The sequence below is a fragment of the Citricoccus sp. GCM10030269 genome (genome assembly GCF_042665635.1).
Taxonomy (GTDB): domain Bacteria; phylum Actinomycetota; class Actinomycetes; order Actinomycetales; family Micrococcaceae; genus Citricoccus.
Window position 1 is genome coordinate 1 of the sequence record NZ_JBHTCV010000005.1, and the last position, 461,373, is coordinate 461,373.

Here is a 461,373-nt window from a genome sequence, read left to right on the forward strand (position 1 = left end):
AGGCCCACAGCGCCGATGGTACTGCATCCGGGAGGATGTGGGAGAGTAGGACGCCGCCGGACAATTATTGAGAGAGGGGCCCCGCGCCATAGTGCGGGGCCCCTTTTGTTTTAAGTGGTCATGCTGGAGACGGCTTTAATTAATCGGCGTCAGCTAGAATTCATGCGCTGACGAGAAGCGCCGTCGTCGCTGCGCGCTTCTGCCGTCATCACCCCATAGAGAGGATCCCGGATGTCCGAGAACGAGGAGCGCCCCCGCTCGAACGGCCGTTCACATCGGCCCCAGGGAGGCCGGCCCGATCGAAGGTCCTCGTCCCGAGGATCTGCGTCTGGAGGCGGACGGCCGTCGCGAACTGGTCGGCCCGGTTCGAGAGAAGGCTCTCGCCGTGCTGAGTCGGGCGTTCGAGGTGGCCGGGGCGACCGAGGGGATCGTGCTGCACCAGCCCGCAGCGCCAACGATCTCCGCAGTGCTAACCGTCCCGAACGTGCGAAATCCCCGGAGATCGACGACGACGTCACCGGTAAGGAACTCGACCGGGGTACCACGCGAGAGCTGGACTCCCTCGATGAGCGCAACCGCCCCTGGGTGGCCCGGCACCTGGTGATGGCCGGTCGCCTGCTGGACATCGACCCGGATCTGGCGTTCGAGCATGCCCTGGCGGCCAGCCGTCGGGGCGGTCGCCTCGGGTGCGTGCGCGAGGCCGTGGGGCTGACCGCCTATGGCGCCGGACAGTATTCCGAGGCCCTGCGGGAGTTTCGGACGTATCGGCGCATCACCGGAGACAACACGCACCTGCCGGAGATGGTGGACAGTGAGCGTGCTCTGGGGCGTCATCAGAAGGCACTGGAGCTGGCAGACGAGGTGGACCTGGGATCGCTCGAGAAGGCCATCCGCGTGGAACTCGTCATGGTGCTCTCCGGCATCTACCGCGATCTGGGTGACATCGATTCTGCTTTGACGGTTCTTCAGGTGCCCGAACTGGACCGGAACCGTGGCTTCTCCTTCAGCCCGCGGCTGTTCACGGCATATGCCGATGCTCTGCAGGAAGCGGGGCGCAGTGAAGAGGCCGCCGGCTGGCGGAAGCAGGCCGCCGTGGCCGAACGCGCCCTCGGCGTCGGTGATTTCGCCGAGCCGGAGATCGTGGACTTCGGCCTGGATGATGAGCCGGCCGAACGACGTCCCCGGGCTCGCGACGTAGTGCCCCCGGGTGCTGGCCGTGACGCTCGCCGGGCCAGGCCTGGCGACGAGGGCCGCACCGATACGGATTCGGAGAAGCGCTGATCCATGGTGGGCACTACGTTCTTCGGCGGTCATGATGCTCTTCTGTGTGACCTGGACGGAGTGGTCTACGCCGGTGCGGAAGCCATCGACGAGGCGGTGCCCAGTCTCGTAGAGCTCGGGCGGAGGGGCGTCCCCGTGGCTTATGTGACCAACAACGCCTCTCGGTCTCCGGAGGCTGTGGCCGATCACCTCAGTGGGTTCGGCCTTCCCGTCAGCGGCGAGCAGGTGTTCGGCGCGGCAGCTGCTGGGGTGGCGCTTCTCTCGGAGTCACTGGCGGAATCTCTCTCCGCCTCGGAATCCGCCGCCACACGTCCTGATTCACCGGCTTCGGTGCTCGTCGTCGGCTCCGCGTACCTTCGGGATCTGGTGACTCAGGCGGGCCACCAGGTCGTGGACACTGCAGCGGATCGACCGGATGCAGTGATCCAGGGCTTTGACCCCTCGGTCTCCTGGACCGATCTCGCCCAGGCCTCCTATGCCATCCGCGGCGGAGCCCAGTGGATCGCCACCAACGCCGACCTCACCATTCCCCGGGCTGAGGGGATCGCCCCCGGCAACGGTGCCCTGGTTGAAGCGGTCTCCCAGGCAACGGGCACCCGCCCGAGAGTTGCCGGCAAACCCGGACCGGTGCTGTTCGAGCTGGCCGTCCGCGCCTTCAACGCGGAGAGCCCGTTGGTCGTCGGAGACCGGTTGGACACCGACATCCTAGGCGGCAACCGCGCAGGCTTCGATACCGCACTGGTGCTGACCGGCGTGGACTCTGGCCAAACGGCGGCCACGGCTCCGGACGAACAACAACCGACCTGGATGATCCCGTCCCTGGCCTCTTTGCTCGCCGACCCACAGCCGGCCTGGTCGGCGTCGAACACCACCGTCGGAGCGCGGTCATGACCGAGTGGACGCCGCAGCCGACCGGTGACCCGGCCGCAGACGCCATCCTGGAGTCTCTTCAAGGGGCTGACGAGCTGAGCCCGGAGCGGGAGATCGAGGTCTACCGCACTGCCCTCGAAGCGCTCGCACGACTGTTGGACGAGCCACCACAGCAGCCTGGTCCGCCACAGCCTGGTCCGCCACAGCAGCCGGGCTCGTCGTGAGTACGGCGCCTCGGCCCTCCCCGCAGGGCCGTCTTCGTCTGGACATCGCTCTGACCCGTCATGGCTTGGCTCGCTCTCGGAGTGAAGCCGCTGATCTGATCGCCGCAGGTGAGGTCATGGTCAATGGTGTCCTGGCCACGAAGGCCTCCGCCAAATGCTCGACGGATGATCGTGTGGCGTTGACCTCCTCGCGGCCTCGCTATGTCTCCCGGGCCGGTCACAAGCTTGCCGGGGCGCTGGAGGTGTTCGCCGACGTCGAGCCCGCCGGACGGCGGTGCTTGGACGCCGGCGCCTCGACCGGTGGGTTCACGGAGGTCTTGCTCCGTGCCGGTGCGGCAGAGGTGGTGGCGGTCGACGTCGGGCACGGCCAATTGGCTGATGAACTCCGCCGGGACGCCCGGGTCGCGGTCCACGAGGGCCTCAACGTCCGGGACCTGACTCCGCAGATGATCGGGGGAGACGTGGAGCTGGTCGTCTCTGACCTGTCGTTCATCTCGCTCCGGCTGGTCTTGCAGCCTCTGGCGGCGGTCTGCCGGCCGGGTGCGGATCTGATCCTCATGGTCAAGCCGCAGTTCGAAGTGGGCCGTCCGGCGCTGCCCCGATCGGGGGTGGTCTCGGATCCCGACCAACGACGCCGGGCCGTCGCCGCGGTGGTGGACGCGGCATTCGACGCCGGCCTGGCACCGCGCGCGGTGGCTCGGTCGACGTTGCCGGGACAGGACGGCAACGTCGAGTTCTTCCTCTGGGGGTCCAGGCCCGACTCTGCTCATCACGCTCATCAGGACGGACCGGCCGATATCCACTGGCTGGACCGGCAGCAGGTGGACTGGTCATGACGTGAGTATCCTGGTGGCCATGCCCCGCAGAATCCTTGTCCTAGCCCACACCGGACGCGAGGACGCCATCCGGGCTGCGGTTCACACGTGCGCGAAGCTCCATGACGCGGGATTGATGCCCGTCCTGCTGCAGGGAGACGTGTCGGCCATTCAGGAAGCCGCTCGAGGCGGCGTCGTGCCGTCGCTGGAATCGGTGCCGGAGACGCTGGACGTGGACTGCGCCTTGGCGGACATCAGTCTCGGAGTCGTGCTCGGCGGCGACGGATCCGTACTGCGCGCCGCGGAACTCGTCCGGGAAGGTGAGGTCCCCTTACTGGCGGTCAACCTCGGGCACGTCGGCTTCCTGGCCGAGTCGGAGCGCACCGATCTCTCCCGCACCGTCCAAGCGGTGGTCGACCAGGACTACTCCGTCGAGGAACGGATGGCGATCGATGTCCAGGTCTTCTGCGGTGAGGAGCTGGTGGCCCACACCTGGGCCCTCAACGAGGCCAGCGTCGAGAAATCCAACCGGGAACGCATGCTCGAGGTGGTCACCGCCGTGGACGGGCGGCCGATCTCCACGTACGGCTGCGACGGCGTGGTGATGGCCTCGCCGACCGGTTCCACCGCCTATGCCTTCTCCGCCGGGGGCCCGGTCGTCTGGCCGGAGGTGCAGGCCATGCTGATGGTGCCGATCAGTGCTCATGCCCTCTTCGTTCGTCCCCTCGTCGTGTCGCCGGACTCGGTGCTCACCGTCGAGGTGTTGCCGCGGACCAATGAACCGGGAGTGCTGTGGTGTGACGGTCGGCGCACGGTCGAGCTTCCCCTCGGCTCGCGGGTCGAGGTGACCCGCTCGCCGCAACCGGTGCGGATCGCCCGGTTGTCTCGGACTCCGTTCAGCGAACGTCTCGTGCGGAAGTTCAATCTGCCGACCAAGGGCTGGCGCGGTCCCATCACGGACCAGGACCGGGCGGAGGCGGCCGATCGCGAGAATCGCTACGCCACCCGCCGTACCGATGCCGACCCGTCGTCATCCTCCGGGGTCGCGGTCGTCGAGCCGCACCACTTGGCTCCTCGTCCGCGTGTGGTGCCGCCCGCCACCGCCGCACTGCCCATCATGTCCGGTGAGTCCGGTGAGTCCGGTGAGTCCGGTGAGTCCGGTCAACCCGGAGAAGGAACCGACCGGACATGATCGAATACCTGTCGATCAACGGGCTGGGGGTCATCGGCGACGCCGACGTCGAGCTGGACCCGGGATTCACGGTCGTCACCGGCGAGACCGGAGCGGGCAAGACCATGGTGGTCACCGCCTTGAATCTGCTCTCCGGTGCCCGGGCGGATGCCGGCGCCGTGCGCCACGGCGCCTCCCGCGCCACGGTGGAAGCCGGGTTCCGGCTGTCACGGGACCATGCCGCCGTCGGGATCGCCGAAGAAGCCGGCGCCGTGCTGGATGAAGCCGAGCCGACCGCAGACGACCAGACACTGGTGGTCACGCGGTCGGTGGGCGCCGCAGGGTCCTCGGGGCGCTCTCGGGCCTCCGCGGGCGGCCGGGGAGTACCGGTGGCGCTGCTCGGTGAGCTCGGTGGGCAACTAGTCGCCATTCACGGCCAAACCGACCAATTGCGGCTGAAGTCACCGGCCGCGCAACGCCACGCCCTGGATTCCTTCGCCGGTCCCGAGCTCGCCACCGCGTTGGAGGCCTACCGGCAGGATTATCTGGCGTGGAAACAGGCTGCCGCCGAACTGGACGAAATCACAGCCCATGAGCAGGACCGCGCCCGGGAGGCGGAGAACCTGCAGCGATCGCTCGAAGAGATCGACGAGGCCGCCGTGGAGGCCGGAGAGGACGAAGCCGTCAAGGCCAGGATCCAACGCCTGGAGAACGTGGAGGAACTGCGCTCCGCGTCGCTGGGCGCCCATGCCCATCTGGCGGGCGCCGATGTCGCCGATGCCGTCGAGGCACCCTCGGCCATGGCCTTGCTCGAAGCCGCCCGGCAGTGCCTCGTGCAGTCGCCCGGCCATGATGAGGAGCTCGCCGAACTGAGCAAGAGACTCGACGAGGTCGGGATTGTCGTGGCCGATATCTCGGCCGACCTCGCCGGATACGCGGCCCGGCTGGATGACGACGCCTCGACCGACCTGGACGCAGCACAGTCCCGGCTCGCCGAGCTGACCCGATTGATGCGCCTCTACGGACCGGAACTGACCGATGTGCTGGCATGGGCCGAACACCACCGGCCCCGGCTCGAAGAACTCCAGGGAGACTCGGGACGGATCGAAGAGCTCAGCGCAGAGGTCGAACGGCTCCAGGAGGCGGTCCGCGCCGGCGCCTCGACACTGACCGCACTGCGTACGGCGGCGGCCGAAGACCTCTCCCGGAGCGTCAGCGAAGAACTGCGGGCACTGTCCATGCCGGACGCGACGTTCCATGCCACGGTGGTCCCCGGAGACGAGCCGGGTCCACACGGGGCCGATGATGTTCACCTGCTGCTGCAGCCTCATGCCGGAACGGATCCACGGCCGCTCGGCAAGGGCGCCTCCGGCGGTGAACTCTCACGCGTCATGCTCGCCCTCGAGGTGGTGCTGGCGGCCACGGACCCGGTCCCGACCTTTGTCTTCGACGAGGTCGACGCCGGTGTGGGCGGGGAGGCCGCCGTGCAGATCGGCCGGCGACTCGCCAGGCTGGCCCAGCACGTCCAGGTCATTGTGGTCACCCATCTGCCGCAAGTCGCCGCGTTCGCCGACCGGCACCTCAGGGTGACCAAGAACTCCAACAGCACCTCAGGCTTCACGACCTCGGACGTCGTGACGCTGGAGGGCGAGGACCGGATTGAGGAACTGGCCCGCATGCTGGCCGGACGGGCCGGATCTGGATCGGCTCGAGACCATGCCCGGGAACTGCTGGAGGCCTCGCTCGCCTGAGCGGCACCCGGCGACGTTCGACCGGGGTGCTACGATTGAACTCCGTGGTGCAAAGATCCTCTCGCTTCCTGAAAACGACCAATGCGACCCGCCAGATCTTCGTGACTGGCGGCGTGGCCTCTTCCCTCGGAAAGGGGCTGACGGCGTCCTCTCTGGGACACCTCCTTCGCGCTCGCGGCTTGTCCGTGACGATGCAGAAGCTGGATCCGTATCTGAACGTCGATCCCGGGACCATGAACCCGTTCCAGCACGGTGAGGTCTTCGTCACCGAGGACGGGGCCGAGACCGACCTGGATATCGGCCACTACGAGCGATTCCTGGACGAGAACCTCGACGGGTTGAACAACGTCACCACCGGCCAGGTGTACTCCACTGTCATCGAGAAGGAGCGCCGCGGCGACTATCTCGGAGACACGGTGCAGGTCATCCCGCACATCACGGACGAGATCAAACGCCGCATGCGCCTGCCCGCCACTTGGGGCAGCGCAGAAGACAAGAAGGAACCCCGCACCGCAGGGCGCACGGCGCCGGACGTGGTCATCACGGAGATCGGCGGCACCGTCGGGGATATCGAATCGCAGCCGTTCCTGGAGGCCGCCCGGCAGGTGCGGCAGGACATCGGCCGGGACAACGTGTTCTTCGTGCATGTCTCCCTGGTGCCGTACATCGGTCCCTCGCACGAGCTGAAGACCAAACCGACCCAGCACTCCGTGGCCACTCTGCGGTCGATCGGTATCCAGCCGGACGCCATCGTCATTCGTTCCGACCGTGAGGTTCCCGCAGAGGTGCGGGACAAGATCGGCCGGATGTGCGACGTGGACACGGATGCGGTCATCAACTGTGCGGACGCCCCGTCGATCTATGACATCCCCAAGATCATCCACGCCCAGGGCCTCGACGCCTACGTGGTCCAGGCCCTGGACCTGAAGTTCAAGGACGTCGACTGGTCCACCTGGGACAAGCTCATCGAGGTGGTGCACTACCCGAAGCATCAACTCGAGGTCGCCCTGGTCGGCAAGTACATCGACCTGCCGGACTCCTATTTGTCCGTGACGGAGGCGCTGCGAGCCGGCGGCTTCGGCAATGACGCCCGGGTATCGATCCGGTGGGTGCCCTCCGATGACTGTCAGACCGATGAGGGCGCGCGCGCGGCATTGACCGGCGTGGATGCCATCTGCGTCCCCGGGGGCTTCGGCGTCCGCGGACTCGACGGCAAGATCGGTGCCCTGAAGTACGCCCGGGAACACGGCATCCCCGCCCTCGGGCTCTGCCTGGGTCTGCAGACGATGGTGATGGAATACGCGCGGAACGTGATGGGCATGACGGACGCGTCCTCCACCGAATTCGAGCCGGATACGGATCACCCCGTCATCGCGACCATGGCGGAACAGAAGGACATCGTCGCCGGAGACGGTGACCTCGGTGGGACGATGCGCCTGGGGTCCTACCCGGCCACTCTCGTGGACGGTTCGGTCGTCGCCCGGGCCTACGGCTCCACGGAGGTCACCGAGCGCCACCGTCATCGCTACGAAGTCAACAACGAGTACCGTCAACAGCTGGAGGACGCCGGTCTGGTGATCTCCGGGACGTCTCCGAACGGCACTCTGGCCGAATTCGTCGAACTGCCCGCCGAGGTCCACCCGTATTACGTGTCCACCCAGGCACACCCGGAGTTCAAATCGCGGCCCACGAACCCGCATCCGCTGTTCGCCGGTCTCGTCGCCGCGGGCCTCGAATACCAGAGCTCCAAAGCTACGGCCTGATCGGACTGCTGTCCCGATGACTCCGTCCCCGGACGTTCCACCTCCCTATGTTCACCACGACGGCGGACCACTGGCCGACGTGGTGGCGCCCCGGGCCGTGGTGGAGACCGAGACGGCGTTCTCGGGCGCTGTCTGGGACGTCACCCGAGATGCCTTTCGAATGTCTGAGGCGGGCGGCCCCGACTCGGAGACCGGCGATCGGTCTGGAGATGACACGGACCTCCTGGTTCGGGAGTACATCCAGCATCCGGGGGCGGTGGCCGTCGTCGCGCTGGACGACGAGGACCGGATCCGGATGATCCGGCAGTACCGGCATCCGGTGCGGCAGGAGCTGTGGGAGATTCCCGCCGGACTGCTCGATGTTCCGGGCGAGTCCAGCCTTGCCGCCGCTCAACGAGAACTCGCCGAGGAAGCGGATCTGAGGGCGGCCCGTTGGGACGTCCTGGCCGAATTCTTCACCACTCCGGGCTCCTCATCCGAGGCGATCCGGGTGTACCTGGCCCGAGAGCTGACCGTGGTACCGGAGAACGACCGCCACGAACGCACGGGGGAGGAGGCCGGCATGCCGCTGGCCTCCGTACCCGTGGCCGAGGCGGTCGACGCAGTGCTCACGGGCCGGCTGCACAATCCGGCGACGGTGGTCGGGATCCTGGCCCTCCACGCGCATCGGACGAGTGGCTACACCCGACTGAGAGCCGCAGACGCGCCGTGAGCACGGCACAGTCGCCCGAGGGGGCAGGGCAGGCCGAGGGGGCAGGGCAGGCCGAGGGGCCGGCGCGGAGCCTGGCCCGGCCCACCGAGGCCTACCTCGACCACCTCGCGGTGGAGCGGGGCATGTCCGCCAACACTCTCGCCGCCTACCGCCGGGACCTCCACCGCTACTTGTGGTGGCTGCACTCCCAAGGAATCGGCGAACCGCGTGAGGTGACCCCTCGGCATGTCACCGGTTTCCTGCAGGCGCTGGGTACCGGGGCCGACGGCGGCCACCCCCTCTCGCCACGGTCCGCGGCGCGGACCATCGTGGCCGTGCGCGGCATGCACCGGTTCTGGACCCTGGAACAGCTCACCGAGACCGACCCGGCCCAGGACGTCGCCCCTCCGCGGCCGGCCCCAGAGCTGCCCAAGGCGATTCGCGTGGACCAGGTCTCGGCCTTGCTCGACGCCGTCCCCACGGACACACCCGCCGGTCTGCGCGATCGGGCCCTGCTGGAGTTCCTCTATGCCACCGGTGCCCGGATCTCCGAGGCGGTGGGTCTGGACGTCGATGATGTCATCGGTGCCGTTCAACCGGGCGGAGCCTCGGAGCAGGACGCCGGGCCCGCCGTCGTGCGTCTGTTCGGCAAGGGGTCCAAAGAGCGCATGGTGCCACTGGGCTCCTATGCTGCCGCCGCGATCGAGGCCTGGCTCGTGCGCGGCCGGCCGAGTGTGTCCACCCGCTCGAGCGCCGGCGGTCCCGCCCTGTTCCTCAACCAGCGCGGGGGCCGGCTCACGCGGCAGTCCGCCTGGACCATCCTGAAGAAGGCCGCCGAGCGGGCGGAGATCGACGCCGACATCTCACCGCACACCCTGCGTCACTCCTTCGCCACGCACTTGCTGGAGGGCGGCGCGGACGTGCGTGTGGTGCAGGAGCTGCTGGGTCACGCCTCAGTCACCACCACCCAAGTCTACACCCTGGTCACGGCGGACACCTTGCGTGAGGTCTACGCGGCTGCCCACCCCCGAGCGCGCTGAGGTTCCGCCGCCACGGAACACGGATACTCCGGAGAAGGGACACAACACATGGACATTCTGCCCGGCTTGCTCGGGATGGTCTTGGCTGTCGCCTGTCTGTGGTGGTCCTGGTTCTTCCCGGCCCACCTCGTGGGCGCCGATTGGTACGGAACCTTCATGTCGCGGGTCTTTTTGTACCTGATTCCCTCGATGGCCCTGTTGTGGCTCTTCGTGGCCGCCGACTCGTTCCTCGACGCACTTGGCACGCCGTGGCCGAATCCCGTGTTCGACACCGGAGCCGTGGTGCTGTTTCTCGTTTTGCTGCTGAGCTTCGTCGGTATTCTGGGCGTGCCGCTTCCGGCCCCGTGGGCGCCGCGATGGATGCGTGAACGGCGTGCCCGGAACAAGCGCACGCGACGCGAACTCCGGACCAAAGGAACCGCTCATGACGCTGACTGAGTGACTCTAGCCGCCCGAGCAACGCGTGATGCCGGCCGACCTCCATCACGATCTCACAACGGCACGCTCTACGGGTTTTGCCGCCGAGCGTCCTAGTGGTGCCATGGGTGAAGTCGTGCCGCCGATCGGGCGGCAGGAGAAGGGGAGACCATGATCATGCGCACCAGGGCCCACGGGTCCCATCGTCGACGACTGTCCGCTGCCGTCAGTATGGGGGCCGCAGCAACGTTGCTGTTGTCCGCTTGCGGCACCGGGGACGAACCGGCCGACACACCGAGTCCGAGCGCGAGCGCCAGTGAAAGCACTGTCAGCGAAACGGTCGAGGAGAAGGACCCGATGGCCAGCCAGTCGCCGTCGGCCACGTCCCCCTCGGCCACCTCGTCGTCGGCGAGTCCGTCCACCAGCTCGTCACCGACGGGCGGCGAGACCCAGGAGTACACCACCGAATCCGGCATCTTCACCTGGACGCTGCCCGCCGATTGGGAGGTGGAGGTCGACGAGGAGGCCTACGCCGAGGATCCCGACGGCGCCGCAGGCGGTATCCCGCGTGAGGGCGTGATCTTCCGGAACGCCGAGGGGACCGTCGAGTATCGCGCCTGGACGGGCATCGGCCCCACGGACGGAGACGGGGTCAAGCCCGACGTCGTGGAGATCGTCGAGGCGGAGGAGCTTCCGGACCTGCCCCGCGCAGAACGCGAGGGCGAGGACACCGACACCGGAACCGGGCCCGTCTGGTACCAGGCCGCTCTCCTGCGGCACAACGAGCATACGGCGGCCGGCTCCACGGAGGACGATCCGATAGAGGCCGGCGACCACGAGCTCGCCGTGAAGATCGTCAACGTGCCCGAGGGAAGCGACCCGGAGGATCCAGAGGACTACCGGGACGGCTGGCTGTACTACGTTGATCCACCCGCGGACGCATCAGAGAACGCCTGGGGCACCGCCAACTTCCTCTCCGGCAGCATCGATCAGGATGCCGCCGAGGAGATCACCGGGCTGGAGGGCGAGGAGGCCACCCGCGCCGCCGTCGACTCCGAGGAATACGCCGAGCTCAAGGCCGTGGCCCAGTCGATGACCGTCGAGGCTCCGTAGAACGACCCGGACAGGGGTCCGGGCGAGCGTCAGAGGTGGCGTTCGTCCGGACCGTTGTAGGCGGAGAGCGGGCGAATCAGGGAGTTGGCCGCGCGCTGTTCCATGATGTGCGCTGTCCAGCCGGTGATCCGGGCGGCGATGAACAACGGTGTGAACAATTCCGTGTCGAAGCCCATCAGGTGATACGTGGGGCCGGCGGGATAATCCAGGTTCGGCTTGATGGCCTTGGCCTCGTCCATGGCCTGTTCCAGCCCGTGGTAGAGACCCAGGATCTCCTGGCGGCCGAAGTGCTCGATCATGGCGTCGAGCGCCTTCTTCATCGTCGGCACCCGGGAATCTCCGTGCTTGTACACCCGGTGGCCGAAGCCCATGACCTTCTTCCGCTCGGCGAGGGCCCGTTCCATCCAGGCCTTGGCGCGGGCCTTGGCATCCTCCTCGGACTCGTCGGGCCGGATGCCGATCTCGTCGAAGGTGTGCATCACCGCTTCGTTCGCGCCGCCGTGGAGCGGCCCCTTGAGCGCGCCGATGGCGCCCGTGACGGCCGAGTGCAGGTCGGAGAGGGTCGAGGTGATGACACGGGCCGTGAAGGTGGAGGCGTTGAAGGAGTGCTCCGCGTACAACACCATGGAGATGCGGAACGCATCCACGACGGCCGCATCGGCCTCCTCGCCGAAGGTCATCCACAGAAAGTTCTGCGCATAGTCCAGGTCGTCACGGGGCGCCACCGGTTCCGTCGGCCCGCCGGCGGTCCGGCGCCGCTGCTCATACGCGACGACGGCGGGCAGCTGGGCGAACAGGGTCGTCGCCTTCTGAAGCTCCGCCGAGGGAGAGTTGTCCCCGGCCTGAGGATGCTGAGCACCGAGGAGGGAGACGGCCGTCCGCACGGAGTCCATGGGATGGCAATCCACGGGCAAAGCATCGAGGGTGGCCTTGACGTGCTGATCGAGGGCTCGGTGGGAGCGCTCCTGCTCGGTGAAATCGGCGAGCTGCGCGTCCGTGGGGATCTCTCCGTTCCACAGCAGATAGGCCACGGCCTCGAAGGGCAGCTTCGCCGCGAGTTCCTGCACGGGGTAACCGCGGTAGAGCAGCGAGTTGGTCTCGGGATTGACCTTGGAGATCGCCGTGTAGTCGGCGACCACGCCGTCCAGTCCCTTGTTGATCTCGGGCTGGTTCTGTGTATCCGTCATGTCGGGTCCTTCCGGGACGTGGTGCTGCAGGCTCGGGTGAGGGTCATCGTCCCGGGACCTGGAAATTGAACACCGAGGAGTCGAAAGCGGTGTAGCCGGCGTAATCCACCAGTTCATAGAGCCGCTCACGAGTCAGCATCTCACTCACCGAGGACTGCTGGGTACCCTCGGCACGGATGCCGGACAAGACGCGTTCCATCGCCCCAAGCGAGGAGCGCAGCAGCGTCACCGGGTAGATCACCAACGCGACTCCCGCCGAGGCCAGCTGGTCCCGGGTGAACAACTCGGACTTGCCGAATTCCGTCATGTTGGCCAGCACCGGCACCTCCACCGCCCGGCAGATCGCCTCGAACTCGGAGAGATCGCGCATGGCCTCGGGGAAGATGGCGTCTGCACCGGCGTCGACCAGCGCCTTCGCCCGGTCCACCGCCGCAGGCAGGCCCCCGGCGCCGTCCACGCCACGAATGTCGGTGCGAGCCATGATGAGGAACTGCGAGTCTCGCCGGGCGCTGGCGGCCGCGGTGATGCGCTGGGCGGCGGTGGCCGCGTCGACGACGGCCTTGTTGTCGAGGTGGCCGCAGCGTTTCGGATTCACCTGGTCCTCGATGTGGCACCCGGCCAGGCCGGCGTTCTCGAGTTCCTGAACCGTGCGGGCCACATTCATCGGTTCCCCAAAGCCGGTGTCCGCATCCACGATGGCCGGCAGGTCCGTGACGCGGGCGATCTGACCGGCACGCTGGGCCACCTCGCTCAGGGTGGTCAGCCCGATGTCCGGCAGGGCGAGTTCATTGGCGAGGACCGCCCCGGAGATGTACAACCCCTGGAACCCCTGTTCCTGCACGAGCTTCGCGGAGATCGGCGTGAAGGCGCCCGGGAACTGCACGGCGGCGCCGGGTTGCAACAGTTCTCGGAGGTCGGTTCGTTTCTCGGCGGCGGTGCGGTGGGCGTACAGCATCAGAACAGTCCTTTCGCGGCGGGAGTCTGGTCGGCGTTCAGTTCGACGCCCAGGTCGATGACCCCCGGCGCGGCAGTGATGTTGAGTTCATGCAGTTCACCCGGTCCGAGAGAGGCCGTGCGCTGGGCCGCGTCCAGGAAGCGGTCCATCTCCTCCGGTTCCACGAGCCCGTCGGCCAGGGTGCGGAACTTGGCGATGTACTGATCCCGCGCGAAGGGCCGTGCCCCCAGAGGATGGGCATCGGCCACCGCGATTTGGTCGGTGATCGTCTGCCCGTCGGCCGTGGTGATGACCACGCGCCCGCCGAAGGCCTTCTCGGCGATGTCGGGGGAGTGGTAGCGGCGGGTCCATTCGGGATCCTCTTCTGTGACGACCTTGTGCCACAGCCGCACGGTGTCCGGCCGCCGCGCACGGTCCGGAGCATAGGAATCCACGTGGTGCCAGGCGCCATCCTGTAGCGCGACCGTGAAAATGTAGGGGATCGAGTGATCAAGAGTCTCTCGGGAGGCTGTCGGATCGTACTTCTGGGGATCGTTCGCACCGGAGCCGATCACGTAGTGCGTGTGGTGGGAGGTCTGGATGACCACGGAGGTGACGGCCTCCGGGTTCGCGATCTCGGGATGCTCGTGGTGCAGCTTCCGGGCCAGGTCGATCCAGGCCTGAGCCTGATACTCGGCGGAGTGCTCCTTGGTGTACGTGTCCAGGATCGCGCGCTTGGGTTCTCCGCGTTCCGGCAGGGGCACGGAATACCGTGCTTGCGGACCGTCGAGCAGCCAGGCGATGACGCCGTCCTCACCCTCATAGATCGGCACGGGAGAGGTCTGACCCCGCATCGCTCGGTCGACCGCCTCGACGGCCATCTTCCCGGCGAAGGCCGGGGCGTGGGCCTTCCACGTGGAGATCTCGCCCTTGCGGGACTGCCGGGTGGCCGTCGTCGTATGCAGGCTCTGCCCCATGGCCTGGAAGACCGTCTCCGTGTCCAGGCCGAGCAGGGTGCCGATGCCTCCGGCAGCAGAGGGCCCCAGATGAGCCACGTGGTCGATCTTGTGCCGGTGCAGGCAGATGGCCTTGGCCAGGTCCACCTGGAGTTCGTATCCGGTGGCGATGCCCCGAATCAGATCCGCTCCGGTCGACCCGCGATGCTGGGCCACGGCCAGCACCGGAGGGATATTGTCGCCGGGGTGTGAATACTCGGCGGCCAGGAAGGTGTCGTGGAAGTCCAGTTCCCGGACGGCCACGCCATTGGCCCAAGCGGCCCATTCCACCGCCACGCGCTCGCCGATGCCCACCACACCGGCCCCGGAACCGCCCGACGACGGCCCGTGCGTCAGCGCTTGGGCGCGCGCCGCCACGATGGGCTGACGCCGCAGCGAGGCCACCGCCACCGAGGCGTTGTCGATGATCCGGTTGATGACCATCTCCTCGACCTGGGGCTCGACGGCGACCGGATCGGTGGCGACCTCGGCCATCTTCCAGGCCAGCTGTTCTTCCCGAGCGAGGTTCTCCTCGGAACGGTGAACGCGGACGTCATGGTGGATCATCAGGTTATCTCCCAGAGTGAATCGGTCTGAATGACGAGCACTACACCTTCATCCTGCACCTGAACGTCAAGGCTCGCCGCGCGGGGGTGATTATTTTTCGGGCGGACACCGATCCGGACTAGGGTGTATCCATGCCGCGGCAGCTTACGTTGTTCAGTGTGGGTGAGCTCAGGGCACGGCGGATGGACGGACCAACGGCAGGAGACGGCAGTAACGTGAATCAGGAAGAGCCCACGCCAGTCCTCATGATCTCAGGTGAACCCGTCATCGGACCCACGGGGCGGCCCAAGCACGAGTTTCCCGAGCCGGCGCCCCTCGACGCGCATGGCCCCGCCCGAGTGATCTCCATGGTCAATCAGAAGGGCGGCGTCGGAAAGACGACCTCGACCATCAACCTCGGCTCTGCGCTGGCCAGCTACGGGCGCAAAGTGCTGATGGTGGACTTCGACCCCCAGGGCGCCTTGTCGGCCGGCCTGGGCGTGAGCCCGCACGAGCTGGACACCACGGTCTACAACGTCATGATGGAGCGCAGCATCACGGCTCGCGACGCCATCGTGGAGACCCCCTTCGATGACATCGATCTGTTGCCCGCCAACATCGATCTGTCCGCGGCGGAAGTTCAGCTCGTCAACGAAGTAGCTCGTGAGCAGGTCCTGGAACGGTCCCTGCGTCAGGTCCGTGACGACTATGACGTCATCCTTGTCGACTGCCAGCCCTCTCTGGGACTGCTGACGGTCAACGCACTGACGGCCTCGCACGGCGTGATCATTCCGCTGACCGCCGAGTTCTTCGCACTGCGCGCGGTCGCCCTGCTGGTGGAGACCATCGAGAAGATCCAGGACCGGATCAACCCGGACCTGCAGATCGACGGGGTGCTCGCGACGATGTTCGACGCCCGCACACTGCACTCGAAGGAGGTCGTGAGTCGCTTGGTCGAGGCTTTCGGCGACCGGGTCTTCGAGACGGTCATCAAGCGCTCGATCAAGTTCGCCGACGCCACCGTGGCCGCCGAGCCGATCACCTCCTTCGCACAGAACCACGAGGGGTCCAAGGCGTACCGGACGCTGGCCCGTGAACTCATCTGGCGCGGCGGGGCGCCGTGACCCCAGGCTCCGGGACTCCTGCCCCGGACGCTCCGGACGCCCCTGAGGGCCTCTCCGGGGGCCTGGACGACGACGACGGCGTCCCTTCGGGGTTCTCCGTCACGCTGAAGAACTTCGCCGGCCCCTTCGACCTCCTCTTGTCGTTGATCGCCCGGCGCCGGATGGATGTCACCGAGGTCGCGCTGGCCGAGGTGACCGACGAGTTCATCGCCTACGTCACCACTCTGCGGCATGGCGATGACGATGGACGCCCGGAGATGGCGGCACTGGATGCCTCGAGCTCCTTTCTCGTGGTGGCAGCCACCTTGCTCGATCTGAAGACCGCCCGGTTGCTGCCCGCCGGGACCACGGACACGGAGGACGACGTGGCCCTGCTGGAGGCCCGGGACCTGTTGTTCGCCCGGCTGCTCCAGTACAAGGCGTTCCGTGACGTCTCGGTGCTGATGAGCGAGCGGATGCAGGCGGAGTCCCGCAGGTTTCCCCGCCAGACGACTCTGGATCCTCGTTTCGCCTCGGTCCTCCCGGAACTCATGTGGACGCTGAGCCTTGAACAGTTCGGGGCCTTGGCCGAGGACGTGCTGAGCCGGACCACCCAGAAACCGGACGAGGTAGGGCTGAGTCACCTGCACGCGCCGGCGGTCTCCGTTCGCGAGCAGAGCGGCCTGATCGCCGCACGGCTGAAAGAGGCGGGCCGGCTCACCTTCCGCGATCTGATTCGCGACGCCGGTTCGGCCCCGGTCGTGGTGGCTCGGTTCCTGGCGCTGCTGGAGATGTTCAGGGATCGTGCGGTGAGCTTTGATCAACAGGTTCCCCTGGGGGAGCTGGTGGTCCAGTGGGATCCGGGGGCCGAGGACCTGCAGAATCAGGAGCCAGAGCCGGTGCCAGAGACGGAGGATGAATGGTCATGACAGGTGCAGACTCGACAGACCCGGCAGACCCGACAAACCCGCCAGAGCCCTCTGACGCGGCCGCACCGCCCGAGCTGCGAGAACGCCTGGAGGCGGTGTTGATGGTCGTCGACGAGCCGGTGAGCACGGCCCAGCTGGCCGAGGCGACCGGTGAGGATGCCGGCCGGGTGGCGGATGTGCTTCCCACCCTCGTCAGCGACTATGATGGACTGTCCGGTTCCCCACGGCGTGGCTTCGAGCTGCGCGAACTGGCCGGTGGCTGGCGCATCTACTCTCGACCAGCACACGCCGAGGTGGTGGAACGGTTCATTCTCGAAGGTCAGACAGCACGGTTGACCCAGGCCGCGCTGGAGACGTTGGCCGTGGTCGCCTACTTGCAACCGGTGACGCGGTCACGCGTGGCGGGTATTCGCGGCGTGAACTCCGATTCGGTCATGCGCACCCTGCTCAGCAGGGGCCTGGTGTCGGAAGCGGGTACTGACCCGCAGACCGGCGCGGTGCTGTACGAGACCACGGACTACCTTTTGGAAACCTTGGGAGTCGGCAGCCTGGACGAGCTGCCGAAACTCTCCGAACACTTGCCCGGCCTGTCAGATCTGGCCGGAATGGACGAGACTGAACTCAACCACTGAGTTCGGCCACTGAGCTACACCGCCGACCACACTGACGACCACACACTGACGTCACAACACGAAGGACACCGCAGTCATGAACGACCGCAAGCCGAGAGGCTCCGGAAAGAAGAACGACTACCGAGGCGGGCCCGGACAGGGCCAGTCCCGCAACCCCTCCGCGGGGCGCCCCCGCAAGCAGCGGGGCACCCCCGCGCCGGGGCGCCAGGGCGGGCCGTTCCGGGACGACGCCCAGGACGGCTACGACCGGAACCTGGGCGCGGCGAGGAAACCCCATCGCCCCAACCGCGCGACTCGAGAGCAGAATTTCTCCGAGGTCCACAACCCGGACGGCGTGCGACTGCAGAAGCTGATGGCCTCCGCCGGTGTGGCCTCCCGCCGGGTCTGTGAGGACCTCATCTCCGAAGGCCGGGTCGAGGTGGACGGCAAAGTCGTCACCGAGACGGGCGTCCGTGTGGACCCCGACGTCTCGGTCATCCACGTCGACGGCATCCGGCTGCAGCTGGACACCACGCTGAAGTACTTCGCGTTCAACAAGCCACGTGGCGTCGTCTCCACCATGGACGACCCGGAGGGGCGTCCGTGCATCTCCGACTACCTCAAGAAGGGCAAGGCCGACACTCCTCGACTGTTCCACGTCGGTCGCCTCGACACGGAGACCGAGGGGTTGCTGCTGCTGACCAATGACGGCGAACTGGCCAACCGGCTGACCCACCCGCGGTACGAGATTCCCAAGACGTATCTCGTACAGGTCCCCGGCCCCATGGCCAAGGGCATCGGAGCGCAGCTCAAGGAGGGCATCCAGCTCGAGGACGGCTTCGCGCAGGTCGATTCCTTCAAGCTCGTGGACTCCACCCCGGGCCACGTGCTCGTGGAGGTCGTGCTGCACTCCGGCAAGAACCGGATCGTCCGTCGCATGTTCAAGGAGGTCGGCTACCCGGTCGAGCGATTGGTCCGGGTCAAGTTCGGCCCGATCGCCCTCGGGGACCAGAAGCAGGGATCAATCCGGCAGATGGGTCGACAGGAACAGGGCCACTTGATGGCCGAGGTGGGCCTGTGATGGCCCCGCGGGGCATTCCGGAACCGGTCTTGATCCGCGGTACCGGACTCCTGGGCGCCTCCATCGGCCTGGGGCTCAGGGCTGCCGGCGCCGAGGTGCTGCTGCATGACCCCTCACCCTCGGCGCAGGCCGTCGCCGTGGACATCGGCGCAGGTCATCCTTGGGAGGAGAACTGTCCGCAGCCGGGCACTGTGGTGGTGGCCTCGCCGCCGGACGTCACCGGACAGGTCGTCATCGACGCACTGCAGAGGTTCCCGGACGCCGTCGTGCTGGACATCGCCTCCGTCAAGGTGGCGATCGCTGCCGAAGTGCAGGCCGCCGTCGAGAACGGGGCTTTGAGCCCGGCCCAGTCCGCCCGGTATGTGGGCACGCACCCCATGGCCGGGCGTGAACGGTCCGGGCCGGTAGCCGCACGCGGTCAACTGTTCACGGCCGCCCCGTGGGTGGTGTGCGCGGCCGAGGGTGCGGAGGATCGTGCCGTGGTGGCCGCCGAGGAGATCGCCCGGACGCTGGGCGCCACGGTCCACCGCATGGACGCTGCTGACCATGACGCGTCGGTGGCGCTGATCTCGCATCTGCCGCAGATCGCCGCTTCACTCGTGTCATCGCGTCTGCAGGAGACCCCGGCATCCGCCTTGGCCCTGGCCGGCAACGGACTGCGGGACACCACGCGCATCGCCGCCTCGGACCCGCAACTGTGGGTGCAGATCCTGGCCGCCAACGCCGAGGAGATTCGGCGGATTCTGTACGGCGTCCGCGAAGATCTGGACCGACTGATCACCACGATGGAGGACCCGACGGCGCCCGGCGCCCGGTTGGACATCGCTCAGCTGATGGCGGAGGGCAACGCCGGGCACGCCCGGATTCCGGGTAAACACGGCGCGCCACCGCAGGCCTTCGCCGTGGTCACCGTCATCGTGGACGACACTCCTGGCCAGATCTCCGCCGTCCTGCACGATGTGGGTGAGGCCGGGGTCAACGTGGAAGACCTCCGCATGGACCACTCCGCCGGCCATGAGGTCGGCATGCTCGAGATCTCCGTGCTGCCCGGACGCCGGCAGGAATTGACCGATGCGCTGACCGCGCAGGGATGGAAGGTGGTCTGAATGACGGGCGCAGAGATGAACCCTTCGACCGGCGAGACACCGCGACTGGTGGTGGCCGTCGACGGGCCTTCGGGCTCCGGAAAGTCCTCCGTGTCCAAGGAGGTGGCCCGCCGGCTCGGCGCGGCGTTCCTGGACACCGGGGCCATGTACCGGGCCGTGGCCTGGCACTGCCAGCAGACCGGCGTGCTCGATGACGCCGATGCCGTGGTGGCCGCCACACAGGATCTGGACCTGGCCCTCTCGGTGGACCCCGACCTCGAGCGAGTGGTGGTGGGCACCGATGACATCACCGAGGCCATCCGTGACCCCGCCGTCTCGAGTGTGGTGTCCGTGGTCGCCACCAACAGGGCCGTCCGCGAACTGCTGGTGGCCCGGCAACGCGAAATGATCGACACTCACGGGCGCATCGTGGCCGAGGGCCGAGACATCACCACCGTGGTGGCCCCGGACGCCGACGCCCGCATCCTGCTCACCGCGTCCCCTGAGGCCCGGACGGCACGCCGTTCCGCCCAGCTGGGTGACACGGTGGGGGAGAAGGAACTGGCCGACCAGGTGGCCGGACGGGACGCCCGCGATTCGGCCGTGGTGGACTTCATGGTCCCCGCCGACGGCGTGGGCCTGGTGGACTCCACCGAGCTCGACTTCGGGGAGACCGTCGAGGCCGTGCTGGCCGAAGTGGCCCGGCAGCAAGCAACTCAGACCACAGACCCGGAAGGGGAACGCGCATGAGCACCGAGAACAGTGCCGGCCGCGACACCGGAGCACCAGCCGGTAAACCGAACGACGACGACGGCGCGGAGTACGTGCCCACCGGAGAGGACCGCATCGCTGAGCGGCTCGCCGCCCTGTCCGATGAGGACGCCCGACAGCGGGCCGAAGCACTCCGGGCCGGCCTGGAGGATTACGAACTCGACGACGAGGACGCGGCCCTCCTCAGCGACTGGGTGGAGGGCGAGACCGAACCGGGGAACGAGCCGGTCCCGCCGGTTCTGGCCGTCGTCGGGCGCCCGAATGTGGGCAAGTCCACGCTGGTCAACCGCATTATCGGCCGACGTGAGGCCGTGGTGGAGGACGTGCCCGGAGTGACGCGCGACCGCGTCAGCTACGAGTCCGAGTGGAACGGCACGATCTTCACGGTCGTGGACACCGGCGGCTGGGAGCATGACGCCAAGGGCATCCATCAACGAGTCGCCGCTCAGGCCGAACTGGCCGTGGATGTGGCTGACGTCGTGCTGTTCGTGGTGGACGCCACCGTGGGAGCGACCTCCACCGACGAGGCCGTGGTGAAAATGCTGCGCCGCAAGGGACGGCCGGTGATCCTGGTGGCGAACAAGGTCGACGACCTCACTCAGGAAGCCGACGCTGCCACGCTGTGGGGACTGGGACTGGGCGAGCCGTTCCCGGTCTCCGCCGTGCACGGTCGCGGCACCGGCGACCTGCTGGACGCGGTGGTCGAGCTGCTTCCGGCCGAATCGGCCTACGGTGGCATCATCCCTCGCGGGGGACCGCGCCGGGTGGCCCTGCTGGGGCGGCCGAATGTGGGCAAGTCCTCGCTGCTGAACAAGCTCGCCGGTTCTGACCGGGTCGTCGTGGACGAGACCGCCGGCACCACGCGAGATCCGGTGGACGAACTGGTGGAGCTGGGCGGACGGCTGTGGCGGTTCGTGGACACGGCGGGCATTCGCCGTCGCCAGCACATGGCCCACGGCTCCGACTACTACGCCTCGCTCCGGACGCGCTCCGCGCTGGACAAAGCCGAGGTGGCCGTCGTGCTGCTGGAGGCCTCCGAGGTGCTGTCCGAACAGGATGTGCGCATCCTTCAGCTGGTGCTCGACTCCGGGCGTGCTCTCGTGTTGGCGTTCAACAAGTGGGACCTGATGGATGAGGACCGGCGTGTCTACCTGGAACGGGAGATCGACCGGGATTTGGCCCACGTGGCCTGGGCTCCGCGGGTGAATCTCTCCGCGAAGACCGGCTGGCACAAGGACCGGCTCGTTCCCGCCCTGGACATCGCGCTGGACTCCTGGGACACCCGCATCCCGACGGGCAAGCTCAACGCCTTCCTCGGCGAACTCGTGGCGGCACACCCGCACCCCGTGCGCGGTGGCAAGCAGCCCCGCATTCTGTTCGCCACCCAGCCCTCCACGCAGCCTCCACGGATCGTGCTGTTCACCACCGGGTTCCTCGACCCGGGCTACCGTCGGTTCATCATCCGGCGCTTGCGGGAGACGTTCGGTTTCGAGGGGAGCCCCATCGAACTGGGCATGCGCGTGCGGGAGAAACGGTCGCGCAAACGCTGACGGCGGTCGGTCGGGGCGATCCGTTCTGCTCTGTGCACGGTGCCTGCGCACGGTGCCTGTGTGCCGTGCTTGGCCACCGTGCCGTGGACGGATCTCGCGGCCGGATGCTGTACAGTTGACTGGTGGATTGCGGCGGCGACGTCGCGGTCTGACGGGCTATGGCGCAGCTTGGTAGCGCGCCTGACTGGGGGTCAGGAGGTCGTGGGTTCGAATCCCGCTAGCCCGACCGTGTGTGCGGCGTAGGCACTATCCGCGATTCGCGGTGATCCTGACGGTTCGCACTGATTATTGGTGCGAGGCGTCAGGATCAGCGCGAACATGCTGGCGTGAGCCGCCCTGGCCTCGACTGATCACGTGCTCGGCGCCGAGCACCCCCGTGAGGAGTCCGGCGTCGACCTCTTGGCCCCGGCGAATGACACTGAGCCGGCCACTGGATTCGAGGATCACACATTCAACCTGGTCGAATCCGGCGGCGCCCGACTGCCGGATCGCCGCGCGCAAGTCGGCCTCGCTGGTATGAGTGCGTCGGCAGGCGACCGGCAACGGCCGTCCCTTGGCCAGCACCACCGTCGGAGGGACCCCGAACGTCCGACGGCCCTTGAAGGTGGACTCCACCGCTCCGAACGCGGCCTCCATGAGCACGAGAGTGACCAGCCCGATCAGTCCCGCGGCCAACGTCGGAGGATGGCCGATGATCACTCGACCGGCCACCGCCCCGAACATCGTCACCACCACCGCGTCGGCGCTGGTCACGCCGGTCAGGATCCGAGCCCCGAACAACCGCACCAGGGTCAGGAACACCAGATAGACCACGACGGCGGAACCACCACGATCGGGATCCGCCAGGGTTCGATCCCCAGGTGCTCTGCGAGGGCCTGAGCCCATCCCTCGGGCGGCGTCACGAGTGATCGGCGGGGTCGACGGGGTGGAGACAACACATGGTTTCAGCCTAGCTGCGGTCCCCGGCCCCGGTGCTGAGCCGGGACTCAGTCGTCGATCCGGGTCAGGCACTCACCCCGATGGGCGGCCTCGTGGCCGGTCGCGTCGCTGACCACTTCGTATTGTGGGTGGTCCTCGGACGCCTCCCGGATGTGGCCGTTGTAGTCGAAGTCCGCCGTATGTGCCCGGGTGATTCTGCCGGAGACCTCGCCGGCCTCGGACATCCACATCACTCGGTCTCCCACGGAGAATCGCTGTGTCATGTCCATCCTTTCGTGACGTGGTGAGGGCCCTGAGAGGGCACTGTTCTCCTGAGTCTGATGGTGTCTCACCGGAGGGCGAGAAGGGAACAGGCGCGCGTCGAACTTGCACTATCGGCGGAACAGGAGGACGGTGTACTGGTGAAATTTCCCTCATCGAATGAGCCCGCAGGTATGGGCGGCGCCGGCGATCCCGGCTTGACACACGTCGCCGAGACCACATCTCCCGACTCCTCCGAGCACGAACACAATCCCTCCGGCAGGACCTTCTTCGGCCAGCCGGGGCCGCTGGCGAACCTCTTCAGCGTGGAGATGTGGGAGAGGTTCTCGTTCTACGGGATGCAGGGCATCCTGCTCATCTACATGTACTTCCAGACCACCGACGGCGGACTGGGCATCGATGAGGGAGTGGCCACCGGCATCGTGGGCGCCTACGGCGGCATGGTGTACGTCTTCTGCATCCTCGGCGGCTGGGTGGCCGACCGGCTGTTGGGCTCCGAACGGACGATGTTCTACAGCGCGGTGCTCATCATGTGCGGGCACATCGCGCTGGCCCTGGTCCCGGCCATCCCCGGCCTGGTGCTGGGACTGGTGCTGGTGGCGGTCGGTTCCGGCGGGCTCAAGGCCAACGTGGCGAACCTCGTCGGCCACCTCTACTCCCGCGAGGATCCACGCCGTGACGCCGGCTTCTCGCTCTTCTACATGGGCGTGAACATCGGTGGGCTCTTCGGTCCGTTGCTGACCGGCTGGGTACAGCAGACGTGGGGCTTCCACCTGGGCTTCGGCCTGGCGGCGATCGGCATGGCCGTCGGTCTGACGCAGTACTGGGTGCGCCGCAAGGACCTGCCCGACGACGTCCATGCGGTCCCCGATCCGCTGCCCCGCAGCCAGTACCCCCGGTGGGTCCTCATGGCAGTCGCGGGCCTGGTCGTCATCGGCGTGCTGCTGGGCACCGGGGTCGTCAACGCGGCCAACCTGGCCGACGTCGTCGTGATTCTGGCCGCCGTGGCCGCCGTCGGGATCTTCGCCTTTCTGCTGGTCTCCTCGAAGGTTCAAGGGGTGGAGCGATCACGGGTGATCGCCTTCATCCCGCTGTTCATCGGTTCTTCGGCCTTCTTCGCCCTGTTCCAGCAGCAGTTCACGGTGATCACCCTCTACTCGGACACTCGACTGGACCGCAACCTCTTCGGCTGGGAGATGCCGATTCCGTGGGTGCAGTCCATCAATCCGGTGTTCATCATCCTCTTCGCCCCGGTCTTCGCCTGGTTGTGGACCCGGATGGGCAAGCGCCAGCCGAACACGCCGGTCAAGTTCGCCATCGGCATCGCCCTGATGGGCGCGGCGTTCCTGCTCTTCCTGCCGATGGTGAGCACCGCAGCCGTGCCGGTGCTATGGATCGCGCTGATCCTCTTCGCGGCCACGATGGGCGAACTGCTGGTCTCCCCGGTGGGGCTGTCCTTGTCCACCAAGCTCGCGCCGGTCAACTACCCGGTGCTGATGGTGGCCCTGTACAACCTGTCCGTGGCCCTGGGCACCGCCTTGGCGGGCTCCCTGGCGGGTTTCTACACCGCAGAGAACGAAGGCGCCTACTTCGGCGTGCTCGGCGCCGTGACGATCGCCATCGGTGTGGTCATGCTGATCGTCTCCAAGCCGGTGCACCGGGCGATGCGCGGCGTCGACTGAGGCCGTCCGGCCATCACCTCAACGGGCTGACCGGAAGGTCGCGGCGATCTTCGCTCCGTCGGGCAGATCTGCCGAACGAACGGCTTTGACGATCCCCCCGGTGCGGAGCACGCGAGCGGCCACCTCATCGGCGAGTCCATAGGTGTGGGCTCCCGGTTCGTCCGCGGGAGTCACATTGCCGTACTCGTCGATGGTGCCTTCGCGCTCGGCCGCCAAATCGAACAGCAACACGTCCACCTGACCGGCCGTCGCTGCTCTGGCGATCTCCCGAAGCTTGGCACTCGCCCGGCCATGGGCGCGGAGGGTTCCGAACTCTTCGCGCCAGGCCGCCAGCTGGGTCGCGTAATTCCGATCCAGTACCTCGCGGCCTCGTCGGGCGAGGTCGTCCAGGCTCAAGGAGGCGGGATTGGCCTCGATGCCCTCGTCCAGCAGCCGCCGGTAGGTATTGACCTCGCGGTAGGCCGGCTCCAGATCGGGACTCGCCGCCAACACCAGTGGATGCTGCGAGCCATTGATCTGGCGCAGGACGGCCTCTTGGACGGTCGAGCAGAAATCACGGCGCTGAATCTTCGGCCGCAGGGAACCGTCCGCCCGCTGACGGTCCATCCGTCCCTCATTGTCAGCGGTCTGCAACTCGAGTCCGAGGTCCTCCGGCAATCCTGTCAGTTCGACCTCGTGGCACGACGCGTCCGACTCCAACGCGAGCAGCCGTGCCGACCCGCGCGTCAGGGCCAGCACGAAGCCGCTGTGCGCGAACGTGGTGGCGCGGATCAAGGGCCCGGTGTCAAACCGGTCTCCCTCGCTCGAATGGGTCCGCAGATGGTTCATGAGTCGGAACGCCCGTAGCCGGTCCGGAGAGACGAACACCGCGATGGACCGGGCCTGGGTGGCCCAGAAATCGCGGTCGTCGACCAATTCGTCCACCGCGGCGACAATGCTGTCCCGGTCCTCGGCGGGGATCTCGGCCGACTCCAGACGACTCAGAGACTCGCCGACGGCGGTGCGCAGCGCCAACTGCGCGACCTCGGGATTCCTGCCGATGGGCGACCGGGAGTCATGGTGCCCGGACGACGCAACATAGGCGGTCACGCTCGCAGCGTGGCGGTGCTGCGTGAGCTCTGCGAAATCTTCAGTGGAAGGAATATCGATGCTCATGGAGACACGGTACCCACGAGATCCGGAAAGTACACCAGCCCCTGGACGGACCCCGGCTACTTCGAACCCAGGTACTCGATCTCCTCCAGAGCCGTGGCGAGGAGATCGCGGTCCGCGACATGCTTCCGGGCGACCGCGGCCAGGTGCTCGAAGTCTCCGGCGGCCAGTGCCTTCTCCAGCTGCTTCTGCTGACCGTGAGTCACTCCCCAGCCGCCGAGACGATCTCTCAGCCCGTCCTCGGTGACGGTGACCGAGAAGTCCAGGGTGTCCGTGGCGCTGCCGCCGGGACCAGTGACGGTGGCGGTCAGCCTGTGTTCCCCGAGCGCCAGGTCGCGTGCGACCAGAGAGGTGCCCTCCTCGACGGCTTCGCCGTCCAGTTCGAGAGTGAGTGCCTCGGCATCGGTGCGGGCCGCAGCCACCACGATGCTCTCTCCGCGCTCCACCTCGGCGTCGTCGGCCAGCCCGACGATCTCCACGGTCGGCTCCGCCGCGGGCTCATTCCCGACCGCGGTCCCCTGAGCTTCTTTCCAGCCGATGAAGGCCCCCGGCCGGTCGGTGACGATGCCGTCCACCCCGATCTCCTGCAGTCGGGCCCATTCGGCGGCGCTGTTGATGGTGTAGGGCAGCACGGCGATGCCGGCCTCGTGCAGGGTATCGACCGTCTCTGCGGTCAGACCGCTCGCTGAGGGGTTGTACATGGTGGCTCCCACAGACTCGGCCACCGCCACGGGATCGGCGTCGACTGCCCCGCGCAGCACGCCACGGGGAATCTCCGGGGCGTACTCCATGGCGTAGCGGACGGTGTTCAGGTCGAAGGACTCGACGGCGACCCGGTCCTCCATGCCGGCCTCCTGGATCATGTCGATCATCCGCTCGACCTCTTCGCGGGTCTCCGAGCCCTTGATCTCCAGCATCAGGGTTCCTGGATTGGTCTCCATGGCCTCGAGCATGCGTTCGAGGGTCAGGACCGGCTCGCCGGCATAGGCCTCGTCTTTCCACGCTCCGGCGTCTAGACCGGTGAGGTACTCGGTGAGGAGCAGGCCGACGGCGCCGGTGCCGTCGGTCGTGCGGTCCACCGTGCCGTCGTGCATGATGACCGGGACGTCATCCTGCGTGGTCTGGACATCGACCTCGAAATACTCGGCGCCGGTCTTCATGGCCGCGACCTCGGCCAGCAGCGTGTTCTCCGGAAGAATCGAGGAATACCCGCGGTGGGCGACGGTGACCGGCAGCTCTCCCTCCTCGAGGATGGGGCTGTCCGGCTCCATCTCGGTCACCGTGATGTTGTCGTAGCTGACCGTGGCGTTGTCCGCCGTCAGTCCGAGGACTCCCTCCTCGGACCGCTGGATCTGCCCCGTCAGGACTCGCTCACCGTTGAAGAACCAGGTGGCCGTGGTGCCCTGCACTTCGATGGCCACGTGGACGTCCTGTCCCACGCCGGCGTCGGTCGGAGCGGACGCGGTGTAGGGGACGTTCCAGGTGTCGCCGCTGGTCCGCTGGGCGAATTCGATGCCGTTCGGGGCTGAGGAATTGCTGCGCATCGCTGCCTGCCACCAGGGGCTGGAGCCATCCTCCGCGACGTCCAGGACCAGGCCGGTCCAACGAGCCGGATTCGCCACGGTCTCGAAGCGGACATCCGCTTCGAAACGGAAGTTGTCCCGGTGCTCGCCGAAGGTCAGGCGGTCGATGCCTCCGGCCGTGACGACGAGCCGGCCGTCTTCGACGCGCCAGTCGCCGTCGACGGCGTGGAACCCGTCGGGCAGGCTGCCGGAGTCGAAGTTCTCCGAGAGCACCACGTCACCGGGCTCGGCGTGGACGGGAGCGGCAATGGTGGTCAAGGCGAGCGTCGAGGCGGCCACCACGGCAAGGGCCGAGGCGGCTGCCGTGGACGTGCGGCGCACAGTGGTGGTCACTGAAGGGCTCCTGAGGGTGAGTCGTCACGGGCGGGCAGGGTGCCGGCGGGGCACTGCCGGGGACTGCTCACGAGTCTGCTCAGGCAAGGTGTCTTGGGGAACACGGTTCTGTGAATCCCTGGTGACCCGCCCATGACCAGTGCCAGACTGGGGGCATGAACGGCATCGCTGTGCTCCAAGACCTCGCCCATCGACCCCTCGATCAGCTGGATCTGCTCTGGGACCGTGTCGAGGTGTCGCAACTCAACAGGCATCCGGGCGGTCATCCCAATTCCATCGCCTGGCTCCTGTGGCACTCCGCCCGCGAGATCGATGCCCAGGTCGCCGATCTGGCCGGCCGAGAACAGATCTGGACGGCTCAAGGGTGGCAAGAGCGTTTCGACCTGGACGTCTCTGCCGGTGACCACGGTTTCGGGCACACCGAAGACCAGGCCCGCTCCGTCGTGGTGGAGGACAAGGACTTGCTGCGCGGTTACCTCGACGCGGTGACCGCGGAATCGACCGACTATCTAGGCACTCTGGACGAGTCGGACCTCGGAGAGGTCATCGACACCCAGTGGGACCCGCCCGTGACCCGCGGAGCCCGGCTGGTCAGCGTCTATGCCGATGCCCTGCAGCACATCGGCCAGGCGGCCTACATCACCGGGATGTCCGACGCCTAACCGTCATTCCCCGGCTCAAGCATGAAACCTGCGAAGAACCGGGCCAGATCGTCCTGGGCCTCCAAGGGCAGCACCTGGGATACGTATTGATCAGGCCGGACGACCACGAGTGCCCCGCGTTCACGGTCAATCCGCCGTAGATCGTAGATGTCGTGAGTGGCCTCGAGCCCGGGGACCAGGCCGAGCAGGCGACCGTTGGTCTTCTCGGCGCTGAACACCTTCTCGTAGTCGCGTAGGCCGAAAGCACCCTTGGCCGGGAACAGGAATGCCGGCAGGGCGTTCACGTCCACCGTGTGATGCTCCTGTTGCAGAATCACCCGCACGTCGAAGACGGCATCGTCCGCGGCCGAGTCGGCGGTGAACCGACGCACGGGCGAGTCCGGAGCCTCGTCCAGGAAGCGCACGAGGGCGGACAACGCCGACTCATGCCCGTCGCCGTCCGCGGAGAAACCACTCTTCCCGGCGAAGGCGTACAGACGCCAGCGCCCGTCGGCCTCGTGAACGTGGCCCAGCTGCTGCGGCTTCGCATCCGCCACCCGGATGACCGGCGCCGAATGAAATCGGGTGCCGACCCGGAAACCCGCTGCGAGGTGCTGGTGTTCGGTACCGCCGGTCAACAGAGACTTCTCGTACGTCGTGGACAGCCCAGCGGTGAACTCCCCACCGGCCACGAAGTGGGCTTCGACGTCGTCGGCCGCCACGCCACCGGCGTCCGGATCGTCCGGGTCGGAGACCTTGGAACCGATCATGCTCGACCAGCGCTTGTCGAACTCGATCAACTCCTGGGCCACCTTCTGCCGTTCGGCGGAGTAGCTGCTCAGGAGAGACGCGGGGGAGCGCCCGGTCAGGACAGCCGCGAGTTTCCACCCCAGGTTGAACGCGTCCTGCATGGAGACGTTCATGCCCTGGCCGGCCTTGGCCGAATGCGTGTGGCAGGCATCGCCGGTGATGAAGACCCTCGGATCCAGAAGGTCGGCCTGCTCCGCCGGAACGTCGTCGAATCCGTCGGCGAGCCGCTGGCCGACCTCGTACACGCTCCACCAGGCCACGTCACGGGCCTGGAGTGTGTAGGGGTGCAAGGCCTTCTGCGCGGCGGCGAGGATGTCCTCGTAGGTGGTGCTGTCCCGGAAGCTCCGTCCCTCCTCGGGCAGGTCTCCGAGATCGACGTAGTAGCGGACCAGATGCCCACCCTCGCGCGGAATCTGGATCATCGAGCCGGAGGCGGACTGCATCACGGCCTTCTTCCGGATGTCCGGGAAGTCGGTGACGGGCAGCACGTCCATCACGCCCCAGGCGTGGTTCTGGGCGTCGCCGTGCAGTGTGCGGCCGATCGAGGCACGGACCGTGGAGCGCGCACCATCGCACCCGACGACGTACCGTGCCCTGACCGTTCGGCTCACCCCCGTGCCGCGGCCGTGCTCATCGGTCTCTTCGAGATGCACGGTCACCGGGGCAAGTGGCTCATCGGGGACGTCGAGCCCGGTCGCGAGGAGTCCGTAGTCGACCTCGAATCGAGACGCAGACTTCTTGGCCTTGTCCAGGAGCATCTCCTGCATCCGGGCCTGATTGACAATGACGTGGGGATACTCACTGAGCCCGTCGGCGACGTCCTGGATCCGACCGGTGCGAGTGATCTCGTTGCGGTCCTGCGGGGACGGCGCCCAGAACGTGGTCTCGTTGACCCAGTAGGCCTCGTTGGTCAGCGTCGAGGCGAGACCGAAGGCGTCGAACATCTCCACCGTGCGGCAGGAGACGCCGTCGGCCTGACCGACGGGCAGAGGCCCCGGACGGCGCTCGACGGCCCGCGTGGTGATCTCGGGGAACTCGGCGAGCTGGGCGGCGAGAACCGTGCCGGCCGGCCCGGTGCCGACGATCAGGACGTCGACGTCCTCGGGCAGCGGGCCCTGGCCATCCTCACGACCGGGGGCGGCCGGCTGGATGGTGGGGTCTCCGTAGCGGTAGCCGTTCACGTGGTATTGCATGGCTCTCCCTGTGCGCATCGTCCGTATACTGCTTTCGTTCTGCCAAGACTAGCCGACAGTGTGGTCAGAAGCACAGGTGCAGAGGCTGAATGGCCGATTAAGACATATCGTTTGTGTACTGTTGAAGAAGCATCGGAATGCACGCTGAGTGAGAACGATGAGCGAGAACGGAAGGGAAGAGATGGGACCGGACACCTGGGTGGGGCACCTGTTGCGCAGAGGTCATCAGCGGCACAATCTCCTCTGGGCCGAGTCCGTCGGTGGAATCCTGACGTCCCCGCAGTTCTCCGTGCTGAGCACTCTGGCTGAGACGTCCACGGATCTGGACCAGCATGCCGTCGGTCTGGCGGCGGGTCTGGATCGGACCACCGTCGCCGGAGTCATTCGCCGGCTCGAGGATCAGGGCTGGCTTCGGCGCGAGCGAACCGTCCGTGATGCCCGACGTCGGACCATCTGCCTGTCGGTTCCGGGGCGGTTGGCTTGGGATGGGCTCCAGCCCGCGGTTGACACGGTGCAGCGGCGGTTCCTCGAGCCTCTGGATCCGGCCGAGCGCGACTGGTTCACCGACCGGCTGGCAGAGCTGGCTGAGTTGGCTGACCCGGTTGAGCTGGCTGATCCAGGAGGCGACCGTCGCCCCGGCCATCTCATCCGGCTCGCTCAACAACGGCATACGGCGCTGTGGGCGGAAGAAGTAGCGGTGGAGATGGCGGGGCAAAGTCGGGAAGGGGGAAAGACCGTGCTCACCGGTCCGCAATTCGCGGTGCTGCACGTGCTCCGTGAACAGGGCGCTCTCGGGCAGAGCTCCCTGGCCGACGAGGCCGCCGTGGATCGCTCCAGCGCTTCGGATCTGCTGAGGCGGTTGGAGGTACGCGGTTGGACCGTCCGGCGCCCCAGTCGAGACGATCGGCGCACGCGGGTCGTGGAGTTGACCGACGCCGGACGGGCCGTGGTGGAGCGGGCCCGGCCCGCTGTCGTGCGGGTCCAGGAACGGATCCTGGAACCCGTGAGTGCCGAGGATCGGAGCCGACTCACCGAGGCGCTCGCCGTCGTCGCCGGTCCGCCGTCCGCCGCATTGGCGCGTCACTGCGGCGGGCAGTAGTCTCATGGCGTATCCGGGCGGCGGACGTCTGGCCGGCCGGAACACCGTCGATGTGGAGGAACCGTGAGCAATATCCCCGAGGCGCTTCGCTACAGCACCGAACACGAATGGGTTTCTGCACCGGATGCCGAGGGCGTCGTGCGCGTCGGCATCACCGACTTCGCCCAGGACGCTCTGGGTGACGTCGTCTACGTCGACCTTCCGGAGGTCGGCGCCTCGGTCACCGCGGAGTCGACCGTGGGCGAACTGGAGTCCACCAAGTCGGTCAGTGATCTGTTCGCGCCGGTCACGGGCACGGTCATCGCCCAGAACGAGGCGCTGGAGGCCGATCCGGGAAAGGTCAACTCCGATCCCTACGGCGAAGGATGGCTCCTCGAGCTCTCGCTGCAGGACCCGGGCCAGATTGACTCACTGCTCGATGCTGAGGGCTACCGCCAGCAGGTAGGCTAGTCAGGTCACGGAATCACACGATCGTCGGGTCTTCCCGGCTTCGGACGGATAGACCTTCGGAGGAGCTATGTCACAGGACGGCACCCACCAACCGGACGGCCGGAACGCGGGTACCGAGCCGGAGGGACAGGCCACCAGTATTGGCCTGCCGGATCTCGGATCCACTCCGGACCGCTCCCTCGAGGCCGAGGACCGCGCAGCCATCAATGCCCTGCCGGTCGGTTCCGCGCTGCTCGTCGCCCACGCCGGGCCGAACCAGGGAGCCCGCTTCCTGCTCGACCAGGATGCGACCACCGCAGGACGTCACCCGGACGCCGACATCTTTCTCGATGACGTGACCGTCTCCCGCAAGCACGCAGAGTTCCGCCGCTCCGGTGACGGCTTCGTGGTCGTGGACTCGGGCTCGCTGAACGGAACCTATGTCAACCATGACCGGGTCGATTCGGTGGCTCTGCGTTCGGGGATGGAAGTGCAGATCGGCAAGTTTCGGCTGACGTACTACGCCGGCACGCAGCGTTCGGCGGGTTGAGTGATGCCGGATCAGCCGGCCCGCGCTCAGTGTGACGACCGCGACCGATAGAAGACCGAGGATTTCCGTGACTGCAGCCGCTTCCCGCCGCTCTCTTTCTTCCGCTCGTCCTGCTTCGTCCGCTTCGCACGCCGCGGCCGGCGGTTCCCGTGCCGTGATGAACATCGGCGAGGTCCTCGCGGAACTCAAAGACGACTTTCCGCAGGTCAGCGCCTCGAAGATTCGTTTTCTCGAAGAGAAGGGGCTGATCACGCCCCGTCGGACCAGCGCCGGTTACCGGAAGTACACCGACGCGGATGTCGACCGTCTCCGTTTCATCCTGGCCCTGCAGCGAGACCAGTACCTGCCGTTGAAGGTCATCAAGGACTACCTGGAGGCGGTCGATCGCGGAGAGCACCCCGAATCACTGCCGGGCGGTCTCACCCTGACGCCCCGGTCGGTGTCCGACCAGTTGGCCCAGGAGCTCGCCGGGCACACTCGCCCCCTCACTCGGGCCGAGCTGCAGGGCACCTCCGGCGCCAGCGCCGAACTGCTGGACTCGCTGGAGCAGTACGGGATGATCGCCGCGGACGATCAGGGCCGCTACGGCGAACACGCCCTCAAGGCGGCCAGGTCGGCGGTCGTGCTGGCTGCGCATGGACTGGAACCGCGTCACTTGCGACCGTTCCGTGCCGCGGCCGATCGGGAACTGGGATTGATCGAGCGGGTGACCGCTCCGATGGCCACCCGGAAGGACGCGGCCGCCAACGCTCGAGTCGCGGAGACCGCGCGGGAACTCAGCGAGGCGTGTCTGAGCCTGCACAGTGCTCTGGTGGCGGCGGCGGTCGCGGATCTGGATACGTGAGGACTGCCGCATGAATCTGCCGGACGTGGAAATGACCGTCTTGGGTGTACGCGTCGAACTTCCCGGAAATCAGCCTCTGGTTCTTCTCCAGGACCCCGGGACCGGCACGCTCGTGCCCATCTGGGTCGGTGCTCCCGAGGCCAGTGCCATCGCTCTCTGGCAACAGGGCATCACGCCGCCCCGGCCGATGACCCATGACCTGTTGGTCGAGGTGATCTCCGCGGCCGGGACGGCCCTGGAATCGGTGCGCATCAAAGCCGTCGAGGACTCCGTCTTCCATGCCGAGCTGGTCCTGGACACGGGAGCGCGAGTCGACGCCCGCGCGTCGGACGCCATCGCCTGCGCCCTGCGCGCTGACGTGCCGGTCCTGTGCGCGGCCGAGGTGCTGGAGGCTGCGGGGGTGGACCCGGATCAGGCGTTGGATGTCGATGACGAAGCCGAGGACCCCATCGACGAATCCGCCGCCGGTGTCACGGGAGCAGCAGAGCGGGATGCCGAGCTGAATCGCTTCCGGGAGTTCCTGGAGAACGTGGACCCCGAGGACTTCGCCGACGGCGGCCCCAGCCAGTCCTGAGCCTCGGTCCGGGACCGTGATGGGCGCGACACGCAAGGCACCGAAACGGCAGGGTCTTTGACCAGGGAGCCCTCCGGGCATACCGTCATGAGCAGAGGTTCCACCTTGCCCGTCGGTCCATTCGCACCGGTTGGCGGTCGGGTGCCGGGCGGACGTCCGGTGCTCTTCCCCGATCCGGACCGCAGGGCACCTTCCTTCCCCAGTGTGGATCCATGACCAGGAGGGTTCCAGTGAGTCCGAAGGGCGAGGCCGGGCAGACGACGGCCGGACAACACCAGACGTCCCCGCGCACCCCCGCGCAGGGCATGCTGTTCAGCGAAGACCTACCCGTACTCGACGAGGGTGCTGGCTACCGCGGCCCCACGGCCTGCAAGGCAGCCGGCATCACCTACCGTCAACTCGACTACTGGGCCCGTACCGGGCTGGTGGTCCCCACCGTCCGTGGAGCCAGCGGCTCCGGGACCCACCGACTGTATTCCTTCCGAGACATCCTGGTGCTCAAGGTCGTCAAGCGACTGCTGGACACCGGCGTCTCCCTTCAGCAGATCCGCTCGGCCGTGGAGCACCTGCGCGAACGCGGAGTGGACGACCTGGCGCAGATTACCTTGATGAGCGACGGCGCTTCCGTCTACGAGTGCACGTCCGCCGACGAGGTCATCGACCTCGTTCAGGGTGGACAGGGCGTCTTCGGCATCGCCGTGGGCCGCGTCTGGCGGGAAGTGGAGGGCTCCCTGGCCGAGCTGCCCTCCGAGCAGCTGCAGGGCGACCTCGACATTCCGGCCGAGTTCCCGGGGGATGAACTCTCTCAGCGGCGCGCACAGCGCAAATCCGCGTCCTGACCCGGGCCACGACCCCACCAGGTTGCCGCTGCGACGCCGTTCCGAGTGAATGGCTGACCCTCACACCACGTTTCGGGTGTCAGTGACGCCGCTGGCTGCGCCGGCCCTGCAGGGGGCGATGCAGCGCCGCCAGCAATTCGTCGAACAGTGCCGCCGACTGGGCGGCGGTCTCACCGGGCCAGGCGTGAACCGGCCAGGCGGCGCCCTGGATCTGCTGCCAATTGCTCTGTTCCGGAATCGCCACGGGCAACAGGCGGTCGCCGTACATGCGCTCCATCTCACCGAGCCGGAACTGGTGTTCCGTGCTGGCAGGCCGTACCCGGTTGGCCACCACGCCGGTGGAGCGCACGCCCTGGGCGTACTCCTGGCGGAACAGGTCGAGGGCACGCAGCGTCCGCTCGGTGCCCGCCACCGAGAACAGACTGGGTTCGGCCACGAGTAGCACGTCCGTGGAGGCCGCCCACGCCATGCGCGTGACGCCGTTGAGAGCAGGCGGGCAGTCCACCAGCACCAAGGCGTACTTGGTTACGGAGTCCAGCAACAGCGATAACCGGCGCAACTCGCGTTGGCGTGTGGTGGGGCGTTCGTAGAGGGCGGTCCGTGACGATCCCCGCACGACGTCCAGCACCTTGGTGCCCCCGGACGAGGCACTGCCGCCCGAGCCGTCGGAAGCGCTCGACAGGGGATCCGGCCACCCCGAGGCGACCACGTGGTCGGCCAGCTCTACGCGCTTGGGGCGGTCCAGCAGCGTGCCGATGTCATCGGCGTTCTCGTCCCGTTTCACGCCGAGTCCCGTGGTGGCGTCAGCGTGAGGATCCATGTCCACCACCAGGGTCGGAATGCCCTGCTCTCGAGCCGCCGAGGCCAGTCCGAGGCTGACCGACGTCTTGCCGACCCCGCCCTTGAGGCTGGAGATGGAGATGATTTGCACGGCGTGGAGATCCTGACTGTGGATGGACGGTGGGGAACGGACCAGGGTCCATCCTAGTGCCGTGACGAGTGTGACGTGTGGCATAGGGGCGTGTTGGCGGCTATGCCACACTGGCCCGTGATGTAGACCACATCAATGCCGCGTCCGTCAGCCAAGGAGACCTCATCGTGACCAGCGTGACCAGCGCGAACAACAGTTCGCCCGCCCAGATGTTCGCCAAGGTGTTGGTGGCCAACCGAGGGGAGATCGCCGTCCGCGCCTTCCGCGCCTGTTATGAACTGGGCGCGCGCACCGTGGCGGTCTATCCCTTCGAAGATCGGAACTCGATCCACCGGCAGAAGGCCGACGAGGCCTATCGCATCGGCGAGGAAGGTCATCCCATCCGTGCCTACCTGGATGTGGACGAGATGATCCGGGTCGCCCAGGAATCCGGTTGCGACGCCGTCTATCCCGGTTACGGGTTCCTGTCCGAGAACGCTGGGCTCGCGCGGGCATGCGAGGAGGCGGGACTGTCGTTCGTCGGCCCGCCGGCAGACGTCCTCGAGCTCACGGGCAACAAGGTCGAGGCCCTGCGAGCCGCCAAGGCCGCTGGCATACCCACGCTCGCCTCGTCGGAGCCGAGCTCTGACGTGGACTGGTTGGTGGAACAGGCCGAGGGCATCGGTTTCCCGGTCTTCGTCAAGGCCGTCGCCGGAGGCGGCGGACGCGGAATGCGGAAGGTGGAGACCGCCGAGGATCTTCGGGACGCCCTCTCCGCGGCGATGCGAGAGGCGGAGACGGCGTTCGGGGACGCGACCGTCTTCCTCGAACAGGCCGTCTTGAGACCCCGCCACATCGAGGTCCAGGTCCTCGCCGACGCCAGCGGGGAGACGGTGCACCTGTTCGAGCGCGATTGCTCGATGCAGCGACGACACCAGAAGGTCATCGAGATGGCCCCCGCTCCGCATCTTGACGACTCGATCCGGCAGGCCCTGTACGCCGATGCGGTGAAGTTCGCTCGGGCCATGGGCTACGTGAATGCCGGGACGGTCGAGTTCCTGGTGGACACGGCGGGGGAGCGGGCCGGTCAGCACGTCTTCATCGAGATGAACCCCCGCATCCAGGTGGAGCACACCGTCACGGAGGAGATCACCGACGTCGATCTGGTCGCCTCTCAGCTGCGCATCGCCGCCGGCCAGAGCCTGGATGAGCTCGGGATCCAGCAGGACGACCTGAGGATCCGCGGCACGGCCATGCAGTGCCGGATCACCACGGAGGACCCGTCCAATGGCTTCCGGCCGGACACCGGATCGATCACCGCCTACCGCTCCGCCGGTGGGTCCGGCGTCCGGCTGGACGGGGGCACCCTCTACACCGGGGCCGAGATCAGCCCCCACTTCGACTCTCTGCTGGTGAAGCTCACCTGCCGCGGCCGGGATTTCCCGACGGCGGTGCGCCGCGCCCGCCGGGCCCTGGCAGAGTTCCGCGTGCGCGGGGTGGCGACCAACATCCCCTTCCTGATGAACGTGCTGGACGATCCTGCCTTCGTGGCCGGAGAGGTGGCCACGGACTTCATCGATGCCCATCCTGAACTGGCGCAGGTCAATCGCAGTCGCGACCGGGGATCCAAGGCCCTGCAGTACTTGGCCGATGTCACCGTCAATCAGCCCTACGGGCCGAGGATCGACGGCATCGACCCCCGGTCCAAACTGCCGAGGTATCCCGGGGACAAATTCGAGGAGCCGGAGCGCAGTCCCTTTGACGGCCCCTCCGAGCATCAACCACCGGCGGGATGGCGGGACGTCTTGGTGGCGAAAGGGCCGGAGGGCTTCGCGGCGGACCTGCGAAGCCGGACGGAGTTGGCGGTCACGGACACCACGTTCCGGGACGCCCACCAGTCCCTGTTGGCCACTCGGGTGCGGACCAGGGACCTCCTGGCGGCGGCCCCCGCGGTGGCCCACACCCTGCCGGGGCTGTTCTCCGTGGAAGCGTGGGGCGGGGCGACCTACGACGTGGCGCTGCGCTTCCTCGGTGAGGATCCGTGGGACCGACTGCGCTATCTGCGCCAGCAGCTGCCGAACATCCCGCTGCAGATGCTGTTGCGGGGTCGCAACACCGTGGGATACACCCCGTACCCGGTGGAGGTGACCAACGCGTTCGTCGCCGAGGCCGCCGAGACCGGCGTCGATATCTTCCGCATCTTCGATGCCCTGAACGACGTCCGTCAGATCACCCCGGCCATCGAGGCGGTCCGTGCCACCGGAACCGCCGTCGCCGAGGCCGCACTCTGTTACACGGGCAATCTGCTGAATCCGGACGAGAGCCTCTACACGCTGGACTACTACCTGGGCCTGGCCCGCCGCATGGTGGACGCCGGCGCGCATATCCTCGCGATCAAGGACATGGCGGGTCTGCTTCGCCCGAACGCGGCTCGAGAACTCGTGGGCGCGCTGCGGGCCGAGTTCGAGGTGCCGGTGCACCTGCACACCCACGACACCGCCGGTGGTCAACTGGCCACGCTGCTGGCCGCCGCGGACGCCGGCGTCGACGCCGTGGACACCGCGGTGGCCTCCATGGCGGGCACCACCAGCCAGGTCCCGATGTCGGCACTGGTGGCCTCGCTCGAGCATTCCGAGCGGGACACGGGGTTGGGCCTGGACCGCGCTGCGGCGCTGGAACCGTACTGGGAGACCGTCCGGGAGATCTACCGGCCCTTCGAGTCCGGATTGTCCGCGCCCACCGGCCGTGTGTATCGCCACGAGATCCCCGGGGGCCAACTGTCCAATCTGCGCCAGCAGGCCATCGCGCTGGGCCTGGGGGAGCGGTTCGAGCAGATTGAGAAGATGTACGAGGCCGCCAACGAGATCCTCGGCAACATCGTCAAGGTGACGCCGAGCTCCAAGGTGGTCGGTGACCTGGCGCTGCACCTGGTGGGCATGAACGTCGATCCGGCGGAGTTCGCAGAGAACCCGCATGAGTTCGACGTGCCTGATTCCGTGATCGGTTTCCTCTCCGGTGAGCTCGGAGATCCGCCCGGGGGCTGGCCGGAGCCGTTCCGGACGCGTGCCTTGCAGAACCGTGGTCGACGTGGCTCCGACGGCGAGCTCGTCGAGCGCGCCGGCGTGTCCGAGCTCAGTGACGAGGACCGCGCGTCGTTGGCCCATCCGGGGGCCGAGCGTCGCGCGACGCTCAACCGTCTGTTGTTCCCGGGGCCGACCAGAGACTTCGAGGCCAACCGGGCCGAGTTCGGCGACACCTCGGTGCTGCACACGCGAGACTGGCTGTACGGGATGGCCCCCGGCCAGGAGCACGTGGTGTCCCTCGGCAAAGGGGTCCGCTTGCTGGCCACCCTGCAGGCGATCGGCGAACCCGATGCCAAGGGCCTGCGGCCGGTCATGGTCACACTGAACGGGCAGGCGCGCCAGATCACCGTCCGCGATCGGTCCGTGGAGTCGACGGCCCGGACGGCCGAGAAGGCCGACCCCTCGATCCAGGGGCATCTCGCCGCGCCCTTCGCCGGAGTGGTGACGATCAACGTGGCCGAGGGTGACGTCGTGGAGGCCGGGTCCACGCTCGCGACGATTGAGGCCATGAAGATGGAGGCGGCCTTGACCGCTCCGATCGGCGGCACCGTAGCCAGGGTGGTGCTGAGTGGCCCGACGCCGGTCGACGGCGGTGACCTGCTGCTCGTGGTGGAATGAGTCCTCGGCAGTAGCGAAGGGACGGTGCCGGGGCTCGCAGCCGTAGGCTGGGACCATGGGCACCGAATCCTACGACCTCGTCATCATCGGCTCCGGTTCCGGCAATTCGTTGGTCACGCCCTTTTGGGACGACCAGCGTGTGGCCATCGTGGATTCGGGGGTGTTCGGCGGCACCTGCCTGAATGTCGGGTGCATCCCGACGAAGATGTTCGCGTATCCGGCGTCCCTGGCCGCCGCTCCTGCTGAGGCCAGGCGTCTCGGCGTGGACCTGAGCATGCAGGGTGCCGACTGGCCGGAGATCCGCGACCGCATCTTCACGCGGATCGATGCCATCTCGGCGGGTGGCTTCCGTTACCGAGATCAGGAACTGGACCACACGACGGTGGTTCCGGAGGAAGTGCGGTTCACCGGTGCTCATCAGGTGACCACGGAGAGCGGCCGGGTGCTCGAGGCGGAGAACATCGTGGTCGCCGCCGGTTCCCGGGCCGTGCTGCCCGCGATCGCCGGCGTCGACCTGCCTCAGGTGCACACCTCGGACACCATCATGCGTCTGCCCGATCTGCCGGAAAGACTCGTGGTGCTCGGCGGCGGGTACATCGCGGCCGAGTTCGCCGCCATCTTCTCCGGGCTCGGCTCGTCGGTGGTGCAGGTCAACCGCTCGGAGCGGCTGTTGCGGTACCACGATGAGACCATCTCCGAGCGGTTCACCCAGCTGGCATCCCAGCAGTGGCAGGTGGAGACTGGCTGGGTGCCCTCCCGGATCGAGGAGGGACCGGGAGAGGGTGTCACCGTCCACCTGCAGGACGGCACGGGCGCACAGCAGAGCTTCGAGACCGATGCCGTGCTCATCGCCCATGGGAGGGTGCCGAACAGCGACCGGCTCAACCCGGCCGCCGCCGGACTGGACCTGCACGACGACGGCCGTCTCGCCGTCGACGGTTTCCAGCGCCTGCTCTCCGGGGGAGAGCCGGTTCCGGGGCTCTGGGCCCTGGGGGACATCTCCAGTCCCGCCCAGCTCAAGCACGTGGCCAACCACGATCAGCGGATCGTCTCGCACAACCTTGAGCATCCCGAGGATCTGCGGGCCAATACTCTCGGTCCGGTCCCCTCCGCCGTCTTCACTCGTCCCCAGATCGCCTCGGCCGGACTGACCGAGGCCGAGGCCGAGGAGAAATACGGCCGGGACCGGATCAGCGTGAAGGTGCAGGGATACGGCGACGTGGCCTACGGATGGGCCATGGAAGACAATGAGGGTCTGTGCAAGGTCATCGCCGATCGTGAGACCGGACTACTCGTGGGAGCACACCTCATCGGCCATGAGGCTCCGAATCTGATCCAGCCGCTCGTCCAGGCCATGAGTCTGGGCATCGACGCCCACACCATGGCCCGCGGCCAGTACTGGATTCACCCAGCACTGGCCGAGGTCGTGGAGAACGCGCTCCTCGGCCTCGACGTCCCGGACCTCGGCCTCCTCTAGACCGGCTTCGGAGCCGAATAGATCTCCTCGATCAGGGAGTCGTAGTCCTTCAGCACCACGGCCCGCTTGATCTTCAGGGACGGGGTCATCTGCCCCGCCTCGATGGAGAAGTCCACGGGACTGATGCGGAATGCGCGGATGGACTCGGCCTGGGACACCGACTGATTGGCACGGTCCACCACCGACTGGATGTGCTCGACGATGCTCGGGTGCACGGCGAGCTCGTCGGCGGGGGTGTCCGCCGCGATGCCGCGCTGACCGAGCCATCCGGGCAGGACGTCGGGGTCCAGGGTGACCAGAGCCGAGACGAAGGGTCGGTTGTCTCCCACGACGACGCACTGGGACACCAGGGCGTCGGAGCGAATCTGATCCTCGAGGAGCGCGGGAATCACGTTCTTCCCGGAGGCGGTGACGATGATCTCCTTCTTGCGACCGGTGATCGTGAGGAAACCGTCCTCGTCCAGCGAGCCGATGTCACCGGTGCGGAACCAGCCGTCCACGATGTCCTGCTCGGTGACATCGGGACGGTTGTGGTAGCCACGCATCAGACACACTCCGCGGGCATGGATCTCTCCGTCCTCCGCGATGCGAACGCCGTTGCCGGGCAGGGGCTTGCCCACTGTGCCGATGAGGACCTCTCCGGGCCGGTTCACCGTCACGGGCGCGGTGGTCTCCGTCAGTCCGTAGCCTTCCAGGATGTCCACACCGATGCCATGGAAGAAGTGGCCCAGCCGCTCACCCAGTGGGCCGCCGCCGGAGACCGCGTGACGCACTCGCCCGCCCATGGCCTTGCGGATCTTGCCGTACAGCAGCTTCTCGAAGAGCGTGTGTTTGGCCCGGAGCGCGAAGGGCACCTTGCCTGACTGATGTGCCCGGGAGTACTCGATGGCGGTCTGTGCGCCGGCGGCGAAGATCTTGCCCTTGCCGTCCGTCTCGGCCTTGAGCATGGCGGAGTTGTAGACCTTCTCGAAGACGCGCGGTACGGCCAGCAGGAAGGTGGGCTGGTAGGACTGCAGATCGGGGACCAGCTGCCCGATGTCCGAGGTGTGGCCCACCTTCGCGCCGGCGGCCACGGCCAGGACGGAGATGAATCGGGCGAACACGTGGGCCAGGGGGATGAACATCACGGTGCTGGCCCGGTGGTTCACGATGTCCGCCAATGGCGTGCCCAGGGCCTGCAGACTGAGCTCGGCGAAGTTGCCGTGGGTGAGCTCGCAGCCCTTCGGCCGGCCCGTGGTGCCGGACGTGTAGATGATGGTCGCCAGGTCCGGAAGGGTGGCGGCCGAGCGGCGCGACTCCATGGCGGCCTCGTCCGGGCCGTGTGCGCCGGCGTGGCGCAGTTCGTCCAGCCCGTCGTTCTCCATCAGCCAGCCACCGGCCAGCGGCTCGAGCTGTTCCTGCCGGACGGCGGTGTCCACCACGCTGCGGTGGCGTGCGGTCTCACAGACGACCGCTCGGACCTTGGCGTCGGAGAGGATCCACGCGACCTGGCTCGGGGACGACGTCTCATAGATGGGGACCGTCACGGCACCGGCGTACCAGATCGCGAAATCGACCAGGGTCCACTCGTAGCGGGTGGGGGACATGATCCCGACGCGGTCACCGGGTTGCAGTCCGGCGGCGGCCAGTCCACGGGCCAGTGTGCGCACGTCCTGCTGGAACTCGGCGGAGCTGACGTCGGTCCACTGACCGGGGGAGAGCTGGCGTGCGAACAGGGGCCGGGTCGGGTCGGCCAAGACCTGTTGCTCGAGCAGATCGGTGATGTTCATTTCCTGGGGGACCTGAACGGCGGGAGGGGTGATGTATTCGTTCAACATGCGCTCCTGGTGTTCGGCGGTGCCGACGGCGTGGCAGAGTGGTGCCACCGGTGCTCCCGGTGCCAGCCGTTCCGGGAAGGGCCCCGGGACTTCACCTTACCGGAGAAGACCGACGACGGAGTGGCATACGCCACATTGGTCGCCAGTCTACCCATGAGTAACTTGCAACGTCAGCCCAGGGGAATCAGCTCGTCGTGGAGGTCGTCGTGGAGGCGCGCATGGAAGTCACGGCACCTCGTGCCCGGCCCGTCGCCGCCTCGATCGGTCTGGACGTCGGCGGAGGCGCCGTCAAGGCGGGCACCGTCGTGCTCGGCCAGGACGGGACGTTGATCCGGCCCCCGTGGCCCCAGTCCGCTCCCGCCGGTGCCGGTATCGACGCCGGTGGTGAGGTCAGGACCAGACATCACGTCGAGTCCGACGGAGAGGCCCTGGCAGCGCTCTGCGCCCAGATGACCCACGAGCAGTACCTCGGCCTGCGTTCCGTCTGGCCCGAGTTGCCGGTCACCTGGGGTGTCTCGGCCGCCGCGTGGATCGAGCCGGCGACCGGACGGTCCGTCTTCAGTCCGCATTTGATGGGCTGGCGCGACCGACCCCTACCGAGCGACCTGTCATCGGCGCTCTCCAGCGTGGCCGGGCTTCCCTCCGCTGAAGTGGCCGTCTTCGACGCCGAGAATCGGACCGTGCCCACGCCGTGGGTGATCAACGACGCCGACGCAGCCGCCTGGGCCGAAGCGCGATGGCAGGGGACCGACGACCTGTTGACAGCACCCACGACGGCTTTCGGCGATGGACGGGGCGACCGGATGGTGTTGGTGGCGGTCGGCACGGGAATCGGCGGCGCCTTGGTGCGGGACGGCGTCGTGGACATCGGCGCGCATGGCATGGCCGGCGAGTTCGGGCACATGACCGTCGATCCCTCGGGTGTGCCGTGTCCCTGTGGGAACACCGGATGCTGGGAATTGCTGGTCTCCGCTGAGGCGTTGGCAGCTCGGGCCGGGCGCGCCTCGGCCCGGTCGGTGATGGACGAGGCGCTCGCCGGAGATCCCGTCTGCCGCCGTGCCGTGGCCGAGACCGGACGCTGGCTGGGTCGGGGCCTGGCGACTCTCACCGCGGTACTCGATCCGTCCCGCTTCGTCATCGGCGGAGGTGTGGCGGCCGCCGGCGAGCTGCTCCTGGAACCGGCGAGGGCAGAGCTCGTTCGGCATCTGCCGGGAGGACGACGTCGGCCGGTTCCCCCGGTGAGGACGGCCGCCCTGGGCAACCGCGCCGGATGGGTGGGCGCCGCCGGCACCGCAGTGGAACGCGCCGGATGGCCGGTGACCGGGGTGCTGGCGCCGACCGGCTAAACCTGTGCGCCGTCGTCGTTCCAGGGATTCCGGCGATCCTGATCGCGGGGCAGGGCCAGGAACAACCCCACCGCGCCGGCCACGAACGCGGCGATGAGGACGGTGATGAGAATGCCCGGGATGGAGGGCCAGAATATGGCGGCCAGTAACAGCGCCACCGGCCCGCCGACCAGGCCCGTGGCGCTGAGCACGATGGCCGGACGGCCGGCTCCGAGGGCAGGGGGCTCCGGCGGGACGAACTCCTCGTCGGGATCGTCATCGACGGTGTAGTCGCGTGGGCCCCACACGGGGGCCGCCTCGAAGTAGGCGCTGAGCTCTCGGTCCTGCGGCTCGGGCGTCTCTTCGGGCGGATCACCGAGCGGACCGAGGCCAGCCACGATCTCCTGCCACTGACGCTCGATGTCCGGCTCGCCATCTGAGTTCTCGGAGCCCTCTGAGTCCCCTGGGCGGTCCGGGTCGCGCGGCTCAGACATGGGAGCTGTCCTCTGCGTCAGCTGTCTCAGTCGTTTCAGCCATGAAGCGGACGGACTCCCGATGGATGAGCTCGGCGTCCCAGTCCAGCGTGGCCACGTGGTAGCTGTTGTACAAGGGGCGGACGGACAGCAGGCCCGGGCGCAGACCACGCCCGAGTGACGCCATGGAGGACCGGGGGACCACATGGTCGGTCGTCGAGTGGAACGCCAGGACGGGCGCATCGATCCGCGCGAGTCCGGCCCGCGCGGCGGACTGCACCGTGCCGACCTGTTGGACGCCGGCGACCGAGGTGCGCGGATAGGCCATCTCGTCCCCGCCCGGACGAACGATGTCATTGGCTATCGGAGCGACGGAACGCACGGCGTGCTTCAGCAACCACGCGAGGGGAGCCACCGGAGAGGCGAAACGCAAGGCGGGATTGACCAGAACCACGCCCGCCACCCGGCGGTGGGCAGCGGCATCGAGGGCCAGGGCACCACCCATGGACAGTCCGGCGACGAAGACCTGCTGATGACTCGCCAAGAGGCCGTCCACCGTCTCCCGCACCGCCGATCGCCAGTCCGCCGCGGTCACGGTCTCCAGGTCATGCCAACGGGTTCCATGGCCGGGCAGCAACGGAACCTCGACGTCGGCTCCGGCGGCAGCCAGGGCGGTCGCCCACTCGGCAAGGGAGAGAGGCCCGGAGGTGAATCCGTGAAGCAGCGCCACCGCCGGACGGTCGTACTGAGCCTCACCGCTGCCACGGACTAAGGGGCCGTCCGGAGCCCCGCTCAGGGACAGCGGCCGCTGCTGGGATTGCATGCCACCAGCCTAGCCGCCGGTAGCCGGCCGAACTCCTTAGACTGGAATCGGTCAACGCCACCGCTGGAGAGGATCATCTGCCGTGTTCTACTGGTTCGCCAAGACTTTTGTGGTGGCGCCCGTGACGAACCTTCTGTTCCGTCCCTGGGTCAAAGGACTGAACAATGTGCCGGACGAGGGGCCGGCCATTCTGGCCAGCAACCACCTGTCCGTCTCGGACTCGATCTTCATGCCCGCCCAATTGGACCGTCAGGTGCACTTTCTGGCCAAGAAGGAGTACTTCACCGGTAGGGGCGCGAAGGGCTGGCTGACTCGACGGTTCTTCGAGGCCACGAATCAGCTGCCCATGGATCGGGCCGGCGGCAAGGCATCCTTGGAATCGCTGCGCTCGGGGTTGGACGTTCTCCAGGACGGCAAACTGCTCGGCATCTATCCCGAGGGGACGCGCAGCCCCGACGGACGGCTGTACCGCGGAAAGCTGGGGGTCGCCAAGCTGGCGTTGAACGCGAGGGTGCCGGTGGTCCCGATCGCGATGATCGGCACGGACAAGGTCCAGCCCATTGGGCGCACGATTCCGAGCATTCGTCGCGTGGGCGTGATCTTCGGACAGCCGATGGACTTCTCCGAGTATTACGACCGCGCGGGGGACCGATTCGTCGAACGGCAGGTCACCGACCAGGTGATGGAAGCGATCCGGCGCCTCTCCGGCCAGGAGTATGTGGAGGTCTACGCCTCGACCGTCAAGGCGGAGAAACCCGTCACACGGGCACAGTCGGAGGAACGGTTCCGTACCCTGTAATCATGATTTCGGATCCCTCCACAGACCTTCCGGCCTTCGGCTCAGCCCAGTCCAATGGCGCCGCCGACTATCCCGGCCTGGACGAGTGGCGGTCGAAGCCGATGTCGCAGCAGCCGACTTGGGAAGACCGTGACGCCTTCGAAGAGGCCATGACGGAGTTGTCCGCGGCTCCGCCACTCGTCTTCGCGGGGGAAGTCGACGTGCTGCGCACCCAACTCGCGGCCGCGGCACAGGGCGAGGCGTTCCTGCTCCAGGGCGGGGACTGTGCCGAGACCTTCGCCGGTGCCACCGCCAACAAGATCAGTGCCCGGGTCAAGACCATCCTGCAGATGGCCGTGGTGCTCACGTACGGCGCCTCGCTGCCCGTGGTCAAGATGGGCCGCATGGCAGGCCAGTTCGCCAAGCCGAGATCCTCGGATGTCGAGACTCGGGACGGCGTCACCTTGCCATCCTTCCGAGGCGAGATCGTCAACGGCTTCGATTTCACCCCGGAGTCGCGGCGACATGACCCACGCCGGATGGTCCAGGCCTACAACACCTCGGCCTCCACCCTGAATCTGGTGCGGGCCTTCACCCAGGGCGGCTTCGCCGACCTGCGCTCCGTGCACGCGTGGAACCAGGGATTCATGCGCAACCCGGCCTACTCCCGCTACGAAGTGCTCGCGCGCGAGATCGACCGGGCCGTTCGTTTCATGGACGCCGCCGGAGTGGACTTCGGCGCCCTGCGTCGCACCGATTTCTTCACCGCACACGAAGCTCTGCTGCTGGACTACGAACGGGCGCTGACCCGCATCGATTCGCGGTCCGGGCTGCCGTACTCCACGTCCGGGCACTTTCTGTGGATCGGAGAGCGAACCCGCGACCTCGATGGCGCCCACGTCGAGTTCCTGTCCAAGGTCCGTAATCCCATCGGCGTGAAGTTGGGGCCCACGACCACGCCCGAGGATGCTCTCGCCCTCGTGGAAAAGCTCGATCCCGAGCGGGAGCCGGGCCGGCTGACCTTCATCACCCGCATGGGTGCCGGCACCATCCGCGAGAAACTTCCGCCCCTGGTGGAAGCCGTGCGCGACTCGGACGCCAACCCGTTGTGGGTGACCGACCCGATGCACGGCAACACGGTCACCGCGGCCAACGGCTACAAGACGCGTCGCTTCGATGACGTCATGGACGAGGTCCGAGGATTCTTCGAGGTGCACCGCAATGCCGGCACGTACCCCGGCGGACTGCACATCGAGATGACCGGGGATGATGTGGCCGAGTGCCTGGGCGGGGCGGACCCGATCGACGAATCGGCCTTCGCAGACCGCTACGAGTCCCTGGTCGATCCGCGACTGAACCACCAGCAGTCGTTGGAGATGGCCTTCCTGGTCACCGAGGCACTCGCACGCCCGGGAACCCTGTCGTGAAGTCAACCGGGCGGTCGGGCGTCGGCCGGGCGTCGGTCGGGGACCAGCCGGGAATGACCGAGGCGTCCTGGACCTGACGATCGCCCTCGGCGCTCCGTTCAGAGCACCAGGATGCGGACCGTGGATCCTTCGGCGGCTCGAGTGCCGGCGTCCGGCGTCTGATTCCGGACGCGGCCTTCTCGAGTGCCGAAGAAGTCCCCGAGGATGTCGGTCTGTTCGACCTCGAATCCCGCCTCGTCGAGTTGTTTCTGGGCCTCGTCCGGCGTCTGACCGGTGACGTCCGGCACCTCCACCATCCGAGGACCCAGGGACTGCACGGCGGTGATCACCGTTCCGGGGGCCACTTCGCCGTCGGCGGGCTTCTGGGAGACGATCCGGCCCGCTTGAACCGACGTCGAGTGATCGCTGCCGGACAGCTCGAGCTGCAGGCCCGCTGATTCGAGTGTGGCCGCGGCCTCCTGAGCGGTCTGTCCTCGGATGTCCGGGACGGCCACCGGTTGGGGACCCTCGGAGACGACCACGGAGACCGGCCGGTCGCGGCGCAGTCGCGTGCCGCTGCTCGGTTCCTGACTGATGACCCGGCCCTCGGCCACGGCATCGGAGTACTGGTGTTCCGTGGTCCCGAGCGTCAACTCCGTCCGGCGCAGTTCGCGCTCGGCCGCGTCCTCCTCCAGCCCCGTGACGTCTGGTACCTCGAACATCTCCGGGCCCAGGGACACCGTGACCTGCACGGTGTTGAATCGGCGAACTTCACTTCCGGCCGGGGGGTCCGTGGAGATGACGCTGTTCTCTGCCACCATGTCGTGATGGACTCTGGCGAGGGCGAATCCCACACCGGTCTGCTGCAGGGCATGGACGGCGGCCGCTCTGCTCTGGCCTTCCACATCCGGGACGGTGACCACGCCACCGGGGCCGGCGCCGAAGAACCAGCCGGCGAGCAGGAGGACTGCCGTCAGGATCAGCACGACGGCGGCCCACACCCACATGCGCTTTCGACTGCCGCTCCCGAGGTCTTCCGTGGGAGTCCGGGCCTGACGGGCCTGCCGTCGGCGTTCTCGTCGTTTCGAGAGGGGGCGCGAGGACGCGGGCTGTCCGGATGCCGATGCCGGCGGCGGTGGGGCGGCCAGCGGGGTGGGGGCGGCATCCGGCGTCATCGTGGGCAGCACGGAGGTGCTCTGGTATCCGGGTGCGGACAGCACCGTGGTGGCCCCGCCGTCCAGGACGTCCGTGGCGTCGGCTTGCTGGATGACGTCGGTTGCGTCGACGTCGGACGCTGACGCGGAGTATTCGAGGTCCTCATCCGGCGCAGTGCCCGCGAGGTGGGCCGTGGCCGATTCGACGGAGTCTGCCGTCCATGGCGCCTGGAAATCGAGGTCCTGCTCGTCCAGTGCGGAGCGGAGACGGCGGATCTCCTGCAGCAGAACACCGGCATCGTCGGGACGATCCTCCACCGCCGGCGCCGTACACCACAGAACGAGTTCATCGAGTTCGGCGGCCAATCCTGGAACAGCCGTTGACGGAGGCGGCACCTGTTGGTTGATGTGCTGGTAGGCCACCTGGATGGGGGAGGAGCCGGTGAAGGGCTGGTGGCCGGCGAGCATCTCGTAGACCATGATCCCAACGGCGTAGACGTCACTGCGCTCGTCCGCCGGGGACCCGGTGACCAGTTCTGGTGAGACATAGGCAACGGTGCCGACGAGGGAGGCACCGGTTCCCGTGAAATTCGTGGTCGCGCGGGCCAAACCGAAATCGGCCACCTTGATCCGGCCGTCCCGGGAGACCAAAACGTTCTCGGGTTTCATGTCCCGGTGCACCAGCCCGGCACGGTGCGCGGCGGCCAACCCGTCCACGATGGCCTCGAGATAGGCCAACGCGACACGTGGTGTCATCACGCGGCGGCGCTGAAGGACCGTGCGCAAGGTGTAGCCCGGCACGTACTCCATGACCAGGTACGCCAGTTTTCCGTCCGGATGGTCGTCCACCCCCTGGTCCAACACGTTCACCACGTGTGGGTGGGAGAGCTGGGCAGCGGTCTTGGCCTCCTGCTCGAACCGCTCCACAAGATGCGGGTTCTCGGCCAGATGCGGATACAGGACTTTGAGCGCGACCTCGCGGTCCAGACGCTGGTCGACGGCCAGGTACACCGTGGACATGCCCCCACGGGCCAAGCGGGCGCGGATCTCGTACCGTCCCTCGATCATGGTCCCGTTCATGGGATCGGCGCCGTGCTCCTTCACCATTACAGGGTAGACCGGGACCGGCGGGGCTCCGTGGACGCGACGATCAGCACCTGGTCCGAACCGCTTCCAGCGCGACTTAGAACCGCTTGAGGTACTTCTTCACCTTGGCCACGTAGTCCTTGGTGTCCGGCCGCATGCCCTCGCGCTGCACGCCGCCCAGGCCTTGGTAGTACGCCGCGATGCCGACGTCCCTGGACCCGGCCGTGCGCTGAAGCTGGCGGATGATCGCCACGCCGGCCGTGGCGTTGTCGTAGGGGTCCAGCAGATTGAGCTGGCGGCCCACGAGTTCACTGGCCCACTTGCCCGAGGACGGAATCACCTGCATGGCTCCAATGGCGTTGGCCGGGGAGACGGAGGTGTGGTCGAAGCTGGACTCGGTGAAGGCATGAGCGAGAGCCAGCGACGGGTCGACTCCCATCTTCCGCGCCGTGTCGGCGATGATGCTTTGCATCTGTGAGCGAGAAGGGACCTTGGCCGCCAGCAAGGCCCGCTTGTTCGCGTTGGCATCGCGAACGATGTGGTCCGGGTAGGTGTAGTGCAAGAACGTGTTCGGCACCAGATCATTCGCCGGCGACGATGTGCTCGCCGCACTGCCGGAGAGCTTGATCTTCTGACCTGGATAGATGGTCGAGGACGTGGACAGGCCGTTGGCCTTGAGCAGCGTGGACAGCCCCTTGCCGTGACGCTTGGCGATGCCCGAGAGGGTATCGCCGGCCTTGACCGTGTACGTGGGTGCGGTCGCACTGTTGGCCGGGCTGGCTGAGGAGGACGGCGACGACGGGGCGCCCGATGAGGAGCCGGCGAGCTTGATCTTCTGGCCGGGATAGATGACCGAGGACTTGGACAGTCCGTTGGCCTTCAGCACGGTGGAGAGGCTGGCCCCGTGGCGTTGGGCGATGCTGTAGAGCGTGTCGCCGGCCTTCACGGTGTGGACGGAGGTCGATGAGGAGCCTCCGGAGGAAGAAGACGAAGACGAGGAAGAGGACGACGGAGTGCCGGATGAGGAGCCGGAGAGCTTGATCTTCTGGCCGGGATAGATGACCGAGCTCTTGGACAGTCCGTTGGCCTTCAGCACGGTGGAGAGGCTGGCCCCGTGGCGTTGGGCGATGCTGTAGAGCGTGTCGCCGGCCTTCACGGTGTGGACGGAGTTGGACGAGGAACGCCCGGAGGAAGACGAGGAAGCCGAAGAAGACGAGGAGGCCGGTGCAGTTCCGGAGAGCTTGAGCTTCTGGTCCGGGTAGATCACCGAGGTCTTGGACAGTCCGTTGGCCTTGAGCAGGGCGGGGAGACTGACGCCGTGGCGTTGGGCGATGCTGTAGAGCGTGTCGCCGGCCTTCACGGTGTAGGTGCTCGGCTTCTTGGCCGTGGCCACTGCCGCAGAGGGTGTCATGAACGCCGCCGGAACGCTGGAGGCCAAGGACGCCGAGGAGAGCTTGACCTGAGCAGTCTCGATGTTCACGGGCGTGGCGGTACGCGGACTGAGTGCCTGGCGAGGCGCGTCAGCCACGGCCGGAGTGGCCATGGCAGCAGAACCGAAGGCCACCAGAGGCAGCGTCGACGTGGCCAAGGCGGATTTCAGCAGCCGCGGAGTGCCGGAGGAGCGTTCAGTCATGTGTATTCCTCTGAGGTGCAGCACCGAACGAAAACCGTCCACGTCCAGCCGTGTGAAGGAAGTGACGATCCAAGTCAGAAGGTGCCTGTAATGAAAATGTGACAGGTGTAAACGTACCTGACTGCAGTTACGGAAGAGAATTGTTGTGGTAACGATATGATAACGACTCCGTGTGGCGGGTGGACACGCTGAGGCGCCACCCGTGAGCGGGGCCCGGTGCGACGCTGACTGCTGCTCGTCACTCGGTGTGGTCGTTAGGCTGGACCGGTGAACAACACCGCAGACGCTTCCCGAAGCTCAGGGAACAGCTCAGAGAACAGTCCAGGGAACAGCTCAGAGAACAGCACCGACAGCAGTACCGAGAACGACTCGGCTGCCGCCGCATCGGAAGACCTGGCGCTGGAAGACCTCGTCGAGCAGTGGGACTACTTTCCGGACCTGGCCGAGAAGTGGGGTGTGCCGGTGACCCGTGTGCACAACATGGTCAGTGAGGGACGCCTCCTGGCGACCTCCATCGGGCCGCGGAACGCGCGCGCCGTCCCCGCGTTGTTCGTCACGGAGGAGGGACCTCTCGAACCGCTGCGAGGCACGGTTTCTGTGCTCAAGGACGCGGGATTCACGGATGAGCAGGCCATTCGGTGGCTCTACACGGAGGACGAGTCATTGCCAGGCCGACCCGTCGACGCGCTGCGCGAGGGCCGCAAAACCGAGATCCGGCGTCGGGCGCAGGTCTTGGGGTGGTGACGTTCGTTGGACCGCAGGGCGCAGTGGTTGCGGTCTCAGTGGATACGGCGCAGAAGTCGCCGAGCGAACTGTTCTAGTCCCGCACGCGCGTCATCCCGCATGGGGATGAGGGCCAGGGATCCCAGCGCGCTGTCACCGAGTTGAGCCACTTCCGCCTCGACGCGGGCGCGGGCGCCGCAGGACTCCAGGAGGGACTGCATTCTCTCGACCACGGTCGCCTCCAGATCTGGACGACCGAGGGCGGTCTCCAGCTCCTCCGCCTGGTCGGGAGGCAACAGGGCCAGGGCATGTGCCACCAGCTCGGTGCGCTTGCCCTCGCGGAGGTCGTCGCCCGCAGGTTTTCCCGTCACCGCCGGATCCCCGAACACCCCGAGTAGATCGTCCTGGAGTTGGAATGCCTCGCCGAGCGGGGAGGAGAACCGGCGGTAATTCTCGAGTACGGCGGGCTCGGCGCCGGCCAGGGTGCCGCCGAGCCCGAGCGGGTGAACGGCGGAATACCGTGCAGACTTGAATCTCAAGACGGTGCGGGCCCGTTGCAGGGTGGCCTCTGGGTCCCGACGGGGCACGTCGACCTCGTCCAGGATGTCCAGGTACTGACCGGCCATCACTTCGAATCGCATCTCGTTGAACAGCGCCCGAGCTCCGGCCGGATCCGCTGATGCGTCCGCTGCCGAGGCGAACACCTCCTCGCTGAGGGCCAGACACAGATCGCCCGTCAGGATGGCGGCCGACGCTCCGAAATGCTCGGGATCCTGGCGCCATCCGGCCTGGCGGTGTCGCCCTTCGAACGAGCGGTGGATGCTCGGTGAGCCTCGGCGGGTATCGGAACGATCGAGGATGTCATCGTGAATCAGTGCTGCCGCCTGGAACAGTTCGAGGGCCACCGAGGCATCGAGAATGCGACTGTCCTCCGGGTCGCCACCGACGCCCTGCCAGCCCCACCAGGCCAGAAGCGCGCGCATTCGCTTGCCGCCGAGCACGAGCTGGGAGATGGCCTCGATCAACGGAGTGGCCGACGTGGAGATGTCCGCCGCCCGACGGTGGTACGACTCCAGAAGTTCGTGCATCCTCGTCTCCATGTCTCGCACGAAGGCCGATTCCCTGGCGCGATGCTGGGCCAGGGGAGCGGGAGAGGACTCGGACACGGTGCTCCTTGCTGTGGAGGATCTGCTGCACGGCCGATGAGGATCGCGCGATCATGCATCGTTCGTCGCGCCATCGAGGTGACGGCCGCCCCAGCTTATCGTCCACACGGGGATCTAGGCTGGTGCTATGAACGGCCATCGACCTTCGATGTCAGACCGGCCCACCGGTGCTGATGAGTCGTGGGATGCCACCGTGCTCCACGTGGACATGGATGCCTTTTTTCTGTCGGTGGAGTTGCTGGACCATCCAGACCTGGCCGGCCGGCCAGCCCTGGTGGCGCAGCCGAGCGGCCGCTCCGTCGTGTTGTCGGCGTCGTATGAGGCGCGGGCCTTCGGCATACGGTCTGCCATGCCCCTGGCGAAGGCGCGGGGGCTCTGTCCGGGAGTGGCCGTGGTCCCGCCGCGGCACGCCCGATACTCCGAGGTGTCGGCAGAGATCATGCAGATCCTGGGCTCCTTCACTCCGGTCCTGGAACAGGTCAGCGTCGATGAAGCCTTCCTGGACGTCTCAGGTGCCCGACGTCGGCTCGGTTCTCCGGCCGAGATCGGCAGGTTGATCAGAGAGCAGGTCCGGCAACGGACGGGGGTTCCGTGCACCGTGGGTGCGGCGGCGACCAAATCGGTGGCCAAGATCGCCTCCACCCGGGCCAAGCCGGACGGGTTCTGCGTGGTCACCCCCGAACGGACCCGGGAGTTTCTCGATCCCTTGCCCGTTGCGGCCCTGTGGGGCGTGGGCCCGGTGTTGAATCAGCGATTGGTGGCGGCAGGGCTCTCAAGCGTCAGTGACCTGGCCGCTCAGTCGCCCCGACGGATGGAGCGTTGGCTGGGCGTGCACGGACCCGCCCTCGTGAATCTGGCTCGCGGCATCGATCCCCGCCCGGTGACGCCGGAGCATGAGACCAAGAGCATCGGCGTGGAACGGACGTTCGCGGACGACCTCCTCGATCCCGCAGAGCTGCATCGCAACCTCGTCTCGCTCTCGCACGAGGCAGCCATCCGACTCCGCCGCTCCGGATTCCGAGCCGGGGCTCTCAGTGTGAAGCTCAAGAGTCCCGACCTGTCCGTGCGGACGCGGACCAGCGCCCTGCCGCAGCCCGTGGATTCCGCCGCGGGGATCATTGCGGCGGCCCGGACGCTGTTGGCGGATCTCATGGACTCGGGTCGGCACCCGGTGCGCCTGCTCGGTATTCGCGCGGAGCACCTGTCCCGTCATGACGAACTCGTGCAGGAGTCCCTGCTCTGGGAGGGCGAGGTGTCACCAAAGGACTGGTCGGAGGCGGATCGGGTCGCCGACGACATCCGCGGCAAGTTCCCTCAAGCCGCGCTGCGTCCGGCCACCTTGCTCCGGCGGCCGGACACGGAATCGGGCCGGGATATTCGCTGATCGCGGAACTGTGCCGCTCAGTGCGACGAACCCGCGTGATCCGTATGGCGTAGCGACCTCAGCGCGCTCTATGCTAGTCCCACGGGAAAGCCCGGGCCGGAAGAGGAGGCAGCGATGCCGTTGTCTGAGCGGGAGCAAAAGCTCCTTGAGCAGCTGGAACAGCAGCTGAATGCAGAGGACCCGCACTTTGCCACGAGCATGAGTGAAACGGGCACCTCTCGATTTTCTACCACGCGGTTGGTGGTCGGCGCAGTGACGGCGGCCGTGGGGCTGGGCGCGTTGCTCTGGGGCGTCTCCCAACAACTGATCTGGCTGGGGATCATCGGGTTCGTGATCATGGCCGCTGGAGTCTATGTGGCCACGAGTCGGTCCAAGCAGCCGTCCCCCGAATCGACTGATTCCGCCGGCGCCCCCAAGAAAAGTTCGCCTTTCATGGAGAGCTTGGAGCAGCGCTGGGAAGAACGCCGCAAGCAGGAGCCGTAAAAGGTGTCCTAGTGTGACAGCGCCGTAGAGCCATGGATTGGACGTTGCTCTAGGTCACCATCACGATCACCCCGTCGCTCAGCGGCGGGGTTTTCTTGTGTCTCCACATTCCTCCCCACTTTCCTCCCCGCGCCCCTCCCACTTTCCTCCCCGCGCCCCTCCCCACTTTCCTCCCCGCGCCCCTCCACCGGCACTGCGTTGAGGGATTCCCCGCGTCCCCGTGGGCTCTGCACCCGTTCTCGAGGGCCGTCACGTGCTCGTTCGCGTCCTTGCCCGCGCTTCCCGTGCGGAAGTGGCCGCCGTTGGGTCCACTGCCGTTCATCGCTGTGTTCGCACCGAAAAAACCCGCGCCACACCGCGGCGAATGAGGCGTTGGTGCCTTGACGGTGGGGGGTAGTGGGGTAAAGTGGAGGACATCAGAGGATGGTGGTTCAGAAGGAGGCTCAAACGGACCTCTCGGACGGCAAAGGCGGTGGTCCATGTTCCTGGGGACCTATACGCCGCGCCTGGATGAGAAAGCCCGCTTGATCCTTCCGGCCAAGTTCCGTGAGGAGCTGTCCGATGGTCTGGTCCTCACCCGAGGGCAAGAGCGCTGCATCTACGTCTTCAGTGCTCGTGAGTTCGAGAGGGTTCACGAGCAGATGAGGTCAGCTCCGCTGTCCTCGCGTCAGGCCAGGGACTACATCCGTGTCTTCCTCTCGGGAGCCTCGGATGAGACCCCGGACAAGCAGGGACGGATCACCATTCCGGGCCCGTTGCGCAACTATGCGGGACTGGACCGGGAACTGGCCGTCATCGGGGCCGGAACCCGGGCGGAGATTTGGGACGCCGAGGCATGGTCCTCCTACTTGGAGGAAAAGGAGAGCACCTTCTCCGAAACCGACGAAGAAGTACTCCCCGGAATCTTCTAACGCAGCACCGAACACGGCCACCCGAGTGGCCGCAGTCATAACCGAACAGCGCGGATTCTTGCATGAGACCTCCAGCCGCCCCCAGGCCGGACCTGACCCGACTTCCCCCGGGCCAGGCACGGAACCGGAGCGCGGATGGGGATCTGATCCAAGGGTCCGCCTGTCACTTAAAGGACCGGGGCGCCTGCCCACGACGAACGGAAGGGATCAAGCATGGCAGCGGAGCAGACTCCGGCGCGCGACCGGCACGTGCCCGTCATGCGTGATCGTGTCCTGGACCTGCTTTCACCCGGAATCGAGTCGGCGCGGGCGGCCGGCCGTACACCGGTCGTTCTGGATGCCACCTTAGGGATGGGCGGCCATGCCGAGGCTGTCCTCCAGCGTCACTCTGACGCCGTCGTCGTGGGTATCGACCGGGACCAGGAGGCTCTGCGGCTGGCGAGTGACCGACTCGAATGGGCCGGAGACCGCTTGCGTACCTGGCACGGGACGTATGACGAGGTGAGCGAGGCATTGACCGAGGCCGGATTCCGCGAAGCCGACGCGATGCTGTTCGACCTGGGTGTCTCCTCATACCAACTGGACGAGCGAGAGCGTGGCTTCGCCTATGCCTACGACGCTCCACTGGACATGAGGATGGACACCACCGGGGGACTGACCGCGGCCGACGTCGTGAACACCTACTCGGAGGACCGGCTGCGGAGCATCATCCGCACCTGGGGCGAGGAGAAGTTCGCCCAGCGCATCGCCGCCGCCATCGTGAGCGCGCGTGCCGAGGCCGAGTTCGAGACGACGGGACAACTCGTCGAGGTCCTGCGCAGCGCGGTCCCTGTGGCTGCGGGCAAAAGTGGCGGTCACCCGGCCAAAAGAACCTTTCAGGCGCTGCGGATCGAGGTCAACGAGGAACTCGACGTCCTGGAGGACGCGCTGCCCGCGGCGCTGCGCAGCTTGGCCGTCGGCGGCCGGCTCGTGGTCATGAGCTATCACTCGCTCGAAGACAAGGTCACCAAGAAGGCCATCATGGCGGATGCCACCTCGACGGCACCCCCCGGATTTCCCGTCGAGCTGGAAGAACACGCTCCGGTGGTGAAAGTCCTCACGCGAGGTGTGGACAAACCCACGCAAAAAGAAATCGACCAAAACCCTCGCGCCTCCTCAGCAAAAGTGCGAGCAGTTGAGAAGATCAGACCATCAAGGAGCACAGCATGACCGCCACGCAGCAGCGAATCGCCATGCAGCAGCCCGTCCGGACCCGTGAGAGCACCGCTCCACAGCTGGACCAGGCTGCTCCTTGGCAACCCACGATCCAGCCCCCGGAGCTGCCGAACACGACTGCCCCGGGTGAACAGCCCCGCCGCCGCACGCCGCTGTCCGTGGTGCCGGCGCCAGTCCCGCGCACCGGCCGAGGGTTTGCCACGCTGTGCATCGCCATCGTGGCGGCAGCCCTGATGATGGTCCTGATCACCAACATCACCGTCTCCAACCGGCAGTACGATCTCGTCACGCTCAAGAACGAGTACACCGACGTGAGCCAGGCCAATGAACAGCTGCGCCAGCAGGTCGAACACTTGGAAGCTCCGCAGAACTTGGCAGCCGAGGCCGCCAAGCTCGGCATGGTCAACCCAGGGAGCATCGCCTCCGTCGATCTGGATACCGGGGCCGTGAGCGGCAAGGCGACACCGGCCGATGCCGCGGACAAGCCCAGCCGTCGCGTCGCCGTCCCCGCCGGCCCCGAAGCGGGGCAAGCCGCTCAGACCGATGCGGAGGCTCAGAGTGCAAAGCAGCCTGAGACGGCGGCCGCTCCCGACACCGCGGAGTCCGGCGAGCCCACAGGGTCCGGCGAGACCACAGAGTCCGGCGGCACTGGCCAAGAACAAGACGCCAGGGACGCACAGGAACTGAACGGCGGAACCATTCCGGCGCCGCAGTTCTCCGCACGCGGCAACTGACCGAAAGGACACCATAGATGCCCCTGTCAGATGGCTCAGGAGGAGTCCTGGAAGCAAGCGGACGGCGGTTGCGCTTCGGCATCCTCATTGCGTTGGCGCTGCTCGTCGTCCTGGGGCTCCGGTTGGTGTTCATTCAGGGCGTCGACGCGTCGGGTCATGCTCAGAAAGCCATGGACGAGCGTCTGAAATCGGTGACGGTCAAGCCCGAGCGCGGCTCCATCCTCGACTCTCAGGGCCGGGTCCTGGCGGCCTCCGTGGCTCGGTACGACCTGGTGGCGGACCAGCGTCTCGTCAAGGATTACCGGGTGTGGGACGACGAGTCGGCCAGCATGAAGGACGTCGAGTTGGACGATTCTCTCCAGAAGCTCTCCGCGCTGCTGGGGATGGACGTCGACGAGTTGCGGGAACGCATGGTGGGGGACCGGCCCTACAAGGTGGTGACCAAGGGTGTCACCCCGGAGATCAAGGAGAAGGCCATTGATCTGGGCATTCCCGGGTTGATCGCCGAACCCGTGTCCGAGCGGTCCTATCCGAACGGAGCCGTGGCGGGGTCCATTCTCGGCTTCGTCGGAGGCGATGGCAGCCCCCTCGAAGGCCTCGAGCTGAGCCAGGACGATCGTTTGGCCGGTGAGGCCGGCAAACGCACGTACGAGATTGCCGCAGACGGAATCCGGATTCCCAACGCGGAGTTCTCCGAGACTCCCGCCGTGGACGGCGACGACGTCCGCTTGACCATCGATCAAGATGTGCAGTGGTTCGCGCAGGAGGCCATCGCCGAGAAGACCGAGTCCTACAACGCCGACTGGGGCAATATCACGGTGATGAACGCCAAGACCGGAGAGATTCTGGCCATGGCGGACTCGACCACGGTGGACCCCTCAGATCCCTCGGCCACGGACAACCTGTTCTGGCGGCCCACCTCGTTGACGCAGTCGTACGAGCCGGGATCCACCGGGAAGATCGCCACCTTCGCCACGGCCCTCGAAGAAGGCGGGATCTCTCCGACGGACGGTTGGACCGTGCCCAATCACCAGGATTTCGACGGCCAGGTCGTCCATGATGCCGAACCCCACCAGACCTATGACATGACGACGGCGGGAATCTTCACTCGTTCCTACAACACCGGGACCGTCCAGGTGGCCGAGTCCGTGGATGATCAGACTCGCTACGACTACCTGAAGAAACTCGGCGTCGGCGACCCGGTGGACATCGGCCTGCCCGGAAGCAACAAGGGCATCCTCATCGACCCGGCGCAGTGGGGCTCCCGGCAGCGGCTGACCACCATGTTCGGCCAGGGCTACACCCAGACCACGCTGCACTTGGCGCAGATCCTGCAGACCGTGGCCAACGGTGGCGTCAAGAAGAGTCCCCAGCTGATCGACGCGTACATCAGCCAGGACGGAGCGGAGAGCGTGCAGCCCGAAGACGCCGGTATTCGCGTCTTCTCCGAAGAGACCTCCAGTGAAATGCTGAAGATGATGGAGGGGGTCGTCCAGATGGGTACCGCTGCTCCTGCGAAGATTCCCGGCTACCGCGTCGGTGGCAAGACCGGTACCGGCGAGGCGGCCGGGATCGGCGGATATGACGGTTACACGACCTCCTTCGGGGGAGTCGCACCGCTGGACGACCCGCAGTTCGTCGTTGCCGTCTCCGTTCATCGGCCCCAGGGCGACTGGCATAGCTGGCAGGTGGAAGACACGGCCGCGGAGGTGCTCTCCTACCTCCTCACGAAGTACAACGTGCCACCGAGCGACGAGAAGCCGCAGAACTATGACGTGTTCACCGAGGACCCCCAGAAGCGCCCGTGGTGAACGGAAACACGCCGCCCATGAGCCTGCCCCCGAGTCCGTCCTTGACCCCTGCCGAACAGGACGCCGCCTTCCGCCCGGACCAGACGGATCCTCTGGACTGGAATGACCTCGTCGAAGCGCTCAACCGTGACGGCCAGACGGCGGAGTTCCTGGCGGGTCTGCCCGGCACTCCGGGACCAACAGGCATCGCCATGGATTCCCGCGCTGTTCGGCCGGGGGACCTGTACGTCGGTGTACCCGGAGCCCACCGCCACGGCGCCGAGTTCACCGACTCCGTGGTGGCCGCCGGCGCCCGCGGGGTGCTCACCGATGCCCGTGGGGCCGAGCTCATCCAGGAGCACCGGCACGAGATCACGCCCGCCAGTGTTCCGGTGCTGGTCGTGGACGACGCGCGGGACGCCGTCGGGACCGCCGCCGCGGCGATCTATCGCAACGCCGGCGTGGGGCCTCGCCTGTACGGCGTCACGGGCACGAACGGCAAGACCACCACGAGCTATTTCATCACCTCGTTGCTGGAGGCGTGGGGGGAGTCCACCGGACTGATCGGCACCATCGAGATCCGGGCGGGCGGTCGTGCCGTGCCCAGCACGCTCACCACTCCTGAATCGACGCAACTCCACGCGTTGATGGCTCTGATGCGTCAGGAGGGGGTGGGCGCCGCCGCCATGGAGGTGTCGTCCCACGCCGTCAGTTACCGCAGGATCTCGGGACTGCACTTCGCCGTGGCCGGATTCACCAACCTGACGCAGGATCACCTCGACCTGCACGGGTCCATGGAGGACTATTTCGCCGCCAAGGCCGGACTGTTCGACGGTCGCCGCACCGGTCGCGCGGTGATCACGCTCGACGGCGGCCCGGACGGCCCCGACGCGGACGGCGCCACGTGGGGCACGCGGATGGCCGAGGCGGCCGGGTGCCCCGTGGTCACGCTGTCCCTGGGTCCGGCCGCCGATCATTCCGGTGCACCGATCACCGAGGCCGACTGGTCGGTGTCGGCGTTGACACCCTCCGGGCTGGGGCACCGCTTCACCATCAGCCATGCGGCCAGCGGCCGGGAGGTTCCGGCGTCGACCGGGTTGCCGGGACGGTTCAACGTGGCCAATGCGGCACTGGCGGCCGTCATGGTCTTCGAATCGCTGCCGGAGACCGAGTGGGACTCGATCGCAGAACTCATGGATGCGCCGGTGGGACAGGGGCCCTTCGCCACCGCTGTGCCGGGGCGGATGGAGGTCGTGGGTCAGTCCCCGGACGCGATCGTGGACTTCGCCCACAACCCGGACGGAATGGTCCGTGCGCTGGAGTCCGTTCGGGATGCTCGCCGTGCTTCCGGCAACGAGTCCGGCCGCACCATTCTGGTTTTCGGCGCCACGGGTGACCGGGACAAGTCCAAGCGTCCCGTGATGGGACGCATCGCGGCGCAGTGGGCGGACGTGGTGATCGTCACCGATGATGACGCGCACACCGAGGACCCCGCCGGTATCCGTGCCGAGGTGCTGGACGGTGTGAGAGAAGCCGCGCGTGGGGCGCTCGAGGCCGGGCGGTCTGTGGAGGTCCATGAGTCCGCGCCGCGCCAGGAGGCCATCGACTTGGCGGTGTCTTTGGCCACACCCGCGGACACGGTGCTGGTAGCCGGGCGCGGCCATGAAACCGTGCAGGACATGGCCGGAGTGGACGTCGCCCTGGATGATCGGGAGGAACTCAGGGCGGCTCTGGGCCGCCGCGGCCCTCAGCCCTCGGCCGATTCCGCGGCACGGGGACGTAAAGTTGACGGGTCATGATCGAACTCAGCGCATCCGCCATTGCCGAGGCCACCGGCGGCCGTTTGACCGCCACGGCGTCTCCCGGCGCCACGGTCGACGCCGCGACCACCGACTCGCGTGAGATCTCGCCCGGAGCACTGTTCATCGCCAAACCCGGTGAACACGCCGACGGCCACGACTTCATCCCCACGGCCCGAGCCGCTGGGGCCACGTTGATCCTGGCTCAACGGGAGACCACGGACGATGACGGACACCCCGATCCCGCCGTGCTGGTGGAGGATGTGGTGCTGGCCATGGGCCGACTCGCCAGCTACATCGTGGAGCGGATTCGCGAGCACTCGCCGACCACGGTGATCGGCATCACCGGTTCCGCGGGCAAGACGACCACCAAGGACCTGCTGGCGACCGTGCTGTCCACGCAGGGACCCACGGTGGCGCCGCAGAACTCCTACAACGGGGAGGTCGGTGTTCCGCTGACGGTCTTCACGGCCTCGCTGGAAACGCGCTACCTCGTCATCGAGATGGGGGCGGACCAAGTCGGCAACATCGAGTACCTCTCGTCCCTGGTGAAGCCGGACATCGGCGTCGTGCTGATGGTCGGCTCCGCCCACGCCGGAAAGTTCGGCGGAATCGAGAACATCGCCCGGACCAAGGGAGAACTCGTCGAAGCCCTCCCCGCCACCGGTTACGCCGTCCTCAACCGAGACGATCCGCGTGTGACCGCCATGGCCGAGCGGACTCCGGGGAAGGTCGCTTGGTTCTCCGTGGAGAACGGGTCGTTCCCGTGGGTGGACCAGGACCTCGACGATGGGAAGGCGGCGTTCTCGGCCCTGGCCGACTCCCTGACGACCAACGGTGACGAGCAGCCGGTCTTCGAGTTGCGGCTCGGGGCCGGTACCCGTGCCGAGGCGTTCCCGGTGGTCTCGGGCCTGACCGGCCGTCACCACGCCGCGAACATCGCCGCCGCAGCGGCCGCCGCGTTCGCCGCCGGGCTTCCCGCGGAGACGATCGCTACCGCGCTCCACGGCGCTGGACCCAGCAGCCGACGGCGGATGGAACGCACGGATCGGGAAGACGGCGTGACCATCATCAACGACGCGTACAACGCCAACCCGGAGTCCATGCGGGCCGCCCTGAAGACCCTGGCCACGATCGGTCGTTCCACTGGCCGGCGAACCTGGGCGGTCCTCGGTGAGATGCTCGAACTCGGTGACGCCAGGATCCCGGAGCACACGGCGATCGGCACCGCCGTGGTGCGGCTCAACATCGATCAGTTCGTCGTCGTCGGCCGCGGTGCTCGGCCGCTGTACACCTCGGCCGTCAACGAAGGCTCGTGGGGCGAGGAGATCGATTTCGCCGAGGACGTCGACGCCGCCGAGGAGTTGCTGAACCGCAGGCTAGCCCCGGGCGACATCGTGCTGCTGAAGTCCTCGAACGGGGCCGGACTGGGCGAACTGGGCGATCGGCTAGCCTATGGTCGAGCCGGTACGCCGACCACGGACGGTTCACGTGCCGGGGACCGGAAGGAGCCGAATCCATGATCGGTCTGTTGATCGGTGCCCTTCTGGGCCTCGTGCTGACGCTGTTCGGCACGCCGCTGTTCATCAAGTTCCTCGTGAGACAGGGCTACGGTCAGTTCATTCGCGACGACGGCCCGACGAGTCACAAGACCAAGCGCGGCACCCCGACGATGGGCGGGGCCGTCTTCGTGGTGGCCACAGTGGTCGCCTATTTCCTGACGCACTGGATCATGTCCGGGCTGCAGCTGGAGAACGCCGGGTTCACCGCCTCCGCCATGATCCTGCTGCTGTTGATGGTGGGAATGGGGTTCGTCGGCTTCCTCGATGACGTCACCAAGATCACGAATCAGCGATCCCTCGGACTGACGCCGTGGGCCAAGATCGTGCTGCAGGCCATTGTCGGGATCAGTTTTGCCGTCCTGGCGCTGAATTTCGCCGATGAACGAGGCCTGACCCCGGCCTCAACGGCGATCTCTTTCGTCCGCGATCTTCCCCTCGACCTCGCGTTCGCCGGGCCAGTGCTCGGGATGATCCTCTTCGTGATCTGGTCCAACCTGATCACGACGGCCACCACCAACGCCGTCAATCTGACCGACGGACTGGACGGACTGGCCACCGGTGCCACCGCGATGATCACCGGCGCCTACATGCTGATCACGATCTTCCAGGCCAATCAGTCCTGCGGCGTCACCGGAGTCCAGGCGGCCTGTTACGAGGTCCGGGACCCGATGGACCTGGCGGTGCTCGCCTCCATCCTGACCGGTGCACTGATCGGATTCCTGTGGTGGAACACCTCCCCGGCGAAGATCTTCATGGGGGATACCGGTTCGCTCGCCCTCGGGGGTGCCCTGGCAGGTTTCGCCATCATGTCTCGCACCGAGCTGCTGGTCGTGATCCTGGCCGGCCTGATGGTCATCATCACGCTTTCGGTGATCATCCAAGTGGGTTACTTCAAGTTCTCCGGCGGCCGGCGGGTCTTCCTCATGGCGCCGCTGCAGCATCATTTCGAGCTCAAGGGCTGGGCCGAGGTCACCGTGGTGGTGCGCTTCTGGCTGGTCGGTCTGCTCTGCGTGGCCGTCGGGGTCGCCCTGTTCTACGGTGAGTGGGTGCTCACACCATGACCTCCGGCTCATCGGCAGGCTCCCGTCCAGACGCGGCTGGCGGACCGGGGCGCCTGGACTCTCTGACGTCCTGGGACGCTGACTGGTCAGGCCTGCGAGTCGTGGTGGCGGGGCTGGGACTCTCCGGATTCTCCGCAGCGGACACCCTCGCTGAACTGGGTGCGCACGTGGTGGTCGTCGACTCTCAAGACTCGGCCGATGCCCGGGGCAAAGCCGACACCCTCAAGATCGTCGGGGTCCACGAGGTGCTGCTGGGCCCGGACGCACCCCTTCGGCTTCCCGACGTCGGCGGTGCGCCGGCCGACGTCGTGGTCACCTCCCCGGGATGGCGGCCCGATCAACCGCTGCTGGCCGCGGCCGCTGCGGCCGGAATCCCGATCTGGAGCGACATCGAACTCGCGTGGCGAGTGCGCCGGCGTGCTGGTCGGAGCACGGCCGACTGGCTGGTCGTCACCGGAACGAACGGGAAGACCACCACCGTCGGCATGGCGGAGTCGATGCTGTTGGCGGCCGGACAGCGGGCCATCGCCTGCGGCAATCTGGGCACGCCCATCCTCGACGTCATCCGGAACCCGGAGGACTGGGACACGATCGTCGTCGAGCTCTCCAGCTTCCAGCTGCACTGGACGCACCACATCGAGCCGGCCGCCTCGGTGGTGCTCAATGTCGCGGAGGATCACGTGGACTGGCACGGCTCCTTCGAGGCCTACTGCGCCGACAAGGCGAAGATCTATGAGCACACGCGGGTGGCCTGCATCTTCAGTGAGGAACAGCCGTTGACCATGCGCATGGTCGAAGGCGCCGACGTCCAGGAGGGCTGCCGCGCCGTGTCCTTCACCACGGACGCCCCCGGCCGCTCCATGGTCGGTGTGGTGGAGGGAATGCTGGTGGACCGGGCTTTCCTCGAGAACCGTGCGCATCAGGCCCTGGAACTCGGGCACCTGGAGGATCTGGGTCCCCTTGCGCCCCGGCATCAGGTCGCCAACGCCCTGGCCGCCGCTGCTCTCGTCCGTTCCATCGGGGTTTCCCCGGAGGCCGTGCGCGATGGCCTGCGGGCCTACCAGCCGGGGGAGCACCGCATCCAGCCGGTGGCCAAGGCGAACGACGTGCTGTGGATCAACGACTCCAAGGCGACCAATCCGCACGCCGCCGACGCGTCGCTGGCGGCGTTCACCGACGTGGTCTGGATCGCCGGCGGACTGTCCAAGGGGGTGGCCTACGACGACTTGGTGGCCCGCCATGCCGACCGCCTTCGCGCGGTGATCCTGCTCGGCGCCGATCCCAGCGAACTCGAAGGTGCGTTGAAACGACACGCACCGGATCTCCCGGTCCTGCAGACCGCTGTACGGGAGACTGGAAACGAACACTCGGACGGTCAGCAGGCCATGGTGACAGCGGTCCGTGAAGCGCATGCCGTGGCCCGCCCCGGAGACGTCGTGCTCATGGCGCCGGCAGCGGCGTCCATGGATCAGTTCACGTCGTACGCAGACCGAGGAAACGCCTTTATCGACGCCGTCGCCCGCCTCATGGAAGACCTGGGGCTGGGCAGCTAAGGAGCCCCCGCCCATGGTGACCACCCCACTCCGGCCCTCGCGCCGCACCCGGGGTCCCGCCAGGACCGGGCCGCGGACCTCAGGGGCCACTGGGACTGTGCCGAGCGGAGCAGTGCCGGCACGTCCGGCGCCGTGGTGGCGTCGTTTCTGGGCGGTCCTCGAGGGCAGCGCCTCGTCCCGGGCGTCCTATGTCCTGATCCTGGGATGCACCGTGGCCCTGACCGTCATCGGGCTGATCATGGTGTTGTCCTCCTCCTCGGTGGAGAACATCGGAGAGTTCTCCGGGTCCTATGACCTGTTCCTGCGTCAGGGCATCTTCGCCGTCGTCGGGCTCGCGACGATGCTGGCGCTGTCCCGGCTGAGCAGCGCGCAGTTACGAAAACTGGCCTGGCCGGCCATCCTGCTGGCCGTCTTTCTGCTGATGCTGGTGATCACGCCGTTGGGACACGAGGTCAACGGCAACCAGAACTGGCTGAAGATCGGCTCCTTCACGGCCCAGCCGTCCGAGGCGGCCAAGCTCGCCCTGGCTCTGTGGTCGGCGGCCGTCCTGGAACGCAAGGCCAAACTGGTCGGGCGGCTCCAGCACTCGATCGTGCCGGTCATCTTCCCGGTGGGACTCATGCTGCTGGGCCTGGTCATGTACGGCCGGGACCTGGGCACTGCCATGGTGCTGATGCTGATCATCGGAACCGTGCTTTACCTGGCCGGAACCCCCATGCGCTATTTCCTGGTGGCCGGCGGCCTCGGCCTCGCCGGGGCGGTGACCCTCGCGCTGACCTCCGCCAACCGTGCCGTGCGCATCCAGGCGTGGCTCGGCAATTGTGAGGTCGCCACTGACCCGTGCTATCAGCCGCAGCACGGCATGTACGCCTTGGCCTCCGGCGGATGGTGGGGCGCCGGTCTCGGCCAGTCCCGGCAGAAGTGGAGCTACATCCCCGAGGCGGAGAACGACTTCATCTTCACGATCCTCGGTGAGGAGCTCGGCCTGGTCGGCACGCTGCTGGTTCTGGCTCTCTTCGCCGGACTGGCCGTCGGCATGTTCCGAGTGGCTCGCCGCGCCGACTCCCTCTTCGCGCGCATCTGCACCAGCGGCATTCTGATCTGGATCATCGGCCAGGCATTCATCAACATCGCCATGGTCACGGGCCTGTTGCCGGTGATCGGCGTGCCTTTGCCCTTCATCTCCTACGGTGGTTCCGCGCTGACCTTCGTGCTGGCGGCGATCGGCGTGGTCCTCGCGTTCGCCCGCGAAGAGCGTCGGAGTGCGCTCGGCACAGACACAGCGGTGAACAAGAACACCAAGAACACCAAGAACACAGCAGTCGACAAGGCCACAGCATGACGGCGTCTTTGCGCGTCGTTCTGGCCGGCGGAGGCACGGCCGGGCACGTCAGTCCCATGGTGGCGATCGCCCGAGCCCTCCAGGACAGTGCCGCCGAGGCGGGCATTCAGATCCACTGCAGCATGGTGGGCACAGCATCCGGGCTAGAGACTCGGCTGGTCCCGGCGGCCGGCTACGAGCTCGACACCATCGATCGGGTCCCGCTGCCTCGGCGGCCCACGATGGATCTGGCGCGGCTGCCGGGACGGTTCCGGCGGGCCATCCGCCAGGCCGGGGCCATCCTCGACCGTCGCCGAGCCGACGTCGTGGTGGGGGTCGGGGGATACGTCTCCACGCCGGTGTACCTGGCCGCTGCCCGCCGCGGACTGCCGTTGGTCATCCATGAGGCAAATGTCCGGGCCGGACTGGCGAACAAGGTCGGCGCGCGGCGAGCCGCCGTCGTCGCCACCGCCTTCCCAGAAACCGTTCTGCCCCATGCCCGCTGTGTCGGCATGCCGATGCGCCGGGAGATCTCCCGTCTCGACCGGGACGCCAGCCGGTCCTCGGCACGGCGGTCGCTGGGACTGGATGAGTCCGCCACGACCGTGGTGGTCACCGGAGGCTCTTCCGGTGCCCTCAACTTGAACCGGACGGTCGCCGCGGCACTGCCCGATTTCGCGGCCGCCGGACTGCAGGTGCTGCACCTGACGGGCCGGGACAAGCAGGTTCTCGGGCCCGACGGGACCCCGGTCAGCTCGCCGGGATACCACCAGCTGGAGTATCTCGACGGGATGGAACAGGCTTACGCCGCCGCTGATCTGATCGTCGCACGCTCGGGATCCGGCACGGTGTGCGAGTTGGCGGCCGTCGGGCTGCCGGCCGTGTTTGTTCCGCTGCCCGTGGGCAACGGCGAGCAGTCACTCAACGCCCGTGGACTGGTCGACGCCGGGGGAGCGCTGATGGTGCGGGACGAGGCGTTCACGCCGGACTGGGTACGCCGCGAACTCATTCCGCTGGCCCTGGACGGCGACCGATTGCAGGCGATGTCCGTGGCCGCGGGGACCCTGGGAGTCCGCGATGCCGACCGCACCATGGCTCGGTTGGTCTTGCGCGCAGCCGGACTGGACCGGGAAGGAGACCACTCGTGAACGCCGGTACACCGTCGGACCCCCACGCCCGGACGACTCAGGAACCGGGCACTCAGACCCCCGCCGAGTTGGCTGCTTTGGGCCGGGTCCATTTCCTCGGCCTCGGTGGCGTGGGGGTCTCCGGAATCGCTCGCATCATGCAGCAGCGCGGGGTGCCGATTTCCGGGACCGACGCCAAAGACCTCCCGGTGATGCGAGAACTGGAGGCGGCCGGCGCGACGGTGTTCGTGGGCTACGACGCCGCGCACCTCGACGAGCTGGCCGTGGACACGGTCATCGCCTCCTCGATCGCCGGAGCGGGAAACCCAGAATACGACGCGGCGGTCGCCCGGGGACTGCCGGTGCTGCACCGCTCCCAGGGCCTGGCGGCCACCATGTCCGGACAGCGAGTCCTGGCGGTGGCCGGCACCCACGGCAAGACCACCACGTCCTCGATGGCGGCCCTGACCTTCACCCAGGCCGGCGCCGAGCCGTCTTTCGCCGTGGGCGCCGCCGTGGCCGGGCTGGGCACCAACGCCGTGGCCGGCGCCGGTGAGTGGTTCATCGCCGAAGCCGATGAATCCGACGGAACGCTGCTGAACTACCGGCCGCAGATCGCCATCCTCACCAACGTGGAGGCGGATCATCTCGACTTCTACGGCACCGAAGACGCTGTGGTGCAGGTCTTCCGGGACTTCATCCAGCTGCTGCCGGACGATGGCGTGCTGGTGGCCTGCGGTGAAGACGCCGGCGCGCGCGGCCTGGCGGACTGGGCCCGCGGAGCAGATCTCGACGGAGGCCCCGGACGAACAGGCCCTCGGGTGGCCACCTACGGTTCCGACCCGAACCGGTCCGATGACCTGGTGCTGGTGGCCAGCGAGTCGTCGGAGACGACTGGCGGCACTGGTCAGCTGGTGACCTATCGCTGGGCCGACGGCACGACGACGCAGTTGACGCTGTCTCTTCCCGGGCGACACAACGCGCTGAACGCCGCGGCGGTGCTGCTCGCTGCCCGGCATGCCGGGCTGCCGGTCGAGGCCGCGGCTCGTGGTCTCGAAGAATTCAAGGGGACCGCACGGCGATTCGAGTTCCGGGGTGAGGCTGCGGGCGTCCGCGTCTTCGACGACTACGCCCATCACCCGACCGAGGTGGCGGCGGCCATCGCGGCCGGCCGGTCCGTGGCGGAAGGCCATCGCGTGCACGTGCTGTTCCAGCCCCACCTGTTCTCGCGCACCCGAGACTTCGCCGACGGCTTCGCCGAAGCCCTCTCGGCCGCCGACGGGGTCAGAGTCCTGCCGATCTACCCGGCACGAGAAGAGCCGATCCCCGGCATCGACTCATCCGTGATCGCCGGCCACGTGCGCGCTGCGCTCCCCGGAGCGACGAGGGTGCCGACCGACACTCGGCAGGCCGTCGCCGAACTCGTGGCCCTGGCCGAACCCGGCGACATCGTCCTCACCATGGGGGCCGGAGACGTGACGGCTCAGGGCCCGGCCGTCCTTCAGGCGCTCACCGAGGCGCAGCGATCATGACGGATGTGGACGAGACGACGCGGACGTCGACTGACCGTGACAACGTGCTCGAGTTCCCGGAGACCGAGGGCGAGGTCCGGCATCGTCGACGTCGGCTCTGGTGGGTGAGCGGCGCGGGAGTCGTGGTGCTGTTGGGCATTCTCGGCGCCGTCCTGTACTTTTCGCCGCTGCTGGCCGTACAGACGGTGACGGTCACCGGAACGGACCTGGTCTCCCAACAGCGCGCCTTGGAACGGCTGCAACCCCTCGTCGGGATGCCCTTGCCTCAGGTCGGGGAAAGAGCCGTGGAAGACCTGCTGTCCGATGAGCCGGCGGTGCGAGAGGCGATCGTCCACGCTGAGCCGCCGTCTTCGCTGTCCGTGGAGATCGTCGAGTACGAACCCGTGGCGGCGGTGCCGGACGGCGATCGCCGAGTGCTGTACTCGGCAGACGGGAAGGCCCTGGCCGAGGTGCCGGCTGATCGCGCCGCGGAATACCAGCTCCCCAGTGTGGCCAGCGTCGAAGACGTCCGCGACCCGCAGGTCTTCGATGTCATCACCTCCGTCCTGGGGACTCTGCCGGAGTCGATCCGTACGCAGATGGAGTCGGCTTCGGCACAGACCGTGGACTCTGTCACCCTCAAACTCAAGGACGGCCGGACGGTGTTGTGGGGCAATGCCGATCAGGGGCCCCGCAAGGCCCAGGTGCTCGAAGCACTGTTGGGAATACCCGAAAACGACCAGGCGCCGGTTTCCGAGTTCGACGTCTCCACTCCGGACCGGCCGGTGACGCGGTGAGGTCAGCGACACGCGGGACTGGTCTTTGCGCGAATGCCGCCAGCACCATAACGTTTCACCCAGACACAGGTTGACATAACACTAACGTTCAACCTGAACGTTAAGCCAGCCGGACGGCACTGAAGCGCACGCTGGGCCTCAGTGATCCCGACCGGAGACAGACAGACACCGAGCAAGGGATATACACCGTGGCAGCACCGCAGAACTACCTGGCCGTCATCAAGGTCGTCGGCATCGGCGGCGCCGGCGTGAACGCCGTCAACCGCATGATCGACGTCGGGCTCCGCGGCGTGGAATTCATCGCCATCAACACCGACGCTCAGGCGCTGCTGATGAGTGACGCCGATGTGAAGCTCGACGTCGGCCGTGAACTCACGCGCGGACTCGGAGCCGGCGCCAACCCCGAGGTCGGCCGCCAGGCCGCCGAAGATCACGCCGAGGAGATCGAAGAGGTCCTGCGCGGCGCGGACATGGTGTTCGTGACCGCGGGCGAGGGCGGCGGCACCGGCACCGGCGGCGCGCCGGTGGTGGCCCGCATCGCTCGGTCTCTGGGAGCGCTGACCATCGGCGTCGTCACGCGGCCCTTCACCTTCGAGGGCCGGCGTCGGGCCAGCTCCGCCGAGAGCGGCATCGACGACCTGCGCGATGAGGTGGACACCCTGATCGTCATTCCCAATGACCGGTTGCTGTCCATCTCGGACCGGAACGTCTCCGTGCTGGATGCCTTCAAATCGGCTGATCAGGTGCTGCTCTCCGGTGTCCAGGGCATCACCGACCTCATCACCACTCCGGGCCTGATCAACCTGGACTTCGCCGACGTGAAGTCCGTCATGCAGGGGGCCGGATCCGCGCTCATGGGCATCGGCTCGGCGCAGGGCGAGGACCGCGCCGTCAAGGCCGCCGAGCTGGCGATCGCCTCCCCGCTGCTGGAGGCCTCCATTGACGGAGCCCACGGCGTACTGCTGTCCATCCAGGGCGGCTCCGACCTCGGTCTCTTCGAGATCAACGAGGCCGCGCGGCTGGTCCAGGAAGTCGCCCATCCCGAAGCCAACATCATCTTCGGCGCCGTCATCGACGACGCGCTGGGCGACGAGGCCCGCATCACGGTCATCGCGGCCGGCTTCGACCAGGTGGACGCCACCTCGGCGCCGACGGGCACCTACAACGCCGGCACGCGGCCGCAGAGCCAGTCACAGCAGGCCACTCTGCCCGGGTCGCAGGGCTCGGGGCAGCTGGCAGGCCAGGGAGCCAGCCAGTCAGCCGGCCAGGGAACCGCCCAGAACGGCACCCAGAACGGCACCCAGAACGGAGCGCAGCAGCCGGGCCACCAGCGTCCCGTGCCGGCGGCTCCGGGCCACGAGCCGGTCGCCCAGCCGGAGCCGTCCGGCTACCAGGCCGAGCCCGCCCAGGAGGACCTGCCGACCGTCGTCGAGCCGGACTCCTCCGGTCCGGGCCGGGACGGCCGAGACGATCTGGATGTCCCGGACTTCCTGAAGTAATCACGGCTGCAGTCAGCAGGTACCACGTGACGGACACGAACGGGCCGTTCCTGGTCCTCGATCGTCCCGCACCGGAGCTGTACCTCGGCTTCACCGGTGTCGACGCCGGCAATCTCGCCTACCATCTGGCGGATTCGGCGCCGAGCCGAGAGCGGGTCTCCCACTCCCGCGAGCAGTTGGAGCGCGCCATGGGGGTTCGGCCCGGGAGCACCGAGTACGTCACCCAGGTCCATTCCACTCGTGTCGTGGGGGCCGGAGGTGACGAGGTGCCCGCCGAGGCCGACGCCATCGTCAGCGCCTCGGGGAGCGAGCCTCTGGCGATCATGGTGGCCGACTGCCTGCCCGTGGTCTTCGTCTCCCGGGCCGTGGGTGGCCATGAGTTCTCGGGCCCCACGGCGGTGGCGCATGCCGGTCGCCGGGGGCTGCTGGACGGCGTCCTCCAGGCCACGGTCACTCGCATGCGCGAGGACGGCGCCGGTTCCGGCGCCGGAGACATTGCGGCCTGGATCGGCCCGGGAATCTGCGGGCGCTGCTACGAGGTCCCCGAACAGATGAGGGACGACGGAGCCGCTCGGGTGCCGGAGACCTTCTCGACGACTTCGTGGGGGACACCCGCTCTTGATCTGGCGGCCGGTGCGCAGGCGCTGCTGGAGACCATGGGGGTGACCGTGCGCCGGGTCCCGATCTGTACTTTCGAGGACCGACGGCTCTTCTCCCACCGGCGTGAGCCCGGCCGGGGCCGGGGTGTGGGACTGGTCTGGCGCACCGGATCTGGCACTGGACCCCTGCCAGCAACCACCAGCACGAGCAGCGCGAGCGAATGATGGACCGGACAGAGGAACGTACAGCACAACTGGCGGAACGCCTGCAGTCGGTCAGGTCTCGAATCCAGCAGGCGGTCTCGCAGGCCGGGCGGCCGGACAGCCCGCAACTCGTGGTGGTGTCCAAATTCCATCCCGCGGCCGACGTCCGACGACTCGCGTCTTTGGGTGTGCGCGACTTCGGCGAGAACCGTGACCCGGAGGCGCGGCACAAGGCCGCTGAACTCGAAGACCTGGACGTGGACTGGCACTTCGTCGGGCAGCTGCAGTCGAACAAGGCCAAGCACGTGGTCCGGTATGCCTCAGCCGTTCACTCGGTGGACCGGGTGTCCCTCGTGGAGGCGCTCTCGACGGCGAAGCAGCGTGAACAGGCCCGGCGTCTGGAGTCCGGGGAGCAGCCGCTGCGGCCGCCCCGGCCGCTGCGGTGCCTCATCCAGGTCGATCTCGACCCGCGGCCGGTCGAGGACAGACCGCCGGGGATCGGTGCCCGCGGAGGCGCGCCACCGGCTGCGGTGGAGGAGCTGGCCGAACGAATTGACCGGGCTGACGGGCTGCGGCTGCAGGGTGTCATGGCGGTGGCTCCCCTCGGGCTGGACCCGGCCGGGACCTTCCGCCGGCTCCGCGAGCTCTCCACCTCGATGACCTCCCTCTATCCCGAGGCCACGTGGATCTCCGCGGGCATGAGCCACGATCTTGAGCAGGCGGTTCTCGAGGGGGCGACACACCTACGAATCGGCACCGATGTCCTGGGGCCGCGCCCCGAGGTGGGTTAACCTCGAAAGTGTCTCCAGGACGGCAGACCAACGCAGGGCCAACAGCAGGCTGGGCGGTTACCACACGGTGAGGATTTTCGATGGCTGGTGCACTGAAGAAGACCATGATCTACCTCGGTCTCGCCGACGGCGACGAGCAGTTCGAGGAGGATCGGCGAGTGGTCGAGCAGCCTCGCGGGCACGAGCGCGCCGATCGTGCCGACGGCGCCGAGCGCGCCGACTACTCTGATGAATGGGTCGAGGACGCCCGCGAGGAGCGTGGCCGTTCGGCCGTTGCCTCACCGTCCCCGTCAGCGGAGCGCGAATACCGAGCTCCCGTCACCCCGATCAAGCGGGCCGCCCAGTCCCGGGAAGAAGCTTCTGCAGTGCGCCAGATCACCACCGTCCACCCGCGTTCCTACAACGACGCCAAGCTCATCGGCGAGTCCTTCCGGGGTGGTATTCCGGTGATCATGAACGTCACCGACATGGGCGAGGCCGATGCCAAGCGTCTGGTGGATTTCTCCGCTGGCCTCGTCTTCGGTCTGCATGGTTCGATTGAGCGGGTGACCAACAAGGTGTTCCTGCTCACCCCGGCCACGGTTCAGGTGCTGGGTGAGGACCTCTCGGACGCCGACGACCAGGCCCACTTCTTCAATCAGAACTGACACCGTGCCGGCAGAGATTCACCTGCTGGAGGGCATGACGGTGTGGAATAGGCTGCCGTGACCCTTCTCTTCTCCCTGATCTACCTCGTCTTGGCCCTGGTTCAGTTCCTGCTGCTGATCCGGATCGTCTTCGACGTGGTGCAGTCCATCGCCCGTTCATGGCGACCGCGCGGTCCGTTCCTCGTGATCGCCTCGACCGTGTACTCCGTCACCGATCCGCCGTTGCGGTGGCTCCGGTCGAAGATCCCGCCGGTCAACCTGGGCGGAATCGGCATCGATGTGGCCTTCCTTGTGCTGTTCGTGGTGGTGATACTGCTGAAATCCGTCGTCCAAGCCGTGGCGGCCGGAATCATGGGCTGATGGTAGCCTGACTGTGAGTGTGGCCCCGGTGCGCTGACCTGCGCGCCCGGCCCTCAGAAGACCGTTGCCCCTCGCGGGCAGACCAGATACGTATTGGGGTGACCACATGGCGCTGACGCCGGAAGATGTTGTCAACAAGCGGTTCCAGCCGACGAAGTTTCGGGAAGGCTACGACCAGGACGAAGTTGACGACTTCCTGGACGAGATCGTCGTCGAGCTGCGCCGCCTGAATCAGGAGAACGACGAGCTGCGGCGCAAGGTCGCCGAGCTGCAGTCCGGTGAGACCGGCACGTCCGTTCCGGCTCCCGTCTCGGCTGAGGCCGCCGAGGAGCAGCCCACCCACGTCTCCCAGCCTGTGGACGCGGACGCTGAGCAGGCGTCTGCTGCGTCCGAGGCACCCGTCAACGGAGCTACCGCGGCACCGGCCGGCGAGGCCGAGTCGACGACCGCAGAGGAGCCGGCCGCAGCGGAATCGGCCGCCCCGGCCACTCGAGCGGAGCCGACGGTCACGGAGCCTGCGCCCGCCACGGCGCCCACGGCCACGGCCCAGCCTGCTGCCGCTCAGCCCACCGCCGCGGCCGCTCAGCCCGCCGGCCAGGACGCCACCGCCACGTCTGCGGCCGGTGTGCTCGCGATGGCTCAGAAGCTCCACGACGACTACGTCGCCGAAGGACAGACCAAGCGCGAACAGATCATCGCCGAAGCGCAGAACGAGGCCAACGGACTCGTCAACGACGCTCAGGAGAAGTCCCGCAAGACCCTCGCCGACTTGGAAGAGAAGAAGTCGGTGCTGGAGCGTCAGGTGGAGCAGCTCAAGGGCTTCGAGCGTGACTACCGCGCCCGGTTGAAGGCCTACATCGAGGGTCAGCTGCGCGACCTGCAGAACCAGGGGCCGATCCAGGACGAGGCCGCGGCCACCAGCTGATCGCGGGAACGGCGGGCCACGCCCCGTCGTCGGCGCAGACTCGACTGCACAAGGACAGGGCCGGTCATGGTGACGCACCATGACCGGCCCTGATCCGTTTCCGGCCTGACTTCCCCCCCACCGCCGCTCCACACCGCCACTCCACACCGCCACGGCCCACGGCCGCCTCTGAAGGACACACCTGCGTGACCGAGATCGAACCCAGCCGCCCTGTAGGTCGCCACGACGCGAGCGCCACCGCGCCACCTCCCCTCCGGAGCCGCCGTCGGGCATGGATCTCCGTGCTGGTCTTCGCGGCCGGCTATGTTGCTGACCAGCTGACCAAGTGGTGGGTGGAGACGACCATGACGGAGGGGCAGGTCACGGATGTCCTGCCCCCGGTGCTGCGCTGGCACTTCATCCGCAATCCCGGCGCCGCCTTCTCCATCGGTGAGGAACACACCTGGGTCTTCACCATCATCCAGGCCGCCGTGGTCGCGTTCGTCGTCGTGCAGCTGTTCCGTGTGCGCTCCAGCCTCTGGGCGGTGGCTTTGGGCGGGCTGCTGGGCGGAGTCCTGGGCAATCTGACCGACCGGCTCATGCGCCCGCCCGGCTTCGGTGTGGGCCACGTTGTGGACTTCATCGCCCTGCCGAACTTCGCCATCTTCAACATCGCCGACTCCCTGATCGTGTGTTCCATGATCGGGATCGTCCTGTTGATGTTCACGGGTCTGCGTCTGGACGGCACTCGCGAGGGAGGCGAGTCCCGCCACACGGACAGCCCCGAGGGCGAGCATGGCTGATTCACCGCAGGCCGGGCGGTCCGTCGTCGTGATACAGGAGGGCGACGCCGGCCGGCGCGTCGATGCGATCGTGGCTGCGGCACTGCACGTGTCGCGGACCAAAGCCGCATCCTGGTGCGCCCGGGGGCTGGTGACCGAGCGGCCGGTGGGCGACCCGGGAGAGGGCCGGACCGTGTCCAAGTCGGCGAAGGCGTCGTCGGGGACGGAGCTGGTGGTCGAGGTGCCCGCCGAGCAAGACCCGTTGGAAGTGAAGGTGGAGACCGTGGAGAACCTGACCATCCTGGCCGACGACCCGGACTACGTCGTCGTCGACAAACCCCCGGGGGTCGCGGCGCATCCGTCTCCGGGCTGGGTGGGGCCGACTGTCGTCGGTGGACTGGCCGGCGCCGGTTACCGGATCTCCACCTCGGGAGCGCCCGAGCGCCAGGGCATCGTGCACCGGCTCGACGTGGGAACCTCCGGGATCATGGTGGTAGCCAAGTCCGAACGCGCCTACACCGCGTTGAAGGACGCCTTCCGTGACCGGACCCCGCACAAGACCTACCACGCGGTGGTGCAGGGACTTCCGGATCCGCTGAACGGCACCATCGACGCGCCCATTGCCCGCCATCCCGGACATGACTGGAAGTTCGCCGTGATCGACGGCGGCCGGGAATCGGTGACGCATTATCAGACCCTGGAGGCCTTCGGCCGGGCGACCCTGGTGGAGGTCCAGCTCGAAACGGGGCGGACCCACCAGATCCGCGTGCACTTTGCGGCGCTGCGCCATCCCTGCGCCGGAGATCTCACCTACGGGGCCGATCCCACGCTGGCCGTCCGGCTCGGGTTGACGCGGCAATGGCTGCACGCCCACCGCCTCGGGTTCGCCCATCCGGTCACGGGAGAGTGGGTGGAGTACGAGAGCCCGTACCCACAGGACCTCGTCTACGCGTTGGGCGTGTTGCGGGGCGAGTAACTAGGCTGGACGACCGGCAGAACGGGCAACAGGGGAGAGCAGCAGATGACGGTCACCACCGGATCAGCACGGGGCGCCACGAAGGACGGTGGCTTCGTCCACCTCCACACCCATACCGAGTACTCCATGCTGGACGGTGCGGCCAAACTCACCGAGCTCTTCGCCGAGACGGATCGACTGGGCATGGAGTCGATCGCGATCACCGACCACGGGTATCTCTTCGGCGCCTTCGACTTCTGGAAGAAGGCCACGGACGCCGGTATCAAGCCGATCATCGGCCTGGAGGCGTACCTCACTCCGGGTCATCAGCACCGTTCGGACAAGACCCGAGTGCGCTGGGGCGAGCAGCATCAGCGCGGCGACGACGTCTCCGGCGGTGGCGCGATCACGCACATGACCCTGTTGTCCAAGAACAACAAGGGCATGCACAACCTCTTCCGGGCCGGGTCCATCGCCTCCCTCGATTCGGTCTACGCCAAGTGGCCGCGCATCGACCGTGAGCTGCTGTCCACCTATTCCGAGGGGCTGATCGGCACCACCGGCTGCCCGTCCGGTGAGATTCAGACGCGGCTCCGTCTCGGGCAGTACAACGAGGCCCGGGAAGCGGCCGCCGAGTTCCGCGACATCTTCGGCAAGGGCAATTTCTATTGCGAACTGATGATGCACGGCTTGGACATCGAGAAGCGGGTCATCAATGATCTGCTCAAGTTGGCCAAGGAGCTGGATCTGCCCCTGGTGGCCTCGAACGACCTGCACTACACCCACGAGCACGATGCCAAGCCCCATGAGGCGCTGCTGGCCATCCAGTCCGGCTCCACGCTGCTCGAGCCGACCTATGACCAGGGCGGTTCCCGGTTCGCCCTGTCCGGCACCGAGTACTACGTGAAGTCTCCCCGGCAGATGCGGGACCTGTTCGCCGAGTTCCCCGAGGCCTGCGACAACACGCTGTTGATCGCCGAGCAGTGCGAGGTCTCCTTCGACACCTCCGCCAACTACATGCCGAAGTTTCCCTGTCCGCCGGGGGAGGACGAGACGAGTTGGCTGACCAAAGAGGTCATCACCGGGCTGAAGTACCGCTACCCCAACGGCGTACCGGATCACGTGCGCAAACAGGCCGACTACGAGCTGGACGTCATCATCTCGATGGGCTTCCCGGGCTACTTCCTGGTGGTGGCCGACTTCATCAACTGGGCCAAGGACCACGGCATCCGCGTGGGACCCGGTCGTGGTTCGGGCGCCGGTTCCATGGTGGCCTACGCGCTGAGAATCACCGAGCTCGACCCCCTGAAGCACGGACTGATCTTCGAGCGGTTCCTGAACCCGGACCGCGTGTCCATGCCGGACTTCGACGTCGACTTCGACGACCGTCGTCGTTCCGAGGTGATTGACTACGTGACCGAGAAGTACGGTGACGAGCGCGTGGCCATGATCGTCACGTACGGCACCATCAAGACCAAGCAGGCGCTCAAGGACTCCGCTCGCGTGATGGGCTTTCCGTTCTCGATGGGCGAGACCCTGACCAAGGCCCTGCCACCGTCGGTGATGGCCAAGGACATCCCGCTGAAGGACATCGAGGACAAGGACTCGAGCCGTTACTCCGAGGCGGGGGAGTTCCGGGAGCTGGTGGCCAGCGATCCGGACGCGGCCAAGGTCTTCGAGACAGCCAAGGGCGTCGAGGGTCTGAAGCGGCAATGGGGCGTGCACGCCGCGGGCGTGATCATGTCCTCCGAGCCGATCATCGACATCATTCCGCTCATGCGGCGCCTGCAGGACGGGCAGGTCATCACGCAGTTCGACTATCCCACGGCGGAGGGACTCGGACTGATCAAGATGGACTTCCTCGGCTTGAGGAACCTGACCATCATCTCGGACGCCATCGAGAACATCCAGGCCAACCAGGGCTTCACCCTGGACCTGGAGACCCTGGGCGTCGACGACCGTGAATCCTATGAACTCCTGGCCCGTGGCGACACCCTCGGTGTCTTCCAGCTCGACGGCGGACCCATGCGCTCCCTGCTGAAGATGATGAAGCCGGACAGCTTCGAGGACATCTCGGCGACCATCGCTCTCTACCGGCCCGGACCCATGGGTGCGAATTCGCACACCAACTATGCGCTGCGCAAGAACGGCCAGCAGGAGATCACGCCGATCCACCCTGAGCTCGAGGAGCCGCTGAAAGAGATCCTCGATACGACCTACGGATTGATCGTGTACCAGGAGCAGGTCATGGCCATCGCTCAGAAGGTGGCCGGATACTCGCTGGGTCAGGCGGACATCCTCCGCCGTGCCATGGGCAAGAAGAAGAAGGCCGAGCTGGACAAGCAGTACGTCGGTTTCCACCAGGGCATGATCGACCACGGCTATTCGGAGGGTGCCGTCAAGGCGCTGTGGGACATTCTGCTCCCGTTCTCCGACTACGCCTTCAACAAGGCCCACTCCGCCGCCTACGGGCTGGTGTCGTACTGGACCGCGTATCTCAAGGCCCACTATCCGGCGGAGTACATGGCTGCCCTGCTGACGTCGGTGGGGGATGACAAAGACAAGATGGCGATGTATCTCAACGAGTGCCGCCACATGGGCATCTCGGTGTTGCCGCCTGACGTCAATGAGTCCACCATCTACTTCACCCCGGTCGGCAAGGACATCCGCTTCGGCATGGGCGCCGTGCGCAACGTGGGCGCCAATGTGGTGGCCGGCATGGTCAAGGCACGGGAGGAGAAGGGGGCGTTCACCTCGTTCCAGGACTTCTTCAAGAAGTCTCCCGTGGTGGTCTGCAACAAGCGCACCGTCGAGTCGCTGATCAAGGCCGGTGCCTTTGACTCCATGGGTTATTCGCGTCGCGCCCTGTTGTCCATCCATGAGGAGGCCGTCGACGCCACGGTGGTGCAGAAGCGCCAAGAGGCCAACAACCAGTTCGACTTCTTCTCGCTCCTCGAGGACGAAGGGGGAGAGGCGGCCGACGCCGGCCTGGGCATCGAGGTGCCGGACATGCCTGAATGGGACAAGAATGACAAGCTGACCTTCGAGCGGGAGATGCTCGGGCTGTACGTCTCCGATCATCCCCTTCAGGGACTGGACGGAGTGCTGGCTCAGCACGCGGACACCTCCGTCACCCACATCCTGTCCGACGACGGCCCGGCGGACGGCGCCTCGGTCACCATTGCCGGGCTCATCACCTCGCTCCAGCGGCGCATCGCCAAGAGTTCGGGCAACGCTTACGCCCGGTGCGAGGTCGAAGATCTCGGCGGCTCGATGGAGGTCATGTTCTTCGGCAAGGCCTATGCGCCGATCGCGACCATGCTGGCCGAGGATCTGGTGGTGGCGATCAAGGGGCGGGTCCAGCGCCGCGACGACGGCTCGGTCACGCTGAGTGCCCAGGAACTGACCATCCCCGATCTCTCCGATGGGCACGCCGGACCGGTGTCCGTGACCATGCCGGCGTTCAAAGCCAACGAGACCGTGGTTTCCGCGCTCGGTGATGTGCTCAAGACCCACCCGGGCACCACGGAGGTCCGCCTCAAGCTCGCGGGCACCCGGACTATGGAGATCATGCAGCTCGGTCCGGACTATCGAATCAGCCCCAATCCCGCGCTCTTCGGCGACCTCAAGGTGCTCCTCGGACCGGCCTGCCTCGAATAACCCGCGGATGCACCCTTCGACCCCACCCTTAGTGGGGGTTGCAGCCCTGGACCACAACATCTGGTAATCACATGGTTGTGATCACGGTCGTTGACCCCTTATGCTGGTGTTGTTCACCGGCGAAGGAAGGGTAGGCATGCACTGTCCCTTTTGTCGTCATGAGGATTCCCGGGTGGTGGACTCCAGGTCCCTCGATGATGGTTCGGCCATTCGCCGCAGACGGCAATGCCAGTCCTGCGGCAAGCGGTTCACCACCATGGAGACCACAGCGTTGACCGTGGTCAAGCGTTCGGGGGTAGCCGAGCCGTTCGACCGTTCCAAGATCATCAACGGTGTGCGCAAGGCCTGCCAGGGGCGGCCGGTGACCAACGACGATCTGGCCATGCTGGCCCAAGAGGTCGAGGAGACGATCCGAGCCACGGGCAACGCCGAGGTGGATGCTCACGAGGTGGGTCTGGCCATCCTGGACCCGCTGCGCAGACTCGACCAGATCGCCTATCTCCGATTCGCGTCGGTCTACCAGGGGTTCGACTCGCTGGACGACTTCGCCCGGGCCATCGAGGACCTGCGGACGTCCAGCACCACCAGGTCGGACGCCGCCAGAGCCTTGCAACCCAGGCTCTTCACCCGCTGACGGCGGACAGCCCCTCAGGGGCATCGAGACTGCCGGTGGTGGCTCCGGAGGGGAAGCCGGAGCCACCACCGGCCACCATCCATCAGGCCGATGTGTCCGGTGCGTCCTCAGCTGCCAGAGCCTGACGCGCCAGTTCCTGATCCGCCGCCTTGCGAGCAGAGTCGAGCACGTTCTGCCGCGTCTGGGTGTGGGCCAGCGCATCCGTGGCCCACAACGCGGCTCCCACAATGCCGGCGTTATTCCTCAACGCGGCCGGGATGATCGGCGCGCGTAACCGGAGCAAGGGCAGATAGTCCTCGGGACGTTTGGAGATTCCGCCGCCGACGATGAACAGGTCCGGATGGAAGATGCTCTCCACGTAGGAGAAGTACCGCTGAAGCCGCTCGGCGTAGGCGGGCCAGTCCAGGCCGTCTCGTTCCCGAGCGGCGGCCGACGCGCGGCGTTCGGCCACCTCGCCGTCCAGTTCGATGGTGCCGAGCTCCAGGTTCGGAATGAGCTCCCCGTCCCGGAACAGTCCCGCGCCGATGCCCGTACCCAGCGTGATCACCAGAACCGTGCCCTGGACGCCCCGTCCGGCGCCGAACCGAACCTCGGCGAGCCCGGCGGCGTCGGCGTCGTTCACGGTGGTGACCGGACGCCCCAGATGTTCCGAGAACAGCGCGTCCACATCGGTCCCGATCCAGGCATCGTCGATGTTCGTGGCCGTCCGGCAGATGCCGTTCTGGACCACCGCGGGGAAGTCCACTCCCACCGGCAGGTTCGACGGCGGGGCATCCGGCCGACGGTCCAGCTCCGCGGTGATGCGGGCCAGGACGTCCGCCACCGTCTCGGGGACGGCCGGCTGCGGCGTGGGGATGCGATACCTCTCGCCGACCAGTTGGCCCGTTCCGGGGCCCTCGCCGAGCTGGACGATTCCGCCCTTCATGCCCGTGCCGCCGATGTCGATGCCGAGGGCGGTGTGTTGGCCAGTGGCCGGATCAGTGGTCCTGGTCGCCATGCTGTGCTCCATCTCTGTGCGGCCGGTGAGTGGCCTGTTCCGGTGAGGGCCCAACCTCAGGGCAGGGTGAGGATGTCTGCGCCGTCGTCGGTCACCACGAGGGTGTGCTCGAACTGGGCCGTGCGCTTGCGGTCCCGGGTGACCACGGTCCAGCCGTCCTCCCACTGGTCCCACTGAATGGTGCCGAGGGTGATCATCGGTTCAATGGTGAAGACCATGCCGGGGACCATGAGGGTGTTGTGCGCGGGAGCGGCATCGTAGTGGGGGATGACGAGCCCGGAGTGGAACTCGAGCCCGACCCCGTGACCGATGAAGTCGCGGACCACGCCATAGCCGAACCGCTTGGCATAGGACTCGATCGAGCGTCCGATGACGTTGATCTCGCGGCCGGGCTTCACCGCGCGGATACCGCGCATCATGGCCTCGTGGGTGCGCTCGACCAACAGCCGGGACTCCTCGTCCACCGTGCCCACGAGGAAGGTCATGTTGTGGTCACCGTGGTGGCCGTCCAGGTAGGCGGTGATGTCCAGGTTGATGATGTCCCCGTCCTCCAAGACCGTGTCGTCCGGGATGCCGTGGCAGATCACCTCGTTGATCGAGGTGCAGATCGACTTGGGGAACTCGCGGTAGCCCAGGCAGGAGGGGTAGGCGCCGTGACTGATGAGGAACTCGTGGGCCACCCGGTCCAATTGTGCGGTGGTCACGCCGGGCGCGATGTGCTGTGCCGTCTCCTGCATGGCTTGAGCCGCGATCCGGCCGGCGGCACGAATCTTCGCGATGCCCTCGGCGTCGTAGACATCCGAGGCCTGGCCTTCGTTGGCCGTCTTCTGGCCGACGTACTCGGGTCGTTCGATGCCAGCCGGGACGGGCAGTGAGGGACCCACGACGCCCGGCGTCAACCTGCCCACCGGGGCCACCGAGCCCGGCTCTCCGGGTCGCGGGCCGCCGGACACCGGCGCATTGTGGCTGTTGTCGGAAGCAGTGGTCTCCGGAGAAGAGGTGTGGCTCGGGGCGGTCGCGTGAGGGACTGAAGACATGGTCCGATCCTATCGCCGCGCATCGCCTCGGCGGGCCGCCCAGGTGCGGGCCCTCACGTTAGTCTGGAGAGATGAGCGAATACTGGTACAACGTGGTCAGCAAGCAGGTTGAGGAAGGCCCGCAGTCGGATTGGTCCAAACTGCTCGGACCGTATTCGTCCCGTGCCGAGGCCGAACAGGCGATGAGTCAGGTTCAGGCCAACAATGAGCGGTGGGACGAAGGCGACGACGAGGACTCGTCCTGGGACAACAACCCCGGTAACGACGCCCGCTAAGGTGCCGGCTAGGCGTCGAAGCCGTGCTCGGCGGCCGGAAAGCTGCCGTCGAGCACGTCCTGTCGGTAGGCCGAGACCGCCTCGCGCACCACGGTGTGCAGATCGGCGTACTGCTTGACGAAGCGCGCCATCTTTCCGCTGCGCAGCCCGAGCATGTCCTGCCAGACGAGCACCTGACCGGTCGTGCCGGCCCCGGCTCCGATGCCCACCGTCGGCACGTGCAGCGCCTCATCGACCTTCCGCGCGATCTCGGAGGGGACCATCTCCATCAGAACGGCGAAGGCACCGGCGTCCTGCAGCGTCGTGGCCTCGCGGATCATCTCGGCTGCGGCATCGTCGCCGCGCCCTTGGACCCGGTACCCGCCGAGCACATTCTCTGACTGCGGAGTGAAACCGATGTGCGCCATGACCGGAACGCCGGCGTCGGTCATCATCCGGATGTGGTCCGCATAGCGGACGCTGCCCTCCATTTTCACGGCGTGCACCCCGGCCTCCTTGACCAGGCGGATCGCGCTTTCGGTGGCCTGTTGGGGCGAGAGCTCGTAGGAGCCGAACGGCAGATCGCACAGGACCATGGCACGCCGGGTTCCCCGGACGACTGAGCCGGCGAAGACGATCATCTCGTCCATCGTGATCGGCAGGGTCGTGGCGTGGCCCATCATGGTGCTCGCCGCGGAGTCGCCGACGAGGATCGTCTCCAGTCCGGCGTCGTCGAAGATCTGTGCCATCTGGAAGTCATAAGCGGTCAGCATGGCGAAGCGGCGGCCCTCGTCCTTGGCCCGCTGCAGGTGGACGGTGCGATAGCGGGACGGCGTGGGGGCAGCGGACGGTGCGGTGTCATTCTCGGCCATGGCGGCAGTCTAGCGGCCGGTCATCCGGCCAGGATCGTCTGCGCCGGCACTAGAGCACCACTACAGTAGACCCATCGCCACGATCCGACAGGAGGCCGCCAGACACGATGGATCGCCAACAGGAGTTTGTGCTCAGGACCATTGAGGACCGGGACGTGCGTTTCGTCCGCCTGTGGTTCACCGACGTCACCGGCACGCTGAAATCAGTCGCGCTGGCCCCGGCGGAAGTCGAGGGGGCCTTCGCGGAGGGCCTCGGCTTCGACGGATCTTCGATCGACGGGTATACCCGCATCTTTGAGTCCGACATGCTGCTGCAGCCGGACCCGTCGACCTTCCAGATCCTGCCGTGGCGTGGTGAGAAGGAGCCGACCTCACGGATGTTCTGCGACGTGCTCACCCCCGACGGCGAGCCCTCCGCCGCGGACCCACGCCAGGTCCTGCGTCGGCAGCTGTCCAAGGCCGCGGAGATGGGCTTCACCTTCTACACCCACCCGGAGATCGAGTTCTACCTGCTCCAGTCCAAGGAGGTCGGGCCGGACGGTCAGCCCGTGCCCGTGGATCAGGCAGGCTATTTCGACCACGAGCCCGGGGGAGTCGCCACAGACTTCCGGCGGTACGCCGTGAACATGCTGGAGGCCATCGGCATCTCCGTGGAGTTCAGCCACCACGAGTCGGGTCCGGGTCAGAATGAGATCGACCTGCGGTATGCCGACGCCCTCCAGACGGCGGACAACATCATGACGTTCCGCACGGTCATCAAGGAGGTGGCCCAACTGCAGGGCCACCACGCCACGTTCATGCCCAAACCGTTCGGCGCCCATGCCGGCTCCGGAATGCACACCCACTTCTCGCTGTTCGAGGGCGACTCCAACGCCTTCTTCGAGCCCAGCGCCGAGTTTCACCTCTCGACCACGGGGCGCCGGTTCATCGCCGGGCTGCTGCATCACAGCGTGGAGATCACCGCGATCACCAACCAGTTCGTCAACTCCTACAAGCGGCTCTGGGGCGGGGGAGAGGCCCCGTCGTACGTGTCCTGGGGCCACAACAACCGGTCTGCTCTGGTTCGCGTTCCGCTGTACAAGCCGGACAAGGCCGGCTCGGCCCGAGTGGAGTACCGCGGCATCGACGCCTCGGCGAATCCGTACCTGACCTACGCGGTGCTGTTGGCCGCCGGGCTCAAGGGCATCGAGGAGGAGTACGAGCTGCCGGACGCCGCCGCCGAGGACATCAGTGCCCTGACCACCACGGAGCGCCGCGCGCTCGGGCACCACTCGCTTCCGGGAACCCTGCATGACGCGTTGCGCGTGATGGAGGAGTCCGAGTTCGTGGCCGAAGTGCTCGGCGAGCAGGTCTTCGAGAACTTCTTGCGGAACAAGCGGCAGGAATGGGACGAATACCGGGTCGAGGTCACGCCGTACGAGCTGCAGCGCAACCTCGGCATCCTCTGAGGGGTGCCCATGGGCACGTCGGCGGCGCAGGACGGCGGTCTGGGCCGGAAGCTCCTGGTCAGTACCGGATTCACCGAGTTGGACCGCGCCCGGGACCTGCTCGGGTCTCCGGAGCTGGCCGACATCGACCGCGAGGAGCTCCTCCGGGTGCTCGCTCAGGCCCCGGATCCCGACCAGGCCCTGATCCTGCTGATCCGCCTGTTGGAGCGCGCCCCTGAGGTGTCCCAGGTGTTCGGGCGGCCGGAGTTGTCTCTGGCCTTGGCGCGGTTGCTGGGTGCCTCTGAGTCCCTCGGGGAGTTCCTCATCCAGCATCCCTCCCAGGTGGATCTGATCACCGCTCCGGACCGCGCTGCGGACACGGCGCTGGTGCTGGGCCCGGAGGGGCTGGACACCGATCACACGTCGCTGCGGAGCCTGTTCCTGCACGCGGTGGGAGCCGACCCGGCCCAGGACGACCCGGTGGCCACTCTCCACGGACACGAGGCCGCGGTGGCGCTGCGCGTGGCGTATCGTCGGCAGCTTACGGCCGTCGCCCTGCGGGACCTGACCGCTGATGATCCCCGCGAGGTCGAACCGCAGGTGTCCGGATGGCTCGCGGACCTGGCCGGCGCCGCGATCGAGGCCGGTCTGGCCGCGTCCCGGGCGGACGCCGTCGGGCAATTCGGTGATGACGCCCACGGCGTCTCCCTGGCCGTGATCGGCATGGGCAAATGCGGCGCCCGCGAGCTGAACTACATCTCCGACGTCGACGTCATCTTCGCTCACCGCTCATCGCTGCAGGATGAGCACCGGGCGGCCACGATCGCGACCGCGCTGGCCGCCGGCCTCTCGAAGTACGTGACGGCGGCGGCACCGGAGAGGGGACTGTGGGAGATCGACGCCAACCTGCGTCCGGAGGGCAAGGACGGGGCCCTGTCCCGCACCGTGGAGTCCCACGCCGAGTACTACCGGCGCTGGGCCCACACCTGGGAGTTCCAGGCACTGCTCAAGGCCCGTCCCATTGCCGGGAACCCGGGCCTGGGTCAGGAGTATCTGGACGCCATCTGGCCACTGGTGTGGACGAGTTCCGAGCGCACCGGGTTCGTCGCCTCCGTGCAGGCCATGCGACGCCGGGTCCTGGACAACATCGCCCATCAGCACCGGGACCGAGAGATCAAGCTGGGGGCCGGCGGACTGCGGGACGTCGAGTTCACGGTGCAGCTGCTGCAGTTGGTGCACGGCAAGACCGAGGAGTCCGTGCGGGTCCGGAACACCTTGGAGGCCATTGAGGCCCTGGAGCGCAGTTGCTACATCGGACGCAGGGACGCCCAGTCCTTCGCGGCGGCCTACCGGTATCTGCGATTGCTCGAGCACCGGGTCCAGCTCGTCCACCTGCGCCGAACCCACCTGATGCCGGACAAGCCGCGCGCTCTGCGGGTGCTCGCCCGAGCGTCCAAGGGGCCGGGTGGGAAAGGTCCCAGCGACGCGAAGGGCCTGACCACTCAGTGGAAGACGACGCGCAAGGAGGTCCGCTCGCTGCATGAGAAGATCTTCTACCGGCCGCTGCTGTCGACCACGGCCGCGTTGTCCGCGGATGAGGCTCGTCTGGGCCCGGACGCGGTGCGGCAACGTCTGGCAGCACTGGGTTACCTGGACCCGGCGGGGGCCTTGCGCCACATCGAGGCGCTGACCGCGGGGGTGTCGCGCCGTGCGGCATTGCAGCGCCAGTTGCTTCCGGTCATGCTCGGCTGGCTGGCCAACGGACCGAACCCCGACGGCGGCCTGCTGGGATTCCGGCGGCTGTCCGAGTCCTTGGGGTCCTCACCCTGGTTCCTCGGCATGCTGCGTGATTCCTCGGCGGCCGCCGAGCGGTTGTGCCAGATCCTGTCCCTCTCCTCCTACATCAGTGACATGTTGGAGCATCTCCCCGAGGCCGCGGCCTGGCTGGGCCGGGACAGTGAACTGCAGCCGATGCCCTTCGAAGCGCAATGGCAAGAGATCCAGGCGAAAATGTCTCGCCATCCGGATGCGGGTGAGGCGATGCGTCAGATCCGGCTCATCCGGCAACGCGAGATCCTGCGCACCGCCATCGCAGATGCGGCAGGGTTGCAGGATCAGGACGCCGTGGGACGGGCCCTCTCCGACGCCGACGGGGCGGCCGTGCTCGGGGCACTCCACGTGGCCGAGAAATCCCTGTTCCACGGTCTGGAGCGGGAGCCGGGCCGGGAGGGCGGCGTGGACGAGACGGATGAGCCGGATGAGCCGGCCGAGCTCACCGATCTGCTGGTGGTCGCCATGGGTCGACAGGGAGGGCGAGAGATCGGCTACGGATCGGACCTGGACGTCTTGTTCGTCCACCAGCCGAGGCCGGGCGCGGATCCGGACGCGGCTCAGCGTCAGGCGGTCGAACTGTCCCGGCGGGTGAGCTCTCTGCTGAGCAGGCCGTGCACGCCGCCGGTCCTGGGCGAGCGGCCGCTGGTCGTGGACGCCGCCTTGCGACCTGAGGGGAAGAAGGGACCACTCGCTCGATCGTTGGACTCCTATCGGGAGTATTTCCGGCGGTGGGCGGAGATCTGGGAGGTTCAGGCGCTGCTGCGCGCTCGTCCCATCGCCGGTAGCGCCGAGTTGGCCGAGGCGTTCACCTCGTGGGCGGATTCGGTCCGGTACAGAGAGGATCCCGGTCCGGCAGCCCTGCGCGAGATCCGTCGGATCAAGGCCAGAGTGGAGTCGGAGCGGCTGCCGCGCGGGGCCGATCCCGCGCGGCACCTGAAGCTGGGCCGCGGCGGTCTGTCCGACGTCGAATGGCTCGTCCAGACGCTGCAGCTCCAACATGCCGCCACCGTTCCCGCCCTCCGGACCACGGCGACGATGGAGGCCCTGGACGCGCTGGAACGTGCAGGCCTGCTGCCGGAGGACGATGCGGAGGTGTTGCGCGTGGCCTGGCGACTGGCGTCACGGGTCCGAGCCGGCAACATCGTCTGGTCGGGCAAGCCTTCGGACACGCTGCCGGTGAAGCGGCAGGATCTGGAGGCCATCGCCCTGTGGTGCGGTTATGAGCTCGGTCAGGCCACCCAGTTGGAGGAGGACTATCTCCGGGCGACCCGGCATGCGCGGCAGGTGTTCGAGAAGCACTTTTACGGAGAATAACTCTGGCAGAGCCTCTAGCCCAGCGGCGCGAAGGCGCTGCGGGAGGCGGTGAAGCCAGTGCCGAGGCCCGTGCAGGTGACGCCCTCTTCGGACGACTGGCACGTGACGTCCTGGAACTGGACCTGCTCACCGTACTGCAGCACTGCGGGGTCCTGGCGGAAGAAGATCCCTTCGCGGCTGCAGCCGGTGTGAACGGTCCCATCAGCCTGCAGCGCCACCAGAGGGCCGTTGGCCTCGGGATCGTCACAGTCCGGGAGGTTCTCGACGAGGGAGTGCGCCTGGCAGCCGGCCGCGTACCCGAATCCGGCCGACCGCTCGGCATGAATGGCACAGTTCAGGTTGCCCGTCGGCGACGCGAACGCCACCGGCCCGCCAGCGCCTTTCTGAAACCGTTCAGGATCCACGGATTCGTAGGCGGTGTCACTCGCAGACGGCGCCGACGCCGACGGGTCGGCTGATTCCGAGGCGTCTGCAGAAACTGATGCCTCCATACCACCGGACTCGGCGGACGAGGCAGAGGAACCGGTGGCACCGGAAGAGCCCGAAGAACCGGGGAGGCCGGAGCATCCGGCGAGGCCCAGCAGCACGGCGACTGCGAGAGGGATGGTGATGGCGAGCGAGGCAAGAGGCTGACGAGACATACTCGGACTCTCCCAGGTGACCTGGGTCGATGCAAACGGGAGGCAATGCCGGGCCAACGCCGGATCGACCGCAGAATCGCTGCGTCAGCGGTTGATGACGTGCTCTCCGAGCAGCTCGAGTGTGCGGTGCCGGGCCGCCAGATCCGGCGCCGTGTTCGTGATGATCAACTCATCGGCGTTGACGCGCTCCCGGAACTCATCCAAGTACGCCCTCACAGTCTCGATGGTGCCGACCGCGGTGTACTTCATCATGGACAGCACCTGCTCGCCGGCCGGTGAGTGCATCAGTGAGGTGACATCGTCCTCGGAGAGGTCCCGTCCGCGACCGAGCATCTGCCGGATCCGATGACGTTGCGCCAGCTCCAGTTGGGCGTGGGCCTCGTCCTCGGTGTCGGCGGCGATGACGTTGGCGGCAGCGATGAAATACGGCTCGGCGAGGTCCTCGGAGGGTTCGAACTTCTCACGGTAGATCCGTGCCGCGTGCTCGAGCATCTGCGGGGCGAAGTGGGAGGCGAAGGAGTAGCTCAAGCCCAAGGCGGCGGCGAGCTGGGCTCCGTACTCGGACGAGCCCAGGATGAACAGTGGCACGTCGGTTCCGGTGCCGGGGTGGGCCTCCACTCCCGGGATGAGCGATTGGCCCTTCAGGTAGCCCTGGAGCTCCTTGATGTCTCGAGGGAACGTGTCAGCGGCGGAGGGCTCTCGGCGCAGGGCCATCATGGTGCGCTGATCCGTGCCCGGGGCTCGGCCCAGACCCAGATCGATGCGTCCAGGATGGATCTCGGCGAGCGTGCCGAACTGTTCGGCGATGATCAGCGGCGAGTGATTGGGCAGCATGACGCCGCCGGACCCCAGGCGGATACGGTCCGTGTGGGCCGCCACGTGGGCGATGAACACCGAGGTGGCCGAAGAGGCGATCGAGGGGAAGTTGTGGTGCTCGGCGAACCAGATGCGCCGGAAGCCTTGTTCCTCGGCCTTCTGCGCGAGCTCAACGCTGGCTGCAACGGCGTCCGGGATGGCCTGCCCGGGTTGGACGATGGCCAGATCAAGAATAGACAGCGGGTAGCTCACAAGGCGCCTTTCACAACGGGATTTTCCGTGGGGTACAGCCCTCGTCAGCCCCGGATTATTCCCTGCTCACAGCCCGACGGCGGCACCCCGGTGACCGTGAAAGGTCGGTGGGGTGCCGCCGTCGTGGGTGGTGCTGTGGCGCGGTGAGGAGGATTACACGCCGTAGTACAGCTCGAACTCGTAGGGGTTCGGGCGCAGAGACAGCGGGAAGATCTCGGTCTCGCGCTTGTAGTCGATCCAGGCCTCGATGACGTCCTCGGTGAAGACGTCTCCGGCGAGCAGGAACTCGTGGTCGTCCTCGAGCGCCCGCAGCGCCTCTTCCAGGGAGGCCGGGGCCTTCTGAATGCTGGCGGCCTCCTCGGCCGGCAGCTCGTACAGGTCCTTGTCGATCGGCTCGGCCGGCTCGATGCGGTTGCGGATGCCGTCGAGTCCGGCCATCAGCTGGGCGGCGAAGGCCAGGTACGGGTTGCCCGAGGGGTCCGGGGCACGGAACTCCAGGCGCTTGGCCTTGGGGTTCGAACCGGTGATCGGGATGCGGATGGCCGCCGAGCGGTTGCCCTGCGAGTACACCATGTTGACCGGTGCCTCATAGCCCTTCACGAGTCGGCGGTAGGAGTTCACCGTCGGGTTGGTGAAGGCCAGCACCGCCGAAGCGTGCTTCAGCAGGCCACCGATGTACCAGCGGGCGGTGTCCGAGAGGTTGGCGTAGCCCTTCTCGTCATAGAACAGCGGCTGTCCGCCGTTCCAAAGCGACTGGTGGCAGTGCATGCCGGAACCGTTGTCTCCGAAGACCGGCTTGGGCATGAAGGTCGCCGTCTTGCCGAAGGCGTCCGCGGTGTTCTTCACCACGTACTTGAACTTCAACAGGTCGTCGGCAGCGTGCGTCAGCGTGTTGAAGCGGTAGTTGATCTCGGCCTGGCCGGGAGCGCCGACCTCGTGGTGGGAGCGCTCCACCTCCAGTCCGACCTCGTCCAGGGCGACGCAGATGGCGTCACGCAGGTCAGCCTGCTTGTCGACGGGGGAGACGGGGAAGTAGCCGCCCTTGACACCGGTCTTGTGGGAGAGGTTCCCGCCCTCATCCTTGCGGCCGGAGTTCCACCAGGCCTCATCGGAGTCGACGGAGTAGAAGCTCCCGTTCGGCGAGGACTGGTAGCGCACATCCTCGAAGACGAAGAATTCGGCCTCGGGGGCGAAGTTGGCGGTGTCGGCAATGCCGGTCGACGCGAGGTACTGCTCCGCTCGCTGAGCCACGCCGCGCGGGTCGCGGTGGTAGGGCTCTCCGGTGCGCGGATTGACGATGGAGAAGTTCATCGCCAGGGTCTTCTCGACGCGGAACGGGTCCACGAATGCCGTGGCCACATCCGGGATCAGCTGCATGTCCGACTCGGCGATGCCCTGGAACCCACGGATGGAGGACCCGTCGAAGAGCTGTCCGTTGTCGAAGAAGTCCTTGTCCACCGCCTTGGCCGGCAAGTTGAAGTGCTGCTGGACGCCTGGCAGGTCGGTGAATCGAACGTCAACGAAGACGACGTCCTCGTCCTGAATGAACTGCAGGACTTCCTGGGCGGATTTGAACATCTGGTGTGCTCCTCAGGGATCGGTTAGTGGCTTCACTTTATCCGGGCGCCGTAAAACAATCGTGTCTAGTGTGTTTCCGGCGTGTAACGTGCCCCCTGTTGAGGCCCGATGCGGCGGGCGCCGATACAGTGGAGCGGTGTCACCTTCCGAACAGAACCGCTCACCCGCGGACAACGGCAGCTCCGGCCAGTGGCCCGGGGAACGACTCGGATTGGCCCGGCAGGGGCCGGCGTCGTTGGCGGGGTGGGGTCGACGCATCCTGGCGTTGGTCATCGACTGGTTTCTCGCCGTGATGATCTCCACGCTCTGGTTCCACGGGCACCCGATGGCGACCTTGGGGATCTTCGCCGCGATGCACGTGCTGTTCTTGAGCCTGCTGGGCACCACCCTCGGCAAACGACTGGCCGGGATTCAGGTCGTCCGAGTCGGTGGCGCCATGACGGGTCCGTGGAAGGCGATCGTGCGCACCGTCCTGTTGTGCGTGGTGGTTCCGCCCCTGCTGATCGACCGCGATGGCCGGGGACTGCACGACCGGCTGGCGGGCACGGTCGAGATCCGGATGTAGCCGAGCCTGACTGCTCTGACCTTCTGAGGCGGTCGACTACCGGCCGCGCATCGCCTTGCGGTCGGGCCGGGCGCGATACGGGTCGACGCCCTTGGGCACCGGCATCTTGGTGGACCCCAGGGCGCTCAGGCGCTTGTCCACGGCCTGGACTTCCTGCTTGGTGAGCCTCTTCTTCATCCGCTTGAGCGTTTTGGACAGGTCATGCAACTCGACCTGATCCTTGCCGTGGCCGGTGGCGATGACCTGGATGGGGACATTGGGCAAGAAGCGCTGCATGTTGCGGCGTTCCTTCTCCACCAGCGGACGGACTCGGTTGGTCGGACCCTCGGAAATGAGGACGACACCGGGTCGGCCGACGGCACGGAAGACGGCGTCCTGCGTCTTCGGGCTCACGGCGACCGGCTGCTCGGGCACGATCCACCCGCGGCGCAGGGTCGACAGGGCCGCACCGGCGGCACCGGGCCGTCCGTCGATCCGGGCGAACGCGGCTCGCTCGGCCATCCGGTTCATGATGACCACGGCCGCCAGCACGCCGAACGGCAGCGCGATGAGCAGCCACGTGATCCAGTTGTTCAGCAGGAGCCCGACGACGAGGCCGATGGCCAGGACACCGACGAACGCCAGCAGCATCCACCACACGACTTTCGGATCGTGGGCGCGGGTCATGGAGAAGACCTCGCGAAGCTGCTTGAAGACGCCGGGCTTCTTGTTGGCCTTCTTGCCGGCCTTGACTCCGGCCTTGTTCTCCTTGGCCCGCAGTTTCTCCTGCTGGCGGCGTTCGCGTTGGGCAGCCTTGACGGCTTTCAGGCTTTCGCGCGTGGACGGGGAGGAGGATGCTGCGGAATCAGTGCTCTTGGCCATAGTGGCCTCAGTCTACCGGGCCGCGAGCAGAGTGGATGCCTCCTGCCGGGTGGAGCCCGACTCCTCGATATGGGACAGGTTCTCCGGCATCGACCGGCCCAGCTTCCGCATGGCCGTGGCGTAGAGGCGACCGGCGCGGTAGGAGGACCGGACCAGCGGACCGGCCATGACCCCGGAGAATCCGATCTCCTCGGCGCGCTCGGACCAGTGGACGAATTCCTCCGGCTTCACCCACCGGTCGATCGGGTGGTGCAGTTTGGAGGGCCGGACGTACTGGGTCACGGTGATGATGTCGCAGCCGGCCTCGTGCAGATCCACCAGTGCCTGGTCGATCTCCTCCGGCTCCTCGCCCATGCCGAGGATGAGGTTGGACTTGGTGATCAGGCCGTCCGCCTTGGCCATGGTCAACACCCGCAGTGACTTCTCATAGGTGAAGGCCGGGCGAATGGAGCGGAAGATCCGCGGCACCGTCTCGAGATTGTGGGCGAAAACCTCAGGACGAGCGTCGAAGACGACCTGGACGAGTTTCGGATCCGCGCCGAAGTCCGGGGGCAGAATCTCCACACCAGTGTGCGGATTGAGTTCGTGCACCTTGCGGATCGTCTCCGCGTACAGCCAGGCCGCACCATCCTTCTGGTCATCGCGGGCCACCCCGGTGACCGTGGTGTAGCGCAGGTTCATCTCCCGGATGTTCTCGGCCACGCGACGGGGCTCGTCGAGATCCAGTGCCGTCGGACGGCCGGTGGCGATGTCACAGAAATCGCAACGGCGCGTGCAGACGTCCCCGCCGATGAGGAAGGTGGCCTCGCGATCCTCCCAGCATTCGAAGATGTTCGGACACCCCGCCTCTTCACACACGGTGTGCAGACCGGAGGATTTGACCTTGTTCTTGAGGTCGACGAACTCGGGCCCGATCTCCACCTTCGCCTTGATCCAATCGGGCTTGCGCTCCACGGGGACCTCGGCGTTGCGGGCCTCGATGCGCAGGAGTCGGCGGCCTTCGGGGGATGCGCTCACAGCGTGCTTCCTTCCAGATGGGGAGTCGTCGATGGGGTGTCCTCGGTCGGGGACACCAGAGCGACGTGACCGGGCGCCAGGGCGGTGAAGTGCCCCTGGACCGCGCTCAAAACGTCGTTCGGGGAGACGGTGCGGCCGGTTTCGGCCGAGATGGTGGTCGAGCCGGCGTCGGTGATGCCGCAGGCGATGATGTGGTCATAGGGCTCGAGGGAGTTGTTGCAGTTCAGCGCGAAGCCGTGCATGGAGACGCCCTGGTGGACGCGGAGTCCAATGGCGGCGATCTTGCGATCGGGCAGCGGCTTGCCGTGGTCGTCCGTCCCGCCCGTGATCCACACCCCGGAGCGGCCGTCCACGCGTTCACCGACGAGGCCGTAGTCGGCGAGGGTGCGGATCAGGACCTCCTCGAGAAACCAGACGTAGGCCTTCACTGCGGCCGGATCGGCCAGTCTGACCACGGGGTATCCGACCAATTGTCCGGGTCCGTGCCAGGTGAGTTTGCCGCCGCGGTCCACCGCGACGACGTTCGAGCCGTCGTCGGGCAGATCCTCCGGCTCGGTTCGTTTACCGGCCGTATAGACGGCGGTGTGTTCGAGCAGAAGGATGGCGCCCGGGGACGAGCCGGCGACGACCTCGGCATGCAGGCGTCGTTGCAGATCCCATGCTTCCTGATAGTCGACGGTGTCCGGAGAAAGCCCCAGGACGTGGAATGACGGAAGAGTCGTCGCGGGCATGGGTCCACTCTAGACCCGCGTGGTCGAGCTGTGGATAACGCCTGCGCCGTCGGCGCGCGACGGGCACGATGGATGACGAAAGATGTCGCGCAGGAGTGAGGAACCGATGGACACGGCAGAAACGGTCCCGCAGGTGCCGGGGTGGAGCGTGGTGCGCGAACTGGGCCGGGGCGCCAGCTCGACGGTCTGGCTGGTGGCCACAGCCGACGGCGCGGAAGCGGCGTTGAAGATCCCGCACCACGAGGTGGATTCCCCCACGGAACTGCTCGACGTTGAGCTGAAGGCCTTGGGGGAACTCACCCACGACCATGTGGTGCGTCCTCTGGGTGTGGTGGCCACGGACCGTGGTCCGGGGCTGCTCAGCGACTATCACGCCGGAGGATCGCTCGGCTCGCTGCTTCAGGCTGCCGGGCCGTTGCCCCTCGGACAGGTCGTCACGGTGCTGGTGCCCCTCGCTCAGGCTCTGCAAGCGCTGCACGAACACGGAGTCGTCCACGGGGACCTGTCTCCCGGCAACATCCTGTTCACGGTCCAGGGTCGCCCGGCCGTGTCTGACCTGGGGTCCTCGCGGTTGTTGGGTGGTCCCGGCCAACGCACCGGAACGCCGGGGTTCGCCGCTCCAGAACTCGACGGTCGCTCGCCGGCAGCCGATGTCTTTGGTGATAGCGGTGGTGCATCGGCCGGACCGGAGGTGCTGGGGAGGCCGGGGGAGGCGGAGCGGCCCGTGGACGGGCTTCAACCGGCGGCAGATCTGTATTCCCTGGCGGCGGTCGCCTGGTTCGCCCTGACCGGTCGTGCCCCGGCTCGAACCTCCTCGAGGGCGCCTCTGCCGCTGATCGTGCCGGATATTCCTCTGGAGGTGGTGCGGCTGCTGGAGGCGGGACTCTCCGAGGATCCCCGAGAGCGGCCCACGGCGGAGCAGTTCGCAGTGGCGTGCTACCGCTGGTCGGAGCCGGAACCCGTGGACCTGTACCCGGCGGCTACCCGTGAGGTGGCCAGGGAATTGCCGACTCGGCGACCACCTCCCGTCGGGGACCGGCGGAACAGGCGTCACCTGCCGCGCCTCCGCCTACCACGGATGCCACGGATGCAGTGGATGCCCCGGATGTCCCGGATGCCACGGTTACGTTCTGTGGTGCTTGCCGGAGTGCTGGCACTGGCGATTGCGGGGGCAGTCAGTTTGTGGCTGTTCGGCCGAGGAACGCCGATTCCGGTATCAGAGCCAGCCCCCTCGGCCTCGGCTCCCTCAGTCTCGACCCCGTCGTCCTCAGTCTCGACCTCGTCATCGTCGGGATCGGCAGAATCCCTCCCCGGGCCGGGACTGTCCTCACCGAAATCCACGAAAGAGCCGGAGGACGAGACCCCGGTGGTCGAGGACCCCGTGGTCGAGGCGGTGAAGACCCTCGGACCCGCACGCGCCCACGCTCTGACCACGGTGGACCGGCAACGGCTGGGGGAGTACACCGTTCCGAATTCTCCGGCCTTCGCCGACGACCTGGTGTTGCTGGAGAAGCTCGAATCCTCCGGCCTCCATTACGAGGCCCTCGAGTTCCGGACGGCCGTGGTCGGTGACGTGGAGCATTCCGGCCCGGCGACCGCCACGGTCCCTGTCGAGCTGACCATCAGTCCGTACCGCACGGTGTCCGAAGACGAGGGAACCGTGGGGGAAACGACCTCGCCCACCGTCGAACGGCTCACTCTGGAGATGCGCCGCGGCGAGGATGGTTGGCGAGTGCACACCATTGTCGCCGCGGCGCCGGCCTCCACGGCGGAGGCCGGCTCAGAGGATCAGGAGTAGTCCTGCCACAACACGGCGACGAGGATATTGATCAGCCCCAAACCGCCGACGGCGTGCGCCAGCCCCGTCGAGACCGGCTCGCCCTTGTTCTCCTTGCGACGACCCAACAGAGCCGCGAGGAAGACGCTCAGGCCGATCACCAGTTTCACGGTGATCTTGAGGTAGTTGACTTCTGCGGAGTTACTTATCTCCAGGACACCGACCAGCAGCAACCCGGAGAGCGCCATACCGATGGCGCCCCACCACTGGGACGGGGTGACCGTCGGGTTCTTGAAGTGCGCCAACCAGCCGCCCACGATCGCCGCCGCGGAGACGATGTGGACGGCCAGCAGGATGGCGTTGAGAACCGTCACGCGTTACAGCCCCAGTTCGTGCGCGAACTCGCCGTCTTCCAGTCGCGCCTTGACCGTCTGCAGGAAACGGCCGGCGTCGGCGCCGTCCACCAGGCGGTGGTCGTACGTCAGGCTCAGGTACATCATGTGGCGGACGGCGATGGCGTCTTGGCCGTCCTGATCGGTCACGACCATGGGCCGCTTCACGATGCTGCCCGTGCCCAGGATGCCCACGTTCGGCTGGTTGATGATGGGGGTGTCGAACAGGGCGCCGACGGAGCCGATATTGGTGATGGAGAACGTTCCACCGGAGAGCTCATCGGGAGAGATCTTGTTGTTCCGCGTCCGCTCGGCGAGATCGGCGATCTTCCCGGCGATGCCGGAGAGGTTCAGCGAGCCGGCGTCGGCGATGACGGGAACGAAGAGACCCTTCTCCGTGTCCACGGCGATCGCGATGTCCTCGGAATCGTGGTAAGTGATCTCTGAGGTCTCCGCATTGAACTCGGCGTTCAGCTTCGGGTGCTGCTTCAGTGCCTCGGCCACGGCCAGAGTGATGAAGGGCAGGTAGGTCAGCTTCACGCCGTTGTTCTGCTGGAAGGAGTTCTTGGCCTGCCCGCGCAGAGCGACGATGCGGGTCATGTCCACCTCGTGGACCTGCGTCAGCTGGGCCGAGACGTCCAGCGACTCGCGCATCCGCTTGGCAATGGTCTGCCGGATCCGGGGAGCCTTCTCCGTGGTGCCACGCTTGGCCGGATCCACGGTGCTGGCCGGCGCCGCGCTGGCTGATGTGGCACGAGCCGGTGCACCGGCGCCAGTGGAGGGCGCCTGGCCGCCGGCCGGAGCGGCAGTCTCGGGCTGCTGCGCCTTGGCGGCCTCCGCGGCAACCAACACGTCCTGCTTGCGGATACGGCCACCGACGCCGGTGCCCGCCACCGTGGACAGGTCCACGTTGTTCTGCTGCGCCAAACGGCGCACGAGCGGGGTCACATAGCCTTCGCCCGGGGCGGCTGCCTGCTCGGTGGGCTGCTCGGTTGCGGCAGGCTGCTCCTCGGTGGCGGGCTTCTCCTCGGCGGGCGCAGCCTCCGGCTCGGGCTGCTCTGCTGCGGCAGGCTCTTCAGCCGCGGGAGCAGGTGCCGCCTCCGGCTCCGACTTCTCCTCGGCAGCCGGCTCTGCGGCCGGAGCTTCCTGCTCCGGTGCGGGCTCGCTGGCGCCTCCGGCACCCACGGCTCCGGATCCCACCAGGGCCAACAAGGCGCCGACCTCGGCGGTCTCGTCTTCCTGGACCTTGATCTCGAGCAGCTTGCCCGCCACCGGCGACGGGATCTCGGTGTCCACCTTGTCCGTGGAAACCTCGAGGAGAGGCTCGTCCACCTCGACGTCGTCACCGATCTCCTTGAGCCACCGAGTGACGGTGCCTTCAGTCACTGATTCACCCAGCGCGGGCAGAGTCACCTCGGAGGCGTCGCCTGCGCCTCGTTCCTCCACGTCTTCGGCGGCCACCTGCTCGGAGGAGAGCTCCTGACCGGGCGTGTCACCGTCGGCGTCGTCGGCGGGCGCTTCTTCGGCCGGAGTCTCGTCGGCGGGGGTCTCTTCGGCCGGAGCGTCGTCGGCGGGGGTCTCTTCAGCGGACTCCTCTGCGGCAGCGGGTGCGGAATCGGAGGAGTCGCCCCCGGAACCGGAGCCGATGCGGGCCAGCGGGGCGTCGACCTCGATGGTCTCGTCCTCCTGGACCAGGATCTCCTCGAGCACACCGGCCACCGGAGAGGGAATCTCGGTGTCGACCTTGTCGGTGGAGACCTCGACCAGCGGCTCGTCGACGGCGACCTCGTCCCCGACCTCCTTCAGCCAGCGAGTGATGGTGCCTTCGGTCACGGATTCGCCGAGGGCCGGCAGGTTCACGGTTTCAGACATGTCGTCCCGTTTCTCCTCAAGTGCGTGCCGGCTGCCCGCCGGCCTGACGTGTGTTGGTGGCCGGACCCGGAGGGCCGACCGGTTGGTGGTCTGGGTTCTCGGGCGGTCAGCCGTGCAATGGGTGGCCGTTGAGTGCCATGGCGGCTTCTCCCATGGCCTCGTTCTGGGTGGGGTGAGCGTGGACGAAGGCCGCCACGTCCTCGGGGTAGGCCTCCCAATTGACGATCAACTGGGACTCACCGATCTGCTCGCTGATGCGCTTGCCGATGCCGTGGACTCCGACGATCGGGCCATTCTTCTGGCGGACCATCTTGATGATGCCGCCGGTGCCCAGAATGGACGACTTGCCGTTGCCGGCCAGATTGTAGGTGGTGGTCTCGATGGCGCCGTCGCCGAAGTGCTCCTTGGCCTTCGCCTCGGAGTAGCCCACCGACATGATCTCCGGGTCGGTGAAGGTGACCTTGGGGATATTCACGTCCTCGACGATGAGCGGATGGTTCCCGGCGATCTCCTCCGCCACGAAGTGGCCCTGCTGGTAACCCCGATGGGCCAACTGCACACCCGGGACGATGTCGCCGATGGCGTAGATGTTGCCGACGCCGGTGTGCAGGCGCTCGTTGGTGATCACGAAACCGCGGTCCAGCGTGATGCCCTGTTCCTCGTAACCCAGGCCCTGGGTGACCGGGCCGCGCCCGACGGCGACCAGGCAGACCTCAGCGGTGAACTCCTTGCCGTCGGCCAGGGTGACCTTGACGCCGTCGTCGGTCTCCTCCACCTTCTCGAAGAACGTGCCGAGGTTGGTCTTGATCTTCTTCTTCTTGAACTCGCGCTCCAGGACCTTGATGATGTCCGGATCCTCGTTCGGCACCAGGTGATCCAGGCCCTCGATGATGGTCACGTCCACACCGAAGGAGTTCCACGCGGAGGCGAACTCGGAGCCGATGACCCCGCCGCCGAGGATGATGGCCGACTTCGGGGTGTAGTCCAGCTCGAGAGCTTCGGTGGAGGTCATGATCCTGCCGCCGATGGGCAGGCCGAACGTCTTCGCTTCCGAGCCCGAGGCCAGGATGATGTTCTTGCCGGTGTAGCGCGTGCCACCGACCTCGATCTGGTTCTGGGAGACGAGCTTGCCCTCGCCCTCGATGACCTGGATCTTGCGCATCTTCAACAACCCGGTGAGGCCCTTGTACTTGCCGGCCACGATGCCGTCCTTGTAGGACTTCACCGCCGACATGTCGATGGACTCCAGCGTGGTGTTCACGCCGTAGGTGGCGGCGTTCCGCGCGTCATCGGCGAGCTCTGCGGCGTGCAGGTACGCCTTCGTGGGAATGCAGCCCCAGTGCAGGCAGGTGCCCCCGAGTTTGGCCCTCTCGACGAGCCCGACGCTCAACCCGTATTGGACGGACCGCAGAGCGGCAGCGTAACCGGCGGAGCCTCCGCCGAGGATGAGTACGTCGAATTCCTGGGCGGTTGCCTCTTCGGCCACGATGATGCTCCTCACAATCGGGCAGCGGGGTTGCCGTCTGCCCTTCGGGTTGGGTGGAGATCCCTCCGGGATCTCGCTGTGATGCTGTGTTGGCTTGGTTTTACCTTAGCCGCACGGGACCAGCGCTTCTACCTTCGCGAAGTTGCCCCGACGTGGCCGGGATCGTTCAGTCGGCGTGGTCCTCCAGGTAGCGGATCAGGGTCCGCACCATCACTCCGGTGGCATCCTTGGGCGTGTAGCCGTAAGGGCCGGACTCGTTGAACGCCGGACCGGCGATGTCCAGGTGGGCCCACGGCGTCGGGGAGGCCTTGGCCTCGGCCGGGTCCCGGCCCGCGTCGACGAAGTCGCGCAAGAACGCGGCCGCCGCCATCATGCCGCCGAAGCGGTCTCCGACGTTGGAGATGTCCGCCACCGACGAATCGAGGGAGGCGCGCAGGTGCTCGGGAATGGGCATCGCCCAGGCGTCCTCGCCGGCGGCATCCGCGGCGGACACCACTTCATCGCGGAGCCCTTCGGTGCCCATGACACCGGTGGTTCGGCTCCCGAGCGCGATCATCTGGGCCCCCGTGAGCGTCGCGATGTCGATGACGGCATCCGGGGTCTCATCCGTGGCCGCAACGAGTCCATCGGCCATCACCAGGCGGCCTTCGGCATCGGTGTTCATCACCTCGACGGTCTTGCCGCCGTAGATCGTGATCACATCGGAGGGGCGCTGGGCCGTGGCCGAGGGCAGATTCTCCGCGAGGCAGAGCCAGCCGGTGACCTTGACGGGAAGTTTGAGCTCCGCTGCGGCGGCGACCACGGTGGCGACCGTGGCAGCTCCGGCCATGTCCAGCTTCATGGTGGTCATGGACGCTGCCGGTTTCAGGGAGAGCCCGCCGGAATCGAAGGTGATGCCCTTGCCGACCAGTGCCACGTGCGGTGTGGACTTGCCCGAGCGGGCCGGTGAGTACTCCAGCTTGACCAGTCGCGGCGGCCGGGACGAACCCTTGCCGACGTTGAGGATTCCGCCGAAGCCGTCCTTCTCCAGCTGCTTCTCGTCCCACACGGTCACCTTGACGGAGAGCTTGCGCACCGCCTCGGTCACCTCGTCGGCGAAGGAAGCCGGGAACAGATGCGACGGCGGCACGTTCACCAGATCGCGGGTGGCTCGGGTGGCACGCGCGACGACGGCGGCGCGACCGAGCACCGGTCCGGTCACCTTGGACTTGAGGCGGGTGACAACGGCGATGTGCTCGACCGGGTTCTTCGCGGAGTTCTGGCTCCGGGCGGATCGGAACGAGGTGAACGAGTACGCTCCCAGGGCGGCCCCTTCGGCCACGGCGCCGAGCTGTTCGGCGGTGTCGGCCGGCAACCCGAGAGCCACCGACGGCGTTCCGGTCAGGTGACGGATCGCAGCGCCGGAAGCACGGCGCAGAGCCTCCGTGGTGACTCCGACGCCGGGCTCACCGTCGACCGAGCCGACGCCCGTGAGAACCAACAACGGGAACGGCAGGGGGTCCAGCCCCGGGATCCGGACCACTTCGTCGGCGGCTCCGGTGACGCCCAGCGCCTCGAGTGAATCGGCCAAGGCCCGGGCGCCGGCGTCGGGTAGCGGGTTGGGCAGCAGGACGGGACCGTCCTCGGTCGAGGCGACGCCCACAACCAGGGCCGAGGCGGAGCTCTTGGCCAGTTGGGGTCCGGTGGCGGTCAGTACAGGGCTGAAGTCGTTGATCACGTGGGTGGTTCCCGTCCTTGACGCTGGCTGAGGGGTGATGTCGCACCGTGGGTGCTCTCGTGGTGCTCTGCCTCGATCCTAGCCACGGAATACCCTCGGGCCGCGGTACGTTGACACGACCACGAGCAGTTGCGCCCGGATCGGCATCAGCCGGTGTATTCGAGTGAGCGGAAGGACACACCATGCAGGATCCCACGACGCTGTTTTCTCTGGAACCGGCTGGTCGAGATCTGTTGGCGGTCGGGTTCGATGGAGCCACCGCATTGCGCGGGCTGGGCATGCTGGCGGTCTTCGGCGGACACACGGACGCCGGCCACCTGTCGGAACAGGTCCGCGACACCCTGCTGGACTCGCTGGACCATCGACTGTTGGCCAGCTTCGACGCCGACCAGTTGATCGACTACCGGTCCCGGCGCCCGCAGATCAGCTTCGACGGCGATCACTTCCTGGACTACCAGGCGCCTCAACTTCAGCTTCATCTGGTCTCCGACGCTCTGGGGCGGCCGTTCCTGCTACTGTCCGGCCCCGAGCCCGACTACCAGTGGGAGCGCTTCGTCGCCTCCGTGCAGTTCCTCGTGGAGAAGCTCGATGTGAAGCTCGTGGCCCTCGTCGATGCGGTGCCGATGCCGGTGCCGCACACCCGTCCGCTCGGCGTGACCGCTCACGGCAATCGGGAGGATCTCTCGGCCGGACTGTCCACGTGGAGCCCGCAGGCGCGCATGGTCTCCGGGATCAGCCAGCTGTTGGAGCTGCGATTGGACGAGCAGCGCCGTGGAGTCAGCGGTTACACCCTGCACGTGCCGCACTACCTGGCGGATGCCGCGTACCCCCAGGCCGCCGTGGCGGCCCTCGAATACGTGGGGGCAGCTCTCGGGCTGATGCTGCCCACCGACGAGTTGCGCGAGCGGGGCCGCGAAGTGGATCAGGAACTCGATCGCCAGACCGGTTCCTCGCGTGAGGTCACGGCCATGGTGGAAGGCCTCGAACGCAATTTCGACCAGAACTCTCCCGGAGCCGGCCGGTCGCTGCTGGTGGGACCGGACGAGGAGGTCCCGGACGCCGAGGAGCTCGGCGCCGCCGTCGAGGAGTACCTGCAGAGTCAGCCGAAGCACTCGGCGCACCCCGCTGATGATGGTGTCGACGATCCCTCCGCTGAGCACGCTGAGCACACGGTGCGGGAGGCCGGGCCGCTGGACGGCAATGAGACGGTGCCCGACGATCTCTCGGGGCTCTCCGACGACCCTCGGGATCCTGACAACCCAGACAACGCCGACGAATCGGACGACGGCGGCCGCTGACCTCTCTCTTCACGGTTCTCATCACGGTTCCGTCCTGCACAGCGATCCGGCGCCGCCCGCCGGTCCACAGCGACGCGGTGCGCGGTTCCGCATTCGACGCGGAGCCGCAACCGTGGAGACATGCCCCACAACGTTCGCGGCGAAGACGTCCTTCCCGACCCCGCCGCTCCGATCACCGTCCGTGCTGTTGAGCCGACCGACCTCATCAGCTACATCAACCACACACTCGGATTCGCTCCGCGTCGCAGCGTGGCCGCGATCGGCCTGGAGGGCAAGAACCTCGGTGCCGTGCTGCGATGTGACTGGGATCCACCGAGACTGGCGTCCTGGCAGGACTACTGCAGCTATGCGCGTCAGTTCGCCGGGTATCTGACCAGGGACCGACGCTCTGACGGTTGTGTGGTGTTCCTCTTCCGCGATGGCCTGGAGGATCACCAGGATCAGCCCACCGGCAACTCCGCTGGCTGCCCCGCCGGCGGCGCCGACCACATGCTGGCAGCGGCCCTAGAGCGCGAGCTCGCCGTCGTCGGGCAGCCCGCTGTGGAGATCTGGCTCGTCACGGGCGAACGCATCTGGCACCTCGACTGTCCTGATCCGGCATCGTGCCGAGCCCACGGCTCCTCGGCAGCCGGAGTGGAGACGAGCGCGTTGAACGCGACGATGATCTTCGAGGGCTCCCTGGTTCAACCAGAGCCCTCCGGAAGTGGCCTGCCGGCCGCTGCGGCATCCTGGTCCGCCGAACTGACGCGGGCGGTGCAGGACCTGCTGGTCGAATCTCGCGACGAGTGGTCCCGGACCGCCGCGATGCCGAGGGAACGGACCCCCTCGGAGGCAGCCCTGCGGTGGTTCCGGGCGTGGGAGCATGTGCTCGCCGGTGGAGACGTGCCCGCCGGACCGCAGGAGCGGGCGTTCCTGGTGGCAGGGCTGGCACATGTGGAATGGCGTGACGGGCTGCTGGCCGCGGCCAGCTTCACCATGGACCGCGCCCTGTCCGGCGCCGCTTGGCTCGGCAGCGTCCCCGAGGCGGTGGCCGACGAACTAGGCACGCCTGCTCGGGAGATCAATGCGGTGCTGTACTCCTCGGTGATTCTGGCCAGGACGCGCCGAGCTCCCGACTGGCAGCGGATCTCGTGCCTGAGGGCGGCGTGTACAGAATTGTTGCCGCACGCGGCCGGTGGACTCGCCTCAGCCGTTCGGTGCATCGCTGCGTGGGTGGAGTGGTCGCGCGGACGTGGCTCGGCCGCTGGGCGGATCGTGGCGGAATGCCGTGCCGACGATCCGGAGTACTCGTTGGCCCAACTGCTCGAAGAGATCCTCGAACGCGGAATACTCTCCGAATGGGCTGGACGCCGGGAGACGGCGTGGTCGGCGACCGGACGGTCAGCCAGATGACGGTCCGGCAGCGAACGAACCGGAGAATTCCAGAGTCCGGGCGAGGCTGGTGACCAGTGTGGCGTTGACCATGGCATAATCGGCGGGGCCGACTCCGGGAACACACGGGAACAAATATGTGCCTCCGGTCGTTGACCACATCAAGACCCTGCGTCCGCTGGGTCCGGAAGCCAAGGTAAAGGCCTGGGCATGGTCCGGATCGATCTTCTGCGGATTTGACAGGGTCATAGTGGTGTTGACTGACAGGGATCCCTCGGGATGCCCGTATGAAAGGTATTGAGTGACTACTTCTTCCAAGAAGACCGAGACACAAGGCACGACGGTCGTCGAGGACGCCGCTGCACAGGACCAGGGCACCGCCAAGGTCGCCGCGTCCGCTCGGAAGTCCGCCGCCAAGTCCGGTGGCACCAAGGCCACGGCGACGAAGACGGCTGCCAAGAAGGCGACCAGTAAGAAGCCGGCAGCTGCGGCCCCGGAGACCCCCGTCGACGACGCCCCGGCCACCGACGCTCTGGCGCCCGAGGCCGAGACCACCGACCTTCAGGCCACCGAGGCTCAGGCGGCTGGAGCCGAGGGTGAGGACGAGCCCGCGGACGCCGCCGCCAAGCCCGCTGCGGAGGAGCCGACCACGGGCAGCTTCGTGGTCTCCGATGCGGAGGACGATTCCCCGGTCCAGCAGGTCATCTCCGCCGGTGCCACCGCCGACCCCGTCAAGGACTACCTGAAGCAGATCGGCAAGGTCGCCCTGCTGAACGCCGAGCAGGAGGTCGACCTGGCCCTGCGGATCGAGGCCGGGCTGTACGCCGAGCACAAGCTCAAGGAAAACCCGATCGAGGACCAGCGGTTGCGCCGCGATATGGAACTGGTCATCGCGGACGGCCGCCGAGCCAAGAATCACCTGCTGGAGGCCAACCTCCGCCTCGTGGTCTCTCTGGCCAAGCGCTACACCGGCCGCGGAATGCTGTTCCTGGACCTCATTCAGGAGGGCAACCTCGGCTTGATCCGCGCCGTCGAGAAGTTCGACTACACCAAGGGATTCAAGTTCTCCACGTACGCCACCTGGTGGATCCGTCAGGCCATCACCCGTGCCATGGCCGACCAGGCCCGCACCATCCGTATCCCGGTGCACATGGTCGAGGTGATCAACAAGCTGGCACGCGTTCAGCGCCAGATGCTCCAGGACCTGGGCCGCGAGCCCGCTCCGGAGGAATTGGCCAAGGAGCTGGACATGACCCCCGAGAAGGTCGTGGAAGTCCAGAAGTACGGCCGCGAGCCCATCTCGCTCCACACGCCGTTGGGTGAGGACGGGGACTCCGAATTCGGTGACCTCATCGAGGATTCGGAAGCCGTGGTGCCCGCAGACGCCGTGAGCTTCACCCTGCTGCAGGAACAGCTGCATTCGGTGCTGGACACGCTGGCCGAGCGTGAGGCCGGAGTGGTGGCCATGCGCTACGGGCTGACCGACGGTCAGCCGAAGACCCTGGACGAAATCGGCAAGGTCTACGGGGTGACCCGCGAGCGTATAAGGCAGATAGAGTCCAAGACCATGTCGAAGCTGCGGCACCCCTCGCGGTCCCAGGTTCTGCGCGACTACCTGGACTGATCCGGCAAGAGAAAGGCCCGGCACCTCGGAGGTGCCGGGCCTTTCTCGTGCCGCCATGGTCACCGGCGGCACTGGCGTCTGTTCAGCAAGCCCTGCCGGGCTGAGCCGGTTGACTCAGTCGATGTCTGCGGGCTGCTTTTCGTGAAGCTTGTTGGTCTCGTCCTGCCAGACGGTGGTCTGGGGACGGAGAGTCTCCTCTACCGCACGTGCGTGATGGCCGCAGAAGAGCAGTTCGCCGCCGCTCTCCAGGACGGCACGCACATAGGCCTGGGCCCCGCAGCGGTCACAACGGTCTGCGCCGGTCAGCACTGGCGTGTCTGTCGTCGTGGCGGTGATGGTCATGTTGGCCTCCTCAACTGGTGCCCCTGTTCCCGGAACCGATCCGTGTGGACCGAGGGAGTCGGTACTTCTCGGTGCTACGTACACCCTAGAGAACCATCATCCTCGCACTTTTCTCAGCAGACTCGGCCGGTTGAGGGACATTTTTCGCTCATTGCGTAGCACCGCCGCAGGCCGGTCCCCGGCCCGGTTGCCGCGGTTCGGCTTCGGAGGCCGATAACCTGAAGGACGATCATCAGAGTCCTCGTGAGAAGTCCGACCGCAGTAGAGGAAACGCATGTCCCGCAGCAGTGAGTACAACGCCCACCACCTCTCGGTGCTGGAGGGCCTGGAGGCCGTCCGCAAGCGGCCTGGCATGTACATCGGCTCGACGGACTCCAGAGGACTGATGCACTGCCTCTGGGAGATCATCGACAACTCTGTGGATGAGGCCCTCGCCGGCCATGGCCAGTCCATCGCCGTCACTCTTCACGCCGGCGGCGCCGTCGAGGTGGAGGACAACGGGCGAGGCATCCCGGTGGACATCGAACCGCGGACCGGGCTGTCCGGCGTCGAGGTGGTCTTCACCAAGCTGCATGCCGGAGGCAAGTTCGGCGGCGGATCCTATGGCGCCTCCGGCGGTCTGCACGGTGTGGGCGCCTCCGTGGTGAACGCCCTCTCGTCTCGACTCGATGTGCAGGTCTTCCGGGGTGGCAAGATCCATCAGTTGTCCTTCCGCCGAGGAGAACCGGGCCACTTCACCGATACCGGAACGCCGCGACCGGACGCCTCCTTCGTCCCCTCGGCCGATCACTCGCCCATGGAGGTCGTGGGCAAGGCCAAACGCGGGCAGACCGGCACGCGAGTGCGGTACTGGGCTGACGAACAGATCTTCACACCCGACGCCAGGTTCTCCTACGAGGAGCTGCAGCAGCGTGCCCGTCAGACGGCGTACCTGATCCCCGGCCTCAAGATCACCCTGCGTGATGAACGGCGCATGCCGAACACGCCGGGGGAGTCGGGACCGTATGAGGAGGTCTTCCAGTACGACGGTGGCATCTCCGAGTTCGTCGACCACCTCTCCTCAGCCAGCCCCATCACGGACGTCTGGCGGTTGCAGGGCTCCGGGTCCTTCTCCGAGCGGGTTCCCGTCCTGGGCGATGACGGCCGGTCCGCGATGCAGGACGTGGAACGTCAGTGCGAGGTCGACATCGCACTGCGCTGGGACGTCGGCTACGACACCCATCTGCGCTCCTTCGTCAACATCATCTCCACGCCGAAGGGCGGCACGCATCAGTCCGGCTTCGAGCAGGCGCTGCTGAAAACGTTCCGCAAATCCGTGGAGGCCAATGCGCGCCGGCTCAAGGCCGGCAACGACAAGCTCGAGAAGGACGACGTCCTGGCCGGGATGACCGCCGTGCTGACCGTTCGCTTGGCCGAGCCACAGTTCGAGGGGCAGACCAAGGAGATCCTGGGCACTTCGGCGGTGCGTCAGATCGTCGCTAAGGTCGTGGAACAGCAGCTCGGCGCCCTGCTCAGATCCACGAAGAAGCACGAGAAGAACCAGGTCTCCGTGCTCCTGGAGAAGGTCGTCTCGGAGATGAAGTCGCGCATCTCCGCCCGCACCCACAAGGAGAATCAACGGCGGAAGAACGCCTTGGAGACCTCCACGATGCCGGCGAAGCTGGCGGACTGCCGCTCCACCGACGTCGCGTCCTCCGAACTGTTCATCGTGGAGGGTGACTCGGCCCTCGGCACGGCCAAGCTGGCCCGGTCCTCGGATTTCCAGGCGCTGTTTCCCATCCGGGGCAAGATCCTCAATGTTCAGAAGGCGTCGGTGGGGGACATGCTCTCCAACGCGGAGTGCGCCGCGCTGATCCAGGTGGTCGGCGGAGGGGCCGGCCGCAGTTTCGATCTCTCGGCGGCCCGCTACGGCAAGGTGATCCTGATGACGGACGCGGACGTGGACGGCGCGCACATCCGCACTCTGCTGTTGACGCTGTTCTTCCGGTACATGCGTCCCATGGTCGACGAGGGGCGGGTGTATGCCGCTGTCCCGCCGCTCCACCGGGTGGAAGTCATCCATTCCGGCAGCAAGGCCAATGAGGTGATGTACACCTACTCCGAGAATGAACTGCACCAGCTCTTGAGCCGGCTGGAGAAGGACGGCAAGAACTACAAGCAGCCGATCCAGCGGTACAAGGGCCTGGGGGAGATGGACGCCGACCAGCTGGCGGACACCACCATGGACCCGCGTCAGCGCATGCTGCGCCGAGTGACCATTCCCGAGGCCGAGGAGGCGTTGCAGCAGGCCGAGCAGGTCTTCGACCTGCTGATGGGATCCAACGTGGCGCCCCGCAAGGATTTCATCATCTCCGGGGCGGACGAACTCGACCTGGAGCGCATCGACACCTGAGGGGCGGAAACGCGCTCGGGAAGCGGTCTGCCGGCCGCCGTCGGGCTATCGCGTGCGGTAGTACTCGGTGAGGCGGCGGAAGCCCTCGTCCAGGGAGACGGTCGGAACCCAGTCCAGGGCCTCGCGAGTGCGCCGCTGGTCGAACCAGTGCGCGGTGGAGAGCTGTTCGGCGAGGAAGCGCGTCAACGGAGGCTCATCCCCGTCCCGCCCGGCCCGAGCGGCCTCCCAGAGTTGTTCGATGATCCCGCCGGCGGAGCGGGCCACCGAGGCCGGGATGCGCAGCCGGGGTTCAGCAGCGCCCCCTGCGGTGGCCAGTCGGCGGACCAACTCGCCGACCGGTCGCGGTTCACCGTTGGTGACCACGAGCGCCTCGCCGTGGGCGCGGTCCACGGCCTCCACAGCGGCCACCACGGCGTCGATGGCGTTCTCGGTGTACAGCGTGTCGATCAAGGCCGCCGAGGGACCCAACAGCGGCATGCGTCCGGCACGGGAGCGCTGGACGATCCGCTCCGTCAGCTGGGTGTCCCCGGGTCCCCACATCAGGTGGGGACGCAGCACCAGCACGCGGAAATCCGCTGCGTCCGCGCTCAGGGCCAGCAGCTCACCGGCGGCCTTGGTCCGCGCGTAGTGACCGCGGGCATGGACGGGATCGGCAGGTCCGGCGCCGGCGCCCACGATGGAACTCCCGGCGTGGGCCACCGACGGCGAGGAGATGTGGACGAAGCGTTCGACGCCGGACTGCCGGGCGGCGTCCACCAGGAGACGGGTGCCGTCGACGTTGACCCGCTCATACTCGTCGGCCGGTCCTGACACGGACACCTTGGCCGCCAGGTGGACGACCGTGTCCCGCCCGCGCAGGGCGGCGGCCACCGATGCGGGATCAGTCACCGTGCCGCGGACGTCATGGGCGCCGGTGACCTGAGAGGGTCTGCGCTGCAGGGTCACGACGTCGTCTCCCTGCTCCACGAGCCGGCGCGCCACGCCGGAGCCCAGCAGCCCGGAAGCCCCCGTGACCAGAACTCGGCGGCTCATGGGGCGACCACCGGACCGCCGGCCAGGATCCGATCCGCCCACCGGGCCAGCCGGGTGCGGTCGATCTTGGCGTTGTGACGGATGTCGACCGGGACCCGGTTGGTCACGAGCACGGCCGCGACGGGAACCGGTGCCGCTGCTCGGCGCACCTCATCCGTCAACGAGGACGGGGCCAGCCCCGGCCGGGGGCGCGGCCGGTCCCCGACGGGTTCGATCACGACGACGACCGCCTGAGTCCCGCGGGGCCCGACACCGACGACGGCTGAACGAGACACGGACTCCAGCGCGTCGATGCGGGCCTCCGGTCCGCCGGGAGCGATGGGCCCGCCCGGGGTGGTGACCACGTGCTGGAGCCGCCCCTCGATCCAGAGGCGTCCCTCGGCGTCGAGATGACCGACATCCTGAGTGCGGTGCCAGGACAGTCCGTCGCGGGTGTCTCGCTTACTGAGGGCATCGGTGAGCCACAGCCGGTCGTAGGTCGCCTTCTGGTGGGGCGCGGAGATCACCACCTCGCCCAGAACGCCCGTGGCGTCGGTGCCCTCCCTCAGTTCTCCCGAGGAGGAGCCGTCGTCCTGCAGAGCGGCGATCGCCACGCGGACCGAGCCGACGGGCCGGCCAACGCAGACTCCCTGATCCACTGGTCGCGGAGAGCCCGTGGTGGACAGCTCAGCGACCGTCGACCGGTCGATGTCCGTCAACAGGAGCGCCTCGGTCATGCCGTAGGGAGAATGGAACTCGGCGTTCGGGAACACTTTCGCCATGGCGGCCATCAATTGCGGATGGACGGGTGCGCCGGCGGAGAGAATGAGCTCCAGGCGTCCCAGCACCTCGCGGTCCTCCGGACTGAGCCGATCGGCCGTGGCCTCGACGTTGCGCAGGGCCGCGGGCGAGGCGAACAGGATGGTCGCCTGGCCGGCTCTGGCCGCCTCGGCGACTGCGGTGGCGGTGAGTGTGGCCGGCTGGGTCACGCTCATGTCCGGAGTGATGGAGGTGGCGCCGATGGCCGGTCCCAACAGGGCGAAGGGTGCGAACCCGGCGAGCAGTGACGAGCCGGGGCGGACATCGAAGACGTCGCGCAACAGGCCGGCCAGCGCCGCGAGCCGGCCGTGGGTGTAGAGGACGCCCTTGGCCGGTCCCGTCGAACCGGAGGTGTAGAGGATGGCGGCCGGATCGTCGGGTCCCCCGGAGGCGTCCGAGAACACCGCGCCGTCGTGGTCGAGAGCCATCCGGTGCAGACTGCCTTCCACGGCGAGTGCCCGGGCCAGCGGCGCGGGCAGGGTCGCGACGGAGAGACGGCGCCCCGGCCAGCGCTGGGCACGTGCGATGGCGAGCCCGGGAACCTCGCCGATGATCCAGTCGGGGCGGGCCGCACGCACGGCACGGGTCAGTCCGCGCACGCCGAGGCCGGCATCGGCGACCACCACCACGGCTCCGATCTTCACGGCGGCGTACAACGCGGCGGTCAGGTCCCGTCCGGGCGTCACCATCAGCGAGATCCGATCGCCGGCGCGTACACCGCGGGCCACCAGCCCCGTGGCGATCGCGTCCACGACGGCGGCCAGTCGGCGCCATTCGACGGGGGACCGGTCGTCTGCGGTCATGTCCACCAGAGCCGGTGCGCTGGAGGAACGCCATTCCTCCAGAAAAGACCACAGGGGCCGGTCCGGGACGGAGTCCCAGGTCGGCGCGGCCGGTGCGGTCCGTGCCGGAGTCTCGGAATGCCCTGAAACAGCGCCGGCCTCGTCCATCACCCGGGCTGCCCAGCGGAGAACGGGAACGGACAGATTCACGTCCTCGGCCAGAAGGTGACCGGCGGATTCATACCGATGCAGATCGGCCTGCGGGAGGCGGCGCAGCAGATCGGCCAGATAGGCGTCCAGGAAGACCGGGTCTCGCGGGCCCCAGAGGATGAGGGCCGGTTTGGTGAAGTTCGCCACGGAGTCAGCGACCCGCTGCAGCTCGCGATGAGAGCCGTGTGCGGGGCCAACGGGGATGTCAGCGACGAAGCCGCCGATGCCACCGCGGCGCCTCGCCGTCCGATACGGCGCGTGGTATGCCCCTCTGATGTCCTCGTCGAGGCGGGGATGGCCCAAGGATGTGGTGACGCGCAGGAATCCATCGGTCATCACCGTGGAGGCGGGCAGCACCGGGCCGGCCAGCGCGGCCTGCAGGGGAGCCGGAAGCGGCGTGCTCTCATCGTGGTGGACCGCGGTGTTGAGCGTCATCACCGCCGTGACCAGGTCGGGGTTCCGGCCGGCCCACCCGAGGGAGATGACTCCGCCCCAATCGTGGCCGAGGGTCAGCAGCGAGTGGCCGGAGCGGGCCTGTTCGTCGAGCCCGAGCGCGGACACCAGGGCGTCCAGGTCGGCGAGGCGTCCGCCCAGGGTTCGGTAGCCGTCGTCGTCGGTGTAGAGGGGGTCTGCCGCCTCGGCGGAGCGTGCCGGGCGGGGGAGGCGTTCATGGGCCAGTCGCTCGGAGTAGCCCATATCGAGCTGATCGGGGGCGACCACGCGCCACACGGGACCGGAGCCGGCCCGTGCGGACTGCAGCGTCGCGGCGGCCAGAGACCGCCAGAGATAGGACCAGGTCGGGTTGCCGTGGACGGCCAGGATGGTGGCGTCCGGAACGAGGCCGGCCTCGGCCAGCACACCGCCGGTGTCCAGGACGTGCAGGGTCCGCGTTCCGTCCACCGTCTGAATGGGCACCAGGCTGCTCCAGGCGGGGTCCCATCCGGGAAGCCCGTCGGGCCGAGAAGCCGGGGCGGCGGGAATCCTCACCAGTGAAGCTCCAGCATGGCGGTGTTGAGTCCGGAGCCGACGCCCATGCACAGCACGCGGTCGCCGGCCGACAGCTTGTCCACCTCCCGGGCCAAGGTGATCGGCAGCGAGGCGGGGCCCACATTGCCCAGTTCGGGGAAGGTCACGGGCACCTTGTCCGAGTCCAGACCGGCGGCCTCGGTGATCGAATCGGTGTGCAGTTGGGACACCTGGTGCGTGATGTAGCGATCCATCGCCGACCAGCCCCACTCCGCCGGAACCTCGTTCCATGCGTCCATGACCAGCTCCAGTCCGTCCTTGAGCAAGGCGGTGGAATCGGTGAACATGCCCTTGTGGTCGCCCACGCACAGGTCGTGATGGTCCGTTCCGGCCCGCGTGATGCCGCGAACGATGCGGTGACCGTCCGGGTGCTGGTCGGCCCGGCCGATCACGGCCGCGGAGGCGCCGGAGCCCAGGGTCAGCGAGGCGAACTGTTCCATGAAGTTGTTGCGGTCCACGCTCCCGTCCTTAAGATTCTCCAGAGTGGCCTGCTGGACCTTGACGGAGTCTTCGCTGGCGACCACCACGGCATAGTCGACCTGTCCGGCGTCGATCATCGAGGCCGCCAGCGTGATGCCGTTGACGAAGCCGAGACACGCGTTCGTGATGTCGAAGTTGGTGGCAGAGGTCGGCAGTCCCATCTCGTGGTGGACTCGCACCGCGACGGAGGGTTCAAGGCTTTCGCGGGTGACCGAGGTGTTCACCATGAGCCCGATCTGCTCGGGCTTCACACCGGCCTGCTCGAGGGCGCGTCGGCCGGCCTCGGCGGCACCCTCCTGGAAATGTCCGGGGTGTTCCCAGTTTCGTCGGGCGTTGACTCCAGCGACGCGCGGGAGCAGTCCGCGCGGGAGCCGAAGGCGCTTGAGCACGTCTGCCAGGTCGTCGTCGATCTGATCACTGGTCACGGTGACCGGGGCCAGTACTTCCGTCACCGAGAGGAGGGAAGCATTGGAGTGACGGAAGGTCGCGTTGCCTTGCACTATGGGGCCTGGTCCGTTCGTGGGGGGTCATGGTTCGGTCGTGGTCGTCCGTGGCTAGCGCGAACGTCCACCGACGCCCCAGCTTAGCGAAACCGACGGCGTTCTGTGGCGCGGCCGGCACACGCGTCAGGACAGCAGCAGCACCGTCAGCGGGAGGACGGCCAGACACAACGAACCGGCCACGATCATCAACCTCGCCGGCAGGGGCAAGGGGTCGACCGGCGAGAGCAACCGGTACAGGCGCAGCGTCACCGGTACGGGGGCGTCACGCGGGCCGACGTGCTGGTTCTGAGCATCACCGGGCACGGTGGCCTCCCCGGTCAGAGCGATCGCGCGGACGAGGTCCTCGCGGTCATGAGCGGCCAGGGCCGCGTCGTCGGCCAGCATCTCGGTCAGACCGGCCACCGCGCCTTGGGCGGTCGCCGTGGTGGGCAGCCAGGCGACAGCTCTCTGCCAGGCTTCGAACACCAGCCGCAGGACGTCGTGCCGCTGACGCAGGTGAGCCCGTTCGTGGGCCACGACGGCGGCCACCTGCCGTTCAGAGAGTTGGTCCAGCAGTCCCCGGGAGAGCACGGTGAGCGAACCGGTCAGACCCGGCAGGCAATAGGCGAGAGGAACGTCGTGGGGCAACACCCGGGTGGGACTTCCCGCCGAGCTGTCGGCGAGCAGTTCGACCAGTTGGCGATGACGACGGCGCTGTGCCACCGTCCGGACGGCGGTGACGGCCAGGGTCAGGACCAAGTGGCCGAACAAGAGGACGGCGACCGTGACGGCGGCGATGCGGGCGGGGATCCAGGGATCGTGGTTCAGGCGAGAGATCCAGGATCCGTCTCCGAGGGCGGCCAGAAAGGCCGGCGCGGCGTCAGCCACGCTGTCGCCGAACGGGGAGAGACCCCACATCAGGGGCGTGCCCACCAGACACAGGCCGCCGGCGAGGGCCACAGCCTGCCAGAGCACCATGGCCGTGGCGGGCGCCCGCCGCACCCAGCGGGCCCGGCCGAGCAGCACGGGCACAGGCCAGGCCAGAGCCACGGCCAGCACGGCCAGGAGCAGAACGGTCACTCAGGTGAGTTTAGGGGTCCGACGGTGACGCCGGGACGCCGTCACGAGTCAGCCGTCACGAGTCGAGGAGCCGGCGAACGGCTGCCGCTTCCTCTGCCTCGATGCCGCCGATGAATCGGGTGAGCACTGCCTGCCGGTCCGGAACCGAGCCCAACACGTCGTTCAACAGTCCGACGGTGTGCTCCTCACGAGTGGAGGTCGCGGCGTAGCGGTGCGGCCGCCGTCCACCGTCGCGGCGGACCATGCCCTTCTTCTCGAGTCGCGCCAGCACGGTCAGCACCGTGGTGACGGCGAGATTGCCGGGCAGAGCGTCCCGAACGTCATTGGCCGTATGGGCCCCGGGGAGATCCCACAGCAGATCCATCACGGACCGTTCCAGATCTCCGAGTGCCATGGACGTCTTCCTCTCCTGGCGATCGTTGCCGATGCCCCGTGCGCCGCCGTTGTCGTTGGATGTGATTCTACAAGAGGTAGAACAAGGATGGAGCGACGGTGATCAGTCTCCGGTGATGACGGCGTCGTCTCCGCTGGCATAGGGATCCGAGTTCGTGGGCGGTTCAGCCAGTCCCCGGGCGCTCGGTGCCGTGCTGGGGCGGTGGTCCTCCGTCTCCCGTGGCGATCCGCCGGCGCCGAGGGCCTCGATGACCTGGTCCATCGCCACGCCGGACCCGTCTCGAGCGCCGAACTCGGCCGGCAAGGACCGCGCGACTCCGTTCGCCGACGCGGCCAGCACCGGTTGCGCGCCGGCCCACGCCAACGCCAACGCCGTCTCGCCCCGTAGCAGGCGGTGGGCTCGGACGCCGCCCGTGGCCCGCCCCTTGGCGGGAAACTCATCCAGCGGGGTCTTCTTCACCGAGCCCGGCGCGGTCCCCGGCAAGGTCTCCTCCCCGGTCGTCACGGTCACGACGACGGCCCGATGGTCTCCCGGCGCGTCCTCCCCGAGCGTGCCGGCCGGCACCGCGGAGAAGGAGAGCACGACGTCGTCACCGGCCAGTTTGATGCCGGTCATCCCACTCGCGCTACGGCCTTGCGGACGCACGAGCGAGGCCGCATAGCGCAGCAGCTGACCCTGGCGTGTGACGAAGACCAGTTGGTCGTCGTCGGTCGTCGCCGGACCCGCGCCGACGACCGCGTCGTCACCCTTGAGAGTGATTGCCTCGAACTCGTCCCGATTCAACGGCCACTCCGGATTCACGCGTTTGACCACTCCCCGCCGGGTGCCCACGGCCAACACCTCGGTCAGCGGCACGAGCGCCACCAGGGATTCGCCGCGCTGAAGCGTCAGGAAGTCCTTGATCTTCACTCCGGCCGTGAGATTCGGGGTGGCGGAGACCTCGGGCAGCACGGGGATGTCCACCACCTGCACCCGCTGGACTCGACCGGAGGAGGTGAGCGCGCCGATCTCCCCGCGGGCCGTCGTCGGGACGACCGAGCGGTAGGCGTCATGGCGCTGGCGCCGGCCCCCGACGGATAGGGCCGTGGCGTCCTGCGTGCGCGCCAGGTGCCCTGACGTGGAGAGGACCACGAAGCACGGGGTGTCCGCCACCATCAGCGCGTCCGGGCTCCCGGAGGCCGGTAGGGCGACCTGAGCGCCGCCCGCCGCGGTGCCGACGGTCTTCGTCCCGCCAGCGGTGGTGCCTGCGGTAGCACTGTGGGGCGAGAGGTTCTCGGACTCGAGCAGGACGGTACGCCGGTCATCACCGTATTCTTCGGCCACCTCGGCGAGCTCGTCGGAGACCAGATCCCGGAGTCGCTGTTCGGAGGCGAGAATGGCCTCGAGTTCGGCGACGGCCTTCTCCAGCTCGTCGCGTTCGGTCTCGAGTTCCACGCGTGAGTATTTGGTCAACTGGCGCAGACGCAACTCGAGAATGTGGTTGGCCTGGATCTCCGTCAGGTCGAAGACGCCCATCAGTCGCGTCCGCGCGGCGGCGGTGTCGTCCGAACTGCGGATGATCTGGATGACCTCGTCGATGTCCACCAGGGCCAGCAACAGACCCTCCACCAGGTGGAGGCGGTCCTTCTTCCGCCCGAGCCGGTAGGCAGTGCGCCGCCGGACCACCTCGAGGCGATGATCGGCGTAGACCTGGAGCAGTTCCTTCAGCCCCAGGGTGCGCGGCTGTCCGTCCACCAGCGCCACATTGTTGATGCCGAAGGACTCCTCCATCGGCGTCACCTTGTACAACTGCGCCAGCACGCCCTGCGGGTTGAAACCGCTCTTGAGCTCGATGACCAGTTGCAGCCCGTGCTTGCGGTCGGTCAGATCCAGGACGTCGGAGATGCCGGCGAGCTTCTTGGCATTGACGGCGTCCTTGATCTTCTCGATCACCTTCTCCGGCCCGACGCCGTACGGCAGCTCCGTGACCACCAGTCCGGTTTTGCGCGCGGAGACCTGCTCCACGGCCACCGTGGCACGGACCTTGAACGAGCCGCGCCCGGTCGCATAGGCGTCCCGGACGCCGTCCAGTCCGACGATCCGTCCCCCCGAGGGCAGGTCCGGACCCGGGACATGCTCCATCAGTTCAGCCAGGGTGGCCTCAGGATGGGTGATCAGATGCCGAGCGGCGGCGATCACCTCTCGAAGGTTGTGCGGGGCCATGTTCGTGGCCATGCCCACCGCGATGCCGGACGCGCCGTTGACGAGCAGGTTGGGGAACGCCGCCGGCAACACGGCGGGTTGCATGAACTGGTTGTCGTAGTTCGGGACGAAGTCGACGACGTCTTCATCCAGCGAGGTGGTCAGCGCCAGGGCGGCCGGCGCTAGCCGTGCCTCGGTGTAACGGGGAGCGGCGGGGCCGTCGTCGAGGGAACCGAAGTTCCCATGTCCGTCCACGAGCGGCAGACGCAGCGAGAACGACTGAGCCAGCCGGACCATGGCGTCATAGATGGCGGTATCGCCGTGCGGGTGGAGTTTGCCCATGACCTCGCCGACCACGCGGGCCGACTTGACGTGCCCGCGGTCGGGACGCAGACCCATCTGACTCATCATGTACAGGATGCGCCGTTGCACGGGCTTCATCCCGTCGCGAGCGTCCGGCAGAGCGCGGGAGTAGATCACCGAGTAGGCGTATTCGAGGAAGGACGTCTCCATCTCGGCGGAGACGTTGACGTCCACGATGTTCTCCTGCTCCAGCGGAATGGTCTCGGCCGGAGCAAAGGATCCGGTGGCTCGGGAGCGGGAGTTCTTCTTGGGGGTACGGGCCATGGGGGAGTCAGAAGTCCTTGTGGATACAGGTGGAGATCAGCGTGCGGATACGGAATTGTCTAGTGTGATCCTATGGGCGAGAAGCCAGGAACTCCTGAATATCCGGCGCATTGGGAAGCCGATGTCGTGCTGAGGGATGGCACCACAGCCTTTCTGCGCCCGGTTCGGCCCGACGACGCCGCGGGTCTGGCACGCATGCACGAGCGGCAATCGCAGAAGTCGATCTACCTCCGATTCTTCAGCTTCAAGTCCACGCTCTCGCGCAAAGAGCTGGAACGGTTCACCCACGTGGACTATCGAGACCGGGTGGCGTTCGTGGTCCTGCGCAACGAGGAGATTCTCGGCGTCGGGCGCTATGACCGATTGGACGACCCGCTGGAAGCCGAGGTGGCGTTCAACATCTCGGACGCCTCCCAAGGGACGGGCATCGGTTCGATCCTCATGGAACATCTGGCCGTGGCGGCCCGCGAGAACGGCATTCGCCGATTCACCGCCGAGGTGCTGCCGGAGAATCGCAAGATGCTCTCGGTCTTCCAGGACTCGGGTTTCGAAGTGTCCCGGCACTTCGATGACGGGGTCGTGGCCGTGGACTTCTCCATCGATCCGACCGCCAGGGTCCGCGCCGTGATGGAGGCCCGAGAGCATCGCGCCGAGGCCACGTCGGTCGCCGAGCTGCTGGCCCCGGACTCCGTGGCCGTCATCGGCGCCAGCCGCCGCCGCGGCTCGGTGGGCTACGCCCTGTTGGAGAACATCATCGAGGGCGGCTTCACGGGACCGGTCTACGGGGTCAACCGGGACGCGATGGAAATCGCCGGGATGATCTCCCGGCCCACCCTGGCCGAGGTTCCGGGGCCCGTGGACTTGGCGGTGATCGCCGTTCCCGTCTCCGAGGTTCCCGGTGTCATGGAGGACTGCGCCGATCATGGCGTCAAGGGTCTGCTGGTGATCACCACCGGTTACGCCGACGCCGGTCAAGACGGTCTGGCCCGTCAACGCACCCTGGTGCGTCAGGCCAGGGCGAAGGGAATGCGGGTCATCGGTCCTGCCTCGGCCGGTCTGATGAACACTGCGCCGGGCGTCTTGCTGAATGCCTCGGTGTCTCCATTTCTGCCCGTCAGGGGACGGGTGGGGCTGTTCTCGCAATCCGCTGCCATCGGAGCGACGCTGTTCGCGGCCGCTCATCGCCGTGGCATCGGGCTGTCCTCGGTGATCTCCGCCGGTAACCGGGCTGATGTCTCCGGCAACGACGCCATGCAGTACTTCGAAGACGATCCCGCGACCGGTGCTGTCGGCGTCTACCTCGAGTCCTTCGGCAATCCACGGAAGTTCTCCCGGATCGTCCGGCGCCTTTCGCGATCCAAACCAGTGGTCGTGGCGCGCTCCGACGTCATGGGGCGCCGCCTGCCCCCGGGCCACGAGACCCGGACCACCCAGGCCCCGGCCGGTGCGGTGGACTCCATGCTGGAGCAGACCGGCGTCATCCAGGTCGACAATCACGACGATCTGATGGATCTGATGCAGGCGGTGGCCTGCCAACCGTTGCCGGCCGGCAGCCGCGTGGGTGTCGTGGGCAATTCCCTGGCCCTGAACCGGATCGTCTCCGACGCCGTCGAGCGGCATGGGTTGACGGTGTCCAGCACCGTGGACGTTCCCCGCCCCGATGAGACCGTGATCCCCGAAGAGGCCGTGGGCGTGTTGGCCGGCTCGGTCGGGGAGGCGGTGGCCGAGGCGGCGTCCTCCGGGGAGTTGGACGCCCTCATCGTGGTGACCCAGCCCGGGCTGTCTCAAGAGCCCGGCGACACCGATCGCCTGGCCGCCGCGGTGGAGGAGGCCGCCCGGGGCTCGTCCACCATGGTCCTGGCCTCCTTCACCGGTGTCCTGGATCCCCAGTATCAGTCGGCCACGCTGCGCAGCTCCTCCCCGTCCCAGGGCGACGGCGAACTGCAGCGAGGTCTGCCGGTGTTCTCCTCACCGGAACAGGCGGCGGGCGTGCTGGCCCGGCTGGTGAACTACCAGCAGTGGCGAGCGGCCGAGGCGGGGGTCCCCGTGGAACCCGAGGGCATCGACCGGAACCGAGCCGAGGCGCTGGTGGAGGAATGGGCGCCACGGGCCTCCGGCACGGACCTGGTGCGTCTGAGCGCCGCCGAGACGGGCGAGTTGCTGGAGTGCTACGGCATTTCGGTGCTGCCCTCGGAACGCTTCACCACGGAAGACGAAGCCGTGCGTGCCGCTGACCGTCTCGGCTGGCCCGTGGCGCTGAAGGCCGTGGACTCGTACCTACGCCACCGGCTGGATCTGGGCGGAGTACGGCTGAATATCGTGGACGCGGAGTCGTTGCGGCGCAACATCGCCCAGATGCGTCAGGTGCTCGAGGCCTTCGGCAGCCCGGCCCTCGAGGTGCAGTCGATGGCGCCCTCCGGACAGGCCTGCACCATCACCGCCCTGGAGGACCCCCTGCTGGGACCGGTCCTCTCCTTCGGGATCGCCGGGGACGCCGTCGATCTGCTCGACGACTGGGTACACCGCGTACCACCGCTGACGACCCATGACCTCGACCGAATGATCCGGGCCCCGAGGGCAGCCGCCAAGCTCTTCGGCTATGGAGGATTGCCCAGCGTGGACGTCACCGCCCTGCGGGACCTGCTGGCCCGGACCGCCGCTCTCAAAGACGATCACCCTCATGTGGCCAGTGTGCGGTTCACTCCTGTGCTTGCCTCGGAGGCGGCGGTGACGGTGCTGTCGGCCGAGGTCGACGTGGCCAACGCCGCCCAGCGAACTGACTCGGCCCGGCGGGCCATGCGTGGCTAGCGTGGTCAGCCCGTCCAGCCCGGCCGATAGCATGGAGGCATGACTCCACTGCGCAGGAACTCAGGTCCGGGCCAGCATCCTTCCGGACATCACTCCTCCGGGGGCGCCAACCCCGGTGCGGAGCCCGGACACGACGCTGCCGGACGCCGAGGCGCTCCCTCGGGACGCGACCGGGGGCCGTCGTCCCCGAGCCTGGGTGCGGACATCGAGCGGGCCGGGTTCTACCCGGAACTGGTCGCGGACGTTCTGGATTCCGTGGTGGATGGTCGCGACGTCACCAGCCACTTGGTCCACGTGGACACCCACTTCGACTTTGACGAGATCCACCGCCACATCACGGTTCTGGCGCTGGCCGGAGACATCATGGCGGCATTGCATCTGGACGACCACGCCCTGGACGAGGCCGGCGAACAAGTCATGGCCCAGGTGTCCACGGAAGTCGTTCCGGTGCGGCGCATCGGCTCGGTGGTGGCCACCACGATGCACCCCCAGCCTCAGACGTTCCGCCGGGGAGACCCCATCGCCGAGGTGACCTTGATGATCACCTGGGCCGGCGGACAGCGCATCGACCTGGCACCGGCCGCCTGCGGCGATCCGAACTGCGAGGCAGACCACGGCTATACCGGCACGTCCACTCGTGAGGATCTGGTGCTGCGCGTCGCGGCCGAGGCCGAGGGCCAGCACGCCGTGGACCAGGCGCTGGCCTTCTATCACGATCTGCGCCGGGCCACCGCGGACGTCCCCGAGGACCGGTCCGGGCAGTGACCTCCGCGGTACCCGTCCCGGCCGGTCCCGATTACGCCGGCCGGTCGCTCTCCGGCGTCTTCACGTCCGCCGCAGCCGCCCTGGGGTCGGCTGATTTCACCAATTCCTTGACCCTTCCGCGGACCCGCCGGGTCGCCGTCGTGATGGTGGACGGTCTGGGGCAGGCCCTGCTCAAGCGCTACGCGGGTCACGCGCCCTTCCTGCGCTCGGTGTTGGACCGGGACGCGTCGACGCTGCGGGCGACCTACCCGACGACCACTGCAGCGTCACTGTCAAGCCTCGGTACCGGGCTGGGGCCGGGTCGTCATGGACTGGTCGGTTATGACGTGCTGGACCCACAGAGAAACGTCATCATCAATCAGCTGGGCGGCTGGGATCTGGCGACGACGCCGGAAGACTGGCAACCGCATCCCACCGTCTTCGAGCGCCTGGCGCACGAGTCCGGTGGAGCTTCCGTCAGTGCCCACGCGGCGGGGATCAGCACCGTGACGGTGTCGTTGCCGACCTTCGAGCACTCGGCCCTGACCCGGGCGTCCCTGCGGGGATCACGATTCCTCGGCGCCACCACCCTGCACGCGCGTTTTCAGCGGGCCAAGGAGGAACTGCAGCAGGCCACCGGCCCGGTTCTGCTGTACCTCTACCTCAACGAACTGGACAAGGCCGGGCACCAGGAGGGCGTCGGATCCGACAAGTGGCTCTATGCCCTCGAGGAGATCGACGGGGCCGCGCGTCGGCTGAGCACCTCTGTCCCGAAAGACACCCTCGTGATGCTGACCGGGGACCACGGGATGGTGAATGTGCCCGAATCCGGCCGGATCGATTTCTCCGGCAATCCGGATCTGTTGGACGGGGTGGCGCACACTGCGGGGGAGCCCCGGATGGTGCAGCTGCACTTCGCCCCCGATGCTTCGGAACCGGTGCGGGAGAAGACGACGTCTGCGTGGCGCTCCGCCTTCGGGCAGCACGCCTGGATTCTGAGTCGCGAACAAGCCGTGGCCGCGGGCTGGTTCGGCGAGGTTGAACCGAGAGTGAGTCCGCGCATCGGGGACCTGCTGGTGGCCGCTCACGAACCGCTGGCACTCTATGACGGTCGTCGTGCGCCGGCGTCGGCGTTCGAGATGGTCGGCCACCATGGGTCACCGACGCGGGCCGAGCGGGAAGTTCCCCTCTTGGTTCTGCACCGCCCGAGCTGAACGAGCTGTCGTCCGCGTTGTCCTGGATGTCCTGGACGTCCTGGCGTCGCTAGTCGTTCTTGCGCCCGAAGACGATCTCGTCCCAACTGGGTACGGAGGGGCGCTTCGGCTTGGCTGCGGACGAGCGCGGGGGAGTCTTGCGCCCCGGAGTGCCCGCCCGGCCTTTGTCTCCGGTCGACTTCCCGGAGGACGGGGAACGATCGCTGGAGTCTCCGCGACCTCCCGACTCGCCGGCCTCGGCATCGGTGTTGGACTCTTCGGCGCCGTCGACGCCGAAATCCAACGTCGTCTGGTCCGGATGAACCACGGTCCTCGCGTCGCCACGACGGTCGGCATCGGCATCGTCATCGGCATCAACACCGTCACCGTCAGGTTCGGCACCGCTGTCATCACCGCCGTGATCAGCACGGTCTTCGGCACTGTCTTCGCCACGGTCTTCGGAACGGTCTTCGGTACCGTCATCAACCCCGTCGGCTCCCGGGTCCGAAGCCACGGTGAGATGGGGGCGATTCGCGGTCGGCGTCGCCTGCTCGTCCCGGGTCAGCATGAGCGCGAGCTCGTCATCGCCCTCTTCGTCCACACCCAGTCGCTGGCCGCGCCGGGCATGCAGGACGTCCAGCAACTCGTCCTGCGCATCCTGTTCGGCCGCGGGGCGCGGGCTGCGGGGAGTGCTGGCCGCGTTCGGATCCTCGTCCTCGGCCTCTTCAACGTTGAAGGGACGGTCACCGACGGCGGACAGCCGTCGGCCGCCGAAGGGCCCGTCCAGGGGGTCCAATTCGGAGAGGACCTGCGCCCAGCGGTTCTGATTGGTCAGATGACGGCTGCTCTGCCGGTACGTCCACAGCGCCGGCGGCTGATCGCCGATGGTGGAACCGGTACTGTCACTGCCTTCGGTGGAGAAATCCAGGCTCACGGTCCACGATCCGTCGTCGGTGCGCCAGGCATCCCAGCGGGCCGAGCCGGGATCCATGCCCAACACCGTCAGCCGGTGCCGGACCATATCGCCGAGGACGGCGGGTTCCTCGCCAAAAGTGCTGCGGTACAGGTCATGACCGGGGGACGGTGCAGCCACCTCCACCTGACGCGCCTGCCGCGCAATCCAATCGCGCTCGGCCAGGACCGGTCCCTCATACTTGCGCACGCGGTCCAAGTCCACGCCCGACTCGGCGGCGACCTCCTCGGCGGTGGCACCGGCCCGAATGCGGGCCTGGATGTCCCGGGGCGTCACGACGCCCTCGGCGGCGTCGGCGGCGCGAGCGGACGGCCGGCCGATGGGACGGGTGGCGGCGGCCCGCAGGGCTTCCGTTACCGGCAGTGAGAACTCTTCACCGGCCTCGTTGCTCAGCAGCAGGTGTCCACCGTCCTCTCGGACACCAACGAGACGGAGTTCCTGCATGTCTGTCCTCCACGGTTGTCGATTCCCCCTCGACTTTGCCACGATTATCGCGGGTGTGCAGCATATCCGCGCGGTGTGGCGTGATGTCTCTCCGGGGCAGCGGTAAGCCCGCCTGGTGTCCGCTCACAGCGATTTGGATTTTTGTCATCCATGGGGAACAATCTCCACGACGCCAGACCGTATGCGGGCCCGTGGAGGGCCTCTCCAGACGGTCTCACGCGGCCAGATCCGGCCAGGTTCTGGCGACTTTTTTCGGACATCCCACCCACGGTCGGCCAGCCGCCGGCCACACCAGCGGAGCGTGAACACACCCCTTATGGCTACCGATTACGACGCGCCACGCAAGAACGAAGATGAGCTCAGCGAGAGCTCCATCGAAGAGCTGAAGAACCGCCGCACGGACACGCAGTCCGCCGTGGTGGATGAAGACGAGGCCGAGGCCGCGGAAGGCTTCGAACTCCCCGGTGCCGATCTCTCCGGCGAAGAACTCATGGTCCGGGTGCTGCCGGCCCAGGCCGACGAGTTCACCTGTGCGTCCTGCTTCCTGGTCCGCCACCGGTCCCAGGTCGCCAAGGAGAAGAACGGCATGTTGTACTGCACCGACTGCGAAGGCTGATCGCCTTCGGAGTCAATCGACCCGAACAGCCCCCAGAACCGAGATAACGACGGCCGGCCAGGACATCCTGGCCGGCCTTTGTGGTCTCTGGTGGACCGGCGTCGGCCTAGGCGCGATCCGTCTCGGCGGCGCCGCGCTCACTGGTGTTGGTATCACTGGGCTCGGGTCGGCCGGCCATGGACCCGCCCAAGGCCTCGACCAGCCGCTCCGGGTGACGCGTGCTGGTCAGCCAATACGGGGTTCGGTCGCGGCGATCCTCAATCTGGATCCGGACGACCGGGTCGATCCACCCTCGGATGCACATGAAGGCCAGACCGTGCAGTGCCGGACCCCGCTGTTCCGTGGCATCATCTCCGCGGAAGCCGGTCACCGTGCCCACGTACGACCGTTCGATCCCGGCGCGTCCGACCTGCAGAGTTCGCTCGGTGACCACGATCTTCGGAGTGGAGACCGTCAGCAGGATCGCGATGATGATGAACACCACGGCGGCGGCTATCAACCCGATCTCGATACCGATCGGCACGAAGACGAGTACTGACAAGACCGCGATCATCACGGCGACCAGCCAAATCCACCAGGCCGGCCGCAGTTTCTCTTCATAGAGCACATCCATGTTCTCCAGAATCCCACGTTTCGCGCCGGCGGACGTATCCGGACCGGTTCAAGACCAGCTCGTCCGGTACAGTGGCGGCGTGAATCAGCCAGCAGAGCCGCTCCCTTCAGTCGAACGACCCGCGGTGCCCTTGACCATGCTGGACGACGGGATTGAGCCGCCCAGCTATGCGCTGTCCGGGGATGCGGGGGCGGATCTGCGCACGACGCAGGATGTGGTGCTCGAGCCGGGTGAGCGCGCCTTGGTGCCCACCGGCGTGGCGATGGCGTTGCCGGAAGGCTTCGTGGGATTGGTCCACCCCCGGTCTGGGCTGGCCGTTCGCCACGGGCTGAGCCTGGTCAATGCTCCCGGCACCATCGACGCCGGATATCGGGGCGAGATCAAGGTCCCGCTGCTCAACACGGACCGCACCACCCCCATTCATCTCAAACGGGGAGACCGAGTGGCACAACTGGTCATCCAGCGCGTGGCCCAGGCCGAGTTCCTGCCGGTGGACGAGTTGCCGACGTCGGGCCGGGGAGACGCCGGCTTCGGCTCGACCGGGGGTTTCGGAACGGGCGCGCCCTCCACGGGTGCCTGACGGTTCTGTGGGCTCGACTGGCTGACCTAAGCTAGACCGGGTGCCCGTCCGGTCACCGGAGACGGTGGATCGAGCAACCGGCCGGACGAGCCCAGGACGAGAAAACTTCTACGCGTGACAGGGATTGGCAGGCACGGACATGCTCTTCGGCCGTAACCGGAACGTCAAGACCGAATCGGTCGTCCTTCCGGAGGAAATCCAGGACCCTCAGGACCGGGAACGGTCCGGGGAGCCTTCGGGTACCGCCGAATCGACCGCGTCGGCACGAGAGGCCACCGGGCCGTTCGACATCACCGAACGCCCCGAGGTCGAGGGCTACCTGAACCTGGGGTCGCTGCGGGTGCCGCTGGTCAAGGACATGAAGGTCCGGCTCGACGTGGAGGACTCCACCAAGAGAATCATCGGAGCGACTCTTCAACTGGGATCCTCATCGCTGCAAGCCCAGGCCTTCGCCGCTCCTCGTTCCGGGGGAATCTGGGACGAGATCAGGGCTGAGATCCTCGAGTCGGTCGCCGCAACGGAGGGCGCACAGGTGGGGGAGCAGGAAGGGGACTTCGGCACGGAGGTCCTGGCCCGGATTCCGGCCAAGATGCCCGACGGCTCGCCGGGTTGGCGAGTCGCACGATTCATCGGCGTGGACGGCCCACGGTGGTTTCTGCGCGGCGTCATCGGCGGCGAGGCGGCTTTCAAGGCCGAATCTGCCGGCCCGGTCAATGAGCTCTTCTCCCGCATGGTGGTCAACCGCGGAGACGATCCCCACCCGCCCCGTGAACTGCTGCCGCTGACCCCGCCGGAGAACATGCGCCCGGTCCGTCGAGAAGACGGAACGCCCGCCGAGTCCGGTCAGACGGCGGCAGAAGAGTCGGCAACAGCCGATGCGGACGCTGATCCACGGCAGCGCCCGCCGGAGCGGGGCCCGGAAGCCACGGAAGTGCGCTGACCGCCACCATGTCGTCCTCCAACCAGACCCACGGCGAGGTCGTCCGGCGAGAGGGCATGGTCGTCTCCGTGCAGTTGGCTCCTCCTGAGGCGAGGGCGCGCTTCTCGGTCGATATGGTCACCCGGCCCCCCGTTCCGGGGCGAGCATCCCTCGCCGGCGAACGACTGCGACTGGTCTGGATCGGACAGCGCAACATTCCCGGGATCACCCCAGGGCGATGGCTGCGCATCGAGGGTTTCCGCTCTGATCACGAGGGCATTCCGACCGTCTTCAACCCCCGCTACGAACTCCTGGCAGGAGCGCCTCATGGAACACGGAACTGACGACAGCGGCTCGACGCGCGCCCCACTGGATGCGGCTCTGCGCACCGTCGGGTCCAGCACGGCGGTGAAGGACAACGGGGACATCGATCTTCTGGCGACCATCGGGGGATGGCGCGGACTGCTGGAGTCGGTCCTGCCGTCGGCAGTCTTCCTCGTCGCCTTCATCATCTCCTCGGATCTCTGGGGCGCCGGCATCGCTGCCGTCGCGGTGGCCGCTGTCTTCAGCGTCATCCGGCTGGTCCAACGGCAGAGTCCCCTGCAGGCACTCGCCGGTCTGGCCGTCGTCGTGCTCTGTGTGGTCGTGGCGCTCAACACGGGGGAGGCCCGGGACTATTACCTCTGGGGGTTCGTCACCAACGCCGTCTACATCGTCGCCCTGTCCGTCTCGGTCTTCGTGGGCTGGCCGTTGCTCGGCCTGGTCTACGGCATCGTCCGCAACGAAGGTCTCGCCTGGCGGCGGGACCGGGAACGACGTCGGCGCTACGCCTGGGCGACCTGGTTCGTCGTCGCTGCTCTCGCCTTGCGGCTTGTGGTGCAGTTGCCGCTCTATCTGGCCGATCTGTTGACCGCGCTGGGCACGGCGCGACTCGTCATGGGTCTCCCGCTCTACGCGCTGGCCCTGTGGTTCGGCTGGCTGGTGTCCGCCCCCGCTAGGTCTGCTGAGGGCTCTGCTGAGGCTAAGGGCCCTGCTGACCCGGGCTGACGCGCTGCGTCTGGGCTTCCCGCTGTCCGCGCGCACGACGCTCGTCTTCGGGCACGAGGACGTCGCGCAACCGCGCCTCGGCCTCATCCGTGGCCAGAAAGAACAGTTCGTCCGAGACTTCCATGACGTCGTCGTCGCTGGGGGTGATCGGGCGGGTGTCGCGGATGATCGAGACCACGGAGATGTCGCTGGGCCAGGACACCGATCCCAGGCGGCGCCCCACGGTCCAGTGTCCCGAGGGCACGGTGAACTCCACCAGCGTGGTCTTGCCGGAGCGCAGCGTCAGCAATCGCACCAGGTCGCCGGTTTCCACCGCCTCTTCCACCAGCGCGGTCATGATGCGCGGCGTGGAGACGGCCACGTCCACGCCCCAGGCCTCGTCGAACAACCAGTCATTCTTCGGGTTGTTGACGCGGGCGACCGTGCGTCCGAGCCCGAACTCTGATTTGGCGAGCAGGGAGACCACCAGATTGGCCTTGTCGTCGCCGGTGGCGGCCACCAGGACATCGGCCTTCTCCAGGTGGGCCTCCTGCAGAACGGCGAGTTCGCAGGCGTCTCCCATCAGCCACTTCACGCCGCGCAACCCCGATCGGGTCACGACTTCGGGTTTGGTGTCCACGAGCAGTACGTCATGGCCGTTGGTCAAGAGTTCTCGGGCGATCGATGACCCCACGGCGCCGGCTCCGGCGATGACGACCTTCATGGCCTGTCCGCTCCGTTCTCACTGCGTGTCTCGTCGTCGTCCCGGTCGTCGTCCAGCAGGTCGTTGGCCGGTCGAGGGCCGCGGGCCAGGATCCGCTCGGCCTCGTCCTGTGCGGCCACGGCCATCACGGCATGCAGGATGTCACCCTGCTGATAGAGGGTGTCCTGGGTGGGAACCATGCCCTCACCCAAGCGGGTGACGAACGCCGTGCGGATGCCGGCCTCGGACTCCATCTCGGACAGGGGATGGCCGATCCAGTCCGGGGCGACCCTCACCTCGGCCATCACGATCCGGCCTGAGGCGTCACGGAAGTCCCCGGTGAGGTCCCCGTCCGGCAAGATCCGGCGCAACACCTGGTCCGTCGACCAGCGCACGGCCGCGACCGTCGGAATGCCGAGGCGCTGGAAGATCTCGGCGCGTCCGGGATCGTAGATGCGCGCCACCACGTGCTCGACTCCGAAGGTCTCCCGTGCCACGCGGGCGGCGATCACATTCGAATTGTCGCCGGAGGACACGGCGGCGAAGGCGTAGGCGTCCTGGATCCGCGCCCGGGTGAGCGCGTCCCGGTCGAAGCCGACCCCGGTGACTCGCTGACCACCGAAATGCCGGCCCAGCCGGCGGAAGGCGCGCTCGTCCTGGTCGACGACGGCGACCGAGTGGCCGCTCCGTTCGAGCGTGAGCGCCAGGGACGAGCCGACGCGACCGCATCCCATGATCACGTAGTGGACCATCTGATTCCTTCCTCTGGCCAGCGAGTCCAGTGTGCCATGCGAGCAGGGCGCTGCGTCGGGGTACCGTGGACGCGTGGCAAGGGTCCTGGAATCGGTACGTCGACTGCTCGTCGGGCGTCCTTACGACACGGAACGACTCACCAGTCGGCCGCTGGGCCGACTCACGGCTCTTCCGGTGTTCTCCGCCAACGCCTGGTCCTCCGTGGCGTATGCGCCGGACGAGATTCTGCTGACCCTCGCGCTGGGCGGCACGGCTGCCCTGACGATGGGGCCCGGAATCGGCATGGCCGTGGTCGCCGTCATGCTGCTGATCGTCCTGTCCTATCGGGTCTCCATTCGCGCGCATCCCGAGGGCGGAGACTACGCCATCTCCAGCGCGAATCTGGGCCCCTGGGCCGGCGTCACCGTGGCTGCGGCCATGATGCTCGACTTCGTTTTCACCGTGGCCGTGTCCATGGCGGCCATGGCCCATTACCTCGTGGCCGTCATTCCCGCGCTGGCCGGTGCCGAGACATGGGTGGCCGTGGCCGGCGTCGGGCTGCTCGCGGTGGCCAATATCCGCGGCGCCGGACGCGGGCGTCTCACCCCAGCCCTGCTCGCGTTCCTGTTCCTCGCGCTGCTGTTCAGCATGATCGTCGCCGGAATCGTCCAGGACCAGATCGGTGCACTGGAACCGGCGACGTCGGCCGCGGTCGAGCCGATGCCGAACCCCGCCTTCGCCGACGGACTGGGCCAGGTCGCTCTGGCGGTCCTGGCGTTGAGGGCGTTCTCCTCGGGCTCGGCTCTGGCCACCGGTGTGGAGGTTCCGGCGTCCAATGTGGCCGCCATGGCCAAGCCTCGGATCAAGACCGCGCAGTTCGTCATGCTGGTCATGGGCCTGATCGCCGCCGCGTCCACGCTCGGGGTGATGTACCTGGCCAATCGGACCGGGGTGGTGTTCGTTCTGGATCCGACCGAGCTCCAAGGCGCCGGCGGTGGTCCGGTGCCGGAAGACTATGTGCAGAATCCCGTGGTCGCCCAGTTGGCCAACGCGATCTTCGGTCATGGGGGATTCTTCGCGGTGGCGCTGATCCTCTCGATGGCCGCACTGCTGGTGATGGCGGGCCATTCGGCGTTCAAGAACTTCCCCGAACTGGCCTCGCGCCTGGCGAAGGACAGCTACCTGCCGCGGCAACTGCTCACGCGTGGTGATCGGCTGGGGTACACCAACGGCGTGGTGCTGCTGACGCTCGCAGCACTGATTCTGATCTTGGCATTCCGGGCCCAGACGGCGCTGCTGGTCCAGCTCTACGTGATCGGGGTGTTCCTGTCCTTCACGGTGAGTCAGCTGGGCATGATCCGACACTGGAGCAGGGAACTCGCCCACACTCCCGGCTCACGCGCCCGCCAAGCCGTACGGACCCGGCGTGTGGTGAATCTCGTCGGGTTCGTGGTCACCGCCCTGGTGGCCCTGGTCGTGCTGATCACCCGTTTCGGTCAGGGCGCCTGGGTCGCGCTCCTGGCCATCGCCGCGATGGTGTTCATCATGTCCCGCATCCGTGAGCACTACGATGCCGTTGCCGCCGAACTCACGCTCACACCGGCTGAGGACGCCCGTGCTCTGCCGTCCCGGGTCCATGCCGTGATCCTGGTGCTCTCCGTCCAGCGGCCCACCCTGCGTGCGTTGGCCTATGCCCGCGCCTCGCGGCCCTCCAGCCTGGAGGCCGTCATGGTCGATCTGGACAAGGAGTCCACCCGTGCCCACCTGGAGGCGTGGGACCGCCTCGATCTTCCCGTTCCCGTGACCGTTCTGGCCTCCCCGTACCGCGAGATCGCCGAACCTCTGATCCGACATCTGCGTGCCCTGCGTCGGCAGTCGCCACGGGATCTGGTGGTCGTCTATATCCCCGAGTACGTGGTCGGCGGCGGATGGAAGTCACTGTTGCACAACCGGACCAACAAGAGGATCAAGGAGCGGCTGCACCGTGAACCCGGTGTCATGGTGGCTTCGGTGCCCTGGCAGCTTTCCGGCTCGGCGCATCCGGTGAAGAACCGGTTGCCTGGACCAGTAGAGTCTCCGGTACAGGGCACCGGGCGATCAGCAGACTAAGCCGGCGATCCGGATGCCGCGGCGCATGACCTTTTCAGGGGGACGAGCATGAGCAGCATCCGCGACACCAGCCAGGTCGACGAGGCTCGCCCTCCGGTGCGCGAACGCGTCAACCCGGACTCCAGCAGTTCCCCAAGCTCGACTGCGTCGCCGGCCACCGGAGCCACTCCCGTGGTGGCCGCGAACTCCTCAGCGCCCCTGGTGTTGGAACTGGAGGCCGGCCCGATGGCCCATGGAGGTCACTGCGTCGCCCGGCATGAGGGGCGCGTGGTCTTTCTGCGGCACGCGATACCCGGTGAGCTCGTCCGGGCTGTGGTCACCGAAGCGGGAGAGAGCGCCCGCTACTGGCGCGCCGACACCGTCGAGGTGCTCCACGGGTCCGAGTTTCGCCGAACCCACCAGTGGAAACTGGCCGATTCGCTCCGGGCTCACGCTGCCGGCCGGTTGCCCGTGGGCGGCGCCGACTACGGGCATATCGTGCTGCCACATCAGCGCCGCCTGAAGGCCCAGGTCTTCCGGGACACGGTGGCCAGAATCGCCGGTCAGCAGCTCGAGGTCCATGTCACCGGGGCACCGGGGGACGATCCCTCCGGTCTGCACTGGCGAACCCGCAACGCCTTCGCGGTCACTCCCACCGGACGACTGGCCATGCATGCGCACCGATCCGCAGTGCTGATACCGGTGCGCAATATGCCGCTCGGTGTCCCCGCCCTGGACGCCCTGAAGCTCTGGGAACTGGACTTCAGCGGAGTGGCCCGTGTCGATGTGGTGACTCCGGCCAGCAGCGATTCGGCACTCGTGCTGCTCACGCCTGCCAAGGACGCCGACGTCTCGCAGCTCGGTGGCCGGATGCACCGGCAGACCAGCCGACTGCCGGAGGGCACCTCCGTGGCACTGATCGTGCCGCCCAAGGACCCGACGGAGCGCCCAGAGATCCGCCGGCTGCGTGGACGCACGTGGACTCAGGAAACCGTCTCCAGCAAGCACGGCCAGGAACACACGTACCGGATCACCGGGGACGGCTTCTGGCAGGTGCACCGCTGGGCGCCGTCCATGTTGGTGGACGCGGTGCTCCAGGCGGCACAGCCGCAACCGGGCGAGGTCATCGCCGACCTGTACGCCGGGGCCGGCCTGTTCTCGGCCTTCCTGGCCGACGCCGTCGGACCTGAGGGACAGGTGTTGTCCGTGGAGGCCGCACCGGGAGCCAGCCGTGACGCCCGCCGGAACTTGCACGGGGTCACGCAGGCAGCCGTGCTGAACGGGACGGTCGACCGGATCCTGAGTCGTTGGGTCGCCAAACCGGAATTGCCGGTCAGCGACTGCGGCCTGGGTGGCCGCGCCGTCGACACCCTCGTGCTGGATCCGCCGCGCGTCGGCGCCGGCAAGGCCACCGTGGAACGGATCAACCGGCTGGAGCCGAAGAAGATCGTCTACGTCTCCTGCGACCCGGCATCCTTCGCGCGTGACTTCGGGCTCCTGGCTCAGTCCGGATGGAGCGCCGAGAGCGTCGACGTCTACGACTTGTATCCGGACACCCACCACATGGAGTCGGTCGCTGTGCTGGTCCGGAGCTGACCCCACTGTCGGTGGATCCGGGCCCGTCGGGGCTGGTTTCGACCAGCAATGACGCGGGCCGCACAAGAGCAGGATCCCGCCGGTCGTCGGGCTAGGATGGAAGGCGAGCCGCCCGTGACCAGACTGCCACGGGGCCGGCAATGGCACTCAAGACTGGCCAATCGCCCTGACTCGGGGCGGGAAGAGGAGTCCTTCGTGACTACTGTTGACAGCTTCGGTTCCAAAGGCGTCCTGGACGTCAATGGCGCCGAGTACGAGATTTTCCGGCTGAACAAGGTGGAGGGCGCGGAGAAGCTCCCGTACTCCTTGAAGGTTCTCCTGGAGAACCTCCTCCGGACCGAAGACGGCGCCAACGTGACCGGCGAACTGATCCAGGCCCTGGCTTCCTGGGATCCCGACGCTCAGCCGGACACCGAGATCCAGTTCACCCCCGCCCGTGTGATCATGCAGGACTTCACCGGCGTGCCCTGCGTCGTGGACCTGGCCACCATGCGTGAGGCCATCGAGGAACTCGGCGGCGACGCCAGCCGGGTCAATCCGCTGGCCCCCGCTGAACTCGTGATCGACCACTCCGTGCAGATCGATTCCTTCGGCAACGACCAGGCCATCGAACGCAACATGGAGTTCGAGTACCAGCGCAACGGGGAGCGCTACCAGTTCCTGCGTTGGGGACAGACCGCCTTCGATGACTTCCGCGTCGTGCCCCCGGGCATGGGCATCGTCCACCAGGTCAACATCGAGAACCTGGCCCGCGTCGTGATGACCCGTGAGGTCGACGGCGTGCTGCGCGCCTACCCGGACACCTGCGTCGGCACCGACTCGCACACCACCATGGAGAACGGCCTGGGCGTGCTCGGCTGGGGCGTCGGCGGCATCGAGGCCGAGGCCGCCATGCTCGGCCAGCCGATCTCCATGCTCATCCCGCGCGTGGTCGGCTTCAAGCTCACCGGCGAGATCCCGGCCGGCGCCACCGCCACCGACGTGGTGCTGACCATCACCGAGATGCTCCGCGAGCACGGAGTGGTCGGCAAGTTCGTCGAATTTTACGGAGAGGGTGTCGGTGCGGTGCCGCTGGCCAACCGTGCGACCATCGGCAACATGAGCCCCGAGTTCGGCTCGACCGCGGCGATCTTCCCGATCGACGACGTCACCCTGGACTACCTGCGGATGACCGGGCGCACCGAGGAGCACATCGCGCTCATCGAGGCGTACATCAAGGAACAGGGCATGTGGCACGACCCGGCCAAGGAGATCAAGTTCTCCGAGTACCTCGAGCTGGACCTGTCCACCGTGGTGCCCTCCATCTCCGGGCCGAAGCGCCCCCAGGACCGCATTGCTCTGACCGAGTCCAAGGCGCGCTTCCACGAGGACATCAAGAACTACGCCACGCACGTGGACGAGGACGTCACCGCGGGCGACTCCGCCGATGAGGCCTCGGCGCAGTCCTTCCCGGCCTCGGACGCCCCCGCGCACAGCGCCGGCGACCAGCAGGAGGAAGCGGACCGTCCTCGCGACCACCACGTGGACACCAGCGGCGACCGTCCGACCAAACGCGTGCCGATCACCATGCCGGACGGCCGCGAGTTCGAACTCGACCACGGCGCGGTGTCGATCGCCTCGATCACCTCGTGCACCAACACCTCCAACCCCTCGGTCATGATGGCCGCGGCGGTGCTGGCCCGCAATGCGGTGGAGAAGGGCCTGAAGGCCAAGCCGTGGGTCAAGACCTCGATCGCCCCCGGCTCCAAGGTCGTCACCGAGTACTACGAGAAGTCCGGTCTGGTCCCCGCTCTGGAGGAGCTGGGCTTCTACATCGTGGGCTACGGCTGCACCACCTGCATCGGCAACTCCGGTCCGCTGGAGGACGAGATCTCCCAGGCCATCCAGGACAACGACCTGGCCGTGACCTCGGTCCTCTCCGGCAACCGCAACTTCGAGGGCCGCATCAACCCGGACGTGAAGATGAACTACCTGGCGTCCCCGCCGCTGGTCATCGCCTACGCCCTGGCCGGCAACATGGACTTCGACTTCGAGACCGAGCCGCTGGGCCAGGACCAGGACGGCAAGGACGTCTTCCTCAAGGACATCTGGCCGGAACCGACCGAGGTGCAGAAGATCATCGACTCCTCGATCGAGACGGAGATGTTCACTCGCGAGTACGGCACCATCTTCGACGGTGACGAGCGCTGGCGGAACCTGGACACCCCCACCGGCAAGACCTTCGAGTGGAACCCGGAATCCACCTACGTCCGCAAGCCCCCGTACTTCGAGGGAATGCAGGCCGAGGCGGAGCCGGTGCAGGACGTCGAAGGCGCCCGCGTGCTGCTCAAGCTCGGTGACTCGGTCACCACGGACCACATCTCCCCGGCCGGCTCGTTCAAGTCGGACACTCCGGCGGGTCAGTACCTGCTCGAGAAGGGCGTGCAGCGCAAGGATTTCAACTCCTACGGCTCTCGTCGTGGCAACCACGAGGTGATGATCCGCGGCACGTTCGCGAACATCCGGATCAAGAACCAGCTGCTCGACGGCGTCGAGGGCGGTTTCACCCGTGACTTCACCCAGGACGGCGCCCCGCAGGCCTACGTCTACGACGCAGCGCAGAACTACCAGGAGGCCGGTGTTCCGCTGGTCGTGCTGGCGGGCAAGGAGTACGGTTCCGGTTCGTCCCGTGACTGGGCGGCCAAGGGCACCGCACTGCTGGGCATCAAGGCCGTGATCGCCGAGTCCTTCGAGCGCATCCACCGTTCCAACCTGATCGGCATGGGCGTGCTTCCCCTGCAGTTCCCGGAGGGTGAGTCCGCCGAGTCCCTGGGGCTGGACGGAACCGAGACCTTCTCGATCTCCGGCGTGACCGCGCTGAACGAGGGCACCACGCCCCAGACGGTCCAGGTCACGGCCACCCACGAGAACGGCAACACCACCGAGTTCGATGCGGTGGTCCGCATCGACACTCCCGGCGAAGCCGATTACTACCGCAATGGCGGCATCCTGCAGTATGTGCTGCGCCAGATCGCCGCGAAGTGACCTGACCGGCGTGATCTGACGCCGATCTGACGCAGGTCTGAACCGAACGAAGGGCCGGGTCCCCGGAGCGGGACCCGGCCCTTCGTCGTCGTTCGGCGCTCAGGCGTTATTCTGTGAACAGTCCGCTTTTCCTCCCGGCCGAAAGGACCGCCTCCTCGTGGGCCTTCTCGAATCCATCCACTCGCCGCAGGACCTGGGGCGCCTCTCGGCCGTCCAGATGCGGCGACTGGCCGAGGAAATCCGGAGTTTCCTCATCGCCAATGTCTCCCGCACCGGCGGCCATCTCGGCCCGAACCTCGGTGTGGTCGAGCTGACGCTGGCCATCCACCGGACCTTCAACTCTCCGCGTGATGCCGTGATCTTCGATACCGGCCACCAGTCGTACGTCCACAAACTAGTGACCGGCCGGCAGGACTTCTCGACGTTGCGTCAGCAGGGCGGGCTCTCCGGCTACGGAGACCGCGGCGAGTCCGTTCACGATGTGGTCGAGTCCTCGCACGCCTCCTCGTCCCTCTCCTGGGCGGACGGCATCTCCCGCGCCTGGGCCCTGCGTGGCTCGGGTGATCGATACGTGGTGGCGGTGATTGGCGACGGGGCGCTGACCGGTGGCATGGCCTGGGAGGCACTCAACAACATCGCCGTCGACCGGGATCGCCGAGTGGTGATCGTCGTCAATGACAACGGGCGATCGTACTCACCGACCGTCGGTGGGTTGGCGAACCAGCTCTCCGGGCTCCGGCGCGCTTTCCTCGACAAATTGCGCACCCATCGGAACTACGAGGACACCCTGGATTTCTGGAAGGATCGGCTGCAGACCTCCGGGACGGCCGGCCGCCTCGTCTACAAGTCTCTGCATGCCACCAAGAAGGGCATCAAGGACTGGTGGGCTCCGCAGGGGTTGTTCGAGGACCTGGGCATGAAGTACATCGGCCCGATCAACGGCCACGACCAGGTCGAGCTCGAAGAGGCCCTGACGGACGCCAGGAATTACGAAGGTCCCGTGATCGTCCACGCGATGACCGAGAAGGGGCACGGCTACGCTCCCGCCGTGGCTCATGAGGACGACCAGTTCCACACCATCGGCAAGATCGACCCCGAGACCGGTGAGTCGATGTCTTCCAGTTCGGGACCCTCCTGGACGAGTGTGTTCGGTGAAGAGATCACCGCGATCGCCGACGAGCGCGAGGACATCGTGGCCATCACCGCGGCGATGAAGATCCCCGTGGGACTGGGGCTGATGGCCGGCAAGCATCCGGACCGGGTCTACGACGTAGGCATCGCCGAACAACATGCGGTCACCTCGGCTGCGGGGATGGCCTTCGGCGGCCTGCACCCCGTGGTGGCGCTGTACGCCACCTTCCTCAATCGCGCCTTCGACCAGGTGCTGATGGACGTGGGGCTGCACCGGGCCGGCGTGACCTTCGTCCTCGACCGGGCCGGCGTGACTGGCCCGGATGGCCCCAGCCACCACGGCATGTGGGACCTGGCCCTCCTGCAGTCGGTCCCGACCCTGCGGATCGCCGCGCCCCGGGACACAGAGCGGCTGCGCGAAGAGTTGCGCGAGGCCGTCTCAGTGGAGGACGCCCCCACGGTGGTGCGCTTCGCCAAAGGCAACGTCGGCCCCGAGATCGCCGCCTTGGAGCGGCTCAACGACGGTGTCGACGTGTTGTTGCGTTTGGGCAGTTCCTCGAAGGAACCCGGCGCCGAGCGAGACGTGCTGATCGTCGCCGTCGGGACCATGGCCGAGCTCGGTCTCGACGTCGCGGCCCGACTGGCCGATCAGGGCATCTCCGCCACGGTGATCGATCCGCGGTGGGTGCTCCCGGTGCAGGAGTCCGTCATCGAACTGGCGTCTCGACACCGGATCGTGATCTGCCTCGAGGACGGTGTCCGTGCCGGCGGTGTGGGCTCCCGGATCCGCCAGGAGATGCGAGCTCGGGGCGTGGACACCGCGTTGAACGAGGTCGGCCTGCCCGTGGAGTATCTGGCGCACGGCACGCGGGAACAGGTGCTGGAACGCACCGGTCTGACCGGCCGGCGAATCGCGCACAACACCGTGGCCCAGGTGCTCGGCACCAAGGTTCCGTTCGCCCGGCCCCTCACCGGTCAGATGAGCCAGGTACCGTCCGCAGAGCAGAACGGGGCCCGACCCGGCACCGACAACACCACGGGGTCACTCCCGACGACGAAGGGTCAACCGTGAGCATTGTGCGCACCTACCGGCGGTCCGACGTGGACGGCCAGCAACGCATGGAATACCGCGAGGCGTGGTTCGCGCCCGGCAGCGGAGAGGTCGTCGTCCACCATGGGCGCGTGGGCAACACCGGCACGACGACGGCTGAGAATGTCCCGAACGACGACGCCGGCGAGGAATTGCTCGCCAGCTTCGCGGCCCAGTGCGCCGAGGACGGTTTCACCGAGCTGACCGCGGGGGAGACGTCGCGGTTGGAGGTGTCCTACCGGCTCAAGGGTGCCGAGCCGACGAGAGTCGAGCACACCCTGGTGGAGGCTTTGCGCGGCGAAATCACGAACCAGCTCGCGTGGCGGGGCCTCGGTGAGGTCGTGGATCAGCGTCGGGAATCGGGCCGGATCGTGCTCGACGTCGATACCCCACACGCCCGCAAGGCCGCTGCCGAGATCCCGGCCGCGGCGAAACTCGCCGGCGTTCAGGCCTCGCGCGTGACGACCGCGCACTGACCACCGCTCACCGAGTACCGAAGGGAACCGTTCACCATGGAATACCGCCGCCTGGGTCGCTCCGGCCTGACCGTCTCCGTCGTGGGACTGGGGTGCAACAATCTCGGCCGGCCGGGAACCGCCACTCTGGAGCAGGAGGGGACCGACGCCGTCGTGCACGCCGCACTGGACGCCGGGGTGAGTCTGTTCGACGTGTCTGACACCTACGGTGCCACACCGGGATTGAGCGAGGAGCGGCTGGGACGCGCCCTCGGGGCCCACCGCGAGGAGATCGTGCTGGCCACCAAATTCGGCATGGACATGGGCGGAGCGAACGGCAACGACTTCGGCGCCCGTGGTTCGCGGCGCTACATCGTGCGCGCTGTCGAGGCATCGTTGCGCCGGCTCAACACCGAGTGGATCGACCTGTATCAGTTCCACACCCCGGATGACGCGACGCCGATCGAGGAGACGCTCTCGGCCCTGGATGATCTGGTGCACTCGGGGAAGGTGCGGTACATCGGACACTCGAACCGGGCCGGCTGGCAGATTGCCGAGGCCGAGTTCGTGGCCCGCGAGCTGGGGACTGAACGGTTCATCTCGGCGCAGAACCACTACAACCTGCTGGACCGTCGCGCGGAACTGGAGGTGCTGCCGTCGGCGAAGGCCTACGGGCTCGGCGTGCTGCCGTACTTCCCGCTGGCCAACGGCATGCTCACGGGCAAGTACTCCTCCGGCACCGCTCCGGAGGGGTCACGCCTCTCGCACACGAGGCGGGACATGGTGAAGCAGGCGGACCTGGACCAGCTGCGGCGCTTCGGAGACTTCGCGCGGGCCCGTGGTCTGTCCGAAGTGGAGCTGGCCTTCTCCTGGCTGGCCGCACAGGAGCCGGTGTCTTCGGTGATCGCCGGGGCGACGAAGCCGGAGCAGATTCGGCAGAACGCCGCAGCCGTGCGGTGGGTGCCCACGCAGGCCGAGCGGGCCGAGATGGACGAGATCTTCCCGACCGTGCCGAAGGTCGCGCTTTTCTAGTGATCTACGGGATCGTGATGTGGGTCGTGGCCCTCGCGGTGGTGGCGATGCTGGTCTTCTCCCTGGTGAGCCTCTCGCGGTCCCCGCTGGATCCCTCGCGGCGCGTTCCCTGGGCCTTCGCCCTGTTCCTCTTGCCGGTTCTGGGGCCGGCGGTGTGGCTGTGGTGGCGGTTCTACTACTATCCGCGCCGCGCGTCGGAGCAGCCCGACTGGGACCCGAACCGCCGAGAGGTCATCGTCAATCCGCCGCGGCGGCCGGGGCAGTACAGCTAGATCTCGACGGTGATCCGATCGCCGTCGACGGCCGCCGTGTACTCGGTGAGCGGCTTCTTCGCGGGGCCGCCGTAGGGAACGCCGGTGGTGACGTCGAAATGCGAACCGTGGCAGGGGCAGGCGAAGACGTGATCGCCGTTCTCTTCTGTGGGAGCCACAGTGCAGCCCTGGTGAGTGCAGGTGGCCGAGAACGCGCGAACGGAGTCTTCAGCGTCCCGGTGCAGCAGGAGGGTCACGCCCTCGACCGTGACCGACGTCGACTCACCGACCGGCAGCTCCTCCGTTTTCACGGCCTCGGTGGCCGAACCTCCGGCGTGGTGCGACGGTGCGCTCTCCTCGGCTCGGATGTCATCAGTGCACGCCGCAAGCCCCAAGGTGCTCACCGCTCCCAAGGCGCCCAGGGTGGCACCGCGTTCCAGGAACGACCGGCGCGAGGTGCCGCAGCCGGAGCAGCAGGAAGCGGAGGAGTCGGACTGGCGGGGTTGAACGGAAGTCATCCCTCCATTATCCGCCACCCGAGCATCACGTGTGGAATCGCCGCCCGTTGACGCGCTCGGAGGCGCCCACCTGGTCCAGATAGGGCGTGATGCCGCCCAGATGCATCGGCCAGCCGGCGCCGAGAATCATGCAGAGGTCGATGTCCTCGGCCTCGGCGACCACTCCCTCGGCGAGCATGAGGCCGATCTCCTCGGCCAAGGCGTCCTGCACCCTGACGAGCAACTGCTCGGCCGTCTGGGGGGAGTGACCGAACGTCAGGATCTCCTGTGTCTCGGCCGGGATGGTTTCGTTGCCGTTCTCGTCCTTCTCCCACAGCGAGGTGATCCCGGCGTCGATCAGCCGCTGCAGGTTCGCGGAGACCGGGAAGCGGTCCCCGCCGAACGCCGTGTTGAGCGATTCCGTCACGTGTTGGGCGACGGGGATCCCGACCATGGACAACAGCGTGAACGGCGTCATGGGCAGGGCCATCGGATCCAGCGCGTGATCGGCCACCTCGGCCGGTGTGCCCTGATCGAAGGAATGCTGAACCTCACCCAGCAGCCGCAACAGCACGCGGTTCACCACGAAGGCCGGTGCATCGTGGACCAGCACGGGGGTCTTGCCGAGTGCTGCTGCGGTGGCGAAGGCGGTGGCCAACACCTCGTCGGTGGTCGAGGGGCCGCGGACGACCTCCACCAGGCGCATGAACGCCACGGGGTTGAAGAAGTGGAAGCCGATCAGCCGTTCCGGGTGCTCGAGGTCGGAGGCCATCTCGGTCACGGACAGCGAGGAGGTGTTGGTGGCCAGGATGCACTCGGAGGAGACGATGCCCTCCAGCTCGGCCAGTACGGCCTTCTTGACGCCCATCTCCTCGAACACGGCCTCGATGACGACGTCGGCATCGGCATAGACGTCCTTGGACACCGAGCCGGTGACGAGGGACTTCAGAGCCTCACCTTGCTCCGCGGTCAGAGAGGCCTTCTTGACGCTCTTCTCGATCTGCGCATGAACGGCGGCCAGGCCACGGTCCACCCGAGCCTGGTCGATATCGGTCATCACCACCGGGACGCGGAGCCGCTGGGCGAACACCAGGGCCAGCTGACCGGCCATCAAGCCGGCGCCGACAACCCCGACCTTGGTCACCGGCCGTGCCAGCTCGGCCGGTGGGGCGCCGGCCGGTGCCTTGGAGCGCTTCTGAACCAGCTCGAGGAAGGCGTACACGGTATTGCGGAACTCTGGAGTCCGGACCAGTTCGGCCAGGGCCGCGCATTCGGCCTCGGCGGACTCCTGCCGAGTGCGACGGCGTCCAGCCTCAAAGAGGTCCATCACGGCGGCCGGCGCGGGCACCTGCCCACCGGTCTTGGCGGCCACGATCGACCTGCCCTCGGCGATGGCCTCGTCCCACGCTCGATCGGACCGGTCTCTCTCACGTTGCCTCTCAAGGGCGGCCAGAGTGTCGGGGTCGCCGGAGACCACCCGGCCGGCCCACCCGATCGAGGCCTGCGTGAACTGTTCCGAATCAATCAGGGCGTCGGCCAGACCGATCGAGTAGGCGCCCCGCCCGTCGATGGTCCGATTGTTGTTCAGCGGGTTGGTGACCATCAGCGTCAGAGCGTTCTTCGGGCCCACGAGGCGCGGTGCCTTCCACACTCCACCCCATCCGGGGATCAGGCCGAGGAAGGCCTCGGGAAGACCGAGGCTCTTCGCCTGCGTCGAGACGGTCCGGTACTGAGCGGCCAGGGCGATCTCCAGTCCACCGCCGAGGGCCAGCCCGTTGATGAAGGCGAAGGACGGTACCGGGAAATCGGTCAGCTCGTTGTAGACCACGTGGCCCAGTTCGGCCAACAGGGCGCCGTCGTCTGTCGAGTCGTCCGACGTGGAGAAGCGACCGATCAAGCCGAGGTCGGCACCGGCGACCAGAAAGCCAGGCTTGCCGGTCACGGCGACGGCGGCGATCTCTCCCCGTCGCGCTCGTTGCGCATGCTCCACCAGCACCTCGCCCAGACCGATCAGCGAGTTCGGTCCGAGGGTGGTCGGGCGCCGCGGACCGGCGTGGTTGTCCAGGGTGATCAGGGCCAGAAAGCCAGCGCTGCCGGAACTGCCGGGCAGCCCGACGTCGGCCACCTCCGCGCGCGTGACGACCTCGTCCGGCACTCGTTCGGCCAGGGGCCGGAACCGGGCGAAGGGGTCTGTGGTGTCGGGGTCGTGCTGAGACATGCGGCTCCTGCGATTGAGGGACTCGCCCAACATTACCGACGGGTAACTACTGGGGCAAGACTCAGCAGGACTCCGTCAGACCGACTGTACTCAGGCGGGGTCCGGGTCCAACAGCGCCACCGTGATGATCGGGGCAACGATCTCCACCTGCCAGGAGCGGGCTCCCAACTCGCGCAAGGCCGTGGTGACCGAGTCGAGGTCGATGGGTTCCGGGGGGCTCCAGCACAGCCGGCGCAACAGGTCGGGCGTGAGCAGGTTCTCCGTGGGCAGGCGCAACTGATCAGCCTTGTTGCCCACCCATTGCTTGGCCGTCTTGAGCCGGCGATCGGCCAAGGGTCGGCGGTCCTTCCACGCGCGAGGCGGGGGAGGGCCGTCTTGGGGCACATGCAGTGGCGGCAGGCCGTCCTTCGTCTGCGCTGCGGCTTGGCCGGCGCGGATGGCCTCCACCCAGCGTGGGGCGTCCTTGGCCGCGGCACGGCCGTGGAACCCGGGCGTCTTCAACAGGGCCGGCACTGTCGTGGGCTGGGTGGACGCGGCCGCCACGATGGCCGAATCGGGGATCAGTCGCCCGGGAGCCACGTCACGGTTCTGGGCCAGCGTCTCCCGGGTCTGCCACAGCTCCCGGACGACGGCCAGCTGTTGTGGCTTGCGCAGACGGTGCATCCCCGAGGTGCGCCGCCAGGGATCCTTGCGAGGGCCCGACAGTGGGGCGGTGCGGATGGCCTCGAACTCCTCCTCGGCCCACCGCAGCTTGCCCGCATCCTCCAGCATGGCGATCATGGCCGCCCGGAGCTCGACGAGCAGTTCGACGTCGAGCGCGGCGTAACGCAGCCAGTCCTCGGGCAGCGGTCGCTTCGACCAGTCGGCAGCCGAGTGCTCCTTGGCCAGGGTGACCCCCAGCAACTGCTCCAGGACGGAGGCGAGTCCGACGCGGGGAACGCCCAGCAGTCGACCGGCCAACTCCGTGTCGAACAATCGGTCCGGCCACAGGCCCAACTCGGACAGGCACGGCAGATCCTGGGTGGAGGCGTGCAGGATCCACTCGACGCCGGACAGCGCCTCCTGAATGATGTTCAGGTCATCGAAGGCCTCCGGATCGATGAGCCAGATGCCGGCGCCCTCGCGCTTGAGCTGAACCAGGAAGGCGCGTTGTCCGTACCGGAAGCCGGAGGCTCGCTCAGCGTCGATCGCGACCGGGCCCGAACCGGCCTTCAACAGGCGCGCGCAACGCTCGAGCTCAGCGGTGGACGTGGTGACGAAGGGAATACCGCCCACCGGTTCGGTGATCAGTCGCGGCGGTTCCGGGCTCGCGTCCTGGAGCGTCCGGGAATCCGCGTCGGAGGGGGTGCCGGTCTCCGTAGTGATGTCAGTTCCTCCTGATGCGCGGCAAAGGGGTGACGCCGTCGGGCACCGGCGGTAGCCCCGCGAAAGCGCTGACCATGTCCGCCCAGGCCTCCAGGTGTTCGGTGGTGTCCGGTCCCGCGGGAGTCCACGATGCACGCAACTCGATGTCAATGGTGTCAGGCCGGGAGCCCAACCCCCCGAAGCTCTCGGAGAGTACCCGGGTGGCCGTGCCGCCGGCTTCTGAATACCGTGCGCTCTGATTCTCCAAGGCCTCCACCAGCCACGTCCACGCTACAGCCCCCACCATCGGGTCATTGCCGACATCGGCCTCCAGGGAGGCGCGGATATACGTCACCACTCGGAACGTCCCCTGCCACACCGGGGAACCGGCCGGGTCGTGCAGGAGGATGAACCGGCCCGTGGCCAGCTCGGATGCGTCCGGCTGCGCCGGATCACGGACGTCCGCGGCCAGGGCGACGGCGAAGGGTGCCAATCGGCCGGGCGCGGGAATTTCGTCGAGGGTGATCTCCTGCCGGTGCCGTGCGCGGCGCAACCCGGCCAGCGCCTCGCGGAATTCCTCCGGGAGACGGCGCATTTCTGCGGGGCGGTGGCCAAGGGCAGTCACGCATTCAAGGTTAAAGCCGTACCTGAAGGATCATCCGGCGGCGCGCCGTGACGGCCCCCAACCGGACACTCCGACAACCGGCTGCTCAGACCCCCGAGGTGAGACGCGTCGTCAACTGCGTCCTCAGCGCCGCGATGAAGCCATCGACGTCGTCCTCGGTGGTGTCCCACGAGGTCATCCATCGGACTTCGTGGCGGTTCACGTCCCAGTCATAGAACGCGAAGTCGCCCCGCACGGCGTCGGCCACGGCCGGATCGAGTACGGCCAGAATCTGATTGGCCTGCGGTGGCTGGGTCAGTGTCACCCCGTCGAGGGCACCGGCGCCGGCTGCCAAGCGAGCCGCCATCGTGTTGGCCTGCCGTGCGGAGCGCAGCCACAACTCGTCGGTGAGCAAGGCCACCAGCTGAGCCGAGACGAAACGCATCTTCGAGGCTAACTGCATGGACGATTTCCGCAGGTAGCCCACAGCCTGTCCGGCGCTGTCCGTCCGGCGAGCGCTGGAACCGGACACCACCGATTCGGGCTGGAGCACGACGACCGCCTCCGCTCCGAGGGCGCCGTTCTTGGTGCCGCCGAAGGACACCATGTCCACGCCGGCGTCGGTGGTCAAGGACCGCAACGGCACGTCCATGGCGGCCGCCGCATTCGCCAACCGGGCGCCGTCCAGGTAGACGGACAGGCCGAGGGAATGGGCGTGATCGGTGAGCGCACGGATCTCCTCGGCCGAGTACACGGTGCCCTGTTCGGTCACCTGCGCGATCTCGACGACGGCCGGCTGGGCCCGGTGGACGAATCCAAACCCGTGGGCCTCCCGATCGATGAGTTCCGGGGTCAGTTTGCCGTCCGGGGTCGGCACGGTCAGGAGCTTGGTGTGCCCGATGCGTTCCGGAGCGCCTCCCTCGTCCTGATGGATGTGGGCGCTCTCGGCACAGATGACCGCGCCCCACGGAGGCAGCAGCGACTGCAGCGCGACGACGTTGGCTCCAGTCCCGTTGAACACCGGGAAGGCCTCGGCCCGCTCTCCGAACTCGCCGCGAATGAGCTCCTGCAACCGAGCGGTCCAGTCGTCCGCCCCATAGGCCGGAGCGTGCCCGGCATTGGCCTCGGCGAGGGCGGCGAGGACCTCGGGATGCACGCCGGCATAGTTGTCCGAGGCGAAGCCGCGACGGGTCTGGGTGGAAACGTGGGCGAAGACGTCGGTCGTGGTCACGCGCGGCCCTCGGCCTTCGGCTGCAAGGTCAGAGAAATGGAGTTCATGCAGTAGCGCAGGTCCGTGGGAGTGTCGAAGCCCTCGCCCTGGAAGACGTGTCCCATGTGGGAACCGCAGTTCGCGCAACGAACCTCGATGCGTTCCATGCCCAGGGTGTTGTCGCGGATGTACTCCACCCGGTCTTCGGCCAGGGGAGCGGAGAAGGACGGCCAGCCACAGTGGGCGTCGAATTTCGTGTCCGAACGGAACAGCTCAGAACCGCAGGCACGGCAGGCGTAGACGCCCTCGGTCTCGGTATCCCAGTACTCGCCCGTGAATGCGGGTTCGGTGCCCGCTTGGCGCAGGACCTGGAACTCCTCCGGACTCAGCCGCTCTCGCCAGTCGGCGTCGGAGAGCTGTCGGGGCTGATCGCTTGCAGGGGTCGAATCGTTCATACGTGCCATAACACCACGAAAGCCACAGTTGTTTCCGTGATCGTCATCCTGGCGAATGCGGCGTGAGCATGAACAGAATGGAGGATGACCTCCCGCTCGTCGAACCGACGCAAGAAGATCCAGAAGAGTATCGGCCAAGCCGAACCGGTGGTGCGCTGGGCCTCGCTCGCCGCCGGGGCCGGCGTCGTGGCCGGATCCGTGGCAGCGGGAACCGTGTCCGGGCTCGCCGGACTATTCGCGCGCACGGTGGTGACGCCCGTGAAGACCCCAGCCGAAGACCTCGAGATCCTCGCCGTGGTCCAGGGTGAGTCCGGGCTGGAGATCATCCTGCCGGTCAACGAGGAGACCACGGTGCCGGGGAGGTACTCCCTGGTGTTCGACGGCGGCGCGGGCGTCGCCCGCATCGGAGCCGTCGCCTCCTTCGATCCTCGGGACGGCACCGTGCAACGTCAGATCGAGGAGGTCTACAGCGGGGACATCACGCGCGCCGTTCGCGGCCGGTGGACCGGTTTCATCTACCCCGATCCGCGAGCGCTCGGCTACGAAACGGAAGACGTGTTGATTCCCGTGGAGAACGGTTCTGCGCCGGCGTGGCTCGTCCGGCCGGACGGGGAGTCTCGCAGCGCCGAGGCGCTGCCCGGGGACGGAGTCTGGGCGGTGATGGTCCACGGTCGCGGTTCGAAGCGAACCGAGGGGATCCGGGCCATCGGCTCGGCCCGCGCGCTCGGCATGACCTCGCTGCTGATCTCCTACCGCAACGACGGTGACGCCCCGGCAGCCGGCGATGGTCGCTACGGACTGGGAACCACGGAATGGAAAGACGTTGAAGCCGCCGTCGCCTACGCACTCCAGAACGGGGCCCGCGAAGTGGTCCTGTTCGGCTGGTCCATGGGAGGGGCGGTCTGTCTGCAGATGGCCGACCGCTCCGAACTGTCCTCCATGGTCGCCGCCATGGTCCTGGACGGCCCGGTGATCAACTGGATCGACGTCCTGGCTCACCAGGCCAAGCTGAACCGACTCCCGGAGGCTGTGGGGCGACTGGGGCAGTGGCTGGTCAGCAACAAAGCCGGACGCTGGGCCACGGGCCTGGCCGCTCCCGTGGACCTCAAGGCCATGGACTGGGTGGCCAGGTCGGAGCAGCTACGCGTGCCGACCTTGATCCTGCACTCCGAGGACGACAACTTCGTCCCGGTGGGGCCGTCCATGGAACTGGCCATGAAGATCCCTCAGCTGGTCTCCTTCGTGCGGTTCAACCTGGCCCGCCACACGCGCGAGTGGAACGTGGACCCGCAGAAGTGGGACCGCGCCGTCCGGGTCTGGCTCCGGGCGGTCCTCGCCTCACCGCGACCGGGACTGGCTCAGCTGACCGTGTAGAACCTCAGAGCAGTCCTCGCCGCCGCAGCAGATACTCCGGGTCCGGATCGGTGCCGCGGAAGATCCGGTAGGACTCCAGCGGATCCCGGGTGTTCCCGCGGGACAACAATTCGGCGCGGAAACGGTCGCCGTTCTCCCGGGTCAGCCCACCATGGGCGGTGAACCATTCCACCGCGTCGGCGTCGAGCACCTGGGACCAGATGTAGGAGTAGTACCCGGCCGCATACCCACCGGTGAAGATGTGCTTGAAGTAGCTCGAACGGTAGCGCGGCGGCACCAACTCCGGGTCGAGTCCGGCGGCGGTCAACTGCTCCTGTTCAAAGGCGAGCGGATCCTCGACCGTGTCCCCGGGAGCCAGCGAGTGCCAGGCCAGATCCAGCATGGTGGCCCCGAGATACTCCGTGGTGCGGAAGCCTTCGCCCCACAGTGAGGACTCCTCGATGGCCTCCAGCAGAGCCTGGTCGATCACCTCGTCCGTGTCCACATGCCGGGCGTAGGCCGTCACGATGTCCGGCCAGAACATCCACATCTCGTTGACCTGAGACGGGAACTCGACGAAATCGCGGGGCACCGAGGTGCCGGACAGCGTCGCGTATTTCGCTGAGGAGAGCAGGGCATGGAGCGCGTGTCCGAACTCGTGGAACAACGTCTTCACCTGGTCCACCGTCAACAGCGTCGGCTCACCAGCGGATGGCTTCGGGATGTTGAGGTTGTTGGTCACCACGGGGCGCTCGCCGAGCCAGGAGGAGGTGTCGCGGAAGGAGTTCATCCACGCGCCTCCGGATTTCGTGGGACGGGTGTAGAAATCGCCCAGGAACAGACCGAGCCCCGTCCCGTCCGAGTCCATCACCTCCCAAGTGCGCACGTCCGGGTGGTAGCCGGGCAGATCTGTCCGCTCGCCGAAGGTGATGCCGTACAGCGCCGTGGCCGCGGCGAACACCCCGTCCCGGAGCACCCGGTCCAGTTCCAGGTACGACCGCAGAGCCGAGGCGTCGACGTGGTATCTCTCGCGTTCGACCCGTGCCGCATAGAACGGCCAGTCCCACGGCTCCACGGGGTGCCCGGCCACGGCTTCTACCTCGGCCTTCTCCCGCCGGGCATTGGCGGTGGCCGCTGGGATGATCCGGTCGAGCAGCTCCGTGACCGCTCCCAGGCTGGGGGCCGTCCGGTCCTGCAACGCGTAGTCGGCCCAGTTCGAGTAACCCAGGATGCCGGCCTTCTCCGCACGGAGAGCGGCCTGTTCCACCGCCAGATCCAGGGCATAGTTCGGGCCGGGTGTGGTGCCCCGGTTCCATGCCGCCTCGAAGATCCGACGGCGGGACGCACGGTTCTCTACGCTCTGCAGCCACGGCTGAGAGGTGAACATGGAGAGCGTCAGGAGGTAGCCGGCGTCGTGTCCGGCTGTGCGGGCGGCCTCCGCGGCCGAAGTAAGGTCCTGCTCGGAGAGGCCCTCGAGCTCGGCGGCGGTCTCGAACCACACTGCCGACTCGGCGTTCTCCTCGACCATTCGCCGCCCGTACTGAGCGGCCAGCACGGACAGCCGCTCATTGATCTCGGCCAGCCTCTGCTGGGCCTCGGGGTCCAGGTCGGCTCCGTGCAGGCGGAAGTCCCGCAGGGTCGTCTCGATCAGCCGACGATCCTCAGCATCCACACCCTCGACGCTGTCCATGCCCTCCACGCCGAATTCACGGAGGCGACGATAGAGACGCTCGTCGAGGTACACGGCGTCCCAGTGCGCCGAGAGCTCGGGCTCGATCTCCTCATGGATCTGTTGGCGCCGCTCGGTGCCGTCGGCTGGAAGGACGTTGGAGAAGGCCATGGAGACCCGCCGCAGGGTCTGGCCGGATCCCTCGAACGCCAAGAACGTGTTCTCCCAGGTGGCCGGGTCGGTGTTCGCGGCGATGGCGTTCAGTTCTTCGCGGTGCTCGGCCATGCCCGCCCGGAACGCCGGCAGGTAATGCTCATCCTGGATGACGGTGAAGTCGGGCAGTCCATAGGGCAAGGTCGCTGGCGTCAGCAGAGGATTCGTCATAGTCAGCAACTGTTTCACAGTTAAGAGGCGCTGCCCAGGAGTTTCCTCGGCTCCCGGTAGAATCGACAACAGTCTTCGAACACCACCAACATCCGGGACGGGCGCGTCAGTGCGGCCTGCCGGGGGAGGAGCACCCGTGTCAGGGCATTCCAAATGGGCCACCACCAAGCACAAGAAAGCGGTGATCGACGCCCGTCGTGCCAAAGCTTTTGCCAAGTACATCAAGGGCATCGAGGTCGCTGCCCGTGCCGGCGGAGCGGACCTGTCCGGCAACCCCGCCCTGGATCTCGCCGTCACCAAGGCCAAGAAGCAGTCGGTGCCCAATGACAACATCGAGCGTGCCATCAAGCGCGGTGCGGGCCTGACCGGCGAGGTCATCGAGTACACCGAGACGGTGTACGAGGTCCGCGGTCCGCAGGGTTCGGCCCTGATGGTGGAGTGCCTGACCGACAACAAGAACCGAGCGGCGGCCGAGGTCCGGACGGCGGTCACCCGCAACGGCGGCACCATCGCCGACCCCGGATCGGTGGCGTTCCTGTTCAACCGCACGGGTTTGGTCCGGCTTCCCGCCGACGGCCTCCCCGAGGACGACGTGCTGATGGCCGTCCTGGACGCCGGTGCCGAGGAGGTCGTGAAATCGGGTGACTCGTTCGAGGTCATGTGCGACCCTTCCGACCTGCGCGCGGTGGCCACGGCCCTGGACGACGCCGGGATTGACTACGACACTGACGAGATGGAGTTCGTTGCCACCATGAAGGTGGATCTGGACGCCAAGGGAGCCAAAACCTTCTTCAACCTCGTCGACGCGCTCGAGGACCTCGATGACGTGCAGAACGTCTACTCCAATGTGGAGATCGCCCCCGAGGTGCTCGAGCAACTGGACGAGGACTGATCCTGTCGTGACCACCAGCGCCGGCCCGGTGTCGAGTCGCGGGGGAGCCCGTGCCCCCAGCCGGTTGCGCGTGCTGGGCGTCGATCCGGGACTGACGCGCTGCGGCATCGGCGTGGTGGACGTGGAGCCCAACCGCACCGCCACGCTCGTGGGGGTGACCGTCGTCGGGACCCCGGCGGAACACTCCCTCGACCGGCGACTGCTGACGATCGATGAGGCGATCGGCGAGTGGCTGGACCGGCATGAGCCCGATCATGTTGCTGTGGAGCGCATGTTCGCCCAGAACAACACGCCGACGGTCATGGGTACCGCACAGGCCTCGGGAGTGGTGATCGCCGCCGCGGCCCGCCGGGGTATTCCGGTGGCCCTGCACACGCCGTCCGAAGTTAAGGCCGCTGTGACCGGCCATGGCAATGCCGGAAAGAACCAGGTCGCGGCCATGGTCACCCGGATCCTCCGGCTCGAGTCGCCACCGACGCCGGCCGATGCCGCCGATGCATTGGCCCTGGCCATCACGCACGCGTGGCGCGGTGGCCTCATGGGCCGCGGACTGGAAACGGGCAACCTCACCAGTCCGCAGAGACCCTCCCGGTTTCCGACGGCATCGGGAAAGACAGCGGCCCAGCGGGCGTGGCTGGCGGCCGAGCAGCGATCGGGCAAATCGTCCGGCTGGGGTGGCGGGTCCCGGATCTGACCGCCTGTATGGGCTAAGGTTTTCGTAGATATCTTCGAACCGGATGGCATCCCCGACGTGAGCGAGTAGAGCATGATTTCGTCCCTGACCGGCACCGTGGAGTCCGTGGGGCTGAACCACGCCGTCATCGCGGTGTCCGGCGTCGGCCTCCGGTTCGCGGCGACGCCACAGACGTTAGCCGGGCTGCACCTCGGTGAATCCGGCCGCGTGCTGACGTCCATGGTGGTGCGGGAGGATGCGCTGACGCTCTATGGATTCGCGTCGGAGGACGAGAGGGACGTGTTCGAGGTCCTGATCGGTGTCTCCGGCGTGGGCCCGCGGTTGGCCTTGGCGGTCTTGGCGGTCTACGACCCCGAGGCCGTCCGGATCGCCGCGTCCTCGGGCGACGACCGGGCCTTCACGAAGGTCTCGGGCATCGGGCCCAAGGGGGCTCGGCGCATCGTGCTCGAACTCGCCGACAAGCTGACACCCACGGGAGCTCCGATGGCCGAATCATCCGAAGTCTCCGGGTCGTCCAGCTCGACGCCGTGGAGGGGGCAGGTGCTTGAGGCCCTGACCGGACTCGGCTGGACCGAGAAGGACGCCGAGAAGGCGGTCAAAGACACGATGTCCGCCGAACCCGAACTGGAGGAGTCCGGTGACGTGGCGGGCGTGCTCAAGGCGACCCTGCGGCACCTGGGCCAGGGGCAGTCCGCGCGTTCGTCCGGAAGGAAGTCCTCATGACGACGCCGGACCACTCGAAGGGGCGCGTGGTCAGTGGGGGAGCGGAAGGCGAGGAACGGGAACTCGAGGCGGCTCTGCGGCCCAAGAACCTCGATGACTTCGTCGGCCAGCACCGCGTCCGTCGGCAACTGTCGCTCGTCTTGGAGGCGGCGCGGATGCGAGGCCGCAGTGCCGACCACGTGCTGCTGTCCGGACCGCCCGGTTTGGGCAAGACGACGCTGGCCATGATCATCGCCGCGGAGATGAACGCTCCGCTGAGGATCTCGTCCGGCCCGGCCATTCAGCACGCCGGAGACTTGGCGGCCATTCTGTCCTCGCTGACCGAGGGTGAAGTGCTGTTCCTCGACGAGATCCACCGGATGTCCCGGCCGGCCGAAGAGATGCTCTACATGGCCATGGAGGACTTCCGCGTGGACATCGTCGTCGGCAAAGGCGCCGGAGCCACGTCGATTCCATTGGAGATCCCCCCGTTCACTCTCGTTGGGGCGACGACGAGGGCCGGACTGCTTCCCGGGCCGTTGCGGGACCGCTTCGGCTTCACCGGCCATCTGGAGTTCTACAGCACCGACGAACTGGAATTGGTGCTGCGGCGATCGGCTCTGCTGTTGGACATGCAGGTCAATTCGGCGGGTTTCGAGCAGATTGCGACTCGCTCCCGCGGCACGCCGCGCGTCGCGAATCGACTCTTGCGCCGGGTCCGGGACTGGGCCCTGGTCGACGGCTTGGACCATGTGGATGCGCGGTCGGCTTCGGCGGCACTGGACATGTACGAGGTGGACCAGCGGGGCCTGGACCGGCTCGACCGCTCGGTCATCGAGGCGCTGTGCACCAAGTTCGGCGGCGGGCCGGTGGGTCTGTCCACGTTGGCGATCGCTGTGGGCGAAGAGACGGAGACCGTCGAGACGGTGGCCGAGCCGTTCCTGGTCCGGGAGGGTCTGTTGGGGCGCACGCCGCGGGGTCGGATCGCCATGCCGGCCACGTGGGAGCACTTGGGAATGGTGCCTCCGCCGGAGTCACCGGCCGCGGCGTTCTGGACGGCGAGACACACCACGTAGACTGAGGGGGTTGTCCTGTGACCCGACTCTGGAATGTGGTGTCCCTCCGTGACCCAGTTGAATGCTCTGAACGCCGCCTCGATCGTCGCTGAGGCGAATGCGAACCCGGAAGGCGGCGGGGGGCTGCCCTTCGACCCGTTCCTGCTGCTCATGCTGGCGGTCTTCGCCATCCTGATCTTCAGCATGTTCCGGCGCAACAAGAAGACCCAGCAGCAACAGCAGCAGCTGCACAGCTCATTGGGCCCCGGCATCGAGGTCATGACGACGATGGGTCTCTTCGGGACCATCGTCTCCGTGGACAAAGAGGAGAACAAGGCCGTCATCGAGCTGTCTCCGGGAAACACCGCGACGGTGCACCTGCAGGCCATCGGCAAGGCGGTCGACCCGGTCGCCGAGTCCGATGCCGAGACGGGTGCTGAGGCCGACGCACTGGCTGACGGCAGCACCGTCCCCGATTCCCCGGCGGGTCTGGACGACACTGGCTACAACGGCCGGAACGACGCCACCGACTCAGACGGCCCCGAGGACCCCCGTCCCGGTGATGGCCGCCCGTCCGCCTGAAGCCCTGACGCTCTGTCCTCCCACGTGAACTGAAAGCCGTAGCCTTCCATGTCAGATAAGACCCCTCGAGGACGTGCCAAGCGCACCCTCTGGTGGCTCACCGGCCTGATTGTCGTCCTGGCGGCGATTCTCGGCGTCGGCGTCGCCACCGGTCAGGCCCAATGGGCTCCCAAACTCGCCCTGGACCTGGAAGGCGGCACCCAGATGGTGCTCGCCCCGGAGGTGTCCGGCGGCCAGGATGTCTCCTCCGAACAGCTGGAGCAGGCCGTGGAGATCATTCGACAGCGTGTCGACGGATCCGGTGTCTCCGAGGCGGAGATCGCGACCCAGGGCGGCAGCAACGTGGTGGTCTCGTTGCCGGGGATACCCGACGAGGAGACGCGATCCCTAATCCAGGCCTCCGCGAACATGGAGTTCCGTCCGGTCATCACGATGGGCAGCTTCACGGCGGTCCCGGAGGACCAGCGAACCCCGCAGGAGGAATTCCCGGAACCGACGGGGGAACCGCAGAACGGCTCCGACCAGAACTGGATCACCCCTGAGCTGGCCGCCGAGTTCGAGGCCTACGACTGCCCGACGGCGTTGGCCGATCCCCATCGTGAGGACCTGCCGACCGACGAGGCGGCCATCGTGTGCCAGCCCGGCGACGAGGAGAGCGGCCAGCCCGGGGTCAAGTACATCGTCGGCCCCGTCGAGGTGCCCGGCACGGACATTGCCGGCGCTGACTACGGTATGGCCAGCAGCTCCACCGGCGTGTCCACGAACCAGTGGGCCGTCAACCTGAGTTTCAACGGGGAGGGCGCGGACGCCTTCCGTGAAGTCACTCAGCGCCTGACCCCCTTCCAGGAGGGGGACCCGCGCAAGCAGTTCGCGATCGTCCTCGACGGGACCGTGGTCTCGGCGCCGCAGTCCAACGCCGTCATCACCGACGGCCGTGCGCAGATCACCGGCAATTTCACGGAGGAGTCCGCTTCCGCCTTGGCGGAGCAGCTCAAGTACGGCGCCCTGCCGATCAGCTTCAGCATCGAGTCGGAACAGCAGATCTCCGCCACCCTGGGCGCCGACCAGCTGCGTCTGGGCCTCATCGCCGGGCTCATCGGCCTCGCTCTGGTGGCCGTCTACTCGTTCTTCCAGTACCGGTTGCTCGGCCTGGTCACCATCGCTTCGCTGGGGATGGCCGGGCTGCTGACCTATCTGGCCATCGTCCTGCTGGGCTGGTCCGACAACTACCGGCTTTCGTTGGCCGGTATCGCCGGGCTGATCGTGGCGATCGGTCTGACCGCCGACTCGTTCATCGTGTATTTCGAGCGCATCAAGGACGAACTGCGCAGCGGTCGATCGCTCGGCGAAGCCGTCGAGTACGGCTGGTTGCGGGCCAAACGGACCGTGACGGCGTCCAAAGCAGTGAACCTGCTGGCCGCCGTCGTGCTGTATTTCGTGGCCGTGGGCAACGTCCGCGGTTTCGCCTTCACCCTGGGTCTGACGGCCGTGGCGGACCTGGTGATCGTGTTCTTGTTCACCCATCCGGTGATGCAGTTGCTGGCCAACACCCGGTTCTTCGGTGGGGGCCACCGGCTCTCCGGTCTGGACCCGTCCCTGCTTGGGCGCAAACCGCTGTATCAGGGGGCCGGCCGCGTGCGGCAGTTCACCTCCGGGCCAGAGTCACCCGCAGCCAAGAAGAAACAGAAGTCCTCCAAGGAGGCCGCTCGGCGTCAGACCATCGCCGAACGTCGCCGTGCGGAACAGCAGGCGGCGATGTCAGGCGGCACGGACCCCGCTGAGAGCAGTACCACCGCGGCCGACCGGACGGAGGAGCAGAAGTGAGCGCACTGGCGACCTGGGGCAATGAGCTCTACACCGGCAAGAGGTCCTATCCCTTCACCTCGAAGTGGAAGATCTGGTTCTCCGTCGCGCTGGCCATCCTGGTGGTGGCCGTCGGGCTGACCCTGGCCCGTGGTGGGTTCAATCTCGGCATCGATTTCCGCGGTGGGTCCGAGTTCACCGTGTCGGCCGTGCAGAACACCGACGTGGCCCCCGGCGAGCAGGCGGTGACCGACGCCGTGCCGGAAGCCGAGGCGACGGTGACGAACATCGCTCCGGGCACCATGCGGATCCAGACGGACCGTCTCGATGACGACCAGACATTGACCGTCGCCGAGAACCTGCAGAATGCCTACGGTGTCGGCCAGGACCAGGTGACCTCCACCTTCGTCGGGCCGACATGGGGCGCCGACGTGTCCCAGCAGGCCCTTCTCGGACTGGTCGTCTTCATCGTTCTGGTGGCGTTGCTGATGGCCGCCTACTTCCGGACCTGGAAGATGTCCGTGGCCGCGGTGCTTGGACTGTTGTACGTGGTGGCGGTGACGGCGGGCATCTACGGCGCGACCGGCTTCGAAGTGACTCCGAGCGCGATCATCGGCTTCCTCACCATCCTCAGTTATGCCCTCTATGACACGGTGGTGGTCTTCGACAAGATTCGGGAGAACACCGAACACAACCTCGAGGAAACGACCCGGACCTTCTCGGAGAACGTCAACCTGGCCATCAACCAGACCCTGGTCCGTTCCATCAACACCTCTGTGGTGGCCATCCTCCCGGTCGGGTCCATTCTCTTCATCGGCGCTCTGCTCCTGGGCGCCGGAACTTTGAGGGACATCTCGCTGGCCATCTTCGTCGGGATCATCGTCGGCACGCTCGCGACGATCTTCATCCAGGCCCCGCTGTACACCCTGCTGCGTCAAGGCGAGCCAAAGATCAAGGCCAACGACGAAAGGGCCCTCAAGGGGCGCTCGTCCGACGGCCCGGACACTGCACCGGCCGGCAGCACCACCTGACCGGACAGCAGCCGTTACCCAGAGAGCCGTTACTCTGACAGCAGAGTGTCGGCCGCCCGGTCGAGCACTAGAATGGATCACCACCCGGTTCAGGGTGTGAGGACTACAGCGGAGGTACGGGTCACCGTCGTCGACCGTGGGAAGGAGTGCAGCCGTGGGCGAAGAACCGAACTATCCACGCGCCACGACCTCGGCCGACTCTGCTGTGCCCGACTCCAGCGCGGCCACCGTGACGGGGCGCCAACCGGCGGCGAACCAGCACTATTCCTCGGCGGTGCCGGAGACCGACGTGCCGCCCACCGTCGATTCCCCGCCAGCGGCTGATTCTCCGCCCGCCGTGACGACCAGTCTCGCCGGGTCAATCGTCTCGAGGCGGCCCCGCAGCCGGCTGGCCCGGCTGACCGGTCGGGTGGCCAATGACTATTCGCCCATCCTGGAGCCTCTGGTCCGCACGCTCAAGGTCCGCGAGCCCAAGGACGCCCGCGAAGACCTCGACCTGATCATCCGCGCCTTCGACGTGGCTGAGCGCGCGCACTCGGGGCAGAAACGCAAGAGCGGCGACCCGTACATCACCCACCCGGTGGCCGTCGCGACGATCCTGGCCGAGCTCGGCATGACGGGCACCACCCTGGCCGGCGCCTTGCTGCACGACACCGTCGAGGACACCAGTTACTCCCTGGAGCAACTCCGTAAAGACTTCGGGGAAGAGGTCGCCCTGCTGGTGGACGGAGTCACCAAACTGGACAAGGTCAAGTTCGGTGACGCAGCGCAGGCCGAGACCGTCCGCAAAATGGTGCTGGCGATGGCCGACGACGTCCGCGTCCTCGTCATCAAGCTGGCTGACCGACTGCACAATGCCCGAACCTGGCGGTACGTGGCCCCGGAGTCGAGCGCCCGCAAAGCCAAGGAAACCCTCGAGATCTACGCGCCGTTGGCCCACCGTCTCGGCATGAACACCATCAAGTGGGAACTGGAGGACCTGTCCTTCGCCGCGCTGTACCCCAAGGTCTACGCGGAGGTCGTGCGGCTGGTGGGGGAGCGGACCCCCGAGCGGGAGAAGAACGTGGCCGCCTTGCGCAGCCAGATCGAGCGAGACCTCCGGGAAGCCAAGGTCAAAGCGACGGTGACCGGTCGGCCCAAGCACTTCTACTCGATCTATCAGAAGATGATCGTGCGCGGCAGGGACTTCGACGAGATCCACGACCTCATGGGTGTGCGAGTCCTCGTCGACTCGGTCCGGGACTGTTACGGCGCACTGGGTGTCCTGCATGCCAAATGGAGTCCGCTGCCGGGTCGCTTCAAGGACTACATCGCGATGCCGAAGCTGAACATGTATCAGTCCTTGCACACCACGGTCATCGGGCCCGGCGGCAAACCGGTCGAGATTCAGTTGCGCACTCATGAGATGCACCGGCGTGCGGAGTACGGAGTCGCAGCACACTGGAAGTACAAGGACCAGACCACTCGCGGTGGGACCGGCGGGAGCGATCAGACTCCCGGCTGGCTGCGCTCGGTCATGGACTGGCAGAAGGACACCAAAGACCCGAACGAGTTCCTCGAATCGCTTCGGGCCGAGATCGACGCCGCCGAGGTCTTCGTCTTCACCCCCAAGGGCGAAGTCATGGCTCTGCCCGCCGGCTCGACCCCGGTGGATTTCGCCTACGCGGTGCACACCGAGGTGGGTCACCGGACCATCGGTGCACGCGTCAACGGCAAGCTCGTCCCGCTCAACAGCGAGCTCCATCATGGCGATTGGGTGGAGATCTTCACGTCGAAGACCGAGGGCGCCGGCCCCAGCCAGGACTGGCTCGGTTTCGTGCGCAGCCCGCGGGCACGGAACAAGATCCGCCATTGGTTCTCGAAGGAGCGCCGCGAGGAGTCCATCGAGAAGGGCAAGGAGCAGCTGACGCGCCAGTTGCGCAAGATGAACCTGCCGCTCCACCAAATGATGGGCGCCGATTCCCTGTCGGCCGTGGCGCTGGAACTGAACCTGCCGGACATCTCCACGCTCTACGCGTCCATCGGAGACTCGAACGTCTCCGTGCAGAACGTCATCGAGCACCTGGAAAAGCTCCATGCGGTCGAAGAGCCGGATGAGGAAGCGCTCGACGCCGTCCCGATCACCCGGGTCTCGGCCCCCACCAAGCACGTGAACTCCGGAGTGATGGTGCAGGGATCGGGCGACGTCATGGCGAAACTGGCCCGGTGCTGTACTCCCGTGCCCCCGGACGAGATCATCGGCTTCGTCACTCGTGGCTCCGGGGTGTCTGTACACCGGACCGATTGCCGCAACATCGACCAGCTGAAGCAAGAGCCGGACCGGATCGTCGACGTCGCCTGGGCGCCGACCCAGTCGTCCGTCTTTCTCGTGGAGATCCAGGTCGAGGCCCTGGACCGCAAGTCGCTGCTCTCGGACGTCACCCGGATCCTGGCCGAACACCACGTCAACATTCTCTCCGCCTCGGTCAACACCTCGAAGAGCCGGGTGGCGATCAGCAAGTTCGTGTTCGAGATGGGTGATCCGAAGTACCTCACCCACGTGTTGGCCTCGGTGCGCCGGATCGACGGCGTTTACGACGTCTACCGGACCGTCGGCCAGAACCGGCCGCCCCGCGACTAAAAGGCGGTCGGCCCGATCCGGCTTCGGTCAGGCCAGCAGCGTCTCCAGTCGTCGCCGGGCCTGGACCATACCTGGCTTCCGGCGGTGATCCTCGAATCGGCGCCGTAGTCGGGCGGAGTCGGTCCGGGTCAGCAGACGGGCGGCTGCCGCCATCGCCGGAGGACCGGAGCGAGGACCCGCTCGGCGTAAGACGTCCTCGATCGTCCGGTCCACCGTGGTGCAGCGCAAGCCGAAAACATTCACGACGTCGGCCGAGTCTCGGGCCACGTCCGATTGTTCCCAGTGCAACCTCACGGACAGCGGCTGCGACGGGATGCGTTGGAAGTGCTCCACCGAGGCCTCCAGCACTCCCGGTGATCCGCCGCCCGCATGGATCCACGCCGCGGTGAGACCGGTCGAGGCCCAGGATCCGGTGATCACCGGAGCGGTGAGCCGCAAGACCGACGCCGCTCGGACCCGCGTGTCCTCCAGACCATGGTTGGCCGGCAGATAGAGATCCCCGACGACGTGCACCAGGAGTCCTGACAGTTCCATGCCCCGTAGTTCGGGCCCGGAGAACGGCAGTCCCGGCACCAGGAAGTCCACCGGAGGCTGCTCCACGTGAGGCACGGCAGCAGACCGGGAGTCGGGCAGTGCAGCGGGCTGGGTGGTGGGGGCGGTCACCGCTTCAGCCTGCCAGAGACACTTGTGGCCCGGCAGATCGCCGGGCCACCACTGTGGACAACCACCGCACGCGACGACTATCTCAGCGCAGACCCCGTGCTGACTTCTGCAAGGTCTCCAACCACAGTCGGCGGGCGTCCAGAGCCTCCTGGGCCTTCTTGATGGCCTTGTCGTCGCCCCGTGACTGTGCCTTGGCCAGATCGTCCTCCAACTCGGCCACCTTGTCCTCGAGCTGACTCAATGCGGAATTGGTGCGGGCCTTCGTCTCAGGGTTGGTCTTGCGCCAATGCTCGTCCTCGGCCGACTTGAGCGCTTCCTCCAGCTTCCGGAACGCCGATTCCATGCGTGAGACGTCCTTACGAGGCACCCGGCCGGCGTCCTCCCACCGGCCGCGCAGCTCGTTGAGCGCTTTGCGGGCGGCCTTGACGTCCTTGACCGGCAGCAACTTCTGGCCATCAGCCAGAATCTGCTCCTTGACCTTGAGGTTCTCACCGTATTCGCGGTCGATCTCCTCGTTGGCGGCCTTGCGGGCATTGAAGAAGACGTCCTGGGCGGCACGGAATCGGGCCCACAGGGCGTCGTCTTCCTTCCTCGAGGCCCGCGGCGCGGCCTTCCACTCGTCCATCAGTTCCCGGTAGGCACCCGCGGTCGGTCCCCAGTCCGTGGAGCCGGACAGGGCCTCCGCGCGCGCGATCAGCTTCTCCTTGACGGCCCGGGCCTGGGCATTGGTGGCATCCAGTTGAGAGAAGAACGCCCGCCGATGCTTGTCATGAGTGGTGCGCGCCGTCCGGAACCGCTTCCACAGCGCGTCTTCCACCGGCTTGCCCAGGCGTGGGCCGGCCTTCTGGGCGGCCTTCCAGCTCTCGAACAACTCGTTCATCCGCGCGGTCGCCTGTTTCCACTGGACCTGCTGGGGATCCTTGGCGGCCAGGGCCTCCGCCTCGGCCACGATGGCCTCGCGATGGGCGAGCTGTTCCGCCTGAGCCTTCTCCAGAGCCAGCTTCTCGGCGACCTTGAGGTCGTCCAGTCGTGTCTGGAGAGCCTCGACGCGGGCCCGGAGCGCCGGCAGGTCACCGACCATGCCCCGTTCGCCGATCGTTGTGCGCAGATGCTGCAGGGTCTTCTGGATCTCACCGGCGGGAGCCCCCGCAGCCACCCGCTGCTCCAGGAGCATCAGCTGGGACACGACCTCATCGTATTTGCGGGCGAAGTAGGCCAGGGCCTCGTCCTTGGTGCCATCGGGGAACTGGCCGACGGGGTGTTCCTCACCGCCGTCGATCAGGACGACGTGCCCGTCGTCGCTGACTTTGGCGAACTTGGCGGCTTCGTCCAACGGCGTGGTGTACGTCGGGGCCGGCATCGGCGCCGCCGGGGCGGCAGAACCCGACTGACCAGTCTGGCCGGGCTTGCTCGCCTGTCCCGGCCGAGTGCCCTGACTGGGCGCCCCCGGCTTGCCAGGCCGCGGCATGTTCGACGGCTTCGGGGCTGAGGACGGCTTGGGTGCTGAGGTTGGTTCGGCGGCTGGTGTGGAGGCTGGCGTGGCAGTCGGAGCCGGTTCGGGATCCGCGGCGGGGGCCTCGGAGGCCTCCACGGACGCCAGAACGGCGTGCGTCTCCGCCTCGGCCGGCTCGGTGGGAGTGGCCGCCTCGGGCTCCGGCTGGTCGGGCCGCTCGGTGGGCTGCTGGTCGTCGGGTTGCTGACTGGTGGTCACCGCTAGAACTCTCTGTTGGTGCCCTGCACCGGCGCGCGGCCGCAGGGAATAGGGACACGGACACGACCAGCGTACCGGCTGGATCTAGAATGATGTGGCGAATCCCTCCCAACAGAAGGTCATCCATGTCCCGCAAGGCATCCCTGTCCGGTTTCCACGAATGGCTCCCCGCCGATCGGATCGTGGAGCAACATGTTCTGGACACCCTGCGGAGTACCTTCGAGTTGCATGGCTTCAGCTCCATCGAGACGCGAGCCGTGGAAACACTCGGCCAGCTGCTGCGCAAGGGCGAGATCGACAAGGAGGTCTATGCCGTCTCGCGGCTGCAGGCGGCCCTCCACGAGGACTCGTCGGCGGAATCAGCCCAGCAGAAGACCGGTGATCCGAACCAGCTGGCCCTGCACTTCGATCTGACGGTGCCGTTCGCCCGCTACGTCGTGGAGAACGCCGGACACTTGACCTTCCCGTTCCGCCGCTATCAGATACAGAAGGTCTGGCGCGGTGAACGCCCCCAGGAGGGCCGGGCCCGGGAGTTCACCCAGGCGGACATCGACGTGGTCGGCGACGGCGCCTTGCCGTTCCGCTACGACGTCGACGTGGCGCTGGTGATGGCCGAGGCTCTCGGCTCGCTGCCCATCGGCGACTTCACCATCCGGATCAACAACCGGAAGCTCGCCGAGGGCTTTTACCGGGGACTCGGTCTGGAGGACACCGCCGGTGTGCTGCGCAACATCGACAAGCTGGAGAAGATCGGCGCCGACGAGGTCTCCCGGCTTCTGCAGTCCGAACTCGGCGCCACCGAGGAGCAGGCGAACCAGGCCCTGGCGCTGGCCGCGATCCGCACGGACGACACCTCTTTCGTGGAGAACGTGCGTGCCCTCGGGGTGAGCCACGAGTTGCTGGAGGAAGGCCTGGACGAGCTGGCCGCCGTCGTCGGGGAACTGCACCGGAGTGCACCCGGACGAGCTGTGGCCGACCTCTCGATCGCCCGCGGCCTGGACTACTACACCGGAACGGTCTACGAGACGGTCCTGAACGGCCACGAACAGCTCGGATCCATCTGCTCCGGTGGCCGCTACGACGCTCTGGCGGCCAAGGGCAACCGCACCTTCCCCGGGGTGGGCTTGTCGATCGGCGTCACCCGGTTGATGATGCGGATGTTCTCCCAGTCCATGGCGCACGCCTCGCGCTCCGTGCCGACAGCTGTGTATGTGGCCCTGACCCACGACGACGACTGGTCGGCCGCACAGGACACCGCTCGGCTCTTGCGCTCCCGCGGCATCGCCACCGAGGTGGCCGCGTCCGCGGAGAAGTTCGGCAAGCAGATCAAGTACGCGGACCGTCGCGGCATCCCCTTCGTCTGGTTCACGGACTCTTCCGGCAGCGGCACTGCCGAGCACCAGGTCAAAGACCTGCGATCGGGCGAGCAGGTCGACGCCGATCCGGATACCTGGATGCCACCGGCGGAGGATCTGCGACCGCAAGTCCTGTCAGGACCGAGTGACCGTTAGGACTGTCGAAGCTCTTCGGCGAGCATCACGATGATGCCGCTCGGCCCGCGCACGTAGGTCAGCTTGTAGACGTCCCCGTACGTGGCCACACCGCGCAGCGGGCGGCAACCGTGTTTCGCGGCGATCTGGAGAGCATCGTCGATGTCGTCGACGGAGAAGGCCACCCGGTGCATACCGATCTCGTTCGGCTGGGTGGGCGGGGTCTCGATCCCGTCCGGATGGAGGTACTCGAAGAGCTCGAGGCGACCGTTGCCGTCCGGGGTCTGGAGCATGGCGATGCGGGCGTGATTGCCGTCGAGACCGACAGCAGTGTCCGCCCAGTCGCCGCTGATCGTGTCACGGCCCAGCACCGTCAGTCCGAGGTCGGTGAAGAAGGCGATGGCCTCCTCGAGATCGCGGACCGCGATGCCGACGTTCTCCATCGTGATCGTCATGTCCGGACGATATCAGTCGGCCGGCCGAACCATGAGGACCACGAGACGGCCTGCGACTCCGACGGCGAAGACAGCGACCATGACGAGTACGGATGCCCATGGCAGAGTGAACGCCAGCGCCAGGCAGGCCACGACGCCAGTTAGATTCAGCCAGCGCGGTCCCGGCACCACCCGCTCCGTCAGGGTGAAGGCAGCCAGGTTAGAGATCGCGTAGTACACCAGCACTCCGAAGGACGAGAAGCCGACGACGGTCAGCACGTCAGTGGTCAGCAGCAGGATGATCACGACGACGCCGGCCGTCAGTTGCGCGACCCACGGCACGGAGGTGCGGTGGGAGACCGCCGAGAGGCCTCGCGGCAGATCACCATCCCGGGCCATGGCCAGACCCGTGCGCGAGATCCCGGCGACCAGATTCAGCATCGAGCCTGTGCAGGCCAGCGCCGCGCCCAGGACCGCCAGCCAGATCCAGCCGGGACCGAACAGTATCCCCACGGCCTCGCGCACCGGGGCCGCCGAGGCCGCCAATGTCTCCACGCCGAGCACCCTCTGCAGTGCCACGGCGACGATGACGTACAGCACGAGCGTAAAACCGAGGGCGCCGAAAATGGCCCGCGGTATGGTCCGCCTCGGGTCCCGGACCTCTTCACCCATCGTCGCGATCCGGGCATAGCCGGCGAATGCGAAGAACAGCAATCCGGCGGCCTGGAGGACTCCGGCAGGAGTGGCGTCCGGGAGGGAGCCCAGAGAGTCAGCAGGCGAGCCGGTGGGCGGCCCGGCCGGACCGTCGTCGGGAGCGATCAGGGCCGCCATGATCACCGTGGCGAGAATGGCCAGGACCGGCACCACGATGGCGACGGTCGCCTGAACGGTGCGCGTCACCCCCAAGAGGGCCACGCCGGTGAGGAGCACGACGGCGCCGATCGCCACCCAGCGTGCCGTCCAATCGGTGCCGGGCACCACATAGAGAGCCAGGGTGTAGGCCATAGCGGCGATGGAGGCGGACTTGCCGGTCACAAATCCCCAGCCGGCGATGAACCCCGCCCATGCTCCCAACTGGCGCCGGCCGAAGACGTAGGCGCCGCCCGAGGCCGGATGGACGGCCGCGAGCTGGGCGGTGGAGGTGGCGTTGATCCACGCGGTGATCCCGGCCAGTACCACGGAGAGCAACAGCAGGCTCCCGGCGTGAGCGGCGGCCAGGCCCAGCGCCGTGAAGACGCCGGCGCCGACCATGGATCCGATGCCGACCACGACGGCGCCCGGCAGTCCGAGTCGCCGGTCGAGTCGCCCGGCGGACGGCAGTCGTCCCGTTGGATCGGCCATGTTCTCCACCCAGTAGAATCGTCGGGATAGCCGACGGTCCGCCGTGTGCGGACGGCTGAAGATCTACCACGCCAAGTGAACATCCCGGTGAACCGGGACCGGAAGGACCTCCGTGCTGCGTACCCACCAGTTGGGCGAACTGAACGCCTCGCTCATTGGACAGACCGTCACCGTCGCCGGATGGGTGGCTCGCCGTCGAGACCACGGTGGGGTGGCATTCGTGGATCTGCGGGATGCCTCCGGCTTTGCCCAGATCGTGGTGCGGGAGGAGGAGGACTTCGATCCGCTGCGCAACGAGTTCGTCCTCCAGGTCACCGGCACGGTCGAGCGTCGACCGGAGGGCAATGAGAACCCGAACCTGCCCTCCGGTGAGATTGAACTCGTCTCGGACACAGTGACCGTGCTGAACACGGCCGCACCCTTGCCGTTCCAGGTGGACGAGCACGTCGAGGTCGGCGAAGAGGCTCGTCTCCGGCACCGCTATCTGGACCTGCGTCGCCCGGAACCGGCCCGCATCATGCGCCTGCGCTCCGAGGTGAATCGCACCGCTCGCGAGGTGCTGCACACCGAGGGGTTCACCGAGGTGGAGACGCCGACCCTGACCAGGTCCACCCCGGAAGGCGCCCGTGACTTCCTCGTCCCGGCGCGACTGGCCCCGGGACAGTGGTACGCCTTGCCGCAGTCCCCGCAGTTGTTCAAGCAGCTGCTGCAAGTCGGCGGCATCGAGAAGTACTTCCAGATCGCCCGCTGTTACCGTGACGAGGATTTCCGAGCGGATCGTCAGCCCGAGTTCACGCAGCTGGACATCGAGGCCTCGTTCGTGGAGCAGGACGACATCATCGGCCTCGGCGAGAAGATCGCGCAGTCCGTCTGGTCGCTGGTCGGGGTGGACGTCCCGACGCCGATCCGCCGGATGACGTATCGCGAGGCCATGGAGAAATACGGTTCGGACAAGCCCGATCTTCGCTTCGGGCTCGAGCTGACCGATCTGACCGAGTACTTCAAGGACACGCCGTTCCGTGTGTTCCGGGCCCCCTACGTGGGGGCCGTGGTGATGCCCGGCGGCGCCTCCCAGCCGCGCCGCACCCTGGACGCCTGGCAGGAGTGGGCCAAGCAGCGCGGAGCCAAGGGCCTGGCCTATGTGCTGGTGCAGGACGACGGCTCCCTCACCGGGCCGGTGTCCAAGAACATCTCCGAGGAGGAGAAGTCAGGCCTGGCTGCGGCCACCGGCGCCAGCCCGGGCGACTGCATCTTCTTCGGTGCCGGCGAGGCCCGTGATGCCCGCGCCGTCCTCGGCGCTGCTCGGGTGGAGATCGGTCATCGCGTGGGACTCATCAAGGACGCCGGTCCGGACGTGCCGGCCTCCGAGGCCGACTGGGCCTTCGTCTGGATCGTGGATGCTCCCATGTTCGAACCCGCCGCGGACGCCGTGGCCTCGGGTGACGTGGCCGTGGGAGCGGGCCAGTGGACGGCCGTGCACCACGCCTTCACCGCACCGAAGCCCGAGTTCGCCGAGACCTTCGATACCGATCCCGGTTCGGCCCTGGCCTACGCGTACGACCTGGTGGTCAACGGCAACGAGGTCGGTGGCGGCTCGATCCGTATCCACCAGGAGGCAATGCAGGAGCGGGTCTTCAAGGTCATGGGACTGTCCGAGGAGGAGGCCCAGGAGAAATTCGGCTTCCTGCTCGAGGGCTTCAAGTACGGTGCCCCGCCGCACGGGGGCATCGCGTTCGGCTGGGACCGCATCGTCGCACTGCTGGCCGGGACGGATTCCATCCGCGACGTCATCGCGTTCCCCAAGACCGGCAACGGCTATGACCCGCTGACGGCGGCTCCGGCCCCCATCACGGCGCAGCAGCGCAAGGAAGCCGGCGTCGACGCCGAGCCGGAACCGAAGACCGGGACGGACCAGGCCTGAGGTGAGCGCTCCTCAGGACCCACGGGAAGGCCGGCGCGAGAACATCCCGCCGACAGCGGTGCGCCTGCTGCCCGTCATCCTGGTGACCTTCGGTCTGAACATGCTCATCGACCAGACCACTGACTGGCCGATGCTGCTGCGCTGGCTGGTGGCCCTCGGCGGCGGCATGGTGGTGCAGATCATCGTGGTCCGGGTGTGGGCGTCCCGGCAGCGATGACCGGACCTCACCGCTGCGGCGCCGGCAGATCCCCCGTGTCCACCCACACGGTGAACGGGCCGGAATTCACCAGGGCGACCTCCATCATGGCGCCGAACACGCCACGCTCCACGTGTACCCCGCAGCGTTCGAGCTCGGCGATGAACCTCTCGTACAGCGGTTCGGCGATCTCGGCCTTGGCCGAGCGAGTCCACGAGGGCCGACGGCCCTTGCGGACGTCGCCATAGAGCGTGAATTGGCTGACCACCAGGGCCGGTGCGCCGGCGGAGATCAGGGATGCCTCGTCGTCGAGCATCCGGAGGTGCGCGATCTTTCCGGCCAATTGCACGGCTTCCGCCTCGGTGTCCTGGACCGAGACCCCGAGGAGCACCACCACACCTGGGGAGTCCAAGGCGGAGACCAGCTCCGATTCAACGGTGACGGACGCTGATGACGCTCGCTGCACGACGGCTCTCATACGTTCCATTGTGGTCCACGGCTCTGTGGTGCCCGCGCCGGTGTCCGTAGCCGCTACTAGGCTGGACCGGTGAGCGATTTGTTCAGTGTGTTCGGCGGCGCCGACGAGCATGAACCTGACGAGGCCGACGGTACGCCCGGCGACGGCGCCTCTTCCGGGGGGCGTGAGCGTCCGAGCGCGCCGCTGGCCGTGCGCATGCGACCGCGAACGGTGGACGAGGTCGTCGGCCAGCAGCATCTGCTGCATGTGGGGTCGCCCTTGCGCAAGCTGGCCGAAGCGGAACGGGGCGGGCGAGGCGCGCGGGGCGCCGGGCCGTCGTCGTTGATTCTCTATGGGCCGCCCGGCACGGGCAAAACCACCCTGGCGACGGTGATCGCCCGGGGACCGGACCGGAGGTTCGTGGAGCTCTCCGCCATCAACGCCGGGATCAAGGATGTCCGCGCGGTGATGGACCAGGCCCTGAATGAACGCGACCTCTACGGCCGGACGACGGTGCTGTTCCTGGACGAGATCCATCGCTTCAACAAGGCGCAGCAGGACGCGCTGTTGCCGGGTGTCGAGAACCGCTGGGTCGTCCTCGTCGCGGCAACCACGGAGAACCCCTCGTTTTCCGTGGTCGCGCCTTTGCTGTCTCGCTCGCTGCTGCTCACGCTCAAGCCTCTGACCGACGCGGACATCGGGGGACTACTGGATAGCGCCATCATCGATGAGCGAGGACTCCATGGCTCCGTGGTGATCGAGGACGACGCGCGGGACTACCTGGTGCGCATGGCCCAGGGCGACGCGCGCCGGGGACTGACCACTCTGGAAGCCAGCGCGGGCGTGGCACTGGATCGATGGGAGGCGGCGGAAGACGCAGAGCGGCCCGAGCGCCCGACCATCACGCTGCAGGACGCCGCGCAGGCGATGGACCGGGCTGTTCTGCGGTACGACAAGGCCGGCGACCAGCACTATGACGTGATCAGCGCCTTCATCAAATCTATCCGCGGCTCCGACGTGGACGCCGCACTGCATTACCTGGCCCGGATGCTGGAGGCGGGGGAAGATCCGCGGTTCATTGCCCGTCGGCTCATCATCTCGGCGTCGGAGGACATCGGGATGGCCGACCCGACGGCGCTGCAGACCGCCGTCGCGGCTGCGCAGGCGGCTCAGCTCATCGGCATGCCTGAGGGCCGAATCGTGCTGGCCGAAGCCACCGTTCACTTGGCCACGGCTCCGAAGTCCAACGCCTCGTATGCGGCTCTGAATGAGGCAGTGGCGGATGTGCGTGCCGGGCTCTCGGGCGAAGTCCCGCTCCACCTGCGGGACGCTCACTATCCCGGTGCCGCCGGCTTGGGCCACGGTCAGGGCTACCTCTACGCACATGACGCGCCGCATTCCGTGGCTCGGCAGCAGTACCCGCCGGATCCGTTGCGGGGGAAGGACTACTACCGGCCCACACGCAACGGAGTCGAGCGGAATCTGGGAGAGCGGGTGCAGCAATTGCGGTCGATCGTCCGGGGAACACCCCACGACGACGGCGAGGCGGCGGACTAGACTCAGACCGTCCGTACCGTTGCCCTTGTGGGCCTGAGAACAGGAGCACGCCTCGTGACGACGCCCGCGAACCAGCCCCCGAACAATCCTGGCCACCGGATCGTGCCGGACACGACGGAGATCGACTACCGCGTCCTGAAGACGGTGCCGACCTATGACCAGGCTCAAGAGCTGGTGGACCGGCTCTCGGATGGCGGATTTCCGGTGGAGAAGACCCGGATCGTGGGCACGGGACTGCGCTCGGTGGAACAGATCACCGGGCGGATGACCACGGGCAAGGCCGCCCTCCGCGGTGCCGTGAGCGGACTGTGGTTCGGACTGATGATCGGCCTGTTGTTCATCATCCTGGCTCCGGATGCCGGCTGGCCCGTCATTCTGCTCATGGCCCTGGGCTTCGGCGCCATCTGGGGTGCCATCTTCGGGGGACTGGGCCATGCCGCGACCCGCGGCCGGCGGGACTTCTCCTCCGTCCAGGTCATGGAGGCCGAGTCCTACGACGTCCTGGTCGAGGCCACGCACGTCGGCCAGGCGGCCAGGGTGGCCGAGGGTCAGCCCATGACGGAGAATCCAGCGTAGACGGATGGTAGACTTTTCTGCTGTCTGGCAAGTGCCGCCAGTATTTCCCTGCCCTCGACCGGTCTTCCGGTCGCGGATGGGGTCCCGTCCGGTGGTCGACCGTCGTCTCGGTTGGTCTCGCAGCGCGGCACTGTAGCAATGACGGGCAGCGGCATGCCCCTCAGCTCTCCGATGGACGCCCGGAGGCCAGGTTCCGGTCCCTCCTTGTCACACCGTGTGTATTCGCACGTCCGTGTCAGGACCGGAGACAAACCAGAATCGTGCCGCCTGACAAGAAAGGTCCATCGTGGCTTCAAACCTCCGTACCCGCCGTACCGTGCGCCACTCGCGCGCCCTCGGCATCGCCCTGACTCCCAAGGCCGAGAAGTACATGGAGCGCCGTCCGTACGGTCCCGGCCAGCACGGCCGCGCCCGTCGCAAGGCCGACTCCGACTACTCGGTTCGGTTGAAGGAAAAGCAGCGCTTGCGCGCTCAGTACAACATCCGCGAGGCGCAGATGCGCCGCTACTTCGAAGAGGCCAAGCGCACCTCGGGCCTGACCGGTGAGAACCTGGTCGAGCTGCTGGAGATGCGTCTGGACGCCCTGGTGCTGCGGTCCGGGTTCGCCCGCACCATCGCCCAGGCCCGCCAGATGGTCGTGCACCGCCACATCATGGTGGACGGCGCCCGCGTCGACCGCCCGTCCTTCCGCGTCAAGGAGGGCCAGATGATCCACGTGCACAGCCGGTCCGAGAAGATGGTTCCCTTCCAGATCTCGGCCACCGGTGCCCACCAGGAAGTTCTGCCGGCCGCACCGGGGTACCTGGATGTCGAGATCGACAAGCTCCAGGCCAAGCTCGTGCGTCGCCCGAAGCGCTCCGAGGTCCCCGTGACCTGCGAAGAGCAGCTCGTGGTCGAGTACTACGCACGCTGATGTCGTGACGCATCGAAACCCGGCCTCCCCACGGGGGAGCCGGGTTTCGTCGTTTAAGGCCGCAGCGTTCCCTGTCTCGTCAGCGGCACCGGTAGGGTGGAGCAGTCACTGAACCGAAAGGATCTCCCGTGATCAAGCGCGTCATGCTGATGGGTGTCGGTGCCGCCGCGGGCTGGCTGGGACACGCCGCGTTCCGCAAGGGCCGCGACGTTGCCGCCCTGAAGGCCGAGGAAGCCCTCCGCACCACCCTGCATCCGGAGAACATCGGCCGCACCGCCGGACAGGCAGCGGCCACGGCACTGGCCGCCAGCGCCCGTTCCTTTGCGTATCAACTCCGCGAAGAGGTGCCCGCCTGGAAGACGATGTCCTCCTCGCTGGCCGATCCCGCGCCACGGTCCACCGCGAGTGACGCGCCGGAGGCCGGACAGACCACCATCCCGGGTACGGCCACCGACGGTCCCCAGGGTCCCGCGCACTGAGCGCTCTCCTCGCTCCGCCGACTAACGAAAGAAGCCCCAAAGCAGTCATGAAGTCCCAGGACATCGCCAGCCGCTGGCTGAACTTCTTCGCCGCAAAGGACCACACCGTCGTCCCGTCGGCCTCTTTGGTCTCTCCGGACCCGTCGCTGTTGTTCACCATCGCCGGCATGGTCCCCTTCATCCCGTACTTCTTGGGCCAGGAGCCGGCACCGTACCAGCGGGCCACCACCGTCCAAAAGGTCATTCGCACCGCCGACATCGAAGAAGTCGGCAAGACCGTGCGTCACGGCACGTTCTTCCAGATGTGCGGCAACTTCTCCTTCGGCGACTACTTCAAAGAGAAGGCCATTCCCTACGCCTGGGAGCTGCTGACCACCGCCCAGGATCAGGGCGGCTTCGGTCTGGACCCCGAGCGCCTCTGGGTGACCGTCTACGAAGAGGACGACGAGGCGGAACGGATCTGGCGCGAGGAGGTCGGTGTTCCGGCCGAGCGGATCCAGCGCCTGGGCAAGGCGGACAACTACTGGCACACCGGCCAGCCCGGCCCCGGAGGCCCCGATTCGGAGATCTTCTACGATCGAGGCCCCGCGTACGGCCGGGAAGGCGGTCCGTCGGCGGACGACAACCGGTACATGGAGATCTGGAATCTGGTCTTCATGCAGTACCAGCTCTCCGCGGTGCGCAGCGATGTCGACTTCGACGTGGCCGGCGACCTGGAGCACAAGAACATCGACACCGGCCTGGGCCTCGAACGTCTCGCCATGATCCTGCAGGGCGTCGAGAACATGTACGAGACGGATCAGGTCCGCCCCGTGCTCGACCGGGCCGCCGCCCTGGCCGGCAAGGAGTACTCCTCCACGGAGGATCCGGATGATCCGCACTACACCGACGACGTGCGCCTGCGCATGATCGCCGACCACGTCCGCTCAGCGCTCATGCTGATCAGTGACGGAGTGGTGCCGGGCAACGAGGCCGGGGGGTACGTGCTGCGTCGGCTGATCCGACGCTCGGTCCGCGCGATGCGACTGATGGGCGTCACCGAACCGGTGCTGCCGGAACTGCTGCCGGTGTCCCGGGACGCCATGAAGGGCACCTATCCGGAGGTCGAGCGCGACTTCGACCGTATCTCGCGCATCGCCTACAACGAGGAGAAGGCGTTCCTGCGGACCATCGCCGCCGGCACGGCCCGGATGGACTCGGCGGTCGCCGCAGCGAAACGAGGTGGCGAGAACACCGGAATCTCGGGCTCGGACGCGTTCGAACTGCATGACACGTACGGATTCCCCATCGATCTGACGCTGGAGATGGCCGCAGAGGCCGGCGTCAGCGTCGATGAGGCCGGATTCCGCGAGCTGATGGCTGAGCAACGAGACCGAGCCCGCCGGGACGCCAAGTCGAAGAAGACCGGCCACGTCGACTCAGCGGCCTATCGCCGGCTGCAGGCCCAGGGCGAGACGGTGTTCACCGGCTACACCGAGCACACCACCGAGTCCCGCGTCCGTGGCCTCATCGCCGACGGCCAGGAAGTTCCCGTGGCCCACGCCGGTCAGGAACTCGAAGTCGTGCTGGACGCCAGCCCCTTCTATGCCGAGGCCGGCGGCCAGGCGGCCGACACCGGACGCATCACCGGCGACGGATTCGTCTTGGACGTGCTCGACGTCCAGTCTCCGGTCAACGGTCTGAGCGTCCACCGCGTGAAAGTCGCCGAGGGAGAAGTCCCTGCCGGCGCCACCGCCGTCGGGGCCATCGATCTGCAACGCCGACTCGATGCCCAGAAGGCCCACACCGGAACGCATGTGGTGCACGCTGCCCTGCACGAGATCCTGGGCCCCGAGGCCACTCAGTCGGGTTCGTTCAACAAAGAGGGCTACCTGCGTTTCGACTTCCGATGGGGCGAAGCCATGTCCGACGCGGCCCGCTCCGAGGTGGAGGAGGTCTCCAACCTGGCCATCCGGGACAACTATCCGGTCATCACGAAGGAGATGTCATTGGCCGAGGCTCGCGAACTGGGCGCCATGAGCCTGTTCGGCGAGAAATACGGCGATCGAGTGCGCGTGGTCGAGGTCAACGGGGCCTGGTCCCGAGAGCTCTGTGGTGGCACGCATGTCGGCGCCACCTCGGAGATCGGGACTCTGACCCTGCTCGGTGAGCAGTCGGTCGGCTCCGGCAACCGGCGCGTGGAGGCCCTCGTCGGGCTGGACGCCTTCCGTCATCTGGCCGCCGAGCGCACCCTGGTCAACGAGCTGACCTCGATGCTCAAAGTCCCTGCCGACCAGGTCAAGGACCGGGTGGCCGGCACCCTGACGCGGCTCAAGGAGATCGAGAAGGAACTGGCCGCGGCCCGGGCCTCCCAACTGCAGGCCGAGGCCGGCCGCCTGGTGCAGGAGGCGGTGGACGTCGAGGGCACGGAGGCGACCGTCGCCGTCCTGGCGCACGACGCCGGCCCGGTCGGCTCGGGTGACGATCTGCGGTCGCTGGTCCTGGACCTCCGGTCCCGGCTCGAGAACCGCTCCGGAAACGCGTCCGGAACACCCGTCGTCGTGTCCATGGCCGGCAGCGCCAAGGGCCGCCCACTGGTCGTGGTCGGCACCAATCAGGCCGCGCGCGACGCCGGGCTCAAGGCCGGCGTCCTGGTCAAGACCGCGTGCGGAGTCCTCGGTGGCGGCGGTGGCGGCAAAGACGACCTCGCCCAAGGCGGAGGTCAAGAGGTGGCTAAGGTCGCAGAGGCCCTCGACGCTGTGCGCGGCGCGGTCCGAGCGACGGTCGGGGCCGCGGTCGCGTGATCGACACCAGGCACACGGCCAGCGACGCCTCCACCGGCCCCGAACGCGGGGTCCGGTTGGGTGTGGATGTCGGCAAGGCACGCGTGGGACTCGCCGCCTCCGACCCGGACGGCATCCTGGCCACGCCGGTGACCACGCTCACGAGAGATCCCCGGAAGGGCTTCGACCGTCGCATCATTGTTCGCGAAGCTCTGGGCCGGGAGGCCGTCGTCGTCTACGTCGGCCATCCGGTCAACATGCAGGGGCGTTCTACGGCCTCGACCGAGGACGCCGTGCTGTACGCGGAGGCCCTGGCCACAGACCTCCACGAGGCGGGAAGCACCGCGCGGGTACAGCTCGTCGACGAGCGTCTGAGCACCGTGACCGCCCATCGACAACTGCACGAATCCGGCCGCGGAAGCCGGAATCGCCGGGAGGTCATCGATCAGGTGGCGGCAGTCCAGATCCTCGAGCAGGCGTTGAATATGCAACAATCACTCCAGCGGGACGCAGGGCGCCCCGTCGTCGTGCGTGCCGTAGAAGGAGAGGATGGGACTCGTGGCCGATCTGACTCCTGAAGGCCCCCGGGACGGAGAGCCCGCCGGTGAGCAGGGTCGGCCAGAGCCCCGTGACACCGGTCAGTCCGATAGACCTCTCACCCGGCGCGAGATCCGCCGCCGAGAGGAAGCCCAGCGGTCGGCTGACGAGTCCGGGAACGCCGGCGAGGCCCCCCCACCGGAGGGACCGGTCTTGGACGAGGACCGCCGCGAGTATCCGGAGCTCTACGAGACCGCTGATGACAGCGTGGGCACTCCGGTCACCGTGCGCCCGGCCAGCCGCAAGGGCTACCAGACCATCACGGTCAACCGGGCCCGTGCCATGGATGCCGAGCAGAAGGCCAAGCGCCAGGCCCGTCGCCGTCGCCGCCGTCGCCGCAACATCGTCATGGTCACCGCGTTCGGCGTGTTCGTGCTGCTCGTGGCCGGACTGTCCCTCGGTGTCCGGGCGCTGCTGCCGGACCCGGGAGGAGACGACTATCCCGGTCCCGGCGGCGCAGAGGTGACCTTCACCGTCAACGAGGGGGAGGGCGCGCTGGCCATCGGCAGTCGACTCGCCGAGGAGGACATCGTCGCCAGCAGTGACGCCTTCATCGAAGCGGTCAACCAGTCGCGGTCGGAGAACTCCATTCAGCCGGGCGACTACCCGCTGCGCAAACAGATGAAGGCCTCGGATGCCGCAGCGATCCTGCTACGTGAGGGGCAGGGCCAGGTCCACTACGTCGCGGTTAATCGGGGCATGCGCCTCAATGAAGTCATCGACGCGGTCAGCACGTCCACCGGGATACCGGTTCAGGAGCTCAGGGAAGCCTCCGAGAACCCCGGCGAGTACGGCCTGCCCGAGGACGCCCCGACGGTGGAGGGATACCTGGCTCCCGGTGAGTACCGCTTCCCGGTGGACTCCGAGGTGGATGACATCTTCTCCATGATGATCGAGCCGACCATGGAGAAGCTCGACGGGCTGGGGCTCAGCGACGAGGACGAGCAATTCCGTGCGGTCACGATCGCGTCCATCCTCGAGGCGGAGGCGCTGACCAAGGACTATCCGACCGTGGCGGGAATCATCGAGAACCGTCTGCACCCGGACAACCCGGAGACCGACGGCAAGCTGCAGGTCGACTCCACGGTGATCTATGGCCTGAATACGCGCCGGCTGCAGTTCTCGGAGGAGGAGAAGACGGACGCGAGCAACGAGTACAACACCTACGAGCATCGCGGTCTGCCTCCGGGCCCCATCGGCGCCCCCTCGACCGAGGCGCTGGAGGCAGCGGCCAACCCCCAGGACAACGACTACTACTACTGGGTCACCACCAACATCGAGACCGGCGAGACCAAGTTCGCCGAGACCTATGAGCAGCACCAGGTGTACCAGCAGGAGTACCGCGATTACTGTGCGGAGAACCAGGATATCTGTGGTGGCGGCTGAGCTGGTCGCCGGAGTTCTCGGCCATCCCATCTCGCATTCGAAGTCCCCGGCCCTGCACAGAGCGGCCTACCGTGTGCTGGGCCAGGACGTCGACTACGGCGCCCATGACGTCACGCCCGAGCAATTGCCCGCCTTCATGGACGGGCTCCAGCGCGCTCGACGCACGGGGGAGACCGATTGGCTCGGGCTGTCCGTGACCATGCCGTTGAAGTCTCCGATGATGTCTCAGGTGGACCGCTATTCACCGCGCGTCGAGCGACTCGGTTTCCTCAACACGGTGGTGTGGGACGAAACCGGAACCTCCACGGCGTACAACACGGATGTGGACGGCATCGTCGAGTCCCTGGTGTTCGCCGGATACCACCGGGACGTGTCCGGGGGACGAATGGGCGTCCTCGGGGGAGGAGGCACCGCCGCGGCAGCCATTGCTGCGGCGGCGCTGCTCGATCTCGAGGGAGTGGATCTGTTCGTCCGGACCCCGTCCCGGGCCGCCGAGCACGCCGACCTGGCGGCCGGATACGGCCTCGACCCGGCGGTCCACCTCCTGGAGGACTTCCCGACGTCGGCACCCGGGTTCCGCGCCGTCGTCGCGACCCTGCCCCCGCGGGCCGCAGACCCGGTGGGCGAGCATCTCCGTGTTGCCGCCAGCAAGGAGACGCTGCCGCCGCTGCCGCCGCTGCCGCCACTGCTGGACGCCGCGTACGATCCGTGGCCTTCGGAGCTGGCCACAGCGTGGGAGTCTCGCGGTGGTCAGGTGGTCAGCGGACTGGAGATGCTGCTGTACCAAGCCGTCGAACAGGTCCGTCTCTTCACCGGCCGACTCGACACCGCAGTTCCCAACACCGCCGATGCCAACACCACCGGACCACGCGCCGACAGGGACTGGGCTCCCGTCGTCTCCGCGATGGCGGCGTCCCTCGGCCTGCCCGCACGCTGAATGCCCGCATCACAGGTTCACACGGACCGGGATGCCGGGCCGACCGTGAGAGAATCGAGCCCATGGTGCGCTGGTTGACAGCGGGCGAATCACATGGGCCCGCACTCGTTGGAATCATCGAAGGAATGCCCGCGGGCATCCCCCTGAGCTCTTCGATGGTGCAGGACGCTTTGGCGCGCCGCCGCCTCGGCTACGGCCGGGGAGCCCGGATGAAGTTCGAACAGGACCAGGTCACCCTCGTCGGCGGCGTCCGCCACGGGTACACACTGGGCTCTCCGGTGGCCATCGAGATCGCGAACACCGAATGGCCCAAGTGGGAGAAGGTCATGTCGGCAGATCCGGTCGACCAGTCCGAGCTGGACGGTCTGGCCCGCAACGCCGCCCTGACGCGGCCGCGACCGGGCCATGCTGATCTGGCCGGCATGCAGAAGTACGGTTTCGACGAGGCTCGGCCTCTGCTGGAGCGCGCCTCCGCCCGGGAAACCGCCTCGCGAGTCGCCCTCGGAACCGTGGCCTCGTCCTTCCTGGCCGAGTTGGGCATCCGGACGGTGTCCCACACCACCGCCGTCGGCACCGTGTCCGTCCCCGAGACTGCCGAGCTGCCGGGCCCCGATGATGTCACCGCGCTCGACGCCGACCCCTTGCGTTGCTTCGACCGGCCGACCTCCGAGGCCATGGTGGCCGAGGTCGACGCCGCTCACAAGGAGGGCGAGACCCTCGGCGGAGTGGTCGAGGTGCTGGCCTATGGCGTGCCCGTCGGCCTGGGCAGCCACGTTCACTGGGACCGCCGTCTGGACTCGCGACTATCCGGAGCGCTGATGGGGATTCAGGCCATCAAGGGCGTGGAAGTCGGTGACGGATTCACCACCACCGTCCGCCGCGGTTCGGCCGCCCACGACGAGATCATCCGAGGCGAGAACGGCCGTCCCGACCGCGGCACCAACCGCGCCGGAGGCATCGAGGGCGGGATGAGCACCGGCGGCGTCGTTCGCGTGCGCGCCGGGATGAAGCCCATCGCCACCGTGCCCCGCGCCCTGCGCACCGTGGACACCGCCACCGGTCAGAACACCAAGGCCCATCACCAGCGCTCCGACGTCTGCGCGGTCCCAGCGGCCGGTGTCGTGGCCGAGGCCATGGTCACCCTGGTGCTGGCCCAGGCGGTGCTCGAGAAGTTCGGCGGAGACTCCGTGAGCGAGACCAAGCGAAACCTGGACGCCTTCGTCGCGGCGCTCGAGCCCTTGCCGGAGCCGGACTCCGGCGCCACCGCCGAGCGGGCCGCGGCAGCGATGGGCGATCCGCTGCAGTGAGCTCGGGGACCGCTGGTCAGCCCCCCGGCCGGCGCATCGTGCTCGTCGGTCCCATGGGCTCGGGGAAATCCACCGTCGGCGCCACGCTGGCCGGTCGTCTCGGCATCCCCAGGCTGGACGCCGATGAACTGTTCGCCTCCCTCCATGGACCGATCCCGGAGTACTTCGCGCGGAACGGCGAACCGGCGTTTCGCCAGGCGGAGGAGGACGTCATCGGCGACGTGCTCTCTCGGGCCGAACCCTGCGTCCTCTCGCTGGGCGGGGGAGCGGTGCTGGGCGCCCGCACCCGGTCGCGACTGGCCCACGACTCGCATGTCGTGTACCTCACGGTCGATGAACAGACGGCACTCGAGCGGCTCGACGGCGGCACCGGCCGGCCCGTACTGGCCGGAAACCCCGGCCGCAATTGGCGGCGCATCCTCGCCGAACGGCACGGCCTGTACCGTGAGGTCTCGCAGTGGACCGTCGATACCACCGGCCGGACCACCGAGGAGCTGGCCGAACACATCGCTCGCCTCGTCAGTGAGGCCGAATCATCATCCCCGAACACAGGAGTGACCCGTCCATGACCGAATCGACATCCTCGCCTGAGCAGAGGGAAAGCGCCGATCACACGGAAGGCGCAGGGCCCGACGACGCCACGGTCATCCCGGTCTCCGGCGGTTCCGGAGCCGGCGCCAGCGGTGGGTACGACGTCGTCGTGGGCCAGGGACTGCTGGGACGGCTGCCGGACATGCTCGGCCCGGCCGTCCGCCGGGTTCTCGTGGTGCATCCTCGCGCCTTGAGAGCAACCGGCGACGTGGTCAAAGCCGACCTCGAGACCGCCGGTTTCACGGCCTTGACGGCCGAGATCCCGGACGCCGAAGAGGGCAAGCACGTTCAGGTGGCGGCCTTCTGCTGGCAGGTCCTGGGTCAGAACGACTTCACCCGGTCCGACGCAGTCGTCTCCGTCGGGGGCGGCTCCGTCTCCGACGTCGCGGGTTTCGTGGCTGCCACCTGGCTGCGCGGGGTGCGCGTGGTACACATCCCCACGACCCTGCTGGGCATGGTGGACGCCGCCGTCGGCGGCAAGACCGGCATCAACACCGCCGAGGGCAAGAACCTGGTCGGCTCGTTCCACCCGCCGGCCGGAGTCCTCGCCGACCTGGACACCCTGCTGACCCTGCCGCGAAACGAACTGGTCTCCGGACTGGCCGAGGTGGTCAAATGCGGGTTCATCGCCGATCCCGAGATCCTGCGCATCATCGAGTCCTCACCGGAGCAGGCTCAGAACCCGCATTCGGATCAGCTGCGCGAGCTCATCGAGCGCTCGATCTCCGTCAAGGCCCGGGTCGTCTCGGACGATCTCCGCGAGGAGGGGCTGCGCGAGATGCTGAACTACGGTCACACGCTGGCCCACGCCATCGAACTGGCCGAGCGTTATCAGTGGCGTCACGGCGCCGCCGTCTCCGTGGGCCTGGTGTTCGCGGCCGAGCTGGCCCGCTCCGTGGGTCGACTGGATGACGCCACCGCTGACCGCCACCGGACGATCCTGGAGTCCCTGGGCCTGCCGACGTCGTATGTCCGGGACCGCTGGGAGACGCTGCTGGACGGCATCCGCCGGGACAAGAAGAACCGCGGGGATCAGTTGCGTTTCGTCCTGCTGGACGGGCTGGCCAAGCCCACGACCTACGATGTTCCCGACGCCTCCCTGCTGTTCGCGGCATACCAGGAGATCGCCGAGTGACGGTATCGCCTAGAATGGGCGACTGGACTTCGAGCGAAACCTGCCGACGCACCCTGACTGGCTTCACATCGGCCAGCGACTGACAGACGGAGAACGACAGTGGCAACCACCAACGACATCAAGAACGGCACCGTCCTGAAACTGGACGGCCACCTGTGGAACGTCATCGAGTTCCAGCATGTGAAGCCGGGCAAGGGCGGGGCGTTCGTCCGGACCAAGATCCGCAACATCGGTACCGGAAAGCTCGTCGACAAGACGTTCAACGCCGGCGCCAAGATCGAGACCGCGACGGTGGACCGCTCGGACTACGAGTACCTCTACCAGGACGGCGAGGACTACGTGTTCATGGACACGGACACCTACGACCAGATCATCGTCAACCCGGCTGTGGTCGGCAACGCCGCGAACTTCATGCTGGAGAACCAGAAGGTCACCATCGCCATGAACGAGGGCACCCCGCTGTACCTCGACATGCCGCCGTCGGTGGTCCTGGAGATCACCTACACTGAGCCAGGCCTGCAGGGCGACCGTTCGTCGGCCGGCACCAAGCCGGCCACCTTGGAGACCGGTTACGAGATCCAGGTGCCGTTGTTCGTCGAGCAGGGCACGAAGGTCAAGGTGGACACCCGTACCGGTGACTACCTCGGCCGCGTGAACGACTGACGGGGCGACTGACTCACTGTGAGCGCACGAGGCAAAGCCCGGAGGCGCGCACTGGACATCCTCTTCGAGGCTGAACAGCGCGCGACCACACCGGATGAGGGTATTTCCCACCGTCGGACCTCGACGGAACAGGTCATCAATCCGTACACGGTCGAGATCATCCACGGCGTGATGGCCGAACAGGAGCGGATCGACGAGATCCTGTCGTCCTACGCCCAGGGGTGGACCCTGGAGCGCATGCCGGCCGTGGACCGCTCGATCCTGCGCATCGGGGCCTGGGAATTGCTGTTCAACGAGGACATTCCCGACGGCGTCGCCGTCGCCGAGGCCGTGACGATGGCGAAGGAGCTCTCGACCGAGGATTCGCCCGACTTCATCAATGGTCTGCTGGGCCGTATCCAGCAGCTCAAGCCGACGCTCTTGGGCTGACTGCCGGGCTGACTCACTCGGTCCGGCGGGCCGGGACGGCCGCGGTCCGGTGGTAGTGTTGACGCCGGACCAAACACACCCCGACAGGGTTGCGTTTCCTTTAAATTCCGTCCTGTGAGGCGGGGAAGGAGGCTGGTGTTGGCACTGCTCACCAAGACGGTGATGTCGGCCGCGGACATCGACCGGGCATTGACCCGGATCGCGCACGAGATTCTCGAAGCCCACCGCGGTTCACAGGGTCTGGTGCTGCTGGGCATTCCCCGGCGCGGAGTTCCCCTCGCCGAGCGACTCTCCCGCAAGCTCTCTCAGATCGATCCCGCGTTCAACGCCGACGCATCGACCGGCGAGCTCGACGTCACCCTGTATCGGGACGACCTGCGTCGGTCCACGACCCGCATGCCGTCGCCCACTCGCCTCCCCGATGCAGGGATCGACGGCGCCACCGTGGTGTTGGTCGACGATGTGCTGTATTCCGGACGCACCATTCGCTCTGCTCTGGATGCCCTGAACGACTTCGGCCGGCCCGCCGCGGTTCGACTGGCCGTGTTGGTGGACCGCGGTCACCGGGAACTGCCGATCAGAGCTGACTACGTGGGCAAGAACCTGCCGACCTCCACCTCCGAGCGCGTCCAGGTCCGTCTGGTGGAGATCGACGGGCCGGACGGCAGCGGCGAGGTGAGCGAGGACGCGGTGTCCATCGCTGAACAGGGGGCCGGCCGGTGAAGCACCTGTTGTCCGCCCAGGACCTTTCCCACACCGACGCTCTGCAGATCCTCGACACCACCGAGGAGATGGCCGCCGTCTCCGGTCGCGAGGTCAAGAAGCTGCCGGCACTCAGGGGGCGCACCGTCGTCAATCTCTTCCTGGAGGACTCCACCCGCACCCGGATCTCGTTCGAGGCGGCGGCGAAGCGACTCAGCGCCGACGTGATCAATTTCTCCGGCAAGGGCACTTCGGTGTCCAAGGGCGAATCGCTCAAGGACACCGTGCAGACGCTCGAGGCGATCGGAGCGGACGCGATCGTCGTGCGCCATTGGGGTTCGGGCGCCGCCGCACAACTGGCCGCGTCGGGGTGGATCCAGTCCAGTGTGATCAACGCCGGGGACGGCACCCATGAACACCCCACTCAGGCCTTGTTGGATGCCTTCACCCTGCGCCGGCACTTGGCACAACGCCACGGCCGCGATCCGCACGGCACCGACCTGACCGGGATGAAAGTCGTGATCGTCGGGGACGTCCTGCACTCACGGGTGGCTCGGTCGAATCTGTGGTTGTTGACGACGCTCGGGGCCGAGGTGATCGTCGCCGCCCCACCGACCCTCGTGCCCGTGGGCGTGGACGACTGGCCGTGCACGGTCACCTATTCCCTGGACGAAGCCCTCGCTCAGGCACCAGACGCCGTGATGATGCTCCGCGTTCAGTCGGAGCGCATGCACGACGCCTTCTTTCCCTCGGCTGCCGAGTACACCCGCTCCTGGGGACTCACGGATGAACGCCTCGCCGTGCTGGAGGCCTCGGGCGTCGACGACGCCGTGATCATGCACCCCGGGCCGATGAACCGCGGACTGGAGATCTCCGCCGCAGCGGCCGACTCGGCCCGCAACACGGCGCTGGAACAAGTCGCCAACGGCGTCTCCGTCCGCATGGCCGTTTTGTACCTCGTACTGTCCACCCCTCGGCAGGAGCCCGTCGCATGACCACCACCGCCCAGCGTCACCTCATCACCGGCGGCACCCTGCCGGACGGCACGGTCGCGGACGTCCTCATCGAGGACGGGCGACTCGCCGCCGTCGGGACCGAGGCCCGCAACCGTGCTGAGGCGGGAACCGAGACCGGAACCGAAACCACAGTGGCCTCGGGCCGGATCATCCTGCCGGGGCTGGTCGATCTGCACACGCACTTGCGTCAGCCCGGACGTGAGGACGCCGAGACCGTGGAGACCGGCACTCGCGCGGCCGCACTCGGTGGATTCACCTCCGTGCACGCCATGGCCAACTCGACGCCGGTGGCGGACTCCGCCGGAGTGGTCGAGCAGGTCTGGCAGTTGGGGCGCGAATCCGGCTGGTGCGATGTCCACCCGGTGGGCGCCGTCACCGTCGGCCTGGCGGGCGAACGCCTGGCTGAACTGGGCACCATGGCCGAATCCCGCGCCCAGGTCAGGGTCTTCTCGGATGACGGTCATTGCGTTTCCGATCCGGTGCTGATGCGTCGCGCGCTCGAGTACGTGAAAGCCTTCGACGGCGTGATCGCCCAGCACGCGCAGGAGCCGCAGTTGACCGACGGCGCCCAGATGAACGAGGGATCGCTGTCCTCCGTCCTGGGACTGGCCGGCTGGCCCGCGGTGGCCGAAGAGGCCATCATCGCTCGCGATGTGCTGCTCACCCAGCACGTCGGGTCCCGGCTGCACGTCTGTCACGTCTCGACGGCCGGCTCCGTGGAGATCATCCGCTGGGCCAAAGAGCGTGGCATCGCCGTCACCGCTGAGGCCACTCCTCACCACTTGCTCCTCACCGAGGAACTCGTCCGGACCTACAACCCCATCTACAAGGTGAACCCGCCCTTGCGCCGCGAGGCCGACGTGATGGCCCTGCGAGAAGGCCTGGCCGACGGGACCATCGACACCATCGGTACTGACCACGCCCCGCACACCGCCGAGACCAAGGAGTGCGAGTGGACCGTGGCGGCCATGGGCATGACCGGCTTGGAAACGGCATTGCCGGTTCTCCAGCAGGCACTGGTGGACACGGGGCTGATGGATTGGGCCGGGATCTCCCGGATCCTGAGCTCGACGCCGGCCCGCATCGCGCGCGTGGCCGACCAGGGCCGGATCTCCGCGGACGGTGTCTTCGAACTCGGCGCACCGGCCAACCTCACCGTCTACGACCCGGCCATCACCCGCGCGGTGGATCCGGAGACGCACGCCAGTAAAGCCCGCAACAGTCCTTACCGTGGAATGGAATTGCCCGGACAGGTCACCGACGTGTTCAATCACGGCCACCCGGTGGTACGGGACCGCGTCTTGGCCACCCCGCGAGTCCAGCCAGAGAGAAAGCAGCATCCGTGAACGACGTCATCGTGCAGTATGCCCTCATCGGGATCGCGACCGTGGCCGTGGTGGTGCTGATCGTCTTCCTGATGCGCCGAGGATGGCGTGCTCGACAAGCTCGGCAGCAGGACGTGGCGGCACCGGCACCCGTGCCGACGGGGATCTTGGAGACGGAACCCGTCGCCGCGAGCGACGGTATGTACGTCAACACCGTGACCACCCGGAACTACCTGGACCGGATTGCCGTGCACGGCCTCGGGCTGCGCACCAACGCCCGGCTGGAAGTGCACACCATCGGAGTGGCGCTGCTGCGAGACGGCAGCCCGAACATCTTCATTCCCGCCGCCGACCTGGTCGAGGCCGGCCTGGACTCCGGGATGAGCGGCAAGTTCGTCGAGAAGGACGGACTGGTCGTGATCACCTGGCGTCTGGGGGGTCGGGAGGTCCGCACGGGCTTCCGCACCCGGGCCTCCCATGACCGCGACCCGCTGCTGGAAGCCCTCGAGTCACTCGTGGACCGGCAAACCCCTCATCACCCTCAGAACCCGCAGAACCCGCAGATGGAGAAATTCTCGTGAGCCTTGTGACCCGTGAGCCGTCACGTCCGGCCCTGTTCGTCCTGGCCGATGGCACGGTCCATCGCGGTCAGGCCTATGGTCAGACCGGTACCGCCCTCGGCGAAGCCGTCTTCACCACTGGCATGACCGGATATCAGGAGACCCTGACCGACCCCTCCTACGCCCGGCAGATCATCGTGCAGACCGCGCCGCACATCGGCAATACCGGCGTCAATACGGACGATGCCGAGTCGCGGGCCATCTTCGCGGCGGGCTACGTCGTCCGCGACGCCGCCCGGCGTCCGTCCAACTGGCGCTCCGAGCGCAGCCTGGACGAGGAACTGGCAGCCCAGGGCGTCGTCGGGATCCAGGGGGTGGACACGCGCGCCATCACTCGCCACCTGCGCTCCGCGGGGGCCATGAACGCGGGCATCTTCTCCGGAGAGGCCGCCGACCGGCCCCTGTCCGAGCTCGTCAACGAGGTCCGGGAACAACCGTCGATGGCCGGGGCCCGACTGGCCGAGAGTGTCAGCACCGAGGAACCGTACGTCGTCGAGCCGGCCGACCACGGCTGGTCCGGGGAACCGCTGCACGCGGTGGCCGTGATCGATCTGGGACTCAAGGCCGCCACTCCGCGTCATCTGGCGCGCCGCGGTGTTCGCGTCCACGTGCTGCCGGCCACGGCCACGTTCGAGGACATCACCGCGCTGGACCCGGACGGCGTCTTCCTCTCCAACGGCCCGGGGGACCCCGCCACCGCCCAAGAGCAGGTGGCGCTGCTGCGCCAGGTGCTCGACGCCGGTCTGCCGTTCTTCGGGATCTGCTTCGGCAACCAGGTGTTCGGCCGCGCGCTCGGCTTCTCCACGTACAAGCTGCCGTTCGGCCACCGCGGACCGAACCAGCCCGTCATGGACAAGACGACCGGCCGCGTGGAGATCACCTCCCAGAATCACGGTTTCGCCGTGGACGCGCCCAGCGGCGAGGTCCTGACCGCACCCGAGGCCGCCTACGGTCGCGTGGAAGTCTCGCACTGGTCCCTCAACGACCAGGTGGTCGAGGGACTGCGATTACTGGACCGCCCCGCCTTCTCGGTGCAGTTCCACCCCGAGTCCGCGGCCGGCCCCCACGATTCGGCCCCCCTGTTCGATCGGTTCGTCACGATGATGACCGAGTACTCCACCAACCGCGAAGGAGCCTGAGCCCCGATGCCCAAGCGCACCGATCTGACGTCCGTCCTGGTCATCGGCTCCGGGCCGATCGTCATCGGCCAGGCGGCCGAGTTCGACTACTCCGGCACCCAGGCCATCCGAGTTCTGCGGGAGGAGGGACTGCGGGTCATCCTCGTCAACTCGAACCCGGCCACGATCATGACCGACCCCGAGCTGGCCGATGCCACCTACGTGGAGCCGATCACGCCCGAGGTCGTCGAGAAGATCATCGCGGTCGAACGACCGGACGCCGTGTTGCCCACCCTCGGCGGTCAGACCGCCCTGAACACCGCCATCGCGCTGGACAAGAACGGCGTGCTGGAGAAGTACGGCGTCGAACTGATCGGCGCCAACATCGAGGCCATCGAACTCGGGGAGAACCGGGAGGCGTTCAAGGGCGTCGTGGAACGGTGTGGAGCCGAGTCCGCTCGCTCGGAGATCGTCCACTCCATGGACGAGGCGCTGGCTGCCGCCGACAAGCTCGGCTACCCGATGGTGGTCCGTCCGTCCTACACGATGGGTGGCCTGGGCTCCGGACTCGCCTATGACGAAGAGGATCTGCGTCGCATCGCCGGCGCGGGCATCCAGTACAGCCCCACCTCGGAGGTCCTGCTGGAGGAATCGATCCTCGGCTGGAAGGAATACGAGCTGGAGATGATGCGCGACCGCAACGACAACGTCGTGGTGGTCTGCTCGATCGAGAACGTGGACCCGGTCGGCGTGCACACCGGCGACTCCATCACCGTGGCTCCGGCGATGACCCTCACCGATCGCGAGTACCAGAAGATGCGGGACATCTCGATCGCCGTCATCCGCGAGGTCGGTGTGGACACCGGCGGGTGCAACATTCAGTTCGCTGTCGACCCGGCCACCGGGCGGATCATCGTCATCGAGATGAACCCGCGCGTCTCCCGGTCCTCGGCGCTGGCATCCAAGGCGACCGGCTTCGCGATCGCCAAGATCGCCACCAAGCTCTCGCTGGGCTACACCCTCGATGAGATTCCCAACGACATCACCCGCAAGACCCCGGCCTCCTTCGAGCCCGTCCTGGACTACGTGGTCGTCAAGGTCCCGCGCTTCGCGTTCGAGAAGTTCCCGGCGGCCGACCCCACGCTGACCACCACCATGAAGTCCGTCGGTGAGGCCATGGCGATCGGCCGCAACTTCACCGAGGCCCTCCAGAAGGCGTTGCGCTCCCTGGAGCAGTCGGGCGCGGAGCTGACGTTCGACGCTCCGGAACCGGCGGAGATGGCCGGTCTCCTGCAGAAGACCACCATCCCGACGACGGAACGCCTCTCCCAGGTCCAGCGCGCCCTGCTGGGCGGCGCGACGGTGGAGGAGCTCTTCGAGGCCACGAAGATCGACCCGTGGTTCCTGGATCAGCTGTGCCTGATCAACGAGGTCGCGGCGGATCTCAGCCAGGCGCCGGAGCTCACGGCGGACGCCCTCCGGCTGGCCAAGCGCCACGGCTTCTCAGACACGCAGATCGGGCAATTGCGCCATCTGGATCCGGCCGTGGTCCGGGGCGTCCGGCATGCGCTGGGAGTGCGCCCGGTCTACAAGACGGTGGACACGTGCGCCGCGGAGTTCGAGGCCTACACGCCGTACCGCTACTCGAGCTACGACGTCGAGGACGAGGTGGATCAGCACGCCAAGCCGTCGGTGATCATCCTGGGCTCCGGGCCCAACCGCATCGGTCAGGGCATCGAATTCGACTACTCCTGCGTGCACGCCACCATGGCTCTGCGGGACGCCGGCCACGAGACCGTCATGGTCAACTGCAACCCGGAGACGGTGTCCACCGACTACGACGTCTCGGACCGGTTGTACTTCGAGCCGCTGACCCTCGAGGACGTGCTCGAGGTGATCGCGGCCGAAGAGCGGACCGGCGGCGTGCTCGGCGTCTTCGTCCAACTCGGCGGTCAGACGCCGCTGAAGCTGGCCCAGGAGCTGGCCGACGCCGGCGTGCCGATCCTCGGCACCTCCCCGGCGAGTATTGATCTCGCCGAGCACCGCGGCGAGTTCGCCCGCGTGCTGGACCAGGCCGGACTGGTCGCCCCCAAGAACGGCACCGCGGTGTCCTTCGCGGACGCCAAGCGGGTGGCCGACGAGATCGGTTATCCAGTCCTGGTGCGTCCGTCCTACGTGCTCGGCGGCCGCGGCATGGAGATCGTCTATGACGAGGACTCGCTGTCCCGCTACATCGAGAACGCCACGGAGATCACGGCCGACCATCCCGTCCTCGTGGACCGGTTCCTCGAGGACGCCATCGAGATCGACGTGGACGCCCTCTACGACGGCACCGACCTGTACATCGGCGGCATCATGGAGCACATCGAGGAGGCCGGCATCCACTCGGGGGACTCGGCCTGTGTCCTGCCGCCCATCAATCTCAGTCCCGAGACGCTGCAGCGCGTCCGCGAGGCCACGCGAGGCATCGCCGCGGGGGTGGGAGTGCGCGGACTGATCAACATCCAGTTCGCCTTGGCCTCGGACATCCTGTACGTCATCGAAGCCAATCCCCGGGCCTCGCGCACAGTGCCCTTCGTCTCCAAGGCCACCGGCGTGCAGTTGGCCAAGGCCGCCGCCCTGATCGGCACGGGTCGGTCCATCGCGGAGCTCGGCGCCGCCGGAATGCTGCCCACCGGCCATGACGGATCGACGCTTCCGCTGGACGCGCCGGTCTCCGTCAAGGAGGCGGTCTTGCCGTTCGCGCGTTTCCGGACGCCCGAAGGTCGCGTGGTGGACTCGCTACTCGGCCCGGAGATGCGCTCCACCGGTGAGGTGATGGGCATCGACAAGTACTTCGACACCGCGTTCGCCAAGAGCCAGGCGGCGGCCAACAATCCGCTGCCGACGTCCGGCAAGGTGTTCGTCTCCGTGGCGAATCGGGACAAGCGCGGACTGGTGATGCCGGTCAAGCGCCTGGTCGATCTGGGCTTCTCCATCGTCACGACGGGCGGCACCGGTGAGGTGTTGCGTCGCAACGGCATCCAGGTGGAGACCGTGGACAAGATCGCCGAGTCGGGCACGGCCGGCACCGTCCTCGAACAGCTCGAGGCCGGCGAGATCGCCTTCGTGCTCAACACGCCCTCCGGCGGTGACTCTCGGGGCGACGGCTACGAGATCCGCGCCGCCGCCACCTCGATCGGCGTGCCGACCATCACCACCCTGGCCGAGTTCGGGGCCGCGATCCAGGCCATCGAGGCCCTGCGCGAGTACACCTGGGACGTCACGTCGCTGCAGGAGCACGCCGCCCGCCTGACCGAGGCCATCGAACGGGCCGGTACGCCAGCGTGAGTCAGGACAACGACGCCGGCCGGGTTCCCTTCGGCGCCCGGCTGGCCGCCGCCATGGATGCCTCGGGGCCGCTGTGTCTGGGCATCGACCCGCACCCGCAGTTGCTGCGGGACTGGGATCTGCCGGACACTCCCGTCGGGCTGGAGCGGTTCTCGATGACCGCCCTGGAGGCGGCCAGCGCCGGCGGTGTCGCCGCCGTCAAGCCACAGGTGGCTCTCTACGAGCGTCACGGCTCGGCGGGGATCGTGGTCCTGGAACGGCTGCTGCGGCGCTCCCGGCAGGCTGGGGTGCTGACGATCGCCGATGCCAAGCGCGGTGACATCGGCTCGACGATGGCCGGGTATGCCGAGGCGTGGCTCTCCGACCGTTCTCCACTGGCCTCCGATGCGGTGACCCTGAGCCCGTTCTTGGGCTACGGATCGTTGGCTCCGGCCATCGAGCTCGCCGAGGAGACCGGTCGCGGTGTCTTCGTGCTGGCCCTGACCTCGAATCCCGAAGGTGCTTCAGTGCAGCACGTCGGGGGAGCGGAAGCCTCCGTCGCCCGGGCGATCACCGAGGCCGCCGCCGCGGACAACGCCCGGGCGCTCACGTCGCTGACCCCTTCGTCGACCCCCTCGTCGACCCCGCCGTCCGACGCCGCACGTGCGCCGTTCGGCCCCGTGGGTCTCGTGGTCGGGGCCACTGTCGCGGAGCAGGCGCAGGTGCTGGGCATCGAACTGGGCGGAGTGCGCGGAGCGCTGCTGGCCCCGGGTTTCGGCGCCCAAGGAGCCTCGGGGCAGGGAATGCGGAGCGGATTCGCCTCGGCCTGGCCGGCCGTGTTGGCCACGTCCAGCAGGGCCATGCTCGGCCGGGGCCCGTCGGTGGCCGGACTGCGGGAAGCGATCGCGGAGGCCCTCGAGGATCTTCAGGCGTCACCGGCCGGCCGAGCGTGACCGTTCTGTGATCTCAGCAGGAAGGAGAGTCGCCCTCTGACCTCGGAGGGTCACCGTTCCATTAACTTCGGGCCAGCGCACACTGGGCTGCTGACCTGGCGGGGCTTTATTGATAGCTTACGTCCCAGTCACGACGACATTGCCGTGAGCCGGAAACTCAAAGCCGAGGTGGATCACGATGGCGCTGAAGGAATTGTCTGCCGCAGAACGGGAGGCGGCGCGGAGTAAAGCGCTGCAGGCGCGCACCGCGCGAGCCGACCTGAAGGAATCGTTCCGGACGGGAAAGACGAATCTCCAGTCGGTGTTCGAGGCGGCAGATGAGGACCCCGCCATTGGGCGCATGCGCACCATCGATCTGCTCCAGACCCTGCAGGGCGTCGGCGAGGTGCGGGCGGCCAAGATCATGGAATCCTGTGGGATTTCCCCCAACCGACGTCTCCGGGGGCTCGGCCGGCGGCAACGGGAGGCCTTGGTCGCCTATATTGGCCGGTAGCCCTTTTCCGGGCCCGCCCACGTTTGACCTGGCCTGACCGGCCGCTTCAGGAGGACCCGTGACCGATCCCATCCCGCATGTTCCCGCTGCTCGGCCGGTGCGGCCCCGCCCGGAACATGCGGAGGGCGAGAGCGGTCAGCGGCCGCGCATCACCGTGCTCGCGGGACCGACCGCCGTCGGGAAGGGGACGGTCTCGCGGTATGTGCGCGAGCACTACCCTCAGGTCTGGCTCTCCGTCTCCGCGACCACCCGGCCACCGCGGCGCGGGGAAGTGGAGGGAGAACACTACTTCTTCGTTGCGCCCGATCGCTTCGACGAGCTCATCGCGCAGGACCAGATGCTGGAGTGGGCCGTGGTGCACGGCAAGAATCGGTACGGCACCCGCCGCGACACCGTGCAGCGGGCCCTGGACGAGGGGCAACACGTGCTGCTCGAGATCGACCTGCAAGGCGCGCGGCAGGTCCGGCAGGCCATGCCCGAAGCCACCTTCGTGTTCTTGGCGCCGCCGAATTGGGACGAGTTGGTCCAGCGATTGGTCGGGCGCGGCACCGAATCGGCAGAGGAACAGCGCCGACGGCTGGAAACCGCTAGAATGGAGCTCGCTGCCGAGCCAGAGTTCGATGCCGTCGTGGTCAATGACCGTGTTGAGCGCGCCGCCGAGGAGTTGGTTCGGATCATGGGACTGGATCCCGAGGACCACCGATAGAGTGGATCGATCACGTCAGCCGGCCACGCCGGCAGCTCGAGCAGACCGTGCCGCCTCACCCGGCGGACCACCAAGCAACAACCCGTGGAGATTTTGTGACCGAACAGTACGAAGGCATCGTCAACCCGCCCATCGACACCCTGCTGGAGAAGGTTGACTCGAAGTACGCCCTGGTGCTCTTCGCTGCCAAGCGAGCCCGCCAGATCAATGCCTACTACTCGCAGCTCCACGAGGGCCTGTTCGAGTACGTGGGCCCGCTCGTGGACACCAAGCTCAATGAGAAGCCGCTGTCCATCTCGATGCGAGAGATCGAAGAGGACCTGCTGGAGTCGACCCCGATGACCCAGGATCAGATCGCCGCGGAGGCCGAGGGCGACCTCGGTATCTCCGCGCTGGATGATTCCGCCGGTACCGACTTCGCCGAGGTCGCGTTCTCCGATGAGGGAGTCGGGGCCGAGTCCGACCTCAGTGCCGACGTCGCCGAGGTGACCGAGGCCGAGGTCGCCGAGACTCCTGCTGACGAGGCCGCAGCGGACGAGGACGATCAGCAGTCCTGATGGCGCTCACGCACGGCCTCACGCACTAGATTGAGTGCATGAGGATCGTTCTGGGAGTCACCGGCGGGATCGCCGGGTACAAGTCGGCGTTGCTGCTGCGACTGATGACCGAAGCCGGCCACCAGGTCGACGTGGTGCCCACTCGGGCCGCCCTGAACTTCGTAGGCCAGGCCACCTGGGAGGCACTGTCCGGGCGCCCCGTGCGCACGGAGACGTTCGAGGCGGTCGAGACGGTCAACCATGTGCGGCTCGGGCGCGAGGCCGACCTGGTCGTCGTGGCTCCGGCGACGGCGGACTCGCTGGCCCGCACGGCTGCCGGGCTGGCCCCGGATCTGCTGGGCAATGTCTTGCTGACCGCGACGTGCCCGATTCTGCTGGTCCCTGCCATGCACACCGAGATGTGGCTGAATCCGGCGACCGTGGCCAATGTCACCACGCTCCGCTCACGCGGCCTCACCATTCTGGATCCCGACGACGGTCGCCTGACCGGTCAGGACTCGGGTCCGGGACGGTTCCCGGAAGCCGAGCGCATCTGGGCCGAGGCCCAGCGCCTGATTGGCTCCGGGGCCGTGCCGTCCACCGGACCCCCTTCGACCGGACCTCTGTCCGGACGCACCGTCGTCGTGACCGCGGGCGGTACCCGGGAAGCGCTGGATCCGGTGCGGTACCTGGGCAACCGATCTTCCGGCAAGCAGGGCGTGGCCGTGGCCGAGGCAGCACTGGCCGCCGGGGCCACGGTGCGGTTCATCGCGGGGGCCATGTCCGTCGACCCGCCGGCCGGCGCAGAGGTGCTCCGCGTGGAGTCCACCCAAGAACTGCACGATGCGGTCTTCGACTGCGCCCCGGGGACCGACGCTCTGGTGATGGCCGCCGCCGTCGCGGATTTCCGGCCTGCGACCTATGCCGAGGCCAAGATCAAGAAGGCCGCTGACGGCTCCAACCCCGTGATTCAGCTGGAGCGGACTCCGGACATTCTGGCCGACGTGGTCAAGGCGCGAGCCGTTTCCGCGCCGCCCATGCCGAGCGTCATCGTCGGATTCGGAGCCGAGACCGGAGACGAACAGACCTCGGTACTGGAGTTCGGCGCCGCCAAACTTGCCCGCAAGGGATGCGAGATGCTGGTGGTCAATCAGGTCGGCCGCCACCGCGTCTTCGGGCAGGACACCACGGACGTCACCATGCTGTTCGCCGACGGCCGCGAGCCCGTGGGGGCGGGCGGCACGAAGACCGAGGTGGCTGTGGCCATCGTCGACGAGCTGTCCGGGCTGCTGGCTAGGATGGGCGAGTGACCGACGCAGAGAGGGCAGAGATGACCGAGGCCAGCAGCTACGAGTCGTACTCCGGGATCGGGGGAGGGGCGGTACGCCTGTTCACCTCCGAATCGGTGACCAGCGGGCATCCGGACAAGATCTGCGACCAGATCTCGGACGCCATCCTGGATGCGATCATCTCCCGGGATCCCACCGCCAAAGTAGCGGTGGAGACGCTGACCACCACCGGACTGGTGCAAGTGGCCGGCGAGGTCAACACTTCCGCCTACGTCGAGATCCCGCAGATCGTGCGGGAGACCATTCTCTCGATCGGCTATGACTCCTCTGCCAATGGCTTCGACGGCGCGGCCTGTGGCGTGAACATCTCCATCGGTCAGCAGTCCTCGGACATCCACACCGGTATCTCCACTTCTCTGGAGGTCCGCGGCGGTTCCGCCGACGCCATCGATCTCCAGGGCGCCGGCGATCAGGGCATCATGTTCGGCTACGCCTCGAACGAGACCCCGGCGTACATGCCGGCCCCCGTCTTCCTGGCCCACCGTCTCTCCGAGCGGCTGACGATGGTCCGCAACCAGGACGAGACGCCGATGCCGTATCTGCTGCCGGACGGCAAGACGCAGGTCACCATCGGTTACGGCGAGGACGGACTGCCCAAAACGGTCGAGACCATTGTGGTGTCTGCCCAGCATCTGGAGGATGTCAGCCAAGATCAGCTCCGGGCTGACATCGAGCAGCACGTCATCCGTCCGGTCGTGGAACTGTCCGGGCTGGACTACTCGAACGCGGAAATCATTATCAATCCCGGCGGGCCCTTCGTGATCGGCGGGCCGGTTGGTGACGCCGGGCTCACCGGACGCAAGATCATCGTCGACACCTACGGCGGGATGGCCCGCCACGGCGGGGGCGCCTTCTCCGGCAAGGACCCGTCCAAGGTGGACCGTTCCGCGGCGTACGCCATGCGGTGGGTCGCCAAGAACGTGGTGGCGGCCGGCCTGGCGGACCGCGCCGAGTTCCAGGTCGCCTACGCCATCGGCAAGGCCCGGCCGGTCGGACTCTACGTGGACACCTTCGGCACCGAGAAGGTTGCCCCTGCGCAGATCATCGACGCCGTCAACGAGGTCTTCGACCTGCGTCCCCTGGCCATCATCACGGATCTGAATCTGCTGCGGCCGATCTACCGCAAGACGGCCGCCAATGGCCACTTCGGCCGCGAGGACCCCGACTTCACCTGGGAACGGCTGGACCGGGTCGACGCCTTGCGCGCCGCCGTGGGCTGGTGACCGACGAGCCCCTGTTCGACCTGCCCGTACCGCCTGCGGTCACGGGACTGCCGGAAGTTCCCGGCGGCTGGCCCGATGAGCCGGTGGCCCGGATTCTGCTGGACTCGGGAGTCCCGCACCTGGACCGGGAATTCGACTACCTGGTACCCCACACCCACGACGCCGAGGCTCGCCCGGGCGTGCGCGTGCGGGTGCGCTTCGGTCATCAGGACGTGCAGGGCTGGCTGATGTCCCGCGGCTCAGAGCCCTCGACGGGCGCCAAACTGCTGCCGATCCGCTCCGTGGTCTCGCCCGAGCCGGTGCTCACCCCGGAGATCCGCGAACTCGCTCAGGCCGTGGCGAGCAGGTACGCCGGCAACGTGGCCGATGTGCTCCGAGCCGCCGTCCCGCCCCGGGTGGCCAAGGTGGAGAAGGAGTTGAATGCAGCGGCCGAGTCACCGGAGGCGAGCGGCACTGGAGTCTCCCGGCCCGCTGAGACAAAGTCTGACAGCACCTTCGACTGGAGCCGGCTCCCCGGAGCCGACGCCTTTTTCCAGCAGATCGGCGGAGGAGAGGGACCTCGAGCGGCTCTGACCGTCCCCAGCGCGCACGGCAGCTGGGACACCGCGACGCTGCTGGCCGACGCCGCCGCCCGCACCGCGGCAGCCGGCCGGGCCGCCGTCGTGGTAGTGCCCGATCAGCGGGATCTGGAACGGCTGTGCCAAGCCTTGGACCGCATCGTGGGGACCAGGGGCTACGCGCGTCTGACTGCTGACGACGGTCCCACCCCGCGGTACCGTGCATTCCTGCAACTGCGCCGAGGGCTGCGTCGGATCGCCGTGGGGACGCGCTCGGCCGTCTGGGCGCCGGTGGAGGATCCCGGCCTGGTGGTGCTGTGGAACGACGACGACGCCCTCCACGCTGAGCCGCGTGCGCCGTATCAGCACGTGCGGGAAGTGGCGTTGCTGCGCTCCGAATTGGCGGGTGCCGGATTGCTGTTGGCCTCGACGACCCGCACTCCTGAGGTACAGAGGCTGGTCGAACTGGGGTGGCTGGGCGATCTCCAGGTGGACCGGAACACGATCCACGCCACGACAGCCCGGGTGGTCTCCACCGCGGACTCGTGGGAGACCGAACGAGATCCTCTTCTGGCCCGGGCTCGACTGCCGCAGGCCGCCTGGCGGTCGGCGAAGGAGGGGCTCGAGGGAGCGCAAGGAGAGCCCGGGCCCGTGCTGGTGCAAGTGTCCCGGAGCGGCTTCATCCCCGCGTTGATCTGCGCAGAGTGCCGGACTCCAGCGCGTTGCCGCCACTGCGCCGGCCCGTTGGGCTACCCCGACCGCACCGCCTCCGCGCGGAACGAAGCCGCCTGTCGGTGGTGCGGACGCCGGGAACGCGGCTTCGAATGTCCCGAATGCGGTTCGACGCAGTTGAGGGCCGGGTCCCGCGGTGTCGACCGGACCGCCGAGGAACTGGGCCGGGCCTTCCCGCAGATCCCGGTGCTCTCCTCGTCCGGTGATCACATCCTCTCCACGGTGGATGACACTCCGGCCCTCGTGGTCGCGACGACCGGTGCCGAACCCGTGGCCGCCGGTGGTTACGCGACCGCCCTGCTGCTCGACGGTGACTCGCAGTTGCAGCGCGAAGGCCTCCGCACGCCCGGCCAGGTGCTCTCGCGCTGGTTCGCCGCGGCGGCGTTGGTGCGGTCACGTCAGGACGGGGGAGTCGTGGTGGTCACCGCCTCCCAAGAGGACGTGGTCGGTGCGCTGGTGCGGATGGACCCGGCGGGCTACGCGTCCCGGCAGTTGGCCGAACGGCGTGAGTTGCGACTGCCTCCGGCCGTGCGCATGGCGGAGGTGTCTGGGCCGGTCGATGCCGTCTCCGCCTTCATCGAGCTGGTCGACCTGCCCGGCGGCGCCCCGCACGGGCCGTGGATCGGCCCGGTGCCGGTGGAGGAGTGGTCCGCCGGAGCGGGCGCGCGGTCAGCTGGGCCGCAGTCGTCCGGTGACTCGCCTCTGCACCGCGCGCTGTTGTTCTTCCCGTACGGCGCGGCGCGGAGGGTCGTCGAGGCGTTGCGGGCCGCGCGTGCTGCCTCCAGCGCGCGCCGGACGACGGAGCCCGTCCGATTGCGGGTGGATCCGGTCGATCTGCCGTGACGTGGGCCGGGCTGGGCTGAGCTGCGGTGGCTGAGCTGGCTGGGCTGAGGTTGGCTGGGCTGAGCGGCGGGCTCCACAGTGAGCCGGTGGGCCTTAGTTGTCCACATTTGTCCAGTGGAGGCTTATCGTGTCCGCGGGCGTTCGTAGAGTAGTACACATGTTCGAAGATGATGCCCTTGCCGAGGTGAACGGTCCAGCGCCTCCAGGCCGGCAACCTCGTGACCGGCAACTTCTAGGCCTGCAACCTCCAGGCCGGCAACCTCCTGATCGCGAGCCCCCACCCACCTTCGTGCACAGGGCCCGCGAGCTTCCGGCGCCATCGGCCGCCCACAAGATCTCTGCTGTGGAGGACCTGTCAGGACTGGTCGGTGCCGTGGCGGGGTTGGCTCCGGCCGACACTGAGTCAGAGGCCATTGACCGTATTGCGGCGTTGGAAGAACTCAAGGCGGCGTGCGCAGCGGCCCAGGCCCGAGAGACGGCGGGATTCCAGTCTTTGCGACGTGCCGCTGAGGCAGAAGAAGGACAACCCGCCGCCAAGCGAGGTCGCGGAGTGGCCAGTGAGGTGGCGCTGGCCAGACGGGAGTCCGCCCATCGGGGTTCCCGGGACGTCGGCCTGGCTCAGGCCCTGGTGCGAGAGATGCCCTGCACCATGGCAGCGCTGACCCAGGGCACGATCTCCGAATGGAAGGCCACCATCATGGTGCGAGAAACGGCGTGGCTTCCAGCCGAGGCCCGTGCCGAGGTCGACGCCCTGATGGCCGATCGTCTTGCCGTCGTGGGGGATCGGCGGCTGGGCGGGGAAGCTCGCGCACACGCTCAGCGGCTGGACCCGGCGGCAGCGGTCAAGCATCGTGACCGCTCCGTGCAGGAGCGCCGCGTCTCGGTCCGGCCGGCTCCCGGCGGGATGGCGTACCTCACGGCACTGCTGCCGATGCGACAGGCTGTGGCCTGCCTGGGAAACCTCAAACGCACGGCGGCCACCACCGTGGGCACCGGCAAAGCTGCCGAGCGGACCCAGGACCAGGTCATGGCCGACCTGCTGGTCGAGCGAGTCACCGGGCAGGCGACGGCAGATGGCGTGCCGATGGAGGTCCACGTGGTCATGACCGACCGGGCGCTGCTGGGTGACCAACAGTTCCACGGCGACCCCGGCCGGCACTCCTCCTACCCCGGCCAGCACCCTTCCAGCCCCGGCCAGCACCCTTCAAGCCCGGACCAGCCCGCGTGGATTCCCGGCTACGGGCCGGTCCCGGCTGGCATCATGCGCAATGACTTGAGGGATACCGACGCAGAGGTCTTCCTCCGTCGGCTCTACACCGAGCCCGAGAGCGGACAACTGGTGACGATGGACTCGCGCCGACGGCAATTCCCGGCCCTGTTGCGGCGAATGGTGCTGTTGAGAGATGACACCTGCCGGACCCCGTGGTGTGACGCGTCGGTCAAGCACATCGACCATGCGAATCCCCGGCGTCAGGGTGGAGAGACCAGTTACGCCAATGCGTCCGGCCTCTGCGAACGGTGCAACTACACGAAGGAGAACCCGGGATGGGCCCACGAGGCCACACCGGGCGAGCTACAAGTCACGACGCCGACGGGGCACCGATACAGACAACCCGATGCGCCGCTGGTGATTGAACCTCGTCGAATAGCCGAGCCCCGTCGAGTAGTTGAGTCCCATGGACTAGCCGAGCCCGATCGAGAGCCGCCCGTCACGCGTGCTGGCCGGTCGCGCTGGCGGCCGCGCCGCCGTCGCCGATGGACGCCGCCGAAAGGCGAGATGCGCTATCGGTATTCCCGTCGAGATTCTGTCGGAACTCCTGGATCAACCCGGCCGCTTCGGCCGCGCGCTCGTAATGGATGAGGTGCCCGACGCCGTCCAGCACCTCCAGCTGGACGGCAGGGGAGACACGTCCGATGCGCCGAGCGAGCTTGCGCTGGCCCCGCACCGAGCCGAGTTCGTCCTGCGCGCCGGCGACCAGCAGAACGGGCAACCGGAGTTGCTGCGCGACATCCAGGACGGATCCATGCGTGGAGGCGCGATACGCCTCCAGAAGCACCTTTCGGTGGTCGAAGGCGGAGAAGTAGCTCTGATGCTGATCGTGCAAGTACGCCAGCGTGTTCCGGTCTTCGGTCTTGGCCATCACCGTTCCGGTGAGCCATACCACCAACGGGGAGGACAGCAGAGTCTTCCCGAGGGGATCGGGCAAGGCGGCGGAGACGCCGTAGTAGCTTTCCGCAAGCCGAGACAGCACGACTTTGGACGTCGAATCGTCGGCCGTCAAGGCCGGCTCGCAGATCGGATTCAGCAGCGTCAGTCCGGCCCACCGCTCCGGAGCCGAGGCAGCAAGGTGCGAGGCGATGACCGAGCCGAACGAGTGGCCCAGAAGGGTCGGCCGCGGCAGTTCGGCGTGGGACGCGGCGGCGCGGCGCCCGGTGGATACGGTCGGCAGCAACTCCAGAGCTTCCAGAGCGTCTTGGAGAGCCGCCACGTAGTGAGCCACGGTGTGTTCGGCGTCGGGAAAGGCGGGCGAATGACCGAATCCGGGCAGCTCCGGCAGAAAGATCTCGTGGTCCGGAAGGCAATCGGCCAGCAGGGCCAGTCCGTGATGATCACCGCGGAAACCGTGGACGCCGATCAGTGGTGCCCGAGTGCCCGACTCAACCGGATAGTGCCAGACGGCCACGGGAGTGGGGCGGCCCGACTGCGGGTCGGGGACCTCCACCATGATGCGTTCGGGAGTGCGAGCGGCAAACCCGGTGATGATCGAGGTATCCCGGGGCGACGGCGGGACGCGGATGCGGTCGCGCCAACGAATGGGCGTCGGGCGGCTGGACGTCGAAGGCCTGGTCACCTCCTCAGGCTATCGCCCCACCAAACCATGGCGTGGACCACAGCTGTGGATAGGCTTCGGCCATGGACACAGCATCCACCGGTTCGGGCCACGCCGTCATCAGCATCGACCAGGGGACCACCTCGACGCGCGTCGTGGTCATGCTTCAGGACGGTTCTGTCGTGGCCAGCGCCCAAAGAGAGCACCGGCAGTACTTCCCACACCCCGGCTGGGTGGAGCATGACCCCGTCGAGATCTGGGAAAACACCCGCGAGCTCACGGGGCTCGCCCTGACCCGGGCGAGGATGAGACCAGGCGACGTTGCCGCCGTCGGGATGACCAATCAGCGCGAGACCACGGTTCTCTGGGACGCCGTCACCGGCCGGCCGGTTCACCGAGCGGTGGTCTGGCAGGACTCCCGCACGGACGACGTCATGGACCGGTTGAAGGTGGACGGCCATGAGGACGCGGTGCGGGCCAAGACCGGACTTCCCCTGGCGTCGTACTTCTCGGCAGGCAAGATCGGCTGGATCCTGCAGCACGTTCCCGAGGCGGCGGACCTGGCCCGTCACGGGCGTTTGCGCGCCGGGACCATGGACAGTTGGCTGCTCTGGAACCTCACCGGCGGTGCGGACGGCGGCGTCCACGCGACCGACGTCACGAATGCCTCGCGGACCCTCCTGATGGACTTGGAGACCCTCGACTGGGACGAGGATCTCGCGCGGCTGTTCGGAATCGACCCTGATCTGGCCGCCAGTCTGCTCCCGCGCATCCACCCGTCGGTGGGGGAGTTCGGTTCCATCCGAGGCGCAGAACCACTCAGCGGACTGCCGATCTGCGGCATTCTCGGCGATCAGCAGGCGGCGACCTTCGGTCAGTCCGCGTTCAATCGCGGAGACGTCAAGAACACCTACGGCACCGGATGCTTCCTGCTGCAGAACATCGGCACGACGCCGGACACCTCCAGCCATGGCCTCGTCACCACTGTGGCGTACCAGTTGGAGGACGGGCCGGCCTACTTTGCGCTGGAGGGGTCGGTGGCCGTGGCCGGATCGCTGGTCCAGTGGCTGCGGGACAACCTCGGCATCATCCGCACCTCGGCGGAGGTGGAGTCGTTGGCCGGCTCGGTGGAGGACAACGGCGGAGTGTTCTTCGTGCCGGCGTTCTCGGGGCTGTACGCACCCTACTGGAGGCCGGACGCCCGCGGCCTCATCGCCGGGCTCACGGGGTATGCAAACGCCGGTCATCTGGCTCGAGCCGCCTTGGAAGCCACGGCATACCAGTCGCGAGACGTCCTCGAGGCGGTCGTGGCGGACACCGGAGAACGGCCCGAGGAACTGCGCGTCGACGGCGGCATGACTGTCAATGACGAACTCATGCAGTTCCAGGCCGACATCCTCGGATTGCCGGTCGTGCGACCGGAACTGGTGGAGACGACGGCGGTCGGGGCCGCCCATGCCGCCGGTCTGGCTGCCGGACTGTGGAACGATCTCGACGAGGTGGCTGGGCTCTGGCGCGAGGGTCGACGCTGGGAACCGGCGATGGCCTCGCGTGACCGCAACGCCTTGCTCGGCCGGTGGGAGAAGGCGGTGCGATGCTCCATGGACTGGGCTCCGAACACTCCGGAGTACGATGGATAGGCGCGTCGACCGCCCGGTGACCGGGCTGACGTCGTGGTTTCTATCCAACTCCCAGCACCAACCCCCAGCATCAGAGGACAGAGCAGCGTGAGCCAGCCAGCGCAGAGTACTCCACAGCAGCACGCGACCGGGCAGACTGCCGACGCGGGGCCAGAGGAGTACTCGTTCGCTGCACTAGAGGCGCGGTGGGGTGGCTACTGGGAGCAACACGGGACGTTCACGCCATTCGATGACGGCTCCCGGGAACGTCGCTACGTCCTGGACATGTTCCCCTATCCCTCGGGCGACCTGCATATGGGCCATGCCGAGGCCTTTGCCATGGGTGACGTAGTGGCCCGTTATTGGCTGCAGCTCGGCTACGACGTGATGCATCCCATCGGCTGGGACTCCTTCGGTCTGCCGGCGGAGAACGCCGCGATCAAGCGCAATGCCCACCCGGCCGAGTGGACCTACAAGAACGTCGACACGCAGAAGTCCTCCTTCCAGCGCTATGCGATCTCCGTGGACTGGTCTCGAGAACTGCACACCTCGGACCCGGAGTACTACCGGTGGACCCAGTGGCTGTTCCAGCAGTTCCATGCCAAGGGACTGGCGTACCGCAAGGACTCGCCGGTCAACTGGTGCCCTCGTGACCAGACCGTGCTGGCCAATGAGCAGGTGGTGAACGGAGCCTGTGAGCGTTGCGGCACTCAGGTCACGAAGAAGTCCTTGAATCAGTGGTACTTCCGGATCACTGACTACGCCGACCGCCTGCTGGACGACATGAAGGACCTCGAAGGGCACTGGCCCGAGCGGGTGCTGGCCATGCAGCGGAACTGGATCGGCCGTTCAGAGGGCGCCCACGTCGACTTCCGGGTCGAGGCCACGGGCGATCTCGACGAACGGGCGATCACGGTGTTCACCACCCGTCCGGACACCCTCTACGGGTCGACGTTCATGGTGGTGGCAGCGGATTCAGAGTTGGCCCTCGAGCTGGTTGACCCGCATCACCGCGATGCCCTGGAGGCCTACCGCGAAGACCTCAAGAACGTCTCCGAGATCGAGCGTCAGTCCACGGATCGCGAGAAGACCGGTGTTTTCCTGGGCCGCCACGCGATCAACCCGCTCACGGGGGAGAAGCTGCCCATGTGGGCCTCCGACTACGTGTTGGCCGACTACGGCACCGGCGCCGTGATGGCCGTGCCCGCCCACGACCAGCGTGACCTCGACTTCGCCCAAGCCATGGGTTTGAACGTGCGCGCCGTCGTGGACACCGGCGAGGAGGATCCGGCGGTGTCCGGCATTGCGACCACCGGTGACGGGACCCTGGTCAACTCCGGTGAACTCAACGGACTACCCAAAGCCGACGCCATCGCCCGCGCCATTGAACTCCTCGAGGAGCACGAGACCGGTCGCGGCACCGTCAACTACCGACTGCGCGACTGGCTGCTCTCCCGCCAGCGGTTCTGGGGAGCCCCGATCCCCATCGTGCACTGCCCCGACTGCGGCGAGGTGCCCGTTCCGGAGGACCAGTTGCCGGTGCTGTTGCCGCAGGACGTTGCCGGCGAACAGCTCGCGCCCAAGGGCAAATCGCCGCTCGCCGGCATCGAGTCCTGGGTCAACACGACCTGTCCGGGCTGCGGCGGCCCCGCGCTGCGGGACACGGACACCATGGACACTTTCGTGGATTCCTCGTGGTACTTCCTGCGTTTCGCCTCGCCCAACGACGACGGCCAGGCGTTTGACCGTGAAACCGTGGACCGCTGGCTCCCGGTCGAGCAATATGTCGGCGGCGTCGAGCACGCGATTCTGCACCTGCTCTACTCCCGGTTCTTCACCAAGGCCCTGTATGACATGGACCTGGTCTCCTTCACCGAGCCGTTCAAGGCCCTGCTCAATCAGGGGCAGGTGCTCAACGGTGGCAAGGCGATGTCCAAATCCCTCGGCAACGGGGTGGACTTGGGCGAGCAGCTGGAGACCTATGGCGTGGACGCCGTCCGGCTGACGATGATTTTTGCGTCCCCGCCGGAGGACGACGTGGACTGGGCGGACGTCTCGCCGGCCGGTTCGGCCAAGTTCCTGGCCCGCGCCTGGCGCCTGGCCCAGGACGTTCAACTCTCCGGTGCCGCGCCGGGGACCGCTCCCGACGGCGGCGAGGAGTCCCTGCGTCGTCTCACCCACCGCACGGTGGCGGACGCCGCTCGCCTGTTGGATGAGCACAAGTTCAACGTCGTGGTGGCGCGGACGATGGAACTCGTCAACGCGATCCGCAAGTCGATCGACGGTAATGGGCCTGCGGATCCGGCCGTGCGCGAGGCCGTGGAAGCCGTCACGGTGCTGCTCAGCCTCTTCGCCCCGTACACCGCTGAGGACATGTGGGCCAAGCTCGGACATGAGCCCTCCGTGGCCCGCGCCGGGTGGCCCGCGGTGGACGAGTCCCTGCTGGTCCAGAACACGACCACCGCGGTGGTGCAGGTCAAGGGCAAGGTGCGCGACCGGATCGAGGTCCCCGTGGGCATCAGCGCCGCCGAGCTCGAGACGCTCGCGCTGGAGTCCGAGGCCGTGCAACGAAGCATCGACGGTGCCCCGATCCGCAAGGTCATCGTCCGCGAGCCGAAGCTCGTCAACATCGTTGTTTGAGGGGTGAGCCGAGAGAGGAGCTGGCATGGCCGACGTCGCTGCGTGGCAGAACGCCATGCTGACTCATGTCCGCCAACTGCGGAGCGCCCAGTCAGCCCGGTTCCGGTTCGGACTGCCGCCGTCGCGCAAGGGCCGTACCGCGATTGTCACCGACTCCTCGGCCTCCATCCCGGCAGAGGTGCTGGCCGATCCCCTCGCCAAAGGGCTGCGCCAAGTGCCGATGCCGGTCATGGTGGGCGAGAACATCCACACCGAAGGAAACGCCGATCTACTCCGCGAGCTGCAGTTGGCGCTGGCTGCCGGAACGTCCGTGAAGACTTCTCGGCCCTCTCCGGGAGTCTTCTCCGCGGTGTTCCAGGAACTGGCCGAATCGGGCTACGAGCAAATCATCGCGATCCATATCTCGGGCAAGCTGTCCGGGACGGTCGAGGCCGCCCGGTTGGCGGCGCGGGAGTCGCTGATCCCCGTCACCGTGGTGGATTCGCAGACCACGGGATTCGCTCTCGGGACCGTGGTGCTCGACGCCGTGATCGCCGCCGGGCTGCGCGTCGGGCCCGAGCAATTGCTCTCCAGCATCGATGCGGCCACTCAAGATTCCGCCGTCTACTTCACGGTGCCCAACCTCGAACAACTGCGGCGAGGTGGTCGCATCGGCGCGATGGCCGGCCTGCTCGGCACCCTGTTGCACGTCAAACCGGTCCTGACCCTGGACGACGGGATGGTCTCACTGATGGACCGCGAACGGTCCATCAGCAAGGCGACCGACCGGCTGGTTGACCTCGCCACGGAGAACAGTGGTCAGCCCGAAAGGCTTGCGGTGCACGGGTTCGGCAATGACCCGGCCGCGCACGAGCTGGCCGGACGACTGCAGGACCACTCCGCGCTCCCGGTGCCGGTGATTCAGCTGCCCGCCGTACTGGCGGCGCACTTGGGGCTCGGAGCTCTCGGTGTCACGCTGAATCCCCTGACTACTGCACAGCGTGACGAGTAGACGCGAGCCGTCCCCAGCGGATACACCGGGGTCTCCCGTCGGACACGGTCACGGAGCAGGCTGGGAGACATGGGACGGCACAGTCACCGCGGTCCGGCTGCAGATGCGCAGCCGGATGACGCCGCACACCTGAGGTCCGCAGAGGAATGGGAGCAGGAGCCCGGGCCCCTTCTGCTCTGGCGCACTCGCATCGTCACGTCGGCTGTCCTGTTGCTGGCCGTGCTCGCCGGGGCGTGGTGGGTGGTCGGTTGGCTAACGTCTCCGGCCGGCCCCGGAGGGGAGACAGCTCCAGCAGCGGCTCCGGTTCTCGATTCCTCCGAACCGGCACCGCGCTCGGTGAGCCCGACGGCGGACCCGGCCGGTAGCGGCTCCGTCACCGTGCATGTGGCCGGTGAAGTGCGCGAGCCCGGCCTGGTTGAGTTGCCGGAGGGGTCTCGGGTGGCGGACGCCCTGCAGTCCGTCGGCGGCGCGACCGGTGAGGCTCAGTTGGACCGGCTGAATCTGGCGGCGCCGGCCACCGACGGCAGCCAGATCATGGTGCCCGGGCCGGACATCCCGGAGGCTCCAGCCGCGACACCGGCGCCTGGGGTGGCGGGAGCCGGGAAGGCGGGGGCTGACGGCGCGGCCACTGTCAATCTCAACACCGCCGACGTGACCGCACTGGAGGAGCTTCCCGGCATCGGTCCGGCGCTGGCCGGCCGCATTGTGGATCACCGCGAACAGGTCGGACCGTTCGGCTCGATGGAGGATCTGGACGCCGTGTCCGGGATCGGCCCGGCCATGATGGAACAGCTGGATGGACTGGTCGCCTGGTGACCGTGCGGGCCGAGGGCAGAGTCTCCGGGGCGGTCGACCTCCGGCTCCTGCCCGCGGCCCTCGCGACCGTGGCGACATGCCTGGCGGTTCAGGCGCTTCCGTATGCGATGGCGGTCCTGCTCCCGTGGGTGTTGGCCGGCGCCGCCGTCGTCTGCACCGCGCTCTTGGTGCGCTGGAACCGAACGGAATGGCCGTCCATGGTGATGGCCCTCTCGGCTTGTGCCCTGTGGATCGCGGCGGTGGCCGGCGTCCAGGCGGTGGGACACCGGGCTCCCGTGAACAGTTCCGGCTGGGAGGACGCCGTGGCCACGGATCAACCGGTGCGGCTGTCGGGGGAAACGACCGGCTCATCGACGCGGTCTGCCGGAGCCTTCGGGCCGAGCTGGCATCTGCCGGTGACCGTGGAGCGGTTCGGTCACCCCCTGGGGTCGGTCCCCGGCGGTGCGAGCGTGATCGTGTCCGGCGGCCGCCATTGGAGCGATCTGGATGCCGGTACGCCCCTCTGCTTCGTCGCGACGCTCGAGGCGCAGAACGATTCGGTGTTCGCCCGGGCGAAGACCGCTCCGGATACCGGCTCCTGCCCGAGCTCCACTGACGGTACCGCCGGGTCGAGCGGATCCACGGGCCGGGACCTGGTCCGCACGGCGGTTCGCGAGGCGGCCACCGGCTCGGTGGGCGACGCCCCACAACTGCTGCCGGGGTTGGTCCTGGGAGACCGCTCTGCCCAGGAACCGAACCTGGACGAGGCGATGAAGACGTCCGGACTGAGCCATCTCAGCGCCGTCAGCGGAGCGAACTGCACCCTCATCGCGGGGGCCGTCACCATGACCCTGCGGTCGTTCCGGATTCGACGCCCCGTGGTCTTGGCGACCGTTCTCGGAGTGCTGGTGATCTTCGTGATCGTGGTGGGCGCAGAACCGTCGGTCATCCGCGCCGCTGTGATGGGTGCACTGGGAGCCTGGGCCGTCTTCTTCGGCCGGGGCCGTCATGCCGTGCCGCTGCTGTTCCTCGCCGTGTGTGTGCTCCTGTGTTGGGAACCGGCCCTGGTCACCGAACCGGCATTTCAACTCTCCGTGGCCGCCACGTGCGGCATCGTCCTGGCGGCTCGGCCCGTGGAGCAATGGTTGACCGCTGCGTTACGGCACTGGATGCCCGGACCCGTGGCCGGAACCATCGGGGCGGCTCTGGCGGTCACGGTGTGCGCCCAGATCGCCTGCCAGCCGATCCTCGTGGGCATGACCGGGGATCTGAGTGCTTACTCGGTCCCGGCCAACCTGTTGGCGGCGCCGCTGGTCCCGTTCGTCACCGTTCCCGGAACGGCCGCGGCGGTGGTGGCTGTTCCGTTCCCCGGACTCGCGGCCGTGGTGTTCTGGGTGATCGGCTGGCCCGCCGCGGGGATCGGCTGGATCGCCACGGTGGTCTCACGCTGGCCCGGAGCAGTCCAACCGTGGCCGGAGGGGACCACCGGGGTGGTGCTCGTCTTTCTGCATCTGACGGCAGCCGTGGCCCTGCTGTGGCTCGTGCTGCGGTGGGAACGCACGCGGCCGGCCCGGGTCCGTCGGCTCGGGCAGTCCAACACCGGACGCACGACGTCGAATCCCCGCTTGCGCTGGAGCGTCACCGTCGCGTGGACGGTCATCTGTGCCGCTGCGGGCAGCCAGCTCGGCGTGGTCCTCGCTCCGCCGGCCGGTCCGGTGCCGGAGGACTGGTCGTTGGCCGCCTGCGACGTCGGACAGGGGGACATGGTGGCGCTGCGCACCGGTGATCGGTCGGCAATGGTGGTGGACACCGGGCCGGAGCCGGCCGACGCGAGGGCGTGCCTGGATCGACTCGGCGTGGATCGAGTCGATCTCTTGGTGCTGTCCCACCTGCATGCAGACCACACCGGGGGCGCCGCGGCGGTCGTCGACTGCTGCCGGCCGGCCGACATCCTGTACTCGACCGCCTCCGAGGGGACCGAGACCAGGGTTCCGGCGCTGAACGGAGCCCGGCAGCCGGCATCGGGGGAGACTGGCCGGGTGGGTGGGCAGCAGGTAGGTGGGAAACAAGAGCGCGACCGGCCGGCGCCGGGCTGGTGGGTGAACTGGACCGTGCTGGATGCCGACCACTCCGCGGCCTCGGAGAACGACGCCTCGATGCAGATGCTGGCCACCGTGCACACCCCGCAGGGCGAGTACTCGGTACTGCTCACCGGCGATCTGGAGGAGGACGCCGCCCGGTCTCTGCTTCAGCAGGGGGTCTACCCGGACTCCGTGGATGTTCTCAAGGTCGCTCATCACGGGGCCAGCAACGGTGGCGCCGACGTGATCCGAGCCGTGGATCCGGCGCTGTCCGTGGTCGGCGTCGGGGAGGACAATACGTACGGACACCCGCATCCGGCGATCATCGGCGAACTCGAACGCCACGGTCCAGTGGTGCGCACGGACCTACACGGGACCACGGTGCTGTCGCTGCGGAAGGGAGAGCTGGTGCCGACGATGGCCGGATCCCGCCGGTAGGATGAGACGCATGCCCGCCTCGAGTCGTTCCCGCCGTCCCACGCGTTCCGGGGCGGACTGGCGCACCGTCAAGCCGGCCCGGCTCATGCTCCTCAAAGGGCCCGAGGACTTCATCGCCACCCGTGTCACCGATCGGGTGCGGACCGTCCTGCGCGAACAGGATCCGGGGCTGGAGGTGCACCGCCTGGAGGCCGGAGAGTACGAGGCCGGCCAACTGTCCATGCTCGCCAGCCCGTCGCTGTTCGGAGAGGCCAAGATCCTGCAGATCGACGGGCTGCAGGAGATGACCGAGGCCTTCCTCGTCGACTGCCTGGACTACGTTCGTGCCCCCGCCGACGACGTCACGCTGATCTTGCGTCACACCGGCGGCAATCGCGGCAAGAAGTTGCTGGACGCCGTCACGGAGGCCGGTGTCCTGGTCGAGTGTCAGCCCATTTCCTCCGAGGCGGACAAGACCGACTTCGTCGTCGGGGAGTTCCGGTCCCGAGGCCGCTCCATCGACCCGGAAGCAGTCCGTTCGCTGCTGGACGCGGCCGGAGGTTCGCTGGCCGATCTGGCCGCGGCTTGCCAACAGCTCGCCGAGGACACTGAGGGAACCGTGACCACCGAGATGGTGGACCGCTACTACGGCGGCCGCGTAGAGGCGACGGCGTTCAAGGTCGCCGATGCCGCCATCGAAGGACGGGCCGGACCGGCGACGGCCCTGCTCCGGCACGCTCTGGCCACGGGGGTCTCCGCTCCGGCCATCACCGGTGCCCTGGCCCTGAAGACCCGCCAGATCGCCCGCATCGTGGACGCCCGCATCGGTCAGGGACAACTGGCCGGAGTGCTCGGTATGGCCCCGTGGCAGGCACGGAGGGTGTCGGAGACGGTGCGGTTCTGGAACCCGGCGACCATCGCCGCCGCCATCGAGTGGGTGGCTCAGGCCGACGCCGAGGCCAAGGGACAGGCCAAGGACGCCGACTATGCCGTCGAGAAGGCCGTCACCCGCATCGCCCTCGCTGCTCGCCGGTGACCGTCACCAGACATCTTCTCCAGACACACCGAAGCCCCCGTCCGTGAAGGGACGGGGGCTTCGCTGATCACCCGCGAGGTGCGGCGTTCAGCCGCAGATCAGGCGTTGACGCTCTGAAGGCGCTTGGCGATACCGGACTTGCGGTTAGCAGCCTGGTTCTTGTGGATGACGCCCTTGCTGGCCGCCTTGTCCAGCTTCTTGCTGGCCAGGGCGACGGCGGACGAAGCTGCGGCCTGATCGCCGGCGGCGATGGCCTTGTCCACAGCGCGGATAGCGGTACGCAGTTCGGACTTCACGGCGACGTTACGCAGACGCGCCTTCTCGTTGGTCAGGATGCGCTTCTTCTGGGACTTGATGTTTGCCAAGGAACGGTCTTTCTGTTGTCTTCTGACGTGGTCGGTGAGGGATAATCCCGGTTCCGGCGACTGAGCGGCGTGGGGATACCTGGTTGAGCCGTTCCGGGAGTGCCCGTCGACCTGCGCGGACACACAGCTATACAGCTTATCACGGGCCGCCGGACACCGCCGCTGCCCAGGAAACGTGGAAGAATGGACGATCAGCCCCGAGTACTGCCGAGTTGAAGGAAGATGCCCGTGTCGCCCAAGGCGAGCCATGCCCCGGTGCCCGCCGCCACCGATCCGTCGGTGATCCGGAATTTCTGCATCATCGCGCACATCGACCACGGCAAGTCGACGCTGGCAGACCGCATGCTGCAGTCGACCGGCGTCGTCCAGCCTCGGGATATGAAGGCCCAGTACTTGGACCGGATGGACATCGAGCGCGAGCGCGGCATCACCATCAAGTCCCAGGCCGTTCGGATGCCCTGGGCGGTCGAGGACGAGACCGGGACGTCCGCCACCTACGCCCTGAACATGATCGACACTCCGGGGCACGTCGACTTCACTTACGAGGTCTCCCGCTCACTGGCCGCCTGTGAGGGCGCCATCCTGCTGGTCGATGCGGCCCAGGGCATCGAGGCGCAGACCCTGGCCAATCTGTATCTGGCCATGGAGCACGAACTGGCGATCATCCCGGTGCTGAACAAGATCGACCTACCCTCGGCCGAACCGGACAAGTACGCCGCGGAGATCGCCGGGTTGATCGGTTGCGATCCGCAGGATGTACTGCGGGTCTCCGGCAAGACCGGGGTGGGGGTCGAAGAGCTGCTGGATCAGGTGGTCAAGGCGGTCCCGCCACCAGAGGGCGACGCGCAGGGCCCGGCCCGAGCGATGATCTTCGACTCCGTCTATGACACCTATCGCGGCGTGGTGACCTATGTCCGCGTGGTGGACGGCAAACTGTCTCCGCGCGAGAAGATCACCATGATGTCCACCGGGGCCACTCACGAACTGCTCGAGATCGGGGTCTCGTCGCCCGAGCCCATCCCGTCCAAGGGCCTGGCCGTCGGCGAGGTCGGGTACCTCATCACCGGCGTGAAGGACGTGCGCCAGTCGAAGGTCGGTGACACCGTGACCGGGGCCGCGCAGCCGGCTGCGGAACGCATCGGCGGCTATGCCGATCCCAAGCCGATGGTCTTCTCCGGCCTGTACCCCATCGACGGCTCCGACTATCCCGTCCTGCGTGACGCCCTCGACAAGCTCAAGCTCAATGACGCCGCCCTGACCTACGAGCCGGAGACCTCCGTGGCCCTCGGCTTCGGATTCCGCGTGGGCTTCCTCGGCCTGCTGCACCTGGAGATCATCCGCGAACGGCTTGAGCGGGAGTTCAACCTGGATCTGATCTCCACGGCGCCCAACGTGGTCTACGAGGTCACGCGGGAGGACCAGTCGGTGGTCACGGTGACGAATCCCTCCGAGTTCCCGGAGGGCAAGATCCGGGAGGTGCGCGAGCCGATGGCCTCGGCCACCGTGATCGTGCCCAGCGAGTTCATCGGTGCGGTCATGGAACTGTGCCAGGGCAAACGCGGACAGATGAAGGGCATGGACTACCTCTCCGAGGAGCGGGTGGAGATCCGCTACTGGATTCCCCTGGCCGAGATCGTCTTCGACTTCTTCGATCTGCTCAAGTCCCGCACCAAGGGCTACGCCTCCCTGGAGTGGAAGGCCGACGGGGACCAGTCCGCCGACCTGGTCAAGGTCGACATCCTGCTGCAGGGCGAGCAGGTGGACGCGTTCAGTGCCATCACCCACAAGGACACGGCCTACGCCTACGGCGTCAAGATGACCAGCAAGCTCAAGGAACTGATTCCGCGGCAGCAGTACGAGGTGCCGATCCAGGCGGCCATCGGTTCGCGCATCATCGCCCGTGAGAACATCCGGGCCATCCGCAAGGACGTGCTCTCGAAATGCTACGGCGGTGACATCTCCCGGAAGCGCAAGCTCTTGGAGAAGCAGAAGGAGGGCAAGAAGCGCATGAAGATGGTCGGCCGGGTCGAGGTCCCGCAAGAGGCCTTCATCGCCGCGCTCTCCTCGGACGGGGCCGGCTCCGAGTCCGGCGCCAAGAAATAGCGCGGCTGTTCCAGCAGTGCCTTCCACTCTTCCTCTCGGTGATCCCGCGCCCGACGACGGCCGCTTCCCCGACGACGTCGCCCACCGGGTTCGCGCCGCGGCCGAGGCCGGCCGCCCCCGAACCTTCAGCCTGTACGTGCACGTGCCGTTCTGCACCGTGCGCTGCGGTTATTGCGACTTCAACACCTATAGCGCCGAAGACCTGGGTCCCGGGGCGTCCCGAAGCTCTTACGCGGACACCGTCTCCGGAGAGCTCGAGTTCGCGGCCCAGGCCCTGACCGCCTCGGATGTGCCTCCGCGCACTCTGGAGACCGTATTCTTCGGCGGCGGCACCCCCACGTTGCTGCCCGCGTCGGACCTGGTGAGCATCCTCGACCGGGCCCGGGAGCTGTTCGGTGTCACGCCCGGCGCGGAGATCACCACCGAGGCGAACCCGGACTCGGTGACGGCCGACTCGCTGCGGGAACTCGCACACGGCGGGTTCACCCGCGTCTCCTTCGGCATGCAGTCGGCGGTGCCCCACGTGCTGGCCACGCTGGAGCGCACACACCGCCAGGAGAACGTGCCCGCCGCCGTCGGGTGGGCCCGCGAGGCCGGACTGGAGGTCTCTCTGGATCTGATCTACGGCACGCCGGGGGAGTCGCTGGCGGACTGGCAGAGCACCGTTGAGGCGGCCGTGGCCCTGGAGCCGGACCACATCTCGGCGTACTCGCTCATCGTGGAGGACGGCACGAAGTTCGGTGCGGCCGTCAAACGTGGGTCCGTGGCCGACGTCGACCCGGATGATCAGGCCGACAAGTACCTGCTGGCGGAGCGGCTGCTGTCCGAGGCCGGATACCGCTGGTACGAGATCTCGAATTGGGCGCGTGACCCCGAGGGCACCGGAGCACATCGGGCCCGGCACAACATGGCCTATTGGCGGGACCAGGACTGGTGGGGTGCCGGCCCCGGGGCGCACTCCCACCTGGCCGGGGTGCGGTTCTGGAACGCCAAGCACCCCGCCGCTTACGCGCAGCGGCTGGCCACGGGCGTGTCACCGTCCGTGGGGCGAGAGGAGCCCGACGCCGAGGCGCGGTTCCTCGAACGCGTCATGCTGGGTGTCCGGCTCGCCGAGGGGCTGGAGATCTCCGCCCTGGAGGAATCGGCGCCCGACGGCGGTGCGCACGCCAAGCGCGAGATCGCCGCGATGATCGCGGAGGGACTGCTGGACGGTCGCGCCGCCGTGACCGGCAGAGTGGTGCCGACGCTGCAGGGCCGGCTGCTCGACGACGCCATTGTGCGGCGGTTGGCGGGCTTCTGAGCAGGCGGTTCTGAGCGAACTACTGAATCAGGCGCAGGTTGATCGGGTACCGGTACGGGCGGCCCTTGTTGCACTGGATGCCGGCAGCCACGCCGGAGACGGTCATGAACAGCCAGATGAGCATGGCGACGATGCCGAAGATGCCGCCGATGATCGGAATCAGCGCGAGGAGATTGGCCACGATGGCCAGCACGGTCGGCGGCAGCGTGAAGTTCAGGGCCTCTTTGGCCTCCTGAGCCGTGAAGGGGCCGCGATGACGGAAGACCAGGTAGATGATCAGCGAGGGGATGCATGCCAGGACGCCCCCGAAATGCGCCAGTGTGGCCCATTGGCGGTCCTCAGCGGGGGTCAGCGGTTCGGCTTGGGCCGGTGAGCCCTGCAAGTGCTGGTCACGCTGGGAGGCAGCGGACGGACGCTGGCGGTGTGGTCCGCCGGGATGCTGCTGGGACACGTCCATGGCCTTTCCGGATCGCTGCTCATGCTGTACTGCTCATGCTGTACTGCTCAGATGCTGTTGATCGACACTCTACCGCCGGGGGCGAGGTGAACGGCGCACCTCAGTCGCTGGTGGCCGTGAGGAAGTCGATGACTTCCTCGACCCGGCCCAGCAGTGCCGGTTCCAGATCGGCGTAGGTCCTGACGTAGGAAAGAATCCTCTTCCAGCCCAGCCCGACGTCCTCCTTGGTGCGATGCGGCCACCCCAGTCCCTTGAGGATCCCGGTCTTCCAATCCTGACCTTTGGGAACCACGGGCCAAGCCTCGATGCCCAGCACCGCCGGCTTGATGACCTGCCAGACGTCCACGTAGGGGTGGCCGACGATCAGCACGTCGCCCCTGGCCCCGGGCACCTTCAGGGCCTCGCGGGCGATGCGCTCCTCCTTGGAACCGCTGACGAGGTGGTCCACCAGAATCCCGAGCCGGCGCCGTGGGCCGGGGGAGAAGTCGGTGATCGCGCCGGCCAGGTCGTCCACGCCGTGCAACGGCTCGACCACGATGCCCTCCAGCCGTAGGTCCTCACCCCAGACCTTCTCGATCAACTCGGCGTCATGGACGCCCTCGACCCAGATGCGGGAGGCGCGAGCGGTGCGGGCCCGCGCGTTCTCCACGCGCACAGAGCCCGACGCCGTCCGGGCCGGACGCGAGCCGCCGTCGCCGGGCGTCGAGGCGGGGCTGGGGGCCACGACTTTCACCGGGGCGCCGTCCACGAGAAACCCATAGCCCAGCGGGAATGACCTGGCCCGGCCGTTGTGACCCTCGAGGACCACCAGGTGAACGCCGCCGGACTTCTCGACCCGGAGCACGGCGCCGGTGAATCCGGTCTCGGTGTCCTCCAGGACGGTCCCCGGGTCGGCGGGGACCTCGGTGACGGTGCGGGCGGCAGGGCGGAAACCGCCGTCGAGGGTGCCCGGGCCCCAGCTGTTCCAATCCACGAGAGCCGACGCTAGCAACGAGCACGGGCGATTCGGTGGACCGGCTCGCGCTGAGCTGCGCTGGGCTGCACTGGGCTGCACTGGGGCGGATTGGACGCGCGTACTAGACTTGGCACTTGACAGTGTCGAGTGCTAAGCCGAAATGAGGATGGGAAGGGTGAGATGAGCGAACATCCGCGCCGCATGCAGGTCCTCCAGGCCATCGTGGACGACTACGTCGCCTTGCGTGAGCCCGTCGGCTCCAAGGCCCTGGTGGATCGCCATCAGCTGGGCGTCTCGTCGGCCACCGTGCGCAATGACATGGCCGCTCTCGAAGAAGAGGGCCTCATCGTCGCGCCCCACACCTCCTCTGGGCGCATCCCCACGGATAAGGGTTACCGCGTCTTCGTGGACCAGATTTCCGAGGTCAAGCCGCTGTCCGCGGCCGAGAAGCGTGCCGTGCAGACGCTGTTGGAATCGACCGGTGATTTCGACGAGATGATGTCCAACACCGTGCGGCTGCTGGCGCAGTTGACCAATCAGGTCGCCGTCCTGCAATTCCCACACGTGGACTCCTCGACCATCCGGCATATCGAGTTCGTCTCCCTGGCGCCGAACCGGGCGCTTGTGGTGGTGATCTTCTCCACCGGTCAGGTCGACCAGCGGGCCTTCGGTCTGGACCTCGACCCGGGCGAGTCCACGGAAGCCCCCCTGACCGCGTTGAAGCAATTGTTCCTGCGTCACCTGGACGGTCTGACGCCGGCGCAGGCGGCGGACGGTCTCCGGCTGGCCCTGGATGCGGTGCCGCCGGAGGACCGAGCACTGGCCGAAGCCTTCGCGGGACAACTGGACCATTTGCTGGCCGCCCGTCGAGAAGACAGAATCATCATGGCCGGTACGGCCAACCTGGCCCGGTCCACCGGCGACTTCCCCTTCTCGATCGGCCCCATCCTCGAAGCGCTTGAGGAACAGGTCGTGTTGTTGCGTCTGTTGACCGAGATGGAGCAGGATGTGCGGGGCCTCAGTGTGCGCATCGGCTCCGAGAACACCGGTTCCCTGTCCGAGACCTCGGTGATCGCCGCCGGATACGGGCCCGGTTCCGGCGCCAAACTCGGAATCGTGGGGCCGACGCGCATGGACTATCCCGGCACCATGACCGCCGTGCGTGCCATCGCCCGTTATCTGTCCAGGATCTTGTCGCAATAGCGGCGGGACGGCCCGACCGTCCAGAACGAGCTTCACCACCATCCCCATCCGGAAGGAACACCGCAGACCGTGGCTGACCATTACGAGGTACTCGGCGTGGGCCGGGACGCCTCCGCCGAGGAGATCAAGCGCGCCTACCGCAAGTTGGCCCGCAAGTTCCACCCCGACGTGAACCCCGCGCCGGACGCCGCCGATCAGTTCAAGAGCGTCACCCGGGCCTACGAGGTCCTCTCGGACCCCGAGAAGCGGCGCAATTACGACGCCACGGGCCACGAGAACGGCACCGGTGGCATGGGCGGCGGCTTCGGCGGCGCCGACTTCGGCGGTTTCCAGGACATCTTCGAGACGTTCTTCGGCGCCGGTGGATCCGGTGGCATGGGTGGCGGTCCGACCGGACGGGCTCGCCGCGGCCAGGACGCCCTCATCACCGCCAGCATCGATCTCCGGGACGCCGTCTTCGGTACCGAGAAGACGCTCGAGGTGGACACTGCCGTGGTGTGCCCCACGTGTGACGGCTCCTGCTGCCAGCCCGGGACCCAGCCGGAGACCTGCACTATCTGCAACGGCCAGGGTGCCGTCCGGCGTCCCGTGCGCTCCATCCTCGGCACCGTCATGGCCGCCGAAACCTGCTCGGCCTGCCAGGGCTTCGGAACGGTCATTCCGGATCCCTGCCGCGAGTGCTCGGGCCAGGGCCGGATCCGTGAGCGCACCTCGCTGACCATCAAGATCCCGGCCGGCGTCGCCACCGGCACCCGCATCCAGCTCGCCGGCCGCGGTGAGGCCGGCCCGGGCGGCGGTCCCCACGCGGACCTGTACGTCGAGATCGAGGTGCGCCAGCACGACGTCTTCGTACGGGACGGTGATCATCTGCTGGCCACCATGAGCGTCCCGATGACAGCGGCGGCCCTCGGCACCACCCTCACGCTGGACACCTTCGACGGCGAGCAGGAGGTCCCGGTCAAGGCCGGTACCCAGTCCGGCGAGGTGCAGACGCTCAAAGGTCTGGGTGTCGGCCGGCTGCGGAGCAACGGACGCGGTGACCTCAAAGTCACGCTCCGGGTCGAGACCCCCACCCGGCTCGACGACGAGCAGAGGCAATTGCTGGAACAGCTCGCCACGGTGCGCGGTGAAGACCGCGTGCACGGCACCACTGAGCAGCGGGGCCTGTTCTCGAAGCTGCGGGACAACCTCAAGAACCTGTGAGCGATCCCGTCTTCTACGCCGCCGAGGGCGACCTGCAGCACGTGACGGCCGGCGCCGTCGTCGTGCTGACCGGTTCCGAGGCCCGCCACGCTGCCCAGGTGATGCGCCTGGGACCGGGCGAGCGGGTCGACGTGGCGGACGGGACCGGCCGGAGGGTGTCCGGGTCGGTGCTCTCCGCCGCTCCGGACCGGCTGGAGGTGACGGCCGAGAGCGTCGTGGACGAGCCGGTGCCCTCGCCCGAACTGGTCCTGGTCCAGGCCCTGGCCAAGGGCGACCGGGATGTGCTGGCGATCCAGACGGCGACCGAGCTCGGCATCGACGCCGTCCATCCCTGGCAGGCCGAACGGTCCATCGTGCGGTGGAAGGCGGAGAAGGCGGCCAAAGCGATCGCCAAGTGGGACGCCGCCCTGGTGGCCGCCGCCAAACAGTCGCGCCGGGCGCGGATTCCGCACACCCGGTCGGTGTTCTCCGGCACCGGGGTGGCCGACGTCGCCGCCTCCGGCACCGTGGTGCTGGTGCTGCATGAAGACGCCGAGACCTCACTGGAAACGGCTCTGAGGGAGGCTGAGCACGCGCGGCAGATCGAGCGCATCGTCCTGGTGGTCGGCCCCGAGGGCGGCATCAGTCCGGCCGAGATCGACGCGCTGGTCCAGGCCGGGGGAGTGCCCTGTGTGCTCGGACCGCATGTGCTGCGCTCGTCGACGGCGGGGCCGGCGGCGGTGGCGGTCATCCAGCAACTGCTGGGCCGGTTCGGCACGCGGTCGTAGACTGGACTCAGACATCACATCCCAGCACAGGAGCTGAGCCACCACCCTTGAGCCTTCCCACCGAACCCGCCCACGAGCAGATCACCATTTCGTTCGCCTCAGCCGAGGACATGGTGCGCACCTTCGGCACGCAGGACCTGTTGTTGCGCGTCCTGGAAGGGCTGTATCCGGCACTGACCGTCGCCGTGCGCGGTGAGGAGCTGGATGTCTCCGGCCCTGCGGCAGACGTGGGGCAGGCTCAGCAGGTCATCGAGGACCTGCACGGGCTCGCCCGTCGCGGCACCTCGATCACGCCCGAAGTCATCGAGCAGGTCACCACGCTGGTTCGCGGTGGCTCCGGCGCCCGATCCTCCGGGTTGCTGTCCGCCTCCTTCCTCTCCAGCCGCGGCCGCAAGATCCGGCCCAAGACGGTCAACCAGCAGGCCTATGTGGAGAGCATCGACCAGAACACCATCACCTTCGGTCTGGGGCCGGCCGGCACGGGCAAGACCTACCTGGCCATGGCGAAGGCCGTGCAGGCGCTGCAGGCCAAAGAGGTGAACCGGATCATCCTGACCCGGCCCGCCGTGGAGGCCGGGGAACGCCTCGGCTATCTCCCGGGCACCCTCAGCGAAAAGATCGACCCGTATCTGCGCCCGTTGTACGACGCGCTGCACGACATGGTGGAGCCGGAGTCGATTCCGCGACTGATGGCCGATGGCACCATCGAGGTGGCGCCGCTGGCCTATATGCGCGGACGCACGCTCAATGACGCCTTCATCATTCTGGACGAGGCCCAGAACACCACGGGGGAGCAGATGAAGATGTTCCTCACCCGTCTCGGCTTCAGCTCGCACATGGTCGTCACCGGTGACACCAGCCAGGTCGACCTGCCGCGCGGCACCGGCTCCGGCCTGGACCAGGCGGTCTCCGTGCTCGAGGGGCTGAACGACATCGCCGTGATCCGGCTGCAGTCCGTGGACGTGGTCCGCCACCGCTTGGTGAGTCGGATCGTCGATGCCTATGAGGAACACGATCATGGCGGTTGAGATCCTGAACGAGTCCGGCACCGCCGTGGAGGAGGACATCCTCCTGAAGCTGGCCCGCCACGTCTTGACGGCACTGCACCTCCATCCCGGCGCCGAGTTGTCCGTGATCTGCGTGGACGAGGCCGCGATGGAGCAGCTCCACCTGGAGTGGATGGATCTTCCGGGCGCCACCGACGTCATGAGCTTTCCCATGGACGAACTCCGTCCCGGCACCGCCGAGTCCTCGAGCCCGGAAGGAGTGCTGGGGGATGTGGTCATCTGCCCTCAGGTCGCCGCCATCCAGGCCAAGCGGGGTGGGCACTCCACCACTGACGAGATGTCGCTGTTGCTGACCCACGGGCTGTTGCACCTAGTGGGCTTCGATCACGACGAACCGGACGAGAAGGCCGAGATGTTCGCCCTGCAGCACCAGCTGCTCAGTGACTTCCTCGGCCGGCCCGCTCCGAAGCCCACCGAAGACTGATGGCCCGAGAGAACCTGAGAGCACCGTGACCCCGCTCATCTTGGCCGTCCTGCTGGCGGCACTGTTGTTCCTCGCCTGGACCTTGGGCGTCGCTGAGACGTCCCTGGGCTACCTCTCCCGCAAGGAGGCCGAGGGCATCGCCCTGCGCCGGCCCCGCAGCCCGATCCTCACGGTCATGGCGCGGCTGCCGGAGCACCTGCACGCCCTGCGCTTCTGGCGGCTCTTTGCCGAGACGGCCGCCGCCGTGGCCGGGACCCTGTTCGTGGACTCCCTGATCGGCGTCATCTGGATCACCGGACTGGTCTCCGTGGCGCTGATGGGATTGATGGTCCTGCTGCTGGTCGTCATCTCTCCACGCCAGGTGGGGAGCCGTCATGATGTGGCCGCCGCTCAGCGGACGGCCGGACTGGTGCGCTTCCTCACCGCCGTACTCGGCCCCCTGCCGGCTCGCGTGGCCGCGCCGGGTCCCCGTTCGGAGGACGAGGAGGAAGAAGCCGCAGAAATCGAGGAGCGGCACTTCCGGGAGTTCGTCGCTCGCGCCAACGACGCCGATGTCCTGGAGGACGCCGAGGCCGAGCTCATCCAATCCGTGTTCGACATGGGCGACACACTCGTGCGTGCGGTGATGGTGCCGCGGACCGACGTCGTCACGGTGGACACCGGCACCTCCCTGGAGGACGCCATGAACCTCTTCCTGCGGTCCGGATGTTCTCGCATCCCGTTGATCGGGGACAACGCGGACGAGGTCTTCGGAATGGTCTATCTCAAGGACGTGGCCCGTGCGCTGCACAGCAGCGCCTCCGACCCGGCCGTGGATCCCACCACCCCGGTCGACTCGGTGGCCCGGGACGTACGTTTCGTGCCGGGCTCCAAACCGGTGTCCGTGCTGCTGCAGGAGCTGCAGCGCGAGTCCACACACGTGGCGATCGTCGTCGACGAATACGGCGGGACGGCCGGTCTCGTCACCCTGGAGGACCTGATCGAGGAGATCGTCGGGGAGATATCCGACGAGTACGACCGTCAGGACCGCCCGGAGATCGAACCGCTCGACGACGGCTCGTTCAGTGTGGACGCGAGGATGAGCATCGATGATTTCGCCGAGACCTTCGGACTGGATCTCGATGACGAAGAGGACATCGACACGGTCGGCGGGCTGCTGGCCAAGACCCTCGGCCGGGTCCCGATCCAGGGTTCGCACGTCACCGTCCAGGGCGTCGAGCTGACGGCCGAATCCCTGCAGGGCCGTCGCAACCGCGTCGGCCGGCTGACCGTGCGCAGCTCCTCCGGCCAGCCGTCACCGGCGCAGGTGCCCGCCGTTTCCACACCGTCGTCACCGCCCGCCCCAGCACCCCGGGAGATCCCCTGATGAGCCTGTTCGATCCATCCACTGTTCCAGCGGACTTCCGAGCCGGGTTCGTCTCCCTGGTCGGCCGGCCCAACGCCGGCAAGTCCACCCTGACCAACGCTCTGGTGGGGGAGAAGGTCGCCATCACCTCCTCCAAGCCCCAGACCACCCGGCACACCATCCGGGGCATCGTGCACCGGGAGAACTTCCAGCTCATCCTGGTGGATACACCGGGACTGCACCGGCCGCGCACGTTGCTGGGGCAGCGACTCAACGATCTGGTCACCGAGACCCTGGGTGAGGTCGACGCCGTCGGGTTCTGCCTGCCGGCGGACGAGAAGATCGGACCGGGTGACCGGTTCATCGCGGGCCAACTGGCCCTGCTGAACCGCACCCCGGTCGTCGCGCTGGTCACCAAGACGGACAAGGTCGGGCCGGAACAGGTCGCCGCCCAACTGATGGCCGTCACCGCGCTCGGTGACGAGGTGCTCGGGCCGGAGAACGGCGGCACCGGCTTCGCGGCCGTCATCCCCGTCTCGGCAGTCCAGGGTTACCAGGTCGACGAGGCAGCGAAGGTGCTCGCCGAGCCGCTGCCGCAGTCGCCCCCGCTGTACCCGGACGGGGAACTGACCGACGAGCCCGAGCTGACGACGGTCGCCGAGCTGATCCGGGAGGCCGCGCTCGAAGGGGTCCGGGATGAGCTGCCCCATTCCGTAGCGGTGGTCGTGGAGGAGATGAACCCCCGTGAGGGCCGACCGGAGGACCAGCCGCTGTTGGACATCTACGCCAACGTGTTCGTCGAGCGGGACAGTCAGAAGTCCATCATCATCGGCAAGGGCGGGAGCCGGCTCAAGGCCATCGGCATGCAGGCGCGGACCTCCATCGAGAAGCTGCTGGGGACGCCCGTCTACCTCGACCTGCGGGTCAAGGTCGCCAAGGAATGGCAGCGCGATCCGAAGCAACTGGGCCGGCTGGGGTTTTGAGGACTTCGGGGATTCGCGTTCCCGAACGCCGGTCCGGGCGGTGCTACGCTGAAAATATGCGCGATCGACTGGAACGTGCCGGGCTCACCCCGGAGGCCATTGCGGGGCTACTACTAGGCCGCCGCAACGGGTCAGAGTCGTCGGTCGTGGCGCCCGCCACGCGCTGACGCGCCGGGAGGGTTCGTTCACACTCCCGGCCGGGCCGGAACCCCGTTGCGGAGGCGTTTCCACGGCCCAACTCCAGCCAGACCACTCCGGCTCCGAAACCCTGACGATGCCGGAACCACGAAAGGCAGGCGTCCAGCCCCATGCGCAATCAGCAAAAGCCCTCCGGAATGAAGTTCAGCAAGTACACCCCCTTCCAGGACCAGATCGACGTGCGACTTCCGGACCGCACCTGGCCCGACCGCGTCATCACCGAAGCGCCCCGGTGGTGCGCCGTGGATCTCCGCGACGGCAACCAGGCCCTGATCGACCCGATGGGGCCAGACCGCAAGATGCGGATGTTCGATCTGCTCGTCTCCATGGGTTACAAGGAGATCGAGGTGGGCTTTCCGTCCGCCTCGCAGACGGACTTCGACTTCGTGCGGCAGCTGATCACCCAGGACCGCATCCCCGAGGACGTCACCATTCAGGTCCTCACGCAGTCCCGCGAGCACTTGATCGAGCGCACCTACGAGGCGCTCGAGGGTTGCCACCGGGCGATCGTGCACCTGTACAACTCCACCTCCGTGCTGCAGCGCCGGGTGGTGTTCCGGGAGGATCAGGACGGCATCGTGGACATCGCGACCACCGGCGCGCGTCTCTGCCGCAAGTACGAGGAGCAACTGACCGGCACGGAGATCGTGTACCAGTACTCTCCCGAGTCCTTCACCGGAACCGAGCTGGACTTCGCGGCCCGCATCTCCAATGAGGTCGCCGAGATCTTGGAGGCCTCCACCGACCGGCAGATGATCCTCAACCTGCCGGCCACGGTGGAGATGATCACTCCGAATGTGTACGCGGACTCGATCGAGTGGATGCACCGCAATATCGCCCATCGTGAGGGCATCATTCTCTCGCTGCACCCGCACAATGACCGCGGAACCGGCGTGGCCGCGGCGGAGCTGGGGCTGATGGCCGGCGCCGACCGCATCGAGGGGTGCCTGTTCGGCAACGGCGAGCGGACCGGCAACGTCGACCTCGTCACGCTCGGCATGAATCTGTACAGCCAGGGAATCGATCCGATGATCGACTTCTCCGATATGGACGAGGTCCGCCGCACCGTGGAGTACTGCAACCAGCTCCGCGTGGCGGAACGGGTGCCCTACGGCGGCGACCTGGTCTTCACCGCCTTCTCGGGCTCTCACCAGGACGCCATCAAGAAGGGCTTCGCAGCCATGGACGCCGATGCCGCGGCGGCCGGCACCGACCGGGACGGCATTCCCTGGGCCGTGCCCTATCTGCCGATCGACCCGCAGGACATCGGCCGCTCCTACGAGGCCGTGATCCGGGTGAACTCGCAGTCCGGCAAGGGGGGTGTGGCCTACCTGCTGCAGAGCGAGCACAATCTCGACCTGCCGCGTCGGGCCCAGATCGAGTTCTCCCACGTCATCCAGAAGATGGTCGACGGCCAGGGCGGCGAAGTCACGGGCGATCAGCTGTGGCAGGTGTTCCGGGACGAGTACCTGCCAGCCGACGACGGCCAGGCGCGCTGGGGCCGTTACCGGTTGGGCCACGTGAGCTCGGAGACCGCCGAGGACGGCAGTTTCACGATGACGGCCGAGGCGGAGGTGGACGGAGACAAGACCGAGCGCACCGCGACGGCCAACGGACCGATCGCCGCCCTGGTGAAGATCCTCGCCGAGGACGGTCTCGACATCCGGGTCCTGGACTATTCGGAGCATGCCCTGTCCGAGGGCGGTTCGGCCATGGCCGCCGCGTATGTCGAGTGCGCCGTCGGCGACCGCATTCTGTGGGGCGTCGGGCTGGACTTCAACACGACGATGGCCTCACTGAAGGCCGTAATCTCCGCCGTCAACCGGGCCCTTCGCGACGACGAAGAGTTGGCCGGGGCCTCGAGCACCGTGTCCGGAGCCTGATGGCCGGTTCGGGTGGCAGGGGCGGTGCGGGCTATGCGGCCAATAGCTACCGCACCGACGCCCTGGTCCTGCGCACCTACAAGCTCGGTGAGGCCGACCGCATCATCGTGCTGTTGACCCCCGGCCGCGGCCAGTTGCGGGCCGTGGCCAAGGGGGTGCGGCGGACGTCGTCCAAATTCGGCGCCACCCTGGAACCCTTCATGCTGTCTCGACTCCAGCTCGTGCACGGACGCAACCTGGACATCATCACCCAGGCCGAGTCCATCACCCCGTACGGACAGGCCATCGCCGCGGACTATGACGCCTACGCCGCCGCCTCGGCCATGGTGGAGACGGCCGAGCGCCTGACCCTGGCTGAGGTCGCCGAGTCGGGGGCTGACTCGCTTGGGGAGGCGGGACGGGAGGGCACGAGCCAGTACCGGCTGCTCCACGGGGCGTTGGCTGCCCTCGCGCGGCACGCGCACGCGCCGCGGCTGCTGCTCAGCTCCTACCTGTTGCGGGCGCTGGCCACCGCGGGCTGGGCTCCCAGTTTCACCGACTGTGCCCGGTGCGGAGCCCCCGGCCCGCATCCGTCGATCAGTGTCGCGCTGGGCGGCAGTGTCTGTCCTGACTGCCGTCCCCCCGGAGCCTCGACGCCGGCCCCGGAGAGCATCGCACTGCTGGCCGCCCTGCTGACGGGAGACTGGGACGTGGCCGAAGCGGCCGCCGAACCGGCTCGGCGAGAGGCGGCCGGTATCGTGTCCGGGTACCTCCAGTTCCACCTGGAACGCCATTTGAAGTCCCTCTCCGTGATGGATCAGCACCCCTGAGGACCCGCATGCCCGCCACTCCGTCATCCCAGCGGCTCTCGCCGCGAGAGCCGTTTCCGCATCCCTCCGGTGCGCAGCCGCCACAGATCGACCCGCGGTTCATCCCGCGCCACGTGGCGATCGTCATGGACGGCAACGGCCGTTGGGCCAATCAGCGTGGCCTGCCGCGCACCGAGGGGCACCGGGCGGGGGAGGCGGCACTGCTGGACGTCATGGCCGGTGCGGTGCAGCTCGGCATCGAGCACGTGTCCGTGTACGCCTTCTCCACCGAGAACTGGAAGCGCTCTCCGGACGAGGTGCGCTTCCTGATGGGCTTCTCCCGTGACGTGCTGCGCCGCCAGCGAGACACCCTCGACTCCTGGGGAGTCAGGATCCGATGGAACGGCCGCCGGCCGAGGTTGTGGCGGTCCGTGGTGAACGAGCTCGAGATCGCGGAGGAGCAGACCCAAGGCAACACTCGGTGTCAGCTGACCATGTGCGTGAACTACGGCTCCCGGGCCGAGATCACCGACGCCGTCCAGTCGATCGCCCGCGAGGTCGAGGCAGGCCGGCTGAATCCGTCGAGCATCCGCGAGGACACCATCGCCCGCCACCTGGACGAGCCGGACGTGCCCGACGTCGATCTCTTCCTGAGGACCTCCGGTGAGCAGCGGCTCTCGAACTTCCTGCTGTGGCAGGCCGCGTACGCCGAGCTGTTGTTCCTGGACACCCTGTGGCCTGACGTCGACCGCACCACCCTGTGGGACGCCGTCGAGGTTTATGCCCGGCGTGACCGCCGGTACGGGGGTGCGGTGGACCGATCTGCCGACGGCGCTGAAGGCGCCGCCCCGTAGGCGTTCAGCCACGTGAACATCTCCTCGGCCGCGGCCTCACGGATGCTCCGTGGGGACGCCATGACATCGTGCAGGGCGCCGGAGTGCCGCACCACGGTGACGTGGCGACCCAGCCGGGTGGCCCGCTGAGCCAGAACCTCGACGTCCAGGATGATGTCGGCACTCAGGAGGGCCTCGCTCCATTTGTGGGCGGCGAACACCGACCGGTCGGAGAGCATCACGTGGACGGGCTCCTGCAGGCCCAGGCCCTCGGCCACCTTCGCGTGGCCGGCCATCACCCCCAGCAGCCAACCACCGGGCACACCGAAGGCATACCGGGGCCGCCAGAGCGGATGCAGCTCCCATTCCCCGTCCGCCAGCGCAGACAGAGACCGCCAGTAATGGTCGATGCGCGGCAAGCGGAGAAAGCGCTTCGGATACAGCCGCACCACGGGATCCAGGACGGCCGAGGCCATCAGCCGCACCCAGCTGGACCCCTGCATCTCCAGCCAGGGGCTGTTCAGCACCAGTGCGCGGGCCTGGCCCGGATGCCGTGACGCCCAGAGTGACACGGTGAGGCCGCCGGTCGAATGGCCCATCAGCACGGGAGCGTGTGGGTGGTCCCGGGCGATGATGCGCAGGGCCTGTCCGATCTCGTCGTCGTAGACCTCCAGACCGGAGACCCACCCCGGCGTCTGGCCCGGCCGCAGCGACCGCCCGTACTTGCGGAGGTCGAGGGCGTGGAACGCGTAACCGCGCTCCTCGAACAGCCGCGCCAGGGGAGCGTTGTAGAAGTAGTCGGACCACCCGTGGACATACAGCACCGGAATGCGCGACGCCGGCCCGGCCCCGGCGGGGTCCGCCCGGACCAGGGTGGCGACGTTCGGACCTTCCTCGTCGACCTCGAGGGGGATGGTCAGGCGTTCGAATCCGGGGAGGATGTCCGGAACCCACCGTCCCGGGGGCGAGTCCTCCAGCAGCCGGGCCTGCGAGGGCTCCTCCGGCACGTCCGACATGAACGTCAGCCTACGACATGGTTCGATAGTCCCATGCCCACCTCGTCGCCTCGTTCAGTTCGTCTTTATCCCGCGTTCTTCCAGGCGGTGTTCTCGGGAATGGACGCCGAGCGGGCCCACCACATCGGGTTCTCCATGATCCGCGCGGCGGAGGCCAGCGGGGCGTCCACGGCTCTGCGCCTGGCCACCCGCCCGTCGAAGGCTCTGGCCACACGGGTCATGGGCCTGGACTTTCCCTCTCCTTTCGGCCTGGCCGCCGGGTTCGACAAGCAGGGCGTGGGGACGGCGGCCTTGGCGGATCTCGGTTTCGGCCACATCGAGGTGGGAACCATCACCGGCCAGGCCCAGCCCGGCAATCCCGCGCCGCGGTTGTTCCGGCTCGTCGAGGACCGTGCCCTGATCAACCGCATGGGGTTCAACAACGATGGCGCGGTGAGTCTCGCTCCGCGGTTGAAGGCCACGCGGAAGAAGCTCACGTCTCGTTTCGGCCGACGTCGTCCCGTGCTCGGTGTCAACATCGGCAAGACCAAGGCCGTGCCGCTAGAAGAGGCCACCTCCGACTATCTCGCCTCGACGTCCGCCCTGGCGGTCCACGCCGATTATCTGGCCGTCAACGTCTCGTCACCGAACACACCGGGGCTACGCCAACTGCAGGACATCGAGGCCCTGGGGCCGTTGCTGGCCGCCGTGCGCACGGAGGCTGACCGCTCCACCGGGCGCCACGTGCCGCTGACCGTCAAGATCGCGCCGGACCTGGCCGATGAGGACATCGACGCCGTCGCCGCTATGGCGGTGGAGCTGGGTCTGGACGGGGTGATCGCCACGAACACCACCGTTGCTCGCGAGGGACTGCGTACCCCGGCCGACGAGGTCGCGTCCTTGGGCGCCGGCGGACTGTCCGGTGCCCCCCTGCGCGATCGGTCGCTGGCGGTGTTGGCGCGATTGCGCGGAGCGCTGCCGGAGTCGGTCGCCGTCATCTCGGTGGGGGGAGTCACCACGGGAGCCGACGTGCGCCAGCGTCTTGAGCTGGGCGCCGACCTGGTGCAGGGCTACACGGCATTCCTGTACGAGGGGCCGTTCTGGGCGGCCCGGATCAACCGTGACCTCGCGGGGGTCAGCGCAGGGATCAGCTCGGGAACTGTCCGCGCTTGACCTGGGGCTTGGGCAGGCGGAGCCGGCGCAACTGCATGGCACGCATGACGCCGTACCAGCGCACACCCTTCTCGACCTCGCCGAACTTCTCGGTCAGCTTGCTCTTGAGGCGGAACGAGAGCAGCAGCCCCTCGCCGACCACCAGGAGCACCACAGCCCAGAGTGAGTAGGTCAACCACATCGCCAGCGTGGCGTTGGGCAGGAACGCGAGGAAGACGTAGACCAGCACCAACACCATCAGCCACTCGCCCAGCCCGATCCGGGCGTCCACGTAGTCACGGACGAACCGTTTCTGGGGGCCGCGGTCACGCAACGGCATGTGGCGCTCATCGCCGGTCTCCATGGCGATGCGCATCTTCTGACGTTCGGCGGCCTCCGCCTGTCGCGATGCCTGCCGGGCCGCTTTGCGGTCGTCCGGGACCAAGGGGCGACGGCGTGCGGCCTCGCGCTCGGCACGGGTCGGCGTCGGGCCCTTCTTGGGGTGACGGCGCGGGGACTCCTCCACAGGCTCGATGACGGGCGTCGCCACTGCGGCGGAGTTCTCGGAGGTCTTCTTGCGTCCAAACACCCGCTCATTCTAGTCGCGCGCCTCGCTAGGCTGGAACGCATGCCTCTCAACGCCTCTCTCAACGCCGCTTCCCCGCACCCTCTGGACGCCGCCACGGTGGCCGGAATCGCCGCCGCCGTGGATGAACGGATGCCGACCACACTGGCCACTCTCCGAGACTTGGTCGCCATTCCCGGCATCGCCTGGGACTCCTTCGACCGCGAACCGCTGGAACGCTCGGCCCGGACCGTCGCAGACCTCATTCGGCGTCTGGGCCTGGAGGACGTCGAGATCCTGACCGAGACCCGGACCGACGCGGACGGCACCGAACGCCCCGGGGGACCGGCCGTCGTCGGGCGCCGCCCGGCCGCTCCGGGGAAGCCGACCGTGCTGCTCTATGCTCACCACGACGTCCAGCCGGTGGGCGACCCCGGTCTCTGGCAGACCGAGCCCTTCACCGCCGTCGAGAAGGACGGGCGGCTCTACGGCCGAGGGGCGGCGGATGACAAGGCCGGCATCATGGTCCACCTTGCGGCCCTGCACGCCGTGCTCGACGCCGGAGCAGACTCGGGCGTCGGCGTCACCTTCTTCATCGAGGGAGAGGAGGAGGCCGGCTCACCGACCTTCCGCAGCTTCCTGGAACATCACCGCGACCGCTTGGCGGCGGACCTGATCGTGGTGGCCGACTCCGGAAACTGGAAGGTGGGCGTGCCGGCGCTGACGACCTCGCTGCGGGGGCTGGTGGACGGCACCATCGGCGTCCGGGTGCTGGATCACGCGGTCCATTCGGGCATGTACGGCGGCCCCGTGCTCGACGCGCCGACGCTGCTGGCACGTCTGATCGCGACGCTCCATGATGAACACGGCAACGTGGCGATCGCCGGCCTCGAGCAGCAGCACCACGCGGAGATCGACTACCCGGAAGAGGACTACCGCGCCGACGCCTCGGTGCTGGACCCGGTGCGACTGGCGGGGACCGGTTCGCTCGCGGACCGCCTCTGGAACAAGCCGGCCCTGAGCATCATCGGCACGGACGTCCCACGGCTCGAGGTGGCCTCGAACACCCTGCAGCCCGAGGCCCGGGCGAAGTTCAGTCTGCGCCTGGGCCCCGGCATGGACCCGGACGCGGCGATGGCGGCCGTGCGGGAGCATGTGGAGTCGGTCAGTTCGACGGCACTCTTCGGCGCCGAGGTCATTTTTGAACCGGGGGAGACTGGCCAGCCTTTTGCGACGGACACCTCGGCCGCCGGAGCCCAGCTGATGCTCACCTCCCTACGTGAAGCCTGGGGTGTGGAGCCCGTGGAGACGGGCATCGGGGGCTCCATCCCGTTCACGGCCGACCTGCTGGAGGTCTTCCCCGAGGCGACCCTGTTGATCACCGGCGTCGAGGATCCGGACTCGCGGGCGCATTCGGCCAACGAGTCCCTGCACCTGGGTGATTTCCGCCACGCCGTGCTCGCAGAGGCATTGCTGTTGGCCGCGACGGGACGCTGACATAGACTTGATGGACACCTCGATACACCTAGGGCTCCATACCAGACAGCTGAGACAGCTGGGAATGAATCACCCGGACCAGGCGTTGAGACCGGGGAGTACACGCAGACGAAGGAGCGAGCATGAGCGTTTCCGCAGAAACCGCAGAAGCCACTGAGACCGCCATTCCGACCGCTGAGCCGGCGGAGGGACTGGCCACCCATGAGGTCGAGCTGACCGAGGTGGCCGCCAGCAAGGTCGGCAGCCTGCTCGAACAGGAAGGTCGCACCGACCTGCGCCTGCGAGTGGCCGTTCAGCCGGGTGGCTGCTCCGGGCTGATCTACCAGCTCTACTTCGACGAGCGGGTTCTGGACGGCGACGCCGTGCGGGACTTCAACGGCGTCGAGGTCATCGTGGACAAGATGAGTGTGCCGTACCTCTCGGGTGCGACCATCGATTTCGAGGACACCATTTCCAAGCAGGGGTTCACCATCGACAACCCGAATGCGGGCGGCTCCTGCGCCTGCGGGGATTCCTTCCACTGATCTAGAGGGGAAACAGCCTCCCATCAGCCTCGACGTCGGGTGCCCGGACCAGATGATTGGTCCGGGCACCCGACGTTTTGCATGTCACGGATGGGAGGAACCGGACGGTAAGCTCTACAGTAGGTAGTAAAGCCAGGGGTCCTCTTGTGGCCGCTTCGCTTCCCGGTTCCAACGCTGGTCCGGACGAGCGTGGCTGGGGAGGCATTCGCACGAGATGAAGAGGAAGGGCCGTCTGTGAGATCGCAGATTCGAGCCGGCAGCCGCGGTAGGCGTCTCCTGAAAGGGGGAGCGCTTGCCCTCGTGGCAGTCGTGGTCCTGTCCGGTTGTTCGGAACAGGCACAACGAGGTTGGCTGCCCGGGGCACGGGGCACCACCAATCAGACGGCCCAGCTGACTGACCTGTGGGTCAACTCCTGGATCGCCGCCATTGCTGTCGGCGTAACGACGTGGAGCGTTCTGCTGTGGTGCATGATCGCCTACCGTCGCCGGAAGAAGGACCAGGGCTACCCGCGCCAGCTGGCCTACAACCTGCCCCTGGAGACGCTGTTCACTGTGATCCCGGTGATCATGGTGCTCACGCTGTGGGGCTTCACCGACCGGGTCCAGCGCGAGGTCGACACTCCTGTGGAGGATTCCCCGCTGACCGTGCAGGTGTACGGCAAGCAGTGGTCTTGGGATTTCAACTACTCCTATGATGGCCAGGAGAAGCACTACCAGGGCGTCCAGGCGCAGCTCGACGGCACCGAAGGCGTGGAGGAGACCCTGCCGACGCTGTACCTGCCTGTCGATGTTCCGGTGCACTTCGAACTGAAGTCCCGCGACGTCATCCACTCGTTCTGGATTCCGGCCTTCCTGCGCAAGCTGGACATGGTGCCGGGCAAGACCAACAACATGTACTTGATCCCGGAGGAGGAAGGCACCTTCCAGGGCAAGTGCGCGGAGCTGTGCGGTGAGTACCACTCCGAGATGCTGTTCAACGTCGAGGTCGTCTCGGAGGCCGAGTTCCGCGAGCACCTCGGTGAGATGGAGGACGGACTCCTGGGCAACGAGTACAGCCGCAACCCCAACGAGCACGCCGATGGCCAGCTGGACCAGGAAGTCCAGCAGGGTGACGGCTCGCTGCGCAATGAGGGTGACTCGACCGGCGGCGAAGGCACCGAAGGCGGAGGAGAGAACCGATGACCACCTACGAATACGCCTCGGATGAGCAGGCCGCGGCAGCACCGCGCGTCGTCCCCGTCTCCAAGGGCACCGTCATCGTCAACTGGCTCACCAGTACCGACCACAAGGTGATCGGGTACATGTACCTGATGGCGTCCTTCGTGTTCTTCTGTCTCGGCGGCGTCATGGCGCTGCTGATCCGGACCGAACTGTTCGAACCGGGCATGCAGCTGCTGCAGACCAAGGAACAGTACAACCAGCTGTTCACCATGCATGGCACCATCATGCTGCTGATGTTCGCCACGCCGCTGTTCATCGGCTTCGCGAACGTGGTGATGCCCCTGCAGATCGGTGCCCCAGATGTGGCATTCCCGCGACTGAACGCCCTGTCGTTCTGGTTCTTCCTGTTCGGCTCCATCATCGTGATCGCCGGCTTTTTGACCCCGCAGGGCGCTGCGTCCTTCGGCTGGTTCGCCTACGCTCCGCTCTCGGATGTGACGTACTCGCCCGGAGTGGGCGGTGACCTCTGGGTCTTCGGCCTGGGCCTGCAGGGCTTCGGCACCATCATGGGTGGCGTCAACTTCATCACCACCATCCTGACCATGCGCGCCCCGGGCATGACGATGTGGCGGATGCCCATCTTCACCTGGAACACCCTGATCACCGCCATCCTGGTGCTGATGGCCTTCCCGCCGTTGGCCTCGGCGCTCTTCGGCTTGGGCATGGGCCGGCGATTCGGAGGACACATTTTCGACCCCGAGAACGGCGGTGCCATCCTGTGGCAACACCTGTTCTGGTTCTTCGGACACCCCGAGGTCTACATCATCGCGCTGCCGTTCTTCGGCATCGTCTCTGAGGTTCTGCCCGTCTTCAGCCGCAAACCGATCTTCGGCTACAAGACGCTGGTCTTCGCCACCACCGCCATCGCGGCCCTGTCCGTGACGGTGTGGGCGCACCACATGTATGTCACCGGCTCCGTGCTCCTGCCCTTCTTCTCGCTGATGACAATGCTCATCGCGGTGCCCACCGGGGTGAAGTTCGTCAACTGGATCGGCACCCTCTGGCGAGGGTCTCTCACCTTCGAGACACCGATGCTGTGGAGCCTGGGCTTCATGGTCACTTTCCTGTTCGGCGGTCTGACCGGGATTATCCTCTCGGCGCCCCCGCTCGACTTCCACGTCTCGGACACCTACTTCGTGGTGGCCCACTTCCATTACGTGGTTTTCGGCACGGTGGTGTTCGCCATGTTCGCCGGATTCTTCTTCTGGTGGCCCAAGTTCACCGGGACGATGCTCAACGAGCGACTGGGCAAGATTCAGTTCTGGATGCTGTTCATCGGCTTCCACGGCACTTTCCTCATCCAGCACTGGCTCGGTGTGATGGGCATGCCCCGTCGTTATGCCGACTACATGGTCGAGGACGGCTTCACTCTGATGAACCAGTTCTCCACCGTGTTCTCGTTTATCCTCGGTGCCTCGCTGATCCCATTCTTCTGGAACGTGTATGTCACCGCGCGTCGAGGCAAGAAGGTCACCGTGGACGACCCGTGGGGCTTCGGTGGTTCGCTGGAGTGGGCAACGTCCTGCCCGCCGCCGCGGCACAACTTCCACTCGCTTCCGCGCATCCGCTCGGAGCGTCCTGCCCTTGACCTGCACCATCCCGAGTTGCTGCCGGCCTCACCGCAGCAACAGCCCGAGGTCTTCGGAGAGAAGGCGGCTGCCAAGTGAAAACAAACGTCACGATCTTCGCCATTCTGGGTGGCTTCTTCCTCCTGGCCGCCACGGTCTACGGCTTCTGGGTGAACTGGACTGAATGGGCCGGTATCCCGGCTCTGTACGCCACCGGCGGCCTGGGCCTGATGATCGCCCTGTACCTGTGGCTGACCTCTCGCAGTTTCGGGCTGGGGCCTGATGATGATGAGAACGGTGACATCGCCGAGTACGCCGGCACGTACGGCACCTTTGCTCCCTGGAGCTGGTGGCCACTCGGCCTCGGGCTTGCCTGCGCGATCCTGATGCTGGGGCTGGCCATTGGCTGGTGGATCGCCTACGTCGGCATCGGACTCGGTATCTACTTCCTCGTTGGTTGGGTGTTTGAGTACTCCATGGGCGACCACGCCCACTGAGGCACGGAGCCGCCACGCTAGAACGTCTGGACGGACTGGAGCAACCGCTCCAGTCCGTCCAGAATCAATTCGAGCCCGAATCCGAACTCCTCCCCGAAGTCGTATCCCGGCCGCAGGATGTGCTCTGTAGCCATCTCCCGGAGCCGGGGGAGCTGCTCCGGAGAGAACGCGTCGGCCACGGCCGCCATCTCCTCACCGATACCGCCCCCGTCGTTGAGGGGCAGCGCAGACTCCTGAAGGACCGACCCGTAGAGGTAGGCGTCCAGAAGAGCGTAGGCGTGTGCGGCCTGAGGCACGGAGAAACCCGAGCTCCGCAGGACCTCCAGAGTGGCCTCGTGATGACGCAGGGTGGACGGCCCGGGGGAGCGCCGTGATTCCATCAGGGGAACCGCCCACGGGTGCCGCAGCAGGGTCTGCCGCGCCGAGTGATACCGCGCCGAGAGAGCGGGGCGCCAGGGCTGGTTCGGAGTGGGATCGCTGATCTCGGCGAACACCGCATCGACGATCCAGTCGAGGATCTGCTCCTTGCCCGAGACGTAGTGGTAGACGGACATCGGTTTGGTGCCCAGACTCGCCGCGAGCGTTCGAATGGTCAGAGCGGTCAGGCCCCGGGTGTCCGCCAACTCCAACGCGTGGGAGCGGATGCGGTCACGGCTCAGGAGCGAACCCTGGTCAGGGGACGGGGCGGACGAACTCATAGTTCCTGGACCATAGCATTTTCGTACGCCGTACGTTACCTTCGTACTATGTACGAACAAGAGAAGGTCCACGGGTTCGCTTGTTCGGCCCGCCCATCGATGAGGGCGCTGGTGCGCCATGAGTACGGGCCGTCGTCGGGCCTGCGCCTCGAGGAGGTTGCGGCCCCACGGGCGGGTGCGGGAGAGGTGCTTGTCGCCGTACGGGCGGCGGGCCTGGACCGGGGGACCTGGCACGTCATGACCGGCCTGCCGCTCCTGTATCGAGTGGTGGGCGGGCTGCGGCGGCCCAGGGACCCGATACTGGGCCTCGATTTCGCGGGCACCGTGATCGAGGTCGGTCGGGAGGTCGAGTCGTTCGCCCCGGGTGACGAGGTATTCGGCTTCGGTGCGGGATCCCTGGCCGAGCTGGCGGCGGTCCCCGTCAAGAAGGTGTCCCATCGGCCACCCGAACTCGACCCCGTTGAGGCTGCGGCCCGGCCGGTCTCGGCCACGACCGCTCTGCAGGCGATCACTGCGGCCGGCGTCTCCGCGGGACACCGCGTACTGGTCAGCGGCGCCTCGGGGGGAGTGGGCAGCTACGCCGTGCAGATGGCCGTCTCCCGCGGCGCGGAGGTGACCGGCATCGCCAGCGCGGCCAAGGCGGACTTCGTCCGTGAGCTCGGCGCCGCGGACGTGGTGGCCTATGACCTCGAGGATCCCTGGTCATCGGGACGCCGATACGACGCCGTCCTGGATATTGCCGGTCATCCCACCTTCCGCCAGCTACAGGGAATGCTGGAGGCCGGTGGAACGGCCGTGCTGGTGGGCGGCGAAGGCGGAGGACGGCTCACCGGAGGACTGGAGCGGCAGATGATCGCTGCGGCCAGGGCGCGCTTCGGTGGTCCTTGGATGCAGATGCTCATGAACCGGGAGGACCCACAGGTTCTGCGCGAGGTGGCTCAGTTGGCCGTCCGTGGCGAACTGTCCGTACCGATCAGCCATCGCGTCGGCTTGGACCGGGCTCCGGAGGCCATGGCGGCGTTGGAGGCCGGAGAGGTGCGCGGTAAAGCCGTGGTGACGATGCCGTCGTGAGCGTCTGAGACGAAATCTGAGACGAAAGAAGGTCCCCACCTGCAGTGGGGCCCTTCTTCGGTGATGACGTGGGCATCGAAGGTTCAGCTCAGCTCAGCTCAGTGCTCGATGGGCGGCTGACCTTTGAGGCTGGTGTCTACCGCTGGCGGCACGTCGTGGTGATCATGAGTCTTTGCCTCGGCCAGCTCCTCACGAGTGACCGGCTCAACGCGTTCCTCATAGAACCACCGGTGGAGTCTGGCCCGGAGCTTCTCCGAGCCGGAGGCCTTACCGTCGCGGCCAGGCTGTGGCGGAACGGGCCTCTTCGACTCGAAGCTCACGAGCTTGTACAGCCGGTAATCGTCCAGACGTTCGTGACGCTCACGGAACGCTCCCTCCGGGGTCATCTCGATGACTCCGGCCTCGCGACCATGCAGGACGATCTCACGGTCCTTTCGTTGTAGGGCCAAGCATACCCGCCTGGTGACGATGAAGCCGATGATCGGTCCGACGAAGAAGATCGCCCGCAGCCAATAGGTCACATCGTTCAGGGAAATGTGGAAATGGGTGGCGACAAGGTCCGACGATGCGGCGGCCCACATGGTGCAGTACCAGACGATGCCGGCAACGCCGATACCGGTACGGGTCGGAGCGTTGCGCGGGCGGTCCAGAATGTGGTGTTCGCGGTCATCCTTGGTGATCCACCGTTCGATCCACGGCCACGCCATCATGGTGCCGATGAGGATGGCGGCCGGCACCATCGGCAGCAACACGTTCCAGACGAGGGAGTTGGTACCGCCAGGGAACAGCGTCCAGACATCGTGGATGGGGGAGTGCTGGGCGAATCGATCCTCACCGAGGAAGCCCAAGGGCAACTGCCATTCGAACGGGAAGGCGCCGATGAAGCCGGGCATCAGGCGTAGTGCGCCGTCCACCCAGCCGATATACCAGTCCGGTTGGGTACCGGCAGACACCGGCGAGGGATCATAAGGCCCGTAATTCCAGATCGGGTTGATCGTGAACAACCCGGCGATCAGAGCGATGATGCCGAAGACGATGAAGAAGAACCCACCCGCCTTCGCGGCATACACCGGGCCGATCGGGTAGCCCACCACGTTGTTCTCCGTCCGGCCCGGACCGGGGTACTGGGTGTGCTTGTGCACGACGACCATGAACAAGTGGATGACCACCATGAGCAGGATCAGGGCCGGAATGAGTAGCACGTGCAAGATATACAGGCGACCGATGATGTCATAGCCCGGGAACTCGCCACCGAAAAGGAAGAACGAGATATACGTGCCGATGACCGGAATCGCCTTGATGACGCCGTCGATAATGCGCAGACCGTTGCCGGAGAGCAGGTCGTCCGGCAGGGAGTAGCCGGTGAAGCCCGCGGCCATGCCCAGCACGAGCAGGACGCTGCCGACGACCCAGTTCAGCTCACGAGGCCGCCGGAAAGCACCGGTGAAGAAGACGCGCAGCATGTGCACAGCCATCGCCGCCACGAACAGCAATGCCGCCCAGTGGTGAACCTGGCGCATGAAGAGTCCGCCGCGGACATCGAAGGAGATATCGAGCGAGGAGGCATAGGCCACGGACATCTCGACGCCGTAGAGCGGCTTGTACGACCCCTCATAGACGGTGTGTGCCATGGAGGGGTCGAAGAAGAACGTCAGGAAGGTGCCCGACAACAGCAGAATCACGAAGGTGTACAGCGCGACTTCGCCGAACATGAAGGACCAGTGGTCCGGGAAGATCTTGCGGCCGAATTCCTTGACGATCGGCGAGAGCCCGACGCGGGTGTCGACGAAGTTGGCGATCTTTCCCGTCGGCGTCGCTGCGCGGTACTCGGTGGTGGTCGAGGTGCTCATTGGTGTCAGCCACGCTCCCAATATGCCGGTCCAACGGGCTCGTGGAAGTCGCTCTGGGCGACCAGGAAGCCCTCTTCATTGACGGTGATCGGCAACTGCGGCAGCGCATGGCCTGCCGGGCCGAAGATGACCTTGCACTCCTGCGTCAGGTCGAAGGTCGACTGGTGGCAGGGGCACAGCAGGTGGTGGGTCTGCTGTTCGTACAACGCCACCGGGCAACCGACGTGTGTACAGATCTTGGAGTAGGCCACGATCCCGTCCACGTGCCAGTTCTCCCGGCCGGGAGAGATGTGCAGGTCCTCGGGATCCAGGCGCATGACCAGGACGACGGCCTTGGCCTTCTCGTTGAGTTTGCCGTGCTCGATCTCGTTCAGACCCTCGGGGATGACGTGGAACGCCGAGCCGATGGTCACGTCCGAGGCCTTGATCGGGGTGCCCGTGGGGTCACGCACCAGACGGACGTCGGTGTCCCACATGGTGTGGCTCAGGCGTTCGGGGCCGAAGTTCTCGGTGGCGAGGTCGCTGCGATCGTCGGTGTCGTCGAGATCGCGGAAGATGGCGATGGCGGGCAGCACGGCGAGCACGCCAGCGCCGATGAGCGTGTTGCGCAGCAAGGGACGACGCTTGACCTGGGTCTCATCGACGATGTCCTCGATCATGCCAACAGCGATCTTCCGGTCCGCCTCAGTGCGGACCTCATGCCGTTCCTCGGACATCTCGTGGTCCGGCATCAGGGTCTTGGCCCAGTGGACGATGCCGACGCCGATGCCCAGCATGGCAAAGGCCGTACCGAGGCCCAGTAGCAGGTTCTGCAGGCGGATCGTGGCGATGTCGGTGTCTGGGCCGATCTGTCCGACCACGAAGTAGCCCACGAAGAACAACAGCGTTCCCACGATGGACAATCCGAAGAGGAACGCGACCTGGCGCTCGGCCCGCCGGGCGGCCCGAGGGTCCTCATCTGCCAGACGTGGCCGGTGCGGCGGGAGGCCGGGGTTGTCGATGGCGAATCCGCCCGACTCCTGCTCCCCGGCGTGCTCAACGGTTCCCGCGCGTTCCGGGTCTCCGTGGCCTTGCTCAGACATCGATCTGAATCCTTTGCTTGAGTGATGATTCGTTGTTCGGCCGGCGCCCCCACGGCACCGTCAGGTTAGGACGACCGAGAGGTCAACCAGACCATGAAGCCGACGATCAGGGCTAAGCCCCCGGTCCAGACCCACAGCCCTTCCGACACGGGCCCGAGTGATCCCAGTGGAGCACCGCCCGGGGATCCTTGAGTCTCAATCTGCTTGAGGAACGCGATGATGTTGCGCTTGTCCTCTGGCTTGATGTTGGAGTCATTGAACACCGGCATGTTCTGTGGCCCGGTGGCCATGGCCTCGTAGATGTGCTTCTCCGACACGCCCTCGAGTCCGGGGGCGAACTTGCCACGGGTCAGTGCACCACCGGCGGCTGCCGCGTTGTGACACATGGCGCAATTGACGCGGAACAGCTCTCCGCCCTTACCGAGATCGACGTCCTCGTGGTCGGTGTCGAGGTACTCCTCCTCCGGAATGGAGGGACCGGCGCCCAGAGACGACACGTACGCGGCCAGCTGCTGAGTCTGTTCATCGTTGAACACCGGCTGCTTGGCCTGGGCCTGGGGTCCCTGCATCTGCAGAGGCATGCGGCCGGTGCCGACCTGGAAATCAACCGAGGCGGCGCCGACGCCCACGAGCGAGGGGCCATCTTCGGTGCCCACGGCCTCCATGCCGTGGCACGTGGCGCAGTTGGCGTTGAACAGCTTCTCGCCCTCGCTGATGTCCTCGGCGCTGTAACCGGACCCCGTGGTGGCTGCCTGTGCCTGGTTCATGGTGCTGGCGACGGAGTAGAGGCCGCCGGTGATCAGAAGTCCCAGAAGTAGCAGCGCAACCCCGACGAAGGGATGGCGCCGTCTCTGTGAGAGTGCCTTCACGGTGTGTTCCTAACGTTCTCGGTGACCGGACTGACGCTGTGTGTCCGATCGCCTCAGGGTGGTGCGGGTGTGCCGACGATGCGGGGCTTACTTCAGGAAGTAGACGATGGCGAACAGGGCGATCCAGACGACATCGACGAAGTGCCAGTAGTACGACACGACAATGGCCGAGGTGGCCTCATGGTGACCGAAGCGCTTGGCCAGGTAGGCCCGGCCGATGATGAACAGGAAGGCGATCAGACCGCCGGTCACGTGCAGAGCGTGGAAGCCCGTGGTGATGTAGAACGCCGAACCGTACGCGTCCGAGGCGATGGTGATGCCTTCCGAGACGAGCATGGCGTACTCGTAGGCCTGGACGGAGACGAAGATCGCGCCCATGATGAACGTCAGGATGAACCACTCGACCATGCCCCAGCTCTTCAGGGCGAACATCCCACCGGTGCGGCGGGGCTGCAGCCGCTCGGCTGCGAACACGCCGGCCTGAGCGGTGAATGAGCTGGCCACCAGGATCAGCGTGTTGACGAACGCCAAGGGGACGTTCAGCACCTCGGTGTTGTCCGCCCACAGCTCCGGAGACGTGGACCGGAGGGTGAAGTACATGGCGAAGAGGCCACCGAAGAACATCAACTCGCTGGCGAGCCACACCATGGTGCCCACTTGCACGATGTTGGGTCGGCTGGGCAGTCCTGTGGCGGGCCGGGGGAGGGCATGGGTTGCAGTCGTCACCCGCCCATTATGGCCCTAAAACATGCGCTGGCTCCAATGCGACGAACGTTTCGGCGTTTCCCCGTGCTCCCGTGGCTGACTTGGCACACCGAGTGGACTCACTCTGGTGGGTCGGCCCTGGAGGGCGATCTCCGCTGCAACAGTCGGTCGTGCGCCCTCTAGCCGCTCCGACGCGGAGATAGCATGACGGGGGTGAGCACACTGACGACCGATACCCCGTCCTGGCCCGCCATCTTCGGGCTGCTGCTCGACCGGAGGGATCTCACCTCCGAACAGGCCACCTGGGCCATGCGCGAGATCATGTCCGGAAATGCCACGGACGCCCAGATCGCGGGCTTCCTGATCGCGTTGTCCGCCAAGGGTGAGGTCGTCGAGGAATTGTTGGCTTTGACACAGGTCATGCTCGAGAACGCCGTCCGCCTGGAGGTGCCGGGGGAGACCCTGGACATTGTGGGGACCGGCGGCGACAAGCTGGGCACAGTCAACATCTCCACCATGTCCTCCCTGGTGGCGGTGGGTGCCGGAGCCACCGTGGTGAAGCACGGCAACCGCGGGGCGTCCTCGACCGCCGGAGCGGCTGATGTGATCGAGGCGCTGGGCGTCGACCTGACCCTGGGCGTGGACAAGGTGGTCGAGTGCGCCACCACGGCCGGGATCACGTTTCTCTTCGCCCAGGGCTACCACCCCTCGATGAAGTACGTGGCACCGGCCCGCAAGCAGTTGGGGATCCCCACCGTCTTCAATTTCCTCGGCCCGTTGACCAACCCCTCCGGAGTTCGGTCGCAGGCTCTCGGATGTGCCAACGCGCGCATGGCGCCGCTCCTGGCCGGCGTGTTGGCCGAGCGCGGGCTGCGCGGCCTGGTGTTCCGGGGCAGCGACGGCCGGGACAAGATCACCACATCCGGACCGTCCACTCTCTTCGAGGTGCGGAACGGGACAGTGGAGGAGCACGAATTGCACCCCGAGGACTTCGGAGTCCGGCTGGCGCCCGTAGAGGCTCTGGCGGGCAAAGGGGGAGAGCACAATGCCGGGATCGTCCGCGATCTGCTGGCCGGCGCCGCCGGCCCCGTGCGGGACGCGGTGCTGCTGAACGCGGCCGCAGGTCTGACGGCCTTCGACACCTCCGCCGAGGGGCACGTCTTCGACCGGATCAGGGCGAACATGGCCCGGGCGGCTGAGTCGATCGACTCGGGTGCCGCTCAACGCGTGCTGGACACCTGGATCCAGGTGTCGCGCTCGTAACGGTCAGTCTCCGGTGGTCTCGATGGTCTCGATGTTCTCGAAACCCAGGGCGAAACCCTCTTCCAAGTCGTGACGGGAGTAGGCGCGGAAGGCCAGCATCGTCTCCGTGTCCTTGACGCCGGGGACCTTGGACAGCTGGTCGGCGATGACATCGGCCAGGTCGTCGTACTGACGCAGCCTGACCATGGCGATCAGGTCCCAATCTCCAGTCACCGAGTACACGGCCGTGATGCCGTTCAGGTCGGCCAGTTGTTCGGCACATTCCGGGATGCGTTGCGGATCGGTCTTGATCATGACGAATGCGGTCACCATGGTGGTTTCCTCCGGGTGTGCTGGCAGAGCGGGGCTGATCGAGGTTGCTGCTCCATCCTAGGTCCGGGAGGGACGGCGCGCCCTCACTACCAGGGTCGTGACGGCCCGGCGCCCGAGCAGGAACACCCCCAGGACCACTGCGGTCACAAGCTGGAACGAGGGGGCCGCGGTGTCTCCGAAAAGCACCCTCAGCAGCAGTCCACCGATCACCGTCACCACCCAGACCACGACGCCGGCCGGCCAGAGCCGCGTGCAGGTGCGGTCCGGGCGTGTGGCTGCGGTCGCGGCCGCCCACGCCAGGAGGAAAGGCAGCGCGGTCCACAGGATGCCGCCAGGGTCCATGCCGGACTCATGAGTACGCCGTCCCAAGGCAGCGAACATGAAGATCAGCAGAGCATCGGAGACCAGGCTCGCACCGCGCCATGCCGACAGAGAACTCGAAGAGCGCGAGGCGGGGCTGTCAGGAGTGGATGGCATGCTGCGAGTCTACGGCGCCCTAACGAACAAGCCGGAAACCTTGTGCTGCGGAGTACCAGGCTGTACCTTTGTGAACATGTTCGTCATGACCATGGACCAGCGGGGATCAAGTTCCGGACCTGACCGTGTCGGTGCCCTTGTCGAGGGATTGAACGAGGACGACGTCGCCGGGGACGACCGCGGAATCGTCCGGCCTTTCCAGCGTACGGCCGGAGATGAGGTCCAGGGAGTCCTCGAACGAGCGGACACCGTGGTCGGCATCGCCTTGTCAGCGGCCCGATCAGGACACTGGAGCGTGGGGATCGGTGTCGGACCGGTGCGCCATCCTCTTCCCCCGGAGACCCGGGCCGGGGCCGGCCCCGCTTTCGAACGCGCCCGCACTGCCGTCGAGCGAGCCAAGCACTCCCCGGGCCACGTGGCACTGGTCGGCTCGGCGGACACCGCCGAGGTGCAAGAGCTGATCGAGGCCGGTGAGGCTGCGCTGCAACTGCTCGCCGAGCTGGAATACCGCCGTAGTGATGAGGGCCAGGCCGCGGGCAAGTTGATGGACGAGGGCAAGACTCAGCGGGAGGCAGCGGAGGATCTCGACATCACTCAGCAGGCCGTCAGTTCCCGACTGCGGACCGGGCTGTGGAACGAGAGCCGGCGTATGGCCGCCGCGGTCTCGGCCCTGCTGGAGCGGGTGGACCGACGGGCGGACGCCTCACCCCAGCAGATCGGAGAAGCATCATGACGGCTCTGTCCGTGGTGTCGATCCTGCTGCTCGTGCTCTCCGGGCTGATCGCTGTACCGCAGTATTTCGAGAGATTCCGGGGCACTCGCGCTCGGCTGAACACGCTGCTGTACGCCACGTCGTCGGCCCAGCTGGCACTTCTGGGGGCTGCCGCCGTCGTCGCCGTCCTGGCTGGGGGCGGGTCCGGTTGGACCGTCGCCGGCCCCCTGGCGGTGCTCGCCGCAACGCTGGGCGGGGGAGCACCGACCACGTCGATCCTGCAGGTCTCGTTCAATGCATCCCACCCCGAACATCAGCCGATGCTGACTGGCGAGAACGGCGAGAAGGTCTTCAACCAGGAGTACTGGGCTCAACCGGTGCTGCGCGGTGGGGCCTGGATCGGTGTCCTCGAACGTCTTGCGGTGGCCTCGACCCTGATCGTGGGTTGGCCTGAGGGACTGGCCATCATCCTGGCGGTGAAGGCCCTCGGACGGTATTCGGAACTGGGGAAGTCCGGTGCCGCCGAGCGTTTCATCCTGGGCACCTTCGCCAGTCAACTCTGGGCCTGCGCCTGCGTCGGTGTGGCTGTTCTTCTGGCCTGAGCGGGTTGCTGTGCTCTGAAGGTCAGCCGTGGATGGCGCGCAGCACGGAGGAGACTGTCTCCGCCGGTATCTGGCCCGGGGCCGATGCCTCACCCAGGGTCGCGAACGTGGCGCAGGATCCGAACACGCCGCCGGAGACTCGGGAGGCCAAGCCCATCCCTTGCATCGACATGGTGATGATGGGGGAGTCGAGCTCCTGGGCGGCCTGCAGGGTGGCCTGCAGCAGTGTCAGGACGTCCTGCGGCGACTGAGGCATCACCGCGATCTTCGGGATGTCGGCGCCCATCGACTCCATCGTGGCCAACCGGTGCACGATCTCGTCGGCATCCGGCGTGGCGTGGAAGTCATGATTCGAGGCCACCACGGTGACGCCGTGGTCGTGTGCGGCCGCGATGCACTCATCGGCCGAAGCGCGCTGATACTCGATGTCCACCAGATCCACGTGCCCTGAGGCACAGAGTGAGCGCACGAGGTCGAGATAGTCGCGGTCGGAAACGGCCGCGGCACCGCCCTCGGCGTCCGTGCGGACGGTGGCCAACAGTGGCAGGTCGCCCAGGATGTCCTGGAGAACGGTCAACTCACGCAGCACCGTCTCGGTGTCGGTCAGACCGGCGAAGTGGTCGATGCGCCATTCCACTAGGTCGACCAGTCCGACGTGCTCGGGAGCGGCCGCCTCTGCGGCGGCCGTCCTGATGGACTCGGACTCCTTCGCCACGATGGGCACGATGACCGCCGGTCGTCCGGCGCCTGGACCGGAACTCAGAACGAGCTTCTTGACCTGGACAGTTGCGGCGGCAGAGGGGACGGACATGGACGCGTTGGCGGAGGTGCTGTTGCTCACGGCCCCACTGTAGCGGCGAGGCCAGCGCCCGCGGCCGGCCGGGAGGTCCAGGCCGCGTAGGAGCCGTCCAACTCTGCAACGTCGAATCCGGCCCGGCGCAGCGCGGACGCAGCCACCGAATTGCGGATGCCGGACTGGCAGTAGGCGACAATGGTGCCCTCGCGGGGAAGGCGACCCTGATTCCACAGGACCCTGCCCGCGCTGAGCTGTTCGGCTCCGGGGATGTGACCCGCGGCGTATTCCCCCTTGCCGCGGACGTCGAGCAGCATCGCATGGTCGAAGGACTCGAGCTCGGCGGGGGAGACGAGCGACGGAACGGTAGAGGGCAGGTCGTTGATCGAGGTGACGTACCCAGCCACCCCGTCGATGCCGACGCGCAGCAGACGATCGCGCATCTGCCGGGCTCGCGGTTCGTCGTCCGCCAACAGCACCACCGGAGCGGAGTCCCGCTCCGGGTCGTAGGCCCAGGCGCCGTGACTGGCGACCTTGCCCGGATTCGGCAGATTCAGGGAGTTCACCACGGTTCCCGCGTGGACGTCCTGGACAGAACGAGTGTCGATCAGGACCAGCGAACCGTCCACCACTCCGTGGGCCAGCTGGGCCGGCTCCAGCTGTGGCACGCGGTCCTCGGGACGGATGATCTCGGGGCCCTGGCGGTTCTGACGCTTCATCCGGCCGAAATAGGCGTGGGGATCGGGCTGACCGTTGAGAAGTTCGTCGATGAATCCGGCCTCGTCATCGGCGGCGAGGTGCACGCCCCACCAGGAGTACAACCGCTCATAGCCGACCGAGGTGGACGGCAGGGCCCCGAGGGCTTTGCCGCAGGGAGAACCGGCGCCGTGGGCGGGGAAGACCTGAAGGTGGTCGGGAAGGGTGAGGAACACCTCGCGCAGTGAGGTGAAGAGCTGCCGAGCGCCCTCGAACCGAGTGTCCGTTCCGCCGGCCACCTCGTCCAGGAGGTCGGGGCGTCCCAGGTCACCGCAGAACACGAAGTCGCCCGAGAGCAGATATCCGGGCTGGTCGGTCACGGAGCCGTCGGTGACGAGGAAGCACAGGTGCTCGGGAGTGTGCCCCGGGGTGTGCAGGGCCTGGAGTGTGACGTCCCCCAGGGTGATGGTGTCGCCATGATGCAGGCGCTCGGCGTCGAACCCGTACTGCCAGTCTTCGCCGCCCTCTCCGGAAACATAGAGCCGGGCTCCGGTGGCCGCGGCCAACTGTCGAGAGCCGGAGAGGTAGTCGGCGTGGATGTGGGTCTCGGTGACGGCTGTGATGGTCAGGCCGTTGCTCGCGGCCAGATCGAGGTAATCGGCGATGTCGCGGCGTGGATCCACCACGATCGCATCGCCGGTCTTCTGGGACCCGATGAGGTAGCTGGCTTGTGACAGGTCGTGGTCATAGATCCGTTCCAGCAACATGGCGGCGGTGCTCTCCTTCGGTACGGTTCCGGTACCTGCCGGGGGACCGGTCTGCAGGGTCGATGTCAGCGTAGTTCAGCCACGGCCGGCCGGAGGAGACCCGAGCGACCGCCGGAATGGGATGTGCGCCGCCGCGGCTTGAAACGCGTGCGGCCGAATCGAGAGTCAATTTCATGCCGTTGTCGTCAACAATGTCGCCGTGAGAGTCAATTCATGAGCCATCACCGTCGATAAAGTTGTGAGTCATCACACACCGAATAGACGTTTTTGGGCGGAGGTATGGCTATGGCACTCGGACACGAGCAGCTGTATGCGGGATACCTCGGCGAAGATGTGGACGCTTCCCTCGAGGCAGAGGACGCCATTCGGATCCGGATCCATGACGATCACGGAGAACTCCTCAGCTCCTCGTGGCGGTTGGGCTGTATCGACTTCTGCCTGTTCCAAGCACAAGCCGGCGTGGACGTCACTCCCTACCGACCCCACAGGACTCTTCACGGATTCAGCGTCGGTCTCTGCGTTGCCGGCTCAGTGACCGTCGCCCAGGATGGACGACGCGCAGAGCTGGAGCCGGGGGACTTCACCTTCTATGGAATCGAGCGGCCGTTTCAGATTTCCGCCGAGGACAATCATGATTTTCTCGTCATGAGAGTTCCCCTGTACCGGATCGGACTTGAGCCGGGTGCCATGGATGCGCTCAAGGCCCTGAAGATCTCGAGCTCGACGGTGTCGGCCTCGATACTGGCCTCCACCTTGACCACGATCGCCGCCCACCAACGGGATCTCTCCACCTCCGCTCAGCTGCACTACGCAGACGCCCTCTGTTCGATGGTTCAGGCCGTCGTGGCTGAAGCCCAACCAGACGACGTCAATACTCAGCATCTGACCCTCTTCAACCGGATGGCTCGGTGGATCGAGGACCGCATCCGGGACGAGAACCTCACCAGCGAGAGAGTGGCGGCGGCCCATCACGTGTCACCGCGGCACGTACGAGCGATCTTCGCCAGCAACGGCACTCAAGTGTCCACGTTTGTGAAGGAACGACGACTCGAGCTGGCGCGGCGCGACCTCTCCAATCCGGATCTTTCTCATTTGAGCATCAGCCAGATCGCTCAACAACACGGGTTCTGCGAGCCCTCGATCTTCAGCAGAGGATTCCGTCTGCAGTACGGGGACACCCCATCCGGGTACAGGAAGAGCAATACCCGGCTACTCAACAACAACGCGTCGAGCACGCCCACCGGTCCGGTCCTGGTCAACAGGTAGCGGAGCCACGCGCCGACGTGCGCGTCCACAGCCATTCAACGGTCCTTGTTGTGACGTCTTGCGTCCGCAACGTGGCCGGCCCACCCAGAAGAGAGAGACCTATGCAACAAACGGGCCTGACGCCTTTCAGCTCGATGACGGACATCGCCTCGGCGATTCGCACTCGGCGGGTGCATCCAGAAGACGTCACGGAGATGTACCTCGACAGGATCGAACGCTTCAATCCTGAGCTCAACGCGATCGTGTGGATCGATCCCGAGGCCTCACGGAGCGAAGCGACAGACGCCGGCCGGGTTCTCCGGCAGGGTGATGACGTCGGGCCCCTCCATGGAGTGCCGGTGCCGGTCAAAGACCTGACCCCGTCGGCAGGGCAGCCGTGTTTCATGGGGTCCCTGGGGACCAGCGAAGAGCCCTCCACCGTGAGTGAGCTCGCCATCACGGCCTTGCAGGACGCCGGTGCGGTGCGACTCGGGCGGAGTCACGCCCCAGAAGCGGGCACCATGAGTGTCACGGAGACTCAGCGTTTCGGCATCGCCCGGAACCCCTGGGACCCTTCACTCTCTCCGGCCGGCTCCAGCGGGGGAGCGGCGGCAGCAGTGGCCGCCGGACTGGCCCCTTTTGCCCATGCCAGCGACGGCGGAGGCTCCATCCGGAACCCTGCCTCGAGTTGCGGACTCGTCGGTCTCAAGCCCAGCCGTGGTCGCGTGCCCGCACTGACGAGTGGCTGGGAACATGCGGCCACCGAAGGCGCCATCACTCGGACCGTGCTCGACGCCGCCACCGTCCTGGATGTGCTCAGCGGCCCCGATCCGCAGGCGATGTACAACGCGCCCGTTCCACGACGCCGGTTCGCCACCGAGGTGGAGCACCGGGCACCGGTGCTGCGCGTCGGACTGGCACTGGAGGCCCCGACGGGACTTCCCGTCGACGAGGAATGTGTCCGCGCCGCCGTCGGGACTGCTCGGTTGCTGGAACAGCAGGGACACACGGTGGTTGAGGTCAGCCCGCGGTACTTCAGCGAAGAAGCGGTCCAGGGATACATCACGCATGTCATGGACGCCTCCGTGGCGATCATGCCGTACCTTCATCCGGAACGCGCTGAGCCCTACCTTCAGCACCGGATGGCGCGGGCCCGCCGGGCCTCGGCCGCGGACTACGTGGCCACGGCCATGAGGTTGCAACGGGAGAGTCGCCGCGTGGTGGCGCAGTTCGGGGCGGATTTCGACGTCCTGGTGACGCCCACTATGGCGACTGAACCGGTGCCGGCGGGGGAGCTGGTGGCCGAAGCGAATCGACAGCCGGATGAGATGCGACTGCGTGAAGGCCAGATGGTCTCCTTCACGAGCTGGGTCAATCTTGCCGGGCTGCCGGCCATCTCCCTGCCCCTGCATACCTCGTCCGCTGGTATCCCGATCGGCTCCCAGATCGTCGCCGGTCCCTGGCGAGAGGACCTGCTGATCCAGCTCTCGGCGGCGTTGGAAGCCGCGCAGCCCTGGGCCGACCGTCATCCTCGCGGCTACGAAGACTGATTGCGCGGACGCATGATAGAGATCCTGCTCTCGGTCCTGACACAGCTCGGCCTGTATGCGCTGCTGGCTCTGTCTTTGTCCTTGATCTTCGGTGCCAGTCGTGTGGTCAACCTGGCGACCGGCGATTTCGCGGCCGTGGGGGCCTATGCCATGGTCGCCACGCAAGGATTGCCCTTTGCTCTTCGCATCGTCGTCAGCCTGGTGGCCGCGGCCCCGGTCTTGTTCTTGATCGAAAGAGGACTGCTGAGTCGATTGCTGGCCCATCCGTTGGCCTCCATGCTCGTCACCTGGGGTGTCGGTATGGCCCTGAGACAGGCGTGTGAGGTGATCTGGGGATCCACGGCCCGGTCAGTCGCTGCACCGGTGGAGGGAAGCATCGAGATCCTCGGGACGGTGTATCCCACCTACCGCCTGATCGCAGCTCTGGTGGGGGTAGGAGTCACTGCCGTGGTGCTCGTCCTCTGTTATCGGACGAGGGCCGGTCTTCGACTTCGGGCGGTCGCCGAGAACCCCACCATGTCGGCCTTGCTCGGCACGAATCCCGCGCGGGCGCGTTCGATCGCCTTCATCGTCGCGGGGATGCTCGCCATGCTGGCCGGCGCTCTCTACAGCCCGCTGCTCGGGGTGAGCCCGAGCATGGGATTCTCCCTGCTCATTCCCTCCTTCTTCGCGCTGCTTCTCGCCCGGCCCGGCTCCTTCGCCGGGGCCGCCGGGGCCGCCGTCGTCATCGTCACCCTGCAGGTACTCCTGCGGCAGTACTTTCCGGACACCACCGCTGAAGCCCTCTTCTACGGGATGGTCCTGATCGCCGTCGCTATCCGCTCTATCCCCATCACCAGGAGGTTCCAGTCATGGCTGGTTCGTATCGCACCGTCCAGAAAGCCAAGAAAGCTCGCGGCATGAAAACGAGGTGGGCGGCATCCGCGGCCGCCGTCGCGAGTATGTCGCTCATCGTCTCCGGATGCGGGAGCAGCATCGGAGGTGATGAGGGGAGTGCAGGAGAGGACCAGGGTCCCCTGAAAGTGGGACTGATCGTGCCCGCGACCGGGCAGATCTCCGACAGTGGCCTGGCCATGCAGGCCGGTTTCGAAGTCGGGATTGACAAGATCAACAACGACGGCGGAGTCGGCGGGCAGCCGGTGGAGTACGAGGTGCAGGACAACCAGAGTGATCCTGCCACCACCGCACAGATCGCACGCCAATATGCCCGTGCGGACGATACCTCCCTGATGTTCGGCACGATCACCGGCGATTCCGCTGTGGCCGCCGGCAAGGTCGCGGACCAGGAGAAGATTCCCTTCTCCACCGTGATCCTCGGGGACCCCGCCGTGTGTTCACCCTATGCCTGGGCGTTCGGTCCCTCGAATCGGCAATTGCTCTCCCCGCTGGTACCGGAGTTGATCGAGGAGTACGGGTCAGATGTGGCGATCGTCGGCTCCGACTACATCCATCCTCGCCAGTACGCGGCCCGGGCCAAGGAGATCGTCGAGGCCAGTGGCGGCACAGTGGTGGCGGAGGAATACAGCCCGATGGGCACCACCGACTTCGCCTCCACCATCGGCAGGCTTCAGGATGCTGAACCAGATGTTCTCCTGTCCATGGTGGTGGGCGCCGATGCCATCACCTTCACCCACCAGGCGGACGAGTTCGGACTGTTGACTCCGGAGCTGGGATTTGAGGGAGCGCCCCTGGACGCGGACTACTACGGAGCGTTGTCCTCACTCGTGGACGGTCGTGAGCATTCAGTGCGGTGGAGCGATGCTCGGAACGATCCGGAGAGCCAGGAATTCGTCGAGGCCTACCGGGAGAAGACCGGCGCCGAAGGCCCGATTCCGGAAGTGGCCGGGAACGCCTACTTCGCGATTCGCTTCATCGCGGCGGCAGCCAACGATGCGGAGGCTCATGGACGGGAGGAGCTGAATGCGGCCATCGAATCATTCAACTACGACTCTCCTCTCGGGCAGGGAACGCACTTTGACGGTCCGGCCAACCTCTTGCAGGCCGATATGTTCACAGCCACGATCGACGACGGTTCGTACACCGTGACGCAGGAACACGGCGAGGTTGCCGACACGGAGACCTCATGCCAGTAGACGAAGCCGAAGTGCAGAGCCGGCCAGCTGACCCGGCCAGCAGATCGACGACGACCTCGCGGGTTCGCAACATCGGTGCCGTGGCCGTGGTGCCGATCGTGCTCGTGCTGGCGCTGGCGCCGTTCGGGCTGGCTCCCTTTGCCCTGGGCATCCTGTCGCTGGGCCTGGTCTATGGGCTCCTGGCGTATGCCTTGGATCTGTCGTGGGGACGGGTGGGCTTGCTGAGTGTCGGCCACGCCGCCTTCTTCGGGTTGGGCGCCTACGCGGTGGCGGTGGGCGAGGCGAACGGGATTCCGATGGTCCCGGCCGCCCTGGCGGGGGTGGCCGTTGCGGCCGCCCTGGCCGGTCTCATCGCCTTGATCGCTCTGTCCGTGCCGGGGGAGACGTCGATCCCCTTGTTCATTCTGCTGACGTTGGGCACGAGCCAGTTGCTGCAACGAACCGCGAACTCCCTCAGAGAGGTCACGGGTGGTGCCAATGGCATTACGGGTCCCTATCTGGACGTCGTCGGCAGCTATTACCTGGTGCTCGGCGCCGTCGTCGGGACGGTGGCTCTGACGTATCGGCTGATGGTCAAGGGGCGCCGTGGCGCCTTCCAGCTGGCGGTGTTGTTCAATCCGGTACGGGCCGAGCATCTGGGGATCAACGCCCGGCGAACCAGCATTCTCGCCTTTGCCGTCTCCGGTGGCGTCGCGGCGGTCGCCGGTGCGCTCTTTGCTCCCGTGGCCGGCCTCGTGACGCCGTCCACCGTGGGGTTGGCGTTGTCCACCAGCGTGCTGACCTGGCTGGCTCTCGGCGGGAAGGGTTCGTTGTACGGCCCCTTTGTCGGGGCCATAGTGCTCACGATCGGACAACAGGTGCTGGGCGGTACCTGGCAAAGCTGGTACATCTTCGCGACCGCCGCTCTCTTCGTACTCATCATTCAAGTGGCGCCTGGGGGATTGGCCGGTCTCGTCCGTACGTGGATGGGCCGTGGCCAAGACATCCCCTCGCTACCGGCGAACGCCACCCCGCTGCCGCGAAAGGTACCGACGGGGACGCCCGGTGCCCCGCTACTGGAACTGACGTCCGTGTCGCAGAGCTTCGGCCGGATTCCTGTTCTGCAGGATGTCTCGCTGACGGTGGAGCGCGGTCAATGTGTCTGCCTCATCGGACCGAACGGGGCCGGGAAGTCCACTCTCTTGTCGCTGATCGCCGGGCACCTGAACGCTTCCGAGGGATCAGTGTTGCTCCGGGGGGAAAACGTGAAGTATGACAGGGTCAGCATGCGGGCACGCCAGGGCGTCGGTCGCTTGTTCCAAGTGCCGAGTGTCTTCACCGAGCTGACCGTGGCGGACAATCTGCGCCTGGCCGCCCTCACGAGTGGGGCTGACACAGCAAAAACCGCAGACACCGCAGACACCGCGGAGCAGGGGACGCAGCAATTGGCCGGGGAGCTGTCCATGGCCGAACGCCGTCACCTCGAGCTCGATATGGTGCTGCAAGGCCCGCCTGAACTGGTGTTGCTGGACGAGCCGGCAGCCGGGCTGTGCCACCAGGATGCCCGTGCCCTGGCCTCCCGTCTCCGTACCGTGGTCACCGAGAGCGGATGCGGCATGGTGGTGGTCGAGCACGACATGGACATCGTGCGTGAGCTGGCCGACGTCGTGGTGGTTCTCGCCAACGGTTCGGTCATCGCTTCGGGCTCCATGGACGAGGTGGTGGCGGACGATGCCGTGCGCCAGGCATATCTGGGGGTGTCCTAATGGGTCTCACGGTGAATGGGGTGACGAGTGGCTATGCCGGGATCGCGGTGGTGCACGACGTTGACCTGGCTGTAGAACCGGGGGAGATCGTCTCTCTGCTCGGACGTAACGGCATGGGCAAATCGACGTTGCTGAACTCGGTCTTCGGGACGGTGAGTCGACTGGGTGGCACGGTCCGCGTGGACGGCCGGACCATCCCGTCAATGCGACCCGAGGCGATGTCCGCCGCTGGAGCCAGCCTGCTGCCGGAGGACCGTGGCACGTTCCCGTCCCTGAGTATCAGCGACAATCTCGAACTGGCTCGTCGAAGCTACCGACCCGTTATTGATCCGCGGGACGTCTTTCCGCTCTTGACGGAGCGGTCGACGCAGCTGGCCGGAACGCTCTCGGGCGGCCAGCAGCAGCAACTGGGTATTGCCCGTGCCGTGCTCGCCGGATCGGCGTACATCTGTGTGGACGAGCTGACTCAAGGACTTCAGCCGTCCGTGGTGGAAGACGTGTTCAGCATGCTGCGCCACCTTGCCGAGTCGGGAATTGGCATTCTGATGGTGGACCAGAATCCGGAAGTGGTGGCTCAATGGTCCGACCGGGTTCTGGTGATGGAAGGCGGCAGGATCGTGCTGAATCGCACGGTGGACGCCGGCATCGGTGAGGAGCTGAACGAGCTGCTGAGTCTTCGATGAGCGCTGTTCTAACAGCTACTGGCCCGCACTGTAGAAGTGCACAATGACACCGGTTGATCTGGTTGCCCGGATCCAGTGCTTGCGCACCGCGGCCCTGCCACGATGGTGGGAACCATCGATCCAGAGCAAAGACGGATACTCATGTTTAACGGTCCCGTGCCCGAACCCGACCCTAGCCAGTTCCCCGGACCTGACGGTGCCTTTCTGGAGGACTTCGCCACCTTATGCGCGTTCGGTGCTACGCCCGGCGGTGGGGTGGACCGGCAGGCCGGTTCGCCAGCAGATGGCGAGCAGCGCGCATGGCTGACGCGGAAACTCCAGGACCAGGGCTTTGAGGTGGAGTTCGACCGCGTGGGCAACCAGTTCGGCCTGCTGGAATTTCAGCCCGGCGAGCCATACGTGCTGGTGGGTTCTCACCTCGATTCCCAACCAACAGCTGGGCGCTATGACGGTGCGTATGGAGTTCTCGCAGCGGCCCATGCTGCGTTCCGACTCGCGGCCGAGTGGCGGGGCCGGGAGACGGCTCCTCGGTACAACCTGGCCGTGGTGAACTGGTTCAACGAAGAAGGGGCCCGGTTCAAACCGTCGATGATGGGCAGTTCCGTGTACACCGGAAAGCTGCGGCCAGAGGATGTTCTGACCACCTCTGACCCGTCAGGCGTCACCGTTCGAGAAGCGTTAGCGGCCACAGACTCTCTGGGGCAGGGCGGCGGACCGACTGCCGCATATGCCGCCGAGATCCACATCGAACAGGGCCGCAGTCTGGAACGCGACGGTGTTGCCATCGGGGTCGTCGATTCGAACTGGGCGGCCAACAAGTACGAGTTCGACGTGGGAGGAGAACAGGCTCATACCGGGTCGACCGTCATTGCCGACCGACACGACGCACTGCTGGGGGCGTCAATGCTGGTCGTCGCGGCACGGGAGATCGCCGATCAATTCCCTGAGGGGTCCGTCCACACGTCGGTCGGCCAGCTCGACGTCTATCCGAACTCGCCCGTGGTCGTGCCTTCGCGGGTCACGCTGCTCCTGGACTTGAGATCCGCGGATGAGGAACTCCTCGCCCAGGCTGATCAGTTGCTGCTCCAACACATCGAACGGATCGAACGCGCAGCACGGGTCACGATCAGCAGATCCGGGTCCCATTGCTGGCCGGTGACACCCTACCAATCCGAGGGTGTGGAGCTGGCCGAGAAGATGGCCGCCAACTGCGGTTTGACGTATACAGGGGTCAAGACGCTGGCCGGTCACGATTCCACCAATCTCAAGGACGTGGTGCCCACGGTGATGATGTTCGTTCCCTCCGTGGAGGGCATCTCACACCATGAGCACGAATACACCACTGACCGGGATGCCGTTGCCGGACTCCGCGTACTCACCGAGGTGGTCCGCAGCCTCTGCCGCGGTGATCTCGATCCTCAATAGCCGTTCTTGGCCTACTGACTCCGCTCGGTCACGCCGCACCAATCGGCGATGAACAGAGCGATCGTTTTCGTCACTCGACGCACGGACTCGAGGTGCACTCGCTCATCGAATCCGTGGATCGCCTCGGACACCGGTCCGTAGACCAGCGCCGGGATCCCCGCGTAGAGGGCAAAGACCCGACCGTCCAGGTATCCCGGTGTGGTGAAACTCTCCAAAGCTGAGCCAAAGGTCTCCTGGTGTGCGGCCTCCAGAGTAGCCTCAGCGTCCGAGCCCTCATCCAGTACGTAGCCCTCGGAGAAGAACCCCGTGCGCTCCGCGGACACTGCCGCGCCGAATTCCGTGGTGCGGACGCATTCTTGGATCTCTTCCCATGCCTCAGCGGCCGGGATGCCCGGATAAAGTGCCGCACGCACGTCGAACTCGCACCAGGACGGAACGCTCGAGGGCCAGTCGCCACCGGAGATCATGCCGATGTTGAAGTTGATCGGGTGATCAACATCCTCGAAGTACCGGTGGTTGGCCCGCTCGGCATTCCACCTCGACTCCAGTTCCCGCAGGGCGCCCATAACCGAGTAGGCCGCATCGATCGCGTTGAAGCCCGAGGCCATCTCCCGCACGTGGGTGGGTTTGCCGGACACGCGGACCCGGAACCAGACCACTCCGACGTTCGCCCGGACCAGCATGTTCTCTTCCGGCTCCGGGATCACCACGGCATCTGCGGTGTACCCGCGCTGCAGCGCGGCCAGTGACCCGTTGCCGGTGCACTCTTCTTCCACCACGGACTGGAAGTGAATAGTCGCATTAGGCGAGAATCCGGCAGCCTGAACTGCATCGAAGGCGAAGAGATTGGCGGCGAGACCGGCTTTCATGTCACCCACTCCTCGCCCATGCATCCAGCCGTTCTTGACCACGGGATCCCAAGGATGGTTCTCCCAAGTCTCTTCGGGACCGGTCGGAACAACGTCGACGTGCCCGTTGAGGATGAGCGAACGTCCTTGCTCCTCTTGTCCCTCCGGGGCCGTGTAGGTGCCGACGACGTTGGTGAGGTCCTCGAAATCGACCGTGGTGGGACCGTACCCCACATGAGTGCTCAGGCTGTCGCCGTCGAGCGTCCACTGGTCGACGGACAGCCCGCGTTGTTGGAACTGAGCGACCATGAGGTTCTGTGCGCTGGCCTCAGCAGATCTCAAGGAGGGGTGCCGAACGAGCTCCGCCGTGAACTCGAGCTGTTGGTCAAAAGCTGCGTCTACGGCGTCGGTGATCCGGCGCGCGGCATCGGGGTCCAGCATGGTTTCTCCTTATCGAACGATCGACTTGTCTTTGATGCGAAGACCTTCGCCGACATATCCACCCGCTGCGGTGATCAGTGCCACGACGATCAGCAGTAGTGCTGGACCCCAGGACGCCCCTCCGGAGGCGCCTAGCAGAGCCACCGCGATCATCGGCAGGAATCCGCTCAGTGCCCCGGCCAAGTTGTAACCCAGCGCGACGCCGCTGTACCGCAGGTGTGGCGGGAAGAGCTCCGTCAACAGACCGCCCCTGACCGCGTAGGCCAGGGAAAGCACGGCGATGCCGACCGTCACCGCGAGAATGATGGCTGCCGGGTTGCGCGTGTCGATCAGCCAGAACAGGGGGAACGCGGCCACTGCGGTGAAGACGCCGCCGACCACGGTCATGCGACCGGGTCCCATCCGTTCGCTGAGACGTCCCACGAACAGGATGACGCCGATCTGGACGACGGCGGCGATCAGGGTGGCGTTGACCATGAGTCCACGGTCCATGCCGAGCGTATCGGTGCCGTAGCTGATGACGAAGGTGGTCATGATGTAAAACCCGCCGACGCCCAGGAAGGCGGCCATGATGGCCACGATCAACCGCCCCCAGGCTTGACGGAAGACGTCGATGGCCGGAATCTTTGCGCGTTCCTCCAGCTTGACCAGTTCCCGGAAGATCGGTGATTCTTCCACTTGCAATCGGATGTACAGCGCGATCAGCAGAAGCGGGAATGCCGCCAGGAACGGCAACCGCCAGCCCCAGGAATCGAAGACGTCGGAAGGCATGAGCAATACGAGTGCGAAGGCGCCGGAAGACATCAGTGTGCCGACCGGTGAACCGACCTGCACCAGCGCCGCATACCGGCCGCGCTTCTCGAGTGGGGCGTGCTCCACCGCGATGGTCATCGCGCCGCCCCACTCGCCGCCCACGGCAAGGCCCTGGACCAGGCGAAGGACCGCGAGCATGATGGGTGCTGCGAGACCGATGCTGCCGAAGTCTGGGATCACACCGATCAGACCGGTCGCCGCGCCGATGGAAACGATGGTGATCAGTAGCGCTGGACGACGGCCGAGGCGGTCCCCGATAAATCCGAACAGAACGGCTCCGAGTGGCCGGGCGGCGAAGCCGACGCCAAACGTGGCGAACGCTGCCAGCGTCGCGGCAGTCGGATCCAGCGAGGTGAAGAACAGCCGGTTGAAGACGATGGCCGAAGCTGTGCCGAAGAGGAAATAGTCGTACCACTCAAGGGCGGTACCGACGAAGGCCGCACGAGCGATCCTTCCGGCCTCGGCCCCGCTGACCACAGGTACGGCTTCGTCCGCCTCGGGAGTGTGATCCTCTGATTCCATGTTCAGTCGCCTGACCTTTCGAAATGTGGCGCGTATGGGACGGTGTGGTGGGTTGTCTGCAGATGATCGACATGGTTCTGTCCGAAGACGCAGATCCCCTCGAGCAGGGTGGCCAACACCGTAATCTGACCGATCTCCTCGGGGGGCACCTCCACCGGGTGAGCCGACAGGAAGACGAGATCGGCGAGCTTCCCGCGTTCCAAGGTTCCTCGGCAGTCCTCTTCACCCGCGGCCCATGCCGCATCGACCGTGTAAGCACGCAAGGCCGTTTCAGCGTCAACGCGTTCTTCAGGGCCGATCGTTGCTCCACCCGAGGATTGACGCAACACCATGGACTGCATACCCAGCAGTGGTGCCCCGGACGCTACCGGCCGATCCGAACTGCCGGGGACCCGCACTCCTCGGTCGAGGAAGGACCGATGGCGGTACACCCACGGTTCTCGCTCTGCGCCGACCGCATCCGCCATGGTGTCGCCCACCTCGTACAGGAACCGAGGTTGCGGCACGGGTGTGATCCCGAGAGAGGCAAAGCGATCCAGCTGATCTGGTCGCACCATGCCTGCGTGTTCAATGCGGTGCCGTGCATCGGCCCTCGGCATTTCTTGCTGTGCGGTCTCGAAAGCGTCCAGAGCGACGTCCACTGCGGAGTCACCGATGGCATGGGCGGCGACATTCCAACCGGAGCGGTGCGCCTCCACGATCCGCCGCATCAGCGTTTCGGTCGAGAGTTGGAAACTGCCCGTGCCGTGGTCGCAGAAGGGGTCGGTCACGGCAGCCGTGCGACCGATCAGGGAACCGTCCATGAAGATCTTCATGGCACCGATCCGGACGCGGTCGTCTCCGAATCCTGACGCGATACCGAGATCCAGGCCGAAAGTCGACCGGTCTGCGCTATGGCACTCCAGCGCGTGGAGGGCGTCACTGGCCACCATCAATTGGACGCGGGTTCTCAGTAGTCCGCGATGGCGGGCGCCGACATAGGCGGCGAGTTCCACTGCGCTGCGGCCGATCCACCCACCACCGATACCAGCCTCCACCACGTGTGTCAGGCCCTCCGAGGCATAGATCGCGCTGGCCTCACCGATCGCGTCGATCAGGTCTGTCACGGGGTACGGCACCACCAGCGCCGTGACAAGCTTCTGAGCCTGTTCTTCGAGCAGACCCGTGGGCCCGTCGGAATCTCGGACGACGGTTCCACCTTCATAAGTCGGCGCTGAACCGTTCAGGACGCCGGCTCGTTCGAGCACCTCGGTGTTGACGGTGCACATGTGGCCCGATCGGTGCTTGAGCCACACCGGACGATCCCGCGCGATCCGGTCCAAATCCGTGCGGTGAGGATGGCCCCCCAGGATCGTGTCGTCGTAGCCGGATCCCACTACCCAGGCGTCTTCCGTGAGTCCGGACGCACAGTCGGCGACGGCGTCGAACAGTTCGTCCAAGGTGCGGCAGCCGGACAGATCCACCTCGGAGAGGGACTGCCCGAACCAAGCCATATGATTGTGCGAATCCCCAAAGCCGGGAACGACGACGGTGCCCGCGCAGTCGAGCGTACTCCGTGCGCGGAGCTGGCGGACCTCGTCGTCGAGTCCGACGATCCGGCCTTGGAATATCCCCAGCGCGTGCGCCGGGGGAGCACCATCGACCATCGTGAAGATGCGCCCATTAATAAGTTTCAGATCTAGCATGATCCTCCACGGATCTCTTCCTCAGGTAGCCGGCAAAACAGTTCACCTTTGTCAATCGTGGCTGGGATCACAACACCGGGCAATGGATAAAGACAGTGTGCTAAGTCTCTATAATGGGCAAATGCCCAATGAAGACTCGCTCGACACTCAGGAATTGAGCCGTGGACCGGCCACTCGATCGGTGTTGGCGGATGTGGTGGCTGGCTGCTTGGCTGACATCGATCAGATTGCGACAGACTTCCTGGTGGAGGTCCAGGAGATCGAAGGGTATCCGAGTTCCACTGTGGTGGCACAAGACCTGGAGGAGACTGCAGTCGCCTCACTCGAACTGCTACTTCGGCTGGTAGGTGATCTTCCGATGCCTGACCGGTTGACAGGGATGTCTGAAGCGCTAGGGCACCGCCGCGCACAACAAGGTGTCCCTCTCGAGTCTCTGTTGCGGGCGGTACGCATGGACTTCCGAATTCTGTGGATGGCGATGCTGAAGAAGGTTCCCTCGGCGTCCCTGCCGAACTTCACTGAAGACGCTGTCCGAGTGTGGGAAGCAGTGGAGTTCCACACCGTGCGAGTGCATGCCGGCTACCTCGATGAGTTGGCCACCATGGCCCAAGAGAAAGAGTCCCAGCGCGCTTTCCTGCTGTCTCGTCTTCTGAACTCTGACGGAAAAGACCCGCAATTGGTGAGTCAGGCGGCCCGCGCTTTGGGCGTGAGAGCAGATAGCAACTTCACGGTTGCCGTCGCTGCCGAGCATGCGCAGAGATCTTTCCGGGCCGGAGTTCGCCGGGCCGGCGTCGAGCACTTCCTTCACGAGCGCGACGGCGCGCTGATTCTCATTCTCGAAGACACGCTTCTCCCGCCCGGACGTGGATTAGAAGGAGGGCGACCCTGGCTTGCCGCACTCGAGTGCTTCGTGTCACCCACTGCGCCGACCTTGGCCGAGGTGCCTCTGATGCTCCGGATCGCGCTGGAGTCTGTGCCCGCGATGACGCCCGGAACTTCTGGTCAGTGGGCTGTAGGGCACGCGTGGGGGTATGTGGCGGCCAATCGGCTGGGGGAGTACGGAACTGTTCTGGCGAACTCTGTCTTCGGGGCGCTCAACACCATCTCGGCGCATGAGCGGGATCGTCTGTTCGAGACGCTCCACGCGTATTTCCGTTCGGGGTCGGTTTCGGACGCTGCCAGCGAGCTGTACTGCCACCGGAACACGGTGCTGAACCGGCTTGCCCGTTTTGCGCAACTAACTGGCTACAAGCCGACCAACCCTCAGGACGCCGCAACGGTCATCGCCGCACTTCACACCAAGCGCCTCGTGGACGATTGATGCGTGGAGATAGTGTGTCACTGCACGGGGTGTGATCCATACGGATGCTCCGCTGGCGTTGTGTCAGTAGAGGTGGGGGAGTGATGCTACTCGAGACCGCAGGGCTGTCGCTGCGGCCGTGGCGCATTTCCGACGCTGCCATACAGCGTGAGCTCTGGAGTGGACGTGACCCGCGGTTGCCCGCTGCGCGGCGGATAAGCGCTGATGGTCGGCCGACCGTGGAAGAGCTCGAGGAGCGCATCCGCGCTAGTGAGCCACCGGAACAGCTCGGCTTGCTGGCCGTAGAGCGTCAGGATTCCCGGGACATGATCGGCTACTGCGGACTGGTCGCCGGAAGTGCCCCGGAAGGTGAGCTGGAACTGGCGTTCGAGTTGCTACGTCGGACATGGGGTCATGGTTATGCGACCGAGGCGTCCTGGGCGGTCATCGACTGGGCTACGAGAACTGGCCACCGGCGGCTGTGGGCCACGGTGTGGGACTGGAATGTCGCCTCACGTCGGGTTCCGTCGAAGCTGGGGTTCAGGGAGACAGGGAACGTCGAGCATGATGACGTTCACGGTGACAAGGTTTGCACGGTTAAGCACTTGATTGCGGAAAGTCCTGTGTGACGCGTGAAGCTGGGTCCAGAGGAGGGTCCAGAGTGCACTGGGAGACCCCGAGCGAAACACAACATGACATAATGTAGATTATCGGCGTTGCACGGTGAGTGCGAGACGAAACCGATTCAGGCGTTCTGATGCGGTCGCCGCGGCAGTGAGCTGACGTGCCCGGACTTCACGCTCCCGAAGCGTCTCTGCGCCACGGCCTCTGACTGATTCGCCACCGGGGCAGAGACGTGAGGCTTCGTGCTTCATCTGCCTCGCGCTGGCCTGGCGTTCCTCCGGTCAGGACGGCTCCCACTCCAGTGCGCACCGTCGAGAGGCCCTGAAGAGCCACATAAGTTGACATAATTCTGCAGGCGGTGGTCCCGGCCTACCCCAGTGGTACAGGCAACAGCCCGCGTCCAGTGTTGTGCGCGACGTCGGCCAGTGCAGAATCGAGGTCCGGGAATCGGAAAGCATATTCGGAACCCAACAACACCCCCGGATGCACCCACCGGCTTTTGAGTACCAGCTCTGCTTCGGTCTGAATGGTCCGCGCACCCAGCTCGAGAGACCACGCCGGCAACGGAAGGCCGACTCGCTTTCCAGCGCCGCCGAAGTATTCGCGAACTCGCGCCATCAGTGCGGCGTTGGTAACCGCCTCCGGTGCGGCCAGATTGACCGGACCGGAGATGGACGGGCGGTCCATCACATGGCGCACCGCGCCATAGACATCGTCCACATGGATCCAACTGAATCGCTGTTCGCCGTCGCCCTGCCGCCCACCGAATCCCAGGCGACTGAGATTAATGATGGGGTTCAATGCTCCCCCGGTGCCCAGGGCGATTGCCGTTCGCAGGGCCACTTTACGAACGTTCGTGGGAGCATCAAGCAACTCCTGCTCCCACGCTCGGGCCACTGCAACCGAGAAACCGCTGCCGACGTCGCCGGATTGTTCGTCTTGGGGCCGGTCTCTCGCATCCCGGTAGATCGTCCCAGTGGAGGAATTCAGCCAGACCGACGGCGGCGCGGTGCAGCCGGCCAGGGCCTGGCCGAGCAACCGCGTGGTCTCAGTGCGTGAGCGCAGGATCTCGTCCGCGGTGCGCTTGGTGTAGCGACAACTCACCGATCGACCCGCGAGGTTGATCAGGGCGAAAGAGCCCTCCAGTACGGAGGTGAGTTTGCCTACGCCGTCAGACCACTGGGCATCGTCGGTGGCACGGCGTCCAATGGTTCGGACGTGAAACCCGTCCTGGAGGAACGAATGGCGCAGATGAGAACCGATGAATCCTGAAGCGCCGGCGATGACGACCGTGCGGCTCGTCGTGATCTGGTCATGATCCACGAGGGTCCTCCGGTGGGTCGTCTGCGTTGTTCGTGTCACCGATGGCGTTGGATCGCGCAGTCATACGGTCCAGCAGCGCGACGGCGTCTGCAGCCAGTCCCCTGCCGACAGGCAGTTTGGCCAGGCCGATCGCTCGTGCCAACAGCGGCGCGAGGCCGTCCACCAGCATGCGGCTTCGGTGCTGTCCGTCACTAGGGTCGAGGACCCAATGAAGGGTGACCCCCAGATAGGCCAGCCACAGTAACTGCGGCAGCCGCTCCCCCAGCACTCCGCCGGGCGTTCCCCGCGATGCGGCGACGGCCTCCGCCATGAGCTCGACAGCCTGGTCGCGCGGGGCGGCGGATTCCGGCGAGAACGGACTGATGGAGTCGCGGTCGGCCAGAGCGGGAGCCAGCATGCTGGAGCCGAGTCCGTGGTAGGGCGTCATCACGTCAAGGCCGGTATGCAGAACCGTTGCCAGGTTCTCTGACAACGGCGCGCCCTGCCGCAATCGTGGCGCCGCCAGTTCCCGATGTTCCTTTTGAATGCGGACGTAGAGCTCCTGGACCAGTTGGTCTTTGCCGGAGAAATAGTAGTAAGCGTTGCCGGCCGACAATCCAGCCTCGGAAGCGATGCCGCGCATGGTGGTGGCGGCGTACCCTTTCTCGCGAAATTGCCGCAGGGCGGTCTCCAACACCAGCTCGCGGGTGCTCTGTGCCTTGCCTGCCATGGCCCCACCGTATCGGGGTTTTAAACACGTTCAAATAGTGCTCTGTTCATCGCTGCACGACGACCCCTCACACTCTGCGCGTCGGCACCGTACCGTGATGACCATGAACACCACCGCGCGGACCGCCCTCCGTGCCGCTGCAGGATTCGGCTACGGCCTGGCCATCGGTCTCACTGCCCTGGCCGCCATCAAGCTGTGGCAGTCCATCGACTATGTCCGCCTCGGGATGCAGGCTGTCCGGGCGGCGGGATTCGTGGAGAAGTGCGCCACCGTCAACGGGGTCACGATCAACTATGCCGAAGGCCCTGATAACGGCCCTCCCCTGTTACTGATCCACGGGCAGATGACCGACTGGTCCACCTATATGAAGGTTCTCCCGCAACTGTCCCAGCAGTTCTATGTCTATGCCATCCACTGTTACGGTCATGGCCAGTCCGAGCGGGTGCCCGAGCGATACACCAACCTAGCCATGGGCCATGACCAGGCGCAGTTCTTGCGTGAGGTGATCGGTGAACCCGCCTTCATCTCCGGCAACTCGTCCGGAGGACTGCTCGGCATCCAGATTGCCCTCGAGGCACCGGAGCTGGTGCGCGGACTGGTCCTGGAAGACCCGCCCTTGTTCTCCTCGCAGTACCCTCGGTTCCCCTCCACTGCCGGATACGACCTGCCGAGACTGGCCCATGAATTCCTCGCCAGCGACGAGACGGATTTTCCGGCCTTCCACGTGGCCCGCTCGTCCTTCGTCCGGCTCTTCGGAGACCTGGCGCCGATGATGATCCGGCACGCCACAGCCCAGCGCGGACAGCAGCCGCCCCAACCCATCCACTGGTGGTATCTGCCGCCGGCGATGAACGAGATGTATCGCGTCCTCGGGAACTACGATCCCCTGTTCGGCGAGGCGTTCTACACCGGGGCCTGGCATGACGGCTTCGATCACGCCGATGCTCTGGCCACTCTATCCGTGCCGACCACGCTCATCCACGCCAACTGGCGCATGGACCCCTCCGGGGAGACACTCTTGGGTGCCATGAACGATGACGACGCCGCCTACGCCCGCGAACTCATTCCGGAGGTGGACTTCCGCCGGGTCAACGCCGGCCACGCCGTTCATGCGGATAAGCCGCGGCTCTTCACCACGATCGTGGAAGAGACCGCTGGGTTGCGCTGAAGGTCGACCTCCGTGGAGTCACACTCCGACGTCTCGGTGGCTGGCGAGATAGCTTCCAGACATGACGAAACTTGGATCTGGACGTGGCCGCGTTGCGGTCACCGGCGCAGCTGGTTCCCTCGCGCGAGACATCATCCCTGGGCTGCAGGCCTCCGGTCACACCGTGATCGGTATTGACCGGTTCACGCCGGAAGAGACCTCTGGGACGGAGTGGTTCGAATGCTCCATCAATGACCGCGCCGCCCTGGCGCGCGCGTTCGAGGGATGCGACGCCGTCATCCATTTGGCGGGCATCCCCTTGGAGGCCGACTGGGACGCGATCATGACCACCAACATTGACGGCACGCAGGCCGTGCTGGAGACCGCCTGGAAAGCCGGCATTCAGCGGGTGGTGCTCGCCAGCTCGATCCACGCGGCGGGCTATGTGGAGATTCCCGACGACGGAGTCGTCCCTGACGACGTGACCGTCCGGCCGAACACGTTCTACGGGGCGAGCAAGGCCGCGCTGGAGGCCTTGGGCCGTCTTTACCATGACCGGCACGGAATGGACATGTACTGCCTGCGGATTGCCTCGCGGTTCGCCCGGCCGCAGGGGGAACGCATGCTGAGCACCTGGTTGTCCCCGAACGACGCGGTGCGGCTTTTCGACGCCTGTCTGACCACGCAGAACGGCGGATTCCACACGATCTGGGGTGTCTCGGCCAACACCCGCAGTTATCTCTCCGCGTCTGGCGGTGAGGCGATCGGTTACCACCCTCAGGACAACGCAGAAGACTTCGCGGCCGAGTTGCTCGAGGCGGGCCGACGCGATCCATCACTGCTCGCGTCCGAATGGGATGAGAAGTACATCGGCGGCGTCTTCTGTTCCCCGGCTCCCCCGCGAATTGACGATCACTAGGTAGGGGCCTTCGGTCAGCTCTGCACGTACTCCGCCAGGTGCCGGCCCGTCAGCGTGCCTCCGTCGTTGCGCGCCCCGGCCACCAGATCGGCCGGCGCGCCCTCGAAGACGACCCGGCCGCCGTCGTGCCCGGCCCCTGGCCCCAGATCGATGATCCAGTCGGCATGGGCCATCACCGCCTGGTGATGCTCGATGACGATCACGGTGGTCCCGGCGTCCACCAGGCGGTCCAGCAAGGCCAAGAGATGCTCGACGTCGGCCAGGTGCAGTCCCGTGGTCGGCTCGTCGAGGACGTACACCTCCGCCGAGGCGCCCATCTCGTTGGCGAGCTTGAGTCGTTGCCGTTCGCCACCGGAGAGCGTGGTCAGCGGCTGCCCGAGCTTCAGGTACCCCAGCCCGACGTCGGCCAACCGCACCAGAATCTTGTGCGCGGCCGGGATCCTGGCCTCTCCCCCGGCGAAGAACTCCTCAGCCTCAGCCACCGACAACTCCAGCACCTCGGCGATGTTCTTGCCTCCCAGCCGATAGTCCAGCACCGCGGCCTGGTAGCGCTTCCCATCGCAGTCCTGGCAGGTGGAGGCCACCGTGGACATGAAGCCGAGTTCCGTGTAGATCACCCCCGCACCCTTGCACGTGGGGCACGCGCCCTCGGAGTTCGCGCTGAACAGCGCCGGCTTGACGCCGTTGGCCTTGGCGAAGGCCTTGCGCACCGGCTCGAGCAGCCCCGTATAGGTGGCCGGGTTCGAGCGGCGGGAGCCCTTGATGGCACTTTGGTCCACCACGACGACTCCCTCGCGTCCGGCCACGGAGCCGTGGATCAGGGAACTCTTGCCGGAGCCGGCCACGCCAGTGACCGCCACCAACACGCCCAGCGGAAGGTCGACGTCGACGTTCTGCAGATTGTTGGCGTCCGCCCCGCGGACCTCCAGGTGTCCCGTGCCGGAACGGACTGATTCCTTGAGCTCCGCCCGGTCGTCGAGGTGCCGCCCGGTGAGGGTGCCGGAGGACCGCAGTCCCGCCACGTCGCCCTCAAAGGTGATCTGGCCGCCCTCGGTTCCGGCGGCCGGACCCAGATCCACCACGTGGTCGGCGATCTGGATGGTCTCCGGCTTGTGCTCGACCACCAGGACGGTATTGCCCTTGTCCCGGAGCTCGAGGAGTAGCTGGTTCATTTTCTGGATGTCGTGCGGGTGCAGACCGATGGTCGGCTCATCGAAGACATACGTGACGTCCGACAAGGAGGAACCGAGGTGCCGGATCATCTTGGTCCGCTGCGCCTCACCGCCGGAGAGGGTTCCGGCCGGGCGGTCGAGGCTCAGGTAACCCAGGCCGATGTCCACGAAGGCGTCCAGGGTCTCGGCCAGATTCTTCACCAGCGGCGCGACGGATGGGTCCCGCAATTCGGTGATCCAGGCGGCCAGGTCAGAGATCTGCATCGCACACAGATCCGCGATGTTCCGCCCCTGGATGCGCGAGGACCGGGCTTCGGGGGCCAGCCGGGTGCCTTCGCAGTCGGGGCACGTCGTGAACGTCACCGCGCGGTCCACGAATCGGCGGATGTGCGGCTGCATGGCTTCGCGGTCTTTCGAGAGCATGGAGCGCTGAATCGAGGGAATCAGCCCGAGATAGGTGAGGTTGATGCCCTCGACCTTGATCTTGGTGGCTTCGCGATACAGCAGATCGTGCTTCTGCTTCTTGGTGAACTTCTTGATCGGCTTGTCCATGTCGAAATAGCCGGAGCCGGCGAAGATCCGCCCGTACCAACCGTCCATGGAATAGCCGGGAATCGTGATCGCGCCCTCGTTGAGGGACTTCTCCTCGTCATAGAGCGCGCTGAGGTCAAAGTCGGTGACCGAGCCCCGCCCCTCGCAGTGGGGGCACATCCCGCCGAGCCGGTTGAACTCGGCTTTCTCGGCGATGGTCTTGCCACCGCGCTCGACCGTGATCGCCCCGCTGGCGGAGACCGAGGGCACGTTGAACGAGTAGGCGTTCGGGGGACCGATGTGGGGATCGCCGATGCGGCTGAAGAGAATGCGGAGCATCGCGTTGACGTCCGTGGCGGTGCCCAGGGTGGAACGCGGGTCGGCGCCCATCCGCTCCTGATCCACGATGATCGCCGTGGTCAGTCCCTCGAGCACGTCCACCTCGGGGCGGTCCATGCTGGGCATGAATCCCTGGACGAAGCTGGAGTAGGTCTCGTTGATCAGGCGCTGCGACTCGGCGGCGATCGTGCCGAAGACCAGAGAACTCTTGCCGGATCCGGACACCCCGGTGAAGACGGTCAGTCTGCGCTTGGGAACGTCGAGGCTGACGTCCTTGAGATTGTTCTGTCGTGCTCCCAGCACCCTGATCGTCTCGTGCCGGTCGGCAGGATGGCGGGCGGATTCGGCGGTTGTCGTGCCGGGGCGCTCTGCGGAGATCTCGGACGATGGCATGGCGGCTCCAGGTGCGTCGTGGGCTAGCTGAGGTCGTCGGTGTTCAGTGAGAAGATCACGCCGCTGCCACCGGGCCACGTGGCCCACAGACGCCGGGTTTCGGCGAGGTGCTCGGAGCCGGGCTGTTCCGGGTCGGCCACGATCCGGTGCACCTGCACCCGGCCGGCTCGCTCCGGCAAGGGACCCAGGACGGTCACGCTGACCTCGCTGGCCTCGTGTCCGATGTATTGCCCGTCCTCCTCATAGAGGTGAACCTCGGCCTGCTGCTGGACTCCATCGAGGGTGCGCTGAAAACAGGCGGTGGCCACCGGATCGGCCATCGCGTCGTACGCCCACCGCTGACCGAGGACGGCGTGATCCACGGTGCCGATCAGATACGGGTCCGCGCCCTCCAGTGGCGCACCACGGAAGGACATCGGCACATGGAGCACCTCGTCCTGGCCTTCTCGTCGCACCAAGTGCCCCTCGATGCCGACCTCGCCCTCCGGGTCGTCGAAACGGTAGGTACCGACCTTCTCCAGGGGTCCCTCTCCGGACCACGGTTGCTGGGCGAGCCAGGTCTCCAGGAGCTCCTCGGTCGAGGGCTCTTGGGCTGCTTGGTAGACGGTAGCCATGCCCAACAGTGTACGGGGGCGCCCTGTGACGGCTACAGGGCCGCCGCGATCCGCGTCGCCTGATCGATCGCCCGCTTGGCGTCCAGTTCGGCGGCCACGTCGGCTCGCCCTAACAGCACGACGTCGGCCCCGGCGGCCTCCAGCGCGTCGTACAGGTCTCGCTGGGAGACCTGGCCGGCACAGACCACCACGTCATCGACCTCGAGCACCCGGCGCTGGCCGTTGATGTTCAGGTGAAGGCCGGTGCCGTCGATCTTGAGGTATTCGGCGCCGGTGATGAACTCGACGCCGCGGGCCTTCAGCGCAGCACGGTGCACCCACCCCGTGGTCTTTCCCAGCCCGGCGCCCATCTTGGTCGTCTTGCGTTGAATCAGGTGGATCGTGCGCGCCGGCGCCTCGGGCCGTCGCTCGTGGAGACCCCCGCGGCCGGTGAACTCCGGATCGACCCCCCACTGCTGTTGCCAGACGGCGAGGGACGGCCCGGCAGAATCGTGCCGCTGCGGACTCGTGGCCGGTTCCGTGAGGAGCTCGGCGACGTCGAAGCCGATACCCCCGGCGCCGATCACGGCCACGCGCGGACCGCAGTGCACGCGCCCATCGACCACCTCGGAGTACGCGTGCACGTGGGCCCGTTCCGCACCGGGGATCTCCACCGTCCGCGGTACGACGCCGGTGGCCAACAGGATCCGGTCGTAACCGCCGTCGAGCAATTCGGTGACCGTGACTCGGTGCTGCAGTCGCACGTTCACTTCAGTTTCGGCCAACAGGTGGGAGAAGTAGCGCAGGGTCTCGGCGAATTCCTCCTTGCCGGGAATCCGCTGGGCCAGACGGAATTGCCCGCCGATCTCGGCAGCGGCTTCGAACAGGTCGACCTGGTGCCCGCGGGCGGCGGCCTGGGTGGCGGCGGCCAATCCGGCCGGTCCCGCTCCGACGACGGCGACCCGCAGGCTTCGGTCTCGAACGGACGCCGCGGGAGTGGCCGGCCGGAGAGGCAACAGCGTCCGGTCCGGCAGCGGCGGGTACTCGGGATCGGTCTCGCGACCGGCGCGTGGATTGACCAGACACGAGGCCGGCTTGTTCTGGAAGGTGTGGTCCAGGCAGGCCTGGTTGCAGGCGATGCAGGAGTTGATGCGCTCCGGAGCGCCGGCGGCGGCCTTGTGGACCCACTCCGGGTCGGCCAGGAAGGGTCGGGACATCGTCACCAGGTCGGCCTGGTCCTCGGCGAGAATCTGTTCGGCGGTGTGCGGCATGTTGATGCGGTTCGAGGCCGCAACGGGAAGGGAGACGGCCTCGCGCACCCGTCGGGTGAAGTCGGTGAAGGCGGCTCGCGGTACCGAGGTGACGATGGTCGGCACGCGGGACTCATGCCAGCCGATGCCCGTGTTCAGTAGATCTGCTCCGGCCTCCTCGAGTTCCTGAGCCAGGGTCAACGTCTCCTCGAGGCTCTGTCCCTCCGGCACCAGGTCGACCATGGACATCCGGAAGGAGATCAGGAAGTCATCACCGGCGGCCTCCCGGATCCGGCGCACGATCTGCGTGGCGAAACGCCGTCGTCGGGAAGCGGTGCCGCCCCATTCATCGGTGCGCCGGTTCGTCCGTGGGGAGAGGAACTGGTTGATCAGGTAACCCTCGGAGCCCATGATCTCCACGCCGTCGTAGCCAGCCTGGCGGGCGTATCCCGCCGATCGGACGAAGTCTTCAAGGGTGCGTTCGACCCCCCGGGTGGACAGTCTTCGAGGCGTGAACGGGTTGATGGGCGCACTCGACCTCTCCGGAGCAGCGGACCAGGGGTGATAGGCGTAGCGACCGGCATGCAGCAGCTGCAGGACGATCCGGCCCCCGGCCGAGTGGACCGCCTCGGTGACGGTCCGGTGCGTGGTCACATCCCGGGGAGAGCGCATGGTTCCGGCGAAAGGTGTGAGCCGCCCAGTGAGGTTTGGGGCGTACCCGCCGGTGACGACCAGCCCCACTCCCCCGCGGATGCGCTCGGCGTAGAAGGCGGCCAATTTGGCGGCGTCCGCACGCCGGTCCTCCAGCCCCACGTGCATCGATCCCATGATCACGCGGTGGGGCAGCGTCAGCCCGCCGACGGCAAGGGGGCGAAACAGGTGGGGAAAGGGGTGCGGTGGCCTCGCGGGGGTTTCAACGGCGGTGGACGTCATAGACCAAGACTACTCTCCGGTAACTTATGGGGACTCGCATGTCCTCTGCCGATAACCTACGTTGTCGATCCGCCCGTGAGCAGGCAGGATGGGCAGCAGGGGACAACAGGAGGAGGTCGCGGTGTTCGAATGGTTGGGTGACAACCTGTGGGTGCTGTGGCTGACGCTGGCCGTGGTGTTCGCCGTCGTCGAGATTCTGCTGTTGGATCTGGTCTTCCTCATGCTGGCCGCCGGTGCCGCTGCGGCCCTGACCACAGCCTTGGTGGGTGGCGAGGCGTGGCTGCAGATCGCGATGTTCTCTGGCGTCTCGCTGCTGATGCTCGCAGCGGTCCGGCCGACGGCCCTGAAGCATCTCAAGAAGGGTCCTGTGGAACAGTTGACCAACGCCGACTCACTCCCCGGGCGCACGGTCGTAATCCTCGAGGACACGGGCGCGGACTCAGGACTGGCGAAGATCGACGGAGAGACGTGGACCGCCCGCTCGGCCACCGGCGTCACGATTCCCGCGGGACAAGAGGCGGAGATCGACGAGGTCGACGGGGCCACCCTGATCGTGCAGCCGAAAGCCGCCATCGACTGGGATTCCGGTTCCGCCGGTCTTCCTGAAGGAACCTGACGCCGCAGCCGCAGCGGCAGATGTCTGCAGTCCCAGTAGTTCAACATCCAGTAGTTCAACACCCGGCAGTTCAACATCCAGCAGAAAATACCGGCGGCCCGAACGGGTCGCAGAAGGGAGCAACGGCGTGGAACTTCTCATCGTGCTCGCCGTCGTCGCTGTTCTGGTCGTCATCATCCTGGTCCGGGCCGTGCGGATTGTGCCGCAGGCCAGGACCGGCATCATCGAACGGCTCGGCAAGTATCACCGCACCCAGGGCGCTGGGCTGACCCTCATGGTTCCCTTCATCGACCGGATGCGCCCGCTGATGGACATGCGTGAACAGGTGGTCTCCTTCCCGCCGCAGCCCGTGATCACCGAGGACAACCTCGTGGTCTCCATCGACACCGTGGTGTATTTCCAGGTCAATGACGCCAAGGCGGCGACCTATGAGATCAACAACTACATCCACGCGGTCGAGCAGCTCACCACCACGACCCTGCGCAACGTGGTCGGCGGCATGAACCTGGAGCAGGCCCTGACCAGCCGTGACTCGATCAACAACCAACTGCGGGGCGTGCTCGACGAGGCAACCGGCAAGTGGGGACTGAGGGTCTCCCGGGTGGAGCTGAAGGCGATCGACCCGCCCCTGTCCATCCAGGACTCCATGGAGAAGCAGATGCGTGCCGAACGTGATCGCCGTGCGGCCATTCTCACCGCGGAGGGCACCAAGCAGGCCGAGATCCTCACCGCAGAGGGTCAGCGCCAGTCGGCGATTCTGGAGGCCGAGGGTGACGCCCAGGCGGCGGTGCTGCGCGCCAACGCCGAGGCAGAGGCGGTCCACGTGGTCTTCGACGCCATCCACGAGGCGCGCCCAGATGCGGATCTGTTGGCCTACAAGTACCTCGAGACCCTGCCGAAGATCGCTGAGGGCGACGCCAACAAGATGTGGGTCATCCCGGCCGAACTGACCGACGCCCTGGGTCGCATGGGGGACGCCTTCGGTGGCGGATCCGGCGGGGGCTCCCGCCCCTCCGACCTGTTCTCGACTCCGGGGACCCGACCGGACTCCGGCGGATCCGGCGGATCTAGCGGATCCAGCCCCTCCGGCGACGACGCGGGCGAGCCGGACTCCGGCGGCCAGGCTGGTCGTCAGGGCGGCGGTACGGGAGGTCGCCGGCGTCGGGATCCGTTGCCCACCACCGCTGCGGAACTGGCCGAATCCGGTCAGGGCCTGTCCAACATCACCGACACTCCGCTTGAGGAGGCGCTGGCCCCGCCGGCCATCCTGCGCGAAGAGCAGCATTCGGAGACGGCCTCCCAGGCTCTGAGTGCTCCCACTGCTCCGGCGGGCATCCCCGACCTGCCGGCGTACGCGCCGGGTACCGAGGACGAGACTGATGCGGACGGCGACGACGAGGAGCAGCGGGGCTAAGTCCCGCCGGGAACAAACCCCGCCTGGGTGACGTTGTGCCGTAGACTGAATGGTCGACGTTGGACCGCCCCTGCCATAGGGGCCGGAAGGAGATCGAATGAGCGACCGTAGCTTGCGCGGCATGCGCCTGGGTGCACAGTCCATGGAGTCCGAGTCCGGTGTGGAGCCCGCTCCGCGCCAGCGGGTCGAGTACCGCTGCGAGGACGGCGAGCAGGTCTTCGTGACCTTCGCCACCGACGCCGAGGTCCCCCCAACCTGGATGTCCAAGACCGGCAAGGTGGCTTTTCTCGTCAATGGCGAGAAGCCGAACGAGAACGATGCCAAGCCGGTGCGTACCCACTGGGACATGCTGCTGGAACGCCGCAGCATCGAGGAACTTGAGGAGACGCTGGAGGCTCAGTTGAACAAGTTCCGCGAGCGTCGCGGCGAGAAGACCAGCGCCTGATACGTCCGGCGCAGTCACCACGCGAAAAGCCCCTCGACCGCATGGTCGGGGGGCTTTTGCGTCGGCCTATTGCGTGGGCGCCCGGGTGCGTCAGCGACGTCCCTGAGTCAGCCGCTCGACGGCGTGAGTCACCACGTCCCAGCGCGCCGAGAGTCCCCAGCGGGTCACGGAGGCTACGGCCTCGGTGATGATGTTTCCGCTCATCTTGGACTCGCCGTACTCGCGCTCCACGAACGTGATCGGCACTTCGGTGATCTTCTTGCCCAGCAGCGCGGTGCGGAAGGTCATGTCCACTTGGAATCCGTAGCCCTTGGACTGGACGTCGTCCAAGTCGATCTCGCGCAGTGTGTCCGCGCGGTAGGCACGGTAGCCGGCGGTGACGTCGGTGAGGTTGAGGCCGAGCATGATCCGCGGGTACAGGGAACCGCAGGCGGAGATCAGCTTGCGGTGTGTGGGCCAGTTGACCATCTTGCCGCCGGGGACCCGGCGTGAGCCGATCACCAGGTCGGCGCGATCGATGGCCTCCAGCAGTCGAGGCAATTGCTCGGGCTGATGCGAGCCGTCGGCATCCATTTCGATGAGCACGTCATAGTCCCGCTCCAATCCCCACTGGAAGCCGGCGATGTACGCGCCACCCAGACCGTTCTTCCGGGTCCGGTGCAGCACATGGATCTGCGGGTCGTTCGACGAGGCCCGCTCGGCCCAGTCCCCCGTTCCGTCCGGTGAGGCGTCGTCCACCACGAGGACGTCTGATTCCGGAACGGCCACCCGGAGGCGGTCCAGTGTCCGGGGCAACGACTCGATCTCGTTGTAGGTGGGAATGATCGTGAGCGGGCGCATGCGCGAAGAAATCCTTAAGGTGTCCGAGGGCATCGGGGGTCAAGTATAGGCGGGGTTGATGCACGTCAGCCCGACGAGCGGGAAGACCGGTGCGATCAGGTCCACTCCGGGGCACGGTACACGGTCTGCCCGTCCACCACGGTGGCCAGGCATCGCGGTGCGGCGGTTCCCTCTTCGAGAACCGGCAAGAGCGGGGTTCCGGCGCGGGTGTCTGTGCTCCACGCGGCGACTCGGCCGTCCGGAGCCTGCACGCTGAGCGCGTCTGCGGCCCAGATGCCGAAGGTCGCCGGCGACGACGGGGCAATCCGGCCCGCCATGCTGAATCGATCTCCGAGGGACGCAGGCAGTGCCCGAAGACCGGCCCGGGTCGCGGCAGTGAACCCCGCTCGAGCCGAAATGCGCTGCTCCGGGTCCGCGTGCTCCAGGCTCGCCCGCAGGACGGCCCACAGGTCCGCTGCCAGGCCGCCGCTGCCGAAGGCGACGGGAACTCCACCGGCCAACAGCGAGGCGACCGGTGCTCGCACCGCCAGGGTGTCGCCCTCAGGCTCCGGCACCACGGTGACGGACAGACTGTGCTCAGCCAGGACCCGGATCGAGTCGCCATCGACAGGTCCGTTCCAGGAAACCCGATGACGGGCCATCCCCAACGCCGCCTTGCCCTGGGCGTCCGCGGCGCCTTCAACTGCCGCGATCACCGCGGCGAAGGCGTCCGGATCTTGGGGCAGGAAGTACACCTGGACGCCGGCCGCGGTGGCCTCGTCCGCCAGCCGTGCCGTCGCGGCGGAGTCCAGTTCACCCGTCCCGACGACGGCTGCCAGGCCCGCGCTGTACTGCGCCTCGCTGGACCGCCCGTCGCTGGACCGATCGCTGGTCCGAACACCCGAACGGAGCTCCGAGAGCACGCCCTGCAATCCGGATGCCAGGTCATCCGTTCCCACTGAGCGGTATCCGACGGTGTGGCTTCTCGGTTCGCTCTGCAGTTCACTCTGCGGTTCGTCCTCCGGCGCGGCCGGGCCGGCGTCGCCAGCCGAGCCAACGGACAAGAAGACACCGCGAGCGGCAGACGCGCTACCGGAGTCCGCGGCCAGGGAATCGACGAAGGCCGGCACCATGAGCGCGCTATCCAGGTCCACGACGTCCCACTGGCTCCCGGAGCGAACGCGCATGGCCTCGGCGGTGTCGTCGGCACCGACCCACGCCACAGAGTCACCGTCCACCAGCATGGCTGTGGCGTAGGGGTCCGCGGTGGAATGGATGGTGCCGTTGACGTAGAGAGTGGTCATCACTCCAGCGTATCGACGCCCGAGTAGGCGACCACACCACGACGGATGAGATCTGCGGCACGTCGGCACTGGCCGGAGAGCCCCTGATGGCCGGGGACTTTGGCCAGCTGGTCGAGAAGGTCGATCACCTGACGAGCCCAGCGCACGAAGTCCCCGGCGGCCAGCTCGGTGCCTTTCAGGGCGTCGCGAAGATTGCGGCCCCGAGCCCAGCGGTGGATCGGCCAGACCAACCCCGGATCGGGTTCTGGGGTGGGTTCCAACCGGGCGGACCGCTCGGCCAATTGCAGTTCGTACCAATGCTCCGCCGTCCGATCGAGCACGTTCTGCAGCTTGGGCGTCGGCATCTGCGGGATGCCCACGTTCTCCGCACCCTTCGCCTGGTAGACCAGCAACGCCGCCAGCCCCGCCAGCTCCTCCGGGTTGAGGTCATCGGCCAACCCGTCCTCGAGCAGCAAGGAGGTGAGCAGGTCGCGTTCCCCGTAGATTCGGCGCAGAGTCTGACCGGACGCCGTGACCCCCGGGGCGTCCTCGGTGCCGGCCACCGCGCCCGCCACCGCGGCCTCCGTGTCCACGTATCCGTAGGTGGACAACAGCCCGACCAGTCGATCGAAGGCCTTGGCGATGGTGTTGGTGCGGCCCTCGATGCGTGAGGTCAGCTTGTCCACCTCTTGGCGCAGCTTCCACCAGCGCTCCGCCCAGCGGGCGTGCTCCTCCCGGTCCTTGCAGCCGTGGCAGGGGTGACGCTCCAGTTGGCGCCGGAGCTCCTCCGCGCGCTGAGCGCTGCCGTCGTCGTGGTACCGGAATCCGGCGTGGGTGCGGTTGCCGGGAGCCGGACGGTGTTCGCGGAGGGCCGCCCGCATCGAGGAGGCGATGTCCTTGCGCTGGGTCGGGGTCTTCACCTGAATGTTCTGCGGCAGCTTGGCGCCGGCGATCGGATCCACAGGCGCGGAGACATCGTCCGTACTGATCCGGCGCAACTGCGCGTCCTGGGTCACGACACCCACTCGCGGGTTGCCGGGATTACCGGCCGGGAACACCACGACGGCGGTGCCCAGCTTGCGCGGTCCGGGTACCTCGATCACGTCCCCGGGCAGCAGATTCGTCAGCGAGTCCTTGACGGCACGCTGGCGGGCACGGTTGCGCCCCTTGGAGGAGTCTTTCTCGGCCTCGGAGAGTTCCTTGCGCAGCCTGGCGTACTCGGTGAAGTCCCCCAGATGGCAGGACATGTTCTCCTCGTATCCCGCCAGGGACGCCTCGCGACTGCGGACCTCGCGCGCCAGCCCGACGACGGAGCGGTCGGCCTGGAACTGCGCGAACGAGGATTCCAGGATGGCCCGGGAGCGTTCGAGCCCGAACTGGGAGATGAGGTTGACCGACATGTTGTAGGTCGGCCGGAAGGAGGAATTCAGCGGATACGTCCGCCGGGAGGCGAGACCCGCGACGGCCGCCGGGTCCAGTCCGGGCCGCCACATGACCACGGCGTGGCCTTCCACGTCGATGCCTCGGCGCCCGGCGCGTCCGGTCAGCTGGGTGTACTCCCCCGCCGTGATGTTGACGTGCGCCTCGCCGTTGAACTTCTCGAGCTTCTCCAGCACCACCGTCCTGGCCGGCATGTTCACCCCGAGGGCCAGGGTCTCGGTGGCGAAGACAACCTTGATCAGGCCGAGCCCGAAGAGCTTCTCCACGACCTCCTTGAAGGGCGGCAACATCCCGGCGTGGTGGGCTGCGAAGCCGCGGGAGAGCCCGTCGCGCCAGCCCCAGAAGCCGAGCACGTCCAGATCCTCGGCGGGCAGCGACTGGCCTGCCTCATCCACCATGGCCTGGATCTGCTGCTTCTCCCCCGGAGTGGTCAGTTCCAGACCGGCGGACAGGCACTGTTCGACCGCACCGTCGCAGCCGGCCCGGGAGAAGATGAAGGTGATGCAGGGCAGCAGGCCCTCGCGTTCCAGGATCCGGACCATACCCGGGCGAGAGACGCGCAGGTTGCTGGGCCGGTGCGGCGAGTCATCAGGCCGGCCCCCTCCCCCGCCGGGGCCACGGCCGGAGCGTCCTCCACCGCGTCCGCGGGGCCCGCCGCGTCCCCCGCGATAGGTGTGGCGGCCCGGACGTCCCCAGTCGCTGCGCTCCTCACGTCGACGTTGATCCTCTGCCAGGCGCGCCAGTTCCGGATTGAGGACCAGCTCGCCACCGGAGGTGTCCCGGAGATCGGCGGAGACGGTGTCGGCTGAGGTCGCCGACGGAGACGAATGTTCCAACGGCAAACTTTCGTCCCGATGCTCGCCGACGGGCACCACCTCGTCGAACGCCACCTCGGTGGCGAAGAGGTCGTAGAGCTGATTGCCGGCCATGACGTACTGCCACAACGGCACCGGCCGGTGCTCGGAGACGACCACGGCCGTGGAGCCGCGGACGGTGTCCAGCCAGGCCCCGAACTCCTCGGCGTTGGAGACGGTGGCTGACAGGGAGACTAGCTGTACATGCTCAGGCAGATGGATGATGACTTCTTCCCAGACCGCCCCGCGAAACCGGTCGGCCAAGTAGTGAACCTCATCCATCACCACGAAGCCGAGGTTGGTGAGGGTCCCCGAGTCCGCGTAGAGCATGTTCCGCAGCACCTCGGTGGTCATCACCACGATCTCGGCCTCGGAATTGATGGCCGTGTCGCCCGTGAGCAGTCCGACTCGCTCCGAACCGTAGGTGACCATCAGTTCCTGATATTTCTGGTTACTGAGGGCCTTGATGGGCGTGGTGTAGAAGGCCTTCTGACCGTTGGCCAGCGCGAGGTGGATGGCGAACTCGCCGACCACCGTCTTGCCGGCGCCCGTGGGAGCGGCCACGAGAACACCGTTGCCCGACTCCAGTTCGCGGCACGCCTCGTTCTGGAACGGATCGAGCCCGAAGCCCAGGGTGGCGGTGAATCGGCCGAGTTCGGTCTTGGCCTCGGCGGCACGGCGGCGCGATGCGGCGTATCGCTCCGCGGGGCTCAGCCGGCCGGAATTGTCGTCCGCGGAAAATGCCATGTGTTCAGCCTAGGCGACTGCGGTGTCAGAGGTCTTGCAGCGGCTTCGGCCCCGAGGAGAGATAGTCCTCGTTGGCCTGCTCGGCCTTCGCGGCCCGCTTGGCCCTGCGGCGGTCATTCAGCAGACAGATCAGGATCGCCACGCCGAAGAGCAACACTAGCGGCAGCGCGAGGTAGAACATCGTCATCGCGTCCGAGCCCGGGGCCGCCAGCGCGGCGATCAGGGCGACGACGAAGACGGTGATGCGCCAGTGCTTGAGAATCTGCCGACCGGGCAGCACCCCGATCATGTTCAGCCCCACCAGAATGACCGGCAGCACCAGGGCCGCTCCGAACGCCAAGAACAGCCGCAGCACGAAGGTGATGTAGATGTCCGCCGAGATGACGTTGGCCGTGATGTCCGGAGACAGGCCGACGAAGAACTCTGTCGCTTGCGGAAGCACCAGCCAGCCGAGGGCGACGCCGAGGATGAACAGCGGAACGGCGGCGCCGATGAAGCCCATCGCGTAGCGCTTCTCGTTCTTCTTCAGGCCCGGCACCACGAAAGCCCACAATTGGTAGAGCCAGATGGGGCTGGAGATCACCACACCGACGAACAGCGCGACCTGCAGCATGATGTCGAAGGGCTGGCCCACGGTGCTGAAGGACACGGTGACGATGCGACCGTTGTCCGAAAGCCGGTGAATGGGATCCACCAGTGCGGAGAAGAACGGTTCGTAGACGATGAATCCGACGATCGCGCCGAGCACCAAGCCAATGCCGGCGATGATCAGGCGGTTGCGCAGCTCCTTGAGGTGGTCCTTGAGGGACATCTCCCCCACGGGATTCTTCTTCCGGGGAACACGGGGGCGCTTGGCCTTAGTGCGAGCCGCCTGAGGAGCAGAGGTCATAGGGCAGGTGGCCTGCGCTTACGGCTGGTCGTTCGTGCCGGTGGCCCGGCCGTTCCTGTCACCGGTGGCCGCGCCGTTCTCGCCGTTGACGATGGTGCCCTCGACCGCGTCCGAGTCCCGCTCGGTGCTCTCCGCCTTGGCGTCCCGGGCGGTCTGATCCGAGCCCTCGTCCTTCATCTGCTTGACCTCCGACTTGAAGATCCGCATTGACTGTCCGAGATTGCGAGCCATCGCCGGGAGCTTGGGGGCAGCAAACAACAGCAGCACGATCGCGATGATGATGACGAGCTGCCATCCCTGGAGTCCAGCGAACATGGTTGTGTCCTTTCGATTGAACGATTCGAGTTTACGCCACGCCGCCGGCCGGGGGCGCGGTGCGGTGATCCGGAGAGGGTGAATTGTGGGTGACGTATCCGGCGCGAGCCGCCTGAAGCCAGTCCAGCGTGGACTCCACCAGGTCGGCCGGGGCCAGCACTCTGAACTCGCCGCCGAAGCGCGCCGCTTGGCCCCACGCGTAGTCCCGCCGCGTCAGACGGATCTCGGCCACCACGGAGCCGTCCTGGAGCTGATCTACCCGCAGCGGGTCGAAGCTCGTGGCCAGGTCCCTGATGCGGTGTGCGAAGTGAACGTGCACTGCCTGCTCATCGCCGTGGTCGCCGAAGTGGAAACCCTCAGACGGCACCTCGCGCGGGCCGAACTCCTCACCGGTCTGAGTCACGGTGTCGATCCGGTCGAGACGAAAGTTCCGCACGCTCTCCTGAGTCCTGCACCACGCTTGGAGGTAGCCGTACCCGCCGTCGCTGGTGATCCTCAACGGCTCGACCGTGCGCAGGGTGCGCTGGTCGCTGGCCGCCGAGTAGTAGCTGATGGACAGCACCCGGCGATCCCGGACGGCACCATGGAGCTGTCCGGCCAATTCTGTCTGAGCGCCGAAATCGAACCCGGCGACGATGCCCTCGCTGGCACCCTTCACCTCCGGTCCGGACACGTCCAGGATCTTCGCCAGCGCCGACGTCGCCGCTTTCCGTTCGGTGTCCTTCAGGCCGGGGATGTCCGTGACCGCGCGCAGACCGATGACCAGGGCGGCCGCCTCCGGAACACTGAGTCGCAGCGGTCCGGAGAGGCGCTCGGCCTGGCGGATGGTGACCAGCCCGTCCTCCTCGAGCACGTCGAACTGTTCACCGGCGAAATAGCGCTCGGGCATGCCGCAGAACCGGAGTTCATCGAGAATGCGGTCCAACTGCCGTGGTTCCACGTGCAGCCGCTCGGCCAGTTCGGTGCGATGGATGCCGCCGCGCCGGTTCATCAGTCCGATGGCATCGATCAGGGTGGCCACTTTGTCGCGGTCGCCCTGGCGGTTTCGCCGCCGTCGCGGTGTCGAGAGCGTGTATTCCGGCACTGGGGCCCGGTGCGCCTCGAGCGCGTCATCCAGCAGACGCACGACGGCGGCCCGCACCGGATCGTCATGGTCCGGCATCGTGGCCAGTGGCCCGGCGGCGGCGATGCTGCCGGCCAGTTCGCCGGGCCGGGTATAGGGAACCCGTAGCTCGTCCCACGCCTCGGTGCCATCGTGGTCGCCTCCTGCCGTGGCCAGGAGGTCGGCGCCGACTCTCAAGGGTCCGGCCCGGCCCGGGCGCAACCGGAGCAGTGTTGAGGCGGGTTCGCTTTCGCCCGAGATCAGGTCCCGTACGGCGTTCAGGTTGAAGTCCGCTGGTCGGGGCGGGGCCGCCGACGGCGTGCCCGGGGAGTTCCCGTCGAGTCGGCGGGGTTCCGATTCGAAGCGGGTCAGGCGGAAGGTGCGCTGTTGTCCGCGGTCCAGATCCCAGCCCACGAGGTACCAGACCCCCGTGGGGTTGGTCAGAGCCCACGCCCGAACCGTGCGCCGTTGCGGTGACTGCGCATTGGCGTTGCGGTAGTCGAAGGCGATGATCGACTGTTCCCGGACCATGTCCGCCAGCTCGGTGAGGTGGCGGTCCGTCCCGGCCAGTCGCGAACCGAAAGCCTGATGGTCGGAGGCGGCGGTGGCATCCAGCCAGTCCTCCCCCGCATCCACGCGTCCCACGGCGCGCACGACGGCATGGCCCAGTTCCGAACCCGCCCAGGCCGACTCGGCCCGCACCAGAGCCAGCCGTTCCTCGTGAGAGAAGGAGACGTGGGGCAGATACATCCGCTCGTGGTCGATGCGGTACCGAACTTCCGTCGCCGGGTCCGATGCCTCATAGCCGGGCTCACCCTGCACCGTGAAGGTCTCCACGGGAACGCCGATGTCCTTGAGGACCTCCTTGTCCCGGGTGAGCATTCGCTCCCGGGCCTGGGCGGAGGTGGCCCCGGCATACCCGTCCACGTACTGATTCAAGTACTCCCGGGACACGCCGCCTCGACCTGCCGTCAGAAGCACCCAGAGCAGAGACACGATGCGTTCGGTGGAGGGCACCGTGAAGGAACTGTGCGGGGCATCCTGGGTGGGGCGCGTTCCGGTCACGGTGAGGTCAGTTGACGCCGACGAGGTCCACGACGAAGATGAGGGTCTCGCCCGGACCGATCTCCTCACCGGCTCCGGTGTCGCCGTAGGCCAGATGGGGCGGGATCTCCAGGCGTCGCCGGCCGCCGAGCTTCATACCCAGCAGACCGTCGTCCCAGCCCTTGATGACCTGACCAGCGCCGGCCTGGAAATCCAGCCGCTTGCCGCGGTTCCATGAGGCGTCGAACTCGGCCCCGGTGGACCAGGCGACACCGACGTAGTGGCAGGAGACCATGTCCCCGGCTTTGACCGCTGGCCCGGATCCTTCAATGAGGTCTTCGATCACGAGATCCTCCGGCGGAACCTCACCGGGAAAATCGATCTCTGGCCGGGAACGGTCATAATTGCGCTGTCCGAAGGACATGACAGTCTTCCTTCCACACGGGGGACGGGGATGATGAGCAGGGGCGAGCCCCGGTCATCCTACTCAGAGTCAGAGGCCGACTCAGACGGGGACTCAGACGGAGACGCTGAGGGGGACGCTGATGGAGACTCTGCCGGAGTGTCCTGCTGCTGAGCGGGCGCCATGGTGTGCAGGATGTCGACCACGAAGACCAGGGTCTCGTTGGGGCCGATGTCCCCGGTGCCCTCCTCGCCGTAGGCCTTCTCGGGGGGCACCACGAGCATGACCTGGGAACCGACCTTCTGCCCTGTCATCCCCTCGGTCCAGCCGGGGATGACCTGGTTCAGCTGGAAACCAGTGGGAGCGCCCTTGGACCAGGAGGAGTCGAACTCCTTGCCGTCGGACCACTTCACGCCCTTGTACTGAACGGTCACGTAGTCGCCTTCGCCGACCACGTCGCCATCGCCTTCCTTGAGGGGCTGGACCTTCAGTTCCTTCGGCGGATCACCCTCCGGCTTGGCGATGGTGGGCTCCCCGGAGTCCTCGTTGAGGGTCACAGCCGGCAGGGAGTCGTCGGTGACCTCGACCGCCTTGCCCGTGGCTTGCGAGGGGGTCACGTCGGCGATCTGGAACACCATCAACTGATCCGCGCCGCCGGAACCGCCCGGGGACGCCGAGGCGCTGGAACCGCCGGAGCTACCCGGCATGAAGAAGGAGATCTGGGCTCCGACCTTGTTCTGCTCAAGCATGTTGTACAGAACCTCGTTGCCCTGCTTGAGGGAGTCGTCGAGATACACGGCCTCGGAACCCTGGGTGAAGTTCTCGGCGGTGACCTCGCCGGATCCGGGATCGACGATGGCCGTCTTGACGAGCGCGATGTCGCCCTCGTTGATCTCGTCGCCGTCGCCATCCTTTAGCACTCGGGACGAGACCTCCGTGGCCTCGATCGTGCCGTCGACCGTGACGTCCGGGGACCCGTCTTCTCCGACACTCATGGACACTGGTTCCAGCGCCTCGACGTCACCCGCGCCGCGGGGCTCGGGCGCTGCGCAGCCGGACAACAGCAGGGCGGTGACCACCGAGGCCGCGGACAGGGCCGCGGGAGCAGTCCAGGTGCGGCTGCGGGAAAGGGAGGTGGCGCGGGAGGCGGAGGCAGACATCGGTTCCTTCGGTAGTTCTGGGCGGATCCGTGGCGCGTCGGCCCGGGATCCCGGCCGAGCTTGCACCTGGCCATTTTACTGTGTCACGTCAGACTGGATGGACACTGGATGAGTCGGCGTCCCTTCCCGTGTCGCTGTCACGCTCGGCGGCCCCGGGTGTGGCGGCCAGACTGTTCAGCAGGTCGTCCAGTCGCTCGGACCGGGTCTGGAAGGGATCCTTGGTGCTGACCGTCTGCAGCGGGCGATCGTTGAGCTTCAGGTGGGTCCAGTCGACCGAATACGTCTGGCCGGCCTGCCGTGCCGCCGTGATGAACCGACCACGCATCGCCGCACGGGTGGTCGTCGGCGGGTTCTCGACGGCGTGTTCGATGGAGCGATCGTCCACCAGCCGTGCCGTCGCTCCCCGGGACTGCAGCAGGGAGAACAGCCCACGGCCCGGCGTGATGTCGTGATAGGAGAGGTCTAACTGGGCGAGTCTGGCCGATCCCCAGTCCAGTCCGTGACGTTCGGCATACCGGGAGAGGAAACGCCGCTTGATGGCCCAGTCGATCTCCGTGTCGATCGTGGAGTAGTCGCCGGACTCCACGGCGTCGAGGGCCCGCTCCCAGAGATCGAGGACCTTCTCCAGCTGGTCGTGATGGGCCCCGTTCCGGCTCACGAAGGCGGTGGCCTGTTCGAGATAGTGCCGCTGCAATTGCAGCGCGGAACGACGCTGCCCGGAGCGCAGCTGAAGTCCGACCGTTCCGGTGGGATCGTGGGAGACCTCTCGGATCGCCCGGAGCGGGTCCATGAGCTGGTGATCGCCCAAGGGTGTGCCGGCTTCGATCATCCGCAGCATCAGGTCCGTGGCGCCGAAGCGGACCAGCTGGGTGGTCTCGGACATGTTGGAGTCCCCCACGATGACGTGCAGTCGGCGGTACTCGGCAGCGTCGGCGTGAGGTTCATCGCGGGTGTTGATGATCGGCCTCGACCGAGTGGTGGCCGAGGAGATGCTCTCCATGACGTGGTCGGCCCGCTGGGAGAAGGCGAAGTGAGCCGCGCCGCCGTCGGGCGTCTCGGTGCAGACCTTGCCGGCCCCGGCGATCAGCTGGCGGGTGATGAGGAACGGGATCAGCGCCTCGGAGAGCCGGCGGAACTCGGTCCGCCGATTCAGCAGGTAGTTCTCGTGAGAGCCATAGGAATTGCCAGCGGAATCGCCGTTGTTCTTGTACAGGTAGATGGTGCCCGAGAAGCCGTCGGCCGCCATTCGCTCGGAGGCCTGATCGACGAGCTCCTGCAGCACGAGTTCACCGGCTTTGTCCATCGTCACGAGCTCTTCGATAGTGGAGCACTCCGCGGTGGCGTACTCGGGGTGCGATCCCACATCCAGGTAAAGCCGAGAGCCGTTGGTGATGAACACGTTCGAGGACCGACCCCACTCCACCACGGGCCGGAACAGGTAGCGGGCCACCTCTTCGGGGGTCAGCGGCCGCGACCCCGGGTGGGAGTAGTGCACGCCGAACTCGGTCTCGACCCCCATGATTCTGCGGTCCATGCGGACTACTGGCCGCCCTTCTGCACGAATCCCTTGACGAACTCCTCCGCATTCGACTCCAGGACCGTGTCGATCTCGTCCAGGAGGCTGTCCAGGTTGTCCGTACTTGACTGCGCGTTGCCGCTGCCGGCAGTCGGCGTGGCCTCCGCTCCCGGGTCTTCGCCGGGTGTCTCCTCGCGGTTCTCACGACCGGAGGGAGAGCTGTGGTGCTGTGACATGGTGCCTCCTGGATAGTCGGGTGTCAGCCTACGCTGGCGTCGTGGTGGCCTGTGCCCGGTGCAGTACCGCCAACAGGCCCTGGAAGGACGGCGGGCGGTGGTCGTCTCCGAAGACGCCGTCCGTCTGGGCGGCTGATCCGGCCAACGGTTCGGGCAGCCGGAAGCGGTGCAGGGCGCCGTCGTCGTCTTCCTGCAGCAACAGCGTGTCCCAACTGACCCCGACGACGTGGGGCCCGAAGACGTCCACGGTGCGGCCACGGACCCAGGCTCGGGTGTCCCGCGGCGGCCGGGCGACCGCCTGTTCGATCACGTCGTCGGACACTAGGGTCCGGATGGCCCCGCGGCGCACGAGCGCCTGGTACAGGCTTTTCTCGGGGCGCAGGTCGGCGTACTGCAGGTCCATCATGGCGATCCGGGGATCGGTCCAGTCCAGGCCGTGACGATCTCGATAGCCGTTGAGCAGCTGGAACTTGGCCACCCAGTCCAGGCGGTCGGCCATGGCCGCGGGATCCCGGCGCAGCGTCTCCACGGACTCGCGCCAGGCCGTCAGGACGGATCTGGTGGCCTCGTCGCCCATCCCGAAACGGTCGACGTGGTCCTCGGCCGCGGTCAGATAGATCTCCATCAGATCGATCCCCGTCACGGCTTTCCGGCCGCCCACCGGGTGGACCAACGGCACGCTGGCCTGCAGTGACGGGTCGTGACTGATGGTCTGCAGGGCCGTGACGGGGTCCGAGAGTTCGATCTCGGGTGCCGTGCCCAGCTCGATCATGGACAGCACCAGTGCCGTCATCCCACACCGCAGCCAGGTGGAGTACTGCGAGAGATTGGCGTCCCCGATGATCACATGCAATCTCCGGTACCGATCACGGTCCGCATGCGGCTCGTCCCGGGTGTTGACGATGGGGCGACGGACCGTGGTCTCCAGCCCGACGCGCTCCTCGAAGAAGTCCGCACGCTGGCTGATCTGGAAACCCGGTGTGCTGCCACTGATCCCGAGTCCGACCCGGCCGGCGCCACAGATGACCTGGCGGCCCACGAAGAACGGGAGCAGGCGTGCGGTGAGCTCGTCGAAGTCCACCGATCGGGACACCAGGTAGTTCTCGTGGGCACCGTAGGAGACGGATTTGTTATCGGTGTTGTTCTTGTACAACAGGACCTGCGGCTCTCCCGGCGAGTGCGCGATGCGCTGTGACGCCGCCAGTGCCACCCGGTCCCCCGCTTGGTCCCACACCATGGCATCGAGCGGGTTGGTGGCCTCGGGCGCCGAGTACTCCGGATGGGCGTGATCGACGTAGAACCGGGCCCCATTGGGCAGCACCAGGTTCATGACGAGGCGAACGGGACGGCCGTCGTCGTTGGCGAGGGGCTGGTCCGCCAGGGGCTGGTCCGTCAGCTGGGTCGGGTGAGCGGCAGAGCGCGGCAACTGCCAGCCACGGGCATCCACCAAAGGGGATTCCTCGCCGTAGTCCCACTCGGTGCCGGCCACCGAGCCACCCCGGCTGGTCACCAGGTCGGCGTAGGCATTGACCACCTCGGTGGAGAGCACCGTGTGTTCGGCACCCGGGTTGTCCGGCGCGTGGACGCCGAATTCGGTCTCCAGGCCCATGACGCGGTGGACGCCCCAGCCGCTCGTCCGCGCCTTCAGATCGGCGTTCGGATCGGGGTTCGGGTTCACGACTCTGTCGACCGTTCTCCCACCAGCATGCGCAGCGCGGCGACGCGGCCGCCACCGTGACCGGAGATCCGCGCCCATTCCTCCGTCGAGGCGTTGTTCGGCAGGTCCTCCTGCTCGGTGAATTCCTCCCGGACGGATCGCAGCAGATGCTCCGTGCGTACCCCCTTGGCCCGCTCGTCGCCATCCGAGGACAGGAAATCCTTGATGGCGTGCTTCTTGACCCGGTCCACAATATTCGCGACGACGGCCCCGGAGATGACGTCGGAGAAGTACAGCGTCCTGGTGGTTCCGTCCACGTAGGTCACCTCGAGGTATTCCGTCTCCGGGCGCCGACTGAACAGGTAGTCCGTGACGGTGGTGATCATCGTCTGCACGGCAGCCTCGCGGCTCTCGGCCCGTTCCAGCTCACTGGAGTGCAGCGGCAGAGCCGTGGTGAGGTACTTACTGAAGATGTCGGCGGTGCCCTCGGCATCCGGCCGGGACACCCGGATCTTCACGTCCAGCCGGCCCGGCCTCAGAATGGCGGGATCGATCATGTCCTCGCGATTGGACGCACCGATGACAATGACGTTGTCCAGACGCTCGACGCCGTCGATCTCCGCCAGCAGCTGGGGCACGATGGTGGTCTCCACGTCGGAGGAGACACCGGAGCCACGAGTGCGGAACAGTGAGTCCATCTCGTCGAAGAACACGACCACGGGATAGCCGTCCGTGGCCTTCTCCCGGGCGCGAGCGAAGATCATCCGAATATGCCGCTCGGTCTCGCCGACATACTTGTTCAGCAGCTCAGGGCCTTTGATGTTCAGGAAGTAGGAGCGGTGCTCCTCCGTGGATCGGGCGGCGAGCGAGGAGGCCACGGCCTTGGCGATCAGGGTCTTGCCGGTGCCGGGCGGGCCGTAGAGCAGGATGCCTTTGGGGGCCTTCAGCCCGTGCTCGCGGTACAGCCCCGGATGCAGGAAGGGCAGTTCGATGGAGTCGCGGATCTGTTCGATCTGATCGCCCAGTCCCCCGATGTCCTGGTAGCTGACATCCGGTATCTCCTCGAGGACCACGTCCTGGACCTCGTTCAGCGGGACCACGTCCAGGGCCTGGCCGGTGCGGGTGTCCACGGTCACGGCGTCGCCCACGCGGAGGCGCTGGTCGGCCAGCCGGTCGGCGCGGCGCACCACTCGTTCCTCGTCACCACGGCCCACGACGACGAGGAGCCCGTCGGCCAAGGTTTCCTTGATCCGGACCAGTTCCCCCGTCCGATCGGACTCGACCACCGCGACGATGGACAGCGAATCGTTGAGCAGGACATCGCTGCCCGGGGTGATCCGTGCGGGGTCCAACAGTGGGGAGACGCCGACCCGGATCCTCCGGCCGTGGTGCAGGACGTCGACGCCACCCTGGACGGTGGCGGCGATCTCGACGCCCTCGATGGCCTCGCGCGCTGGATGGACCTCCCGCACCGTGGCGAAGCTGAACGGGGCCTCCCCATCCAGTTCCAGGGCGGCCTTGAGGGTCTTGATCTCTTCGCGAGTCGCCTCCAGCAGGTCCACCATGCGCCGGTTGTTCCGAGCAGCGGTGTCCAACTGATACTCCAGCGTCCGGTTCTTCTCCGTCAGAGTCGACAGGCGGCGCTGGGCGGCCTCCAACTGGTTCTTCAGGGAGGACTCCACTGTTGAAGTGCTGGTGGCGGGGACGGAATCGCTCACGGATACCTTTCCGGCCAACCGGATCGAGGACGGATCTGATCGTGGTCTGAGGTCAGCCTTGCCCGTCCATCTTAGATCCCGTGCCTTCGCTCCGTGAGGCGCTCGGCTCCGGGCTTAACGGCCGTCGTCGCCGCCGTCGCTGTCGTCGCTGTCGTCGCTGCGGCCCTTGCTTTCCATCGCCGCCGCATCCCGGGCGGCTTTGCGTGCCTTCTTGTCCGTCACGGGACGTTCGCCCAGGGCCTGCGGGGTCCAGCGGCTCTCGTCCGCCGGTTGCCAGGCCTCCACATCCTCTGGTTTGAACTCGGAGACCTTCGATCTCTTCTTCAGCGTCAGCGCTTCCGCGCCGGTGGCCAGCCGACGGCAGACCAGCAGGAATCCGGTGTGCGCGACCATGCGGTGGTCCGGCCGGACCGCCAGGCCGTCGAGATGCCATCCGCGGACCATGGTCTCGGATGCCTCCGTCTGCGTGAAACGACCGTCTTCCCGGATGGCCTCGGCGACCCGGGAGAGCTGCGTGGCGGTGGCGACGTAGTTGATCCAGACTCCACCGGGAGCCAGCACCGTGGCCACGGCGTCCAGGCATTCCCAGGGAGCGAGCATGTCCAGCACCACGCGATCGACGGAACCGGGCTCGTGCACCGTGGTCATCACGTCCTGGGCGTCGCCGAGGTGAATGCGCCAAGCGGGGTGCTCGCCGCCGAAGAACGTCTGCACGTTGCCACGGGCCACGTCGGCGAACTCCTCGCGACGCTCGTAGGAGTGCACCTCTCCCCCGTCCCCGACGGCCCGCAACAGGGAGATGGAGAGCCCGCCCGAACCGACTCCGGCCTCCACCACGCGCGCACCGGGGAAGATATCCGCCATCTGCACAATCTGCCCGGCGTCCTTGGGATACACGACGGTGGCTCCCCGGGGCATCGAGAGCACGAAGTCACTCAAGAGCGGCCTGAGGACCTGGTACTCGTTTCCGGCCGAGTTGGTCACAACAACTCCATCGGGCCCGTCCAGCAGGTCGTCATGGTTCAGGACTCCCTGGTGACTGTGGAACTGCCCCCCGCGCGTCAGCGTGACGGTATTCAGTCGGCCGCGGGCGTCCTTGAGCTGAACACGCTGTCCGGGACGCAGGGGTCCACGCCGCTCACTGGCACCCGTCGGTTCCGTCCGGCCGGCAGGCTGATCGGGGTCCGAAGGGCCGGAAGTGGACGGGTGAGGCGTCTCGGTCATGCGGTCGTGGTCTCCTGTAGCGGTGTTGGGGTCGGGAGGGGATGGGGATTGGGCGAGGCGCTCAGCGCCGGTGACCGGTGGTCAGCCACTCGACCACATCCGGTTGGTGGAGGACGCCACAAACGGATCCGTCGAGGGCCAGAACAGCGTATTCGGTTCCCTCCACGGTCGCGAGCCGGTCCACCAGTGGGCGTCCGGCCTCGGTGGCTCGGACGATCGCGCCGCGCGGCAGAGCCCGAGCGGTCGCCGCAGCCGGGACGGATGCGGCCTCTTCCGGGGGCACGGACGAGAGGGCGGTCTCGTCCACGATGGCCTCGGGCTGTCCGGTGGCGGAGACGAGTACGGTCCGGGTTCCGGTGGGCCGGGCGAGCACCTCGGCCACCGTGGCCGTCGAGGGCAGACCGATGGCCGGACGCATCAACTGTCCCGCCGTCAGCCTCGGAACCCGTAGCCGCATCTCAGCGCCACGGATGGATTCCGTCGCGCCGGACCACAGGAAGTAGCCCACCAGCACGAGGATGACGATGAGCGACAGATCGGCCGGCCGTCCCTGCAGCATGGGGATCACCACGACCCCGACGGCCAGCAGCACGACGATGCCCCGGCCGGCCCAGCCGGCAGCGATGGAGCCCCGGTCCTGATCGCCGGTCGCCGCCCACACAGCCGACTCCACGATGCGACCGCCATCCAGGGGAAGACCCGGCAGCGCATTGAAGATCGCCACCAGCCAATTGGCGTAGGTGAAGATGCCCAACAGCAGGTCCGCGACGCCGTCGGGCTGCCACGTGGCCATGAGCGTCTGACCACCCAAGGCCAGCACGACGTTCGCCGCCGGTCCGGCCAGGGCGGTGACCAGGGAACGGCCAGGTGTGGCCTCGAAGGACCCGAACTGGGTGTGACCGCCCCAGAGATTGAGCACGATCTCGGTGGTCGGCCAGCGAAAGATCCTCGCGGTGAGGGCGTGGGCGAACTCGTGGACCAGGACCGAGAGCAGTAGCAGAACCGCGTAGAGGAAGGCGATGCCGTAGGCGCCCGCGCCGAGCTCCGGGAAGAGCCGCTGCACTTGAGGCCCGAACATCACGACGACGAACAGCGCGATGAGTGCCCAGCTCCAGGCCAGATAGACCGGAACGCCGATGATGCGTCCGAGTGGGAGCAGGCCTCGCCGGCGGGGAGTCGCCTCGAGGGCGTTCTCGCTCACGAGGCTCCGCCGGGGGCCGATCGATGGGCGATCGGAGCCTCCGTGGGTTGTCCGGCACCGGCCGACAGCCGGTCCGCGGCCTGTGCGAGGTCCCGCGGCGACCGGCCAGACAAGCTGGTCCACTTCTCCCAGCGAGGATCGTCAGGCAGAGCGAGGATGTGTGGCACGGCGACCACCGGCAGACCGGCTCCCGCGGCAGACTCCAGCCCGGGCAGGGAGTCCTCCAGCGCCACGCAGTCACGGAGCCGCAGACCGTCCACGCGCCGGGTCATCACGTCGAAGGCGGTGGTGTACGGCTCCGGGTCCGGCTTGCCGTGCATCACCATGTCTCCCGTGACGAGGAACTCCCACGAGCCGGCGGGCATCGATTCGGCCACGACCGAGGCCAGCGGCGCATGTGACATGGTGACCAGTGCGCACGGGACCGCGGATTCACGAAGGGCCGCCAGCAGTTCCCTCGCGCCCGGACGCCACGGCACCGAGCGGCGGACGCTCTCGATGACGTGCCCCATGGTCAGCTCGATGATCTCGCCGACGGGCTTCTTGACGCCGGCGTCCTGCAGCAGTCGAGCCCCGTGGTCGAGTGCCTGTCCGACGAGACTGTGGGCGAGGGCGGTGGTCCACTCCCCACCGGCGTCCTCCACCAGTGCGCGTTGGCTCGCGTTCCACAGCGGCTCGGTGTCCACGATGGTGCCGTCCATGTCCCAGAAGACCGCCGCGGGACGTGCAGCACGAACAGAGCGGTCCTGGAGACGCGAGCCGCCTGAGGTGAAGGGGGTGGGCATGGTCTCCAGTCTAGGCGCAGAAGGGTGGTCTCCTGGGCGTCTGGCACCACTGGTTCGCCCGGTCTAGGGTGACACTCATGGCAGAGATGGAGAGTGCACACGGTCCCCTTGGTCTGCGGGACCATTTGGCCCGGTCGGTCTCGGGTCGTCGCCCGGTGGTGCTGATCGCGGCGTTCGAGGGCTGGAACGACGCCGGCGAAGCGGCGACCAGCGCGATCGAATTGCTCCGTCACCAGTTGGGCGCGACCGCTGCCGGATCCCTGACGGACGGGGACTATTACGATTATCAGTTCACTCGGCCGACGGTGACGCGTGACGCCGACGGTCTGGGAACGCTGCATTGGCCGCAGACCCGGATGTACCGAGCGACCGACGTCGGCAGTGGAGACCAGGGCACCGGAGTCGACGTGCTGCTGGTCTCCGGAGCCGAGCCGAGCTACCGCTGGCAGGCCTTCACGGCCGAACTGCTGACCCACGCCGCCGAGCAGAACGTGGACGCCGTCGTCATGCTCGGTGCTCTGCTCGCGGACGTGCCGCACACCCGCCCGCTGCCGGCGGCGCCCTCCAGCGCCGACCCGGAGGTGCGCGAGGCGGTGGGCGCCGTGCGACCGACCTATGAGGGGCCCACGGGCATCGTGGGCGTCGTCACGGACACCGCGGCTCGGGCGGGACTTCCAACGGTGTCCCTGTGGGCGACTGTCCCCCACTACGTCTCTCAGGCTCCCTCACCGAAGGCTGAACTGGCCCTCTTGCGACGGCTCGAGGACCTGCTGCAGGTGACGCTGGATCTGGGCGCGCTGGCCGAGGACGCCGAAGCGTGGGAACGGGGCGTGAACGAGCTGGCCGGTGAGGACCCGGACGTCGCGGCGTATGTGGAGCAGCTGGAGCAGGCGCGGGACACCGAGGAACTTCCCGAGGCCTCCGGGGAAGCGATCGCTCGCGAGTTCGAGCGGTACCTGCGCCGCCGCGGTCGCGGCCGCGACTGACCGGCTACAGCTCCAGGCCCAGCAGACTGTTGGCCACGGTCCTGACGTCCGGCGTGGAGTCCTCTCCGACCGGGGCCGGTGCCGGAGCCGGTGCGCCAGCGTTGGCCGACTCGGCCCAGCGATCCAGTTCCCTCAACGCCGCGGGTGCGTCGAGGTCCTCAGAGAGGGCGCGGTGCATGGCCTCCAGCACAGCCCTTCCGTCGCTGGCCGCCTCGTGACTCAATGCCTGTCGCCAACGAGCCACCCGCTCGGTGGACTGCTGGAGCAGCTCACCGGTCCATTCCCAGTCCGAGCGGTAGTGGTTGGACATCAGCGCCGTACGGATCGCCACGGCCTCCACGCCCTGGGGCAGCAACTGAGACACCAGCACCAGGTTGCCCAGGGACTTGGACATCTTCTGCCCGTCCAGCCCCACCATGCCGGCGTGGACGAAGCTCTTCGCCAGTGGTTGACCGTCGGCGGCAGTGGCGTGGGCCGCGCTGAACTCGTGATGAGGGAAGCGCAGGTCTGAACCGCCGCCCTGCACGGTGAACGGCACGGGCAACAATCGACGCGCGATGACGGAGCATTCGATGTGCCAGCCGGGGCGCCCGGTGCCCAGTGACCCACCGTCCCAGCTCGGCTCTCCAGGGCGCGCCACCCGCCAGAGCAGCGGATCCAGCGGATTGCGTTTACCGGGACGGTGGGGGTCTCCACCGCGTTCGGGGAAGACCTGGACCATGTCCGCGGCGGACAGTTGGCCGATGCTGCCCAGCGTCCAGTCCGTGGCGGCCTCGGCCGCGTCGATGGAGAAGTAGATGTCGCCGTCGGGATCTCCGTCCGTTCCCGGGACCGAGTAGGCGGTGCCGTTGGCCATCAACTGCTCCACCGCATTCACGATCCAGTCCACCGTCTCGGTGGCGCCGACGAAATGGTCCGGGGCCAGCACATTGAGGGCCTCCATGTCCGAACGGAACAAGGCGGTCTGCTCGGCGGCCAGTTCTCGCCAGTCCACCCCCGTGGCGGTGGCGCGCTCCAGCAGGGGATCGTCCACATCGGTGACGTTCTGGACATAGGCGACCGTCTGCCCGGAGGCCCGCCAATAGCGGTTCAACAGGTCAAAGGTCACATAGGTGTTCGCGTGGCCGATATGCGTCGCGTCGTAGGGCGTGATGCCGCAGACGTACAGCGAGGCCTCGGCCGTGTTGCCCGGATGCCGCTGACGACCGGCAGAGGTGTCGTGGATGCTCAACCGGTCCGGTTGGGCCGGCAGGGCGGCCGGCCGGGGGACGTTCCAGGATTCCATCAGGCGCTGATCACTCCAAAGCCGAGCAGGATGTACAACAAGAGGCCCAGGCCGATGCGGTACCAGACGAAGGGGTTGTAGGAATTAGTGGAGATGAACCTCATCAGCCATCCGATGACGATGTAGCCGACGATGAACGCCGCCAGTGTGGCAACGGCGGTCTCCGCCATGCCGTAGGCCGCGGTCTGCTCCGGATCGCCGATCGAGCGGAACAGCTTGTAGAACCCGGAGGCGAAGACGGCCGGCATCGCCAGCAGGAAGGCGTAACGGGTGGCGGCCTTGCGGGTGTACCCGAGGGCCATGCCCATGGTGATAGTGCCGCCGGAGCGGGAGACGCCGGGGATGAGGGCCATCATCTGCGCCAGGCCGTAGAGGATGCCGTCCTTGACGGTCAGCTTCTCCAAAGGCTTGGTCTGCCGGCCGAGAGAGTCGGCGAGGGCCAGCAGCAGACCGAAGACGATCAGCATGGTCGCGACGATCCACAGGGAGCGGAACGAGCTGTCGATGGCGTCCTCGAACAGCAGGCCGGCCACACCAATCGGCAGGGATCCGATGATGATGAGCCATCCCATGCGGGCGTCGGGATCGTTGCGAGCCACCGAACCGAACAGTGAACGGAACCACCGGGAGATGATCCGCACCACGTCCTTCCAGAAGAACAGCAGCACGGCCAGTTCGGTGCCGATCTGGCTGATGGCGGTGAACGCCGCTCCTGGGTCGGCAGCCCCGGGGAGGAACTCACCGACGATGCGCAAGTGCGCCGAAGACGAGATGGGCAGGAATTCTGTCAGGCCCTGGACCACACCCAGGATGATCGCTTCTAACCAGTTCACATCAGTGAACCCTACGTCACCACCGGGGCCGACCAGCGACAGGAAAACGCCGGTCAGGTGATCGGTTCGAGGTCATCCTCGTCGTCATCAACGGTGTCATCTCCGTCATCATCATCGTCGTCGTCATAGACGTCCAACGGAGTGAACTCACCGGTAGCGGCGTACAGCGCGTCTTCATAGGCCTCAAAAGAGTCAGCGACGTTGAAGAAGGCCGATTCGACCGCCGGGTCGTCATCGTCACGCTTTCCGGTGGCGGCCGCCAGATGTTCTTCCAATGCGGAAACCAGGGCCTCAAGGGCCACGCGCGGGTCGATGCTCATGCCCACACGGTAGCCGGTTTTCCTCCGGCTGGCATAGGGTCTTCTGGGAACGACGAGACCGTGTCGGATTCGGAAGGATGACGGATGCGCGAACAGACGATGGCCAGCGGCCTGGACTCGTTGGAGCGGCAGGACAACTGGGAGTATCTGGTGATGACCGTCTCCCCACGGGACTCCTTGCCCGAGGTCCGTCGCCGGGTCGTGGAGCATGCCGAGTACGGCAAGTGGGAGCTGCAACGCTCGATTCTCTACCGTGGAGGCGCCCGGCGTTACTGGTTGCGCAGGCGGGTCATGCGCGTGCGCTCGACCCTGGGCCTGTAACTCTCAACTACTCACTCTCAACCGGGCCGAGCATGAAGCTCGCCAGGGTGTTGTGCGCCGATTCGTCGTCTGAGGGGTGAAACACGCCGGCCATGACGTCTCGGTAGATGCGGGAGAGCTCGTTCTGGCGGTGATACGAGGCCCCGCCGGACGCCTCCAGCGCGAAGTCCGCTTGCGCCTTGGCCGTCCGGACGGCCTGAGTCTTGTTGGCCACCAGCCGGGGGAACCATTCCGTGCCCAGCTCCGCGCCGGCGTCGATGCTCTCGGCCACTGAGCGCAACTGGGCGTCCATGGTCAGCTGCCGCAGCGAGGCTTCCGCGGTTTTGTACCGCAGCACGGGATCCTGGGCCAGCGGCTGTCCCGTGGTCTTCGAACGACGGCGGCCCAGGCGCTGCACGGCCAGCTCCACGGCTCGGTCTCCGATCCCCGTGTAGACGGCGGCGAGGAACGTGAGGAAGGAAGCAAAGACCCCGAAGGTGAGCGGATCTGCGTTCGGCCCGGCCGGGGTTCGGCGTAGGATCCGCTCCGCCGGGACCATGGCCCCGTTCAAGGTGGTGGTGTGGGAGTGAGTGGCTCGCATGCCCAACATGTCCCACGACGAACTGTCCGCTGCCCAGCCCGGGGCAGACCGGTCGAGGAATCCGAAGACGAGGTGGCCGCCGTCGGGCGTCTTGCCGAAGATGCCCAAGCGGGTCCAGACCGGCGAGAGCGAGGTGAAGATCTTGGTGCCGGTGAAGCGGTAGGAGCCGTCCGGCAGGGGTTCGGCGACCGTGTCCGAGTCGAAAAGCACGGCGTCGTTGCCGGGCTCGGAGATCCCGAAGGCGAACACCTCCCCGGCAGCCGACTCGCGGCGTACGAAGGCCAACGAGTCGTCCCCCTGCTGCGAGAGCACGGAGGCCACCCCGTTCCAGACCAGATGCATGTTGACCGCGAGAGCAGTGGCCGGCGAGTGCATGGCCAGCGTCCGCTGGGCGGCGACGACGGTCGAGAAGTCCCAGCCCAGTCCTCCCTCGGCACGGGGCGTCAGGGCGCCGAGATAGCCGGCTTCGCGCAGTGCCGTCAGGTCCTCATACGGGAAGGCATTGGCCTCGTCGTACCCCGGGGCACGGGAGCGGATTCCCTCCAGGAGAGTCTCGGTGAGCACGGTGTTGACGGTGGGCAGCTGGGGGCTCTGAGGTGTCGGCATGGTCAGCGCGCTTCGAGCATGCGGTAGAGGACGCGGCAACCGAACACGAGGGAGTCCACCGGAACCCGTTCGTCGATGCCATGGAACAGCCCGGTGAAGTCGAGATCGGCGGGCAACTGCAACGGCGCGAATCCGTAGCCGGCGATCCCCAACCGGGACAGCGATTTGTTGTCCGTGCCGCCGGACATCATGAACGGCAGCACGGGCGTTCCCGGGTCCTCGGCCTGGAGCGACTCCACCATCAGATCCACGAGGTTTCCGGAAAAGGGAACCTCCAGGGAGATGTCCCGGTGCTCGTGGCTGAAGTCCACTCCTTCCCCGGCCAGCTCACGCAGAGTCTGCATGACGTGCTCCTCCTGACCCGGCAGGAAGCGGACGTCGAGGGTTCCCTCAGCCTTGCCCGGAATGACGTTGTGTTTGTATCCGGCGGTGAGCCCCGTCGGATTGGAACTGTTGCGCAACGTGGAGCCCACGAAGCGGGCAGCGGAGCCCAATGCTTCGAGCTGCGGCCCCGGATCCGTCTCATCGAAGGGGATGCCGCAGATCTCGGCGACCTGTTCCAGCAGGTCGCGCGTGGTCTTGGTGTACTCGACCGGCCACTGGTGGGCACCAATGCGGGTCATCGCTCCGGAGAGCCGGGTGACGGCGTTGTCCGGGTGAACCGCGGATCCGTGTCCCGGGGCGCCGACGGCGGTGAGATTGAGCCAGGCCAGCCCCTTCTCCGCCGTCTGCAACAGGTACGCGCGCTGACCCTGGATCTCGGTGGAGAAGCCGCCGACCTCGCTGATCGCCTCGGTGGCACCGTCGAACAGCTCCGGGTGATGATCCACCAACCAGCGGGCCCCATAGACTCCCCCGGCTTCCTCGTCGGAGAAGAAGGCGACGATCAGATCGCGGCGGGGCGCCAGTCCGGACCGGTGCAACTCACCGAGGACGGTGAGGATCATGGCATCCATGCCTTTCATGTCCACCGCCCCGCGGCCCCAGATCATGCCATCGCGCAGTTCTGCCGAGAACGGGTCCACCGTCCATTCGGAGGCCTCGGCCGGCACGACGTCGAGGTGGCCGTGCAGCACGAGCGCGGGGGCCTCGGTATCCCACCCGGAGATCCGGCCGATCACACTGGCCCGACCCGGTGAGGATTCATAGATCTGCGGTTCCATGCCCGCCTGACGCATCAGCTCAGCACAGTACTCCGCTGCTTCGCGCTCGCCCCGAGAGGAGTTCCCTCCGAAGTTGGAAGTGTCGATCCTGATCAGGTCCCGGCAGGTACGGACGACGTCGTCGCGGAAATCGGTGTTCATCCCGCCAGCCTATCGAGGACCGGTGGCCGGTCTCACGCTGATGTCCCGAGGTCGTTCGGAGAAGTGTTAGGATAGTCAGCGCTGCCTTTCGGAAATGCACCAACGGGAGCTTTGAAGAAGCAGCAGATGTGCGCGCGGGTGGCGGAATTGGCAGACGCGCAGCGTTGAGGTCGCTGTGCCCGCAAGGGCGTGGGGGTTCAAGTCCCCCTCCGCGCACAGAGTGAGAGCAGGAAAAAGGCCCTCGGCCAGGAGCGGAACTCCTTGGTCAGGGCCTTTTCTGCGTCTTCGCGGACGTGGACATCGACCGGCTCTCTTGTGCAGCGACCACGTGCCGTCACCGTTCTGGACCGCTGTCACCACGCGACCACTACGCGATTTCCCTCAGCAGTGATCCCGATCCGTGGTCACGGTTCGTCGCCGGGGATACGGTCATGGCATGATCCCCGCCGAGGCAGTCATCAGGCCGATGGGCCGCGTCTCCAACCGCATCAAACGCGAGGTCCTGACCCGTCTCACCCCCGTCCGTTGGGCGGTTGACGGCAGGCACGAAGAACGGCGTCGCAACTGGGCGCCTTTCCTCCCGCCACTCGACCCGGCCCAGGCCGGGGTGGTCTGCACGCTGCAACGAGACGGAGTGCTGATCACCTCCCTCGAGCAGTTGGGCATACCCGACACCGATAGCCTCAGGACGACCCTCGAGGAACTGGTCGATTCGCTGTCCAGAGTCTCCCCCTCTGAACTCTCCCCTTCTGAAGCCAGTACGGTGCGCCCCTCGTTGGATGAGTTGCTGGCGGATCCCACTCTCTGGCAATGGGGACTCCAAGACCGCCTCCTGGACCTCGTGGAGAATTACCTCGGCGTGCCCGCGCGGTACTACGGTGCCGATGTGCGGCGCGAGGTCAGCAACAATGAGACCGTCGGCGTGCGCCAATGGCACCGGGATGCCGAGGATCGGCGTACCGTCAAGATCCTCATCTGGCTCAACGACGTCGATGACGACGGCGGTCCCTACGCCTACATTCCCCTGGCAGAGACTCTGCACGCCGTAGCGGCTCTGCGGTATGTCGCCGGATTCGTCGATGACGCCAAAGTCGCCTCGGTGACGTCACCGGGGGCCGCAAGGACAGCCACTGGTCCGAAATGGACCGCCGTCGTGGCCGATAACTGTCGACTGCTGCACCGCGCCACTCCCCCGGTGGCTCGCGATCGGTACTCGGTCACGTTCACCTGGTCCTCTCGCACCCCACTGAAGACCGAGCCCGCCCCGGAGTACTCTTCCGAGCACATTCACCGCCTCAGAAGAGGGCTCACGGAACGGCAGCTGCACTGCCTGCCGCCGAGCTTCGCGGTGTGATCACCTGGGAGTGCTCTCTCACCGGTTGTTGCGGTGGCTGGCGGGACGCCTGCGATAATCAGGGCTGAGGGGTCCTGCTGGCACCCCGGTAGCCCCCCCGACCCGAGGTGAAAGAGGCCCGCCCGCCATGACCGAAGCGCGCGAACTGCTGCAACGGCTGGCGTATGCCTACGGTGTCCAGCCGTCCTATCGAGGGCACGACGGGCACGAGTATCCCGTTTCCGACGAAACCCTGGTCGCGGTGCTGGCCGCCCTGGGATGCCACGTCGAGCCGGACGGCACGGCGGGCTTGCAGACGGCTCTGGAACGACGACGGCTGGAACCATGGCGGCGCGTTCTCCCCGAGACGACCGTCGCCCGGGGCGGCTCCGAGACCTCGGTGCAGGTCCGAGTCCCCCACGGCAGCGCCGTCACGCTGGACGTCGTGCTGGAGGACGGCTCCCAGCGGACGCTCGAGCAGTTAGAGGACTTCACCGAGCCCCAACAGGTCAACGGTGACCTCATCGGCCAGGCCACCTTCCGGGTGCCCAAGGACCTTCCCCTCGGCTGGCATCGGCTGGTCGCACGACTGGACGATACTCCGGATGTGGAGGCGACCCTGGTGGTCACTCCCGAACGACTCGACACCGCTGACTCGTTCCGGACCCGGCGAGGGTGGGGCCTGTCCGTGCAGCTGTACTCGACGAGGTCGTCGGCGTCGTGGGGCGTGGGTGACTTCCGCGACCTCGCGGAGCTGGCCGTGCAGACCGCCGCCCACGGCGGTGACTACGTCCTCTCCAATCCGCTGCACGCCACCACGCCCGAACCCCCGGTGGTGTCCTCCCCGTACTCCCCCTCGACCCGGCGATACACGAACCCGATGTATCTGCGCATCGAGGATCTCCCGGAGTACGCCATGCTGAGCCCTCGGCGCAGGGTCCTCGTCGACGAGATGGCGGCTGCCCGGCGTCGGGACAATCTCAGCGCCGATGCTCTCGACCGTGATGCCGTCTACGCCGCGAAGCTGCGCGCCCTGCGTTGGCTGCACCGGGTCGCCCCCTCGCCGGAGCGCGCGGCCGCGTATCAGGCGTACCGCGAGGAGGAGGGCCCCGGCCTGGACGACTTCGCACTGTGGTGCGCGCTGCGGGCCGCGTATGCCGCGGACGATCCGCTCTGGCAGGACCCGGGGCTGGTCCCCGGCGGAGCCCTCGCCGAACGGTTCCGGTCGGACCTCGCCGAGGAGATCGACTTCTACCGGTGGCTGCAGTGGCTCTGTGATGACCAGCGCGCCTCGGCCCAGTCGGCCGCGCTCGACGCCGGCATGCGGCTCGGCCTGATGCAGGACCTCGCGGTCGGTGCGGACCGGAACAACGCGGACGCATGGGTGCTGCAGGATCAGCTGGTGGCCTCGATGTCCGTGGGAGCCCCGCCCGACATGTACAACCAGCGCGGTCAGGACTGGTCCCAGTCGCCGTGGCATCCGCAGCGTCTGGCCGAGACGGGATACCGGGCGTACCGGGACATGCTCCGGTCGGTGTTGCGCCAGGCCGGCGGCGTGCGGGTGGACCACATCCTCGGGTTGTTCCGGCTGTGGTGGGTCCCCGTGGGCAAGCCACCGACCGAGGGCGCCTATGTCACCTACGACCACGAGGCCATGATCGGCATCCTGGCGCTTGAGGCTCAACGGGCCGGAGCCGTCGTCGTGGGCGAGGATCTAGGCACGTTCGAACCCTGGGTCCAGGATTACCTGGCCCAGCGGGGACTGCTTGGAACCTCCATCCTCTGGTTCGAACAGCTCGACGACGGCCCGCGCCCGCCACAGGACTACCGCGTGCAGTGTCTGTCCTCCGTCAACACCCACGACCTGCCTCCGACGGCCGGCTACCTCGCCGGCACGCACGTGGACCTGCGAGAGCGCCTCGGTCTGTTGACCGATCCGCAGCGGGAACGCGAGAGGGCCGCCGAGGAACGTGATGTCTTTCTCCGGGCGCTCCAGAACAGCGGCTTCTATCCGGCCGGAGCGCAACCGGACCTGACGGACCCGGCCGATGTGGCCGACGTCGTGGTGGCCCTACACCGATACCTCGCCCAGGCGCCCTCGATGCTCCACGGGGTCGCGCTCGTGGATGCGGTGGGTGAACAGCGCATCCAGAACCAGCCGGGAACCCAGCAGGACGAGTACCCCAACTGGGAGATCCCGCTGGCCGATGCGCAGGGACGGCCCGTCTTGATCGACGATCTCGACGCCGTCCCGGGATTCGCTCGACTGCTCGATGCGGTTGATCGGGAACTGCGCGGCGCCGCTGAGTCCCACGCCGAAGACCACCACCGCCACGGGCACTCGTGACGGCTTCGTGGGGCGTGGTGATGGTGTCCCTGCACACCTCTCCGTTGGCGCAGCCTGGCCAGGGCGACGCCGGTGGCATGAACGTCTACGTCCGGCAGCTGGCCACTGCCTTGGCCGCCAACGGTCATCCGGTCTGGATCCTGACGCGTCGGGACCGGCCGGGGCAGCGTGTCCGGGAGCTTCCGGTGCCCTCGTTAACCGGGGCGGCCCGGGCCACGGTGGTTCCCGTCCCTGCCGGGCCGGCGACACCGCTGCCCAAGGAAGACCTCTCTCAGTGGATCGATGACTTCGCCCGGAACGCCCCGGGGGCGCTCATCGCCGCCGGTGGGTGCCACGGAAGCGACTGCCGCTGGGTGGTCCATTCGCATTACTGGCTCTCAGGACTGGCCGGACTGGCCGTGGCCGCCTCCCTCAACCACGCACCCGTGGTGCACACCATGCACACCATGGCGGCGGTGAAAAACGCCCATGACGAGTGCTCCGTCGAGCCGGAGGAACGGGAGCGCGCCGAGCAGCGGATCGCGACCGCCGCCGACCTCCTGGTGGCGAACACCCCCGCCGAACGGGAAGAGCTCGTGGACCATTACGGTGCGGACCGGTCCAAGATCCAGGTGACTCCCCCGGGGGTGGACACCACGGTGTTCCGGCCCGACGGTGATTCCCACTGGCCGGGCCGACCGGCTCCGCTCACGGTGTTGTTCGCCGGGCGGATCCAGGCGCACAAGGGGCCCCAAGTGGTGATCAAGGCCGCCGAGCTGGTGAACCGCCGGGATCCTGGACGGCCGGCGGTTGCCGTGCATCTGACCGGAGCGATGTCGGGCGCCTCCGATCTCGACCTGGAGCGTCACGTGGTCGAGTCCGGCCTGGATTCCTGGTGCACCATGTCCGGACCGGTCTCGGCGCAGGAACTGGCAGCCTTCTACCGCGCGGCCGACGTCGTGGTGGTGCCCAGCTATTCCGAGTCCTTCGGCCTGGTGTCTCTGGAGGCTCAGGCTTGCGGCACCCCCGTGCTCGCGCACCGGGTCGGCGGCCTGACCTACGCGGTGGCGGACGGCGAGACCGGCCGACTCGTGGACGGGCTCAGTCCCGAGGCCTGGGCCGATGAACTCGAGTCGATCGCCGCTGATCTAGAGTCCTGGCGGTCGATGGGTCCAGCGGCCGCACGGCGGGCTCGCGGATTCGGATGGCAAACCATGGCCGCGCAGATGTCCACGGCCTACGAACACCTCTCCTCCGCGCCCTCTAGGGAACCGTGATCATCCCGGTGAAATGAGGTTTGCCGGAGCGGGCGTTCCAGGCCGTCACTTCGGTAGTACCGGGGTCGGGGTGCCCGAAGTGCAGCGACACCGTTCCCGGGAGCCTGGCCGGGGTGGCGAAATCGATGCTCCACGAGTGTCCTGCGCCCTCCGGTTCTCGACCGGCCAGCATCCGACCGGCCAGATACATGCCGTGGGCGATCATGCTCTTCTGTCCCAGGGCCCGGGCCGCCACGGGATTCAGGTGGATCGGGTTGTAGTCGCCGGAGACCGCCGCGTAGTCGCGGCCGGTGGAGGCGGGCAACGTCCACCGGGCGGTCAACGGCGGGGGCACGAAGGTCGGGCGGGCGGCTCGCTGGGGACGGTCGTGGCCATGCAGATGTACGCCGGTGGCCAGGTACGTGGAGGTGCCTTCCCACAACACCTGCGGTGAACCGGAATCGCCAGGTCCGTGGACTGTCACCACGAGATCCACGGTGGTGCCAGCGTGGTGCGGTGCCAGATGCGTGGCCGAGGCGGCGATCTCCAGCGGGACACCCGAGGGAACGGGGGCGTGGTGGTCGACGCGGTTCTGCAGATGGACCAGGCCGAGCAGCGGCAGCGGGAATTCGGCGTCGGCCATCAGTTCCATGGCTGCGGGGAAGGCCGCGACGTGGACCAGGACCGACGGCAGGTCGGCAGGATCCGGCGCTGTGGCGGCCGGCGCGAACAACCTCGCGTACTGATCCACCAGTTCTGGGTCTATCACGTGATCATGGACCACCACGGCGTGTCCTGGCAGTTCCGGTGGGCGGCGGCGACGGAGGACGGCATCGCCAGCGGCTCTCGTCAGGGCTTTGCGGTAGCTGGACAGCAGAGGTGTCATGGTCTCGCGTTCCATCTCAGGCTCCCATCATGCCCTGGCCGCAGACTCTCAGCGTGGAGCCCGTCGTTCCTCCGGCAGCATCGGAGACGAGGAACGCCACGGCTTCCGCGACGTCCACCGGCAGCCCGCCCTGCTGCAGGGAGTTCAGCCGTCGGGCGACTTCGCGGGTGGCCCGGGGCATCTTCGCGGTCATCTCCGTCTCGATGAAGCCCGGGGCCACCGCGTTGATGGTGCCGTGGGGCGTGCTGGTGCCCTCAACGCTGGAGCCGTCGGAGCCACCGGCTGGCGCCGATGGGTCCATCAGTCCAGCGGTCGCCGCGACCATGCCCATCACGCCGGCCTTGGAGGCGGCGTAGTTGGTCTGCCCCGTGTTGCCGGCGATGCCGGAGGTGGAGGCCAACGACGCGATGTGCAGGCCGTCTCGTCCCACGACCGCCTGGCCGTCGACTCCCTGACCGGCGGCGGCGAGGAACGTCCGGTTCATGGCCAACTGCGCTTCGATGTTGACCGCGATCACCGAATCCCATCGGCTCGCGTCCATATTGGCCAGTTTCCGGTCCCGGGTGATGCCGGCGTTGTGGACCACGACGTCGAGGCGGCCGTGGCGCTCGGCGCAGTGCCGCAGAATCGTCTCTCCGGCGCTCGGTGCGGTAATGTCCAGTTGCAGCGCGGTCCCGGAGAGCGAATTCACGACGCCGGCCAGCGCCTCCCCGGCAGCCGGCACGTCCACCCCCACGATGGTGGCGCCATCGCGGTGCAGCGTGGCAGCGATGGCGGCCCCGATCCCCCGGGCGGCACCGGTCACCACGGCCACCTTGCCGGCCAGTGGTTGGTCCCAGTCCTGCGGAACCGTGCCGCCGTCGGTGATGACGGGGATGAACTGACCGGAGACGAAGGCGCTCTTGGCGGAGAGCAGAAACCGCAAGGCTCCAGCGGCCCCGGGAACGGAGAGCGCCGTGTTCTCCCCGAGGACCAGACCGTTGGCGGTGCCACCCCGGCGCATCTCGTGAGCCAGCGACCGGGTCAGCCCTTCGACGCCACGGCGTGCCGCCCGCACGGCTGGTTCAGCAGTGCCGCTGGGATCGCGGAACACCGTGATCACTCGGGCGCTCGGCCCCAGCTGGCGCTGCACCGATCCCAGCGCCACAGTGGTCGCCGAGAGGTCCGCCGGGGTGCCGACCCCGTCATAGCAGGCGATGACCGCGCCATAGAGGTCGTCGTCCCCCGGTTGCCGACGGACCTCCAGTCCCCAGCCGAGGAGCATCTCGGCGGACTCCTCCGCCGCTGGACCGTCGCCGAGAACCAGCACCGATCCGTCGACGAGGTTCTGTCCCGGTTCGTACCGGCGCAACGCGGCCGGCTGGGGCAGACCGAGGGCGCGGGCGATCTTGCGGCCCATCGGTTGGTTGACGAGAGCGGTGTAGGTGTCAGTCATCAGTGCTCCTGTTCAGTGCTGCTGGTTCGGGCGACTCGATCAGCGTCCGCGGACGATGGCGACGATGCCCTGACCGCCGGCCGCGCACACTGAGATCAAGCCCAGAGATCCCGGTCCCTTCTCATGCAACAGTTTCGCCAGAGTGGCGGTGATGCGGCCACCGGTGGCCGCGAACGGGTGCCCGGCTGCCAGCGATGAGCCGTTGACGTTGAGCTTGGTCCGGTCGATGGAACCGAGCGGGGCGTCCAGCCCCAGCGCGGAACGGCAGAACTCCTCATCCTCCCAGGCCTTCAGAGTGGACAGAACGGTGCCGGCGAAGGCCTCGTGAATCTCGTAGTAGTCGAAGTCCTGCAGGGACAGACCCTGGCGCCGCAGCAGCCGGGGCAAGGCGTAGACCGGGGCCATCAACAAGCCCTCCTTGCCGTCCACGAAGTCGACGGCACCGGTCTCGAAGTCCACGAATTCGGCCAGGACCGGTAGTCCCTTCTCTGCGGCCCATTCTTCGGATCCCAGCAGCACGGTGGAGGCGCCGTCGGTCAGCGGCGTGGAGTTGCCCGCGGTCATGGTGGCGTCCGATCCGAGATCTCGACCGAAGGCCGGCTTCAGCGTACCGAGCTTCTCCAGAGTGGAGTCCGCCCGCAGGGAGTTGTCCTTGGACAGCTTGCCGAACGGGGTGACGAGGTCGTCGAAGAAGCCACGGTCATAGGCGGCAGCGAGGTTCTGATGACTGGCCAGGGCGAGCTCATCCTGGGCCTGACGGGAGATGCCCCACTGGAGCGTGGTCCGGGCCTGGTGGTCGCCCATGGACAGTCCGGTGCGGGGTTCCTCGGTGCCGGGTGCCTCGGGGGCCAGATGACCCGGGCGGAACTTCAGGACGGCCTTGATCCGGTCTTGAGCCGTGCGGGCGCGGTTCAACTCCATCAGGACCGCTCGGGCGGCGTCGTTGAACACCAAGGGGGCGTCCGAGATGCTGTCCACCCCGCCGCCGATGGCGGAATCCAGTTGGCCCAGACGAATCTTGTTCGCCAGTCCACCGATCGCCTCCATGCCCGTGGCACAGGCGATCTGCACCTCGTGAGCCGGAGTGGTCGGGTCGAGCGAGGTGCCCAGCACCGACTCCCGGGTGAGGTTGAAATCCTTGCTGTGCTTGATGACCGCTCCGGCGGCCACCTCTCCGATCCGTTCTCCTTGGAGCCCGAATCGAGCCACCAGTCCACTCAGCGCCGAGGTGAGCAGGTCCTTGTTGGACACCGAAGCATATGCACCGTGGGCACGCGCGAACGGCGTCCGATTTCCGCCCACAATGACGGCCGGACGGAGCCGACCACCGGCGATGGCAGCCGTGGCCGCTGTGGCCGCTGTGGTGCTCGTGTCAGTGGTCGCATCGGACGGGGCGGAGGAATTGAACTCGCTCATGGTGGTCCCTTCGAGGTGGTCACGGCAGGTCGTGGATCAACCGAGGGCCGTGAGGGAAACGTGACGGGGCTTACTGACACTCACAGTACCTGATACGCTCGGTATCGTGAATACCGCAGTGGACAGCGTGGAGAGCGCGGACGGTCGCAACACCCGTTGGGAGCAGCACCGGCTGCAGCGCCGTGCCGACTTGATCCGCGGAGCGCGGCGCGCGGTGCACGACCTCGGACCCCAGGCGTCCATGGACGAGATCGCTGCGCACGCGGGAACCTCCAAGAGCGTCTTCTATCGGTATTTCGGGGACAAGAACGGTCTGCAAGTGGCGGTGGGACAGCGCGCCATCGAGTTCATGGAACGGGAGCTGATGTCCGCCGCAGAGACCTCGGACAACCCCTTGGACGGTCTGTACTCGATGGTGTCCGTCTATCTCAGACTGGCCGAGTCCTCTCCCCACGTCTATGCCTTCTCGACGCGACTGCCGGCTGGCCCCGACGGGCAGCCCGCGGCCATGGCCGACTTCTTCGACCGGATCGCCTCCGTGATCGACGTGCATTTCCGTGAGTACCTGCATCAACAGCAGCGAAGCCCCTCGCCGGCGTCCGCCACCTGGTACTGGCCCCGCGCCGCCATCGGGATGGTCCGTTCGGCCGGCGAGACCTGGCTGGCGTCGCCGCCGAACGAACGCCCGGCCGCAGATCGGCTGGCCCGCAAGATCACCGCGTGGCTGACGATCGGGCTGACGGGCAGCTACGCCAAGGTTCCCGATCCGTCCTGAGCCCGCCCACTCGAATCCATCGCCTTCCACTGGGTGAATCCACCGCTTCACTCGCCGAACAGGAGCAGTCATGACCACCACTGATGCGAACGCCACTGCCGGCCTTGAGCCGGCCACGGTTCCCCCGACCCCGGAAGCCGACGACCTGACCGGATCCTTCAGCGCGATCTCTGCTGCCGAACCCGGCGGGCTCGACCGTGATCGGATCGAACAACTCCTGCTCGGCCGCTGGGCGAAGGAACGCCGCGAGGGCCGACGGAACGCCAAGAACCCCGAGCTGCACAAGCTCGAGAACATCTCGATGGAGGAGCATCGTGAACGGGTCCTGGGGCAGCTGAAGATCCTGGTCGACCTCGGACAGGTCCAGAAGGCGTTTCCGAAGCGCTTCGGCGGGGAGGACAACCACGGCGGCAACATCGCCACCTTCACGGAGATGGTCAGTGCTGATCCGTCGCTGCAGATCAAAGCCGGCGTCCAATGGGGACTCTTCGGCGCGGCCATCCTGCACCTGGGCACGGAATCGCATCACGAGCGGTTTCTGCCCGACGCCCTGAACCTGAATGTCCCGGGTGCCTTCGCCATGACGGAGATCGGTCACGGTTCGGACGTGTCCTCCCTGGCCACCACGGCCACCTACCAGCCGGAGACCGACGAGTTCGAGATTCACACCCCCTTCAAGGCAGCCTGGAAGGAGTTCCTGGGCAACGCGGCCCTGCATGGAAAGGCAGCGGTGGTCTTCGGCCAGCTGATCACCCACGGCGTCAACCACGGAGTCCACGCCTTCTACGTGCCAATCCGGGACGGTGCCGGTGATTTCCTGCCGGGCGTGGGTGGCGAGGACGACGGGTACAAGGGGGGCCTCAACGGCATCGACAACGGGCGCCTGCACTTCGACCGGGTACGCATCCCGCGGACCAACCTCCTGAACCGGTACGGCAGCGTGGACGAGTCCGGCGCCTATTCCTCCCCGATCGAGTCCCCCGGGCGGCGGTTCTTCACCATGATCGGCACCCTGGTCCAGGGGCGGGTGTCCCTGGCCATGGCCGGTGCGGCCGCCTCCGCCGTCGGGCTGTCCGGTGCCATCACCTACGGCAACCAGCGGCGGCAGTTCAACGCGGGCTCGGACACGGAAGAGGAGGTGCTGATGGACTACCAGCTGCATCAGCGCCGCCTCATTGATCGGCTGGCCAGGACTTATGCGGACACCTTCGCCGCCAACGAGCTGCTCGAGAAATTCGACTCCGTATTCTCGGGAGAGGCCGACACGGATGATGACCGCCAGGAACTGGAGACCCTGGCCGCCGCGATCAAGCCGCTGACCACCTGGAACGCTCTGGACACCCTGCAGGAGTCACGTGAGGCCTGCGGCGGGGCGGGATACATCGCCAAGAACCGCTTCACCTCTCTGCGTGCCGACCTCGACATCTATGTCACTTTCGAGGGCGACAACAACGTCCTGCTGCAACTGGTCGGCAAGCGCCTGCTCTCCGACTACTCCAAGGATCTGACCAACCTCTCGATCGGCGCTCTGTCCCGCTACGTCCGTGGGCAGGCCACCGAGGCGATGGTCAACCGCTCCGGGCTTCGCCGCATGGTGCAGTCCGTGCAGGACGCCGGCTCCGAGCGCAAGAGCGCCAGCTGGTTCAAGGACACCGACGTTCAGAGGGCCTTGCTGGAGGACCGGGTCCGCACCAAGACCGCGGCGGTCGCGCAGGCGCTGATGCCGGTGGCGAAGAAATCCCCAGCCGAGCAGGCCGCCACGTTCAACGACCATCAGACCGACCTCATCGACGCCGCCCGCAACCACGGCGAGCTGCTCGAGTGGGAGGCCTTCACTCGCGCGGTCGAGTCGATCGACGACGATCACACGCGGCGGATCATGACCTGGTTGCGGAACCTCTTCGCTCTCCGAGTCATCGAGGATGACCTCGGCTGGTTCCTGGAGACCGGTCGCATCTCACCGCAGCGTGCCCGTACTCTGCGCTCCTACATCAACCGACTGGCGGCTCGTCTGCGACCGCACGCTCAGGACCTGGTGGACGCGTTCGGCTATGAACCGGAGCACCTCCGGATGGAGGTGGCCAGCGGGGAGGAAGCTGCTCGCCAAGACGAGGCGGCGGAGTACTTCCGCCGCTTGCGGGCCTCCGGCGAGGCGCCGGTGCATGAGAAGACGCTGCGTCAGCGTCGAAGGTGATGCGGGGCGTGACTTAGGCTCGGCAGAGACGCCACCGAAGGCGCGACCGGAGACGAGCTGAGGGAAGCTGAGGGGACCATGATGCACGCAGCGGCAGAGGCGAACCGACGATCTGTCCAGCCCCACCCACGGACCACAGTGGTGGTGGCCACCCGCAATCGCCGCGAGGAGCTCCTGGCCTACCTCGGTCACCATGAGGCGCCGGTGATCGTCGTGGACAACGCCTCCACCGACGGCTCACCCGGTGCCGTCGAGGCGGCCTTCCCCGGCGTGCGCGTGGTCCGTCTCCGCCGCAATCGCGGTGCCGTCGGACGCACCATCGGCGCGCGGCTGGCCACCACGGACTACGTGGCCTTCGCGGACGACGACTCCTGGTGGGCCCCAGGATCCCTCGCCACGGCGGAACGGCTGCTGGACGACCACCCGAGCCTGGGTCTGCTGGCCGCGTCCATTGCCGTCGGACCCGAGGAGACTCCCGACCCGATCAACGAGGTCTTGGCGGCCTCTCCGCTGGGACCGTCCCAGGCCGGCGTCGGGCCTCGACTGATGGGATTCGTGGCGTGCGCGGCGATCGTCCGGCGTGAGGCCTTCCTGAGCGTTGGCGGGTTCGACCCGGTGGTCCGCTTCCCGGGGGAAGAGGAGCGGGTGGCGTGGGATCTGGCGGACGCCGGCTGGGAGTTGGCGTATGCGCCGCAGCTGCTCGTGCATCACCACCCCTCCACACACCGCGAACCCGGCGAGACCCGGCAGCGCGAACTGCTGCGCAGCGGTGTGCTGTCCGCACTGATGCGGCGGTCCTGGGACGTCGTGGCACGTCAGGTCTCCTCCGCCTGGGATCAGGGTGAGCGCGGACGGCGCGCGTTGGTCTCCACCGTGCCCAAGATTCCGTCGGCCCTGGCCCGACGACGGCCGGTGTCGGAAGCGGTCGAGACAGCAATCGCCCGGCTCGGCTGGACCACGCGGGTCAGCCGGGGATCTCGCACAGCCGGTGCCGGCGATGCGGGCGATGCGGGCGAGCAGCACCTTCACGAGCGGGTCTCGGTGGTGATGATCACTTACAACCGGCGGGACGAGGCGCTGCGATCCCTGGAGCGGCTCGTCGCCCTTCCGGACCGGCCGCCCGTGATCGTCGTGGACAACGGCTCGACCGACGGGACAGCCGAGGCCATCCGAGCGGGATACGCGGAGGAACCACAGGTCACGCTCATCGCCAGTGAACAGAACCTCGGGGCCGTCGGCCGCAATCTCGGTGTGGAGCAGGCGAGCACGGAATTCGTCGCCTTCTGTGACGACGACACGTGGTGGGAGCCGGGCGCCCTCACCGCGGCCGCCGAGGTGCTCTCCCGCCACCCGAAGCTCGGCGTCATCACCGGCAAGATCCTCGTGGAACCCGGAGCCCGGGAGGATCCCATCAACGCCGAGCTGGAACACTCCCCCGTCGCCGGCCCCGACTGGTTGCCCGGGCCCGCGCTGGGCAGCTTTCTGGCCGGTGCCTCGATCATGCGCACCGAGGCGTTTCGCGACGTCGGCGGGTTCAGCCGGCGACTGTGGCTCGGCGGCGAAGAGGAACTCATGGCCGCCGATCTCGCCACCGCCGGCTGGGAGCTCTGCCATCTTCCGGACGTGGTGGTCCACCATCAGGCTTCGACGGCGCGGGATCCGCACCTGCGCCGTCGTCACGGCTTACGCAACACCCTGTGGTTCATCTGGCTTCGCCGCCCCGTCGGAGCGGCCTTGCGGCGCACGCGGGATGTGCTGGCGGCTGCACCGCGCGACCGGACCACTGCTGCCGGCATCGCCGAGGCCGTGGCCGGGGCCGGCTGGGTGCTGCGCGAGCGCCGGGTGCTGCCCCCGCACGTGGAGCGGCGATTCCTCGATCTCGAGTACTCCCAGCGGCACAGCAGCGCCCGGCAGTACGTCAGCTGAGGATTCAGCTGACGACTCAGCTGAGTCGGCCCGTGACCGTCTCCAGGTGGTCGTCGTCCACCGCCGAGCGGAACCATTCGACCGTTCGCGCCAGGCCCTCCTGCCATGGCACCTCCGGGGACCAGTCGAGCTCCTGCTGAGCCAGGGTGGTGTCCGGCCGGCGGACCATCGGATCGTCCACCGGGCGGCCGATGAACTCGATGGGCGAGTCTGACCCGGTCGCTTCCAAGACGTCCTGAGCGATCTCCAGGACTGAGAGCTCGTGGGGGTTGCCGATGTTCATCGGTCCGGCGTGTTCACTCCAGGCCAGGGCGAGGATGCCCCGCACCAGGTCCGAGACGTAGCAGACCGATCGCGTCTGTGCTCCGTCGCCGGTCACGGTCAGCGGCTCCCCCGCCAGGGCCTGCCGGATGAACGTGGGGATGGCTCGACCGTCACGCGGGCGCATCCGGGGACCGAAGGTGTTGAAGATTCGGACGATCCCGGTATCCACCCCGTGCTGGCCGCGATAGGCGACCGTCATGGCCTCGGCGAACCGTTTGGCCTCGTCATAGACGCCTCGCGGCCCCACCGGATTGACGTGGCCCCAGTAGTCCTCGGCCTGGGGATGCACCTGGGGATCTCCATAGACCTCCGACGTGGAGGCCAGGATGAACCGCGCTCCCTTGTCCTTGGCCAGGCCCAAGGCGTGCAGCGTGCCGATCGAGCCGACCTTGAGGGTGTGGATCGGTAGTTTCAGATAGTCGATCGGCGACGCCGGAGAGGCGAAGTGCAGGACGAGGTCGACGTCACCGGGAACGTGGAGATAGTCCGTGACGTCACACTGCACGAGCCGGAATCCGGGGTCACCGATCAGATGCTCGATGTTGACGGCATTGCCGGTGAGGAAGTTGTCCAGGCAGACCACCTCCACTTCTCGGCGGCGCAGCTCGGTGCACAAGTGACTGCCGAGGAAGCCCGCCCCGCCGGTGACAACGGCGCGGCGAATGGTCCGCCCGCCCAGACGACTGAGCTGGGCGAGGGCCTCCGACTGGTGCTGATCATTCTCAGGGCTCACGGTGGGTCCTTTCTGGGACGAGTCGGGCATTCAGGTGTGTCTGTGCTGCATCCAAAACCTCATCCACGGTGATCCGGTCCAGGAGCGGATCGATCGTGTCCCCGTGCGGGTCACCCCACGCATCAGCCTCGGGGTCACCGTGCCACAACACAGTATGCAGATCGGGATCAATGGCCGGTCCCCACCGCTCGGGCGGTACCGGGCCGAAGAGCACCACGGAGGGCACGGCCCAGCCGGTGGCCAGATGTGCCACCCCGGTATCAGCGCTCAACACCAGTTCGGCCTCACGGATCACTGCCGAGTACTCGCCCAGGCCGTAGCGGCCCGTGTGATTCTCGACGCCGTCCAACCCCGCGGCGATGGCCTCGCCCAGGTGCGCCTCGGCAGGCGATCCGGTGACCAGCACCCGGATCCCGTTGCTCGCCAGTTCGGTGGCGGCCTGGCGCCAGCGATCCGCAGGCCAATGCCGCGACGCCGAGGCGGCCCCGGGATGGATCACCACCGGACCTCGTCCCTGACGACGCGCTCGCTCCTCGTCCGCCCGGGACCGGCTTCTCAGCCGCAGGTCCTCACGGGAACACTCCGCGCCGTCCTCACGCACCAGTCGGCACCACCGGTCGACCTCGTGCTCATCGGGCCTCCACGCCGGACCGGTGTGCCCGGCCTCGGCGGAGGCGAACGCGATGAGCCGGGCGGGGCGCACCGCTTGCAGCAGACGATGGCTCTGCGGACCGCGGCCGTGCAGGTTCACCGCGGTCAGCCCGGCAGGAAGATCCGGCAGCGGCACCAGCCCGGACAGGTGCAGCATCTCGTCCACGATCCCCAGCTCCTGCAGCAGACGACCGGGGGCGATCGGGCTGGCCAGCACGATCCGGCGGCGAGGATACCGGCGTCGCAGTCCCCGCAGAGCCGCGACGCCGGTCAGCGCGTCACCCAGCCCCAGGGCGCGCAGGACGAGGACATCGTCGGGCCGCAGCACCTGGTCTGACCCGCGAGCCTCAGTGCGCATCCACATTTCCAGCAGCGATGCGCTCCACAATGCTGGTGGTGGAGCGGCCCTCCACATACGGCAGCACCTCGACCTGGCCGCCCCAAGACCGCACGAGCGGGGCCTCCGGCAGCATCTCGGGGCTGTAGTCACCGCCCTTCACCCAGATGTCCGGCCGCAACCGGTCCAGCGCCGCGCCGGGAGTGTCCTCCTCGAAGATCAGGACGCCGTCCACATCGCGCAGCCCCATCAGCAGGGATGCTCGATCCTCTTGGCCGACAATGGGCCGGGCGGGGCCCTTCAGCCGCGTCACGGAGTCATCGGAATTGAGCAGCACCACGAGGACGTCACCGAGAGCACGAGCGCGCCGCAGGGTCTCGAGGTGGCCGGGGTGCAGGACGTCGAAGCACCCGCCCGTGGCCACGACCGTGCCGCCGCGCGCACGGGTGGCGGCCACCGCACGGATCGCCGCCTCGTGCGGGTCCTCGGCCAGGGGACGGTCCGCCGACTGGCGGTCCGACGTTGTTCCTCGGGGGCCGATGCGACCATCGCGAAAGGCGGCAGCACCGCCCGCCTCCACCCAGCGGGCCGCCGCTGTCACGGCGGCATCCACGGAACGGTGCACCGAGGCGCCGTCGGCGAGATGGACGGCGACGGCCGCGGCGAACCGGTCACCGGCCCCGCAGGGGTCAGAGGAGTCCACCGGGGTGGTCGGGATCAGTTCGGCCGTCCCGGAGGTGGCGAGGAAGGCGCCACTGGCACCCGCGGTCACCGCCACCGAGCGGGCGTCCCAGCCCACGCGCAGGTATTCGGCCAGTTCGTCGTCGGGCGTCTCCGAGGGAAGCGGCGCCGCAGCGCCGAGCGAGGACAGAGCCACGCGGGCTTCGGACAGGTTGGGAGTGATCACGGTGCAGCCGGTCACCGGCTCGCCTCCGCGCGGGTGCGGGTCCCACACCATCGGCACCCGCGGGGCCGCCTCGCTCAGGGCCCGCCTCACGGTCGGGTCGTGGGTCACACCACCGCCGTAGTCGGAGACGAGGATGACGTCGGCCCGGGCCAACAAAGACGTCAGACGCCCGGCATCGACGTCCACCGGCTTGCCGGAGCCGCCCTCATCGACCCGGACCAGGGTCTGTCCCCCACTGCGGATCCGCGTCTTGGTGCGGGTCCCGCCCTCATGGCCCAGAGCATGGATGTCGATACTGGCCATGGCCTCGCGCAGCTCGGCTGCGGAGTCGTCGTCGGCCATCGGCGCCACGAGGAGCACCTCGGGAGGCTCTCCCGGTAACCCACCGGCGGCGCCCGAACACAGCAGCGCGGCCAGTCCTGCACCACCGGGACTGGCATGGACGTGCTGGACATCCACCACAGGAACGGGGGCATCGGGACTCAGTCGTTCGGAAATTCCCGTGACATCTCGGTCCAGCAGTACGTCTCCCACCACGACGATCCGCGGGTTCATGGCGATCTCCTCCTGTCTCGACCCGGCACGGCGTCCGGACCTGGATGCCGGTGCGTGAAACCCTCTTCCATCACAGCACACAGTGTGTGCAGCAGCACGAGATGTGCTTCTTGAACCACCGAAGTGGTGTCCGCCGGCACGCAGATGGCCTCATCGGCCAGGGCGGCCAGCGGGTTCGGCCCACGGCCGGTCAGAGCCCACACCTGCAGCCCCTCCTGCCGTGCACGTCGTGCCGCTTCCATCACGTTCGAACTGGTGCCGCTCGTTGAGAGCAGGACCAGCACGTCCCCGTCCCGGCCGTGCGCCTGCACCTGCCGGGCGAACATCTCGTCCGCGCCGTAGTCGTTGACGATGGCCGTCAGCGAGGATGTCTCAGCGGACAGACACACGGCCGCCAGCGCCTGCCGGTCGCCCTGAAAGCGGCCCACGAGCTCGGCCGTGAAGTGCTGCGCCTCCGCCGCGCTGCCGCCGTTGCCGGCCGCGAGGACGCGACCACCGTCCCGGACCAACTCGAACAGGCGACGTCCCCAGCGATCCAGCAGACCGGCGTCGTTCTCCAGTTCTGTCAGAACGCGGTCGAGCTCGGTGCGGTGATCAGCCAGCCGTCTGCGGGTGGCCTCGGGACGGCTCGGGTGCTTCCGTTCGTATGTGCTCAGTGCCGACTGATAGGCCTCCTCGGTCAGCACTGCCGCCCGTTCCCAGTTGAAGAGCCGCTGGACGCGTTCGCGTCCGGCCTCACCCATGCGGGCGGCCAGCGCAGGATCCTCGGCGAGCCGTCGGATGGCGGCGGCCGTGGCGTCGACGTCTCGCGGGGGCACGAGCAGGCCCGTGGTGCCGTCGTCGATGCTGTCCAACAAGCCGCCCACGGCCGAGCCGACCACCGGGCGGCCGCACGCCATCGCCTCCAGGGGCACGATCCCGAACGGCTCATACCAGGGGGTACAGGTGACGACATCAGCCGAAGCCAACAGCCGTGCCGCCTCGTCCCGTCCGACGCGGCCGGTCAGGCTCACCCGGTCGGCCACTCCGTACTCCTCGGCCAGCGCCGTCAGGCGCACCGCCTCGGGATCGTCCTGAAGATCGCTCGGCTCCGGTCCCCCGGCCACCGTGAGGCACGCACCGGGCAGCTGCGCCAGAGCACGCACGACGACGTCCACGCCCTTGCGCTCGACCAGCCGGCCCAGCGCGACCAGCCGCACGGGATCGTCGGCGGCGCGTCCGTGGTTGGCGGTGCTGGATGAAGAAGCGGCGGGCGTGAACGCCTCGGCGTCCACCCCGCAGGGCACCACTCGGACCCGCTCGGGATCGGCGCCCAGGCCCATCAGCTCATCGACCTCGTCACGACAGGTGGCCAGCACGAGGTCGCTGTCGGCCACGAGGGACGCCTCGATGCCCAATCGCTCGGCGGGGCTGGTGTCCGCCAATCCCTGGTAGCGGCGCTTGACGGCGCCCAGTGCGTGGAAGGTCTGCACCATCGGGATGCGTGCGATCGACGCGGCCGCTGAGGCCGCCATTCCGGACATCCAGAAGTGGGCGTGCACGATATCCGGCACCCCGTCCCGCCGCCAGTGTGCCGACATCCAGCGGCCGAACTCGTCCATGTAGGCGATGAGCTCGTCCTTGGGGAGCTGTTCGGCCGGACCGGCGGGCACGTGGATCACCGCCACTCCGGGGGCGGCCTCCACGCATTCGGGCAGGGAGGCGTCGTCTCGGCGGGTATAGACCCGGACCCGGTGACCTCGCCGGCCCAGCTGGGTCGCGAGTGCGGCGACGAAGACGTTCTGCCCGCCGGCGTCCACGCCACCCAACGCGGCCAAGGGCGAGGCATGCTCTGATACCAGTGCGATATCCATCAGGCGACCACCCTTTCCACGAGTGCGTCCCAGTCGGCGAGGAAGCGCTCGAGTCCGTATCTGTCCTTGGCGTGCGACCGTGCCGCACGGCCGGCCTCCGCGGCCAGCTCAGGTTCGTCCAGCCACTGCCGGCCTCGCTGTGCCAACTCGTCCAGGTTGTTGCTGAGCAGTCCGGCCGAGGCCGGAACGGCCCGCGCCGCCTCAGTGGTGGACAGCGCCAGGACGGGGATGCCGAGCGTCATCGCCTCCAGCAGGGCCAGGCCCAGACTCGTCCACCGGTAGGGGTGGAAGTAGGCGCGATGGGCGGCCAGGGCATGGTGCAACTCGGACTGCCGGAGGTTCTCGTGCAGAGAACCCCCAAGCCAGGGAGCGACCGATGCCAGCGAGTCCATGCCCATACCGTAGACCTCCACCGGCAATTCACGAGATAACCGCAGCATCAGGTCGGTACCGGCCACGCGCGTTCGGCGCACCGGCTCGTTCACGACGACGGCTAGAGAACCGCGCTCACCGGTGTACAGAGCCCCGGGGTCCAGGACCCCGTGTTCGATCACGTCGGTCGGAGCCGTGCCGGTGTCCCACATCACCTGATTGAAGTAGGTGACGTGCACGACCGGGATGGCGTCCTGATCGGCGTAGGGATGCCGAGACGCCGCGGCGGACCCGGTGGGCGCATTGTGCTCGAGGTAGACGGCAGGCACGTCGACGCCCGCCCGCAGTCCGGTCCACTCCTGCAGAAGGGCGGCCTCATGCGGGCGTTGCAGCACGACGAGATCGGGGCGACCACTGGACCCGCCGTCACCGGCCACTTCCCCGGCCAGTTGCTCCGCCGTGACTTCGCGGGCCGAGGCCGGCCAGTCCCAGGTTTGGGCCCGGCCCCGGCCGTCCGGTCCCCGTTCCTCGTCCACGGGCAGCAGGTACTCGTGAGCACCCTGGACGAACGCCGTCATCCATGAGCCGTGCACGTGCCAGATCAGAATCTTCATCGGTCTCCTCCGGGCGTCAACGGGGGTTCAGTGCTTGTCCTCAGCTCCGCGACGGCGGCGACGACCTCCGCGCCGGAGATCGAACTCAGACACGGATGGCCCGAGATCGGACAGTCGCGCGCTCGGCTGTCCCGGCAGGCGGCGTGCTGGTCGCCGAGCAGGCGGACGGGCACGCCATAGGGTTGCCAACGATCGGCCGGCACCACGGGCGAGAACAAGGAGACCACGGGCGTCCCGACGGCGGCCGAGAGATGCGCCGGACCGGTGTTGCCGACGACCGTGCAGTCGGCGCCGTCGAGCACCGCAGCCAGCCCGGGCAGGTCCGTGCGGCCGGCCAGATCGAGGACGGCACCCTCCGGACACTGCTGCCGCGCGCCCTCCACAGTGGCCGCGACCAGGTCCTTTTCGGCCGGCCCCCCGGTGACCACCACGGTGTGACCGGCGTCCACCAGTGCCGCCGCGATCGTGGCGGCGTGGTCGGGCAGCAGGCCTCGGGCCGGGACGGAGGCACCGGGGTGCAGCACCACGTAGCGTCTGCCGTCCAGGGCCTCTCGCAGGTGTTCGGGCATTTCGGGAAGCGGTCGTCGCACCTGCAGGCGGGGATGGGCCGGACGCGGAGCCCCTGCCGCGACGGCCGCCTCCAGCGCCGCCTCGACCTCATGGCCGCCGCCGGGTGGGTCGGGGCGCTTGAGCCGCACATCGAGCAACGAGCCGGGGTAGTCCGTGCTCGTGCCCACGATGTGCTCGATGCCCGCCATCCGAGCCAGCAGGGCTATCGGCAGGGGGCTCTGATGGAACGAGGTGAAGATCACCGCCTGGTCGTATCCCGGTTCGCGGAGCCGCTCGACCAACCGGTTCGTGGCCGCGACGTCGACGGGTGGCGGACGGAACCCCGACCACGGTGCGGAGAACTCCAGCACGGTCTCCACGCCCGGCAGCAATCGCGCGGCCGCGGCGCCGGAGGGAGAGGCCAGCAAGTCCACGGTGCCGATACGGGCCAGCGCCTGGATCGCGGGCCCGGTGAGCAGGACATCACCGTCGGAGTCGAGTCGAACCGCCAGAATGCGCCTCATGTGCCCGCCCGGTCACCGTCCCCGGAGGGGGTCGATGACGGCGTCGGGGCCTGTGTCTGTCCGGAGGACCACGTGAGAACGAGGTCGACGGCGGCACCGAGGTGGGGTGCCGTGACCGGGGCGTCGACGATCTCCTCGGCGCGGGTGACGGAGGTGGGTACCAGTATCGAGCGAGCACCGGCGGCCTGGGCGGCCTCGATGTCCGCCCCGATGTCACCCACGAGGACGCATTCCTCAGGGCGCACCCCGAGTGCCTGCGCCGCGGCCAGCACCATGCCCGGGGCGGGTTTGCGGCACTGACACTGATCGTCCGGCCCATGGGGACAGACCTGCCAGGAGTCGAAGGGGCCTAGCAGCTCGTCGACCCGGGCATTCACCGCGTCCACCTCGTCACGAGTGATCAGCCCACGGGCCACACCGGACTGATTGCTGACGACGGCGGTGGCCAGCCCCGCTGCGCGAATGCGCTCAAGCAGTTCTCGGGCGCCGTCGACGGGCCGTACCCGCTCCGGATCCCCGTTGTAGGGGACATCGTGGATCAGGGTGCCGTCCCGGTCGAAGAGCACGGCCCGGGGACGCACGGGCCAGGGACCCGCAGTCCGATGCTCCAGCCAGCCACGGAGCCGGTGCCGGACGGCGCTGGGTGGAATGGTGACACTGGTCAAGGCCATCCGGCGCACCTCATCGGCGAACTCGGGATTTCCCGGGCGCGGCCCCGGAGCCAAACGGCCCGCCAGGAACCGCCCCGTCAACAGGGCCCAACCCAGCGCCCCGGCTCCGGCCAGGGAAAGGGCCACCGGGCTCGAGCGCCGTGGACCGGCCACAGCACCGACCGCACCGAGCACGGCGAGGGCTGCGGCCGACGTCGTGGCCACATGCCAGCCGAAGGCGCCCGGCGGTGCCTCAGCCCGCTCACGCCACTGTGGTCCGTGAAGGCGGCGCATCAAGGCGTTGTCCGCATTGCCGGACTGGACCCGCTGACTGACCCAATCGTCGGCGGGGCGGACCGGGTGGATGATGTTCCGCTGGCCCCGCACCAACCGATGACCGGCCTGACGAACCCGCAGGGCCAGGTCGGCGTCCTCGCGATAAGCCCGGGGGAACCGCTCGTCGAATCCCCCCACCTCTTCCAGGACGCGGCGTCGGTAGGCCATATCCGCCGTCGCCCAGTCAGCGTCCTCCAGGGAAGCGGTGTTGCGTTCCCAGTCGGTCGGCCGGCGATCAGCCGGCAGCGGAACGGTGATGCGACCCTGAGTGGCCCCGACCTCCGGCGGACAGTCAGCGAGGTCCTCGACCAGTTTCCGCGCCCAGTCGACCGGCAGTTCGACGTCGTCGTCCACGAAGGCGATCCATTCCACAGACGCGTCGACGGCGCGCCAGCCGCGGTTGCGTGCCGCGGCCGGGCCCCGGCCGTAACCGCGGACCACACGGACGGGTTCGCCGGCCACGGTGGGAGTCAACGGAGTCAGCGGCTCGTGGGCGTCTTCCGGTTCCCGGCGGTCGTCCACCACGACGATGTCGACGGGTGCGGGGTGCTGGTCATCGGTGTCCAGAGCGGCCACCGTCTCCAGCAGGCGGTCCAGTGAGGGCCGGCCGACGGAGGGAATCACCAGTGCGTACGAGGACGGTGTGCTTCCCTGGACGCTCGTGTTGTTGCTCGCGGGGCTGTTCACGGGGTTGTTCATGAGGCAAAGAACTCCGCGCGGCGAACCAGATGAGGGCCGAGAACCAGAGCGGCGACCGGCGCCGAGCCGAACAGCTCCAGGGCGTCACGAGGGTCGTCCACCATGGGCCGACCGGCCGTGTTCAGACTGGTGTTGACGACCACCGGAACCGAGGTGCGCCGATCAAGGGCCCTGAGCAGGGCGGCGATGCCGGGATTGTCCCGGTCGCTGACCGTCTGAATCCGCGCGGAGCCGTCCACATGGGTGACGGTGGGGATGCGTTCTCGCCATGCCGGAGCCACCTCGTGGGTGAAAAGCATGTACGGACTGGGAATCGGTCCGCCACTGAAGATCTCGGCGGCCCGATCCTCCAGGACCATGGGCGCCACCGGACGGAACTGCTCCCGGCCCTTGACGTCATTGAGCCGCTCCAGGTTGTCCGCGTGGATCGGGTTGGCCAACAGAGACCGGTGGCCCAGGGCCCGGGGACCGAATTCGCTGCGGCCGTCGAACCAGGCGATCACGCCATTGCCCTCGAGGATCTCCGCCACCTCATCAGCCAGCGCCTCGCGGGATCCCGGCGTGGTGAAGGGGACCTGGGCGGTGTCCAGCCATTGGGCCAGTTGCTCGTCCGTCCAGCTCCGGCCGAGGGCGGCGGTCGGTGCCGGCTCAGCGAGATCCCCGGCCTGCTGCGCCAGGGTCAGGGCCGCACCGAGCGCCGTGCCGGAATCGCCCGACGCCGGCTGGACCCACACATCGTCATAGCCGGCTTCGCGCCAGATCCGGGAGTTGGCCACACAATTCAGCGCGGTGCCGCCGGCCATGGTCAGGATGCGCTGCCCGGTCTGTTCGCGCAGCCAACGAGCCAGCTCCACGAGGGTCTCCTCCACCACCGCCTGCACGGACGCCGCGAGGTCAGCATGCGGTCCTCCCCAGGTGCCGTCGTCGATGCGTCGGGGGGCGAACCGCTCCCACTCCGGAGCGCGGGCGGTGAATCCTCCATCGCCGGTGGCGTGCACGAACTCCCGCAGTTCCTCCAGGAAACGCGGCTGCCCGTAGGAGGCCAGCGCCATGACCTTGAACTCGTCCGATGAGCGCAGAAAGCCGAGGTGGTCGGTCAGGGATTCGTAGACCAGCCCCAGCGAATCGGGTAGCGGCTGACGGGCCAGGATGGAGAGCTCTCCGTCCACGTACTCGCCGGCCAGGTACGAATGCCCTTCTCCGCGGCCGTCCGAGACCAGCACCGCACCGCTGCGGTAGGGACCGGCCAGACCGGAGGATGCGGCGTGGGCCACGTGGTGCTGAACGAAGCTGACGCGGGAGCGGTCCAGCCCGGGCAGGGCCTCGGCGATGAACCCGGGCGCCCGGTGGACGTAGTCCTGCCGGATGTGGTCGTACGGGTCATCAGGGATCTCCGCCGCGAGCTCGGGATCGAAGGAATATCCCACCCCGTCCAGGTCCGCGGCGGTGATGCCGGCCTCCGCCAGCACCCAGCGCATGGACTGCTCCGGGAGTTCCCAGGCGGAGAACGGCACCGGCCGCTTTCCGTGCTTACGTCGGGAGAACCTCTCCTCCTCGGCGGCAGCGACGACTCTCCCATCGACCACCAGAGCAGCGGCCGGGTCGTGGAACGTTGCATTGATTCCCAGATAGCGCACCCAGTTAGTGTTGCATACCATCCGCTGGGCGGCCGGGAGCGCGGCCTGGACGGCGGATTACCGCGTGTCAGGAGCGGTTTCCGGTGATTTCAGTACCTGGATCAGTTCCGACAATCCAAGGTCGACCTGACCATCGGTGTCCCTCCGTGAGGCCATGTTCTCGGCCAACTCTGCGGCCAGGGATCGGCCTTCGGCCAGGCACCAGTCCAGGGCCGCGTCAAGGGTCACCTCGGTGACGTCGTCCGCAGTCAGCACCGTCGGCCAACCGAGGGCCCGAGCCTGTGCCGAGACCTTGCCCCCGCCGGCCACCGGGTCCACCGCCACAGCGGGAACGCCCGAGGCCAGCGCCAAGACGAGACCATGCATCCGCATCGTGACCACCGCGTCCAGCCGCCCGATCACCGACTGCAGCTGCTCCGGCGATGACGGCAATCGCCAGTCCCGAGGATCGAGCCGGGTGTCCAGATCGAGCCGGGCGGCATCACGGTGGGTCAGCCACCGCTGGACTGTGTCCCGCACCGTCTCGTGCCGACGTCGTGCTCCGTACTCCCGCTGGCCCGCCGTGAGGAACACGCCGACGACCGGCGGCAGGGGCATCCCGCGTGGGGCTGAGGAGGTCGCCAGGTCCGGTCGCGGCTCCTCGCCCGGCCGGTCGCGGGCGATGACCTGATGAAACCCCGCCACGACCGGGTCTCCGGGATCGATGACGCTGACGCCGATCGCGATCCGGGTGCAGTGAGCGTAACGCTCGTGCAACTCGGCGATGGCGGCACCGGTGAGAGGGCCACAGACGAACACCAGATGGCTGTAGTGCTCGGGATCGGCGTCGTCCAGGGCCAGGCCGCCCGGTGGGCACATGACCCGACTCCACGCCGTGTCGTATCCGATGCCCGCCCGGTCCAGCGCCCGTTCCACGGTGCGCATGGCCAACACGTCCCCGGCGGTGGCTTCGCCGTGCAGCAGGGACGGCCAGCCGGTGATCAGGACTCGGGAGGCAGTCACCGCAGAACGGACTCGTAGACCTCGACCGTCCGGCCGGCGATGGCATCCCACGAGAAATGGTCGATGGCGCGTTGCCGTCCGGCGTGGCCCATCCGGGCTGCCTGCTGGCGATCGTCGAGTACGGAGGTGAGAGCGGCGGCGAAATCACGCACAAACTGCTCCGGATCCACTGGCGTGCCCGTGCCGTCGCTCGCCTGCGCCAGCGGCACCAGACGCCCGGTGACGCCGTCCTGGACGACCTCGGGAATGCCGCCCACAGCCGAGGCCACGACGGCGGTCCCGCACGCCATGGCCTCCAGGTTGACGATCCCCAGGGGTTCATAGATCGATGGGCAGGCGAAGACGGTGGCCTGGGAGAGGATCTGCATGATCTCCGCTCTCGGCAGCATACCCTCGATCACCACCACGCCATCTCGAGTGGACTGCAGTTCGGCGATGAGACTGTTGACCTCGGCGGCCAGTTCGAGGGTGTCGGCGGACCCGGCGCACAGCACCAGCTGCACCTCGGGGTCGAGCTGTGCGGCGGCACGCAATAGGTGTGGAACGCCTTTCTGTCGGGTGACCCGGCCGACGAAGGCCACGGTCGGTCGACGCGGATCGATGCCATGTCGCTCAAGGGCTTCCACCCCCGTCTGAGGCGTCCAGAGTTCGGTGTCGATCCCGTTGTGCACCACGCGAACCCGCTCCGGATCGACGTCCGGATAGGCGGCAAGAATGTCGCGGCGCATGCCTTCGGACACGGCGATCACGGCGGCCGCCGAGGAGTAGGCGGTGGCCTCGGCCCAGGTGGAGACGCGATATCCGCCACCGAGTTGCTCAGCCTTCCACGGTCTCAGAGGCTCCAGTGAATGGGCGGAGAGGATGTGCGGGACACCGTGCAGCAGTCCGCCGAGGTGGCCGGCCAGGTTCGCGTACCAGGTGTGGGTGTGGATCAGGTCCGTCCCGGCCAGGTTCGGCAGGATGGCCAGGTCCGTGCCGAGAGTCCGCACGGCCGCGTTAGCATCCTCTAGTCCTCGGGGGATCCCGTAGCTGCTCACCGTCGCCCCGTGGTAGTCAGAGTCGCGAGCTTCGCCGAAGGCATGGACCCGCAGGTCCAGCCGCCCGGCCAGAACCCTGGACAGCTCGGCGACGTGCACGCCGGCGCCACCGTAGATCTCCGGGGGGAATTCCTTGGTCACCATGTCGATCCGCACCTGCTCAACGTAGTGGAGCACAGAGAACTGGGGATAGTGTGAAGACACGGAGACGCCACGGACGGAACGGTGAGATCGAGATGCCACAGACGAAGGTACTGGCGGTTGTTCTGGCCGGCGGCGAAGGCAAGCGGCTGATGCCCCTGACGGCTGACCGGGCCAAACCGGCCGTCCCGTTTGCAGGAAGTTACCGGCTGATCGACTTCGCCCTGTCCAACCTCGTGAATTCCGGCTATCTGCAGATCGTGGTCTTGACGCAGTACAAATCGCATTCGCTGGACCGGCACATCTCCGAAACGTGGCGGATGTCCACGCTCCTGCAGAACTACGTCGCCTCGGTCCCCGCGCAGCAACGCCGGGGCAAGGACTGGTTCCTGGGCAGCGCCAACGCCATCTACCAATCGATGAACCTCATTCATGACGCCCGTCCGGACATCGTGGTCGTCATTGGCGCGGACCACGTCTACCGGATGGATTTCCAGCAGATGGTGGACCAACATATCCGGTCTGGGGCCTCAGCCACCGTCGCGGCCGTGCGGCAACCACTGGAATTGGCCTCCTCGTTCGGGGTCATTGAGACAAAGCCGGATCAGCCGGAGCGCATCGAGCGGTTCGTGGAGAAGCCCGCCACGACGCAAGGACTGGCCGACGATCCCACGCACTTTTTGGCCTCCATGGGCAACTACGTCTTCACCGCGGACGCGCTGGTGACGGCTCTCAACGAGGACGCCCGCGCCGAGCAGACCAGCCATGACATGGGCGGCGACATCGTCCCCTGGTTCGTGGACCGCAATGACTGCGGCGTCTACGACTTCACCACCAATGTGCTCCCCGAGGAATCCGGCGGGATCCACTACTGGCGCGATGTCGGCACCCTGGACTCTTACTACGAGGCCCACATGGACCTGGTGAAGCCTTGGCCGGAGTTCAACCTCTACAACAGCCAGTGGCCTGTCTTCACTCGCCAATCCGTGTCCCCGCCGGCCAAACTAGTGCGGTCTGCCACCACTCGTCCCGGAACCGCCGTCGATTCGATCCTGTCCCAGGGGGTCGTCATCTCGGGCGGCACGGTGGCGCAATCGGTGCTGTCCACGGATGTCCGGGTCGGCAATGAGGCCTGGGTAGAACAGTCCGTGTTGTTGGACTGCGTCCAGATCGGCCCGGGCGCGAAGGTCCGCAACGCGATCCTGGACAAGAACGTTATCGTCCCCGAAGGCGTGCAGATCGGCTTCGATCGTGCGGCGGACGAGGCGCGCGGGTTCACGGTGACCGACTCAGGGCTGACCGTCACCGCGAAGGGTCAGTACGTTCTTCCGCTGGCTTAGTAACAAACCCTTCCCCTTGTAGGCGTACCTACAAGGGGAAGGGTTTGTTAGCGCTGAGCGGTGCCGAGTTAGGGCCAGGACGGCTCCTCGGCGTGGGCGATGAACAGCTCGCGCACTTCGCACCCGGAAGGCTGAGACAGGGCGAAAATTACCGCGTTGGCTACATTCTCCGGATCGTTGAGCTGGGAGTCGTCCTGTGGCTTGTACTGCTCGGTCCGGTCATCAAAAAACCGCGTCTTCATCCCACCCGGGATGAGTTGGGTGACGCCGACCTCGCCCTTGAGTTCCGCGGCCAGTGCCTGAGTGAAGCCCAGGACGCCGAACTTGGAGGCGCAGTAGGCGGTCGCGTCCGAGGCACCCTTGAACGCCAGGGTGGACGCGACCGTGAGCACGCGACCTCGCGAGGCTTTCAGGGCCGGCAACGCGGCTCGGACGGTGGAGACCGTTCCCAGCAGATTGACGCGGACCACCAGCTCCCAGTCCTCCACGGAGACATCCTCGAGTCGGCCGCACCGGTCGATGCCCGCGGCGGTGACGACGGCGTCGAGCCCGCCGGCGTCCTCAGCGGCACGCTGGACCGTCTCGGTCACCGCTGCCGTATCGGACACGTCCACCTGGTACGCGGAGACGTCTCTGACCGAGCTGATGTCCCGGTCCAGAACAATCGGGATGCCACCATGGTCATGAACGGCGGCCGCGACGGCGGCGCCCAGGCCAGAGGCGCCGCCGGTGATCAAGATCCGGCCAATGCCGGAAGACTGAGTGTGCATACATTCCTCTCACTGACACGACCGCCAGATCGGCAGCCTGATTCACCCAACCGTAACCGAGGCCATTAGGGTCAGAGGCATGACCGCAGAGATCACCGTTCTGAGTCCGCACGACGGCACGTCCGTCGGAACCCTGCCCTGTGCCAGCGAGGACGACGTTCGCGGTGCCGTTGCAGCAGCGAGGGCGGCGAGCCGCGCCTGGGCCCGCACCAGTCCAGAGGAGCGGGGCACGATTCTCCGGACAGCAGCCGACGCCCTGGCCGAGCATGCCGAGGAACTGGCTGCCCTCAACACCCAGGAGACCGGGAAGCTGCCCGACGAGGCGCGCGGCGGAGTGGAGGCCGGCGTCGGGACACTGCGTCAGTACGCCGAGCTGGGCCCGGTACACCGCGGACACAGCCTGCGCGGCAGCGCGCTGGCCGGCGACTGGACAGTGGCCGAGCCGCGTGGCGTGGTGGCCGCGGTGACCCCGTGGAATGATCCGGTCGCCGTCGCCGCCGGTCTGCTCGGTGCGGCCCTGGTCACCGGCAACACCGTGGTGCACAAGCCGAGCGAACGCTGCCCGCACACCGGCGCCCGCCTCGGGGAGGTCCTCTCCGCCGCCTTGCCTCGGGACGTGTTGATCACCGTCACCGGGGGCCCGGACACCGGCCGAGCGCTGACGCGCCTGCCCGACCTCGACGTCGTCGCCCATGTCGGCTCGAGCGCGACCGGCGAGGCCATCGCCCGGGCCGCCGTGGAGACCGGGGTCCACGTCATCCGGGAGAACGGCGGCAATGACCCCCTGGTGATCGATGATGACGTGGACCCGAGCTGGGCCGCTGAGCAGGCGGCCATCGGCGCCTTTACTAATGCCGGTCAGATCTGCACCTCGGTGGAACGGATCTACGTTCACCGGGGCATCGCCGAACCGTTCCTCGAGGCGCTGGCCGGCCAGGCCCGCAGCCGGAACACCGACGGATCCCTGGCCCCGCTGGTGGACCACCGGATGCGTGAGGAGGTCCACCGTCACGTCACCGAGGCACTGGATCGCGGAGCCACGGCCCTCGAGGGCGCGCGCATCCCGGACGGAGCCGGTTCCTCGTATCCCGCCACCGTCCTGCGGGACTGCACCGACGACATGCTCGTGATGAGCGAGGAGACCTTTGGCCCGGTCGCCCCTGTGCTCGTGGTGGAGAGCTTCGACGAAGGACTGCGCCGCGCCGCCGAGGATCGCTACGGGCTGGCGGCCACGGTCCTCACCGGCCGGATCAGCCATGCGCAACAAGCGATCGCGGAGCTCGAGGTGGGCACCGTCAAGGTCAACAATGTCTTCGGTGGTGCTCCCGGTGGCGCTGCCCAGCCCCGCCGGGCCAGCGGCGACGGATTCGGCTACGGCCCCGAGCTGCTCGACGAGATGACCCAGGTGAAGGTCGTGCATGTGGAGATGCCGCCGGTCTGAAACGGTGGTTGAATAACTGCATGGACGCATCCCTCGACCGCCTGAACCTGACGCGCGCCGAGGCACAGGCCCGCTCGAACCTGCTGATCACCCATGCCTACGACGTGTACGTGGACGTCTCCGAGGCACGGCACCCGTCGGTGACTCACTACCGGTCCGCGACGACCATCACCTTCTCGTGCCGTGAGCCGGGCACCTCGACCTTCCTGGACTTCGTGAACGACGGCGTCGAGTCGGTCGTCCTCAACGGGCGCTCCCTCGATCCACGGCGAGTGGCGGGGCGGGCGCGTGTGCTGCTGGAGGACCTCGAGGCCGAGAACGAGGTCACCGTCGTCGGGAACGCGCTCTACTCGACGTCGGGAGAAGGGCTGCACCGCTTCGTGGACCCCACGGACGGTCAGACCTACCTCTACACGCAATACGAGCCCGCCGACGCCCGGCGAGTATTCGCCAATTTCGAGCAGCCCGATCTCAAGGCGCGGTTCACGTTCCATCTGACCGGACCGAAGGACTGGGAGCTGGCGTCGAACCAGGCGGAGTCCGCGCGTCGGGACGGTGAAGGTGACCTCGTCACCGTGGATTTCGAACCCACTCCCCCACAGTCCACCTACATCACCACGCTGCTGGCGGGCCCGTACGCCACCTGGACCGACCGCTGGGACGGGCACGTGGCCTCCAGTGCGCCGTCCGTCCCGCTGACGCTGTACTGCCGCACCTCGATGGCCGAGGCCATGGACGCGGACACGGTGTTCTCGACGACGAAGGCCGGGCTCGACTTCTTCCATGATCTGTTCGGCGTGGCCTATCCCTGGGGCCGCTACGGACAGGCCTTCGTGCCGGAGTACAACCTGGGCGCCATGGAGAACCCCGGACTGGTCACCTTCACGGAGGACTATGTGTTCACCTCCCGCGCCACGGCGTCCCAGTACGAGGCCCGGGCGACCACGATCATGCACGAGATGGCGCACATGTGGTTCGGCGACCTGGTGACCATGCGCTGGTGGGACGACCTGTGGCTCAAGGAGTCGTTCGCGGATTACATGGGGACGCTCGCGGTGGCCGAGGCCACAGCGTACACGGGCGCCTGGACCACCTTCGCCAACCGGCGCAAGGGCTGGGCCTATGTCCAGGACCAATATCCCACCACGCATCCCATTCTGGCGGACATTCCCGACTTGGAGGCCGCGCGGCAGAACTTCGACGGCATCACCTACGCCAAGGGCGCCTCGGTACTGAAACAACTGGCCGCCTACGTCGGTCGAGAGGCGTTCACGGCGGCCTCCCGGCAGTACTTCGCGCGCCATGCCTGGGGCAATGCCGAACTGCACGACTTCCTGACCGTCCTGGAAGAGGCTTCCGGACGCGACCTCTCGGACTGGGCGCAGCGGTGGCTCAAGACCTCCGGCGCCTCCGAGTTGAGCGTGGCCGACGGAGAGCTGCACCAGCAGTCGCGGGATCCCGCCACCGGCACCGAGGTGCTGCGGCCGCACCTGGTGCGGGTGGGCTGGTACGAGCCCGACGACGGCGGGCGCCTGGTGCGGGTGCGTTCCGTCGAATGTGAGGTCGCCAGCGGGCCCGACGGCGCACGGACTCCAGTGGATCTGCCCTCATCCGATGCCGCCCTGATCCTGCCGAACGATGAGGATCTGACGTACGCCACCCTCAGCCTGGACGAGCAGTCGCTGCGCACGATATTGCAGTATCCGATCGACGACGGCCTCGCACGGGCCACCGTGTGGGCGTCCCTGTGGACGATGACGCGCCAGGCCCAGTTGCCGGCGGACCAGTTCGTGGACGCGGTGTGCCGACTCTCGGGTGAGATTCCCGACGTCGGCATGTACGCCCGCGTGCTCGACCAGGCCGCCACCGCGGTGGTCCGGTATGCACCGGCCGGTCGCCGAGGTGAGCTGCGGTCTCGGCTCGGGCTGGCCCTGCGCGAGGCGCTGCAGTCGGTGGGCCCCGGCAGTGATCGTCAGCGCTCGGCGGTCAGGACCTCCGCTCGACTGGCGCGAGGTGCCGCCGACCTGGGCGAGGGATCGGACCGGGCCGACGAGTTTGTGCCCCTGCTGGAGGCGCTGGCCCATGAGGGGCCGGTCGCCGAGAGTGTGGCCCCCGGGCTGGAGGTGGACGCCGAAATCCGTTGGGCGGCCCGGCTGGCACTGGCGGCCCTGGGCCGGACCACGCAGGAGTCTCTGGACGCGGCCCTGGCCGAAGACGTCACCGCCCGGAACGCGGTGTGGCACCGGACGGCCTCCGCGGCGTTCCCGGACCCCGCCGTCCGCGAGGCCGCCTGGAACGCGGTGATGACCGGGCAGACGGCGGATGGACAGGTCTTGTCCAACGATCACCTGTCGGCGACGGCCGCGGGATTCACCGCGTCTCGTCAGGACCTCGCGGACCCGTTCACCGAGCGCTTCTGGCCGGAACTCGAACACCTCTGGGCCAGCCGCTCCAATGGATTGGCCTCCCGCACCATCCACGGGCTCTTCCCCTCAGCGCAGGACGCCCTCGAAGAGGCATCGGAACAGGCTCAACACCCGGTGGTGGAGGCCACTCACACCTGGCTCGACAACCATCCACGGGCGCCCCGGGCCCTGCGCCGGATCGTCATCGAGGAGACCGACGATCTGCTGAGGTCGCTGCGGGCGCAGTCCGCGGCTCCGTCACTCGAAACGGCCTGAGTCTCACGGCACGCGGGCGGTCCAGGCCGGCGTCGCGAATTTCTCCTCGGCCAGTGCCTCGGCGCGGGCGATCTCGTCCGCGGTGAGTCTCACGCGCGCCGCCCCATAGCGTTCCGAGAAGGTGTCCATCATGGTCTCCCAGATCTCCGGGCGGCTCAGCCCGGTCTGACGACGCAGCGGATCGACGCGCTTTGTGGCCGAACGAATGCCCTTGTCCCGGATCTTCTCCCGGCCGATCCGCAGCACGTCGGTCATCTTCTCCGCGTCGATGTCATAGCTCATCGTGACGTGGTGGAGCAGGCCGCCGTTGGCCAAGCGCTTCTGCGCGGCACCGCCGATCTTGCCCTCGGGCGTGGCGATGTCATTGAGCGGCTGATAGAACGCCTCCACGCCCGTCCGGCCCAAGGCGTCCATGGTCCAGGCATCCAGGAACGGGTAGGACTCCGCAAAGCTCAGTCCGTCCACGAGCGACTGCGGCAGGTACAGGGAGTAGGTGACGCAGTTGTCGGCCTCCATGAACATCGCTCCGCCACCGGAGATGCGGCGGACCACGGTGATGCCGTGCCGCTCGACGCCGGCCGGATCGACCTCATTGGCCAGCGACTGGAACGTTCCGATCACCACGGCCGGCTCGGTCCACTGCCAGAGCCGCAGCGCGGGTTTGCGACGGCCGGCCGCCACGTCCTCCGTGAGGATCTGGTCGAGGGCCACCTGCGTGGTGATCGGCAGCGGCTGCGGTTCCAGGATCTCCCACTCGTGATCACTCCACGTGCTGGCGTGTCCCAGCGCACGGCGCACCGCCGTCGCCACCGCCGCCGGGTCGAAACCGAACATCACCGCCCCCGTCCCGACGGCGGCGCTCACCTGGTCTGCGATGGTCGCGTGGGGCGCGTCGTCGGGCAATCCGAGCAGGGCGGCATTGATGTCCGCCAGCGCCTCATCCGGTTCGAGGAAGAAGTCGCCGTTGATGCTTGCTGCGGTGACAACACCCTCGGTGACGGTGAGGTCCGCGATCACCAGCTTTCCGCCGGAAACCTTGAACTCGCCGTGGTGGGTGTAGTCACTCATGACTCCATCGTAAGGAGTCAGAACAGGCTCGGCCGTCGTGCTCCGTCACCTCGCCCAGTGACACTCACCTCACGTTTTGCCTTGCTGGCGCGTCTACTGTGTGATGACGATGACTGAACCGTTCGAGCTGGCCGTCCAACGGCACGGTGGCACCGTGCTGCGGGTGTGCCGTGCCGTGCTCGGTGCTGGACCCGATGCAGATGACGCCTGGCAGGAGACCTTCCTCGCGGCGTTGAGGTCCTGGCCGGACTTGGACCCCGAGACTCCTCTGGAGGCGTGGCTCGTCCGCGTGGCCGGACGAAAGGCGATTGACGTGGTGCGAGTGCGCCATCGCTCCGCCGTTCCCACGGACCGACTTCCGGAGAGGCCGGCGGTGATGGAGAGTCCCGTCATGGAGCATCCCGGGATCTGGACCGCGGTGGCCGCCCTGCCGGAACGGCGACGTCTGGCGATCGCCTATCACTACCTCGGCGGATTGCCTCACGCCGAGACTGCCGCACTGATCGGCGGATCGGTGGAGTCGGTCCGCAGAGCCTCCTCGGACGGCCTGAAGTCCCTCCGGGGCGCCCTCGGTGCGGAGATTCCCTCCAGCGGGCCCGGGACACTGGGCCGAACCCCACTCCACGCGACGAGCGGAAAGGGATCCTCATGACGAGACAGGAGATCGAATCGGATGCTGCCGTGAGGGCGTCATTCTCCGTTGCCGAGGCTGACTTGAGATCCCTGCGTGACCGGCTCGCCGCCCGGGCGGATGAGGAGTCCCTGCTCGAATTGGCCTATCGGGTGGTCGAGGGTCCCGTCGGTCGGCTCTTGCTCGTCTCAGGTGAACGCGGCCTCGTCCGCGTCGCCTTCGACAGCGAGGGATTCTCCGCGGTCCTGGCCGGAGTGGCCGAACGGCTCAGCCCCCGCCTGATGCACGCTCCATGGAAGCTCGACCCCGTGGCCCGGGAACTGGACGAGTACTTCGCCGGTCGACGCCAGCGCTTTGACGTGCCCCTGGATTTCACGCTCTCGTCCGGATTCCGGCGAGCTGTACAGCAGGAACTTCCCAGCATCGACTACGGAAAGACGTCGACCTACGGCCGGCTGGCCGAACGGCTCGGCAATCCTCGAGCGGTGCGCGCGGTGGGGACGGCCTGTGCCACCAATCCACTGCCCGTGGTGGTTCCCTGTCATCGCGTTCTGCGCTCGGACGGCAGTTTGGGCGGATACCTGGGCGGGCTGCAGGCCAAATCCACGTTGCTCGAACTTGAACACGCCAACAGCACGAAGTGAGGACAGCAGTGACGGAAACCACCATGGGGTTGGTCATCGGGGACGACGGGTTAGCTCGCCCGCCGTGGGCAGCGAGGGATCCACTGCTGCGCGACTACTACGACTCCGAATGGGGAATGCCGGTCCGGGACGAGCGCGGGTTGTTCGAACGCTTGAGCCTGGAGGCGTTCCAGTCAGGGCTGTCCTGGGTCACCATTCTGCGCAAGCGACCGGCGTTCCGGGAGGCATTCAGCGGCTTCAACCCAGATGCTGTGGCCGGTTTCGGTGACAAGGACGTCGAGCGGCTGATGGCCAATGCGGGCATCGTGCGCAACCGGGCCAAGATTCTCGCCACGATCGGCAATGCCCGGGCCACCGTCGCTCTCAGAGAGTCCGGGGGTCTCAGTGATCTCGTGTGGTCTTTTCAACCCGAGGAGAGCCCCCGGCCACGGTCACTGGAGGAGATCCCGAGTCAATCGTCCGAGTCGGTGGCCTTGTCCAAGGCACTTCGCGCCCGTGGTTTCAGGTTCGTGGGACCCACGACGATGTTCGCGCTGATGGAGGCCGTGGGTATCGTCGACACCCACCTGCTCGGTTCACATCGCCGTGGGACCTCTGGGGTCTGGCCCGCTGGCTAGGACCGGGACCGTCGCCACTCCTGGCCGACGGCCCCGTGCCCATGCCCTTCAATGGTCGACCTACTGCGCTGGCCGAATTTCTGACAGGCGGAGTTCATCGTTCGTCGAAGAGTTCGGCGTGTATTCCACCGTGGGAGACTTGCTCATCAGACCGGTCATCCGAGCGATGTACGCGAACTGCACGAGGTTTTCGCGCTCGTACTCGAAGGCGTCGGCGTAATCCTGCTGACGCTCGGCTCCAGTCTTCGTGGCAGCCTCCTCGAGGATCGCATCGAACTCGGGAGTGCCAAACATGCTCATGGAGCCATCGCTGGCCATATATGAGTCGACGCTGAAGGATGCATCGCCTGCTTGGTTGCCGTGCTGGACCAGCATGGCGATCGCCCCCTCGTCCTTGATAAACGGCTCAACCTGATATTGAAGACCAACAGACGTCTCCACGACCTTGGCGTCCACGTTCAGTCCGATCTGTGTCAGCTGATCCTGGAGCACTTCGGTCAACTGCGAGATCTTAGGGAACTGACCGTTGCGTGCCACGATGGAGATTTTCGCGTTCGTGTCCACACCATCAGCTTGTGCTTCGGCAACCAGTTCCTTGGCTTTCTCCACATCGGTTTCCCACGGCTTCAGTGATTCATTGAAGCCGACGATCCCTGGAGGGACGAGCTGCTCGGCAGGTTCGCTCTCATCTACGTAAAGGGAGCCCGTGATGCCGTCCCGGTCGATCGCGTAGTTGACGGCCTGTCGTATACGGATGTCGTCCAAGGGAGCGATGTCGCCGCTGAATCGCAACGCAACGGTCTCGTTGTTGGGATACGACACGGCCAGATCGCCGGCGCCGTCTGCCGAGCTGATACCCGTGGCGATGTCGGCTTCGTTGCTCGCAACCATGGCAGCACGAACACTTCCCTCGGAGCGCCATACGTAATCGACGGCAGGATAGGCAGGAGCCTCTCCCCAATAGTCTTCGTTCCGCTCCAACGAGATCTTGACGCCGGAATCCCACGTCCTGATCGAGTACGGCCCGGTCCCGACGGGTTCTCGCACCTTGGCCTCCGCCGAACCTTCGGCTGGCGCGCCGATCTCGATGAAGGACAGGCGAAGTGGGAGAACCGGATCCGGTTGTTCGGTCGACACCTTCAGTGTGGTGTCGTCGATGGCCTCCACGAGAAGGTCGGCGTCTCCGAAGATCTGACCTTCGACGTCGCAACCCAATTGCCCGTTGACGGCGCGGTCGATGGCGTCTGCGGCTGTTTGGGCGTTGAACTCCGTCCCGTCGTGGAACGTGACGCCCTCCCGCAAGGTGAAGGTCCAATCCTGATCATTGGTCGTCTCCCAGTCGGTCGCTAGGAGGGGTTCCAACTCGCCCGAATCGGGGTTGCGCTCGACCAACGGTTCAGTGATGTTGGAGCGGACGAGCATTCCGGTGGAGGAAAGGGTCGAATCACAGGGTTCCAGCGTCGTCGGCTCAATGGCCAGAGCTATGCGTAATCTGTCCGCGCTCTCCCCACCCGCGTTCGATTCCGAGTTGGCCACGCCGCAGCCGCTGAGCAGCAAGCTCGTCATGGCCGCCAGCGCCAGTGGCGTCCGAAGGCGTCGAACCAGTCCCGGCGCCTCGTCAGAAGTGGAAGTCATCATTGGTTCCTCCGGATGGTGAGTGATGGAGAGTTTTCTCTGTGCCGGCGCCGCGGACGCGGGCGGACCATAACGAGGCCAGTCGCAGAAGGGCGTGACCTATCATGTCGACTATGACGTTGTCGTCGGATGCCGGTTTCTTGGCTCCTCTTCCCCCTCCGGATACAGTCCCCACGCGAACTGAGATGATCGTCGAGTCCCTGAAGGAAGCCATCTTCTCTGGCCGGCTGAAACCGGGCGAAGTACTGGTGGAGCGAAAGATTGCCGAACAGCTCGGAGTTTCCAAGACGCCCGTCCGAGAGGCGCTGATTGTGCTCCAGCGTTCCGGTCTGCTCTCCGTTGGTCAGCGCAGCATTGCCGTCCGAACTCTCAGCTTCACTGAGATTCGGCACGTGTATGAGGAACGTGTGCTGCTGGAGCCGTGGGCCATCATCGATGCGGCTAGGGTCAATCCCGACTTCTCCGCGGCCAGAGCCGCTCTCGACGAGGCCCGCCAACATGCGGCCGCAGGGGACACCGTGGCGCGCGCGTTGGCCAACCGCCGGTTCCACCGCGGAATGTACGCGAACAGCGAGAACACGATCATTGTGAAGTCCTTGGACAGCCTGCAGGACCTGACGGCGCTCGCCGTGGTCGGCGTGCTGTGGGAGCACTGGCCGCAGTGGGGAATAGAAGGCACCGAACACGAGGCGATCCTTGAGGCCGCCCAGAGCGGGGACCCCGAACGTGCGGCTGAGCTGATGCGGCGGCATATCACCACGTCGATTGAACGGGCCGCTGCGAGCGAACGTTCGGGGAGCTAGCCGACTCAACGTTGCCCCCGCCGATACATCTGCATGGTCTGCTCGTCTGGAGGATAGGTGCCGCGCAGGGGGTTGCCGTCCTCAATCCGGGACAGCACGAACTGCTCCAGCTTTTCCTGCTCCAATGAGTCAGCCGCCACAGATTCCGCAAGGTGCCTCGGGATGCAGACCACACCATCTCGATCGCTGACGATGATGTCACCGGGATAGACAGCCACCTCAGCGCAGGCGATGGGCACCTGGAAGTCAACGACGTGGTGTTGCGCCAAGTTGGTGGTGGGAGACGGCCCCGCGGAGAATGTTGGCAAGTCCAGGGATTCAAAACCGTCCATGTCCCTCAGCGACCCGTCTGTCACGACTCCGGCCGCCCCGCGAAGACGCAGTCGCGTGGCCAGAATGTGTCCCAGCGAAGCTGCACGCTTCTTCCCGCGGGAATCGATCACGAGGACGTGACCCGGTTGTACGGATTCCACGCCTTTTCGCTGAGGATGGTCGTAGTCCTGAAAGATCGATGGGACGTCAATGTCCTCCCGAGCGGGGATCGATCGCATGGTGAAGGCCTCTCCGACCATGCGTTGGCGCGCAGGGTTCGAAACCGACAAGCCCTCCAGGTAGGTATTTCTGAATCCTCGGGAGAGCAACTGGGTCGTGATAGTTGCGGTACCGACGGAAAGTAGAGTGCTCTTCGTCTGATCGCTGAGTAATGAAGGCCCTTCCAGTGGCCCGTCGGTCACGCTCTGCGTGGTCCGGTCTATTGCATTGGTCGACACCAGGGATCCTCTCGATACAGTCCTTGGGTTGGTATACCAAGATACCAAGCCAAGATATCCGAGAATGAGGTCGGTGGGAAGCGTCAGAGCAAGCGCGCCGGCATGGCGATTAAGAGCTTTTGCACCACCGTGGCATCACGTCGAGCACAAAAGAACCGGGGCGATCCCGGCCGTCCTGTTTCAGGAAAGCCCGGATCGCCCCGGTTCGTGGTCTATGCGTGTGGGTGGCGCGACCCTTACTTCTTGCCGCCGAAGCCCTTGAAGCGAGCGTTGAAGCGCTCCACGCGGCCGGCGGTGTCCATGATCCGCTGCTTGCCGGTGTAGAACGGGTGCGAGGCCGCGGAGATCTCCACGTCGATCACGGGGTAGGTATTGCCGTCTTCCCACTCCATCGTCTTGCTGGAGGACGTGGTGGAACGGGTCAGGACCTTCTCGCCGGAGGCAAGATCGTTGAAGATCACCAGCTGGTAATCGGGATGAATGTCAGTCTTCATGGGAATCCTTCGTTGGCGCCACTGGATTTTGCCAGCGGCTGAGAGGAACGTCGGTAGTCGGCCGGAGTATGGCCAGCTATCCACTATAACTCATTGGTCAGCTAGCAGCCGCAGCCTTCTCGTACCGGTCGGACCGATCATCTGACCTTTTCCGCCGGCAGAGTCATAGACGCAGGCGGTGGAGGAGAACTGCTTCTCCTGGTCACCGCCGGTCTCACCGCCGTCGGGCTGCTGGACTTCGACGAGTTGACCGCCGTCGACCTGGGAACTTTCACCCACGCGCACGGTATTCGTGAACGTCGCTGAGTCTTCTGGGTCGAGTGAAACCGTCCACGCAGTCTGGTTTCCCTGCGAAGCGCCTTCCTCGTCCTTCGTCATCACCTCCAAGAGGTGTCACGGGACCTGGTGCCCGGCGGCCTGGATGAGGCCGTACCACTCGCCGCGGGTCAGGGGGATCTCAGACCCCTGTGCGGCGTCGATGACGCGCTGCGGGGTGATGGTGCCGAGCACGACCTGCATTCCGGCGGGGTGACGCGTGATCCAGGCGACCGCGATGGCCATCGGCTCGACGCCGTACTTCGCGCCGAGCCGCTTCAGTTGAGCGTTCAGTTCCGGATGATCGGGCGAGTCGAGGAAGACGCCGTCCTGAAAGCCCTTCTGGAACGGCGACCACGCCTGCACGGTGATCCCGTGGACGCGAGCATGGTCGAGGAGACCTCCGCCGTCCCGAGTGATCGAGTCATCGAACCCGATCATGTTTGCCGACAGTCCCTGGGCGATCAGCGTGGAATGCGTGACCGACAGTTGGACTTGGTTGGCCACGATCGGCTGGGTGACCGCGGTCTTCAGCAGGTCGATCTGGCGAGGGGTGTGGTTGGAGACACCGAAAGCCCGGACCTTGCCAGTTGTCTCGAGGTGATCGAAGGCGCGCGCGACCTCCTCCGGCTCGACGAGGGCGTCGGGGCGATGTAGCAACAGCACGTCCAGGTAGTCGGTGCCCAGTGCTTCCAAGGACTCCTCGGCGGACGTCACGATGTGCTCGTACGACTGGTCGTATCCCCACGGGTCCGCGACGATACCCGTCTTGGTCTGCAGGGTGATCTGCTCGCGTTCGGAGGCGCTCAGCCTCAGGGCCTCGGCGAAACGGCGCTCGCACCAGTGACGGCCGCCGCCAGGGTGGTTGAAGCCATACAGGTCGGCATGGTCGAAGAAGTCGATGCCGCACTCGCGCGCCGCGGTGTACAGGGTGCGGATCTGCTCGTCCGTGCTGTCAGCGATGCGCATCATCCCGGCAGCGACGTTGGGGACCTGCTGTTGGGTAGTTCCGAAGGGGACGGATTTCATGGGGTCATGCTGTCATAGAGAGGTATTCGATCAAGCGAGAGAGCTGAGGAGCATTTTCATGCGCGCAGTCATCATGCATGCCCCCGGAGACGTCCGAGTCGACGAGGTCGAGAAAGCCCGGCTCGTCGAGCCCACCGACGCGGTCATTCGGGTGACCGCCACGTGCATCTGCGGATCGGACCTGTGGCCCTACCGTGGCATCGAGGAAGTCAACGGCCCCTCTCCGATGGGCCACGAGTACATCGGCGTCGTCGAAGAGATCGGCGGCGAGGTGAAAGACATCGCCGTCGGTGATTTCGTGGTCGGGTCCTTCGTCGCCTCCGACAACACGTGTGAGATCTGCCAAGCCGGATATCAGTCCCGCTGCATCCACCAGGTCATGATGGCCGCCGTGGGCACACAGTCCGACTACGCGCGGATTCCGCTGGCCGACGGCACCCTGGTGAAGGTCGACGGCGAACCGACCGAGAAGCAGACGAAGAGCCTTCTCTCCGCCTCGGACGTCCTCGGCACGGGATGGTTCGCCGCGGTCGCCGCCGAGGCTGGACCCGGCAAAACCGTCGCCGTGGTGGGCGACGGCGCCGTCGGACTCCTCGCCATCCTCGCCGCCCAGCGTCTCGGCGCGGAGCGCATCATTGCCATGTCCCGCCACGCCGACCGTCAGGAGCTGGCGAGGAAGTTCGGAGCCACTGACATCGTCGAGGAACGCGGCGAGGAGGGCGTCGCCAGAGTCAAGGAGCTCACCGGCGGCTACGGGGCACACTCCACCGTCGAGGCTGTCGGCACCCAGGAGTCCATGCTGCAGGCCATCCATTCCACCCGACCCGGCGGCCACGTCGGTTACGTCGGCGTCTCTCACGGGGTCGAGCTCGACGGCCTCGCCCTGTTCTTATCCACGGTCAGCTTGCTCGGCGGCCCGGCCCCCGTGCGCCGCTTTCTACCCGAACTGATCGAGCTGATCATGAACGACGAGATTGATCCCGGGGCTGTCTTCGACCTCGAGCTGCCTCTCGAGCAGGCCGCCGAGGGTTACCGGGCGATGGACGAACGCCGCGCCACCAAGGTGCTGCTCACTCTCTGAGGCGGCTGAGGCTGCTCCGTTCCGATGATGGCGGTTCATCGCTACCGGGTCGCGTAGAACGCCACCGCCGATGAGGACGCGATGTTCAGGGAGTCCACGCCGTTCATCATCGGGATGGTGACGCGGCTGTCGAGGCGCTGGTCGATCTGGTCCGAGAGGCCCTGTCCCTCGGTGCCGAACACCAGGCAGAGACTCTGGTGCTCGTGCGCCACCAGCTCGTCCAGGGTGATCGCGCCCTCCCCCAGCGACATGCCGGCCACGTGGAAACCGGCCTGCTTCAAGACGTCGATTCCCTCCGGCCACGCATCGATGCGCGTCCAGGGAACCTGGAAGACGGTCCCCATGGATACCCGGATCGAGCGTCGGTACAACGGATCGGCGCACTGCGGGGTCACCAGAACGGCGTCAACTCCGAGGGCCGCAGCGGATCGGAACACCGCGCCCACGTTGGTGTGGTCCACCAGGTCCTCCAGGATCGCGATCCTCCGCGCACCGGCCACGATCTCCTGCACCGGCCGCAGCGCCGGGCGCTCCATGGCGGCCAGGGCGCCTCGATGAAGGTGGAATCCAGTGATCGCCTCCAGCATCGCGTCAGAACCGGTGTAGACCGGGACCTCCGAATGGCGAGTGAAGACGTCGGTCATGGAGTCCAGATACCGATGCGCCAGGAAGAACGACCGGGGCCGGTGGCCGGCGTCGAGGGCCCGGCGGACGACCTGTGATGATTCGGCCAGATAGATGCCGTAGGCCGCGTCCTTCTTCCGGCGCAGCACGGCGTCCGTGAGCTTGCTGTAGACCTCCACCCGGGGATCGGCCGGGTCGGTCAGTTCGATCGGGTCAGCCAACGGTCACCAACGGCCACACCAAGTGCACGAATCCGGCCAGCCCCACGACGACGATGACCACGCGCAGCCAGAACGGATCGATGCGCCGGCCGATTCTGGCCCCGAGGCTTGCCCCGAGCATCGACGACACCCCGATCAGCAGCACGGCGCGCCAATCGATCCGCTCGAAGGCGAACACCAGGTAGGACACCGCCGCAATCAGGTTCACAGCCAGGGACAACCACGTCTTGACGGCATTCGCGTGCACCAGCGCGCCGGTCATGAAGACACCCATGATGCCCAACAGCAGCACGCCCTGAGCCGCCACGAAATAGCCGCCGTAGATGCCGGCGGCAAAGATCAGCACCCACAGCACGGGCGATACTGGAGCGGTGGGGACGTCGGCCTCACCATGGCCGGTCATCTTCGCGGACTCGTCCGTCGGCTCCGTCGGCGCCGATTTCCGCCGCCGCACCCAGGCGGCGAGCCGGGGCTGGAAGATGACGAAGCAGAGCGCGACGGCGATCAGCACCGGCGCGGCCACCGCGAAGACCTCTTCGGGCAGCACCATCAGCAGGAATGCACCGATCACGCCGCCCGCCAGCGAGGCGATCGTCAGCGCCGGCAGCACCGCCTTCGATTCCGCCAGCTCGCGGCGGTAGCCGAAGACTCCCGAGACGCCGGCGGCCACCAGTCCCATGGCGTTGGACATCTGCGCGGTGACCGGCGGAAAACCCACTGCCACAAGAACGGGAAAGGTCACCAGCGTCCCGGAGCCGACCACGGTGTTGATGGTGCCGGCCCAGAACCCCGCCAGCAGGATGACCAGGACCTGCCACAGCTCCAGGCCCATCACCTCAGCGGGCAATGGCCGTGTATCGCCCGTCGTGCCGGGTGACCTTGAGCGGAAGTCCGAAGGCAGCCGAGAGGTGGTCCTCCGTCAGCGTCTCCTCCAGGGGCCCTGCTGCGACCACAGCGCCCTGACGCATCAGCAGTGCATGCGTGAACCCGGGTGGAATCTCCTCCACGTGATGGGTCACGAGTACCAGAGCCGGAGCATCAGGGTCGGCGGCCAAGCGGCTCATGGCCCGCACGAGCGTCTCGCGTCCGCCGAGGTCGAGTCCGGCGGCCGGCTCATCCAACAGCAGCAGCTCCGGATCCGTCATCAGGGCCCGGGCCACGAGGACCCGCTTTCGCTCCCCCTCGGAGAGCGTGCCGAACCGGCGATCCTCGTAGCCTCGCAGCCCCCACTGCCAGATCAACCGGCGTGCACGCTCCTCATCCATCGAGTCGTACTGTTCACGCCAACGGCCCATCACGCCCCAGGAGGCGGTGAGCACGGCGTTGAGCACGCTCTCGGATTCGGGCATCTGCTGGGCCAGCCCGGCAGAGGACAGACCGATGCGTGGGCGCAGTTCGAAAACGTCGACGGCGCCGAGCACCTCATCCAGGACCCCCACCATACCGGTGGTCGGGTGCATCCGGGCCGAAGCGATCTGCATCAACGTGGACTTGCCGGCGCCGTTGGGTCCCATCACGATCCAACGTTCGCCGTCGCGGACCTGCCAGTTCACGTTCCGCAACAGCTCCTTGGCGCCTCGGCGCACACCCACACCCGCCATCTCGACGACGGACTCACCTGAGGGTAGGAAGAGTTCGGTCTCGTGGGCGGCGCGCTGGGGCTGGGAGGCAGGGCTGGTCATGATCCAAACACTAGGCTAGATCCGCCCCCCGAAGCACGAAAGGCCACGGCATGCCGCCCATTGAATCCCCGTCCACCGATACGGACCTGATCGTGGTCTACGCCCCCGACGAGAACCCACCGTCCGCCACAGGACACCCGAGACCCGTCGCCGGTGTGCCCGCCCATGCCGAGCCGGTCACCGGTATCGGTTTCCACGGGTGGCGCTGGCGGCAGCCGGCCGGTGAGGCCAGCGGACGGCCAGCCGGACATGATGACGGCACGGCCATCGCCGTCGTCCCCGCCGCCGTGGCGAGCTCGACGCCCAAGATGCTGGTGCTGGACGTGGATTCGACCCTCATCACACAAGAGGTCATCGAACTGCTGGCCGCCCATGCCGGACGCGAAGCCGAAGTCGCCGCCGTGACCGAGGCCGCCATGCGCGGGGAACTGGACTTCACCCAGTCACTGCACCACCGCGTCAAGGCCTTGGCCGGGCTGGATGCCGCCGTGATCGACCAGGTGGTGGCCGCCGTCGAGCCTCAGGCCGGAGCCCGCGAGGTCATCGCGGCGTTCCACCGCGCGGGCTGGCAGGTGTGTGCCGTGTCCGGCGGATTCACCCAGGTGCTCGCGCCGCTGGCCGCCGACCTGGGACTGGACCGGTACCGGGCCAACGATCTCGAGGTGGTGGACGACGTGCTCACCGGGCGGGTGCTGGGCACCGTCGTGGACCGCACCGTCAAGGCGCAGATGTTGCGTCACTGGGCGACTGAGGCCGGCCTGGACGCCTCGGGGGTCATCGCGGTCGGCGACGGAGCGAACGACATCGACATGCTCAAGGCGGCGGGACTGGCCGTGGCGTTCTGCGCCAAGCCGGCCCTGCGCGAGCATGCCGATATCGAACTGGATGTGCCCTCGCTCGACGTCCTGAGGGTTCTCGCCGGGCTCTAAAGCTGCTCAGCCAAACTCAGTCGGACTCAGCCGTGGTCCGGGTCTCCCCCGGCCGCGGCGAGGAAATCGCGGGCTCCGCCCACGTACTCGGTGTGACCGGCCGGCAATTCCCGTCCCACCAGGGCGGCGATCTCGGCGGCGAACTCCTCGACGGAGTACAGCTTCCCGGCGGCTTCCCGGCGGGCCTCGATGGCGCCGGGCTCGGCACGGTTGAGCATCGTCGCGGTGATGGTGCCCTCGATCATGTCCCCGGAGACGACCACGAAGCCGATGCCGCGCTCCTGCAGCGCCGGGATCCGCTCGCGCAGCGCCGTTTCTCCAGCCCGTTTGGACCGAGCCACCGGCTCGTAGGCGTCCATGGTCGGCACGGCATCGATGAAGTGGGCCTGGTGACTCGTGACGAACACCACCTGCCCGCCCTCCGGCATGACCTCCATCGCGGCCTCGAGCATGGCCAGCTGGGCGTCGCGATTCAGCACCGTGGCGTAGTCCTCACCCAGCGAGGTCTCCATTCCGCCCGAGGCATTGAGCACCAGCACATCGAGAGACCCGAAGTTCTCGACGGCGGCGTTCACCATGGCCTGCCGGCCCTCGTCGGTGATGATGTCCGCGCCGACGGCGACGGCCTTGCCGCCGGCCTCCTCGATCGAGGACACCACCTTGTTCGCCCGGGGCGCCTTCTGGCGGTAATTGACCACGACGCCGGCCCCACGGGCGGCGAGCAGCCGTGCCGTGTCAGCCCCCACTCCTCGGGAGGAGCCGGTGACGATGGCGCCGCGGCCGGCGAGATCCTGGGTTGCTTGCTGATCTGCGTTCTCAGAAGTCATGGCGATCAGTGTCCCATCCCCAGGCCGCCGTCGACGGGGATGACGGCCCCCGAAATATAGGACGCCTCATCCGAGGCGATCCACCGCACCACGGTGGCGACCTCCGAGGGGTCGGCGAAGCGCCCGGCGGGAATCGAGGCTTTGTACTGCTTCTGCAGGTCCTCGTCCAGGGACTGGGTCATCTCGGTGTCGATGTAGCCCGGGGCCACCACGTTCGCGGTGATGTTGCGGGAACCGAGCTCACGGGTGAGGGAGCGTGCCATCCCGATGAGCCCTGCCTTGGAGGAGGCGTAGTTGATCTGGCCCGGAGAGCCCAAGAGCCCGACGACGGAGGAGATCAGCACCACGCGGCCCTTCTTCTTCCGGATCATCCCCTTCGAGGCGCGTTTCAGCACCCGGAAGGCACCGGTCAGGTTGGTGTCGAGGACCGAGGTGAAGTCCTCCTCGCTCATCCGCATTAAGAGCTGATCGTGGGTGATCCCGGCATTGGCCACCAGGACGTCCACGGGTCCCTGCGCCGCCTCGACCTCGGTGAATGCGCGGTCCACCGACTCCGCATCGGTGACATCGGCCTGCACGGCGAACAGCCCGTCCGGGGCCTCTCCTGACCGGGACGTCACGGCCACGGAGTCACCCGCGGCCCGGAACGCCTGGGCGATCGCCAGCCCGATCCCCCGGTTGCCTCCCGTGACGAGGACGCTGCGTCCACCCGGAGTCGTTTCCTGGCGAGTGGACGGGCGCTCCGCCGCGGAATCAGTGCTGGGCTCAGCCATCGATGGTCCTCCTGGACTGGTGGGGTGGGTCTCGGATCACGTCTGCAGTGCTCCACTCTAGGCCGGAAAGTGGGACAATAGAGGGAGCTGAGAACTCGTTTGCCACAGAGAACGCCACAAGAAAGTCGCAGGAGTACGCCCATGTCCACCCGCCAGGCCGAGACCGTTCAGCGGGTCACCTCTGCACCGGAGGCCGGGCACGTGGATCGAGATGCGCGGTTCGTTCGGTACGCCTGGCAGATGGGCATCCGCACCGTGTGTTTCATCCTGGCCTTCGTCACCACCGGCTGGGTGCAAGTGGTCCTGTTCATCGCCGCCATCGTGCTGCCCTACATCGCCGTGGTGCTGGCCAACAGCGGAGCGGCCGCCAATGGAGAGGCGCTGCCGCCGGTGCCGACCACCAGCGAACCCGAGTTGGCCCCGCGGCGAGAACTTCCGGCCGGTTCCGAGATCATCCAGGGAACGACGACGGACGACGTCGCCGAACCGGGTCGTCGCCTCACATGAGCCACGACGATCTCCTCGGAACGCTGGACGGCACGCGGCCGACGTCGGGAAACCCCGACCGCGCCGGTGAGAGCGTGCATCAGCCCGGCCAACCAGGCCAGCCCGGCCGCCGGGAATGCTCGCGCAAGGCCTGCCGGAACGCGGCGGCCTGGCGGCTGGAATGGAACAATCCCCGCATCCACACCCCGGACCGTCGCAAGACCTGGCTGGCCTGTGACGACCACTGCGAGTGGCTCGCCGACTATCTGCGTTCGCGCGGATTGTTGAAGGTCGTGCTGCCGCTGCAGGGCGATTCCACGGATTCCACGGAGGGCAGTTCATGAGCGGCGCTGGTCCGGCCGGTCCGACTGGTCCGGCAGAGCCCAAGCGACGCCGGCTCGACTTCCGGTTCCTCATCTCTCCGCAGTGGCTCGGCGGACTGGTGTTCTGCATGATCTTCTCCGTGGCCTGCGCCATGCTCGGGCAGTGGCAGATGGACCGCCGCATGGAGGCCGTCTCGGAGATCAACAAGGTCCTGGACAACTATGACGACTCACCCGTCCCCCTGGCCGGCCACGAGCAGCTGTTCACGGATTTCCAGGCACCGACGGAGTGGACGCCGGTCAGCATGACGGGCTCCTATCTGGAGGAGGACACCCGGATCGTGCGCAATCGTCCGCGGGCCGGCAAACCCGGCTACGAGGTCCTGGTCCCCTTCCGCGCGGAGACCGGCGACGTGATCGTCATCAATCGTGGCTGGCTGCCGATCGGCAATACCGCCGGCCATCCCGATGCCGTTCCCGCGCCTCCCGAGGGCGAGGTCACCGTGGTGGCCCGAGTCAGGCCCGGAGAGCCGGACCTGGACCGCGGCGCGCCTGAAGGGCAACTGGCGTCGATCGACCTGGCGGCCTTCGAGGACAGCGTGGACTATCCCGTGGCGGACACCGCGTACGGCGAGATGGTCGAGGAGGACCCGGAACCGGCGAACCGACCGCAGAGCCTGGTGGCGCCGAGCCTCGATGAGGGCCCGCACCTGTCCTATTCGGTCCAGTGGTTCCTGTTCGGGCTGATGAGCTTCATCGTGTGGGGCTATCTGGCGCGGCAGAAGGCCGTCAACGACCGAGAAGACCTCGAACTCGGCCACACCGAGGACGACGGGTATCTCTCGGCCCACCGGGCGCCCAGGACCAAGCCCGTCCGCCGTCGCGGGGGCCGGCTCACCGACGAGGAAGCCGAAGACGCCCTCCTGGACAAGGCGGAGGCCCGGCACTGACGTGGCGCTGGCGCACGTGAGGCCGGCTGAGCTCAGGCCAGGGTGATGAGGTCCTGATAGGAACTGTTCCAGTGGTCCTCGACGCCGTCCGGAAGCATCACGACGCGTTCCGGGTCAAGGGCCTCCACCGCGCCCTCATCGTGCGTCACGAGCACCACGGCGCCCTGATACGTGCGCAAGGCGTTGAGGATCTCCTGGCGTGAGGCCGGATCCAGGTTGTTCGTCGGCTCGTCGAGCAGCAGCACGTTCGCACTCGAGGCCACCAGGGTGGCCAATGCCAGCCGGGTCTTCTCACCGCCGGAGAGCACGCCGGCCGGCTTGCTGACATCGTCGCCCTGGAAGAGGAACGAGCCCAGGACATTGCGCACCTCGGTGTCTCCGAGGTCCGGGGCGGCGGTCTTCATGTTCTGCAGCACCGTGCGATCCGTGTCCAGGGTCTCGTGCTCCTGGGCGTAGTAGCCGAGCTTGAGGCCGTGGCCGGGAATCACGCCGCCGGTGTCCGGCTCGTCGATGCCGGCCAGCATGCGCAGCAGCGTGGTCTTGCCGGCGCCGTTGAAGCCGAGGATGACCACGCGTGAACCACGGTCGATCGCCAGGTCCACGCCGGAGAAGATCTCCAGGGAACCGTAGGACTTGGACAGATCCTCCGCCCGCAGTGGGGTCTTGCCACACGAGGCGGGCTCGGGGAACCGAATGTTCGCGACCTTATCGGCGGCCCGCTCCCCCTCCAGGCCGTTCATCATCCGTTCGGCGCGCTTGATCATGCTCTGGGCGGCGACGGCCTTCGTCGCCTTCGCGCGCATCTTGTTGGCCTGCTCCATCAACTGGGTGGCCTTCTTCTCCGCGTTGGAGTACTCGCGCTTGCGGCGGGCCTGATCCTGTTCGCGCTGGAGCAGGTAGTTCTTCCAGCCCATGTTGTAGATGTCGACGACCTGGCGGTTCGCGTCGAGGTAGAGGACCTTGTTGACCGTCATCTCCATGAGGTCGACGTCGTGGCTGATCACGATGAACCCGCCCGAATAGTTCTTCAGGAAGTCGCGAAGCCAGACGATCGAGTCGTGATCCAGGTGGTTGGTGGGCTCGTCCAGCAACAGGACGTCGGCATCCGAGAAGAGAATGCGGGCCAGCTCCACACGGCGGCGCTGACCACCGGACAGTGTGTGCAGCGGCTGGTCCAGAATGCGGTCCGGCAGACCCAGGTTCGCGCAAATGGTCGCCGCCTCGGACTCGGCAGCGTAGCCGCCCGACGTCGTGAACTCGGCCTCGAGGCGTCCATAGCGGGACATGGCCTTCTCGCGGATGTCATCGTCCGCGTTGGCCATGTCATCCTCGGCCTGGCGCATCCGGCGGATGATCTGGTCCAGGGACCGGGCCGAGAGAATCCGGTCCCGGGCCGTCTGGTCCATGTTCTCGACCTTGGGGTCCTGGGGCAGATAGCCGACCGAGCCGCGGCGGGTGACCTGGCCGCCGGTGGGCTCGCCGCCGCCGGCGAGCACCTTGGTCAGTGTGGTCTTGCCGGCCCCGTTACGACCGACGAGACCGACCTTGTCACCCTTGTCCACTTTGAACGTGACCCCGTCCATGAGCAGTCGGGCCCCCACGCGAAGTTCGAGGTCTGTGACGGCAAGCACGGGGAGGGACTCCTTGAGACGAATAGACTGTCCGGCAGAGTAAGCCGAACCAGTCAAGTCTACCGTCGCCGTCCAATCGGCAGCACACCACAGGAGTCAGTTGTGAGCCATACCGTTCCCGTCGCCGCCGGCAAACCCCTCGCCGTGCCCACCCGGGTGGCGCTGGCCGGAGTGTTCGCGGCGCTGATCGCGGTGTGCTCGATGCTGCCTCCCGTGCCCGTCGGCGGCTTCGGGGTGCCGATCACGCTGCAGACCTTCGCGGTGATGCTCACCGGGCTGGTGCTGGGCGCCCGACTCGGATTCCTCTCCGTGCTGCTGTACGTGGTGGTCGGCCTGGCCGGGCTGCCGGTGTTCTCCGGTTTCAGCGCCGGTTTCGGCGTCCTGGCCGGCCCCACCGCCGGCTATCTGCTGGCCTTCCCGTTCGCCGCGGGATTGGCCGGTGCCCTGTCCAGCCTGGTGCTGAAGCGCGGCCGGATCGCCGCAGCACGCGGCGCCGGTGGTGACGTCGGTGGTGACGCCCTGGAGGGCGCCGGTCGGGCCCGCAGCGCCGGCCGGATGGGCTTCCGCTGGTGGGCTCTGGTCTGGCTGTCCGCCATGGTCGGCTCCTTCGTCTTCATTCATCCCCTGGGCATCGGCGGCATGATGATCGCCCTCGACCTGGATTTCTCGACGGCGGTGGCCGCGGACATGGTCTTCTGGCCCGGTGACGTGATCAAGAACGTGCTGGCCACCGCGGTCACGGCCACTGTGGTCCGGGCATTCCCGGCCCTGGCCCTGCGCCGGTTCTGAGCGGCGTGATCGACAGACCCGTGCCCGACAACATCGACGGCCCCGTGCCCGACAACCCGGCGTCCAACAACCCCGCGCCGGAGGGAATCGAATTGCGGGCCGCCGTCGTGGATGTTCCCGGTTCTGCACCGGCACCGGGACAGTCGCTGGGTGCCGAGCCCGGAACCGTTCGCGTGCTCGGTCCCGTGGATCTGCACCTCACGGAGTCCTCGGTGGCGGTCATCGGCGCGAACGGCTCGGGCAAGTCCACTCTGGTCCGGCTGCTCAACGGCCTGGTCCAGCCGGCGGCCGGAACAGTTCGGGTCCACGGTTTAGATGCGGTTGCGGACACCGCAGCGGTGCGGGCTCGGACGGGTTTCGTCTTCACCGACCCCCTGGTGCAGCTGGTGATGCCCACCGCAGGCGAGGACGTCGAGCTCTCGCTGCGCCGCACGCACCGTCACCGGCGTGAGCGGCGCGATGCGGCCGAGCAGGTGCTGCAGGATCACGGCCTCGGCGGCCTGGCCCACCGCAGCATCTATGACCTGTCCGGCGGCCAGCGCCAGCGCTTGGCTCTGGCCTCGGTACTGGCCACGGATCCGGTGTTACTGGTGGCCGACGAACCGACGACCCTGCTGGATCTGGCGTGGACGCTCGCGGTCCAGGACCTGCTCTTGTCACTGCCAGGGACCGGACGCTGCGAGCAAGTGGTCTTCACCACCCACGACCTGGACTTCGCTGCCCGGGCAGAACGCTGCCTCGTCGTCGCCGACGGCGCGATCGTGCACGATTCCGGCGGGCCGGAGGCCGTGCGGTGGTACCGCCAGGACGTCGAGTCGCGTCGTGGCGTTCGGCCTGTCCGAGAAGCTCCGCCCTTCCGAGACGTCCCGCGATCATGAACCTGCTTGATTACCGGCCGGGGACCTCACCGGTTCACCGGGCCCCGTTGTGGACGAAGTACCTCGTGGTGCTCGTGCTGTCCGCCGTGCTGGTGTTCTGGCGACAGCCGGTCGTCATCGCGGTGATTCTGGCAGCGGTTTTCGCGCTGTACTGGGTTGCGGGGCTGCCGCGCGAGTTTCTGGCGCCGTGGCGTCGCGGCTGGCCGCTTTTGGTGTTCGCCGGCCTCGCGCGCTGGATCTCCGCCGTGTGGGGGGCCGCTGCCGTGCCCCCGGCCGAGGCCCTGGGGCCGGCGGCAGTCGTGGTGGCCGCGATCTTCGGAGCCTTGGCGGCCGCGCGACTGCTGGTCGTGACCACGCCAGGCACGGAGTTGCTCGACGGGATGGAACGGTTCTTCGGGGCGCTGAGGCCGATCGGCGTCCATCCCCAGTCCGCCGCGTTGGCGGTCAACGTGATGATCCGCTCGATCCCCTGGGTCGGCGCCGCGGTGCGGCATAACGGAGAAGCTCTGGCCTCCCGGGGACTGCGGCGCGGACCGGTACGGCTGATGGGGCCGGTCCTGGTGGCCGCCGTCGGGCATGCCCGAGCCACTGGCGAGGCGCTAGCGGCCCGCGGGCTGCCCGACGACGGAGAAGAGACTCACGCCGGACGGGAGACTCACGCTGGCTGACGTCACAGCTGGACGGTGGCCACCCAGTATTCACCGAAGCGGCCTCCGCGCATCCGAAGAATGTCGTGGCCGAAGAATCGGGAAACCGTCCCGTCAGACGTCGTTCCCGACCCCACCCATCGAGCCGCCACTGTGTCACCGTCGACCACGGGGTCGATCTCGATCTCGAAGGTGAGGTCGGTGAACATCGTCTTGGTCTCGGCGATCAACTGGGCCAACTCGTCCGGGCCATGGACGTCCCGCCCGGGCCAGTGCCCCACGAAGTCGTCCGCCAGGATGCCCGCGGCGGCCGCACGCAACTCGTCGACGCTCTCCGGCCCGTTCCAGAGCTGACCGATCCAGCTCCGATAGAGGTCCGCGCCACTCTCACTCATGGGGAACTCAGCAGGGGCTCAGATGTTGAAGCCGAGGGCCCGCATCTGCTCGCGGCCGTCGTCGGTGATCCGCTCGGGACCCCACGGCGGCATCCAGACCCAGTTCAGCCGCCACTCGTCCACCATGGTGCCGATGGCTTGGCCGATCTGCTCCTCGATCACGTCGGTGAGGGGGCAGGCGGCGGTGGTGAGGGTCATGTCGATGACCAGGGCACCGTCCTCGGCATAGTTCATGCCGTAGAGCAGGCCCAGATCGACCACGTTCACGCCCAATTCGGGGTCGATGACCTCGTGCAGGGCTTCTCTGATGTCGTCCAGTTCAGTCTGGGATGTCTCCGTCGTCATGCCTGCCTCCTTAGGCTCCGGCCGCAGCAGTCTCGAAGCGCTCGTAGCCTTCGGCCTCGAGCCGGTCCGCCAGGTCCGGACCACCGGACTCGGCGACCCGGCCGTCCACGAAGACGTGCACGAACTGCGGCTTGATGTACTGCAGGATCCGAGTGTAGTGGGTGATGAGCAGGGTGCCCATGGTGTTGGAGTCCTGAGCGCGATTCACGCCCTCGGAGACCACCCGCAGGGCGTCGACGTCGAGGCCGGAGTCGGTCTCGTCCAGGACGGCGAACTTCGGCTTGAACAGCTCGAGCTGCAGAATCTCCACGCGCTTCTTCTCACCGCCGGAGAAGCCCTCATTGACGTTACGGCTCGCGAAGGTCGGGTCGATCTTGAGGTCTTCCATGGCCTTCCGGACGTCCTTGGACCAGTGACGCAGGGACGGGGCCTCGCCGTCGATGGCGGTCTTGGCGGTGCGCAGGAAGTTCGTCATGGTCACGCCCGGGATCTCGACCGGGTATTGCATGGCCAGGAACAGTCCGGCGCGAGCGCGCTCGTCCACGGACATCTCGAGGACGTCCTCACCGTCCAAGGTGATGGACCCGCCGGTGACCTCGTAGCGGGGATGACCGGCGATCGTGGAGGCCAGGGTGGACTTGCCGGAGCCGTTGGGGCCCATGATGGCGTGGGTCTCACCGGTGTTGACGGTCAGGCTGACGCCCTTGAGGATCTCCTTGGGACCGCCTTCCGTCTCGATGGAAACGTGCAGGTCCTTGATGTCCAGGGTTGACATTGATGTTCTCCTTGGGGAAATAAGTGTGATGTGAGCGTGCTTACGAGTCGGACGAGGCCCGGTTCAAGACGGTGGAGGTGTCCACCCAGACGGCGTCGTCCTCCACCGTCAGCGCGTAGACCTCGACCGGTTCGATGGCCGGCAGAACGTTCGGCTGACCGCTCACCAGATCGAAAGCGGACCCGTGGCCGATGCACTCCAGGGCGCAGCCCTCCACGAAGCCCTCGGACAGGGAGACTTCCTCGTGCGAGCACGTGTCGTTGAGAGCGTGCAGTGAGCCGTCGGAGGCCCGGACCACGGCCACCGCGGTGCCGTCAATGACGAACCGCTTGGCCTCCTCCGGTCCGATCTCCGAAGCGGCACACACCTGCTGACCGGCCGCCATCAGAGGCTGGCCACCTGCAACTCGTCCTCCATCTGGGCACTGAGAGCCTCCTCGACATCGTCGATGCCGATTTTCTGGATGATCTCGTTCAGGAACCCGCGGACCACGAGCTTGCGCGCCTCGGCCTCGGGGATGCCACGGCCCATCAGGTAGAACAGCTGCTCGTCGTCGAAACGTCCGGTCGAGGAGGCGTGACCGGCCCCGTCGATGATGCCGGTCTCGATCTCCAGGTTGGGGACCGAGTCGGCGCGGGCGCCGTCCGAGAGGACGAGGTTCTGGTTCTTCTCGTAGCTGTCCGTGCCCTCGGCCGCCTTACGGATCAGCACGTCGCCCACCCACACGGTGCGCGCGTCCCGGCCCTGCAGGGCGCCTTTGTAGAGCACGTTGGACTTGCAGTTCGGTGTGGAGTGATCCACGAACAGCCGCTGCTCCAGGTGCTGACCGGCATCGGCGAAGTACAGCCCGTACATCTCCGTCTCCGCGCCCGGCCCGGAGAACCGAGTGGTCGGGGTGAGCCGGACGAGCGAGCCGCCGTAGGACACGGCCACGTGCTTGAACGTGGCGTCCTTGGCCAGCCGGGCCTGCTGCGCCGAGACGTGCACGGCGTCGTCATCCCAGGCCTGAACGGAAGTGACGTTGAGCCCGGCGCCATCCTGCACGTCGAACTCGATGTTCTGCGAGATCGTGGCGGTGCCACGGTGTTCCAGAACGACGTCGGCGTGTGAGTTGGGAGCGGCGACGACCAGCAGGTGCTGGGCGGCGGCTTTCGAGCCGTCCGTCCCGGTGATCTCGATCCGGACCGGGGCCGAGGCTTCGACGCCGGCACCGATCGTGACCACCGTGGCCTCCTGGAAGGAGTTCCAGGCGGCAGCCGAGACGCGGTCGTCCGGGGTCAGGACGGAGCCGAGCCGGGAGTCATCGCGGTTTACCGTCTCGACGGTGACGCCGTCCAGCGGGGTGACCGCCACGGACGGCGCCGTGCCGGTCAGCCGGGAGTCGTCGCCGTCGGGAAGATGAAGTCCGGCCAAGCGGTTCAGCGGGGTGAAGCGCCAGTCCTCCTCGCGGCCGGTCAACGCCGGGAAATCCGCCAGATTGACGCTGGAGCGCCGGTCGGCCCGGGACGAGCCCGCCTTGGCCGCCCGCTCGCCAGTACCGGAGGCATCGGCCACCGGCACCGAGTGCGAGGCGTGGTCGGCCTCGCTGGACTCCGCGACGGTCTCGGCGAGCGTCTCGCCCTCCTCCCCCATGCCGGGGATGACGGGCACACCGGCACCGTCGGCGTCAAGTTCCTCGGGGGCGGTGTTGTCAGTGGTGTTGACAGTCTGTGACACGCTCAGCCTACCGATCCTTCCATCTGCAGTTCGATCAGCTTGTTCAATTCCAGGGCGTACTCCATCGGCAGCTCGCGAGCGATCGGCTCGATGAAGCCGCGCACGATCATGGCCATGGCCTCGGTCTCGGACAGGCCGCGGCTCATCAGGTAGAAGAGCTGCTCCTCGGAGACCCGGGACACCGTGGCCTCGTGGCCGAGGGTCACGTCATCCTCGCGGATGTCGATGTACGGGTAGGTGTCCGAGCGGGAGATCGTGTCCACCAGCAGGGCGTCACAGACCACGGAGTTGGCCGAGTGCTTCGCGCCCTCCATGATCTGCACGAGCCCGCGGTAAGCCGCACGTCCGCCCGAGCGCGCCACCGACTTGGAGACGATGGAGCTGGAGGTGTTCGGGGCCAGGTGCACCATCTTCGAGCCGGTGTCCTGGTGCTGGTCGGCGCCGGCGAAGGCGATGGACAGCGTCTCACCCTTGGCGTGCTCGCCGGTGAGGTAGACGGCCGGGTACTTCTGGGTCACCTTGGAGCCGATGTTGCCGTCGATCCACTCCATGGTGGCGCCCTCTTCGGCAATGGCGCGCTTGGTCACCAGGTTGTACACGTTGGTGGACCAGTTCTGGATGGTGGTGTACCGCACACGGGCGTTCTTCTTCACCACGATCTCGACGACGGCCGAGTGCAGGGAGTCGGAGTTGTAGATCGGCGCGGTGCAGCCCTCGATGTAGTGGACGTAGGAGTCCTCGTCCGCAATGATCAGGGTCCGCTCGAACTGGCCCATGTTCTCGGTGTTGATGCGGAAGTAGGCCTGCAGCGGGATCTCGACGTGGACGCCCTTGGGTACGTACACGAACGAACCGCCGGACCAGGTGGCGGTGTTCAGGGCGGCGAACTTGTTGTCCCCGACCGGGATGACGGAGCCGAAGTACTCCTTGAAGATCTCCGGGTGTTCCCTCAGCCCCGTGTCGGTGTCCATGAAGATGACGCCCTGGGCCTCGAGGTCCTCGCGAATCTGGTGGTACACCACCTCGGACTCGTACTGGGCGGCGACGCCGGACACCAGACGGGAACGCTCGGCCTCGGGGATGCCGAGGCGCTCGTAGGTGTTGCGGATGTCTTCCGGCAGGTCCTCCCAGGACTCGGCCTGGTTCTCCGTGGAGCGCACGAAGTACTTGATGTTGTCGAAGTCGATGCCGGAGAGGTCGGCGCCCCAGGTCGGCATGGGCTTGCGCTCGAAGTACTTCAGGCCCTTGAGGCGAAGATTGAGCATCCATTCGGGCTCGTTCTTCTTGGCCGAGATGTCCCGGACCACCTCGTCGTCAACCCCGCGGCGCGCATTGGCGCCGGCAACGTCCTGGTCCGCCCAGCCGAACTGGTACGCGCCAATGGCATTGAGCTCGGGATTCTTCTCAAGAACGTCGGAGATAACGCCGGGGTCGGCGGTCTCCTTCGTGATCTGATCAGTCATCGCTGCCTCTCTGATGGTCGGTGATGGTCTGGCGTCCCAGGCCGGAGCCTAGGCCTCGGCGTCTCGGCCGAGTGGAACATGGGTGGTACAGACGTGGCCGCCGGTCGGCAAGGTCGAGAGCCGCCGGATGTCCACGCCGAGTAGGCGGGCGAACAGTTCGGTCTCTTCTACACAGAACTCGGGGAAATCGGTGGCGAGTTCCTGCAGGGGGCAGTGGCCCTGGCAGATCTGGGCGGCCCACAGCGTGGATTTGGCCGCTGAGGGACCGCGTTGGCCCACCGTGCGGACGCTGGCGGCGAATCCTTCAGCCTCGAGAACGTCGGCCAGCGCGGCGGTACGGTCTTTCAGACTGGTGGTGGTGCCGATGGTTTCACGGTAGCGGTCTTCGACGGCGGCGAAGCGATCGCGGGCGATGGCCCGGACGGCGTCCGGACCGGCCACCTCGTTCAGGCGCTTCAACGCGTCGGCCGCGACACTGAGATAGTCGTTTCCGAGGCGGGACTGGCCCGCATGGCTGACGACGTACCGGCGCGACGGGCGGCCGGCGCCCCGGTTGCCCGCGACGAGCTTGACCTCGACCGCACCCTCATCGGACAGGGCGTCCAAGTGGCGGCGGACGGCGGCCGCGGTCAACCCCAGCACCTCGCCGACGCGGGCAGCACTGATCGGGCCCTGGGTGAGGACCACCTGCAGCACCCGTTGCCGCGTGCTCTCGCGTTGTCCCTCTGCCGGGTCAGCCCGCACCTCAGTGGGCGCGTCGGCGTCGCGAGCGCCTGGAGCAGCGCCCACGTCACTCACTTCACGGGAGGAATACACAACCTTTAGTTTACCTAATTCGGGGGCAGACGAAAGTAAGGTGAGCCTTGCCCTGAGCGAACAAGGCGAGGGTGCGACGGGTACTCTGCGTGGTTCTCTACCGTGCGTAGAACTCACCCTCCACACGGGTACCATGGATGGGTGCCGTCTACACCCCCTGTCCTTGTGTCCCTTGAAGGGCTGCACAAGACCGTCCACAGCCGCCGGGGCGCTGTCGAGATCCTCCGCGGAGTTGATTTCCAGGCCCGCGGTGGCCAGGTGACGGCACTCTTGGGCCCCAATGGGGCCGGCAAGACCACCACGCTCACCATGGCACAAGGGCTGGATCGTCCCGACGCCGGCTCGGTGCGCCTGCTGGGCGAGGATCCCTGGCGGGCCGGACCGGCCCTGCGCAGTCGCGTGGGCGTCATGCTCCAGGACGGCGGCCTTCCGCCGTCGGCCACTCCCGCCCGTCTTCTGAGGCACGTCAGCTCGCTGTACCGGGAACCGGCGGACATGGACGCGCTGATCTCCCGGCTGGGGATCGACGAGTTCGCCGGCCGGGACATCCGCCGACTGTCCGGAGGGCAGAAGCAGCGCGTGGCGCTGGCCGCCGCTCTGGCCGGCCGCCCGCGCGTCGTGTTCCTGGACGAACCCAGTGCCGGCCTGGACCCGGTCTCCCGGCAGTTGGTCTTTGACCTCATCCTCGAGCTCAAGCAGGCCGGGCTCGCGGTGGTGCTGACCACGCATCTGCTCGACGACGCCGAACGGCTGGCCGACCACGTGGTGCTGTTGCGCGACGGCGCCGTGGAGCGCTCCGGGACCGTGGCCGAGCTGACCGTCAGGTCCGGGTCGACACCGGTGCTGTTCGCCGTCTCCAGCCCAGTGGACGAGGCCGCCATGGCCGCCTTTCCGGCTCGACTCGATGTCGCGCCCGAGAGCCCGCGGGCCGGCCGCCCCACCGGCCCGGGGATTGAAGAGCCCCAAGGCGCCGTCGCGTACCGGGTGGAAGGTGTCAGCGGGCCGGCCGACTGGGCCGCCCTGGGTCAGTGGTGGGAGCATCACCGGATCATGCCGACCGACGTGCGCGTGCTGCATCGCTCCCTGGAAGATGTGTTCTTGGAGGTGTCCCCGTGAGCAGTCCCCCTCGCACGACTCGCACTGCCGGCACTAGCAGTACCGCCCCGCTGGCTCCTCATGCCGGCGACTCCAATTCCCAGTCACTCGCGCGCCGCGTGGTGGCTCAGGGCCGTTATGAATCGGTGACGGCGATCCGCAACGGCGAACAGTTGCTGATCTCGCTCATCCTTCCTCTGCTCGCGTTGTTCGGCATCGTCTGGTCCGGGCTGCTGGACACTCCCGACGTCCGCGGCGTGGACGTGGCCGTTCCGGGCATTCTCGCCCTCGCCGTGCTCAGCTCCGCCTTCACCGGTCAGGGCATCGCGACCGGATTCGACCGTCGTTACGGCGTGCTCGCGTACCTGTCCACCACTCCCTTGGGTCCAGCCGGGCTCGTCCTCGGCAAGGCCTGTGCGGTGCTGGCCGTGCTCCTGCTCCAGGTGATCGTCATCGGCGGCGCGGGCCTCGCCGTCGGCTGGCGACCCGACTGGGCCGGCGTGCTCTGGGCCGTGCTGTGGTTCATCATCGGTGCGGCCACCTTCACGGCCCTGGGCCTGCTGATCGCCGGCACGGTGCGACCAGAGGCGACGCTGGCGCTGACCAACCTGTTGTGGGTGATCCTGGGGTCCGTCGGCGGCGCCGTCTTCCCTTTGCAGGGCAGCGGCTGGAGCACGATGGTGATCTCCTGGCTGCCGTCGGCCGCCCTCGGTGACGGCCTCCGCGCCGCCTTCAGCACCGGAACGCTCGACGTCGGCGCCCTCCTGGTACTGACCGCGTGGGGTGTGCTGGCCACGGCCGGGGCATTGAGGTGGTTCCAATGGCGCTAGCACAGAAGACCAGCTCCAGCACCAGCTCCAGCACCGATGCCGGCACTAGTCCCGACGGCGGCCGGTTCCGCTTTCGCCTGCCGCGGGACATCACCCGCACGACGTACTGGTTGGCCGTGATCTCTCTGATCACGGAGATCGGCATCATCGTCACCGGTGGCGCCGTGCGCCTGACCGAGTCCGGGTTGGGCTGCCCGACCTGGCCGAAATGCACTCCGGAGTCGTTGACGAATACTCCCGAGATGGGCATCCACGGGTACATCGAGTTCGGCAACCGCACGTTGACCTTCGTGGTCGGTGTGGCCGCGCTGGCCGTCGTGCTGTGGGTATGGAGGCTGCGGAAGTCTCATCCCAGCATCTTCTGGATCTCCGTCGGCATGCTCGCCTGCATCCCGGCGCAGGCTTTCGTCGGCGGCATCACGGTGTGGACCGGCCTGAATCCGTGGGTGGTGGCCGTCCATTTCCTCGTGTCCTCGGTCATGGTCTGCTTCGCCACCCTGCTGGTCAATCGCGTGGCCGTCGAGCGGCGCGTGCGTGAAGGGACCTACGACGGCGGCGATGGGAATCCGCAGCCCCTCGTGGACGGGCAGACCTCACGGCTCTCTCGGGCCCTCGCGTGGGTGATCTTCGTGACGGGCTGGGTCGTGCTGTACCTCGGCACCATCGTGACCGGAACCGGCCCCCACGGCGGCGACGCCGACGCACCCCGCCACGACTTCGATGCGCTGTTGGTCACGCGCCTGCACGCCGCGCCGGTCTATCTGCTGACCGCCGCCGCCGTCGTGCTGTTGGTGTTGGTGTTGCGTCAGCGTTCCTCGCGGCTGCAACGGGTCTCCGCCTGGATGCTCATCGCGGTGATCGCCTTCCAAGCGGTCATCGGGTATGCGCAGCATTTCAACGGGCTGCCGATCGGCCTGGTGATGCTGCACATGCTGGGCACCGGCCTCGTCGTCTGGGGCATCACCACCGCGTGGGACCGGCAGGTGTCCGGATATCACACGCGGCCGGCTTGGCATGGTGACTACGCTGAGAAGATCTGAGCACTTCAACGCGTAGTCAACGATGGGATCGTCGCGTGCTTTCACGCACACCACGCATCACACTCTTCTATCTCCTTGGCGCCATCGCTGCCGCGACGGGCGTCTACACCTTTGTCACGGGTGGCGAGACCTGGAACGGCGTTATCTATGTCGTACTCGCCGTCGGGTGGGTGTTCGAGGCAACTCGTCAGCTTCGGGAGCCGGTCGATGAGGCAAGCACCGACGACCGCTGACGCCCTGAGAAATCGGATCCACGAGGATCGTCAACATGTCCCGCGCGGAGCGCTGAACCCTATGACCCGCCAAACTGTATGGGGAGTTACAGGTAACGGGAGCACGTGGGGCTCGTAAACGAACCAGCCGCCGGCCACGAGCGAAGCCGCCGCGCAGGTGATATCCGCCCAGCCCAGCGGGACCAGCAGGGGTCGGGGTACCGCAACCGGGCCTCCCGGAATAATGACTAGGAGTCGATCTGTTGCCGCGGCCTTCGGATGGCCCACCACACCAACAGTGGTCCAATGATCGGCAGCACAGTGGCCAAGACCATGCCGACGATTCGTTGACTCGCATCTAGATCTCGCCGACGCAGCAGCCACAGCAACGCCGCCGTCCACAGGACCAGTTGCGCCACAGATAGTGCCATCACCACCCACTCGGCCGAAGACGGGATGAGCGGGTTTAGTGACGCAGCCGCAAGGTCGGTCATGCGCTGGCCTGTAGGAGTGTCCATGGATTCGAGGCTACCGACCGGGACCGTCTCGGGGGCCGCGCCCCCGTCGTACTCGCTGCCGGGCCGATCCACTGATCCCTTGGTCGCATTTGTAGCACTCGAATGATACACAAGTGTATTGTTCGGATGACACAACGATGAAGGGGCGCGGAAATGGCGTGGTTCATGTTCTTAGTGTTCGCTCCCCTGGTAGCGGGCGTCATCCTCGCGCTGGTCTGGTGGGTGCTGCGTGGTCGAGCGTCCGAACAGCCTGACAGCAGGACTCGCCTCATCTCACTTGCGGCGGGGCTGCTCCTGTTTCTAGGTGGACTGGCGGAGCGCTTCTTAGGCTCACCCATCTTGATCCGGTTGGATATCCCGAGCGTACTCATGGGCTGGTATGCGGATTATCACTACATCGCCCCCTTGGTGTTGGGAATTCTCGGTCTGGCCCTTCTGGCCTTTCCTGCCCATGCCCGGCCCGGGCAGGGCACCGCGACGCTGGCGCCCAGAACACCGACCAGCTTCGGACGTGCATGGTGGTTCGTCACCGCCGGCGCTGTCGCAGGGCTCGTCGTGCTGATCACCGTCATCACCGGTTTGGCCTCAGAGCCGGACTCCACCGGCCGTTACATGGTGTATTCCGTTGAAGTCGGCGGGCAGTACGGCATGGGCACGAGCATCTACGGGTGGTTCTATTCCATACCGGCCCTGGTTCTCCTGGTCCTGATGATCGTGGTCGTCGTCATCGACCTGTACCTGATTTCGCGACCGGCTCTGGAGGGCGATCATATCCGGGACGCGCACGTCAGAACGTTGCGCACGCGGAATGTGCTCGCGGTCGCATCGGGAGCGCTCCTGATACATCTCGGTCTGATCCTCCGTTCTCTGGCGGGGACCGCGGGTATGCAAGGCCAGTTCACCATCGACGGGGGCATGGTGACTTCGTGGACCACCTTCGCTGCCCTGCAGCCGGTGCTGATCGGCGCCGGCGCCCTCACACTGGCACTCGGGTTCGGGCTCTGGGCCACCGTTCCGCTGTCCGTCTTGTCTCGGCGCCGCCCGGCATCGGTCACGCCATCATGATGATCACCCTGTCGGGTTCCACCCCACCCACAGCCCAGATTCGCGATCAGATTCGCGGGCTCATCGTGTCCGGCCGGTTGGCAGTCGACGAGCGTCTTCCCTCGGTTCGTCAGCTTGCTAAGGATCTGGACGTGGCCCCCGGCACGGTGGCCAAGGCCTATAAAGCACTGGAGGCTGAGGGCTTCCTCACCACGCGCAGTCGCGGGGGCACTCGCGTCAGCAGAACGGCCACCACGACGCCGCGGCCGGTCCTGGAGGCGGCCCGCCAACTAGCTGAGACAAGTGCCCGTTTGGGCACTGACCTGGACGAGACGGTCCGCATTCTCCGGGCCATCTGGCCCGAGCAACCGAGCGAGCCCCCGGTCTCTCATCCCGCGGAGAGACCGCCGGGACAGCTTTGAGGAAGGGCGTGCGACATACAACGCCGGACTGGTCGTATCAACAAGCGTTTCATGCACGGCCTCCGAAGGTGATTGCCAACTGAAACGCACGCGATCGTCAGCGGCGGTTGCTAGCGCATCGAGTGCGGGCGACTGCCGTAGGCGTGATTGACCAATTGTTGTGTCTACGCAACACTAGCTATATGCCAAGCAATAGACAGGCAAGTGACGGCAACAAGAATCTTTACAACCGACTGGCGGTGCTGCGCGCTGAGCGAGGCCTCAGCCGCCGGGAGCTCGCTGAGGCCGTGGGCATCAACTTTCAGACGGTCGGCTTTCTCGAGCGCGGCGACTACGGGCCCTCGGTTGAGCTCGCCCTGCGCTTGGCGCGCTACTTCGACCTGCCGGTCGAGGCGATCTTCTCTCTTGATCCGTTCCCCGCCATGTCCGCCCAGCTTTACTCACCTCGAACGAAAGTAGCGAACTCGTGAACACCTCCCGCCCCACCGACCAGAGCAGCACCGATTTGCGCGCCGCAGCCCAGGCACACATGCAGCAGCAGCGTCAGCGCCCTCTGCCCGGCTGGCTGGCTGTCCCCGGCCGCCGCCGCGCCCTAGCACTGGCGCCTGCGGTCATCTTCATCATCGGGGTGATCGCCGCCATCCTCGCTGACACCCTCGGCCTGCTTCTCATGATGGTCGTGGCCGTCCTCGGCATAGCTGGTGTTCTCGTGCTGCGCCGGGCGACGCAGATGCTCGATACCGCACCCGAGGACCTGCTCGACGAGCGTGAGATCAGTCAACGCGACCGCGGATACCGAGACGCCTTCCACCTGACGCTGGCCTTGCTGTTCGTGATGTGGGTGCTGGCGGTCGCGGACGGGTTCATCGCCAAGGTCGGGAACACAGGCCTGTTCGACGGCGATGGTTGGATCTTCCTCACACTCGCGTCCTTCTTCGCGATCTTCATGCTCCCCGCCGCTTCCCTGACCTGGCGCTGGCCCGCACACCCAGACGATCAAGAGGGCTGACCAACCCTACGCACGCCACAACCCATGAGCCATTGCGCGAAGTCGCCAAGCGCGTAGGCACTGACCCAGATCTACGGCCGACGACTGCTTCGGACTCCTCCGCGCGACCGAAGGTGCACCCATAGCCGAATTTCTGGCGGTGGGCAGGGACCTCCAGTGCGATGCCGTTTGGGGATCCGTAAACGGAGCACTTCGTCGGTGTTCTGCTCATGGGGCCGGCGAGGCCGATGGACGGGCAGAGGCTGAGAGACTGATTGTATGGAAGCCATGAGCACGTTGCCGGTCAGGCGGCTCGAAGAGCACGCACTGGCTCCCATGGACAGGCGCCGCTGGCCGGCCACACTCGCGCCGATACGGCAGATTCTCGACTCTGGTCTGGACCTTGGCCCGATCACCGTTCTCGTCGGGGATAACGGGGCGGGGAAACCGACGGTGGTCGAAGCGCTGGCAGCCGCCTTCGGGCTGAATCCTGAGGGCGGAACCCACGCCGCAATGCACCAAACCCGACGCACGGAGTCGGACCTCACCGATCATCTATCATCTTTAGCTCGTCCGCGGCCCGGGCGCGTCCAAGCGAGGGGTTTTCTTGCGGGCGGAGACCATGCACGGACACTTCAGCTACCTGGAAACGCTCGGCCCGAGCGGTCTGCATGAGCAGAGCCACGGCGAGGCGTTCCTCGACTTCGTGAATACACGCTCGGGCATCTCCGGCTTGTGGATCCTCGACGAGCCTGAATCGGCGCTGTCTCTGTCCGGTTGCCTGGCACTCCTGGGCGTCCTGCGTCAGCTGGCGTCCAACGGATCGTAGGTGGTCTTGTCGACCCATTCGCACCCCACCCTGACGGGCGTGGGGACACTCGCGCGGGGGCGGACCGCTACTGTGGCGTGGCGGTAGAGTTGATGCGCCCCCGCCAAGCGAAATCAGGAGGCCGTTTGCGTCCGGTCGTGGCGGTGGGCGAGAGCCAGTAGGAAGGTGGATCAGTGGTGCAGGACCAGGATATGGGCACGATGCAGATCGGCGAGGTGGCCGAGCGTACCGGGCTGTCGTTGCGGACCATCCGGCACTACGACCAGGTGGGCTTAGCCCCGCCCTCGGGACGTAGCCAGGGCGGGTTCCGGCTGTACACCGAGGTGGACGTGGAGCGGCTCAACCACGTCCGGCGCATCACCCCGCTGGGGTTCAGCTTGGAGGAGACCGCCGAGATCCTGACCATTCTGGAGGCAGACGGGTCGGGCGAGGCCGCCGAGGCATACCTGGAGCGGGCCCAGGCCGGCCGGGCGAAGCTGGCCCGCAAGTTACGCCAGGCCGATGAGCTCATCGAGGCCTTGCAGGAACGCGCCCGGGGCTGACCCAACCGCAGCCCCTTGCCGGTGTTGTCTCATGTCACGGGGATCATCCCGTCCGGAAGGGACCATCCGGCGTTATCTACCCTGACGTTGGGGTAGAGTTGCTGGCATACCCTTCCCGGTGACTACCTGGTGCCCTGCCCTCTGCGTGGTGGTGGCCGCTTCCCGGGCCGGTGCCTTCTTGTTCACGACCTGATGGGAGACCTACGTGTCCACCACGATCCACTCCGCCCCACCGGCGGACGCCACCCCCGAAGAACGCCAGGCGGTACTGGCAACCCTGCGACGCCCGCGCTGGCTCAAGACCGAGGTCCTGGCCGGGCTGATCGTGGCCCTGGCGCTGATTCCCGAGGCCATCGCATTCTCCCTGATCGCCGGTGTCGACCCGCAAGTGGGACTGTTCGCCGCCGCCACGATGGCCGTGTCCATCTCGTTCCTGGGCGGCCGTCCGGCAATGATCTCCGCAGCCACCGCAGCCACCGCCCTGGTCGTGGCCCCGCTGGTGGAGTCCCACGGACTGGACTACATGATCGCCGCGGTCATCCTGGCCGGGGTGTTCCAAGTGATCCTGGGCGTGCTCGGGGTGGGCAAGCTGATGCGCTTCATCCCCCGTTCGGTCATGATCGGCTTCGTCAACGCCCTGGCGATTTTGATCTTCACCTCCCAGCTGCCGGACCTCATCGGGGTCCCCTGGCTGGTCTACCCGCTCACCGCTCTGGGGTTGGCAATCATCTACCTGTTGCCCCGGATCACCACCGTGGTCCCGGCCCCGCTGGTAGCCATCATCGTCATCACCGCCCTCGCAGTGGTCTTCGCGCTGAACGTGCCCACCGTTGGGGACAAGGGCGCCCTGCCCGACGCACTGCCGACCCTGTTCATCCCCAACGTGCCGTTCACCGTCGAGACCTTCCAGATCATCGCCCCGTTCGCGTTAGGCATGGCGGCCGTGGGACTGCTGGAATCGTTGATGACCGCCAAGCTGGTCGACGACATCACCGACACCCGCTCGAGCAAGGTCCGTGAGTCCTGGGGCCAGGGCGCGGCGAACATCATCAGCGGCTTCTTCGGCGGGATGGGTGGCTGCGCGATGGTCGGACAGACCATGATCAACGTCAAGGCCTCCGGAGCCCGCACCCGGATTTCCACCTTCCTGGCCGGCGTCTTCGTCCTGGTGCTGGCCGTCTCCCTCGGCGAGGTAGTCGCGATGGTCCCAATGGCCGCCCTGGTCGCGGTGATGATCTTCGTATCCATCGCCACCTTCGACTGGCACTCCATCCGACCATCGACGCTGAAGATGATGCCGAAGTCCGAGACCATCGTGATGCTGGTGACCGTCGTGGCCACGGTGGCCACCCACAACCTGGCCATCGGTGTCGGGCTCGGAGTGCTCACCGCCATGGTTCTCTTCGCCCGTCGGGTCGCGCACTTCGCCACCGTCACCCGCACCCTCACCGGCGAAGGCGACCAGGGCACCGCCCGGTACACCGTCGACGGGGAGCTGTTCTGGGCCTCATCCAACGACCTGTACACCCAGTTCGAGTACGCCGAGGACCCCCAGGACATCGTCATCGACTTCTCCGGCTCCCACCTGTGGGACGCCTCCACTATCGCCGCCCTGGACTCCGTCGAGGAGAAATACCGCCACTACGGCAAAGACGTGGAGATCACCGGGCTGAACGTCGCCAGCCGCGCGATGCGCGCCCGCATGACCGGCCGCCTCGGCGCCGGGCACTGACCTGCCGCCGGCACCCCCACACCCCACACCCCGCACTGCCACCTGCCCCACTCCTAGGTGTAGGAGGCCAGGTGGCAGTGCCTCCTCCACCACGAAGCTCCTCACCTTGCCCGAACCCTGGACCGCCATTTACTGATGCGGGAGAACCGCCAAATAGGCAGTCGTCTGCATCGAAATGTCCTTCGGACCCACTCGACCGCAATGAATCCTGCCTTACGGAGGAGAAATCACGGTCGACGGTGCGGCTCGGAGCGTTTTCGCTGACTACCGTTGACCTCCGCGGCGATTCGCGGAGAGGGTGAGTCCACCCTTTGACAGAGCGCTGCAACCTCCATGAGTATGACCGCATGGTCGCCGACATCAACTTCTACTTTGACCCGGTCTGTCCTTTCGCTTGGATGACCAGCAAGTGGGTGCGACAGGTGCAGGAGCAGCGTGACTACACGGTGGACTGGAGGTTCATCTCGTTGCGCCTGATCAACGCCGAGGTCGACTACGACGCGCACTTTCCACCCGAGTACGAAGCGGGCCACACCGCCGGGCTGCGGCTCCTGCGTGTGGCGGCCCGGGCACGCGTGGAGCACGGCCGGGAGGTGATGGCGCCGTTGTATGCTGCGTTCGGGGCACACATCTTCGACACCGCTTCGGAGACCGACGGGCACCGCAGTGAGCGCGAGGTACGTGAGCGGCGCGGGACGCAGGAGTTCACGGAGCCAATCCTCGCCGAAGTCGGGCTACCGCTCTCGCTGGCGGACGCTCTCGATGACGAGTCCTGGGACGCCGAGATCCGGCAGGAGACAGACGAGGCGCTCTCTCTGACGGGCAAGGACGTGGGCACGCCCATCATCCACTTCGAGCCGCCCACCGGCGTTGCCTTTTTCGGGCCAGTGATCAGTCGACTGCCAAGTGAGGATTCGGCGGCCGAGCTGTGGGACCACGTGGTGGGGCTGGCGCGTTTTCCGGGTTTCGCCGAGCTCAAGCGCAGCCTGCGCGAGCAGCCGCAGTTGGCCGCGCTCGGAGTCGACGCCGACACGGTCGGTAAGCAGGAAGATTGGCACGGCGGCAGCCGGCGTCAAAAGAAGTGACCGCGTCTGTGAGGGTGGACCCTGTGAGCGAAACAAGCATCCGAAGTCATGAGGAGTCTGTCACCGTCGAGGCGTCGGCCGAGATGCTCTACGACTTGGTCTCGGACATCGCCCGTACCGGCGAGTGGAGCCCCGTCTGTACGTCATGCTGGTGGGACGACGAGGCCGAGGCGGGCCAAGTCGATGCCTGGTTCACCGGGCGCAACGAGCTCCCAAGCCGGACGTGGGAGACCCGGTCGAAGGTGGTCGTGGCGGAGCGCGGCCACGAGTTCGCCTGGGTCGTGGGCGGTAGCTTCGTCCGCTGGGGCTTCACCTTCGCCCCTGCCCGGACAGGGACGACGCTCACCGAGTCCTGGGAGTTCCTGCCCGGCGGCATCGCCATGTTCGAGGAGAAGTTCGGTGACGACGCGCGAGTTGAGATTGCCGGTCGCACACAGCAGGCCCTCGACGGCATCCCGAAGACCCTCGCCCCGATCAAGCGGATCGCTGAGTCGTCCACCGACGCAGGGTAGTGGGCCAGGTCATGACTGGACTACACGGGGAGACATCGCGTGACGTGAGCCGAGCAGGCCGGCGGCCAGCAGGGCACGGGGACCGTCGCCTCGCCAAGGAGATCAAAACCGGTCGTTTATGACCATGCCGAGGCGTCAGCTCCAGAACCCGACTGCACCTCGGGCGTAACCCCGACACTGTCCACAAGGCGATCCCCTTACGGCATCGCGTCGTTGCGCCATATGACCCTCGGCAGCACCTCCGAACTGCCGCCGTAGGCCGTCCCCTTACGGACGGGCCCAGCGTCCCCAAGGTGGCATCTCGTGCGCGCGAATCCCGGCATCCGCGCAGCCCACGTCTGATGCTGCCGATCAGCAGTGAGTTTCAAGGCAGGTTTGTCTCACGGGGCATTGGGAGTCAACAACGGCCCTCGAATGACTGTGCGCAAGCTGTAGCTTTTCAAGGCCTTTCAGCGGTGGGTGCTGATTTGCGTGGATGTCCGGTGGTTTAGGCCAGGTGCAGGGTGGTGAGGCAGGTGGGTCCGTCGGGGCCGGAGTCGAAGGGTGTGCTGGCCGTTGTATCGGCGGCGGTGATGGTGACGGTGCCCGTGTGGTCGCGGGGGATCCAGAAGCCGGTGAAGCCGTTGGTGCCGGTGGTGGCGTCCTCGTTGAGGAGGGTCTGGCCGGCATGGGTGGTCACGGTGACGTGGATAGGGGTGTCGGTGAGCTCTCCCTGGCAGCCGCCGAGGTTGTGGTAGTAGCACTTGTGTGTCTGGGTGCGGTAGGGCGCCATGGACAGGTAGAACTGCCCGCCAGTGAGGGGGGCGGTGACCTCGTCCGAGTCGTCGGCGAAGGAAACCTGGTCGTAGCCGACGGAACCGGTGAGGGCCAGGGGACGCGGTTTGGATACCCGGTCCAGGGCGGTGACGGCGTCTTCGGCGGTCGCGGCCTGGATGCCGTGGGAGGCGAGCAGCTGTCGGGCCTTCGGATCGAGGGCGTCTGCGGTTCCGTCGGTGGCTGTGCCGACGTTGCCGGTGTCCGGGATTGTGGGTGAGCAGGCGACCAGGGCGGCGGAGCCGAGCAGGCTGAGGCCGCCGGTGATCATGGTTCTGCGGGACAGTGGGGTCACGGGTTCCTTTCCGCCTCGCGCCACATCGCAAGGATCGACTCTCCATTCTCCCCCGGAGGGTCGGCGTACCCGAGGTGGTTGGTTTGAAGGTTTGGCGAAGATTCCTCTGGTACGGGCCCGCGTCGGGGTGCCGGCCGGGACGGTGGGGAGACACTGGAGGCATGGATCCTGGCACTGATTCCACCCTCCTGGCCGGTCGGGTGTTGGTCGTGGACGACGAGAAGCCGCTGGCGGCGATGGTGGCGACCTATCTGGCCCGGGCCGGCTACGACGCGACGGTCGCCCACACCGGTCCCGACGCCCTGGAGTTCGCCCGCGGCCATGACCCCGATGTGGTGGTGCTGGACTTGGGGCTGCCCGGGCTGGACGGGATCGAGGTGTGCCGCCGGCTGCGGTCCTTCTCCGGGTGCTATGTGCTGATGCTCACCGCCCGCGGGGGTGAGGAGGACAAGCTGGCCGGGCTCGGGGCGGGGGCCGATGACTACATCACCAAGCCCTTCAGCGTGCGCGAGCTGGTCGCCCGGGTAGCCGCGGTGCTGCGCCGGCCGCGTACCGCCGTATACCCGGTCGAACCTGCCCGAGTGTTCGGGGACCTGGTCGTGGACCTGGCCGCGCACGAGGCTCGAGTGGGTGGGTTGCCGGTGGGGCTGACGCGCACCGAGTTCGACCTGTTGGCAGCCCTGTCCGCCCATCCGCAGCAGGTGATGACCCGTCGACAGCTCATCGACACCGTGTGGGACCCGGCGTGGGTCGGGGACGAGCGGCTCGTGGACGTGCACATCGGGAACCTGCGTCGCAAGCTCAACGAGGATCCGGGGCACCATATCGACACGGTCCGCGGGGTCGGCTACCGGATGGTGGTCCGGTGAGACGGCGGCACGGCCACGGCTTGGCCTCACGCTTCCTGGCCGCTCAGCTGCTGGTGGTGGCCGTCAGCCTGCTGGCTGCGCTGGTGGTGGCGGTGGCGGCCGGACCTCCGATCTTCCATACCCATCTGCTCATGGCTGGGCGCAGCGAGGGCTCGGCCGCGCTGTTACACGCAGAGCAGGCCTACCGAGACGCCAACCTCATCGTCCTGGCGGTGGCCGTGGGAACCGCCTTGGTGTGCGCGCTGCTGATCAGCGCCTGGTGCGCCCGGCGCATCCGTCGTCCCTTGGACCAGCTGACCACCGCGGCCCTGGCCATGGCATCCGGCAGCTACGACACCCGGGTCCAGCCCCTGGAGGCCGGGACCGAGATGGACGCAGTAGCCGGGGCCTTCAACACCATGGCCTCCCGACTCCAGCGCACCGAGACCACCCGCCGGCGGATGCTCTCGGACCTGGCCCATGAACTGCGCACCCCCGTCTCGGTGCTCACCGTCTACGTCGACGCCCTCCAGGACGGGGTCACCTCCTGGGACGGACCTACCGCCGAGCTGATGTCCGGACAACTGCGGCGCCTGGGCCGGCTGATTGAGGATATCGGCGACGTCTCCCGCGCCCAGGAAGGACACCTCACCCTGGAGCGCACCGTCCAGTCCGTGCAGGACCTGCTCGGTGAGGTGGCCGAAGCCCACCGCGGGGTCTTCACCGCCAAGGGCGTTGCCCTGGAGGTGGACACCGGGGACGGCGCCGGGTCTGTGGAGGTGGACCGTCAACGCATGGGCCAGGTACTGGGCAACCTGCTCACCAATGCCCTACGCCACACCCCGCCCGGCGGCACCGTCACCCTGCGCGGCACCGCCCACCGCCCCGGGCGACTGGCTCTGATGGTCGCCGACACCGGTGAGGGCATCGGCGCCGAACACCTGCCGCAGATCTTTGAACGCTTCTATCGCGGCGACACCTCCCGCGACCGCGACCACGGCGGGTCCGGGATCGGCCTGGCCATCGCTCGCGCTCTGGTCGAGGCCCACGGCGGAACCCTCAGCGCCTCATCCGCAGGCCCGGGCCGAGGCGCGGTCTTCACCGTCGACCTCCCCCGCCCACAGACACACACCGCCGGAGGATGACCCACCGGAACACCCAGCCCCGCGTGAGGGGCCCGTGCGGAAGGAACAGCATGAACACCCCCGACCACGATCACCCAGACCAGGATCACGCCGTCCCCGGGCCACACACCGACCACGGCCAGCACTTCGGATTGGAACACCACACCTCAGCCCGCGTCGGCCACCAACTGATTGCGGCTCTGGGCCCCCAGTCGACCCCCTTAATGGAAGGAACCACTGTGAAACGCAACACCACTCTGGCCGCCCTGACCCTGGCTTTCGCACTAGCCTTGACGGCGTGCGGCACGGGTGCCGAGGACAACGGCGCTGGCTCCGAGTCCGCCCCGGCCACCAGCTCGGCTGCTACCACTTCCGCGGCCTCGGACGCCGCGACCCCGTCCGCCACGGCCACCGGCTCCGCTGAGGAGATCTCGGCCGAGCACAACGATGCGGACGTGATCTTCGCCCAGATGATGCTTCCCCACCACGACCAGGCCGTTCAGATGAGCGAGATGCTGCTGGCCAAGGACGACATCCCGGCCGACGTCGCGGACTTCGCCCAGCAGGTCATTGATGCCCAGGGTCCGGAGATCGAGCACATGAACTCCATGCTCACCGCCTGGGACGCAGAACCCATGGGGGACATGGAGGGCATGGACCACGGCAGGATGTCCGGGATGATGTCCGAGGAGGACATGGCCGCTCTGGAAGAAGCCCAGGGCACCGAGGCGGCCCGGCTGTACCTGGAGCAGATGACCGCCCACCACGAGGGTGCCGTCGACATGGCCCGCGACGAGGTCGAGAACGGGCAGAACCCCCAGGCCGTGGCGCTGGCAGAACAGGTCATCGACGCCCAGGAGGCCGAGATCACCGAAATGCAGCAGATACTCCAGGGCCTCTGACGGGATCCACCGCTCCGTCTCGATCAGCTCTGCCCGCTCGGCTATTGCACTGAAAGAACCCACACGGCCCTATCCACCCCTGGCGGATAGGGCCGTGTGGCACATGGATTGGGCGTCAGTCCGGTCATCCGATGCCCGACAGTTCTGGGCCTCACGCCTACGAAGCGTCAATCGGTGGGGCACTGGCGTTCGGCCCGCTCCTCGTAGTCAGGCACTGTCCGGGCCCGTGCCTCCTCGGGGGAGGCCGCGATCCCGTTACGCTCGATATCGTCGATCAACCAGTCCATCTCGAAAATCTCCCTCCGCTGGGCCTCGCTGATCTCCACGGCCAACTCGCACACCCTGACGTCTTCGATGCCAGCCCGCTCGGACCTCGTGATGGCCAAAGAGTGGTGCGGGATCATCGCGCGCATGAAATCGCTGTCGTCCACGGTCGCCTGGCTGCGATCCAGGGCGATGCCACCACCAAGGAGCAATACGCTGATCACCACCATGGCAATATTGGCCTTCGGGTTCCGGTACATGTTCAGCATCCAGGCCAGCATCACCAGGCCCATGGCCCCGCCCATGGTCAAAGCCATGAACAGCCGGCTCTCACTCCAACGGACGTGTCCCCACTCCCAGGAACCGGCGAACATCGTCCAATACATCACTGCCATGCCGGTCAGGATCATCGCGGCGAACCGCAGATACATCTTCAGGGAGCGGTGCGGCGCCTGATGACCACCGCCATGATCGCCACCCTGGTCACTGCCGTGTTCTGTCTTTGGCACGTCGGGTCCTCCTTCAGCGGGATGGTCTTGTACCAGCGCGCCAGTCAGGTCCGGAAGCACGCTACCCACGCCTGCTGGCCCTGACCGGCGTTCCGGCATCGGACGGGACAGTACTCAGCCCATGGAGGCGATCAGTTCGGTGCACGCCTGCTCGCAGCGCCGGCAGGCCTCGGCGCACACCTTGCAGTGCTCGTGCATGTCGGCGTGCTTCTCGCACTCCTCGGCGCACGTCTTGCAGGCGGTGCGGCAGGCCTCGAGCAAGGCACGGGTGGTCTCGGCGTTATTGCCGGTCTGACGGGACAGCACCCGGCCGGTGGTTTCACAGATGTCGGCGCAATCCAGGTTGAACCGGATGCACTGGCGCAGTTCGGCGACCATGTCCTCGGCCAGACAGGCGTCGGCGCAGGCCGTACAGGTCTGGGCGCACTCGAAACAGGCCTCGATGCATTCGGCCAGCTTCTGCCGATCGATGTTCCCCAAGTCCTTCGGGTAGGTCTCTAGCATCGAGCTCACGTGATGGGTCATGACGTACTCCTTCATCGGTCCGATCGAGAAAACGAGCCGACTGAAACTGGCCCGCCATGCCACCGACCGTAGGCTCACTCCCCGGCCCGGATGAAGGGTTGGTGTTTGAAGATTCCATGAAGATCCCGCTTGACGGAGGACGCTGTCGCGAACGCTCGGAGGCGAGAACGGGCCCGAGAATCCGGCAATTTCAGTACTCAGACCCGCCCTTGTGCCATCTCGGGAACCCTCCTGAGGCCCCGGACGCCAGTTGCGATCAGATATCGGATCCGTATCGTTGCATAACGTTCTGGTCACGGGCCTCTGTCGTAAAGGAAGCCGCGCCTAGCTGCCGCCCTTCGGCCTCGGGAAAGTCCAGAATCGCTGACGCCAACGACTACCGAGGTAACCCATGTCTTATCCCACCCGCCGTGCCCGCATCGAGGCCGAAGCTCTGGCCCGCCGTTCACACCGCCGCCGCTCCCTCACCATGGGCGCGGTCGGCCTGACCACCGTGGTGGGGGCCACGGTAGCCGGCATGGGCCCGGCCGCAGCCAACGAGAGCGCCTACTCCGCGCCCAGCACTGCCAATGCCTGGACATGGGAGGCCGGTGCCACAACCGAGACACCCCGCTCATCCGGTGCCCATACACACTCCCCCGCGACCGGGGCCGATCAGGCCGCGGACATCCAGCGGACTTCCTACACCACCGCTTCCTCCAGCAGCAACGGTTGGAGAGCGGCCGTGCAGTGGGCCACGGCCAAGGCCGCCGATCCAGGCGTCGGATACGTCTGGGGCGGTAATGGCCCCACCGGATACGACTGCTCAGGGTTCACCCAGAACGCCTTCGCCCAGGCCGGCATCGAACTGCCCCGGAACTCCAAGGCCCAGTACGCGGCCGCCAGCCAATACGTCTCCCTCGACAACCTGCAGGTCGGGGACCTGGTCTTCTGGTCCAACAATGGCTCGGTCGCCGGGATCTACCACGTGGCCATGTACATCGGCGAGGGCCAGATCGCCCACGCCCGCAATCCCCAGATGGGCGTGGCCGTGACCGCTGTCGACTACAGCCCCTGGAACATGATGGGCACCGCCGCCCGCTACTAAGCGGCACGCCACCACCCCGGAACGGCCCCGCAAGACGAAAGACTCGGGGCCGTTCGATCTCAGGAGACCTCAGCCACCGTGCCCACCCCCACGTCCCGCTGAGCGAAACTCTTACGGAAACGTCGCAGGCCACTGTGCGCACCCACGTCCGGCCGTCCCAGAAGACCCGTTCGGTGAAGAGTCCCGAGCAGGTACCTCATACGGGACACGCTCTCTCGTTGCTTTATCCGCTGACCCGGGTGGCACGTATACAAAAGCCGTGGCGACTGGCCGAAGGAACAGCTCCCGTTGGGATGCGAGTTTTCGTGGCCGAAGTCTGCCTCACCGCGCGCAGTCGCGGGGGGCACTCGAGGCAGCAGAACCGCCACCACAACGCCGCGCGCGGCCAGTCCTGCATGCAGCCCGTCAGCAAGTCGAGATCGGCACTCGTTCGGGCACTGGCCTGGCCGAGACTGTTCGCGTTCTCGCGTTCTCGCCGTCTTGCCGGGACAGTCGAACGAGCCCCCGGTCTCTAGTTTTAGTTAGTCACCAGCACCATCAGAGCGACGACGATCCAGGACGCCTCCGACATTGAGACCCGGACGAGAACGCCTGTCGAGTAGGGAGCCGCCCCTCCGCACGCGCTTCTAGAATCCGATAACCGTATCGATCTGGACTTTGGCTCTCAGCGGTAGTGCCGCCACCTGAACGGTTGCGCGGACGGGGAAAGGTTCGCTCAGGCGGTGTGCGTAAACAGCGTTGATAGTGTCGAGTCCTTGTAGTCCGTGAAATAAATCGTGGTGCGCAGGATGCTCGACGAATTCAGATCAAGCTCGTCCAGCAGCGTCTGCAGATTCGTCATCATCGCCTCGCACTGCTCTGCGACATCGTCCGAGACGAGTGATCCGTCATCGGGACGCTGGCCGATAATCCCTGTGGTATAGCCCACATCGCCGTGCCTGACGAAGTGGGAGAACGGGGCCGTGGACTGGTGGAGACGAGTGCTGAAATGGTGCTCTGAAATGACGGTCACCCCTCCTCGAATGAGGTTTCAACCCAGGCGTCGTGAATAGCTGTGTTCGACGCTCTATGGATAGCCGGCCAACTCAGCCAGCAGCCCCCGGAATCGGCATCAGCGGCGAGCCGACGAATGGATCCACTGCCAGGGCCACGAACACCAGAGTGAGGTACGTGATGGACAAGTGGAAGACCTTCATGGCCTTCTTGTCGTTGTACCCCGGCTTCTGTGACTCCGCGTAGAGCACGTGAGACTCATAGACGAACCAACCGCCCGCCACCAGGGAGACCGCCGTGTAGGTGATGCCGGCCCAGCCCAGCGGGACCAGCAGCAGCGAGCAGGCCACCGTCGCCCACGCGTACAGCACGACTTGGCTCGAGACCACGCGGGCCGAGGCCACGGCGCCCAGCATGGGCACCTCGGCGTTCTGGTAGTCCGTCTTGTACTTCAGAGACAGCGGCCAGTAGTGCGGCGGCGTCCACAGGAAGATGATGAGGAATAGCACGATGGCCGGCCACTCGATGGTCTCGCGGACGGCGGCCCAGGCAATCAGGACGGGGAAACATCCCGCGATCCCACCCCAGACGATGTTCTGTTCCGTGCGGCGCTTCAGGATGAGGCTGTAGATCACCACGTAAAAGAAGATGGCCGCCACTCCGAGTCCTGCCGCCAACAGGTTGGTGCCCGCCGCCAGGATGGCCACCGACAGCACGCCGATGGTCCAGGAGAAGATCAGAGCTTCACGGGGCGTCACCGCGCCCGTAACCAGCGGCCGGTTCTCGGTCCGCTTCATCAGCTTGTCGATGTCGCGGTCGATGTAACAGTTGAAGGCCGCCGAAGACCCTGCCGCCAGAGCACCGCCGATCATCGTCGCCAGCATGGTGATGACGTCCGGGAAGCCCTGGTGAGCAAAGATCATGGTGGGCAGCGTGGTCACGAGCAGCAGCTCCATGACCCGGGGCTTGGTCAGCGCCACATATGCAGCCGCCTTCCGCCTGAGCCCCAATTTCTGGCGCTCCGGACGGGCGCTCGAGGGCGCCGTCGTCCCGGCGGACTGGGCATCAAGGATGGGGGGCATCAATATCTCACGGTGCAAGAGGACAGGGCAGTGACGGCAGCGCTCCACCACGTCAGCCGCAGCCAGCGCAGCAGAACACCCCCTCCAGTGTACCGGCCGCGCACCTGACTTCCACGCCCACTACGCGGACAGCCTGCCCCGTCGCAGCGCAGACGCGCTAGGGTGGAATGAGGTAGGCACCGGCCCCAGAATCTTTCCCTCAGGAGCAGCTTTCGTGACTTCAGTCCCGGCATCATCCAGTGGATCAGCTACCGGGAGGACCCCCTCCCTGCAGCGGCGCAACCCCGCTCGTGAGTACACCTACTCCGACCTTGACCGCAAGGCCGTGGACACCCTCAGGGTGCTGGCCGGAGACGCGGTAGAGAAGGCCGGTCACGGTCATCCCGGCACGGCCATCTCACTCGCGCCGGTCGCGTGGCAACTGTTCCAGAACGTCATGCACCATGACCCCTCGGACGCCACGTGGGCCGGACGTGACCGCTTCATCCTTTCCGCCGGGCACACCTCGCTGACCCTGTACCTGCAGCTGTTCGCCTCGGGCGCCGGTATCGAGCTGGAAGACCTCCAGTCCCTGCGCACGTGGGGGTCCAAGACGCCCGGCCACCCCGAATACGGCCACACCGACGGCGTCGAGATCACCACCGGGCCCCTCGGCCAGGGACTGGCGTCCGCCGTCGGGTTCTCCTACGCCCAGCGACGCCTGCGCGGCCTGCTCGACCCGGATGCCCCCGAGGGCACGAGCCCCTTCGACCACCACATCTTCGTCATCGCCTCTGACGGCGACCTCCAGGAGGGCATCACCTCCGAGGCCTCGTCCCTGGCCGGCCACCAGGAACTCGGCAACCTCGTGGTGATCTATGACGACAACGAGATCTCGATCGAGGACGACACCGACGTCGCCTTCAGCGAAGACGTGGCCGCCCGGTACGAGGCTTACGGCTGGCACGTGCAGACCCTCAACTGGCTCGGCAGCGGCGAGTACGTCGAGGACACCGAGCAGCTGTACGCGGCGCTGGCCGCGGCCAAGGCAGAGACCGGCAAGCCCTCCCTGATCAAGCTGCGTACCGTCATCGGCTGGCCCTCCCCCGGCAAGCAGGACACCGGCGCCATCCACGGCGCCAAGCTGGGCCAGGAGGAGCTGGCGGGCCTGAAGAAGGTCCTCGGCTTCGATCCGGAACAGCACTTCACCGTCGACGACGGCGTCCTGGCCCACGCTCGCTCGGTCGGTGGGCGCGCGGCCGCGTTCCGCAACGAGTGGGAGCAGGCCTACGAGGCGTGGCGCTCCGAGAACCCCGAGCGGGCCCGACTGTTCGACCGGCTCTCGGCCGGCCAGCTGCCCGAGGGCTTCGCGGAGGCCTTCCCGGTCTTCGACGCCCAGTTCGGCGAGGACGCCAAGGGACTGGCCACCCGTGCCGCCTCCGGCAAGGTGCTCACGGCGTTGGCGCCGGTCATGCCGGAACTGTGGGGCGGTTCGGCGGATCTGGCCGGGTCGAACAACACCACGATGGAGGGCGAGGACTCCTTCATTCCCGCCCAGCGACAGACCGATCAGTGGAAGGGCGGCCCCTACGGTCGGACCCTGCACTTCGGTGTGCGTGAGCATGCGGCAGGGGCCATCGTGAATGGCATCTCCCTGGGCTCGCTGCTGCGGGCCTATTCCGGGACCTTCCTCATCTTCTCGGACTACCAGCGTCCGGCCATTCGCATCGGCGCGCTGATGGGCACCCCCGCCATCTACGTGTGGACCCACGACTCGATCGGCCTGGGTGAGGACGGTCCGACCCACCAGCCGGTAGAGCAGCTCGCCGCACTTCGGGCCATCCCCGGGCTCGCGGTGGTCCGCCCCGCCGACGCCAACGAGGTGTCCTGGGCATGGAAGACCGTCCTGGAGCGGACCGACGGGCCGGCCGGCATCGTCCTGTCCCGTCAGGCCCTGCCGGTCTTCCCGCGCGGTGAACAGGGCTTCGCCGCCGCCGAGGGAACCGCTCGCGGCGCCTACGTGCTGCTGGACGCCACCGACGACTCCGGTGCGTCAGTCGAACCGCAGGCCATCCTCATCGGCACCGGCTCCGAGGTCCAGCTGGCCGTGGCCGCTCGCGAGGAACTGCAGTCCAGCGGCATCCCGACCCGCGTGGTCTCGGCTCCCTGCCTCGAATGGTTCGACGAACAGGACGAGGAGTACCGCGCCTCGGTGCTGCCCGACAACGGTGCCGTCCGGGTCTCCGTTGAGGCCGGCGTCGCGCAGGGTTGGGACAAATACACCACGACCGACGGCGGCCACGTCTCCCTGGAGCACTACGGCGCCTCCGCCGACTACCAGACCCTGTTCCGCGAGTTCGGCATCACCGCCGAGGCCGTGACCGAGACGGCCCGCACTCTGGTGCAGCGCCAGTCCAATAACCACTCGAGCACCAGCAACCCCAACACCAGCCAGGAGCAGCGATGACTGAACAGAACGCCAACACGCGCGCACTGGCCGAGGCCGGTGTGTCCATCTGGCTCGATGACCTCTCGCGCGAACGCATCGACTCGGGCAACCTGCGCGAACTGATCGAGACGCGCACCGTCACGGGCGTGACCACCAACCCGTCGATCTTCGCGGCCGCGCTGAAGAACGGCGGAGCCTACGCGGAGCAGCTGTCCCAACTGGCCTCCGAGGGCGCGGATCTGGACCAGGCGGTCTTCGACCTGACCACTCGGGACGTCCAGGCGGCGTGTGACATCTTCGCCCCCGTCTACGAGGCCACCCGGGGCATGGACGGCCGGGTGTCCATCGAGGTCGACCCGCGTTCGGCCCGGGACGCCACCCAGACCGTGAATGAGGCGATCCGGTTGGTCGAGGCCGTGGACCGTCCGAACGTGCTGATTAAGATCCCGGCGACCGAGGAGGGACTGCCGGCGATCACCGAGACGCTCGGGAAGGGCATCAGCGTCAACGTCACGCTCATCTTCTCCCTGACGCGGTACCGCGAGGTGCTCAACGCCTGGCTGCTCGGCCTGGAACAGGCGCGCGCGGAAGGCCGAGACCTGTCCACCCTGCACTCGGTGGCCAGCTTCTTCGTCTCCCGGGTGGACTCCGAAGTGGACCGCCGCTTGGGCGAATCGGACGCCGACGGGGCCGCCGAGCTGACCGGTCGGGCCGGTCTGGCCAACGCCCGCCTGGCCTACCGGATCTTCACCGAGACCCTGGACACCGAACGCTGGCGGCTGCTGGCCGCCGAGGGCGCCAATCCGCAGCGGCCGCTCTGGGCTTCGACCGGCACCAAGAGCCCGGACCTGCCGGACACCGTCTACGTCACCGAGCTGGTGGCCGAGGGCACCGTGAACACGATGCCGGAGAAGACGCTCGAGGCGCTCGCCGACCACGGCGAGATCACCGGCGACACCATCACCGGACGGTACGCCGAGGCGGACGACACCCTGGACGCCATCGGTCATGCTGGTGTGGACTACAACGATGTGGTGGCCGTCCTCGAGACCGAGGGACTGGAGAAGTTCGTGACGAGTTGGCACGAACTGCTGGACACCGTCAGCACCGCCTTGAAGGACGCCGGCGGGCGCTGACCAGCGCTTGACCGGTCCCTGACCGGCACTGACTCTGCCGCAGCACCCACCCGCACCAATTCGCCCCTTCGACCTGCCGCTTTGGACCCCTAGGAGACTGTCATGAGCTCGCTTGGACTGCAGGCCACCGGAGACGCCCTCGCGGCGATCGACCGTCACGTTCCCGCACTGGTGGAGGATCAGTTCGCCAGCCGCCTGGCCGACCAGGACCACACGCTGTGGGGCCCGGACGCAGCAGAGGAGGCCGCCCAGCGACTCGGCTGGATGGACGTCTTCGAGGAGTCTCGGGAATTGATCCCGCAGATCGACGCGCTGCGTGCCGAGCTGCGAGACGAGGGCATCACGCGGGTGGTCCTCGCCGGGATGGGCGGCTCGTCGTTGGCGCCCGAGGTCATCGCCGCCACTGCCGGCAAGCCGATCACCGTGCTGGACTCCACGGACCCGGAGATGGTCGGCAACGCCCTGGCGGCCGGCGTCAAGGACACCGTGGTGGTCGTCTCCTCCAAGTCCGGCTCCACCGTGGAGACGGACTCTCAGCGCCGGCTCTTCGAACAGGCCTTCAGCGACGCCGGACTGGACCCGGCCGCCCATCTGGTGGTGGTGACCGACCCCGGGTCTCCGCTCGAACAGGTGGCGCGCGAGTCCGGCTACCGCCAGGTCTTCACGGCCGATCCGACCGTCGGCGGGCGATACTCAGCTCTGACAGCTTTCGGACTCGTCCCCACCGGTCTGGCCGGCGTGGACATCACGGCACTGCTCGACGATGCCGAAGAGACCCGTGAGGTGCTGGCCACGGACGATACCGACAACCCGGGCCTGCAGCTGGGCGCCGCCATGGCCGGAACCGCGCCGCTGCGCAACAAGCTGATCTTCTCCGATGAGGGTTCCGGCATGGTCGGTTTCGCCAGCTGGGCCGAGCAGCTGATCGCCGAGTCCACGGGCAAGAACGGCACCGGCGTGCTGCCCGTCGTGGTCAACGCCGGGGACCCCGAGACCAGCTCGGACGCCGCCGATCTGCTGCAGATCCGGTTGGTCGCGGACCCGGAGGATGATCCCCAGCCCGACGCCGGCTCGGGCACCGATCTCGATCCGGGCACCGGCACTGACGTCTCCAGCAGCACCGACTCCACGACCAGCACAGTCTCCACGACCAACACAGACCACGCGGTCGAGGTCTTCGGTTCCCTCGGGGCCCAACTGCTGCTGTGGGAGTTCGCCACCGCCGTGGCCGGGCGACTCCTCGGAATCAACCCCTTCGACCAGCCGGACGTCGAGGCCGCCAAGACAGCGACGCGGGGTCTGCTGGACGCCCAGCCGGAACCGACCGACCCCGATCTGATCATCGACGCGGTGGAGATCAGCGGACCGGCCGACATCGTGGGCGGGTCCGCTGGCTCGGAAGCCTCATCAGTCCGGCCGCAGGACGTGACGGAGGTGCTGGCCGCCGTCGGGCGTCTGATCCCGGACCACGGGTATCTGGCCATTCAGGCCTATCTGGACCGCCTCAGCTACCCCGAGCTGGAGGTCCTGCGGTCCCGGCTGGCCGAACAGTCCGGGCGTCCGGTCACCTTCGGCTGGGGACCACGCTTCCTGCACTCCACCGGGCAGTACCACAAGGGCGGCACTCCCGAGGGCGTGTTCCTGCAGATCACCGCCGACTCGGACGTCGATCTGGAGATCCCCGACCGGCCGTTCACCTTCGGACAGCTGCTCGCGGCCCAGGCCGCCGGCGACGCGTCCGTGCTCCGCGAGCTCGGCCGGCCGGTTATCCGGTTGCACCTGACCGAACGCTCCGACGGCATCGCCCAGTTGTTGAACGGCCTTCGTGGTGCTTGACGCGGCCGGCGCCAACCCGCTTCGCGATCCCCGGGACCGCCGGCTGACCCGGATCGCCGGGCCGTCCGCGCTGGTGTTGTTCGGCGTCACGGGCGATCTGGCCCGCAAGAAACTGCTGCCGGCGATCTACGACCTCGCCAACCGCGGACTGTTGCCGCCGGGGTTCTCGCTGATCGGCTTCGGCCGACGGGACTGGAGCGACGAGGAGTTCACCGACTACGTCCGGGCCTCGGTGGAGGCCTCGGCGCGAACGGGGTGGAACGACACCGTCTGGGGTCAGCTGCGCGGCGGCTTCCGCTTCGTCTCCGGCGGCTTCGATCACCCGGAGGCCTACGAGGACCTCAGCCAGACGCTGACCGAACTCGAATCCTCCCGAGGCACGGCCGGGAACACGGTCTACTATCTCTCCATCCCGCCCGACTGGTTCGAGGAGGTCAGCCAGCAGCTCGCCGATCACGGACTCGCCGGCCGCCACCTCGATCCGGGTACGCAGCCCTCTGCACCGTCGTCTTCTCAGCCCTCCCCGGCCCAGACCGGTGCCGCCGGCCGGCCCTGGCGGCGCGTGGTGATCGAGAAGCCGTTCGGCCATGACCTGGCCAGCGCCCGGGAACTCAACGACGTCATCGAGCAGGTGTTCGTGCCGGACGCGGTATTCCGCATCGACCACTACCTCGGCAAGGAGACGGTCCAGAACATCCTGGCGCTGCGGTTCGCCAACCGGCTGTTCGAACCGGTCTGGAACGCCAACCACGTGGACCACGTGCAGATCACCATGGCCGAGGACATCGGCATCGGCGGCCGCGCCGGGTACTACGACGGCGTGGGCGCGGCCCGGGACGTGATCCAGAATCACCTGCTCCAGCTGCTCGCCCTCACCGCGATGGAGGAACCGATCTCCTTCGACGCAGACCACCTGCGTACCGAGAAGGAGAAGGTGCTGGCCGCCGTCGAGGTTCCGTCCGATTTGGGGGCGGCCTCCGCGCGGGGTCAGTACACCGGCGGGTGGCAGGGCGGCGAGAAGGTCACCGGATTCCTGGACGAAGAGGGCTTCAACCCGGCGTCCACCACCGAGACCTTCGCCGCGCTCAAGCTGGGGATCCGGACCCGGCGGTGGGACGGGGTGCCGTTCTATCTCCGCGCCGGCAAACGACTGGGACGGCGGGTCACGGAGATCGCCGTGGTCCTCAAGCGCGCTCCCAACTTGCTCTTCCCCGGACACGGCGAGGACGAGTTCGGTCAGAACGCCATCGTCATCCGGGTGCAGCCGGACGAGGGGGTGACCATTCGGTTCGCCTCCAAGGTCCCCGGGACGCAACAGGAGGTCCGCGACGTCACGATGGACTTCGGCTACGGCCACGCCTTCACCGAGGACAGCCCCGAGGCCTATGAGCGTCTGATCCTGGACGTGCTGTTGGGCGAGCCGCCGTTGTTTCCCCGGCAGGCCGAGGTGGAGCTGTCCTGGTCCATCCTCGACCCCTTCGAGGAGTACTGGGCGTCCCTGCCCGGACAGCCGGAACCCTACGCGCCGGGCAGCTGGGGGCCGAAGAGCGCCGAAGACCTGTTGGGCCGTGACGGGCGCGTCTGGAGGAGACCCTGATGATCATCGACGTGCAGGACACCACCTCGTCCCAGCTCGCCAAGGAAATGAACCGGCTTCGTGAGGCCGGTGGAGTCGTGGCGTTGGGCCGCGTGCTCACCCTGATCATCTCGACGTCCGCCGAGTACGTCGAGAAGGCGATCCTCGCCGCCAATCTGGCCAGTCGGGAGCATCCCTGCCGGATTATCGTCATCGCCCCCGGTGACCCGGATGCGCCGACTCGGCTGGACGGCCAGATTCGCGTGGGCGGCGACGCCGGCGCCTCCGATGTGGTCGTGCTGCACGGCTCGGGATCCAACGCGGCCGAGTCCGAGTCCCTGATCGGGGCACTGTTGTTGCCGGACGCGCCCATCGTCGTGTGGTGGCCGCACGGTGCCCCCGAGGTCCCGGCCGAGTCGCCGCTGGGCCGGATCGCCCACCGCCGGATCACCGACACCGCCTCCGCGGCCGACCCGAAGCAGGCGCTGATGCATTTGCGGGAGTCCTACCGCGCCGGAGACACCGATCTCTCCTGGACCCGCCTGACCGGATGGCGCATCCAGATGGCGGCGATCCTCGACGGCCTGAATGCCGCCGACACCGTCTCGATCACCGTGGACGGGGCCGAGGACTCCCCCTCCACTATGCTGTTGGCCGCGTGGTTCACCCGACGAATGGGCATTCCGGTGACCATGGCACACTCCAAGGCCGGTCAGGGCATGCGGTCCGTGCGGTTGCGACGCCGGGACGGCGACGTGGTGCTCTCCCGGCCGATGGGTGACGTGGCTTCCCTCTATCAACACGGACGGCCGGTGCAGCACATCTCGCTGCCGCGCCGTAGCGATCAGGACTGCCTGGCCGAGGAACTCCGGCGGCTGGACCCGGACGAGGTGTTCGGCGACGTGCTCGTCAACGGTTTACCGTACACCGATTTGAGAGCGGTGGTGCCGAGTGAGCGCTGACCAGGAGCATCTCTTTCCGGACCAGGCGGCCCTGTGCACGGCGGCGGCCCGCGAACTGCTCACCGTGCTCGCCGAGGCCGTCCGGGACCGTGGCGTCGCCTCGGCGGTCCTGACCGGCGGAGGCACCGGGACGGGCATCCTCTCCGCGATGGCCACGCTGGCCGCGGAACAGTTGTCGACGGAACAGCGGTCCGGTCCTGACGACGAGGTCCCACTGCCGGACTGGTCTCGGGTCCATGTGTGGTGGGGCGACGAGCGATTCCTGGCTGCCGGGCATCCGGACCGCAATGAGGTCCAGGCCGACGCCGCCCTGTTGACGACGCTGATCAACGACCATGGCCTGCCGGAGGTCAATGTTCACCGCATGCCGGTCGCGGAGACGGGCCTGATGACGGAGGCGGCCGACACCTATGCCGCGGAACTGATCTGCCACACGCATGTCGACCCGGGTCCGGACCCACGGTTGCCGGTGTTCGACGTGGTGCTGCTCGGTCTCGGCCCGGACGGACACGTGGCCAGCCTGTTCCCTCACCATCCGGGACCGGAGGAGACCGGGGCGACGGTCATCGCCGTGGCCGACTCCCCCAAGCCGCCACCGCTGCGACTCTCGATGACGGCCGAAGCACTCAGCACGGCACGCCGGCTGTGGTTCGTGGTCGCGGGGGCAGACAAACAGGAAGCAGTGAGTGCCACGCGGGCGCTCCGGGCCGATCAGGGCATCGATCCGGTCAGATGGCCCGGTTCTGTGGTGTCAGGTCAACTGTCCACCACGTGGTGGCTGGACCAGGCTGCCGCCGGCGAGGGCTGAGGAAACTCGAGCCGGAGCTCAGAAGTCCTGCGAGAAGCGCATGATCAGGCCGAGGGCCACCACAATGGCTCCCCAGGTCACGCCGAGCGTCACCGTGAGGCGGTTGAGGTTCTTCTCCGCCACGCCGGAGGCACCCAGCGATGAGGTCACGCCGCCGCCGAACATGTCAGACATGCCGCCGCCGCGGCCCCGGTGCAGCAGGATCAGCAGAACCAACAGGACGCTGATGGCGGCCAGGGCGATCTGCAGGATGAGGGTCAGGACGTCCACGTCACTCTTTCCATTGGCGGTAGGCCGCACGCGGCCCGTGTCGATTCAGCCGGCCGATCAGCCGTCATCGGTCGGTCAGGAGATGCTGCTCGAACCTGACAATGCTAGCAAACTCGGACTCGTCCACGCTCGCCCCACCGACCAGGACGCCGTCGACATCCTTCTCCCGGAGGATGGAGGCCACATTGGAGGATTTCACGGATCCGCCGTACAGCAAGCGCAGCGAGGCCGCCGCCGAATCACTGTAGAGGCGGGCGAACTCGGCGCGCAGAGCCGAGCACATCTCCTGCGCGTCGGCCGGGCCGGCCACCTCACCCGTACCGATGGCCCAGACCGGCTCATAGGCCACGACCAGTCCGTCCACCTGCTCGGCCGTCAGGCCCTGCAGACCGGCCCGCAGTTGGTCCAGCGTGTGGTCAACGTGCTCACCGGCCTGCCGGACCTCCTGACCCTCGCCCACGCAGAACACGGGGGTGAGCTCGTGCCGGAGGGCCGCTTGAAGCTTGCGGTTCAGGACCTCATCGTCCTCTCCGTGCCGGGTCCGCCGCTCGGAGTGGCCGACGATGACGTACCCGCAGCCGAGTTTGGACAGGAAGCGTCCGGAGATCTCGCCCGTGAAGGCACCGGAGTCCTCCGTAGACAGGTCCTGTGCGCCGTAGGCCAGCGGCAGCCGGTCCCCGGCGACGAGCGTCTGCACGCTGCGCAGATCCGTGAACGGAGGGAAGACCGCGACCTCGATGCGCTCGAAATCGTGGTCCGCGTCGCTGAGGGTCCACCACAACTTCTGGACGAACGTGACGGCCTGCTGGTGGTCCAGGTTCATCTTCCAGTTGCCGGCGATCAGGGGCGTCCGGTCATAGACGCCGTTGGTCTGAGAGGTCATGATCAGGCACCGTTCCCTGGCTCAGTCGAAGCAGCGGAGTTCTCGAGCGCCTCGACGCCCGGCAGGGACTTGCCCTCCAGATACTCGAGGGAGGCGCCTCCGCCGGTGGAAATATGGCCGAACTGGGAGTCTTCGAAGCCGAGAGCTCGTACCGCCGCCGCAGAATCCCCGCCCCCGACGACGGTCAGTCCGGTGGACTCGGTCAGGGCCTCGGCCACGGTGCGGGTGCCGGCGGCGAAGGCCTCGAACTCGAAGACCCCCATGGGTCCGTTCCAGAACACCGTCTCGGCCTGGCGGATCTCCTCGCCGAATCTCACGCGCGTCTCCGGGCCGATGTCCAGGCCCAGCGCGTCGGCACCGTGGGTTCCGGTCGCCAGACCGTCCACGGGCCGTACCTCGTGTTCGGCGTCGGCGGCGAAGGCCGCGGCCATCACGATGTCGGTCGGCAGCACAATGCGGCAGCCGCCCGCCTCTGCTCGCTTCAGGTACTCGGTGACCACGGGGATCTGGTCCTCTTCGAGCAAGGAGGATCCGACGTCGTAGCCCTGTGCCTTGAGGAAGGTGAACAGCATGCCTCCCCCGATCAGCAGGGTGTCGGCACGGTCCATCAGGTTGTCGATGACGGCGAGCTTGTCGGAGACCTTGGAGCCGCCGAGCACCACGACGTAGGGCCGGTCCGGCTCCCCCGTCAGCCGGGACAACACGTCCAACTCCCGCGCGACCAGGCCACCCTGGTACCCCGGCAACAGCGCCGCGACGTCGTACACCGAGGCGTGCTTGCGATGTGCGGCCCCGAAGGCGTCGTTCACGAAGGCTCCGTTGTCGCCGGTCAACCCGGCCATCTCCGCGGCAAGGGCGGCCCGGTCTTCCTCGTCCTTGGCGGTCTCACGCGGATCGAACCGCACGTTCTCGAGCAGGAGGATTCCGCCGTCGGGCAGGTTGTCGGCCTTCTCGCGGGCCGCTGGGCCCGTGACGTCACCGGCGAGACGGACCTCTCGGTCAGCCAATTCCGCCATCCGCTCCGCGACGGGCCTCAGGGAGAACTCCGGGGTCACCTCACCCTTCGGCCGACCCAGGTGGGCCATCACGACCACCCGCGCGCCGGCGTCGGCCAGTGCGGTGATCACCGGCAGCGACGCGCGGATGCGGCCGTCATCGGTCACGGCACCGCCCTCCAGCGGCACGTTGAGGTCGGAGCGAACCAGCACGTGGCGTCCGGCCACTCCGGCCTCCAGCAGGTCGTCGAGGGTGTGAGCGGTCATGCGCGGTGCCTTTCAGATCGGGAGTGCAGGGTGATTCCGGTCAGAGCTTCGAGGCGACCAAGGAGGTCAGGTCCATCAACTGGCAGGTGAAGCCCCACTCATTGTCATACCAGCCGAGCACCTTGACCGTCGTGCCGATGGACTTGGTCAGCGGCGCATCGAAGGTGCAGGCCGCCGGGGAGGTGACGATGTCCGTGGAGGTGAGCGGATCCTCGTTGTACACCAACCGGCCGGCGAGTTCGGGCGTCTCGGACGCGGCCCGGAAAGCGGCGTTGACCTCCTCGATGGAGGCCTCCCGTTCCAGTTCCACCGTCAGGTCCGTGATGGAGCCGGTGATGACCGGGACGCGTATGGCGAAGCCGTCCAGCTTGCCCTGCAGTGCGGGGATTACCTCGCCAATGGCCTTGGCGGCCCCGGTCGACGTCGGGACCATGTTCTGCGCGGCGGCACGAGCTCGACGGCGGTCCTTGCGGTGCGGAGCATCATGCAGGTTCTGGTCCCCCGTGTAGGCATGGATGGTCGTCATGATGCCGTCGACGATGCCGAAGGACTCGTGCAGCACCTTGGCCATGGGCGCCAGGCAGTTGGTGGTGCAGGAGGCGCTGGAGATGATGTCCATGGTCGCCGGATCATACTGGTCGTCGTTGACGCCCATGACGAACGTTCCGGCCACACCCTTGCCGGGCGCGGAGACGATGACCTTCTTGGCCCCAGCCTCGAGGTGCTTGCGGGCCGCGTCGGCGTCGGTGAAATGTCCCGTGCACTCCAGGACGATGTCCACGCCCAACTCGCCCCACGGAAGCTGCGCCGGATCCTTCTCGGAGAGGACGGTGATGGACTTGCCGTTGGCCACCAGGTGACCGTCCACGAGCTCGATGTCATGGGCGTAGCGACCGAGAATCGTGTCGTACTTCACCAGGTAAAGGAGGTCCTCGGGGTCGGTCAGGTCGTTGACGGCCACGAGGTCCAGATCGTGACCCTGCTGCTCGATGACGCGAAGTGCGTTGCGGCCGATCCGGCCGAATCCATTGATGGCGATTGTGGTCACGGTAAAGCCTTTCGGTCGAGACACGAAGAGGGCCGACCGGCCGCAACGGCCGGCCGGCCCGCTATCGGGTCACCAGAATCAGGGAGTGACGAGCTTCGGGGCGCCGTTGCGGGCGGCCTCGAAGCGGGCGGCGACATCCGCCCAGTTGACGATGTTCCACACGGCCTTGACGTAGTCGGCCTTGACGTTCTGGTAGTCGAGGTAGAAGGCGTGCTCCCACATGTCCAGCTGGAACAGCGGGATGGTCGCGACCGGCACACCGTTCTGCTGGTCGTAGAACTGCTCGATGACCAGGTTGCCGGCGATGGGCTCGAAGGCCAACACGGCCCAGCCGGAGCCCTGGATGCCCAGCGCGGCGGCGGTGAAGTGCGCCTGGAACTGGTCGAAGGAACCGAAGTACTCGTCGATCGCCGCGGCCAGTTCGCCTTCGGGACGGTCGCCGCCGTCCGGGGACAGGTTCTTCCAGAAGATGGAGTGGTTGGTGTGGCCACCCAGGTTGAAGGCCAGATCCTTGGTGAACTGGTTGATCGTGGCGAAGTCGTTCGCCTCACGGGCACCGGCGAGCTTCTCGAGGGCGGTGTTCGCGCCCTTGACGTACGTGGCGTGGTGCTTGGAGTGGTGCAGCTCCATGATCTTCGCCGAAATGTGCGGCTCCAGAGCGCTGTAGTCGTAATCCAGTTCCGGCAGGGTGAATTCAGCCATGTTTCCTCCTCGATGGATGTTGGCCAGGGCCTGAATGACAGGCCCGTGGTGCGTGGTCCCCGTGAGGGGCCCTCATGACCCATCCTAGGCACGAGTGCGGGGCGATTGGCCACCCATTGCGCTGAGAGCCACATTGGATGCGGCAGGGAATTCAGTCAGCGAATTCAGTCAGCCTCTCGGCCGGACTCCGGAGGCAGTGCCGAGTCGGTGCCCGGCAGGCCCTCTTCGGCGGCCTTCTTGTCTGCCATGGCCAGCAGCCGACGGATCCGTCCGGCGATGGCGTCCTTGGTCATCGGCGGATCGGCGAGCCGCCCGAGCTCGTCCAGCGAGGCCTGCTTCCGTTCCACGCGCAGTTGGCCGGCGTATCGCAGGTGCTCCGGAACATCGTCGCCGAGGATCTCCAGTGCCCGTTCAACGCGGGCCCCAGCGGCGACGGCGGCCTGTGCCGAGCGTCGCAGGTTGGCGTCATCGAAGTTGGCCAGCCGGTTGGCCGTGGCCCGGACCTCTTTGCGGGTGCGTCGTTCCTCCCAGACCAGCACGGTGTCGTGAGCGCCCATGCGGGCCAGCAGGGCGGAGATGGCGTCACCGTCGCGGATCACCACACGGTCGACCCCGCGGACCTCGCGGGCCTTCGCGGCAATGCCGAGCCTCCGGGCGGCCCCGACGAGCGCCAGCGCGGCCTCGGAGCCCGGGCAGGTCACCTCCAGGGACGACGAACGCCCCGGCTCGGTCAGGGAACCGTGCGCCAGGAAGGCACCCCGCCAGACGGACTCGGCATCGGCTACGGAACCGTTGACGATCATCGGCGGCAATCCCCGCACGGGACGTCCGCGCACATCCAGCAGTCCGGTCTGACGAGCCAGGGACTCGCCGTCACGGATCACCCGGATGACGTACCGCTTGCCCTTGCGCAGGTTGCCGCCGGAGACGACGATGATCTCGCTGCCATGGCCGTAGACCTCCGCGATGGCGGTTCGCAATCGGCGGGCGGTAGCGGCCTGGTCGAGCTCGGCCTCGATGACGATTCGCCCGGAGATGATGTGCAGTCCCCCGGCGAAGCGCAACATGGCCGAGACCTCGGCTTTCCGTTGAGAAGAGCCTTTGACCTCGTGATGAGCCAGTTCCTCTTTCACCGCCGCAGTCAACGCCATGGCTGGTTGCCTCACATCTTTCGTTTGGTACTCGTGGAGCCCCGGCCGCTGGGGTTGGGGCGATGCCGATGACCGTATCAGGAGCTCTTGAAGGCCTCCTGAAAGGCCAGGGCCAGACGCAGTGGGTCGTGGATGGGGGTCCCGGAATCGGCACCAACCTTACTAAACAGAACTGAGGCCCCCAGCCGCTCGGCCGCGTCCTCGAAGCCGCGACGGTCCTGGATCGCGCTCGGATCGGCGATGACGACGTCGAGTCGCAGTTCGGGAGCATGGTGGTGGATCGCCTCCAGATGGTCGGCGGCGTTCATCCCGCTGGTCTCCGAGGTGTCCGTGGTGAGGTTCATCACCAGCGCCCGGCGGGCGGGAGTGCGGACCAAGGCCTCGCGCATCTCCGGCAACAGCAGATGAGGTAGCACGGAGGTGTACCAGGAGCCGGGACCGAGCACGATCCAGTCCGAGAGTTCGATGGCCTCCAAGGACTCTTCGCAGGCCGGGGCGTCCTCCGGCTCCAGTCGGATCTGGGAGACGCGGCTGTTTTTGCCCGCCGCCGCCAGCGACGACTGTCCCGTGATGGTCTTCCGGACCAGCTCTCCGCCGGCGTTCTCGCTCAGCACGGCGCCGGAGATGGTCAACGGCGTGGTGGACATCGGCAGCACCTGCCCGCGGGCGCCGAGCAGGGCCCCGGCCCAGCGCAGTCCGCCGACCGGGTCCCCCAGGAGCTCCCAGAGGGCGACGATGAGCAGATTGCCCAGCGCATGCTGGTCCAACGTCCCCTCGGTGCCGTCCTTGGAGGTGAAGCGGTGCTGCATGACGTCGCGCCAGGTCCTCCCCCAGTCGGTGTCGTCACACAACGCGGCCAGGGCCATCCGCAGGTCTCCGGGTGGCAGCACGTCCATCTCTCGGCGAATGCGGCCGGAGGAACCGCCGTCGTCGGCCACGGTGACCACTGCGGTGAGCTCGCCGGCGATGAGTCGCAGCGCACGTAAGGTGGCCGAGAGTCCGTGACCACCGCCCAGGGCACTGACCCGCAGGGTGGGATCGTACGTTCCCGAGGGTTGGCCCGCCGACGGAAGAGAGCTCGGGGCCAAGGGCAACTGTCCCGTGAGGTGTGTGCTCATCGGCTCATTCCCGGCCCAGATCGCGGTGCTGGACGTTGACGGAGACCCGGGGTTGCTGACGGAGCCGGCGACCGAGTTCCTCCGCCATGGCGACCGAGCGGTGCTTGCCGCCGGTGCATCCGATGGCGAACGTGGCGTAGTGTTTGTTCTCGCGGCGATATCCGTCCAGGACCGGCAGCAGCGCCTCGACGTAGCGATCGACGAAGACGTCGGCTCCCTCTTGCTTCAGGACGAACTCCGAGACCTCGGTGTCCTGCCCGGTGAAGGGCCGCAATTCGGGCACCCAGTGCGGGTTCGGCAGGAAGCGGGCGTCCGCCATGAAATTCGCGTCCTGCGGCAGGCCGTATTTGAAGCCGAAGCTCATCACGTTCAGGCGCAGCACGATCGGCCCGGAGTCAGTGAACAGCCCGGTGATGGTCGTGGCCAGCGAGTGGACGTTCTTCGAGGAGGTGTCCACCACCACCTCGGCCTCGTCTTTCAGATCCTTCAGCAGCAGTCGCTCCGCGGCGATGCCGTCCGGGATCCGGCCCGATCCCTGCAGCGGGTGCGGCCGGCGAGCCGACTCGAATCGGCGCAGCAACAGTTCATCGCTGGCGTCCAGGAACAGGACGCGGTAGTTCACTCCTTGGGCCCGCAACTGACCCAGGGCATCCTGGATGTCTTTGAACAGTTCCTTGGAGCGCACGTCCACCACGAGCGCCAGGCGAGGGATGGCTTCCGGAGAGCGACCGACGAGGTCGGCCAGGGTGCCGAACAGCTGTGGGGGGATGTTCTCGACCACGTACCAGCCGTGATCCTCCAGGGCATGAGCTGCCGTGGTGCGCCCGGCTCCTGACATGCCGGTGATGATCAGGACCTCGGAGGTGGGCGGTTTCACCGGAATCAGTCCGTCGGTCGGTCCATCGCTCATGCCTCCAGACTACCCAGACTCCGGTCCGGACTGACCTGCTAGTCGAGGATCTCGCCCGTGGTCAGATTGACGCCGTGCTCGGGAGTCGCATCCGATGCTGTGTTCTGGTCTGCATCCGGTGCTGGGTCTGCAGCCTCGTCAGGATGCAGTGCGGCGTACACGGTGGCGGCGAGGGCGGGGCCGATACCCGGGGCCTCCTGCAGCTGCTCGGGTCCAGCCGCTGTGATGCGCTTGACCGAGCCGAAGTGCTTGAGCAGGGCCTTCTGCTTGGCCGGGCCGAGACCGGCGATGCCGTCCAGCGCCGAGGCGGTCATCGACTTGCCCCGCTTCTGCCGATGGAAGGAGATGGCGAAGCGGTGGGACTCATCGCGGATCCGCTGGAGCATGTACAGCCCCTGTGAGGCACGGGGAAGCACGAGCGGGAACTCCTCCCCCGGCAGCCAGAGTTCCTCAAGCCGCTTCGCCAGTCCGACGACGGGAAGATCTGTGATACCGAGATCGGCCAGAGCCTGGGCGGCCGAGGCCACCTGGGGCGGGCCGCCGTCGACCACCACCAGGGACGGCGGATACGCGAAACGGCGGGCAGACGAGTCGGTCTGGTCCGCGCTGCCGTCCTCTGTGGCCGACTCTGCTGCCGGGTCTGCCGGGACCTCGCCACTGGTCAGGGTGCCGTTGCGCTCCTGGTCCTCCAGATAGTGCCGGAATCGGCGAGTGAGGACGTTGCGCATGGCCGCCGTGTCATCGCGGGCGGCCTCGCCGGTCACACTGAACTTGCGGTAGTCGGACTTCTTCGGGAGCCCGTCCTCGACCACCACCATGGAGCCGACCACGTTCGTTCCGGAGACATGGGAAATGTCATAGCACTCGATCCGCAGCAGCGGCTCGGGCAGTTCCAGCGCCTCCTGGAGTTCACGCAGCGCCGCGGAGCGGGTGGTCAGGTCACCGGAACGCCGTGTCTTGTGCACGCGCAGGGCCTGGTCCGCATTCTCCTTGACGGTCTCCATGAGCGACCGCTTGTCCCCCCGCTGCGGCACGCGCAGGCTCACCTGACTTCCGCGCAGACCGGACAACAGCAGGGCCACCTGATCGGCGTTCTCCGGAAGCACCGGCACCAGGATCTCCCTGGGAATCCGGCTGGTGTCCTCCAGGGAGCCGTACACCTGCTCGAGCAACTGCTCCACCATGGTGGCGCCGGAGACGTCCTCGACCTTCTCCACGACCCAGCCGCGCTGCCCGCGGATGCGCCCCTCACGCACGTGGAACACCTGGACCGCCGCTTCGAGCTCGTCCTCGGAGAAGGCGAAGACGTCCGCCTCGGTGTTCTCCGAGAGCACCACCGCGTTGCGCTCGAACACCCGCTTCAGGGCGGCGATGTCATCGCGGCGGCGCGCCGCGTCCTCGTAGCGCAGGTCCGCGACCGCCTCGTTCATCTGCTGCTCCAGGCGGCGAATGTACTTCTGGGCGTCGCCGGCCATGAAGTCACAGAAATCCTGAGCGAGCTGGCGGTGATCCTCGGCGTCGATCCTCCCGACGCACGGTGCCGCGCACTTGTCGATGTACCCCATCAGGCACGGCCGGCCGGAGAGTTCGGCGCGGCGGAACACTCCGACGGAGCAGGTCCGGACCGGGAAGACGCGGAGCATGAGGTCCACGGTCTCGCGGATGGCCTTGGCGGGGTGGAAGGGGCCGAAGTACTTCACGCCCTTGCGCTTGTCCCCGCGCATCACCTGCACCCGCGGATACTTCTCGTTCATGGTGACCGCGAGGTAGGGGTAGGACTTGTCATCGCGGTACATGATGTTGAACCGCGGGGTGTACTGCTTGATCCAGGTGTATTCGAGCTGCAGCGCCTCCAGCTCGGAGCCGACGACGGTCCATTCCACCGAGGCGGCCGTGAAGACCATGGTCCGCGTCTTGGGGTGCAGACCGTGCGGGTCCTGGAAATAGGACGCGAGCCGGGACCGCAGATTCTTGGCCTTGCCCACATAGATGACGCGACCGTCGGGATCGCGGAATCGATAAACGCCCGGAGAGGTGGGAACCTCCCCTTGCTTCGGCCGGTAACTGGCCGGATCAGCCATGATGCATCAATCCTGAACGGGAGGCGGTGTCTGTCCTGACGATCCGCCGGTCACGGGAACGTTGTAGGTGCCAGCCCGTTCCTGACCGGACAGGGCGGCGATCGCGTTCATCACCTCAGCGGTGGCTTCCCGGCGCGGGGGCAGCGGATGTCTGCGCCCGAGGTGTTCGAACTGCAGGGGTTCACCAATGCTCAGGGTGAAATGGTGCGGGGTGACGCGATTCGTGCCGGGCGGCTGGAGACGTTCTGTCCCGCGCAGACCGACCGGGACCACCGGCGCACCCGTGGTCAGCGCCAGCCACCCGACGCCGGTCCGTCCCTTGTACAGCCGGCCGTCCCGGCTACGCGTGCCCTCCGGGTAGATGCCCACACCGGCACCGGCCTCGATGCGTTCGACCAGTTGGTCCAACGCCGCCACCGACGCCGCCTTCTCATCTCGGTGGACCGGAATGGAGCCGACGGACTCGAAGAAGCGCTTCATCGCCCGCCCTTTGAGTCCCGGCTGGGCGAAGTACTCCGCTTTGGCGAAAAAGTGCACCATGCGGGGAAAGACGGCCTGCAGAATGACCGAATCGAGGAACGAGAGGTGGTTGCTGGCCACGATGAACCCACCGGAGGCCGGAACGTTCTCCAGGCCTGTGACGGTCGGCCGACACGAGACCCTCACCAGGGCGCGGAATCCCGCCCGCACGGCCTCGTTCGTCGCCATGTCCGTCCCTTCAGCGTCTGTCAGCTGCCTGTCAGCCACCGGTCCAGCGTGACTGTGGCGCCTGGCCCGCCGAAGCGGACCGGACCCATCATAGTGCCCGGCCAGAGCAGGCCTTCGAGTCCTCAGGCCGAGCCGGCACTGAGGAGAGGGTCCCGTTGCCCGCCCAACAGCCGCCGGCAGAGGTCGGGCAGCTCGTCGGCGCTCGCGCACAGGGCGGTCGCCCCGGCTGCCGTCAGCTCGGACTGGTCCCCGAAGCCCCAGAGCACACCGATGCTCGGAAGCCCATGATGAGCCGCGCCGTCGATGTCGAAATGCCGGTCCCCCACCATGATCGCCCGGCCCGGATTCCCGACGGCGGCCAGGGCCTCCGACATCGCCTGCACCTTGGTGCCGTACGGGGGCAACGGCGCCGTCTCGTCATCGTTCGAGCCGCAGATGGCCACGAAGTGGTGGTCCAGTTGCTGGACGCGCAGCAGTTCCCGGGCCAGCGAGACGGGCTTCGACGTGGCGATGACCAGCTGATGGTCACGCCTCAGGTCCGTGAGGGCGTCTTCGATCCCGGGATAGATCACGCTGGCGGCCATCCCGTGCTGGCGGTATCTGGACCGGTAGTCGCGGACGATGTCCGGCAGGTTCTCCTCGGTGACCCCGTCCAGGGTCCGCAGCCCCTCGCGCAGTGGTGGACCGACCAGGCCACGAAGCCGCTCCGGAGAAGGCACCGGAAGACCATGGCCCTCCAGGGCCGCGGCGATGCCTCCGGTGATCGCTCCGGCCGGATCGACAAGCGTGCCGTCTAGGTCGAGCAGTACCGCCGGCATGTCATCTGTGTGGTCCGAACCGAGCGTCACAGAACCTCCGCGAGGAACCGCCCCGTGTGACTGGCCGGATTCCGGGCGACGTCCTCCGGGGTTCCGGTGGCCACGATCGTGCCACCGCCCGAGCCGCCCTCGGGACCGAGGTCGATCACGTGGTCGGCGGACTTGATGACGTCCAGATTGTGCTCGATGGTGATGACCGTGTTGCCTTTGTCCACCAGGGACTGCAGGACCCCGAGCAGTTTGCGGATGTCCTCGAAGTGCAGACCCGTGGTCGGCTCGTCCAGCACATACACGGTGCGGCCATTGGAGCGCTTCTGCAGCTCGGCGGCCAATTTGACGCGCTGTGCCTCGCCTCCGGACAGAGTGGTGGCCGGCTGTCCGAGCTTGACGTAACCCAGACCGACGTCCACCAGAGTCGTCAGGTAGCGGGAGATCTTGGTGTAGGCCGAGAAGAACTCCGCGGCCTCCTCGATCGGCATGGCCAGCACTTCGGCGATGTTTTTGCCCTTGTACTGCACCTCGAGCGTCTCGCGGTTGTACCGCGCGCCGTGGCACACCTCGCAGGGAACGTAGATGTCCGGCAGGAAGTTCATCTCGATCTTCAGCGTGCCGTCGCCCGAACAGGCCTCGCAGCGGCCGCCCTTGATGTTGAACGAGAAACGGCCGGGCTGATAACCGCGAACCTTGGCTTCCTGAGTGTCGGCGAACAGCTTGCGGATGGTGTCGAAGACGCCCGTGTAGGTGGCCGGATTGGACCGAGGCGTGCGCCCGATCGGGCTCTGGTCCACGTGCACCACCTTGTCCAGGTGCTCCAGTCCGTTGACCCGCTTGTGCCGCCCGGGGACGTTCTTGGCGTTGTTGAGCTGATTCGCCAGGACCTTGTAGAGGATCTCGTTGACGAGCGTGGACTTGCCCGAACCGGAAACCCCGGTGATCGCGGTGAACACCCCCAACGGGAAGTCGGCCGAGACGTTGCGGAGATTGTTCTCTCGAGCCCCGATGACGCTGACCTGCCTCTTCTCGTCCACCGGTCGGCGCTGGGCTGGAACAGCGATCTCGCGGCGGCCGGCCAGGTAGTCTCCGGTCAGCGACCGCTCATTCGACTTCAGCCCCTCGAGCGAGCCGGAATGGACCACCTCACCACCGTGTTCCCCGGCGCGCGGCCCGATGTCCACGATCCAGTCGGCCTCGGAGATGGTGTCCTGATCGTGTTCGACGACGATGAGGGTGTTGCCGAGATCGCGCAGCCGAAGCAAGGTCTCGATGAGCCGTCGGTTGTCCCGCTGGTGCAGGCCGATGGAGGGCTCGTCCAAGACGTACAGCACGCCGACGAGACCCGAGCCGATCTGCGTGGCCAACCGGATGCGCTGGGCCTCTCCGCCGGACAAGGTGCCGGCAGGACGCTCCAGGTTGAGGTAGTCGAGGCCAACGTCCAGCATGAAGTGCAGACGGGCCAGGATCTCCTTCAAGACCTGGTCGGCGATCTGCCATTCCCGGTCCGTCAGGTTCAGTTGCTCCAGGAAATCGATGGCCTCCTGCATCGGCAGGTTGGCGGCCTGCGCGATCGACTTCCCGCCGACCGTGACGGACAGCGAGGTGGGGTTCAACCGCGCCCCTTGGCAGGCGGCGCAGGGAATCTGCCGCATATAGGACTCATAGCGGTCGCGGGCGAAGTCCGATTCCGTCTCGAGGTGTTTGCGGTGGATGTAGTCGATGACGCCTTCGAAACCGGTGGTGTAGCGGCGTTCGCGACCGAAGCGGTTGCGGTAGGACACCTCCACCTTGAAGTCCTTGCCGTACAGCACCGCATGTCGCGCAGCCTCCGGCAGGTCCTTCCACGGGGTGTCCATGCTGAATCCGAGCTCACCGGCCAGCCCGGAGAGCAGGCGCTGCCAGTACTGTGAGGTCGACTTGCCGATCGCCCACGGCGCCACGGCCCCCTCGCCCAGCGACTTGTCGTGGTCCGGGACCACGAGGTCCTCGTCCACCTCCAGCTTGGTGCCGATGCCCGTGCAGACCGAGCAGGCACCGAAGGGATTGTTGAAGGAGAAGGACCGTGGCTCGATCTCGTCGATGGAGAGCTGGTGTCCGTTGGGGCAGGACAGCTTCTCGGAGAAGGAGCGGAACTTCGGGGTTCCGTCGGCGTCCACTGCGTCCCATTCGCCGGCGTTGGCTTTGGCCGGGTCCACCGTCGCGTCCACGTCGACGAAGTCGATGACCACGAGCCCGTCGGCCAGCTTGAGCGCCGTCTCGACCGAGTCGGTGAGCCGCTGTCGGATGCCCTCCTTCATGGCCAGGCGATCGACCACCACGGCGATCGTGTGCTTGACCTGCTTCTTGAGCTTCGGCGGATCGGAGAGCTGGATTTGTTCGCCGTCCACGATGGCCCGGGAGAAACCCTGGGTGGCGAGGTGGGAGAAGACGTCGACGAACTCGCCCTTGCGACCTCGGGCGACGGGCGCGAGCACCTGGAACCGGGTCTTCGCGGGCAGCTCGCCCAACTGGTCCACGATCTGCTGCGGCGACTGCTTGCTCGCCGGCTCGCCGCACTCGGGGCAGTGCGGAATCCCGATCCGCGCCCAGAGCAGGCGCATGTAGTCGTAGACCTCGGTGATAGTTCCGACGGTCGACCGCGGATTCCGGTTGGTCGACTTCTGATCGATCGACACGGCCGGCGACAGGCCCTCGATGAAGTCCACCGACGGCTTGTCCACGCGACCCAGGAACATGCGCGCGTAGGACGAGAGGGATTCGACGTAGCGGCGCTGGCCCTCGGCGAAGATCGTGTCGAACGCCAACGAGGACTTGCCCGAGCCGGACAGTCCGGTGAAAACGACGAGCGCGTCCCGCGGAATGTCCAGGTCCACGTTCTTCAGATTGTGTTCGCGCGCGCCCTTGACGACGATCCGGTCCGGATCATGGCGGTGGGCGCTGCCGTGGGGTCCGGAGGCCAGCCCACGGGCGGAGGTGGACGGCACCGTGTCGGAAGGGGGAATCGTCAGGGAATCTGGCACGGCTTCCACTGTATTCCAGTCTCCCTTCGAAAACATCTTCGAATCTTCGGCTCAGAGCGAATTGCTGCTCGCCCGCCACTCGTCAGCCGCTCGCTGGCCCCCATCGCTGGCCCCCATCAGGACGATGTCGGAAAGACCGCCTCGAGCTGCCGGGTCGCCTCGCGCCGGCCGAAACCCAGCGTGCAGGCCACCTCCGCATAGGCCGCTGCAGCGGCCGCGAGCTGCGCGCCCGCGGTGTCATTGCTCTGGGCCACCACGGTCCCCAACCGGGGGCGGGCCTTCACGACGGCGGCCTGCTCCAGTTCCTTGTACGCCCGCGCCACGGTGTTCGCCGAGACCCCCAGGGCCACCGCCAGCGCCCGGACCGTGGGCAGCTTGGTGCCGACAGGCAGGCGATTGCGGTGGATCAGATCCAGCAACCCGGTTCGCACCTGTTCATAGGGCGGCACCGTACTGCTCCCGTTGATGGCCAGATGCTTCGCCAGCCAGTCAGGCACCGCCGCTTTCGCCGTTGTCGTCTTCGCGGCTGTCTTCGCTGTCTTCGCTGCAGTGGAGCCTGTGGTCTTGGTCGTAGCGGGCTGGTCCCGTGCTCCCATGCGTCCCCGTTTCGCACGTCATCCCGTTGATTCCCGTCTCCGGCCACCTTACCGAAGGAGGTCGACGAGAGCACGTGATCCCAGGGTCATGATCCGATGGCCCTGTTCATCATCCCGCTTGCCCCACTGCTGGTCTACGTCCCTAGACTATGGCCCATGCCTTCTTCCACCTCCCCCATCCGGTTGCTGCACAACTTGCCCCGGGTGACCGTTCGCCACCGATCGGTGTCAGAAATGGCGAACAACGTCTACGTCATCACGTCGAAGACGTCCGGGACCCAGGTGCTGATCGATGCCGCCGACGACGCCCCCGCCGTGGCGGAGCTGCTGGAGTCGGCGAAGGAAGACACCCCCTGCGAACTCAAGTTGGCGGTGATCATCACCACCCACCAGCACTGGGACCACATCCGCGCCCTCGCCGACGTCATGGAGTCCACCAGTGCGCCCACGGCGGCGGGAGCCGCTGATGCGGACGCCATCGAGCAGGAGACCGGGGTCGCCGCCAAGGTCCTGCTGAACCATGGGGACACGGCGACCTTCGACGGGATCTCCCTGGCCGTCGTCGGGCTCCGGGGGCATACTCCGGGATCCGTGGCGCTGGTGTACGAACCCGAGGACGGTCCGCCGCTGTGCTTCTCCGGTGACAGCCTGTTCCCCGGCGGAGTCGGCAACACGCAGCAGGATCCGGAGCGGTTCGACTCCTTGTTCACCGACGTCGTGGAGCGGATCTTCGAGCAGTACCCGGACGACATGATCGTTCATCCGGGCCACGGCGAGGGCACCACGCTCGGCACCGAGCGGCCGCACCTGGAGGAGTGGCGCCAGCGCGGCTGGTAGAGATCCAGAGAAGGTCCAGAACCGCAGAGGTTCAGATGCTCGGAGCCAGCCCCTTCTTCACGCCGACCACGAAGATCCGGCGGAACGGATAGTCCGTCAGGAACACTCCGTCCGGGGTCGAGAACCGTGGATACGCCTCGCGCATGATTCGGCGGTATTCCTCCACATACTGATCCAGCAGGTTTGTCCCATCGCGCCGGTCGGCGGCTTCGAGGCGTTGCAAGGACGGTCGCAAGGCGGCCCCTCGCACCCAGTCATAGACCGGGTTCTCCCCGGAGAGCGTCTGGCTGTAGGTGGTTTCCCACACGTCCGGTTCGAAGCCGGCCGTCACGAGCGTCTCCAGATACTCGTCGGTCGTATAGACCGACTCCCGGTCGGTCACTCCTTCAAGCACGTGGGCGTACTCGGGCCGCCGGGACAGCTCGGCGATCGTCGCGTGGGACGGGGCCGCGAAGTTGCCCGGGACCTGGACGGCGAACCACGCACCGGGTCGAAGGGCCTCCAGCCAGTCGGCCACCAGCCGACGATGGTCCGGGATCCACTGCAGCATGGCGTTGGAGACGAGCACATCCACCTCGGGCTCGGGGCTCCAGCGCTGGGCGTCCACCTGGGCGAACTCCAGATTCGACGGCGCTCCACTGCCCGCGGCCGACTGCTGAGCCGTCGCCACCATGTCCGCTGAGGAGTCCAATCCCCTCACCCGGGCCCCGGGCCACCGCTCGGCCAGGGTTCTCGTCATGTTCCCTGGACCGCAGCCGAGATCGACGACCAGCTTCGGATCGGTGGCACGGACGCGGGCCGTGAGGTCGTGGAACGGTCGGGCGCGCCGATCGGCATACACGGTGTACTGCTGGGGATCCCAGGTGAAGTCCTGCATACCCTCACGCTAGCCCGTCCGGTGGGCCACGTAAGCTGGTCGTAATGTTGCTCTCCGACCTGATTCCCGGCCTGGCTTCTGCCGACTCGCCCTCCAACAAGCCCGCCTTGTCGCCCGAGGGCGTCTACGAGGCGTTCGTCGAATGGGTCCAGTCCAGGGGCCTCACCCTGTACCCCGCTCAGGACGAGGCGGTCATGGAACTCGTCGAGGGAAACAACGTCATTCTCTCGACGCCGACCGGCTCGGGGAAGTCGATGGTCGCCATCGCGGCGCATTTCCACGCGCTCGCGACGAATCAGCGGACCTACTACACGGCGCCCATCAAGGCCCTGGTCTCGGAGAAGTTCTTCGCCCTGGTGGACATCTTCGGGGCGGATCACGTCGGCATGGTCACGGGCGACTCGTCGATCAACGGTGATGCGCCGATCATCTGCTGCACGGCCGAGATCCTGGCCAACCAGGCCCTGCGCGAGGGCGCCGGCCTGGACGTGGGTCCGGTGGTCATGGACGAGTTCCACTTCTACGCCGACCCTCAGCGCGGTTGGGCGTGGCAGGTCCCCCTGTTGGAGTTGCCCCAGGCCCAGTTCCTGCTGATGAGCGCCACCCTGGGAGACACCACGCGCTTCGAGGAGGATCTCACCGCGCGCACCGGCCGGACGACCACCACGGTGGCCCACGCGGAGCGCCCCATTCCGCTGAACTTTGAATGGTCGGAGGAATCGGTCCAGGACAAGGTGGCCGAGCTGGTGGAGACCCGGCAGGCCCCGGTCTACGTGGTGCATTTCTCACAGTTGGATGCCGTCGAGCGCGCCCAGGCGCTCTCCTCCGTAGCGGTGGCCAGCCGCGCGGAGAAGGACGCCATTGCCGAGCGGATCGCCGGCTTCTCCTTCTCCTCCGGATTCGGCAAGACCCTCAACCGATTGATCCGCTCCGGGATCGGGGTCCATCACGCCGGCATGCTGCCGAAGTACCGGCGCCTCGTCGAGCGGCTCGCTCAGGAGGGGCTGCTCAAGGTCATCTGTGGCACGGACACCCTTGGCGTGGGCATCAACGTCCCGATTCGCACGGTGCTCATCACCGCCTTGAGCAAGTACGACGGTGAACGAACCCGGATCCTGCACGCGCGCGAGTTCCATCAGATCGCCGGACGCGCCGGCCGGGCGGGGTACGACACCTCGGGGCTCGTCGTGGTGCAGGCGCCGGAACACGTGATCGAGAACGCCAAGGCGCAGCAGAAGGCCGCCGCCAAGTTCGCGAACATCAAAGACGAGGCCGAACGCAGCAAGCGGATGAAGCAGTCCACGAAATCGTCCCCCAAGAAGACTCCGCCGAAGGGTTTCGTCTCCTGGGGAAAGGCCACCTTCGAGAGGCTGGTGTCCGCTCAACCCGAGGTGATGACCAGCCGTCTACGGATCAGCCACTCCATGCTGCTCAACATCCTGGATCGACCTGGCGACCCCGTGATCGCCGTGCGCCGGATGCTGCGCAACAGCCATGAGTCCCCCGCCCGGCAGGCGGCTCTGATGCGCCGTGCGCTGGGAATCTTCCGCGAACTGCTGGCCACCGGCGTGGTGGAACGCCTGCCCGAACCTGACGCCGAAGGCCGCACGGTCGATCTCACGGTGGACTTACAAGCCAACTTCGCGCTCAATCAGCCGCTCTCGCCGTTTGCCCTGGCGGCCTTCGAGCTCCTGGATCCGGCCGATCCCAGCTACGCCCTGGACATGGTCTCCATCGTCGAGGCGACCCTGGAGCCGCCACGGCAGGTCCTGTCCGCACAGGTGAAGAAAGCCCGCACCGAGGCCATGGCCGCGATGAAGGCCGAGGGCATGGACTACACGGACCGGATGAACGCCCTCGATGAGGTCACTCACCCGCAGCCGCTCGCCGAGTTGCTCGAGCAGCAGTTCGAGCTCTACCGGACGTCCGCACCCTGGCTCAACGATTTCGAGCTGAGCCCGAAATCCGTGGTGCGGGACATGTACGAACGCGCCATGGGCTTCGGGGACTACGTCAACTTCTACGGACTGTCCCGCTCCGAGGGCGTGCTGCTGCGCTACCTGACCGATGCGGTGAAGGCGCTGAAGCAGACCATTCCCCAGGACAACCGAGACGATGAACTGGATGTCCTGATGGCCTGGCTGGATGAGATCGTCAAGCAGACGGACTCCTCGTTGCTGGAGGAGTGGGAGGACCTGCTCGCGGGAGATATCGAAGAACTGAAGAAGGACCACGAACAGCTGGCACCGCCCGAGCCACCACGGCTCACCGCCAACCGCCCGGTCTTCACCGTCATGGTCCGCAACGCCATGTTCCGTCGCGTCCGACTGTTCGGCGACGAGCAGGAGCGCGCGCTGGCCGAGATGGGTCAGGAAGCCGGGGACCGCTTCACCGCCGACGACTGGGCCGACGCCCTCGACGGCTACTTCGGCGACTACGACGACATCGACGACGGACCGGCCGCGCGCGGACCCCAGTACTTCCGCGTGGACACCTCACCGACCTCCTCGCCGAACAGCTCATCAGGCACCGGGCCCGACGGCGGCGCGCCAGAAGGCGTCACCGGTTCCCGCTGGTGGACGGTCCGGCAAGTGCTGGTCGATCCCGAGGGACATCTCGATTGGGGCATCAATGCCGTCGTCGATCTGGACGCCTCGGACGAGGCCGCCCATCCGGTGATCCTGGTGGTCTCCGTGGGGCCACCGGAACCCGGATGGGCGGTCTGACAGGGTTTAAAGCGTCGGACCCTGGTTGTTGACGATCGTGTGGGAGATCGTCGGCACGTCTCGGCCCTCGGACTGGGCCGAGGCCAACCGGGTTTCGTGGGCGGTTCGGATGATCTCCGAGTAGCGCTCCTTGTGCTCGATCAGGCCCTCCCGCAGTCGCGGAGGGACCTCTTCGGCGCGGTGGGTCCACGTGTCCATGAGTTCTTCGGCCTTGCGGCGGTCCTCCGCCGGGGCGTTGGGGTCGAGCTTGGTGTAGCGGTGGGAGTACTTCTCCGCGTTCTGCAACGCCACCAGGGCACGGCCCTTGGGGCTGGCCAGGGACGCCACCACCGTCACGATCAGGATGGCGACAATCACCAGCAGGGAGACTCCCGTATCGATCTCGGCGACCGGCACGTTCTCGCCACCGTTGACGAAGGGCAGATTGTTCTCGTGCAGCGCATGCAGGACCAGCTTGACACCGATAAAGCCGAGGACGGCTGCGAGGCCATAGGCCAGATACACCAGGCGGTCCAGCAGGCCGTCGATGAGGAAGAACAGCTGCCGCAGGCCCATCAGGGAGAACGCGGTGGCGGTGAAGACGATGTACGGATCCTGTGTCAGGCCGAAGATCGCCGGAATGGAGTCGAAGGCGAAGAGGATGTCCGTGGCGCCGATCGCCACCATGACCAGCAGCATCGGCGTCATCAGACGCTTGCCGTTGACCCGGGTGAAGAGCCGGTCCCGATCGTACTGATCCGACGCCGGGAGGACTCTCTTCGCGAGACGGACCATCACATTGTCCGCTTCGTCCTTGTTCTCTTCCGACCCGGTCATCTCGCCCCTGAGCTGCTGACCGGCGATCAGCAGCAGGAAGATGCCGAAGAGGTAGAAGACGTCCGACCACAGCTCGATGATGGCGGCCCCGAGCAGAATGAAGGCGGTGCGCGAGATCAGCGCGAAGGTGATGCCGAACAGCAGGACCTTCTGCTGGTAATCACGGGGCACCTTGAAGGAGGCCATGATCACGAGGAAGACAAACAGGTTGTCCACGCTCAAGGCCTTCTCGGTGAGGTAGCCCGAGTAATACTCGATCGCGTGCCGGGTGTCCCCGAAAACGAAGAACACCAAACCGAAGACCAGGGCGAAGCCGACATAGACGGCCGACCAGATGGCCGCTTCCTTGATCGTCGGCGTGTGGGCCTTGCGGACGTGGAAGAAGTAGTCGAACAGCAACAGTGCGACGATCACGGCCAGGGTGATCGTCCACGTCAAGGCGTTGATTTCCATGCGGTCACTTTCCGTGGGTTGGGTATGAGCCGCAAGTCTCTCCGCCTGCCGTGAATGACCCGTCCGGAATGGACTCGGTCCCGCAACAGGCCGCTGCGTCCGGCGGGAACTGCCGTGGCAGATTCCTGCGTGCTGACGTCCGCAGTGTTCGGGATACTCCCCTACGCGTGGACCAGTCTACCCTCAGGCGTGTCCGGCCTGCTGCATCTGCCGCAGTTCCTTCTTCAGCTCGGCCACCTCGTCTCGGATGCGGGCCGCCAGCTCGAACTGCAGGTCGACCGCGGCCTGATGCATCTGTGCGCTCATCTGGTCGATGAGGTCGGACAGGTCCTTGGCCGGCAACTTCGCGAACTCCGGAGCACCGTCTGCACCCTCGGACCCCTCCGCCGCGGCATGCGCCGCCGCGGCGCGCTGTTCGTCCGAGATCGTGGCGGTGTAGCCGCGCTTGCCCTTGCCGTACTCGAATCCGGACTTGATCCCGCCCATCCCGGCGAGGAAGTCAGCCGTGTCGGCGTCCTCGCGAGCGAGCTGGTCGGTGATGTCGGCGATCTTCTTGCGCAGCGGCGTCGGATCGATGCCGTGCTCCTGGTTGTACGCCTGCTGAACCTCACGCCGTCGATTGGTCTCATCGATCGCGAACCGCATGGAATCCGTGATCCGGTCGGCGTACATGTGCACTTGGCCGTCCACGTTGCGAGCGGCCCGGCCGATGGTCTGGATGAGTGAGGTCGAGGAGCGGAGGAAGCCTTCCTTGTCGGCGTCAAGAATCGACACCAAGGACACCTCGGGCAGATCGAGCCCTTCGCGGAGCAGGTTGATACCGACCAGCACGTCGAAGGTGCCCCGACGCAGCTCCCGCAAGAGCTCAACACGGCGCAGGGTGTCCACATCGGAGTGCAGGTACTCGACCTTGATCCCGTGTTCCAGCAGGTACTCGGTGAGGTCCTCTGCCATGCGCTTGGTCAACGTGGTGACCAGAACTCGTTCGTCGCGCTCGGAGCGGACCCGAATCTCCTCGAGCAGGTCGTCGATCTGGCCCTTGGTCGGCTTGACCACCAGTTCGGGGTCCACCAGGCCGGTGGGGCGGATGATCTGCTCGACGACGCCGTCCGCCTGCCCCAGCTCATATTTGCCGGGAGTGGCCGAGAGATAGACGGTCTGGCCGATGCGCTCGAGGAATTCGTCCCACTTCAGCGGGCGGTTGTCCATGGCTGAGGGCAGCCGGAACCCGTGCTCCACCAGGGTGCGCTTCCGGGACATGTCCCCTTCGTACATGGCACCGATCTGCGGGATGGTCACGTGGGACTCATCCACCACCAACAGGAAGTCATCCGGGAAGTAATCCAGCAGGCAGTGCGGAGCCGAGCCCGACTCGCGGCCGTCGATGTGCCGAGAGTAGTTCTCGATGCCGTTGCAGTAGCCCATCTCCTGCATCATCTCGAGGTCATAGGTGGTCCGCATCCGCAGACGCTGCGCCTCGAGAAGCTTGTTCTGGGACTCGAACTCCTGCAGCCGGTCCCGCAGTTCGTCCTCGATCGAGGTGATGGCCCGGTGCATCCGCTCCTCACCCGCGACGTAGTGAGAGGCGGGGAAGATGTACATCTCCGTCTCCTCGCGGACCACGTGACCGGTCAGGGGGTGCAAGGTCTGGATGGACTCGATCTCGTCCCCGAAGAACTCGATCCGAATGGCCAGTTCCTCGTACATCGGGATGATCTCGACCGTGTCTCCGCGCACGCGAAAGGTCCCGCGGTGAAAATCCTGGTCGTTGCGCACGTATTGCATGGCCACGAACTGGCGCAGCAGCTCGTCTCGGTCGAGCTCTTGACCGCGACGGAGGGTGACCATCTGCTCGATGTATTCCTCCGGGGTGCCCAGGCCGTAGATGCAGGACACGGTGGCGACCACCACCACATCCCGCCTCGTCAACAGCGCGTTGGTGGCCGAGTGCCGCAGCCGCTCCACCTCCTCATTGATCGAGGAGTCCTTCTCGATGAAGGTGTCCGACTGGGGGACGTAGGCCTCCGGCTGGTAGTAGTCGTAGTAGGAGACGAAATACTCGACCGCGTTGTTCGGCAGCAGTTCGCGGAACTCGTTGGCCAGCTGCGCCGCGAGCGTCTTGTTCTGGACCATGATTAGCGTCGGCCGCTGGACCTTCTCCACGAGCCAGGCGGTGGTGGCCGACTTACCGGTGCCGGTGGCGCCCAGCAGGACGACGTCCTTCTCCCCCGCCTGAACACGGTCGGCGAGTTCGGCGATCGCCTTCGGCTGGTCGCCCGACGGTTGATAGTCGGACACGACCTCGAACGGGGCGACCTGCCGATTGATCTTCTGCGCCAGACTCATGCTCTCTACCGTACAACTGTTCGAGTCACCGCGGGGAGGCGGTTCACCGTTGGCGGACCGACCCGTCGGCCAGAGCGGGAGCCACGTATTCGTCCCACACACGGCGGGTGGCTCTGCGCAGATCCTCGAGGCCGGCGTCGTTGACGATCACCACGTCCGCGACCGCACGCCGTTGCTCATCGGTGGCCTGCGCGGCCATGCGTGCCCGGGCATCCTTCTCGCTCATCCCTCGATCGCGGACCATCCGGGCCACACGCTCCTCGGCGTCAGACTCGACCACCACCACGAGATCGAAGGACTCGCCCTGACCGGTCTCGACCAGCAGCGGCACGTCCTGCACCACGACGGCGTCCGCGCCGGCCTCCGTGACGAGGCGTCGGCCTTCGCTGCGCACCAGCGGATGGATGATGCCGTTCAGCGTCTGCCGCGCCGCGGGATCCGCGAACACCCGTTGAGCGACGACGGCCCGATCCATCGTGCCGTCGTCGGCGATGACCTCGGGCCCGAAGGCCTCACGCACCCGCTCCAGCCCCTCGGTGCCGGGTGCCACCACGGCCCTGGCCAGCACGTCCGAATCCACGACGACGGCGCCCAGCCTGGCCAGTTCGTCGGCCACCGTGGACTTCCCCGACGCGATGCCGCCGGTCAGGCCCAGGTGAAGCCGCGGGCGAATCTCCCCCGACCCGGCTGGTTCGCCGTTCGCGCCGCCGTCGCCCGCGGGACTATCCGGACGTTCGCTCACTGGTCTCACCGTCTGCGTCTGCGTCTGCGTCTACGCCAGCCTCAGTTTCTGCTTCAGCGTCCGCATGCTGCTGATGCCACGTGTTGGGCTGGTGTGTCTCGTACTCGGGTTCCGTTCCGACCTCGAACTCCGGCCGGATCACGTATTCGTCGAGGTCGTGCTCGTCCTCGTGGGCCCGCCGGTGGTACTCCTCCATCGGCAGCACCTGCTTCCACTGCCGCGTCCGGATCGGCTTGATGGCCCCGGCGTCCTCCCGCAAGGCCCGTAACAGCAGCCACCCCTGGAACAGCACCAGCAGCATGACCGGCGCGCCGATCACGATGATGACCGACTGCAGGGCATCGAGCCCGTTCTCACCCGACGTCACCAGAATGACCGCGCACACGGCGCCGATGGCCAGGGCCCAGAAAACCCGCTGCCGCTGCGGCCCCTGGTCCTCGTGCCCGGAGGCGAGCGAGTCCAGCACCAACGCGCCGGAGTCCAGTGACGTTACGAAGAACAGGATGATGACGATCAGGGCCACCACCGCCGTGACGAGATACAGGGGGAAGGACTGGAGCAACTGGAACAGCGCTGCATCCACGTTCCCGTTCGTCACGATCGTCTCCGTCATCGACCCCTGAGTCTCCGGTGCGCGGTCGATCCGGAAGGCGGTCATGCCGTAGATGCCGAACCAGATCATCACGAATCCGGCGGGCAGTCCGAGGCAGGCGGTGACGAAGGCACGAATACTGCGCCCACGGGAGATCCGGGCGATGAACAATCCCACGAAGGGAGACCAGGTGACGGTCCAGGCCCAGTAGAACACCGTCCAGTCGCCGGACCACTGGCCGCCGCCGAAGGAGTCGTTGAAGAAGGCCAGCGTCGGCAGATTGCTCAGATACTGGCCCGCCGACTCGACGATCACCCGGACGGTGTCCATCGTCGCGCCCCACATCAGCACGTAGACCATCAAGGCGATGGCCAGGATGATGTTGACGTAGGACAACCGCTTGACGCCCTTGTCGAGCCCCGCCAAGGCAGAGGCCAGGGCGACGGCGGTGATCACGGCGACGATGGCCGCCTGGATCCAGCCCCCGATCGGCACGCCCAGCACATAGTTCATCCCACTGTTGATCTGCATGGCTCCGAGGCCGACTGAGACACCCAGACCGAACACCGTGGAGATGATGGAGATGATGTCGACGGCCTTGCCCCACGGCCCGTGGATGGCGTCCCCGAGGAGCGGCTGAAGCGCCGAGGAGACCCGCGGCGGGAGCTTGCGTTTGTAGGTGAAGTACCCGAAGCACAGGCCGGGGACCACGAGCAGCGCCCACATGTGGATGCCGAAGTGGAAGTTGGAGATCGCCAGGGCCTGGCTCGCAGCGAGGTCGGAGGCACTCTCCGTGCCGAAGAACGGCGGATTCGCATAGTGGTTCATCGGCTCGGCCACGCCCCAGAACATCAGGACCGCTCCGATGCCGGCGGCGAAGAGCATCCCGAACCAGGCCACGCCCGAATACTCGGGTTCGGCGTCGTCGTCGCCCAGTTTCACCCGCCCATAGCGGCTCAGGGCGAGACCGACGGCCAGCACGACCAACAGAGTGGTTCCGAGGGTGTAGAACCAGCCGACGTCATACCGCAGGAAGGTGGACACCGCGCCGAAGGCACCCTGAACCTGGGCCGGAAAGATCGCCATCGCCACGGTGAAGAGCACGATGATCAGGGCCGAGATGAAGAAGATGTGCGGTCCGGTCCGCAGACCGAGTCGGTTGTGCAGTCGGGTCAGCATCGCTCGTCCTCGCTGTTGTTCGGGCCCGTGTCACCGGGCTGGTTCGGTGATCAGGCCATCATGCTGGTCACCGGTTGACTGGAGCATCGGGGTCAACTTACCGCACAGTACTGGCCCATAGACTGGACGGCATGCCCGAGCAGTCCGACTTCCCCGCCGTCGATCCCGGGGCTTACCCGCCGCTGGGTCGGACGCCACCCGTGGTGCGGACCGCGTTGACGGAAGATTTCCATTTCCGGGCGCTGTCCCGGTGGCCCTCTCCGGACGACTCCAGTCTTCAGGCCCATGACGCCGCCGATCTGCTCCTGCTCGACACCGCACAGGCCTGGTGGTCGGCCGGCCACGCTGCGGATCCGGTCGTCGTCCTCGAAGACCGTCATGGCGCCATCACGCTGCCGCTGCTCCAGGCCGGTCACCGGGTGCGGGTCGGTCAGGACGGCGTGGCCCACGAGCGCTCCCTACAAGCAAATCTCGCTCACCTTCAGGACGCTCACGACCCGAAGCTACACCCGGACCACTTGCACCGTGGCCCCCTGGACGCGTCATTGCTCTCGGGAGCGCGGACGGTCCTGCTGACACTCCCCCGCTCACTGGACGCGCTGGAGCAGTGGAGTCAGCTGGTCGCCGAGCACGCTCACGAGGACGTGGTGTTTCTGGCTGCCGGTCGCGACAAGCACATGACCCCACGGCAGAATGCCGTGCTCGCGCGCTACTTCGATTCGGTGGTGCCGGGTCGAGGTCGGTCCAAGTCACGCGTCCTCACCGCGCGCGGGCCGCGGAGGGGCCGGCCGGCCCCCTTCCCCCGCACAGCCGAACGCCACCTTCCCGACGTCGGTCCGGTCACCCTGGCCTCCTTTGGCGCCACCTTCGGAGGGACGAACCTGGACCCCGGAACGGAGCTGCTTCTGCAACACCTCGGCGCGGTGGCAGAGAGTTCACAGCACTCCGTGGGGCGTGCCGTGGATGTCGGCTGTGGGAACGGGTCCATCGCCGTGTACCTGGCCCTGCGGGCACAGCGCGCCGGCCGGGACCTGACCGTCGTCGCCACCGATCAGTCGGCGGACGCCTGCGCATCCACCACGCTGACCAGCCAACTCAACGGGGTGCAGGACCGGGTGGAGGTGCGCCGTGATGATGCCCTGGCCACCTTTCCGGAAGCCAGCGAGGATCTCCTGATCCTCAACCCGCCGTTCCATGCCGGCAATACGGTGGACACCGGGCTCGCTCTGCGGTTGGTCGCCGAGTCGGCACGGACTCTGAGACCGGGCGGAGAACTGTGGTGTGTCTGGAACTCGCATCTGCAGTACCGCGCCGACCTTGAACGACGGGTGGGTCCCACGCGCCAGATCGCCCGCAACCGGACGTTCACGGTCACCGTCAGCACTCGCCGTTAGCCGGAGACGACGTCCCGAACACGAAAAAGCCCCGCACCAACGGTGCGGGGCCTTCTCTGTATCAGCTGATCAGTCGATCAGTTGCCGGTGAGCTTCTCGCGCAGGGCGGCCAGGGCCTCGTCGGAGGCCAGGGTGCCCTGGTCGACGACTTCCTGATCGTCCGAGGAGTACGAGGCGGCGCCGGACTCGACCTCGGCGGTCTCCTCCGAGTCCTCGGTCAGGTGGCGGGCCACCTGCTCCTTGTGGGCCTCCCAGCGAGCCTGAGCATCGGCGTACTGCTGCTCCCAGGCGGCGCGCTGGGCCTCGAAGCCCTCGAGCCACTCGTTGGTCTCCGGGTCGAAGCCCTCGGGGTACTTGTAGTTGCCCTCTTCGTCGTACTCGGCGGCCATGCCGTACAGCGCCGGGTCGAACTCGGTGCCCTCCGGATCGACGCCCTCGTTGGCCTGCTTGAGGGACAGCGAGATGCGGCGACGCTCCAGGTCGATGTCGATGACCTTGACGAACAGCTCGTCGCCGACGGACACGACCTGCTCGGCGGTGTCGATGTGGCGGGAGGCCAGCTCGGAGATGTGCACCAGACCCTCGATGCCGTCTTCGACGCGGACGAAGGCGCCGAACGGAACCAGCTTGGTGACCTTGCCCGGAACGACCTGGCCCAGAGCGTGGGTGCGGGCGAAGAGCTGCCACGGGTCTTCCTGGGTGGCCTTCAGGGACAGCGAGACGCGCTCACGGTCCATGTCCACCTCGAGCACCTCCACAGTGACTTCCTGACCGACCTCGACGACCTCGGACGGGTGGTCGATGTGCTTCCAGGACAGCTCGGAGACGTGCACCAGGCCGTCGACGCCGCCGAGGTCCACGAAGGCACCGAAATTGACGATGGAGGAGACGGTGCCGGTGCGAACCTGACCCTTCTCCAGCTTGTGCAGGAAGTTCGAGCGGACCTCGGACTGGGTCTGCTCGAGCCAGGCACGGCGGGACAGCACCACGTTGTTGCGGTTCTTGTCCAGCTCGATGATCTTGGCTTCCAGCTCCTGGCCGATGTACGGGGCCAAGTCGCGGACGCGGCGCATCTCGACCAACGAGGCCGGCAGGAAGCCGCGCAGTCCGATGTCCACGATGAGGCCGCCCTTGACGACCTCGATGACGGTGCCGGTGACGACCCCGTCCTCTTCCTTGATCTTCTCGATCGAACCCCAGGCACGCTCGTACTGCGCGCGCTTCTTGGACAGGATCAGGCGGCCTTCCTTGTCCTCCTTGGTGAGGACAAGGGCCTCCACGTTGTCGCCCACGGCGACGACTTCGTCCGGGTCCACGTCATGCTTGATGGAAAGTTCCCGGGACGGGATAACGCCTTCGGTCTTGTAACCGATGTCGAGCAACACTTCGTCACGATCGACTTTGACGACGGTGCCTTCGACCAGGTCGCCGTCATTGAAGTACTTGATCGTGGCGTCAATGGCGGCAAGGAAGTCGTCAGAGGTGCCAATGTCATTGACGGCGACCTGCGGGGCGGTGGAAGTAATGGTCATGTAGTAGGGGCTCCGATGTGGATTGTTCACTCGGCCGGGCAGCACGGCTGCGCCGCGAGACCCGGATAGTGGGTTGATGTAGAGATTGAGTGCACAGAAAATGCTCGCTCAGTCTAACGGCCACGGCAAGCGAAGGTCAAAGCCGCTAGAACCCCTCAGCTAGAACCTCTCAGCTAGAACCCCGTCAGGCAGTACACCGGCCGGTCGGGTGCGAGCATGGCCGTCAGCTCGGCGGCGGCACCGGCTCGATGTTCGGTGATCCCGCCCGCTTGGCGCAGCATCTCCGCTGAGATCCCGCCGAGGTACACGCTGGAGAGTTCGGCCACGTCCAGGCTCAGGTCGGCGGGACCATCGCAGGCCACGACGTCGGCCTCACCGCCCCGCACGGCGAGCCGCCAGGTCCCGGCGGCGTAGCCCAGGGCGTCGCTCACCTCGAGCGTCAGCTCGCCGGCCTTCCCCCACTCACCGGTCTTCCCCAGCTCGCCGGCCATACCGTAGGCGCGGCCCCGGAAGCAGGCGGGCACGTCCAGGATGCGCAGCCACAAGTGGTCCTCCTGGCTCGTGGTGGTGACGCGGCGATGGTCGGTGAAGAGATGTTCCAGCAGCCGATCGTCCGGGGCCAACTCCCATTCGATCTTCTCGATGAGATCCAGATTGATCAGATACGCCCAGATCGCACGGTAGCTCTCGGCCGTGGTCGCATACAGCAGGTCCACCTTGACGGTGGCCGGTCGACGATCCCAGCCGGCGAAGCGATAGGTGACGTAGCCGCGGGGCTGCCCCTCGTCGTCGTGATGGACGGCGGCGTAGAGCCCGGAGCCGCGCCTCTCGTTCTCGGACGCGCGGGTGTCCGTCTCCCGAATGCGGTAGGCGGCGGTGCGCTCCACGGAGCCGGGGGTCTGCCGGCGTGTCCGTTCGAACAGCCGGGGACCCAGCTCAGTGAGGTCCTTCGGCTCCACCATCACCATGGAGACGGACACCGCACTCGCCAGAGCGGTTCCTGGGCCGGCATCCACCTCGACCGCACGCCGAGTGGTGGCCACCCCGAAGCCGAAGCGGCCGTAGATGGTCGCTTCGGAGGCCGTCAGGGCCGCCATGGGCATTCCGTCGGCGGCCGCCCGAGCCAGTTCATCCTCCATCATGGTGCGGAGGATGCCGCGGCGCCGGTGCGTGGGCAGTACGGTCACGTCGGAGATCAGCAGGGACTCCAGGTCCCGCCCTCGCCCGGTGTACAGCTTCTTCGGGAAGCTGGCGAGCGTGGAGACGGGCCGCTGCAGGGCTGGATCCGCTGAACCGGTTCCTGCCTCATACAGCCCCACATAGGTGCGTCCGTCCTCGACGTGCAGTCCCAGCGTCTGTGAGAGGGCGTCCTCGTCGGGGACCTTCTCGTAGAAGCCGCGCTCGACGGCCGCGACGAACCGAGCCGATCGCTGGTCCTCAGCGGCGGTTCGGCCGCTCGGACGGAACCGATGCAGCTCCAGCCCGGTGCTGGTCTTAGTGCGGGTCTCAGTGGGCTGCGTCATGCCAGCTCCTCCCGACACCGATGTGCACGTCCAGCGGCACGGCCAGCGACTCGGCCGCACCCATCTTCTCCTTGAGCAGCTCGGTGGCGACCTCGAGTTCGTCGTCCGGGACCTCCAACACGAGTTCGTCATGGACCTGGAGCAGCAACCGGGAGCGCAACCCCTGGTCGTCGATCCCCTGACGGACGTCGAGCATGGCCTGCTTGATGATGTCTGCGGCGGAGCCCTGGATGGGGGCATTGAGGGCAGCACGCTCCGCCATGTCCCGAAGTTGCCGGTTATCACTGTTGAGGTCGGGCAGGTACCGGCGGCGTCCCTTGATCGTCGCCGTGTAGCCGTCCCGGCGGGCCTGGGCCACGATGTCCTGCAAGTAGTCGCGGACCGCCCCGAAACGGTCAAAGTACCCCTTCATCAGGGAACGGGCCTCGTCCACGGGAACCTGCAATTGCTTGGAGAGCCCGAAGGAACTGAGGCCGTACGCCAATCCGTAGCTCATCGCCTTGACCTTGGCCCGCATCTCTCCGGTGACGTCCTCGGGTGCCACGCCGAACACCTGGGAGCCGACGAAGCGGTGCAGGTCCTCTCCCTCCTGGAACGCCTGAATCAGGGCCTGATCCTCGGACAGGTGGGCCATGATCCGCATCTCGATCTGCGAGTAATCAGCGGTCAACAGCGCGCCGTGTCCGTCACCGACCACGAAGACGTCCCGGATCTTGCGGCCGGCCTCGGTGCGGACGGGAATGTTCTGCAGGTTCGGGTGCAGGCTGGAGAGGCGACCCGTGGCAGCGGCCGTCTGCGAGTACGTGGTGTGAATCCGGCCGTCGTCGGCCACGGTCTCCAGCAGCCCCTCGACCGTCTGCCGCAGCTTGGTCGCGTCGCGGTGCAGCATCAGGTTCTCCAGGAACGGATGCTGCGTCTGGTTCAACAGGTCCGTCAACGACTCGACGTCAGTGGAGTACCCGGTCTTCGTCTTGCGGGTCTTGGGCATGTCCAACTTCTCGAACAGCAGGGCCTGCAGCTGCTTCGGAGAGCCCAGATTGACCTTCTCGCCGCCGGTCACCTCGGCCACGGATGCCCACGCGGACTCCTGGGCGGCCTGCATCCGGTCGGTGAAGTCCGCGAACAGTCCGTCCAGGACACTGCGGTCGACGGCGATCCCCGCCAGTTCCATGTCCACCAGCACCGTGGCCAGCGGGATCTCCAGGTCCAGCAGCAATTGCTGAGCCCCGCGCTCCAGCAGCTTCGGGGAGAACTGTTCCGAGAGCCGACGCACCATCCACGCCGCACGGACGGCCGCCGCGGCCCGCGCGTGCAGCACCGCGTCAGCGGACGAGGCGCCGGATCCGTCAGCATTGGCACCGGCGGCAGCATCGGCGCCCCCAAGGTCCAGTTCCAGCTGATCACCCGCCTGGGTCGGATCGTCCTCCATCTCGAGCGTGGACTGCAGGTAGGTCTGCACGAGCGCGTCCAGTCCGTAGCCACGGCGGTCCGGTTGGACCAGATAGGCGGAGAGCAGAACATCGTCCACGACGCCGGCCAGCGTCAGATCCTGCCCGAGTGCCGTGGTGTGCCCGGTGGACTTCAGCGACTTGGCCGCCGCCTTCAGGTCGTAGATCGCCTTCGGGTGACCCGCCTCGGAGAGGTAGCCGGCCAGGACCGGGCCGGGGCCGGCGTCGGGCTGGGTGTTGGTGTTGGCGCTGGTTCTGATGTTGGCGCTGTCCAGGTCGATGTACACCGCAGCATCCTCGGCGACCAGCGCGGCACCGATGGCACGACCGTAGTCCCCCGGCGCGGGGATCTTGCGCTTGGGCAGGATGGCCGGACCGTCCAGGACGATGTGCACGCCCATCAGATTGGCCGCGTGCTCGGCGAGGAAATCCTCCAATTCAGCACCCGTAGTGACCACGGAGTACGGGGGCGTCTCCTCGACCGGTGCTGACTCGGGCTCACCGCCCAGACGTTCAGCCAGGGTGTCGAACAACCGCTGCCGCACGGTGTTGAACTGCAGCGCCGTGAAGAGTTCCTCGATCTGTTCATGGTCCGGATGTTCGAGCTCCGTGGCCTCCAGGGCCACCGGCAGGTCCATATCCCGCAGCAAGCGATTGAGTCGGCGGTTGCGGCGGACGTCGTCGGCATGCTCACGCAGGGACTGTCCGGCTTTGCCCTTGATCTCGTCGGCATGTTCCAGTACCTGCTCGACCGTGCCGTAGAGATTGATCCATTTGGCGGCCGTCTTCGGCCCGACGCCCGGCACACCGGGCAGATTGTCTGCCGTCTCCCCCACCAGAGCAGCCAGGTCCGGATAGCGCTCCGGCGGAACGCCGTACTTCTCTTCGATCGCGGCGGCGTCGAGCGGCGGAATGTCCGAGACGCCCTTCTTGGGGTACAGCACCACGGTCTGGTCATTGATGAGCTGGAAGGCGTCCCGGTCACCGGAGACCACACGGGTGTCCCAGCCGGCTTCCTCGGCCCGAGCCGCCATGGTGGCGACGATGTCATCCGCCTCGGCGCCGTCCACAGAAAGCGTGGGGATGTTCATGGCCTCCATCACCTTGATGATGAGGTTGATCTGACCGTGGAACTCCTCGGGAGTCTTCGACCGGCCCGCCTTGTATTCGCTGTACTCCTCCGAGCGGAACGTCGGGGTGTCGAGGTCGAAGGCGACCGCCACGTGCGTCGGCTTCTGCTGACGGATCATCGTCAGCAGCATGTTGACGAAGCCATAGACGGCATTGGTGTGCTGACCGGTGTCCGTCAGGAAATTGTCCACCGGCAGCGCGTAGAAGGCACGGAAAGCCATCGAATGGCCATCGATGACCAGCAGGCGCTGGTCGGCGGCCGGCGGGGCGGCGGGAACAGCGGCGTCAGGCACGGGATTGCTCGGATCAGTCACGGGTGCCAGCCTAATGGTCATGGACGATGCCCTCACAGACGCCCCCGCCGGTTCACAGCCCGCCGGATCACAGTATGCCTTCGTGCCCGGCACCTCCCCGCAGCTCTCCGAGGCCGAGCGGAAACAGATGATGCTCGATGCCGGAGTTCCGGAGGAGCTCCACGCCGCCATGGGAAAGCTGGGCATCAGCCCGCTGGCCGCCAAAATGGGAATCGTCTTCCGGGAGATGACGGTGCAACGCATGGTCGCCACCATGCCAGTGGCCGGCAACGAACAGAACGCCGGCATCCTCCACGGCGGTGCACACCTCGTGCTGGCGGAGACGCTGGGGTCCATTGCGGCCGTGCTCCACACCCGGGGCGAGAAGCCGGTGGTGGGCATCGAGATCAGTGCCACCCATCACCGAGCCATCTCCGAGGGCATGGTGACTGGAACCTGCACGCCCATTCACCTGGGCGGAACGCTCACCACCCACGAGATCGTCATGACCAACGACGCCGGCAAGCGGCTGTCCACGGCCAAAATCACCAACATGATCCTGGGCCCGTCACGGAGATAACGCGGAGGGATGAGGCGCACGGGAGCGCTCTCGAGGACTGACCCGGGGCGGATATGCTTCGGCCATGGCGAACGACAATGTGGGTAGCTGGTTTGCGGTAGGGACCGTCGGGTCCATCGTTGCTGGCGCTGGGGCCGGCGTCGTGCCCCTCGTGGCCGGAGACTGGGGCGGGCAGGTCCCGCAGATCGTCACGGCGCTGACCATCCTGTCCGTGATCTTCGCGTTCGTCGCCTTGATCGCCTTCGCCGGCTTCATGAACCTGGTCGTTCGCTACCTGGGCGATCTCGCGGAGCGCCGAGACTACTGACGCTGATCTAGCCCGGCATTCGCGCCGATCCTGATGGCTCGCAGTCATATTGCAGAGGACGTGTCAGGATCAGTGCGAATCGCCGACAACGGCGACCACACACTTCACACCAAGTTTGCGACAATGCTTGTGACAATGGTGCCCGAAGTGGGACTTGAACCCACACACCTTTCGGTACCGCATTTTGAGTGCGGCGCGTCTGCCAATTCCGCCATTCGGGCCTGACTACTGCTGCTGCTGAACTTCTCTTGGTCAACCATTTCTTGGTCAACCAGTGCTCTCGAGAAGACAGCCCTACAAGGATACACGCCACAGACCCGTGACGCTGACCGAGCGGATACGCTGGAGGCGGTCCCGTGCGCAAGGAGGAGTCATGCCGACCGATAACCCCACTCAACCCGAGGCAGAACCGCTCACGGCAGAGAAGCCCCAGGCGGCGCGGCCCCATGCCGAGAAGCGGCGCGTCGTCGTCGCAGAGGACGAGACGCTGATCCGGGTGGACATCGTTGAGATCCTCACCGCTCAGGGCTATGACGTGGTCGGTGAGGCCGACAACGGCCAGAAGGCCCTGGACGTGGCAACGGAACTGCGCCCCGACGTCGTGCTCATGGACGTCAAGATGCCCATCATGGATGGCATCACCGCCGCGGAGCATCTGGCCGAGGGCAAGATCGCTCCCGTCGTGCTGTTGACGGCCTTCAGCCAGCGCGAGCTCGTGGAACGGGCCCGCGAGGCCGGGGCCATGGCCTACGTGGTCAAGCCGTTCAACGAGAACGACCTGGTGCCCGCCATCGAACTGGCCGTGGCCCGGTTCGAGGAGTTGCGCGTCCTCGAAGCCGAGATCTCCGACCTCTCTGAGCAGTTCGCCACACGCAAGCTCGTGGACCGTGCCAAGTCATTGCTGACCTCGACGCTGAACCTGTCCGAGCCGGAGGCGTTCCGCTGGATCCAGAAGACGTCCATGGATCGCCGCCTGAGCATGCGAGAAGTCGCTCAGACGGTCGTCGACCAGATGGGCTAACGGACTACACCAGGCCTACACCACGTCTACACCGGAGACGGAGCTGACCACATTCCGACCGGCTCGCGGGCCGGCCCTTGTTGTCCGTCGAGCACTCCGCCCGAGTCGGCCAGATCGCCGATCCGGTGCACCTTAAGCGTATTGGTCGATCCCGCTTGGCCGGGAGGAGATCCGGCGGCGATGACCACCAGATCGTTCACGCCGGCGATCTTCTCTCGCAGTAGGGACTGGTCGACCTGCGCCGTCATCTCGTCCGTCGAGGACGCGAAGGGCACCATCTTCGGCAGCACGCCCCAGGACAGGCACAGGACGTTGTGCGTGTGCTCCACGTGGGTGAAGGCGTAGACCATCTGCTGCGGACGCAACCGGGACAACCGACGGGCCGAGTCACCGGACTGGGTGAACGTGGCCAGGTAACGAACGTCCAGCTGATTGGCGATGTCCACCGCGGCGCGGGTGATCGCACCCCCGCGAGTCTTCGGCCGTGAACCCAGTGGACTGATCCGGTCCAGGCCATGGGTCTCGGTCGACTCGATGATCCGCGCCATGGTCTCCACGGTCCGCACCGGGTACTTGCCCACGGACGTCTCACCCGAGAGCATCACCGCGTCGGCGCCGTCCAGCACCGCGTTGGCGCAGTCGGAGGCCTCGGCACGGGTGGGACGCGGATTGTCGATCATGGACTCCAGCACCTGGGTGGCCACGATCACCGGTTTCGCCCACCGGCGGGCCAACTCCACGGCTCTCTTCTGCACCACCGGGACGTCTTCCAGTGGCAACTCCACACCTAGGTCTCCGCGGGCCACCATGATCGCATCGAAGGCGTCGACGATCCCGTGCAGTGCGTCCACGGCCTGCGGCTTCTCGATCTTGGCGATCACCGGGATCCGGCGCCCCTTCTCGTCCATGATCTCGTGCACCCGCTCGATGTCCTCGGGGGTGCGGACGAAGGACAGGGCGATCATGTCCACCCCGAGGTCCAGGGCCCACCGCAGATCCTCCTCGTCCTTCTCGGACAGGGCGGGCACGCTCACGGACACCCCGGGGAGGTTGATGCCCTTGTTGTTGGAGACGGTGCCGGGAATCACCACTTCGGTGACGACGTCGGTCTCCGTGACCTCGAGCGCGCGCAGGGCCACCTTGCCGTCGTCGATCAGCAGCGAGTCCCCGGCGTTCACGTCTTGAGGCAGTCCCTTGAAGGTGGTGCTGCAGAGATCGGCGCTGCCGTCGACGTCCCGCGTGGTGATGGTGAACCGGTCCCCCATGGAGAGATCATGCGGTCCATCGGCGAAGCGTCCCAGGCGGATCTTCGGCCCCTGCAGGTCGGCGAAAATGGCCACGGGTCGGTCGAGTTCGCCCGCGGCCTTCCGGATGTCCGCGTAGGTCTGCTCGTGGATCGCCCAGGCGCCGTGGCTCATATTCAGCCGAGCCACGTCCACGCCGGCGGCGATCAGTTCCTTGGTGTTCTGGTATCCCTCATTGGCCGGGCCGAACGTCGCGACGATCTTCGCATGTCTCATGCCTCCAGCCTATCCAGGTCAGCGCCGGTGACGGCACCACACCCACCGGTTAAACCGACAGTTCCCGCTTAAACCGACAGCGCCCGATCGGTCGGCGCCACCGGCGACGGCAGCCGCGTCCAGGACTCCAGCGACTCGTCGACGGCGCGGGCACAGGCCCGGCCCTCGGCGATGGCCCAGACCACCAGTGAAGCGCCGCGACCGGCGTCGCCGGCCACGAAGACACCAGGGGTCTCGGTCTCATAGCGGTGGTCACGCTTGACGAGACCGCGCTCCAGCAAGACGCCGGCCTGCTCGCCGAGACCTGCGTCCTCCACCCCGGTGAAACCGAGCGCCAGCAGCACCAGATCGGCAGGGATCTCCCGCTCGGTGCCGGGCTTGGGCACGCGGCGGCCGTCCGGCAGGTACTCGGTCTCGGCCACCCGCAGGGCCCGGACGTGGCCGTCGTCGTCACCCAGGAACTCGACCGTGGAGGCCAGGTACTGGCGCGTGCCGCCCTCGGCGTCCGCCGAGGAGACCTCGAAGACCCTCGGAACGGTCGGCCAGGGCTGATCGGCCGGACGCTCGGTCGGCAGCTCCCGGCCGATCGCCAGCGTGGTGACGGATGCCGCGCCGTGGCGGTGGGCGGTGCCGATGCAGTCTGCGCCGGTGTCGCCGCCACCCAGGATGACCACATGCTTGCCGTCGGCCCGGATCTGGTCGGGGACATGATCACCGTTCACCGCGTGGTTCGACTGGACCAGGTAGTCCATGGCCACGTGGACGCCCTTGAGCTCGCGCCCGGCGACGGGCAGTTCACGCGGCACCGGAGCACCGGTGGCGATGATGACGGCGTCATAGCGCTCGCGCAGGTCGTCCCACGTGATGTCCGAGCCGATGTCCACGCTGGTGCGGAACCGGGTGCCCTCGGCCTCCATCTGGGCGATGCGCCGGTCCAGGAGGTCCTTCTCCATCTTGAAGTCGGGAATCCCGTACCGCAGCAGTCCGCCGATCCGGTCGTCGCGCTCGTACACGGCCACGGTGAACCCGGCGCGGGTGAGCTGCTGGGCCGCCGCGAGACCGGCCGGACCGGACCCGACGACGGCCACGGTGCGCCCGTTCAACCGCTGCGGGATGACCGGGTCGAGCCAGTCGTTCTCGAAGACGGCATCCGCGATGGACACCTCGGTCTGCTTGATGGTCACGGGCGGCTGATTGATGCCCAGCACGCACGAGGACTCGCAGGGCGCCGGGCAGACACGTCCGGTGACCTCCGGGAAGTTGTTGGTCGCGTGCAAGCGGGCAGCGGCCTCTTCCCAGCGTCCGCGCCGGACGAGATCATTCCACTCCGGAATGAGATTGCCCAGCGGACAACCGTCGTGGCAGAACGGGATGCCGCAGTCCATGCACCGGCTGGCCTGGGTGCGGACCGTGGCCTCGTCCTGCTCGACATAGACCTCTTTGAAGTCCATGATGCGCACGGGCACGGGGCGTGACGGGCGGTCCACCCGTTCTGGATGGGCCAGGAATCCACGGGGATCAGCCACGAGTAGCCTCCACAATCCGGCCCCAGGCGGCATCGCCGTCGGGGTCTAGTCCTTCGTCGATCACAGCCGCACGGGTCTTCAGCACGGCGTCGTAGGTAGCCGGCAACACGGTGGTGAAGCGGGCCAGTGACTCCTCGAAGTTCTCGAGCAGGTGAGCGGCGACCGGCGACCCGGTCTCCGCGTGGTGACGTTCCAGCAGCTCGGCAATCGCGGTGCGGTCCTCCTCGCGCGGCTCGAGCAGCAACAGGTCGTGGTTCGCCACGGCCAACGGGTTCAGCACGGTGCGGTCCAGGTCCAGCACCCAGGCTGTACCGCCGGACATCCCGGCCGCGAAGTTGCGCCCGGTCCTTCCGAGGATCAGGGCCTGACCACCGGTCATGTACTCACAACCGTGGTCGCCGATACCCTCGACGACGGCGGTCGCCCCGGAGTTGCGGACCAGGAACCGCTCCCCCACGCGTCCGCGCAGGAAGATCTCGCCCGAGGTGGCGCCGTAGCCGATCACGTTGCCGGCCACCACGTTGTCCTCCGCGGCGAAGGCGGAACTGCGGTCCGGGCGGACGATGATCCGGCCACCGGACAGGCCCTTGGCGACATAGTCGTTGGCGTCGCCCTGCAGGCGCAGTGTGATGCCGGAGGGCAGGAACGCGCCCAGCGACTGTCCGGCCTCACCCGTGAGGTTCACGGTGATCGTGTCCGTCTCGAGCTCGTCCAGCAACCGCGCCTTCGTGACGTGGTAGCCGAGCATGGTGCCGGCGGCACGGTCCACGTTGGTGATCCGCTTGGACACCTGCACCGGAGTGTTGTTGGCGATCGCCGGCTCCGCCGCGGTGATGAGGTCCTTGTCGAAGTGCTGGTCGAGCTCGTGGTTCTGGCCATGGGTGTTGGACAGCTGCAGAGCCGTGTCCGAGGCGGTCGGATCGTAGCCCTTCAGGATGCTGTCCAGGTCCAGTCCCTCGGTCTTCCAGTGGTTCCTGGTCTGATCCCGGTCCAAGGCCTCGACATGACCGATGGCCTCGTCGAGGGACCGGAAGCCGAGCTCGGCCAGGTACTCGCGGACCTCTTCGGCGATGAACTCGAAGAAGTTCACCACGTGATCGGCCTGGCCCGTGTACCGGGACCGCAGTTCCGGGTTCTGGGTGGCCACACCCACGGGGCAGGTGTCGAGGTGGCAGACGCGCATCATGATGCAGCCGGAAACGACCAACGGTGCCGTCGCGAACCCGAACTCCTCGGCGCCCAGCAGCGCGGCAATCACCACGTCCCGGCCGGTCTTGAGCTGACCGTCCACCTGCACCACCACGCGGTCGCGCAGACCGTTGAGCATCAGCGTCTGCTGCGTCTCGGCCAGGCCGAGCTCCCACGGAGCCCCGGCGTGCTTGAGCGAGTTCAGCGGCGAGGCGCCGGTGCCGCCGTCGTGCCCGGAAATGAGCACGACGTCGGCCTTGGCCTTGGTCACACCGGCCGCCACGGTGCCCACACCGGATTCGGACACCAGCTTCACGTTGACGCGTGCCGCGGGATTGGACCGCTTCAGATCATGGATCAACTCGGCGAAGTCCTCGATCGAGTAGATGTCGTGGTGCGGTGGCGGGGACACCAGGCTGACCCCGGGAGTGGAGTGCCGGGTGGTGGCGACCCATGGGTACACCTTGGTGCCCATCAGCTGGCCGCCCTCACCGGGCTTGGCGCCCTGAGCCATCTTGATCTGCAGATCGTCAGCCGTGGCCAAGTAGAGGCTCGTGACGCCGAACCGGCCGGAGGCGATCTGTTTGACGGCCGACCGACGTTCCGGGTCCAACAGGCGTTCGGCGTCCTCGCCGCCCTCACCGGTGTTGGACTTGCCGCCCAGCCGGTTCATGGCGACCGCGAGGGTCTCGTGCGCTTCACGGGAGATCGAGCCGTAGCTCATGGCTCCGGTGGAGAAGCGACGAACGATCTCGGAGACCGGCTCAACCTCGTCCAGCGGGACGGGCGGGCGGACGCCGGTCTTGAGGGTCAACAGACCACGCAGGGTCATCAGGTCCTTGGACTGATCGTCCACCCGGCGGGTGTACTCCTTGAAGATCCCGTACTGACGGGTGCGGGTGGAGTGCTGCAAACGGAAGACCGTGTCCGGATTGAACAGGTGCGGTGGCCCGTCCCGGCGCCACTGGTACTCGCCACCGTTCTCGAGCTCCCGGTACGGGTCGATGTCATTGCCGTCCGGCGGGTAGGCGGCCCAGTGACGCTGCTGGTTCTCTGCGGCGATAACCTCCAGGTCCACACCGCCCATTGGCGAATGCGTGCCGACGAAGTACCGGTCCACGAGTGAACGGGACAGTCCGATGGCCTCGAACGTCTGTGCCCCGCAGTACGAGGCGACCGTGGAGATGCCCATCTTGGACATGATCTTCTGCACGCCCTTGCCGAGCGCCTTGATCAGGTTGTCCACCGCCTGCTCGCGGGTGACCCCGGTGATGGCACCGGTACGGACCAGTTCCTCGGCCGATTCCATGGCCAGGTACGGGTTCACCGCGGAGGCGCCGAAGCCGATCAACACGGCCACGTGGTGAACCTCGCGCACGTCTCCGGCTTCCACCAGCAACGAGGCCCGGGTGCGATTGGCCGAGGACAGCAGGTGATGATGCACGGCCGAGAGCAGCAGCAACGACGGGATCGGAGCCCACTGGGCGTTGGAATCCCGGTCGGAGAGGACGATGTACTGCACCCCGCGGTTGACCGCGGCCGAGACCTGTTCACAGATCTCGGTGAGGCGGGAGCGCAAGCCGGCCGCGCCGCCGTCGACCCGGTACAGGCCACGGACCTTCAGGGCGGCCTTCGTGCCGGGCCGCTCGCCGTCGTCGGCCCTCAGATGGGCGATCTTGGCCAGCTGATCGTTGTCGATCACCGGGAACTCGAGGTTCACGTGCCGCGTGCGGACCCGTTCGGTGGACAACAGATTGCCGTCCGGACCGATGGAGGTCCGCATGGAGGTGACGAGTTCCTCGCGAATGGAGTCCAGCGGCGGGTTGGTGACCTGAGCGAAGGACTGGGTGAAGTAGTCGAACAGCAGCCGTGGGCGCTTGGACAGCACGGCCACCGGGGTATCGGTGCCCATGGCGCCGAGCGGCTCAGCACCCTTCTCCGCCATGGGGCCGACGAGGATCCGCAGTTCCTCGGTGGTGTACCCGAAGGTCCGCTGGCGATGGGCGACGGAGCTCGAGGAGTAATTCACGTGCTCGCGATCGGGCAGGTCCTCGAGGTGGATGAGGTTCTCCTGCACCCACTGGCGCCACGGGTTGGCCGAGGCGACGTCCGCCTTGACCTCGTTGTCCTCGATGATGCGTCCCTCGGCGGTGTCCACCAGGAACATCCGGCCCGGTGCGACGCGGCCCTTGCGCACGATCTTGGACGGCTCGAGCGGCAGGACGCCGACCTCGGAGGCCAAGACGACCAGACCGTCGTCGGTGACCCAGTAGCGGGCCGGGCGCAGTCCGTTGCGGTCGAGCACGGCGCCGACCTGACGCCCGTCCGTGAAGGCCACGGCGGCCGGTCCGTCCCACGGCTCCATCAGCATCGAGTGGTACTCGTAGAACGCCCGGCGATCGGGGTCCATGGTCTCGTGGTTCTCCCAGGCCTCCGGGATCATCATCATGATCACGTGGCTCAACGGGCGACCGGCGAGCATCAACAGCTCGGCGACCTCGTCGAAGTTCGCCGAGTCCGAGGCACCGGGAGTGCAGATCGGGTAGAGCTTCTCCGGCTCCTCGCCCAAGACGGACGAGCTCAGCATCGACTGGCGGGCGCGCATCCAGTTCCGGTTGCCCTTGACGGTGTTGATCTCACCGTTGTGAGCGATGGTCCGGAACGGCTGGGCCAGCGGCCAGGAAGGGAACGTGTTGGTGGAGAACCGCGAGTGGACGATCGCCAGCGTGGTGGCGAAGCGCGGATCGGACAGGTCTGGGTAGAACGGCTCGAGCTGTCCCGTGGTCAGCATGCCCTTGTAGACGATGGTCTGGGCCGACAGCGACGGGAAATACACCCCGTGCTTGTTCTGCGTCCGCTTGCGGACCCGGAAGGCGCGGGCGTCCAGAGTGTCTCCGTGCTCGCCCTGGCCGGCTTCTTCCGGCTCTGCCTCTGGAGCCATGGCCAGGAACAGCTGGGAGAAGTACGGCATGATCGCGCGGGCGGACGCGCCGAGGACCTCGTCATTGACGGGAACATCGCGCCAGCCCAGAACGGTCAGGCCCTCTTCTTGCGCTCGCTCCTCGATGCCTTCGACACATTCGCGGCGCTCATCGGGCTCTTGGGGCAGGAACGCGGTGCCCACGGCGTACTCTCCGGCGGCGGGCAGCTGGAAGTCGACGACCTCGCTCAGGAAGTCGTGCGGGATCTGCAGCAGCAGTCCGGCGCCGTCACCGGTGCCGTCGTCACCGCCGACCCCGCCGCGGTGTTCGAGATTGCGCAAGGCGACGAGAGCGTGCTCCACGATGTCATGGCCGGGAGTGCCACGCAGGGTCGAGATGACCGCGAGGCCGCAGTTCTCCGTCTCGGTGTCCGGCCGATACAGACCCTGTTGCTCCGGGATGGCCGAGAACCGATTGAACGGGTTCTTCGGGTCGTTGGCCAGTTGTTCCTGGGCTGAGTCGTCCGGCAGTGGGGCGTCGGCCGGCTGGCCGTCCGGGAGACGGTTGTTCTCGTCATCAGGGCGCAATGTCATTCAAGTCCTTCCGGCGCGCAGGAGTTCTGCTGCAAGGGAAGGGGACGTCATCGGCCCCGATGGCCTGAAGAGGTTCGGACCAAGCGGTCCGTTCGTCCCCAGGTCAATGCAGTTCGATCAATACTACCGATGCTCCTGGGCCTCAATCACCACTGGTCGTCTCTGGGGCGACTTTTTTTGTTTCGTGGGAGTTAACTTTCTCACCGTCTCGGTCCTCCGGCAAGGCGGACGATGAGGAGTCGGCGGCTGGCTCATCCCCGGTCTCCTCGGCCGGCTTCACCCGCCACACCGAGTCGGATTCGGCCCGGGCCTCGGCGGTCTTGGGCCGCGTGACGGCCAGATAGATCAGCAGTCCGACGGCCACCAGGAACATCAACAGCGAGGTCCACACGTTCAGGCGTTGGGTCGTGCCGAACAGGGTGATCATCTCGGCATCGTCGATGCGCATCATCTCGATCCAGGTCCGGCCAGCGGTGTACCAGGCGACGTAGGACCAGAGCATCATGCCCCGACGCAGTCGCAGCTTCCGATCGAGGAGCAGCAGCAGCGCCACGCCCAGGAGGTTCCACACCATCTCGTAAAGGAACGTGGGATGGAACAGGGTGCCCTCCAAGGCGCCGGCGGGGAAGTTCGGGTGGTCCGAAGCCACCTGGAGCCCCCACGGGAGCGTGGTGGGACCGCCGAAGAGCTCCTGATTGAAGTAGTTGCCCAGCCGCCCAATGGCCTGTGCCAACAGCACCCCGGGAGCCACGACGTCGGCATAGGCGGAGATCTTGAACCCGTAGCGCCGGCACGCGATCCAGGCGCCCACGGCTCCCAGGGCCACGGCGCCCCAGATCCCGAGGCCACCCTCCCAGACACGCCAGATCTTCGTCAGGTCCCCCGAACCGTCGAAGTTCGGTCCGAAGTAGGCGTCCGGCGATGACACCACGTGGTACAGGCGGGCGCCGACCAGGCCGAACAGGATGGCCCAGATCGAGATGTCGATGATGCGACCCTCGGGACCGCCCCGTGCGGCCCACCGCCGCGAGGCCAGCCACAGGGCCACGACGATGCCCGCGATGATGCACAGCGCGTAGGCATGGATGGTCAGCGGGCCGATCTCGAACCCGTCCCATGCCGGGGCAGGAATCGCGGCCGTGATCATGCCGCCGGTCACCGGTTCGCTCCGGTGCCGGTGTTGGTTGAGGTGCCGGTGTTGGTTGAGGTGCCGGTCGCCAGCTCAGCGGCCAGCTTCCCGACGGCGGCCGGGCCGCCCTCCCGCAGCGCCGACACCAGCGCGGTGCCCACGATGGCGCCGTCGGCGTACTCGCCGATCTCGCGGATGTGTTCCGGTGTGGAGATGCCCAGGCCGACGGCCACACGAGGGGCCCCCGCCGCATGAGCGGCGGCGACCACGTTCCGCGCGGCCGTGGACACCTCGGAGCGGGCCCCGGTGACACCCATGAGGGACACCGCGTAGACGAAACCGCGGGACGAGGCCGTGATGAGGTCCACGCGCTCCGTGCTGGAACTGGGCGCGGTGAGGAAGATCCGGTCGAGACCGTAGCGGTCGGAGGACTCGAACCATTCCCCGGCCTCTTCCGGCACGAGGTCAGGGGTGATGATGCCCGCTCCGCCGGCCTCGGCCAGGCGACGGGCGAAGGTCTCCACGCCCATCCGGTCCACGATGTTCCAGTAGGTCATCACCAGCACGGCGGCGTCGGTCCGTTCGGACACGGCCCGGACGATCTCGAAGACGGAATCGATGCGGAAACCGGCCGACAGCACCTCGCTCGTGGCGGCCTGGATCACGGGGCCGTCCATGACGGGATCCGAGTACGGGATGCCGATCTCAATGACGTCGGCGCCACTCTTCCCCAGAGCCACCGCCGCCTCGATGGAGTCCTCCACCGTCGGGAAACCGGCGGGCAGGTAGCCGATGAAGGCGGTGCGGCCGGCCGCCCGGGCCGCCTCGATCGCCTGCGAGGTGAGCGAACGCACCTCGGCCGGTGTGGCCACAGCGTCCGTCGGGGTCGATTCCATTTCTGCCATCAGTTCTGTGCTCCTTCGGGGCGAGCGGCCACGGCGTCCGCGTCGCCGCCTTCGGGGGTCGGCGCGTCCGGCAGCATGCCGAAATACTTGGCGGCCGTCGCCACGTCCTTGTCACCGCGTCCGGAGAGGCTGACGACGATGATCTTCTCCTCACCGTCGGCGGTCTCCGGTCCGACGAGCCCCTCCTGCGACCACCGTTCGGCCAGTCGCAGGGCCCCGGCCAACGCGTGCGCGGATTCGATGGCCGGAACGATGCCCTCGGTACGGCACAGGCGCTGGAAGGCGTCCATGCACTCGCGGTCGTTCACGGGCTCATAGTGAGCGCGGCCGGTGTCATTCAGCCACGCGTGCTCCGGACCGACGGCGGGGTAGTCCAGTCCGGCGGAAATCGAGTGGGAGTCGGTGGTCTGTCCGTCTTCGTCCTGCATCAGGTACGTGCGCGCACCGTGCAGAACTCCCGTGCGTCCAAGATTGATCGACGCGGCGTGCCGGCCGGTCTCGATGCCCTCGCCTCCGGCCTCGAGACCATACAGCTCGACGTCGGCGTCATCCAGGAACGCATGGAAGATCCCCATGGCGTTCGAGCCGCCGCCCACACACGCACAGATCGCGTCCGGCAAGCGTCCGGCCTGGGAGAGGATCTGCTCACGGGTTTCCACGCCGATGACGGAGTGGAAATACCGGACCATCGCCGGGAACGGCGCGGGGCCGGTCACGGTGCCCAACAGATAATGGGTGTTGCTCACCGAGGCCACCCAGTCGCGCAGCGCCTCGTTGATGGCGTCCTTGAGTGTGCGGGCCCCGGTCTTCACCGGAACGACGCTGGCCCCCAGCATCTCCATCCGAGCGACGTTGAGCGCCTGACGCTCAGTGTCCACCTCGCCCATGTAGATGGTGCAGTCCATGCCGAACAGCGCCGCGGCAGTGGCCGTCGCCACCCCGTGCTGGCCAGCACCGGTCTCGGCGATCAACCGGGTCTTGCCCATCCGCCGGGCCAACAGGGCCTGGCCGATGACGTTGTTGATCTTGTGCGAACCGGTGTGGTTGAGATCCTCACGCTTGAGGAAGATCCGCACTCCCGGCGAGTCCTGAGCGAACCGCGGAACCTCCGTGAGCAGCGACGGGCGGTTCACGTAGTTGTCGAACAGCTCCTGCAACTCGGCGGCAAAGTCCGGATCGTGCTTGGCCTCCGTGAAGGTCCGGTCCACCTCCTCGAGGGCGGCGATCAGGGATTCGGGCATCCAGCGACCGCCGTACGGACCGAAGTACGGCCCCGGCTGGTTCTGGTAGCTGCCGGTGTGCTCAATCATCTACGTTCCAGTCTGTGTTGTGGACGGTGTTCGTTATCTATCCGGCGTGCTCAGCGGCGCACAGCCGTCGACGCGGCCCGAAAGTCGCGGATGGCCCCGACCGGGTCACCATGGCGGACGAGGGCCTCGCCCACGAGAACCGCGTCCGCTCCGTCTCGAGCGTAGCCCGCCACCTGCTCGGCTCCCTGCACTCCCGATTCGGCGACCCGGACCACGCCCTCGGGCAGATGGGGGGCCAGCGTGGCGTAGTTCTCCGGGTGGATCTCGAGCGTCTTGAGGTTGCGCACGTTGACGCCGACGATCTTCGCGTCCACCGCCACGGCACGCTCGATCTCCTCCGGCGTATGAGCCTCGACGAGGGCGTTCATGCCCAGCTCGTGGGTGAGGTCGAGGAATGCTGCCAGTTGGGCGTCGTCGAGAGCGGCCACGATCAACAGCACCAGATCGGCACCGTGGGCGCGAGCCTCATAGATCATGTACTCATCGACGGTGAAGTCCTTTCGCAGCACGGGGACATCCACCGCCGCCCGGACCGCGTCCAGGTCGGCCAGGGATCCCCTGAAACGTCGGGACTCGGTCAGCACCGAGATCGCGGCGGCACCGCCGGCCTCGTAGTCGCGAGCCAGTTCCGCCGGTGAGGCGATCTCTGCCAGCGCGCCCTTGGAGGGGCTGGAGCGTTTCACTTCGGTGATCATGCGCACGCCCGCAGGATCGGTGCGCCCCCCGGACAAGGCGGCATAGGCATCGCGGGCCGGGGACCGTCGAGTGGTTTCGGCGGCGCGGTCGCGGATCCGTTCCAGCGACACCTCGCTGCGGCGGACCTCGAGGTCTTCACGGACCCCGACGATGATCTCGTCGAGAACAGTCGTCATCAGTGCGCTGGAGGCTGGGCATGGCCCTTGGTGCCGAAGCCGGCCTTCTTCATGATGAACCCGGCGATCAGACCTGCCACGGCCACGACGATCCCGGCGATGTCCAGGAAGAACAGATCGGCCAGCAGACCGATCATGACCAGGACGAAGCCCGCAATGACCAACAGCACCAGAGTCCAGGCCGCGGGCGAGTTGCCGTGACCCAGTGGCTCCGCGTGGGTCGGGTCGTTGAGGACGAGGTCGTCGTCGGAGGCGCGGTACGAGGTGGTCATGGACCGTCCCTTTCGTGGATGCCCGCACGCCCATGGTGCGGCAGCTGCTCAGGTCTTCCCCTCATTCTGCCACGGACGGACCGCCGCCGACGCCTTACGTCGGGTCGGAGCCCCGGCTCAATTCGTCCCACGCGTCGATGGCCGTGGGCTCGGTCGCTGGTGTCGCTGTGCCGGCTGCTGTACCGGCTGCTGTGCCGGCTGGTGCGGCCGAGGACGGAGTCACCTCATAGCGTCGGTTGACTCTCCATCCGCGGCCGAAGATCAGCACGGCGACGCCGCATAGCCCGAGTAGGACGCCGCCCACCAGCGTCAGCCACGGCCACACGGTCACCGCGTAGGCGCCGGCGTCGGCCGTCATGCCACTCGTCTCCGATACCTGCGGCCGGGCGGCCGCGGCCGGGTCCAGCACGGCCTGCAGAGAGGCCCACACCGTGGCGAGTCCGGCCAGCATCAGCAAGACCGACGCCACCCATCTCCCCACCCGGCGTGCCATCGACAAGGCGATCCCCCCGGCGAGTCCCACGAGCGCCATGGCGGGCACGACGGCGGCCGCTTCGTTCCCCGAGGTCGTCACCGAGGTGCCCGGCAGCCCGGGGATCTGCGACGAGTGGATCCACGTCTGCGCGCCCGTGCCCAGGATGATGACCCCAGCGGCCAGAGCCCAGAGTACGGCGGTGCGTCGTGTGAGGTTCATGAGTTGTCCTTGCTCTGCACCGTTCGCAGCTGTCCCGCCGCGAGCACGGCTCGCATCGGGGCGCTGGACTTCGTCACGGTCTCGGCGGCCTCACTCTCGGGAACGGAGTCGGCCACGATGCCCGCCCCCGCCTGAACGTAGGCGGTGCCGTTCATCAGGGTCGCCGAGCGAATGTTGATGGCCATGTCCATGTTGCCGGCGAGGTCGAAATAGCCGACCACTCCCCCGTACGGGCCCCGCTCTTGAGGCTCCCACTCGTCCAGCAGCTGCAGTGCCCGCGGTTTCGGGGCACCCGACAAGGTCCCGGCCGGGAACGCCGCGGCCAACACGTCCAGCGCATTGTGTCCCGGCTCCAACTGTCCCTCCACGTGTGAGACCAGATGCATGATGTGGCTGAACCGCTCGACTTCCATGAACTGGGTCACTGACACGGTTCCCGGCCGGCACACCTTGGACAGGTCGTTGCGCGAGAGATCGACGAGCATCAGGTGCTCGGCGCGCTCCTTCTCGTCGTTGACCAGGGACTTCTCGTTCAGGTGATCCTCCTGCACCGAGGTCCCTCGCGGGCGGGAGCCGGCGATCGGATGCGTGATGACCGATCCGTCGTTCACGGTGACCAGCGCCTCCGGTGAGGATCCCACGATCTGGTACTGGCCGCCGTCGGGCTTCTCGAAGGTGAAGAGGTACATGTAGGGGCTGGGATTCGTGGCCCGCAGCACGCGGTAGATGTCCAGCCCGCTGGCCGTCGTCTCGGTGGTGAACCGGCGCGAGACGACGATCTGAAAGACCTCGCCGTCGACGATCGCCTGTTGCGCCTTGGCCACGGCGTCCAGAAAGCCTTCGTGGGTCCAGGAATCGTGCACGTGGGCGGCGACTTCCATGTCCAGCCAACCCGGCGGGGCCGTCGATACGGGGTCTTCGGCACAGTCAGCGGGACCGGTGGGGCCAGTCGGACCGGTCGGACCGGTCGTCAAGCGATCGAGCATCGAGTGCAGGCGATCGACGGCGTCGGTCCACGCTTCGTGCGCTCCCGAGGCCAGGCCGTTGTGGTTGATGGCATTGGCGACCAGCGTGACGGTCCCGTCGACGGTGTCATGGACGGCCAGGTCGGTGATGAGATTCATCGCCAGCTCGGGCAGTCCCAGATCGTCCGGCGGTGGAGACGGCAATCGTTCCCATCGGCGGACCGTGGGCCAGCCGAGGAAACCCGCCATCCCGGACACCAGATTCGGCAGATCCTTCCCGACGCCGTCACGCACGTCCGTGGACAGCACGTCCAGGGTGGTGCGCAACACCTCGATGGGGTCACCGTCCGTGGGAACGCCCGCCGGCGGGTCCCCCAGCCACTGGGCGGTGGCCGTGTGGTGGTCACCAGCACGCGTCGTCAGGGTGGCCGCGCTTCCCGCGCCGATGAAGGAGTAGCGGGACCAGACTCCGCCTTGGGCCGCGGACTCCATCAGGAACGTGCCGGGTGCGTCGGCTCCCAACCGGCGGTAGATGCCCACCGGAGTCAGACCGTCGGCCAGCACGGTCAGGGTCACAGGGATGACCCGGTGCTGGGCGGCGAGCTCTTCGAATTCCTGGGCCGACGGGGTGACGGCGCCGAGTTCACGCATTCGTGGGGGTTCCTTCGGCGGATTCGGTGGAAGCAGGACGAGCCAGCGGCAGCATGCGCCCCTCGAAACAGGTGCGGGTGCCGGTGTGGCACGCAGCACCGGTCTGGTCCACCTCGATCAGGAGCGTGTCCCCATCGCAATCCAGCGACACGGAGACCACCTCCTGGATGTGACCCGAGGTGTCCCCCTTGCGCCAGTACTCCTGCCGGGACCGGGAGAAGTAGGTCGCCCGTCCGGTGGTGAGGGTACGGCGCAGGGCCTCCTCGTCCATCCAGCCGAGCATCAGCACTTCACCGGTGTCGTGCTGCTGCGCGATGGCGGCCACGAGTCCCTCCGGCGTCTTCTTCAGACGTCGTGCGATCGAGGGGTCGAGGGCGGGAGTGTTGGTGATGGTGTGAGTGCCGTGGGATGCGGCGGGGCTGTCCATGGTGAACCAGTCTAGGCTCCGTGTAGCGTTGGCACTGTTATGGGCAAGCAATCTGACCAGACCTCCACGAGCGACTTCACCGCGGCATCTCGCGACGCCCTGGTCGAAGCCCTGCTGGCTGCCGGTCCGGGGAAACCGACCCTGTGCGACGGCTGGAAGAGCGAGCATCTGGCAGCCCACATCGTCCTCCGGGAGAGTTCGCCGCTCGTCGTCGGCCTGGTCCTGCGCCCCCTGGCACGAACCTTGGAACGCCGGACCATGGCTCTCGGCGATTCCGCCTCCTCGCCCCAGGCCTACCAGGAGTTGGTCTCCCGGATTGCCGCCGGCCCTCAGCCGCCGAAGAAACTCTCGCAGTTGTCCGGGGTGTCGCGCCTGCAGAATCATCCCCGCACTGCCCGTCTCTCGGCCACGATCCAGAACTCGCCGGCCGCTCGGCGCGCCGCCCAGGCGTCGAACCTCTTGGAATTCTTCGTTCACACCGAAGACCTCCGGCGTGCTCAGCACCGGTGGGCTCCGCGCCACCTGGCCGACGCCTACGCCGATGCCCTGTTCAACGAGATCGCCCGCCGTGCCCGACTGATGTATCGAGGAGAGTCCACGGGAATCGTCCTGGCCCGTAGCGCCGGCCACCGTGTGGTCGACCGGGTCGTGGCGCGCAAGGCCGCCGACGGACAGCAGACGCGGACCATCGCCGGACCCGCCGGAGAACTCGTGATGCACGCGTTCGGCCGGCGGGACAACGCGCTCGTCCTCGTGGACTAGACCGGCATCGTCAGGTAGCGGTACCGCGCCACGGGGATGAATCCGGCCGCTTGGTACACCGACAGGGCCCGGGTGGACCGCTCCCCGACCTGCATCCACGCGCCGGAGACTCCCAGCCGCAGCAGATGGTTGAGGATCGCGTCCATCACGACGGCGGACAGTCCTTGCCCGCGCAGATCCTCCCGCACCCACAGTGCGTAGATTCCGGCATAGGTGCCGGAATCTACCCCACGTCGTTCACTTCGTTCGCCCGGAACCAGGGACGCCTTGGCCAGGGCGCCGATACGCCCCTGGTCGTCCACGTAGCTGTAGAAGCGGTTCCGTCCCCCACCGAGCAATCGGCGATACACCACCCGGCTCGCAGCATCGACGCCGCCACCGGCGTGGTCCATATACGCGTCGAGCCACTCATCGGTCAGCGTCTCGTTGACCAGCACCCGAGGATCCCACGGGGTGTCCGTCGGGATATTCGCACGGTCCATCCACAGCACCTCGGTGGGCGCGACCTCGACGTAGCCCCGCCGCTCGAGCACGGCGGCCAGTCGCCGCTGGTCCTCAAAGAACTGTGTGGAGTCTGTGTCTGTGCCAGTCTCAGCCTCCTTGTCACCGAGGGGCCGCCACTGCTGAAACGTCGGGGCCAACCACCGCTCGGCGCTGCGTCGCTCGACCTCGTCCACGGCGGCCTCGATCTCTTCGAGCCGCTCGGGCATTGAGGAGGAGACGACGGCGTTGGCACGACGAGTGATCCCCGAGGAGAAGCGCACGAGCCAGCCGCCGACCTCTTGGGATTCGATGGCCGGCCAGCCCCGGGTGGTCAGTCGTTGCAGAGCCCGGGGAGAGATGGAAAGCGGGTTAGCGGACGGGATGACCGGCCTCCCGGATAGCGTGCTTGACCCGGGCGATCATATCCACGGGTCCGAAATGGAAGATCGAGGCGGCCAGCACGGCGTCGGCCCCCGCGTCGACGGCCGGCGGAAAGTGCTCCGGGATTCCGGCCCCGCCCGACGCGATGAGCGGCACCTTGGTCACCGCACGCACCGCGCGGATCATCTCCAGGTCGAAACCGTCGCGAGTACCGTCCGCGTCGATCGAGTTCAGCAGGATCTCCCCCACGCCGAGCTCGGACGCCTGACGACACCACTGGACCGCATCGATGCCGGTGCCCTGCCGTCCCCCGTGGGTCGTCACCTCGAAACCGGAGACGACCTCGGGGTTCGGCGTGCGGCGTGCGTCGAGGGACAGGGTGAGGACCTGCGAGCCGAAGTGCTGCGTGATCTCATTGATCACCTCCGGACGGGCCACCGCGGCGGTGTTGATGGACACCTTGTCCGCGCCCGACTTCAGCAGTCGGTCGACGTCGTTCACGGCACGCACGCCCCCGCCGACCGTCAGGGGGATGAAGACCTCTTCGGCGGTGCGGGCCACCACATCGTAGGTGGTCGCCCGGTCGGCGGAGGAGGCGGTGACGTCCAGGAACGTCAGCTCGTCCGCTCCGGCCTCGTTGTAGCGACGGGCCAGTTCCACGGGGTCGCCGGCGTCACGAAGATCCTCGAAATTGACGCCCTTGACCACCCTGCCGGCGTCAACATCCAGGCAGGGGATCACTCGTACGGCAACGGACATGGTGTGGTTTCCTCGAGATGGGGATAGGGGTGGGGTCCGGACGGTTCAGAGGCGGATGGCGTGAATCGCGGAGACCAGGATGGCCCGGGCGCCCAGGTCGTACAACTCGTCCATGACCTTGTTCGTGTCCTCCTGCTTGACCATGGAGCGCACCGCGACCCAATTCTCATCCTGCAACGGAGAGATGGTCGGTGATTCCAGGCCGGGGGTGACCGCCGTCGCTCGCTCCAACTTGTCCCGGGTGACGTCGTAGTCGATCATTACGTACCGGCGGGCCACCAGGACTCCCTGGAGACGTCGCAGCAGGACGTCCAGGCCGTCCGGGTGCTGGCCCGTCTGACCGATGATGATGGCCTCGGAGCGCATGATGGGTTCGCCGAAGGTCTCCATGCCGGCGGCCTTGAGCGTGCTCCCGGTTTCCACGACGTCAGCGATGGCGTCCGCCACTCCGAGGTTCACCGACGACTCGACGGCGCCGTCGAGATGCACGATCGTCTCCGGCGTGACGGACTGGGTGGCGAGGTAGTCCTCGAGCAGACCGTCATAGCTGGTGGCGATGCGCTTGCCGTCAAGATCACCGAGAGAGGAGAAGCGGCCCACCGGTGCCGCGAACCGGAAGGTGGAGCGGCCGAAGCCCAGCGCCATGATCTCCTCGGCCGAGTCACCCACCTGGGCGTCCTGGAACAGGTCCCGGCCGGTCAGTCCGATGTCCAGGGTTCCCTGGCCCACGTAGACGGCGATGTCCCGGGGGCGCAGATAGAAGAACTCCACCTGGTTGTCCGGGTCCATCATGACCAGTTCCTTGGTGTCCCTCCGCTGGAGGTATCCGGCTTCGCGGAGCATGTCACGGGCGGCCTCGGACAGAGAGCCCTTGTTGGGAACGGCGATGCGCAGCATGGTGCTGGTACTCCTGATGTGGTGTGGTGAGTCGGGAACGGGAAGCAGGCGAGCCGGCCGCTCAGAGATGCTCGTAGACGTCTTCCAGGGTCAAGCCCTTGGCGATCATCATGACCTGCACGTGATAAAGCAACTGCGAGATCTCCTCGGCCGCTTCATCTTTGGTTTCGTATTCGGCGGCCATCCACACCTCAGCGGCCTCCTCCACGACCTTCTTGCCGATGCCGTGGACGCCGGAGTCGAGTTCTGCGACGGTCCCGGATCCCGCCGGCCGAGTGTCGGCTTTCTGGCGCAGCTCGGCGAAGAGTTCTTCGAAGGTTTTCACCCTCTCAGGGTAGTCACCGCTGGAGAGTGAGCTTGACCGGCGCCTTCCTATATGACGTGAGCGATGGCGTCAGCGCAGTGTGAGTTCCGTCAAGACCGCAGCCTGGAATGCCTCATAGCCCTTGTCTTCGCCGGACCCGTCCAGCCCGGCACGGTCGAGGGCCTGTTCCTCGTTATCGCAGGTGAGCACGCCGAATCCGATGGGGGTTCCCGTGCGCACCGATACCTCCACCAGACCATGGGTCGCCCCGGAGCACACATAGTCGAAGTGCGGGGTGCCACCACGGATCACGACGCCGAGCGCCACGATCGCGTCGAAACGTGGCGCCAGGCGTGCGGCCGCCACCGGAAGTTCGAACGTTCCCGGTACCCGGAACTCGGTGATCTCGATCTCCGCCTCAGCAGCTGCCCGGCGTGCGCCGTCCAGCAGACCGTTCATGATGCGCTCGTGCCACTGCGCTGCCACGACGGCGACTCTCAGACCGGCCGTCGTCGTCAGGTGTTCTGCCAGCCCCTGTGGGGCTCCATGTCCGCTCATGCTGTTCCTCCAGTAGATGGTGTCACTGCTGTTGCTACCCCACGCGCGCTCGCCCACTGATGTCCGAGGTCCGCGGAAAGCCGATGAGCCATCCGGTCGCGTTTGGTGGCGAGATACCGCCGGTTGTACTCCGTCACGGGGGCCGGACTCGGGACGATGTCCTCCACGGAGATTCCCGCCCGCTCCAGCTGGTCCGCCTTGTCCGGATTGTTGGTGACCAATCGGATCCTGTCCAGCCCCATGCTGTGCAGTATCGCGGCTGCTGAACGATAACTGCGCGCGTCAGCCGGCAGACCGAGGTGCTCATTGGCCGCCACCGTGTCCAGGCCAGTGTCTTGCAAGGCGTAGGCCCTGACCTTGTTGGCCAGTCCGATCCCGCGTCCCTCCTGGCCGCGCAGATAGATCACCATGCCGCCCTCAGCCATCACCTGTTCGAGGCCGTGGTGCAGTTGGGCCCCGCAGTCACAGCGCTCGGAGCCGAAGACGTCCCCGGTCAGGCACTCCGAATGCAGGCGGACCAGTGGAGCGCGGTCACGTCCAGTCGGCTGTTCCGTGGGCGGCGGCGGAGCCTGCAGCACGATGTGCTCGGTGCCGGCCTCCTCGTCGGGATGGACGGAGACGTCGAAGGTTCCGAATGGGGTGGGCAGTCGCACCGCTGCCGTCGCCGTGGCGCGGCGCAGAGGCTCAGGCGCCACCTGGTCGGCCAGATCCTCGATGGACACCAGGGGGAGGTCATGCTCGTCGGCGAACTGCCGGAGGGCGGGCAGGCGTTTCATCGTGCCGTCGTCGTTCACCAGTTCGGCGATCGCCCCCACTGGAGCGCGGCCGGCCAAGCGGCAGAGCTCCACGGCCGCCTCGGTATGGCCCCGGCGCTCCGCCACTCCCCCGTCCGCGGCGATCAGGGGAAAGACGTGCCCGGGACGGCTGAGGTCGGCCGGCGTGGCCGAGGGATCGGCCAGCATCGCCAGCGTGGTCGCCCGGTCGGCGGCGGAGATCCCGGTGGTGGTGCCGGCGATCGCGTCACACGTGACGGTGTAGGCGGTCCCTTTCGGGTCCTGGTTGCGCTCGGCCATCGGCGGCAGCTCAAGACGCCGCGCGACGTCGGCCGGCATCGGCGCGCAGACAACGCCCGAGGTGTAGCGGACGGTCAAGGCGAGCAATTCCGGCGTCGCCGCGTCGGCGGCAAAGATCAGGTCGCCTTCGTTCTCCCGGTTCTCGTCATCCACCACGACGACGGCCCGGCCGGCGGCCAGGGCGGCCACCGCGGAGTCGATGGGATCGAGGTGCACGGTGTCGGTCTGGATCGGGTTCATCGCGCGGCCACCTCTTCCGCGGCACGGTCGTAATCGTCCCGGCGTGCGGCGTACTTGGCCAGCACATCCACCTCGATGTTGACCAGGTCGCCGACCACTCGGGTGCCCAACGTCGTCGCGGAGAGCGTGGCCGGGATCAATCCCACTTCACACCAGTCGTCGGGGCCATCTGCCGAGGCCGATGTGGGCTCGTTGACGGCGGTCACCGTCAGCGACACCCCGTCGAGGGCAATGGACCCCTTCTCGGCGACGTAGCGGCCGAGCCCGGGCGGAAGCGCGATGCGGACTTGGCGCCAGTCTCCGTGGATCTCGATGCGGCTGATGGTGCCGGTGCCGTCGACGTGACCCTGCACCAAGTGACCGTCGAATCGGCCGGAGGCGGGCACACACCGCTCGAGATTGACGGGGGCTCCTGGCCGCAGTGCCCGCAGTGCTGTCCGGCGAAGCGTCTCGCCGATGGCGTCGACGACCACGGTGCCGTCGTCGATCGAGGTGGCCGTCAGGCAGGTGCCGTTGACGCTGATCGAGCCGCCGATCGGCAGATCAACGGTGGAAGCGGGGGCGTGGATGGTCAGCCGAGCGGCGTCGCGACTCGGCTCCGGCTCGATGACGGTGAGAGTGCCGAGTTCGGAGATGATTCCGGTGAACATGAGGATCCTTCGGGGTCTATGGCAGCGGTCTATGGCAGCGGTCTACAGGGGCCGTCTACACAGCTGCGAGGTGGATGAGGACGTCGTCCCCGAGGCGGCTGATACCGCCGGTCTCTGCGTCGTCCAGCGCCAGGCGCGAGGCCTGACCCAGAGTGGTGCGGTGCGGGAGCTGGAGGCCGGCAGGGCCACTGCCGATGACCAGTGGCGCCTGATAGACGAACATTTCGTCGACCAGCCCGGCGTCGATCCAGGTCGACAGAACGCGCGGGCCGCCCTCGATGAGCAGATGGCCGGGGTGCGCTCCCCCGTGGGGCCACGGCCCTGGAATGCGGGCCAGCCGCTCGAGTACGGCGGCTGGATCGTGGTCGGGGATGTGGATCCACCCGTCGGCGCGGCCCTCCTCCCCTCGGCTCTGTTCACCGAGGCCCCGCTCGCCACGCAGTGCCGCTTCGACCGGGACTCGACGCCGGCCCTGAACGACGGGGACCGGTTGAATTGCTGGAGTACCAGTGTCCGGCCGTGCCGTCAGTCGAGGGTTGTCCGCCAGCACGGTGCCGGTCCCGACGACGATCGCATCGACGCGTCCGCGGACCCGGTGAGCATGCTGCCGGGCCTCGGAGCCGGTGATCCACTGGCTGGTCCCGTCCGCCGCGGCCACGCGTCCATCGAGGGACTGCGCCAGATGCGCCGTGATGAACGGCCGCCCGGTATCGCGGGCCAGGAGCCAGCGACGGTTCAGGTGTTCCGCACTCTCGGCAGCCGGTTCTTCACGCTGCTCTTCACACCGCGCCACGTCCAGGCCGGCGTCGCGCAACCGGGCCGCTCCGCCGCCGTCGGGACCGGTGGGGTCGGCGACCGCATACCGGACCCGGCGAAGACCGGACGCCAGGATGGCCTCCGTGCAGGGACCGGTGGAACCCGTGTGGTCGCAGGGCTCCACCGTGACCCACAGCGTCGCCTCGGACAGTGCAGGCTGCGCGCACTGGTCCAACTGCGCGAAGGCCGCCAGTGCGTCCACCTCGGCATGAGCTGTGCCGCGACCCCGATGGTGACCGGTGGCCACGATGCGGCCGTCAGGTGCGGTGATCACCGCCCCGACGAGCGGATTGGCCCCTCGCGGCCCGCGCCGCGCCTCGGCCACCGCGCGGGCCATGGGCGACTGGGCCGGTGCCGGTGCCGGTACGGGTGCAGGTGCACTGCGGTCAGCGGTCATCAGTACCGCCCGTCCGGACCGTGGGATCCAGCATCACCGTCTCCACTTCCGGTTTCTCGTTCGCCTTGGCGCGAACCCAGACGAAGAATCCGGTCAGCGTGAACGCCCCGTAGAACACATACATGAAGGCACTGGCGTAGTAGCCGGCGCTGAACAGCAGCGGCACGCCCACAACGTCAACCGCGACCCAGACCAGCCAGAACTCGACCCAGCCGCGAGCCATGCCGTACGTCGCGATGAGGGAGCCGACGAAGGTCCAGGCATCGGCCCAGACCGGTTCGTAGGAGCCCATCGCTCGGAAGAGGGGGGTCAGCGCCACGGTGCCCGCAACCATCGCGACAACGATGCCGATGCGGGCCTTGAGTCCCGCCCATTGCGGTGAGATGGCCGTGGCCTCCGCGTCGGTTCCGGCGCGTTCGGCCTTGGAGCGGCGCCACTGCAACCAGCCGTAGACCGAGACGGTGATGAACATGATCTGACGCCCGGCCTGACCCAGCAGATTCACGCTGTCCGCCCCGCCGAACAGGCTGGAGAGAAATACCGTGAGCAGGATGAGGTTGCCGATGATGCCGACCGGCCACGCCCAGATCTTCCGGCGCATGCCGCCCAGGGCGGACGCCAGACCGAAAATGTTGCCGACGACTTCTCTCATCAACAGGCCGCCACCGGCGACCGGGATGTACCAATTGAAGACGTCGACGAGCCACCGCATGAATTCCATGAATCCTCCTTCGGAACGCGGCGGCTCCGGGGGTTCATGCTGCGAATTCGCTGAATCGGTCGGACGGAGGAGAGGTCGGTCTCGTCGAGAGACCTTCGACCGCCTCCTGAGACGGCCTACCTCACTTCGCCCCACCGGAACGGCGGTGCTGCACGTGCTTCTCCCATCCAGACTTTAACTGTCGGTACCGGAATTCCACCGGTTCAACCGTTTGTCGAGCACCACGGGTGTGGGACGACGCGCGGGTCGCGGACTTTGACCGCCGGTTCGGATTTACACCGACCCCGGAGCACGTTGCACACGATTCTGCCACAACGATCGTGGTCGCGTCTGCTCAACACCACGTCGGCTTCTTGTGGCGCAATACGGACTCAGAGCAATACGGACTCAGAGCAATGCGGATTCAGTGCAGTGCTAACTCAGTGCAGCGGAGCCCGGCGCAATTCGTCTATGGCGGCACTCGGATCGTCCGCCCCATAGACGGCGGAACCCGCAACGAACACGTCCGCCCCGGCCTCGGCCGCACGCATGATCGTCTCGCGAGTGATTCCACCGTCGACCTGAAGTGCCACGGGCACCCCGGATCCGTCCAATGCCTCGCGCGCACGGCGGATCTTCGGAAGAACGACATCCAAGAACGGCTGACCGCCGAATCCTGGCTCCACGGTCATCAACAGCAGCAGGTCCAGTTCGGGCAGCATGTCCAGATAGGGCTCGACGGCGGTCGCCGGCTTGAGCGCCATGCCCGCCTGAGCGCCTCGTGAGCGAAGCTCTCGCGCCAGCCGGATCGGTGCCTTGGCCGCTTCGGCGTGGAAGGTGACCGACTCCGCCCCCGCGTCGGCATACTCGGGCGCCCATCGGTCGGCGTCGTCGATCATCAGGTGGAGGTCGAGCGGCAGTTCGGTGGCATTCCGAAGGGCTTTGACCACCGGCAGACCGAGGGTCAGGTTCGGCACGAAGTGGTTGTCCATGACGTCCACGTGCACCGCATCGGCGCTATCGATCCTGCGCAGTTCCTCTGCGAGCCGGGAGAAGTCGGCCGACAGGATTGATGGGTGGATGTGAATCCCGTGGGTGTGGTCGGTGTGATGGGGCATCGCGTGGGTCATGGCTTCTTCCGGAGGAGGGCGATGAACATGGCGTCGGTGGAGTGCACGTGAGGCCAGAGCTGGGCGGTGTTGTTCTGGGTGGTGCCGCCCAGCCCGGCGCTGTCCAATTCGGGGGCGACAGCCGTCAGGCACCCGACGGTGTCGATCAGCTCCAGTTCGGGATGGCGCTTGAGGGCGTCCTGCACCTGAAAGATCGTCTCGGCCGGGTGCGGGGAGCAGGTGACATAGCCGATCACTCCGCCGGGTCGCAGTGCACCGACGGCCGAGTCCAGCAGTTGCCGTTGCAATTCGGTCAACGGCCCCAGATCGGACGGCTGGCGACGCCACCGGGATTCGGGACGACGACGCAAGGCGCCCAAGCCGGTGCATGGCGCATCGATGAGGACCCGGTCGAAGGCCTCCGGCTCCTCCTCACCCAAATCCCGGCCGTCGCCGCAGCGCACCGTCCACGTCTTCTCAACGGACGAGTTGCTTTCTCCGGTCGAGTGGCCGTCGTCGGACCGGCTCTGCGGAACCGCCTTCAGCGCGCGTTCCACGAGCCTGGCCCGGTGCTCCGCCGGCTCGTTGGCCAACACGCTGGCGTTCCGCTGGCGCGCCAGAGCGGCCAGCAAGGCCGCTTTGCCGCCCGGGCCGGCGCAGAGGTCGAGCCACCGTTCCGTTCTGCCCGCAAAGTGTTGGGGGTTGGCTTGGGGGTGGGGTTGAGTGTCCACCGGTGCCTGAACCACCGCCCACGCCGCCAGCTGCGAGCCGACGTCCTGGATGCGGACGGTTCCCTCGGGCACTCCGGGCAACCGGCCGGCGTCGCCACCGTGGTACAGCGCGGAACCGGGGGCCAACGGTCCGAGTTCGGCGCCGGCGTCGAGCACGGGTTGGAGGTCGCCGAGCCCCGGCAGGGCGACGAGATTGACCACCGGCGCAGCGTTGTCCGCCTCGAGTAGGGCCTGCAGCTCGTCAGCCGAGCGGCCGTGGTTGAGCAGCGCCTGACGCACGGCGCGCACGATCCACACGGGGTGGGAGTGCCGGATGGCCAGTGCCTCGTCCCCGGCACCGTTCACACCATCGAGCGGCGCCAACCGCTCCAGCCACGCCTCACGGTCCTGCGCGGACACCCGCCGCAGCACCGCATTGACCAGTCCCGAGGGGCCGGCGCCGATCTGATCGCGGACCAGCGCCACCGTCGAGTCGAGAGCGGCATGGGCCGGAACTCGCATGCCCAACAACTGGTGGGCCCCCAGCCGCAGGGCGTCCAGAACGGGCCGGTCCAGTTGATCCAGGGAACGATCGACGCACTCGCTCAGGACCGCGTCGTAGAAACCCTGGCCCCGTAGGGCTCCGTAGGCGAGTTCGGTGGCGAATCCGGCGTCGCGCTGATCGAGGCGGTGGGCGGCGATCCGCCCCGGCAGCACCAGGTTGGCATACGCGTCATCAACACTGACGGCGGTCACCGTCTCAAAGGCCACCAACCGGGCCGGGTCCGCTGCCCGTTTGCGCTGAGACGGGGCTGCGGCGGAGTACTGACGCTTCCCGCCCGATGTGCCGCGGTTGCGGGTTCGGCCCTGGTGGTCGCGTCTGTCGTCACGCCGGTCGTCACGACTGTTGGGTCGTCGGCGGCCGTTGCCCTGCTCGCTCATCGCGTCCCCTCAATTGGTGCGGTTTCAATGGGTGTGGTTTCGCTCTGGAAGCGGGACCCCTCGGGAAGCCCGCGCGCCCAATCGGCGGCCGACATCAGCTTCTTGCCCGCCGGCTGCACCCGTTCCAGTCGGACCCATCCATCCGCACACCGCACGTGCACCGTGGAGCGAGCGCGCACCACAGCGCCGACGGCCGACCCGGCCACCGGGAGTTCGGAGGCGTCACGTTCCGGCAGGTCCTCCGGGACCGCGCCCACCACTTTCACGCGCACCGGGGGTTCTGCGTCGAGCAGTGTCCAGGCGCCGGGTTCCGGCGTCGTCCCGTTGATCCGGGCAGCGACGGCGGCCGCAGACTGATTCGGATCGATGTAGCCGTCCCGGTGGTCCAGCTTGGGCGCGAAGCTCGGCTCTCCGGACTGTGGCACCGGTTCCGCCGTACCGTCGAGGATGGACGACAGCGTGGACGCCAGCAGCCGCGCGCCGGAGTGTGAGAGGTCCTCCAGGACGTCCCCCGCGCTCTCCTCGGGCCCGACCTCCCGCGTCAATTGCGAGTACACGGGCCCGGTGTCGAGTCCCTCTTCGAGTTGGAACACCGACGCGCCGGTGACCCGCTCCCGGTGGATCACGGCGTGCTGGACCGGCGCCGCGCCACGATAGGCGGGCAAGAGGGAGAAGTGGAGGTTGATCCACCCCTGGCGAGGCAGGGCGAGTCCCGCGGCCGGCACCAGTGCCCCATACGCCACGACGGCGGCCGCGTCCAGATCGAGCGCGGCGATACGGTCCAGGGTTGCCCGCCCGGCATCGCCGGTGAGCCGGGAGGAATGGATGATCGGCAGTTCCAGTTCGGCGGCACGGGCGGCCACCGGCGAGGGCGTGAGCACCCTTTTGCGCCCGACCGGAGCATCGGGACGAGTCAGGACGGCGGCAATGGTGAAGCCGGCCTCCACCAGCGCGTTCAAGGCGGGCACGGCGGTCTGCGGCGTTCCGGCGAAGAGGATGCGTCGATCGGCGTGGGTCATCGGTAACCACCAAAGCTCGAGTTGATCGTTTCAGCGCGCTCGGCATGCGTCGACCCGGTGATGCGGAGATAACTAGGATCCCGGAGTTTGCGCCGCGAGTCCTTGCGCTCCTCGCCCGACAATCGGTCGATGTACAGCCTGCCGTCGAGATGGTCGAACTCGTGTTGGAAGCAACGAGCCGTCAATCCCTCGCCCCGGTAGGACACGGGGTTCCCGTCCTGGTCGACGCCCGTGATCACCGACTCGGAGAAGCGCTCGGGGTGGTACCGGAGACCGGGCACGGACAGGCATCCCTCCCCTGGTTCGGTCACCAGCTCGCCGCTGGTCTCCAGCACGGGATTGATGACATGGCCGCGCTGCCCCTCGACGTCGAAGGTGAAGATTCTCAGCCCCACGCCGATCTGTGGGGCCGCGAGCCCCACTCCGCCGACGTCGTCCATGGTGTCGAACATGTCTTGAACCAGGCGACGCAGATCCCGCCGCCCATCACGAACGGGGTCCGCGACGGTGCGTAGCACGGGATCGGGGACGGTACGAACGGGCAAGACAGTCACGGCGCCAACCTTATCGGTGATGCGTTGACCGATGTTGCTTCGTGCGGTACCTGAGTTTCGTGCGCTGCGTGAGTTTCGTGCACTGCGTGAGTTTCGCGCACGTCGGCCACGGGAGGCGGAGGACCGATGGGACGCAGTGGAGGGCCGGCGCTGTCCGCTGCTTGGGAGTATCCCCACACCTGACGCAGTGACCAGAACTTGCGCCAGTAGTCCGGCAACACCTGCGGATTGGCCTGATGGGCGACGACCTCCGTCTGGCCCAGTGCCACCCCGAGCAGCAGCGGGGCCTCTCCGAAGCGCCACGGCTCCCAGGTGCCCGCCGCGGGATCGACGAGCGATTCCTCGGCCTTCAGCCCCGCGACCAGTTGCATGACGACTTTGGCGTCCAGCGGCTTGACCCGCCCGTCGCGTGTGGTCCCCTTGGTCTTGTAGTCGATGATGCAGGTGCGTCCGCCAATGGAGGCCACCAGATCGAGCGTGCCCGCGTAGCCGACCGTGCTGTTCCAGATGGTCACCTCGGTCGCCAGGGGCCGCACGTCATACAGATCCCACCATTCATCGAACCGGTCTGCATACGCCGCCTCACCTTTCTCGGTCAGCACGGCGCGGGCCTCGGCCGCAGTGTGGGGTTTGCCCATCGTCCGCAGCCCGACCTGCTCGGCATAGTGGTGGACCCGGTCCCCCCGGGCGGCGGCCTCGTCCCGGAATCGCTCAGCGGCGGAACTGGCCTGCCGAGCGACCGTCTTCAGTTGCGGCCTCGACCCGACGACCTGAGGCAGCCGAGGATCCTCGATCACTGCGGTGGCGGCGAGATGGCTCGCCCAGCCGCTCAGGTCCGTATTCTGCTGCGCGATCACCGTGGTGATCGACGGAACCTCGGGGACACCCGTCAGGCTTCGCGCGTACATGCGGCCATATTCGGTTTGGTGTGCGAGGTGAGGTTGCGTCATGGTCATCTATTCTCCCACCGCTCCGGACACGATAAGGAGCACGATGAGAGGCACGATCAGGGGACACGATCGGTGGACACGCGCTGACCGGGTTCGATTGGACGTTCCCCTGGCCGTGCACTACAGTGATCTCTCGTTGGAAATCACGGTGACTGGTTTTTCCGGTCACCGGTTTTCTGTGCGGATGTAGCTCAGTTGGCTAGAGCGCCACCTTGCCAAGGTGGAGGTCGCGAGTTCGAATCTCGTCATCCGCTCGCAAGCCTCCATACCCTGGTGGGGTGGCCGAGAGGCGAGGCAACGGCCTGCAAAGCCGTGTACGCGGGTTCGAATCCCGTCCCCACCTCGCATCGGTGTTCATCCGCTAGGATGGAGCCTGCATCTCAGACGTTCCGGTTCGCCGGAGCCGATGGGCGCGATTAGCGCAGCGGTAGCGCGCTTCCCTGACACGGAAGAGGTCACTGGTTCGATCCCAGTATCGCGCACGGACGGAACTCCCCTTGCGGGGTTAGCCAGTTCCGGTCAGTTCCTGCGGATGTAGCTCAGTTGGCTAGAGCGCCACCTTGCCAAGGTGGAGGTCGCGAGTTCGAATCTCGTCATCCGCTCCAATTGCTTCAGACGAGGCCCGTCACTGCAGTTTTCTCACAGCGGCTCTCTCACAGCCCCGATTCCCCCATCTGTCCTTCGCGGACCAACGCCGTCATGCGCGAGATGGTCCGGAAGTACTTCTTCAGATAGCCGCCGGCCATCATCTCCTCCGTGAACAGCTGGTCGAATGGCACACCGGAGGCGATCACCGGCACGTCTTTGTCATAGAGACGATCGGCGAGCACCACGAACCGCAGCGCCATGGCCTGCTCCGAGATGGTCTCCACGTGGTGCAGAACCATGACATCGACGTCCTCGACCATCTTCCGGTAGCGGCTCGGGTGAACTCGGGAGAGGTTTGCGGTCAGGTCCGTGAAATCATCCTCAGCCACGACGTCGGCCTCCGGGAACCGCTCCGCCGCCAGCTCCCGGAGCTGGTCGTCTGCCAGTGGCTCCGGCGCGTCGGCCAGTCCGCGGTGGCGGTAGTCCTCACCGTCGATGCGAATCACCTCGAACTGGTCGGCCAGCACCTGGATCTCACGCTTGAAGTCCTGAGCCGCGAACCGCCCTTCGCCCAGCGATCCGGGCAGGGTGTTGGACGTGGCCACCAGCTTCACCCCGGCGTCTGCGAGTTCCCGCATCAACCGGGACATCAGAACCGTGTCGCCGGGATCATCGAGCTCGAACTCATCGATGCAGACCAGCGTGTACTCCTTCAGCACATCCACGGTCTTTCGGAAGGACAGTGCGCCCACGAGGTTCGTGTACTCCACAAACGTGCCGAACGCCTTGGGTCCCGGGGCGGCATGCCACGTGGAAGCCAGCAGGTGGGTCTTGCCCACGCCGAAGCCGCCGTCGAGATAGACGCCGGTGGCCGCCGTCGTGCCCTTGCCGGCCTTGCTCGAGGTGGACTTGCTCGAAGCGGACTTGCCCCCGCGCAGGAAGCCCAGCAGTCCCCCGCCCGAGCTGTCCCGTCCGCTGCCGCGTCCATTGCCCCGCCCGCTGCCGGGCCGCGGCTTGATGGACGACGCGAAGGCGCGCAACTGCTGGACGGCCTCGGCTTGTGACGGGTACTGCGGATCGGGAATGTACGTGTCGAACGACACCTCACCGAATCGGTAGGACGGATGAAACCCGGCGAGCAGATCCTCAGCGGACACCTTCGGGGTGCGTTCGGCGAGGTGTACGGTCTCGGCCACGGGCGGCTCCATCCAATGGTGATTCTGTGTCGGCTGGTGTGTGTCTGACGTCGCGTCGGATGCACCACGTCAGGGCAACTGTACCGGCGGTCCGCGTCCTTGTTCCTCCTGTTGTCCATCCAGTACTCCCCTCGCCAGGGTCGCCATGTTTCGGCGAGCGATTAGCACCGGCCACTGTGGCGTAATGTAGGCCGCAGCGGCTGGACAAGCCGCTGACCCCGTCACCGAAGTACCAGCACAGCCGTCGGGGACACGCGAAGCGAAAGGCATTGCCGAGGATGACCACAGAATCCGTAGCATCCACCGACTTCTCCGAATACGCCCATCCGGAAAAGCTCGTCTCCACCCAGTGGGTCGCTGACCACATCAATGACGAGAACGTCGTGGTCCTCGAGTCGAACGAGGACACTCTGCTGTACTCCACCGGCCACATCCCCGGAGCCGTCAAGATCGACTGGCACACCGAGTTGAATGATCCCGTGTCGCGTGACTTCGTGGGGCCCGAAGAGTTCGCCCGCGTGGTCGGTTCCAAGGGGATCGGCCGGGACACCACCGTCGTGTTCTACGGCGACAAGTCCAATTGGTGGGCCGCCTACGCCCTCTGGGTCTTCACCCTCTACGGCCACCCGGACACCCGCCTGATGAACGGCGGCCGCGACAAGTGGATCGCCGAAGGCCGCGAAACCACCAAGGACGTCCCCACCCCGTCGCCGGTGGAGTACCCGGTGACCGAGCGCGACGACTCCACGGAGCGGGCGTCCCGCGATGAGGTCCTGAACCACCTCGGCAAGCCGTTGGTGGACGTCCGCTCCCCCGCCGAATACTCCGGCGAGACCACCCACATGGAGGGATACCCGCAGGAGGGGACGCTGCGCGGCGGCCACATCCCGACGGCGGCGTCCGTCCCGTGGGCCAAGGCCGCCAACGCGGACGGCACCTTCAAGTCCCGCGAGGAACTGGAGAAGATCTACAAGGAAGAGGCCGGCGTCGGCGAGTCCGATGACGTCGTGGCCTACTGCCGTATCGGCGAGCGGTCCTCGCACACGTGGTTTGTGCTGCGGCACCTGCTCGGTTATGAGAAGGTCCGCAACTACGACGGCTCCTGGACCGAATGGGGCAACTCCGTCCGCTTGCCGATCGCTGTGGGCGAAGAACGCGGAGAGGCGCCGACGGGGCGGTGATCTGTACTGAGCTGGTCCGGACGCCAGCCCAGCAAGACTAAGCTGGGGTGCGGCATAGATCGCACCCCAGCGGTGTTTAACAGGTGATGTGCAGCCCACCGCGGAAGGAATCCACGACACGATGACCACCACTGAACTCCCCGAGAAGCTGAACGGCATCATCGAGGACTTCTCGTCGGTCCCGGATCCGGACCGCCTGGAACTGCTGCTCGAATTCTCCGAGGAGCTCCCTGCTCTGCCCGAGCGCTATGCGGACCACCAGGATGAGATGGAGCAAGTGGTCGAGTGTCAGACGCCGTTGTTCCTCGCCATCGAGCTGGAATCGCCGGAGAAGACCACCACGCCTGACGGCGGCGGCGCCGGCCCCGACTCGCTGGTCCGTCTCTTCGTCTCCGCCCCACCGGAGGCCCCGACCTCACGCGGCTTCGCGTCAGTGCTGGTGCAGAGCCTCGACGGATTGACGGCGTCTGAAGTACTCGACGTCCCCGAGGACATCTCGGCTCGCCTCGGGCTGCAGAAGGCGCTGACTCCCCTGCGACTCCGTGGCATGTCGGCCATGCTGGGTCGGATCAAACGCAACATCTCGGACCAGTTGGCTGCCTGACGGGAACTGCTGGAGTTGAATCGGGAGCTGTTCAGTCGAGAGCTGAGGCCCCGCCCGTCGTCGCCGTCAGCGCTTCAGCGACGGCATTCTCGGTGGCCAGCAGTGCTTCTGCCATCGACTCTCGGGTAGAGGGGCTGCCGACAGGAGTCGTCGCCACGCTTCGTGCCTGCTCCCGATCCGTGTCAGGGAAGAGACGGTAGAGCAAGCGCGTGGTCCGCATCAGGGAGATCAGGGGCCACGTCAGGTTATCTGCGGGCTGTTCACCGCTCAGCACGGCGCGGATCCTGGCCGCCAGTTCGTGTTCAAAATGATGATCCACTTCGCGGTACCGAGTCCGGTGGAAGACCCACAGCACGGTGCTTTCGCCCTCTTCGAGGACCCCGCACTTGACCAAGGACGCGGCGACGGCGTCGCGCAAGGTGTCTCGGGAGAAACGATTGATCCACTGCTCGGCGTCTCGATGGCGAGTGAAGGCGTGAATGATGTCCCAGACCTGTTCCAGGGGCCATTCGAGGTCGGCGGTCTGGGCCCACACCGGTGGATTCGGATCGGTACTGAACACTTCCTTCGGGTGATCGATGGTGCGCACCGTGCTCCGGCTGACGTGGAGACGACCACGACGCGCCAGCTCCGCCAGCGTGGCTCCGGCGATGCCCATGCCCACTGTCGGCCCGTCCAGGAGGAGCTTGCCCTTCTCGTCGTCCAGGCACAGCAGGAGGAAGTACTCCGGGATGTTCAGCGGCCGGCCGCCGACGGCGTCATTGCTGTCCATGATGGGATCGCTCATGGTTCATTGTGTCCACAGTCCATGCCGCAACACCAGACCGGCCCACAGAACCATGCCAGCCGGGATCAGGAACCGTGGGCCTCAGGGTTCGTCGACTCGGGACCGGTCACCTGGCGTGCCTGTCGATACACCATGACCATCCGCTGCCCCACGGTGACGGCCGAGGCCAGGGCCAACAGGATCAGCACCACGGTCAACGCCCACGGATGCAGTCCGAGTCCGGTGAGCCCGGCGAAGACCAGAGTGGCCACGAGACGTTCAGCGCGTTCGGCGATGCCGGTGTTGGCCGCGAACTCCAGTGACTCGGCCTTCGCCCGGGCGTAGGACACCAGCATGCCGAACACCAGGCTGGCGGCTGCGGCAACACCGGCCACGTGGAAGTCGCCCGCACCGAAAAACCACAGCATCAGCCCGAAGAACACCGCCGCGTCTTGCACACGGTCGAGGGTCGAGTCGAGGAAACTCCCCCACCTGCCCGTGGTGCCGGCGATGCGCGCCATGACCCCGTCCAACACGTCGGAGAACACGAACAGCGTGATCACCACGGTTCCCCAGAAGAGCTCGCCGATCGGGAACAAGACCACAGCACCGAGCACGACCCCGAGGGTGCCCACAATGGTCACGGCATCGGCCGTGACGCCCCGCGCCAAGAGGAACTTGGCAGCGGGCGTGAAGATCCGGGTGAACAGGGCCCGTGCGTAGCGGTTGAGCATCAGCCGTGCTGTTCTCTGCCGTTGGTGGGTTCTCTGCCGTTGGTGGCCTGTTTCGCGTCGAACTCCGCCGCGGCCGCACCCCAGGCCCCTGCCACTGCCGCGCGGACGCGGTCCAGTGTCACGGTGATGTTTTTCGTCTCCGCGATGATCGGCAGAAAGTTGCCGTCGCCACCCCACCGCGGGACGATGTGCTGATGCAAGTGCGCCGCAATGCCGGCACCGCCCGTCTTGCCTTGATTCATGCCGATGTTGAAGCCGGTGGCTCGGGACGTCGACCGCAACGCCGTCATGCCGATCTGCGTCATCCGCGCCAATTCGACCGTCTCATCGAGCGTGAGGTCTGTGTAGTCGGGCACGTGACGATACGGGCACACCAGGAGGTGACCGGCGTTGTACGGATAGAGGTTGCACAGCACGAACATCGTGTCACCGCGCGCGACGATGAGAGATTCCTCGTCGGACCGATTCGGCCCGGCACAGAATGGGCAGCTCGACTCGTCGCTGACCTGGTCCTGGCCCCCGCGGACATAGGCCATGCGATGGGGGTTCCAGAGCCGTTGAAACGCATCAGGAGCGCCGGCGAGCTCAAAGTCGTCGGTCACGGCGCCGTCGTCGGGGTATCCCCGCGGCTGCTCAGCGTCTCCCGGCACGGAGGTCATGGGGTCTCCCGGTTCCTCACTGCGCTGACGATGCGTTCGATCGCCTCGTCCACGGGAACGCCGTTGTCCTGACTGCCGTCACGGAAACGGAACGACACTGCGCCAGCTTCGGCGTCCTCGCCACCAGCGATGAGGACGAACGGCACCTTCTCCTTGGACGCCGTGCGGATCTTCTTGGGGAACCGGTCCGAACCGTCGTCGAGGCGGGCACGGATACCTGCGGCCTTGAGCTGGTCCACCACGGCAGCCAGGTAGTCATTGAAGGCCTCGGCCACGGGTACCGCGACGACCTGCTCGGGAGCCAACCACGCCGGGAACGCACCGGCATAGTGCTCGGTGAGCACGCCGAGGAAGCGTTCGATGGAGCCGAAAAGCGCGCGGTGGATCATCACCGGGCGCTGACGTGAACCGTCGGCGGCCTGGTATTCGAGATCGAAACGCTCGGGGAGATTGAAGTCCAGCTGGATCGTGGACATCTGCCAGGTCCGGCCGATGGCATCTTTGGCCTGCACAGAGATCTTCGGGCCATAGAACGCTGCGCCACCCGGGTCGGGGACCAGTTGCAGTCCGGACGCCGTGGCGACCTCTTCCAGAGTTCGAGTGGCTTCATCCCATACTGAGTCCTCACCCACGTACTTCTCGGGGTTCTTGGTCGAGAGTTCAAGGTAGAAGTCGTTCAGCCCGTAGTCCTTGAGCAGATCGAGGACGAAGTTGAGCGTGGTGGTCAACTCCTCCTTCATCTGATCCTTGGTGCAGTAGATGTGTGCGTCGTCTTGGGTCATCCCACGGACACGCGTCAGCCCATGGACGACGCCAGACTTCTCGTATCGGTACACCTGCCCGAATTCGAACAGCCGCAGTGGCAGCTCCCGGTACGACCGCCCCCGCGAGGCGAAGATCAGGTTGTGCATGGGACAGTTCATCGGCTTGAGGTAGTAGTTCTGCCCCTGCTTGGTGATCTCGCCCGTGACGGGATCGCGCTGCTCGTCGATGTGCATGGGCGGAAACATGCCATCCGCGTACCAGTCCAGGTGGCCCGAGACCTCATAGAGGTTCTGCTTGGTGATATGCGGGGTGTAGACGAACTCGTAGCCGGCTTCGGTATGCCGCTTGCGTGAGTAGTCCTCCATCTCCTTGCGGATGATGCCGCCGCGAGGGTGGAACACCGGCAGACCGGAGCCCAGTTCATCCGGGAAGGAGAACAAGTCCATCTCGGCACCGATTTTGCGGTGGTCGCGGCGTTCGGCCTCGGCCAGCCGTTCCTGGTACGCCTTGAGGTCTTCCTTGCTGGGCCAGGCCGTTCCGTAGATGCGCTGCAACTGGCGGTTGTTCTCGTTGCCAAGCCAGTACGCCGCGGCCGTGCGGGTCAAGGCAAAGGCATTGGAGATCAGCTTGGTGTTCGGCAGATGGGGACCACGGCAGAGGTCACACCAGACGGTTTCGCCGGACTTGCGGTCGACATTGTCGTAGATGGTGATCTCGCCGGCGCCGACCTCGATGTTCGCGCCCTCGCCGACGGCGTCAGCATCGCTCTGTTTGCCCAGAAGCTCCAGCTTGTACGGTTCGTCGGCCATGGCCTCGCGGGCCTCGTCCTCGGTCACGACCCGACGGACGAAGGACTGAGTCGAGTTCACGATCTTCAGCATGAGCTTCTCGACCGCTTTAAGGTCGTCCGGGGTGAAGGGCTCCTCAACGTCGAAGTCGAAGTAGAACCCATCCTGAACGTACGGACCGATGCCCAGCTTGGCGTCCGGACGCAGTTGCTGCACCGCCTGAGCCATCACGTGAGCCGTGGAATGGCGGAGTACGTTGAGACCGTCCTCTTCCGAGATATCAACGCCAACGACGTCGGCACCGGCCGGAATCTGCCGGCTCAGATCCTGCAGTTCGCCATCAACACGCATCACCACGATGGTCTTCTGGCCGTCGAAAAGCTCAGTTCCGGTGGTGCCCGAGGTCACCTCCCGCGGCTCCGAGTTGACGGTGATGGTGATTTGCTCGTTCTGTGACGCCTCGGACACGGGCCGGTTCCTCCTCGGGTAGGGCTTCAAAGCTGGTGGCATACGGTGGCCACCGCCAGCCACCGGCCATTCTAGGGCAGTCATTGCATCGCACGGGTTGAAAAGACCAGTCACTCGGACTAGGCCGCTTCGCGGAGGTTGCCGGGGCGCCAGTATCTGTTGCGACGAGGACGCTGATCGGGATCGTGGTATCTGGCGGGGATGAACCACGGGATGCCGTTGCGGACAGAGATCTCCCATGCTCCGGTATGCACGGCGTGGTGATGATGAGAGCAGATCAGGACTCCGTTCTGCACGGACGTGGGCCCGCCATTCTCCCAATGCTGGATATGGTGAACTTCGCACCACGGAGCCGGAATTGAACAGCCGGGAGCCGCGCATCCACCATCCCTGGCCGCAATCGCCTGACGCAGTTTCTGACTGAACAACCGTTGGGACCGCCCGACATCAAGGATCTGACCCTCGCCGCCCAGAACGATGGGAATCAGATTCGCATCGCAGGCCCACTGCCGGATGGTCTGCGGGTTGATGGGACTGGTGTAGGACGCTGTTGAGATCGGTGACGCCGGCCGACTTTCTCGCAGACCCTCATCGACCTGTCTCCGAAGCGTCTCGTAGTCGATGGTGACCAATACCTGGGGGCGAGTCCCGCCGGTGGGGAGCTCATTGGATGAGGCCATAGCGAGGGCTCCGGTCAAGGCGCTGATCAGTCCGTCCAGTTCCTTCTGGGTGCGACTTCGCCCGTCCAACGCATCAGCGTGACCGCCAAAAGCGTCCGGTGCGCCCTGGCCTTCGTTGAGCTGAGCACGTCCTTCACCGAACCGAGCACGTCCTTCAGGTCCGCTGCCGTCCGCGCTTGGTGCTGGGTCGCCCGCCTGGCGGGCTGCCTGGCTGCCCGCCTGGTCGTGCTTCTGGCCGCCTGTCTTACTGCCTGCCTTGCTGCCTGCCTGGCTGTCCAACTGGCCGCGCACTTCACCATCGCGCTTGCGAGGGTTGGACGCCGCCGAAGCGATGGTCTTGAGTATCTCGTGCTGAGCATCGGTCGCCATGAGGGTCCACTTGTGCAGTCTGGCTGCACCCTTGCCGTGGTAGTACAGCCCCTGCGCGGCGTTGAGCTGTGCCTCGGTCGGTTCTGCGCCGTCAGGATCGACGAGGGCGTCGAAGCGCTGTCGCCAATACAGGCAGACCTTCTTCAACGTTTCAGGATCCACGTCTTGAGCCTGTGCTACGAGAAGTCTCTCCCCGCTTCCCACCAACTCGTCGACGTCGGTCATGTCGGCACCGGCCAGGGCAGCATCATGCCGAGCCGAAGAGAGGGCGTTGACCATGATGTCAGCAGCCGAAGCATCGATAGTGGCACTTCCCACTGCCTCAGCCACCGCCGGCATCGTGGGCGGCAACTCTTCGGCATGGTCGAAGCTGCGTGACGGCATGATGTGTGCAGCCCGCTGAATCCGTCGCTTGGCATCTCCACGATGGATTCTCAGTTGCACGCGAAGATAGTCTGCGGCATTGCGAAAAGCGCACTTGCCTTCGGGGATGCCCAGGATCTCGAGCCGGGCACGGTGTCGGTCGAAGACTCGCTCGGTGTGTCCGGCCAGCGATGTCTGAGCGGCGTCAACGGTGCGCGCCAGCTGTTCCACGCCTAATTGGAGCTCGGGCAATGTCCCTGCCGGAAGAGCTTCTTCGGCCGATGACTCACGAGGAACACCATCAAGCTCGCTCGGCTCACAGTCGGGATCACGATGATCAGTACCCCGAGGATCATGGTCCGGCGAGACCGGGAACCGGGGAATACCATCTAGCAGGCCGGACTCGTTGAGGCGGGAGGCCAACTCCGCAGCCATGTCCTGGGTCGAGGTCAACAAGTCAGCAGTATCCACTGCCGAGAGGTCGTTCGTATCCACAAGGGCCATAGTGCGCCTCCTCCCCGTCACTTCCCGTCTTTTCGTCAGGTGCGCTTTTCTCGTCGCCCGACTCCCGTTTTCTTAGTACATATATTCGACCATGAGGGGCGGACACGATAAGGCGGTGACTGCGCACTGTGGACCAAGGCGACTCATTATTTGGCTGTGGAGCAGCAGTAACAGCAGGCAGTATCTAGTAGCCAGGAGCCAGGAGCCAGTGTCAGGAGTGTGCGTCGAGATGCCGCACGAGATGGTGGTTGCGCTGCGCGATCAGGCGTCTCAAATAGGGAACCAGCACCAGCCGTTCCGCCATCCGACCGAATACTGGAGAAGCTACGGTAATGTTGTCGGTCATGACCGTCTGCCTTGACGGTTCAGAGTCTGGCGACTGCTCGAAGGTATGAACGTGTCGGAATGCAGCGAATGGCCCGGACGTCTGCTCGTCCACGAACCGGTGAGGTCGCTCCAGGGCGGTGATGCGCGAGGTCATCGTGAACCACAGCCCGAAGTGCCGAGCACGCCAGGTCACGGTCTCACCCAGACCGATCTGCCCCGAGGTCACTCCGGCAATGGCCTGTTCCCCGGACTTCGCCATAGAACCGAGATGTTCATCGATACTCAGGGACAGATCGAAGAGACGTTCTGCCGCATGCCGCGTCCGAGTGATGACGGTGAAGGTGCTGGTCATAGACCGATCATCGCAGCCACGACACTGGATATCTCCCCGTGACTTTTCCGGCTGTCCCGCGGCTTTGCTCCCCCGCCGTTACTCCTCCAGCCCTACTCCTCCGGAGTCGGCAACAGTTCCCAGGTCTCAGGATGCGGCACGGGAACGGGACGGCGGGTGGCGCCGTCATGGCTCGCCTTGGCGGCCCAGACGCCCATGTCATGGTGGGGAACGTCGGGAACGGACGTGCCGGCGTCGGGAAGGTGGGGTGAGCTGGCGGTAGCCCCGACGGTACGCCGAGCTCCACCGGTGTCCTGTTGCTGGGCCGCTGAAGAGTCCACCGGCCCCCACGGCACCGCAGCCCCGGCCCTGCTCCGATCACGGCGCAGCCAGGCCCTCCACTGTTCGCGTGTGCTGTCCAGATAGTCCGGATCCGGCAGCATCTCCGGCCGATGCAGATCCCACGCACGGATGGCCTGCAGGCTGATCGCCTTCGGGCCGGTGCGACGCGTGGTGCCCTCGATCAACATCAGCCGCGCCGAGAAGAGCATTTCTCCGGTCTCGTGCTGGGCCTCCGTGAAGAAGGAGGCGTCCACACATCCTGTCCCGTCGTCCACGGAGATGAACACGACACGCTTGCCACTGCGCATGGGCGGAGTCTGCGTCGCCACACGCACCCCGGCCACCAGTACTCGAGACTGAGACCTCAGGGAGAGCAATTCCGACGCCGGCGTCACCCCGAGCGCGTCCAGGTACGGGCGGTGCGACTCCATCAGATGCGCGGTGGTGTCCATCGCGGTCAAGTCGAGCTCGGTGCGCACCTTTTGATCGCGACTCGGATCCGGGAACATCGGCACGATGGTGGCCGCCTCAGTGTCCGGCAGATCCAGGGACAGCTGCCCGTCCACCTGGCGCTTCCCCGTGCTGCGTCGGTGTCCGGTGGGGTGGTGTCCCAACGCCGATTTCGCCGAACCACCGGCATGCTGCAACTCGAGATGATGGACCAGGTCAGTGCGCGACGCTCCGCCCGGCGGCAGCAGACTGTCCAGCGCCCCGAGTTGGGCGAGACGTTCAAGATTGCGTCTGGTGGGACGGGCACGGTCACGCACATCGGCCAACGAGACGTACGGCTGCCCAGCCACGATCCGCTTGATCTCTGCCTCGCTCAGGCCGGACAGCGCGTTCAGCGCGATCCGAATACCCCACCGGCCGGCGTCGTGATGTTCCGGATGTGCAGGAACCCACTCCATGCGGAACCGATCCGTGGAGGCATTGATGTCCACCGGCAACACCGGAATGCCCAGGCGTCGAGCCTCGGCGATCATCAGCCGGCGGGGGTACATCCCCGGGTCGTGCTCGAAGATGCCCGCCAGGAAGGCCTCGGGGTAATGGGTCTTGAGCCACGCTGAATGGTAGGTCGGCACGGCGAACGCCGCTCCATGCGCCTTGCAGAAGCCGAACGACCCGAAGGCTCTGAGCGTTGCCCACACTTCGTCGACGACCGTCGCCGGATAACCCCTGGCCACTGCTGCGGACCGGAAGAACGCCTCCACCCGATCTTCCTGCGGCCCTCCGATCTGGCGTCGGAACTCATCGGCCTTCGCCAGTCCGCATTCGGTCATCGTGTCCAAGGTCCGCAGCACTTGTTCGTGGAACACGGTCACCCCGTGGGTCTCAGCGAGCACGGCTTCGAGGTCTGGATGGGGATACCGGGCCTCGGAGAAGCCGTGGCGTTGTTCAAGGAACGGTCGCACCATGTCCGATTGCATGGGCCCCGGACGGAACAGGGAGATGTCGATGATGAGATCGTTGAACTCGGTCGGCGCCATCTTCCCGAGCAGTTCCCGCTGGCCCGGGGACTCGATCTGGAAAACGCCCAGGGTGTGAGTCGTCCGGATCATGTCAAAGGTCGGCTCATCATCCAGAGGCACCTGTTCGAGATCGACCTGTGTTCCCGTGGTGCGCTCGATCTCCTGCAGGGTATAGGCGATGGTCGACTGCATCCGCACCCCGAGGACGTCGAGCTTGAGCATGCCCATGGGGTCCATGTCGTGCTTATCGAACTGGCTCATCGGCAGATCGATTCCCGAGGGTTGCACGGGAGTCCGGTCGAGCAGTGTCGCATCGCCGAGGATGACCCCGCACGGGTGCATGGCGATGTGCCGCGGCAACCGGTCCAGCCGTTCGGTCAGATCCACTAACAGATCCAGTTGCTGCTGCCCTGCGGCCCGCCCGGATTCGACCTGCTCAGCGAAGCCGCGCAACTCCGGCATCCGGTCCATGGCCTCGCGGAAACTCGACGCTGAGAACCGCCACAACTGTTTAGCGATCGTGTCCACCTGAGCGGGCTCCATACCGAGGGCCATCCCGGCATCCCGCACCGCGCCCCGCGCCCGGTAGCCGTTTTGCATGCTCATCAGCGTGGTGCGCTCCGCCCCGAATCTCTCGAACATCGCGCGATAGACCTCGTGCCGGCGGGCGGACTCCACGTCGATATCGATGTCCGGCAGGGTGGAGCGATCGTTGGAGAGGAACCTCTCGAAGATCAGCTCGTGCCGCACCGGGTCCACGTTGGAAATCCGCAACAGGTGGTTGACCAGGGATGACGCTCCAGAGCCTCGCGCCGAAACCCGCACTCCCAGACCTTCGATCATCCGCACCACCTCAGCCACGGTGAGGAAGTAGCTGGCGAAACCGAGACGGTTGATGATCCCCAGCTCGTGTTCCAGCCGGTTCTCCAGCTCCTGGCCCGCCGGCGACGACGCAAACCGGGTTCCGCTGTAGAGGTCCGGGAATCGCGCCCCGGCCCCGGCCAGAGAACGCTGGCGCAGTTCGGTCACGGGGTCACCATCAATGCCGATGACCGAGGCTTCCGGCACGGTGGGCCGCATCCAGCCCAGATCCGGCCCCGGATCCATACGGCAGAGATCGGCGAGATCGTGGGTCGCATCCAGCAGAGCCTTCGCCCCTTCGGCCGTGCTGCCTCCCCCATTCGCGGCACGGCAGATCTCGCGGGCGATCTCATACATGGCCCCAGCAGATTTCAGCCAGCCCTGCCCATTGGGCTGTAGGTCGCCGAGAGTCTCCAGAGAGCTCAGAGCCCGTGCTGCATCAAGAACATCAGCAGTGGCGGCCCCATCCGGGGCCGCATAGCGCACCGCGTTCGTCAGCACCGCCGGCACCCTGTTGTCTCCCGCAGCCCGCAGCATCTTCACGGCGTGCGGTGTGGACAGCTTCTCCCCCGGCGGGGACAGGTGGCAGGCCACCTCCACCCGCAGAGCACCGGCGGGCAACGCTGATTTCCAGCGGCGGAGCAGAGTCCGGCCGGCCGTGTACTTGCGCGCTGCCATCAACTGCCCGACGTCGGACCCCGGTCCCAGCAGCACGAACAGTTCCGGCGGCGCACCGTGGTGCCGACCGGCGGACCACTGCGCCAGCTCGGTCACGGTGACATAGGGAGATCCCCCCGCCGAGCCACCCGTGGTGTGGGCGTGGGCGGCCGAGATGAGCCGCACCAGAGCACGGTAGCCGGTGCCTCCGGTTCCGCCCCTGGCCAGCACGACCACCCGACCGGCCGGGTTGGTGGGCACCGCGCCAGAGCGCCGCGGGGAGGACGGGGAACCGCCGACGTCGTCCTCCCAGGCCACCGACAGATCCACCCCGATCACTGGGTCCACGCCCTGCTCCAGGCAGGCAGCGACGTGCTTGGCCGTGCCGTAGAGGCCATCGCGATCAGTGCAGGCCAGCACTTCCGCACCGTCCGCAGCGGCAGCCGCCGCGAGTTCAGCGGGCCAGGACACCCCGTAGTGAGAGCTGAAAGCACTGGCCACATGCAGGTGCGGGAAGCCTGATCTCCGGGTGCCAGAGGCAGCACCGGAAACTGCCGACGTAGCGACCATCAAGCGCTCTCTTTCAGGCGCACGGAGGCGCCATCGTAGATCCGGACCAGTCGCCAACGGCCGGAATCGATGTGGTGTGAGAGGTCCAAAGTCAGTAGGGGTGCATTGCGGGCTTTCTCCAGTCGCACCTGGACTCGCCAGACTTCATGGTCCACCAGCCCGGCGCCGCGGCCCCGTTCAGCCCGGTGTTCCTCCATCCACCATTTCCGACGCTCGTACCAGCGCACCGGTTCGGCAGCCAGCACATAGCTACGCCCGTTCCAATCCAGGTGTAGCGGTACCCCCGCGGTCGTGCATCCGACGGTGACCGATTGCGTGAAGATTCCCATGAGACGTGATTCCTGCCCTGTTCTCGTCGTGCCTTCTCATGCCGTGTTTCACCCACCGGCACAGGCCGGCGGATGTCCGGATTCAGCGTGTTCCGGCTTCCTGCTCGTTGCCGTCTGGGAAGGAACGACGAGCCTGAAACCGGGCTGCCCGGTATGGCGGTGGGAAGTGAAACGGCCTTGGAGGGAAGGCTGGCCGTACCCCGCCATGGTATTCGAACATGTGTTCTAGTACCAAGAGTGAGGCTACGAAAGGGACCGGACACGATAAGACCGGGGGTGCAGAAGTGGTGCAGAAAAAGGGAGGTACAAGGCCGCCAGACAGGCCAGTGTCGGAACCCTCAGAGCAACGACTGCATGGGTTCAATCAACTCGGGACCGTTGTTGCGCACGTTTCCCACGGCGGGGTCAACCTCGTCCAGCGTCCACTCTGATGCCGTCGAGTAACCCTGATCGAGCACGCGCTCCACTAGGGCCTGGGCCGCTTCCGCGGACGAGAGCTTCTCCGGTTTCAGCCATGCGTCCATGGTCTCGGGGTTCATGGGCAGAGGGAAGCGGTCGTGCAGCTGACCCAACTGCTCCAGAGTTGCTCGCCCAGCTTCGGTCATGCCCTGCACACTGGCCGACTCTACGACGGCGGCGTCCGGTGATGGGCCCGTGAGGATCGTGCAACTCAACAACCACCGATGAGGATCGCCCTCCGGGACCGACGCATCCTTCCACCATTCGTAGAGGCCAGCGAAGTAGATGGGCGAGCCGTTGTGCGGGTGGATGTAGAAGGGCCGCTTCTTCGTGGTCTTGGGGGCGCCGGCGTCGGGCTTCAGCCACTCGTAGTATCCGTCTGCAGGGACTGCACAGCGCCGCGCCTTGATCGCAGAGCGGAACGTGGGCTTCTCAACCACCGTCTCGGAGCGGGCATTGAACGCCCGCGCTCCCATCGAAACGTCCTTGGCCCACGGCGGCACCAATCCCCAACGGGCCACATGGATTTCCCGGCGAGTGTCCGTTTCACCCGCACGCTCCAACACTACAGCGACGTCCGCAGTGGGTGCGACATTCCAGTTCGGCGGCAGCGCGAATTCCTCGTCAGGCTCCATCGCTCCGGAATCGGCCACCAGGTCTCCGATGGCCCGAGCCATCACATACCGTCCGCACATGGACCTAGTCTGCCGCACATCCGGC

404 protein-coding genes, 7 tRNA genes, 1 pseudogene and 1 riboswitch are annotated in these 461,373 nt (G+C 67.0%); of the genes and pseudogenes, 222 read left to right on the plus strand and 190 right to left on the minus strand.

The features are described from left to right. The first annotated feature begins 231 nt into the window (after window positions 1–231). The 11 genes from ACFQQD_RS07200 to ACFQQD_RS07250 all read left to right on the plus strand — a co-directional run bounded on the left by ACFQQD_RS07200 (window position 232) and on the right by ACFQQD_RS07250 (window position 11,136). Window positions 232–1,281, plus strand: coding sequence for a hypothetical protein (locus tag ACFQQD_RS07200; RefSeq protein WP_378087797.1), 1,050 nt, complete (start codon window positions 232–234; stop codon window positions 1,279–1,281). Between the two features lie 3 nt (window positions 1,282–1,284). Further along, window positions 1,285–2,172, plus strand: coding sequence for an HAD-IIA family hydrolase (locus ACFQQD_RS07205; RefSeq protein WP_378087799.1), 888 nt, complete (start codon window positions 1,285–1,287; stop codon window positions 2,170–2,172). Then, entirely contained in the window at window positions 2,169–2,375 is a 207-nt protein-coding gene (locus tag ACFQQD_RS07210) for a hypothetical protein (RefSeq protein WP_378087801.1), read from the plus strand. The genes ACFQQD_RS07205 and ACFQQD_RS07210 overlap by 4 nt, the downstream gene beginning before the upstream one ends. After that, entirely contained in the window at window positions 2,372–3,211 is an 840-nt protein-coding gene (locus ACFQQD_RS07215; RefSeq protein ID WP_378087803.1) for a TlyA family RNA methyltransferase, read from the plus strand. Before ACFQQD_RS07210 ends, ACFQQD_RS07215 begins: the two co-directional genes overlap by 4 nt. A 19-nt stretch (window positions 3,212–3,230) precedes the next feature. Further along, window positions 3,231–4,382, plus strand: coding sequence for an NAD kinase (locus ACFQQD_RS07220; RefSeq protein ID WP_378087805.1), 1,152 nt, complete (start codon window positions 3,231–3,233; stop codon window positions 4,380–4,382). Then, window positions 4,379–6,112 carry a DNA repair protein RecN gene (gene recN, locus ACFQQD_RS07225; protein WP_378087807.1) on the plus strand — a complete coding sequence of 578 codons (1,734 nt, stop codon included), beginning with the start codon at window positions 4,379–4,381 and terminating at the stop codon, window positions 6,110–6,112. The genes ACFQQD_RS07220 and recN overlap by 4 nt, the downstream gene beginning before the upstream one ends. Before the next feature lie 26 nt (window positions 6,113–6,138). After that, window positions 6,139–7,875, plus strand: a complete 1,737-nt coding sequence (locus tag ACFQQD_RS07230) for a CTP synthase (protein ID WP_378087809.1) — start codon at window positions 6,139–6,141, stop codon at window positions 7,873–7,875. Between the two features lie 16 nt (window positions 7,876–7,891). Further along, window positions 7,892–8,587, plus strand: a complete 696-nt coding sequence (locus ACFQQD_RS07235) for an NUDIX domain-containing protein (protein WP_378087811.1) — start codon at window positions 7,892–7,894, stop codon at window positions 8,585–8,587. Continuing rightward, entirely contained in the window at window positions 8,584–9,606 is a 1,023-nt protein-coding gene (gene xerD, locus ACFQQD_RS07240; protein WP_378087813.1) for a site-specific tyrosine recombinase XerD, read from the plus strand. The genes ACFQQD_RS07235 and xerD overlap by 4 nt, the downstream gene beginning before the upstream one ends. 48 nt (window positions 9,607–9,654) lie before the next feature. Next, a complete protein-coding gene (locus ACFQQD_RS07245) occupies window positions 9,655–10,044 on the plus strand; it encodes a hypothetical protein (protein ID WP_378087815.1) in 390 nt (129 codons plus the stop codon). 150 nt (window positions 10,045–10,194) lie between these two features. After that, the gene (locus tag ACFQQD_RS07250; RefSeq protein WP_378087817.1) at window positions 10,195–11,136 is read left to right on the plus strand and encodes a hypothetical protein; all 942 of its coding nucleotides are present in this window, start codon (window positions 10,195–10,197) and stop codon (window positions 11,134–11,136) included. Between the two features lie 29 nt (window positions 11,137–11,165). Here the strand turns inward: ACFQQD_RS07250 and ACFQQD_RS07255 are convergent, their stop codons facing one another. Genes ACFQQD_RS07255 through ACFQQD_RS07265 form a run of 3 tightly spaced genes read right to left on the minus strand, consistent with a single transcriptional unit; the run spans window position 11,166 to window position 14,819 of the window. After that, entirely contained in the window at window positions 11,166–12,323 is a 1,158-nt protein-coding gene (locus ACFQQD_RS07255) for a bifunctional 2-methylcitrate synthase/citrate synthase (RefSeq protein WP_378087819.1), read from the minus strand. Between the two features lie 43 nt (window positions 12,324–12,366). Next, window positions 12,367–13,278 (minus strand): methylisocitrate lyase, encoded by a 912-nt coding sequence (prpB, locus tag ACFQQD_RS07260; protein WP_378087821.1) that lies wholly within the window; start codon window positions 13,276–13,278, stop codon window positions 12,367–12,369. Continuing rightward, entirely contained in the window at window positions 13,278–14,819 is a 1,542-nt protein-coding gene (locus tag ACFQQD_RS07265) for an MmgE/PrpD family protein (protein WP_378087823.1), read from the minus strand. Before ACFQQD_RS07265 ends, prpB begins: the two co-directional genes overlap by 1 nt. Before the next feature lie 245 nt (window positions 14,820–15,064). Here ACFQQD_RS07265 and ACFQQD_RS07270 point away from each other — a divergent pair, with 245 nt between their 5' ends. The 8 genes from ACFQQD_RS07270 to ACFQQD_RS07305 all read left to right on the plus strand — a co-directional run bounded on the left by ACFQQD_RS07270 (window position 15,065) and on the right by ACFQQD_RS07305 (window position 22,154). Then, the gene (locus ACFQQD_RS07270; RefSeq protein ID WP_378087825.1) at window positions 15,065–15,922 is read left to right on the plus strand and encodes a ParA family protein; all 858 of its coding nucleotides are present in this window, start codon (window positions 15,065–15,067) and stop codon (window positions 15,920–15,922) included. After that, window positions 15,919–16,830: a segregation and condensation protein A gene (locus ACFQQD_RS07275; protein ID WP_378087827.1), complete on the plus strand. Its 912-nt coding sequence runs from the start codon at window positions 15,919–15,921 to the stop codon at window positions 16,828–16,830. Before ACFQQD_RS07270 ends, ACFQQD_RS07275 begins: the two co-directional genes overlap by 4 nt. Then, complete coding sequence (gene scpB / locus ACFQQD_RS07280; protein WP_378087829.1) at window positions 16,827–17,462, plus strand: SMC-Scp complex subunit ScpB; 636 nt, start codon at window positions 16,827–16,829, stop codon at window positions 17,460–17,462. The genes ACFQQD_RS07275 and scpB overlap by 4 nt, the downstream gene beginning before the upstream one ends. Before the next feature lie 76 nt (window positions 17,463–17,538). Beyond that, entirely contained in the window at window positions 17,539–18,522 is a 984-nt protein-coding gene (locus ACFQQD_RS07285; protein WP_378087831.1) for a pseudouridine synthase, read from the plus strand. Further along, a complete protein-coding gene (locus tag ACFQQD_RS07290) occupies window positions 18,522–19,628 on the plus strand; it encodes a prephenate dehydrogenase (RefSeq protein ID WP_378090016.1) in 1,107 nt (368 codons plus the stop codon). The genes ACFQQD_RS07285 and ACFQQD_RS07290 overlap by 1 nt, the downstream gene beginning before the upstream one ends. Continuing rightward, the gene (gene cmk, locus ACFQQD_RS07295; protein ID WP_378087833.1) at window positions 19,629–20,357 is read left to right on the plus strand and encodes a (d)CMP kinase; all 729 of its coding nucleotides are present in this window, start codon (window positions 19,629–19,631) and stop codon (window positions 20,355–20,357) included. Further along, on the plus strand, window positions 20,354–21,928 hold the full coding sequence (gene der, locus ACFQQD_RS07300; RefSeq protein WP_378087835.1) for a ribosome biogenesis GTPase Der: 1,575 nt from the start codon (window positions 20,354–20,356) through the stop codon (window positions 21,926–21,928). The genes cmk and der overlap by 4 nt, the downstream gene beginning before the upstream one ends. 152 nt (window positions 21,929–22,080) lie before the next feature. Next, window positions 22,081–22,154: transfer RNA gene (locus tag ACFQQD_RS07305), tRNA-Pro, on the plus strand. A gap of 59 nt (window positions 22,155–22,213) precedes the next feature. Here the strand turns inward: ACFQQD_RS07305 and ACFQQD_RS07310 are convergent. Next, entirely contained in the window at window positions 22,214–22,741 is a 528-nt protein-coding gene (locus tag ACFQQD_RS07310) for a DUF421 domain-containing protein (RefSeq protein ID WP_378087837.1), read from the minus strand. A gap of 173 nt (window positions 22,742–22,914) precedes the next feature. Continuing rightward, window positions 22,915–23,130, minus strand: a complete 216-nt coding sequence (locus ACFQQD_RS07315; RefSeq protein ID WP_378087839.1) for a DUF2945 domain-containing protein — start codon at window positions 23,128–23,130, stop codon at window positions 22,915–22,917. A 171-nt stretch (window positions 23,131–23,301) separates the two neighbouring features. On the opposite strand from ACFQQD_RS07315, the gene ACFQQD_RS07320 reads away from it, so the two are divergent. After that, entirely contained in the window at window positions 23,302–24,810 is a 1,509-nt protein-coding gene (locus ACFQQD_RS07320; protein WP_378090018.1) for a peptide MFS transporter, read from the plus strand. Window positions 24,811–24,828: 18 nt separating this feature from the next. Here ACFQQD_RS07320 and ACFQQD_RS07325 read toward each other — a convergent pair whose 3' ends face one another. Further along, on the minus strand, window positions 24,829–25,965 hold the full coding sequence (locus tag ACFQQD_RS07325; protein WP_378087841.1) for a hypothetical protein: 1,137 nt from the start codon (window positions 25,963–25,965) through the stop codon (window positions 24,829–24,831). 56 nt (window positions 25,966–26,021) lie between these two features. Next, window positions 26,022–27,878: a glycerophosphodiester phosphodiesterase family protein gene (locus ACFQQD_RS07330; protein WP_378087843.1), complete on the minus strand. Its 1,857-nt coding sequence runs from the start codon at window positions 27,876–27,878 to the stop codon at window positions 26,022–26,024. Between the two features lie 155 nt (window positions 27,879–28,033). Here ACFQQD_RS07330 and ACFQQD_RS07335 point away from each other — a divergent pair, with 155 nt between their 5' ends. Next, window positions 28,034–28,540 carry a DinB family protein gene (locus ACFQQD_RS07335; RefSeq protein ID WP_378087845.1) on the plus strand — a complete coding sequence of 169 codons (507 nt, stop codon included), beginning with the start codon at window positions 28,034–28,036 and terminating at the stop codon, window positions 28,538–28,540. Here ACFQQD_RS07335 and ACFQQD_RS07340 read toward each other — a convergent pair. Continuing rightward, on the minus strand, window positions 28,537–30,522 hold the full coding sequence (locus ACFQQD_RS07340) for an FAD-dependent monooxygenase (protein ID WP_378087847.1): 1,986 nt from the start codon (window positions 30,520–30,522) through the stop codon (window positions 28,537–28,539). The genes ACFQQD_RS07335 and ACFQQD_RS07340 overlap by 4 nt on opposite strands. A gap of 157 nt (window positions 30,523–30,679) precedes the next feature. On the opposite strand from ACFQQD_RS07340, the gene ACFQQD_RS07345 reads away from it, so the two are divergent. The 6 genes from ACFQQD_RS07345 (at window position 30,680) to ACFQQD_RS07370 (ending at window position 34,857) form a co-directional block, all read left to right on the plus strand. Further along, the gene (locus ACFQQD_RS07345) at window positions 30,680–31,621 is read left to right on the plus strand and encodes a MarR family winged helix-turn-helix transcriptional regulator (RefSeq protein ID WP_378087849.1); all 942 of its coding nucleotides are present in this window, start codon (window positions 30,680–30,682) and stop codon (window positions 31,619–31,621) included. Window positions 31,622–31,684: 63 nt separating this feature from the next. After that, on the plus strand, window positions 31,685–32,071 hold the full coding sequence (gene gcvH, locus ACFQQD_RS07350; RefSeq protein ID WP_378087851.1) for a glycine cleavage system protein GcvH: 387 nt from the start codon (window positions 31,685–31,687) through the stop codon (window positions 32,069–32,071). Between the two features lie 67 nt (window positions 32,072–32,138). After that, window positions 32,139–32,600, plus strand: coding sequence for an FHA domain-containing protein (locus ACFQQD_RS07355; RefSeq protein WP_378087853.1), 462 nt, complete (start codon window positions 32,139–32,141; stop codon window positions 32,598–32,600). A 157-nt stretch (window positions 32,601–32,757) separates the two neighbouring features. After that, window positions 32,758–33,444: a MerR family transcriptional regulator gene (locus ACFQQD_RS07360; RefSeq protein WP_378090020.1), complete on the plus strand. Its 687-nt coding sequence runs from the start codon at window positions 32,758–32,760 to the stop codon at window positions 33,442–33,444. Window positions 33,445–33,454: 10 nt separating this feature from the next. After that, on the plus strand, window positions 33,455–34,018 hold the full coding sequence (locus ACFQQD_RS07365) for a bifunctional nuclease family protein (protein WP_378087855.1): 564 nt from the start codon (window positions 33,455–33,457) through the stop codon (window positions 34,016–34,018). Window positions 34,019–34,248: 230 nt separating this feature from the next. Next, a complete protein-coding gene (locus ACFQQD_RS07370; RefSeq protein ID WP_378087858.1) occupies window positions 34,249–34,857 on the plus strand; it encodes a MerR family transcriptional regulator in 609 nt (202 codons plus the stop codon). A 79-nt stretch (window positions 34,858–34,936) separates the two neighbouring features. Here the strand turns inward: ACFQQD_RS07370 and ACFQQD_RS07375 are convergent, their stop codons facing one another. Continuing rightward, window positions 34,937–35,788, minus strand: a complete 852-nt coding sequence (locus tag ACFQQD_RS07375; protein ID WP_378087860.1) for a ParA family protein — start codon at window positions 35,786–35,788, stop codon at window positions 34,937–34,939. A gap of 209 nt (window positions 35,789–35,997) precedes the next feature. Here ACFQQD_RS07375 and ACFQQD_RS07380 point away from each other — a divergent pair, with 209 nt between their 5' ends. Together ACFQQD_RS07380 and ACFQQD_RS07385 are read left to right on the plus strand one after the other, a co-directional pair. Beyond that, window positions 35,998–39,468, plus strand: a complete 3,471-nt coding sequence (locus ACFQQD_RS07380; protein ID WP_378090022.1) for a pyruvate carboxylase — start codon at window positions 35,998–36,000, stop codon at window positions 39,466–39,468. Between the two features lie 55 nt (window positions 39,469–39,523). Then, a complete protein-coding gene (locus tag ACFQQD_RS07385) occupies window positions 39,524–40,945 on the plus strand; it encodes a mycothione reductase (protein ID WP_378087862.1) in 1,422 nt (473 codons plus the stop codon). On the opposite strand, the gene ACFQQD_RS07390 is transcribed toward ACFQQD_RS07385, so the two are convergent. Then, window positions 40,942–42,759: an AMP-dependent synthetase/ligase gene (locus tag ACFQQD_RS07390; protein ID WP_378090024.1), complete on the minus strand. Its 1,818-nt coding sequence runs from the start codon at window positions 42,757–42,759 to the stop codon at window positions 40,942–40,944. The two genes, ACFQQD_RS07385 and ACFQQD_RS07390, sit on opposite strands and share 4 nt — an antisense overlap. A gap of 221 nt (window positions 42,760–42,980) precedes the next feature. On the opposite strand from ACFQQD_RS07390, the gene ACFQQD_RS07395 reads away from it, so the two are divergent. Beyond that, the gene (locus tag ACFQQD_RS07395; RefSeq protein WP_378087864.1) at window positions 42,981–44,108 is read left to right on the plus strand and encodes an ROK family protein; all 1,128 of its coding nucleotides are present in this window, start codon (window positions 42,981–42,983) and stop codon (window positions 44,106–44,108) included. On the opposite strand, the gene ACFQQD_RS07400 is transcribed toward ACFQQD_RS07395, so the two are convergent. Both ACFQQD_RS07400 and ACFQQD_RS07405 read right to left on the minus strand, forming a co-directional pair. Beyond that, a complete protein-coding gene (locus ACFQQD_RS07400) occupies window positions 44,105–44,581 on the minus strand; it encodes a hypothetical protein (protein WP_378087866.1) in 477 nt (158 codons plus the stop codon). The two genes, ACFQQD_RS07395 and ACFQQD_RS07400, sit on opposite strands and share 4 nt — an antisense overlap. Next, on the minus strand, window positions 44,574–45,383 hold the full coding sequence (locus ACFQQD_RS07405) for an alpha/beta hydrolase (RefSeq protein WP_378087868.1): 810 nt from the start codon (window positions 45,381–45,383) through the stop codon (window positions 44,574–44,576). Before ACFQQD_RS07405 ends, ACFQQD_RS07400 begins: the two co-directional genes overlap by 8 nt. An 82-nt stretch (window positions 45,384–45,465) precedes the next feature. On the opposite strand from ACFQQD_RS07405, the gene ACFQQD_RS07410 reads away from it, so the two are divergent. Together ACFQQD_RS07410 and ACFQQD_RS07415 are read left to right on the plus strand one after the other, a co-directional pair. Beyond that, entirely contained in the window at window positions 45,466–46,182 is a 717-nt protein-coding gene (locus tag ACFQQD_RS07410) for a lysophospholipid acyltransferase family protein (RefSeq protein WP_378087870.1), read from the plus strand. Between the two features lie 2 nt (window positions 46,183–46,184). Next, window positions 46,185–47,588 (plus strand): class II 3-deoxy-7-phosphoheptulonate synthase, encoded by a 1,404-nt coding sequence (locus ACFQQD_RS07415; protein ID WP_378087872.1) that lies wholly within the window; start codon window positions 46,185–46,187, stop codon window positions 47,586–47,588. A gap of 98 nt (window positions 47,589–47,686) precedes the next feature. On the opposite strand, the gene pknB is transcribed toward ACFQQD_RS07415, so the two are convergent. Both pknB and ACFQQD_RS07425 read right to left on the minus strand, forming a co-directional pair. After that, a complete protein-coding gene (pknB, locus tag ACFQQD_RS07420; protein ID WP_378087874.1) occupies window positions 47,687–49,828 on the minus strand; it encodes a Stk1 family PASTA domain-containing Ser/Thr kinase in 2,142 nt (713 codons plus the stop codon). A 76-nt stretch (window positions 49,829–49,904) separates the two neighbouring features. Next, window positions 49,905–51,440: a LysM peptidoglycan-binding domain-containing protein gene (locus ACFQQD_RS07425; RefSeq protein WP_378087876.1), complete on the minus strand. Its 1,536-nt coding sequence runs from the start codon at window positions 51,438–51,440 to the stop codon at window positions 49,905–49,907. 393 nt (window positions 51,441–51,833) lie between these two features. Here ACFQQD_RS07425 and ACFQQD_RS07430 point away from each other — a divergent pair, with 393 nt between their 5' ends. Then, complete coding sequence (locus ACFQQD_RS07430) at window positions 51,834–52,184, plus strand: Rv2175c family DNA-binding protein (RefSeq protein ID WP_378090026.1); 351 nt, start codon at window positions 51,834–51,836, stop codon at window positions 52,182–52,184. 35 nt (window positions 52,185–52,219) lie between these two features. Here the strand turns inward: ACFQQD_RS07430 and ACFQQD_RS07435 are convergent, their stop codons facing one another. Next, window positions 52,220–53,251, minus strand: a complete 1,032-nt coding sequence (locus ACFQQD_RS07435; protein ID WP_378087878.1) for a polyprenyl synthetase family protein — start codon at window positions 53,249–53,251, stop codon at window positions 52,220–52,222. Window positions 53,252–53,456: 205 nt separating this feature from the next. Between ACFQQD_RS07435 and dinB the strand changes: the two genes are divergently transcribed. From dinB to nrdR, 24 genes are all read left to right on the plus strand, one after another. Continuing rightward, window positions 53,457–54,713, plus strand: coding sequence for a DNA polymerase IV (gene dinB / locus ACFQQD_RS07440; RefSeq protein ID WP_378087880.1), 1,257 nt, complete (start codon window positions 53,457–53,459; stop codon window positions 54,711–54,713). 114 nt (window positions 54,714–54,827) lie between these two features. Further along, window positions 54,828–55,196, plus strand: a complete 369-nt coding sequence (locus ACFQQD_RS07445; RefSeq protein WP_378087882.1) for a DUF3040 domain-containing protein — start codon at window positions 54,828–54,830, stop codon at window positions 55,194–55,196. 479 nt (window positions 55,197–55,675) lie between these two features. After that, window positions 55,676–56,107 carry a division/cell wall cluster transcriptional repressor MraZ gene (gene mraZ, locus ACFQQD_RS07450; protein WP_378087884.1) on the plus strand — a complete coding sequence of 144 codons (432 nt, stop codon included), beginning with the start codon at window positions 55,676–55,678 and terminating at the stop codon, window positions 56,105–56,107. A 213-nt stretch (window positions 56,108–56,320) separates the two neighbouring features. Beyond that, window positions 56,321–57,316 carry a 16S rRNA (cytosine(1402)-N(4))-methyltransferase RsmH gene (rsmH, locus tag ACFQQD_RS07455; RefSeq protein WP_378087886.1) on the plus strand — a complete coding sequence of 332 codons (996 nt, stop codon included), beginning with the start codon at window positions 56,321–56,323 and terminating at the stop codon, window positions 57,314–57,316. Next, window positions 57,313–58,056: a hypothetical protein gene (locus ACFQQD_RS07460; RefSeq protein ID WP_378087888.1), complete on the plus strand. Its 744-nt coding sequence runs from the start codon at window positions 57,313–57,315 to the stop codon at window positions 58,054–58,056. Before rsmH ends, ACFQQD_RS07460 begins: the two co-directional genes overlap by 4 nt. 17 nt (window positions 58,057–58,073) lie before the next feature. Next, complete coding sequence (locus ACFQQD_RS07465; RefSeq protein ID WP_378087890.1) at window positions 58,074–59,867, plus strand: peptidoglycan D,D-transpeptidase FtsI family protein; 1,794 nt, start codon at window positions 58,074–58,076, stop codon at window positions 59,865–59,867. Window positions 59,868–59,884: 17 nt separating this feature from the next. Further along, window positions 59,885–61,645, plus strand: coding sequence for a Mur ligase family protein (locus ACFQQD_RS07470; RefSeq protein WP_378087892.1), 1,761 nt, complete (start codon window positions 59,885–59,887; stop codon window positions 61,643–61,645). Beyond that, window positions 61,642–63,168, plus strand: coding sequence for a UDP-N-acetylmuramoyl-tripeptide--D-alanyl-D-alanine ligase (gene murF / locus ACFQQD_RS07475; protein WP_378087894.1), 1,527 nt, complete (start codon window positions 61,642–61,644; stop codon window positions 63,166–63,168). Before ACFQQD_RS07470 ends, murF begins: the two co-directional genes overlap by 4 nt. Further along, the gene (mraY, locus tag ACFQQD_RS07480) at window positions 63,165–64,268 is read left to right on the plus strand and encodes a phospho-N-acetylmuramoyl-pentapeptide-transferase (protein WP_378087896.1); all 1,104 of its coding nucleotides are present in this window, start codon (window positions 63,165–63,167) and stop codon (window positions 64,266–64,268) included. The genes murF and mraY overlap by 4 nt, the downstream gene beginning before the upstream one ends. Next, complete coding sequence (gene murD / locus ACFQQD_RS07485; RefSeq protein WP_378087898.1) at window positions 64,265–65,821, plus strand: UDP-N-acetylmuramoyl-L-alanine--D-glutamate ligase; 1,557 nt, start codon at window positions 64,265–64,267, stop codon at window positions 65,819–65,821. The genes mraY and murD overlap by 4 nt, the downstream gene beginning before the upstream one ends. Before the next feature lie 112 nt (window positions 65,822–65,933). After that, window positions 65,934–67,163 carry a putative lipid II flippase FtsW gene (gene ftsW / locus ACFQQD_RS07490; protein WP_378087900.1) on the plus strand — a complete coding sequence of 410 codons (1,230 nt, stop codon included), beginning with the start codon at window positions 65,934–65,936 and terminating at the stop codon, window positions 67,161–67,163. After that, window positions 67,160–68,290, plus strand: coding sequence for an undecaprenyldiphospho-muramoylpentapeptide beta-N-acetylglucosaminyltransferase (gene murG, locus ACFQQD_RS07495; RefSeq protein WP_378087902.1), 1,131 nt, complete (start codon window positions 67,160–67,162; stop codon window positions 68,288–68,290). The genes ftsW and murG overlap by 4 nt, the downstream gene beginning before the upstream one ends. After that, the gene (gene murC, locus ACFQQD_RS07500; RefSeq protein ID WP_378087904.1) at window positions 68,287–69,801 is read left to right on the plus strand and encodes a UDP-N-acetylmuramate--L-alanine ligase; all 1,515 of its coding nucleotides are present in this window, start codon (window positions 68,287–68,289) and stop codon (window positions 69,799–69,801) included. Before murG ends, murC begins: the two co-directional genes overlap by 4 nt. Next, window positions 69,798–70,577 carry a cell division protein FtsQ/DivIB gene (locus tag ACFQQD_RS07505; protein WP_378087906.1) on the plus strand — a complete coding sequence of 260 codons (780 nt, stop codon included), beginning with the start codon at window positions 69,798–69,800 and terminating at the stop codon, window positions 70,575–70,577. The genes murC and ACFQQD_RS07505 overlap by 4 nt, the downstream gene beginning before the upstream one ends. 188 nt (window positions 70,578–70,765) lie before the next feature. After that, on the plus strand, window positions 70,766–72,076 hold the full coding sequence (gene ftsZ / locus ACFQQD_RS07510; protein WP_378087908.1) for a cell division protein FtsZ: 1,311 nt from the start codon (window positions 70,766–70,768) through the stop codon (window positions 72,074–72,076). Window positions 72,077–72,102: 26 nt separating this feature from the next. Continuing rightward, complete coding sequence (locus ACFQQD_RS07515) at window positions 72,103–72,900, plus strand: polyphenol oxidase family protein (protein WP_378087910.1); 798 nt, start codon at window positions 72,103–72,105, stop codon at window positions 72,898–72,900. Beyond that, window positions 72,897–73,670: a YggS family pyridoxal phosphate-dependent enzyme gene (locus ACFQQD_RS07520; RefSeq protein WP_378087912.1), complete on the plus strand. Its 774-nt coding sequence runs from the start codon at window positions 72,897–72,899 to the stop codon at window positions 73,668–73,670. Before ACFQQD_RS07515 ends, ACFQQD_RS07520 begins: the two co-directional genes overlap by 4 nt. An 80-nt stretch (window positions 73,671–73,750) precedes the next feature. Further along, window positions 73,751–74,317 carry a cell division protein SepF gene (locus ACFQQD_RS07525; protein WP_378087914.1) on the plus strand — a complete coding sequence of 189 codons (567 nt, stop codon included), beginning with the start codon at window positions 73,751–73,753 and terminating at the stop codon, window positions 74,315–74,317. 57 nt (window positions 74,318–74,374) lie between these two features. Then, the gene (locus tag ACFQQD_RS07530; protein WP_378087916.1) at window positions 74,375–74,677 is read left to right on the plus strand and encodes a YggT family protein; all 303 of its coding nucleotides are present in this window, start codon (window positions 74,375–74,377) and stop codon (window positions 74,675–74,677) included. Window positions 74,678–74,783: 106 nt separating this feature from the next. Further along, the gene (locus ACFQQD_RS07535) at window positions 74,784–75,602 is read left to right on the plus strand and encodes a DivIVA domain-containing protein (RefSeq protein WP_378087918.1); all 819 of its coding nucleotides are present in this window, start codon (window positions 74,784–74,786) and stop codon (window positions 75,600–75,602) included. A gap of 185 nt (window positions 75,603–75,787) precedes the next feature. After that, entirely contained in the window at window positions 75,788–76,384 is a 597-nt protein-coding gene (lspA, locus tag ACFQQD_RS07540; RefSeq protein ID WP_378087920.1) for a signal peptidase II, read from the plus strand. After that, complete coding sequence (locus tag ACFQQD_RS07545) at window positions 76,377–77,339, plus strand: RluA family pseudouridine synthase (protein ID WP_378087923.1); 963 nt, start codon at window positions 76,377–76,379, stop codon at window positions 77,337–77,339. Before lspA ends, ACFQQD_RS07545 begins: the two co-directional genes overlap by 8 nt. A 45-nt stretch (window positions 77,340–77,384) precedes the next feature. Further along, the gene (gene dnaE / locus ACFQQD_RS07550; RefSeq protein ID WP_378087925.1) at window positions 77,385–80,978 is read left to right on the plus strand and encodes a DNA polymerase III subunit alpha; all 3,594 of its coding nucleotides are present in this window, start codon (window positions 77,385–77,387) and stop codon (window positions 80,976–80,978) included. Between the two features lie 136 nt (window positions 80,979–81,114). Then, window positions 81,115–81,612: a transcriptional regulator NrdR gene (nrdR, locus tag ACFQQD_RS07555; RefSeq protein WP_378087927.1), complete on the plus strand. Its 498-nt coding sequence runs from the start codon at window positions 81,115–81,117 to the stop codon at window positions 81,610–81,612. 82 nt (window positions 81,613–81,694) lie between these two features. On the opposite strand, the gene ppgK is transcribed toward nrdR, so the two are convergent. Then, window positions 81,695–82,609 carry a polyphosphate--glucose phosphotransferase gene (gene ppgK / locus ACFQQD_RS07560; protein ID WP_378087929.1) on the minus strand — a complete coding sequence of 305 codons (915 nt, stop codon included), beginning with the start codon at window positions 82,607–82,609 and terminating at the stop codon, window positions 81,695–81,697. 56 nt (window positions 82,610–82,665) lie between these two features. Next, window positions 82,666–83,646, minus strand: coding sequence for a type I methionyl aminopeptidase (gene map / locus ACFQQD_RS07565; RefSeq protein ID WP_378087931.1), 981 nt, complete (start codon window positions 83,644–83,646; stop codon window positions 82,666–82,668). Window positions 83,647–83,717: 71 nt separating this feature from the next. Between map and ACFQQD_RS07570 the strand changes: the two genes are divergently transcribed. Then, on the plus strand, window positions 83,718–83,921 hold the full coding sequence (locus ACFQQD_RS07570) for an SPOR domain-containing protein (RefSeq protein ID WP_378087933.1): 204 nt from the start codon (window positions 83,718–83,720) through the stop codon (window positions 83,919–83,921). An 8-nt stretch (window positions 83,922–83,929) separates the two neighbouring features. Here ACFQQD_RS07570 and panB read toward each other — a convergent pair whose 3' ends face one another. Then, a complete protein-coding gene (gene panB, locus ACFQQD_RS07575; RefSeq protein WP_378087935.1) occupies window positions 83,930–84,772 on the minus strand; it encodes a 3-methyl-2-oxobutanoate hydroxymethyltransferase in 843 nt (280 codons plus the stop codon). Window positions 84,773–84,879: 107 nt separating this feature from the next. On the opposite strand from panB, the gene glnA (ACFQQD_RS07580) reads away from it, so the two are divergent. After that, window positions 84,880–86,220 carry a type I glutamate--ammonia ligase gene (gene glnA, locus ACFQQD_RS07580; protein ID WP_378087938.1) on the plus strand — a complete coding sequence of 447 codons (1,341 nt, stop codon included), beginning with the start codon at window positions 84,880–84,882 and terminating at the stop codon, window positions 86,218–86,220. A gap of 9 nt (window positions 86,221–86,229) precedes the next feature. Then, the gene (locus ACFQQD_RS07585; RefSeq protein WP_378087940.1) at window positions 86,230–89,346 is read left to right on the plus strand and encodes a bifunctional [glutamine synthetase] adenylyltransferase/[glutamine synthetase]-adenylyl-L-tyrosine phosphorylase; all 3,117 of its coding nucleotides are present in this window, start codon (window positions 86,230–86,232) and stop codon (window positions 89,344–89,346) included. Between the two features lie 14 nt (window positions 89,347–89,360). Here the strand turns inward: ACFQQD_RS07585 and ACFQQD_RS07590 are convergent, their stop codons facing one another. The 3 genes from ACFQQD_RS07590 to glnA (ACFQQD_RS07600) all read right to left on the minus strand — a co-directional run bounded on the left by ACFQQD_RS07590 (window position 89,361) and on the right by glnA (ACFQQD_RS07600) (window position 92,633). Next, window positions 89,361–89,987 (minus strand): hypothetical protein, encoded by a 627-nt coding sequence (locus ACFQQD_RS07590; protein ID WP_378087942.1) that lies wholly within the window; start codon window positions 89,985–89,987, stop codon window positions 89,361–89,363. Window positions 89,988–90,071: 84 nt separating this feature from the next. Continuing rightward, complete coding sequence (locus ACFQQD_RS07595) at window positions 90,072–91,055, minus strand: LLM class flavin-dependent oxidoreductase (protein ID WP_378087944.1); 984 nt, start codon at window positions 91,053–91,055, stop codon at window positions 90,072–90,074. 153 nt (window positions 91,056–91,208) lie between these two features. After that, window positions 91,209–92,633 (minus strand): type I glutamate--ammonia ligase, encoded by a 1,425-nt coding sequence (gene glnA / locus ACFQQD_RS07600; RefSeq protein ID WP_378087946.1) that lies wholly within the window; start codon window positions 92,631–92,633, stop codon window positions 91,209–91,211. A 136-nt stretch (window positions 92,634–92,769) separates the two neighbouring features. On the opposite strand from glnA (ACFQQD_RS07600), the gene ACFQQD_RS07605 reads away from it, so the two are divergent. Then, window positions 92,770–93,198, plus strand: a complete 429-nt coding sequence (locus ACFQQD_RS07605) for an RDD family protein (protein WP_378087948.1) — start codon at window positions 92,770–92,772, stop codon at window positions 93,196–93,198. A gap of 36 nt (window positions 93,199–93,234) precedes the next feature. On the opposite strand, the gene ACFQQD_RS07610 is transcribed toward ACFQQD_RS07605, so the two are convergent. Genes ACFQQD_RS07610 through lipB form a run of 3 tightly spaced genes read right to left on the minus strand, consistent with a single transcriptional unit; the run spans window position 93,235 to window position 95,807 of the window. Then, window positions 93,235–94,059 carry a DUF4191 domain-containing protein gene (locus ACFQQD_RS07610; protein WP_378087950.1) on the minus strand — a complete coding sequence of 275 codons (825 nt, stop codon included), beginning with the start codon at window positions 94,057–94,059 and terminating at the stop codon, window positions 93,235–93,237. 12 nt (window positions 94,060–94,071) lie between these two features. Then, window positions 94,072–95,076, minus strand: coding sequence for a lipoyl synthase (gene lipA / locus ACFQQD_RS07615; protein WP_378087952.1), 1,005 nt, complete (start codon window positions 95,074–95,076; stop codon window positions 94,072–94,074). Further along, window positions 95,073–95,807, minus strand: a complete 735-nt coding sequence (gene lipB / locus ACFQQD_RS07620) for a lipoyl(octanoyl) transferase LipB (protein WP_378087954.1) — start codon at window positions 95,805–95,807, stop codon at window positions 95,073–95,075. Before lipB ends, lipA begins: the two co-directional genes overlap by 4 nt. Window positions 95,808–95,913: 106 nt before the next feature. On the opposite strand from lipB, the gene ACFQQD_RS07625 reads away from it, so the two are divergent. Further along, a complete protein-coding gene (locus tag ACFQQD_RS07625; RefSeq protein WP_378087956.1) occupies window positions 95,914–97,605 on the plus strand; it encodes a serine/threonine-protein kinase in 1,692 nt (563 codons plus the stop codon). On the opposite strand, the gene ACFQQD_RS07630 is transcribed toward ACFQQD_RS07625, so the two are convergent. The 4 genes from ACFQQD_RS07630 to ACFQQD_RS07645 all read right to left on the minus strand — a co-directional run bounded on the left by ACFQQD_RS07630 (window position 97,596) and on the right by ACFQQD_RS07645 (window position 103,051). Beyond that, window positions 97,596–97,958 carry a hypothetical protein gene (locus ACFQQD_RS07630; RefSeq protein WP_378087958.1) on the minus strand — a complete coding sequence of 121 codons (363 nt, stop codon included), beginning with the start codon at window positions 97,956–97,958 and terminating at the stop codon, window positions 97,596–97,598. The two genes, ACFQQD_RS07625 and ACFQQD_RS07630, sit on opposite strands and share 10 nt — an antisense overlap. Window positions 97,959–97,961: 3 nt before the next feature. Further along, complete coding sequence (gene sucB / locus ACFQQD_RS07635; RefSeq protein WP_378087960.1) at window positions 97,962–99,848, minus strand: 2-oxoglutarate dehydrogenase, E2 component, dihydrolipoamide succinyltransferase; 1,887 nt, start codon at window positions 99,846–99,848, stop codon at window positions 97,962–97,964. Window positions 99,849–99,954: 106 nt separating this feature from the next. Beyond that, window positions 99,955–101,334 carry a dihydrolipoyl dehydrogenase gene (gene lpdA, locus ACFQQD_RS07640; RefSeq protein WP_378087962.1) on the minus strand — a complete coding sequence of 460 codons (1,380 nt, stop codon included), beginning with the start codon at window positions 101,332–101,334 and terminating at the stop codon, window positions 99,955–99,957. Between the two features lie 166 nt (window positions 101,335–101,500). Beyond that, window positions 101,501–103,051, minus strand: coding sequence for a leucyl aminopeptidase (locus tag ACFQQD_RS07645; RefSeq protein ID WP_378087964.1), 1,551 nt, complete (start codon window positions 103,049–103,051; stop codon window positions 101,501–101,503). 182 nt (window positions 103,052–103,233) lie between these two features. Here ACFQQD_RS07645 and ACFQQD_RS07650 point away from each other — a divergent pair, with 182 nt between their 5' ends. The 3 genes from ACFQQD_RS07650 (at window position 103,234) to ACFQQD_RS07660 (ending at window position 107,344) form a co-directional block, all read left to right on the plus strand. Continuing rightward, on the plus strand, window positions 103,234–104,349 hold the full coding sequence (locus ACFQQD_RS07650; protein WP_378087966.1) for a PAC2 family protein: 1,116 nt from the start codon (window positions 103,234–103,236) through the stop codon (window positions 104,347–104,349). 120 nt (window positions 104,350–104,469) lie between these two features. Then, a complete protein-coding gene (locus tag ACFQQD_RS07655) occupies window positions 104,470–105,741 on the plus strand; it encodes a DUF4192 family protein (protein ID WP_378087968.1) in 1,272 nt (423 codons plus the stop codon). Between the two features lie 280 nt (window positions 105,742–106,021). Then, window positions 106,022–107,344 carry an RNA polymerase sigma factor gene (locus ACFQQD_RS07660; RefSeq protein WP_378087970.1) on the plus strand — a complete coding sequence of 441 codons (1,323 nt, stop codon included), beginning with the start codon at window positions 106,022–106,024 and terminating at the stop codon, window positions 107,342–107,344. A 114-nt stretch (window positions 107,345–107,458) separates the two neighbouring features. Here the strand turns inward: ACFQQD_RS07660 and ACFQQD_RS07665 are convergent, their stop codons facing one another. Further along, window positions 107,459–107,686: a hypothetical protein gene (locus ACFQQD_RS07665; protein ID WP_378087972.1), complete on the minus strand. Its 228-nt coding sequence runs from the start codon at window positions 107,684–107,686 to the stop codon at window positions 107,459–107,461. Window positions 107,687–107,960: 274 nt separating this feature from the next. Between ACFQQD_RS07665 and ACFQQD_RS07670 the strand changes: the two genes are divergently transcribed. Next, a complete protein-coding gene (locus ACFQQD_RS07670; protein ID WP_378087975.1) occupies window positions 107,961–110,078 on the plus strand; it encodes a type IIA DNA topoisomerase subunit B in 2,118 nt (705 codons plus the stop codon). 45 nt (window positions 110,079–110,123) lie between these two features. On the opposite strand, the gene ACFQQD_RS07675 is transcribed toward ACFQQD_RS07670, so the two are convergent. The 6 genes from ACFQQD_RS07675 to ACFQQD_RS07700 form a co-directional block, all read right to left on the minus strand. Continuing rightward, window positions 110,124–111,110: an NAD-dependent epimerase/dehydratase family protein gene (locus tag ACFQQD_RS07675; RefSeq protein ID WP_378087977.1), complete on the minus strand. Its 987-nt coding sequence runs from the start codon at window positions 111,108–111,110 to the stop codon at window positions 110,124–110,126. Then, window positions 111,107–113,815, minus strand: coding sequence for an alpha/beta fold hydrolase (locus ACFQQD_RS07680; protein ID WP_378087979.1), 2,709 nt, complete (start codon window positions 113,813–113,815; stop codon window positions 111,107–111,109). Before ACFQQD_RS07680 ends, ACFQQD_RS07675 begins: the two co-directional genes overlap by 4 nt. A gap of 68 nt (window positions 113,816–113,883) precedes the next feature. Then, the gene (locus ACFQQD_RS07685; protein WP_378087981.1) at window positions 113,884–114,906 is read right to left on the minus strand and encodes a 3-oxoacyl-ACP synthase III; all 1,023 of its coding nucleotides are present in this window, start codon (window positions 114,904–114,906) and stop codon (window positions 113,884–113,886) included. A 126-nt stretch (window positions 114,907–115,032) separates the two neighbouring features. Next, a complete protein-coding gene (locus tag ACFQQD_RS07690; protein WP_378087983.1) occupies window positions 115,033–115,968 on the minus strand; it encodes a M56 family metallopeptidase in 936 nt (311 codons plus the stop codon). 55 nt (window positions 115,969–116,023) lie between these two features. Further along, on the minus strand, window positions 116,024–116,362 hold the full coding sequence (locus ACFQQD_RS07695; RefSeq protein WP_378087985.1) for a BlaI/MecI/CopY family transcriptional regulator: 339 nt from the start codon (window positions 116,360–116,362) through the stop codon (window positions 116,024–116,026). A 102-nt stretch (window positions 116,363–116,464) separates the two neighbouring features. Next, entirely contained in the window at window positions 116,465–119,170 is a 2,706-nt protein-coding gene (locus ACFQQD_RS07700) for a DNA topoisomerase (ATP-hydrolyzing) subunit A (protein WP_378087987.1), read from the minus strand. A gap of 72 nt (window positions 119,171–119,242) precedes the next feature. Here ACFQQD_RS07700 and ACFQQD_RS07705 point away from each other — a divergent pair, with 72 nt between their 5' ends. From ACFQQD_RS07705 to ACFQQD_RS07715, 3 genes are read left to right on the plus strand one after another with little or no spacing between them, the layout of a single operon-like run. After that, window positions 119,243–121,978, plus strand: coding sequence for a GNAT family N-acetyltransferase (locus ACFQQD_RS07705; RefSeq protein ID WP_378087989.1), 2,736 nt, complete (start codon window positions 119,243–119,245; stop codon window positions 121,976–121,978). Window positions 121,979–122,017: 39 nt separating this feature from the next. Then, window positions 122,018–122,743, plus strand: coding sequence for a DUF5998 family protein (locus ACFQQD_RS07710; protein ID WP_378087992.1), 726 nt, complete (start codon window positions 122,018–122,020; stop codon window positions 122,741–122,743). Further along, complete coding sequence (locus ACFQQD_RS07715; protein ID WP_378087994.1) at window positions 122,740–123,936, plus strand: alkaline phosphatase family protein; 1,197 nt, start codon at window positions 122,740–122,742, stop codon at window positions 123,934–123,936. The genes ACFQQD_RS07710 and ACFQQD_RS07715 overlap by 4 nt, the downstream gene beginning before the upstream one ends. A 49-nt stretch (window positions 123,937–123,985) precedes the next feature. Here the strand turns inward: ACFQQD_RS07715 and sepH are convergent, their stop codons facing one another. Then, complete coding sequence (sepH, locus tag ACFQQD_RS07720) at window positions 123,986–125,332, minus strand: septation protein SepH (protein WP_378087996.1); 1,347 nt, start codon at window positions 125,330–125,332, stop codon at window positions 123,986–123,988. 316 nt (window positions 125,333–125,648) lie between these two features. Between sepH and ACFQQD_RS07725 the strand changes: the two genes are divergently transcribed. Continuing rightward, window positions 125,649–125,948, plus strand: coding sequence for a DUF4193 domain-containing protein (locus ACFQQD_RS07725; protein WP_010143324.1), 300 nt, complete (start codon window positions 125,649–125,651; stop codon window positions 125,946–125,948). Between the two features lie 106 nt (window positions 125,949–126,054). On the opposite strand, the gene ACFQQD_RS07730 is transcribed toward ACFQQD_RS07725, so the two are convergent. Further along, window positions 126,055–126,561, minus strand: a complete 507-nt coding sequence (locus ACFQQD_RS07730; protein WP_378087998.1) for a DUF3093 domain-containing protein — start codon at window positions 126,559–126,561, stop codon at window positions 126,055–126,057. Between the two features lie 136 nt (window positions 126,562–126,697). Between ACFQQD_RS07730 and dut the strand changes: the two genes are divergently transcribed. The 4 genes from dut to ACFQQD_RS07750 all read left to right on the plus strand — a co-directional run bounded on the left by dut (window position 126,698) and on the right by ACFQQD_RS07750 (window position 129,107). Beyond that, window positions 126,698–127,141, plus strand: a complete 444-nt coding sequence (dut, locus tag ACFQQD_RS07735; RefSeq protein WP_378090028.1) for a dUTP diphosphatase — start codon at window positions 126,698–126,700, stop codon at window positions 127,139–127,141. Between the two features lie 139 nt (window positions 127,142–127,280). Beyond that, window positions 127,281–128,081 (plus strand): DUF3710 domain-containing protein, encoded by an 801-nt coding sequence (locus ACFQQD_RS07740; protein ID WP_378088000.1) that lies wholly within the window; start codon window positions 127,281–127,283, stop codon window positions 128,079–128,081. 8 nt (window positions 128,082–128,089) lie between these two features. After that, complete coding sequence (locus ACFQQD_RS07745; protein ID WP_378088002.1) at window positions 128,090–128,404, plus strand: hypothetical protein; 315 nt, start codon at window positions 128,090–128,092, stop codon at window positions 128,402–128,404. After that, window positions 128,388–129,107, plus strand: a complete 720-nt coding sequence (locus ACFQQD_RS07750) for a DUF3159 domain-containing protein (protein ID WP_378088004.1) — start codon at window positions 128,388–128,390, stop codon at window positions 129,105–129,107. The genes ACFQQD_RS07745 and ACFQQD_RS07750 overlap by 17 nt, the downstream gene beginning before the upstream one ends. Here the strand turns inward: ACFQQD_RS07750 and ACFQQD_RS07755 are convergent. Beyond that, window positions 129,082–129,810, minus strand: a complete 729-nt coding sequence (locus ACFQQD_RS07755; protein WP_378088006.1) for a potassium channel family protein — start codon at window positions 129,808–129,810, stop codon at window positions 129,082–129,084. The genes ACFQQD_RS07750 and ACFQQD_RS07755 overlap by 26 nt on opposite strands. Further along, window positions 129,807–130,541, minus strand: coding sequence for a potassium channel family protein (locus ACFQQD_RS07760; protein ID WP_378088008.1), 735 nt, complete (start codon window positions 130,539–130,541; stop codon window positions 129,807–129,809). The genes ACFQQD_RS07755 and ACFQQD_RS07760 overlap by 4 nt, the downstream gene beginning before the upstream one ends. A gap of 73 nt (window positions 130,542–130,614) precedes the next feature. Here ACFQQD_RS07760 and ACFQQD_RS07765 point away from each other — a divergent pair, with 73 nt between their 5' ends. From ACFQQD_RS07765 to ACFQQD_RS07795, 7 genes are all read left to right on the plus strand, one after another. Then, entirely contained in the window at window positions 130,615–132,630 is a 2,016-nt protein-coding gene (locus ACFQQD_RS07765; protein ID WP_378088010.1) for an APC family permease, read from the plus strand. Window positions 132,631–132,678: 48 nt separating this feature from the next. After that, complete coding sequence (locus ACFQQD_RS07770) at window positions 132,679–134,205, plus strand: class I SAM-dependent RNA methyltransferase (RefSeq protein WP_378088012.1); 1,527 nt, start codon at window positions 132,679–132,681, stop codon at window positions 134,203–134,205. A gap of 195 nt (window positions 134,206–134,400) precedes the next feature. Continuing rightward, entirely contained in the window at window positions 134,401–137,229 is a 2,829-nt protein-coding gene (locus ACFQQD_RS07775) for an aconitate hydratase (RefSeq protein WP_378088014.1), read from the plus strand. Window positions 137,230–137,386: 157 nt separating this feature from the next. Continuing rightward, window positions 137,387–139,432 (plus strand): 1-deoxy-D-xylulose-5-phosphate synthase, encoded by a 2,046-nt coding sequence (dxs, locus tag ACFQQD_RS07780; RefSeq protein ID WP_378088016.1) that lies wholly within the window; start codon window positions 137,387–137,389, stop codon window positions 139,430–139,432. Continuing rightward, entirely contained in the window at window positions 139,429–139,926 is a 498-nt protein-coding gene (locus ACFQQD_RS07785) for a hypothetical protein (protein WP_378088018.1), read from the plus strand. The genes dxs and ACFQQD_RS07785 overlap by 4 nt, the downstream gene beginning before the upstream one ends. 36 nt (window positions 139,927–139,962) lie before the next feature. Then, window positions 139,963–140,937, plus strand: a complete 975-nt coding sequence (locus ACFQQD_RS07790) for an aldo/keto reductase (RefSeq protein ID WP_378088020.1) — start codon at window positions 139,963–139,965, stop codon at window positions 140,935–140,937. 17 nt (window positions 140,938–140,954) lie between these two features. Then, complete coding sequence (locus ACFQQD_RS07795; protein WP_378090030.1) at window positions 140,955–141,209, plus strand: PLD nuclease N-terminal domain-containing protein; 255 nt, start codon at window positions 140,955–140,957, stop codon at window positions 141,207–141,209. On the opposite strand, the gene ACFQQD_RS07800 is transcribed toward ACFQQD_RS07795, so the two are convergent. The 6 genes from ACFQQD_RS07800 to msrB all read right to left on the minus strand — a co-directional run bounded on the left by ACFQQD_RS07800 (window position 141,206) and on the right by msrB (window position 147,516). After that, window positions 141,206–141,706, minus strand: a complete 501-nt coding sequence (locus ACFQQD_RS07800) for a ubiquinol-cytochrome c reductase iron-sulfur subunit (protein ID WP_378088022.1) — start codon at window positions 141,704–141,706, stop codon at window positions 141,206–141,208. The genes ACFQQD_RS07795 and ACFQQD_RS07800 overlap by 4 nt on opposite strands. Before the next feature lie 25 nt (window positions 141,707–141,731). Then, complete coding sequence (locus tag ACFQQD_RS07805) at window positions 141,732–143,903, minus strand: 3-hydroxyacyl-CoA dehydrogenase NAD-binding domain-containing protein (RefSeq protein WP_378088024.1); 2,172 nt, start codon at window positions 143,901–143,903, stop codon at window positions 141,732–141,734. 90 nt (window positions 143,904–143,993) lie between these two features. After that, complete coding sequence (locus ACFQQD_RS07810) at window positions 143,994–145,178, minus strand: ribonuclease D (protein ID WP_378088026.1); 1,185 nt, start codon at window positions 145,176–145,178, stop codon at window positions 143,994–143,996. Between the two features lie 91 nt (window positions 145,179–145,269). After that, the gene (locus ACFQQD_RS07815; RefSeq protein ID WP_378090032.1) at window positions 145,270–145,842 is read right to left on the minus strand and encodes a DUF3000 domain-containing protein; all 573 of its coding nucleotides are present in this window, start codon (window positions 145,840–145,842) and stop codon (window positions 145,270–145,272) included. Between the two features lie 115 nt (window positions 145,843–145,957). Next, on the minus strand, window positions 145,958–147,082 hold the full coding sequence (locus tag ACFQQD_RS07820; protein WP_378088028.1) for a threonine aldolase family protein: 1,125 nt from the start codon (window positions 147,080–147,082) through the stop codon (window positions 145,958–145,960). Beyond that, the gene (gene msrB / locus ACFQQD_RS07825) at window positions 147,079–147,516 is read right to left on the minus strand and encodes a peptide-methionine (R)-S-oxide reductase MsrB (RefSeq protein ID WP_378088031.1); all 438 of its coding nucleotides are present in this window, start codon (window positions 147,514–147,516) and stop codon (window positions 147,079–147,081) included. The genes ACFQQD_RS07820 and msrB overlap by 4 nt, the downstream gene beginning before the upstream one ends. Before the next feature lie 84 nt (window positions 147,517–147,600). Here msrB and ACFQQD_RS07830 point away from each other — a divergent pair, with 84 nt between their 5' ends. Then, window positions 147,601–148,890 (plus strand): alpha/beta hydrolase family protein, encoded by a 1,290-nt coding sequence (locus tag ACFQQD_RS07830; protein ID WP_378088033.1) that lies wholly within the window; start codon window positions 147,601–147,603, stop codon window positions 148,888–148,890. A gap of 4 nt (window positions 148,891–148,894) precedes the next feature. On the opposite strand, the gene ACFQQD_RS07835 is transcribed toward ACFQQD_RS07830, so the two are convergent. Further along, on the minus strand, window positions 148,895–150,922 hold the full coding sequence (locus tag ACFQQD_RS07835; protein WP_378088035.1) for a M3 family metallopeptidase: 2,028 nt from the start codon (window positions 150,920–150,922) through the stop codon (window positions 148,895–148,897). 136 nt (window positions 150,923–151,058) lie between these two features. Here ACFQQD_RS07835 and ACFQQD_RS07840 point away from each other — a divergent pair, with 136 nt between their 5' ends. The 8 genes from ACFQQD_RS07840 to ACFQQD_RS07875 all read left to right on the plus strand — a co-directional run bounded on the left by ACFQQD_RS07840 (window position 151,059) and on the right by ACFQQD_RS07875 (window position 160,301). Then, window positions 151,059–151,814 (plus strand): YebC/PmpR family DNA-binding transcriptional regulator, encoded by a 756-nt coding sequence (locus tag ACFQQD_RS07840; RefSeq protein ID WP_378088037.1) that lies wholly within the window; start codon window positions 151,059–151,061, stop codon window positions 151,812–151,814. Window positions 151,815–151,821: 7 nt separating this feature from the next. Beyond that, complete coding sequence (gene ruvC, locus ACFQQD_RS07845) at window positions 151,822–152,508, plus strand: crossover junction endodeoxyribonuclease RuvC (RefSeq protein ID WP_378088039.1); 687 nt, start codon at window positions 151,822–151,824, stop codon at window positions 152,506–152,508. 72 nt (window positions 152,509–152,580) lie between these two features. After that, entirely contained in the window at window positions 152,581–153,231 is a 651-nt protein-coding gene (gene ruvA, locus ACFQQD_RS07850) for a Holliday junction branch migration protein RuvA (protein ID WP_378088041.1), read from the plus strand. After that, window positions 153,228–154,286, plus strand: coding sequence for a Holliday junction branch migration DNA helicase RuvB (gene ruvB / locus ACFQQD_RS07855; RefSeq protein ID WP_378088043.1), 1,059 nt, complete (start codon window positions 153,228–153,230; stop codon window positions 154,284–154,286). The genes ruvA and ruvB overlap by 4 nt, the downstream gene beginning before the upstream one ends. Before the next feature lie 48 nt (window positions 154,287–154,334). Continuing rightward, complete coding sequence (yajC, locus tag ACFQQD_RS07860; RefSeq protein ID WP_378088045.1) at window positions 154,335–154,847, plus strand: preprotein translocase subunit YajC; 513 nt, start codon at window positions 154,335–154,337, stop codon at window positions 154,845–154,847. Window positions 154,848–154,895: 48 nt separating this feature from the next. Further along, window positions 154,896–156,671 (plus strand): protein translocase subunit SecD, encoded by a 1,776-nt coding sequence (gene secD, locus ACFQQD_RS07865; RefSeq protein WP_378088047.1) that lies wholly within the window; start codon window positions 154,896–154,898, stop codon window positions 156,669–156,671. Further along, window positions 156,668–157,681, plus strand: a complete 1,014-nt coding sequence (gene secF, locus ACFQQD_RS07870) for a protein translocase subunit SecF (protein WP_378088049.1) — start codon at window positions 156,668–156,670, stop codon at window positions 157,679–157,681. The genes secD and secF overlap by 4 nt, the downstream gene beginning before the upstream one ends. A gap of 337 nt (window positions 157,682–158,018) precedes the next feature. Beyond that, window positions 158,019–160,301, plus strand: coding sequence for a RelA/SpoT family protein (locus ACFQQD_RS07875; protein WP_378090034.1), 2,283 nt, complete (start codon window positions 158,019–158,021; stop codon window positions 160,299–160,301). A 27-nt stretch (window positions 160,302–160,328) separates the two neighbouring features. Here the strand turns inward: ACFQQD_RS07875 and ACFQQD_RS07880 are convergent, their stop codons facing one another. Both ACFQQD_RS07880 and ACFQQD_RS07885 read right to left on the minus strand, forming a co-directional pair. After that, on the minus strand, window positions 160,329–160,964 hold the full coding sequence (locus tag ACFQQD_RS07880; RefSeq protein WP_378088051.1) for a hypothetical protein: 636 nt from the start codon (window positions 160,962–160,964) through the stop codon (window positions 160,329–160,331). Between the two features lie 82 nt (window positions 160,965–161,046). After that, window positions 161,047–162,675 carry a DUF349 domain-containing protein gene (locus ACFQQD_RS07885; RefSeq protein WP_378088053.1) on the minus strand — a complete coding sequence of 543 codons (1,629 nt, stop codon included), beginning with the start codon at window positions 162,673–162,675 and terminating at the stop codon, window positions 161,047–161,049. A 125-nt stretch (window positions 162,676–162,800) separates the two neighbouring features. Here ACFQQD_RS07885 and hisS point away from each other — a divergent pair, with 125 nt between their 5' ends. Then, the gene (gene hisS / locus ACFQQD_RS07890) at window positions 162,801–164,186 is read left to right on the plus strand and encodes a histidine--tRNA ligase (protein ID WP_378088055.1); all 1,386 of its coding nucleotides are present in this window, start codon (window positions 162,801–162,803) and stop codon (window positions 164,184–164,186) included. Here hisS and ACFQQD_RS07895 read toward each other — a convergent pair. Together ACFQQD_RS07895 and ACFQQD_RS07900 are read right to left on the minus strand one after the other, a co-directional pair. After that, a complete protein-coding gene (locus tag ACFQQD_RS07895; RefSeq protein WP_378088057.1) occupies window positions 164,183–164,620 on the minus strand; it encodes a VOC family protein in 438 nt (145 codons plus the stop codon). The genes hisS and ACFQQD_RS07895 overlap by 4 nt on opposite strands. Before the next feature lie 12 nt (window positions 164,621–164,632). Then, window positions 164,633–165,940: an APC family permease gene (locus ACFQQD_RS07900; RefSeq protein ID WP_378088059.1), complete on the minus strand. Its 1,308-nt coding sequence runs from the start codon at window positions 165,938–165,940 to the stop codon at window positions 164,633–164,635. Window positions 165,941–166,052: 112 nt separating this feature from the next. Between ACFQQD_RS07900 and aspS the strand changes: the two genes are divergently transcribed. Next, entirely contained in the window at window positions 166,053–167,861 is a 1,809-nt protein-coding gene (gene aspS, locus ACFQQD_RS07905; protein ID WP_378088061.1) for an aspartate--tRNA ligase, read from the plus strand. 1 nt (window position 167,862) lies between these two features. Further along, window positions 167,863–168,078 (plus strand): hypothetical protein, encoded by a 216-nt coding sequence (locus ACFQQD_RS07910; protein ID WP_378088063.1) that lies wholly within the window; start codon window positions 167,863–167,865, stop codon window positions 168,076–168,078. A 7-nt stretch (window positions 168,079–168,085) separates the two neighbouring features. On the opposite strand, the gene dtd is transcribed toward ACFQQD_RS07910, so the two are convergent. Further along, window positions 168,086–168,535: a D-aminoacyl-tRNA deacylase gene (gene dtd / locus ACFQQD_RS07915; protein WP_378088065.1), complete on the minus strand. Its 450-nt coding sequence runs from the start codon at window positions 168,533–168,535 to the stop codon at window positions 168,086–168,088. Between the two features lie 69 nt (window positions 168,536–168,604). Here dtd and ACFQQD_RS07920 point away from each other — a divergent pair, with 69 nt between their 5' ends. The 27 genes and pseudogenes from ACFQQD_RS07920 to ACFQQD_RS08050 form a co-directional block, all read left to right on the plus strand. Continuing rightward, on the plus strand, window positions 168,605–170,071 hold the full coding sequence (locus tag ACFQQD_RS07920) for a replication-associated recombination protein A (protein ID WP_378088067.1): 1,467 nt from the start codon (window positions 168,605–168,607) through the stop codon (window positions 170,069–170,071). A 54-nt stretch (window positions 170,072–170,125) separates the two neighbouring features. Beyond that, window positions 170,126–170,647: a general stress protein gene (locus ACFQQD_RS07925; RefSeq protein ID WP_378088068.1), complete on the plus strand. Its 522-nt coding sequence runs from the start codon at window positions 170,126–170,128 to the stop codon at window positions 170,645–170,647. A 286-nt stretch (window positions 170,648–170,933) separates the two neighbouring features. After that, window positions 170,934–171,560 carry a 30S ribosomal protein S4 gene (gene rpsD / locus ACFQQD_RS07930; protein WP_378088070.1) on the plus strand — a complete coding sequence of 209 codons (627 nt, stop codon included), beginning with the start codon at window positions 170,934–170,936 and terminating at the stop codon, window positions 171,558–171,560. Window positions 171,561–171,688: 128 nt separating this feature from the next. Continuing rightward, window positions 171,689–172,039 carry a hypothetical protein gene (locus ACFQQD_RS07935; RefSeq protein ID WP_378088072.1) on the plus strand — a complete coding sequence of 117 codons (351 nt, stop codon included), beginning with the start codon at window positions 171,689–171,691 and terminating at the stop codon, window positions 172,037–172,039. Window positions 172,040–172,086: 47 nt separating this feature from the next. Continuing rightward, on the plus strand, window positions 172,087–174,822 hold the full coding sequence (gene alaS, locus ACFQQD_RS07940) for an alanine--tRNA ligase (RefSeq protein WP_378088074.1): 2,736 nt from the start codon (window positions 172,087–172,089) through the stop codon (window positions 174,820–174,822). After that, a complete protein-coding gene (gene ruvX / locus ACFQQD_RS07945) occupies window positions 174,819–175,379 on the plus strand; it encodes a Holliday junction resolvase RuvX (protein ID WP_378088076.1) in 561 nt (186 codons plus the stop codon). The genes alaS and ruvX overlap by 4 nt, the downstream gene beginning before the upstream one ends. After that, entirely contained in the window at window positions 175,360–176,784 is a 1,425-nt protein-coding gene (mltG, locus tag ACFQQD_RS07950; RefSeq protein ID WP_378088078.1) for an endolytic transglycosylase MltG, read from the plus strand. The genes ruvX and mltG overlap by 20 nt, the downstream gene beginning before the upstream one ends. Beyond that, the gene (locus tag ACFQQD_RS07955) at window positions 176,774–177,721 is read left to right on the plus strand and encodes a shikimate dehydrogenase family protein (RefSeq protein WP_378088080.1); all 948 of its coding nucleotides are present in this window, start codon (window positions 176,774–176,776) and stop codon (window positions 177,719–177,721) included. Before mltG ends, ACFQQD_RS07955 begins: the two co-directional genes overlap by 11 nt. A gap of 62 nt (window positions 177,722–177,783) precedes the next feature. After that, window positions 177,784–179,028: a chorismate synthase gene (gene aroC / locus ACFQQD_RS07960; RefSeq protein WP_378088082.1), complete on the plus strand. Its 1,245-nt coding sequence runs from the start codon at window positions 177,784–177,786 to the stop codon at window positions 179,026–179,028. Then, window positions 179,025–179,597, plus strand: a complete 573-nt coding sequence (locus tag ACFQQD_RS07965; protein ID WP_378088084.1) for a shikimate kinase — start codon at window positions 179,025–179,027, stop codon at window positions 179,595–179,597. The genes aroC and ACFQQD_RS07965 overlap by 4 nt, the downstream gene beginning before the upstream one ends. Further along, on the plus strand, window positions 179,594–180,754 hold the full coding sequence (gene aroB / locus ACFQQD_RS07970) for a 3-dehydroquinate synthase (RefSeq protein WP_378088086.1): 1,161 nt from the start codon (window positions 179,594–179,596) through the stop codon (window positions 180,752–180,754). Before ACFQQD_RS07965 ends, aroB begins: the two co-directional genes overlap by 4 nt. Before the next feature lie 99 nt (window positions 180,755–180,853). Next, a complete protein-coding gene (efp, locus tag ACFQQD_RS07975; protein ID WP_378088088.1) occupies window positions 180,854–181,417 on the plus strand; it encodes an elongation factor P in 564 nt (187 codons plus the stop codon). Between the two features lie 18 nt (window positions 181,418–181,435). Next, a complete protein-coding gene (gene nusB / locus ACFQQD_RS07980; RefSeq protein ID WP_378088090.1) occupies window positions 181,436–181,846 on the plus strand; it encodes a transcription antitermination factor NusB in 411 nt (136 codons plus the stop codon). Between the two features lie 162 nt (window positions 181,847–182,008). Further along, window positions 182,009–182,569, plus strand: a complete 561-nt coding sequence (gene pyrR / locus ACFQQD_RS07985; RefSeq protein ID WP_378090036.1) for a bifunctional pyr operon transcriptional regulator/uracil phosphoribosyltransferase PyrR — start codon at window positions 182,009–182,011, stop codon at window positions 182,567–182,569. Further along, a complete protein-coding gene (locus ACFQQD_RS07990) occupies window positions 182,566–183,543 on the plus strand; it encodes an aspartate carbamoyltransferase catalytic subunit (protein ID WP_378088092.1) in 978 nt (325 codons plus the stop codon). The genes pyrR and ACFQQD_RS07990 overlap by 4 nt, the downstream gene beginning before the upstream one ends. Next, window positions 183,540–184,910 (plus strand): dihydroorotase, encoded by a 1,371-nt coding sequence (locus ACFQQD_RS07995; protein ID WP_378088094.1) that lies wholly within the window; start codon window positions 183,540–183,542, stop codon window positions 184,908–184,910. Before ACFQQD_RS07990 ends, ACFQQD_RS07995 begins: the two co-directional genes overlap by 4 nt. Further along, entirely contained in the window at window positions 184,907–185,470 is a 564-nt protein-coding gene (locus ACFQQD_RS08000; RefSeq protein WP_378088096.1) for an ABC transporter permease, read from the plus strand. The genes ACFQQD_RS07995 and ACFQQD_RS08000 overlap by 4 nt, the downstream gene beginning before the upstream one ends. 5 nt (window positions 185,471–185,475) lie before the next feature. After that, window positions 185,476–186,648 carry a glutamine-hydrolyzing carbamoyl-phosphate synthase small subunit gene (carA, locus tag ACFQQD_RS08005; protein WP_378090038.1) on the plus strand — a complete coding sequence of 391 codons (1,173 nt, stop codon included), beginning with the start codon at window positions 185,476–185,478 and terminating at the stop codon, window positions 186,646–186,648. Between the two features lie 6 nt (window positions 186,649–186,654). Beyond that, window positions 186,655–189,957 carry a carbamoyl-phosphate synthase large subunit gene (gene carB / locus ACFQQD_RS08010; RefSeq protein WP_378088098.1) on the plus strand — a complete coding sequence of 1,101 codons (3,303 nt, stop codon included), beginning with the start codon at window positions 186,655–186,657 and terminating at the stop codon, window positions 189,955–189,957. 53 nt (window positions 189,958–190,010) lie between these two features. Then, window positions 190,011–190,889: an orotidine-5'-phosphate decarboxylase gene (gene pyrF / locus ACFQQD_RS08015; protein ID WP_378090040.1), complete on the plus strand. Its 879-nt coding sequence runs from the start codon at window positions 190,011–190,013 to the stop codon at window positions 190,887–190,889. Between the two features lie 178 nt (window positions 190,890–191,067). After that, complete coding sequence (mihF, locus tag ACFQQD_RS08020) at window positions 191,068–191,382, plus strand: integration host factor, actinobacterial type (protein WP_378088100.1); 315 nt, start codon at window positions 191,068–191,070, stop codon at window positions 191,380–191,382. 97 nt (window positions 191,383–191,479) lie between these two features. Beyond that, window positions 191,480–192,088: a guanylate kinase gene (gene gmk / locus ACFQQD_RS08025; protein ID WP_378090042.1), complete on the plus strand. Its 609-nt coding sequence runs from the start codon at window positions 191,480–191,482 to the stop codon at window positions 192,086–192,088. 95 nt (window positions 192,089–192,183) lie between these two features. Further along, window positions 192,184–192,645 carry a DNA-directed RNA polymerase subunit omega gene (gene rpoZ, locus ACFQQD_RS08030; RefSeq protein ID WP_378088102.1) on the plus strand — a complete coding sequence of 154 codons (462 nt, stop codon included), beginning with the start codon at window positions 192,184–192,186 and terminating at the stop codon, window positions 192,643–192,645. A gap of 38 nt (window positions 192,646–192,683) precedes the next feature. Beyond that, entirely contained in the window at window positions 192,684–193,934 is a 1,251-nt protein-coding gene (gene coaBC / locus ACFQQD_RS08035; RefSeq protein WP_378088104.1) for a bifunctional phosphopantothenoylcysteine decarboxylase/phosphopantothenate--cysteine ligase CoaBC, read from the plus strand. 20 nt (window positions 193,935–193,954) lie between these two features. Next, window positions 193,955–195,196: a methionine adenosyltransferase gene (gene metK, locus ACFQQD_RS08040; protein WP_378090045.1), complete on the plus strand. Its 1,242-nt coding sequence runs from the start codon at window positions 193,955–193,957 to the stop codon at window positions 195,194–195,196. Continuing rightward, window positions 195,193–197,328, plus strand: coding sequence for a primosomal protein N' (locus ACFQQD_RS08045; RefSeq protein WP_378088106.1), 2,136 nt, complete (start codon window positions 195,193–195,195; stop codon window positions 197,326–197,328). The genes metK and ACFQQD_RS08045 overlap by 4 nt, the downstream gene beginning before the upstream one ends. A 157-nt stretch (window positions 197,329–197,485) precedes the next feature. Beyond that, a pseudogene (locus ACFQQD_RS08050) lies at window positions 197,486–198,856 on the plus strand (DUF222 domain-containing protein); the annotation flags it as partial. A 181-nt stretch (window positions 198,857–199,037) separates the two neighbouring features. Here ACFQQD_RS08050 and ACFQQD_RS08055 read toward each other — a convergent pair. Continuing rightward, a complete protein-coding gene (locus ACFQQD_RS08055) occupies window positions 199,038–200,180 on the minus strand; it encodes an alpha/beta fold hydrolase (RefSeq protein WP_378088108.1) in 1,143 nt (380 codons plus the stop codon). Window positions 200,181–200,242: 62 nt separating this feature from the next. On the opposite strand from ACFQQD_RS08055, the gene glpK reads away from it, so the two are divergent. The 6 genes from glpK (at window position 200,243) to holA (ending at window position 209,738) form a co-directional block, all read left to right on the plus strand. After that, window positions 200,243–201,799, plus strand: a complete 1,557-nt coding sequence (glpK, locus tag ACFQQD_RS08060; protein WP_378088110.1) for a glycerol kinase GlpK — start codon at window positions 200,243–200,245, stop codon at window positions 201,797–201,799. Between the two features lie 87 nt (window positions 201,800–201,886). Next, window positions 201,887–204,418, plus strand: coding sequence for a leucine--tRNA ligase (gene leuS / locus ACFQQD_RS08065; protein ID WP_378088112.1), 2,532 nt, complete (start codon window positions 201,887–201,889; stop codon window positions 204,416–204,418). 25 nt (window positions 204,419–204,443) lie between these two features. After that, entirely contained in the window at window positions 204,444–205,409 is a 966-nt protein-coding gene (locus tag ACFQQD_RS08070; RefSeq protein ID WP_378088114.1) for a DegV family protein, read from the plus strand. 69 nt (window positions 205,410–205,478) lie between these two features. Next, the gene (locus ACFQQD_RS08075) at window positions 205,479–206,225 is read left to right on the plus strand and encodes a helix-hairpin-helix domain-containing protein (RefSeq protein ID WP_378088116.1); all 747 of its coding nucleotides are present in this window, start codon (window positions 205,479–205,481) and stop codon (window positions 206,223–206,225) included. After that, window positions 206,222–208,723, plus strand: coding sequence for a ComEC/Rec2 family competence protein (locus ACFQQD_RS08080; protein ID WP_378088118.1), 2,502 nt, complete (start codon window positions 206,222–206,224; stop codon window positions 208,721–208,723). Before ACFQQD_RS08075 ends, ACFQQD_RS08080 begins: the two co-directional genes overlap by 4 nt. 10 nt (window positions 208,724–208,733) lie before the next feature. After that, a complete protein-coding gene (gene holA, locus ACFQQD_RS08085) occupies window positions 208,734–209,738 on the plus strand; it encodes a DNA polymerase III subunit delta (RefSeq protein WP_378088120.1) in 1,005 nt (334 codons plus the stop codon). A 98-nt stretch (window positions 209,739–209,836) separates the two neighbouring features. On the opposite strand, the gene rpsT is transcribed toward holA, so the two are convergent. Further along, a complete protein-coding gene (gene rpsT / locus ACFQQD_RS08090; RefSeq protein ID WP_378088122.1) occupies window positions 209,837–210,103 on the minus strand; it encodes a 30S ribosomal protein S20 in 267 nt (88 codons plus the stop codon). A gap of 228 nt (window positions 210,104–210,331) precedes the next feature. On the opposite strand from rpsT, the gene lepA reads away from it, so the two are divergent. Both lepA and hemW read left to right on the plus strand, forming a co-directional pair. After that, entirely contained in the window at window positions 210,332–212,206 is a 1,875-nt protein-coding gene (gene lepA / locus ACFQQD_RS08095) for a translation elongation factor 4 (RefSeq protein WP_378088124.1), read from the plus strand. A 16-nt stretch (window positions 212,207–212,222) separates the two neighbouring features. Further along, window positions 212,223–213,506 carry a radical SAM family heme chaperone HemW gene (gene hemW / locus ACFQQD_RS08100; RefSeq protein ID WP_378088126.1) on the plus strand — a complete coding sequence of 428 codons (1,284 nt, stop codon included), beginning with the start codon at window positions 212,223–212,225 and terminating at the stop codon, window positions 213,504–213,506. A gap of 19 nt (window positions 213,507–213,525) precedes the next feature. On the opposite strand, the gene ACFQQD_RS08105 is transcribed toward hemW, so the two are convergent. Together ACFQQD_RS08105 and ACFQQD_RS08110 are read right to left on the minus strand one after the other, a co-directional pair. After that, complete coding sequence (locus ACFQQD_RS08105) at window positions 213,526–213,963, minus strand: DUF4870 domain-containing protein (RefSeq protein ID WP_378088128.1); 438 nt, start codon at window positions 213,961–213,963, stop codon at window positions 213,526–213,528. Between the two features lie 100 nt (window positions 213,964–214,063). Beyond that, window positions 214,064–214,936, minus strand: a complete 873-nt coding sequence (locus ACFQQD_RS08110) for a DUF3097 family protein (RefSeq protein WP_378088130.1) — start codon at window positions 214,934–214,936, stop codon at window positions 214,064–214,066. A gap of 162 nt (window positions 214,937–215,098) precedes the next feature. Here ACFQQD_RS08110 and hrcA point away from each other — a divergent pair, with 162 nt between their 5' ends. The 10 genes from hrcA (at window position 215,099) to ACFQQD_RS08160 (ending at window position 225,633) form a co-directional block, all read left to right on the plus strand. Beyond that, window positions 215,099–216,121: a heat-inducible transcriptional repressor HrcA gene (gene hrcA, locus ACFQQD_RS08115; RefSeq protein WP_378088132.1), complete on the plus strand. Its 1,023-nt coding sequence runs from the start codon at window positions 215,099–215,101 to the stop codon at window positions 216,119–216,121. A gap of 69 nt (window positions 216,122–216,190) precedes the next feature. Then, a complete protein-coding gene (gene dnaJ, locus ACFQQD_RS08120; RefSeq protein ID WP_378088134.1) occupies window positions 216,191–217,324 on the plus strand; it encodes a molecular chaperone DnaJ in 1,134 nt (377 codons plus the stop codon). Further along, window positions 217,321–218,091, plus strand: coding sequence for a 16S rRNA (uracil(1498)-N(3))-methyltransferase (locus tag ACFQQD_RS08125; protein ID WP_378088136.1), 771 nt, complete (start codon window positions 217,321–217,323; stop codon window positions 218,089–218,091). Before dnaJ ends, ACFQQD_RS08125 begins: the two co-directional genes overlap by 4 nt. Before the next feature lie 47 nt (window positions 218,092–218,138). Beyond that, window positions 218,139–219,119 carry a PhoH family protein gene (locus ACFQQD_RS08130; RefSeq protein WP_378088138.1) on the plus strand — a complete coding sequence of 327 codons (981 nt, stop codon included), beginning with the start codon at window positions 218,139–218,141 and terminating at the stop codon, window positions 219,117–219,119. Further along, window positions 219,109–219,582 (plus strand): rRNA maturation RNase YbeY, encoded by a 474-nt coding sequence (gene ybeY / locus ACFQQD_RS08135; protein WP_378088140.1) that lies wholly within the window; start codon window positions 219,109–219,111, stop codon window positions 219,580–219,582. The genes ACFQQD_RS08130 and ybeY overlap by 11 nt, the downstream gene beginning before the upstream one ends. A gap of 25 nt (window positions 219,583–219,607) precedes the next feature. Then, on the plus strand, window positions 219,608–220,948 hold the full coding sequence (locus ACFQQD_RS08140; protein ID WP_378088142.1) for a hemolysin family protein: 1,341 nt from the start codon (window positions 219,608–219,610) through the stop codon (window positions 220,946–220,948). Continuing rightward, on the plus strand, window positions 220,948–221,910 hold the full coding sequence (era, locus tag ACFQQD_RS08145; RefSeq protein WP_378088144.1) for a GTPase Era: 963 nt from the start codon (window positions 220,948–220,950) through the stop codon (window positions 221,908–221,910). The genes ACFQQD_RS08140 and era overlap by 1 nt, the downstream gene beginning before the upstream one ends. Window positions 221,911–222,218: 308 nt before the next feature. Next, window positions 222,219–223,991, plus strand: coding sequence for a 2-isopropylmalate synthase (leuA, locus tag ACFQQD_RS08150; RefSeq protein ID WP_378088146.1), 1,773 nt, complete (start codon window positions 222,219–222,221; stop codon window positions 223,989–223,991). Then, window positions 223,991–224,800 carry a DNA repair protein RecO gene (gene recO, locus ACFQQD_RS08155; protein WP_378088148.1) on the plus strand — a complete coding sequence of 270 codons (810 nt, stop codon included), beginning with the start codon at window positions 223,991–223,993 and terminating at the stop codon, window positions 224,798–224,800. Before leuA ends, recO begins: the two co-directional genes overlap by 1 nt. Window positions 224,801–224,808: 8 nt before the next feature. After that, window positions 224,809–225,633 (plus strand): isoprenyl transferase, encoded by an 825-nt coding sequence (locus tag ACFQQD_RS08160; protein WP_378088150.1) that lies wholly within the window; start codon window positions 224,809–224,811, stop codon window positions 225,631–225,633. On the opposite strand, the gene ACFQQD_RS08165 is transcribed toward ACFQQD_RS08160, so the two are convergent. Continuing rightward, window positions 225,558–226,628, minus strand: coding sequence for an alpha/beta hydrolase (locus ACFQQD_RS08165; protein ID WP_378088152.1), 1,071 nt, complete (start codon window positions 226,626–226,628; stop codon window positions 225,558–225,560). The two genes, ACFQQD_RS08160 and ACFQQD_RS08165, sit on opposite strands and share 76 nt — an antisense overlap. Before the next feature lie 33 nt (window positions 226,629–226,661). Here ACFQQD_RS08165 and ACFQQD_RS08170 point away from each other — a divergent pair, with 33 nt between their 5' ends. Next, window positions 226,662–227,780, plus strand: coding sequence for a quinone-dependent dihydroorotate dehydrogenase (locus ACFQQD_RS08170; RefSeq protein ID WP_378088154.1), 1,119 nt, complete (start codon window positions 226,662–226,664; stop codon window positions 227,778–227,780). Here the strand turns inward: ACFQQD_RS08170 and ACFQQD_RS08175 are convergent. After that, window positions 227,755–228,348 carry a DUF3043 domain-containing protein gene (locus tag ACFQQD_RS08175; protein ID WP_378088156.1) on the minus strand — a complete coding sequence of 198 codons (594 nt, stop codon included), beginning with the start codon at window positions 228,346–228,348 and terminating at the stop codon, window positions 227,755–227,757. The two genes, ACFQQD_RS08170 and ACFQQD_RS08175, sit on opposite strands and share 26 nt — an antisense overlap. A 39-nt stretch (window positions 228,349–228,387) precedes the next feature. On the opposite strand from ACFQQD_RS08175, the gene ACFQQD_RS08180 reads away from it, so the two are divergent. From ACFQQD_RS08180 to ACFQQD_RS08200, 5 genes are all read left to right on the plus strand, one after another. After that, entirely contained in the window at window positions 228,388–229,821 is a 1,434-nt protein-coding gene (locus ACFQQD_RS08180; RefSeq protein ID WP_378088157.1) for a dipeptidase, read from the plus strand. 122 nt (window positions 229,822–229,943) lie between these two features. Then, entirely contained in the window at window positions 229,944–230,345 is a 402-nt protein-coding gene (locus ACFQQD_RS08185) for a HesB/IscA family protein (RefSeq protein ID WP_378088159.1), read from the plus strand. A gap of 234 nt (window positions 230,346–230,579) precedes the next feature. Further along, the gene (gene coxB, locus ACFQQD_RS08190; protein WP_378088162.1) at window positions 230,580–231,527 is read left to right on the plus strand and encodes a cytochrome c oxidase subunit II; all 948 of its coding nucleotides are present in this window, start codon (window positions 230,580–230,582) and stop codon (window positions 231,525–231,527) included. Then, window positions 231,524–233,233: a cytochrome c oxidase subunit I gene (gene ctaD, locus ACFQQD_RS08195; protein ID WP_378088164.1), complete on the plus strand. Its 1,710-nt coding sequence runs from the start codon at window positions 231,524–231,526 to the stop codon at window positions 233,231–233,233. Before coxB ends, ctaD begins: the two co-directional genes overlap by 4 nt. Beyond that, complete coding sequence (locus tag ACFQQD_RS08200) at window positions 233,230–233,631, plus strand: cytochrome c oxidase subunit 4 (RefSeq protein ID WP_378088166.1); 402 nt, start codon at window positions 233,230–233,232, stop codon at window positions 233,629–233,631. The genes ctaD and ACFQQD_RS08200 overlap by 4 nt, the downstream gene beginning before the upstream one ends. 17 nt (window positions 233,632–233,648) lie before the next feature. Here the strand turns inward: ACFQQD_RS08200 and ACFQQD_RS08205 are convergent, their stop codons facing one another. Beyond that, entirely contained in the window at window positions 233,649–234,329 is a 681-nt protein-coding gene (locus ACFQQD_RS08205) for a TetR/AcrR family transcriptional regulator (protein ID WP_378088168.1), read from the minus strand. Window positions 234,330–234,377: 48 nt separating this feature from the next. Between ACFQQD_RS08205 and ACFQQD_RS08210 the strand changes: the two genes are divergently transcribed. Continuing rightward, window positions 234,378–235,400, plus strand: a complete 1,023-nt coding sequence (locus tag ACFQQD_RS08210; protein WP_378088170.1) for an NAD(P)-dependent alcohol dehydrogenase — start codon at window positions 234,378–234,380, stop codon at window positions 235,398–235,400. 98 nt (window positions 235,401–235,498) lie between these two features. Here ACFQQD_RS08210 and ACFQQD_RS08215 read toward each other — a convergent pair whose 3' ends face one another. The 4 genes from ACFQQD_RS08215 to ACFQQD_RS08230 form a co-directional block, all read right to left on the minus strand. Next, entirely contained in the window at window positions 235,499–237,250 is a 1,752-nt protein-coding gene (locus ACFQQD_RS08215) for a cytochrome bc complex cytochrome b subunit (protein ID WP_378088172.1), read from the minus strand. Window positions 237,251–237,255: 5 nt separating this feature from the next. Next, the gene (locus tag ACFQQD_RS08220) at window positions 237,256–238,332 is read right to left on the minus strand and encodes a Rieske 2Fe-2S domain-containing protein (RefSeq protein WP_378088174.1); all 1,077 of its coding nucleotides are present in this window, start codon (window positions 238,330–238,332) and stop codon (window positions 237,256–237,258) included. Window positions 238,333–238,397: 65 nt separating this feature from the next. After that, window positions 238,398–239,201 (minus strand): cytochrome c, encoded by an 804-nt coding sequence (locus ACFQQD_RS08225; RefSeq protein WP_378088176.1) that lies wholly within the window; start codon window positions 239,199–239,201, stop codon window positions 238,398–238,400. A gap of 87 nt (window positions 239,202–239,288) precedes the next feature. Then, complete coding sequence (locus ACFQQD_RS08230) at window positions 239,289–239,927, minus strand: heme-copper oxidase subunit III (protein ID WP_378088178.1); 639 nt, start codon at window positions 239,925–239,927, stop codon at window positions 239,289–239,291. Window positions 239,928–240,110: 183 nt separating this feature from the next. On the opposite strand from ACFQQD_RS08230, the gene trpD reads away from it, so the two are divergent. Then, complete coding sequence (gene trpD, locus ACFQQD_RS08235) at window positions 240,111–241,169, plus strand: anthranilate phosphoribosyltransferase (protein WP_378088180.1); 1,059 nt, start codon at window positions 240,111–240,113, stop codon at window positions 241,167–241,169. 3 nt (window positions 241,170–241,172) lie between these two features. Here trpD and ACFQQD_RS08240 read toward each other — a convergent pair whose 3' ends face one another. Both ACFQQD_RS08240 and ACFQQD_RS08245 read right to left on the minus strand, forming a co-directional pair. Continuing rightward, window positions 241,173–241,481 carry an Lrp/AsnC family transcriptional regulator gene (locus ACFQQD_RS08240; RefSeq protein ID WP_378088182.1) on the minus strand — a complete coding sequence of 103 codons (309 nt, stop codon included), beginning with the start codon at window positions 241,479–241,481 and terminating at the stop codon, window positions 241,173–241,175. A gap of 57 nt (window positions 241,482–241,538) precedes the next feature. Then, window positions 241,539–241,958 (minus strand): DUF3054 domain-containing protein, encoded by a 420-nt coding sequence (locus ACFQQD_RS08245; protein WP_378088184.1) that lies wholly within the window; start codon window positions 241,956–241,958, stop codon window positions 241,539–241,541. Between the two features lie 76 nt (window positions 241,959–242,034). Between ACFQQD_RS08245 and ACFQQD_RS08250 the strand changes: the two genes are divergently transcribed. Together ACFQQD_RS08250 and ACFQQD_RS08255 are read left to right on the plus strand one after the other, a co-directional pair. Beyond that, window positions 242,035–242,691 (plus strand): hypothetical protein, encoded by a 657-nt coding sequence (locus tag ACFQQD_RS08250; protein WP_378088186.1) that lies wholly within the window; start codon window positions 242,035–242,037, stop codon window positions 242,689–242,691. After that, window positions 242,688–243,272, plus strand: a complete 585-nt coding sequence (locus ACFQQD_RS08255) for a hypothetical protein (protein ID WP_378088188.1) — start codon at window positions 242,688–242,690, stop codon at window positions 243,270–243,272. Before ACFQQD_RS08250 ends, ACFQQD_RS08255 begins: the two co-directional genes overlap by 4 nt. A 22-nt stretch (window positions 243,273–243,294) precedes the next feature. Here the strand turns inward: ACFQQD_RS08255 and aroD are convergent, their stop codons facing one another. After that, window positions 243,295–244,113 (minus strand): type I 3-dehydroquinate dehydratase, encoded by an 819-nt coding sequence (gene aroD, locus ACFQQD_RS08260; protein WP_378088190.1) that lies wholly within the window; start codon window positions 244,111–244,113, stop codon window positions 243,295–243,297. Further along, window positions 244,110–245,528 carry a rhodanese-like domain-containing protein gene (locus tag ACFQQD_RS08265; protein WP_378088192.1) on the minus strand — a complete coding sequence of 473 codons (1,419 nt, stop codon included), beginning with the start codon at window positions 245,526–245,528 and terminating at the stop codon, window positions 244,110–244,112. The genes aroD and ACFQQD_RS08265 overlap by 4 nt, the downstream gene beginning before the upstream one ends. 285 nt (window positions 245,529–245,813) lie before the next feature. On the opposite strand from ACFQQD_RS08265, the gene ACFQQD_RS08270 reads away from it, so the two are divergent. The 7 genes from ACFQQD_RS08270 (at window position 245,814) to ACFQQD_RS08300 (ending at window position 254,269) form a co-directional block, all read left to right on the plus strand. Then, a complete protein-coding gene (locus tag ACFQQD_RS08270; RefSeq protein ID WP_378088194.1) occupies window positions 245,814–246,794 on the plus strand; it encodes a helix-turn-helix domain-containing protein in 981 nt (326 codons plus the stop codon). A gap of 101 nt (window positions 246,795–246,895) precedes the next feature. Continuing rightward, window positions 246,896–248,323, plus strand: coding sequence for an amidase (locus tag ACFQQD_RS08275; protein ID WP_378088196.1), 1,428 nt, complete (start codon window positions 246,896–246,898; stop codon window positions 248,321–248,323). A 12-nt stretch (window positions 248,324–248,335) separates the two neighbouring features. Continuing rightward, the gene (locus ACFQQD_RS08280) at window positions 248,336–249,226 is read left to right on the plus strand and encodes a branched-chain amino acid ABC transporter permease (protein ID WP_378088198.1); all 891 of its coding nucleotides are present in this window, start codon (window positions 248,336–248,338) and stop codon (window positions 249,224–249,226) included. Continuing rightward, the gene (locus tag ACFQQD_RS08285) at window positions 249,223–250,416 is read left to right on the plus strand and encodes an ABC transporter substrate-binding protein (RefSeq protein WP_378088200.1); all 1,194 of its coding nucleotides are present in this window, start codon (window positions 249,223–249,225) and stop codon (window positions 250,414–250,416) included. Before ACFQQD_RS08280 ends, ACFQQD_RS08285 begins: the two co-directional genes overlap by 4 nt. Beyond that, the gene (locus tag ACFQQD_RS08290) at window positions 250,407–252,161 is read left to right on the plus strand and encodes an ATP-binding cassette domain-containing protein (RefSeq protein WP_378088202.1); all 1,755 of its coding nucleotides are present in this window, start codon (window positions 250,407–250,409) and stop codon (window positions 252,159–252,161) included. The genes ACFQQD_RS08285 and ACFQQD_RS08290 overlap by 10 nt, the downstream gene beginning before the upstream one ends. 20 nt (window positions 252,162–252,181) lie before the next feature. Beyond that, entirely contained in the window at window positions 252,182–252,844 is a 663-nt protein-coding gene (locus ACFQQD_RS08295; RefSeq protein ID WP_378088204.1) for an ABC transporter ATP-binding protein, read from the plus strand. Between the two features lie 141 nt (window positions 252,845–252,985). Next, on the plus strand, window positions 252,986–254,269 hold the full coding sequence (locus ACFQQD_RS08300) for a M20 family metallo-hydrolase (RefSeq protein WP_378088206.1): 1,284 nt from the start codon (window positions 252,986–252,988) through the stop codon (window positions 254,267–254,269). 11 nt (window positions 254,270–254,280) lie between these two features. Here the strand turns inward: ACFQQD_RS08300 and ACFQQD_RS08305 are convergent, their stop codons facing one another. From ACFQQD_RS08305 to ACFQQD_RS08315, 3 genes are read right to left on the minus strand one after another with little or no spacing between them, the layout of a single operon-like run. Further along, entirely contained in the window at window positions 254,281–255,558 is a 1,278-nt protein-coding gene (locus ACFQQD_RS08305; RefSeq protein WP_378088208.1) for an ArgE/DapE family deacylase, read from the minus strand. 9 nt (window positions 255,559–255,567) lie between these two features. Continuing rightward, complete coding sequence (locus ACFQQD_RS08310) at window positions 255,568–256,893, minus strand: MFS transporter (RefSeq protein ID WP_378088210.1); 1,326 nt, start codon at window positions 256,891–256,893, stop codon at window positions 255,568–255,570. A 2-nt stretch (window positions 256,894–256,895) separates the two neighbouring features. Then, window positions 256,896–258,578, minus strand: coding sequence for an amidohydrolase (locus tag ACFQQD_RS08315; protein WP_378088212.1), 1,683 nt, complete (start codon window positions 258,576–258,578; stop codon window positions 256,896–256,898). On the opposite strand from ACFQQD_RS08315, the gene ACFQQD_RS08320 reads away from it, so the two are divergent. Further along, window positions 258,577–259,899, plus strand: a complete 1,323-nt coding sequence (locus ACFQQD_RS08320; RefSeq protein WP_378088214.1) for a PucR family transcriptional regulator — start codon at window positions 258,577–258,579, stop codon at window positions 259,897–259,899. The two genes, ACFQQD_RS08315 and ACFQQD_RS08320, sit on opposite strands and share 2 nt — an antisense overlap. An 83-nt stretch (window positions 259,900–259,982) precedes the next feature. Continuing rightward, window positions 259,983–260,507 (plus strand): GNAT family N-acetyltransferase, encoded by a 525-nt coding sequence (locus tag ACFQQD_RS08325; RefSeq protein ID WP_378088216.1) that lies wholly within the window; start codon window positions 259,983–259,985, stop codon window positions 260,505–260,507. A 364-nt stretch (window positions 260,508–260,871) separates the two neighbouring features. Here ACFQQD_RS08325 and ACFQQD_RS08330 read toward each other — a convergent pair whose 3' ends face one another. Next, on the minus strand, window positions 260,872–261,825 hold the full coding sequence (locus ACFQQD_RS08330; protein ID WP_378088218.1) for a TIGR01777 family oxidoreductase: 954 nt from the start codon (window positions 261,823–261,825) through the stop codon (window positions 260,872–260,874). Continuing rightward, window positions 261,815–262,534: a TetR/AcrR family transcriptional regulator gene (locus ACFQQD_RS08335; protein WP_378088220.1), complete on the minus strand. Its 720-nt coding sequence runs from the start codon at window positions 262,532–262,534 to the stop codon at window positions 261,815–261,817. The genes ACFQQD_RS08330 and ACFQQD_RS08335 overlap by 11 nt, the downstream gene beginning before the upstream one ends. Window positions 262,535–262,637: 103 nt before the next feature. Between ACFQQD_RS08335 and ACFQQD_RS08340 the strand changes: the two genes are divergently transcribed. Together ACFQQD_RS08340 and ACFQQD_RS08345 are read left to right on the plus strand one after the other, a co-directional pair. Beyond that, window positions 262,638–263,702, plus strand: a complete 1,065-nt coding sequence (locus ACFQQD_RS08340; RefSeq protein ID WP_378088222.1) for an alpha/beta fold hydrolase — start codon at window positions 262,638–262,640, stop codon at window positions 263,700–263,702. 61 nt (window positions 263,703–263,763) lie between these two features. Beyond that, entirely contained in the window at window positions 263,764–264,600 is an 837-nt protein-coding gene (locus ACFQQD_RS08345; protein ID WP_378088224.1) for an NAD-dependent epimerase/dehydratase family protein, read from the plus strand. Window positions 264,601–264,614: 14 nt separating this feature from the next. Here the strand turns inward: ACFQQD_RS08345 and ACFQQD_RS08350 are convergent, their stop codons facing one another. Genes ACFQQD_RS08350 through ACFQQD_RS08360 form a run of 3 tightly spaced genes read right to left on the minus strand, consistent with a single transcriptional unit; the run spans window position 264,615 to window position 269,811 of the window. Continuing rightward, window positions 264,615–267,035, minus strand: a complete 2,421-nt coding sequence (locus tag ACFQQD_RS08350) for an ATP-binding cassette domain-containing protein (protein ID WP_378088226.1) — start codon at window positions 267,033–267,035, stop codon at window positions 264,615–264,617. Window positions 267,036–267,058: 23 nt separating this feature from the next. Next, window positions 267,059–267,649, minus strand: coding sequence for a hypothetical protein (locus ACFQQD_RS08355; RefSeq protein WP_378088229.1), 591 nt, complete (start codon window positions 267,647–267,649; stop codon window positions 267,059–267,061). A 32-nt stretch (window positions 267,650–267,681) separates the two neighbouring features. Then, window positions 267,682–269,811 (minus strand): FAD-dependent oxidoreductase, encoded by a 2,130-nt coding sequence (locus tag ACFQQD_RS08360; RefSeq protein WP_378088231.1) that lies wholly within the window; start codon window positions 269,809–269,811, stop codon window positions 267,682–267,684. A 121-nt stretch (window positions 269,812–269,932) separates the two neighbouring features. Here ACFQQD_RS08360 and ACFQQD_RS08365 point away from each other — a divergent pair, with 121 nt between their 5' ends. From ACFQQD_RS08365 to ACFQQD_RS08375, 3 genes are all read left to right on the plus strand, one after another. Further along, complete coding sequence (locus tag ACFQQD_RS08365) at window positions 269,933–270,427, plus strand: NfeD family protein (RefSeq protein ID WP_378088233.1); 495 nt, start codon at window positions 269,933–269,935, stop codon at window positions 270,425–270,427. A 127-nt stretch (window positions 270,428–270,554) separates the two neighbouring features. Continuing rightward, entirely contained in the window at window positions 270,555–271,841 is a 1,287-nt protein-coding gene (locus ACFQQD_RS08370; RefSeq protein ID WP_378088235.1) for an SPFH domain-containing protein, read from the plus strand. A 97-nt stretch (window positions 271,842–271,938) separates the two neighbouring features. Next, window positions 271,939–272,286 carry an RNA polymerase-binding protein RbpA gene (locus tag ACFQQD_RS08375; protein WP_378088237.1) on the plus strand — a complete coding sequence of 116 codons (348 nt, stop codon included), beginning with the start codon at window positions 271,939–271,941 and terminating at the stop codon, window positions 272,284–272,286. 90 nt (window positions 272,287–272,376) lie between these two features. Here the strand turns inward: ACFQQD_RS08375 and ACFQQD_RS08380 are convergent, their stop codons facing one another. From ACFQQD_RS08380 to ACFQQD_RS08450, 15 genes are all read right to left on the minus strand, one after another. Further along, window positions 272,377–273,126 carry a polyprenol monophosphomannose synthase gene (locus ACFQQD_RS08380; protein ID WP_378088239.1) on the minus strand — a complete coding sequence of 250 codons (750 nt, stop codon included), beginning with the start codon at window positions 273,124–273,126 and terminating at the stop codon, window positions 272,377–272,379. 95 nt (window positions 273,127–273,221) lie between these two features. Beyond that, window positions 273,222–274,409, minus strand: a complete 1,188-nt coding sequence (locus ACFQQD_RS08385; RefSeq protein ID WP_378088241.1) for an amidohydrolase family protein — start codon at window positions 274,407–274,409, stop codon at window positions 273,222–273,224. Then, on the minus strand, window positions 274,409–277,429 hold the full coding sequence (locus tag ACFQQD_RS08390) for a DEAD/DEAH box helicase (RefSeq protein ID WP_378088243.1): 3,021 nt from the start codon (window positions 277,427–277,429) through the stop codon (window positions 274,409–274,411). Before ACFQQD_RS08390 ends, ACFQQD_RS08385 begins: the two co-directional genes overlap by 1 nt. 25 nt (window positions 277,430–277,454) lie before the next feature. Further along, entirely contained in the window at window positions 277,455–278,318 is an 864-nt protein-coding gene (tatC, locus tag ACFQQD_RS08395; protein ID WP_378088246.1) for a twin-arginine translocase subunit TatC, read from the minus strand. 18 nt (window positions 278,319–278,336) lie between these two features. Next, window positions 278,337–278,633 (minus strand): Sec-independent protein translocase subunit TatA, encoded by a 297-nt coding sequence (gene tatA, locus ACFQQD_RS08400; RefSeq protein ID WP_378088248.1) that lies wholly within the window; start codon window positions 278,631–278,633, stop codon window positions 278,337–278,339. 31 nt (window positions 278,634–278,664) lie between these two features. Then, on the minus strand, window positions 278,665–280,800 hold the full coding sequence (locus tag ACFQQD_RS08405; protein WP_378088250.1) for a helix-turn-helix transcriptional regulator: 2,136 nt from the start codon (window positions 280,798–280,800) through the stop codon (window positions 278,665–278,667). A 7-nt stretch (window positions 280,801–280,807) separates the two neighbouring features. Next, complete coding sequence (locus ACFQQD_RS08410; protein WP_378088252.1) at window positions 280,808–281,203, minus strand: FKBP-type peptidyl-prolyl cis-trans isomerase; 396 nt, start codon at window positions 281,201–281,203, stop codon at window positions 280,808–280,810. A gap of 59 nt (window positions 281,204–281,262) precedes the next feature. Next, window positions 281,263–282,342, minus strand: a complete 1,080-nt coding sequence (locus tag ACFQQD_RS08415) for an FKBP-type peptidyl-prolyl cis-trans isomerase (RefSeq protein WP_378088254.1) — start codon at window positions 282,340–282,342, stop codon at window positions 281,263–281,265. A gap of 88 nt (window positions 282,343–282,430) precedes the next feature. Beyond that, window positions 282,431–283,876, minus strand: a complete 1,446-nt coding sequence (pafA, locus tag ACFQQD_RS08420) for a Pup--protein ligase (RefSeq protein ID WP_378088256.1) — start codon at window positions 283,874–283,876, stop codon at window positions 282,431–282,433. Window positions 283,877–283,881: 5 nt separating this feature from the next. Continuing rightward, the gene (locus ACFQQD_RS08425) at window positions 283,882–284,094 is read right to left on the minus strand and encodes a ubiquitin-like protein Pup (protein WP_378088258.1); all 213 of its coding nucleotides are present in this window, start codon (window positions 284,092–284,094) and stop codon (window positions 283,882–283,884) included. Window positions 284,095–284,122: 28 nt separating this feature from the next. Beyond that, a complete protein-coding gene (gene dop, locus ACFQQD_RS08430; protein ID WP_378090048.1) occupies window positions 284,123–285,703 on the minus strand; it encodes a depupylase/deamidase Dop in 1,581 nt (526 codons plus the stop codon). A 65-nt stretch (window positions 285,704–285,768) separates the two neighbouring features. Further along, window positions 285,769–287,469, minus strand: coding sequence for a proteasome ATPase (gene arc / locus ACFQQD_RS08435; protein ID WP_378088260.1), 1,701 nt, complete (start codon window positions 287,467–287,469; stop codon window positions 285,769–285,771). A gap of 114 nt (window positions 287,470–287,583) precedes the next feature. Next, complete coding sequence (locus ACFQQD_RS08440; protein ID WP_378088262.1) at window positions 287,584–288,693, minus strand: tRNA (adenine-N1)-methyltransferase; 1,110 nt, start codon at window positions 288,691–288,693, stop codon at window positions 287,584–287,586. Window positions 288,694–288,754: 61 nt separating this feature from the next. Then, complete coding sequence (locus tag ACFQQD_RS08445; RefSeq protein ID WP_378088264.1) at window positions 288,755–289,894, minus strand: site-2 protease family protein; 1,140 nt, start codon at window positions 289,892–289,894, stop codon at window positions 288,755–288,757. Continuing rightward, window positions 289,891–290,679, minus strand: coding sequence for an HAD family hydrolase (locus ACFQQD_RS08450; protein ID WP_378088266.1), 789 nt, complete (start codon window positions 290,677–290,679; stop codon window positions 289,891–289,893). The genes ACFQQD_RS08445 and ACFQQD_RS08450 overlap by 4 nt, the downstream gene beginning before the upstream one ends. 86 nt (window positions 290,680–290,765) lie before the next feature. On the opposite strand from ACFQQD_RS08450, the gene ACFQQD_RS08455 reads away from it, so the two are divergent. Then, the gene (locus ACFQQD_RS08455) at window positions 290,766–291,665 is read left to right on the plus strand and encodes a PAC2 family protein (protein ID WP_378090050.1); all 900 of its coding nucleotides are present in this window, start codon (window positions 290,766–290,768) and stop codon (window positions 291,663–291,665) included. 4 nt (window positions 291,666–291,669) lie between these two features. Here ACFQQD_RS08455 and mshC read toward each other — a convergent pair whose 3' ends face one another. From mshC to ACFQQD_RS08470, 3 genes are read right to left on the minus strand one after another with little or no spacing between them, the layout of a single operon-like run. Then, the gene (gene mshC, locus ACFQQD_RS08460) at window positions 291,670–292,950 is read right to left on the minus strand and encodes a cysteine--1-D-myo-inosityl 2-amino-2-deoxy-alpha-D-glucopyranoside ligase (protein WP_378088268.1); all 1,281 of its coding nucleotides are present in this window, start codon (window positions 292,948–292,950) and stop codon (window positions 291,670–291,672) included. Then, window positions 292,950–293,783: an undecaprenyl-diphosphate phosphatase gene (locus ACFQQD_RS08465; RefSeq protein ID WP_378088270.1), complete on the minus strand. Its 834-nt coding sequence runs from the start codon at window positions 293,781–293,783 to the stop codon at window positions 292,950–292,952. The genes mshC and ACFQQD_RS08465 overlap by 1 nt, the downstream gene beginning before the upstream one ends. Before the next feature lie 53 nt (window positions 293,784–293,836). Further along, the gene (locus ACFQQD_RS08470; RefSeq protein ID WP_378088272.1) at window positions 293,837–294,103 is read right to left on the minus strand and encodes a hypothetical protein; all 267 of its coding nucleotides are present in this window, start codon (window positions 294,101–294,103) and stop codon (window positions 293,837–293,839) included. An 84-nt stretch (window positions 294,104–294,187) separates the two neighbouring features. Here ACFQQD_RS08470 and ACFQQD_RS08475 point away from each other — a divergent pair, with 84 nt between their 5' ends. Further along, complete coding sequence (locus tag ACFQQD_RS08475; RefSeq protein ID WP_378088274.1) at window positions 294,188–294,424, plus strand: DUF5703 family protein; 237 nt, start codon at window positions 294,188–294,190, stop codon at window positions 294,422–294,424. Between the two features lie 7 nt (window positions 294,425–294,431). Here the strand turns inward: ACFQQD_RS08475 and ACFQQD_RS08480 are convergent, their stop codons facing one another. Both ACFQQD_RS08480 and ACFQQD_RS08485 read right to left on the minus strand, forming a co-directional pair. Then, window positions 294,432–295,610 carry an acyl-CoA dehydrogenase family protein gene (locus ACFQQD_RS08480; RefSeq protein ID WP_378088276.1) on the minus strand — a complete coding sequence of 393 codons (1,179 nt, stop codon included), beginning with the start codon at window positions 295,608–295,610 and terminating at the stop codon, window positions 294,432–294,434. 2 nt (window positions 295,611–295,612) lie between these two features. Beyond that, window positions 295,613–296,914, minus strand: a complete 1,302-nt coding sequence (locus tag ACFQQD_RS08485) for a M20/M25/M40 family metallo-hydrolase (RefSeq protein WP_378088278.1) — start codon at window positions 296,912–296,914, stop codon at window positions 295,613–295,615. A gap of 132 nt (window positions 296,915–297,046) precedes the next feature. On the opposite strand from ACFQQD_RS08485, the gene ACFQQD_RS08490 reads away from it, so the two are divergent. The 4 genes from ACFQQD_RS08490 (at window position 297,047) to ACFQQD_RS08505 (ending at window position 301,850) form a co-directional block, all read left to right on the plus strand. Beyond that, window positions 297,047–297,130: transfer RNA gene (locus tag ACFQQD_RS08490), tRNA-Leu, on the plus strand. Window positions 297,131–297,350: 220 nt separating this feature from the next. After that, window positions 297,351–298,268: a hypothetical protein gene (locus ACFQQD_RS08495; RefSeq protein ID WP_378088280.1), complete on the plus strand. Its 918-nt coding sequence runs from the start codon at window positions 297,351–297,353 to the stop codon at window positions 298,266–298,268. Between the two features lie 127 nt (window positions 298,269–298,395). Then, window positions 298,396–300,594: a 4-alpha-glucanotransferase gene (gene malQ, locus ACFQQD_RS08500; protein WP_378088282.1), complete on the plus strand. Its 2,199-nt coding sequence runs from the start codon at window positions 298,396–298,398 to the stop codon at window positions 300,592–300,594. After that, window positions 300,591–301,850, plus strand: coding sequence for a glycosyltransferase (locus tag ACFQQD_RS08505; protein WP_378088284.1), 1,260 nt, complete (start codon window positions 300,591–300,593; stop codon window positions 301,848–301,850). The genes malQ and ACFQQD_RS08505 overlap by 4 nt, the downstream gene beginning before the upstream one ends. On the opposite strand, the gene ACFQQD_RS08510 is transcribed toward ACFQQD_RS08505, so the two are convergent. From ACFQQD_RS08510 to ACFQQD_RS08520, 3 genes are read right to left on the minus strand one after another with little or no spacing between them, the layout of a single operon-like run. Next, the gene (locus tag ACFQQD_RS08510; RefSeq protein WP_378088286.1) at window positions 301,837–302,730 is read right to left on the minus strand and encodes a MaoC/PaaZ C-terminal domain-containing protein; all 894 of its coding nucleotides are present in this window, start codon (window positions 302,728–302,730) and stop codon (window positions 301,837–301,839) included. The genes ACFQQD_RS08505 and ACFQQD_RS08510 overlap by 14 nt on opposite strands. 1 nt (window position 302,731) lies before the next feature. Further along, entirely contained in the window at window positions 302,732–304,150 is a 1,419-nt protein-coding gene (locus ACFQQD_RS08515) for a 3-oxoacyl-ACP reductase (RefSeq protein ID WP_378088288.1), read from the minus strand. A gap of 39 nt (window positions 304,151–304,189) precedes the next feature. Beyond that, window positions 304,190–305,566, minus strand: a complete 1,377-nt coding sequence (locus ACFQQD_RS08520) for an acetyl-CoA C-acetyltransferase (protein WP_378088290.1) — start codon at window positions 305,564–305,566, stop codon at window positions 304,190–304,192. Window positions 305,567–305,672: 106 nt separating this feature from the next. Between ACFQQD_RS08520 and ACFQQD_RS08525 the strand changes: the two genes are divergently transcribed. The 3 genes from ACFQQD_RS08525 to ACFQQD_RS08535 all read left to right on the plus strand — a co-directional run bounded on the left by ACFQQD_RS08525 (window position 305,673) and on the right by ACFQQD_RS08535 (window position 310,461). Next, the gene (locus ACFQQD_RS08525; RefSeq protein ID WP_378088292.1) at window positions 305,673–306,341 is read left to right on the plus strand and encodes a TetR/AcrR family transcriptional regulator; all 669 of its coding nucleotides are present in this window, start codon (window positions 305,673–305,675) and stop codon (window positions 306,339–306,341) included. A 70-nt stretch (window positions 306,342–306,411) separates the two neighbouring features. After that, window positions 306,412–308,535, plus strand: coding sequence for an acyl-CoA dehydrogenase (locus tag ACFQQD_RS08530; protein ID WP_378088294.1), 2,124 nt, complete (start codon window positions 306,412–306,414; stop codon window positions 308,533–308,535). A gap of 78 nt (window positions 308,536–308,613) precedes the next feature. Next, a complete protein-coding gene (locus ACFQQD_RS08535; RefSeq protein ID WP_378088296.1) occupies window positions 308,614–310,461 on the plus strand; it encodes a glycosyltransferase family 2 protein in 1,848 nt (615 codons plus the stop codon). 16 nt (window positions 310,462–310,477) lie between these two features. On the opposite strand, the gene ACFQQD_RS08540 is transcribed toward ACFQQD_RS08535, so the two are convergent. From ACFQQD_RS08540 to glgA, 10 genes are read right to left on the minus strand one after another with little or no spacing between them, the layout of a single operon-like run. Next, window positions 310,478–311,464, minus strand: coding sequence for a UDP-glucuronic acid decarboxylase family protein (locus tag ACFQQD_RS08540; protein ID WP_378090053.1), 987 nt, complete (start codon window positions 311,462–311,464; stop codon window positions 310,478–310,480). Window positions 311,465–311,507: 43 nt separating this feature from the next. Next, window positions 311,508–312,527, minus strand: a complete 1,020-nt coding sequence (locus tag ACFQQD_RS08545; protein ID WP_378088298.1) for a glycosyltransferase family 9 protein — start codon at window positions 312,525–312,527, stop codon at window positions 311,508–311,510. After that, complete coding sequence (locus tag ACFQQD_RS08550; RefSeq protein ID WP_378088300.1) at window positions 312,517–313,968, minus strand: PfkB family carbohydrate kinase; 1,452 nt, start codon at window positions 313,966–313,968, stop codon at window positions 312,517–312,519. Before ACFQQD_RS08550 ends, ACFQQD_RS08545 begins: the two co-directional genes overlap by 11 nt. Further along, window positions 313,965–315,821, minus strand: a complete 1,857-nt coding sequence (locus tag ACFQQD_RS08555) for a glycosyltransferase (RefSeq protein ID WP_378088302.1) — start codon at window positions 315,819–315,821, stop codon at window positions 313,965–313,967. The genes ACFQQD_RS08550 and ACFQQD_RS08555 overlap by 4 nt, the downstream gene beginning before the upstream one ends. Further along, window positions 315,821–316,807: a glycosyltransferase gene (locus ACFQQD_RS08560; protein ID WP_378088304.1), complete on the minus strand. Its 987-nt coding sequence runs from the start codon at window positions 316,805–316,807 to the stop codon at window positions 315,821–315,823. The genes ACFQQD_RS08555 and ACFQQD_RS08560 overlap by 1 nt, the downstream gene beginning before the upstream one ends. Next, window positions 316,804–317,880 carry a glycosyltransferase family 9 protein gene (locus ACFQQD_RS08565; RefSeq protein WP_378088306.1) on the minus strand — a complete coding sequence of 359 codons (1,077 nt, stop codon included), beginning with the start codon at window positions 317,878–317,880 and terminating at the stop codon, window positions 316,804–316,806. The genes ACFQQD_RS08560 and ACFQQD_RS08565 overlap by 4 nt, the downstream gene beginning before the upstream one ends. Beyond that, complete coding sequence (locus ACFQQD_RS08570) at window positions 317,877–319,565, minus strand: HAD-IIIA family hydrolase (RefSeq protein ID WP_378088308.1); 1,689 nt, start codon at window positions 319,563–319,565, stop codon at window positions 317,877–317,879. Before ACFQQD_RS08570 ends, ACFQQD_RS08565 begins: the two co-directional genes overlap by 4 nt. Next, window positions 319,562–321,202, minus strand: a complete 1,641-nt coding sequence (locus tag ACFQQD_RS08575) for a carbamoyltransferase (protein WP_378088310.1) — start codon at window positions 321,200–321,202, stop codon at window positions 319,562–319,564. Before ACFQQD_RS08575 ends, ACFQQD_RS08570 begins: the two co-directional genes overlap by 4 nt. A 57-nt stretch (window positions 321,203–321,259) precedes the next feature. Then, complete coding sequence (locus tag ACFQQD_RS08580; protein WP_378088312.1) at window positions 321,260–322,204, minus strand: polysaccharide pyruvyl transferase family protein; 945 nt, start codon at window positions 322,202–322,204, stop codon at window positions 321,260–321,262. Further along, window positions 322,201–323,397 carry a glycogen synthase gene (gene glgA, locus ACFQQD_RS08585; protein ID WP_378090055.1) on the minus strand — a complete coding sequence of 399 codons (1,197 nt, stop codon included), beginning with the start codon at window positions 323,395–323,397 and terminating at the stop codon, window positions 322,201–322,203. The genes ACFQQD_RS08580 and glgA overlap by 4 nt, the downstream gene beginning before the upstream one ends. 80 nt (window positions 323,398–323,477) lie before the next feature. Between glgA and glgC the strand changes: the two genes are divergently transcribed. Next, window positions 323,478–324,722: a glucose-1-phosphate adenylyltransferase gene (gene glgC / locus ACFQQD_RS08590; protein WP_378088314.1), complete on the plus strand. Its 1,245-nt coding sequence runs from the start codon at window positions 323,478–323,480 to the stop codon at window positions 324,720–324,722. A gap of 68 nt (window positions 324,723–324,790) precedes the next feature. On the opposite strand, the gene ACFQQD_RS08595 is transcribed toward glgC, so the two are convergent. Further along, complete coding sequence (locus tag ACFQQD_RS08595; protein ID WP_378088316.1) at window positions 324,791–325,492, minus strand: SDR family oxidoreductase; 702 nt, start codon at window positions 325,490–325,492, stop codon at window positions 324,791–324,793. Between the two features lie 79 nt (window positions 325,493–325,571). Here ACFQQD_RS08595 and ACFQQD_RS08600 point away from each other — a divergent pair, with 79 nt between their 5' ends. Both ACFQQD_RS08600 and pepN read left to right on the plus strand, forming a co-directional pair. Then, the gene (locus ACFQQD_RS08600) at window positions 325,572–326,933 is read left to right on the plus strand and encodes an aldehyde dehydrogenase family protein (RefSeq protein ID WP_378088318.1); all 1,362 of its coding nucleotides are present in this window, start codon (window positions 325,572–325,574) and stop codon (window positions 326,931–326,933) included. 20 nt (window positions 326,934–326,953) lie between these two features. Continuing rightward, complete coding sequence (pepN, locus tag ACFQQD_RS08605; RefSeq protein ID WP_378088320.1) at window positions 326,954–329,614, plus strand: aminopeptidase N; 2,661 nt, start codon at window positions 326,954–326,956, stop codon at window positions 329,612–329,614. Window positions 329,615–329,617: 3 nt separating this feature from the next. On the opposite strand, the gene ACFQQD_RS08610 is transcribed toward pepN, so the two are convergent. Further along, entirely contained in the window at window positions 329,618–330,682 is a 1,065-nt protein-coding gene (locus ACFQQD_RS08610) for a biotin/lipoate A/B protein ligase family protein (RefSeq protein WP_378088322.1), read from the minus strand. 109 nt (window positions 330,683–330,791) lie between these two features. Here ACFQQD_RS08610 and ACFQQD_RS08615 point away from each other — a divergent pair, with 109 nt between their 5' ends. Genes ACFQQD_RS08615 through ACFQQD_RS08625 form a run of 3 tightly spaced genes read left to right on the plus strand, consistent with a single transcriptional unit; the run spans window position 330,792 to window position 332,574 of the window. Beyond that, window positions 330,792–331,334, plus strand: coding sequence for an RNA polymerase sigma factor (locus tag ACFQQD_RS08615; RefSeq protein WP_378088324.1), 543 nt, complete (start codon window positions 330,792–330,794; stop codon window positions 331,332–331,334). Then, window positions 331,331–331,957, plus strand: a complete 627-nt coding sequence (locus ACFQQD_RS08620; RefSeq protein ID WP_378088326.1) for a methylated-DNA--[protein]-cysteine S-methyltransferase — start codon at window positions 331,331–331,333, stop codon at window positions 331,955–331,957. Before ACFQQD_RS08615 ends, ACFQQD_RS08620 begins: the two co-directional genes overlap by 4 nt. A 23-nt stretch (window positions 331,958–331,980) precedes the next feature. After that, window positions 331,981–332,574 carry a DNA-3-methyladenine glycosylase I gene (locus ACFQQD_RS08625; RefSeq protein WP_378090057.1) on the plus strand — a complete coding sequence of 198 codons (594 nt, stop codon included), beginning with the start codon at window positions 331,981–331,983 and terminating at the stop codon, window positions 332,572–332,574. Between the two features lie 60 nt (window positions 332,575–332,634). On the opposite strand, the gene ACFQQD_RS08630 is transcribed toward ACFQQD_RS08625, so the two are convergent. After that, entirely contained in the window at window positions 332,635–334,140 is a 1,506-nt protein-coding gene (locus ACFQQD_RS08630) for an ABC transporter substrate-binding protein (protein ID WP_378090059.1), read from the minus strand. A 182-nt stretch (window positions 334,141–334,322) separates the two neighbouring features. On the opposite strand from ACFQQD_RS08630, the gene ACFQQD_RS08635 reads away from it, so the two are divergent. After that, window positions 334,323–335,012, plus strand: coding sequence for a GntR family transcriptional regulator (locus ACFQQD_RS08635; protein WP_378088328.1), 690 nt, complete (start codon window positions 334,323–334,325; stop codon window positions 335,010–335,012). Between the two features lie 5 nt (window positions 335,013–335,017). On the opposite strand, the gene ACFQQD_RS08640 is transcribed toward ACFQQD_RS08635, so the two are convergent. The 4 genes from ACFQQD_RS08640 to ACFQQD_RS08655 form a co-directional block, all read right to left on the minus strand. Further along, window positions 335,018–335,782: a ribonuclease activity regulator RraA gene (locus tag ACFQQD_RS08640; RefSeq protein WP_378088330.1), complete on the minus strand. Its 765-nt coding sequence runs from the start codon at window positions 335,780–335,782 to the stop codon at window positions 335,018–335,020. A gap of 236 nt (window positions 335,783–336,018) precedes the next feature. After that, window positions 336,019–336,276, minus strand: coding sequence for a type B 50S ribosomal protein L31 (locus ACFQQD_RS08645; RefSeq protein ID WP_378088332.1), 258 nt, complete (start codon window positions 336,274–336,276; stop codon window positions 336,019–336,021). A gap of 90 nt (window positions 336,277–336,366) precedes the next feature. Then, window positions 336,367–336,555, minus strand: coding sequence for a hypothetical protein (locus ACFQQD_RS08650; RefSeq protein WP_378088334.1), 189 nt, complete (start codon window positions 336,553–336,555; stop codon window positions 336,367–336,369). 114 nt (window positions 336,556–336,669) lie between these two features. Continuing rightward, window positions 336,670–337,620, minus strand: a complete 951-nt coding sequence (locus ACFQQD_RS08655) for an aldo/keto reductase family oxidoreductase (RefSeq protein WP_378088337.1) — start codon at window positions 337,618–337,620, stop codon at window positions 336,670–336,672. A 58-nt stretch (window positions 337,621–337,678) separates the two neighbouring features. Here ACFQQD_RS08655 and ACFQQD_RS08660 point away from each other — a divergent pair, with 58 nt between their 5' ends. Then, window positions 337,679–338,701, plus strand: a complete 1,023-nt coding sequence (locus tag ACFQQD_RS08660) for a zinc-dependent alcohol dehydrogenase family protein (protein ID WP_378088339.1) — start codon at window positions 337,679–337,681, stop codon at window positions 338,699–338,701. 41 nt (window positions 338,702–338,742) lie between these two features. On the opposite strand, the gene ACFQQD_RS08665 is transcribed toward ACFQQD_RS08660, so the two are convergent. Genes ACFQQD_RS08665 through ACFQQD_RS08675 form a run of 3 tightly spaced genes read right to left on the minus strand, consistent with a single transcriptional unit; the run spans window position 338,743 to window position 341,228 of the window. Then, entirely contained in the window at window positions 338,743–339,546 is an 804-nt protein-coding gene (locus ACFQQD_RS08665; protein WP_378088341.1) for a TrmH family RNA methyltransferase, read from the minus strand. Continuing rightward, window positions 339,539–340,378 (minus strand): sulfite exporter TauE/SafE family protein, encoded by an 840-nt coding sequence (locus tag ACFQQD_RS08670; protein WP_378090062.1) that lies wholly within the window; start codon window positions 340,376–340,378, stop codon window positions 339,539–339,541. The genes ACFQQD_RS08665 and ACFQQD_RS08670 overlap by 8 nt, the downstream gene beginning before the upstream one ends. A 4-nt stretch (window positions 340,379–340,382) precedes the next feature. Continuing rightward, a complete protein-coding gene (locus tag ACFQQD_RS08675) occupies window positions 340,383–341,228 on the minus strand; it encodes an ABC transporter ATP-binding protein (protein ID WP_378088342.1) in 846 nt (281 codons plus the stop codon). A 50-nt stretch (window positions 341,229–341,278) separates the two neighbouring features. On the opposite strand from ACFQQD_RS08675, the gene serB reads away from it, so the two are divergent. Then, window positions 341,279–342,157, plus strand: a complete 879-nt coding sequence (gene serB / locus ACFQQD_RS08680; protein WP_378088344.1) for a phosphoserine phosphatase SerB — start codon at window positions 341,279–341,281, stop codon at window positions 342,155–342,157. Window positions 342,158–342,183: 26 nt separating this feature from the next. Here serB and ACFQQD_RS08685 read toward each other — a convergent pair whose 3' ends face one another. Both ACFQQD_RS08685 and ACFQQD_RS08690 read right to left on the minus strand, forming a co-directional pair. Continuing rightward, on the minus strand, window positions 342,184–342,984 hold the full coding sequence (locus ACFQQD_RS08685) for an SDR family oxidoreductase (protein WP_378088346.1): 801 nt from the start codon (window positions 342,982–342,984) through the stop codon (window positions 342,184–342,186). Between the two features lie 5 nt (window positions 342,985–342,989). Next, window positions 342,990–343,757, minus strand: a complete 768-nt coding sequence (locus tag ACFQQD_RS08690; protein WP_378088348.1) for a beta-ketoacyl-ACP reductase — start codon at window positions 343,755–343,757, stop codon at window positions 342,990–342,992. 141 nt (window positions 343,758–343,898) lie between these two features. On the opposite strand from ACFQQD_RS08690, the gene ACFQQD_RS08695 reads away from it, so the two are divergent. Genes ACFQQD_RS08695 through ACFQQD_RS08705 form a run of 3 tightly spaced genes read left to right on the plus strand, consistent with a single transcriptional unit; the run spans window position 343,899 to window position 345,516 of the window. Then, window positions 343,899–344,264 carry a DUF3099 domain-containing protein gene (locus ACFQQD_RS08695; protein WP_378088350.1) on the plus strand — a complete coding sequence of 122 codons (366 nt, stop codon included), beginning with the start codon at window positions 343,899–343,901 and terminating at the stop codon, window positions 344,262–344,264. After that, on the plus strand, window positions 344,261–344,587 hold the full coding sequence (locus ACFQQD_RS08700) for a hypothetical protein (protein WP_378088351.1): 327 nt from the start codon (window positions 344,261–344,263) through the stop codon (window positions 344,585–344,587). The genes ACFQQD_RS08695 and ACFQQD_RS08700 overlap by 4 nt, the downstream gene beginning before the upstream one ends. Beyond that, window positions 344,584–345,516, plus strand: coding sequence for an SURF1 family protein (locus ACFQQD_RS08705; RefSeq protein ID WP_378088353.1), 933 nt, complete (start codon window positions 344,584–344,586; stop codon window positions 345,514–345,516). Before ACFQQD_RS08700 ends, ACFQQD_RS08705 begins: the two co-directional genes overlap by 4 nt. A 32-nt stretch (window positions 345,517–345,548) precedes the next feature. On the opposite strand, the gene ACFQQD_RS08710 is transcribed toward ACFQQD_RS08705, so the two are convergent. Next, window positions 345,549–347,147, minus strand: a complete 1,599-nt coding sequence (locus tag ACFQQD_RS08710; RefSeq protein ID WP_378088355.1) for an ABC-F family ATP-binding cassette domain-containing protein — start codon at window positions 347,145–347,147, stop codon at window positions 345,549–345,551. A 102-nt stretch (window positions 347,148–347,249) separates the two neighbouring features. On the opposite strand from ACFQQD_RS08710, the gene ACFQQD_RS08715 reads away from it, so the two are divergent. The 3 genes from ACFQQD_RS08715 (at window position 347,250) to ACFQQD_RS08725 (ending at window position 349,482) form a co-directional block, all read left to right on the plus strand. Continuing rightward, window positions 347,250–347,936, plus strand: coding sequence for a biotin transporter BioY (locus tag ACFQQD_RS08715; RefSeq protein ID WP_378088357.1), 687 nt, complete (start codon window positions 347,250–347,252; stop codon window positions 347,934–347,936). 86 nt (window positions 347,937–348,022) lie between these two features. Further along, window positions 348,023–348,814 (plus strand): energy-coupling factor ABC transporter ATP-binding protein, encoded by a 792-nt coding sequence (locus ACFQQD_RS08720; protein WP_378090064.1) that lies wholly within the window; start codon window positions 348,023–348,025, stop codon window positions 348,812–348,814. Continuing rightward, the gene (locus ACFQQD_RS08725) at window positions 348,811–349,482 is read left to right on the plus strand and encodes a CbiQ family ECF transporter T component (protein WP_378088358.1); all 672 of its coding nucleotides are present in this window, start codon (window positions 348,811–348,813) and stop codon (window positions 349,480–349,482) included. The genes ACFQQD_RS08720 and ACFQQD_RS08725 overlap by 4 nt, the downstream gene beginning before the upstream one ends. A gap of 2 nt (window positions 349,483–349,484) precedes the next feature. Here the strand turns inward: ACFQQD_RS08725 and ACFQQD_RS08730 are convergent, their stop codons facing one another. Genes ACFQQD_RS08730 through ACFQQD_RS08760 form a run of 7 tightly spaced genes read right to left on the minus strand, consistent with a single transcriptional unit; the run spans window position 349,485 to window position 354,944 of the window. Then, window positions 349,485–349,856 carry an ester cyclase gene (locus ACFQQD_RS08730; RefSeq protein WP_378088360.1) on the minus strand — a complete coding sequence of 124 codons (372 nt, stop codon included), beginning with the start codon at window positions 349,854–349,856 and terminating at the stop codon, window positions 349,485–349,487. Window positions 349,857–349,874: 18 nt separating this feature from the next. Then, entirely contained in the window at window positions 349,875–350,201 is a 327-nt protein-coding gene (locus tag ACFQQD_RS08735) for a metal-sulfur cluster assembly factor (RefSeq protein WP_378088362.1), read from the minus strand. A gap of 10 nt (window positions 350,202–350,211) precedes the next feature. Continuing rightward, window positions 350,212–350,976: a Fe-S cluster assembly ATPase SufC gene (gene sufC, locus ACFQQD_RS08740; protein ID WP_378088364.1), complete on the minus strand. Its 765-nt coding sequence runs from the start codon at window positions 350,974–350,976 to the stop codon at window positions 350,212–350,214. Window positions 350,977–351,016: 40 nt separating this feature from the next. Further along, window positions 351,017–351,361: a non-heme iron oxygenase ferredoxin subunit gene (locus tag ACFQQD_RS08745; RefSeq protein ID WP_378088365.1), complete on the minus strand. Its 345-nt coding sequence runs from the start codon at window positions 351,359–351,361 to the stop codon at window positions 351,017–351,019. Next, a complete protein-coding gene (sufD, locus tag ACFQQD_RS08750) occupies window positions 351,361–352,692 on the minus strand; it encodes a Fe-S cluster assembly protein SufD (protein WP_378088367.1) in 1,332 nt (443 codons plus the stop codon). Before sufD ends, ACFQQD_RS08745 begins: the two co-directional genes overlap by 1 nt. Window positions 352,693–352,694: 2 nt before the next feature. Then, entirely contained in the window at window positions 352,695–354,155 is a 1,461-nt protein-coding gene (sufB, locus tag ACFQQD_RS08755) for a Fe-S cluster assembly protein SufB (protein WP_378088369.1), read from the minus strand. A gap of 48 nt (window positions 354,156–354,203) precedes the next feature. Continuing rightward, window positions 354,204–354,944 carry a helix-turn-helix transcriptional regulator gene (locus tag ACFQQD_RS08760; protein WP_378088371.1) on the minus strand — a complete coding sequence of 247 codons (741 nt, stop codon included), beginning with the start codon at window positions 354,942–354,944 and terminating at the stop codon, window positions 354,204–354,206. A gap of 192 nt (window positions 354,945–355,136) precedes the next feature. Here ACFQQD_RS08760 and ACFQQD_RS08765 point away from each other — a divergent pair, with 192 nt between their 5' ends. From ACFQQD_RS08765 to ACFQQD_RS08780, 4 genes are read left to right on the plus strand one after another with little or no spacing between them, the layout of a single operon-like run. Next, window positions 355,137–356,087 (plus strand): ABC transporter ATP-binding protein, encoded by a 951-nt coding sequence (locus tag ACFQQD_RS08765; RefSeq protein WP_378088373.1) that lies wholly within the window; start codon window positions 355,137–355,139, stop codon window positions 356,085–356,087. Continuing rightward, complete coding sequence (locus ACFQQD_RS08770) at window positions 356,084–356,896, plus strand: ABC transporter permease (RefSeq protein ID WP_378088375.1); 813 nt, start codon at window positions 356,084–356,086, stop codon at window positions 356,894–356,896. Before ACFQQD_RS08765 ends, ACFQQD_RS08770 begins: the two co-directional genes overlap by 4 nt. Next, window positions 356,887–357,936 carry a heme A synthase gene (locus tag ACFQQD_RS08775; protein ID WP_378088377.1) on the plus strand — a complete coding sequence of 350 codons (1,050 nt, stop codon included), beginning with the start codon at window positions 356,887–356,889 and terminating at the stop codon, window positions 357,934–357,936. The genes ACFQQD_RS08770 and ACFQQD_RS08775 overlap by 10 nt, the downstream gene beginning before the upstream one ends. A 35-nt stretch (window positions 357,937–357,971) precedes the next feature. After that, complete coding sequence (locus ACFQQD_RS08780; protein WP_378088379.1) at window positions 357,972–358,169, plus strand: hypothetical protein; 198 nt, start codon at window positions 357,972–357,974, stop codon at window positions 358,167–358,169. Window positions 358,170–358,396: 227 nt separating this feature from the next. On the opposite strand, the gene ACFQQD_RS08785 is transcribed toward ACFQQD_RS08780, so the two are convergent. After that, a complete protein-coding gene (locus tag ACFQQD_RS08785) occupies window positions 358,397–358,666 on the minus strand; it encodes a hypothetical protein (RefSeq protein WP_378088381.1) in 270 nt (89 codons plus the stop codon). 153 nt (window positions 358,667–358,819) lie between these two features. Here ACFQQD_RS08785 and ACFQQD_RS08790 point away from each other — a divergent pair, with 153 nt between their 5' ends. The 9 genes from ACFQQD_RS08790 (at window position 358,820) to ACFQQD_RS08830 (ending at window position 365,820) form a co-directional block, all read left to right on the plus strand. Continuing rightward, window positions 358,820–359,731 carry a hypothetical protein gene (locus ACFQQD_RS08790; protein WP_378088383.1) on the plus strand — a complete coding sequence of 304 codons (912 nt, stop codon included), beginning with the start codon at window positions 358,820–358,822 and terminating at the stop codon, window positions 359,729–359,731. Continuing rightward, on the plus strand, window positions 359,728–360,132 hold the full coding sequence (locus ACFQQD_RS08795) for a GntR family transcriptional regulator (protein ID WP_378088385.1): 405 nt from the start codon (window positions 359,728–359,730) through the stop codon (window positions 360,130–360,132). The genes ACFQQD_RS08790 and ACFQQD_RS08795 overlap by 4 nt, the downstream gene beginning before the upstream one ends. A gap of 182 nt (window positions 360,133–360,314) precedes the next feature. Beyond that, window positions 360,315–360,602, plus strand: coding sequence for a helix-turn-helix transcriptional regulator (locus ACFQQD_RS08800; RefSeq protein WP_378088387.1), 288 nt, complete (start codon window positions 360,315–360,317; stop codon window positions 360,600–360,602). Beyond that, window positions 360,599–361,141 (plus strand): hypothetical protein, encoded by a 543-nt coding sequence (locus ACFQQD_RS08805; RefSeq protein WP_378088389.1) that lies wholly within the window; start codon window positions 360,599–360,601, stop codon window positions 361,139–361,141. Before ACFQQD_RS08800 ends, ACFQQD_RS08805 begins: the two co-directional genes overlap by 4 nt. A gap of 601 nt (window positions 361,142–361,742) precedes the next feature. Next, window positions 361,743–361,949 (plus strand): hypothetical protein, encoded by a 207-nt coding sequence (locus ACFQQD_RS08810; protein WP_378088391.1) that lies wholly within the window; start codon window positions 361,743–361,745, stop codon window positions 361,947–361,949. 191 nt (window positions 361,950–362,140) lie between these two features. Further along, window positions 362,141–362,491, plus strand: a complete 351-nt coding sequence (locus tag ACFQQD_RS08815) for a MerR family transcriptional regulator (protein ID WP_378090066.1) — start codon at window positions 362,141–362,143, stop codon at window positions 362,489–362,491. A gap of 205 nt (window positions 362,492–362,696) precedes the next feature. After that, a complete protein-coding gene (locus ACFQQD_RS08820; protein ID WP_378088393.1) occupies window positions 362,697–364,223 on the plus strand; it encodes a SulP family inorganic anion transporter in 1,527 nt (508 codons plus the stop codon). 347 nt (window positions 364,224–364,570) lie between these two features. Next, a complete protein-coding gene (locus ACFQQD_RS08825; RefSeq protein ID WP_378088395.1) occupies window positions 364,571–365,308 on the plus strand; it encodes a hypothetical protein in 738 nt (245 codons plus the stop codon). A gap of 23 nt (window positions 365,309–365,331) precedes the next feature. Beyond that, on the plus strand, window positions 365,332–365,820 hold the full coding sequence (locus ACFQQD_RS08830; RefSeq protein WP_378088397.1) for an SRPBCC family protein: 489 nt from the start codon (window positions 365,332–365,334) through the stop codon (window positions 365,818–365,820). Between the two features lie 487 nt (window positions 365,821–366,307). Here ACFQQD_RS08830 and ACFQQD_RS08835 read toward each other — a convergent pair whose 3' ends face one another. After that, entirely contained in the window at window positions 366,308–366,928 is a 621-nt protein-coding gene (locus ACFQQD_RS08835; RefSeq protein WP_378088399.1) for a CueP family metal-binding protein, read from the minus strand. Window positions 366,929–367,089: 161 nt separating this feature from the next. Between ACFQQD_RS08835 and ACFQQD_RS08840 the strand changes: the two genes are divergently transcribed. From ACFQQD_RS08840 to ACFQQD_RS08850, 3 genes are all read left to right on the plus strand, one after another. Beyond that, a complete protein-coding gene (locus tag ACFQQD_RS08840; RefSeq protein ID WP_378088401.1) occupies window positions 367,090–367,797 on the plus strand; it encodes a response regulator transcription factor in 708 nt (235 codons plus the stop codon). Window positions 367,798–367,817: 20 nt separating this feature from the next. Beyond that, window positions 367,818–368,921, plus strand: coding sequence for an ATP-binding protein (locus tag ACFQQD_RS08845; protein ID WP_378088403.1), 1,104 nt, complete (start codon window positions 367,818–367,820; stop codon window positions 368,919–368,921). A 218-nt stretch (window positions 368,922–369,139) separates the two neighbouring features. Next, window positions 369,140–369,802, plus strand: a complete 663-nt coding sequence (locus ACFQQD_RS08850; RefSeq protein WP_378090068.1) for a DUF305 domain-containing protein — start codon at window positions 369,140–369,142, stop codon at window positions 369,800–369,802. Between the two features lie 167 nt (window positions 369,803–369,969). On the opposite strand, the gene ACFQQD_RS08855 is transcribed toward ACFQQD_RS08850, so the two are convergent. Beyond that, window positions 369,970–370,575 (minus strand): DUF305 domain-containing protein, encoded by a 606-nt coding sequence (locus tag ACFQQD_RS08855; protein WP_378088405.1) that lies wholly within the window; start codon window positions 370,573–370,575, stop codon window positions 369,970–369,972. A 114-nt stretch (window positions 370,576–370,689) separates the two neighbouring features. Then, complete coding sequence (locus tag ACFQQD_RS08860; protein WP_378088407.1) at window positions 370,690–371,100, minus strand: four-helix bundle copper-binding protein; 411 nt, start codon at window positions 371,098–371,100, stop codon at window positions 370,690–370,692. A 391-nt stretch (window positions 371,101–371,491) separates the two neighbouring features. Between ACFQQD_RS08860 and ACFQQD_RS08865 the strand changes: the two genes are divergently transcribed. After that, window positions 371,492–372,187: a C40 family peptidase gene (locus ACFQQD_RS08865; RefSeq protein ID WP_378088409.1), complete on the plus strand. Its 696-nt coding sequence runs from the start codon at window positions 371,492–371,494 to the stop codon at window positions 372,185–372,187. Window positions 372,188–372,902: 715 nt separating this feature from the next. On the opposite strand, the gene ACFQQD_RS08870 is transcribed toward ACFQQD_RS08865, so the two are convergent. Both ACFQQD_RS08870 and ACFQQD_RS08875 read right to left on the minus strand, forming a co-directional pair. Further along, complete coding sequence (locus ACFQQD_RS08870) at window positions 372,903–373,199, minus strand: RidA family protein (RefSeq protein ID WP_378088412.1); 297 nt, start codon at window positions 373,197–373,199, stop codon at window positions 372,903–372,905. Between the two features lie 73 nt (window positions 373,200–373,272). After that, complete coding sequence (locus tag ACFQQD_RS08875) at window positions 373,273–374,262, minus strand: heme o synthase (RefSeq protein WP_378088414.1); 990 nt, start codon at window positions 374,260–374,262, stop codon at window positions 373,273–373,275. Between the two features lie 214 nt (window positions 374,263–374,476). Between ACFQQD_RS08875 and tkt the strand changes: the two genes are divergently transcribed. The 6 genes from tkt to pgl all read left to right on the plus strand — a co-directional run bounded on the left by tkt (window position 374,477) and on the right by pgl (window position 383,008). Beyond that, on the plus strand, window positions 374,477–376,708 hold the full coding sequence (tkt, locus tag ACFQQD_RS08880; RefSeq protein WP_378088416.1) for a transketolase: 2,232 nt from the start codon (window positions 374,477–374,479) through the stop codon (window positions 376,706–376,708). After that, window positions 376,705–377,826, plus strand: coding sequence for a transaldolase (gene tal / locus ACFQQD_RS08885; RefSeq protein WP_378088418.1), 1,122 nt, complete (start codon window positions 376,705–376,707; stop codon window positions 377,824–377,826). The genes tkt and tal overlap by 4 nt, the downstream gene beginning before the upstream one ends. Before the next feature lie 102 nt (window positions 377,827–377,928). Then, the gene (locus tag ACFQQD_RS08890) at window positions 377,929–379,662 is read left to right on the plus strand and encodes a glucose-6-phosphate isomerase (RefSeq protein WP_378088420.1); all 1,734 of its coding nucleotides are present in this window, start codon (window positions 377,929–377,931) and stop codon (window positions 379,660–379,662) included. Continuing rightward, complete coding sequence (zwf, locus tag ACFQQD_RS08895; protein WP_378088422.1) at window positions 379,652–381,259, plus strand: glucose-6-phosphate dehydrogenase; 1,608 nt, start codon at window positions 379,652–379,654, stop codon at window positions 381,257–381,259. Before ACFQQD_RS08890 ends, zwf begins: the two co-directional genes overlap by 11 nt. Further along, window positions 381,259–382,200 (plus strand): glucose-6-phosphate dehydrogenase assembly protein OpcA, encoded by a 942-nt coding sequence (locus ACFQQD_RS08900; RefSeq protein WP_378088424.1) that lies wholly within the window; start codon window positions 381,259–381,261, stop codon window positions 382,198–382,200. The genes zwf and ACFQQD_RS08900 overlap by 1 nt, the downstream gene beginning before the upstream one ends. Next, window positions 382,190–383,008: a 6-phosphogluconolactonase gene (pgl, locus tag ACFQQD_RS08905; RefSeq protein ID WP_378088426.1), complete on the plus strand. Its 819-nt coding sequence runs from the start codon at window positions 382,190–382,192 to the stop codon at window positions 383,006–383,008. The genes ACFQQD_RS08900 and pgl overlap by 11 nt, the downstream gene beginning before the upstream one ends. A gap of 18 nt (window positions 383,009–383,026) precedes the next feature. On the opposite strand, the gene secG is transcribed toward pgl, so the two are convergent. The 13 genes from secG to ACFQQD_RS08970 form a co-directional block, all read right to left on the minus strand. Beyond that, a complete protein-coding gene (gene secG, locus ACFQQD_RS08910; protein WP_378088428.1) occupies window positions 383,027–383,278 on the minus strand; it encodes a preprotein translocase subunit SecG in 252 nt (83 codons plus the stop codon). 64 nt (window positions 383,279–383,342) lie between these two features. Beyond that, the gene (tpiA, locus tag ACFQQD_RS08915) at window positions 383,343–384,161 is read right to left on the minus strand and encodes a triose-phosphate isomerase (RefSeq protein WP_378088430.1); all 819 of its coding nucleotides are present in this window, start codon (window positions 384,159–384,161) and stop codon (window positions 383,343–383,345) included. Window positions 384,162–384,163: 2 nt separating this feature from the next. Continuing rightward, complete coding sequence (locus tag ACFQQD_RS08920; protein ID WP_378088432.1) at window positions 384,164–385,423, minus strand: phosphoglycerate kinase; 1,260 nt, start codon at window positions 385,421–385,423, stop codon at window positions 384,164–384,166. A 40-nt stretch (window positions 385,424–385,463) separates the two neighbouring features. Further along, window positions 385,464–386,471, minus strand: coding sequence for a type I glyceraldehyde-3-phosphate dehydrogenase (gene gap / locus ACFQQD_RS08925; protein WP_378088435.1), 1,008 nt, complete (start codon window positions 386,469–386,471; stop codon window positions 385,464–385,466). Window positions 386,472–386,549: 78 nt separating this feature from the next. After that, window positions 386,550–387,173, minus strand: a complete 624-nt coding sequence (locus ACFQQD_RS08930; RefSeq protein ID WP_378088437.1) for a superoxide dismutase — start codon at window positions 387,171–387,173, stop codon at window positions 386,550–386,552. A 164-nt stretch (window positions 387,174–387,337) separates the two neighbouring features. Further along, window positions 387,338–388,324 carry a DNA-binding protein WhiA gene (whiA, locus tag ACFQQD_RS08935; protein WP_378088439.1) on the minus strand — a complete coding sequence of 329 codons (987 nt, stop codon included), beginning with the start codon at window positions 388,322–388,324 and terminating at the stop codon, window positions 387,338–387,340. A gap of 77 nt (window positions 388,325–388,401) precedes the next feature. Then, complete coding sequence (yvcK, locus tag ACFQQD_RS08940) at window positions 388,402–389,442, minus strand: uridine diphosphate-N-acetylglucosamine-binding protein YvcK (RefSeq protein WP_378088441.1); 1,041 nt, start codon at window positions 389,440–389,442, stop codon at window positions 388,402–388,404. Window positions 389,443–389,446: 4 nt separating this feature from the next. Beyond that, window positions 389,447–390,352, minus strand: coding sequence for an RNase adapter RapZ (gene rapZ / locus ACFQQD_RS08945; protein ID WP_378088443.1), 906 nt, complete (start codon window positions 390,350–390,352; stop codon window positions 389,447–389,449). A gap of 38 nt (window positions 390,353–390,390) precedes the next feature. Then, window positions 390,391–392,433 (minus strand): excinuclease ABC subunit UvrC, encoded by a 2,043-nt coding sequence (gene uvrC, locus ACFQQD_RS08950; RefSeq protein WP_378088445.1) that lies wholly within the window; start codon window positions 392,431–392,433, stop codon window positions 390,391–390,393. A gap of 6 nt (window positions 392,434–392,439) precedes the next feature. Continuing rightward, a complete protein-coding gene (locus tag ACFQQD_RS08955; RefSeq protein WP_378088447.1) occupies window positions 392,440–393,141 on the minus strand; it encodes a lysophospholipid acyltransferase family protein in 702 nt (233 codons plus the stop codon). 122 nt (window positions 393,142–393,263) lie between these two features. Further along, the gene (locus ACFQQD_RS08960) at window positions 393,264–393,989 is read right to left on the minus strand and encodes an HAD hydrolase-like protein (RefSeq protein WP_378088449.1); all 726 of its coding nucleotides are present in this window, start codon (window positions 393,987–393,989) and stop codon (window positions 393,264–393,266) included. After that, the gene (uvrA, locus tag ACFQQD_RS08965; protein WP_378088451.1) at window positions 393,986–397,009 is read right to left on the minus strand and encodes an excinuclease ABC subunit UvrA; all 3,024 of its coding nucleotides are present in this window, start codon (window positions 397,007–397,009) and stop codon (window positions 393,986–393,988) included. Before uvrA ends, ACFQQD_RS08960 begins: the two co-directional genes overlap by 4 nt. An 80-nt stretch (window positions 397,010–397,089) precedes the next feature. After that, window positions 397,090–397,470 (minus strand): GntR family transcriptional regulator, encoded by a 381-nt coding sequence (locus ACFQQD_RS08970; protein ID WP_378088453.1) that lies wholly within the window; start codon window positions 397,468–397,470, stop codon window positions 397,090–397,092. 255 nt (window positions 397,471–397,725) lie between these two features. Between ACFQQD_RS08970 and ACFQQD_RS08975 the strand changes: the two genes are divergently transcribed. Continuing rightward, a complete protein-coding gene (locus ACFQQD_RS08975) occupies window positions 397,726–398,406 on the plus strand; it encodes an MBL fold metallo-hydrolase (RefSeq protein WP_378088455.1) in 681 nt (226 codons plus the stop codon). A gap of 31 nt (window positions 398,407–398,437) precedes the next feature. Here ACFQQD_RS08975 and ACFQQD_RS08980 read toward each other — a convergent pair whose 3' ends face one another. Next, complete coding sequence (locus ACFQQD_RS08980; RefSeq protein ID WP_378088457.1) at window positions 398,438–399,283, minus strand: methyltransferase domain-containing protein; 846 nt, start codon at window positions 399,281–399,283, stop codon at window positions 398,438–398,440. A gap of 44 nt (window positions 399,284–399,327) precedes the next feature. On the opposite strand from ACFQQD_RS08980, the gene ACFQQD_RS08985 reads away from it, so the two are divergent. After that, window positions 399,328–402,009, plus strand: a complete 2,682-nt coding sequence (locus ACFQQD_RS08985) for a DEAD/DEAH box helicase (protein ID WP_378088459.1) — start codon at window positions 399,328–399,330, stop codon at window positions 402,007–402,009. 6 nt (window positions 402,010–402,015) lie between these two features. Here ACFQQD_RS08985 and ACFQQD_RS08990 read toward each other — a convergent pair whose 3' ends face one another. The 4 genes from ACFQQD_RS08990 to ACFQQD_RS09005 form a co-directional block, all read right to left on the minus strand. Then, complete coding sequence (locus ACFQQD_RS08990) at window positions 402,016–403,278, minus strand: TerC family protein (RefSeq protein ID WP_378088461.1); 1,263 nt, start codon at window positions 403,276–403,278, stop codon at window positions 402,016–402,018. Window positions 403,279–403,461: 183 nt separating this feature from the next. Next, on the minus strand, window positions 403,462–405,624 hold the full coding sequence (uvrB, locus tag ACFQQD_RS08995) for an excinuclease ABC subunit UvrB (protein WP_378088463.1): 2,163 nt from the start codon (window positions 405,622–405,624) through the stop codon (window positions 403,462–403,464). A 43-nt stretch (window positions 405,625–405,667) separates the two neighbouring features. Next, a complete protein-coding gene (gene coaE, locus ACFQQD_RS09000) occupies window positions 405,668–406,366 on the minus strand; it encodes a dephospho-CoA kinase (protein ID WP_378088465.1) in 699 nt (232 codons plus the stop codon). Further along, entirely contained in the window at window positions 406,347–408,137 is a 1,791-nt protein-coding gene (locus ACFQQD_RS09005) for a BCCT family transporter (RefSeq protein ID WP_378088467.1), read from the minus strand. The genes coaE and ACFQQD_RS09005 overlap by 20 nt, the downstream gene beginning before the upstream one ends. Before the next feature lie 131 nt (window positions 408,138–408,268). On the opposite strand from ACFQQD_RS09005, the gene ACFQQD_RS09010 reads away from it, so the two are divergent. After that, the gene (locus tag ACFQQD_RS09010) at window positions 408,269–409,531 is read left to right on the plus strand and encodes a class I SAM-dependent methyltransferase (RefSeq protein ID WP_378088469.1); all 1,263 of its coding nucleotides are present in this window, start codon (window positions 408,269–408,271) and stop codon (window positions 409,529–409,531) included. A 77-nt stretch (window positions 409,532–409,608) separates the two neighbouring features. Here the strand turns inward: ACFQQD_RS09010 and rpsA are convergent, their stop codons facing one another. The 3 genes from rpsA to polA all read right to left on the minus strand — a co-directional run bounded on the left by rpsA (window position 409,609) and on the right by polA (window position 415,386). Continuing rightward, window positions 409,609–411,063 carry a 30S ribosomal protein S1 gene (rpsA, locus tag ACFQQD_RS09015; protein ID WP_378088471.1) on the minus strand — a complete coding sequence of 485 codons (1,455 nt, stop codon included), beginning with the start codon at window positions 411,061–411,063 and terminating at the stop codon, window positions 409,609–409,611. A gap of 173 nt (window positions 411,064–411,236) precedes the next feature. Beyond that, entirely contained in the window at window positions 411,237–412,586 is a 1,350-nt protein-coding gene (locus ACFQQD_RS09020; protein WP_378088473.1) for a GNAT family N-acetyltransferase, read from the minus strand. Further along, entirely contained in the window at window positions 412,570–415,386 is a 2,817-nt protein-coding gene (polA, locus tag ACFQQD_RS09025; RefSeq protein ID WP_378090070.1) for a DNA polymerase I, read from the minus strand. Before polA ends, ACFQQD_RS09020 begins: the two co-directional genes overlap by 17 nt. A 112-nt stretch (window positions 415,387–415,498) precedes the next feature. On the opposite strand from polA, the gene ACFQQD_RS09030 reads away from it, so the two are divergent. Further along, window positions 415,499–416,038, plus strand: a complete 540-nt coding sequence (locus tag ACFQQD_RS09030) for a hotdog fold thioesterase (RefSeq protein ID WP_378088475.1) — start codon at window positions 415,499–415,501, stop codon at window positions 416,036–416,038. A gap of 64 nt (window positions 416,039–416,102) precedes the next feature. Further along, a complete protein-coding gene (locus ACFQQD_RS09035) occupies window positions 416,103–416,345 on the plus strand; it encodes a hypothetical protein (protein ID WP_378088477.1) in 243 nt (80 codons plus the stop codon). A gap of 136 nt (window positions 416,346–416,481) precedes the next feature. On the opposite strand, the gene ACFQQD_RS09040 is transcribed toward ACFQQD_RS09035, so the two are convergent. Beyond that, a tRNA-Leu gene (locus tag ACFQQD_RS09040) sits at window positions 416,482–416,566 on the minus strand. 152 nt (window positions 416,567–416,718) lie between these two features. Here ACFQQD_RS09040 and ACFQQD_RS09045 point away from each other — a divergent pair. Beyond that, entirely contained in the window at window positions 416,719–417,366 is a 648-nt protein-coding gene (locus tag ACFQQD_RS09045) for an ANTAR domain-containing response regulator (protein WP_378088479.1), read from the plus strand. A 26-nt stretch (window positions 417,367–417,392) separates the two neighbouring features. On the opposite strand, the gene pyk is transcribed toward ACFQQD_RS09045, so the two are convergent. From pyk to hisI, 11 genes are all read right to left on the minus strand, one after another. Continuing rightward, window positions 417,393–418,886, minus strand: a complete 1,494-nt coding sequence (pyk, locus tag ACFQQD_RS09050) for a pyruvate kinase (protein WP_378088481.1) — start codon at window positions 418,884–418,886, stop codon at window positions 417,393–417,395. A 68-nt stretch (window positions 418,887–418,954) separates the two neighbouring features. After that, entirely contained in the window at window positions 418,955–420,412 is a 1,458-nt protein-coding gene (locus ACFQQD_RS09055; protein WP_378088483.1) for a glutamate synthase subunit beta, read from the minus strand. Continuing rightward, window positions 420,405–425,114: a glutamate synthase large subunit gene (gene gltB / locus ACFQQD_RS09060; protein WP_378088485.1), complete on the minus strand. Its 4,710-nt coding sequence runs from the start codon at window positions 425,112–425,114 to the stop codon at window positions 420,405–420,407. Before gltB ends, ACFQQD_RS09055 begins: the two co-directional genes overlap by 8 nt. A 142-nt stretch (window positions 425,115–425,256) precedes the next feature. After that, window positions 425,257–426,261: a prolipoprotein diacylglyceryl transferase gene (gene lgt / locus ACFQQD_RS09065; RefSeq protein ID WP_378088487.1), complete on the minus strand. Its 1,005-nt coding sequence runs from the start codon at window positions 426,259–426,261 to the stop codon at window positions 425,257–425,259. 8 nt (window positions 426,262–426,269) lie between these two features. Then, window positions 426,270–427,148 carry a tryptophan synthase subunit alpha gene (gene trpA, locus ACFQQD_RS09070; protein WP_378088489.1) on the minus strand — a complete coding sequence of 293 codons (879 nt, stop codon included), beginning with the start codon at window positions 427,146–427,148 and terminating at the stop codon, window positions 426,270–426,272. Further along, entirely contained in the window at window positions 427,148–428,458 is a 1,311-nt protein-coding gene (gene trpB, locus ACFQQD_RS09075) for a tryptophan synthase subunit beta (RefSeq protein ID WP_378088491.1), read from the minus strand. The genes trpA and trpB overlap by 1 nt, the downstream gene beginning before the upstream one ends. Window positions 428,459–428,508: 50 nt before the next feature. After that, on the minus strand, window positions 428,509–429,330 hold the full coding sequence (trpC, locus tag ACFQQD_RS09080) for an indole-3-glycerol phosphate synthase TrpC (RefSeq protein WP_378088493.1): 822 nt from the start codon (window positions 429,328–429,330) through the stop codon (window positions 428,509–428,511). Beyond that, complete coding sequence (locus tag ACFQQD_RS09085; protein ID WP_378088495.1) at window positions 429,330–429,602, minus strand: HGxxPAAW family protein; 273 nt, start codon at window positions 429,600–429,602, stop codon at window positions 429,330–429,332. The genes trpC and ACFQQD_RS09085 overlap by 1 nt, the downstream gene beginning before the upstream one ends. Window positions 429,603–429,696: 94 nt before the next feature. Next, a complete protein-coding gene (locus ACFQQD_RS09090) occupies window positions 429,697–430,296 on the minus strand; it encodes a Trp biosynthesis-associated membrane protein (protein WP_378088497.1) in 600 nt (199 codons plus the stop codon). Next, entirely contained in the window at window positions 430,293–431,912 is a 1,620-nt protein-coding gene (locus tag ACFQQD_RS09095) for a chorismate-binding protein (protein ID WP_378088500.1), read from the minus strand. Before ACFQQD_RS09095 ends, ACFQQD_RS09090 begins: the two co-directional genes overlap by 4 nt. Beyond that, window positions 431,905–432,339, minus strand: coding sequence for a phosphoribosyl-AMP cyclohydrolase (gene hisI / locus ACFQQD_RS09100; RefSeq protein WP_378088502.1), 435 nt, complete (start codon window positions 432,337–432,339; stop codon window positions 431,905–431,907). Before hisI ends, ACFQQD_RS09095 begins: the two co-directional genes overlap by 8 nt. Before the next feature lie 39 nt (window positions 432,340–432,378). Between hisI and ACFQQD_RS09105 the strand changes: the two genes are divergently transcribed. Further along, window positions 432,379–433,101, plus strand: a complete 723-nt coding sequence (locus ACFQQD_RS09105) for a maleylpyruvate isomerase family mycothiol-dependent enzyme (protein ID WP_378088504.1) — start codon at window positions 432,379–432,381, stop codon at window positions 433,099–433,101. Here the strand turns inward: ACFQQD_RS09105 and ACFQQD_RS09110 are convergent. The 14 genes from ACFQQD_RS09110 to ACFQQD_RS09175 form a co-directional block, all read right to left on the minus strand. Continuing rightward, the gene (locus ACFQQD_RS09110; RefSeq protein WP_378088506.1) at window positions 433,098–433,865 is read right to left on the minus strand and encodes a GNAT family N-acetyltransferase; all 768 of its coding nucleotides are present in this window, start codon (window positions 433,863–433,865) and stop codon (window positions 433,098–433,100) included. The genes ACFQQD_RS09105 and ACFQQD_RS09110 overlap by 4 nt on opposite strands. 88 nt (window positions 433,866–433,953) lie before the next feature. Next, entirely contained in the window at window positions 433,954–434,724 is a 771-nt protein-coding gene (hisF, locus tag ACFQQD_RS09115; RefSeq protein ID WP_378088509.1) for an imidazole glycerol phosphate synthase subunit HisF, read from the minus strand. A 45-nt stretch (window positions 434,725–434,769) separates the two neighbouring features. Further along, entirely contained in the window at window positions 434,770–435,621 is an 852-nt protein-coding gene (gene hisG / locus ACFQQD_RS09120; protein WP_378088511.1) for an ATP phosphoribosyltransferase, read from the minus strand. A gap of 61 nt (window positions 435,622–435,682) precedes the next feature. Then, the gene (locus ACFQQD_RS09125; protein WP_378088513.1) at window positions 435,683–435,946 is read right to left on the minus strand and encodes a phosphoribosyl-ATP diphosphatase; all 264 of its coding nucleotides are present in this window, start codon (window positions 435,944–435,946) and stop codon (window positions 435,683–435,685) included. A gap of 69 nt (window positions 435,947–436,015) precedes the next feature. Then, window positions 436,016–436,483, minus strand: a complete 468-nt coding sequence (gene ribH, locus ACFQQD_RS09130) for a 6,7-dimethyl-8-ribityllumazine synthase (RefSeq protein ID WP_378088515.1) — start codon at window positions 436,481–436,483, stop codon at window positions 436,016–436,018. Beyond that, complete coding sequence (gene ribB / locus ACFQQD_RS09135; protein ID WP_378088517.1) at window positions 436,480–437,796, minus strand: 3,4-dihydroxy-2-butanone-4-phosphate synthase; 1,317 nt, start codon at window positions 437,794–437,796, stop codon at window positions 436,480–436,482. Before ribB ends, ribH begins: the two co-directional genes overlap by 4 nt. Then, entirely contained in the window at window positions 437,793–438,446 is a 654-nt protein-coding gene (locus ACFQQD_RS09140) for a riboflavin synthase (RefSeq protein ID WP_378088519.1), read from the minus strand. The genes ribB and ACFQQD_RS09140 overlap by 4 nt, the downstream gene beginning before the upstream one ends. A 55-nt stretch (window positions 438,447–438,501) precedes the next feature. Continuing rightward, complete coding sequence (gene ribD, locus ACFQQD_RS09145; protein WP_378088521.1) at window positions 438,502–439,659, minus strand: bifunctional diaminohydroxyphosphoribosylaminopyrimidine deaminase/5-amino-6-(5-phosphoribosylamino)uracil reductase RibD; 1,158 nt, start codon at window positions 439,657–439,659, stop codon at window positions 438,502–438,504. Beyond that, window positions 439,649–440,380: a nicotinamide riboside transporter PnuC gene (gene pnuC / locus ACFQQD_RS09150; RefSeq protein WP_378088523.1), complete on the minus strand. Its 732-nt coding sequence runs from the start codon at window positions 440,378–440,380 to the stop codon at window positions 439,649–439,651. Before pnuC ends, ribD begins: the two co-directional genes overlap by 11 nt. A 151-nt stretch (window positions 440,381–440,531) precedes the next feature. Continuing rightward, window positions 440,532–440,676: riboswitch (FMN riboswitch) on the minus strand. 123 nt (window positions 440,677–440,799) lie between these two features. After that, window positions 440,800–441,489: a ribulose-phosphate 3-epimerase gene (rpe, locus tag ACFQQD_RS09155; RefSeq protein ID WP_378088525.1), complete on the minus strand. Its 690-nt coding sequence runs from the start codon at window positions 441,487–441,489 to the stop codon at window positions 440,800–440,802. Continuing rightward, window positions 441,486–443,120 (minus strand): RsmB/NOP family class I SAM-dependent RNA methyltransferase, encoded by a 1,635-nt coding sequence (locus tag ACFQQD_RS09160; RefSeq protein ID WP_378088527.1) that lies wholly within the window; start codon window positions 443,118–443,120, stop codon window positions 441,486–441,488. Before ACFQQD_RS09160 ends, rpe begins: the two co-directional genes overlap by 4 nt. Next, window positions 443,117–444,139: a methionyl-tRNA formyltransferase gene (gene fmt / locus ACFQQD_RS09165; protein ID WP_378088529.1), complete on the minus strand. Its 1,023-nt coding sequence runs from the start codon at window positions 444,137–444,139 to the stop codon at window positions 443,117–443,119. The genes ACFQQD_RS09160 and fmt overlap by 4 nt, the downstream gene beginning before the upstream one ends. Further along, window positions 444,136–444,693: a peptide deformylase gene (def, locus tag ACFQQD_RS09170; RefSeq protein WP_378088531.1), complete on the minus strand. Its 558-nt coding sequence runs from the start codon at window positions 444,691–444,693 to the stop codon at window positions 444,136–444,138. The genes fmt and def overlap by 4 nt, the downstream gene beginning before the upstream one ends. Next, window positions 444,690–445,643, minus strand: a complete 954-nt coding sequence (locus tag ACFQQD_RS09175; RefSeq protein WP_378088533.1) for a cytochrome — start codon at window positions 445,641–445,643, stop codon at window positions 444,690–444,692. The genes def and ACFQQD_RS09175 overlap by 4 nt, the downstream gene beginning before the upstream one ends. A 180-nt stretch (window positions 445,644–445,823) precedes the next feature. On the opposite strand from ACFQQD_RS09175, the gene ACFQQD_RS09180 reads away from it, so the two are divergent. From ACFQQD_RS09180 to ACFQQD_RS09195, 4 genes are all read left to right on the plus strand, one after another. Beyond that, window positions 445,824–445,897: transfer RNA gene (locus ACFQQD_RS09180), tRNA-Gly, on the plus strand. 18 nt (window positions 445,898–445,915) lie between these two features. Then, window positions 445,916–445,986: transfer RNA gene (locus ACFQQD_RS09185), tRNA-Cys, on the plus strand. Window positions 445,987–446,053: 67 nt separating this feature from the next. Continuing rightward, a tRNA-Val gene (locus ACFQQD_RS09190) sits at window positions 446,054–446,125 on the plus strand. A gap of 46 nt (window positions 446,126–446,171) precedes the next feature. After that, window positions 446,172–446,248: transfer RNA gene (locus ACFQQD_RS09195), tRNA-Gly, on the plus strand. A 48-nt stretch (window positions 446,249–446,296) separates the two neighbouring features. Here the strand turns inward: ACFQQD_RS09195 and zapE are convergent. Beyond that, on the minus strand, window positions 446,297–447,427 hold the full coding sequence (gene zapE / locus ACFQQD_RS09200; RefSeq protein WP_378088535.1) for a cell division protein ZapE: 1,131 nt from the start codon (window positions 447,425–447,427) through the stop codon (window positions 446,297–446,299). A 278-nt stretch (window positions 447,428–447,705) separates the two neighbouring features. Between zapE and ACFQQD_RS09205 the strand changes: the two genes are divergently transcribed. Together ACFQQD_RS09205 and ACFQQD_RS09210 are read left to right on the plus strand one after the other, a co-directional pair. Then, the gene (locus ACFQQD_RS09205; RefSeq protein WP_378088537.1) at window positions 447,706–448,608 is read left to right on the plus strand and encodes a sulfurtransferase; all 903 of its coding nucleotides are present in this window, start codon (window positions 447,706–447,708) and stop codon (window positions 448,606–448,608) included. Between the two features lie 121 nt (window positions 448,609–448,729). After that, window positions 448,730–449,212, plus strand: coding sequence for a SufE family protein (locus ACFQQD_RS09210; protein ID WP_378088539.1), 483 nt, complete (start codon window positions 448,730–448,732; stop codon window positions 449,210–449,212). A gap of 31 nt (window positions 449,213–449,243) precedes the next feature. Here the strand turns inward: ACFQQD_RS09210 and ACFQQD_RS09215 are convergent, their stop codons facing one another. The 9 genes from ACFQQD_RS09215 to ACFQQD_RS09255 all read right to left on the minus strand — a co-directional run bounded on the left by ACFQQD_RS09215 (window position 449,244) and on the right by ACFQQD_RS09255 (window position 461,348). Next, window positions 449,244–449,999, minus strand: a complete 756-nt coding sequence (locus ACFQQD_RS09215) for a GPP34 family phosphoprotein (protein WP_378088541.1) — start codon at window positions 449,997–449,999, stop codon at window positions 449,244–449,246. Window positions 450,000–450,064: 65 nt separating this feature from the next. Beyond that, the gene (gene pgsA / locus ACFQQD_RS09220) at window positions 450,065–450,712 is read right to left on the minus strand and encodes a phosphatidylinositol phosphate synthase (protein WP_378088543.1); all 648 of its coding nucleotides are present in this window, start codon (window positions 450,710–450,712) and stop codon (window positions 450,065–450,067) included. Continuing rightward, a complete protein-coding gene (locus ACFQQD_RS09225; protein WP_378088545.1) occupies window positions 450,712–451,371 on the minus strand; it encodes an HIT family protein in 660 nt (219 codons plus the stop codon). The genes pgsA and ACFQQD_RS09225 overlap by 1 nt, the downstream gene beginning before the upstream one ends. After that, window positions 451,368–453,392: a threonine--tRNA ligase gene (gene thrS / locus ACFQQD_RS09230; RefSeq protein ID WP_378088547.1), complete on the minus strand. Its 2,025-nt coding sequence runs from the start codon at window positions 453,390–453,392 to the stop codon at window positions 451,368–451,370. The genes ACFQQD_RS09225 and thrS overlap by 4 nt, the downstream gene beginning before the upstream one ends. 119 nt (window positions 453,393–453,511) lie before the next feature. After that, window positions 453,512–455,308 (minus strand): DUF222 domain-containing protein, encoded by a 1,797-nt coding sequence (locus ACFQQD_RS09235; RefSeq protein ID WP_378088549.1) that lies wholly within the window; start codon window positions 455,306–455,308, stop codon window positions 453,512–453,514. 211 nt (window positions 455,309–455,519) lie between these two features. Continuing rightward, window positions 455,520–455,987, minus strand: a complete 468-nt coding sequence (locus tag ACFQQD_RS09240) for a cyclase (RefSeq protein ID WP_378088551.1) — start codon at window positions 455,985–455,987, stop codon at window positions 455,520–455,522. A gap of 92 nt (window positions 455,988–456,079) precedes the next feature. Next, on the minus strand, window positions 456,080–459,865 hold the full coding sequence (locus ACFQQD_RS09245) for a DNA polymerase III subunit alpha (RefSeq protein WP_378088553.1): 3,786 nt from the start codon (window positions 459,863–459,865) through the stop codon (window positions 456,080–456,082). Next, on the minus strand, window positions 459,865–460,194 hold the full coding sequence (locus ACFQQD_RS09250; RefSeq protein WP_378088555.1) for a DUF6504 family protein: 330 nt from the start codon (window positions 460,192–460,194) through the stop codon (window positions 459,865–459,867). Before ACFQQD_RS09250 ends, ACFQQD_RS09245 begins: the two co-directional genes overlap by 1 nt. A gap of 338 nt (window positions 460,195–460,532) precedes the next feature. Beyond that, window positions 460,533–461,348, minus strand: coding sequence for an SOS response-associated peptidase (locus ACFQQD_RS09255; protein WP_378088557.1), 816 nt, complete (start codon window positions 461,346–461,348; stop codon window positions 460,533–460,535). Between the last annotated feature and the right edge of the window lie 25 nt (window positions 461,349–461,373).

Coding starts and splice junctions, on each gene's coding strand:
- mraZ (WP_378087884.1), top strand. CDS start 55,676: ATGTTCCTGGGGACCTATACGCCGCGCCTGGATGAGAAAGCCCGCTTG.
- ACFQQD_RS09095 (WP_378088500.1), bottom strand. CDS start 431,912: ATGCGTGAACTCGGCGCCGTCACCCCGTCGGCCCAGGAATTCGAAGAG.
- ACFQQD_RS07710 (WP_378087992.1), top strand. CDS start 122,018: ATGACTCCACTGCGCAGGAACTCAGGTCCGGGCCAGCATCCTTCCGGA.
- lipB (WP_378087954.1), bottom strand. CDS start 95,807: ATGCCCGCGACGACTCTTCCGTCATTCCACGTCCTGGGGCTTTCTCCG.
- ACFQQD_RS07380 (WP_378090022.1), top strand. CDS start 35,998: ATGTTCGCCAAGGTGTTGGTGGCCAACCGAGGGGAGATCGCCGTCCGC.
- ACFQQD_RS07740 (WP_378088000.1), top strand. CDS start 127,281: ATGCTCTTCGGCCGTAACCGGAACGTCAAGACCGAATCGGTCGTCCTT.
- ACFQQD_RS07790 (WP_378088020.1), top strand. CDS start 139,963: ATGGAATACCGCCGCCTGGGTCGCTCCGGCCTGACCGTCTCCGTCGTG.
- carB (WP_378088098.1), top strand. CDS start 186,655: ATGCCCAAGCGCACCGATCTGACGTCCGTCCTGGTCATCGGCTCCGGG.
- sufC (WP_378088364.1), bottom strand. CDS start 350,976: ATGTCAACCCTGGACATCAAGGACCTGCACGTTTCCATCGAGACGGAA.
- ACFQQD_RS07625 (WP_378087956.1), top strand. CDS start 95,914: ATGGACACGGCAGAAACGGTCCCGCAGGTGCCGGGGTGGAGCGTGGTG.
- ACFQQD_RS08160 (WP_378088150.1), top strand. CDS start 224,809: ATGCCCGCCACTCCGTCATCCCAGCGGCTCTCGCCGCGAGAGCCGTTT.
- tatC (WP_378088246.1), bottom strand. CDS start 278,318: ATGACCTCTGCTCCTCAGGCGGCTCGCACTAAGGCCAAGCGCCCCCGT.
- dnaE (WP_378087925.1), top strand. CDS start 77,385: ATGACGGTCACCACCGGATCAGCACGGGGCGCCACGAAGGACGGTGGC.
- ACFQQD_RS07405 (WP_378087868.1), bottom strand. CDS start 45,383: ATGCAATCCCAGCAGCGGCCGCTGTCCCTGAGCGGGGCTCCGGACGGC.
- scpB (WP_378087829.1), top strand. CDS start 16,827: ATGACAGGTGCAGACTCGACAGACCCGGCAGACCCGACAAACCCGCCA.
- ACFQQD_RS07795 (WP_378090030.1), top strand. CDS start 140,955: ATGTGGGTCGTGGCCCTCGCGGTGGTGGCGATGCTGGTCTTCTCCCTG.
- ACFQQD_RS08485 (WP_378088278.1), bottom strand. CDS start 296,914: ATGAACACCGATTTCCGCGACGACGTCGTCCGTACCTGCCGGGACCTG.
- ACFQQD_RS07545 (WP_378087923.1), top strand. CDS start 76,377: ATGGCTGATTCACCGCAGGCCGGGCGGTCCGTCGTCGTGATACAGGAG.
- ACFQQD_RS07320 (WP_378090018.1), top strand. CDS start 23,302: ATGGGCGGCGCCGGCGATCCCGGCTTGACACACGTCGCCGAGACCACA.
- ACFQQD_RS08600 (WP_378088318.1), top strand. CDS start 325,572: ATGACCGCAGAGATCACCGTTCTGAGTCCGCACGACGGCACGTCCGTC.
- ACFQQD_RS07570 (WP_378087933.1), top strand. CDS start 83,718: ATGAGCGAATACTGGTACAACGTGGTCAGCAAGCAGGTTGAGGAAGGC.
- ACFQQD_RS08980 (WP_378088457.1), bottom strand. CDS start 399,283: ATGCAGGACTTCACCTGGGATCCCCAGCAGTACACCGTGTATGCCGAT.
- gltB (WP_378088485.1), bottom strand. CDS start 425,114: ATGACATTGCGCCCTGATGACGAGAACAACCGTCTCCCGGACGGCCAG.
- ACFQQD_RS08250 (WP_378088186.1), top strand. CDS start 242,035: ATGTTCGTCATGACCATGGACCAGCGGGGATCAAGTTCCGGACCTGAC.
- ACFQQD_RS08220 (WP_378088174.1), bottom strand. CDS start 238,332: ATGTCTGAGCAAGGCCACGGAGACCCGGAACGCGCGGGAACCGTTGAG.
- ACFQQD_RS07730 (WP_378087998.1), bottom strand. CDS start 126,561: ATGGATGTGCTCTATGAAGAGAAACTGCGGCCGGCCTGGTGGATTTGG.
- ribB (WP_378088517.1), bottom strand. CDS start 437,796: ATGAACCCGATCCAGACCGACACCGTGCACCTCGATCCCATCGACTCC.
- glnA (WP_378087946.1), bottom strand. CDS start 92,633: ATGTTCAAATCCGCCCAGGAAGTCCTGCAGTTCATTCAGGACGAGGAC.
- ACFQQD_RS08985 (WP_378088459.1), top strand. CDS start 399,328: ATGTTGCTCTCCGACCTGATTCCCGGCCTGGCTTCTGCCGACTCGCCC.
- ACFQQD_RS09010 (WP_378088469.1), top strand. CDS start 408,269: ATGCCCGAGCAGTCCGACTTCCCCGCCGTCGATCCCGGGGCTTACCCG.
- leuA (WP_378088146.1), top strand. CDS start 222,219: ATGCGCAATCAGCAAAAGCCCTCCGGAATGAAGTTCAGCAAGTACACC.
- mraY (WP_378087896.1), top strand. CDS start 63,165: ATGATCGGTCTGTTGATCGGTGCCCTTCTGGGCCTCGTGCTGACGCTG.
- ACFQQD_RS08865 (WP_378088409.1), top strand. CDS start 371,492: ATGTCTTATCCCACCCGCCGTGCCCGCATCGAGGCCGAAGCTCTGGCC.
- ACFQQD_RS08705 (WP_378088353.1), top strand. CDS start 344,584: ATGAGCGGCGCTGGTCCGGCCGGTCCGACTGGTCCGGCAGAGCCCAAG.
- ACFQQD_RS08695 (WP_378088350.1), top strand. CDS start 343,899: ATGTCCACCCGCCAGGCCGAGACCGTTCAGCGGGTCACCTCTGCACCG.
- ACFQQD_RS08900 (WP_378088424.1), top strand. CDS start 381,259: ATGATCATCGACGTGCAGGACACCACCTCGTCCCAGCTCGCCAAGGAA.
- panB (WP_378087935.1), bottom strand. CDS start 84,772: ATGGCCGAGAATGACACCGCACCGTCCGCTGCCCCCACGCCGTCCCGC.
- hisF (WP_378088509.1), bottom strand. CDS start 434,724: ATGTCCGTTGCCGTACGAGTGATCCCCTGCCTGGATGTTGACGCCGGC.
- ACFQQD_RS08890 (WP_378088420.1), top strand. CDS start 377,929: ATGAGCTCGCTTGGACTGCAGGCCACCGGAGACGCCCTCGCGGCGATC.
- era (WP_378088144.1), top strand. CDS start 220,948: ATGAGCCTGTTCGATCCATCCACTGTTCCAGCGGACTTCCGAGCCGGG.
- ACFQQD_RS08315 (WP_378088212.1), bottom strand. CDS start 258,578: ATGCTAGATCTGAAACTTATTAATGGGCGCATCTTCACGATGGTCGAT.
- ACFQQD_RS08920 (WP_378088432.1), bottom strand. CDS start 385,423: ATGACCGCTCACACCCTCGACGACCTGCTGGAGGCCGGAGTGGCCGGA.
- ACFQQD_RS08700 (WP_378088351.1), top strand. CDS start 344,261: ATGAGCCACGACGATCTCCTCGGAACGCTGGACGGCACGCGGCCGACG.
- ACFQQD_RS09090 (WP_378088497.1), bottom strand. CDS start 430,296: ATGAACCTCACACGACGCACCGCCGTACTCTGGGCTCTGGCCGCTGGG.
- ACFQQD_RS07830 (WP_378088033.1), top strand. CDS start 147,601: ATGACCTCCCGCTCGTCGAACCGACGCAAGAAGATCCAGAAGAGTATC.
- dtd (WP_378088065.1), bottom strand. CDS start 168,535: ATGAGAGCCGTCGTGCAGCGAGCGTCATCAGCGTCCGTCACCGTTGAA.
- ACFQQD_RS07360 (WP_378090020.1), top strand. CDS start 32,758: ATGAACATCGGCGAGGTCCTCGCGGAACTCAAAGACGACTTTCCGCAG.
- ACFQQD_RS08520 (WP_378088290.1), bottom strand. CDS start 305,566: ATGAGCGAGTTCAATTCCTCCGCCCCGTCCGATGCGACCACTGACACG.
- pnuC (WP_378088523.1), bottom strand. CDS start 440,380: ATGGAATTCATGCGGTGGCTCGTCGACGTCTTCAATTGGTACATCCCG.
- ACFQQD_RS08185 (WP_378088159.1), top strand. CDS start 229,944: ATGAGCGTTTCCGCAGAAACCGCAGAAGCCACTGAGACCGCCATTCCG.
- ACFQQD_RS07255 (WP_378087819.1), bottom strand. CDS start 12,323: ATGACGGATACACAGAACCAGCCCGAGATCAACAAGGGACTGGACGGC.
- sucB (WP_378087960.1), bottom strand. CDS start 99,848: ATGTCTGAAACCGTGAACCTGCCGGCCCTCGGCGAATCCGTGACCGAA.
- recN (WP_378087807.1), top strand. CDS start 4,379: ATGATCGAATACCTGTCGATCAACGGGCTGGGGGTCATCGGCGACGCC.
- ACFQQD_RS08290 (WP_378088202.1), top strand. CDS start 250,407: ATGCCAGTAGACGAAGCCGAAGTGCAGAGCCGGCCAGCTGACCCGGCC.
- ruvB (WP_378088043.1), top strand. CDS start 153,228: ATGACGACGCCGGACCACTCGAAGGGGCGCGTGGTCAGTGGGGGAGCG.
- ACFQQD_RS08565 (WP_378088306.1), bottom strand. CDS start 317,880: ATGAGGCGCATTCTGGCGGTTCGACTCGACTCCGACGGTGATGTCCTG.
- ACFQQD_RS08815 (WP_378090066.1), top strand. CDS start 362,141: ATGGGCACGATGCAGATCGGCGAGGTGGCCGAGCGTACCGGGCTGTCG.
- ACFQQD_RS07335 (WP_378087845.1), top strand. CDS start 28,034: ATGAACGGCATCGCTGTGCTCCAAGACCTCGCCCATCGACCCCTCGAT.
- rsmH (WP_378087886.1), top strand. CDS start 56,321: ATGGCAGCGGAGCAGACTCCGGCGCGCGACCGGCACGTGCCCGTCATG.
- ACFQQD_RS07665 (WP_378087972.1), bottom strand. CDS start 107,686: ATGACCATCACCGCCACGACGACAGACACGCCAGTGCTGACCGGCGCA.
- coaBC (WP_378088104.1), top strand. CDS start 192,684: ATGAGGATCGTTCTGGGAGTCACCGGCGGGATCGCCGGGTACAAGTCG.
- ACFQQD_RS08730 (WP_378088360.1), bottom strand. CDS start 349,856: ATGAGTGAGAGTGGCGCGGACCTCTATCGGAGCTGGATCGGTCAGCTC.
- ACFQQD_RS08690 (WP_378088348.1), bottom strand. CDS start 343,757: ATGGCTGAGCCCAGCACTGATTCCGCGGCGGAGCGCCCGTCCACTCGC.
- ACFQQD_RS08215 (WP_378088172.1), bottom strand. CDS start 237,250: ATGAGCACCTCGACCACCACCGAGTACCGCGCAGCGACGCCGACGGGA.
- trpD (WP_378088180.1), top strand. CDS start 240,111: ATGACGGGGGTGAGCACACTGACGACCGATACCCCGTCCTGGCCCGCC.
- dop (WP_378090048.1), bottom strand. CDS start 285,703: ATGGGCCTGGAGACCGAATTCGGCGTCCACGCGCCGGACAACCCGGGT.
- ACFQQD_RS07760 (WP_378088008.1), bottom strand. CDS start 130,541: ATGGTCCACTACGTGATCATGGGATGCGGTCGCGTCGGCTCGTCCCTG.
- ctaD (WP_378088164.1), top strand. CDS start 231,524: ATGACCACCTACGAATACGCCTCGGATGAGCAGGCCGCGGCAGCACCG.
- ACFQQD_RS09105 (WP_378088504.1), top strand. CDS start 432,379: ATGGGCAAGCAATCTGACCAGACCTCCACGAGCGACTTCACCGCGGCA.
- metK (WP_378090045.1), top strand. CDS start 193,955: ATGACCGAGGCCAGCAGCTACGAGTCGTACTCCGGGATCGGGGGAGGG.
- murG (WP_378087902.1), top strand. CDS start 67,160: ATGACGGCGTCTTTGCGCGTCGTTCTGGCCGGCGGAGGCACGGCCGGG.
- ACFQQD_RS08320 (WP_378088214.1), top strand. CDS start 258,577: ATGATCCTCCACGGATCTCTTCCTCAGGTAGCCGGCAAAACAGTTCAC.
- ACFQQD_RS08070 (WP_378088114.1), top strand. CDS start 204,444: ATGGCCGACGTCGCTGCGTGGCAGAACGCCATGCTGACTCATGTCCGC.
- mshC (WP_378088268.1), bottom strand. CDS start 292,950: ATGGAATCCTGGAACGTCCCCCGGCCGGCCGCCCTGCCGGCCCAACCG.
- map (WP_378087931.1), bottom strand. CDS start 83,646: ATGTCTTCAGTCCCTCACGCGACCGCCCCGAGCCACACCTCTTCTCCG.
- glgC (WP_378088314.1), top strand. CDS start 323,478: ATGCCACAGACGAAGGTACTGGCGGTTGTTCTGGCCGGCGGCGAAGGC.
- ACFQQD_RS08860 (WP_378088407.1), bottom strand. CDS start 371,100: ATGACCCATCACGTGAGCTCGATGCTAGAGACCTACCCGAAGGACTTG.
- ACFQQD_RS07355 (WP_378087853.1), top strand. CDS start 32,139: ATGTCACAGGACGGCACCCACCAACCGGACGGCCGGAACGCGGGTACC.
- ACFQQD_RS08335 (WP_378088220.1), bottom strand. CDS start 262,534: ATGGCAGGCAAGGCACAGAGCACCCGCGAGCTGGTGTTGGAGACCGCC.
- recO (WP_378088148.1), top strand. CDS start 223,991: ATGGCCGGTTCGGGTGGCAGGGGCGGTGCGGGCTATGCGGCCAATAGC.
- ACFQQD_RS07750 (WP_378088004.1), top strand. CDS start 128,388: ATGGAACACGGAACTGACGACAGCGGCTCGACGCGCGCCCCACTGGAT.
- ACFQQD_RS09205 (WP_378088537.1), top strand. CDS start 447,706: ATGACCACAGAATCCGTAGCATCCACCGACTTCTCCGAATACGCCCAT.
- ACFQQD_RS07400 (WP_378087866.1), bottom strand. CDS start 44,581: ATGTCTGAGCCGCGCGACCCGGACCGCCCAGGGGACTCAGAGGGCTCC.
- ACFQQD_RS07755 (WP_378088006.1), bottom strand. CDS start 129,810: ATGAAGGTCGTCATCGCCGGAGCCGGCGCCGTGGGGTCATCGATCGCC.
- ACFQQD_RS07365 (WP_378087855.1), top strand. CDS start 33,455: ATGAATCTGCCGGACGTGGAAATGACCGTCTTGGGTGTACGCGTCGAA.
- ACFQQD_RS07770 (WP_378088012.1), top strand. CDS start 132,679: ATGAGCAGCATCCGCGACACCAGCCAGGTCGACGAGGCTCGCCCTCCG.
- ACFQQD_RS09160 (WP_378088527.1), bottom strand. CDS start 443,120: ATGAGCGAGCAGGGCAACGGCCGCCGACGACCCAACAGTCGTGACGAC.
- ybeY (WP_378088140.1), top strand. CDS start 219,109: ATGGCGGTTGAGATCCTGAACGAGTCCGGCACCGCCGTGGAGGAGGAC.
- ACFQQD_RS09225 (WP_378088545.1), bottom strand. CDS start 451,371: ATGACCTCCGTGCCGGGAGACGCTGAGCAGCCGCGGGGATACCCCGAC.
- ACFQQD_RS07745 (WP_378088002.1), top strand. CDS start 128,090: ATGTCGTCCTCCAACCAGACCCACGGCGAGGTCGTCCGGCGAGAGGGC.
- tal (WP_378088418.1), top strand. CDS start 376,705: ATGACTGAACAGAACGCCAACACGCGCGCACTGGCCGAGGCCGGTGTG.
- ACFQQD_RS08375 (WP_378088237.1), top strand. CDS start 271,939: ATGAGCGACCGTAGCTTGCGCGGCATGCGCCTGGGTGCACAGTCCATG.
- hrcA (WP_378088132.1), top strand. CDS start 215,099: ATGAGCGAACATCCGCGCCGCATGCAGGTCCTCCAGGCCATCGTGGAC.
- ACFQQD_RS08425 (WP_378088258.1), bottom strand. CDS start 284,094: ATGTCACAGCACCACAGCTCTCCCTCCGGTCGTGAGAACCGCGAGGAG.
- ACFQQD_RS08735 (WP_378088362.1), bottom strand. CDS start 350,201: ATGACGACGGAGACATCCCAGACTGAACTGGACGACATCAGAGAAGCC.
- ACFQQD_RS09240 (WP_378088551.1), bottom strand. CDS start 455,987: ATGACCAGCACCTTCACCGTCATCACTCGGACGCGGCATGCGGCAGAA.
- ACFQQD_RS07285 (WP_378087831.1), top strand. CDS start 17,539: ATGAACGACCGCAAGCCGAGAGGCTCCGGAAAGAAGAACGACTACCGA.
- pknB (WP_378087874.1), bottom strand. CDS start 49,828: ATGGTGAAGGAGCACGGCGCCGATCCCATGAACGGGACCATGATCGAG.
- whiA (WP_378088439.1), bottom strand. CDS start 388,324: ATGGCGTTGACTGCGGCGGTGAAAGAGGAACTGGCTCATCACGAGGTC.
- aroC (WP_378088082.1), top strand. CDS start 177,784: ATGGTGCGCTGGTTGACAGCGGGCGAATCACATGGGCCCGCACTCGTT.
- ACFQQD_RS08615 (WP_378088324.1), top strand. CDS start 330,792: ATGACTGAACCGTTCGAGCTGGCCGTCCAACGGCACGGTGGCACCGTG.
- ACFQQD_RS08255 (WP_378088188.1), top strand. CDS start 242,688: ATGACGGCTCTGTCCGTGGTGTCGATCCTGCTGCTCGTGCTCTCCGGG.
- ACFQQD_RS08385 (WP_378088241.1), bottom strand. CDS start 274,409: ATGACCACTCTCTACGTCAACGGCACCATCCATTCCACCGCGGACCCC.
- holA (WP_378088120.1), top strand. CDS start 208,734: ATGCCCGCCTCGAGTCGTTCCCGCCGTCCCACGCGTTCCGGGGCGGAC.
- ACFQQD_RS07610 (WP_378087950.1), bottom strand. CDS start 94,059: ATGGCCAAGAGCACTGATTCCGCAGCATCCTCCTCCCCGTCCACGCGC.
- uvrA (WP_378088451.1), bottom strand. CDS start 397,009: ATGTTTTCGAAGGGAGACTGGAATACAGTGGAAGCCGTGCCAGATTCC.
- hisG (WP_378088511.1), bottom strand. CDS start 435,621: ATGCTGCGCATCGCCGTTCCCAACAAGGGCTCTCTGTCCGAGGCCGCC.
- ACFQQD_RS09045 (WP_378088479.1), top strand. CDS start 416,719: ATGCCGACCGATAACCCCACTCAACCCGAGGCAGAACCGCTCACGGCA.
- murD (WP_378087898.1), top strand. CDS start 64,265: ATGACCTCCGGCTCATCGGCAGGCTCCCGTCCAGACGCGGCTGGCGGA.
- ACFQQD_RS08810 (WP_378088391.1), top strand. CDS start 361,743: ATGCACGGACACTTCAGCTACCTGGAAACGCTCGGCCCGAGCGGTCTG.
- prpB (WP_378087821.1), bottom strand. CDS start 13,278: ATGCTGTACGCCCACCGCACCGCCGCCGAGAAACGAACCGACCTCCGA.
- ACFQQD_RS08790 (WP_378088383.1), top strand. CDS start 358,820: ATGGCGTGGTTCATGTTCTTAGTGTTCGCTCCCCTGGTAGCGGGCGTC.
- ACFQQD_RS08550 (WP_378088300.1), bottom strand. CDS start 313,968: ATGAACCCGCGGATCGTCGTGGTGGGAGACGTACTGCTGGACCGAGAT.
- ACFQQD_RS08205 (WP_378088168.1), bottom strand. CDS start 234,329: ATGAGTTCGTCCGCCCCGTCCCCTGACCAGGGTTCGCTCCTGAGCCGT.
- ACFQQD_RS07655 (WP_378087968.1), top strand. CDS start 104,470: ATGCCCCACAACGTTCGCGGCGAAGACGTCCTTCCCGACCCCGCCGCT.
- ACFQQD_RS09005 (WP_378088467.1), bottom strand. CDS start 408,137: ATGCTGACCCGACTGCACAACCGACTCGGTCTGCGGACCGGACCGCAC.
- ACFQQD_RS08660 (WP_378088339.1), top strand. CDS start 337,679: ATGCGCGCAGTCATCATGCATGCCCCCGGAGACGTCCGAGTCGACGAG.
- ACFQQD_RS07525 (WP_378087914.1), top strand. CDS start 73,751: ATGGCTGGTGCACTGAAGAAGACCATGATCTACCTCGGTCTCGCCGAC.
- ACFQQD_RS08470 (WP_378088272.1), bottom strand. CDS start 294,103: ATGAGCATCGACCCGCGCGTGGCCCTTGAGGCCCTGGTTTCCGCATTG.
- ACFQQD_RS08495 (WP_378088280.1), top strand. CDS start 297,351: ATGATCCCCGCCGAGGCAGTCATCAGGCCGATGGGCCGCGTCTCCAAC.
- ACFQQD_RS08955 (WP_378088447.1), bottom strand. CDS start 393,141: ATGGCGACGAACGAGGCCGTGCGGGCGGGATTCCGCGCCCTGGTGAGG.
- ACFQQD_RS08440 (WP_378088262.1), bottom strand. CDS start 288,693: ATGACCGAGACGCCTCACCCGTCCACTTCCGGCCCTTCGGACCCCGAT.
- ACFQQD_RS07395 (WP_378087864.1), top strand. CDS start 42,981: ATGGAAGTCACGGCACCTCGTGCCCGGCCCGTCGCCGCCTCGATCGGT.
- ACFQQD_RS08360 (WP_378088231.1), bottom strand. CDS start 269,811: ATGACGTCCACCGCCGTTGAAACCCCCGCGAGGCCACCGCACCCCTTT.
- ACFQQD_RS07445 (WP_378087882.1), top strand. CDS start 54,828: ATGCCGTTGTCTGAGCGGGAGCAAAAGCTCCTTGAGCAGCTGGAACAG.
- ACFQQD_RS08625 (WP_378090057.1), top strand. CDS start 331,981: ATGGGGTTGGTCATCGGGGACGACGGGTTAGCTCGCCCGCCGTGGGCA.
- ACFQQD_RS08410 (WP_378088252.1), bottom strand. CDS start 281,203: ATGTCCTTCGGACAGCGCAATTATGACCGTTCCCGGCCAGAGATCGAT.
- ACFQQD_RS07220 (WP_378087805.1), top strand. CDS start 3,231: ATGCCCCGCAGAATCCTTGTCCTAGCCCACACCGGACGCGAGGACGCC.
- ACFQQD_RS08620 (WP_378088326.1), top strand. CDS start 331,331: ATGACGAGACAGGAGATCGAATCGGATGCTGCCGTGAGGGCGTCATTC.
- ACFQQD_RS07415 (WP_378087872.1), top strand. CDS start 46,185: ATGATTTCGGATCCCTCCACAGACCTTCCGGCCTTCGGCTCAGCCCAG.
- ACFQQD_RS08350 (WP_378088226.1), bottom strand. CDS start 267,035: ATGCCATCGTCCGAGATCTCCGCAGAGCGCCCCGGCACGACAACCGCC.
- ACFQQD_RS09245 (WP_378088553.1), bottom strand. CDS start 459,865: ATGGTCGCTACGTCGGCAGTTTCCGGTGCTGCCTCTGGCACCCGGAGA.
- ACFQQD_RS08310 (WP_378088210.1), bottom strand. CDS start 256,893: ATGGAATCAGAGGATCACACTCCCGAGGCGGACGAAGCCGTACCTGTG.
- mihF (WP_378088100.1), top strand. CDS start 191,068: ATGGCGCTGAAGGAATTGTCTGCCGCAGAACGGGAGGCGGCGCGGAGT.
- ACFQQD_RS09210 (WP_378088539.1), top strand. CDS start 448,730: ATGACCACCACTGAACTCCCCGAGAAGCTGAACGGCATCATCGAGGAC.
- lgt (WP_378088487.1), bottom strand. CDS start 426,261: ATGATCACGGCCGCGATTCCTGCCCCGGCATGGGACGGGTTCGAGATC.
- ACFQQD_RS08675 (WP_378088342.1), bottom strand. CDS start 341,228: ATGACCAGCCCTGCCTCCCAGCCCCAGCGCGCCGCCCACGAGACCGAA.
- sufB (WP_378088369.1), bottom strand. CDS start 354,155: ATGACTGATCAGATCACGAAGGAGACCGCCGACCCCGGCGTTATCTCC.
- aroB (WP_378088086.1), top strand. CDS start 179,594: ATGACCGAATCGACATCCTCGCCTGAGCAGAGGGAAAGCGCCGATCAC.
- ACFQQD_RS08245 (WP_378088184.1), bottom strand. CDS start 241,958: ATGCCATCCACTCCTGACAGCCCCGCCTCGCGCTCTTCGAGTTCTCTG.
- nrdR (WP_378087927.1), top strand. CDS start 81,115: ATGCACTGTCCCTTTTGTCGTCATGAGGATTCCCGGGTGGTGGACTCC.
- ACFQQD_RS08545 (WP_378088298.1), bottom strand. CDS start 312,527: ATGCGCACTGAGGCTCGCGGGTCAGACCAGGTGCTGCGGCCCGACGAT.
- rpsA (WP_378088471.1), bottom strand. CDS start 411,063: ATGACCATTACTTCCACCGCCCCGCAGGTCGCCGTCAATGACATTGGC.
- ACFQQD_RS08390 (WP_378088243.1), bottom strand. CDS start 277,429: ATGGCATTTTCCGCGGACGACAATTCCGGCCGGCTGAGCCCCGCGGAG.
- ACFQQD_RS09255 (WP_378088557.1), bottom strand. CDS start 461,348: ATGTGCGGACGGTATGTGATGGCTCGGGCCATCGGAGACCTGGTGGCC.
- secD (WP_378088047.1), top strand. CDS start 154,896: ATGTCAGATAAGACCCCTCGAGGACGTGCCAAGCGCACCCTCTGGTGG.
- pyrR (WP_378090036.1), top strand. CDS start 182,009: ATGTCGGCCGCGGACATCGACCGGGCATTGACCCGGATCGCGCACGAG.
- ACFQQD_RS08535 (WP_378088296.1), top strand. CDS start 308,614: ATGATGCACGCAGCGGCAGAGGCGAACCGACGATCTGTCCAGCCCCAC.
- cmk (WP_378087833.1), top strand. CDS start 19,629: ATGACGGGCGCAGAGATGAACCCTTCGACCGGCGAGACACCGCGACTG.
- ACFQQD_RS07205 (WP_378087799.1), top strand. CDS start 1,285: ATGGTGGGCACTACGTTCTTCGGCGGTCATGATGCTCTTCTGTGTGAC.
- ACFQQD_RS07245 (WP_378087815.1), top strand. CDS start 9,655: ATGGACATTCTGCCCGGCTTGCTCGGGATGGTCTTGGCTGTCGCCTGT.
- serB (WP_378088344.1), top strand. CDS start 341,279: ATGCCGCCCATTGAATCCCCGTCCACCGATACGGACCTGATCGTGGTC.
- ACFQQD_RS09085 (WP_378088495.1), bottom strand. CDS start 429,602: ATGACCACCTCGTACCGCGCCTCCGACGACGACCTCGTCCTCAACGAC.
- ACFQQD_RS07725 (WP_010143324.1), top strand. CDS start 125,649: ATGGCTACCGATTACGACGCGCCACGCAAGAACGAAGATGAGCTCAGC.
- ACFQQD_RS08975 (WP_378088455.1), top strand. CDS start 397,726: ATGCCTTCTTCCACCTCCCCCATCCGGTTGCTGCACAACTTGCCCCGG.
- pepN (WP_378088320.1), top strand. CDS start 326,954: ATGGACGCATCCCTCGACCGCCTGAACCTGACGCGCGCCGAGGCACAG.
- pafA (WP_378088256.1), bottom strand. CDS start 283,876: ATGGACCGCAGAATCATGGGGGTCGAGACCGAGTTCGGCGTGCACTAC.
- ACFQQD_RS08355 (WP_378088229.1), bottom strand. CDS start 267,649: ATGGCTACCGTCTACCAAGCAGCCCAAGAGCCCTCGACCGAGGAGCTC.
- ACFQQD_RS07675 (WP_378087977.1), bottom strand. CDS start 111,110: ATGAGCCGCCGAGTTCTGGTCACGGGGGCTTCCGGGCTGCTGGGCTCC.
- ACFQQD_RS09175 (WP_378088533.1), bottom strand. CDS start 445,643: ATGACGCAACCTCACCTCGCACACCAAACCGAATATGGCCGCATGTAC.
- ACFQQD_RS07995 (WP_378088094.1), top strand. CDS start 183,540: ATGACCACCACCGCCCAGCGTCACCTCATCACCGGCGGCACCCTGCCG.
- ACFQQD_RS08515 (WP_378088288.1), bottom strand. CDS start 304,150: ATGACTGACACCTACACCGCTCTCGTCAACCAACCGATGGGCCGCAAG.
- ACFQQD_RS07585 (WP_378087940.1), top strand. CDS start 86,230: ATGGGCACGTCGGCGGCGCAGGACGGCGGTCTGGGCCGGAAGCTCCTG.
- ACFQQD_RS07425 (WP_378087876.1), bottom strand. CDS start 51,440: ATGACTGAACGCTCCTCCGGCACTCCGCGGCTGCTGAAATCCGCCTTG.
- ACFQQD_RS09030 (WP_378088475.1), top strand. CDS start 415,499: ATGGACGATGCCCTCACAGACGCCCCCGCCGGTTCACAGCCCGCCGGA.
- ACFQQD_RS07895 (WP_378088057.1), bottom strand. CDS start 164,620: ATGACGATCACGATGGAGAACGTCGGCATCGCGGTCCGCGATCTCGAG.
- glpK (WP_378088110.1), top strand. CDS start 200,243: ATGGACACAGCATCCACCGGTTCGGGCCACGCCGTCATCAGCATCGAC.
- ACFQQD_RS08180 (WP_378088157.1), top strand. CDS start 228,388: ATGCCTCTCAACGCCTCTCTCAACGCCGCTTCCCCGCACCCTCTGGAC.
- ACFQQD_RS07210 (WP_378087801.1), top strand. CDS start 2,169: ATGACCGAGTGGACGCCGCAGCCGACCGGTGACCCGGCCGCAGACGCC.
- ACFQQD_RS09035 (WP_378088477.1), top strand. CDS start 416,103: ATGGCGAACGACAATGTGGGTAGCTGGTTTGCGGTAGGGACCGTCGGG.
- msrB (WP_378088031.1), bottom strand. CDS start 147,516: ATGAACGATTCGACCCCTGCAAGCGATCAGCCCCGACAGCTCTCCGAC.
- ACFQQD_RS08530 (WP_378088294.1), top strand. CDS start 306,412: ATGACCACCACTGATGCGAACGCCACTGCCGGCCTTGAGCCGGCCACG.
- ACFQQD_RS08105 (WP_378088128.1), bottom strand. CDS start 213,963: ATGGACGTGTCCCAGCAGCATCCCGGCGGACCACACCGCCAGCGTCCG.
- ruvA (WP_378088041.1), top strand. CDS start 152,581: ATGATTTCGTCCCTGACCGGCACCGTGGAGTCCGTGGGGCTGAACCAC.
- uvrC (WP_378088445.1), bottom strand. CDS start 392,433: ATGGCTGATCCGGCCAGTTACCGGCCGAAGCAAGGGGAGGTTCCCACC.
- ACFQQD_RS07805 (WP_378088024.1), bottom strand. CDS start 143,903: ATGTCTCAGCACGACCCCGACACCACAGACCCCTTCGCCCGGTTCCGG.
- ACFQQD_RS08655 (WP_378088337.1), bottom strand. CDS start 337,620: ATGAAATCCGTCCCCTTCGGAACTACCCAACAGCAGGTCCCCAACGTC.
- pyrF (WP_378090040.1), top strand. CDS start 190,011: ATGGATGCCTCGGGGCCGCTGTGTCTGGGCATCGACCCGCACCCGCAG.
- trpB (WP_378088491.1), bottom strand. CDS start 428,458: ATGATTGAGCACACCGGCAGCTACCAGAACCAGCCGGGGCCGTACTTC.
- ACFQQD_RS08775 (WP_378088377.1), top strand. CDS start 356,887: ATGGCGCTAGCACAGAAGACCAGCTCCAGCACCAGCTCCAGCACCGAT.
- murF (WP_378087894.1), top strand. CDS start 61,642: ATGATCGAACTCAGCGCATCCGCCATTGCCGAGGCCACCGGCGGCCGT.
- ACFQQD_RS08745 (WP_378088365.1), bottom strand. CDS start 351,361: ATGGCGGCCGGTCAGCAGGTGTGTGCCGCTTCGGAGATCGGACCGGAG.
- ACFQQD_RS08570 (WP_378088308.1), bottom strand. CDS start 319,565: ATGAACAACCCCGTGAACAGCCCCGCGAGCAACAACACGAGCGTCCAG.
- trpA (WP_378088489.1), bottom strand. CDS start 427,148: ATGGCAGAAATGGAATCGACCCCGACGGACGCTGTGGCCACACCGGCC.
- ACFQQD_RS07270 (WP_378087825.1), top strand. CDS start 15,065: ATGATCTCAGGTGAACCCGTCATCGGACCCACGGGGCGGCCCAAGCAC.
- ACFQQD_RS07435 (WP_378087878.1), bottom strand. CDS start 53,251: ATGCACGAACTTCTGGAGTCGTACCACCGTCGGGCGGCGGACATCTCC.
- ACFQQD_RS08340 (WP_378088222.1), top strand. CDS start 262,638: ATGAACACCACCGCGCGGACCGCCCTCCGTGCCGCTGCAGGATTCGGC.
- ACFQQD_RS07590 (WP_378087942.1), bottom strand. CDS start 89,987: ATGTCTCGTCAGCCTCTTGCCTCGCTCGCCATCACCATCCCTCTCGCA.
- ACFQQD_RS08795 (WP_378088385.1), top strand. CDS start 359,728: ATGATGATCACCCTGTCGGGTTCCACCCCACCCACAGCCCAGATTCGC.
- ACFQQD_RS08170 (WP_378088154.1), top strand. CDS start 226,662: ATGCCCACCTCGTCGCCTCGTTCAGTTCGTCTTTATCCCGCGTTCTTC.
- polA (WP_378090070.1), bottom strand. CDS start 415,386: ATGGCTTTCCGTGCCTTCTACGCGCTGCCGGTGGACAATTTCCTGACG.
- ACFQQD_RS07505 (WP_378087906.1), top strand. CDS start 69,798: ATGACGGATGTGGACGAGACGACGCGGACGTCGACTGACCGTGACAAC.
- ACFQQD_RS08345 (WP_378088224.1), top strand. CDS start 263,764: ATGACGAAACTTGGATCTGGACGTGGCCGCGTTGCGGTCACCGGCGCA.
- dut (WP_378090028.1), top strand. CDS start 126,698: ATGCTGGACGACGGGATTGAGCCGCCCAGCTATGCGCTGTCCGGGGAT.
- ACFQQD_RS07520 (WP_378087912.1), top strand. CDS start 72,897: ATGATGGACCGGACAGAGGAACGTACAGCACAACTGGCGGAACGCCTG.
- ACFQQD_RS08785 (WP_378088381.1), bottom strand. CDS start 358,666: ATGGACACTCCTACAGGCCAGCGCATGACCGACCTTGCGGCTGCGTCA.
- ACFQQD_RS07235 (WP_378087811.1), top strand. CDS start 7,892: ATGACTCCGTCCCCGGACGTTCCACCTCCCTATGTTCACCACGACGGC.
- ribH (WP_378088515.1), bottom strand. CDS start 436,483: ATGAGCGGACATGGAGCCCCACAGGGGCTGGCAGAACACCTGACGACG.
- ACFQQD_RS07535 (WP_378087918.1), top strand. CDS start 74,784: ATGGCGCTGACGCCGGAAGATGTTGTCAACAAGCGGTTCCAGCCGACG.
- tatA (WP_378088248.1), bottom strand. CDS start 278,633: ATGTTCGCTGGACTCCAGGGATGGCAGCTCGTCATCATCATCGCGATC.
- ACFQQD_RS07200 (WP_378087797.1), top strand. CDS start 232: ATGTCCGAGAACGAGGAGCGCCCCCGCTCGAACGGCCGTTCACATCGG.
- ACFQQD_RS07250 (WP_378087817.1), top strand. CDS start 10,195: ATGATCATGCGCACCAGGGCCCACGGGTCCCATCGTCGACGACTGTCC.
- ACFQQD_RS08725 (WP_378088358.1), top strand. CDS start 348,811: ATGAACCTGCTTGATTACCGGCCGGGGACCTCACCGGTTCACCGGGCC.
- rapZ (WP_378088443.1), bottom strand. CDS start 390,352: ATGAGCGATGGACCGACCGACGGACTGATTCCGGTGAAACCGCCCACC.
- ribD (WP_378088521.1), bottom strand. CDS start 439,659: ATGACCGCTGACCGCAGTGCACCTGCACCCGTACCGGCACCGGCACCG.
- ACFQQD_RS08645 (WP_378088332.1), bottom strand. CDS start 336,276: ATGAAGACTGACATTCATCCCGATTACCAGCTGGTGATCTTCAACGAT.
- ACFQQD_RS08800 (WP_378088387.1), top strand. CDS start 360,315: ATGCCAAGCAATAGACAGGCAAGTGACGGCAACAAGAATCTTTACAAC.
- ACFQQD_RS08325 (WP_378088216.1), top strand. CDS start 259,983: ATGCTACTCGAGACCGCAGGGCTGTCGCTGCGGCCGTGGCGCATTTCC.
- hisI (WP_378088502.1), bottom strand. CDS start 432,339: ATGGACAGCCCCGCCGCATCCCACGGCACTCACACCATCACCAACACT.
- ACFQQD_RS09235 (WP_378088549.1), bottom strand. CDS start 455,308: ATGGCCCTTGTGGATACGAACGACCTCTCGGCAGTGGATACTGCTGAC.
- ACFQQD_RS08275 (WP_378088196.1), top strand. CDS start 246,896: ATGCAACAAACGGGCCTGACGCCTTTCAGCTCGATGACGGACATCGCC.
- tpiA (WP_378088430.1), bottom strand. CDS start 384,161: ATGACCTCTCAGACCAACGGCGTCTATGACCGGACGCCCCTGATCGCC.
- ACFQQD_RS08415 (WP_378088254.1), bottom strand. CDS start 282,342: ATGTCTGCCTCCGCCTCCCGCGCCACCTCCCTTTCCCGCAGCCGCACC.
- ACFQQD_RS07315 (WP_378087839.1), bottom strand. CDS start 23,130: ATGACACAGCGATTCTCCGTGGGAGACCGAGTGATGTGGATGTCCGAG.
- glnA (WP_378087938.1), top strand. CDS start 84,880: ATGGATCGCCAACAGGAGTTTGTGCTCAGGACCATTGAGGACCGGGAC.
- fmt (WP_378088529.1), bottom strand. CDS start 444,139: ATGACCCACGCCGATCGACGCATCCTCTTCGCCGGAACGCCGCAGACC.
- ACFQQD_RS08450 (WP_378088266.1), bottom strand. CDS start 290,679: ATGCCCACCCCCTTCACCTCAGGCGGCTCGCGTCTCCAGGACCGCTCT.
- ACFQQD_RS07470 (WP_378087892.1), top strand. CDS start 59,885: ATGAGCCTGCCCCCGAGTCCGTCCTTGACCCCTGCCGAACAGGACGCC.
- dinB (WP_378087880.1), top strand. CDS start 53,457: ATGAACGGCCATCGACCTTCGATGTCAGACCGGCCCACCGGTGCTGAT.
- ACFQQD_RS07650 (WP_378087966.1), top strand. CDS start 103,234: ATGCAGGATCCCACGACGCTGTTTTCTCTGGAACCGGCTGGTCGAGAT.
- ACFQQD_RS07835 (WP_378088035.1), bottom strand. CDS start 150,922: ATGACGAATCCTCTGCTGACGCCAGCGACCTTGCCCTATGGACTGCCC.
- ACFQQD_RS07325 (WP_378087841.1), bottom strand. CDS start 25,965: ATGAGCATCGATATTCCTTCCACTGAAGATTTCGCAGAGCTCACGCAG.
- ACFQQD_RS08875 (WP_378088414.1), bottom strand. CDS start 374,262: ATGCCCCCCATCCTTGATGCCCAGTCCGCCGGGACGACGGCGCCCTCG.
- ACFQQD_RS07465 (WP_378087890.1), top strand. CDS start 58,074: ATGCCCCTGTCAGATGGCTCAGGAGGAGTCCTGGAAGCAAGCGGACGG.
- ACFQQD_RS09140 (WP_378088519.1), bottom strand. CDS start 438,446: ATGTTCACCGGAATCATCTCCGAACTCGGCACTCTCACCGTCATCGAG.
- ACFQQD_RS08560 (WP_378088304.1), bottom strand. CDS start 316,807: ATGAAGATTCTGATCTGGCACGTGCACGGCTCATGGATGACGGCGTTC.
- ACFQQD_RS08265 (WP_378088192.1), bottom strand. CDS start 245,528: ATGTTGCTGGAACGGATCTATGACCACGACCTGTCACAAGCCAGCTAC.
- ACFQQD_RS08300 (WP_378088206.1), top strand. CDS start 252,986: ATGTTTAACGGTCCCGTGCCCGAACCCGACCCTAGCCAGTTCCCCGGA.
- ACFQQD_RS08630 (WP_378090059.1), bottom strand. CDS start 334,140: ATGACGAGCTTGCTGCTCAGCGGCTGCGGCGTGGCCAACTCGGAATCG.
- ACFQQD_RS08305 (WP_378088208.1), bottom strand. CDS start 255,558: ATGCTGGACCCCGATGCCGCGCGCCGGATCACCGACGCCGTAGACGCA.
- ACFQQD_RS08455 (WP_378090050.1), top strand. CDS start 290,766: ATGGAGAGTGCACACGGTCCCCTTGGTCTGCGGGACCATTTGGCCCGG.
- ACFQQD_RS09020 (WP_378088473.1), bottom strand. CDS start 412,586: ATGACGCAGCCCACTGAGACCCGCACTAAGACCAGCACCGGGCTGGAG.
- ACFQQD_RS08285 (WP_378088200.1), top strand. CDS start 249,223: ATGAAAACGAGGTGGGCGGCATCCGCGGCCGCCGTCGCGAGTATGTCG.
- ppgK (WP_378087929.1), bottom strand. CDS start 82,609: ATGGCGACCAGGACCACTGATCCGGCCACTGGCCAACACACCGCCCTC.
- ACFQQD_RS07460 (WP_378087888.1), top strand. CDS start 57,313: ATGACCGCCACGCAGCAGCGAATCGCCATGCAGCAGCCCGTCCGGACC.
- ACFQQD_RS08280 (WP_378088198.1), top strand. CDS start 248,336: ATGATAGAGATCCTGCTCTCGGTCCTGACACAGCTCGGCCTGTATGCG.
- ACFQQD_RS07670 (WP_378087975.1), top strand. CDS start 107,961: ATGTCCCGCAGCAGTGAGTACAACGCCCACCACCTCTCGGTGCTGGAG.
- ACFQQD_RS08480 (WP_378088276.1), bottom strand. CDS start 295,610: ATGCCGACACCTCAGAGCCCCCAGCTGCCCACCGTCAACACCGTGCTC.
- ACFQQD_RS08825 (WP_378088395.1), top strand. CDS start 364,571: ATGGTCGCCGACATCAACTTCTACTTTGACCCGGTCTGTCCTTTCGCT.
- ACFQQD_RS08610 (WP_378088322.1), bottom strand. CDS start 330,682: ATGAGTGACTACACCCACCACGGCGAGTTCAAGGTTTCCGGCGGAAAG.
- ACFQQD_RS08210 (WP_378088170.1), top strand. CDS start 234,378: ATGTACGAACAAGAGAAGGTCCACGGGTTCGCTTGTTCGGCCCGCCCA.
- ACFQQD_RS08990 (WP_378088461.1), bottom strand. CDS start 403,278: ATGGAAATCAACGCCTTGACGTGGACGATCACCCTGGCCGTGATCGTC.
- ACFQQD_RS07815 (WP_378090032.1), bottom strand. CDS start 145,842: ATGCGCCGTCTCCCGGAGGAATTCCGCGAGGCGCTGGCCGGGTTGCGC.
- ACFQQD_RS08510 (WP_378088286.1), bottom strand. CDS start 302,730: ATGGAACGCGAGACCATGACACCTCTGCTGTCCAGCTACCGCAAAGCC.
- rpe (WP_378088525.1), bottom strand. CDS start 441,489: ATGACCCACGCGATGCCCCATCACACCGACCACACCCACGGGATTCAC.
- pgsA (WP_378088543.1), bottom strand. CDS start 450,712: ATGCTCAACCGCTACGCACGGGCCCTGTTCACCCGGATCTTCACGCCC.
- ACFQQD_RS07290 (WP_378090016.1), top strand. CDS start 18,522: ATGGCCCCGCGGGGCATTCCGGAACCGGTCTTGATCCGCGGTACCGGA.
- der (WP_378087835.1), top strand. CDS start 20,354: ATGAGCACCGAGAACAGTGCCGGCCGCGACACCGGAGCACCAGCCGGT.
- ACFQQD_RS07385 (WP_378087862.1), top strand. CDS start 39,524: ATGGGCACCGAATCCTACGACCTCGTCATCATCGGCTCCGGTTCCGGC.
- hisS (WP_378088055.1), top strand. CDS start 162,801: ATGTCCCGCAAGGCATCCCTGTCCGGTTTCCACGAATGGCTCCCCGCC.
- ACFQQD_RS07705 (WP_378087989.1), top strand. CDS start 119,243: ATGGGCGAGAAGCCAGGAACTCCTGAATATCCGGCGCATTGGGAAGCC.
- ACFQQD_RS07900 (WP_378088059.1), bottom strand. CDS start 165,940: ATGGCCGATCCAACGGGACGACTGCCGTCCGCCGGGCGACTCGACCGG.
- ACFQQD_RS08555 (WP_378088302.1), bottom strand. CDS start 315,821: ATGGATATCGCACTGGTATCAGAGCATGCCTCGCCCTTGGCCGCGTTG.
- ACFQQD_RS08840 (WP_378088401.1), top strand. CDS start 367,090: ATGGATCCTGGCACTGATTCCACCCTCCTGGCCGGTCGGGTGTTGGTC.
- ACFQQD_RS08165 (WP_378088152.1), bottom strand. CDS start 226,628: ATGTCGGACGTGCCGGAGGAGCCCTCGCAGGCCCGGCTGCTGGAGGAC.
- ACFQQD_RS08475 (WP_378088274.1), top strand. CDS start 294,188: ATGCGCGAACAGACGATGGCCAGCGGCCTGGACTCGTTGGAGCGGCAG.
- ACFQQD_RS07800 (WP_378088022.1), bottom strand. CDS start 141,706: ATGACTTCCGTTCAACCCCGCCAGTCCGACTCCTCCGCTTCCTGCTGC.
- uvrB (WP_378088463.1), bottom strand. CDS start 405,624: ATGAGTCTGGCGCAGAAGATCAATCGGCAGGTCGCCCCGTTCGAGGTC.
- ACFQQD_RS08930 (WP_378088437.1), bottom strand. CDS start 387,173: ATGGCTGAATTCACCCTGCCGGAACTGGATTACGACTACAGCGCTCTG.
- ACFQQD_RS07340 (WP_378087847.1), bottom strand. CDS start 30,522: ATGCAATACCACGTGAACGGCTACCGCTACGGAGACCCCACCATCCAG.
- ACFQQD_RS08685 (WP_378088346.1), bottom strand. CDS start 342,984: ATGACTTCTGAGAACGCAGATCAGCAAGCAACCCAGGATCTCGCCGGC.
- ACFQQD_RS08670 (WP_378090062.1), bottom strand. CDS start 340,378: ATGGGCCTGGAGCTGTGGCAGGTCCTGGTCATCCTGCTGGCGGGGTTC.
- ACFQQD_RS09250 (WP_378088555.1), bottom strand. CDS start 460,194: ATGGGAATCTTCACGCAATCGGTCACCGTCGGATGCACGACCGCGGGG.
- ACFQQD_RS07345 (WP_378087849.1), top strand. CDS start 30,680: ATGAGCGAGAACGGAAGGGAAGAGATGGGACCGGACACCTGGGTGGGG.
- ACFQQD_RS08075 (WP_378088116.1), top strand. CDS start 205,479: ATGGGACGGCACAGTCACCGCGGTCCGGCTGCAGATGCGCAGCCGGAT.
- ACFQQD_RS09215 (WP_378088541.1), bottom strand. CDS start 449,999: ATGAGCGATCCCATCATGGACAGCAATGACGCCGTCGGCGGCCGGCCG.
- ACFQQD_RS08380 (WP_378088239.1), bottom strand. CDS start 273,126: ATGCGCCCGCTCACGATCATTCCCACCTACAACGAGATCGAGTCGTTG.
- ACFQQD_RS07265 (WP_378087823.1), bottom strand. CDS start 14,819: ATGATCCACCATGACGTCCGCGTTCACCGTTCCGAGGAGAACCTCGCT.
- ACFQQD_RS08240 (WP_378088182.1), bottom strand. CDS start 241,481: ATGGTGACCGCATTCGTCATGATCAAGACCGATCCGCAACGCATCCCG.
- alaS (WP_378088074.1), top strand. CDS start 172,087: ATGAAGTCCCAGGACATCGCCAGCCGCTGGCTGAACTTCTTCGCCGCA.
- ACFQQD_RS08270 (WP_378088194.1), top strand. CDS start 245,814: ATGGCACTCGGACACGAGCAGCTGTATGCGGGATACCTCGGCGAAGAT.
- ACFQQD_RS08635 (WP_378088328.1), top strand. CDS start 334,323: ATGACGTTGTCGTCGGATGCCGGTTTCTTGGCTCCTCTTCCCCCTCCG.
- ACFQQD_RS07695 (WP_378087985.1), bottom strand. CDS start 116,362: ATGGCACTCGGAGATCTGGAACGGTCCGTGATGGATCTGCTGTGGGAT.
- ACFQQD_RS07700 (WP_378087987.1), bottom strand. CDS start 119,170: ATGGCCCGTACCCCCAAGAAGAACTCCCGCTCCCGAGCCACCGGATCC.
- ACFQQD_RS08595 (WP_378088316.1), bottom strand. CDS start 325,492: ATGCACACTCAGTCTTCCGGCATTGGCCGGATCTTGATCACCGGCGGC.
- trpC (WP_378088493.1), bottom strand. CDS start 429,330: ATGACGACTGTTCTCGACGAGATCATCGTCGGGGTCCGTGAAGACCTC.
- pyk (WP_378088481.1), bottom strand. CDS start 418,886: ATGAGACATGCGAAGATCGTCGCGACGTTCGGCCCGGCCAATGAGGGA.
- malQ (WP_378088282.1), top strand. CDS start 298,396: ATGACCGAAGCGCGCGAACTGCTGCAACGGCTGGCGTATGCCTACGGT.
- sepH (WP_378087996.1), bottom strand. CDS start 125,332: ATGCAGGAACTCCGTCTCGTTGGTGTCCGAGAGGACGGTGGACACCTG.
- yvcK (WP_378088441.1), bottom strand. CDS start 389,442: ATGAGCACACACCTCACGGGACAGTTGCCCTTGGCCCCGAGCTCTCTT.